We start from the raw sequence: 446866 nt of genomic DNA, 5'->3' as shown, positions 1-446866 counted from the left end.
GGCCGCCCCGCCGACGTAGCAGCCGCCGACGCGGCACTGGACCGGCGAACCGCCCGAAAGCACGCAGTTCGCCCAGAGCTCCGGCGGCATCGCGGCGATCCACTGCTGCCACGCGTTCAGCACGTCGGCCGCGGACCCGGCCGGGAAGTGCAGCGAGAAGACCGTCAAGTCCGGCGCCGGGTCGGTGTCGAAGGTGAACTCGGTGACGATGCCGAAGTTGCCGCCGCCCCCGCCGCGCAGCCCCCAGAACAGGTCGGGCTCGGTGTCGGCGGAGGCCTTGACCAGCCGGCCGTCGGCCACGACGACCTGCGCCGAACTCAGGCGGTCGCAGGTCAGGCCGTACTTGCGGGAGAGCACGCCGATGCCGCCGCCGAGGGTCAGCCCGGCGATCCCGACCGTCGGGCAGGACCCGGCGGGCAGCGCGCGCCCGGCGCGGCCCAGCGCGGCGTAGACGTCCTTGAGCTTCGCGCCCGCGCCGATGACGGCCTGGCTGCCCTGGACCTCGACCTTGTCCAGCCCGGCGACGTCGACGACCAGCCCGCCGTCGGGCACCGAGTAGCCGGCGTAGCTGTGGCCGCCGCTGCGCGCGGCGATGGACGCGCGCCCGGCCACGGCCTGGACGCTCGCCTGGACGTCCTGGGCGGTCGACGCCGTCACGACCGCGACCGGGTTCTTGTTGTCGAAGAGCTGGTTGAACGCGCGCTTGGCGGTGTCGTAGCCGTCGGCGCCCGGGCGCAGCAGGTTCCCGGTCAGCTTGCCGCGCAGGTCGTCCCAGTTCGGCGGCCCGGTGGGCAGCCGCGAGCTGGGCGGCGCGGAGGTCGTGGGCACCGGCGCGCTCGAAGCGACGGGCGACGGCGAGCCGCCCGGCCCGCACGCGGCGGCGACGGCACCGGCGGCCGACACCCCCGCCACCCGGAGGAACGTCCTTCTGTCCACACGGTGGTGGACGCGCGGCCGTCCGGCGGGTTGCGCCTGGTCGTGCTCACTGTCCACAGCGGACTCCTCGGGGCCGGGACGCCCAGTCTAGGTCGGCGGCACGGCGGCCCGCACCACGGCGGCGCCGGGCGGTGGCGGTCAGGACCAGGCGGGGATCCGCGGCACGGCGCCGTCGAGCGCCGACCCGTCGGAGCGCCCGCTGAGCCAGGCCAGCAGCTGCCCGCCGGTCCCGGTGACGGTCGCGCCGGGCGTGGCACCCATGGTCCATTCGAAGCCGTCGGCGACCAGGCGCAACGCGGGCAGGTGCGCGCTGCGGGAGCTGATGGCGTGCTGCACGACGTCTTCGGTGAGCGGGCCGAGCAGCCCGAGCACGCGATCGAGGTCGTACCCACGGTCGAGGTCGGCGAGGTGGATGGTCAGCTCGGACAACCGCATCCGCGCGACGACGGCCCCGGTGACCGGCGCCCCCTGCCGGTTGCGGGCCTCACGCGCCCAGGCGTCGTCCGGCATGCCCGCGGCGTACTGCTCGAACCGCCCGGCGGAGGCGACGAAGTCGGCCAGGATCTCGGCGGCGGAGTGCTGGGAACTGGCCTCGATGTCGGCTTCCCGGGCTTCGACGCTGGCGTACATCGGCGTCTCGACCCCGGTGTCCGCCCAGCCCAGCAGGTTCTTGAGGCCGTCGGCGTTGCGGGCGAGGTGGGCGAGCACGTGCGCCCGCGACCAGCCGGGCAGCGCACTGGGTGCGCGCAGCTCGGGCTCGCCGAGGCCACCGATGGCCCGGGCCCATTCGTCGTCGAGTGTGCGCACTCCTTCGAGGAGCGCGTGCGCCTTCTCCGATGCCGTCGTCACGGCCCCGAGTCTAGGAGGCAAACCGATCGGTGACGCCGCCGAATGCGATTCTGCGGCGGTGCGGAGCCGGCCCCGCACCTGGTGTGCAGAACAGGCTGATCACCACCAGAAGCCTGTGTGTGCTGCTGCACTTCCTGCAGCGCGTCCCGCTCGGGGCCATGTCTTCCTCCGCTTGCGCGTCGAGGATCTTCGGGCGCCACGTGGCTTTCGAAGGCCCCCGCGGATCGCGCCGAGGCTTCCGAGGTCGACCCGAAGGACCGTAGCCGTTCAACGCGAGCCACTTCCGAGCGATGCCATGTCCTGTGGCGTGAACAAAATCTGCCGCCTGAGCTGCAGGTTTCACCTGATGGTGGATGCCATCGGGTCACCCAGCCCGAACAGCTGCCGGTGTTCTCGGTCACGGGCAGGTTGTAGGCACGATCAGCTAACTCCGCCGCAGGGCCGCAGGGGCGTCCGCGGGCACCGCCGGGTTCTTCGGGGCCACCGGCTCCAGCCGGGCGTAAGCCGCGTCCTGCGGGGGCCGGGCGTCCGCCTCGCCCTTGTTCGGCCAGAACGAGAACGCCCGCTCCGCCTGCGCCGTGATCGTCAGGGACGGGTTCACGCCGAGGTTGGCCGTGATCGCCGCGCCGTCGACCACCGACAGGCCCGGGTAGCCGAAGACCCGGTGGTACGGGTCGATGACGCCCTCGTCGGGGGTCGCGCCGATCGGGACGCCGCCGATGAAGTGGGCCGTCAGGGGGATGTCGAAGATCTCGCCCCACGTGCCGCCCGCGATGCCGCCGATGTGGCCCGCCGTGCGCTCGTTGGCCTCGTGGCCGGCCGGGATGAAGCTCGGGTTCGGCTCGCCGTGGCCCTGCTTCGACGTGTACTTGCGGCGGCCGAACAGCCCGCGGCGCGTGTACGTCGTGATCGAGTTGTCCAGGCTCTGCATCACCAGCAGGATCACCGTGCGCTCGGACCAGCGGTAGCCGTTGAGCAGCTTCGCCGTCTGGAACGGGTGCTTGACCATGAAGCTCACGGCCTGCCGCCAGCGCGGCACCGGCGAAGCGCCGTCCGTGGCGATCGTCTGCAGCAGGCTCATCGCGTTGCTGCCCTTGCCGTAGCGGACCGGCTCGATGTGGGTGTTTTCGTCCGGGTGGATCGACGACGTGATCGCGACCCCGCGGCTGAAGTTCCGGCTCTCGTCGACGTCGGTCCGGGCGGCGCCGATGATGGCCTCGGAGTTCGTCCGGGTCAGCTCGCCGAGCCGGCGCGAGAGCTTCGGCAGCGTGCCGGTGTCCTTCATCTTGTGCAGCAGGTTCTGCGTGCCCCAGGTGCCCGCCGCGAAGACGACCTTCTCGGCCGTGATCGTCGTCCGGAACCGTTTCGACGTCGTCCCGGTCTTCTTCAGGTCGACCTCGTAGCCGCCCTCGACCGGGCGCACGGACGTCACCGTCGTCAGCGGGATGACCTGCGCGCCGTCCTGCTCGGCGAGGTACAGGTAGTTCTTGACCAGCGTGTTCTTCGCCCCGACGCGGCAGCCGGTCATGCACGAGCCGCACTCGGTGCAGCCGACGCGCTCGGGTCCGGCGCCGCCGAAGTACGGGTCCTTGGCGCGCTCCCCCGGCTTGCCGAAGTACACCCCGACCGGCGTCGGGTGGAACGAATCGCCGACGCCCATGTCCTTGGCGACGTCGCGCATCACGACGTCCGACGGCGTGATCGTCGGGTTCGTGACGACGCCCAGCATCCGGCTCGCCTGGTCGTAGTGCGGCGCGAGCTCGGCCTCCCAGTCGGTGATGTGGGACCACTGCCGGTCGCGGTAGAACGGCTTGAGCGGCCGGTACAGCGTGTTCGCGTAGACGAGCGACCCGCCCCCGACGCCGGCGCCCGCGAGCACCATGACGTCGTTGAGCATGTGGATGCGCTGGATCCCGTAGCAGCCGACCTGCGGCGCCCAGAGGTAGCGCTTGAGGTCCCACGACGTCTTGGCGAACTCGTCGTCGGCGAACCTCCGCCCGGCCTCGACGACGGCTACCCGGTAGCCCTTCTCGGTGAGCCGCAGCGCCGCGACGCTGCCGCCGAACCCCGACCCCACCACGACGACGTCGTAGTCGGGGCCACCCGCACTGGTGGTGGTGTTACTGGCAGTCACACCTGGGAGCGTAACCCGGGGTCCCAGTTCTGACCAGAGGTAAGTTACTCGCCAGTCACTCTTCTGGACGCTTACATGAGCGCCGCGGGTGGGTACTTATCAGAGTGCTCGATGTCCACGTCGGCGATTCACCGCCGAGCGGGACACGATCCCAGGAGGCACCACGATGAGCCCACGAAAGCTCACCGGTTGGCGCAAGTCGAGCCACAGCCACTTCGAGGAGAACGCCTGCGTCGAGGTGGGCACCGGCCCGGGCGTGGTCGGTGTGCGGGACACCAAGCAGGCGGCAATGGCCGCCCGCCCGGTGCTCGTGTATTCGGCGAGAGCGTTCACCGCGTTCCTCGACCACCTCACCGACGGACGGTGAGGCCGGCTCCCCGGACAGCCCGTCTTCGCCACCGCGCGGCGGAGGCGGGCCCGAACCAGTGAGACTCGCGATCACCTCCGCCGGCACGGCGGTGGGTGGGGTGGTCGAGCGCGGCCGCGACCAGGACGGCAACGCCGTCAGCGACGGACGGTGAGGCCCACCCGCTGGAATTCCTTCAGGTCCGAGTAGCCCGTCTTCGCCATCGCCCGGCGCAGCGCCCCGAACAGGTTCACCACGCCCTCCGCGTCGGACGACGGGCCGAACAGCAGGGTCTTCAGGTCGACCGCGTAATCCGGCCCCGCCGCCACGCGCGAACGCGGCAGGGACGGGTGCGCGGCCGCCGCCGTCCAGTACAGGCCCTGCCCGGGTGCGTCCGAAGCCGCGGCCAGCGGTGAGCCCAGCATCACGGCGTCCGCGCCGCACGCGATGGCCTTCGCGATGTCGCCCGACGTCGTCATGCCGCCGTCGGCCAGGACGTGGACGTAGCGGCCGCCCGTCTCGTCGAGGTAGTCGCGGCGGGCCGCTGCCGCGTCGATGATCGCCGTGGCCATCGGGACGCCGATGCCGAGGACGCGGTCGGTGCTGGTGACGCCCGGGGTGTAGCCGTGGCCGACGATGACGCCGGCCGCGCCCGTGCGCATCAGGTGCATCGCCGTGCGGTAGTCGCTGACGCCGCCCGCGATCACCGGGACGTCGAGGCGGCCGATGAACTCCTTGAGGTTCAGCGGCTCCGCGTCGCGCTGGACGTGCTCGGCCGAGATGATCGTGCCCTGCACGACCAGGATCTCGACGCCCGCCGCGATGAGGTCCGGGGTCAGCTCGGCGGCGTGCTGCGGGCTGACGCGCGCGGCCACCGTGACGCCGGATTCGCGGACCGTCTTGATGGCCTCGCTCAGCAGGTCGAGCCGGACCGGGGCGGCGTGCAGCTCCTGCAGCACGCGGCCGACCGCGGTCGGGTCCTCGAGGTCCTCGGCCGCGCGGACCAGCTGGAAGATGGCTTCCTCGACGTTCGCGTGCCGCGCCCAGAGGCCCTCGGCGTTCAGCACGCCGAGGCCGCCCAGCTCGCCGACGGCGACCGCGGTGCCGGGCGAGACGATCGCGTCCGTCGGGTGCGTGACGAGCGGCAGGTCGAAGCGGTAGGCGTCGATCTGCCAGGAGGTGGACACCACCGAAGACGACCGGGTCCGCCGTGACGGCACGATCTCGACGTCGTCGAGGTCATACGCCCGCCGCGCGGTGCGGCCCATCCCGATCTCGACCAGGTCCCGCACGTGAAGCCTCCTCCGACGACGACAATCTGCCGTGCCCCATTGTCGCTAGTCCGCGTGGGTGACCTGCGCACGGGGGTGGCACTACACCCGGACGAAGACGGCGATCGGCGCCAGCACCGCCCCCAGCGCGAGGGCCAGCCACGTCGCCACCGGCGGGTAGACGTTGAGCCGGACCGCGCCGAAGTACACCGCACCCAGGGCGAGCAGGGCCGCGGCGATCAGCAGGACCGGCCGGACGACGCCTTGGCGCAGGTCGACCACCCCGCCGCCCGCGTGCAGGTAGGCGATGCCGCCGTCCGCCGTGGAGACGTCGAGCGCCACCGTCTGCCCGGCCGGCAGGTCGAGGCCGGGGTCGACGGCGGTGACGCGGTACGCCCGCCCGCCGGCGACGATCGAGAGCGTGTGGCTGATCCCGCCCTCCCCGCCGACCGGGAGCGCGCCCCGCTCGTGGGACACGATGTACCCCTCGACGCGGTCGGTCGGCGCGTCACGACCGGCCAGCACCTGGCACATCAGGCAGACGATGCCGCCCAGGAACAGCGACACCAGGGCGACGGCCGTGAAGAACACCGTGCGCAGCACCCGCGTCAAGCGGCCGACCGTCATGCCCCACAGTGCACACCACGAGCACCACGCAAGGCGATAGGCCGATTACCGTAAGCACGCTAGGTCACGGTGACTCAAAAGAAGACCTGCTCCACGGAGTCCGAACGCAGTACGGATTCCTGCCGGAACTGCTTCCGGTAGTCGGCGCGGATCCCTTCGATCTCCCGTTCGGCCGCACGATCGGCGAACGGGTACAGCAGCACGATCACGTGGGTGTGCTCGCGCACGATCGCGCCGGACCCGCCGCGCCACTGGCCGCTGCCGTCGAGGCGGGTGAAGCCGTCCGGGAACGCCGGGGTGATCTCCCGGTCGGAGAACGCGGCGAACTCCTTGTCGGTCACCTCGGTGCCGTCCGGCTTGCCGGTGCCGAAGAACAGCTCGGTGCGCTTCCAGAGCTCCCCCGGCGACTGCACCCGGGCGGCCGCGGGCGTGGCCGGGGTGTCGGCGGCGGACGCCGTGATGCCGCCGCCCAGCCCGACGAGCGCCGCCGCCACCGCCGTCACCAGAGTCCGTCGTGGCACCGCCATGCGTTCCCCTCCTCGGTCGCCGCGGCCGAGTCTCCCGGCCGCGGCGATCGGGGGGAATGCCCGGAAGGGCGGACTAGCGGGTCGTGTAGTTCGGCGCCTCGACCGTCATGGTGATGTCGTGCGGGTGGCTCTCCTTGAGCCCGGCCGCGGTGATCCGCACGAGCTGCGCGTCCTGCAGCTGCGCGATCGTCTCGGCACCGGCGTAGCCCATGCCCGCGCGCAGGCCGCCGACCAGCTGGTGCACGACGTTCGCCAGCGGCCCGCGGAACGGGATCCGGCCTTCGATGCCCTCCGGGACCAGCTTGTCCTCGTTGAGCACGTCGTCCTGGGCGTAGCGGTCCTTCGAGTAGGACTTGCCCTGGCCACGCGACTGCATCGCGCCCAGCGAGCCCATGCCGCGGTAGACCTTGAACTGCTTGCCGCCGACCAGGATCAGGTCGCCGGGCGACTCGGCGGTGCCGGCGAGCAGGCTGCCCAGCATCACCGTGGACGCGCCAGCCGCGATGGCCTTCGCGATGTCGCCCGAGTACTGGATGCCGCCGTCGCCGATGACCGGGATGCCCGCCGGGCGCGCGGCCAGGTCGGCTTCGTAGATGGCCGAGATCTGCGGCACGCCGACGCCCGCCACGATCCGGGTGGTGCAGATGGAGCCCGGGCCGACGCCGACCTTGATGCCGTCCGAGCCCGCGTCGACCAGCGCCTGCGCGCCCGCCCGCGTCGCGACGTTGCCGCCGACGATGTCGACCGAGTCGCCCAGCTCCTTCTTCAGCAGCGCGACGGTCTCGACGACCGAGCGGGAGTGCCCGTGCGCGGTGTCCACCATCAGCACGTCGACGCCCGCGTCGGCCAGCGCCATCGCGCGCTGGTGCCCGTCCACGCCGACGCCGACCGCGGCGCCGACGATGAGCCGGCCGTCCGGGTCCTTCGTCGCCTTCGGGTACTGCTCGGTCTTCACGAAGTCCTTGACCGTGATCAGGCCGCGCAGCTTGCCCGCGCCGTCGACGATCGGCAGCTTCTCGATCTTGTGGCGGCGCAGCAGCCCGAGCGCCGCGTCCGCCGAGACCCCGACCTGCGCCGTGACCAGCGGCGGCTTCGTCATCACCTCGGACACCGGGCGGCTGTGGTCGACCTCGAACCGCATGTCGCGGTTGGTGATGATGCCCACCAGCGCGCCGGCCGCGTCCGTCACCGGCACGCCGGAGATGCGGAACTTCGCGCACAGGGCGTCGACCTCGGCCAGCGTCGCGTCCGGCGAACAGGTGACCGGGTCGGTGACCATGCCCGCCTCGGAGCGCTTGACGACCTCGACCGCGGCGGCCTGCGCGTCGATCGGCAGGTTGCGCTGGAGGATGCCGATGCCGCCCTGGCGGGCCATGGCGATCGCCATCCGGGCCTCGGTGACGGTGTCCATCGCCGCGGACACCAGCGGGACGCCGAGGGTGATGTTCCGGCTCAGCCGGGAGCTGGTGTCGACGGCACTGGGGACGACGTCCGATTCGGCGGGCAGCAGCAGCACGTCGTCGAAGGTCAGGCCGAGCATGGCGAACTTGGCCGGAACGGGGGTGGTGCCGTCGCTGGTCATAGCGGGTGAAGGGCCTTCCTGGCGCGGGATGAGCGGGGTCGCTGTGGCGACTCGGAGCCTTCTCCTCATGGTATCCGGGCGCCGTGCCCGCCCCGGGCGGTGGGCGAGCCGTCGTGACCGCCGGGTACCGTGCAGGCCGTGGCGCACGATGTCCTGCCCCCAGACCCGTTCGCGGACGACCCGGACGACCCGGCCCGCGCCTTCGGTGACGACGAGGACCGGCTGGACGAGCCGATCAGCGATTCCGAACGCACCGAACTGCTGGCCGACCTTTCGGATCTGGCCGTCTACCAGGCCCTGCTCGAACCCCGCGGAGTCCGCGGGATCGTCGTGGACTGCGGTGAATGCGACGAACCGCACTACCACGACTGGCACCTGCTGCGGGCCAGCCTCGAGCAGCTGCTGGCCGACGGGCGGATGCGCCCGCACGAGCCGGCCTATGACCCGAACCCCGGCGACTACGTGAGCTGGGACTACTGCCGGGGCTTCGCCGACGGCGTGACGGCCAACGAAAGCGCGTACTGAGCGCCCCTGACCCACGAAAAAGCCCTGGTGAGATTGCTCACCAGGGCTTTTTCGTACGTCCTACTGGCCTTCGCCGACGCTCTGGGACTGCCCGCCGGCGGACTCGCTGCGCGGCGTGCCCGGGTCGTTCCCCGTCGCGCCGGTGGTGGTCGGCGGCGGGGTGGGCGTCGGGGTCGGGGTCTCGCTGGTCGGCGGCGGGGGCGTCGGGGTCGGCGTCCCGCTGCCGGGCAGGCTGGTCGTGCCGCTGCCGCTGCCCGGGATCGACGTCGCCGAGCCCGCCGGCGGCACCTGCGTCGACGACGCGCCGGGCGGCACCGACGGCACCGAGGTCTGGATCGGGCCCTGGACCGGGGCCTCGGGGTTCTGCAGCTGCGCGGCGAGCTGCCGGTGCTGTTCCATCAGCTGGTCGCGGTTGTCTTCGTCGCTGACCTGCGACAAGGCGGCCTGGGCGGCGTCGAGGGCCTCGCGCGCGGCGTCGAGGTTGCCGCCGGCGATGGCCAGGTTCGCCTTCTCGAGGTCGAGCTTCGCGTTCGCGGCGGCCTCGACCGAGCGGGTGTGGTCGGAGTACAGGACCTTCGCGAGGCCCCACAGGGTGTCGCCCGGTTCCGCGGAGCGCGCGGCCAGCCCGGTCCCGGTGAACGCGATCGCCAGCACGGCGGCGGCGACGGCGATGGGGACGAGCAGCCTGCGGCGGCGTCCGCTCGAGGCGTGCCGCTTCGCGAGAGCGGCGGTGCTGACGGTGCGCACGGCGGTGTCGACGTCGACGAGCTCGGCCAGCGGCTCGCTGTCGATGTCTCTTCGCCACGCCACCAGCAACGCGTTGAGCTCCTGGTCGCCGAGGCCGTCGGCCAGCGCCGGGTCGGACCCGCCGAGCGCGTCGAGCAGCGCGTCATCGGCTTGCACAGCTGACAGGTCGGCGGCGAATTCCGCCTCCGAAGCCGACAAGCCACTACCGAAGACGTCGTCCGGCTGGAAACCTCTGTCATGACCGGTCACTCAGATCACCTCCTCCGCGGCCAGGACCTTTCTCAGCCGCGCGAGGGCGCGGTGCTGGGCGACGCGGACGGCGCCGGGAGTGGAGCCGACCGCGTCCGCGGTCTCCTCCGCCGACAGTCCGACAACCACGCGAAGCACCACGATCTCCCGCTGCTTGTCCGGCAGCACCTGCAACAACTGGGACATCCGCTCGTTCAGTTCACCTTGCAGCGCCCGCTGCTCGGGGCCGACCCCGCCTTCGACTTCGTCGGGGATCTCGGCCACCGGCTCGGCCCGGTTGCGCGCCGCCGCGCGGTGCGCGTCGGCCACCTTGTGCTGGGCGATCCCGTAGACGAAGGCCAGGAACGGGCGGCCTTGGTCGCGGTACGAGGGCAATGCCGTTAGCACCGCGAGACACACCTCCTGCGCAACGTCGTCCGCCGAAGCGAACGATCGCTCCTGCCTGCCAACCCGGGCGCGGCAATACCGCACTACCAGTGGACGGATAGCAGCCAGCAGCCGCTCCACTGCCTGGGGATCTCCCTCGACAGCAGCGGCGACCGGTTCATCCAGTCCATCCCCCACATTGGCCATCGCAGACAACAGTCCCAGTGTTACGTGTAGGTGTGCAAAGAACCCGGCCCGTGGTCGCCTCCGCCTCGAACCGGTGACCGCTACCGTACCGTCGGCCCGCTCCGGACCGACGCGCGCGGTGCTCCCCGGCGCGCCGTACTCGCCGGAGCCGCGAAAATACGGATTTTCCTGCAGACCCGCGGCCGGATCCGACGATTCAACGAGCGAGCGGGGCCACGGGTACGAGATCCGTCGGAGGGACGGGTGCCACGGCGTCGATCCGCCGTGGCGGCTGCCTCAAGGGCGCCGGAGTGTGATGGGGACCACGCAGGTACGGGCCAGGGCGGTGCGCCCTGGCCCGTCGTCACCTGTGTTCCGGCCGTGTCAGGATCGAGGAGAACTGCCGCGGGGACGGGTCAGCTGACCAGACCGCGGCGGAAGCCGTGGGCCACGGCCTGCGCGCGGTCGCGCACACCGAGCTTCCGGAACAGCCGCCGGGCGTGGGTCTTCACCGTGTCCTCGGACAGGTACAGCTCGCGGCCGATCTGGCCGTTGCTCTTGCCCTGGCTCATCCCCCGGAGCACCTGGAGCTCGCGCTCGGTCAGCTGGACGCCCGGGTCGGACGGCTGACGGGGCGCGGGCACCGAAGTGCTCGCGAGGGTGTGGGCGAGGGCGGCGACCAGCTCCGGCCGGGACGCGTCCCAGCGGAGGTAGCCGCGCGCGCCGCCGGCGATCGCGGCGGCGATGCTGCCCGCGTCGTCGGGGGCGCCGAAGACGATGACGTTCGCCTGGGGGTTGGCCGAGACGAGCCGCCGGGTGGCTTCGACACCTGTCGGAACCGCGCGTTGCGTTCCGACCAGCACGACGTCGACGGGCTGACGGGAGTACCGGGCCAGCAGCTCGTCACCGTGCGCTACGCAGTCGATGCGACTGACCCCAGGGACCGCGGACATCACTCGGGTGAGCCCTTCACGGACACTGCGTCGGTCATCGCAGATCAAGACCGTCGTCACGGGGTTTCCTTCCTGCAGCCGGGTGACATTCCTCTTCCCCTATCGGACGCTTTAGCCCGAACCTTGACACGATCCGGTGGCTTTTTTTGAAGTTTCTTAGCCCGGATGCCGGAACACCCCATTCCGACGGCTCAACCACCCGGGTCGGGCACCCATGGCGATTCCCCCGCGATCCTCCTCCCGCAAGGATCTGCGCTTCGTAACACTGCGTGCAACACCTGAGCCACTCTGAATCGATACTCCTCGGCGTGTCCTGGGCGCAGGTCGGCCGCGACGAGGGCTGCGGGCCACAAAAGTGAAAGCAGTTCGCATTCCTCGGCGGTCGCCATCGCATTTCCGACAAGACCGTCCGAAATCTCCCGGTGATCGGGACACCCGGCCGCCGACACGGCGACAGCCAGCACAATCCCGGATTTCACCGCGTGCCGCCGCGCCCCCCGCGCGACCGCCGTTTCGAATGCGCGCTCGGCGTGCGGCACGGCGGCAGCGCCCTGACCTGCGGCGAGCTCGATCTCGGCACCGACCCAGCCCCCGCGCACGCCCGCCCGCCAGCCGGCGCGCTGTTCGGCGGCCCTCGCGGCGAGCCTGCGGGCGGCGGTGAGGCGGCCGAGGGCGAGGTTGTCGGCGGCGAGGCCGAGGAGCGCGTCGGCCCTCGCACCGGCGGCGTCGAGGCCGTCGGGGTCGGGGGCGCCGGGGTCGCCGGAGAGGGAGGCGGGCGCGGCGAGGCAGTCCGGGTCGCCGGTGAGCGCGGCAGGTCTCGCGCCGGCCGCGTCAAGGCTGGCCGGGGCGGAGGCGCCGGTCAACGAGGCGGCCGCGGCGAGGCTGTCCGGGTCGGAGTCGCCGGAGAGCGCTGCCGCCGCAACGAAGCCGGCGCGGTCGGAGGCGCCGGAGAGCGAGGCGGCCGCGGCGAGGTCGTCCGGGTCGCCGGTGAGCGCGGCAGGTCTCGCGCCGGCCGCGTCGAGGCCGCTCGGATCAGGGTCGCCGGTGAGCTCGGCAACCCTCGCGAAGGCCTCGCCGTCGAGCGCGCGGGCCCGGCGGTGCCCGCCCAGCTGCCGCCGGTGCGAGGCGAGCGTGCTGGCGGCGAGCGACGCCGTCACCGGGTTGCTTTCGCCCCGGAGCCGCTCCAGGAGGGCAGCGGCGGCCGCGTACCGGCCCTGGGCGCCGAGCACGATGGCGGCGAGCAGCCGCTCCCGCGGGGTGCCCGCGCCGCGCAGGACGGCGGGATCGGGCAGCGGATCGCTCCCGAACGCGGCGGCCCTGAGGGCGGGTTCGTGCACCCGTCCTTTCTAGCGGTTCGCACCGACAAAAACATGATCGAAGTGCCCGGGCACGAGCTCGGACGTCATGAACGGGTCGTTCATGGCGTTTCGGCGCGCCGGCCACTGCCGACACCGGACGAAAGCCGGCTAGCCCGGGCCGCCCACCAGGACGTGCTCGATGCGGTCCGCCGCGCCCGGGAGGTCCGTGAGCAGCTCCACCTTGTCCGGCAGCGCCGCCGGGTCCCAGCCCGGGCCGCACGCGAACAGCCGGCTCCGCTGCCGCCCCCGCGAGACCCGGGCGAACAGCCGCGTGTCCGCGACCCCGCGCCGGTGGGCCCACAGCACCACCGCGGACGGCGCGCTCCGGCGCACCGCGACCGCCAGGACGTCCGCCGGCAGCGGCACCCCGAACAGCTGGGCGCCGATCCGCCGGCCGGCCAGCGACGCCGCCAGCGCGTACATCGGCATCGAGTCGCGTTCCTCCGGGACGCAGCCGAGCAGCACCGGGCGGGTGTTGCGGGGCTCGTCCAGCACCGGTGTCGCGCGCACCAGTGCCGCGAACACGCACTCCGCGAGCAGGTACTCGACCTCCGCCCCCGCGCTCGCGCCGCGCCAGCGGGCACCCAGCGCCGACAGCACCGGCTCGATCACGCCCGCCCACGCGGGGAGGACGCCGAGCTCGGTGATGGTGTCCGCGAGCATGCGCTGGACCGCGCCGACGTCCATCGCCAGTGCCGCCGTGCTCAAGCGGCGGGCGAGCCGGGAGCGGACCTCCAGCCCGTCGTCGGCCGCGGCCGCGTCGGCGGGTGCCGAAGGCTCCTCCGGCTGCGGGGGCCCGGAGCGCGGCATCTGCTCGAGGGCGTACTTCGCGGCTTCGGCCGTCGAAGCGCCGCTGAGGAGCGCTCGCTGCATCAGTTCGAGGCGGCCGATGTCGGAGCTGCCGTAGCGGCGGTGGCGGCCGTCCGTGTGGCGGCTGGGGCCCAGTCCGTAGCGGCGGTCCCAGGTTCGGAGGGTGGACGGGGCGACCCCGAGCCGGCGGGCGACCGAGGCCACCGGCAGGGTGGGTTCTTCGGTGCCCGACCCAGCTCCCACGAGCCTCAATATCCAGGCACCCAGCGCAGTCGGCAACCGGAGGCGAAACCCCTGCTCACACATCCGGGGGATGCCTAACGGCTGAATCGGGCCGAATCGCTTGAACAACTATTGGCGCGCTTCTAACGTTACCGCCGTTGCACCGAATGGAGTATCGGCACCACAGCAGAGCAGCTAGCGGCATCGACCGGATGACGGAGGCGGTCAGGATGGCAGACACGCGCAGGCTCCCAGGACCCAACGCCGACATGTGGGACTGGCAGCTCGAAGGGTCGTGCCGGGGGATGGACAGCGCGTCCTTCTTTCACCCGGACGGCGAGCGCGGCCCGGCGCGCGCACGACGGGAGGCGAGGGCGAAGGCGGTCTGCCTGAGCTGCCCGGTCCTGGAGATGTGCCGCAGCCACGCGCTGGCGGTGCACGAGCCGTACGGCATCTGGGGCGGGCTCTCGGAGTCCGAACGCGAGCACCTCATCAAGGCGGACAAACGCGCGCTCAGCATGTCCGGCGGCTGAGCGGCCACAGACATCGGAGGGCGGCACCGGGTGGGGTGCCGCCCTCCGTGCTTTCCGGGTGTTACCGGAAACGGAACGGGGCGGCACCCCAGCAGGAGTGCCGCCCCGTCTCGTCGGAAATCAGTGCAGGTGGCCATGGCCCGCGCCAGCAGACCCGAGGCAGAACCCGCGCCTCGGGTAGAGGAACGGCCGGCACTCGGCGTAGCTCGCGAAGTCGGCCGGCGCCACTGCGCAGGCGCCGTTCTCCGGGAACGGAACGGGGCGGCACCCCAGCTGGAGTGCCGCCCCGTCTCGTCGGAAATCAGTGCGAGTGGCCGTGGCCCGCGCCGGCGGGCTCCTCGTCGACCGGCTTCTCGACGATCGACGACTCCGTCGTCAGCACGAGACGCGCGATCGAGGCGGCGTTCGCCACCGCGGACCGGGTCACCTTGACCGGGTCGACGATGCCGGCGGCCAGCAGGTCGGTGAGCTCGCCGGTGGCGGCGTTGAAGCCGTGGCCCCAGCTCTGCTCGCGCACCTTGTTGACGATGACCGCGCCCTCGTGGCCCGCGTTGGTCGCGATCCAGAACAGCGGGGCGGACAGCGCGTCCTTCACGATGCGCACGCCGGTGGCCTCGTCGCCTTCGAGGCCGAGGCCGCCCTCGAGCTCCTTGACCGCGTGCACCAGCGCCGAACCGCCGCCGGGCAGGATGCCCTCCTCGACGGCCGCCTTGGTGGAAGCCACGGCGTCCTCGATGCGGTGCTTGCGCTCGTTCAGCTCGGTCTCGGTGGCCGCGCCGACCTTGATGACCGCGACGCCGCCGCCGAGCTTCGCGAGCCGCTCCTGCAGCTTCTCGCGGTCCCAGTCGGAGTCGGTCGTCTCGATCTCCTTGCGGATCTGCGCGACCCGCCCGGAGATGGCGTCCTTGGTGCCGCCGCCGTCGACGATCGTGGTGTCGTCCTTGGTGACGACGATCCGGCGGGCCTTGCCCAGCGCGCCGAGGTCGACGTCGGCCAGCTTGCGGCCGATCTCCGTGGAGATGACCTCGCCGCCGGTGACGACCGCGAGGTCGTCCAGGAACGCCTTGCGGCGGTCGCCGAAGAACGGCGCCTTGACCGCGACGGCGGTGATCGTCTTGCGCAGCGAGTTCACCACGAGGGTGGACAGCGCTTCGCCGTCGACGTCCTCGGCGATGATGAGCAGCGGCTTCTTGGCCTCGACGACCTTCTCGAGCACCGGCAGCAGCTCGGCCAGCGACGAGACCTTCTCGCGGACGAGCAGGATGTAGGCGTCCTCGAGGATCGCCTTCTGCTCCTCCGGGTTGGTCGCGAAGTGCGCCGAGAGGAAGCCCTTGTCGAACTGGACGCCCTCGGTGATCACCAGCTCGGTCGCCAGGGTCGACGACTCCTCGATGGTGATGACGCCGTCCTCGCCGACCTTCTCGACGGCTTCGCCGAGGAGGGCGCCGATGTTGGCGTCGCGCGAGGTCACGGTGCCGACCTGGGCGATGCTCTCGCGGCCCTTGACCGGGGTGGCCTTGCTCTTGAGGACCTCGATGACCTTCTCCGCGGCGGCTTCGATGCCACGGCCGATCGAGGTCGGGTTCGCGCCGGCCGCGACGTTGCGCAGGCCGACCTTCACCAGGGACTGCGCGAGCACGGTCGCAGTCGTGGTGCCGTCACCGGCGACGTCGTTGGTCTTGGTGGCGACGCTCTTGGCCAGCTGCGCGCCGAGGTTCTCGAACGGGTCGTCGAGCTCGATCTCACGGGCGACGGTCACGCCGTCGAGGGTGATGGTCGGGCCGCCGAACTTCTTGTCGAGCACGACGTGGCGACCGCGCGGGCCGAGGGTGACCTTGACCGCGTCGGCGAGCTTGTTCACCCCGCGCTCCAGCGCGCGACGAGCGTCCTCGTCGAAACTGATCTGCTTGGGCATAGCGGTTTCCGCTTACCTTTCGGTGGGTCTGAAACGCAAGAACGCCCCGCTCCCCGGCGTTGTGCGGGGCCCGGGGCGTCATGCGCTGCGAGCGGACGTCAGTTGATGACGGCCAGCACGTCGCGGGCGGACAGGATGAGGTAGTCCTCACCGTTGTACTTGACCTCGGTGCCGCCGTACTTGGAGTAGATGACGACGTCGCCGACGTTCACGTCGAGCGGGACGCGGTTGCCCTTGTCGTCGATCCGGCCCGGGCCCACGGCCAGAACCTTGCCCTCCTGGGGCTTCTCCTTGGCGGTGTCGGGGATGACGAGGCCGGAAGCGGTCGTCTCCTCGGCCTCGCTCGTCTGGACAACGATCTTGTCCTCGAGCGGCTTGATGTTCACGCTCACCGGGTTGACCTCCACGGTCGTCGAAAGCGTTGGCAGGTTGTGGTTACGGCTCTACCACCCCCGCCGTCGCGGGTGCCGGGGCTGTCGGGCCGTGCGATTAGCACTCTAGCCACGTGAGTGCCAGTCGTGCAAGGAGGGTCCACGCGGGCGTGGTGAATGCACCCGGAAGGGCTCTGACCGGCCGCTTCGGAGATCGAGGACCCCGGACGCCCAGCACGTACGACCCCGAACGACGTTTGGCCGAGCAGACCTCCGGCGAGCGACGGAAAGTAGCCGGCCTCGAACTCAAAGCAACCTGTTCGGTCGTCGCGTACCCGCTCCCCGACAAGCCAGCCTCGATGAATGCCCCGATGCCGCGCTCGAACCAAGACGAACACGCTGTGCCGCAATCGGGTCACCCGCGACGGCGACCGGTGCTCCCTGCACAGCGGGATGCAAGCCGAAGGACCTCGCCACCCCAAACCACCGCGCAAGCGGGCGGCGAAGGCATCGCCGAAGCGCAAGCCGTCTTCAGGAACCGGATCCCGGCCTCGAAAGCCGACCACCAGGGCCGCCAAGGGTAGGCCCACGGCGTCGACAGCGGAGAACCGCAAGAAGCAAAAGCGCATCGATGCGGCCGTCAAGGTCTGCCGGGAAGTGGCCACCGATGGCTGGCAGGAAACCGTCGCCGGCCGCGCCACCGACTACGTCACCGACAAGACTTGGAACAAGCTGTTCAAGCCCGGTCGCTACGAGCTGTGCAAGGCACTGGCCGAGCTGGCCGCTGAGACTCTCGCGACGAAGAAGAAGCTGCACAGTGCGATCGGGTGGGTCGCGGCGTGGTTCATGCGACGCCTGCGCCGCGGCCGGCTGGCGGAGACTGTCGCGCGCGAACTCGCCGAGAACCTCCCCCTGCCGGTGGACGCAAAGATCACCGCGGTCGCCCGCGGAGTTCAGTTGACCGGCATCGTGGTGTGCATCGCCGGGGGCCGGGATCTCACCCGTTGCCCTTGCTTCATCGACTTGGCGCTGAATGAAACCAAGGAACGAGTGAAGAAGATCCTCACCGCCGCTGTCGACGACTGGGCCGGGCTTGCGGAGTTTCCCGCGTTGCTGCGAGCGGGTGCCGAATAGAGCAGGTCAGCGGCACCTCTTACCCCCAGCGTGAGTTTCTGGTTAGGTTCTGACGTCTGGCACCTGAACCCTGGGGGTTTATGCCCATGTCCCTCCCAAGATCGGCCGCGCTCCTCGCCGCCGTCGCCCTCACCACCGGCCTGGCCGCCGCGCCCGCGCAAGCCGCCACCACCGATCAGCGCCAACGCGACTTCACCGCCGCCGCGGCCGAGTTCGGGGTCCCGGAGAACGTCCTCCTCGGCGTCTCCTACCTGGAGTCCCGCTGGGACTCCAACGCCGGCACACCCAGCACGTCCGCCGGCTACGGCCCGATGCACCTCACCGACGTCCGCGAAGCCGGCGTGGCCACCACCCACCACGACGAAGGCACCGAGGACCCCCGGGGCGACGACGCCCGTCCGGCCCTGCACCCGAAGGCCGGGCCGGCGACTCCCCCACCGGGCCTGCAGACCGTCGACGAGGCCGCCCGGCTCGTCGGCCGAACCGCCGAAACCCTCCGCACCGACCCTGCGGAGAACATCCGAGGCGGTGCCGCTCTCCTCGCGGAGTACCACGCCGGCAGCACCTGGTACGACGCCGTCGCGAAGTACAGCGGATCCACCGGAGACGCGGCGCGGACCTTCGCCGACGAGGTCTACGACACCATCAAGACCGGCGTCGCCCGCACGACCGACGACGGCCAGCAGGTCAGCCTGAGCCCCAGCCCGGGCACGACGGTGCCGCAGCACGGCGGGAACCCGGCGAACGTCGAGTGCCCGCGGACCGTCACCTGCGAGTCCGTCCCCGCTCCCTACCAGGAGCTGCCGGACGACGACTACGGCAACCACGACCTCGCCAACCGCCCGGTCAGCCAGAAGATCGACCACATCGTCATCCACGACACCGAGGGCTACTGGGACAACGTCCTCGACCTCGCGCAGGACCCGACCTACGTCAGCTGGCACTACACGATCCGCTCCAACGACGGCCTGATCGCGCAGCACGTGCCGACCAAGGACGTCGCCTGGCACGCCGGCAACTGGTACGTCAACGCCAAGTCCGTCGGCATCGAGCACGAGGGCTTCGCCGCCAAGGGCACCTGGTACACCGAGGCGATGTACCGCTCGAGCGCGAAGCTCGTCGGCTACCTCGCGCGCAAGTACGGCATCCCGCTCGACCGGGCGCACATCATCGGCCACGACAACGTGCCGGGCACGATCCCGTCGACGATCAAGGGCATGCACTGGGACCCGGGCCCCTACTGGGACTGGTCGCACTACTTCGACCTGCTGGGCGCGCCGCTCGGCGGGTTCGGCCTGCCCGGCTCGTCGCTGGTCACCATCGACCCGGACTTCGCGAAGAACCAGCCCGTGTTCACCGGCTGCGACAGCCCCGGGACGCCGTGCGCGCCACGCGGTTCGGAGGCCGTCGTGCTGCACTCGGAGCCGAGTGAATCCTCGCCGCTGTTGAAGGACGCCGGCCTGCACACCGACGGCACGCCGTCCACAATGGACGTTTCCGACGTCGGCAGCCGCGCCGCGACCGGGCAGCAGTACGCCGTCGCGGACGTCCGCGGCGACTGGACGGCGATCTGGTACCTCGGGCAGAAGGGCTGGTTCCCCAACCCGCGCGGCGCCCGGGTCGCGAAGCCCGCGTTCGGCTGGGTCGCGACGCCGAAGCCCGGCCTCGCGACCGTGCCGGTGTACGGCCGCGCCTACCCCGAGCCGGAGGCCTACCCGGCGAACGTCACCGTGCAGGCCATCACGCCGCTGCCGTACACGCTCTCCGCCGGGCAGAAGTACTCCTCGGCCGGGACGGTCGGCTCGGAGTACTACTCGGCCACGACGTTCGACCTGGCCGACCACGTGGTGGTGAAGGGCAAGCTCAAGTACGTGCAGATCCAGTTCGGGCACCGGATCGCGTTCGTCAAGGCGGACGACGTCCGGCTCGTGCCGGCGTTCTGACCGGTGGTGGGGGTCGCGCTCACGCGTCGAGCGCGACCTTCACCCCGGCCGCCTGTTCGGTGTTGCGGCGCGTCTTCGCCCAGCCGTTGCGGCCGCGGACCAAGCGGAACAGCGCGCGCCACGACGTCACGTAGAACGTGTAGATGTAGGCCGCGTAAGCGAAACCGAGACCGATCCCGCGCAGCACGTTGCGGCTGCGCAAGCACTTCAGCTGGTAGATCGGGCCCCACACCAGGAACGGCAGCAGCCCGAACGAGCCGTAGATGGCGAAGAGGATCCACGCGCCGCCGGTGAACCACGTCCACATCTGCGCCGGGTCGCCCGCGGTGCTCGTCACCAGCAGGATGAACGGGATCGGGTACAGCAGCGAGCCGAGCAGCTGCAGCCACGGCTGGGCGAGGTAGTACATCATCTCCGCCGCCCCGAGCGTGCTGACGTGCGGCGAATCCCAGATCCGGCGCAGGTACCGGGCGCACTGCATGGTGCCCTGCCCCCACCTGGTGCGCTGCACGAGGAAGCGCCGCAGGCTGTACAGACCCTCTTGCGCCACATGGGAATCCGGCGTGAACCCGGTGCGCCAGCCGGCCGTGAGCAGGTGGACGCCGAGTTCGAAGTCCTCCAGCAGCGAGCCGCGCCACGGCTGTTCGTCGGCGCCCGCGATGGAGTCCAGCGCGGTGAGCCGGGTGAACTGGCCGTTGCCGCCCATGGAGATCGTGCCGGTGAAGCCGCGGGAGGTCTGGATCGCCGCGATCGCCGTCCGGAACTCGAGGTCCTGCAGCTGCGCGAGCTTGAGGCCGAACCAGCGCCCGACCGGGTTCCGCGACGGCGGCGGCGTTCCGACGTTGCTCATCCAGACGTCCAGCTGGACCGCACCGATCCCCTCGTCGCCGAAGAGGTGGTCGGCCGCGCAGACCTCGAGGCAGTTCGGCGCCGGGCGGCCGTCGGCGTCGACGACCACCACGACGACGTCGTCGCGCGAGGCGTCCGGGCCCATCCAGTCGTTCAGCGCCCGGTACGCCGCGTTGAGGGCGTCCCCCTTGCCGGTCCGCGCCTCGGGCCGCGTGCGCGGCACCAGGTGCAGGTACGGGTCGTAGCCGCCGTGGCGGCGCCACAGCATCCGGACGACGCGGGCGGTGCGGTCCTCCGAGTCGTCGTCGACGACCCAGACGTGCGCCTTGCGGAACGTCGTGCGCAGGTAGCGGATCGTCTCGCGGATCACCGTCTGCTCGTCGCGGCACGGGACGAAGAAGTGCCACGTGTAGTCGGCCGGGTCGCCGACCGGCGCGGGCTTGCGCCGCAGGTACGGCACCACGATGACGACGACGTACACCAGGAACGCCACGCTCATCGTGAGCGCGAACGCCTGCGTGATCGCCAGCAGGACCTTGACGCTCATGCCTTCTTCTTCCGCGTGGCCAGCCAGACGAACAGGACCAGCGAGACGGCACCGCCGAACACGCTGACCATCGAGCCGAGCAGCGTGTGACCCCAGTAGTAGCCGTCGTCGGTGCCGAACCCGTGCACGAGCCCGACGATCGTGAGAATGCGCAGCTGGTTCACCAGCACGACGACGACCGCGGAAATACCGAGCGAAAAGAAGAGCCGCTTCGCATTCGCGGGCCGGAAGTACAGCATGATCATCGTCACAACGAGCAACGGAAGCAAAAGGAACGCCGAAGAACATTCCGGTGTCATTCTCAACCCGAACGGAGTAGTGCTCGTCAACCCAAAGTAAACAGACTCCCGATCGGGTGCTACATAAACACCCGATGTAGTGATCACCTCGAGGATCGCACCGGCGAGCCGCACTTCCAGTTCGCGGTAGAACCGCTCGGCCAGCACCACCACGGCACCCGCGGCCGCCAGCGCGCTCAGCGCGATGACCAGCGGGAACCGTGCCATACCTGCGTTCGGAGCGCTCGCTACGGCCACGACGTTCCTCTCGGTGTCGGTTGTCGGATCAAGCTGCGGACCCCGGGCGAGCGTAAAACACCACCGGCCCTCACTTCCACTCGGAGGTGTGGTTTAGCGGCCCATTCGGCAGCTCCACCCGCAAACTTGCTAGGCCATCCGAGTGATGCGGAAACGACCTGCGGAAACTCCGCCACGTTGTACCCGATCCGGTGATTCGGGAAATATCGTGTGCCATTCGGGCCGCTCTTCGCGATAGTCGATTCGCGTGCCGACTCGAAGCAAGCCGGTTTATCCGCGCCGACGTCACGCACCCCCGATTAACTCCAGCGAATTCGGAGGAAAGTTTGATGAAGAGCTCCCTCGTGCGCCGTGGCGGCCTGCTCGCCGCGGTCGTGGCGAGCGTCGTGCTCGCCGGCGCGACCCCCGCGTCGGCCGCTCCCGGTGACGGGTCGGCCTACGGCGTGAACGTCGACGTGACGCTGCTCGGGCAGCCGGCGGTGAAGGCCGGCCCGCTCGCGGCCGCGAACACCGCGGGCCCGACGACCAACAGCTTGGCCTCGGCGAACCTGACCGGGATCCTGACCACCGGTGTGATCAACACCGAGGCCAAGCGCGACGACAACTCCGGCGCGGTGACGGCCAAGGCCAGCACCGCCGACGTCGGGCTGCCGCTGCTCAAGGCCCTCGGCAACAACGTCGGTGCCAAGGCCGTCGAGGCGGTCTGCACGGCGACCCAGGCGGGCGTCACGGGCAGCACCACGCTGGTCGGCGCGAACCTCGGCAGCGCGGGCGCGGTCGACGCGACCCCGGCGCCGAACACCCAGGTCAAGGTCGCGATCGCCGGGATCAACATCGCGACGGTCATCCTCAACGAGCAGATCAAGAACAAGGACGGCAGCCTCACGGTCAACGCCATCCACGTGAAGCTGCTCGGCGGTGTGGTCGGCGCGCTCGGCTCGGGTGACGTGATCGTGTCGTCGGCGACCTGCGGCCCGGCCGCGCCGCCGATGCCGCTCGCGTCCGGCGCCGGGCTGTGGATCGGCCTCGGCCTGCTCGGCGCGGTCGCGGTGCCCGTGGGCACGCGCATCTTCCGCCGCCGTTCCGCACAGGCCTGAGCGGAGGCCCGGATGTACAAGATGCCGGGCGCGGGTGTCGGAGTCGCCGGTGGCGGGGTGGGCACCCTCGCCGCCACCGGCGCCGACATCGGGTGGTGGCTGGCCGTCGGCGTGCTCTTGGTCCTGCTCGGGACCGTGGTGCTGATCGCGGTCCACCGCCGCAACCGCCGCCTCTCCCAGGCGCGGGATTGAGGAACGGGCCGTCGGCGTGTGCCCCTCGCACGCCGGCGGCCCGCGGTGGAAATTTTCGTGGAGACTGGACTATGTGGAGAAGGGGTACCGCCGGGTGGACGTGATGGTGCTGGCCGGGACGCGGCCGGAAGCGCTGAAGCTCGCGCCGCTGGCACTGGCGCTGGACGCGCACCCGGCGTTGCGGCCGGTCCTGGTGCACAGCGGCCAGCACCCGGGCATGGTCGAGCAGGCGCTCGAACCGTTCGGGCTGACCGCCGACGTGTGGCTGGACGTGCCGCCGCGGGTCACCGGCGGGCAGGCGGAACTCGTGGCCGGTCTGCTCCCCGCGCTCGACGACCTGCTGCGCCGGCACCCGCCGGCCGCGCTGGTCGTCCAGGGCGACACCACGACGACGCTCGCGGGCGCGCTGGCCGCGTTCTGGCTGGGCATCCCGGTGGTGCACCTGGAAGCCGGGCTGCGCACGCACGACCTCGCGGCGCCGTTCCCCGAGGAGGGCGCGCGCCAGATGGTGTCGCGGCTCGCGGCGCTGCACCTGGCCCCGACCCTCGGCGCGGCGGCCGAGCTGCGCGCGGAAGGCGTTGCGCGGCAACGCATCGCGGTCACGGGCAACACGGTCGTCGACGCCGTGCTGGAGATCGCGGCCCGCGACCTGCCGGCCCGCGACACGGCGCTGGCGTTGCTGGAGATGGAGATCGCCGAGGCCGGCGAGCGGCTGGTGCTCGTCACTTCGCACCGCCGCGAGTCCTGGGGCGAGCCGCTCGAGCGGACGCTGGCCGCGGTGCAGCTGATCGTCGCCGAGCACCCGGACGTGCAGGTGCTGTTCCCGGCGCACCCGAACCCGCAGGTCCGCGCCCAGGTCGAGGCGGCGCTGGCCGGCCTGCCGCGCGTGACGGTCACCGACCCGCTGGAGTACCCGGACCTGGTCCGCGCCCTGCGGGCCGCGTCGCTGGTGCTGACGGACTCGGGCGGCATCCAGGAGGAGGCGCCGACGTTCGGCACCCCGGTGCTGGTGCTGCGCGACGTGACCGAGCGCGTCGAGGTCGTGGAGGCGGGGTGCGCGTGGCTGGTCGGCACGGACACCGAGCGCATCGCCGACACGGCGGCCCGCCTGCTGAGCGGCGAGCTTCGGCCGGCGCAGGTCGGAAACCCCTACGGCGAAGGCAATGCGGCCACCCTGGCGGTGGCGGCGATCGAGGAACTGCTCGGCGTCGCCGCGACGACCCGCAACGAGGTCGCGGCTACGTAGGCCCAGACCCGTCGTGAGTGTTCGGGGCGGTTCCAACCGTCCCGAACACTCACGAGAGCGAGACCACGTTCACGGGCAACGCCGGGTTCGCGCTGAAGTCCAGCTTCGCCGTCGGGCGCTTCGCCGCCACCACGTGCGCGCCCAAAGCCGCGATCATCGCGCCGTTGTCCGTGCACAGGCGGGGGCGCGGGACGCGCAGCTCGATGCCCGCCGCCGCGCAGCGTTCCGCCGCCAGCGCCGACAGCCGCGAGTTCGCCGCCACGCCGCCGGAGATCACGATGGTGCCGATCCCCTGCTCCTTCGCGGCGCGGATCGCCTTCATCGTCAGCACGTCCGCGACGGCCTCCTGGAACGACGCCGCGACGTCGTCCACCGGGATCTCCTCGCCGCGCCGGGCGGCGCCTTCGACCCAGCGCGCGACCGCGGTCTTCAAGCCGGAGAAGGAAAAGTCGTTCTTCGCGTCGCGCGGGCCGGTCATGCCGCGCGGGAACGCGATCGCCGCCGGGTCGCCGTTCTTCGCCGCCTTGTCGATCGGCGGGCCGCCCGGGTAGGGCAGGCCGAGCACCCGCGCGACCTTGTCGTACGCCTCGCCCGCCGCGTCGTCCACAGTGGACCCCAGCTCGGTGATCTCCGACGCGATGTCGTCGACGCGCAGCAGCTGCGTGTGCCCGCCGGACACCAGCAGCGCCAGGCACGGCGTGGGCAGCGGCCCGTGCTGCAGCGTGTCCACCGCGATGTGCCCGGCCAGGTGGTTGACGCCGTAGAGCGGCACGTCCAGCGCCGTCGCGTACGCCTTGGCCGCCGAGACGCCGACGAGCAGCGCGCCCGCCAGGCCCGGCCCGGCCGTCACCGCGATGGCGTCCACATCGGACAGTGCCAGCCCGGCTTTCTCGAAGGCGCGCGTGGTCGTCGGGACCATCGCTTCCAGGTGCGCCCGGCTGGCGACCTCGGGCACCACGCCGCCGAAGCGCGCGTGCTGCTCGACGCTGGACGCCACCTCGTCGGCGAGCAGCTCGACCGTGCCGTCGTCGTGCAGGCGGACCAGGCCGACGCCGGTCTCGTCGCACGAGCTCTCGATGCCCATGATGATGCGTGACATCAGCCCGCCACCCCGTCTCGCGTCCGCGCGGGGCGGACCATCGTGTACGCGTCGGCGCCGGAAGGCTGGTAGTAGCGCTTCCGGATGCCGAGCCGTTCGAAACCGTGGCTCTCGTACAGGCCGAGTGCCGTCGTGTTGTCCGTGCGGACCTCGAGGAAGACCGGCGCTTCGTACTGGTCGGCGCGATCCAGCAGCGCCCGCAGCAGCGCCTTGCCGATCCCCTTGCCCTGGTACTCCGGGGCGACGCCGATGGTGTGCACGGTCGCCTCGTACTCGCCGCGGCGGCGCCCGACGACGGCGAGCCCGGCGTACCCGAGCAGCTCGTCGCCCTCGTCCGGGCGGGCGGCCAGGTAGAAGTGCCCGATGTCCAGCTCGGAGTGGAACGCGCGGGAGTTCCACGGGTCGTCGCCGGGGAAGAGGATCTGCTCGATCTCGACGCACCGGGCGATGTCCCGGCGGCGCAGCGGCTCGAGTCTCACCTCGCGGTCACCCGTTTCGGCGCGGCGGGCTCGGCGGCGTCGGGACGGCGCAGGTACAGCGGCGTCAGCGGCGCGGGCTCTGCCTTCGCCAGCAACGCGCTCCTGGCGGCCTTGACCAGCCCGGCGGGTGACGGGAAGCGCGGCTCGATCGGCTGGACGCCGAGCGCCTCCGCGTACAGCACGGCGCCGTCCCCGGCCGCGGCCTCGACGCCGGTCGCCAGGTCGGCGGGGCGCTGGACGTGCGGGCCGTCGGTGCGGTTGCCGTCGCTGTCGTAGGCGGCCCAGTACACCTCGCGGCGGCGCGCGTCGGTGCAGACCAGGAAGGCCCCGGCCGAGACGACGTCGGCGGCCAGCGCGTCGAGGCTGCAGACCGGGTGCACGGGGAGGCCGAGGGCGTGCCCGAGCGCGGCGGCGGTCGCCATCCCGGCGCGCAGGCCGGTGAACGGACCGGGGCCGACCCCGGCGACGATCGCGTCGAGGTCCTTGAGCGCGACCCCCGCGGCTTCGGCGGCGGCCAGCGCGTGCGGGGTGATCAGCTCGCCGTGGGCGCGCGGGTCGACCGTGACGCGCTCGCCGCGCGTCTCGACCCCGTCGCCGTCCACCTCGACGACGCCCGCGGTGACCGCCGGGGTCGAGGTATCGATCGCCAGTACCAACACGGTGTCCCAGCCTACGACCAGCGTCTTCGAGAGGTCGCTGCAGGGGACTGATCCGCACGGTAACGTGCGGACGGAGTCCGACTCTGGGAGGTCCCCGCGGTGCCCGCCCCGTTGTTCCCCACCCTTGCCGACGGTTCCGCCGAAGAGGCCCTGCGCTTCGGCGACCACGTCCTCTCCTACGCCGACCTCGCCGCCGTGGCCGGGGGCCTCGCCGCCGAGCTGCCTCGCGGCCGCGTGGCCGTCTGGGCGACCCCGACCGTGCACACGAGCGTCGCGGTCGTCGCCGCGCTGCTCGCCGGGGTGCCGGCCGTGCCGCTCAACCCGAAGATCGGCGAGCGCGAGCTCGCGCACATCCTGACCGACAGCGAGCCGCAGCTGGTGCTGGCCGAGCCCGGCGCCGAACTGCCCGCGGCCCTGGCCGGGCTGCCGCGGCGGGACATCCCGCTGACCGGCGGGAAAGCGCTCGACGCGGCGGAGCCGGACCCGGAGACGCCCGCGCTGATCGTCTACACGTCGGGGACCACCGGCCCGCCCAAGGGCGTCGTCCTCCCCCGCCGCGCGATCGCGAGCACGCTCGACGCCCTCGAAGACGCCTGGGGCTGGACGGCCGGTGACGTCCTCGTGCACGGGCTCCCGCTGTTCCACGTGCACGGCCTGATCCTCGGCATCCTCGGCCCGCTGCGCCGCGGCGGTTCGGTGCGCCACCTCGGCCGGTTCTCGACCGAGGGCGTCGCGCGCGAACTGGCGAACGGCGCGACCATGCTGTTCGGCGTCCCGACGATGTACCACCGGATCGCCGGCGAAGTGGGCACGGACACCGCGCTCGCGGACGCCCTGCGCGGCGCGCGGCTGCTCGTCTCCGGGTCCGCGGCGCTGCCGGTGCACGACCACCAGCGGATCACCGCGGCGACCGGCCAGCAGGTCGTCGAGCGCTACGGGATGACCGAAACCCTGATGAACACGAGCGTCCGCGCCGACGGCGAGCGCAAGCCCGGCACGGTCGGCGTCCCGCTCGGCGGCGTCGAGCTGCGGCTGGTCGGCGAGGCCGGCGAGGTGGTCGACGACCTCGAGACCGTCGGCGAGATCCAGGTCCGCGGCCCGAACCTGTTCACCGAGTACCTCAACCGCCCGGACGCGACCGCGGCGGCGTTCGACGGCGGCTGGTTCCGCACCGGCGACGTGGCGACGCGCGACGCCGACGGCTACGTCAAGATCGTCGGGCGCAAGGCGACCGACCTGATCAAGAGCGGCGGCTACAAGATCGGCGCGGGCGAGATCGAAAACGCGCTGCTCGAACACCCCGGCGTCGCCGAAGCCGCCGTCACCGGCGAGCCGGACGACGACCTCGGCGAGCGGATCGTCGCGTGGATCGTGCCTTCCGGTGAGCCGCCGACGGCCGGGGAACTGGCCGACCACGTCGCGAAGCTGCTCGCGCCGCACAAGCGCCCGCGGGTCGTCCGCTACCTGGAAGCGTTGCCGCGCAACGACATGGGCAAGGTCATGAAGCGGGCGCTCGGTGTCTAGGCTGCCGGCGCGCGAAGTCGTCGGCACGATCGCGAACGACTTCACGGAGTTCCCCACGCCGCTGCGCGACGAGCCGGCCGACGGGCCGATCGGCTGGCCGGGTTACCGCACCGCCCGTGCCGCGGCGGAAGAACGCACCGGCGAGAAGGAGTCGGTCGTCTGCGGGACGGCGAAGATCGGCGACGTCGAGGCGGTGCTGATCGCCTTCGAGTTCGGCTTCCTCGGCGGCTCGCTCGGGCAGCGCACCGGCGACCGGATCGAGGCGGCGTTCGCGCACGCCCGCGACGCGCGGCTGCCGGTGGTCTCGCTGGTCGCGACCGGCGGCAGCCGCATGCAGCAGGGCATGCGCGCGCTGATGCAGCTCCAGCGCGTGGCGCGGGCGGCGGCGCTCACGCGCGCGGCGGGCATCCCGCAGATCTCGGTGCTGCGCGACCCGACGACCGGCGGCGGCTGGGCGACCCTCGGCGCGGGCGCCGACGTCGTCCTCGCGCTGCCGGAGGCGCAGGTCGGGTTCGCGGGCTCGCGGGTGCGGCCGCCGGAGGCCCCGGAGGCGTACACGGCGGAGGCGAAGTTCGAGTGGGGTCAGGTCGACGCCGTCGTCACGCCGGACGAACTCGGGCCCACGCTGGAACGCTGGCTGCGGCTGCTGACCGCGCGCTCGTCGGCGGCCGCTCCGCCGCCTTCGGCGCTTAGGGCCGCTCCGCTGCCTTCCACGGGCTGGGAGGCGGTCCAGGCGGCGAGGTCGCCTTCGCGTCCCCGGGCCGCCGAGTACCTGGACGCGTACTTCGACTGGCGCGAAGACATCAGCGGCGACCGCGCGGGCGGCGTCGACCCGGGTGTCGCGTGCGGCTTCGGCTGGCGCGACGGCCGGACGATCGCGTACGCGGCGCAGTGCGGCACCCCGACGTCCCCGGCGGGCTTCCGCACGGCTGCGAGGCTGGTGCGGCTGGCGTCCCGGCTGGGCTTCCCGGTGCTCACGCTGGTCGACACCCCGGGCGCGGCCAACGACGCGGCGGCCGAGCGAGCGGGCGCGGGCGCGGCGATCGCGGCGATGTTCGAGGCGGTCGCGACGGCGGCGATCCCGGTGACGACGCTGGTGATCGGCGAAGGCGGCTCGGGCGGGGCGTTGGCGTTCGCGGGCGCGGAGTCGACGTGGGTGACCCCGGACGCGTACTTCTCGGTGACGTCGCCCGAAGCCGCGGCGGCGATCCTGAAGCGGCCGGCTTCGGAGGTGCCGGACATCGCGAACCAGCTGCACCTGCGCCCCCAGGACCTGGTGGACCTGGGGGTGGCCCGGGCGGTGGTCAAGCCGGCCGGCTAAGCCTTCTTCGCCGTCGCCACCCGCTCCAGCCAGGCGACGACGTCGCCCGCCGAGTACACCGGACCGTCGGCGCCGAGCTGCTTGATCCGCTTCTGCGTGGCGAAGCCCGGGGGACCTCCGGTGTAGAACAGGACGGGCCCCCGGTAGTCCGCACCGCCGTGCCGGAAGTGGTCGAGATCGGTGACGCCCGCGTTCTTGTCGGAGCCACGGCCGAGGTCCGTCAGCACCACGTCCGGGGTGAACCGCCGGAACGACGCCAGGGCACCCGCCCGGTCGGTCACCTGCTCCAAGAGCACCCCGTTCACCTGGAGGTGATCGGCCAGCGTGATGTTGTTCGACGGGTGGTCGTCGATCCACAGCACCCGGAGGTTGCGCAACGCGGGCCGGCCGTCGATCCGCGGGGCGCCGAAGTCCCCCTCGTCCGGCGACACCGCCGGTGGCCGGAGCAGGCCCACCGGACGGCTGCGCAGCCGGTGCACCAGGACTCGGCTGTGCTGGGCCATTCCGCGGAGCAGCGCCACGAAATCCCGGTCGGCCGCCAGCACCGGGTAGTCGGCGGGCAGTTCGCTTTCCAGCTCGGCGAGGTCCGGCGTCCGCGGCGGGCGCAACCCCTTCGACTCGAACAGCTTCGCCCAACGTTCCGCGTCCACCTGGTCACCGTGCTTCACGATCGCGCGCAGTTCCTGGTAGTCCAGGAACTCGCCGATCAGGTGGTCGTTCCCGGGGTGGGCGAGCAGGCTGTGGAAGCCGGGGTAGAAGTGCTGGAGCAGGATCACGTTCACCAGGTGCGCCAGGCCGATCTCGTCCCAGGACGGGTCGAGGTGGTACTCCAGCACGAAGCTGTTGATCACGCGCTTGATCCGCCGGGGGTTGTGCCGCGACCGGCCGATGATCAAACTCTTCGACGATTCGTCGAACAACCCGCTGGTTCCGGAGCGGTGGAGATAGCCGTCGACCAGCTGGATCGCCTGCTCCACCGACGGCGGCGCGATCCGGTAGGTGATCTGGACGATCTTCTCCAGGTATTCGACCGCGGCCGCCGGGTCGTCGAAGCCCGCCGATTTCTGCACGGCCCGCCACAACGCGCTCTGGTCGCAGGCGAGGACGAACACGATGCCGGGCACGTCCAGGTAGAGCTTGATCGCTTCGCACACCTCGACGATGCGCTCGCTGCCGCACCGGTCCAGGTCGTCGACGAACACGACCAGCAGCCGCCGTCGGTCCGGGGTGCCGCTCTTCGCCATCCACGCACCGAACGCGTCCCGCAGGACTCCCTTGATCTGGTTGCGGGCCTGCGCGTCCAGCGACATCCGCTGCCAGATCTCGTCCACGACCCGGCCGAGCCCGAAGAAGCTGGCCAGGACGAGCCCCAGCCCGCGCAGGGCGCCGAGGAGGTGGGCGCGGCGGGACATCGACCGCAGGACGCGGCGGATGATGTTGCGGTCGAAGCGCAGGAGCACCGCTTTGATCAGGCCTTCCAGCGCGCTCGCCGGGCCGGCCGTCCACGCGTTGAACCAGACGGTGGACATCCCGGGCTCGGCGGACAACGTCGCCTCCAGCCGGTGCAGCAGGCTGCTCTTGCCCATGCCCCACGCCGCGTCCACGGCGAGCGTGAACGGCGCGGTGTCCCGCGAGGCGAGGATGAGCGCGCTCAGGTTGTGGGCCACGGACGTGACGTCGAGCAGGTCTTCCTCGGTGCCGTCCCCGACCGGGGCGTCGTTGAGCACGACGAACCGGCGTGCCGGGTTCGGGAGGGCGTTCACCGGACGCCTCAGGCCCGGACCAGCTCCGGGGTGCGATCGGCCCACGAGCCGTGCGGTTCCAGGGTCACCTCGCGGACGTCGTCCTCGCGGCGGTCCAGCCGCACCACGAGGTAGTCGTCCGAAAGCCGCTCCGCCGAACCCTCGCCCCACTCGACCACGATCGCCGAGCGCTCCAGGTCCGTGTCCAGGTCCAGGTCGTCGAGCTGGGAGAGGTCACCGCCCAGCCGGTACGCGTCGACGTGCACCAGCGGCACGCCGGAAGCGCCCGCCGGGTGGACGCGGGCCAGGACGAACGTCGGGGAGCTGACCCGGCCGCCGACGCCGAGGCCGGCCGCGATGCCGCGGGTCAGCGTCGTCTTGCCCGCGCCCAGGGGGCCGGCCAGCAGGACCAGGTCGCCCGCGCGCAGTGCGCGGCCGAGCGCGCGCCCGAAGTCCATCGTCTCTTCGGGCGTCGGGAACGCCATCGGGGAGATCACGGTCAACGCTGCCACCACCAGTTTCGCCGGGACGAGTTTTCGCCGTCCACACCGGAACAGCGTTGCAGGAGATCGATCAGGTGGCTGGTCACCAGCTCGGGCTGCTCGAGCTGGACCATGTGGCCGGCGCCGCGGACGCGCACGAGCTCCGCGTCGGGCAGCTCGGCCGCGATCCGCTCGGCGTGCGCGAACGGCGTGAACCGGTCCGAGTCGCCGCCGATGACCAGGACTTCCGCGTGCTTCAGGCCGGCGAGCGCCGCGTAGCGGTTGTGGCTGCCGAGCGTGTCGACGAAGTTGACGAGCCCGCGCACCGGCGTCACTTCGAGCATCTCGAGCATGAAGTCGACGAGCCTCGGCGCGACGTCCCGGCTGCCGAACGCCAGCCGTCGCACGGCTTGGCGCGTCAGCTGACCGCCGGCCGCGCGGACGAACTCCACCAGCCCCGGCTGCCAGCCGGCCAGACCGCCGGCGGCGCGCGTCAGCGGGTTGTACTTCGAGAGCAGCGAACGCGGCAACCCGCGGGCGCCCACTTCGCCCGCCGCGGTCGCGATGAAGGCGACGCCTTCGACGCGTTCTTCGAACAGCGAAGGGAACTCGGCGGCCAGCTCCATGATCACCATGCCGCCCATCGAGTGCCCCATCAGCACGATGGGCCCGTCCGGGACCACGGACCGCAGCACGACGTCGAGGTCGCGCGCCAGCTGCTCGATCGTCGAGTTCTCCGCCGACGCCGCGCCGGACAGGCCGTGGCCGCGGTGGTCGTAGTACACCTGACGCACGCGCGGCAGCCTCAGGGAAGCCAGGTCACGGCGCTGGAAGTGCCAGCAGCGCCGCGAAAGCGCGAAGCCGTGTACCCCCACGACAGTCAGTTCAGGGTTCCCGCCGTCCTCCGGGTCGATCTCCTCGACCGAAAGCGGCGTGCCGTCCTCGGCCGCGACCGTGGAAGTACGGTCCGGCTTCAGCTCCCCCAGCGGCTCGTCCACGTACGGATCCTCACTGTGCCGCCGCTGCTGCGCGGCGACGATAGCGGCGGCGGCCGTCCCGGTGGCGAGGGCCCCGACCCCGCCGGCGATGGCCAGCAGTCGACGTGAAGGTGTCACGAGCGCTCTCCCAGATACCTGCGCCGCACCCGCGGGCGGTACATCGAGGTGACGATCTCGTAGTCGATGGTGCCCAGCTTGTCGGCCCATTCCCGGGCCGTCGGCTCGCCGTTCCCACCGGCGCCGAACAGGACGACCTCATCGCCGACGGACGGCTCGAAGTCACCGCAGTCGACGACGAGCTGGTCCATGCAGACCCGCCCGGCCACCGGCCGCCGCCCGCCGAGCCACACGTCCATCCGGCCCGACAGCGACCGCGGGACGCCGTCGGCGTACCCGGTCGGGACCAGGGCGAGGTTCGTGTCGCGCGGAGTGGTCCAGGTGTGCCCGTAGGACACCGATTCGCCGGCTTCGACGCGCTTGACCAGCGCGACCGCGGACCGGAACGTCATGGCCGGGCGCAGGTCTTCGGCCTGCGGCACCGGGTTGAGCCCGTACATCGCGATGCCGGGGCGGACGACGTCGAAGTGCAGGTCCGGCCGGGTGAGCAGGGCCGCGGAGTTCGCCAGGTGCCGCTTCGGGTCGAGCCCGGCGGCGCGGGCGGCGTCGTAGGCCTCTTCGAACCGCTTGGCCTGCATGTCGATCGAGGGGTGCTCGGGCTCGTCCGCGCAGGCGAGGTGGGACCAGATCGCGACGACGTCCACGCGGGGTTCGGCGGCCGCGGCGGCGACCAGCTCGGCCCACGCGGCGGGCGGGCAGCCGTTGCGCGAAAGCCCGGTGTCGATCTTGAGGTGCACGCGAGCCGGAGTACCCGGTTTCGCCGCGGCCGCGATGCGGCGTAGCTCACCCAGCGAGCTGGCGGCCAGGTCGACGTCCGCCTCGATGCCCGCCGCGAAGTCGACGTCCGGGGTGTCCAGCCAGCTGAACAGCCGGGTGGTGATCCCGGCCTCGCGCAGGGCAAGGGCTTCGCCGAGGGAGCAGGTGCCGAGCCAGCCCGCGCCGGCCTCGACCGCGGCGCGCGCCACCGGCAGCGCGCCGTGGCCGTAGGCGTCGGCCTTCACCACGGCCATCACCTCGGCGCCGGGCGCGCGGGCGCCCAGCAGGGTGAGGTTGTGGCGGATCGCGTCGAGGTCGATGTCGACCTGGGCGCGAGGGAAACTGGAGGACATAACGCCTCCAGTTTCCCATGACCCGAGGTCAGGGCAGGCGCGCCCCGGACGTGGCGGAGAACACGTGCAGCTCGTTCGGGCGGATCCGCAGGTGGAGGGTGTCCCCCATGGCCGGCGGCGTGCGCGGGTCGACCCGGACGACGACGTTGGGCCGGGTGTCGTCGGCGTCGGTCTGGGCGAGCTTGCCGTAGACGAAGGCGTCCGAGCCGAGCTCCTCGACCAGGTCCACCTTGATCGGCAGGGCGCCGTCCTCGTTCGTCACGACCTCGAGGGCCTCGGGCCGGAAGCCCAGGGTCACGGTGTCGCCGTCGGCCGCGGCGATGGTCTCGCGGGTCAGCGGCACGCGCGCGCCACCCACCTCGGCGCCGTCGGCCGTGAGCTTCGCGGTGGCGAGGTTCATCGCCGGCGAGCCGATGAAGCCGGCGACGAAAGCGTTCGCGGGCCGGTCGTACAGGGCGCGCGGGGTGTCGCACTGCTGCAGCAGGCCGTCCGAGAGCACCGCGACGCGGTCACCCATCGTCATGGCCTCGACCTGGTCGTGCGTGACGTACACGGTGGTGACACCGAGGCGGCGCTGCAGCGCGGCGATCTGCGTACGCGTCGAGACACGCAGCTTCGCGTCGAGGTTCGACAGCGGCTCGTCCATCAGGAAGACCTGCGGCTCGCGGACGATCGCGCGGCCCATCGCGACGCGCTGGCGCTGACCACCGGAGAGCGCCTTCGGCTTGCGGTCGAGGTAGTCCACGATGTCGAGCAGCTTCGCGGCCTCGAGGACCTTCTGCTTGATCTCGGACGCGGGGCGGCCGGCGATCTTCAGCGCGAAGCCCATGTTCTGCGCGACCGTCATGTGCGGGTACAGCGCGTAGTTCTGGAACACCATCGCGATGTCGCGCGAGCGCGGCGGCAGCTGGGTGACGTCGCGGTCGCCGATCCAGACGGCGCCGTCGTCGATGTCCTCGAGGCCGGCGAGCATGCGCAGGCTGGTCGACTTGCCGCAGCCGGACGGGCCGACCAGCACCAGGAACTCGCCGTCGGCGATCTCCAGGTCCAGCGCGTCGACCGCGGGGCGCTCCGAACCGGCGTAGCGCCGGGTCGCCTTGTCGTAGGTGATGGAAGCCATCGGTCAGTCCTCTCCGAGATTCCGCCGGACCCCGTGCGCCGCTTCGCGGGCTTCGAGGTGGCGCTGCTGGATCCGGTGGCCCGCGGCGCGCTGCGCCTCGGTCGGCTCGTCCAGCTCGAGCCGGAGCTTCTGGTTCTTCTGCCAGGACGGCGGTTCCGCACTGGCGGTCAGTGCCCACGCCGCCTGCCGCGCCGCGCCGATGGCGACGTACTCGGCGACTTCGGGCAGCTGCACGGGGACGCCGAACACGAGCGGCGCGACCGCGCGGACGGCGGCCGACTGCGCGCCCCCGCCGATCAGCAGCACGCGGCGGACGTCGAGACCGTGCGCGCGCACCGCGTCGAGACCGGCGGCGAGGCCGCAGAGCATGCCTTCGACGGCGCTGCGCGCGTGGTTCTGCGGGGTCATGTTGGCCCTGGTCAGGCCGGTCAGCGAGCCGGTGGCGCCCGGCAGGTTCGGCGTGCGCTCGCCGTCCAGGTAGGGCAGGAACGTGAGGCCCTCGGCGCCGGGCTCGCCGGCCAGCGCGAGCCGGTCGAACTCGCTGAGCGTCGCGCCGAGCATGGACGCCGTCGCGGTCAGCACGCGGGCGGCGTTGAGGGTGCAGGCGAGCGGCAGGAAGCGGCCGGTGGCGTCGGCGAACCCGGCGACTTCGCCGGTGGCGTCGGCCGCGCCGGTCTCGGCGACGCCGAACACGGTGCCGCTGGTGCCCAGCGACACGACGACGTCGCCGGGCCGCAGTTCGAGCCCGAGCGCGGCGGCCATGTTGTCGCCGGTGCCGGCCGAGACGAGCACGCCGTCGGCCGTGTGGCCGGCGGTCTGGGCCGGGCCGAGCACGGCGGGCAGCTCCGGCGTCCGGCCGCCGAAGGCGTGGCTCAGGACGTCGAGGCGGTAGGCGTTGTCGGACGGCGAGAAGTAGCCGGTGCCGGACGCGTCACCGCGGTCGGTGACCGGGTCGCCGCCGGTGAGCTTCCAGGTCAGCCAGTCGTGCGGCAGCAGCACGCGCGCGACCCGGTCGGCCAGCTCGGGCTCGTGGTCGGCCAGCCAGCGCAGCTTCGTCACGGTGAAGCTGGCGACCGGTACCGAGCCGACGGACTTCGCCCAGACCGACGGCCCGCCGAGCTCCTCGATGAGGTCGAGCGCCGACTGCGCGGAACGGGTGTCGTTCCAGAGCAGCGCGGGCCGGACGACCTCGTCGTGCTCGTCGAGGGTGACCATGCCGTGCTGCTGCCCGCCGACGCCGATGGCCTTGACGTCGTCGAGCAGGCCCTTCGTGGCCTCTTGGAAGGCGTCCCACCAGGCGGCGGGGTCGACCTCGGTGCCCTCGGGGTGCGGCGCGCGGCCGGTGCGGACGATCTCACCGGTGCTCGCGTCGCACACGACGACCTTGGTCGACTGGGTGGACGAGTCGATGCCGGCGACCAGTTCAGCTGTCATAGGGCTGCCCCTCTGCGACGTGTTCGACGATCTCGATCGCGGTGCCCGCGTTGAGCGCGGCCTCGATCTCCTCGGTGGGCGTGGCTTCGCCGGTGATCAGCAGGTCGTAGTCGCCGACGTCGCCGTGCGCGTAGGTGGCGGTGCGGCCGAACTTCGAGTGGTCGAGGACGAGGACGTTGTGGTTGGCGACCTTGAGGGCCGCCTTCTTGAGCTCGGCGTAGTCGCGGTCCGGGTGGAAGAGCCGCCCGACGGCGACCGCGGTGACCGAGACGAAGGAGACGTCGGCGCGGATCGAGTCCAGGAGGTTCAGCACCTCGGGACCGGCGCAGGAGTCGTACTCGGGCGAGTACCGGCCGCCCGCCAGCACGACGTCGACCTTCGGGCCGAGCAGCCGGGCGGCGTGCAGCGAGTTCGTGACGACGGTGAGCGCGTCGACCTCGGCCAGCCGCTTGACCAGCGGGAGCAGCGTGGTGGAGTCGTCGACGAAGACGGTCTGGCCGGGGTGGACGTGCTTCGCGGCGGCCTCGCCGAGCGCGTCTTTTTCGTCGTGGTGGAGGGTGTCGCGGAAGCGGGCGGCGGACTCGATGGTGAGCGCCGGGTAGGCCTCCACCTTGCCGCGCAGCTTGCGCAGGAGCCGGCGTTCGGCCAGGTCGTCGAGGTCGCGGTGCATGGTCATCAGGCTGACCTTGAAGCGCGCGGTCAGGTCGTCGATCCGTGCTTCGCCCTGCTCGATGACGTGGTCGAGGATCCCCTGCCGCCGCTGCTCCACGGCAGCGTCGGACGGCCGGGTCTTCCGGTCTCCGGGTGTTGTGCCGCCGCTCACACGGCATTCTTACCAGATTTCCCGCCCAGAGTTAACAGAGAACTCGATAACTCTTCCCACGCCCCCCCCGACCCCCAAGACCGCACTTTCCCTACGAAAGTGATGTGGAACCCCTACCTCCGGATCACTTTCATAGGGAAAGTGCGGTCAGGGGGTGAGGGAGCGGATCGCGCGGATGGCCTCCGGGATCGCGTGGACCAGGCCGGACGCCGAGGTCGGGGCGTTCTGGGCCGCGATCGCGCCCGCCAGCGAATGCACGTGGGCCGCCATCGCCGCCGCCAGCCACGGGTCCAGGCCGGCCGCCAGCAGGGCGCCGACCAGGCCGGACAGGACGTCGCCCGAGCCCGCCGTCGCCAGCCAGGCGCCGTGCGGCTTGTTCACCGCGACCCGGCCGTCCGGGGCCGCCACGACCGTGACGTGGCCCTTCAGCAGCACCACCGCGTCGTACTTCTTCGCCGCTTCGCGCGCCGCTGTCACGCGGTCCGCTCCCGGCTTGCGGCCCATCAGGCGCTCGTACTCGCCCGCGTGCGGGGTCAGGACCAGCGGCGTGTCCGGGTCGCGGGCGTCGAGGACGTCCGGGGACTTCGCGATGATCGTCGTCGCGTCGGCGTCCGCGCAGACCGGGACGCCCTGGCCCAGCACGTGCCGCAGGACGTCGCGGCCGTCCGAGCCGGTGCCGATGCCCGGCCCGACCGCCCACGCCTGGACGCGGCCCGCGTCGGCGACCGTGCCGGTCGCGATGATCTCCGGCCACTGCGACCGGACGACGTCGGCCGCGTGACCGGCGTAGCGCACCAGGCCCGACGTCGCGCGCACCGCCGAGCCCGCCGCCAGCACCGCCGCGCCCGGGTACGTCGCCGAGCCCGCCGCGATGCCGACCACGCCCTGGCTGTACTTGTCGTCGTCCGGTCCGGGCACCGGCCAGGCCGCGGCGACGTCCGCGACGTCGAGCCGCCGGAGGTCGGGGTCGGTCAGCTCGAGGCCGATGTCGACCAGGACGACCTCGCCGCAGTGGGCGGGCGCGAGCGCGTGCACCGGCTTGAGCGCGCCGAAGGTGACCGTGCGGGTCGCCTGCACGGCGGAGCCGTCGACGGCGCCGGTGTCCGGGTCGACGCCGCTGGGCAGGTCGACCGCGACGATCGGGGCTTCGACCAGGTCCACCAGCCGGGCCGCGTCCGGGCGCAGCGAGCCGCTGGCGGAAATCCCGACGATGCCGTCGACCACGACGTCGGCCTTCGCGATCCACTGTGGACCGTCCGCGGCGGGCACCGCGCGGCCACCGGCTCGCTCGAGCGCGCCGAGTCCTTCGGCGTGCGCCTTCTCGGGCTTGAGCAGGATGGCCGTGACGGCGACTCCGCGTCGCCGGAGGAAGGCGCCCGCCCAGAGTGCGTCACCGCCGTTGTCGCCGGAGCCGACCAGGAGCACGGCCCGACGTCCGGAAACCCCGCCGGTGCGGTCTTCGAGCAGGTCGGCGATCTGCACCGCGAGCCCGAACGACGCCCGGCGCATGAGTTCGCCGTCGGGTGTGACGGCGAACGCCCGCCCCTCCGCCTCGCGAATCCGTTCCGTGGTCCAGATTCCCTGCACGGCGGGGCCTCTCTACGCTGTGTTATTCAACAGTCACGGACTTCGCCAGGTTACGCGGCTTGTCGACGTCGTACCCGCGGGCGCGGGCGATCTCCGCGGCCAGCACCTGCAGCGGCACGGTGGACACCAGCGGCTGCAGCAGCGTCGGCACCGCGGGGACCTCGATGAGCTCGTCGGCGAACGGCCGGACGGTCTCGTCGCCCTCTTCGGCGATCACGATCGTGCGGGCGCCGCGGGCCTGGATCTCGCTGATGTTCGAGACCAGCTTCGAGTGCAGCACCGCGCGACCCTTGGGCGAGGGCATCACGACGACGACCGGAAGGCCGTCCTCGATCAGCGCGATCGGGCCGTGCTTGAGCTCGCCGGCCGCGAAGCCCTCGGCGTGCATGTACGCGAGTTCCTTGAGCTTCAGCGCGCCTTCGAGGGCGACCGGGAACCCGACGTGGCGGCCGAGGAAGAGGACGGCCTTCGAGTCCGCGATCCGGCGGCCGAGGTCACGCACCTGGTCCACAGTGGACAGTACCTTCTGGACGGCCGCGGGCATGGCCTCGAGCTCGGCGAACTCGCGGGCGACCTCGTCCGGGTACTTCGTGCCGCGGGCCTGCGCCAGCGCCAGGCCGACCAGGTAGTTGGCCGCGATCTGGGCGAGGAACGCCTTGGTCGACGCGACGCCGATCTCGGGTCCGGCGTGGGTGTAGAGGACGGCGTCGGACTCGCGCGGGATCTGCGCGCCGTTGGTGTTGCAGACGGCGAGGACGCGGGCCTTCTGCTCACGCGCGTGCCGGACGGCTTCGAGCGTGTCCGCCGTCTCGCCGGACTGGGACACGGCGACGACCAGCGTGTCGCGGTCCAGCACCGGGTCGCGGTAGCGGAACTCGGACGCCAGCTCGACCTCGACCGGCAGCCGCGTCCAGTGCTCGATGGCGTACTTGGCGACCAGGCCGGAGTGGTAGGCCGACCCGCAGGCGATGACGAAGACCTTGTCGACGTCGCGGAGGTCCTGGTCGGAGATGCGCTGCTCGTCGAGGATGATGCGGCCGGACTCGAAGTGCCCGCGCAGCGTGTTCGCCAGCGCCTCGGGCTGCTCCTCGATCTCCTTGAGCATGAAGTACTCGTGGCCGCCCTTTTCGGCGGCGGAGAGGTCCCAGTCGACGGTGAACGGCTTGGCCTGGGCGGCGTCGCCGTGGAAGTCCAGGACTTCGTAACCCTCGCGCGTGATGACGACGAGCTGGTCCTGCCCGAGCTCGACGGCCTCGCGGGTGTGCTCGATGAAGGCGGCGACGTCGGAGGCGACGAAGTGCTCCCCGTCCCCGACCCCGACGACCAGCGGCGACGACCGCCGCGCGGCGACGATCGTGTCGGGCTCGTCGGCGTGCGTCACGACCAGGGTGAAGGCACCTTCGAGCCGCCGGCAGACAGCGGCGACGCTGGCGGCGAGGTCACCCTTGGTGTCCCCGTCGCTGTACGCGCGGGCGACGAGGTGCGCGGCGGTCTCGCTGTCGGTGTCACTGGCCATCTCGACCCCGTCGGCTTCGAGCTCGGCCCGGAGCGCGGCGAAGTTCTCGATGATGCCGTTGTGCACGATGGCGACGCGCTGCGAGACGTCCCGGTGCGGGTGCGAGTTGCGGTCGACGGGCGCGCCGTGGGTCGCCCAGCGGGTGTGCCCCATGCCGGCGGTCCCGGCGAAGGCGTCCCGCCCGACCTCGTCGAGCCGGGCTTCCAGGTTCGCCAGCCGGCCGGCCTTGCGCTCGACGGTCAGCGCACCGGCCCCGTCGAGGACCGCGACCCCGGCCGAGTCGTACCCGCGGTACTCCATGCGCCGGAGCCCGCCGAGGACGACGTCCAGAGCCGGGCGGTGCCCGACATATCCCACGATTCCACACACGCGCACCAGCCTAACGAGGGATGTTCGCCGGGGTGATGGGGTCCGGAAAGGGTGCTTGACCTGGGAGAACGGGAGGGGTGGTGGTTCGGACCAATGCGCTGTCACCCGGACGTGTCTTTGGTGACCCGCCACCCCGAAGCTTGATTGTGACTACGGACGGCAACACCGCGTCAAGGCGGGAAAGATGCCTTGACCCGGTGCTGCCGTCCGTGTTCTGGGCTTCGGATCGGGGTGGGGGGAGGGGGCTGGGTGGAGTGCCTGTTGCGCTGTCGGCCTGCCGGTCTCGCTCGCCGGGGCGGCGGGCGCGCCTCCCGCCCCTTCGCACAGTAGGGTTCCCGCCATGGCCAGCAAGCCCAAGCAGCTGCTCGCGGAGTTGACGCACCCCGGTCCGCACGAGGTCCTGCGGGGGAATCTCGCCCTGGTCGGGCTGCCCGGTGTCGTCTTCACCCCCCGTGCCGGTCTCGGCCTGCCCGCCGTGGCCTTCGGGCACGGGTGGCTGCAGCCCCCCGATCGCTACCGGCAGCTGCTGCGGCACCTCGCCAGCTGGGGCATCGTCGCCGCCGCGCCGGCTACCCAAAAGGGGCCTCTGCCGTCGCACCGGTTGCTCGCCGCCGATCTGCTGACCACCCTCGACGTCGTCACCACCGTGCGGCTCGGGCCCGATGGCATCAGCGTCGATCCCGCCAAGCTCGGGCTCGCCGGGCACTCGGCCGGGGGTGGCGCCGCCGTGCTCGCCGCCGCGCAGGACGCGCGGGCCGAGCACCCGCGGATCAAGGCCGTCGCCACCATCACCGCCGCGCAGACGTTGCCGCCCGCGCACGAGGCCGCCAAGGCCATCACCGTGCCCGGGATGCACCTCGCCGCCGAGGGTGACCTGGTCGCGCCCGCCGTCGGGCACGCCGAAGCCATCGCGAACGCCTGGGGTGGCGACGACGTCCAGCTGCGGCTGCTCGGCAAGGCGTCGCACCTGGGTGTCACCGAGGGCAGGCACTGGTCGCAGCTGATCATGCACGGCAAACCGCACCGCGGGACGCAGCAGCTGACCCGCGCGCTGTTCACCGCCTTCTTCCTGACGCACCTGACCGGCACCGACAAGTACCGGCCCCTGCTCGAAGCGGACGTCAAGCGCGCCCCGATCGAGCGCGAGGAAGAACCCGCGCTCTGACGCGGGAAGGGCCCGGCCGGAGCCGGGCCCTTCCTCACACCAGCCAGCTGGTGCTGGAGAAATCGTCGTCGTCGTCCGGCTGGCGGGCGTGCCGGCCCCGCCGGGGCGGCTCGGGTGCCGGGGGCTCCGGGACCGGCTCGGGACGCGGTGCCACCGCGGCCGGCCGTGGTGCCGCCGCGGCCGGGACCGGTGTCCCGTAGCTCGGCGTCGGGTACGCCGTGTAGCCGGTGTCGGCCTCTTCGTCCTGGACGCCGAACTCCATCAGCGACTCGCGCGACTTGTCGGCCAGCGTCTTCTCCGTCGCCCAGCCGCCCGCGCTCTGCTTGCGCTTGTTGAGCTCGTCCATGTGCTCGGCGTACTTCTGCGCGGCGGCCATCTCCCGCTGCAGCCCGGCACTGGCCTGCTCCTTGGCCTCGGCGACGTGGCGGTCGCGCAGCCCCCGCTGCTCGTCCTGCTCGCGCGCGGCGGCGTCCATCGTCGAGATCGCCGTGCGATATCGGTCTTCGGCGCTGGTCATCGGCTCTCCTCAGCCCTCGTCACCGGTCGTACCGGATCGACCGGTCACCCTCGTCGTCGAGCGAGCCGCTGATCCGGCCCTTCGCGCCGCTGGTTTCGAACACGCCGCCCTCGATGCGGTACTGGCTGGGCCCGCGCTGCTGGTCGCCGCCGCCACCGCCGCCGCCCGGGGCGCCACCCATGCCGCCCATCATCCCGCCCATGCCGCTCATCCCGCTCATGCCGGACGAGCCGCTCGCCGCGGCCTGGTGCGCGCCGGCGTCGACCGGGGTCGCGCCCAGGCCGCTGCCGTCGGACATCGGCATCGACGCGTCGCTGCCGGTCTGGGCACCCGGGTCGAGCGACACCGCGCCGGCGAAGTCCGCCGTCCCGCCGCCACCGGTGACGGCGGAGCCGAAGTCGCTCGCCCCGGCCGTCGAGGTCGCGTCGCCGCCGGCCCCGGCACCCGCGTCGGCCATCGCCACGGCTGGCTCCGCCGCTACGCCGCCACCGCCACCGCTGCCACCGAAGTCACCGCTGACGTCCACGCCGCCCGGAGCGCTGAACCCGCTCCCCCCGCCACCGGCCGCTTCGCTGCGCGTGAAGCCCGGGTCCGGGTTGGGCGGCGACGGGTCCTTCGTCACCGGCGGCTCGGCCTTCGGGTCGTGCTTGACGTCCGAAGCCGCCGGGTCGGTCTTTCCGTCGGTCTTGCCGTCGCCCTTGAGGTCGTCCGCCTTCGGGTCGTCCTTCTCGTCCAGCGTGTAGGTGGTCGGCTCGCCCTTGCCGTCGTCGACCGTCACGATCGTCGGGCCGTCGGGCCCCTCCGGCCGCTCGGCCGTGATCTTGAGGTTGCCGTCCTGGATGTGGATCTTGCCGTCCGGGCCCGGCTTGTAGCTGCCGTCGGCCGAGGGCTGCCCCTCCTTGACCGCCTGCTGGCTGCCCTGCGGGCCGAAGCTGCCGTCGGCCTTGGCACCGTCCTTGGCGCCGTCCTTGCCGTCCTTGCCCGCTTCGGCCTTGTCGTCGTCACCCCAGTCGAGGTGGTAGTCCTTCTTGTTGCCGTGGCCGTCGTCCACGGAGATGTCCTGCTTGCCCTCCTTGTCGGGCTCGGACATCTCGATCGTGTTGTCGCCCTTCTTGACCGACACCGTGTCGGTGTCGTCCATGTCCTTGATGGCCTCGCCGGTCTTCGGGTCGATCGGGTACGGCTCGCCGGTCGACGGGTCGACTTCGAGGGGCTTGCCGGTGATCGGGTTCTTGCCCTCCTCCGGCTTCGCGGGCTCCTCCGCCTTCGGCGGCTCGGCCGCGGACGGCGTCGTGCCGCCGCCCCCGGTGCCCCCGCCGGTCCCGCCGCCCGTGCCGCCACCGGTACCCCCGCCGGTGTTGCCGCCCTTGTCCCCGCCCCCGGTGTTGCCGCCCTTGTCGCCGCCCTTGTCGCCGCCGCCCTCGTTCTTCGCCTCGGTCAGCTGGTTGCGGTAGCCGTCCATGAACCGCGCCAGCGCGCCGAACTGCTGGTCGATGGTGTCCTTGGCGGACTTGCAGGAGCCGTTGAAGGCGTTGATCAGGCTCTTGTACTCGGTCGAGAAGGCGCCGTCACGCCAAAAGCGGGTGACCTGGCGGCCGTATTCCTTGTTCTCGTCGTTGAAGCCGCAGTCGTCGTTCTGCAGGCGCTCGGCGAGGTTCGACTGGTTGTTGTGCTTCGCGTTCACGGCGTCGATCCAGCTCGCGACCTTCATGAAGTCGTCGAACTCTTCGGTTTCGCCGTTGGCGACCTTGAGGACGTCCTTGGCCATCGGGATGTCGGCCTCGGCGATCACCGGGCGGTGCAGCTGCAGGACCTCGTCGACCTTCTTCTTGACGGCGTCGTAGACGTGCGTCACGGTCTGCGGGATCAGCTTCGCCGCGCCGTCGATCTGCTGCGAAAGCTCCTTGGCGTGCGGCTTGATCGTCTCGTCGTACTTGATCTCCGCGGCGTTGGCGCCCTTGCCCTTCCACTCCCCGAAGAGGGTCTGGAGCTCGGTGTCGCTCTTGCTCAGCGAATCCTCGACGACCTTGTGCGCCTTGGTCAGGTCGTCGGCCTCGGTGAGGAACTTCTGGAACTGGATCCCGCGGTTCTCGTGGAACTTGTCCTTGAGCTCCGCCTTGGAATCGATCTTCGTGTTTTCGCCCTTGATCTGGTTCCAGACCTCGTCGGTCCACTTGGCGAGCAGGTCGACCGCGACGTTGCCCTGGTCGAGCAGTTCGTCGGAACTCTTCGCGCCGGCCCCCAGCGTGGGCGTCGCGATCCCGTCGAGGTTCTTCTTCGCGTCGTCCCGCGCCGCGGTGTCGCGCTGGTGCTCCTGGTTCTTGGCCGCGGCTTCCTGCTGGGCTTCCTTCAGCGCTTCGTCGACGTCGTCCGACGATCCCGGGAGCCAGTCGTTGGTCCAGCTGTTGTCGGAGTAGTTCTCGATGTACTTCTTCGCGTACTCTTCTTCTTCGTCGCTGAAGTTGAACGTGTCTTCGCCGTACTCGTCCATCAGCTTGGACTTGGCTTCCATCGACACGTTCGGGTCGTCGAGGACCTTCTTGATTTCGGCCCATTCAGCCATCAGCGGTTACCCCCGGCCTGGTTCGCCGTCGCGCTCGCGTTCTGCTCCTGCGCGGTGTACTTGCCCCCGGCCGTCCCGATCCCGCTGCCCAGGTTCATGAGGGCGTTCGACAGCCCCGTCATGCCCGCGCCGATCTCGTCGATCCCGGCCTTGTACTTCCCGAAGCCCTCCTGGTGCACGCGGCCGAAGTCGGCGGCGGCGATCTCGGTCGGCGCGACCTTCTTCGCTTCCGCCCCCGGGTCGTCGGCGGCGTCCGCGAGGCGGACCTGCGCCCGCGTCATCGCTTCCGAACTCGCTGCATACCCGTCTGGCATGGTCGCTGCCCCCTTCGATCCCACAGTCCCTGGCTCGGGTTTTCAAGACTGTGACGCGCCCGGCCGCCGTTCGGTGCCGTCGCAGATGCACACAGAGTCTAGCGGTCGGCCCCGCGCCCTACCTGGGCTTTGCCGAACTGCGCCTCACCCGGTCGGGCGTTGCGCGGCGACCGCCTCGGCGATCACCTCGGCCACGCCGCGGACGTCCACCAGCCGGTCGAGCTCGTCGAGGTCGACCGAGACGCCGTAGGTGACTTCGGCCCGCGCGAGCAGCTGGATCCGCTGCCGGGACGTCATGCCCAGCTCGTCGAACGGCGTCACCTCGGTCAGCCGCTCCGGCGGGATCTCCAGCGCGAAGCAGATGATCCGCCGGAGCTCCTCGACGTACGCGCCCGGGTCAGCCATGCCGCTCATTCTCGCCCCACCAGCGGTCGCGGGCCGCGGCGCGGGCCACCTTGCCGCTCGAGGTCCGCGGCACCGCGCCCGGCGGGACCAGCCACAGGCCGCGCAGCGGCAGGTCGTGCCCCACCGAAACGGCCCGCCGCACGGCCTTCTCCACCGACTCGTCCGGGGCCGCGCAGCCGGCCACGACCGCGACCCCCTCACCGCGGGCGTCCCGGACGGCGAACGCGGCGACCCGGCCGGTCCGCACGGCCGGGTGCGCGGCCTCGACGGTCGCCTCGACGTCCTGCGGGTAGTGGTTGCGGCCGTCGACGATGATCAGGTCCTTGAGCCGGCCGGTGACGTACAGCAGTCCTTCGCGGACGAAGCCGAGGTCGCCGGTGGCCAGCCAGCCGTCGGCCGCCAGCGGGTCCTCCCGGCCCCAGTACCGGTCGGCGACGTTCGGGCCGGACACCTGGATCTCGCCGACCTCGCCGTCCGGCCGGAGCTCGCCGGTCGCTTTGTCGACGATCCGGATCCGCTGCCCGTACGGCCGCCCCGCGGACACCAGCGGTTCGCCGCGCTCGGACGTCGTCACGGTCGCGCCCTCGTCGCCGGTGCTCGTGACGAAGACCGTCGCCTCGGCCAGCCCGTAGCACGGCTTGTGCGCCGCGCGCGGCAGCCCGAACGGCGCGAACGCCCGCTCGAACGCCTCGACGGTGGCCGCGCGGACGGGCTCGCTGCCGTTGAGCACGGAGTTGACGTGCGAGAGGTCGACGGCCTCCAGCTCCCCCGCCGCTTCGGCGGCCAGGTCGAACGCGAAGTTCGGCGCCGCGGTGATCGCGCCCGGGTAGCCGGCCAGCAGCCGGATCCAGCGCAGCGGGTCGCGCACGAACTCCATCGGCGTGAAGAACACCGACCGCGAGCCGAGGAAGACCGGCGTGCCGATGAGCAGGACCAGCCCCATGTCGTGGAAGAACGGGACCCAGCCGGCCAGCGGCGTCGACGCGTCGGCGTGGTAGCAGCGGGTGGTCTGCCAGCAGCTGGCCACCAGCGCGCGGTGGGAGATCACGGCGGCGGCCGGGCGCCGCGTCGAGCCCGACGTGTACTGCAGGTAGGCGGGGTCCGACATCGCCACTCCGGCGGGCGGCTCGGTGTCGTCGGGCCCGATGTCCTCGACCGCGAGCACGACGTCCGGCGCACCGGCCAGCGAGGCCGTCTTCTCGAGCAGGTTCTTCGAGGTCAGGCACACCGCCGGACCGGCGTCGGCGAAGGCCGATTCGATCCGGGCGGCGTGGGTGCGGCCGGTCGGGACGGACAGCGGCATCGCCACGAGCCCCGCGTAGAGCGTGCCGAGGAACGCGACGACGTACTCGAGGTCCTGGCGGGCGACGATCGCCACGCGGTCGCCCGGCCGGGTGTGGCGGCGCAGTTCGCGGGCGACACCGCGGACGCGCGCGAGCACCTGCGGCCAGGTCAGCGTGTGCTCGGCCGGTCCGGGGAAGGTCAAGCACGTGAAGGCCGGGCGATCTTCGGCGGCGTTGCGGAGCAGGTGGTCCGTGAACGGCGTGGCCAGGACCTCGTCCGGGACGGCTGCGGGCGGCACGGCCCCATCCTGCCCTACCGTTGGCGGGCGATGGACCAGTTCGAAGAGCACGGGATCGGCGTCGTCACCGGACGCGACGCGAGCGCGCGGGCCCTGCGCTCGCCGGAACTGACGTCGGACCCCGGTGGCGGCTCGCCCAGCGTGCTGCTGCGCGACGGCGAGGGGCACACGCGGCTGCGCGGGGTGCTGCGGGAGATCATCGCCGGGCTGGAGCCGCTGCCGGCGCCGGTGCGCGCCGGGATCGAGGCCGTGGTGGCCGGGCTGGGCCCGGCGTTCGACCTCGTGCGCGACTTCGCGCGGCCGGTGGCGGGCGCGGTGACGTCGGCGGTGCTGGGGATCCCCCTCGACGACGCCTTCCTGGACCGCCTGGAGGCGACGACGGCGAACCTCGACGTCTTCGGCGGCAGGGACCGGGCCGGGCAGGCGGCCGCGTTCCGGCTCGCGGTGCAGCTGAGCCGCACCCCGGCCGGGCCGGGCGGCCTGACGGCGTTGCGGGAGGCGCACGCGGCCGGGCGGCTCGACGAGGACGAGCTGACGTTCACCCCGGTGGTGCTCGCGCACGCCGCCTACGAAAACTCGCTGAACTTCCTGGCCTGCGCCGGGCTGGCACTGGCCACCTCGGGGCCGAGGTCCGTGCGCGAGCTGGTGACGGAGATCTGCCCGGCCCGGTACGTCCTGCGCTTCGGCGCCGACGGTCCGGTGGCGGTCTCGCTGGCCGACGGCCTGCCGTTCGGGCTGGGCCGCCACGCGTGCCCGGGTTCCGGGGTGGCGCTGGCCGAGGGTGAGGTCGCGCTGGGAGCGCTGGCGAAGGTCCTGGCGCCGGGCTGCGAAGTCACCGACGTGGCCTGGAAGACCCACCCGGTGTTCCACGGCCTGGCCTCGGCGCGGGTGGTCGTGAGTGGTTAGGCGGGTTAGAACCCGCCTGAACACTCACGACCGGTTACGAGACCGCTGAGACGACGCCCGCGAGCCGGTCGGCCGCCGCCTGGGCGGTGGCCTGGGCCGGGGCCTCGACCATCACGCGGACCAGCTGCTCGGTGCCGGACGGGCGCAGCAGCACCCGGCCCTCCTCACCCAGCTCGGCTTCGACCGCGCCGACGGCGTCGCGGACCTCGCTCGAGTCCGCCACCGCCGCCTTGTCCGCGACCGGGACGTTCACCAGGACCTGCGGCAGCCGGTTCATCACGGCGGCGAGGTCGGCCAGCGACTTGCCGGTCTCGGCCATGCGGCTCATCAGGCGCAACGCGGTGAGCAGGCCGTCGCCGGTGGTGGCGTGGGCCGGGAGCACCACGTGGCCGGACTGCTCGCCGCCGAGGGCGAAGCCGCTGGCGCGGAGCTCCTCGAGGACGTACCGGTCGCCGACCGCCGTCGTCACGACGTTGACGCCGTTGGCCTTCATCGCCAGGTGCAGGCCGAGGTTGCTCATCACGGTCGCGACCAGCGTGTCCTTGGTCAGCTCGCCGGCCTCGGCCAGCGCGAGCGCCAGCACCGCCATGATCTGGTCGCCGTCGATCAGCTCGCCGGCGGAGTCGACGGCCACGCAGCGGTCGGCGTCGCCGTCGTGCGCGATGCCGAGGTCGGCGCCGTGCGCGACGACGGCCTTGCGCAGCTTCTCCGGGTGGTTGGAGCCGCAGTGGTCGTTGATGTTGACGCCGTCGGGGTCGGCGTGCAGCGCGACGACCTCGGCACCGGCCCGGCGGTAGACCTCGGGCGCGGCCGCGGCGGAAGCGCCGTTCGCGCAGTCGACGACGACCTTCAGCCCGGCGAGCGAGCCCGGGGTCGCGCCGAGCAGGTGGGTGGCGTAGCGGTCGAGGGCGTCGTCGACGGTGGTGACGCGCCCGACGCCGGTACCGGTCGGGCGGACCTTGCCGTCGGCGAGGCCGGCCTCGATCTCGTCCTCGATGCCGTCGGGGAGCTTGTGCCCGCCCGCGGCGAAGAGCTTGATGCCGTTGTCGGGCATCGGGTTGTGCGACGCGGAGATCATCACGCCGAGGTCGGCCTCGAGCGCGCCGACCAGGTACGCGACCGCGGGCGTGGGCAGGATGCCGACCAGCCGGACGTCGGCCCCGGCGGACGTGAGACCCGCCACCACCGCGGCTTCGAGCATCTCGCCGCTGGCGCGCGGGTCACGGCCGACGACGGCGACCGGCCGGTGCGAGCGGTCGTGCGCGGCGAGCACGCGGGCGGCGCTGGCCGCCAGTGCGAGCGCCAGCTCCGGCGTCAGCTCGGCGTTGGCCAGGCCACGTACCCCGTCGGTACCGAACAGGCGTGCCATCGATCGACCTCCTAGTGGAACCACCACGACAACCTAGCGATCCTGACGGACCGCGTTCCCCCACCCCCGAGTGTCGCTCCGGGGGCCGGATGCGCAAAAACCGGAGCGCCCATCCGATGGACGGATGGGCGCTCCGGTGGGTTGCGCCTGAGGGCGCGATCAGCGCTTGCTGTACTGCGGGGCCTTGCGGGCCTTCTTGAGGCCGTACTTCTTCCGCTCCGTGGCGCGCGCGTCACGGGTCAGGAAGCCGGCCTTCTTGAGGGCCGGGCGGTCGTCGGCGTCGACCTCGATGAGCGCACGGGCGATCGCCAGGCGCAGCGCGCCCGCCTGACCCGAAACGCCGCCACCGTGGAGGTTGGCGAAGATGTCGAACGAGTCCGGCTTCTCGACCAGGACCAGCGGGTCCTTGATGAGCTGCTGGTGCACCTTGTTCGGGAAGTACTCCTCGAGGGTGCGGCCGTTGAGCTTGAACTCGCCGGTGCCCGGGACGACCCGGACGCGGACGACGGCTTCCTTGCGGCGGCCGACCGTCTGCGCGTTGCCGCCGGCGGCCCGCGACGGGCGCGGCGCGGCTTCCGACTCGCTGGTGGCGACCGGCGTCTCGCTGGTCGCAACCGGGGTTTCGCTGGTCGCGACCGGCGTCTCGCTGGTGGCGGCCGGGGTTTCGCTGGTGGCCTCGGCGCCGGTCTCGGTCGCCTCGGTGGCCTCAACGACCTCGGGGGTCTCGGGCTCGGTGCTGGTCACAGACTGTTCCTCACTCACTGCGCGACCTGCGCGATCTTGGTGATCTCGCGCACCTGCGGCTGCTGCGCGGTGTGCGGGTGCTGCGGGCCGGCGTACACCTTGAGCTTCTTCGCCTGGGCGCGGCCGAGCTTGTTCTTCGGCAGCATGCCCTTGACGACCTTTTCGACAAGGTGTTCGGGCTTGGTGTCCAGCAGCTCGCCGAACGAGCGCTTCCGCAGACCGCCCGGGTAACCGCTGTGCCGGTACGCGAACTTCTGCTCGCGCTTGTTTCCGGTGAGCGCGACCTTCTCGGCGTTGACGATGATGACGAAGTCACCGGTGTCCACGTGCGGGGCGTAGGTCGGCTTGTGCTTGCCGCGCAGCAGCGTGGCGACCTCGGTCGCGAGCCGGCCGAGCACGACATCCTCGGCGTCGATCACGTGCCAGGCACGAGTGACGTCGCCGGGCTTGGGGCTGTACGTGGGCAAGGGTCTACCTCGTCGTCAACATTGCGTGTGGGTTCTGTGCGGGCCTAGCGCTGATGCGCCGCAACGCACAACGACATATGAAGATACCCCCACGTCCACCGCGCCCGTGCATCGGGGGTGGGTGGGAGCGCCCATACTAGGCTTCCACCGGCCCGGGCGCAGCCGGACTCTACCCGGTTTTCCGGCCGAACCGCCTGCACGCGTCGCCACGACACGCGAGGATGGGACCATCCGGGCGGCACACGCGAGCAGGGGACGGCATGAGGAAACGACCGACGGCGATCTTCGCCCTGGCTGCCCTCCTGGCCCTGGTCAGCGCCTGCGGCCAGGCGAAGGCGGGCACCGCGCTGGCGAAGGGCGACGACGCCGCGGACTACGTGGGCGGCAAGTTCGAGCAGGTGATCGGCAAGCTGGGCGACGCCATCACCGACACCCGCGACGTCACCAACTCGCTGGACGCCTACTTCAAGTTCGACGACAAGTGGATCCACAGCACGGTGACGTCGGCCCGCACGGGCAGCCCGGAGAGCCGCGCGGTGCGGCACCGCTCGCAGAAGAACCCCGACGAGATCATCGACACGTACACGCCCGCGGACGGCACGGTCGAGTACACCTACCTCGGCCCGATGTACGTCCAGAAGGGCGTCTCGCCGACGGCGTGGGTCTCGATGCCGAAGCCGGATGCCGGGCTGGTCCAGCCGTGCGTGTGGGGCGGCGTGCTGACGCCGTGCCGGATGGCGGACTCGACCGTCGACGCCTACAAGGCCGACAAGCGGGCCGTGCGCGGCGCGAAGAGCCTCGGCGACGGCAAGACCGCGCTGACGGTCACCGTGCCGTTCGAGGTCTTCGTCAAGAACAAGGTCGAGATCCTGCCGCCGAGCATCACGAACCAGGTCGGGCCGGAGCTGAAGAAGGCGCCGGTCCCGGCGACGATCACGCTGAACCCGGACGGCAGCCTCGTCTCGTTCGGCATGGAGGCGAAGTTCTCCGGCGACGGCCACAACGTCGAGCTGAAGTACGACTTCCGGTTCACCGGCAAGGCGAGCCTGCAGGACATGCCGAAACTGCCGGACGCGTCCCAGATCACCGTGCTGCCGGACCGCGCCGCCGTGAACGACTTCTACCGCCGGCTCGGCGAAGCGCAGGGCAGCTGACGCGTGACCACGACCCGAGGTGAACTCCGATGACCCAGCCGCCGGACCCGCAGCAGCCGCAGTGGTGGCAGCCGCAGCCGAACCAGCCTGGCCAGCCTGGTCAGCCGCCCGCTTGGCAGCCGGAGCAGCAGGCGACCGGCCCGCACGCCGGGCAGTGGCAGCAGCAGAACGCCGAGCCGGGCACGGGTTCCTACACGGGCCAGTGGAACCAGGGGCCGCAGCCGGGCACGTCCGGGTCGTTCTCGGGCCTGTGGCAGCCGGGCGCGCCGGCTCCGTGGCAGCCGCCGTCCCAGCAGCACCCGGGTACACCCGGGGGTGGCGGGCCGGCGCAGGGTCAGCCCGGGCAGCAGTTCGGCGGCGGCTTCCAGCCGGCGCAGTACGGCGGGCTCGGCGCGTTCACCCCGGAGCCGGCGAAGAAGCCGAAGTCCAAGAAGCCGTTGCTGATCGCGGGCGCGGCGGTTCTGGTGCTCGTGGTCGGCGGCGGGGCGGCGTGGCTGCTCGGCGCGTTCCGCGGTGACGTCCTCGAGCAACAGTCCCTTCAGGACGGTGTGGTCAAGGTCCTCAACGAGAACTACGGCGAGCCGGACGTGAAGAACGCGCAGTGCCCGTCGAACGAAGCGGCCCGGAACGGGACGACCTTCGACTGCACGGTCACGATCGGCGGGCAGGAGAAGAAGGTGACCGTGCGGGTGCTCAACGACCGGCCGGAGTACGAGGTCGGCGCCCCGCACTGACCGGGCGGCGCCGGAAAGCCCCGCCCCACCGGGTTTTCCCGCCGGCCACTTTCCCGTCGCCGGGAATTCGCTTGCCGCACAACGGAAAACGGCGGGCCCCGCACCGGAGTGCGGGCCCGCCGTGGTTCCCGGGGCTAGCGGCTCAGAACAGGCCCTCGACGGCCTTGTCCGTGCTCTGGTAGCCGTCGGAGATCTGCGGCAGGGCGGCGGCGATCTGCGCCAGAACCTGCTTCAGGTCCTCGAACTTCTGGTCCCAGTTGCGCTGGGCCTGGTCGTACTGGTCCTTCGCGGAACCGGTCCAGGTGGTGACCAGCGGCTTGAGGTCGTCCTTCAGGCGGTCGAACGCCTGCTGCAGCTCGTTGCCGGTGGTCCTGCAGTCCTCGGCGGCCGCGTTGATGGTGGCGTAATTTACGACAATGCCGGCGCCATCAGGCATGGGATGCTCCTTGTGTGCTCAGGAAGTTCTGGTGGGTGGAGAAGAAGTTCGGGGTCGAGCTCAGCCGAGGCGGTCGAAGCCGCGGTTCACGGCCTGCATGATCTCCTGCTGCTGCTGCTCGGAGCGCTGGTACTTCGAACCGGCTTCCTTCAGCAGCTCCGCGATCTTCTGCAGCGCCTGGTTCATGCCGCGGGCGTCCTCGTCGAAGCGCATCATGACGTTGTCGAACGCCTTCTTCGCCTCACCCTGCCAGCCGGCGCGGGTGGCTTCGATGCGGTCGCGCAGCGTGGACAGGTTCTGGTCCATGCCGGCGCGCACCTCGGTGACGCGGCCTTCGGCCTCGGTGAACTGTTCCGGTGTTCCCTGGAATCCGACAGACATGCCGGAACCCCCTTCGCAAGTTTGGTGGTCGTCCGTACCGGGCTTGTTCGTTTGTACGGCCCTACGACGCAGACATTGCCATGCCCGGTTCCCCCGTGTCGTGCTTTGCCCGCAAGTAGTTGCTTGCGTTAACGCCCACTGCGGGAACCGAACGCCGGAGGTATTCGCCGGCCACTCCGAACCAGCGACGCGTCACCCGAAAATGTCTTCTCCACCAGCGGAGTTAGCACACGCACAGCGACCGCGGCACCGCTGTCACTGATCGCGTTTCATGATTCGCATCTGGGAAAAGTCTTCGTCTTCATCACCCGATCGAGGCGTCCGGGCGGGAGGTTGCGAAAGCGAAGGAACCGGATCGGGAACCTCCGCGACCGGCAGCCCGCGGGCGCGGCGGAACCGTTCGGCGGCGGCGCGCAGCGCGCCGGGCGTCGGGTCGCCGGACTTCGCGCCGCGGCCGCTGCGCTTCAGCAGCTCGGCGTTTTCGCTGCGGCGCCGCTGGACGCGCGCCTTCGCGTTCCCGGCGACGCGGCGCGCGTGCGTCACCGCGTCCTGGCCCGCCCGTTTGAAGGACGCCGCGGCGCTTTCGAATTCTTCGGACGGCACCGCGTGCCTCTCTCAGTTGAGGATTTCGACCGTGGACACGGCTTGCGTGCACGCGACGGCGACCCGGTCCTTCAGCTGCGCCGTGGCGTACTGGCAGCCGATGTGCACCCGCACCTTGCCCTTCGCGACCACGTACCAGTCGACCTGGAGATCCGGCCGGTCCGGTTTGCTTTCGTGGTAACCGATCACGGTCCGGCCGGCGTAGGACACGCTCGGGTTGAACGCGCTCCAGCGCTCGGTGTCGGCCTCCGCGCTGCGCTTGAGCTCGTCGACCAGCTTCTGCGGATCGGCGGTCGCGTCGTAGTCCATCACGTATTCCTGCGCGACGAGCAGGTCGTTGCCGTCGCGGGATTCCTGCGGGTGGATGACGACCTGGCGGTCGGCGACCCGGTCGTCGGTCTGGACCCAGTCCCCCGGCGAGACGAACTTGAAGTCGTACTGCGAGAGCGTGCGCCCGCTCGCGGCGTCGTTCCCGGAGCTCTTGAACACGAGGATGCCGGCGACGACGAGCGCGGCCACGACGACCACCGCGATCCCGGCGACGCCCCACAGCTTCCGCTTGCTCTTCGCGGCCGGTTCCGGCGCGGGCCGCACCGGCGGCGGGCCCGGCTGGGCGGGCTGGCCGGCGGCCGGGGTCCACGGGCGGGCCGCGGGCTGGCCGTGGGGCGGCGACGGCGGCGGCCCCTGGCGGTTCGGGAACCCGCCCGCGGCGGGCGCGGTGCGCGGCGGGACCGGTGCCTGGCGCGGGGCGACGTCGCCGGGCCGGACGACCTCCGTGCGCTGCGCCGCCGGGCTGTGCGCGCCGCCCGGTACCGCGCCGAGCCGCGCCATCGTTTCGCCGGGGAGGGCGCCGGTGCGGTCCGGGTCCACCAGCACCGCCCGCAGCGCGCCGCGCGCCACGACCGTCTCGGGCTGGTCGAGGCTCGTCGGCACGACGCCGGTGCGCTCGTGCACCAGCCGGGAGATCATCGGGATCCGGCTCGAGCCGCCGACCAGGAAGATCGCCGTGAGCTGCTTCGGCCGCAGGCCCGCGTCGCCGATGGCCGCGACGGTCAGCTCCACCGCGCGGCCCAGCGGCGCGGCGATCAGCCGCTCCAGGTCTTCGCGGGTGACGTGGGCGTCGGCGAACGGCGGCGGCATCGGCACGTCCGTGTAGGCGTGCCGCGAGAGCGTCTCCTTCGCACCCCGGACGTCCTGGCGCAGCACGCGGCGGCGGCGCCGGTCGACCAGCTCCCGCCCTTCCACGAGCTGGCGCCACGCGTCCGGGTCGGCCGCGGACACCAGCGAGCCGACGTGCTCCAGCAGCGCCTGGTCGACGTCCGCGCCGCCGAACCCGGGGTCGCCCCGGGTGGCGAGGACCTGGAACCCGCCGCGCTGCGGACGGCCGGCGCGGTCCCGCGCGTTTTCCGGCGGCAGCCGCCGGACCACGCTGACGTCCACCGTGCCGCCGCCGAGGTCCAGCACCGCGAGCGCGTCGCCGGGGCGGCCGCTGAACTCGACGGTGCGGTCGTTCGTCACGTCCTGCGGCGCGAACGTCGCCGCGTGGTACACCGCCGCGGCGACCGGCTCGGGCACCAGCGCGACCTCGCGCGCCAGCCCGCCCGCCGCCTGCCGCAGCAGCCGGGTGCGGATCGCGCCCCAGTCCGCGGGGTGGGTCAGCACCAGCAGGTCGATCTCGGCGTCCCCGGCGAGACGGCGCGCTTCGGCCACCGCGCGCCCGAGAACGGCGTGCACGACGTCGGTCACCCGCAGGACGCTGTCGCCGAGGAGCAGCTCGCCCTCGTCGATCCGGCGCTTCGGGTTCGGCTCGTACCGCGAGGGGTCGACCGCCGCCTGCCGCTCGGCCTCCTGGCCGACGAACAGCGTGCCGTCCGCGGCCGCGAACACCGCCGAGGACATCAGCGGCTGGCCGTCGATCACCACGACCTGCGGTTCGCGCCCGTTCACGGAGGCGACGACGCAGGTGCTCGACGTCCCGAAGTCCACCGCAACCCGGACCGTCACCAGCAGCTCCCGCACATTTCGTCGCGATTCCCCACACCCCGCCGGCGGGGCGCTCCCTCGGGGAGGAACCTACCCACCCCGCCGGGAGCTCGTCCCGCCGCCGTCGTCAGTCGGGCTGGATCCACGCGACCTGGATCAGCTGCTTGCCCGCCTTCCGGGTGAGCAGGTTGCCCCGGCCCGGCGGCATCGCGCTCGGCTTGATGTTGCCGACCAGCGCGCCCTCGTCGCGGGAACCGTTCATCACCATGCCCGGCGCCGCGATCTCCTTCAGCTTGCCGATGATCGGGTCGTACATCGCCTTGCTCGCACCACCGGTGCGCCGCACGACCACCAGGTGCAGGCCGACGTCCTTGGCCTGGGGCAGGAAGTCGGAGATCTTCCGCAGCGGGTTGGTCGTCGACGTGGCCACCAGGTCGTAGTCGTCGACCAGGATGAACAGCTCCGGGCCCTTCCACCACGACCGCGTCTTCAGCTGCTCCTGCGTCACGTCCGGGCCCGGCAGGCGCCGCGTCATCGAGTTGAAGACGTCCCCGACCATGCTCTCCAGCTGGTTCGACGACACCGCGTACCCGAGCAGCGCGTCGCCCTGGACGAAACCGAGCATCGTGCGCCGGTAGTCCACCAGCAGGATGAGCGCTTCGGACGGGGTGTAGCGCTCCGAGATGCCGCGGGCGATCTGCCGCAGCAGGTTCGTCTTGCCCGACTCGCCGTCGGCGAAGGCGTAGAAGTGCGGCTCGGCGTTGAAGTCGAGGTAGATCGGCTGCAGGTCTTCCTCGTTGACGCCGATCGGGACCAGCTTGGAGTCCCGCGCGGTGTCGAGCTTCAGCACCTCTTCGTAGGTGATCATCTCCGGCAGCAGGCGGACCTGCGGCGCGACCCGGCCGCGCCACGCGCCCTTGATCTTCGCCACCGCGTCGGCCACCCCCGCCGCGATCGTCTCCGGGTCGCTCGACCCGTCGATCCGCGGGAGACCGCCGAGCATGTGCAGCTTCTCCCGGGTCAGGCCGCGGCCCGGCCGCCCGGCCGGGATGTTGACCGCGACGCGGCGGTCGATGTCGGACTCGGTCGGGTCACCGAGGCGCAGCTCGAACCGGGTGCCCAGCATGTCCTTGATCGCCGGCCGGATGTCCGCCCAGCGGTTGGCGGCGACGATGACGTGCACGCCGTAGGACAGACCCTGCGTGGCCAGCCGGGTGATGGTGGTTTCCAGCTCTTCGAAGTCGTCGCGCAGGGCCCGCCAGTTGTCGACGACGAGGAACGCGTCGCCGAACGGGTCCTGGTCCGGCCGGATCTCGCCGCGGCGCTTGCGGTTGCGGAACTCGGTCATCGAGTCGATGCCCATCGCCCCGAACCGGCCTTCCCGCTCGGTGAGCAGGGTGGTCAGCTCCGCCACGATCCGGCGGGCCTTGTCCGGCTCGCGCCGCGCCACCGCGACGCCGCCGACGTGCGGCAGGTCGGCCAGACCGGTCAGCGTGCCGCCACCGAGGTCGAGGCAGTAGAACTGCGCTTCCTCGGGGGTGTGCGTGAGCGCCATCGACATGATCAGCGTCCGCAGCATCGTCGACTTGCCCGACTGCGGGCCACCGACGATCACGCCGTGGCCGGACGCACCGGAGAAGTCCGCCCACAGCGGGTCGCGGCGCTGCTCGTACGGCCGGTCGATGATGCCGAGCGGGACCTGCAACCGGCCGTTGCCGAAGAAGCCGACCGGGGACAGGCCGCGGTCGTCGGTCGGGTTCAGGTTCGGCAGCAGCGTGTCGAGGGAGTTCGGGTCCTTCAGCGGCGGCAGCCACACCTCGTGCGCCGGCGGGCCCTGCCCGACCAGCCGCGAGACGATGACGTCCAGCTCGCTGGGTTCGACCGCCTCTTCGGGCTGCCGCTGCTCTTCCTTCGGGGCTTCCTCGATGAACTGCGGTTCCGGCTCCTTCGGCAGTTCGACGAAGTCCGGGACGAACAGCTGCGGCCGCTTGTCCGCGCGGACCACGGTCGCCGCCGGGCCGGCCGCCTTCAGGCCTGCCGGCCGGTACGGGCCCGAGACGTAGGACGCCTTGAACCGCACCAGCGTCGAGGTGTCGTACTTCAGGTAGCCACCACCGGGGACCGAGGGCAGCTCGAACGCGTCCGGCACGCCGATCGCGGCGCGGGACTCCGCCGCCGAGAAGGTCTTGAGGCCGATCCGGTACGACAGGTGCGAATCCAGGCCGCGCAGCTTGCCTTCCTCGAGGCGCTGGGAGGCGAGCAGCATGTGCATCTGCAGCGACCGGCCCAGCCGGCCGATCGCGACGAAGAGGTCGATGAAGTCCGGCTTCGCCGACAGCAGCTCGGAAAACTCGTCACAGACGATGAACAGCGCGGGCAGCGGGTCGAGGTCGGCGCCGTTTTCGCGGGCTTTCTCGTATTCCCAGACGTTCTTGAAGTTGCCGCCGTTCTTCAGCGCTTCCTGGCGCCGGTTCATCTCGCCGGCCAGCGCGTCCCTCATGCGGTCGACCAGCGTGACCTCGTCCGCGAGGTTGGTGATGACCGCGGAGACGTGCGGGGCCTTGTCCAGGCCCATGAACGTCGCGCCACCCTTGAAGTCGACGAGGACGAAGTTGAGCGTGCTCGACGAGTGCGTGGCCAGCAGGCCCAGCACCAGGGTGCGGAGGAACTCCGACTTGCCGGAACCGGTCGCGCCGATGCACAGGCCGTGCGGGCCCATGCCCTCGGCGGCGGCTTCCTTGATGTCCAGCTCGACCGGCTGGCCGTACTCGCCGACGCCGAACGGGACGCGGTAGCGGTCGCGGATCGGCCGGGGCCGCCACGCCTGCTGGACGTCGAAGGTCATCGGGTCGCCCGGGATGCCGAGCAGTTCGAGCAGCGACGGGTTGGACAGCAGCGGCTCTTCGTCGCCGACGTCCTGGCCCGCGGCGCCGCCGACGCGGTACGGCGAGATGAGGCGGGCCAGCGACTCGGTCTCCACCAGGCTGAGCGTGTCGGGGCGGCCGAACCACTCGACGCCGCCGGCGCTGCGGGCGCCGAGCCGGTCGGCCTCCACGACGAGCCGGAGGCCGCGGCGGGCGGCGAGGTTGCCGAGCGAGTCGGACAGGTCGATCAGCGTGACGCCGACCAGGCCCTCCTCGAGGACGATCTGCTCTTCGCGGGTGACCTCGGCGTCGTCGATGATGATGACGACGTGCGGCTGGTCCGGCGCCGGCGTGGCGTTGCGCGAGAACCGCTGGCGGTCACGGAGTTCTTCGTCGAGCCAGTTTTCGATCTGGGCCAGCGAACCGGCCATCATGCGGAGCTGGCCGATGCCGTCCGACAGCGTCGGGTGCTGGGCGTGCGGCAGCCACTTCGCCCACTCCCACTCCTCCTTCGCGCGGCCCGCGGTGGCGACCGCGACCAGCACGTCGTCGGGGCTGTGGAAGGTGACCATCTGCGCGAGCATCGCGCGGGTGAGGCCGCGGGTCAGCGCCCGGTCGCCCTGCATGCTCACCGCGGCGAACCCGCGGAGGGTGATCTGGGTGGGCAGGTCCGGCACGATCGAGTGCGCGCGCACGAACCGGCGCAGCGCGAGGGTGGCGATCGGCTCCAGTTCGTCGACCGGCCCGGTCTGCGGCGGGACCAGCCGCGTCGCGAGGCGGTGCGAGCTGCGCCCGACGCGCAGGTGCAGGAAGTCCTGGTCGTTCTGCCGCCGCTCCCACATCCGGCGGCTGGCCGCCAGCGACCACAGCGACTGCGGGTCGGGGTGCACCCACTCGAGCGCGGCGCGCTGGTCGACCATCGCCTCGCGGGCGCGGTCGCGCATCTGGCCGAGGTAGCGGAGGTAGTCCTTGCGGTCTTCGTCCATCTCGGCGCGCTTGGCACCGCCGCCCTTGCCACCGCCGCCGGCCATCATCCCGAGCGTCCCGACGACCATCATGCCGCCCATGGCCATCATCATCGGGTTCCGCCCGCTGGCGGTGAACATGAAGACCATCATCCCGAGCGACGCGAAGATCATGACGATCGGCAGCGCCTTCATCACGATGTTGCCGGGGATGACCCGGGGCACCTCGGGCGGCGGCTCGAGGTGCACCTCACCACCCGGCGGGCGCGGTGCCGCCAGCCGCGGCGACTTCTTGAACTGCAGCGTGCTCATCGAAGGACCCCTCATTCAAACTCGACGATGGCGGCCACCGCTTGGTGCGCAAGGTGCGCGAACAACCTATCGAACGTCCTGGCGGAATTCCGGCGGATGCCGTAACCGCTCACCGGCGTGGTCCTGACCCCGCCTGGCGAGTGTACGGCCCGGCACCGGCAGTGATCCGGCGTTCCGGCCACCGACCTGCGTTCTCCCGGCGACCCGAGCTGGGCCCGGCGGTGAATTTCGGACGTTCGATGATGCCGGCACCGGGGTTCGGTATAAGTTCCCCCGGGAGCAGTCTCGACCGAGCGGGGGCAGTGCAGTGGCTACGGGCACGACAGTTTTCAGCAGGGTGACGGTCGTCGCGCCCTCGACGCGGATCGATGTGGCGCTGCCCGCCGACGTCGCGGTGGCCGACCTCCTGCCGATGCTGCTGGACATGGCCAAGGAAACCGCGCCCGACGGCGGGGCGCGCCACGGTGGCTGGGCGCTCGCCAAGCTCGGGGACGCGCCGCTCGACCCGAGCCGGACGCTGGCTTCGCTCGGGGTCGTCGACGGTGAGCTGCTGCAGCTGCGCAAGCGCAACGAAAACCCGCCGCCGCCGCTCTACGACGACGTCGTCGACGCCATCGCCGAGTCCTCGCCCGACAGCTTCCGGCCGTGGACCAAGGAGACGGCGAACCGCTTCGGGCACGTCGCGGGCGGGCTGGCGCTGGTCATCGCCGCCGTCGCGCTGTTCATGAGCGGGTCCTTCTACGGCGGCAGCGCGCTCGGCGCGGCCATCGCGGGCGGCATCGGCGCGATCGCGTGCGTCGCGGTCGGCGCGACGCTCGCCAAGGCCTACCAGGCGGAAGCGACCGGCGTCCTGATCGCCGCGGCCGGCGGCCTGCCACTCGCGTTCGTCAGCGGCTTCTACATCGTGCCCGGCCTTTCCCTGCGGGCGAACCTGCTGCTCGGCGCGGTCCTCGTGATCATCGTCGCGTCCGTCTGCATCATGGTCATCGGCGCCGGCATCACGACGTTCATCGCGGCCGCCACCGCCGGCACCTTCGGCGGGCTGGCCTTCCTCTTCGGCACGCTCGTCGCGCACCCGGCGGCCGGCATCGCGGCCGGCACGGTCGCGGTCGCCCTCGCCTGCATCTCGATCCTGCCGCGCGCCACGATCTGGCTCGCGAAGCTGCCGCTGCCGCACGTCCCCAGCAACGCCGAAGAGCTGAAGGAAGACTCCGGCTTCCCCGACTACCGCGCGATCGAGCTCCGCACGGCGATCGCGCACAACTACATGACCGGCCTGATGGTCGGCTGCGGCGCCACCGTCGCCGTCTCGGCGGTCATCGCCGCCAGCGCGCCCGGCGTGTTCGGGATCATCCTCGGCGTCGTGGCGACGCTCGTGCTGCTGCTGCGCGCCCGCGCGTACGCCAACGGCAGCCAGGCGATCGCGCTGCTCACCACCGGCCTGGTCTCGGCGACCGGGATCGGCGTCGGCTGGCTGATCTCGGCGAGCGCCCAGAACCGCCTGCTCTACGTCTTCGGCGCGCTGATCCTGCTCGCCGCCGGCGCGCTCGTGGTCGGTGTGATCTTCCCGAACCAGCGCTTCTCGCCGCCGCTGCGCCGGACCGTCGAGATCATCGAAGCGCTCTGCATCGCGTCGGTGCTCCCGCTCGCCCTGGGTGTGATGGACCTTTACACCACCCTGCGGCACCTGAACTTCAAGTAACCGGATCGGGTGAATCTCGGATGTCAGTGGCACGGCGGACCACGACGGCTTTGCTGGCCGGCACGATCGGCGTCCTGGCGCCGCTCGGGATGGCGGTGCCGGGGTGGGCGCAGCAGTCCACCGACGGCTACTTCGCGACCCCGCCGCCGGTCGACCCGGGCAAGCTGATCGCGGACGAGCGCAAGCCGGACAAGAACTACAAGCAGTCGAAGGGCTGCGTCCAGCGCAGCACCCTCGGCCAGAACATCGAAATCAAGTACCGGCCCTGGGGCCAGGACTACCTGCAGATCTCCAAGGCGCAGGACATCGTCAGGGCGGCCACCGGCGGCGGCGCGGGCAAGGGCGTCCGGGTCGCGGTGGTCGACACGGGCGTGACGCGGCACCCCTGGCTGCCCAACCTCCTGTCCGGCGGTGACTACGTCTCCACCACGACGAAGGGCCAGCCGCCGGGGCTCGAAGACTGCGACGGGCACGGCACCGAGGTCGCCGGGATCATCGCGGCGAAGCCGGACAACCCCGAGGTCGGCTTCGTCGGCGTCGCCCCGGACGCGACGATCGTGTCCTACCGCCAGCTGAGCGAGAACTACGAGCCCAACACGGAAACGGCGGCGCCGCCGCCGCCGTCGTCCAGCACCGCGGGCACGCCCTCGTCGAGCACCAACCCGCCGTCCGGGTCGGAATCGTCGCTGCCGCCGTCGGGTGGTGGCGGCGGGACCGGCGAAGGCGACCAGACCTCGCCCGGGCAGTCGAACGGCGGGCGCCAGCTGGAGAAGGCCGGCACCGCGGGCACGCTGAAGACGCTGGCCGAGATCATCCGCGGCATCGCCGAGCGCAACGAGGCCGACATCATCAACATGTCGGTCGACAACTGCCGTCCGGCGACCGGGTCGATCACCGAAGGCGAGCAGCAGGTGCAGGCCGCCGTGCACTTCGCGGCCGAGAAGGGCGTCGTGATCATCGCCGCCGCGGGCAACGCGACGGACACGTGCCCGCAGAACGACCAGCCCGACGCGAAGAAGCCCAAGACGATCGTGACGCCGCCGTGGTTCGCCGACGACGTCCTGTCGGTGGGTGCGATCGACGACACCGGCGGCGTGGCCGCGTTCAGCGTGCACGGCCCCTGGGTGGGCGTCGCGGCGCCGGGCACGAAGATCGTCTCGCTCGACCCCGCCGAAGGCTCGAACGGCCTCGCGAACCTGACCTTCGAAAGCGGCGACAAGGCCAGCGAGATCCAGGGCACCAGCTTCGCGGCGCCGTACGTCGCCGGGCTGGCCGCGCTGGTGAAGGCGAAGTTCTCGCAGCTCGACGGGCGGGGCATCGTCAACCGGATCAAGCAGACGGCCCAGCACCCGGCCGCACCCGGCGGGCGCGACAACTTCGTCGGCTTCGGCGTGGTCGACCCGGTGGCCGCGCTGACCGCGACCCTGCCGTCCGAAGTCGGGGGCATGGCGCCGATCCCGTCCCAGCAGATGGCCCAGCTGCCGCCGGCGAACGACCGCAGCTCGACCCCGGTGATCGTGGCGCTCGCGGGCACCGGCGGCGGCGTGGTGGCGTTGCTGATCACGCTGTTCGTGATGCGCACGCTCCGCCGCACCCGCACGGCCGAGACCGGGCCGGCCCGCCGCTGACGACCTCCCCTTGGCCCGCGTTTCCCGTGCGGGCCAAGGGAAAGCTCACGGCTTCTTCTTCTCCGGCGCCGGCTTCTCGTCCTCGCCGATCACCGGCGGGGCCACCAGACCGGGCTCGCCCAGCAGTTCCGACGACGTCGTCACCGGGCGCGTCTTCGGCTGACGCCGTCCCCCACCGCCGCCGCCGAACGCGCCGAAGCCCATCATCGGCATCATCGGGACACCGCCGGACGTCTGCTGGTTCGCCACGTGGTCCGGGGCGGGCGCGGCTTGCGGGGCGTCGGCGGGCGGCGCGTCGTCCGGGGTTCCCGAAGCGGTGTGCTTCGGCTCCGCCGAAGACGGCGACGTGACCTCGTCCGAAGCTCCGGCTGAGGACGGCGTCGTCGCTTCCCCGGCCGCCGACGGCGTGGCCGGGTCCACGGCGTCGCCCTCGTTCAGCGCCCCGTCGTGCAGCTTGAACTTCTCCTGCGGGTACCGGTGCCGGATCTCGATGCTCCGCGAAGCCGCGTCGGGGTCGTCGACGCCTTCGCAGAGCCGGTCGAACGCCTCCATGACGTCCCGCGCGGTCTCGTACAGCGCCTTCGCCGACTCCTGCGTCTCCTCCAGCTGGGCCCGCGCCCGCCGGGCGCCGCCGCTCGGGAGGAGCATCGTCTCCGACGTCAGGTCCGCCGCGTCCACCAGGACTTCGACGAGGTCGACGACGACGTGGCGGACCGTCTCGACCAGCTCGTCGAGCGCGCCCGCCAGGACGTTCAGCGCTTCCTCGAGGTCACCGCCCGCCGCGCCGATCTCCCGGATGTAGGCGACGAACGAGTCCGCGTCGCGCCCCTCCCAGCCCGCGTCGAGGCGGCCGAGCTGGTCGTCGAGCCGGGTGGACACCTCGGCCGCGACGGAAGCCGCTTGGCGCAACCGGTCCGCTTCGGCGCCCAGGTCGGCCCAGCGCCCGATCAGCGGGCGGAAGTACGTCTCCACGGGGTCGAGGACCCCGAGCTGCCGGGCGAGGTCGGTGAGGTAGCCCAGGTACGGCTCGGCCGCCTCGGTGATGTCCTCGCCCTGCGGCACCGCCACCGCCACCGGCTGCTGCTTCGCCAGCGGGTGCGGAATGGACTCGGTCGTGCTTTCGGCGATCATCCCTCGAGCCTCCCGGCGCGCTTGATCAGCTCGGCGGCGTCGGCGTCCTGGCCGTCGTGGCGCACCGTGACCTGCCGCAGCGCTTCCGCGGCCGAGCGCAGCGCTTCCGCGCCGTCGGTCAGCTGGCGCCGCAGCGCCCCGGCCGCGCGCCCGTACGACTCACCGAGGCCGATCCCGGCCCCCAGCGGCCCGTAGGACTCCGCGGAAACGCCCTCGCCCCCGACCCCGGCCGCCGCCGCGTCCAAGTCGCCGGCGGCCGCCTCGGCCGTCTTGGCGTACTCGGCGACGACGACGCCGTCCATCCTCAAGCCGGCCACGGCACCTCCGCTCAGCAGACAACGCTCCGGGCGTGTGACGCGCGGAGCGGGCCGGCGGTTCCGCTCAGCTCCCCGCCGGGCGGGTCGGCGTCGAGAACGAACCCGCGATCGGGTCGATCGGCACCGAGTCGAACTGCTTGAGCACGTCCTGGGTGTTCAGCGACGCCCCGGTCGGCAGCAGCCCGATCACCGACTCGGGCGCGGGCTGCCGGTTGTTCAAGCCGATCGCGTCCGCCGTCGCCGCGTCCGGGACGCTGTAGCGGATCCCGCGGTCCGAGACCAGCTGGATGGTGCCCTTGCCGAAGCTGTCCTTGCCGGTCGCGGACTGGACCACCGCGGCGAAGCCCGGCTTGAGGTAGAAGCCGTTGATCGGCACGCGGTTCGGGCCCGGCGTGGTCACCGTCATCGGGGTGAACTTGTCGCCGGTGCCCTTCTGGCCCGGCAGCTGCGTGTCGACGTACACCGAGGTGTGCGCGTCCTGGTCGGCGCCGGAGCCGACCAGCGACCAGCCCAGGCAGGCGACCGAGGAGTTCTTCGTCGCGTCGAGCACCGTCGGCACCGAACGCGGGAAGTCGTCGACCGCGATGTAGTCCTTGTCGGTGGGCTGCAGCACGTGCACGCCGGCCAGCTTGTCCAGGCCGAGGACCTGGATCTTGCTCCCGCTGCCGTTCTTCGCGACGCGGATGATGTCGGCGACCGCGTTGGAGATCTTCTGGATGCCGCCGGGCGTGATCGCCCAGTAGTCGGGCTGCGCGCCGGTCGGCTGCGTGGAGAAGACGTCGCCGACGGTGAGGCCGTCGAAGTCCGCCGGGGACTGGCCGCTCGGGATCTGCGGCGGGGTCAGGCGCGCGACCTCCGGGATCGCGTTCAGCAGCCCCGGCGTGATCTTCCGCCCCGTCGGCGGCAGCTGCAGCGCCGTCCCGACCGCGTTGTTGGCGTTGTCGACGTCGACCTCGGCGCGCACGGTGTTGGCGTTCGGCCGGTTCCGCGAGCTCGGCAGCCGGTAGACGAGGTAGGTCTTGCCGTTGTCGGCCTTCGCCAGCAGCGCTTCGTTCTCCCCCAGCTCGGTGCCGAGGCCGGTGGGCGCGATGCCGCCGAAGACGTAGGTGTTGGTCTTGCCCGTGTCGGGGTTCGGCAGCGCCGGGTCGAGCTGGACCTGGTCGCACACCGCCCAATTCGGGGAAATGCGCTGGGAATCCGACGGGATCAGCTGCGGGCCGTCCGGAATTCCGGTGAGTTTGTCGCGCGGAATGGACTCGAGCTGCGCGTCGGAAACGACCGTGGGGTTCTTCACACTCGCCGGGCTCGCCGCGGCGGGCGCGGCCGGTGCCGCGGTCGAACCGCCGCTGCCCGCGCTCGAGTTCTTCGACTGCGCCAGCAGCAGGAGGCGGGCGGACGCGAGGTTGAACGTGGGGATCAGCTTCTTCGGGTTGCCCGTCACGACGTAGACCGTGCCGGACTGTTCGCCGATCACGATGTTCCCGGCCTCCGGCACCGAAGGCGCCGGGCTGAGCAGGCCCCAGACGATGAACACGATCATGCCCAGCGCGCCCAGCACGACCCCCACGATGGTCGCCCTCGTGTGGGTGCGCATCGGGTCGTGCAGCATCACGGCGTCCCGCCGGACCAGCGCCGACTGCATCCGCCGCAGGACGAACTGATACGCCTGAACCTGAGACTTAGTCGTGGGTGTTGATGGCATTCTCGACCTACAGCTCTCCCCGTCGCGGTACGGTTCCGCAGGATAGCCGTACGGGGACCGTCTGGTGTGGGGTTTCTACCAACTCAAGCTAGTGTCGGACTCCCCGGGACCCGGCTTCCGGGTACGCAGCAAGCACGAGGGGAAGAGAAAGCGCGGATGTCCGTCACCAACCCTCCACGTCCGCCTGGCCCGCCCGGGCCCCCGCCGCCCGGCCGCCAGCCGGGCCCGCCGCCGCGTCCGGTGAGACCCGGTGGTCCCGGCGGCCCAGGAGGCGTCCCCGGTGGACCTGGCGGACCCGGTGGCGGTCCGGGTGGCCCGGGCATGCCCCCGCGTGGCCCTGGTGGCCCCGGTCCCGGCGCTCCTGGTCCCGGTGGTCCCGGTCCGCGTCCCGGTGGGCCTGGTGGTCCCGGTGGTCCCGGTGGTCCCGGTGGTCCCGGCGGCGGCGGTCCCGGTGGCCCGGGTGGACCCGGCGGCGGCGGTCCCGGTGGCCCGGGTGGTCCCGGCGGCGGCGGTCCCGGCGGTCCGGGTGGACCCGGTGGCCCGAGCGGCCCGCAGGGACCCGAAGACAGCCCCGCTCCTCCCTCCGGCGCGACGCGGCTGGCCCCGCCGGCGCGGCGCCGCTCCTCCGGCGTCAACCTCGGCCCGCTCCCGGTCGCCAACCTCGTAGTGCTCGAGGTCGGCCTCGCCGTCGGGCTGGTGCTGCTCGCGATCGACATGTCGCTCAAGTACGTCGGCATCGGCATCGTCGCCTTCGCCCTCATCGTCGCGCTGCTGCGCTGGCGCGGCCGCTGGTTCACCCAGTGGATCGGCCTCACGATGCGCTACTCGTTCCGCTCCCACGACCGCACCGCGAACCCGCTGCCGCCGAGCACCGTCGAAGAGCTGGCGGCCGAAGAGACCGCGGTGACCGGCCCGGACGACGCCCGCGTGAACCTGCTCCGCATCGCGGTGCCGGACCTCGTGGTGGCGCACGGCGTCGACCACGAACGCCAGCAGGTCGGCCTTTCGTGGAACGACGGCACGTGGACGGCGGTGCTGCTCGTCGAGCCGACACCGGCGCTGATCACCCAGGCCGGTGGCGCGCCCAGCCTCCCGCTGTCGGCGCTCGCCCCCTGCCTCGAAGACCGCGGTGTGGTCCTCGACGCCATCCAGATGATCTGGCACTGCTACCCGGGCAGCGCGGCGCTGCCGTCGGACTCGCCGGCGCTCAGCTCCTACATGGAGGTGCTCGGGCCGCTGCCCGCGGCGGCGCGGCGGACGACGTGGGTCGCGATCCGGCTGGACCCGAAGCGCTGCCCGGCGGCGATCCGCGAGCGCGGCGGCGGCGTCGTCGGCGCCCACCGCGCGCTGATCGGCGCGCTTTCGCGGGTGCGCAACGCACTCGAGTCCCAAGGCGTGCCGACCCGGCCGCTGGACCCGGACGAGCTGCTGCGCGCCGGCATCTCGGCCGCCGAGCTCACCGCCGTCGCCGGTTCGCCGAACAAGGTCACGCTGCAGGAACGCTGGTCCGGCGTGACCGCGGCCGGCATCGGCCACGCGAGCTACGCGATCACCGGCTGGCCGAAGGGCAAGATCGCCGGCAGCCTCGACGCGCTGACGAGCGTCCGCGCGCTGTCGGCGACCCTCGCGATGTCGATTTCCCCCGCGTCCGACGAAGGCAAGATCGGGCTGCGCGGCGTGGTCCGGCTGAGCGCGCGCAACCCGCGTGAGCTCGACGCCGCCGACCAGCGGCTGCACGGGCTGTCCGAGCGGCTCGGCGTGGACCTGACGCCGCTGCGCGGGCTGCAGGTCTCCGCGTTCGCCGCGACGCTGCCGATCGGAGGTACGGCATGACTTCCCGCGTCCGTGACGCCGGGCAGAACACCGGGGTGTCGCCGGAGTTCACCGTGGACCCCGCGATGCTCGACGCGATCAGCCCCTCGGGCGACCGCGGCGGCATCGTGCTCGGCTCGGGCCTCAAGGGCGAGCCGCTGACGATCTCGGCGCTGCGCTCGACCCCGACGCGCATCGTGCTGGTGGGCGGGCTGTACCTGGCCCGCCAGGTCGCGATGCGCGCGATGGCGGTCGGCGCGTGGGTCGTGGTGGCGACGGGCCGTCCGACGGAGTGGCAGGTGCTGTCCCGCGCGGCCGGCAGCCGCGACGGCCGGCCGTCCCCGCTGGTGCAGATCCGCCGCCTGTCCCCGGTCGAGCTGCCGAGGCCGTCGGAGGACGCACCGCTGCTGGTCGTCACCGACGGCGGCCCGACCCCGCAGGACCTGTTCCCCCCGCGCTCGCCGTGGCAGACGACGATCTACGTCCTCCCGTACCTGCACCCGCAGGCGGGCGCGACGGCCAACGCGGCGGACCTGGTCCTGATGCAGCGCCTCCCGGCCGGCCAGGCCGAGCTGGCGGCCCGCATCTGGCGCCTGCCGCCGCAGATGATGCGGCAGCTGACGACGTTGAAGGACGACCAGGTGGTGGCACTGGGCCGCAACCTGTGGCGTCCCCTGCGCCTGGTGACGACGGGCAAGGAGCAGCAGCTCCTGGGCCCCGTCCGCCGCGGCGACTGAGCACCACTTCGGACGTGCGAAAGCGGGTGGTTCCTCTCGAGGGAGCCACCCGCTTTCGTCTCCGAGGTCAGCGACGCAATCCAGCCGACGGCGTGGCCGCCTCGCCCGCGGCCTGCAGCCGCCGTTCCAGTGCGGCGAGCGCATCGCTGCGGCCGACGGCATCGGTGGGGTCGACATCGGCGAGCGCCCGGTCGACCATCGCTTGCGTCAGGCGCACTCCCTCGCAGACCTGCAAAGGCTTCTCGTTCAACAGCATCGCGGCTCGATCCTCTCCGGTAGTAGTTCTTCCTCTACCTCTTGAGAGGGCTCGACCAGGCTGCAACAGGCTGTCGTCTCCGAGCAGTAGTCACGGGGACGTGCGGACGTTGCGGGTCTGGTCCGCGCGGGCGGCCAGTTCCGCGTCCGGCGGGTAGTCCACGCCCAGCAGGGTCAGGCCGTGGGCCGGGGCGACCGCGCTGTCGCGGATGCCGCTCTCCAGGACCTTCGACGGCCACCTGTCCGTGCGGCGGCCGTCGCCCACCAGGAGGAGCACGCCGACCAGGCTGCGGACCATCGAGTGGCAGAACGCGTCCGCCGAGACCTCGACCTCCAGCAGGTGCTCGTCCACCCGCGTCCACACCAGGCGCTGCAGCTCGCGGATCGTCGTGCCCGTGTCGCGCTGCTTGCAGTACGCCGCGAAGTCGTGCAGGCCCAGCAGTTCCGCCGCGGCCGCGTTCATCGCGTCCGTCGAGAGTGGACGGCCCCACGCGAGGGTGTCGTTGCGGCGCAACGGGTCCACACCCCAGGGCGCGTCCGAGACCCGGTAGCGGTAGTGGCGGCGGATCGCCGAGAACCGGGCGTCGAAGCCCGCCGGGGCGACGCGGGCGCCCAGCACCCGGACGTCACCGGGCAGGAGGCGGTTCCAGCGGCCCGTCATGCGGGTCAGGTCCGGGATGCCTTCGGCGGACACGGGGATCCGGCCGGGCGCCCCCGGGGCAAGCGGTACGACGTCGGCGTGGACGACCTGGCCGGTCGCGTGCACGCCGGCGTCCGTGCGGCCCGCCACGACCACGGACTTCGGCACCGACGCCCCGGGCGGCTGGCGCTGTAGCGCCTCTTCCAGGAGCCCCTGGACCGTCCGGCGGCCCGGCTGGCGGGCCCAGCCCGAGAAGTCCGTGCCGTCGTAGGAGACGTCCAGGCGCAGACGAACGAGCCCGCCCTCCCCAGCGGGAGTGGCGGGCTCGTCCGGTGTCGAATCTGCCGTCAGGACTTCAGTCCTTCTTGGCGTCCGCGTCGGCCTCGTCCGAAGCCGGAGCTTCGGTCTCGGCGGTGGCGGTGTCCTCGGCCGGAGCCTCCTCGGCGGCGGGCGCCTCGGTGGTCTCCTCCGCGGCCGGGGCGGCGGCGGGCTTCTCGTCCTTCGCGAACTTCGTCTTGCGAGCGCGCTCGGCTTCCGAAGTCACCGTCTTCTCGGCCACCAGCTCGATGACGGCCATGGGCGAGTTGTCGCCCTTGCGCGGCATCGTCTTGGTGATCCGGGTGTAGCCACCCGCCCGCTCCGCGAAGTGCGGACCGATCTCGGCGAACAGCTTGTGCACGACGTCCTTGTCACGGACGACCTTCTGCACCTGACGGCGGTTGTGCAGGTCGCCCCGCTTCGCCTTCGTGATCAGCTTCTCGGCCAGCGGGCGGACCCGCTTCGCCTTCGCCTCGGTCGTCGTGATCTTGCCGTGCTCGAACAGCTGCGTGGCCAGGTTGGCCAGGATCAGCCGCTCGTGCGCGGACGACCCGCCGAGCCGGGCTCCCTTGGTAGGGGTGGGCATTGGTTCTCCTAGTTCAGCTCACAGCGTCCAGGCTCAGCGCCTCAGAGCTGCTCGGTCTCTGCGTAGTCCTGGCCATCGTCGTGGCCGTCCGAAATCCCGTCGGCGATGCCACCGACACCCTCCGACCAGCCTTCACCGTCGTAGCTGGCGGCCGCCGCGGTCGGGTCGAACCCGGGCGGGCTGTCCTTCAGCGCGAGGCCGAGACCGACGAGCTTCAGCTTGACCTCGTCGATCGACTTGGCGCCGAAGTTGCGGATGTCGAGCAGGTCCGCCTCGCTGCGCGAGACGAGCTCGCCCACCGTGTGGATGCCCTCGCGCTTGAGGCAGTTGTACGACCGGACGGTGAGATCCAGGTCCTCGATCGGCATCGCGTAGGCAGCGATGGTGTCCGCTTCCTGCGGCGACGGGCCGATCTCGATGCCCTCGGCGTCGACGTTCAGCTCGCGGGCGAGACCGAACAGCTCCACCAGCGTCTTGCCGGCCGACGCGACCGCGTCACGCGGCGTGATCGACGGCTTGGTCTCGACGTCCAGGATCAGCTTGTCGAAGTCGGTGCGCTGCTCGACACGGGTGGCCTCGACCTTGTAGGTCACCTTGAGCACCGGCGAGTAGATCGAGTCGACCGGGATCCGGCCGATCTCCGCGCCCGCCTGCTTGTTCTGCAGGGCCGGAACGTAACCGCGGCCGCGCTCGACGACGAGCTCGATCTCGAGCTTGCCCTTGCCGTTCAGCGACGCGATGTGCAGATCCGGGTTGTGCACGGTGACACCCGCCGGCGGCACGATGTCGGCCGCCGTGACCTCACCCGGGCCCTGCTTGCGCAGGTACATGGTGACCGGCTCGTCCTCTTCCGAGGACACCACGAGCTCCTTGAGGTTCAGGATGATGTCGGTGACGTCTTCCTTCACCCCGGGAACGGTGGTGAACTCGTGCAGCACGCCGTCGATGCGGATGCTCGTCACGGCCGCGCCCGGGATGGACGACAGCAGCGTACGACGCAGCGAGTTGCCGAGCGTGTAGCCGAAGCCGGGCTCCAGCGGTTCGATGGTGAACCGGGAGCGGGTCTCGTTGACCGTCTCTTCGCCGAGAGCCGGCCGCTGGGAAATCAGCATTCTTCCTAATTCCTTTCCAGACGACGCCCGCCATATGACGTCGAAGGGATGGCGCGGCGGCGGCGCACCTGTTGCGCCGCCGCCCGTATTCCGACCGGGGCCGGACTACTTCGAGTAGAGCTCGACGATCAGCTGTTCCTGAACCGGAACGTCGATCTGCGCGCGCTCCGGGAGCTGGTGGACCAGCACGCGGAGGTTGGACTGGACGACCTGCAGCCACGCCGGGATCGGGCGGTCGCCGTAGGACTCCTTGGCCACGACGAAGGGCAGCATCGCGAACGACTTCGGCCGCACGTCGATGATGTCCCACTTGGTGACCTGGTACGACGGGACGTTGACCTTGACGCCGTTGACCAGGAAGTGGCCGTGGCTCACCAGCTGACGCGCCTGACGGCGGGTGCGGGCGATGCCGGCGCGGTAGATCACGTTGTCCAGGCGGGACTCGAGGATCTGCAGCAGGTTCTCACCGGTCTTACCGGGACGCCGGACGGCTTCCTTGTAGTACCGGACGAACTGACGCTCGAGAACGCCGTAGGTGTAGCGAGCCTTCTGCTTCTCCTGCGACTGCAGGAGGTACTCGGACTCCTTGATGCGCCCGCGGCCGTGCTGGCCCGGCGGGTAGGGGCGACGCTCGAAAGCCTGGTCGCCGCCGATGAGGTCAACCTTGAGGCGACGCGAAATACGCGTCGCGGGGCCGGTGTAACGAGCCATTTCTTCTTACTCCTCCCCGTTCCTCAGACCCGGCGCCGCTTGGGCGGGCGGCAGCCGTTGTGAGGCTGCGGGGTCACGTCCTGGATGGTGCCGACCTCGAGGCCGGCCGCCTGCAGCGAGCGGATCGCCGTCTCGCGGCCCGAACCCGGGCCCTTCACGAAGACGTCGACCTTCTTCATGCCGTGCTCGGCGGCCTTGCGGGCAGCGTTCTCGGCGGCCATCTGCGCGGCGAACGGGGTGGACTTGCGCGAGCCCTTGAAGCCCACGTGCCCACTCGACGCCCACGCGATCACGGCACCGGTCGGGTCCGTGATCGAGACGATGGTGTTGTTGAAGGTGCTCTTGATGTGCGCGTGACCGTGCGCGACATTCTTCTTTTCCTTGCGGCGGACCTTCTTGGCCCCGGCCGCAGTACGAGACTTCGGTGGCATGTTGTGAGGGATCTCCTGTTAGCGCGCGTTCTCTTGGTGAGCGGCGACCGCTTCGGCCTGTCCGCGCCGGATGATCGAACCGGCGTCGGTGTACAGGTTGCGGAGCGCCATCGGGCGGGCGTAGAGCGCCTTGGGCGAAACGCAAGCCGTGCCGCGGCGGCGGACGCCGCCCATCTGCACGACCTTCTTGCCCTGGACGCTCACTTCTTGCCAGCCTTCTTCTTGCCGGCGACCGTCTTCTTCGGACCCTTGCGGGTACGGGCGTTGGTCTTCGTGCGCTGACCGCGGACGGGAAGTCCGCGACGCCAGCGAAGGCCCTCGTAGCACCCGATCTCGATCTTCCGACGGATGTCGGCGTTCACCTCGCGGCGAAGGTCACCCTCGACCTTGAAGTTCTCTTCGATGTACGTACGCAGCTTCGCGAGGTCGTCATCGCTGAGGTCTTTGACGCGGGTGTCCGCGTTGAGCTCGGCAGCCTTGATGAGCTGCTTCGAGCGGGTACGGCCGATGCCGTAGATGTACGTAAGCGCGATCTCCAACCGCTTTTCGCGGGGGAGGTCTACGCCAGCGAGTCGTGCCATTGGCGCTGATGCTCCTTCGTGGGTTTCCTCTTCAGGTCTGCTCCCCGTCCGGTTCCGGGACCGACTCGCCTGTCGTGCCCTCTGCTTGCGCTTCGGGTGTCCCGGCCCCGGCCTGAAGTCCGGGGGTGAACCGGGCCACTCGCGTGGCCCGGCAGGTGCGGGGAGGTTGTGTAGCCGTCAATCCACTCTGGTCGAGTGCTGGGCGATCAGCCCTGCCGCTGCTTGTGCCGCAGGTTCTCGCAGATCACCATGATCCGGCCGTGACGGCGGATCACCTTGCACTTGTCGCAGATCTTCTTGACGCTCGGCTGGACCTTCACGTCTTCTGCTCTCCTAGTAGCTGCTCTTCGTGATCACTTGTAGCGGTAGACGATGCGACCACGAGAGAGGTCGTAGGGCGAGAGCTCCACGACAACCCTGTCCTCGGGCAGGATGCGGATGTAGTGCTGCCGCATCTTGCCGCTGATGTGTGCCAGGACCTTGTGACCGTTCTCCAACTCGACGCGGAACATCGCGTTGGGGAGCGGCTCGACTACGCGGCCTTCGACCTCGATGGCCCCGTCTTTCTTCGCCATGTCCTCCGCATTTCCTTGTCAACAGCGTCTGTCGCCACACCTGATCAACTCGAGCACTAGTGCTGGGTCGGGTGTTGCGTGGCACACTGGTGCCCGGTTCCCAAGATCGTGAATTCACGAGCGCGCAGGATCCGGGCGCGATAAGTGCGCCGACTTGACAGTGTACGCAACCCGTGTCGCGACCCCCAAACCGGGGGTGACCATGCTAAAGGAACGTGCAGGTGGACGTGACCGCGATCACCGCTTGTGGGTGAATGCGCAGGTCAGTGACATCCGGGGCTGCGCCCCGGGCCGGGGGCGCCGCCACCCGGACCCCCGAAAGCGTCAGGTGTCTTCGGGGGCGGTGAGCACCCAGGGGCCGTTCTCGGTGATCGCCACCGTGTGCTCCCAGTGCGCCGCGCGGGAGCCGTCGGCCGTGACGACCGTCCAGCCGTCGTCCAGCTCGCGGGTCTCCCCGCCGCCGCCGGTCAGCATCGGCTCGATCGCCAGCGCCATGCCGGGCTTGAGCCGCGGGCCCTTGCCGGGCTTGCCGACGTTCGGCAGGAACGGGTCCATGTGCATCTGGCGGCCGATGCCGTGGCCGCCGTACTCGAGGATCATCCCGTACTCGATGCCGTCGTCTCGGCCCGCGCGCTCGGCGGCGGTCTGGACGGCGTGGGAGATGTCGGTCAACCGGCCGCCGGCGCTGACGGCCTTGATCCCGGCCCACATCGCCGCTTCGGTCGCCGCGGACAGCGCCAGGTCGGCGTCGGAGACGGCGCCGATGGCCAGCGTGACGGCGGAGTCGCCGTGCCAGCCGTCGAGGATCGCCCCGCAGTCGACGGAGATGATGTCGCCGCCGGCGAGCACCTGGGTCTTCGCCGGGATGCCGTGGACGATCTGGTCGTTCACCGAGGCGCAGATCGACGCCGGGAAACCGTGGTAGCCCTTGAACGACGGCACCGCGCCAGCGTCCCGGATCGTCTGCTCGGCCAGCTCGTCGAGCTCGGCGGTGCTGACACCCGGTTTCGCCGCGGCGCGGACGGCCGCCAGCGTGCGCGCGACGACGAGACCCGCCGCCCGCATCGCCTGGAGCTCGTCCGGGGTCTTGACCTCGATCATGCGCCCGCGGCGGAGCACTTGCAGAACACGCAACCCTCCGAGATTCACGTGCGGTCGCGCAGCGCTTCCAGCACCCGGCCGGAGATCTCCTCGACGCTGCCGACGCCGTCGACGGTCACGAGGATGTCGGCGTAGTACTCCAGCAGCGGCGCGGTGTCCGACACGTAGATCTGCTGACGGCGGCGGATGACCTCTTCGGTGTCGTCCGCGCGGCCGCGCGACATGAGCCGGCCGACGACGACGTCCTCCGGCACCTGCAGCTGGATCACCGCGTCGAGCGAGACGTCCGTGTCGCCCAGGATCTCCCCGAGGACCTCGGCCTGCTTGGTGTTGCGGGGGAAGCCGTCGAGCAGGAAGCCGACCTTGGCGTCCGGCTCCGCGAGGCGCTCGCGGACCATTTCGTTGGTCACCGAGTCGGGCACGAGCTCGCCCGAGTCCAGGTAGCGCTTCGCTTCCTGGCCGAGCGGGGTTTCCTGGCCGACGTGCGCGCGGAACAGGTCGCCGGTCGAGATGTGCGGGATCCGCAGCTGCTCGGACAGGGCCACCGCCTGCGTACCCTTACCCGCGCCGGGCGGACCCACGAGAACCAGCCGCGTCACTTCAAGAACCCTTCGTAGTTGCGCTGCATCAGCTGGCTTTCGATCTGCTTCACGGTGTCGAGCCCGACACCGACCATGATCAGCACAGCCGTGCCGCCGAACGGGAAGTTCTGGTTGTTCCCGCTACCGGTCAACGACAGGAAGAAGTTCGGGAGGATCGCGATGATGCCCAGGTACAGCGAGCCCGGCAGGGTGATCCGGCCGAGCACGAAGCTCAGGTACTCCGCGGTCGGGCGGCCGGGGCGGATGCCCGGGATGAACCCGCCGAACTTCTTCATCTCTTCCGCACGCTCGTCCACGTTGAACGTGATCGTGATGTAGAAGTACGTGAAGAAGATGATGAGCGCGAAGTACAGCGCGATGTGCACCCAGCTGGACTGGTTCACGATGTAGTTCTTGATGAACACCTGCCAGCCGGAGTTGGCGTTCTGGTCGCCGACGAGGCGGCTGATCAGGTCCGGCAGGTACAGCAGGGAAGACGCGAAGATGACCGGGATGACACCGGCCTGGTTCACCTTGATCGGCAGGTAGGTCGACGTGCCGCCGTACATCCGGCGGCCGATCATGCGCTTGGCGTACTGCACCGGGATCCGGCGCTGCCCCTGCTCGACGAAGATGACGCTGGCGATGATGATCAGGCCGAAGACGCAGACGACCGCCAGGCCGACCCCACCCGCGTTGCTGAGGATGTTGCCGCCCTCGACCGGGATGCGCGCCGCGATGTTCAGGAAGATCAGGACGGACATGCCGTTGCCGATGCCGCGCTCGGTGATCAGCTCGCCCAGCCACATCATCACGGCCGTGCCCGCGGTCATCGTGACGACGATCAGGGTCAGCGAGTAGATGCTGTTGTCCGGGATGATCGGCGAGGCGCAGTCGGGGAAGAGCTGCTTGCGGTCCGCGAGCGCGACCACACCGGTGGCCTGCAGGATCGCCAGCGCGATCGTCAGGTACCGGGTGTACTGGGTCAGCTTGCCCTGGCCGGACTGGCCTTCCTTCTTCAGCTCTTCGAACCGCGGGATGACCACGGTCAGCAGCTGGATGATGATGCTCGCCGTGATGTACGGCATGATGCCGGTCGAGAAGAGCGACAGCTGGAGCAGCGCACCGCCGCTGAACAGGTTCAGCAGCTGGTAGACGCCTTCCTGCTGCGCCTGGGAACTACAGGCCTGGACGGCTCCGTACGAGATCCCGGGTGCCGGAATGGTCGCACCGATTCGGTAGACCGCGACGATGGCTAGCGTGAACAGGATCTTCTTGCGTAGATCCGGCGTCGCGAGAGCCGAGCGGAAGGCGCTGAACACGCGGGGGACCTCCTCGGCGTCGTCGGCCGTCCTCAACCGACGATCGGCTTGGCCGGCACGGTGGCCGGCGGGAACACACAGCACTACTGGCACGCAAGCCAGGAACGCTTCGGGGCACACTCGTCCCGAAGCGTGTCGCCGACTCTAACAGCTTCACAGGGCGTGTCCGCAGTCCGTGTGCGTTTTCCGTACCAAGGTTGCTCCGGCGGGTTGATCCACATCGTCGTCTTGGCGGTATTCCTTGACAGATTGTGGATCAAGCGCTTAATGCCGGGTACACGGGATTGCGGCTTCCACCTGCGGGACGGCTGCCGGGCGGGTGCCCGTCGCGGGGTTTCGGAGGTGTTCCCGCACCGGCGCGGGCCGAGGGGCGCCGTAGCCCGTTCGATGATCGTCGGCGGGACCGGCCCGGCGAGCACCGTCGGTCAGCGTTCGCCCCTGGCGCAAGGGCGATCAGCCGGGCTGCCCGGGCTGTTCCGGCTCTTCGGGCGGCAGGACGGTGATCGCGACTCCGCTCGGCGGTGTCGGGGTGTCGGCGTAGGCGACGGCGGGGTCGGCCCAGTCGCGGTTCCGGAGCGGCAGGTGGGCGACGACCGCGGCGGCGACGGCCACGGCGGCGGCCAGGATCAGCAGCCACATCCCGGTCGCGGTGACGACCTCGAGGTCGACGTCGCCGACCAGGGCGCTCAGCTCGAACCGGTTCATCCCGACGGTGGTGACCACGCCGGCGGTGAAGACGGCGGCCGCCCCGATGAGCAACCGGCCGCGCCCGGTCCGGGAGAAGGCCACGAAGGCGGCGGCGAACAGCAGGACGGCGGCGAGGACGAGCGGCACCCCGAGCGGCGCGCCGGCCCGGTCGGTGGCGTCCTGGCCGGGGATTTCGACGCTGGTGCCCCAGGCGGTCTGGGTGATGACCAGGCGGGTTTCGAAGGACCGCTGGCGGACGCTGAGGTGCTCCTGGACGCGGAAGAGCGGCAGCAGGGTGCCGGCGACGGTCAGGAGGGCCGCGAGGAAGGAGAGGGCGGCCGGGAGGAAACGCAGAACCCCGGCGGCGGGGGCCGGCGCGGGGTCCTCGCCGGGCTGGGCCGGCTCCGGCTGGGCCGGCTGAAGCGGCAGGCCGGGCAGCTGCGCGACGGGGAACGGCGCCGGCAGCGAAGGCTGTGGGTGCGACGCATCGGCCGGGAAGACCGGGGTCGCGGGCGGCCGCGGCGGCTCCACCGGGAAGTCCCACGGCGCCGGCGGCGAAGGGCGTGCCGGCTCCCCCGCCTGCGCACCCGCGCCCGGCTCGAGACCGGCCGGCCTCGGGGCCTCGACCGGGAAGCTCAACGGCGACTCGGCCGGCTCAGCCGGGTCGACCGGGTCCTGCGGTGATCTGTCCACTCCCCGATCCTGGCGTCCGGATCCGCCTCCCGGCAAGGAACCCGGGTACGCCGAAGGCCCGCCTGGCGCGAGCCAGACGGGCCTTCGAAGAGCGGAACAGCTCAGTTGGTGGTGGCCGAACCGCCGGCCGCCTCGAGCTTCTCCTTGGCGGAGCCGGAGAAGGCGTCCGCCGTGATGTCCAGCTTGACGCCGTTGAGGTCGCCGTTGCCGAGGACCTTCACCAGCTTGCCCTTGCGGACCAGGCCGCCCTGCACGAGCTCCTCGGCGCCGATCTTGCCGCCGTCCGGGAAGACGCGGGCGATGTCGCCCACGTTCACCGGCTGGTACTCGGTGCGGAAGCGGTTCTTGAACCCACGCAGCTTCGGGAGCCGCATGTGGATGGGCATCTGCCCACCCTCGAACCCGGCGGGCACGTTCTTCCGGGCCTTGGTGCCCTTCGTACCGCGACCGGCCGTCTTGCCCTTCGAACCTTCACCACGACCCACGCGCATCTTCTCGCGCTTGGCGCCCGGAGCCGGACGCAGGTGGTGGATCTTGATGGCCGTCATGCCTTGACCTCCTCGACCTCCACCAGGTGGCGGACGGTGTGGATCAGGCCGCGCACCTGGGGGGTGTCTTCACGCACGACGCTCTGGCGGATCTTGCGCAGCCCGAGGGTGCGCAGCGACTCGCGGTGAGCGTGCTTCGTGCCGATCTTGCTCTTGACCTGCGTGACCTTGAGCTCAGCCATGTCAGACCCCCTGGCCCGCACGCTGGCGCAGCATCCGGGCCGGCGCGACGTCCTCGAGCGGGAGACCGCGGCGGGCCGCGACCTCTTCGGGACGCTGCAGACCCTTCAGGGCCGCCACGGTCGCGTGCACGATGTTGATCGCGTTGTCGGAGCCGAGCGACTTCGACAGCACGTCGTGGACGCCCGCGCACTCCAGCACCGCGCGCACCGGGCCACCGGCGATGACGCCGGTACCGGCGGACGCCGGGCGGAGCAGCACGACACCGGCGGCTTCCTCGCCCGTGATCGGGTGGGGAATGGTGCCGCCGACGCGCGGGACGCGGAAGAAGTTCTTCTTCGCTTCCTCGACGCCCTTGGCGATCGCCGCGGGAACTTCCTTGGCCTTGCCGTAGCCGACGCCGACCTGACCGTCACCGTCACCGACGACGACGAGGGCGGTGAAGCTGAAGCGACGACCACCCTTGACGACCTTGGCGACGCGGTTGATCGTCACGACCTTCTCGAGGTGCGGGGTCTTGTCCTGGCCGGCCCCGCCACGGCCGCTGTCGCGCCGGTCCCGGCCGCCACCGCGACGGTCATTGCGGTCGTTGCCGCCCTGCCCGCCGGGTCCGCCCTGTCCGCCGCCGAATTGCCGTGTACGTCCCGGCATCAGGCTTTCCTTCCGTTAACAAGCTTCTGCATCGTCAGAACTCCAACCCCGCCTCGCGGGCGGCGTCGGCGAGCGCGGCGATGCGGCCGTGGTAGGCGTTGCCCCCACGGTCGAACACCACGGCCGAGATCCCGGCGTTCTTGGCGCGCTCGGCGACGAGGGCCCCGACCTTGGCGGCCTTGGCCTTCTTGTCACCGTCGAACGCACGCAGGTCCGCCTCGAGGGTGGACGCCGACGCCAGCGTGTGGCCGGCCAGGTCGTCGATCACCTGCACGGCGATGTGCCGCGAGGACCGCTTGACGACCAGGCGCGGGCGCTGCTCGGTGCCCGAAACCTTCTTGCGGAGCCGGAAGTGCCGACGGGCCTTCGCGACGCGGCGCCGGGTCGAGACGTCCGTGCCGACCGGCTTGCGCTTCGTAGTCGTGTCGCTCATGATCACTTACCCGTCTTTCCGACCTTGCGGCGGATCTTCTCACCCTCGTACCGCAGGCCCTTGCCCTTGTACGGGTCCGGGCGCCGCAGCTTGCGGATGACGGCCGAGATCTGGCCGACCTTCTGCTTGTCGATGCCGGAGACCGAGAACCGGGTCGGGGTCTCCACCTTGAAGGTGATGCCCTCGGGGGCCTCGATCTTCACCGGGTGCGAGTAGCCGAGGGCGAACTCGAGGTCCGAACCCTTCGCCTGCACGCGGTAACCCACGCCGTGGATTTCCATCTTCTTCTCGTAGCCGGCGGTGACGCCGACGACGAGGTTGTTCACCAGCGTGCGGGTGAGCCCGTGGAGCGCCTTGGAGGTGCGCTCGTCGTCCGGGCGCTTCACCAGCAGCGTGCCGTCTTCGTCGCGCTCGACGGTGATCGGCTCGGCGATGGTGTGCTCAAGGGTGCCCTTGGGCCCCTTGACCTTGATCTGCTGACCGTCGATGGTCACCTCGACCCCGGAAGGGACGGCGACCGGCAGCTTTCCGATGCGTGACATGCCTGTACCCCTTCCCTTACCAGACGTAGGCGAGGACTTCGCCGCCCACGCTGTTTCGCTTGGCCTGACGGTCCGTCTGCAGGCCACCGGACGTCGAGATGATCGCGATGCCCAGGCCGCCGAGCACGGACGGCAGTTCGGTCGATTTGGCGTAGATCCGCAGACCGGGCTTGGAGACGCGCCGGAGGCCGGCGATGCTCCGCTCACGGTTGGGGCCGTACTTGAGCTCGACGACGAGGTTCTTGTGCTTCTCGCCCGGCTCGTCGTGGTAACCCGCGATGTAACCCTCGCGCTTGAGGATCTCGGCGATGTTCGCCTTGAGCTTCGAGTGCGGGAGCTTGACCTCGTCGTGGTACGCCGAGTTCGCGTTACGCAGACGCGTCAAGAAGTCTGCGATGGGGTCGGTCATCGTCATGGTGACCTGTCAACCTTTCTCGCCCTGGTTCCCCGCCGCCCGGTATCCGGGCGGCAGGGCCTGTGGCGAAGTGGGAGTTAAAAAAAGCTCTTACCAGCTGGACTTGCGGACGCCGGGCAGCTCGCCCGCGTGCGCCATCTCGCGAAGGCAGATCCGGCAGAGCCCGAACTTGCGGAACACGGCGTGCGGGCGGCCGCACCGCTGGCAGCGGGTGTAGGCGCGCACGGCGAACTTCGGCTTCTTCGCGGCCTTGTGAACCAGTGCTTTCTTGGCCATCGGCTCAGTTCTCCTTGAACGGGAAGCCGAGCTTGCGCAGCAGCGCCCGGCCCTCGTCGTCGTTCGTGGCGGTCGTGACGACGGTGACGTCCATGCCGCGCGGGCGGTCGATGGAGTCGGGGTCGATCTCGTGGAACATCGACTGCTCGTTGAGACCGAACGTGTAGTTGCCGTGGCCGTCGAACTGCTTCGGCGAAAGCCCGCGGAAGTCGCGGATACGCGGCAGCGCGATGGTCAGCAGCCGGTCGAGGAACTCCCACATCCGGTCGCCGCGCAGCGTGACGCGCGCGCCGATCGGCTGGCCCTCGCGCAGCTTGAACTGCGCGATGGACTTGCGGGCCTTCCGGACCTCGGGCTTCTGACCGGTGATCAGGGCGAGGTCCTTGACCGCACCCTCGATCAGCTTGCTGTCACGGGCGGCGTCGCCGACACCCATGTTCACGACGACCTTCACGACGCCCGGGATCTGGTGGACGTTGGCGAAGGAGAACTCCGCCTGCAGCTGGCCCTTGATCTCTTCGCGGTAGCGCACCTTGAGGCGCGGCGCGACCTTCTCTGCGGTGGTCATCAGATGTCCTTACCGTTCCGGCGCGAGATCCGGACCTTCTTGCCGTCCTCGCCGATGCGGTAACCCACCCGTGACGGCTTGCCGTCCGAGTCGACGACCATCACGTTCGAGACGTGGATGGGCGCCTCCTGCGTGACGATGCCGCCGGACTGCGCGCCGCGCTGGGTCTGGCTGATCCGCGTGTGCTTCTTGATCCGGTTCACGCCCTCGACCAGCACGCGGTCGCGCTCGGGGTAGGCCTGGATGACCTTGCCCTTGGCGCCCTTGTCCTTGCCGGCGATGACGACGACCGTGTCGCCCTTCTTCACCTTCATCACAGCACCTCCGGCGCGAGCGAAATGATCTTCATGAACTTTCGGTCGCGCAGCTCGCGGCCCACCGGGCCGAAGATGCGGGTGCCGCGGGGCTCGTTGTCGTTCTTGATGAGCACGGCGGCGTTCTCGTCGAACCGGATGTAGGAACCGTCCGGACGACGACGCTCCTTGACCGTGCGGACGATGACGGCCTTGACGACGTCGCCCTTCTTCACCCCGGCGGCCGGGATGGCGTCCTTCACGGTGGCGACGATGATGTCGCCGATGCCGGCGTAGCGCCGCCCGGAACCACCGAGAACGCGGATGCAGAGGATTTCCTTCGCACCCGTGTTGTCGGCTACCCGAAGCCGCGACTCCTGCTGGATCACGTCAACTCCTGTATGTCGCGCCGGTTCTCGCCCGACGAGCGAGCCTTGCGGAACTAAGAACTCTCGAAAGAGCCCTGCTTACTTGGCCTTCTCCACGATCTGCACGAGGCGCCACCGCTTCGAAGCCGACAGCGGGCGGGTCTCCATCAGGGTGACCCGGTCGCCCACGCCCGCCTCGTTGTTCTCGTCGTGCACCTTCACCTTGGAGGTGGAGCGGACGACCTTCGAGTAACGGGGGTGCTTCTTGCGGTCCTCGAGCTCGACCACGATCGTCTTGTTCATCTTGTCCGAGACGACGTAGCCCTCGCGGACCTTGCGGTCGTTCCGGGCCGGCGTCTCGGTGGTGGGCTCGCTCATGCGGCACCTTCACTCTCGGCGTCGGGGGCAACGGACAGGCCGAGTTCGCGCTCGCGCATGACCGTGTAGATCCGCGCGATGTCCGTGCGGACGGTGCGCAGACGGCGGTTGTTGTCGAGCTGCCCGGTCGCCATCTGGAAGCGGAGGTTGAAGAGCTCCTCCTTGTATTCCTTCAGACGCAGGACGAGCTCTTCCGCGGTGAGCTCACGCAGCTCCGATGCCAGAGCACCAGCGTTCGCCATCAGAACTCACCACCTTCACGGGTCACGATGCGGCACTTCATGGGCAGCTTGTGGATCGCGCGGCGGAGCGCCTCACGGGCGGTCTCCTCGTTCGGGAACGAGATCTCGAACATCACGCGGCCCGGCTTCACGTTGGCGATCCACCACTCGGGCGAACCCTTACCGGAACCCATGCGGGTCTCGGCCGGCTTCTTCGTCAGCGGGCGGTCCGGGTAGATGGTCGTCCACACCTTGCCACCACGCTTGATGTGACGGGTCATGGCGATACGAGCGGACTCGATCTGCCGGTTCGTCACGTAGCTGTGCTCAAGCGCCTGGATGCCGTACTCGCCGAAGCTGACCTTCGTGCCACCCTTGGCGGCGCCGTGGCGCTTCGGGGAGTGCTGCTTCCGGTGCTTGACCCTGCGCGGGATGAGCACGTCTCAGCCCTCCGTCTTTTCTGCGGTCTCGGTGGCCGGGGCCGCCGGGGCCTCGGTCGTGGCGGCAGCGGCGGCCCGACCGGCTTCGGTCGAGGTCGCCGTGGTGCCCGACGCGCCGGAACGACGCGGGCGGGACGGCCGGTCGCTGCGCTCGCGACGCGGCGCGCGCTCGGCGGCGTCACGGGCTTCGCGGGCCTTCAGGCCACCGACGAGCTCACCCTTGTAGATCCACACCTTGACGCCGATGCGACCGAACGTCGTCTTGGCCTCGAAGAAGCCGTAGTCGATGTCGGCGCGCAGCGTGTGCAGCGGGACGCGGCCATCGCGGTAGTGCTCGGAGCGGGACATCTCGGCACCGCCGAGACGACCGCCGCACTGCACGCGGATGCCCTTGACCTGCGGCGAGCGCATGGAGGTCTGGATCGCCTTCCGCATCGCGCGGCGGAACGCCACGCGGTTGGAGAGCTGCTCCGCGACCGCCTGGGCGACCAGCTGGGCGTCGGCCTCGGGGTTCTTGACCTCGAGGATGTTCAGCTGGACCTGCTTCTTGGTCAGCTTCTCCAGCGCGCCGCGGATCCGGTCGGCCTCCGCGCCGCGGCGGCCGATGACGATGCCCGGCCGGGCGGTGTGGATGTCGACGCGGACGCGGTCACGGGTGCGCTCGATCTCGACCTTGGAGATGCCGGCGCGCTCCATGCCCGTCGCCAGCAGCTTGCGGATCTTGACGTCCTCGGCCACGTACTCGGCGTACTGCTTGTCGGCGTACCAGCGCGACTTCCAGTCCGTGGTGATACCCAGGCGGAAACCGTGCGGGTTGATCTTCTGGCCCACTACCGGCCACCTGCCTTCTTCTTGCTCTGCGCCTTCTGCGTGACGGCCGGACGCGACTCCACCTCGACGGTGATGTGGCTGGTCCGCTTGCGGATCCGGTACGCACGGCCCTGGGCCCGCGGCCGGATGCGCTTGAGGGTCGGGCCCTCGTCGGCGTACGCGTTCTTGACCCAGAGGGTGTCCGGGTCCAGCTGAAGGTTGTTCTCGGCGTTGGCCACGGCGCTGGCGAGCACCTTCGCGACCGGCTCGCTGGCCGCCTGCGGGGCGAACCGGAGCACGGCCAAGGCGTCGGCGGCGCTACGTCCCTTGATGAGCTCGATCACCCGGCGCACCTTGGTCGGCGAGTCCCGGACGAAGCGAGCCCGCGCGTAAGCCGTAGGCAGGGCCTCGACCGTCGCGTCGTTCTGGGCGTTCATCGCTACTTCCCTTGTCTGGTTTCGTGCCCGCTCAGCGGCGGCGCGACTTGCGGTCGTCCTTGATGTGGCCCTTGAAGGTCCGCGTCGGGGCGAATTCGCCCAGCTTGTGACCCACCATGGCCTCGGTGACGAACACCGGGACGTGCTTGCGGCCGTCGTGCACGGCGATCGTGTGACCCAGGAAGTCCGGGATGATCGTCGAGCGGCGCGACCAGGTCTTGATGACCGTCTTCTTGCCCGATTCGTTCAGCGCGTCCACCTTCTTGAGCAGGTGGTCGTCCACGAACGGGCCCTTCTTAAGGCTGCGTGGCATTGCTTCTACCTCCCTGCTCAGCGCTTGTTCTTGCCGGTGCGGCGGCGGCGGACGATGAGGGCGTCGCTCGGCTTGCGCCGGCGCGTACGACCCTCGGGCTTGCCGTTCGGGTTGACCGGGTGGCGACCACCGGAGGTCTTACCCTCACCACCACCGTGCGGGTGGTCGACCGGGTTCATGACGACACCGCGGACCGTGGGGCGCTTGCCGCGCCAGCGGTTGCGGCCGGCCTTGCCCCAGTTGATGTTGGCGTGGTCGGAGTTGCCGACCTCGCCGACCGTGGCGCGGTTGCGCACGTCCACGTTGCGGATCTCACCCGAGGGGAGACGCAGCTGGGCGTACGGACCGTCCTTGGCGACGAGCTGCACCTTCGCGCCCGCGGACCGCGCCATCTTCGCGCCGCCACCGGGGCGGAGCTCGATCGCGTGGATCACGGTGCCGACCGGGATGTTGCGCAGCGGCAGGTTGTTGCCCGGCTTGATGTCGGCCCGGGGGCCGTTCTCGACGGTGTCGCCCTGCTTCAGCTTCTCCGGCGCGATGATGTAGCGCTTCTCGCCGTCGGCGTAGTGCAGCAGCGCGATGCGAGCCGACCGGTTGGGGTCGTACTCGATGTGCGCGACCTTGGCGGGGATGCCGTCCTTGTCGTTGCGACGGAAGTCGATGACTCGGTACGCGCGCTTGTGGCCGCCACCCTTGTGCCGGGTGGTGATCTTGCCGGACGAGTTGCGACCGCCCGAACCGCTCAGCGGACGAAGCAGCGACTTCTCCGGGGTGGAGCGGGTGATCTCGGCGAAGTCCGAGACGCTCGAACCGCGACGACCCGGGGTCGTCGGCTTGTACTTGCGGATGCCCATTGTCAGCTCAGTCCTTTACGCGGTGGGTCCGCCGAAGATCTCGATCGCCTTGCTCTCGGGCGAAAGAGTCACGATGGCGCGCTTGGTGTCCTTGCGCTTGCCGAAGCCCGCGCGAGTCCGCTTCCGCTTGCCCTGACGGTTGGCCGTGTTGACGCTGACCACCTTGACGCCGAACACCTTCTCGACCGCGATCTTGATCTGGGTCTTGTTGGCGTCCGGGCGGACGATGAACGTGTACTTGTGGTCCTCGAGCAGCCCGTAGGACTTCTCGGAGATGACCGGCGCGAGCAGGATGTCGCGGGGGTCCGGAATGGCGACCGAACTCACTTCTCGTCACTCCCTTCCGTGACCTCGCCCGACCGCGCGGAAGCCTTGACGGTCTTGCCGCGGGCGGGGCCGGCGACGAACACGTCGTACGCGGCCTTGGTGAACACGACGTCGTCGTTGACCAGCACGTCGTAGGTGTTGAGCTGGTCGGCCCAGAGGATGTGCACCTCGGGCAGGTTCCGCAGCGAAACCCAGCTCAGCTCGTCGTCCCGGTGCAGCACCACGAGCACGCGCTTCGCGGCCGTGACGGCGGCGAGAGCGGACTTGGCGGCCTTGGTGTTCGGCTTCTCGCCGGTCACCAGTTCGGTCACGACGTGCAGCTGGCCGGCGCGGGCCCGGTCGGAGAGAGCGCCACGCAGAGCGGCGGCCTTCATCTTCTTCGGGGTGCGCTGGGAGTAGTCACGCGGCGTGGGGCCGTGGACGACGCCACCGCCGACGAACTGCGGCGCGCGGGTCGAACCCTGGCGGGCACGGCCGGTGCCCTTCTGCCGGTACGGCTTCTTGCCGCCACCGGAGACCTCACCACGGGTCTTCGTGTCGTGCGTGCCCTGGCGCGCGGCGGCCTGCTGGGCCACCACCACCTGGTGCATCAGCGCGACATTGGCCTGCACGTCGAAGATCTCCTCGGGGAGGTCCACGGTGCCGTCGGCTTTACCGGCCGGGGTCTTCAGCTCGACGCTTGTCATTCGGAGTTACCACCCTTCGCGGCGCTGCGCACGAACAGCAGGCCGCCCTTGGGACCGGGCACGGCGCCCTTGATCAGCAGCAGGCCGTCCTCGGCACGCACGGCGTGCACGGTCAGGTTCTGCGTGGTGACCCGGTCGTTGCCCATCCGGCCTGCCATGCGCAGGCCCTTGAAGACGCGGCCGGGGGTGGCGCAGCCACCGATCGAACCCGGCTTGCGGTGCACGGCCTGGGCACCGTGGCTCGCGCCCTGGCCCTTGAAACCGTGGCGCTTCATGACGCCCGCGTAGCCCTTGCCCTTGCTGGTCCCGGTCACGTCGACCTCGACGCCGGCAGCGAACACCTCGGCGGTGATCTCCTGGCCGACCTCGTAGGTCTCGGCGTCCGTGGTGCGCAGCTCGGCGAGGAACCGGCGCGGCGTCACGCCCGCCTTGTCGAAGTGGCCGGTGCGCGGCTTGTTCACCTTGCGCGGGTCGACCGCGCCGAACGCCAGCTGCACGGCCCCGTAGCCGTCCTTGTCCTGCGTCCGAACCTGGGTGACCACGTTCGGACCGGCCTTCACGACGGTGACCGGGACAACCCGGTTCTGTTCGTCGAAGACCTGGGTCATGCCGAGCTTGGTGCCCAGGATGCCCTTCATCTGCCTGTCAGACATGAGTCTCTTACTCTCCGCCGCTCGCCCGCCGCTACTACTGGATGTTGACGTCGACGCTCGCCGGCAGGTCGATGCGCATGAGCGCGTCGACCGTCTTCGGCGTCGGGTCGAGGATGTCGATCAGACGCTTGTGCGTGCGCATCTCGAAGTGCTCGCGCGAGTCCTTGTACTTGTGCGGCGAGCGGATGACGCAGTAAACGTTCTTCTCGGTGGGCAGCGGCACCGGCCCGACAACACGGGCGCCGGTGCGCGTGACCGTCTCCACGATCTTGCGCGCCGAGGTGTCGATCGCCTCGTGGTCGTAGGCCTTGAGCCGGATGCGGATCTTCTGTCCCGCCATGGTGGCTGCTCGTTCCTTGTCGTCTCGTGCCGCTATCTCACAAACCCCGCCCGGATGTCGCCACCCTGGCTGGGTTTCCGCAGTTCAACGGCCCTGTCCCCGGTCCACGCGGTCGGGCGTGTCGCGCCCGACGCACAGACGGATCCCGCGGGATCGTCGTCTTGCCTGGTCTTCCTCAACGTGAGGAGGCTATGAGCCGGCTGCTCTTTTGCAAGAACGCCGTCTCACCGCCTTTGCCCGCTCGCCTACCCGAAGGAAGAGGCTCGGCGGACCGTGGCCACTCGCGCCAGGGCGGCCGGACCCTCGTGGAGAAAACTCCGACGTGGATCGGCCGCCCCAGGACGAGCAACCCGAATAGTGTCGCACACGTGATTTGACGCCCCTGAGCCGGGGGTGTATTACCCCCGGCCGGGGCGTCGAATCACTTGTTGATCTTGGTGACCTGGCCCGCGCCGACGGTCCGGCCACCCTCGCGGATGGCGAAGCGCAGACCCTCGTCCATCGCGACCGGCTGGATCAGCGCGACCGTGATGTCGGTGTTGTCGCCCGGCATGACCATCTCGGTGCCCTCGGGGAGGGTCACGACGCCGGTCACGTCGGTGGTGCGGAAGTAGAACTGCGGGCGGTAGTTGTTGAAGAACGGGGTGTGACGGCCACCCTCGTCCTTCGACAGGATGTAGACCCGGCCCTCGAAGTCGGTGTGCGGGGTGGTGGTACCCGGCTTCACGACGACCTGGCCGCGCTCGACGTCCTCGCGCTTGATGCCGCGGACGAGGAGGCCGACGTTGTCGCCCGCCTGGCCCGAGTCGAGCAGCTTGCGGAACATCTCGACACCGGTGACGGTGGTCTTGGTCGACTTCTCGCGGATACCCACGATCTCGACCTCTTCGTTGACGTTGATCTGGCCGCGCTCGACGCGACCGGTCACCACGGTGCCACGACCGGTGATGGTGAAGACGTCTTCGATCGGCATCAGGAACGGCTTGTCGAGCTCGCGCACCGGGTCCGGCACGTTGTTGTCGACCGCGCTCATCAGCTCGAGAACGGCGTCGGCCCACTTCTCGTCGCCCTCGAGGGCCTTGAGACCGGACACGCGCACGACCGGGGCGTCGTCGCCGGGGAACTCCTGCGAGGACAGCAGCTCGCGGACCTCGAGCTCGACGAGCTCCAGGATCTCCTCGTCGTCGACCATGTCGGCCTTGTTCAGCGCGACCACGATGTAGGGCACGCCGACCTGACGGGCGAGCAGCACGTGCTCACGCGTCTGCGGCATCGGGCCGTCGGTCGCCGCGACCACGAGGATCGCGCCGTCCATCTGCGCCGCACCGGTGATCATGTTCTTGATGTAGTCCGCGTGACCGGGAGCGTCGACGTGCGCGTAGTGACGCTTCTCGGTCTGGTACTCGACGTGCGAGATGTTGATCGTGATGCCGCGCTGCTTCTCTTCCGGCGCGTTGTCGATCTGGTCGAACGCCCGCGACTCGTTCAGCTCCGGGTACTTGTCGTGCAGCACCTTGGTGATCGCCGCGGTCAGAGTCGTCTTGCCGTGGTCAACGTGGCCGATGGTGCCGATGTTGACGTGCGGCTTGGTCCGCTCGAATTTCGCCTTCGCCACTGGAATGTCCTCCTGGACTGATTTGCTTCGTGCTCAGCGGGCGGCGTGGCTGCCGCCCGCTGAATGTTCCTTCGTCGGTGCTGCGGACGTTCAGGAGAGTCCCTTAATGCCCGCGAGCGCTGGGGGGAGGAGTTACTCCCCCGTCGCCTTCGCGATGATTTCCTTCGCGACGTTCGCGGGAACCTCGGCGTAGGAGTCGAACAACATGGAGTAGTTCGCCCGGCCCTGGGTGCGGGACCGGAGGTCACCGACGTAGCCGAACATCTCCGACAGCGGGACCAGCGCCTTCACGACGCGGATACCCGCCCGCTCCTCCATGGCCTGGATCTGACCACGACGGGAGTTGAGGTCACCGATGACGTCACCCATGTAGTCCTCGGGCGTGGTCACCTCGACCGCCATCATCGGCTCCAGGATCACGGGTTGGGCCTTCTTCGCGGCTTCCTTCATCGCCATGGAACCGGCGATCTTGAACGCCATCTCCGAAGAGTCGACCTCGTGGTAGGCACCGTCCAACAGGGTGAACTTCAACCCGACGAGCGGGTAGCCGGCCAGGACGCCGTACTGCATCGCGTCCTGGGCGCCGGCGTCGACCGAGGGGATGTACTCCCGCGGCACGCGGCCACCGGACACCTTGTTGTCGAACTCGTAGAGCGCGCCGTCGGTGCGCTCGAGCGGCTCCAGCTTCACGATGACCTTCGCGAACTGGCCGGAACCACCGGTCTGCTTCTTATGGACGTAGTCGAGCTTGTCGACCGTCTTCTTGATCGTCTCACGGTAGGCGACCTGCGGCTTGCCGATGTTCGCCTCGACCTTGTAGTCGGACTTCATCCGGTTCACCAGCACCTCGAGGTGCAGCTCGCCCATGCCCGCGATGATCGTCTGGCCGGTGTCCTCGTCCAGCTTGACCTGGAACGTCGGGTCCTCTTCGGCCAGCTTCTGGATCGCCAGGGACAGCTTCTCCTGGTCGGCCTTCGTCTTCGGTTCGATCGCGACCCGGATGACCGGCTCGGGGAACGTCATCGACTCCAGCACGATCGGGTTCTGCGGGTCCGCCAGGGTGTCACCCGTGGTGGTGTCCTTCAGCCCGATGACCGCGTAGATGTGGCCGACCTGGGCGTCGTCGACCGGGTTCTCCTTGTTGGAGTGCATCTGGAAGATCTTCCCGATGCGCTCCTTGCGCTCCTTGGTCGCGTTGACGACCTGCGCCCCGGCGGCGACCTTGCCCGAGTAGACCCGGATGTAGGTCAGCTTGCCGAAGAATGGGTGCGCGGCGATCTTGAACGCGAGCGCGGCGAACGGCTCGTCGACCGACGCCTTGCGGGACGCCACGGTCTCGCCGTCGGGCAGCAGGCCCTCGACGGCCGGGACGTCCAGCGGGGTCGGCAGGTAGTCGATGACCGCGTCGAGCATGGGCTGCACGCCCTTGTTCTTGAACGCGGAACCGGCCAGCACCGGGAAGACCTGGCTGCTGATGGTGAGCTTGCGGATGCCGGACTTGATCTCGGCTTCCGTGAGCTCCTCACCCTCGAGGAACTTCTCCATCAGCGCGTCGTCCGCCTCGGCGACGGTCTCGACGAGCTTCTCGCGGTACTCCGCGGCCAGCTCGGCCAGCTCGGCGGGGATCTCCTCGACGGAGTAGTCCTCGCCCTTCTGGACCTCGCCGCGCCAGGTCAGCGCCTTCATGCGGACCAGGTCGACGACGCCTTCGAAGTCGTTCTCGGCGCCGATCGGCAGCTGGATGACCAGCGGCCGGACACCGAGGCGCTCGACGATGGTCTTCACGGTGTAGTAGAAGTCCGCACCGAGCTTGTCCATCTTGTTGACGAAGCAGATGCGCGGGACGTCGTACTTGTCCGCCTGCCGCCAGACCTGCTCGGACTGCGGCTCGACGCCTTCCTTGCCGTCGAAGACGGCGACCGCACCGTCGAGCACCCGGAGGTTGCGCTCCACCTCGACGGTGAAGTCGACGTGGCCCGGGGTGTCGATGATGTTGATCTGGTGGTCGTCCCAGAAGGTGGTGGTCGCAGCCGAGGTGATGGTGATGCCCCGCTTCTGCTCCTCCTCCATCCAGTCCATGGTGGCGGCGCCGTCGTGGACTTCACCGATCTTGTAGTTGACCCCGGTGTAGAACAGGATCCGCTCGGTGGTGGTCGTCTTGCCGGCGTCGATGTGGGCCATGATGCCGATGTTGCGGACCTTGTTCAGGTCGGTCAGCACTTCACGTGCCACGAGAGTGTTCCCCTGTTCTCAAGCTTGGGGCCCGGCATGGCTGGCCCAGAAGACGGGCGGCGATGCCGAACTACTTACCAGCGGTAGTGCGCGAAGGCCCGGTTGGACTCGGCCATCTTGTGCGTGTCCTCGCGACGCTTCACGGAGGCACCGAGGCCGTTGGAAGCGTCCAGGAGCTCGTTCTGCAGGCGCTCGATCATCGTCTTCTCGCGGCGAGCCTGCGAGAAGGAGACCAGCCAGCGCAGCGCCAGGGTGGTGGAGCGGCCCGGCTTGACCTCGATCGGCACCTGGTAGGTGGCGCCACCGACGCGGCGGCTCTTCACCTCGATGGTGGGCTTCACGTTGTCGAGGGCGCGCTTCAGCGTGACGACGGGGTCGGTGCCCGTCTTCTCGCGAGCGCCTTCGAGCGCGCCGTAGACGATGCGCTCGGCCAGGGACCGCTTCCCGTCCTTCAGCACCTTGTTCACCAGCTGGGTGACCAGCGGGGAGGCGTAGACGGGGTCGGAGATCAGCGGCCGCTTCGGGGCCGGACCCTTGCGGGGCATTAGCTCTTCTCCTTCTTCGCGCCGTACCGGCTGCGCGCCTGCTTGCGGTTCTTGACACCCTGCGTGTCGAGCGAACCGCGGATGATCTTGTAACGGACACCCGGAAGGTCCTTCACACGACCACCGCGCACGAGCACCATCGAGTGCTCCTGCAGGTTGTGGCCCTCACCGGGGATGTAGGCGGTGACCTCGATGCCGCTGGTCAGCTTCACACGCGCGACCTTGCGCAGCGCCGAGTTCGGCTTCTTGGGGGTGGTCGTGTACACGCGGGTGCACACGCCGCGCCGCTGCGGGCTCCCCTTGAGGGCCGCGGTCTTCTGCTTGGCAGCCTTGTCCTGGCGGCCCTTGCGGACCAGCTGCTGGATCGTGGGCAATGGACCAGCTTCCTGTCGTGATCTGCTTCTTCGTGTCTTCACCGGCCCCCGCGGTCGGGCGTGTCGGCCCGCGTCACGGTCTGACGACCGGTAACTTCCCGGAGGGATTTCCGTCGGAACCCCGACCTGCCGAAGCCGGTGACCGGGTGCCTGAGCACCCCGCCCATGCCGCACGGCACGCGGAGCGGCCCGACGCATGCCGGGCACGGTCTCCAAAGATACCCGCCCGGATCCGGACGGAGCGCGGCGGGGGGTCTGAAGGTCGGCGAACGTTCAGCCTACCTCTCGGCACCGCCCGGCCGGGGGATGTTCCGGAGTCCGGTCACCCCGGTGCGGCGGCCGCACTTCCCGGCCCGCGCTTCTCCCGCCGACAGTGTTCTCAACGCGGGTGACCCCCGGGATGTTCCAGGGGCCGCGCGGACGGGCGCTCCCCCCTCCCGCGGCGCTCCGGCCCCGGCCACGACGCGGGCGCCGGCGGTCGTGCCGCTCCCGGTTCCCGGCGATGCACGGGCAGCAGGGCCGCACGTCAGCCGCGGCCGGGCCGCGAACCGCCCCCCTCGGCGGTCGCTGCCCGGACCACTCCGCGACCGGAGCCCGGAGCTCGCCCTTCGTCCGGCGACGTGAACGACCCGTTCACGTCGCCGGACGAGGTGAACGAGTCGTTCACGGCACCGCGGGCGGCTCGGTCCGGGCGCGCGGTGCGTCAGTCTTCGTCGGGCTTCGCGTGGTCCGGCTTGCCCGGGTTCGGGTCCCGCGAGAGGTCGATCAGCGGGTGCACCCCCGCCCCCTCGGGTGCCGCGTGGCTCCCGGTCGACTTCGGCTCCTCGTCGGGCCGGCCGGCCCCTTCGGTGCTGGTCATCACACACTCCTAGCGTTCATCCCTGCTTCCCCTTGCGGCCGGAAACCTACCCACTACCCGACCGGGTGACGCAGTGGGATCGGATCGGCCGTTCCGTGCGTCACACCGCCACCGAAGGGCCACGATGAGTGGACAGGCGATCGGAGGGACGAGGGCATGGCGGCCGAGTTCGACCGACTGGTGACCGAGTTCGAGCGGTTCCAGTCGAGCATCCGGGACGTCGACGACCGGTTCGCCGGTCTCGGCGCGATGCAGCAGGAGCTGTCGGAACTCCAGGCGAGCGCGTCGTCGCCGGACGGCGGGGTGACCGTCGTCACCGGGCCGGGTGGTGCGGTCCTGGACGTCAAGTTCACCGACGCCGCGCTGGCGAAGGGGCCGCAGGCGCTGTCCGCGGCCCTGATGACGACGCTGCGGGAAGCCGTCGGCGAAGCGGCCCGGCGGCAGGCGGTGCTCGTCCAGGAGCACCTCGGCGACGAGCTCGGCCTGGTCGACCAGGTCCTGGAGACGCAGGCCGAGGCGTTCGGAACCACCGTCGAAGAAATGCGGTCGAAGCTGGCGGAAGGGACGCCGTCGCGGGAGCGGCCGTCCGCACCGGAGGACTTCTCCGAGGAGCGGGTGCTGCGCCAGGCCGGCGACGCCCCGCCGCCACCGGCACCGCCGGCGAGCGGCGGGACCGCGGGCGAGTCGTTCCTGCGGAACCTGTTCGACGAGGAGGACTGATGCCCGACGGGACCGGCGGCTACCAGGTCGAGGTCGACGCGCTGCACAAGTACGTCGGCGTGCTCGGCCAGTACAAGGACCAGGGCGCGAAGTTCACCGAGAAGGTCGGGCAGTCCGACGTCGGCGACAAGTCGTGGGGCGTGGTCGGCCTGTTCACCAAGCACGGGTACGACGAAACGCTGCGGGAGCTGCGCGACCTGCTGGCCTCGATGGCCGAGGGCCTGACCTCGGCGCAGGGCAAGTTCACCGACGCGGCGAACGTCTACCAGGGCACCGAAGACGACCACAAGGCCTTCTTCGGGCAGGTCGAGGTCCTGCTCGACGGCCCGAAGAAGCCCTGAGGGGGCCACGACGATGGCGGAGTTCCAGGACGTCGCGAGCGGCGTCAGCGTGAAGAGCGACGACCCGGGCACCGTGCTGGGGGTGAACGTCGACAACGCGGTCAAGGCGACGCCGTTCGTGGGCGGTGCCGTGACCGCCGGCAAGGACGTCGTCTCCGTGTACCAGGCGGTCACCGCGCCCCACCCCGACGGTGTCGACATCGCGCTCGGGGTGGCCTCGATCGCGACCGACACGACGTCGTTCATCCAGTCCAGCGCGAGCACCGTCACCGACATCGCCACCGACCCGCTCGGCTGGCTCGTCGGGCAGGGGCTGAACTTCCTGATCAGCGCGGTCCAGCCGATCCAGGACGCGATCCACTTCGTCAGCGGCGACGGGCCCGCGCTCGCCACCGCGGCCGGCAACTTCGGCGCCATCGCCACCGGGCTGGACGAGCTGGCGAAGAACTTCGCCGCGGTCGCCGACACGTCGCTGGCGGGCTGGAAGGGCGACGCCGGCGACGCGGCGCGAAGGTCGCTCGGCGAGTTCGCCCACGGCATCGGCGGCGTCTCCGCGAAGTCCGGCGACATGGCGCAGATGCTGCAGCTGAGCAGCATGCTGATGAGCTTCGTCGAGGACCTGATCAAGGCGATCCTCACCGAGCTGGTCACCTGGCTGATCATGATCTGGATCCCGGCGCTCGCGGCCGCGGTGCCCACCTGCGGGGCGTCGGTGGCCACCGCGGGCACGGCGTCGGAGGTCAAGCTCGGCACGACCGCCGCGAAGACGACGAAGAAGGTCTCGAAGGTCCGCGAGCTGCTGCAGAAGATCCTCGAGTGGCTGCAGAAGATGAAGGCCAAGCTGGCCGCCACGAAGCTGGGCAAGGTGTTCGCCGACGGCAAGACCGCGGAGAAGCTCGCGGAGATCGCCGAAGGCAACGCGGGCAAGAGCATGGTCGACAAGCTCAAGGGCGCCGAAGGCATGATCGGCAAGCGGGCCGGCGAGAACGCGCTGTCCGAGATCGCGAAGAAGGGCGGCGAAGCCGCGGCCAAGGGCGTCTTCGGGTTCAACCCGGCCAACCCCGGCGACAACCCGGCCAAGACGCTGAACGACCACCTCGGCAAGCTCAACAGCCACGTCAAGAACGCCAAGAAGGCGAGCGACCACGGCGAGACCGGCCGGACCCAATCCGACGACGAGACGCGCGAGGACCTGGACTTCTGATGGCAGGCGTGGTGGCGGTCGTCCTGATCGTGGCGGTGTTCGCGGTGGTGGCGGCCCTCTGGTGGCGGTCGCGCACGAAGTTCGTCGAGAGCCGCAAGGAGCACTGGTTCAAGGCCTTCGCGGCCGAGCGCGGCGGCACCTTCGACAGCGGCGTCCCCAGCGACGCGCGGGCGGTCCCGACCTTCGGCGTGCGCCACCCGAGCGGCCGGCCGCTGGCCGGGAGCACCCACACGAAGTGGGTCGAGTTCCGGCACCGCGACCGGCCGGTGATCGCCGTCGACGCCCAGGAGCCGTACCGGCACTTCGACGACCACACGTACTTCCGCGACATCCACGTCACGCAGGTGCGGGTCCCGGTCTCCCCCGAGCTGCGGATCACCGGGGGGAAGGGCCTGTCGGTGCCGTCGGACCCGCGGCTCGAGGGCGAGCTGACCCGGTGGCTGGCCGCGAACCCGCGTTTCGCCGGGCGGGACGTCGTCGTCGAACACGGCTCGGCGCGGACCTGGGGCCAGGGCTGCGCGACCCGGGCGAACATCGTGGCCGAGGCCGACTACCTCGGCGAACTGGCGGACGCGCTGCCCGCCGTGCTGTGGAGCGTCAGCGGCGACGCGTCGTGAGGTGCGTCAGGCCCGCCGACAGCGCGAACACCAGGCCCAGCCCCACGACGTAAGGGCCGGCCAGCAGGGCGAACCCGGCGCCGATGTTGGCGTCGGGCTGGTCGGACGTCGCCCGGAAACCGATCGCGCCGACCGAAAGCAGGATCGCCCCCACGGTGATCAGGAGGACGGCCACCACCGTGAGGCGCTTCGTGACAGTCGTCATGTCCCCATGGTGCCGGGGTACGGGCCAATTCGCTGGACAGCGTCCCCAGGATGGGTACGTGAACTGGACGATCATCCGGACCGACGTGGCCCACCCGGACGCCGTCGCGATCATGCGCGAGTACATGGACGAAGTCGCTTCGCGCTACTACGGCCGCCCGATCACCGAAGCCGAGCTCACGCACTACGTCGCCGAGGAGCCCGGCACCGATCTGGTGCCGCCCGCCGGGGCGTTCTTCGTCGGCAGGCGCGACGGCGAAGTCGCGGGGTGCGCCGGGACGCGCGTCGTCGAGCCCGGGATCTCCGAGCTGACGAAGGTCTTCATCAAGCCCGCCCACCGCGGCACCGGCGGCGGCCCCGCGCTGGTGGCAGCCGCCGAGGAGGCCGCGCGCGGGTTCGGCTCGGCGCTCATGCGCCTGGACACCCGCCACGACCTCGTCGAAGCCCGCGCGCTCTACGCGAAGATCGGCTACGACGAGGTCGAGCCCTTCAACGACGGGCAGTTCGCCGAGCACTGGTTCGCGAAGGCGCTCAGCTGACGCAGGCAGCGACCTCGCCGGGCGCCGACTTCTGCGTCTTGACCACCCGGCCGCCGACCGAGACGCGGCATTCGACCACGCCGCTCCCCTGCCCGAGCAGCTGGATCGACCCAGGCGCCGCCCAGGAGAACTCTTTGCGCCACGGCAGGGGAACCGCGAGCTCCTGGTGGACCAGGCCGAGGCCGTTCGAGTCGTAGACGACCGTCGCCGTGCCGGTGCCGGTCAGCTCGTAGGTCACTTGGTGGCCCGACAGCGCCGGCGGGGTCGAGGTGTACGTCGCCGTCGCCATGATCGTGCGCGGCGGGACCGACGACAGCGACGGCTCCCCCACCACGGCGACCGCTGGAGCCGGTGGGGACGAGCCGTCGTCGCCGAGGACGAAGATGCCCGCGGTCACCGCCGCGATGGCGATCACCGCGATGCCGAGCCTGCCGATCAGCTGCCGGTTCATGGGGACTCCCCAGGGAAAGAGGGCGACCCCTCCGGCAAGAGGGGCCGCAGTCGGGTCAGAAGGAGGGCAGGAGCTTGCCCGGCACACCGTTGATCGACTGGATGAGGCCGAGCACCGGGACGCCGAGCGGGGCGAACGTCCAGATGTTGTTCAGGCCGCTGGTGTCCGGCTCGTCGACCACGACGACACCGGGGGCGTCGGCCGCGAGCGCCGGACCGGCCGCGGTGAACAGGGCGGCACCGGCGAGGACGGCGGCACCGGCCGCGCGAGCGAGGGTCTTCTTCACGGGTTCTCTGCCTTTCAGGAAACAGCGGTGATCAGGTCGAAGACGGGCGCGAGCAGGTCGACCGGCTGGCCGAGCGGCCCGAGCACGCTGCCCAGGTCGACGCCGGGCACGAGCCAGACGGAACCGTCGGTCGGGTCGGCACTGGCGACCCCCGCGGCCAGGCCCGTGAACGCCGTCGCCGCGACGAGCGGCAGCAGCACGCGGGCAGCAAGACGCTTCATATTTTTCCTTTCCTACCAAGGGATTTCAGCGGAGAACCGACGTGATCGGCACGATGGTTCCGTCGGGGACCCACTGGCCCGCGTAGTCGCGGTCCATCACCATTCCGGTGGCGTGGGGTTCGGTGGGGTACATCGGCATGGCGTTGACCTGGGCGGCGGCGAAGATCTGGACGTCGCCCGCGGCGGCACCGCCGGCGCCGAGCCAGTTCCGGAAGCCGCCGAGGGTCGGGCTTTCGCCGCCGAAGCGGTTGCCGACCGCCACGGCGTACCCGACCGCGGTCGCCTCCCGCGGGTCGAACCGCAGCGGCAGCGACGCGCTCGCGACGGCGTTGACGATCGGCCCGTTCAGCAGCCACGGCGCCAGGTACAGCCCGTACTGGTGGGTGGGTTCGAGGCGTTGCAGCTCGGCGGCCCGCGTCATCGCCGTGTAGCCGGCGGCCCAGCCGGAGACGACGACCAGCGCGGTGTCGGGCCCGGCATCCGGCCGCACGGCGAGTCCGGTGCGCGCCGCGGTTTCGCGCACCAGCTTCGCGGCCGCGATCCCCCGCGGGGAGTCGTCCTCGACCAGGGTGAGCGCGGACGGCTTGCGCCCGGCGAGGAACTCGACCAGCTTGACCAGCGCTCCCCCGTCCGCCGGCGTCAGCGCGTCGGCCGGGCAGGCACCCAGCACGTCGGCGCGGCCGGCGACCAGGCCGCCGAGCGCGGCCGACGCGCACTCCGGCGCGTCCGCGTCGGTGATCGCCGGGCCGGGCGCGGTCCCGGTGTCGACCTCGACGACCGTCGTCGTGCCGCCGTGGCGGATCTCCAGGTCGCTGCGGCCGGGCGGCAAGTCGACGTCGGCCCACGTGCCCTCGGCGCCGGGCCGCGCGACGGCCTTCGTGACCAGCCCACCAGCCCCCACGGACAGGTCGTTTCCCGCGCTCGGCGGGAAGTGGACGACGTTGCGCCCCGGCCGCTGCGGGCTGACCAGCACCGGGAACCCGGCGTCGTCGGCGAGCAGCGGCACGCCCGGCACGGGCAGCGGCGGGGGTGCCGGGATCGCGCCGAGCGCGCTCCAGGCGAGGAACCCGAGCGCGACCGCCGCCGCGCCGAAGCGGTAAGCGCGGCCTTTGAAGACCCCGGCGAGCACGCTCACCACGACCGGCAGCACCACGACGGCGACCACCGCGAGCCCGAAGAGCGTGCTGTAGAGCCGCCGGTCGAAGCCGAGGCCGGACAGCCCGAACCGGACCGCGCCGGCCAGGACGAGCAGGCCGCCGAGGGTGAGCGCGAGGGGCCCGGGCCGGACGGCCGCCGTCGTCACCGGCCCGAGCAGCGCGAAGCCGAACCACACGGCCGCCGCGGCGACGAACACCGTGTCGATCGCGAACTCGACGCCGGTGCCGCCGAGCGAGGTCTCCAGCACGACGAGCACCAGCAGCGCGGCCGACGTCCAGCGAGTGGCCCGCGGGAAGACCGGCACCGCCACCGCGAGCACGACGTGGATCGCCAGCGCGACCACGTTGACGTCGACGGCGAAGGCCGACACCACGGCGAGCAGCGCCGAGACCCCGCCGAGGACGTAGAGCGTGTGCCGCGGCCGCTGCCCCGGCGCCCGCAGCAGGCCGCCGCCGGCGAGGAACGCCGTGGCCAGCAACAGGGCCAGCCGCAGCACCAGCGCCAGTACGTCCACAGTGGACGAACCTGACGGCGCAGTGTGGTCGTGTTCCATCAAGACTCCTCGGTGCGAGTTGTCGCGAGTGGCTAGGGCGGCCAGAACCGCCCTAACCACTCACGACCGCGTTACCTGATGTCGGCGTCCGCGACCACGAACAGCTCGGAGTGCGGCTTGGCGTTGCCGAAGTCCCCGTGCGGCCACGACTTGCGGTTGAAGTTGATGCCGACCTGCCCGGTGAACTCGTCCCGGAAGTTCGGGTCGACCGCGACCTTCCCGTCCGGCCCGAGGTTCAGCAGGTTGACCTTGTGGTCACCGTCCAAACCGGACCGTGCGACGAAGTAGTTCGACACCGCGAGGTGCTGCGGCGACGTGGTTTCGCGGTAGAAGCCGTCGCTGCCGAGCGCCCAGTTGTCGTAGGCGCCCCAGTGCGGGCCCGCCCCCGGCGTACCGGGGTTGATCGGGGCCGCGCCGACGACGGTCGGCAGGTCGCCGCCCCCGCCCTGCTGCGCCTTCGCCTTGGTGTCGACCCGGCCCTGGATGTCCTCGATCCGGTCACCGGCGTCGACCAGCTTCTGGATGTCGAGGACGTAGACGCCGCCGGTGGTGCCGGGGTCGTCGGCCGAGAGGGTGCCCTTCTGCCGCCCGACGATCGCGCGGTAGAGGTACTTGTCGTCCGGGCTCGTCTGGATCCAGCCGCCGTTGGAGCTGGCGCCGTTGGAGTCGTTGGTGGCGTAGATGGACTTGTTCGCGGCGCCGTCGTCGAACACCTCGATCCAGTGCGGCTCGGCCGCGGTGATGTCCGGCGTGTAGAACACCGCGCCGCCCTGCATGGTCTGGGCGAACGCGCCCTTGTGACCCGGCAGGTTGGTCACGGTGGTCTCCATGACCGCGCGGCTCTCGGCGTGCAGCGGGTCGGCCGGATCGGCGCGCGGCCCGTCGGCCAGGTACGACACCGACTTCAGCTTCGGGTGGTTGCGGTCGGAGATGTCCCACGTCCGCACGGTCGGCCGCCGCAGGTACGGCGACGGCTGCTTCACCGGGTCGAGGATGATGTTGCGCGGCTCGGCGTAGTCGGACGTGACGAGCGTGTTCAGGTCCTCGCGGGCCTGGATGCCGTGCGGGTTGGCGCAGGTCGGCTTGCCCAGCTGCGGCAGGTTGTCGCAGAGCTTCTGGTTGTCGCCCTGCGGGGTCGCGGCCGGCGACTCGGAAAGCACTTCGGCGTTCTTCCCGAAGTGGACGACTTCGCCGGGGCTGCCCGCGAAGCCGTTGCCGACCTGCGTGGAGCCGTCGGCGTAGGAGTGCGGGCCGGGCACGACCGGGCCGCCCATGTACGTGCCGTACGCGGTGCCGTCCTTGAGCACCCAGTAGGCGTCCGGAACGCTGCCGCCGAGGGTGTTCGTCGGCAGGCTGACGCCCTTGAGCTTCAGCTGCGGCAACGCGCTGACGTCGAAGGCGTACGTCGCGGCGGCGAACAGCGCGCCGGCGTAGACGGTGTCGCCCCGGTGCCACACGTACTGCATGTGGTGCGGCTCGTTCTCGACGAGCGGCCCGACGGTGGCGGTGTTGACGACCTTGCCGTAGGTCGGCGAACCCTGCGTCGCGTCGATCACGGCGAGGAAGTCCGGGCCGGGCAAGGCGTTCTTGAGCTTGGTGAGCCCGCCGCCGAGCGTGCCCGGCAGGTTCTTGACGTCCTTGACGAGCGTGTCGGCGATGTTCTCGTCACCGGCCCAGACGAGCAGCCACTTCTTGGGCGTGCCACCCGCCGAGCGCGCTTGGGCGGCGAGGTCCTTGGTGACCAGGTGGTTCTGCACCCAGTACTGCTTGCCGTCGGCCGCCGTCTTGGCGTCGGTGACGGTCTGGACATCGGCGTAGGCGCCGGTGGCCGAGCCGGTGTAGGTGACCGCGCCGGCCGCGAGAGCGAGCGCGGCGGCGCCGGTCACCACCTTTCGCCATCGCCCAGGACGCAACGGAGTTGATCGCATGGTTCTCCCAGTTCTTTCTCACGGACGAAAACCGTTGGGACACAACGGAAAGCTGACGTCAGCAGACCTGGACGGGATGTTCGCGCCAAGCGGGCGAAGCGTCCAGCCGTGATCAAAGAATGAGAACCGACCCAATCGGGTGAATCTCCCACGAAGTGGGCCGAGTTGACAGGCGTCGCTACATCGAACGGGTGAGCAGGAAGTCTAGGCCAACCGGGTGCGTCACAGTTGGTCACAATGGCGCAGCCCCGGCGCCTGAACGCCGGGGCTGTGAGTTATGGATTCGTTATGAAAAGCCGGGAACTCCGGTCAGAGTTTGGCGCCGCAGTCCGAGCAGAACAGCGCTCCCGGCTTGTTGGTCTCGCTGCCGCAGCCGCCGCAGCCGACCTTCAGGGCCAGGGAAGTGCCGCAGGAGGAACAGAACTTGCCGCCGTCGGCCTTCAGGCCGCAGCCGGGGCACGAAACCTTGGCGCGGGTGTCGAGGTCGAGGCCGGACGTCCAGTCCTTCTCGCGGGCCTTGTCCCAGATCTGGTCGCGCTGGGCCGACGCCTGGGCGCGCGAGATCTCCTCCGCGACGCTCGGCGAGCAGCGCAGGCACTGGCCGATCTCCTCGTTCCAGCACTGGTCCTGGCACATCCAGTCGCCGCAGCCGCGGCACTGGCGGAAGCTCGGGGTGATCTCCTTGACCGCCGCGGCCAGCGCGCGGTCCTTCGCCGGGGAGTTGGTCGCGCGGTCGTAGCGCCACTGGTCGGCCGAGTTGCTCAAGTCCCGCAGCGTGCCGCCGAAGAACGAGCCGACCGTGCGAAGCACGCTTCGCCCGGTTTCCATGTTGTCGCGCTGGAAGGCGGAACGGAAACCGTTGCCGCAGCGTTCACAGCGGAACTCGAACTGGTACCCCTGCGTGTTCGAGAGGTCCGAGAAGTTGTCCGTGAAGGGCACAGAGTCAGCCACGGCCCATCTTCGCCAGCCGGCCGCGCCGCCGGGGACGAGAGATTTGCCGACAACGGCGCGGCTACCAGCCGTTACGGATCCCGAAGTGCTGCCCGAAAGGCGGCTGAATGTCCGGCATCGAGGTGCTAAAGGAGAGGGATGCCGATCTTCCGGGCGCTCGCCGCCGTCACCCTCGCCGCCGCCACGGCCCTCGCCGTCCCCACCGCGGCGCAGGCCACGTCACCCGGCTTCGTCGCGCTCTCCGACGTCGCCCCTTCGATCCTGCAGGACATCCGCTACGCGACACCGCACAACTTCGTCGGCCGGCGCGTCGACGGCTACCTCGCCCCCAGCTGCCTCCTGACCCGCCAAGCCGCCGACGGGCTGCGGAAGGCCCAGCAGCGGCTGCGGAAGCGGGGCTACACGCTGAAGGTCTACGACTGCTACCGCCCGCAGCGCGCGGTCGACCACTTCGTGCGGTGGGCGAAGGACCTCGCGGACGAGAAGATGAAGGCCGAGTTCTACCGGGACGTCGCGAAGGACCGGCTGTTCGCCGAGGGGTACATCGCGGAGAAGTCCGGGCACAGCCGCGGCAGCACGATGGACCTGACGCTCGTCCGGCTCCCGCCGCGGTTCCAGCGGCCGTACGTCCCGGGCGAGCGGCTCGAGCCGTGCTTCGCCCCGCGGGACCAGCGCTTCCCGGACAACACGGTCGACATGGGCACCGGTTACGACTGCTTCGACCCGTTGGCGCACACGGACAACCCGGCGATCACCGGGGTCGCACGGGAGAACCGCGACCTGCTCCGGAGCACGATGGCCGCGGCGGGATTCCGGAACCTGCCCGAGGAGTGGTGGCACTTCACGCTGAACGACGAGCCGTTCCCGGACACGTACTTCGACTTCCCGGTGACCCGCCACGCCCCGTGCTGACCGCGGAGGCCCCGATCCGCCGGAGGCCTCCGATTCCGTCGGGCCGCGTTCCGCCGCCGGCCGGCGCCGGGCACCAGAGCGCCGCCGAGCACCAAGGCGATCAGTGCCGGCGCGCCGAGCCCGAGTGCCTCGGCGCCCGTGCAGGCGGCAGGAGTACAGCCGAAGTGCCCCTTCACGTCGGTGGTCAGCTCACCGGTGACCGGGCAGTCCCGGCCGGAAACGAGGACGACCTCGACCCCGGTGACCCGGGAACGGGAAAGGCCCCCGCCGGAAACCCGGCGAGGGCCTTTCCCGTGACTCAGCTTCAGCGGAAGTCGCGGCCGAAGTCGTAGTCGTCCAGCGGGACCGCGGCACCGGTGCCCGTACCGAACACGTCCGGGGTGTAGTAGCCGTCGTCGTAGGACGGGATCGCGTACGCCGCGACCCGGGCCTCTTCCGTCGGCTGCACCTGGATGTTGCGGTACTTGTTGATGCCCGTACCGGCCGGGATCAGCTTACCGATGATCACGTTCTCCTTGAGGCCCACGAGCCGGTCCGAGCGGCCGTTGATGGCCGCGTCGGTCAGGACGCGCGTGGTCTCCTGGAACGACGCCGCCGACAGCCACGAGTCCGTGGTGAGCGACGCCTTCGTGATGCCCATCAGCACCGGACGGCCCGAAGCCGGCTCGCCGCCCTCGGCGACCGCGGCCCGGTTCGTCGCCTCGAACTTGGTCCGCTCGGGCAGCTCGCCCGGGAGGAAGTCCGTGGCACCGGAGTCGATGATCGTCACACGGCGCAGCATCTGCCGCACGATGACCTCGATGTGCTTGTCGTGGATCGACACACCCTGCGCCCGGTACACCTTCTGGACCTCGTCCGTCAGGTGCATCTGCGCCTCGCGCGGCCCCATGACCCGCAGGACCTCGTGCGGGTCCGGCGTGCCCTCGAGCAGCTGCTGGCCGACGTTGACGTGGTCGCCGTCGCCCAGCGGGCCGTTCGGGGTGTTCGCGAGCCGCTGACGCTTGGACAGCTTGTCGAAGACGATCTCTTCGCCGCCGTCGTCCGGGATCAGCGTGATCTTCCAGAACCGCTCGCTCTCTTCGATGCGCACGCGGCCATCGACGTCGGCGATCGGCGCCTTGCCCTTCGGGACACGAGCTTCGAAGAGCTCCTGCACACGGGGCAGACCGGTCGTGATGTCGTCACCGGCGACACCACCCTGGTGGAACGTACGCATCGTCAGCTGCGTACCCGGCTCACCGATCGACTGGGCCGCGACGATACCCACGGCCTCGCCGACGTCGACGAGCAGACCGGTCGCCATCGAGCGGCCGTAGCAGGTCGCGCAGATGCCGACGACCGACTCGCAGGTCAGCACCGAGCGGACCTTGACCTTCGAGATGCCGCTGGAGAGCAGCTTGTCGATGGCCGGGTCGCCGATGTCGTCGCCGGCGTTCAGCACGACGTTGCCCTTGGCGTCCACCGCGTCCGTCGCGAGGTTCCGCGCGTACACGGAGGTCTCGACGTGCTGGTCGCGCAGGACCTTGCCGTCGCCGATGTCCTCGCCGATCGGCATCATGATGCCGCGGGTGGTGCCGCAGTCGGTCTCGCGGACGATGACGTCCTGCGAGACGTCCACCAGACGCCGGGTCAGGTAACCCGAGTCGGCGGTCCGCAGCGCCGTGTCCGCCAGGCCCTTCCGGGCACCGTGCGTCGCGATGAAGTACTCCGCCACCGACAGGCCTTCACGGAAGTTGGCCTTGATCGGACGCGGGATGTACTCACCCTTCGGGTTCGACACCAGGCCACGCATGCCGGCCAGCGATCGGACCTGCGTCATGTTGCCCGCCGCGCCCGACTTCACGATCACCGCGATCGGGTTGTCGTCCGGCAGCGCCGTCTCCATGATCTTGTGGACCTCTTCGGTGGCCTGCGTCCACACCTTGACGAGCTCGTTGTTGCGCTCGGTGTGCGACAGCTGACCACGCTGGTAGCGCTTCTCCACCTGGGAGGCCTTGCCCTCGTACTCGTCGAGGATGGCGGCCTTGCCCACCGGGGTGAGCACGTCCGAGATGGCGATGGTGACGCCCGACCGGGTCGCCCAGTAGAAACCGGCGTCCTTCAGCCGGTCCAGGGTCTGCGCGACCTGGGTCATCGAGTACCGCTCGGCGAGGTCGTTCACGATCGCGGCCTGACGCTTCTTCGGCATCGGCTCGTTGATGAACGGGTAGTCCGCCGGCAGCAGCTCGTTGAACAGCACGCGACCCAGGGTCGTCTCGGCCAGCCACGCCTTGCCCGGCTCCCAGCCCTTCTCCGCGAGCGCCGCTTCGTCGGCCTTCGCCGGCTGACGGTCGGTGATGCGGATCTTGACCGGGGCGTGCAGGCCCAGTGCCTTGCGGTCGAAGGCCATGATGGCCTCGGCCGTCGACGAGTACGCGTTGCCCGCGCCCTCGGCCTGCTCGTTGAGGCGGGTCAGGTGGAACAGGCCCGTCACCATGTCCAGTCGCGGCATGGCGAGCGGACGGCCCGACGCCGGCGAGAGGATGTTGTTCGCCGACAGCATCAGGATCCGGGCCTCGGCCTGCGCCTCGGCCGACAGCGGCAGGTGCACCGCCATCTGGTCACCGTCGAAGTCCGCGTTGAACGCTTCGCAGACCAGCGGGTGCAGCTGGATGGCCTTGCCCTCGACCAGCTGCGGCTCGAAGGCCTGGATGCCGAGGCGGTGCAGCGTCGGCGCGCGGTTCAGCATCACCGGGTGGCCGGTGATGACCTCTTCCAGCACGTCCCACACCTGCGGCCGCGAGCGCTCCACCATCCGCTTGGCGGACTTGATGTTCTGCGCGTGGTTCAGGTCGACCAGCCGCTTCATGACGAACGGCTTGAACAGCTCGAGCGCCATGTCCTTCGGCAGACCGCACTGGTGCAGCTTCAGCTGCGGGCCGACGATGATGACCGAACGGCCCGAGTAGTCGACGCGCTTGCCGAGCAGGTTCTGGCGGAACCGGCCCTGCTTGCCCTTGAGGAGGTCGGACAGCGACTTCAGCGGCCGGTTGCCCGGGCCGGTGACCGGACGCCCGCGGCGGCCGTTGTCGAACAGCGCGTCGACGGCCTCCTGCAGCATCCGCTTCTCGTTGTTGACGATGATCTCGGGCGCGCCGAGGTCGATCAGCCGCTTGAGGCGGTTGTTGCGGTTGATCACGCGGCGGTACAGGTCGTTCAGGTCGGAGGTCGCGAAGCGGCCACCGTCCAGCTGCACCATCGGACGCAGGTCCGGCGGGATCACCGGGACGGCGTCGAGCACCATGCCGCGCGGGTCGTTGCCGGTCGCCTGGAACGCGGCGACGACCTTGAGCCGCTTCAGCGCGCGGAGCTTCTTCTGCCCCTTGCCGTTGCGGATGGTGTCGCGCAGGTTGTCGGCTTCCGCGGCGACGTCGAACTCGGTGGCCAGCTTCTGGATGGCCTCCGCGCCCATGCCGCCGGTGAAGTACTCGCCGTAGCGGTCGACGAGCTCGCGGTAGAGCAGCTCGTCGGCGATCAGCTGGCGGGTGTCGAGCTTCGTGAAGGTCGTCCAGACCTCCTCGAGGCGGTCCAGCTCGCGACCGGCGCGGTCACGCAGCTGGCGCATCTCGCGCTCGCCGCCTTCCTTGACCTTGCGGCGGACGTCGGACTTGGCGCCCTCCGCCTCCAGCTCGGCCAGGTCGGCTTCCAGCTTCTGCGCGCGGGCTTCGATGTCCGCGTCGCGCTTGGTCTCGAGGTTCTTGCGCTCGACGCCGATCTCGTTCTCGAGGGTCGGCAGGTCGTTGTGGCGCAGCTCCGTGTTCACGCCCGTGATGACGTAAGCAGCGAAGTAGATGATCTTCTCGAGGTCCTTCGGCGCCAGGTCCAGCAGGTAGCCCAGGCGGGAGGGAACACCCTTGAAGTACCAGATGTGGGTGACCGGGGCGGCCAGCTCGATGTGGCCCATCCGCTCGCGGCGCACCTTGGCGCGGGTCACCTCGACGCCGCAGCGCTCACAGATGATGCCCTTGAAGCGGACGCGCTTGTACTTGCCGCAGTAGCACTCCCAGTCCCGGGTCGGACCGAAGATCTTCTCGCAGAAGAGGCCGTCCTTTTCGGGCTTGAGCGTCCGGTAGTTGATGGTCTCCGGCTTCTTGACCTCGCCGAAGGACCACTGACGGATGTCGTCAGCAGTGGCGAGACCAATGCGGAGCTCATCGAAGAAGTTGACGTCCAGCACGTCTAGATCCCCTTGGGGTTGTTTCGGCTAGAGAGGGGGTGGCGGGCGAGCGAGGGGGCCTGCGGGAGGCCGGCCCCCTCGCTCAGCTCGCGATCAGTGCACGACGTCGTCCACCGAGGGCGACTCGTTGCGGGACAGGTTGATGCCCAGGTTGGCCGCGGCGCGCTCGAGGTCCTCGTCGTCGGAGTCGCGCATCTCGATGGCCGCACCGTCGCTGGAGAGCACCTCGACGTTCAGGCACAGCGACTGGAGCTCCTTGAGGAGCACCTTGAACGACTCCGGGATGCCCGGCTCGGGGATGTTCTCCCCCTTGACGATGGCCTCGTACACCTTGACGCGGCCGACCACGTCGTCCGACTTGATCGTCAGCAGCTCCTGCAGCGTGTAGGCAGCGCCGTACGCCTGCATCGCCCAGCACTCCATCTCACCGAAGCGCTGGCCACCGAACTGCGCCTTACCACCCAGCGGCTGCTGCGTGATCATCGAGTACGGGCCGGTGGAGCGGGCGTGGATCTTGTCGTCGACCAGGTGGTGCAGCTTCAGGATGTACATGTAGCCGACCGCGACCGGGTACGGGTACGGCTCGCCGGAGCGGCCGTCCAGCAGGGTCGCCTTGCCGTTCTCCTTGACCATGCGCTCGCCGTCGCGGTTCGGCTTGGTCGCCCCGAGCAGCCCGGTGAGCTCCTCTTCCTTCGCGCCGTCGAACACCGGGGTCGCGGTGTTCGTGCCGGGCGCGACGTCGTAGAGCTCCTCGTTGAGGTTCTTCGCCCAGTCCGGGTCGCCCTCGATCGTCCAGCCCTGCGAGGCCAGCCAGCCCAGGTGCAGCTCGAGGATCTGGCCGATGTTCATCCGTCGCGGCACACCGTGCGTGTTCAGGATGATGTCGACCGGGGTGCCGTCCTCCATGAACGGCATGTCCTCGACCGGCAGGATCTTGCCGATGACGCCCTTGTTGCCGTGGCGGCCGGCGAGCTTGTCGCCCGGCTGGATCTTGCGCTTCTGGGCCACGTAGACGCGGACCAGCTCGTTGACGCCCGGGGGCAGCTCGTCGTCGTCCTCGCGCGAGAACACGCGGATGCCGATGACCTTGCCGGTCTCGCCGTGCGGCACCTTCAGCGAGGTGTCGCGGACTTCGCGGGCCTTCTCGCCGAAGATCGCGCGGAGCAGGCGCTCTTCCGGCGTCAGCTCGGTCTCGCCCTTCGGCGTGACCTTGCCGACCAGGATGTCGCCGTCGCGGACCTCGGCACCGATGCGGATGATGCCGCGCTCGTCGAGGTCGGCCAGGACCTCCTCGGAGACGTTCGGGATGTCCCGGGTGATCTCCTCGGCGCCCAGCTTGGTGTCGCGGGCGTCGATCTCGTGCTCCTCGATGTGGATCGACGTCAAGACGTCGTCCTGCACCAGGCGCTCCGAGAGGATGATCGCGTCCTCGTAGTTGTGGCCCTCCCACGGCATGACCGCGACGAGCAGGTTCTTGCCGAGCGCCATCTCACCGTTTTCGGTGGACGGGCCGTCGGCGATGACCTGACCCTGCTCGACCCGGTCGCCCTCGTTGACGATCGGGCGGTGGTTGAAGCAGGTGCCGTGGTTGGAGCGGCGGAACTTGTACAGTCCGTAGCTCTTCCGCGTGCCGTCGTCGTGCATGATCGTGATCAGGTCCGCCGAGAGCTCCTCGACGATGCCGGACTGCTCGGCGACGAGCACGTCACCGGCGTCGACCGCGGCGCGCAGCTCCACACCCGTGCCCACGTACGGGGCCTGGTTGCGCAGCAGCGGCACGGCCTGGCGCTGCATGTTCGCACCCATCAGGGCGCGGTTCGCGTCGTCGTGCTCGAGGAACGGGATCATCGCCGTCGCGACCGAGACCATCTGCCGCGGCGAGACGTCCATGTAGTCGATGTCGAGCGGGTCGATCAGCTCGACCTCGCCGCCCTTGCGGCGGGCCATGACCCGGTCTTCGACGAAGGTGCCGTCGTCCGAGATCGGCGCGTTGGCCTGGGCCTTGACGTACCGGTCCTCTTCGTCCGCGGTCAGGTAGTCGACCTGGTCGGTGACCCGGCCCTCGACGACCTTGCGGTACGGCGTCTCGATGAAGCCGAACGGGTTGACCCGCGCGTACGAGCAGAGCGAGCCGATCAGGCCGATGTTCGGGCCTTCCGGCGTCTCGATCGGGCACATGCGGCCGTAGTGCGACGGGTGGACGTCCCGGACCTCCATGCCGGCGCGCTCACGGGACAGACCACCCGGGCCGAGGGCCGACAGACGACGCTTGTGCGTCAGGCCCGACAGCGGGTTGTTCTGGTCCATGAACTGCGACAGCTGCGAGGTGCCGAAGAACTCCTTGATCGCCGCGCCGATGGGGCGGATGTTGATCAGGGTCTGCGGCGTGATCGCCTCGACGTCCTGCGTGGTCATGCGCTCACGCACGACGCGCTCGGTGCGGGAGAGACCGACCCGGATCTGGTTCTGGATCAGCTCGCCGACCGTGCGCAGGCGCCGGTTGCCGAAGTGGTCGATGTCGTCGGTCTCGACCGGGATCTCGGTGCCGTTCTGCGCGTCCATCTTGTCCTCGCCGGCGTGCAGCCGGACCAGGTACTCGATGGTCGTGACGATGTCCTCTTCGGTCAGCGTCCCGGTGTCGTAGGCCGTCGACAGGCCGAGCTTCTTGTTGACCTTGTACCGGCCGACCTTGGCCAGGTCGTAGCGCTTCGCCTTGAAGAACAGGTTCTCCAGCAGGGTCTGCGCGCTCTCCTTGGTGGGGGGTTCGCCCGGGCGCAGCTTGCGGTAGATGTCGAGCAGGGCCTCGTCGGTGCCGGCCGTGTGGTCCTTCTCGAGGGTGGCCAGCAGCGTCTCCGAGAAGGAGAAGCGCTCGCGGATCGCCTCGGTGGTCCACCCCAGCGCCTTCAGCAGCACGGTGACCGGCTGGCGGCGCTTGCGGTCGATGCGGACACCGACGGTGTCGCGCTTGTCGACGTCGAACTCGAGCCACGCGCCGCGGCTCGGGATCACGCGGACGCTGAAGACGTCCTTGTCGGTCGTCTTGTCGACGTCCTTCGAGTAGTAGACGCCCGGCGAGCGGACCAGCTGGGACACGACGACACGCTCGGTGCCGTTGATGATGAACGTGCCCTTGTCGGTCATGACCGGGAAGTCGCCGAGGAAGACCGTCTGGCTCTTGATCTCGCCCGTGTTGTTGTTGACGAACTCGGCCGTGACGAACAGCGGCGCGGCGTACGTCATGTCCTTGTCCTTGCACTCCTCGATCGAGGCCTTGACCTCGTCGAAGCGCGGGGCGGAGAAGGACAGGGACATCGAACCGGAGAAGTCCTCGATCGGGGAGATCTCGTTCAGGACCTCTTCGAGGCCGCCGACCGGGTTTTCTTCACCTTCTTCGACACGGCGTTCGAACCACGCTTCGTCCCCGGTGAACCACTGGAACGACTGGATCTGGACGTCGAGCAGGTTGGGCGTGTTGAGCGGTTCGCGAATCTTTGCGAAGGAAACCCGCTTGGGCGCGCCGGGGATTCCCGTGGACTCCGAGCGAGATTCAGCCGAGGTGGTCGCAGCAGTGGCCTGGTTCGCGGGAGAGACTGCCAAGATGCGTCCTTCCGGGGACAATGAGCGGTGACGGCCGCCATAGCAACAGCTATGAGCGACTGTCAAGGGTGCCGTGTGCCCACTATCCTAACTACCGGCTCCGGGCAGCCTGAAAGAGGGCAGCGCAAAGAGGCAGTCTAGCCCGAACGGCGCGGTCTGTCCAGGGGGCGCTCCCGATGGGGCCCAGCCTGCCTCGCGACGTCTTCAGGTATGCCTCCAGGCGAGCCGGTTGTCCCTCCCGCAAGGGCCGCCGGTTTCGCCGTCGGGAGTAAGCGTGAACCCAGCGGCGCCGAGAGTCAAGATGCCACACGGGGGTCGGCCCGGTTGGCGCAGCGTTGAAGAGGGTCAGCGGAGCGTAAGCGACCGAATATCATGCAGGTTACCGGCTGGTAGCGCCAGTAAAGCGGCTCGACCTGCAGGTATTCAACGGATTTCGTCGTCGCTCGTGTGCCGCACGCCACCCGGCACGGGCGGAGAAGTTCTCCGAAGAGCGCGCGAAAGGGTGTCGCGGAGGGCCGGATCGGGCGGCCCGGCGCGTGTCCCAGCGGTCACTCGCGCCCCAGGCGTCACGGCGGCCGGAGAGGCCCGCGAGGGGTCTCCGAAGGGCCTCTCGCGGGCGTTCGGGGCGCCGCTCGGCCCGGCACCCCACCGAGCCGGTGAACGACGTACAAGAGCGGCTGGCCCCGAGACGCGACGAAGGGTCCCTCCCCCTCGGCTCGCGAGCGGACGGGACCCTCCGGCGGAGCTACTTCGTCGGCGAAGGCGACGCCGGCGGGGCGGAGGACGCCGGGGCCTGGGTGGCCGCCGGGACCTTCGGCGCGTTGTACGTGTCCATGTCCGTGATCTTCCACTTGTCGCCCTGCAGCTGGGCGTTCAAATGGAGCTGGGCGGTGCCCGCGGTGGTCTTCTTCGTGTCCGTGCGGGTCGAGGTCTGGTCGACGAAGACCATCACCTTCGCCAGGTCGCCGTTCAGCATGATGACGGCGGAGCGCGTGACCTTGCAGGTCACGACCATCTTCTGCGCCGGCGCGAGCCGCTTGACCTCGCCCATCAGGGAGTTGTACTTGGCGCGGACGTCGTCGTTGGCCAGCAGGTCGTTCGCCGCGTCCTCGGTCTTCTTGATGTTGTTGAAGTCGTAGGAGAACAGCGCCTCGGCCGCCTTCGAGACGGCGTCCTTGACCTGCGCCGTCTTCGCGACGTCCAGCAGCGCGGTGTTGCTGGTCGCCGAGGAGACCTCGACCTCTTCGGACTTGAACCAGAACGCCAGGCCGCCCAGCACCAGCGCGACGAGCACCAGCGCGCCCGCCACGACGTACGGCTTCTGCACCCGTGCGCCCTTGGCCGGCTCCGCCACCGACGCCGCGTCGGCGACCTCGACCTCGGACTCCTCCGTCGGCTTCGCGATCCCCGTGTCGCGCTTCTTCCGGCGCGGCGCGGGGCGGGCGGGCGGAGCTTCCTCGTCCGCCGCCTCGGCCGGCTCGCCGGTGAGGGCGTCGACCTCCGGCTCCTCCTCGGTGCCGACCGCCGCGAACACCGCCGTGTCCTCGGCCGACGGCGCCGTGTCGAGCTGCCCGCTCGCGGCTTCGAACGACTCGGGCCGGGCCGCGGGCCGCGGTGCCGGGCGCGGGGCCGGCCGGGGGCGCGGCTTGCGCGGCTCGGCGGGCACAGCGGGGAGCTGGCCGGTCCGCTCGGCGGCGGACTCGTCCGCCGGCGGCTTGCGCAGTCCGGCCACGCGCGGCCGGCGCGACGGCGGGGTGCTGCTGCTGCGAGGCGGCTGGCGGCGGGAGGGGGGCACTACGGGCTCCTTACGGGTGACGCTACTGGCCGGCCGCGACGAGCGGGACGCTGTCGATGCCGGACAGCTTCCACTCCTCGCCCACGCGGGTCATCGACACTTCGAGGCGCAACGGCTTCGCGCTGCTCTTGTCGCCCTGGGTGACGGTCGTGGCGATGGCGGCGAGGAAGCTGGCCTTGCCTTCGTGGTCGTCCAGCTCCTCGACGGCGATGTCCTGGACGTCCGTGGTGACCTTCGTCTTGGCGTCGGCGAGCGCCTTGCGGAACGTCGGCGCCGACTGGTCGATCTGCTGCGCCATCTTGTCGTCCGACACCGACTTCTGCCGGGCGAAGAAGCCGTCGAGGTCCTGGTAGTCGACCTCGGTGTAGGCCTTCAGCGCGTTTCCGCCCGCCTTGACGACGGCCTCGCGCGAAGCCGCCAGCCCGGCGTTGTCGTCGGCCGCGGCCGCCCACCACTGGATCCCGAAGAACGCGGCGGCGATCAGCGCGGCCAGTGCCAGCGCGCCGGCGCCGAGCACCAGGATCCGCGACGAGGACGGCTCCCGGGCCGGCGTCGGGGTGGCGTCCGCCGCTTCGACGGCGGACTGCTCGTCCGTACTCATGGCACTCCAGGGTAGGGGTCGGTCATCAAATCCACGTCAGGCCAGTCCGAGCAGCGCGCCCAGGCTGGTGAGGCTGACGCCGGGGCTGCCGACGATGCCCGGCACGCCCCGGCTGTTGCGCTCCTCCGCCAGCTCCTCGGCCGGCCGGTTCGCGTTGGCCGAGACGTCGGCGTCGGACGGCTTGACCGGCACGCCGCCGTACGGCGCGTTCTGCGCACCGCGGACGTTGATCGGGCTGCCCTTCGGTTCGGCACAGTACGCGTTGTCGTCCGCGGGCCGCGGCGTCGTGTTGTCCCCGGTCCGGTACTGCGAATACGGCATGTAGCCCTTGGTGCAGGCGGGCGGGTTGAACAGGTTGAGCACCAGGCCCAGGTGGGCGGTCCCGTCGCCGGGGGCGACGCTGCTCGCGGCGCCGGCCAGCGCCGGGTAGGTGACCAGGCCCTGCTCGATCCCGTCGAGCCGGGTCACGGTCAGGTTGGCCGTGGTGAGCAGGTTCGCCGTCAGCGCGCCCAGGCCCGGCCCGGACTCCTTCAGCACCTGGCTGACCTGCGCGGCCACCTGCGGCGTGATGCCGATGAGCTTGCGCAGGTCACCGTCGGAGTTCTTCAGCGTGCCGGTGAGCTCGTTGAGGCTCTTGCTGAACGACGCGAAGTTCGCCGCCTCGTCGTTCTGCGTGTCGAGCACCTTGCCGCCCTGGTCGAGCAGCTGGATCGTCTGCGGCAGGTACTCCTGCGCGGTCGTTGTGAAGCTGCGCGCGGTGTCCAGGAGCTTCTGCAGGTCGCCGCCGGTGCCGCGGAAGGCGTCGTAGGACTCGTCGACGACCGTGCGCAGCGAGTCGACCGGGACCGACGCCGCGAGCGAGTCGAGGTCGCCGATCAGGCGGTCGGTGCTGACCGGGGTGGTCGTCTTGGCCGCCGGGATCACCGACCCGGCCGCCAGGTACGGGCCCTTGTCGGCCTTCGGCTTCAGGTCGACGTACTGCTCGCCGACCGCCGACCGGTTGGCGACGACGGCGTCGAGGTCCGCCGGCACCTGGGGCGCCGACGGGTCGATGTTCAGGTCGGCCTCGAGCCCGGTCGCGGTGAGCCGCATTTCCCCGACCCGGCCGATGTTGTAGCCGCGGTAGGTGACTTCGGCGTTGGTGAAGATGCCGCCCGACTCGTTGAGCTGCAGCTTCACCGTGTAGCCGTCGTTGCCGAACACGGTGCCGAGCCCGGCGAACCGGACCAGCGCGTACACGATCGCGACGACGGAAATGACCGCGAAGGCGATCAGCTGGAGTTTCGTCCTGCGCACCAGCATCAGCCCGCACCTCCCGACAGGAGCCCGAAGAGGTTGCCGAGGCCCGGCTGGGACTGCCCGGCCTGCCCGCTTTCGCCCGGGATCGGCAGCGGCGGCGGCTGGTTGGCGGGGGTGCCCTCGACGCCGCCGGTGAGCCCCGGCAGCGGGATCTGGCCGGCGAGGGCGTTCTGCCTGCTGTTGCCCAGGTTCTCCACGACGGTCTTCAGGTTCAGGTCCACCTTCGCGAACAGGTTGAAGTAGTCGCCCTTCACGCCGTTGACGGCCTGGTCGCTGAACGGGAACGTCAGCAGGATCTGCAGGGCCTTCGGCAGGTCGTTGCCCGCCTCGCCGAGCTTCTGCAACGTCGGGGTCAGCGCCTTCAGATCGGCTACGAGGTCCTTCTGCGACCGGTTCACGGTGTCGGTGGCGACGCCGGAGAGGTTGTCCAGGGCCTGCAGCATCGTGACCAGCTGGCCGCGCTGCGACTCCAGCACGCCGAGGCCGGGCGCGAGGTTGTCGACCGCGCCGACCAGCTTGTCCTTCTGGCCGTTGAGGGTCGAGGACAGCCGGTTCAGCCCGTCGAGCGCGCGGGTGATGTTGCGCGACTGCTGGTCGAGGTTCGTGACCAGCTGGTTCGCGTTGTCGAGCAGCGCCTTGATGTCCGGCTCGCGGCCGGACGTGGCGTTGTTGAGCTCCTTGGTGATGGTGTTGAGCTGGTCGACCCCGCCACCGTTGAGCAGCAGCGAGAGCGCCCCGAGCAGCTCTTCGACCTCGACGCTGCGGTTCGTCCTGGCCAGCGGGATGGTCGCGTTGTCGGCGAGCTTGCCCTGGGCCTGGTCGTCGCCCGGCGAGGCCAGCTCGACGTACTTCTCGCCGAGCAGGCTCGACTGCTTGACGTTGGCGATCGCGTTGGCGGGCAGCTTGACGTCGCCGTTGACCTTGAGCGTGACCAGCGCGTGCCAGCCGTCCTTGGTCAGCCCGACGTTCTCGACCCGGCCGATCGGCACCTCGTCGACCTTCACCCCGGCCTGCGGGGTCAGGTCGAGCACGTCCCGGAACTCGACGTTCACCGTGTACGGGTGGTCGCCGAGGTCGGCGCCGCCGGGCAGCGGCAGGTCGTAGATGCCCTTGAACGCGCAGCCGGAGAGGACCAGCGCGGAGGCCGTGGCGAGCGCGCCGACGGTCACGAGCTTCTTCACTGGCCACCTCCGTAGAGCTGCCCGGCGATGGGCAGGGGCAGCGGCGGCAGCTGACCGGACTGCAGGGCCTGCACGGTCTGCGCCAGCGACGGCAGCGGGACCACCCCGTCGACCAGGCCGGCGATGCCCTCGCAGGCGTTGCCGAGCACGTCCGGGATGCCCTTGCCGGTCTGCTTGAGCAGCCGGCAGATCATCACCAGCGGGGGCTGGGTCAGCTCGTTGAGGTTCGGCCGGGCGTCGAGCGTGCCGGCCGAGCCGTTGTAGGTGTTGACCAGGTTGCTCAGGCCGACCGGGGCGACGTCGAGGATCTCGGCGAGCGAGCCGCGCTGGTCGACGAGCACCTTGGTGACGCCGGCCAGCTTGTCCACGTTGGACTTGAGCCGGTCGTGGTTGGCGTCGATGAACGACTGCACCGCGGTGAGCGTGGTACCGAGCTGCTGCACGGTCGCGGCCAGGTTGTCCTTTTCGGACGCCAGGTAGCCGCTGACGTCGGCGAGCTGGCTTTCGAAGGTGCGGACCGACTTGTCGGAGTCGGCCAGCGTCTGCGAGAACTTGCCGAGGTTCTCCACCGTGGAGAACAGGTCGTCCTTGTTGCCGGCCAGCGTCCCGGCCGCCTGGCCGAGCTTGGTGATCGTGTCGTGCAGGGCCTGGCCGTTGCCGTCCACGTTGGCCGCCGCGGTGTTCAGCAGGTTCGACAGCGACCCGTTCTTGTTGGCGCCGTTCGGGCCGAGGGTCTCGCTGACCCGGGCCAGGCTGGCGGCGAGCTGGTCGACCTCGAGGGGCACCTCGGTGCGGTCGAGGCCGATGACCGCGCCGTCGGAGATCCGCGGGCCGCCGGTGTAGGCCGGGGCGAGCTGGACGTACCGGTCGGACACCAGCGACGGCGCCACGATGAGCGCCTTCGCGTCGGCCGGGACGGCGACCTTGCGGTCGTACTCGAACTCGACCTTCACCTGGTTGCCCATGGGCTGGATCTTGGTGACCGTGCCCATGTCGACGCCGAGCATCCGCACGCTGTTGCCCTCGTACAGGCCGACGGCGCCGGCGAAGTACGCGGTCAGGTGGTTGCGGCCGGCGTCCTTGAGGGTCCACCAGATCCCGCCGGCGACGACGAGCGCGAGGACGATCGCGATGGTGAAGCCCCGGGTCAGGGCCAGTCCGAAGCGGGTGTCACTCATTTCGTGTAGCACCCCTCTTCGTTGATCGGGCCGAACGACGGCAGGAGCAGGCCGCAGATGTAGTTGTCGAACCAGCGCCCGTTGCCGATGGTGTTGGTGAAGACGCGGATGAACGGCGCGAACTTCTTGATGCCGTCGGCCAGCGAGTCCTGGTTGCGCTGCAGCATCGACGTCAGCTGGTCGAGCGAGGTGAGCACCGGGTCGAGCTGCTTGTCGTTGTCGTCGATCAGGCCCTGCAGCTGCGTGGCCAGCTCACGGGAGCCGTTGAGCAGCGAGGTGATGGCGTCCTCGCGCTTCGACAGCTCGTCGAGCAGCTTGTTGCCGTCGGTCAGCAGCTTCTGCACCTCGGCGTCGCGGTCGACCAGCGTCTGCGACACCTCGCGGGTGTTCGCCAGCAGGTTGGACAGCTGCTGGTCGCGCGAGGCGATGGTGTCCGAGAGCTTCGACAGGCCCGACAGCGCCCCCTTCACGTCCTGCGGCGTGTTGGCGAAGGTCTGCGAGATGGTGTCGAAGCTCTGCGCGAGCTGCTTGGTGTCGATGTTGTCCACGGTCTGCGAGAGCCCGCGGAAGGCGTCGAGCACGTCGTAGGGCGCCATCGTGCGGTCCCGCGGGATCGCCGTGCCCGGGTCGAGCGCGCCCTGGCCCTGCGGGTCCAGCGACAGGTACTTCTGCCCGAGCAGCGTCTTGATCTTGATCGCGGCGCTGGTCCGGTCGCCCAGCCAGGCGTCCTTGACCTTGAACGACACCTTGACCGACGCGCCGTCGAGCTCGATGTCGCTGATCTTTCCGACCTTGACGCCGGCGACCCGGACGTCGTTGTCCTTCTGCAGCCCGGAGGCTTCGCTGAACTCGGCGGTGTAGGTGGTGCCGCCGCCGATCACCGGCAGGTCGTCGGAGTTGAGCGCGGCGAGGAAACCGAGGCCCAGGACGACGATGCCGACCAGGGCGATCGGGACGGGGTTGCGCTTCTGGAAGGACTTCATCCCTTGCACCTCTCCCGGTTGAGAGGCACCAGCGGGATCGGCACGTCGTTGATCAGCGGCGGCAAGCTGACGCTCCCGGTGAACTCGCAGGCGTAGAAGTTGAACCAGGAGCCGTAGTCCGCGGTGCGGGTCAGCGTGCTCACCTTGGTGGGCAGGAACTGGATGAAGTGCTCCAGCTCCGGTTCGTTCTTGTTGAGCTGGTTCGTGAGGGTGCCGAGCGCGCTGATGTCGTTCTTCAGCGGCTCGCGGACCTCGCCGAGCAGCCCGGACGTCGTTTCGGCCAGGTTGCCGAGGCTCTCGATCGCGTCGCCGATCGGCTTGCGGTCGGCGGCGAGGCCGGAGGTCAGCTGCTGCAGCTTGATGATGAGGTCGTTGAGCTGCGGCGTGTGCGCGTTGACCGTGTCGAGGACCGAGTTGAGGTTGTCGATGACCTCGCCGATCACCTGGTCCTTGTTGGCGATCGTGGTGGCCAGCGACGCGGTGTGCGAAAGCAGGCTTTCGACGGTGCCGCCCTCGCCCTGCAGGACCTGGATGACCTCGTACGACAGCTTGTTGACGTCGTCGGGGTTGAGCGCGGTGAACAGCGGCTTGAAGCCGTTGAACAGCTCGGTCAGGTCCAGCGCCGGCGTGGTCCGGTCCAGCGGGATGGTGCCGCCGGGGCCGAGCGTCTTGCCGCCGCTGTTCTCGCCTTCGCCGAGGGAGACATAGCGCTGGCCGACCAGGTTGCGGAACTTGATCTGCGCGGTCACCCCGGCCGGCAGCTGCCGGCCGGCGTCGACCTCGAACTCGACCTCGGCCTGGCGCTTGTCGACGATCTTGACGTCCTTGACCTGCCCGACCCGGACGCCGGCGATGCGGACGTCGTCGTTGGGCAGCAGGAGCGTCGCGTCGGTGAAGCGCGCCTTGTAGGCGTTGGTGCTGGTGGTGTTGATGTTGGCGATGCTGATCCCGAGGATCGTCGTGAACAGCACGGTGACGACGACGAAGACCGCGAGCTTGATCAGCGGTGCGAGCAGTCCCCTCACTTGACCGTCACCTCCGCACCCCGGTACAGCGGGCCGACGAGCAGGGCGCTCCAGCCCGGGACGTCCGAGGCGTTCATGCCCAGCTGCGGGCCGAGCAGGTCGGCCAGGAAGCCCTGTTCCGCGCTCGAGTACGCCAGGTCACCGGCTCCCGCGCCGTTGCCGGCCGCGTCGGCCTTGAACTTGGCCGGGTTGAGCCCCTCGCCGACCGTCTTCGGCGCGGCCTGGTGCTTGGTCCCGTCCTGGAAGGCACCGTCCGGCGGTTCCGAGGGGAACGGCTTCGGGATGTCCTTCATGTCGTAGCAGCGCGGCCCGCGCTTGTCCTCGAACCGCGGCTCTTCCTTGCCCGCCTCGTACGGCGCCCGCGGCACGATGATCTCGATCGTGGCGTGCAGGCCGGGCTTGTCGGTGCCCTTGCCGAGCGCCTGGTCGATCAGCGGCACGTTCCGGGCCATCTGGGAGATCACGCAGGGGTACTCCGGGGCGTACTTCGCCAGCAGCTCGGCCGTCGGCCGGGCGGTGTCGGCGAGGGAGATGATGTTCTCCTTGTTGTTTTGCAGGAACGTCTGCAGGTCGATCGACGCCTGCGTCAGGCTGCCGTAGAGGTTCGACAGGTTCTGCTGCTGGTCGACCACGGTCCGGGTGGTCGTGCTCAGGTTGTCGAGGGTCTGCACCAGGTCCGGCGCGGCGCCGGAGAGGTGGTCGGAGAACTCCGCGAGCGCCTTGAGGTTGTGCTGCAGCTCCGGCTCGTGCGGGTTCAGCTCGCCGATGTAGGTGCCCAGCTGCGTCAGCGTGTCGCCGAGCTGGTCGCCGCGGCCCTGCAGCGCCGTCGAGATCGCGGTGAGCGTCGCCGACAGCTTCTGCGGCTGCACCGCCTGCAGCACCGGCATCAGGTGCTCGAACGCCTGGTCCAGCTCGATCGCGCTCGACGTGCGGTCCTGCGGGATGACGTCACCGCTGGCCAGTGTCTTGGCGGAGGGCGCTTTCGGGATCTCCAGCGAGACGAACCGCTCGCCGAAGAGCGTCTTCGGCAGGAACCGCGCCGAGACGTTCTCCGGGATCAGCTTCGCCGACTCCGGGTTGAGGGCCAGTGTCAGCTCGGCGCCGTGGTCGGTGGCGACGATGTCGGAGACCGAGCCGACGATCAGCCCGCGCACCTTGACGTCGGACTGCTTGATCAGCTGGTTGCCGATCTTGTCGGCCTGGAGCTTGACCGTGACGAACGGCGTGAACGCCTTGTCGTAGAGCGCGATGGACAGCGCCACCCCGCCGACCATCACGGCGATGAGCAGCAGGCCGAGCAGCCTGCGTCGGAGCGTCCTCATCCCGCGATCCTTACCGTGACGTCGGTTCCCCAGATGGCGAAGCCGATGAAGAAGTTCATGATCGACACCGTGACGATGGACAGGCGCACGGCCTTGCCGACCGCCATGCCGACCCCGGCCGGGCCGCCGGTCGCCCGGTACCCGAAGTAGCAGTGCGACAGGATGATCAAGACGCTGAAGAGCAGCACCTTGATGAACGAATACAGCACGTCCTGCGGTGGCAGGAACAAGTCGAAGTAGTGGTCGTAGGTACCGGCCGACTGGTTGTAGATGTAGATGACGACCAGTCTCGACGCGAGGTACGAGCTCAGCAGGCCGATGATGTAGAGCGGGATGACCGCCACGAACCCGGCGATGATCCGGGTCGTCACCAGGTACGGCAGGCTCGGCACGCCCATGACTTCCAGCGCGTCGATCTCCTCCGAGATCCGCATCGCGCCCAGCTGCGCGGTGAACCCGGCGCCGACCGTGGCGCTCAACGCGAGGCCGGCGACCAGCGGCGCGATCTCGCGGGTGTTGAAGAACGCGGTCAGGAAGCCGGTGAAGGCGGACGTCCCGATCGAGTTCAGCGCCGAGTAGCCCTGGAGGCCGACGAGGACACCGGTGAACAGCGTCAGGCCGACCATCACGCCGACCGTGCCGCCGATGACCGCGAGCGAGCCGGACCCGAAGCTGACCTCGGCCAGCAGCCGGAGGACTTCCTTGGTGTAGCGGCGCAGCGTCCGCGGCGTCCACAGCAGCGCCCGGCCGTAGAACGACATCTGGTCACCGAGGGTGTCCAGCGTCTGGAGGGGTCGGTTGGCGACGCGTTTCGCGCCCTGGAGGAACGTCATGGCGCTAGTCCAGCTTTCCGGGCACGATCTGCAGGTAGATCAGGGTGATCACGAAGTTCACGACGAACAGCAGCAGGAACGTGATGACCACCGACTGGTTCACCGCGTCCCCGACGCCCTTCGGGCCGCCGGAGGGGTTCAGACCCCGGTAGGACGCGACGACGGCGGCGATGAACCCGAAGATCAGCGCCTTGAGCTCGCCGACCCAGAGGTCGGGCAGCTGCGCGAGGGCGGAGAAGCTCGCCAGGTACGCACCCGGCGTCCCGCCCTGCAGCACGACGTTGAAGAAGTAGCCGCCCAGCACGCCGATGACACTGACCATGCCGTTGAGCAGCAGCGCGACCAGCATCATCGCGAGGGTGCGCGGCACGATCAGCCGCTGCACCGCGGAGACGCCGAGCACCTCCATCGCGGCGATCTCTTCGCGGATGGTGCGCGCGCCGATGTCGGCGCAGACGGCGGAGCCGCCCGCGCCCGCCACCAGCAGCGCGGTGACCAGCGGACTGGCCTGCTGCACGGTGGCGAGCACGGAGCCCGCGCCGGTGTAGGACTGCGCGCCCAGCTGGCGGGCGAGCGAACCGAACTGCAGCGAGATGACCGCGCCGAACGGGATCGCCACGAGGGCCGTCGGCAGGATGGTCACGCTCGCGATGAACCACGACTGCTGGATGAACTCCCGCAGCTGGAACGGGCGCTGGAACAGGCCGCGGACGATGTCCAGGCCGAGTGCGAACAGGTTCCCGGTCTCTCGGAGCATGCCGATCCCGGGGATCTTCGCCTGTGTTGCGGGAGAACTCACCGGCCACCTGGCCCGTTGTCACGCGGCGGCGGCATCCGGTGCGAGCCGGGTCTCGGCGGCTGGCCGCCGCCCGGGATGCGCGCCACCTGGTCGGCGGGCAGCTGCCCGTGGTGCTGGTTCGGGACGCCGTCACCCTGCGGGCGGGCGCCGGCCGGCACCTGCTGCTGTTGCTGGGCTTGGGCGACGCGGCGGGGGCTGACGCCGTAGTGGCGCTGCTCCTCCGGGCTCAGGGAGGCGATGATGCCCTCCTGCGCGGGCTGCGGCAGCCGGTGCAGGACCTCCATGACCCGGTCCTTGCGGCGGACCGCGCCCATCCGGGTCGGCACACCCGGCGTCGTCTGCATCTGCGGCGGCACCCCGGAGATGTCCTCGACCCCGCCGGCGTGGTGCCCGGCGTCGAACATCGCCTGCTCGGCCGCGATCTGAGCGGAGTCCTTCTCCTCGGACATGCCGATCGGGCCCTGCATCCGGCCGTTGAGAAACTGCTTGACGACCGGCTCTTCGCTGGTCAGCAGCACCTCGCGCGGGCCGAACATGACCAGTTCCTTGCGGAAGAGCATGCCCAGGTTGTCCGGCACCGTGCGGGCCAGGTTGATGTTGTGCGTGACGATCAGGAACGTCGCGTCGATCTGCGCGTTCACGTCGAGGAACAGCTGCGAGATGTAGGTGGTGCGGACCGGGTCGAGACCCGAGTCCGGCTCGTCGACCAGGATGATCTCGGGGTCGAGCACCAGGGCGCGGGCGAGGCCGGCGCGCTTGCGCATACCGCCGGAGATCTCGCCGGGGAGCTTCTTGTCGGCGCCGTTCAGACCGGTCATGTCGAGCTTTTCGAGGACGATCCGGCGGATTTCCGTCTCGGACTTCTTCGTGTGCTCGCGCAGTGGGAAGGCGACGTTGTCGTAGAGGTTCATCGAGCCGAACAGCGCGCCGTCCTGGAAGAGGACGCCGAAGAGCTTCCGGATCTCGTAGAGCTTGTGTTCGGAGCACGTCACGATGTCGACGCCGTTGATCACGCAGCGCCCGCGGTCGGGCTTGAGCAGGCCGATCATCGACTTGAGGAACACCGACTTGCCGGTTCCGGACGGTCCGAGCATCGCCGAGACCTCGCCCGGGGGCAGGGTCAGCGTGACGTCCCGCCAGATGGCCTGCTTACCGAAGGACTTGGTCAGACCTTCGATGACCACCTCGGCACCCATCGCACCTCCAGGAGCTGTTCCGCGTCATTGCGCCCGCTGCCACACCCATGCCACCCCACGTCGGCGGCGGGTGCGGGCCGTGCGCCGCATTAACCCGCGTCAACCAGGTGCAACGAGCTGAGTGCGAACAGGTTACTCACCAGTTTTCTTTTCTGGCCAGACCCGGACCCATCGTCACCCCGCCGTGATCGGCAACTGCAGGGAACCTAGTCCATTCGGGGCAACGACGCAGACCTCCGCAGCCCCGCACCCGCGATTTAGGGACCCGGGGCCATTCGGACACCACTCCTAGGGGATGCCCGTGACCAGGCAAAACGGAAGGGGCGGGCATCCGAGTGGATGCCCGCCCCTTCTCGAGGTGGTGCTGAGGCGCTTTCGCGCCCGAGATCACTTGATGGAGATCTTGGCGCCCGCGGCCTCGAGCTTCTCCTTGGCGGCCTCGGCGGCCTCCTTGTCGACCTTCTCCAGGAGGGCCTTGGGAGCGGCCTCGACCAGCTCCTTGGCCTCCTTCAGGCCCAGACCGGAGACGACCTCGCGGACGACCTTGATGACCTGGATCTTCTTGTCGCCGGCGCCCTCGAGGACGACGTCGAACTCGTCCTGCTCCTCGACGGCGGCCGGGGCGGCACCGGCGGGGCCGGCGGCGGCGACGGCGACCGGCGCGGCGGCGGTGACGTCGAAGGTGTCCTCGAACTCCTTCACGAACTCGGACAGCTCGAGGAGGGTGAGCTCCTTGAAGGCGTCGATCAGCTCGGCGGTGCTCAGCTTCGCCATGATGGCTTCCTCTCAGAAAAACGAACTAAAAGCGTTCGGGGTGGGGGGTGGATCAGCTCTCGGCGGGTGCTTCGGCTGCTTCGGTACCGGCGGCGTTGCGCTGCTTCTCCTCCAGCGCGGCAGCCAGGCGGGCGACCTGGGACGCCGGCGCCTGGAACAGCGCGGCGGCCTGGGACAGCTTCGCCTTGAACGCGCCCGCCGCCTTGGCGAGCAGGACCTCACGGCTGTCGAGATCGGCGATCTTGTTGATCTCGTCCACGGACAGCGCTTTGCCGTCCATGTAGCCGCCCTTGATCACAAGCGCGTTGTTGTCCTTCGCGAAGTCGCGAAGCGCCTTGGCGGCGTCGACCGCTTCACCCTCGACGAAGGCGATGGCGGTGGCACCGACGAACAGGTCCTCGAGCCCCGTGACGCCCGCGTCTTCCGCGGCACGCTTGACGAGGGTGTTCTTCGCGACCCGGTACTTGGCACTGGTGCCGAGAGCGCGGCGCAGCTGGGACAGCTGGGACACGGAGAGGCCGGTGTACTGGGTAACGACGGTGGCCGAGCTGTTGCGGAAGCTCTCCGCGATCTCGGCGACGGCCGCCACCTTGTCGGGCTTCGCCATGGTCGCCTCCTCTCTTGGCTAGTGTTTCCACTGGCGTCGAGGAGCCCCCAAACGACGAAACGCCCTCGCGCAAGCAGGCGCGGGGCGTTCTTCCGGCACACGTGCCGGGGCCTCGTTCCTCCTGCGCGGGCCGCCCGGCGAGTTGCGGGACCTTCGTTCCCCACGGAAGCGGGGAAAACCAGCGGTCTTCGGTAGAACCATCGAGAAGAATACATTGTCAAGTCGACAAGCCTTCTCCGACCCCCACCTTCGCGGCGCCGTGGGGCATCATGGTCACGTGGCGGAGCAGCGCGATGACGGAAAGCCGGGCTCGGAACTCGAACCGGCGGGCTCGAACGCACCCACACCCCCGGGCGGCACCCCAGCGCTCCCGCAGCCGTCGGGGCAGCCGTCTGGGCAGCCGCCGGTGGACCCGGCGCAGCTGGAGCAGTTCCGCCAGTTCCAGCAGTTCCAGGACTACCTGAGGTTCACCCAGTCCCAGCAGGGCAACCAGCCGGCTCCTCCACCGGACGCCGGCTTGGTCCAGGCGCCACCGCCCCAGCCCCCGGTGATCCCCCCGGGCTACCAGCTGGTCCCGGCCGAACGCCGCCGCGCCCCGAGGTGGCTGAGCTGGCTCGGCAAGAAGGTCATCGCGTGGGTCCTGGCGCTGGTGATCCTCGGCGTCGCGGGAACGTGGCTGTACAACCACTTCTTCCCGAACGACTCGGGCAAGACATCCGCCCAGCTCGCCCAGGAGGGCGGCGGGAAGTACCAGACCAACCACATCCTCTCGACCAGCCCGTACGAAGCCGTCCGCGAGGTCTACGACGCCATCGCGCAGAACCTCGTCCCGCAGGCGTGCGGGCGGATGGACGAGCCGATCCAGCAGAAGTTCGCCCAGGATCTGGGCTACGCGGACTGCCAGGTCGCGGTGCACGAGCTGAACCGCAAGGTCACCAGCAAGAACAAGTACGCCGAGTCGATGCCGTCGTACGTCTCGGAGCCCATCCCGGGCGACCGCTTCACGATCAGCTCGTGCCGGTTCGGCATCGAGGGCGGCCCCGCGCTGGGAGCGTTCACCGTGCAGAAGGTCGAGAAGAGCCAGTGGCTCATCACGGCGCACACGAACGAGCCGAACCCGTGCCCGGCGCCGGCGCCGACGACCCGCTGAGCTCTCAACGCGGGTGCGGTGCCGACAGGAACGCCACCAGCGCCTCCGAGAACGCCGGGGACATCACCGCCGTCATGTGGTCGCCCGGGATGCGGACCAGCCTGGCCCCCGCGATCGCCGCCGCCAAGCGCTCCGGTTCCGCGGCCAGCTGGTCCTGGTCGCCCGCCAGTACCAGCGTCGGAACTCCGATCGCGGACAGGTCCAGGTGGCCCTCCTTCGACGCCAGCGCCACTGCCGCCAGTGCGCGGCGGTCGCCGCCGACCGCGTCCGCCAGCAGCCGGAACGGGACGCCCGACGGCGGGACCGTCGACGGGTCCTCCGCCAGCAGCGCCGAAGCGATGTCCGCCGGCTTCACCACGCGCAGGTCGACGCCGCCGAAGTCGACGATGCCCGAGCCGACGCCGCCCGTGGCCAGGCAGCGGATGCGCTTGTCCGCAGCCGTGGCCGTCAGGGCGATGATCGCGCCCATCGAGTAGCCGACCATCGAGACCTCGTCGAGGGTCAGTTCGTCCAGCAGGGCCGAGACGTCACGGGCCATCGTGTCTTCGGTGTAGCAGGACTCGTCGTGCGGCTTCTCCGACCGGCCGTGGCCGCGCGCGTCCAGGGAGATCACGGTGAAGCCGGCCGAGCGCAAAGCGGCGACCACGCCGGTGGAGATCCAGTTCGCGTTCGTGTCGGCCGCGAAGCCGTGTTGGAGCAGCACCGGGCGGTGGGCGCCGTCGCCCTCCCACACGGTGTAGTTCAACCGGAGGCCGTCGAACGACGCGAAAGTCGGCATGGCGTCCATCAGACACGAAGAAAGGGCGCCCCCGCAGTAAGCGGGGACGCCCTTTCTGGTGATCTCAGACTCAGACCGCAGCTTCCTCGGAAAGGAGGTTGCGGGTCCGCAGCGGGTCGACCGGGATGCCCGGGCCCATCGTCGTGGTGAAGGTGACCTTCTTGAGGTAGCGGCCCTTCGCCGAGGACGGCTTGGCGCGGAGGATCTCGTCCAGCGCGGCGGCGTAGTTCTCGACCAGCTTCTCCGTGTCGAAGGAAGCCTTGCCGATCACCAGGTGCAGGTTGGCCTGCTTGTCGACGCGGAAGTTGATCTTACCGCCCTTGATGTCCTTCACGGCCTTCTCGACCGCGGGGGTCACCGTGCCGGTCTTCGGGTTCGGCATCAGGCCACGCGGGCCGAGGATGCGGGCGATGCGGCCCACCTTGGCCATCTGGTCCGGCGTCGCGATCGCGGCGTCGAAGTCGAGCCAGCCACCCTGGATGCGCTCGATCAGTTCGTCGGTGCCGACCGCGTCCGCACCGGCGGCTTCGGCCTCGGCGGCCTTGTCGCCGACGGCGAAGACGATGACGCGGGCGGTCTTACCGGTGCCGTGCGGCAGGTTCACGGTGCCGCGGACCATCTGGTCGGCCTTGCGGGGGTCCACACCGAGACGCATCGCGACCTCGACGGTCGCGTCCATCTTGGTCTTGGAGGTCTCCTTCGCCAGCTTCGCAGCCTCGAGCGGCGCGTAGAAACGCGACTTGTCGATCAGCTCCGCAGCCTGGCGGTAAGCCTTGCTGTGCTTGGTCATGCTTCTGTCCTTACTTCAAAAACGGATCAGTGTGGTGACGAGCCGCACCGGCTCTCCCACGTGGTGCTACGAAAAGACTCAGGCGTCGACGACCGTGATGCCCATCGACCGGGCAGTACCGGCGATGATCTTCGCGGCCTGGTCGATGTCGTGGGCGTTGAGGTCGGTCTCCTTGGTCTTGGCGATCTCGCGGACCTGGTCCCAAGTGACCTTGGCGACCTTGGTCTTGTGCGGCTCGCCGGAGCCCTTCTCGACACCAGCGGCCTTGAGCAGCAGGCGCGCGGCCGGCGGCGTCTTCAGCTTGAAGTCGAACGACCGGTCTTCGTAGACGGAGATCTCGACCGGGACGACGTCCCCGCGCTGCGACTCGGTCGCGGCGTTGTAGGCCTTGCAGAACTCCATGATGTTGACGCCGTGCTGACCCAGCGCCGGGCCGACCGGCGGCGCGGGGTTGGCCGCACCCGCCTTGATCTGCAGCTTGATGATCGCCGCAAGCTTCTTCTTCTTGGGTGGCATTTCTTTTCCTGTCCTGTACTACGTTCCCCGCGTACCTGCCGTGGACGCGGGGACTGCGGCCGAGAAGGCCGGCCGTCAGATCTTGGAGACCTGCGTGAACGACAGCTCGACCGGGGTCTCCCGGCCGAAGATCGACACCAGGACCTTCAGCTTCTGCCCGTCGACGTTGACCTCGGAAATCGTCGCCGGCAGCGTCGCGAACGGGCCGTCCATGACGGTGACCGACTCGCCGATCTCGAAGTCGACCTCGACGGCCGGAGCGCCCAGCGGCGCGGACGCGGCGGAGTCACCCTTGCTGGCCTTGGCCGGGGCTTCCTTCTCGACCTGCGGGGCGAGGAACTTCAGCACCTCGTCCACGGTCAGCGGCGACGGCCGCGAGGTGGCGCCGACGAACCCGGTGACACCCGGCGTGTTGCGCACCGCGCTCCACGAGGCGTCGTTCAGGTCCATCCGGACCAGGATGTAGCCGGGCAGCACCTTGCGCTGCACCTGCTTGCGCTGGCCGTTCTTGATCTCGGTGACCTCTTCGGTCGGAACCTCGATCTGGAAGATGTAGTCCTCGACGTCCAGGGTCTGGGTCCGGGTCTCGAGGTTGGTCTTCACCTTGTTCTCGTAACCGGCGTACGAGTGCACGACGTACCACTCGCCGGGCGCGGCGAGGAGCTCGGAACGCAGCTTGGCGACCGGGTCCTCGTCGTCGGCCTCGGGCTCGGCGGCCTCGTCGGTCACGTCGTCGTCGGCGGCGGCCTCGTCGGAAGCGCCGTCGTCATCGGAAGCGGCTTCGTCGACCTCGTCGGACACCTCGACGGGCTCCAGGTGCTCGGACTCCTCGTCACCGAGTGCCGCGTGCACCTGCTCGTCGGAAAGCTCGGTCAGGTCGTGACCGGCTGATGTGCCGTTGTCGGAGGTCACGTTCCGTCCTCTCAGTTGATCATTCCGGGTCGGTCGGGCCGGCCCGCGCGGCACGGCGGCGGGTCAGCCGAAGATCGCGCCGATGCCCTTCTTGAACGCGAAGTCCAAGACGCTCACCAGGGCCACCATGAACACCACGAAGACCAGCACGACCGCGGTGTAGGTGACCATCTGCTTGCGGTTGGGCCAGATGACCTTGCGCAGCTCCGCCCACACCTCGCGGATGAAGCGCACCAGCCGCGCGAACACGGAGGCCTTCTTCGCCTTCTGGTCCCGCTTGGGAGTCGGCGCACCCTTGGCGTCGGGGGCGGACTTCTCCCCCGACTTCCCGGCCGGGCGGGTCTTGTCGTCCGCACGTGCCGCGGACTTGCCCGCCGGACGAGCGGTCGCACGGCGCTCACGCCGGGCGGCAGCTGTGACGGGACGGGACGGGCTCTCGGGCTTCTGCCCGCTTCCGTCCTGCTCCTGCTCGCCGCCGCTGGCGTCGCTGTCGCTCACGACCACTCCTCCGCTCCACCAGTTCCGTTACGCAGGGGTGACAGGACTTGAACCTGCAACCTGCGGTTTTGGAGACCGCTGCTCTGCCAATTGAGCTACACCCCTGTGGAGCCCCGATCGCTCGGAGCCCCGGAGGACGCATTCCAGCATCCCCACCATCCAGGCGGGGATGACCGTAGTGCGTTCCAAGTCCCGAAGTCTACGGCAAGCCTCACGAGAGCCCGCAACCGCGCCCCCCGATCGACCGCCGAACCCCGGTCGGCCTGCGGAACACTCCCCGCCGGCGACGTGATCATGCCAGGATGTCCGCCATGACGGACACCCCCGGTCGGATGGTGGTGGCCGGGACGCGCCTCGGGCTCGCGCTGCCCCAGTACGGCGCCCTCGCCGACCCCGCCGCCGTCGCGCGCTTCGCGACCGCCGCGGAGGACCTCGGCTACGGGTCGCTCTGGGTCGGCGACCGGATCCTGACGCCGCGGGAGCCGTCGGACCTCTACCCGGGCGGCGGGACGCCGGAGCACCCGTACCCGGAAGAGTTCGAGACCTTCGCCGACCCGTTCACGACGCTGGCCACCGCGGCCGCCGTGACCCGGACGGCCCGCCTCGGGATGAGCGCGCTGACCGGCCCGGTCTATTCCCCGGTCCTGCTCGCCAGGGCCCTGACCTCGCTCGACCTGGCCAGCTCGGGACGGCTGGACGTCGGCTTCGGGCTGGGCTGGCTGCGCGAGGAGTACTTCGCGACCGGGGTCCCGTGGGCGGGCCGGGGCAAGCGGCTCGACGCGGTCCTCGACGCGCTGGAGGCGTTGTGGACCGGCGACCCGGTGGCGCACGAGGGCCCGCAGTGGCGGATCGCGCCGTCGACGGTGGGCCTGCGCCCGGCGCAGGAACCGCGGCCGCCGGTGCTGCTCGGCGGGTTCTCCCCGCCGGCGCTGGCCCGGGTCGGGCGCCGCGCGGACGGCTGGCTGGCCGGGTGGATGCCGAAGCAGTACCTCGACGGCCTCTGGTCGGTCGCCCGCGATGCCGCCGAGCAGGCCGGACGCGACCCGGACGCGCTGCGCCGGGTGCTGCGGATCAACCCACGGCAGGGCACCGGCGTCGAAACGGTCGTCGACGTCTTCCCCTGCCTCGACGTGGCCGCCGAGCTGGGCATTTCCGAGGTGCTCGTCGACCTGCACTACGTCGCGCGGGACGTCGACCACGCCCTGGAGCTGGCCGGCGACCTCATCGCCAAGATGGGCTGAGCGCCAGGGAAAGTGTGACGCAAGTCTCTCTTACCCAGCAATAGTTCTATTATAGTTAGAACTATGTTGGTCCGGATCGATCCCAGCTCCACCGAGCCGATCTTCGAGCAGGTGGCGGCGTCGCTGCGCCGCTCGCTGGGCGACGGCAGCCCCGCGCCCGGGGAGCAGCTGCCGCCCGCGCGGGAGCTGGCGGCGTCGCTGGAGATCAACGTCCACACCGTGCTGCGGGCGTACGCGCTGCTGCGCGACGAGGGCCTGATCGACCTGCGGCGACGCCGGGGCGCGGTCGTGCTCGGCGGCGCGTCGTCGCGGGCCCGGCTCGCCGAGCTGGCCGGGGAACTGGTCCGCGAGGCCAAGCGCGCGGGCGTCGGCCTGGACGAACTCACCGGGGTGCTGAAGGAGAAGTACACATGACCAAGCTGATCCGGGTCCTGCTCGCCACCGCCGTGCTGCCGGGCGCCGCGCTCGCCGTCACCGGCGTCCTCGCCGACGCCTGGGCGGACCGCCTGCCCGACCCCCTCGCGACGCACTGGAACAGCGGACCGAACGGCTCCACCCCGTTCTCGGTGTTCGTCACCGCGTGCCTGGCGCTCGGCGCGGTCGCCGTCGTCCTCCTGGCGACGTCGGGGGTCACCGCGCTGCGCCGGGGCCGGCCGCTGCCCCGCCTGACCGTCGGCGTGGGCGCCGCGTTCGCCGCCCTGCCGTCCGCGGTGCTGCTTTCGGTGCTCGTCCCGAACCTCGACGCGCCGGACTGGCACGCGGCGGGCACCGGCGTCACCGTGGTGTTCTTCATGCTGGGCGCGGCCGTCCTCGGCGCGGTCGCGGCGGTCGTGGGCGGCCTGCCGTCGCCGGTCCGCGAAGAGTCGGCCCACCGGCCGAGTGTCGGGCTCGAACCGGGTCAGCGCGCGTTCTGGTCGGGCCGGGCGGCGAACCCGGCGATGCTCTGGGCGCTGCTCCTGGTCCCCGTCGCGATCGGCCTCCTGCCGGCCGGGCTCCCCTGGCCGACGGCCGCCTGGATCGCGTTCGTCGGCGCCGCGGTCACCGCGCTGACGTACCGGCTCAAGGCGACCGTGGACGCCAAGGGCGTGACGATCCGCTTCGGCTTCCTCGGCTTCCCCTGGCGGCACCTGAAGCTGGCGAGCATCCGCGAGGCGACGGCGCGCGACCTGGCGACGTTCGGCGACGGCGGCCTCGGCCTGCGCTTCAACCCGGTGACCGGCACGACGGCGTACAAGGTGCGCGGCGGCCCCGCGCTGGCGTTGTCGCTGGAGAACGGCCGGAGCGTGCTGGTCAGCGTGGACGACCCGGAGACCGGCGCCGGGCTGGTGAACGACCTGATCGCGCGGCGGATCACCCGGATTGGCTAGCTCGCCGGGCGCACTCCTTCGGTAGAAACGAAGAAGTGGCGAAGAAAAGCGGTGGGGGCGGCTGTCTCGTCGTCGTACTCGTACTCGCACTACTCGGCTTCGGGTACTACAAGTGGCAGCACGGCTCGTCCTCGGCACCACCGGACGGCGCGGACACCGGCGGCGGTTCGGGCCGCTACGTGGCGCTGGGCGACTCGTACACGTCGTCGCCGCGCACCGGGCGGCAGGCGGGCACCCCGGCAGGCTGCGAGCGCTCGGACGACAACTACCCGCACGTGGTCTCGGCGAAGCTGAAGCCGGCCCAGTTCGCCGACGTCAGCTGCGGCGGCGCGACGACCGCGCACCTGACGGCCCCGCAGAAGACGGGCGACGGCACGAACCCGGCGCAGCTGGACGCGGTCACGAAGGACACGACGCTGGTGACCATCGGCATCGGCGGCAACGACGTCGGCTTCTTCGCGTACGCGGCGGGCTGCGCGACGGCGCACTCGACGGCGTCGCCGTGCAAGGACAAGCTGACCGCGGGCGGCCACGACCAGCTCGCCGAGCGGATCGACGCGGCCGCCCCGAAGGTCGGCGCGATCCTGGACCGCATCCACACGAAGGCCCCGAAGGCGAAGGTCGTGGTGGTCGGCTACCCGACGGTCCTCCCGGACGGCGACGGCTGCTGGCCGATCCTCCCCTTCGGCAGCGGCGACATCGCGTACTTCCGCGAGGAGCTGGGCAAGCTGAACAAGATGCTCGAGGACCAGGCGGACGCCCACCGCGCGGGCTACGCGGACACGGCGACCCCGGGCAAGGGCCACGACGTCTGCTCGGCGTCGGACACGCGGTGGGTGGAGGGCCTGCTGCCCGCCTCGCCGGCCGCCCCGCTGCACCCGAACGCGAGGGGTGAGCAGGGCATGGCCGACGCGGTGCTGTCGGTGCTGAAGCTGCCTTAGCCGGTCTGCCGAGGCGGCGGGGGCTCAGGTGCGGACGAGTGCCTGGGGCTTCCCCAGCACCGTCTTGCCGTCGAACTTCACCACCAGGTCGATCCGCGCCGTGCCGTCGTCCTTGACGTCGCCGACCTTCCCCGTGATCTCCACCAGGGCGCCCTCCGGCGTGTTCGGGACGACCACCGGGCGGGTGAAGCGGGCGCTGAAGTCGACCAGGCGGCCCGGGTCGCCGAGCCAGTCCGTCACCACGCGGCCGGCCACCGCCATCGTCAGCATGCCGTGGGCGATGACGTCCGGGAGGCCGACGTCCTTCGCGAACGCCTCGTTCCAGTGGATCGGGTTGAAGTCGAGCGCCGCACCGGCGTAGCGCACCAGCTGTTCGCGGGTGATCCGGACCTCCAGGGCGGGCAGTTCGTCGCCGGTGTTCACGCGTCCTCCCCTCGCACCACGAGCTGGGCGCGCGTGGTGGCGATGTGCGCGCCGTCGCCGTCGGTGATTTCGGCGCGCAGGTTGATGAAGTCGTTGCCGGCCCGGGCCATGATCCGGTCGATGTGGGTCGTCAGCAGCAGCGTGTCGCCGGCGTGGGCCGGGCGGCTGTAGGTGAACTGCTGGTCGCCGTGGACCATCCGCGAGTAGTCGAGGCCGAGCTCGGGGTCCGTGACGATCGAGTTGATCGACGCGAGGTTGATGATCGTGAGGAACGTCGGGGGCGCGACGACGTCCGGGTGGCCGGCCGCGCGGGCCGCCTCCGGGTCGCGGTAGAGCGGGTTGGCGTCGCCGATCGCGTCGGCGAACTCCCGGATCTTCTCCCGGCTCACTTCGTAGCTGGTCTGCGGCGGGTAGACCCGCCCGGTGAACGACTCGTCCAAAGGCACGCCGGCCAGGCTACCAACAGCAAAGAGCCGCCCAGGTGGTCCTGGGCGGCTCTTCGAAGCTGGTGTGAACGCGCTACGTCAGCGGGTTTCCTTGTGCGTCCGGTGCGTACCGCAGTTCGGGCAGAACTTCTTCATCTCCAGGCGATCCGGGTTGTTGCGCCGGTTCTTCTTGGTGATGTAGTTGCGGTGCTTGCACTCTTCGCACGCCAGCGTGATCTTGGGTCGCACGTCGGTGGCAGCCACAGCGTTTCCTTCTCTCTCAGGTCCGGGGGCCAGCCCCGTCGTTACCGCGTAGCGGTGGCCGGACTTGAACCGGCGACACAGCGATTATGAGCCGCTTGCTCTGCCAACTGAGCTACACCGCCCTTACATGACCCAAGCCGCGACACGCAGGCGTGACGCGGCTGAGGTCGTGAGCCCCTTTACGGAATCGAACCGTAGACCTTCTCCTTACCATGGAGACGCTCTGCCGACTGAGCTAAAGGGGCCTGGCCTCTCGCGAGGACTTGGAAAGGTTAGCAAGCCCCGTCACCCGGCCGTGCAACCGGGGTCGATTAACCCGAAAACCTCAGGTCAGCAGGGTCAGCACGGTCTCCGAGTGCCGCCCCGGCGAGCGCGCGGTGCGGGCCTGCAGCCACGCCTCCAGGCGGTCTTCCGGCAGCGGCCGCGAGATCAGGTAGCCCTGCGCGACGTCGCAGCCCATCGCCTCCAGCTGGTCGCGGGCGACGTCCTCCTCGACGCCCTCCGCCACCACCGTGAGCCCGAGCGAGTGGCCGAGCTCGACGATCGAGCGGACCACCGCGAGGTCGCCGAGGTCGGTGCCCATGCCGATGCCGGCGACCAGGTGCGCGGCCAGCACGACTTCGAACGGCGCGACGAAGAACCCGATGACGAGCGGGATCTCGGTGAAGGAGATGGTCCACGAGATGCCGCTGCGGACGTCGACGTTGATGCCGAGCTGTTCGGCGAGCAGGAACGCGACCGCGAGAACCGGCCCGATCCAGAGCAGCTTGCTGTCCCAGTGGAACGGTTGCCACGAGCCGACGGCGAACGCGGCGACGAGCCCGAGGCTCAGCACCGCGAAGGTGTACACGCGGAAGCGGCGTTCGTCCGTGCGGGCTTCGGCGGAGGCGGCGGGTTGGGGTGGTGTCCCGGAAGCGGCTCCCGGCCCGGGCTGCGCCTGCGCGACGGCGTCGCCGTGGGCGTTGGTGTCCGGCATCCGACCTTCCCTCCCAGCTTGTCCACCGGTGTTGATCCGTGACTTCGGGTGTGGACAAGGGCCATACCGTACCCCGTAGGGCGTACCCGTGTCCCTTTCGAGACAGTAGGAGATCACCCCAGGGTTAACAATGCCTCGAACGCGCTGACCTGCGTGGACCAAGGGGTGAAACATCGGGTGGCGAACCAGGGGTCGGTCCTCTGCGCACGTCGTCCCGGGTAGCGCTTCAATGAACCCATGCACAGCGACGTGATAGCCACCGAACACGCGGCCCGGCTCGCGGCGGTGGATCCCCTGCTCCCCGGTTCCTCTCCCTTCGAAGCGGCCGAAAGCGCGGTGGTGCTGGAGGTCGCGACCGCCGGCTCGGCCGCTTCCGGCCTCGCCTCGCGCATCCAGGTCGACCAGGACGCGCCGAACGCGCCGTGGCGGGCGTTGACCGAGCACCGGCTCGACCTCCAGCTCGCCGGCCCGCAGCCGGCGGCCGCCCTCGACGCCCTCCTCACCCGATGGGATGAACATCTGCGCGCGGTCGCCGAGCGCGGCGACACCGAGACCGCGGCGATCGTGCCGCGCGCGAGCCGGGACGCCGCCGGCACGCGGGAAATGCTGCACCACGGGTTCGCCCCGCTGCGGGTGGTCGCGGTCCGCCCGGCGGACCGGATGATCCCGGCCGGCCCGCGCGGCACGCCCGGCGTCAAGATCCGCCGCGCCGAGCCCGGCGACCTCGAAACCGCCGTCGAGCTGGGCCTGGAGCTGCACACCTTCGACGCGCAGTACGGCACGGTCAACTTCCGCAAGGGCATCGAGGACATCATGGCCAAGGACCTGGCCGAGCAGCTGGCCCGGCCGGAGCCGCCGCTGTGGATCGCCGAGCTGTACGGCCGTCCGCTCGGCATGGTCAACGTCCAGCACCCCGGCGAGACCGGCTGGATCAGCGACCGCGTCAAGGCGTCCCGCGTCGGCTACCTCTCTTCGCTGGCCGTCGCGGAGACGGCGCGGTCGTCCGGTGTCGGTACCGCGCTGGCCACGCACGCCCACCACGTCCTGGACGAAGAAGGCGCCGACGTCGTCCTCCTGCACCACGCGGCGGCGAACCCGCTGTCGACGCCGTTCTGGTACGCGCAGGGCTACCGACCGCTGTGGACGTACTGGCAGCGCCGGCCGGCCGTTCGCTGAACGACTGGCGGCTTACCCCGGCCGGCCGGTCCTTATAGGCTGGTCCCGCGAGGAGCGAGGGGAGCCGGGAGTGAGCGACCAGCGGGATTCGGCGCCGAGAGCGCCCGAGGGCGTCGACACCGAAAAGCCGTCCGCGGCCCGGATCTACGACTGGTACCTGGGCGGCACCCAGAACTGGGCCGTGGACCGCGAGTTCGGCAGGCGCATGGAGCAGCAGTGGCCGCTGGTGCGCCCCGGCTCGAAGCAGAACCGCGAGTTCATGAACCGCGCGGTCCGGGCGGCCCTGCGCGCGGGGATCCGCCAGTTCATCGACCTCGGCTCCGGCGTCCCGACGGCGGGCAACGTGCACGAGGTCGTCGAGGCCGAGCTGCCCGACGAGCACGACGCGAAGGTGGTGTACGTCGACTACGAGCCGGTCGCGGTCGCGCACGCGACGCTGATCCTCGAAGAGGAGGCCGCGACCGACTGGGCCGGCATCGTCCAGGCGGACATGCGGGACGCGAAGGCCGTCCTGCGCGCCGAGGAGACGAAGCGGCTCATCGACTTTTCGCAGCCGGTCTGCCTGATGATGATGGCGGTGCTGCACTTCGTCGGCCCGGACGACGACCCCGAAGGCATCCTGGCGGCGTACCGCGACAAGCTCGCACCGGGCAGCTGGCTGGCGATTTCCCAGATGAGCGAGGGCGACGGCACAGGCCCGCACCTCGACGGGCTGCGCTGGTTCGTCGAGCAGTACCGCAAGACGAGCAACCCGGTGTGGCTGCGCGACCGCGACGAGATCGAGCCGCTGTTCGGCGACTGGCCACTGCTCGAGCCGGGCATCGTGCACCTGCCGGACTGGCGGCCGGACCGGAAGCTGAACGCGCTGGAGGCGGAAGCGCGTCCGTTCGCTTGGTGCGGCATCGCGGCCCGACCAACCCCCTGACCTGCAGCCGCGCCGATCGTCCCGCCGCGGTACTCGCTGATCGACCGGGCCGAGCCGGCGTGGCCGCGTCCGGCGGTCGAGCTCTTGCCCTGAATTCGGCGACCAGCCGCTGCCGTCGCCGGAGATCAGGGCGTTGCCGGGTTGGCGGCCCGACCCGCAGCACCGAGGCCCGCCCGCTCGCTTGGTGCGGCATCGCGGCCCGACCAACCCCCTGACCTGCACTTTCCCTGATCGCTGTGGGCGAACGCACCATCGGAAACAAACACACCCATCGGAGAGTTGAGCTAGGCAGACTCAACTAACCGAGGAGTGCACATGTCCGACACCCGCCTCCTGCCCGTGCTCCCGCTCGATGACGACGTCGTGCTGCCGGGCATGGTCGTCCCGCTCGACCTCACCGACACCGAGACGCGGGCCGCGGTGGAGTCCGCCCAGGCGAACACCCCGAGCCAGGCTTCCTTCCCCGGCATCCGGTCGACCGGCGCCACCAAGGCCGAGGTCCTCATCGTCCCGCGCGTCCACGGCGAGTACGCCGAGTTCGGCACCGTCGCCACGGTCGAGCGCATCGGCCGCGTGCCCGGTGGCAAGGCCGCCGTGCTGCTGCGCGGCACGTCCCGCGCGCTCGTCGGCCGGATCGCCGACGGCCCCGGCGCCGCCCGCTGGGTGCACGCCGAGGACGCCCCCGAAACCACGAACGACCGGACCGCGCCGCTCGCGGCCGAGTACAAGGCCGTCGTCATCTCGATCCTCCAGCAGCGCGGCGGCTGGCAGCTGATCGACGCCGTCCAGCAGGTCGAAGACGGCTCCGCGATCGCCGACCTGTCCGGCAACGCGCCGTACCTCGACACCGACCAGAAGCTCGAGCTGCTGACCACGCTCGACGTCAGCGCGCGCCTGGAGAAGGCGCTCGAGTGGAGCAAGGAGCACCTGGCCGAGCTCGAGGTCACCGACACCATCCGCAAGGACGTCGCCGAGGGCATGGAGAAGCAGCAGAAGGAGTTCCTGCTGCGCCGCCAGCTCGAGGCCATCCGCAAGGAGCTCGGCGAGCTCGACGGCACCGCGCAGGACGACGACTACCGCGCCCGCGTCGAGGCCGCCGAACTGCCCGACGCCGTCAAGAAGGCCGCGCTGGCCGAAGTGGACAAGCTGGACCGCACGTCCGAGCAGTCCCCCGAAGGCGGCTGGATCCGCACCTGGCTGGACACCGTCCTGGAGCTGCCCTGGAACGAGCGCACCGAGGACGTCTACGACATCGCGGGCGCGCGGGCGGTGCTCGACGCCGACCACGCCGGTCTCGACGACGTCAAGGAACGCATCATCGAGTACTTGGCCGTGCGCAAGCGCCGCGCGGAATCGGGGCTCGCCCCGGTCGGCGGACGGCGTTCCGGCGCGGTGCTCGCCCTCGCGGGCCCTCCCGGGGTCGGCAAGACGTCGCTGGGTGAGTCCGTCGCGAAGGCCATGGGCCGCAAGTTCGTCCGCGTCGCGCTCGGCGGCATCCGCGACGAGGCGGAGATCCGCGGGCACCGCCGCACGTACGTCGGCGCGCTGCCCGGCCGGATCGTCCGCGCCATCAAGGAAGCCGGCTCGATGAACCCGGTCGTGCTGCTCGACGAGATCGACAAGGTGGGCGCCGACTACCGCGGCGACCCGACCGCGGCGCTGCTCGAAGTGCTGGACCCGGAGCAGAACCACACGTTCCGCGACCACTACCTCGAGGTCGAGCTGGACCTGTCCGACGTCGTGTTCCTGGCGACGGCCAACGCGCTCGAGACCATCCCCGGCCCGCTGCTGGACCGCATGGAGCTCGTCACGCTGGACGGCTACACCGAGCACGAGAAGGTCACCATCGCCCGCGACCACCTGCTCCCCCGCGAGCTGGAGCGCGCCGGCCTGGGCACCGCCGACGTGGTGCTGACCGACGCCGCGTTCAGCCGGATCGCCACCGAGTACACCCGCGAGGCGGGCGTGCGCAACGCGAACCGGACCATCGCGAAGGTGCTGCGGAAGATCACGACCAAGGTCGCGCTGGACGAGGTTTCGCTGCCGCTGACGGTGGACGCGCCCGATCTGGACACCTACCTCGGCCGTCCGCGGCACATCCCGGAGTCGTCGCTGCCGGCCTCGACCCAGCGCACGGCGACCCCGGGCGTGGCGACTGGCCTGGCGGTCACCGGCGCCGGCGGTGACGTCCTCTACATCGAGGCGTCGCTGGCCGACGAGGAGTCCGGCGCGTCCGGGCTGCAGCTGACCGGCCAGCTCGGCGACGTGATGAAGGAGTCGGTGCAGATCGCGCTGTCCTACCTGCGTTCGCACGGCGCGGAGCTGGAGCTGCCGGTGGGCGACCTGAAGAAGCGCGGCATCCACGTGCACGTCCCGGCGGGCGCGGTCCCGAAGGACGGGCCGTCGGCGGGCGTCACGATGACGACGGCGCTGGCGTCGCTGCTCTCGGGCCGCGTGGTCCGCTCCGATGTGGCGATGACCGGTGAGGTGTCGCTGACCGGCCGGGTGCTCCCGATCGGCGGCGTCAAGCAGAAGCTGCTGGCCGCGCACCGGGCGGGGATGAAGACGGTGATCATCCCGCAGCGCAACGAGCCGGACCTCGACGACGTCCCGGCCGAGGTGCTGTCCCAGCTGGACGTCCACGCGGTGGCGAACGTCCGCGAGGTCCTCGACCTCGCACTGACCACCGCGTCCGCGCCGGTTCCCCAGGCGGCGTAACCCCGAGCGCCGCCACCCGACGAACGGCCGGTTTCCCCTTCCCCCGGGGAAACCGGCCGTTCGCGTGTGGTCAGAGCCGCCGGGCGGCGATCAGGTACCCGGTGCCGAGCCGTCCCACGGCACCGCGGCCGACCGTCCTCTCCGGACGGTCAGGCGGACGCCGCACGAGGCGGTCGAGCGGCGGCACCAGCGCGGTCACGTCGTAGTACAGCGTGTCTTCGGGTTGCAGCCCGGCGCGCCACAGCTCGTGGCGCAACCGCCGCGGCGCGTAAGCCTTGATGCCGGTGCGGCGCGCCGGCCAGTACAGCCCCCATTCGACGAGCCGGTAGGGACTGCGCGGGTTGAGCATGGTGACGACGGCGAGCCCGCCGGGCCGGACCACCCGCGCGATTTCGTGCAACGCCGGCCCGATGTCCACGTATTCGAGCACGCCCATGGCGAGCGCGATGTCGAAAGCGCCGTCCGCGAACGGCATTTCCCCGATGTCGCCGACGGCGAATTCCGCTTCTTTCCCGGCCCGTTCCCGGGCCGCGTCGACCATGGCGGCGGACCGGTCGCACCCGGTGACGGCGAAGTCCCCCGGCCGCCCGTCGAGCAGGTGCCGCACCATCATCCCCGGCCCGCACCCGACGTCGAGCAGCGCGCCACCGCACCGCCTTTCGAGCACCCGGTCCACGGCGTGCAGCCGGGACCGGTGGTACCGCGCGGTCGGCCCCGGCCCGGAGTAGCCGTCGGCGTAGTCGCCGACGAGCCGGGCATCGGCGTACTGGACCCGCACGAGCTGCTCGCGCGTCGGGCGTTCGAGCATCCCGGGTACCGGCATGTGCACCTCCATTGTCGACCCCTGCCCCCTGCGGTGGTCGGGCCGGTCACGGGCGCCGTTACCGATTCACGGAAGTATTTCGAAATGCAGGCGAAAGGGGGAACGAATCTTCACCCGTTGCGCGGCTGAATGCCCGCCGAATCGCGGGGACTCGGTATTATTCGGCAATTCGCACAATCGCGGCATAGCAGACGACCCCGTGACCGAGCGGTCACGGGGTCGTCGTCATGGGGTGGCGGGTGAGGGATTCGAACCCCCGTAGGCGTAAGCCAACTGGTTTACAGCCAGTCCCCTTTGGCCACTCGGGTAACCCGCCAAGGCCGGGCGAACCGGCCGGGGAGAAGCTTACCCAACGGGTCCGGACGGGGGTCAACCGGGATACCCGTGGCCCGGTGGGGGCTAGGCTGGGTGGCCCCTGACAAGCGAGTACGAGGTGTGAGGACACGTGGCGGATCCCTCTTTCGACGTCGTGAGCAAGGTCGACCGCCAGGAGGTGGACAACGCGCTCAACCAGGCGAGCAAGGAGCTCGGAACGCGGTTCGACTTCCGCGGCACGGGCACGACGATCAACTGGTCCGGCGAGGAGGCGATCGCGATCGAGTCCGAGACCGAGGAGCGCGCCCTGGCCGCGGTCGAGGTCTTCAAGGAGAAGCTGATCAAGCGCAGCATCTCCCTGAAGGCGTTCGAAGCGGACGAGCCGGCCCTCTCGGGCAAGATCTACAAGATCGGCGGCAAGATCCTCCAGGGCATCGCTTCGGACAAGGCGAAGCAGATCGCGAAGTTCATCCGCGACGAAGGCCCGAAGGGCGTCCAGGCCCAGATCCAGGGCGACCAGCTGCGGGTTTCGGGCAAGAAGAAGGACCAGCTGCAGGACGTGATCGCGTTGCTGAAGGGCAAGGACTTCGAGATCGCGCTGCAGTTCACGAACTACCGCTGACGTCACCGCGGGCACCCGGCGGCACCGGGTGCCCGCTCAGGACGGCGTCAACGTCCAGCTCGCCTCGTACCCCGACACCTTCAGGTACCCGGGCCCCCGCACATCCCGCTCCACCTGCACGTCACCGATCTGGTTCAGCAGCAGGTCGCGGAAGTCCCCCGCGTTGATCCACAGCGCGATGTTCCCCCGCGTCTTGGCCGTGAACCGCACCTTCGACACCCCGGCCGGCAGGCGCAACACGGCCTCGCCCTTGCCCTTCGACTCCTGCCCCGCCGCCGTCGACGGCAGGCTGCGGAAGTCCGAGATCGTCGCCGTCCACGCCGCGTTCGCGTGCACCGTCACCCGCTTCGTCGGCCGGCCCTCGTACGTGTTCAGCCACGTCGTGCCCTTGTACGCGCCGATCGCGTTGACCAGGCCGTGCTCGCCGCCGTCCGAGTCGATGATCACGTTCGACGAGCACTTCGGGCAGTCGAACGTGAAGAAGCCCATCTGGTCGGCCGGCCAGCTGGTCTCGAACTCGCCGCTGCCCTTGCCCGTGTGCGTCTCCGTCGGCACTTCACGAGGCGCCGGGGGCGCGGTCGACGTCGGCATCTGCACGGAGCCGCCGGACGACGCCTCCTCGATCGTCCCGTAGCCGACACCGGGCGTGCACCCCGCCGCCAGGACCAGGACGAGCGCGCCGAACAGCCGTAGTTTCATCGTTCCCCCTCGGGGCCACCACCGGCCCCCCGTGATCTTTCGACGGCCCCCACCTCCGCGTTACCGTCACGGGCCGCGACTCGGTCACCCGATGGCGCACAGCAAACCCCCCGAACGCGCTAATGAGCCGTGTGACTGTCCACGGCGGACCCGATCAGCGTGTTGTAATCGCGCGATCACCGTGGAGAGGGTCCGGATGCGCCGCTTTCTCGTCTTCGTGCTGCCGCTGACGCTCATCGCGACGCTGCTCACCCCCGCGAGCGCCGCCGAGCGCCGTCAGCTCGTGCCCGGCTACGGCTCCTACGCCCGGCTCATCCGGCTCGACCACTCCGTCATCGGCCGCGGGCGCATCATCGCCACGCTGACCAGCGAAGACGCCGGCGGCAAGTTCACCCCGGTGCTGGAGAGCACCGACGAGGGCGAGTCCTTCCACGAGATCGGCGAGATCCACGACCCCGACGGCCGGTACGGCATGTGCTGCGGCACCGTCTACGAGCTGCCGCAACGCGTCGGCAAGCTCCGCGCCGGCACGCTGCTGTGGGCCGCGTCCTACCGGCAGGACGCCGGGCCGCAGCGCCGCGTCGGGATCCGGATCTGGGCCAGCAAGGACGGCGGCCGCGCGTGGAGCTTCCTGTCCGAAGCCGCGCGGTCGCACAACATCGACGGCATCTGGGAGCCCGAGTTCACCGTCGACGCCGGCGGCACGCTCTGGCTGCACTACGCCGACGAGACGCAGGCGCCGAAGTACGCGCAGGTGCTCAACCGGGTCGCCTCGACCGACGGCGTGACCTGGGGCACCAAGCAGCTCACCCTGGCGATCCCGCCGGACCGCGTCCGGCCCGGCATGCCGATCATCCGGCGGCTGCCCGACGGCCGCTTCTACTTCGCCTACGAGATCTGCAACTACCGCGACCGCTACTGCGACCCGTACTTCAAGATCTCGGCCGACGGCGCCAACTGGGGCAGCCCCACCGACCCGGGCACCCGGGTGAACACCGCCAACGGCAACTACTTCCAGCACGCGCAGACGATCACGCTGTTCCCCGGCGGCCCGAACGGCGTGCGGATCGTCATGGTCGGGCAGATCTACACCAACGCCAAGGGCCAGCCGCAGCCGAACAACGGCCAGGTCCTGCTGGCGAACGACGACTTCGGCAGCGGTCACTGGTACGAGCTGCCCGCTCCCGTGCACATCACCGGTATCTACAACAACTTCTGCCCCAACTACTCCTCGACGCTGCTGCCGGTCGACGACGGCCGGAACGTGCTGGAGGTCGCCACCGAGTACAACCTGGGCTGCAAGGCCTACTTCGGCAAAGGACCGGCCTTCTAGCGCTTCTCGATCGGCCGGTCCGGCCCAGCCCGTAGGGTGGGGACCCAGTCGTGGCCGAGGAGAGGGAGGCAGTTCATGAAGGGCATCGTGCTGGCCGGAGGCAGCGGGACCCGCCTGCACCCGATCACCCAGGCGGTGTCGAAGCAGCTGCTGCCGGTCTACGACAAGCCGATGGTCTACTACCCCATCTCGGTGCTGATGCTGGCCGGGATCCGCGAGATCCTGATCATCTCCACCCCCACCGACCTGCCGATGTTCCGCCGGCTGCTGGGCAGCGGCGACCAGTTCGGCGTCTCGTTCTCCTACGCCGAGCAGCCCAGCCCGAACGGGCTGGCCGAGGCGTTCGTGATCGGCGCGGACTTCATCGGCGGCGACGACGTGGCGCTCGTGCTCGGCGACAACATCTTCTACGGGCAGGGCTTCTCCAGCCGCCTGCAGCAGGCCGTGCGCGAGCTCGACGGCTGCGTCCTGTTCGGCTACCCGGTGAAGGACCCCGAGCGCTACGGCGTCGGCGAGGTAGGCCCGGACGGGAAACTGCGCACGATCGAAGAAAAGCCCGCGAAGCCGCGTTCGAACAAGGCGATCACCGGGCTGTACTTCTACGAAAACGACGTCGTCGACATCGCGCGCTCGCTGAAGCCGTCGAAGCGCGGCGAGCTGGAGATCACCGACGTCAACCTGACCTACCTGCGGCAGGACCGGGCGACGCTGGTCGAGCTCAGCCGCGGGTTCGCCTGGCTCGACACCGGCACGCACGACTCGCTGCTCGAAGCCGGCCAGTTCGTGCAGGTGCTGGAGCACCGGACCGGCGTGCGCATCGCGTGTCTGGAGGAGATCGCGCTGCGGATGGGCTTCATCGACGCCGACGAGTGCTACGCGCTGGGTGCGAAGCTCGCGAAGTCCGGCTACGGCGACTACGTGAAGGCGGTCGCCGTCGCGGCGGGGGCGTCGGCCTAGAGCCCGCCCGGTCCGCGGCGGGCCATCTCCTCGAGCCGCCGGATCCGGTCGGCGATCGGCGGGTGGGTCGAGAACAGTTTGCTCAGGCCCTCGCCGGGGCGGAACGGGTTCGCGATCATCAAGTGCGACTGCGACACCAGCTGCGGCTCGGCCACCAGCGGCCGCGCCCGCGTGCCCGCGTCGAGCTTCCGCAGCGCCGAGGCCAGGCCCAGCGGGTCGCCGGTGAGTTCCGCGCCGGACGCGTCGGCCTGGTACTCCCGCGACCGGCTGACGCCCATCCGGATGACGGCGGCCGCGATCGGGCCGACGAAGATCAGCATCAGGCTGACCAGCGGGCTGCCGTCGCGGTTGTTGCCGCCGAAGAACAGCGCGATGTTCGCGAGCACGCTTATCACGCTGGCCAGCGCGCCGGCGACGCACGAGATCAGGATGTCGCGGTTGTAGACGTGGGACAGCTCGTGCCCGAGCACGGCCCGCAGCTCACGCTCGTCGAGCAGGTCGAGGATGCCGGTGGTGCAGCAGACGGCCGCGTGGCGCGGGCTGCGGCCGGTCGCGAACGCGTTCGGCGCGACGGTCGGGCTCAGGTAGAGCTGCGGCATCGGCTGGCGGGCGACGTGCGCGAGCTCGCGCACGATCCGGTACATCGCCGGCTGCTCGACCTCGGACACCGGCCGCGCCCGCATCGCGCGCAACGCCATCTTGTCCGAGTTGAAGTAGGCGAACGCGTTCATCCCGAGCGCGACGAGCAGGCCGATGATCAGGGCGCCGCGGCCGAAGAGCCCGCTGATCGCGATGATGATCGCCGACAGCAGGCCGAGCAGCAACGCCGTCTTGAGTCCGTTCTGGTGCCCGTGCACGCGCTCGCCTCCGTCCGCTCTGGAAGTGGGTTACCCACTGGAAACAACGCGATCGGGGGACGCGAAGTTCCTTCAGGTGAGCATCGCGCGAGTTACGCTCGGGAGGCGAGTCGATCAAGAGCGGAGGCGCCGATGCGAGGTCGCCAGCTGGGCCGACGGACCCTGTTCGCCCTGGTCACCGCGGGTGCCGGGGCCCTGGTCCTGCCCGGGGCGGCGCGCGCGGAGGAGGTCCGGTCGATCGACGTCGGCGGGTCACCGGCCGGGGTGGCGGTGAATCCCGTCACGGGGCTCGCCTACGTCGCGGATCCCGAGGCCGGGGCCGTGTCCGTCGTCGACCCGGCGAGGGCCGCGGTGGTCGCGCAGGTCCACGTCGGCGGCGAGCCGGGTGACGTCGCCGTGGACGCCAAGGCCGGCCGGATCTACGTCGCGAACCCGCCGGCGGGCACCGTGGTGGTGCTGGACGCCCGCACGCACGACCTGGTGAGCGTGATCGGCGCGGGGACGGGCGCGTCCGCGCTGGCGGTGGACGAGCAGGCCGACCGCGTCTACGCAGCCAGCGGCGGCACCGGCTCGCTCGCGGTGCTCGACGGCGTCAGCTGCACGCTGGCGGCGCTGGTGCCGGGCCCGAAGCCGAGCCTCGCCGGCATCGCCGTCGACCCCGGCCGCAAGCTGGCCTACTGCGCCAGCACCGCGACGGACTCGGTCGAGGTGTTTTCCATCGACAGCGGGAAGTTCGTGGCGAGCGTGCCGGTCGGCGCGCGCCCGACGGCCGTCGCGGTGCACGCGGCGAGCGGCACGGTGTACGTCGCCAACTCCGGCATCCACCACATGTCCATTGTGGACGCCGCAACGCACACCGAGCGCAAGACCGTGTTGCTGCGCAGCGAATCCTCCGCGCTGGCCGTGCACCAGGGCACGAACACGGTGTACACCAACGGCGGCCAGAACGGCCTCAGCCGCGTCGACGGCGCGAGCGGCACGCTGACCGGCGAGCTGTCGCTGGGCGTCAACCCCGGCGACGTCGCGGTCGACCAGCGCACGCGCGCGGTGTGGGTCACCGATCCCCTGAACGGGCGGGTTTCGGTCGTCCGCGATTTCTGAGCCGCCAGCTGGGGCAACTCCAGGTATACGGTCGGGAAGCATGAAACTCGGACTGCAGATCCCCGACTTCACCTGGCCGAACGGGGCGTCCGCGCTGGGCGCCGAACTGGCCGCCGTCGTCCGCACCGCCGACAACGCGGGCTTCGACTCCATCGCCGTGATGGACCACTTCTTCCAGATCGGCGGGGTCGGCCCCGTCGAAAACGACATGCTCGAGGCGTACACGACCCTCGGCTTCATCGCGGCGCACACCGAGCGCGCCAAGCTGCTGACCGTCGTCACCGGCGTCCTCTACCGCCACCCGGGCCTGCTGGCCAAGGCGATCACGACCCTCGACGTCCTGTCGGGCGGCCGCGCGATCCTCGGCATCGGCGCGGGCTGGAACGAGGACGAGTCCCGCGGCCTCGGCTTCCCCTTCCCGCCGGTCGCGGAGCGCTTCGAGCTGCTGGAGGAGAACCTCCAGTACGTGCTGCAGATGTGGGCGGACGGCGACGAGCCGTTCAAGAGCAAGCACTTCGACGCGACGAGGCTGCTGAACGTCCCGCAGGCCCTCTCCGACCCGCGCCCCCCGATCATGATCGGCGGCGGCGGCGAGAAGAAGACGCTGCGGCTGGTCGCGAAGTACGCCGACCAGTGCAACCTGTTCAACAGCCCGGAGCTGGAGCACAAGCTCGACGTCCTCAAGCAGCACTGCGAGAACGAGGGCCGCGACTACGACTCGATCACCAAGACCGTCTACCACATCCTCGACATCGGCGAGGACGGCTCGAAGTCCGGCGAGCTGCTGACCGAGCTGGAGCGCCTGCACGGGCTGGGCATCGACGTGGCCCTGGGCATGGTCCCGCACGTCCACGACCCGGCGGTGCTGGAGAAGTTCGGCACCGAGGTGATCCCGGCCGCGGAGAAAATCGGCTGAGCAATTCCCGCTCGGCAATTTTGCCGGAGCCCTCTGCGCCATTCCGGCGCGGAGGGCTTCAGCCGTCTTTGGCGACGACCCGGGTCAGCGCCGCGACACCGATGCCGACCACCGCCAGGACGATCCCGCTCACCGGCCACCCCACCAGCACGAGGACCACGCCGGCCACCGCGAACAGGGCGAACTCGACCAGGAAGCGGGCCGGCTCCGGGAGCCGTCGGCGGGCCCGCGGGGCGATGAACAGCCCCCAGATCGCCGCGGCCACCAGCGGCAGGAGGACCGCGTCGACGATCGCCAGCGCCACGCCGGTGCCGAGCTGGGTCCCGGCCAGGGCCAAGCCGCCCAGGAGGGCCAGCTCGGTGAGGAAGCGGACCGTCAGCACCACGCCCGCGACGCCGCTCAGGCGGGGCCCCGTCTCCGAAGTCATCCGGCCAGCCTATGACCGGTCCACAGTGGACGTTACGGGTCCGGACGGGTACCCTCGGTGATCTCCGCCACAGTTCGCCGCTCCAGGTTGCGGTTCCGAATCGGTCCACCAGGCTGCCACGCGTCGCTGTAACGACGGTCCGCCCCTGCTCGACGTGTTAAGCGCACATCGCGACCGCGAGCCAAGGAGCCTGGTAGATGACCACATGTCGACTCTGCGGTTCGACAAACACGGCCAGCGTGGTGGACCTCGGGGCCACTCCCCCGTGTGAGCGATTCTTGACCGCCGAACAGCTCGACGAGGCGGAAGCCACCTTCCCGCTCCACCTGAAGGTGTGCACCGACTGCTGGCTCGCCCAGATCCCGCCGCTGATCGACCCCGACGACACCTTCACCGAGTACGCGTACTTCTCGTCGTTCTCGACGTCGTGGGTCGAGCACGCGAAGCGCTTCGTCGACAGCTCCGTCGAGCGGCTCGGGCTCGGCGAGAAATCCTTCGTCGTCGAGGTCGCGAGCAACGACGGTTACCTGCTCAAGCATGTCGTCGGGCACGGCATCCGGTGTCTGGGCGTCGAACCCTCGGTGAACGTCGGGCAAGCCGCGCGCGACGCCGGCGTGCCCACGCTGACGGCGTTCCTCTCCGAGGAAACCGGCCTGCAGGTGCGCGAAGAGCACGGGCCCGCGGACCTCGTCGCCGCGAACAACGTCTACGCGCACATCCCGGACGTCCTCGGCTTCACCAAGGGCCTGCGCGCCCTGGTCGCCGACGACGGCTGGGTCTCCATCGAGGTCCAGCACCTGCTCACGCTGATCGAGAAGAACCAGTACGACACGATCTACCACGAGCACTTCCAGTACTACACGGTCGAATCCGCGCGCCGGGCCCTCGCGACCGGCGGCCTGACCGTGGTCGACGTCGAGCTCGTGCCGACGCACGGCGGGTCGATCCGGCTGTGGGCGCGGCCCGAGGCGGTCGCCGGCGAGCCCAGCGAGCGGATGACCGACGTCCTGGAGCGCGAGAAGGCCGCCGGGCTGCACGAGCTGTCCGGGTACACCGAGTTCGCCGAGCGCGTCACCCGCGTGCGGCTGGACCTGCTGAAGTTCCTCATCGAGGCGCGCAACGACGGGAAGACCGTCGTCGGCTACGGCGCCCCGGGCAAGGGCAACACCCTGCTCAACCACTGCGGCGTCCGGACGGACCTGCTGCAGTACACGGTCGATCGCAACCCGTACAAGCACGGCCGGTTCACCCCGGGCACGCGCATCCCGGTGCTGCCGCCGGAGCGGATCGAAGCCGATCGGCCCGACTACGTGCTCGTCCTCCCGTGGAACCTCCGGGAGGAACTGACCGGACAGCTCTCCTACATCGGTGCGTGGGGCGGAAAGCTCGTGTTCCCGATTCCCCACCTGGAAATCGTCGAGGTGCAGTGAAGTGAAGGTCGTCCTCTTCTGCGGTGGCTACGGGATGCGGATGCGCAACGGCGCGGCCGACGACGTCCCCAAGCCGATGGCGATGGTCGGTCCGAGACCGCTCATCTGGCACGTGATGCGCTACTACGCGCACTTCGGCCACACCGAATTCATCCTGTGCCTCGGCTACGGCGCGGCGCACATCAAGAACTTCTTCCTGAACTACCAGGAAACCATTTCCAACGATTTCATCCTCCGCGACGGCAAGGCGGAGCTGCTCTCGACCGACATCGCCGACTGGACGATCACCTTCGTCCAGACCGGCATCGAGTCGCCGATCGGCGAGCGCCTGCGCCGCGTCCGCGACTACCTCGACGGCGACGAGATGTTCCTCGCGAACTACGCCGACGTCCTGTCCGACGTGCCGCTGCCGGACATGATCGAGCGCTTCAAGAACACCGACGCCGGCGCGTCGATGATGGTCGTGCCGCCGCAGTCGTCGTTCCACTGCGTGGAGATGGACGAGGGCGGCATGGTCGGCTCGATCACCGCGGTCAGCGAAATGCCGCTGTGGGAGAACGGCGGGTACTTCGTGCTACGCCAGGAGGTCTTCGACCACATCCCGGAGAACGGCGACCTGGTCGCCGACGGCTGCGGCGAACTGGCCAAGCGCGGCCGGCTCCTGGCCTACCCGTACCGCGGGTTCTGGAAGCCGACCGACACGGTCAAGGAGCGCGCCGCGCTCGACGACGCCTACACGCACGGCAAGAAGCCCTGGGCGCTCTGGGAGCGGCCCGTCGCGAGCACCGCGTGATCGGGCTGCGGCCGGGACGGCTCGGCGGCGTCGTCGCACTCGGCGCGCACTGCGACGACATCGCGATCGGCGCCGGCGGCACCCTGCTGACGCTGTGCTCGTCGCGGCCGGGGCTGAAGGTCGACGCGCTCGTCCTCTCCGGCGGCGGCACGCCCCGCGAGGACGAGGAGCGAGCCGCGCTGGCCGCGTTCTGCCCGGGCGCGCAGGTCGACGTCACGGTGCTCAAGCTGCCCGACGGGCGGTTCCCGGCGCACTGGGAAGAGGCCAAGAACGCGCTGGAGGAGCTGCGGCGGCGGACCGACCCGGACGTCATCCTGGCGCCGCGGACCGACGACGCCCACCAGGACCACCGCGGCCTCGCGAAGCTGGTGCCGACGGCGTTCCGCGACCACCTGGCGCTGGGCTACGAGATCGTCAAGTGGGACGGCGACCTCGGGGCGCCGTCGGTGTACCAGCCGCTCGACGACGACGTCGCCGAGGAGAAGGTCCGGCTGCTGCAGGAGCACTACGCGTCGCAGCGGCACCGGCCCTGGTACGACCGCGAGGCGTTCCTCGGGCTCGCCCGGATCCGCGGCATCGAAGCCGCCGCGAAGTACGCCGAAGCGTTTTTCGTCAAGAAACTCACTCTCGACCTGAAGGGCTGAATCCGATGCGGGTGTTGCTGACGGGGCACAAGGGCTACCTGGGGACGGTGATGGCCCCGGTGCTCGCCGCCGCCGGCCACGAGGTCGTCGGCCTCGACTCCGGGCTCTTCGAGTCCTGCCTGCTCGGTCCGGTCCCGGCCGACCCGGCCGGGGTGGCCGTCGACCTGCGCGACGTCACCATTTCGCACGTCGAAGGCTTCGACGCGGTGATCCACCTGGCCGCGCTGTCGAACGACCCGCTCGGCTCGCTCGCGCCGGAGCTGACCTACGACATCAACCACCACGCCTCGGTGAAGCTCGCGAAGCTGGCGAAGGAGGCCGGCGTCGGGCGGTACCTCTACGCGTCGACCTGCTCGGTCTACGGCGCCGGCGGCGACAAGCTGGTCAACGAGGACGCCCCGCTGAAGCCGGTGACGCCCTACGCCGAGTCGAAGGTGCGCGTCGAGGCCGACGTCCACGAGCTCGCCGACGACGACTTCACCCCGGTCTACATGCGCAACGCGACCGCGTTCGGCTACTCGCCCCGGCTGCGCGGCGACATCGTGCTGAACAACCTGACCGCGCACGCGCACCTGTCCGGCGAGGTGCTGGTGCTCTCCGACGGCACGCCGTGGCGGCCGCTGGTGCACGCCCAGGACATCGCGCGCGCGTTCACCGCGGCCCTGACGGCGCCCAAGGAAGCCGTGCACAACAAGGCGTTCAACATCGGCACCGAGGACAACAACGTCACCGTCGCCGAGATCGCCCAGGAGGTCGTCGAGGCCGTGCCGGGCTCGACCCTGAACATCACCGGCGAGGCCGGCGCCGACCCGCGCTCCTACCGCGTCGACTTCTCGCGCTTCCGCGCCGCCATCCCGGGCTTCGCCTGCGAATGGTCGGTCAAGGACGGCGCCGTCGAGCTGATCGAGGCGTACCGCAAGTTCGGGCTGACGCGGGAGTCGTTCCAGCAGCTGTTCACCCGGCTCGCCTGGCTGAAGAGCGAAGGCGAAGCCGGCCGCATCGACGACACCATGCGGCGGCGCTAGTGGCGGGCCCGCAGCTGCGGACGGGGGCGGAGCTGCACGCCCTGGTCGAGCGGCTGTACCCGCTCTGCCGCAGCATCACCGGCGACGGTGTGCGGCAGACCCTGGACATCATCGGCGAGCACATCCCGCTGGAGCGGCACGAGGTCCCGACCGGTACGGCGGTGCTGGACTGGACCATCCCGCAGGAGTGGAACATCCGCGACGCCTACGTCGCCGCTCCCTCCGGTGAGCGCGTGATCGACTTCCGGGAGTCGAACCTGCACGTCGTCGGGTACAGCGTCCCGGTGCGGCAGCGGATGCCGCTCAGCGAGCTGCGGGAACACCTGCACACGCTGCCGGACCAGCCGTCGTGGGTGCCCTATCGGACCAGCTACTACGCCCCGGCCTGGGGTTTCTGCCTCGCGCAGGAGAAGCTCGACGCGCTGCCCGACGGCGACTACGACGTCGTCATCGACTCGACCCTCGCCGACGGTTCGCTGACCTACGGCGAGCACGTCGTGCCGGGGCGGGTCACCGACGAGGTCATCGTGTCCTGCCACGTCTGCCACCCGTCGCTGGCGAACGACAACCTGGCCGGCATCGCGGTGGCGATCTCGCTGGCTCAGCAGCTGGCTTCGGAGCAGCCGCACTACACCTACCGCTTCCTGTTCATGCCGGGCACGATCGGCTCGATCACGTGGCTCGCGCGCAACGCCTCGCGCATCGAGAAGGTCAAGCACGGCTTGGTGCTGGCGTGCGCGGGCGACCCGGGACCGCTGACGTACAAGAAGTCCCGCCGCGACGACGCCGAGATCGACCGCGTCCTGCAGCACGTCCTGCGCTCGCGCGAACACCGTGTCGTCGACTTCTCGCCGTACGGCTACGACGAGCGCCAGTTCTGCTCGCCGGGCTTCAACCTCGGCGTCGGGTCCCTGACCCGCACGCCGTACGCGGGCTACCCCGAGTACCACACTTCCGCCGACAACCCGAGCTTCGTTTCCCCGGCGGCCATGGAGGACACGCTCGGCGCTCTGAAGGACGCCTTCGGCGTCCTGGACCGCAACCGCCGGTACGTCAACCTCAGCCCGTACGGCGAGCCCCAGCTCGGCAAGCGCGGGCTGTACGACTCGCTCGGCGGCCGCAGCGACGCCAAGCAGGCCCAGATGGCGATGCTGTGGGTGCTCAACCTCTCCGACGGCGAGCACAGCCTCCTGGACATCGCCGAACGCGCCGGGCTGCCCTTCGACATCGTCGACGTCGCCGCCCGCGCCCTGCACGACGCCGGTCTGGTCAAGGAGTGAGCGACGTGGCCAACCATCGCCGTGCACCGCGCTCGATCTTTCGGTCGGGCGCGGTGCGCGCGATGGCCGGACGGTTGAGCTGGGGGCTCGGCGACCAGGCGGTGTCCAGCCTGACCAACTTCGCCGTCGGCCTGTACGTGGCCCGCGAGCTCGGCACGTTCGCGTTCGGCATCTTCAGCCTCGCCTGGGTGACCTACGGCGTGGTGCTGAACGTGTCGCGCGGCCTCGCCACCGACCCGCTGATGGTGCGGTTCAGCGCGGTGCCCGAGGACCGCTGGCGCCTGGGGGTCGCCAGCGCGTCAGGCACGGCCATCGGCGTCGGCTGCGTGACGGGCGTGATCAGCCTGCTCGCCGGCCTGGCCGCGGGCGGCCCGCTCGGCAACGCCTTCGTCGCGCTCGCCGCCGTCCTGCCGGGCCTGCTGCTGCAGGACGCCTGGCGCTTCGCGTTCTTCGCCCGCGGGCAGGGCAAGAAGGCGTTCCTCAACGACGTCGTGTGCGGCGTCGCGCTGCTCCCGGCGCTGTTCATCGCCGGACGGGTCGGCACGGTCGTCGCGTTCGTCCTGGCCTGGGGCATCGCGGCCGCGATCGCCGCGGTCTACGGCTGGTTCCAGACCGGGATCCTCCCGCACCCGCGGGAGCTCGCCGGCTGGCTCCGGTCGCAGCGCGACCTGAGCGTGCGGTACCTGGTCGAGAACGTCAGCAACAGCGGCGCGTCCCAGCTGCGCGCGTACGGCCTCGGCGCCATCGCCGGCATCACCGCCGTCGGCGCGGTCCGCGGCGCCGAGCAGCTCCTCGGCCCGTTCCTCGCCCTGCTCATGGGGCTTTCCCTGGTCACCGTCGCCGAGGGTGCGCGGGTGCTTCAGCGGGCGCCGCACCGGCTGAAGCACTTCTGCGTCATCCTCGGCGGCGGGCAGGCCGCCGCCGCCCTGTGCTGGGGCCTCGGCCTGCTGCTCCTGCTGCCCGACAGCGCCGGCCGCTGGGTCATGGGCTCGGTGTGGGACTCGTCGTCCCCGCTGATTCTCCCGGTCACCCTGGCCGTGGTCGGCGCGAGCTTCGCCACCGGCGCGGCCGCCGGACTCCGCGCGCTGGGCGCGGCCAAGCGGAGCCTGCGTTCGCAACTGATCGCCTCCCTGTTCTACGTCACGTTCGGCATCACCGGCGCCTTCCTCGACGGCGCGGCCGGATCCGCGTGGGGCGTCGCGACCGCGACCCTCACCGGCTCCGTCGTCTGGTGGCTGCAGCTGCGCCTCGGGCTGCGCGACTACGTCCCGCCGGGCGCCGACGAGCCCACCGTCGTCTTCGAGCCGATCAAAGAGCCCATCAAGGAATGAGGACTCCATGACCACCGTCCCGCGGCTGAGCCTCGGCCTCCCGGTGTACAACGGCGAGGAGTACCTCGCCGAGTCACTGGACGCCCTGCTCGGCCAGACCTACGAAGACTTCGAGCTGGTCATCTCGGACAACGCCTCCACGGACGGCACGGACGAGATCTGCCGCCGCTACGCCGACAAGGACTCGCGCATCCGCTACGTCCGCCAGCCGAAGAACATCGGCGCGACGCCGAACCACAACTTCGTGTTCGACGTCTCCCGCACCGAGCTCTTCAAGTGGGTCTCGCACGACGACCTGTACGCCCGCGACCTGCTCAAGCGGTGCGTCGACGCCCTCGACGAGCGCCCGGACGTCATCCTCGCCCACTGCGACCAGGCCATCATCGACGGCGACGGCCGCATCGTCCAGCCGCTGCAGTACACGTTGGACACCGGCTCCCGGCACGCGCCGGACCGCTTCCGCAGCATCCTGTTCGAGCCCGGCGGCGACGACTTCTACGGCGTCATCCGCGCCGACGTCCTCCGCCGCGTCAAGCCGCTCGACAGCTACCACCACGCCGACCGGACGTACTCGGCCGAGATGGCCCTGCACGGCCCGTTCTACCAGGTGCCCGAGCTGCTCTACTTCCGCCGCGACCACCCGGGCCGCGCGGAACGGGCCAACCCGACCATCCGGAGCCGGTGCGCGAATCTGGACCCGCGGCGCGCGAACCGGCTCCGGAATCCCACCGTCCGCCTGCTCGGCGAGTACGTGTACGGGTTCGCGGACCTGATCCGCCGCGCGCCGATCTCGGCCGCCGACAAGCGCGAGTGCTTCGGGCACCTCGGAGCCTGGCTGACGAACCGCGCGCGCTCCGGCCACGGCGAGCGCGTCGAGGACCGCGCCCCGACCGCCTCCGACGTCACCACGGTCAACGAGATCGTGGCCGGCCGCGAAGGCAGGCTCGCGTGAAGCGTGCCCCGCGCGTCGGCGTCTTCGGCCTGCTCGGCTCGGGGAACCTCGGCAACGACGGTTCCCTCGAAGCCGTGCTCGGCTACCTGCGCACCGAGCACCCGGACGCCGTCCTGACCGGCCTGGTGGGCGGCCCGGACATCGTCCGCGAGCGGTACGGCGTCGACACCACGCCCCTGCACTGGAACCAGGCCGAGTACGAGACGGCGTCCGGCCTCCGGTCGATCGTCCTCAAGGGACTCGGCAAGCTGGTCGACATCGGCCGTACGGCCGCCTGGGTCCGCCGGCAGGACGTCGTCATCGTGCCCGGCATGGGCGTCCTCGAAGCGACACTCCCGCTGCGTCCGTGGGGTTTCCCGTATTCGCTCTTCCTCCTTTCCGCCACCGGGCGGCTCTTCGGCACCAAGATCGCGCTGGTCAGCGTCGGCGCGAACCACATCAGCGCGCGGGCCACCCGGACGCTCGTCCGCTGGGCCGGCCGCCTGGCCGCCTACCGCTCCTACCGCGACGACATCTCCCGTGACGCCATGCGCGCCATGGGCGTCGACACCAGCTACGACGAGGTCTACCCCGACCTCGCGTTCTCCCTCCCCACTCCGGCCGCCGACGGAGTGCCGGGCACCGTCGGCGTCGGCGTGATGGCCTACTACGGCGGCAACGACGACCGCGCCGACGGCGACCGCATCTACCGCCACTACGTCGACACGATGAACCGTTTCGTCGGCCGGCTCGTTGACCAGGGCAGACCCGTCCGGCTGTTCATCGGTGACCAGATCGACCGGCAGGTCGTCGACGAGATCATCGAGAACACCGCTTCCCCGCTGGTGACGGCGGCCTCGGCGGAGACCCTGGACGAGCTGATGCACGAGATGGCGGCGGTGGACAGCGTGGTGGCCACGCGCTACCACAACGTGCTCTGCGCCCTGAAAGTCGCGAAGCCGACCGTCGCGATCGGGTACGCGCCGAAGAACGACGTGCTCATGGCGGAGATGGGCCTCGACGACTTCACCCAGCGGGCGAAGGCCGTCGACTTCGACCGGCTCGTCGAGCAGTTCACCGAACTCGAAAACCGGGCGCCGGAACTGCACCAGATCCTGGCCGAACGCAACGACAACAACACCCAGCGACTCAAGGACCAGTTCGCCGCCCTTTCGGCGGCCCTCTTCGGGGGTGCGCGATGAAGGCCATTCCGGTGCCCGAGATCGAGGGCGTGTACCTGTTCGAACCGACCCCGCACGCGGACGAGCGCGGCTTCTTCAGCCGGACGTTCGACCGCGAAGTCGTCGCGTCGGTCGGCATCGACCCGGACGGTTTCGCCCAAGACAGCCTTTCCCGCTCCCGCAAGGGAGTCGTCCGCGGGATGCACCTGCGCGGCGGAGCCGGCGAGGCGAAGCTGGTGCGGTGCTCGCACGGCGCGATCTTCGACGTCGTGGTGGATCTCCGACCGGATTCACCCACATTTCGCAATGTCAAAACGTTCGAACTTTCCGGTGAGACGCAGGTTTCGGTGTACATCCCGGCGGGCTGCGCCCACGGATTCCAGTCACTCACCGAAGTCTCCGATGTGTCGTATCGTATCGATCGGCCCCACGACCCGTCCGAAGACATCACAATTTCGTACAAAGACCCAGAATTGGACATTTCGTGGCCACTGTCGGTCACAATGGTCAGTGACCGGGATGAGCGCGCGCCGTCTCTCGGAGAGGCGTTGAAACCAACGAGGTGACCCCCATGATGGGAACGAACTTGCCCCGCTCGGCGGAGGCGAACGAGCGGCTGCACCGGGCCATCCCGGGCGGTGCGCACACCTACGCCAAGGGCTCGGACCAGTATCCCGAAGGGATGGCTCCGGTCATCTCCCACGGCCTCGGCGGCCACGTCTGGGACGTCGACGGCAACGAGTACATCGAGTACGGCGCCGGCCTGCGGGCGGTCATCCTCGGCCACGCCCACCCGCGGGTCCTCGAAGCGGTCCGCGGCGAGCTCGGCAAGGGCAGCAACTTCATCCGCCCGTCGATCATCGAGGCCGACGCGGCCGAGCGGTTCCTCGAGAACGTGCCGACCGCCGACATGGTGAAGTTCACCAAGAACGGCTCCGACGCCACGACCGCCGCCGTCCGCCTGGCCCGCGCCGCCACCGGCCGCAAGCTCGTCGCCAAGTGCGCCGACCACGCCTTCTTCTCCACCGACGACTGGTTCATCGGCACCACGCCGATGAGCGCCGGCATCCCGGACGAGACGACGGAAGCGGTCCTGTCCTTCCCGTACGGCGACCTGCAGGCCGCGGAGGAGCTGCTGCAGCGCCACGACGGCGAGATCGCGTGCCTGATCCTGGAGGCGGCCGCGGCGGTGGAGCCGCCGGCGGGGTACCTGCAGGGCCTGCGCGAGCTGACCACCCGGTACGGCGTCGTGCTGGTCTTCGACGAGATGATCACCGGCTTCCGGTGGTCCCCCCACGGCGCACAGGGCCTCTACGGCGTCACGCCCGACCTCTCGACGTTCGGCAAGGCACTCGGCAACGGCTTCGCCGTCTCGGCGCTGGCCGGCAAGCGGGAGCTGATGGAGATCGGCGGCCTGCGCAGCGACCGTGAGCGGGTGTTCCTGCTGTCCACCACCCACGGCGCCGAGACCCATTCGCTCGCCGCCGCGATGGCGGTGATGGACGTCTACCGCGACGAGGACGTCGTCGGCAGGCTCCACGCCCTCGGCGACCGGCTCGCCGAAGGTGTCCGCGAGGTGGCGGCCGGGATCGGCGTGGAGGACCACGTCGTCGTCCGCGGCCGGGCCAGCAACCTCGTCTTCGGCACGCTCGACGAACAGGGCAAGCCGTCGCAGCCGTACCGGACGTTGTTCCTGCGCGAACTGATCAGCGGCGGTGTGCTCGGACCGTCCTTCGTGGTCAGTGCCGCGCTCACCGAGGCCGACATCGACAAGACGATCGACGTGGTCGCCCAGGCCTGCACGGTCTACCGGAAGGCGCTCGACGCCCAGGACCCGACGCCGTGGATGGGCGGTCGCCCGGTGCAGCCGGTGTTCCGCAAATACGCCTGACCCGACCGGGCCGGAAGCGGATTCACCCTCTGGGTCCGATGAGGACACTGGAGGGTGACTGCTTTCCGGCCCGTCCGTGCGTAACTTCCTGCCATGGGCAGATCTCGTGCGGTTCTCGTCGCTGCTTGCTCGCTCCTGATCGCCGTGGCTTGCCCGGTGGTCGCGCGCGCCGCCGACGGGCCCGGGCCGGTGTGCGACCACCAGCCCGCGGAGCACGGGGAAGCGCCTCCCGGAGCCGTCTCCGTCGATCCGGGCGTCGACGGAGACCTCTCCGCCCAGACGGCGGCCCACCCGCCCGGCACGACGTTCTGGCTCCGCCCCGGCACCCACACGCTCGGCACGGACGAGTTCGGCCAGGTCGCCCCGAAGGACGGTGACGTCTACCTCGGCGCGCCGGGCGCGATCGTCGACGGCCGCAGCGTCAACCGCGCGGCCTTCACCCAGCGGGCGCGCGACGTCGAGATCCGCGGGCTCACCATCCGCGGCTTCGCCGCCCTCCAGGACCAGGGCGTGGTCAACCACGACTCCGGCGACGGCTGGCTCATCGAGAACACCACCATCGAGGACAACGCCGGCGCGGGCCTGATGGCCGGCGCCCGCCAGGTCGTCCGGCACAGCTGCTTGCGCAACAACGGCCAGTACGGGCTCAACGCCTACCAGGCGGGCGACGGCATCACCGGGCTCGTGCTGGAGGGCAACGAGATCACCGGCAACAACACCGGCGACTGGGAGACCAAGGTGCCGGGCTGCGGGTGCAGCGGCGGCGCCAAGTTCTGGGCCGTGAACGGGGCGGACATCCGCGGCAACTGGGTCCACGGCAACCACGGCGCCGGCCTGTGGGCCGACACGAACGACAACGACTTCCTCGTCGAGGACAACCTGTTCGAAGCGAACGCGGCCGAGGCGTTCTTCTACGAGACCAGCTACAACCTCGTGCTGCGCGGCAACACGTTCCGCGGCAACGCGCTGGTGCAGGGCCGCGCGTTCGCCGCCCGCGGCGACAACTTCCCGGTGGCGACGGTGTACTTGTCGGAATCCGGCGGCGAGCCGCGCGTGCCGGCGCGGACCACGACCGTCGACATCAGCGGGAACACCTTCGAGGACAACTGGGCCGGGATCACGGCGTGGGAGAACGCCGACCGCTTCTGCGCCAGCCCGGCGAACACGTCTTCGGGCTACTGCACCGAGGTCGCGCAGCCGTCTTCGTGCGCCGCGGGCACGATCGAGAAGCCGCCGGCGTACGACGACTGCCGCTGGAAGACGCAGCGGGTCGAGATCCACGGGAACACCTTCCGGTTCGATCCCGGCCGGATCGGCTGCACGAGCCTGTGCGGGCGGATGGCGCTGCTCTCGAACTACGGGACTTTCCCGGATTGGTCCCCCTACAAGGGAACCGTGGTCGAGGACGCGATCACGTTCAAGCAGGGCAACCGGTGGCACGGCAACTCCTACACCGGGCCGTGGGCTTTCGTCGTGCATGACACCTCCAGGACGGTCGACGCTGCGGGCTGGCGGGCGGAGCCCTACTCGCAGGACGAATGCTCTTCTTTCGGCGGTGGGCCCGCCGGCTGCTGATCACGAGCTTGCCGACCGGGTCCGACAATTTCCACCGGCGTCCGGGCCGGACACGCGATTTTTCCCTTGTGGGCCAGGGGAAAAGTCGCGAACGGAGAATTCCGGACACTGGTCACTTCACCCTTTCCAGCGATGGCGCTCGCACGTGTGTTCGGTACCGTCGAAGACATGGCCCCCTCGACCACCACCCCCGCAGCCCGCGATCGCGACGCGATCGAGGTCGTCGCGTTCGACGCCATGGGCGTGCTCTACTCGTGCGCCGACGACGTCGCGGAGCTGCTCGTGCCGTACCTCCGCAGCCACGGCTGCGTGCTGGACCGGCCCGGGATCGCCCAGCTGTACCGGGAATGCAGCCTCGGCAAGATGTCCTCCGCGGACTTCTGGGCGACAGCCGGTGCGGCCGGGGCGTCGGACGAGGAGTACTGCCTGAACCACCGCCTCACCGAAGGCGCGGTCGCCCTGCTCGCCGAACTCGAGGCCACCGGCGTGCGGCTGGTGTGCCTGAGCAACGACGTGAGCGAGTGGTCGAAACTGCTGCGTGAGCGGTTCGGGCTCGGCGAGTACGTCACCGACTGGTTCGTCAGCGGGGACATCGGCGTGCGCAAGCCCGGCCCGGAAGCGTTCGCCACGCTGTGCCGCCGGCTCGACGTGGTGCCCGAAAGGGTGCTGCTCATCGACGACCGCGAAGAAAACGTCACCGCCGCCCGCGACGCCGGTTTCCAGGCGTTGCGCTTCGGCAGGCCCCATCTGTCCACAATGGACCAGTTGCGGAAGGAACTCAGACCGTGGTGAAACGCGCGCTCGGCTCGCCTCGAAGACGCCCGGCGGGCAACCGCCGATTGCACAGCACGAGCAACAGGTCCTGGGCCGCCCCGGTGAGCGGGGTACCGGTGCCGTACGACCAGTCGAGGTCGTCGGCGCGCAGGGCAACGCCGTCCAGGTCGGTCCCGAAGTACTTGACCTGCTTCGGCTTCATCGCAGCGAAGATCACCTCGAGGCGCTCCGGTGGAACACGCCGTTCGAGACCGAGGGCGGTCGTGATGTCCAGCCCGTGGATCACGTCGTGGCTCAAGGCGCCTTCCGCCCCACCGCCCGGCGGCCGCCAGAGGTGGTCGGCGTTGTCGCGCAGCGAGGCGACCAGCGCCTCGCGCGACAGGTCAGCGGCATCCCGGCGAGCAACGCGGTCAGCCATGGCGTGGAAGCGCCCACCGGACTTCACCAGCTCACGCACGAACCGCCCGGTCGAGAACCGGAACGGCATGGTCATGTGCGCGACGACCTCAGGCACCCGCCAGCCGGCGCACAAGGTCGGCGCCACCCAGTCACGGGGCGAAAGCCCGTCCAGCACGACGGCCAGCTCCCGCCTCTCGGCGGCGATCAGCTCTTGGATCATGGGGATCTCCTTCGCAGGTAGGACACCCCACCGACGAACGAAACCCGCCCGGACCGACACCACCGACGCCGCGATCTCCACCGCGGTCCGCGATCGCTCCGGCCAGCCGGCAAAGCCGATCGGCCAGGCCCACCCGACGCCGGCCCATCGGCAGCCCACGCCCACCGGTCGTACTCGCCCGCAACCGGCACCGTCCCATCCGACGGCCGCCAGCCACACCCACCCAAACCTGACACCGGCCCGACGAGCGACCACGACCCGACCGGCCAAGCCAATCGACCACGCGCACCCAACATCAGCCCATCAAGCAGCCGGCCAACCGGCTGCGCCCACCGACCAGGCCCCCACGCGGCCAGAACCGGGCCGGCGAGCGACCACCGACCAGCCCTCAGAGCCGGTCGGCGACGCGATCCACCACCCACCCCGTCGCCGGGACCGCGGCCAGCGCGGCGCAGAACCCGCCGACGGCATCCGTCGGGTAGTGCGCCCCCAAGGCCACCTCGGCCCACCCCATCGCGACCCCGGCGACCAGCGCCAAGCCGAGGACCACCGGCACCGCGGTCCCGCGCCCCAGCTCCAGCCGATCGACCAGCAGCAGGCCGATGACCAGCGCGAGTGCCGTCGCCAGAGCCGTGTGCCCGCTCGGGTACGACAGGAACTCACCGTGGATGGTGCGCCCGACGATCGGCTTCAAGGCCGTCGTCACGGCCACCGTGACCAGGACGCCCAGCACCGTCAGCACGGCCGTCCGCGCGCGGCGGGCCAGGAAGCACACCCCGGCGATCAGGGCGACCAGGATCACCGACCCGACCGGTTCGCCGCCGAAGTCGATGACCAGCGCGACGTACCGCCACGGTGGCTCGACCCCGTCGAGCGACGGCAGGACGGCGGCGTCGATCCCGGTCAGCCCGGAGTCGTGGAAGTGGAGGATGCCGAGCGCCACGAGCACCGCCGTCGCCAACGCTCCCGACATGGCCAGCGGGGTGCGCAGCACGAGCGGCAGGACCGCCGGTGCCGTCCGGACCAGCTGCTTCACGCCTCGATCGCCGCCTTGTACCCGGCGATCAACCGGTCCAGGCCGACCGCCGGGGTGAAGTCCTTCTCGTACCGGACGCGGGCCGCGTCTCCCATCTCGCCGTTGCGGTCGCCGACGACCTCGCGCAGCCGTTCCGCGAGCGACACCTCGTCGTTCGGCTGGTGCAGGAGGCCGGTGATGCCGTCCTCGACGAGCTCGGGGAACGCCCCGTGGGCGGCGGCGACGGTGGGCACGCCCGCCGCCATGGCCTCGACCACCACGAGGCCGAACGCCTCCAGCCACGTCGACGGAGCGACCACGGCGACCGCGTCGGCCGTGAGCGCGCGGCACTCGGCCTTGTTCTGGAGGCCCACGTACGAGACGTCGGCACGTCCGGCCGCCCAGGCCGCGACCTCGTCCTGCATCGGGCCCGTGCCGGCGATGACCAGCGGAACTCCCAGGGCGCCGCCGAGGCGGTCCCAGGCCCGCATCAGCAGGCCGACCCCCTTCTCCTCGGTCACCCGGCCGAGGAACAGGACGTGCTTCCCGTCGCCGGTGCGGCGGACGCCGGGGTCGGTGACGAAGTTGTGCTTCACCGCCATCCGCTCGCCGGGCATCCCGGCCGACACCAGGAGGTCGCGTTGCGCCGCCGAAATGCAGAAGAACCGCGAAACGCCCGTCCACCACCGGCGCCGGTTCGCGACCATGCTCGCCGCCATCGGGAGCGTGGCCGCGCTCGAACCGCGGTAGCAGCCGTGCTTCACCGCCGGCAACGGTGAGCCGCCGACGCACTCGGTGCAGATGTGGCCGTCGCGGTGGAGCGTGCCGGGCGGGCAGACCATCGTGTAGTTGTGCAGCGTCGCGACCGCGGGCACCCCCGCGTCCGCGCAGGCGGCGACCACCGACGGTGACAGCAGCGGGAACGTGTTGTGGATGTGCACGACGTCCGGGCGCTTCGCGCGCAGGCGGGCGGCGAGTTCCTTCCGCACCGCTGGGTTCCACGGCACCATCAGCGGCACCGCGGCCTTGCGGGGCAGCGGCATCGCCGCGATGTCGTCGCTGCGGCGTTCGAACAGCGACACCTCGTGGCCGCCCTCGGCGAGCAGCGAGACTTCGGCGTCGACGACGTTGTTCTCACCGCTCGGCTGCTCGGACCGGTACCGGTTGTGCACCACGAGCACCCTCACGCGCTTGCCCCCTTCGCCGGGATGAATGCTTGTTCGTCGGACTGCGGAACACCGCGGACCAGCAGTGACGCGGCCACGGCCAGGTGCAGCAGATACGGCGACGCGTCGCCGAGACCAGCTTCGGTGTAGGAGGCCGAAACGCAGTAGGTGATCAGGAAGATCGCGCACGCCCTCGCCAGCGACGGCGGCCGCAGCACCGCGACGACGATCAACGTGAGGAGGAACCCGGCGACCAAGGCGATTCCGACGAAGCCCTGCTCGTGGTAGATCGCGAGCCAGCTGTTGTCGATCGGGAGCCCGTCGTACGACTTGTCCGTCAGCCCGACGCCGAAGATGTACTCGGCCGTCGACCGCGGGGCCTCCAGCAGGGCGTCCCACACCTTCGCGCGGCCGGTGAGGCTGGAGAAGTTGTCCGCGCTCTGCCCGCGGAGGAACCACGTCTGGAGCGCGCCCGCGAGGACCACGCCGGCGACCCCGCCGACGCCGACCGTCCACGCGAACACCTTCCGGGCGCGGGCGCTGGTCAGGAGCATCGACAGGAAGGCCACCGAGAGCCCGGCGACGAGGCCGAGCGTCGCGGTGCGGGTGTGCGTGAGCATCAGCAGGCCCACCACCGGCACCACGATGACCACCGCGCTGCGCCACGTCGTGCGGCGCCCGAACCAGAGGAGGAGCGTGAGCCCGGCGATGACCGCCGCGTACTGGCCGATCTGCGGCGGGGTGAGCGGCCAGATCGCGCCCGAAAGCCGGCCGCCGTAGATTTCCGGCATCGCGTTGCCCGGGGAGATCACCAGGCCGATCGCCACGGACGCGAGCACGATGGCGTAGGTGCGGATGTGGTAGCGGACGAAGTTGAAGCTGCCGTCCCACCAGCGGGTCAGCAGCCAGAGCGTGGACACGAACACCGTCAGCCGGAAGCACCGGAACAGCGCGCCCGCGCCCTCCTTCAGGTCGGCGCTGGCGAGGATGCTGGACACCAGCAGCAGCGTCAGCAGCAGCAAGTAGGCGCTCGAGCGGACCCGCAGGTGCTTGTTCAGCACCAGCGCGATCACGAAGGCCGTCATCAGCGAGCCCATCGTGACCAGCTGGCTGACCGACCGCGGCAGGGGGATGACCGTCTTCGCGCCGGTCGACCCGAGGGTGTTGAGGATCAGCAGCGCCCAGGCCAGCCCGGCCCACTTCGGGGTCGCGGACGCGGGTTCGGCCGCGGCCTCGCCGCGGATGCCGGCGATCGATGCGGTGTGCGCCGTCATGTCAGCCCCCGCCCTGTGCGCTGTACGTGCTCCCGGTGTCCTGCGAGTACGGCGAGCCTTCCCACTCGCCGATCTCGAGGATGCGATCGGTCGTGTACGCGATGAACGTCCACGGGCCCAGGTAGCTGTTGTCGTGCCAGCGGTTGTCCTGCCGGTAAGTGATCGCTTCCTGGACCACGTCGCCCTTGTACGGCGACCACTCCGGGTAGGTGCCGAAGTTCGACAGCAGGCCCATCCGGCCGCACGCGGCCTGGCAGCCGACGACCGCCGGGTCGAGGACGAACTTGTTGTCGTGGATGTCGACGTGCTGGGTCTTCCAGCGGCAGTCGGCCAGCAGCGGGCCGGACGTGATCGCCGGGGCCGCGCACTGCTTCACGTCCGGCACCAGCCGGGTGCAGTCGCCGGAGGAGGTGTTGGCCGGGCTGTTGCAGTAGCGGTCGGCGTTCTCCCACAACGTGATCCCGGACCAGTTGTTCTCCAGGTAGTTGCGGGAGATCTCGATCTTCGCGGTGCGCGCCTTGATCCGCGGCTCGCCGCCGGACTCGGAGATGTAGATCGTCGGCGTCGGGAAGTTGTCGCCGCGGTCGGCGTACCGGCGGCCGTCGACCCAGTTGTTCTTGCGGATCGTGTTGTCGCGGATGACGGCGTTGTAGCTGATCTCGTAGATCAGCGCGGCACCGTCGTTGTCCTCGATGAGGTTGCCCTCGATGAGGAAGTCGTTGTTGTTGGTGTCGGCCCAGAGCCCGGTGCCGTGGTTGTCGTGCACCCAGTTGCCGCGCACGTCGGCGCCGTTCACGTCCCAGAACTTGATCCCGCCGCTGCAGCCGCAGCCCTCGATCTTCGTCTCCCAGTCGCCGGTGTTGTTGCCGGCGATCTCGTTGCCCTCCACGACGAGCGTGGTGAGCGGGGTGCTGCCGGAGTAGGCGTTGATCCCGTACTGGCCGTTGCGGCGCAGGCAGTTGCCGCGCACCTGCTGGCGCGCACCCGCCATCAGGCCGGCGCCGTCGTTGTCCTGGATCGTCGAGTGCTCGATCAGCCAGCCGTCGCCGGAGTCGTGGTTGACCACGCCTTCGTCGTGCGGTGCGACGAAGCCCTGCACGGTCACGTAGGTGATCTTGACGTTCACCGCGTGGCCGGTGAAGGCGTACTGGTTGATCTTGCGGCCGTCGACGATCGCGCCCGGTGCGCCGATGTAGACGTCGCCGTCCTTCGGGGACACCTGGTCGTACTTGTCGTCGCCGAGGATGTGCTTGCCGGGCTTGAGCCAGAACGTCGTGCCCGGGCCGGCCGAACGGGTCTTCGCCGCGAGGTCGCCGGGCACCGCCGGGTCGACGACGACCGCCCCCGCCGGCGCGGCCGTCGGACCGGCGGGCTCCTTGTCGCACACGGCCGCGACCGAACCGCTGGGCGCCGCGGTGGCCTGGGCCGGTCCCCCGTCGGTATCCGGCCCGCCCGAGCACGCCGCGACCGTGAGCAGGACGCCGAGCAGCGGAGCGGCACGGCGGAGTCGGAAGCGGCGGGCTGTCACGGGCGGGGTCCTAACTGAAGTGGAGCAGGGTGGTGAGCTGTCCGGGCGTCCCGGATCCGATGAGGGTGGTCGAGGGTTCCTTCCGGCCGAAGCCCGCGGAGTACCAGCCGAGCGGCGGCTCGCTCTCACCGCGGTGCACGCGCCACGACAACTCGGGTGGCAACTCGAGCACCGCGGTCCGCACGCCCCCACCGGAACCGGCGAGCGAACCGGCACCGGCGAGCGCACTGTCGCTGGCGAGCGAACCGGACACCCGGCCGACGACCGGATCGGGCGCGGCAGCGAGTTGCCCGGCACGACCGGCCTCGCTGCCGGAGTCGGACCGGCTTTCCTCGGCCGCGTTCGAGACACCCGCCGCCCCACCGGACCGGCTCGCACCGGCCTCGGCGGCCGGGGCCGACGCATCCGGAGCGGGCCAGCGGAGATGGGCCGTCGTTCCGTCGAGCATCACCGTCACCGCCGGGCCCAGGTGGAACGCCAAGCGTCCCGCCGCGCCCGCTTCGCCCAGGACCTCGTCGACGATCGTCAGCACTTCGCCGTCCAGCTCGACCGTGCGGCGGTGGACCGCCGGGGCGTAGCCGTCGTGCGCGGCCGACCAGCGGGCGGGGCCGTCAGGTGGGGTGCGGACGTCGAGGACCTTCGTCACCGCGTGGCGGGTCCACAGGAACGGGCCGCCCGACACCGACTGGTCGCGGCCTTCCAGTTCCAGGGTGTTGTGGCCGAGCGTCGAGCGGAAGTACGACCGCCACTGCGGTTCGCCGTGGTAGCAGAACGTGCCCGGGTCGGCGAGGATCTCGACGCCGTCGTGGCGGACCTCCACCGACAGCGCGTCCGCGTGGGCGTGGGCCGCGATCGACAGGAACCCGTGCGGGCCACCGTCGCAGCGGGCCCACACGCGGCCCGAGCGCAAGATCGTCATGCCCGCGTCGCGCAGGTGGGCCGGCCGCTGACCGGGCCGGACGCCGGTCGCCCGCGGGGTGCGCGCGGCCAACGACGCCAGCAGGGGCGTGCGGACGTCGTCGCCGGGGAGCGGCGGCCACCAGTCCAGGCGGCCGAACAGGATCTCGCCGGTGGCCAGCAGCGACGCCCAGCGATCGGTCGAGACGCCGTCGACGATCAGGCCGAAGCCGTCGTCGGCGTCGCCCTGCCGAGGGGGGTGCAGTCTGTTGTCCACAATGGACGCCAGGGCATCGGTCATCCGGAGCAGGACGTCCCACGTCGAGTCCGGCACCGGCGTGCCTGCCGCGTCGGCCTCGAGCGCGGCCGCGAGGCCCAGCTCCAGGACCAGGCCGTGGTACTCCGACGCGAGTTCGGCGTTCAGCCCGGACGGGAACGTGTTGCGGCCGAGCTGGACGTCCAGCGAGCGCGTCGCCGACGTCCGCCAGCCCGCCGACTCCGGGAACCAGCCGAACGCGCACGCCGCGGCCAGCAGGCCCGCGTCCTCGGCGATCACGTGGTTGTTAGCCGAGGAGCCGTGGCTGCGCAGGGTCGCGAGCCAGTTCTGGTGGTGCCACAGCTGGAGCTGGAAGTCCGGGTTGTCCTCGAACAGCTCCGGCGCGCCCGCCCAGCCGTCGAGCAGGCGGCGCGTCCAGACCCACGACAGCAGCCGGATGCCGAGCTCGATGCCGCTCACCCAGTGCGGGCCCTGCAGCGGCGGGTTTTCCGCCCACCACGAACGCAGGTGGGCGGCGACGCGCGTGGCGTAAGCCGGTGTGCCGGTCAGGGCGTATGCCGCGGCCAGCACGGTCAGGTGCTGGTGGCGCGACGGTTCCCAGATCTGCTTGATGTCGCCGACCGCGTCTTCCGACCGGTACGGGACGTCGAAGGCGTACACGTCCGAGGGCGCGCGGCGGCCGGTCTTCGGGTCGAGGAACCAGTCCGGCGAGATCATGTCGGTGCGGACCACGCCGAAGTACTCGGCGCGGCCCGCCATCAGCTCGTCGGCGGTGGCCAGCAGCCGCGAAGCCGCCTCGGCGGACACCTTGCCCAGCACCCCGGCCGGCAGCGTGGCGGTGAACCGCGGGTGCGACGGCCAGTCCGGCGCCACCGGCAAGGCGGACCGCCACTGCCGCTGGACGACGGCATGCCGAGCACGCCCGACGACCTCGGCCGGCCCCATGCGGGACAGCCGGCGCAGGTACCAGCCGGGCCCCATCATCGCGGGCCCCCTGCCGCCCGCGGCCGTACGGGCACCGCCCGCGCAGGCAACAGGCTCTCGCTGCTGCACCGCAGCTCGAACCGCTTCGGCGCCACGCTCGCTAGGTCCCCTGCACCGGCCGCCGGCGGACGCACCGGTGCCACCGCCGCCAACGACTGAGCGCCGGCCATCCGCGGCCGCACCGGCGCCAGGCCCGGCAGGGCCCGGACGCCGGCCGCCCGCGGACGCACCGGTGCCACACTCGCCAGGTCCCGGCGCAGCCGCACCGGCACCGCGCCCGCCAAGGCCTGCACGCCTGCCGCCCGCGGTCGCACCGGTGCCACACTCGCCAGGTCCCGGCGCAGCCGCACCGGCACCGCGCCCGCCAAGGCCTGCACGCCTGCCACCCGCGGACGCACCGGTGCCACCCCCGCCGACGACTGAGCGCCGGCCATCCGCGGCCGCACCGGCACCGCGCGCGCCAGGGCCTGTACGCCGGCCGCCTGCGGCGGGCTCGTCAGGGCCAAGAAACAGCCGGGCCGCGGCCGGAGCGGTGCCGTTGTCGTCATGCCGGGGCGCCTGTCTTCTGCGGCAGCTCGATCCGCACCGGGGCCGCGTTCGCGACGCTCGACTGGGCCGCCAACGTCGCCAACGTCGTCGCCGCCAGGGAGGCCACCGAGATCGGCATCGGCGAACCCGTCCGCACCGCCTCCAGGAACGCGTTCACCTCGGCCGCCTGGCCCTTGTCGCGGCCCTTCGGGATGCGAGAGCTCGCCCACTTCTTGCGCGAGTACACCGACGCTCGGACGTAGTCGTCGAACTTCAGGACCTTGCCGTCGGCCGTCAGGTCCAGGGTCTCCTTCGGGAAGCCCGAGGAACCCGTCTCCGCGTACGTGATCACCGCCGTCGAGCCGTCCGGGTAGCCGAGGGTCACCTGGAGGTCTCCGGTCGCGTACACCGAGACCGGGTCGGCGTCGAGGAGCCAGCTCACCGTGTCGATGAAGTGGCCGCCTTCGCCGACGAACCTCGAACCCTCGGTGGTGGTCTGGTTGTACCAGCTGCCGTGGTCGAGGCGGCCCGCGTTGACCAGGTAGCGAACCGTCGCCGGGCCGACCCGGGGGCCGAACTGGTCGCGGGCTTCGTGCAGCAGTGGCGCGAAACGGCGGTTGAAGCCGACCTGGAGGCGGTCGTTGCCGGACTCCTCGATCGCGTCGAGGACCTTCTGCAACTCCGCTTCCGACAGAGCCAGCGGCTTCTCGACGAACACCGTCTTGCCCGCCAGCAGCGCCTGGCGCGTCAGCTCCGCGTGCGAGCTGTGCCGCGTCACCACGAAGACCGCGTCGATCGAGGAGTCGCCGAGGACGTTGTCGATGTCGGTGGACGCCTCGGCGAAGCCGAACTTGCGGCGGGCGTTGGCGCCGGACAGCGCGGACGTCGTCGCGACGTGCTTGAGCTGGACGTCCGAGCGCTCGACCAGGTGCGGCAGCAGCATCGACGACGCGTAGTTGCCCGCGCCGATGAAGCCCAGGCGCACCGGCTGTCCCGCGGGGAGCGCAGCCGCCGCACGCGAGGTCACGCCGACGCGCGCCGACGTCACGACGGGCTCCGTGCGGGCGACCGCGTCGGGGTAGCGGAACAGCACCGCCACCGCCTTCAGCGAGCCGTCGTTCAGCGACTGGTACGTCTCGACCGCCGACGAGAAGTCCGAGACGTGCGTGATCAGCGGCTCGACGTCGAGGCGGTCGCGGGCGATCAGGTCGAGGACGCACTCGAGGTTGCGGCGCTCGGTCCAGCGGACCTGGCCGATCGGGTAGTCGCGCCCCTCCAGCTCGTACGACGGGTCGTAGCGGCCCGGGCCGTAGGAGCGCGAGAACCGGACGTCCAGTTCCTTCTCGTAGTAGGCGTTCCACGGCAGGTCGAGCTTGCACTTGCCGATGTCGATGACGCGGCCGCGGTCGCGCGACAGCTTCGCGGCCAGCTCCACCGGGTCGTTCGTGTTGCCGCCGGCCGCGAGGTAGGTCTGGTCGACGCCCGCGCCGTGGGTCAGCTCGGCCACGGCGTTGTCGACGATGCCGGACGCCGGGTGCGCGCAGGTCAGCGCGCCGAGGCTCTCGGCGAGCTTGCAGCGCTCCGGGTCCGGGTCGACGCCGACGACGCGCACGCCGGACGACGTCAGCAGCTGGACGACGAGCTGGCCGATCAGGCCGAGGCCGATCACGAGCGCGACGTCGCCGATCTGCGGTTCGCCGCGGCGGACGCCCTGCATGGCGATCGAGCCGACGGTGCCGAACGCCGCGTGGCGCGGGTCGACGCCGTTGGGGACGCGCGAGTAGAGGTTCTTCGGCACCCAGTTCAGCTCGGAGTGCAGCGCGTGCTCGTTGCCCGCGCACGCCACGAGGTCGCCGACCGCGACGTCGGTGATGCCGTCGCCGACCTGCTCGACGATGCCGCACAGCGAGTAGCCGAGCGGGGTGTAGGAGTCCAGTTTGGACGTCACCTTGCGGTAGGTCGCCGAAAGGCCGTTGGTGGCGACGCTCTGCATCACCTTCGCCACCTGGTCGGGGCGGGCCTTCGCCTTGCCCACCAGCGACAGGCTGGCCTCGGACACCTTCATCATCTCGGTGCCGGTCGAGATCAGCGAGTACACCGTCCGCACCAGCACGCCGCCGGGCTTGCAGGCGGGCTCGGGTACCTCCAGCAGTGCCAGCTCACCGCTCTTGTAGTTCTGGACTACCTGCTTCACTTCGCTCCCGCCATCGCGTTCCGGTACCAGTACTCAAGGGTCAAGACGTGCCAGAGGTGCTTGCCGCGGTCCTCCTGGCCGGCGGCGTCCTCGGCGACCATGCGCTGCAACGCCTCGCGCTGCAGGAATCCCGAAGAAACGAGCACGCCGTCGTTGACGACTTCGCGCACCAGCGGCGCCAGGTCGCGGCTCATCCAGGCCCGCAGCGGCGCGCTGAACAGGCCCTTCGGCCGGTGCACGATCTCGCTCGGCAGGATGTTCAGCGCCGCGTTCTTCAGCGCGACCTTGCCCGCGCGGCCGACGATCTTCTTGTTGCCGGGGATCTTGAACGCCGCCCGCACGACCTCGACGTCGACGAACGGCGTGCGCACCTCGGTGGACGCCGCCATCGTCGAACGGTCGGTGTAGGCGAGGTTCAGCCCGGGCAGGAACAGCCGCGAATCGGCCAGGCACATGCGGTTGACGAAGTCGTCGAGCGCCTGGTCGTGGTAGGTGTCCGAGTGCTCGGTCAGGACGTCGTCGACGACCGGCGCGAGGTCGGGGTTGACCAGGTCGAGCAGCTCCGCGCGGTCGTACATCGTGTAGCTGCGGCGGAACGCCGTCTCCTCCGGCAGGCCGGCGAAGGACAGGAACCGCTTCGCGAACCGCACCGACCGGTACCCGCGCTTGGCCGAGGCGACCGGCAGTCGGTCCACAATGGACTCGACCGGCCGCCGGACCGCGCCCGGCACCTTGTGGTAGCGCAGCGCGATCAGGTTCGCGAGGTGCTTGCGGTAGCCGGCGAACAGCTCGTCGGCGCCCATCCCGGACAGCATCACCTTGACGCCGGCCTCGCGCGCGGCCGAGCAGATCAGGAACGAGTTGATCGCCGCCGGGTCGCCGATCGGCTCGTCGAGGTGGTAGGTCATCTTCGGCAGCAGGTCGAGCACCTGCGGCGCGATCTCGATCTCGTGCAGGTCGACGCCGAACTTCTCCGCGACGATCCGGGCGTACTTCAGGTCGTCCGGCATGGCCTCGAACTTAGCGTCTTCGGCGCGGAACCCGATGGTGTACGCGGAAATCCCCGGCTGCGAACGCGCGGCCAGCGCCGTCAGGTAGCTGGAGTCCAGGCCGCCGGAGAGGAACGTCGCGACCGGGACGTCGGAGATCAGGTGCTTTGCCGTCGATTCCGCGATGACGGAATGCAGGTCGACCTCGCCGTCGAAGGCGGCGCCCTCCTCGGCGACCTCCCGCAGCGACCAGAACCGGCCGCGGTCGACCTGGCCGTCCGGGCGGCAGCGCAGCCACGTGCCCGGCTGCAGCTTCTCCGCGCCCTGGTAGGCGCACCGGCTGTCGGGCACCCAGTAGTAGAGCAGCGACGCGATCAGCGCGCCGCTGTCGACCTGCAGCGACCCGCCGAGCTCACCGGCGAGGGCCTTGAGCTCGGAGGCGAACGCGATCCCGCCGTTGCGCTGCACGAAGAACAGCGGCTTGATGCCGAGCTGGTCGCGGACCAGGAACAGCTCGCCGGTGCCCTCCTCGAAGATGGCGAAGGCGAACATCCCGCGCAGCTTCGGCAGGCAGTCCGTGCCCCAGCGCCGCCACGCCTGCAGCAGCACCTCGGTGTCGGACGTGCCGCGGAAGCGGACGCCGGCCGCGGCGAGCTCGGCCCGCAACTCGGGCGCGTTGTACAGCTCGCCGTTGTAGCTCAGCGCGAGGCCGTCGTGGACCATCGGCTGGGCGCCGGTCTCGGACAGGTCCACGATCGACAGCCGCCGGTGGCCGAGGTGGACTTCCCCGGGGCCGGCGCGGTGCTCGTAGCGGCCGGAGCCGTCCGGCCCGCGGTGGGCCAGCGTCTTGGTCAGCCGGTCGGTCAGCGGCCCGCCGTCCGGCCAGAGGTAGGTGCCTGCGATGCCGCACATCTCGAGTGGGACCCCTTCATTCGGGGCGCGGGTCAGGAGACCTCGGCGCTTTTTTCGGGGGTCTGGGTGGCGAAGCCCCCGGTTCGGGGCGAAGCCCCGGTTGGCACAGTGCTCTTTTCTGGCTCGAGCTCGGCGTTCAGTTCGCCCGTGTGGGCGGGTTCGCCGTGGTCACGCTTGAACGGCGTCGGCCGTGGCTTCGGCTTGACCGGGGCGAACTTCTTCGTCGGGGCGTCCAGGTGGTCCGGGACGCTGACGGAGCCGGGGGCCGGCAGCGGTGCCGCCGGTGGTTTTGGCGTGGCGAGCGCGGGCGGGAGCACCGGCCGGACCGGGGTGAACCGGCGCGTCGGCGGCTCGGTCTTGGCGACCCGCTCGGCGATCCGGGCGGCCAGCTCGTCCAGGCGGTCTTCCTGCTCGACCGCGACGACGCCCGGGGCGGCCGCGGGGGCCGGCGCGTGCCCGGCGCGGCCGCGCAGCGCCGTGTGCAGGCCGTCCCACAGCGTGCCGTCGGACTTGTCCCGCGGGTCCGGGTCGACCAGCACCACACCGATGATCGGGATGCGCTGGTCGGCGAGCTGCCGCGCGACGGTGTGCAGCCAGAGCGTGTTGGCGTGCCCGGCCTTGACGACCAGCACGGTCTCCGCGCCGAGGTGCTCCAGGTCGGTCCACGCCGTGCCCGGGGCGACCGTGCCGACGCCGATGCGGCGCCCGCCGGAGCCGCTGTCGCCGGCGCCGACCACGGAGACGTCGCTCTTGGCCTCCGCCGCCAGCTTGCGGACGTCTTCGCCGGGCAGGTCGTCGACGACGCTCGCGCGCCCGCCGTCCGCCAGGTCCGCGGCGATGTCGAGGGCGAGCGCGGCGGCGACCTTCGGCGCGCCGAGTTCGAGCACCGACACCCCGCGCGCGTCCTTCTTGATCACGCGGGCGAGCGTCGTGGCGACGCGTTCGCGGTCGGACACCACCCGCGCGCGCTTCCACACCCGGGCCAGACCCCGGCGCTTGGACGGCAGCTGGGCGAGCACGGACGCGCCGAGGTGCGTGGAGATCTCGCGGCGCAGCACCGGCCGGTCTCGCGACACCGCGCCGATCGCGGCGAACGCGAGCCCGAGGGCCAGGCCGAGCGCGAAGCCGATGCCACCGTTGGTCGCCTCCGTCTTGAGGAACGCCTTCGGCAGCGCCCGGGGCGCGTCGACGATCTGGGTGCCCGCGGCGACCTGCGGGCTGCCGATGCCGGCCTGCTGGGCGCGGGAGTCGAAGTCGGAGATCTGCGACGCCAGTGCGGCGCGGCGGCCGTACATGCCTTCGAGGGTGCTGGCGTTCGCGTTGCGGCCCTTGCCGGTCTCGTCGGCGATCTGCTGGTCGACCTTGGTCAGCTCGTCCTGCGCGTTCTTGCGCTGGTCGAGGATGGCCTTGGACTGGGCGGCCGCCGCGGCCTGGCTGCGCTGGACGTGGTCGGTGATGAACGTGTCGGCCAGCGCCTGCGCCTGCGCCACGGCCTCTTCGTTGCTCTTGGCCTTGACGGTGATCTGCAGGACGTTGTTCGTCAGGCCCAGGCCCGCGTAGTTCTTCAAGAACTCTTCGGGCGCTTCGGTGCTGTTGAGCTTCTTCAGCGCGCCTTCGGCGATCCGCGTGGTCGACAGCACGGCGACGTCGGTGCGCATGAGCGTGCCGCTGTCGGTCGGCGAGTCGTCCTGGTGGACGACGATGATCTTGGCGACCGCGGTCGGCGGCGCCGGCAGCACGATGCCGACCGCCGCGCCGGCGATCAGCCCGAGCAGCGCGGTGGTGAGCCAGAAGCGCTTGCGGCGCCGGATGGCGACGAAGAGGCGTTGCAGGTCGATGAGGGGTGCGGTCGGGGTTTCGGAGGTGGTCGTCACGCCGAACCTGCCAGGGCTTTCTCGGGGGCTTCCGCCGCGGGTTCGGGCTTCTTCTCCGGCTCGGCCGGTCGGACGGGGTGGGTGAGGACCGCGCCGACGACCTCCTGGCCGGCGTCGGCGCAGGCTTCGGCGAGCCGGACGAGCTCCCACGCGGTGCGGGTGCCGGCGCCGAGGACGAGCAGGACGCCGGAGTCGGCGCTGCCGTCCGGCACGGTCGGCCGTTCGGCCGAGTATTCGAAGACGCGCAGCGGCACGGACAGCCGGTCGGCCAGCCCGGCGAGCTGCTCGGCGGCCAGGCGGCCGGTCTCGTCGTCGTCGCCGACCAGGAGCAGGACGTCGGCGGGGCCGGTGGACAGCCGGGCCAGCACCCGCCGGTAGCGGATGTCGCGGTTGACCTCGTCGGCCGAGGTCGCCACCGGCGGCAGCACCCACGGCCGGTCGCCGCCGAGCAGCCGCCGCACCTTGCCGGTGAACCCGGCGGCCGGGAGCTGGTCGCCCTGCGGGGTCTCGACGTCGACGCCGGCGAGGATCGGCGCGCCGAGCGCGGCGGCGATCTGCGGTTCGCCGCGCAGCCGCCGGTCGGCGCGGGCGGTGAACAGGTGGCCGAACACGCCGGCGAGGAAGAACAGCACCGCGCCGCCGACGGCGAGCTGCGTCAGCGTCGGCGCGGCCGCCGCGTCCGGGCGTTCGGCGCTGCCCATCACGACGGTGTTGCCGACGCCGGTGGCGAGGTCGGCCTGGTTCAGGTCGTTGATGGCCTGCTCCAGCGACGACCGCAGCCCTTCGAGCTGGGTGCGGACCTGGACGCTTTCGACGGTGAGGTCCCCGCCGACGTTCTTGGCGATGTCGCTGATCTTCTCGGTGGTCAGCTTGACCTGGTTGCGCAGCGACTCGCGCTGCTCCTGGGCCAGCTGCACCGACGCGTCGGCGGAGTTGCTCGCCAGCTGGCCGGAGTACTTGACGAACTGCTGCGCGACCTGGTCGGCGAGCTGCTGGGCGTGCTCGGCGGTGTCGGCGGACACGGTGATCGCCACGACGTTGCCGTTCGCCACCGACGTCTTGACCTGCTTCTTCAGGTCCGCGCCGCTCGGGTGCCACGGGAGCACGGCGGCGGCCCGGTCGAGCACGACCGAGCTGGTCGCGACCTCGGCCTGGGTCAGCAGCTCGTCGGCCTGCCGCGGTCCTTGCAGCAGCACGCTCGACGACGTCTGGTAGCCCGGCGACAGCAGGAACGACGCCGCGGCGCCGACCGCCGCGCCCAGGACGGCGAGTGCGGCCAGCAGCCGCCATCGTCGCCGGACGACCTGCCCGATCAGGGCCAGGCGCACCGTGTCTTCAGTCAACGGCGGTATCTCCATTCCTGAGACGGGTACGCCGAACGGGGTCAGTGGATCGGCCGGTTACCCGAACCGTCGTCGGACCGGGAGCATTGGTTACACGTCCGGTGAGTTCTTGACCAAACGGCGATCAGGACTTCACAGCGTGCTCATATGCGGCGATGAGGTTCTTCGCCGAGTTCTCCCACGAGAGCGCACCGGCGACCCTGGCCTGCCCGAGCTTGCCCATCCGGACCCGCTCTTCGGGGTCGTCGAGCAGCTGCGAGACGAGCTTCGCGAACGCCGACTCGTCGTTGGCCGGGGCGTAGACGGCCGCGTCGCCCGCCGAAACGCGCGCTTCGCGCAGTTCGAACGAGACGATCGGCTTGCTCATCGCCATGTACTCCATGACCTTGTTCATCGTGGAAACGTCGTTGAGCGGGTTGAGCGGGTCCGGCGACAGGCAGACGTCGGCGGTGGAGAGGTAGCGGACCAGGTCCTCGTCGGGGATCCGGCCGGTGAACTCGACCTGGTTGGCCAGCCCGAGCTTCGCCGAGAGCGCGACCATGTCGTCGAAGGCGTCGCCGGAGCCGACGAACACCGCGTGCCAGTCGGTGCGCCCGACCTCGTCGCGCAGCTTCGCGAGCGCGCGCAGGGCGTAGTCGACGCCGTCCTGCGGGCCCATCACGCCGAGGTAGGCGAGCATGAAGGGCTTGCCCTTCTTCAGTTCGGGCTCGACGGGGACCTCGTGGAACCGCTCGACGACCGGCGCGCTGCGCACCACGAAGACGTCCTCGGGCTTCTTGCCGCCGCGGATCCGGGCGACCTGCTTGTAGCTCTCGTTCGTCGAGATGACGACGTCGGCGGTGCGGTAGGTGGCGCGTTCGAGCGCGCAGACCCCGCGGTAGAGCAGGTCCTGCCCGCGGTCGAAGCGCGAGAGGTACAGCTCGGGGCACAGGTCGTGCTGGTCGAAGATGAACTTCGCGCCCTGGCGCTTCAGCACCTTCGCGACCACGTACAGCAGGTCCGGCGGGTTGCAGGCGTGCACGACGTCGACCCGCCCGACCTTCCGGGCCAGCCGCAGCGTGTGCCACAGCGCGCTGCCGTACTCCTGCAGGTAGCCCGCGGGCCCGCCGGTCGCGGCCTTGAGCGGGTAGCGGTGGATGTGGACGCCGTCGACGACGGCTTCGGCCTCGGTGTCGCGTTTCGTGCCCTGCGGGCAGATCACGTGGACTTCCCACCCGGCGTCGCGCAGGGTCGTGGACTCCTGCCAGACCCGCCGGTCGAAGGGAACGGAGAGGTTTTCGACGAGGATGAGCGCTTTACCAGGCAAGGCCGGCGTATCCCTCTTCAAGGCGACGCGTCGCCGCGTCGGGCAGGCGGACGAGGTCGACGAGCACCCGGTCGCCGCCGTGCGGCAGGGCCGCCAGCACGTCCGGGTCCTTGCAGCCGACGACGAGGACGTCGGCGTGGTCCATGACTTCTTCGACGGACCCGGCGAGCAGCTGGCCGAGGTGCGGCAGCCGGCCCTCGATGTATTCGCGGTTGGCGCCCATCAGCCGCGAGAGGCTGACGTTCGCGTCGTAGATCTTGAGGTCGTAGCCCTTGCCGAGCAGCTTCTCGGCCAGCTCGACCAGCGGGGACTCGCGCAGGTCGTCGGTGCCCGGCTTGAAGGAGAGGCCGAACAGGCCGACCTTGCGCTTGCCGGTGCGTGCGACCAGGTCGAACGCGCGCTGCAGGTGATCGTCGTTGGACGCGAGCACGTGCGACAGGATCGGCACGCTGACGTCGGCGCGGTGCGCGGCGTAGACCAGCCCGCGCAGGTCCTTCGGCAGGCACGAGCCGCCGAAGGCGAACCCGGGCTTGAGGTAGGCCGGGCTGACGTTGAGCTTGGTGTCGGCGAGGAAGACGTCGATCACCTGGTGCGAGTCGAGGCCCAGCGCCCGGCAGATCGAGCCGAGCTCGTTCGCGAAGCCGATCTTCAGGCCGTGGAAGGAGTTGTCGGCGTACTTCGTCATCTCCGCGACCGGGATCGGCACGCGGAAGACGGGCCCGGGCAGGCCTTCGTAGAGCGCGGCGACGGCGTCACCGCTGGCTTCGTCGATCTCGCCGATCACGGTCTTCGGCGGGTCGAAGAAGTCGCGAACGCTGGTGCCCTCGCGCAGGAACTCGGGGTTCACCGCGACGCCGAAGTCGACGCCCGCGGTGCGGCCCGAAGCCTTCTCCAGGATCGGGACCAGCAGGTCCAGGCAGGTGCCCGGCAGCATCGTGCTGCGGAAGACGACGGTGTGCCGCTCGCTCTTGTTCGCGATCGCCTCGCCGATTTCCTCGGCGACGCGCTCGAGGTAGACCGTCGAGAGGCTGCCGTTCGGCGCCGACGGCGTGCCGACGCAGACCAGCGAGATCTCGCTGTCGGCGACCGCTTCCGCGACGTCGGTCGTGGCTCTCAGCGCGCCGCTCGCGACGACTTCGGCGGTCAGCTCGCCGATCCGCTCCTCGACCACCGGCGCGTTGCCGGCGGTGATGAGGTCGATCTTGACCGGGTTGACGTCCACGCCGACCACCCGGTGCCCCTGCCCCGCCAGGCACGCGGCGGAGACACAACCGACGTAACCGAGCCCGAAGACACTGATCTTCACGCCAAAACCTCCGCTTTTCCGCGCGACCCTCAAGTTGGTCGCCGCGCTCCCCTGGATCGTTACCGCGGGGGTGGCGAACGGGGTAAAGCGTGAGCCTGCCGTGAGACGAACCGGTTCACCGGCGGGAAATGTGTCTCGATTCAGCTCGGAAATGCATCTTGCAGTGGGTGATCGACACGGTGTGCGCGGTTCCGGTCAGCGGGCGCCGGGCACGCAGGCCGAGGGGCCGGCCCGCCGTCGGCGGATCGGCCCCTCGGAAATGCGGACGTTCAGTTGTTGTTCACGAAGGTGGTGGCGAGACCCTCGCCCTTGCTCACGGCGTTCGCGTGGTTCTCGATCGGCGAAACGGCCGAGTTCTTGAAGCAGATGTACGTCACACCGGAGTCGGTGCCGCCGTTCGACGGGTCGGGGTTGATGCCGAGGTCTTTCGCCGTCGCGTAGGAGGCTTCGCCGATGATCTGCGTCGGCCCGGTGTCGCCGATGACGGCGTACTCGACCTTGCCGTTGTAGATCACCGCGCAGGAACCGCCGCCCTTCAGCTGGGACGAGGAGTACTTCCAGATGCTGCTGGAGCTCGGCACGACGATGTAGGGCAACTTCGCGGCGTTGAGCGGCTTGCCGTCGGACTGGTGGAACGCGGTGTCGTCCTGGTAGCAGCAGTCGGTGTCTTCGTTGCACTGCGTGGAGCGCTGGCCGTCGCAGTCGATGTCCATGTCGGCTTTCCAGAACACGGCGCCGTTGGCGTCGCAGACGGCGACCGTCTTGCCCGAGACGTCTTCGTCGGTCTTGTACTTGCCGTTGGAGATCTGCTTGCAGCTGTTCGTCTTGGCCAGCAGCTGGGCCGCGGTCGGGCCGGCTTCGACGGTGGCCGGCGCGGCCGGTGCCGCCGGCGCGGCGGTGGCGAGGGTGGCGGGCATCATGGCCGAGGCCAGCGCCAGGGTCGCGAGCAGGATCAGTTTCCGCATTTCCCGGTGCTCCCTTTAGTTAGGAAACTTTCCTTACGGCGGCGGGGCATCAGGATGCACCCCGGGCCGTGCCGGGTTCAAGACCTGCGCGTGCCGGAATTTCCCGGCATGCGGCCGGAGTTGGCGAAAAGGCTGCTCATCGGGCGAGCGGCCCGGAAATTGGTCTGGACCGTGTTCCGGTCACCGGCAAAGCGGCCGGTCGGGCAAAACCGGCGTCAGCCGCGGCGGAACAGCCGCGTGACCCAGTGCGGCCGCCGGTGCCCGCCTTCGAGCACGCCGTCGAGCCACTCGCCGTCGAGGTCGTGGTGCAGCTCCGTGCGCGCCTGCAGCCAGCCGTCGCGCTCGACCGCGCCGCCGTCGCTCGTGTAGACCCGCGTCGCGCCGGCCTGGCGCAGCCGCTCGAGCACGCGCTTGTCGTAGGCGCCGAACGGCAGCGAGTACCGCCGCACCGGCTTCCCGCACAGGTCGCCGAGGAGCTTCGGCGCGTCGGTCAGCTCGCGGCGGGCGTGGCGGTCGTCGAGCCGACGCCAGTCGCGCGGCTCCCAGCCGTGCGAGCCGATCTCCATCCCGGCGCGCACGAGCTCGCGCAGGCCGTCGCGGTCGAGGTAGCCGCGCTGCCCGAGGCGGCCGGCCAGCGGGAAGAACTCCGCCGTCAGCCCGTGGTCGACCAGCCTCGGCAGCGCGATCTCGACGTCGGACTCGTTGCCGTCGTCGAACGTCAGGTGGACGTCGTCGCGCTCGGCGGCGGTGTCGAGCACCCGGTCGAACTGCTCGACGGTCAGCCAGCGCTCGTCCTCGCCCGGTTCGAGCTGGCGAGCCGGCCGGCCTATTCCGTGCACCGCGAGGACCACCGCCACCGCTTCCACCGCCCTGCCACCGCGAGTAGTCGATTTGTTACTTCGATTAATCGCCGTGGCAAACGGGTGAGTTACAGGTTCCGGCGGGATTCACCCCTTGCGAATCTCCAGCGTGCAGCACTTCGGGCCGCCGCCGGCTTTCCGCAGCTCGGAGATGTCGACGTAGACCGGCTCGTAACCACGCTCCGCAAGCAAGTCACCCAATCGAGTTGCCTCGACGGGAAGCACGACATTGCGGCCGTCGGAAACGCCGTTGAGGCCGAAACATTCGGCGTCTTCCTTCGTCGCGTGGACGGCGTCCGGGAACAGCCGCTCCAGCACGCGGCGCGAGCCGGCCGAGAAGGCGTCCGGGTAGTAGACGATCTGCGCGCGCGTGGTGTCGGTGGCCTCGGCGAGTACGAACAGCGCCGTGTCGAGGTGGTAGTAGCGCGGGTCGACCAGCTGGAGCGAGACGACCGGGACCCCGAGGACCTCCTGGGCCTCGGCGTGCGCGGCCGGGTCGGTGCGGAAGCCGGTGCCGGCCAGCAGCAGCGAGCCCGTCCAGGCGAAGTCGCCCTCGGCCTCGTTGATCTTCTCGGGCATGGTGATGTCGCGGTAGCCGTGCTCGACGAACCAGCGGCGGAAGTGCTCGGCCTCGGCGGCCCGCTGCGGCGCCCGGAACCGCGAGCCGAGCACGCGGCCGTCGACGACCGTGCCGGAGTTGGCGGCGAAGACCATGTCGGGCAGCCCGGGCTGGGCGTCGATCTCCTCGACGGTGTGGCCGAGGCGGCGGTAGGTGTCGCGCAGCTCGGTCCACTGCGCGACGGCGACGTCGGCGCTGACCGGCTGGGTCGGGTCCATCCAGGGGTTGATCACGTAGTCCACCGCGAAGTGGCGCGGGGGGCACATGAGGTATCGACGGGTGGTCGGTACGCGCATCTCCTGCATGATTGCAGGGTAAGGTCCACCTAATTCCGCAATCAATCGCTGTTCGCTGCGTACATCTGTGCTAAGTGTTGCGTGTGAACACCATCGACCAGCGAATCGTTTCGTGCCTCGTGGCGAACGCGCGCTCGAGCTACGCGGAGATCGGCAAGGTGGTCGGCCTGTCCGCCCCGGCGGTCAAGCGGCGGGTCGACCGGCTCCTGGAAACGGGCATCCTCCGCGGCTTCACGGCGGTGGTCGACCCGGAGGCGCTGGGCTGGGGAACGGAGGCGTTCGTCGAGGTCACGTGCCAGGGCAACATCACCCCGGCCCGCATCCGGGCGCGGCTGGAGCCGTTGCCGGAGGTGGTGGCGGCGTACACGGTGTCGGGCGCGGCGGACGCGATAGTCCACCTGCGAGCGGCGGACATCCACCACCTGGAGACGGCGCTGGAGCGGCTGCGGGGCCTGGAGATCGTGGACCGGACGGTGTCGACGGTGGTGCTTTCCCGGCTGCTGGAGCGGCCGCCCACGCCGGAGGCGTGAGGCGCCCCCTCAGTCCGCCAGTGCCCGCAGGACCAGCGGGGCCTCGTCCGGGTGCAGCCGCAGCTCCGTGCGCCCACCCGCCGCGTGGAACGTGACCGCCTTCTGGTCCACCGCCTGCATCGTCAGCTCGCCCGGGTCGAACGCCACCGGCTCGGCGCCCGGGGTCCGCCACGTCGCCGGGCCCTCGCCGACCGCGACCCAGCCGCGGCGTTCGCGGCCCTCCGTCAGGTCTTCGGAGCGCAGCACGCACGGGATCGACACCCGCTCGCCCCGCGCGGAAGCCGCGGCGCGGGCGCGACGGCGGCGGGCGCCGAACAGCTCCGTCATGTCGATCATCGTCAGCAGGTTGCCGACCAGCACCACCAGCAATTCCCCCATGCACCACCAATACCCTGACCCGATGACCGACAGCATCGTCAGCGAGCACACCGGCGGCGTCGCGCTCCTCACCGTCGACGCGCCCGGCAGCCGCAACGCGCTGACCCTCGACCTCTCCGCGCAGCTCGTGGCCGCCGTCGAGGCCGCCGAGCGGGACGGATCCGTGCACGCCGTCGTCGTCACCGGGACGCCGCCCGCCTTCTGCGCCGGTGCCGACCTCTCCGCGCTGACCCACGCCGACGAAGCCGGCCTGCGCGCCATCTACGCGGGCTTCCTCGCCGTCGCGCGGTGCGCGCTGCCGACCATCGCCGCGGTCGGCGGGGCGGCCGTCGGGGCCGGGCTGAACCTCGCGCTCGCCGCCGACGTGCGGCTCGCCGGGCCGCGGGCGAAGTTCGTCGCGCGGTTCCTCGAGCTCGGGCTGCACCCCGGCGGCGGGATGACGTGGATGACGCAGCGCCTGGCCGGGCCGCAGCAGGCCGCCGCGATGACGTTGTTCGGGCAGCCCCTCGACGCCGAAGCCGCGGTCGCCGCCGGGCTGGCGCTGCGCGTGGTCGACGGCGAGCACGAAGACCTCCTCGCCGCCGCCCGCGAGCTGGCCGCCCCGGCGGTCGCCGCGCCGCGAGAAGCGCTCCTCGCCACCAAGCGCAGCCTGCGGACGACCGCCTCGCTGGCCGCCCACGCGGACGCCGTCGACGTCGAGCTCGCGCCGCAGCTGGCGTCGCTGGCCTCCCCCGAGTTCGCCGAGCGCGTCGAGGCGATGCGGGCGCGGATCCGGTCCCGCCCCTGAATCCCACTGCGTGGACCCCACACCGCGAGACGCGCATCACAACAGGCCCCCTAACTTAACCGTTACCATCGGTCACAGGTATTTGTCGGACCAGCACAGAGGACCGACAGGGCATAACAGAGGTCGCCAACGACCCCGGACGCGCGGAAACATGGGCGCCGGGCGCGAGCTAACCTCGTGGTAGTGCCTGGTGATCCGCCTGCCGCGACACCAGGCGGGCGATCGACGGCCGCAACGTCGGGAGAGAGGGAATCCCTGACTCATGAGCACGAGTGCGAACGGCAACGGCGCTGGTCACGGCTCGCTCGCCGCGACCAGGACGACCGAGGTCAGCAAGCTCGACCGGGTGGTCATCCGGTTCGCGGGCGACTCCGGTGACGGCATGCAGCTGACCGGTGACCGCTTCACGTCCGAAGCCGCCGCCTTCGGCAACGACCTCTCGACGATGCCGAACTTCCCCGCCGAGATCCGCGCGCCACAGGGCACCATCCCCGGCGTCTCGAGCTTCCAGGTGCACTTCGCCGACTACGACATCCTCACCCCCGGCGACCGGCCGGACGTGCTGGTGGCGATGAACCCGGCCGCGCTGAAGGCGAACGTGGCCGACGTCCCGCAGGGCGGGACGATCATCCTCAACACCGACGACTTCATCAAGCGCAACCTGACCAAGGTCGGCTACGCGACCGACCCCCTCGACGACGACAGCCTCGCCGCCTACCAGGTGCACCGGGTCGCCATGTCGACCCTGACCCAGGGCGCGCTCGCGGACACCGGCCTCGGCAAGAAGGACGCCGAGCGCTGCAAGAACATGTTCGCGCTCGGCCTGCTGTCCTGGATGTACCACCGGCCCACCGAAGGCACCGAACGGTTCCTGCGCGAGAAGTTCGCGAAGAAGCCCGACATCGCCGAGGCCAACATCCTCGCCTTCCGCGCGGGCTGGAACTACGGCGAGACGACCGAGTCGTTCGCCACGACGTTCGAGGTCGCCCCGGCGAAGCTGGCCCAGGGCACCTACCGGCAGATCACCGGCAACACCGCGCTCGCCTACGGGATCGTGGCCGCCGGGCAGCGCTCCGGCCTGCAGATCCTGCTCGGCACGTACCCGATCACCCCGGCGTCGGACATCCTCCACGAGCTGTCCAAGCACAAGAACTTCGGCATCATCACCTTCCAGGCCGAAGACGAGATCGCCGGCATCGGCGCGGCGCTCGGCGCGTCCTACGGCGGCGCGCTCGGCGTCACCTCGACGTCCGGCCCGGGTGTCGCGCTGAAGTCCGAAGCCGTCGGCCTCGGCGTGATGGTCGAACTGCCGCTGGTCGTCATCGACGTCCAGCGCGGTGGCCCGTCGACCGGCCTGCCGACCAAGACCGAGCAGGCCGACCTGCTGCAGGCGATGTTCGGCCGCAACGGTGAATCGCCGGTCCCGATCGTCGCGCCGCTCTCGCCGGCGGACTGCTTCGACGCGGCCGTCGAGGCCACGCGCATCGCGCTGAAGTACCGCACGCCGGTGCTGCTGCTCTCGGACGGCGCGATCGCGAACGGCTCCGAGCCGTGGCTGATCCCGGACGTCGAGACGCTGCCCGACCTGCACGTCGAGTTCGCGTCCGAGCCCAACGCGGACAACGACTCCGGCGAGTTCTGGCCGTACGTCCGCGACCCCGAGACGCTCGCCCGCGCGTGGGCGATCCCGGGCACGCCGGGTCTGCAGCACCGCATCGGCGGGCTGGAGAAGGCCGACAAGACCGGCCACATCTCCTACGACCCGGCCAACCACGAGAAGATGGTCCGGCTGCGGCAGGCGAAGATCGACGGCATCGACGTCCCGGACGTCGTGGTCGACGACCCGTCCGGCGGCAAGGCACGCGTGCTGGCCCTGGGCTGGGGCTCGTCCTACGGCCCGATCGGGGCCGCGTGCCGCCGGGTGCGCAAGCTCGGGATGCCGATCGCGCAGGCGCACCTGCGCCACCTCAACCCCCTGCCGGCCAACCTCGGGGACGTCCTGCGCAGCTACGACAAGGTCGTGGTGCCGGAGATGAACCTGGGCCAGCTCGCGCTCCTGCTGCGGGCGAAGTACCTGGTCGACGTCCACAGCCACACCAAGGTCGCGGGCATGGCGTTCAAAGCCGAAGAGCTGCAGGACCTGTTCTCGGAGATCATCACCGGCGTTGCTACGGAGGCGGCGAAATGACCGCAATCGACATCGGGCTGCCCACTCTCGGCGGCCTGGACCTCGTGCCCACCACCGAAGAGCCGCAAAAGGCCAAGGACTACAAGTCCGACCAGGAAGTCCGCTGGTGCCCCGGCTGCGGCGACTACGTCGTGCTCAACGCGGTCCAGTCGTTCCTGCCGACGCTGGGGCTCAAGCGCGAGAACATCGTGTTCATCTCGGGCATCGGCTGCTCGTCGCGCTTCCCGTACTACCTCAACACCTACGGCATGCACTCGATCCACGGCCGCGCGCCGTCGATCGCGACCGGCCTCGCCACCACGCGCGAGGACCTGTCGGTGTGGGTCGTCACCGGCGACGGCGACGCCCTCTCCATCGGCGGCAACCACCTGATCCACGCGCTGCGCCGCAACGTCAACATCAAGATCCTGCTGTTCAACAACCGGATCTACGGCCTGACCAAGGGCCAGTACTCGCCGACGTCGGGCCAGGGCATGGTCACGAAGTCGACGCCGATGGGTTCGGTGGACACCCCGTTCAACCCGCTGTCGCTGGCGATCGGTGCCGAGGCGTCGTTCGTGGGCCGCGCGATGGACTCCGACCGCAAGGGCCTCACCGAGGTCCTCGAGGCCGCGGCGAAGCACCGAGGGTCGGCGCTGGTCGAGATCTACCAGAACTGCCCGATCTTCAACGACGGCGCGTTCGACGTCCTCAAGGACGCCGACGAGGCCGCGACGCGCCTGATCCCGCTGCGCGCGGGCGAGCCGATCCGCTTCGGCCCGAACCAGGAGTTCGGCGTCAAGCGCGGCGACTGGGGCGGCCTCGACGTCGCGAAGGTCGCCGACATCGGCGAGGACAACGTCGTGGTGCACGACCCGTCGATCCAGGACACGTCGTACGCCTTCGCGCTCTCGCGCCTGGGCGACCAGAGCCTCAACCACGTCCCGACGGGCATCCTCCGCCAGGTCGAGCGCCCCACCTACGACGACGGCGCCCGCGCCCAGGTCGAGCAGGCCCGCGCGGCCCGCAAGCCGGACCTGCAGGGCCTCCTGCGCGGCAAGGACACCTGGACGGTCGCGTAGTCCTCGAACACCGAGAAGGCCGCCACGCTCAGCGCGTGGCGGCCTTTTTCGTCAGGGGGTTGCTACCGTTAGGACGCATGTCCTAAATTTCAGGTCATGCGACCTACTTCGCCTTTCGTGTTCTTCGACGTCCGGACCGCCGACGCCGGCGGCAGCAAGCGCTTCTTCGCCGAGTTGCTGGGCTGGGAGGCGAACGGCCCGCTGCTGACTTCGGACGGCGCGCCGTGGGGCGGCCTCACCGAACTGGCTCCCGACGACGTCCGGACCCCGCAGTGGCTGCCCTACGCGCCGGTGCCCGATGTGGACGCCGCGGCCGCGAAAGCGGTGGCGCTGGGCGGAACCCTGGTGCGCGAGCGCACCGACTTGCCGGTCGGTTCCCTGGTGGTGGTCACCGACCCCGGCGGCGCCGCCCTGGTCCTGTTCCAAGCGGCCGAAACGCCGTGAAGGCCACCTCGACGAACATCAAGGTGGCCTTCACGGACAACGAACTCAGGTGAGCGGGCGGAACCCGACGCGCTCGGCGTCCTCGGCGGTCCGGAACCACACCTCGGCGACCATCTTCGGGAACTGCGCCGACTCCTCGGTGCAGTACCGCAACGCCGTGACGCTCGCCTTCACCGCGAAGCTGTCGCTCGGCGCGCCACCGCCGGGGCGGGGCATCGCCGAGCCCGGGCCGAACGGGCCGGGCGGGACCGAATCCCCCGCCGCCTGGCGCGCGGGCGGCGGTTCGGGTGCGGCGACGGCCGCCTGGTTGGGCTGGACCGACGGCTCGAACAGCGAGCCGCTGTGGCCGGCGGACAGGTCGGGGTCGCGCCGCTCGACCGTGCGCATCGACGGCTGGATCGGCTGGGGCGCGTCGAAGCCGCCCCGGACCGTCGCCTCGCGCGGCTGCCGCTTCGGCAGCACCTGGGTCGACTCGGCCGGCGTCTCCGGCGGCACGTCCAGCTCGCCGCCGGTCACGTCCTCACCGGCGAAGGCGTACTGCGGCACCTCGGCTTCTTCGGGCTCGTCGTCCTCGATCGAACCGGCGTGCGCGCTGAGGTAGCGCGTGCGCTCCATCGGCTCCTCGAACGCCGAGCGCTCGGCAGGCGGCTCGTGGTCGAACCAGTCCGGCGCCGGCGCGTGCTGCTCCTCCGACGGCGACTGGAACAGCGAGCCCGCCGCCGGGGTGTCCGGGTCGAGCTGCTGCTCCAGGCGGGAAAGCGCCGGGGTGGCGGGTTCGGGCTCCTCGTCCGGGACCAGGTACTCCGTCGCGGCGGACCGGTACGGGTCCTCCTCCGGCTCCGGCTCGGGGACCGGCGTCAGGAACTGCGTCGCCGCGCTCCGGTACGGGTCGTCGTCGTCCGCGGGCTGCGGCTCCGGCTCGTAGGTCTCCTCGCGCTCGGGCTCCGGCGGCGTCCGCGACGGCACCTGCGAGTCGAGCTCGGCGAAGTCCTGGTCGATGTCGTCGTGGACGTCGCCGCGGTGGATCGGCGGCGTCGAGACCAGCGTGCCCGGGTAGGACGTCTCCTGGCGGGTCGGCTCCGGCTCGGGCCGCGGCTCCGGCCGCGAAAACACCTGGGTGCCGGTGGCGCCGGCGTTCGCGGGCGTGCGCGCGGCGTCGGCGTGGGCTTGGGCCAGCGCGCTCTCGAGCTTGCGGACGCTCTTGCGGAGCGGCAGCACGAGCACCAGCCAGGTGAGGAACACCCCGACGAAGAACGCCGCCAGGCTCCACAGCCAAACCTGTCCGAAAATGGACATCTTTCTCTGCCCCTAGTTCAGTGCGTGCGCGCGACCAGGTAGTCGGCGACCGACTCGCAAGCGTCCCGGGCGGGTGACGCGGGCAACGCGGTGAGCTCGGCTCGCGCGCGCTGAGCGTAGTCGGAAAGGGTGACGCGTGCGCGTTCGAGTCCGCTACTCGCCCGCAGCAGCTCCAGCGCCTCCTGGACGAGCGCGTCGTCGCCGATCGGGCCGGACAGCAGCTCGACCAGCCGGGGGTCGGTCCCGGGGTCGGCCAGCGCGTACAGCATCGGCAGCGTCCGCACGCCTTCGCGCAGGTCGGTGCCCTGCGCCTTGCCCAGCTCGTCGGACGGCGACGCGATGTCGATGATGTCGTCGGAGATCTGGAACGCGGTGCCGATGATGTCGCCGAACCGGCGCAGCGCCTCGATGTGCTCCTCGGCGGCGCCGGACATCATCCCGCCGAAGCGGCCGGACGTGGCGATCAGCGAGCCGGTCTTCTGCGCGATCACGGTGAGGTAGTGCGCGACGGCGTCGTCACCCGATCCGGGGCCGACGGTCTCGCGCATCTGGCCGGTGACCAGCTCGCCGAAGGTCTCGGCGATGATCCGCGCGGCGTCCGTGCCCAGGTCGGCGACCAGGCGCGAGGCGTGCGCGAAGAGGAAGTCGCCGGTCAGGATGGCGATGGTGTTGTCCCAGCGGGCGTTGACGCTCTCGGCGCCGCGCCGCATGTCGGCCTCGTCCATGACGTCGTCGTGGTAGAGCGTGGCCAGGTGCACCAGCTCGACCGCGGCGGCGGCGATCACGACGTGGTCGTCCTGCTTGGGGCCGAACTGCGCGGACAGCAGGGTGAACAGCGGGCGGAAGCGTTTGCCCCCCGCCTCGACCAGGTGCAACGCGGCGTCGTGGACGGCCTGGACGTCGCTGCGGACGACCTCGCGCAGCAGCTTCTCGACGTCGGCCAGCCCGCCGGCGATCGCGCGCAGCAGGGCTTCGTCGTCGATCTGCAGGCCGACGGACGCGCGCAGGTCCTCGAGGGCGCCACCCGGCGCAGCGGGGAGGGATCCCGCCCCGGGGGCTGGGGAAGGCACAGACACGTCGGCTCCGCTTCTACTCGTGCACCGGTCGGGTTGTCCCTTGAGCGTAGTGGCTACCCCGCGCGGTCGTTTACCCGCTGTCCTGCGGAAACGGTGACGAACATGACACACCGGCGGGTCACCGGAGGGGGTGGTTCATGATCCACGAACGGGTGGTTGGCGATTTCGGGCGCAACGGACGTCTCCGGCGGGCGGATATTCACCCTTGAGGACCGGCGGCTCTCCCGGTCGGCAAGGAGGACAGCGACATGCGCACCACCACCACCGCTCTCGCCGGAACGCTGTTGTTGGTGGCCGGACTCGCGGCGACCGCGACCCCGGCCCTGGCCGGCCCGCAACCGGGCGTGGCCACCATCGGCTCCGCGGAGTTCACCAAAGCGGGCTCGACCATCACGGTCCCGACCCAGGGCAAGTGTTCGGTCGACGGCCCGACAACAGCAACGGCCCAGGTGGTCCAGAAAACGGGAATCACCTTCGGCGGCGGCACATCGTCCTGCACGACAACGGTGACGGACCCGAACACGGACGCGACGTCGACGACCTCGACGGCGACGGGCAAGAACTTCGAACTCTCGGCCCTGGTGAGCGCCGGGGGCCCGCGGGTCAAGCTGTCGACGTTCACGGTGAAGTGCACGGCCACCCAGACGCAGACGAACGCGAACTGGTCGTTCGGCGGAATGTCGGGAATCGCGAACCCGCCGAGCCCGGTGCCGGTGGGATACGTGTCGCCGATCAAGAAGTCGAACGGGACGGTGCTGGCGAACGCGGTGTTCAACATCCAGAACCTGCCGGGCGACGGGAGCATCGGGTTGACGATGTTGCGCATCGATTTCCTGCCGGCTTCGGGAATCAGCGGGCAGGTCGTGCTGGGTCACACTTCTTGTTCTCCGACGCCTTGAGGTATGACGGGGGCCGTTCGCGGCCCCCGTTTCTCTTTCGATTCGACTCGGGGGAACCCTGGTAAGGTGCGGTGCGTCGGATACGCAGAGTGCTCGGGGTGGAGCACGCTGTTGGCTAGGGGAGAGCTGATGACGACGGTATTTTCGGTGGTGGGGTGTGTCTGAGCCACCGGTTTACTCGCCGGGTGCGGATTGGTCGCTGCCGGGGCCTGATGGTGTGCCACGGGCTGGGTCTTATGGACCGGTCGACGGGGGCGGTTCAAGCGGGGCGGGGTTCTCGTACGACGAGGCGACGCTGCGGGAACTGGTTCGGGAGTGGAACGAGCTGGCGAACGAGTTCGCCAGCGATTTGAATGCTGCGCGCCTGATCACGATCACAGACGGGCCGGGTCTCGAGTACGCGAGCGAGGGCAACGCCGAGCTGATCCGTCAGTCGGGGTCGGCGCTCACAGCCACGCTTGAGGAACGCGAGGCCTACTGCCGGGCCATGGCTGTGAAGCTCCAGGCGGCGTTGGGCAAGTACGCGACCGCCGAGGACACCCATTCGACAAGCATCAAGGGGACCGGAGGCAGCCTGTGAACCGTTCCTTGTTGCTCGCATCGGCGGCAATGATGCTGCTCGTTGCCGCTTGCACCACGACCCGGAATGGGACGGCTACGCCGTCGCCGACCGAGTCGCCTGCGTCCACGGAGGGGAGTTCGCGATTGCCTGGTGACGGCGTGCCGGGAGTGGCAGCCCCGCTCGATACCGGGCAATTTCAGCGGGAGCCCTGCACGACCCTCACCGACTCCCAGGTCACTCAGCTTCTCGGCCCTGACACCACGCCGAAAACGGAGGACATCGGCGAGGTCGGAGTCGGCTGCTCGTGGCACCCGACATCGGTCACCCAGGCGACCGTGGCGGTCATCTACGCCACCAAAAACCGCAGGGGCCTGACTGCCATCTACGAACAAAAAGGAACAACTTTCCCTTTGTTCATTCCCATGGAAGCGATCGAGGGTTATCCCACCGTCGCGTACGGGCAGGCTGACCTGCGAACCAGCAGCGGCAAATGTGCGATCGCCATGGGCACCAGCAACCAAGACATCGTCGACGTATCGATCGCGCTGTCTGAAGGCAACATCGGGAAGAAAGATCCTTGTGCCGCCGCTCACGAGGTTGCGGCGACCGTCTTGAACAATCTCCGGGCGAGGTGAATCGATGGTTACCGAAGGACCGCTTAGCGCTGCTCAGATCTACGAGCAGATCACTGGCGGCAAAGGCATTGACTCACTCGGCGATGCGCATGACAGTGCGAGCCAGCTGACCAATCGGATGGTCGAGCGGGCTCAGCGGATCAGCGCCCTTCGCACCAAGACCATGTCCGGCTGGCAAGGCAAAGCCGGCGATGCCGCCGCCGATGCGACGCTTCCGCTTGTTCGGGCCGCTGCTGACGATGCCGTTCACCTCAAGACCGCCCAGGGCGCGGTCGGTGCTCAGATGGACTCCTTCGGCACTGCCAAGAACTCCGTCAAGCCCGTTGCTCCTCAGCCACCGGAGCTCGGGGCTGATGACGTCATCAACGCGCTGAACGGGCAAGGCTGGGATTCCTACCACACCAAAGTCACCAAGTGGCAGGCCGATAGTCAGGCCAACATCGACGCCTTCAGCGCCTACCACTCCGCCAGCACCAGCAATGGTGGGCAGATGCCCGCTCAATACGCGCGGCTTGAGGACTCCGGTGCGCCCGTCTCCATGGATGACGGGACGAAGGCCAAGTCCTCTGGACCCACCGACACCGGTGAATGGGCGCGGAAGCCCGCTGTTCCCGTGCAGCAGGACCGGCGAAGCGAGCAGGACAAAAGCCAGGGGCAAGTGGGGGATCGGACGCAGAACCAGCTCCAGAACCACGTTCAGCAACCTGGAAAGCAACCCGGAAAGCAACCTGGAATCGGGGGCGAAACGCACGCCAGCCGCCCGGGGAGTGGGGAACAGACTCACGCCGACAGCTTCGTTCCCAAGCCTGTCGTGCCGCCCGCTGCACAAGGGGGTTATGAGTTCAGGCCTACTGGCCAGCCTGTCAGCAACCTTGGTGGGAACACTGGTTTTGGACCCGGCACCGGAGGGTACGTCGGCGGGTATGGCACCGGCACCGGCGGAGGCGGGTACAGCACCGGCGCTGGAGGCGGTATGAGCCAGCCCGGGACGCGCAACCCCAGTCAGCCAGGCGTACGCGCGCCCGGAGTAGGACCCGGGGTCGGGACCGGCTCACGGCTTCCCGGCGAACGCATCCCCGGCGGCGTCCCAGCCCGCGGCGCGGCCGGCGCGCGGGGCGCCAACGGCATGCCCATGGGAACACCCCTAGGCGGCCGCGGAGGCAAAGAAGAAGATCGCGAAAAGAAGAAAGCTCCCTACCTGCAGAACCCCGACCCGGACGAAACCTTCGGTGGCTTCATCGAAAAGCCCATGCCCCCGGTGATCGGCGAAAACCGGACCCAGAAGTAATGCTCAAAGCCGAACTCCAGCTCGCCACCCTCCTCACCGCCATGCGCAACGTCGGCTGCGGCGACCCGCACCCCGTCTTCGCCGGCGGCCTGCGCTACATCCCGCCGTCAGTGAAAGACCGCGTAAACCGCGAAGCGTTCGAAGAACTCAGCGAATACGGCTTCACGCAAGGCGACGGCTTCGCCCCCGAGTTCGAGGACGTCCTCCACCTCATCGACCAGCCGACGACAAAACTCCACGCCTACGCCCGCGACGCGAAAGAACAGATCGGCATCCTCTCCACGCAAACAGGCAGGACCGCGATCACCGTCGTCTGCCGTGGGGACTTGGTCGAGCTCGAGGGCGTCTCCCCCGACACCCACCCGGCCGACGCGCTGGTGGCCAAGCTGCCGCCCGGCCACGCTGCCAAGATCAAGCCGTTCACCGTGGCGCTGGCGGACTTCCAAGAAGAGCAAAAAGTCAGTGACGTCTTCGACGACGCACCCACGCGCAGCCGTCAAGCCCAAGAGCTCGACGCCATCCTCAACGAGCCCTACTCGGGGATCGGGCAGCTCCACACCGAGGGCAAGACCCTCAGCTACCTCGATCTGGAAGCCGGACGCATCGGCATCGCGCGAACCGACGACTACATCAGCGTCCTACCCGGCGAACCGAAGCAGCTCAGCGACAAACTGAAATAGAAAAGGCCGCCACCCTCCAAAGAAAACAGAGGGTGGCGGCCGAAAAACAAACTCAGAGTGCGAAGCCGCCCGAACCGGCCCAGCCCAGTGCGAACGCCGGGACCAGGCCCAGCACCAGCGTCACCGCCGTGCCGAGGAAGATCGCCGTTCCCGTGCCGAAGCCCGGGACCGTCACCGACGGGCCGTCGGCCGCCGGCTCCGAGAAGTACATCAGGACGATCACCCGCAGGTAGAAGAACGCCGCCACCGCGCTGAACACCAGGGCCACGACCACCAGCGGGGCCATTCCGTCCGACAACGCCGCCGAGAACACCACGAACTTGCCGACGAAGCCCGATGTCAACGGGATACCGGCGAGCGCCAGCAGCAAGAACGTGAACACCGCCGCCAACAACGGAGACCGCTTCGCCAGGCCGGCCCACGCCGAGAGGTGCGTTGCCTCGCCCGACGCGTCGCGGACCAGGCTGATCACGCCGAACGCCGCCAGCGTAGTGAAGCCGTACGCCAGCAGGTAGAACAGCGTGCTGGACAACCCGTCCTTCGTCATCGAGATCGCGCCGATGAGCAGGAAGCCCGCGTGGGCGATCGACGAGTACGCGATCATGCGCTTGACGTCGGTCTGGGTCAGGCCGAGGACCGCGCCGATCACCATCGAAATGATGGCCACGCCCCACAGGACTCCGCGCCACTCCCACGACGTCGACGAGAACGCCACCGACAGGACCCGCAGGATCCCGCCGAAGGCCGCGACCTTCGTGCACGCCGCCATGAACGCCGTCACCGGCGTCGGGGCTCCTTGGTACACGTCCGGGGTCCACGTGTGGAACGGGCCGACCGAGCCCTTGAACAGCAGGCCCACCACGAGGAGGCCGAGGCCCGCGAACAGGAGCGTGTCCGACCGGTCCGAACCGGCCGCCGCGGCGGCGATGTCGCCCAGCTTCACCGAGTTCGCGTAGCCGTACAGCAGCGCCAGGCCGTAGAGGAAGAACGCCGACGAGAACGCGCCCAGCAGGAAGTACTTGACCGCCGACTCCTGCGACAGCAACCGGCGCCGGCGGGCGAGGCCGCACATCAGGTACAGCGGCAGGGACAGCACTTCCAGTGCGATGAACATCGTCAGCAGGTCGTTCGCCGCGCAGAACGCCATCATGCCGCCGAGGGCAAACAGCGTCAGCGGGAACACCTCGGTCTGCATGACCGTCGCCGTCTGGGCGCGGTCCTGGACCGTGCCCGGGCGGATGCCGGCCTGCGCGACCAGCGCGCCGCCCGGCTCGACCACGCGGTCCGAAATCAGCAGCACCGCGCCGAGGGCCAGCGCCAGGAGCGTGCCCCAGAGGAACAGCGCCGGGCGGTCGATCGAGATCGCGCGGCTGAACGTCGTGACGCCGGCCGCCGGGGCGGAGCCGGTCGCGTACACGACCAGTGCGACGCCGGCGCCGACGATCGCCAGCAGGCTCAGGATGACCTGGGAGCGGAACCGCGAGCCCTTCGGGAAGAACGCCTCGACCAGCACGCTCAGGCACGCCGCGCCGAAGACGATCAGCACCGGCAGCACGGCCGGGTAGTCGACCGACGGCACCTGCACCGGCTCCGGTGCCTGCGTCAGGAGGATGTCGAGCACGGTTTACTTGCCTCCCTGGACCGCGGACAGCGTCTGCTGCACCGTCGGGGTGACTGTGTCGAGCACCGGCTTCGGGTAGAAGCCGAGGACGAGGATCAGCACGACCAGCGGGGCGAGGATCGCGATCTCGCGGCCGTTCAGGTCGGTGATCGCCTTCTTCGCGCCGAGTTCCGGCGCCATCGCGGTGCCCGGTCCCCCGCCGACGCCGATGAGCGCGTCGCCGCGGACCGGGCCCTGCATGACCCGCTGGTAGAGCCACAGCACGTACGCCGCGGCGAGGACCATGCCGACCGTCGCGAGGATCGTGTAGACCGGCTGGTCCACGTAGGACCCGATGAGCACCAGGAACTCCGAGACGAAGGAGTTGGTGCCCGGCAGCGAAAGCGTCGACAGGCCGGCGAGGAGGAACAGGCCCGCCAGCAGCGGCGTCACCTTCGCCATGCCGCCGTAGTCCGAGATCTTCGAAGACCCGCCGCGCGCGATGACCAGGCCGATCACGACGATCAGCATGCCGGTCGCGAGGCTGTGGTTGAGCATGTACGTCGCCGAGCCGACCATCGCCTGCTCGTTGAAGGCGAAGATGCCCAGCGAGATGAAGCCGAAGTGCGCGATGGACACGTAGGCGATGAACCGCTTCATGTCCCGCTGACCCGCCGCGAGGATGGATCCGTAGAGGACACCGACCACCGAGAGCACCAGCACCAGCGGCGCCAGCGTCTTGCTCGCGTCCGGGAACATCGGCAGGCAGTAGCGCAGGAACCCGAACGTGCCGACCTTGTCCAGCACGCCGACCAGCAGGACGGCGACGCCGATCGGCGCCTCCCCCGCCGCGTCCGGCAGCCAGGTGTGGAACGGCACCAGCGGCGCCTTGATCGCGAACGCCAGGAAGAACCCGAGGAACAGCCAGATCTGCGTGGACAGCGGCGCGTCGCGGACCACCGTGACGAGCGTGGCCCAGTCGAACGTGCCGTGCCCGAGCTTGTCCTTCGCGAGCGAGTACGCCCCGATCGCCGACGCCAGCATGATCAGGCCGCCGAGGAACGAGTAGAGGAAGAACTTCACCGCCGCGTACTGCCGGTTCGCGCCGCCGTAGCCGCCGATCAGGAAGTACATCGGGATCAGCATGATCTCGAACAGCACGTAGAACAGGAAGACGTCGGTCGCGGCGAACACGCCGATCGTGAGCGCTTCCTGCAGCAGGATCAGCGAGAGGAACCCGCCCGCGCTGCGGCCCGCCGGCAGCTTGTCCAGCGTGCCGAGGCCGCCGACGACGATCGGCACCAGCAGCGCGATCACCGCGATCATGATCAGCGAGATGCCGTCGGTGCCGAACGCGATGTGCACGCCGAAACTGGGGATCCAGTCGAAGCTCGACGTCATCTGCAGCCGCGCGCCCGAGGGCGAGTAGCTGAGCCAGAACGGGATGATCAGCAGGAACTCGAGGATCGAGAACGCCAGCGCGGCCAGCACCGCGGCGCGGTCGTTCCCCTTGAGGAACGCCAGCACCAGGGAGCCGGCGAGCGGCACCAGGATGAGGATCAGCAACCAGGTCATCAGGAGAACCTCACCAGCAGGAGAGCCGCCAGAAGCAGGAACGTGCCGCCCAGCATCGACAGCGCGTAGGACCGGACGAACCCGGTCTGGAGCCGCCTCAGCCGGCCGGAGCCGCCGCCGAGGGAGGCGGCGAGACCGTTGACCGCGCCGTCGACGCCGCGGTTGTCGACGAACACCAGCGCCCGCGCGAGCCAGGTGCCCGGGCGGGCGACCAGCGTCTCGTTGAGGGCGTTGCCGTAGAGGTCCTTGCGCGCGGCGCGGGTGACGAACGAGACCCGCTCGGGCCGCTCGACCGGGACGTCGCGGCGGAAGATCAGGTACGCGATCAGCACGCCCAGCACCGAGAACACGATCGCGGCGACGGAGATCACCCAGGCGTCGAACGGCGCGTGGTGCGCTTCCTCCAGCTCGCCGACCGAGGGAGTCAGCCACTCGGCGAAGCGGTCACCGAGGGCGAAGAACGCACCGGCGCCGACCGAACCGACCGCCAGCACCGCCATCGGGATCCACATGATCGCCTTGGACTCGTGCGGGTGGAAGTCGCGGCCGTCGCTGGACTTGATGTCCTTCCAGCGCTCCTTGCCGAAGAACGTCATCACCATCAGGCGCGTCATGTAGAACGCGGTGAGCCCGGCGCCCAGCAGCGCGGCGCCGCCCATCACCCAGCCACGCCAGCCGCCCTGGCCGAACGCCGCCTCGATGATCGCGTCCTTGGTGAAGAAGCCCGACAGCGGCGGGATGCCGATCAGGGCGAGGTAGCCGAGGCCGAAGGTGATGAACGTGATCGGCATCTTCTTGCGCAGGCCGCCGAACTTCCGCATGTCGACCTCGTCGTTCATGCCGTGCATGACCGACCCGGCCCCGAGGAAGAGCCCGGCCTTGAAGAAGCCGTGCGCCACCAGGTGCATGATGCCCAGCGCGTACGCGATGGGCCCGAGCCCGACCGCCAGCATCATGTAGCCGATCTGGCTGACCGTCGAGTACGCGAGGACCTTCTTGATGTCGTCGTACGCGCAGCCGATGATGCACCCGAGCAGCAGGGTCACCGTGCCGACCAGCGTGACGATCAAGCGGCCGTCTTCGGTGGCGTTGAAGATGTCCTTCGAGCGGGCCACCAGGTAGACGCCGGCGGTGACCATCGTTGCCGCGTGGATCAGGGCCGAGACCGGGGTCGGGCCCTCCATCGCGTCCGGGAGCCACGCCTGCAGCGGGAACTGGCCGGACTTGCCGCACGCGCCCAGCAGCAGCAGGATCGCCATCGCGGTGATCGCCGCCGGCGAGAACTTGCCGTCGCCGACCGCCTGGAAGACCTGCGCGTAGCCGGTCGAGCCCGCGTACTTGAACATGATGAAGATCGCCAGCGCGAGCCCGACGTCACCGACGCGGTTCATCAGGAACGCCTTCTTCGCCGCGGTCGCGGCGGACGGGCGGCCCTGGTACCAGCCGATGAGCAGGTAGGACGCGAGACCCACGCCCTCCCAGCCCATGTAGAGCGTCACGAAGCTGTTGCCCAGCACCAGGATCAGCATCGAAGCGACGAAGAGGTTCAGGTACGCGAAGAAGCGGTACCGGCCCTCGTCGTCGGCCATGTAGCCGATCGAGTAGAAGTGGATCAGCATGCCGACGCCGGTGATGAGCAGCACGAACGTCAGCGACAGCGCGTCGATCCGCAGGCCGAAGTCGATTTGCAGCGCGCCGGCCGGGATCCACGAGTACAGCTTGGTGTCGGTCGTGGTGCCGGTGTCCGCGGTGAAGAACAGGATCAGCCCGTAGACGAAGGCGAGGGCGACGGTGGCCGTTCCGAGCAGATGCCCCCAGGCCTTCGCGCGCTTGCCCGCCAGCAGGAGGATCAGGGCGCCGAGGGCAGGGAGGGCCACCAGCAGCCACGATGATGCGGTCACTCGGTGTCTCCTAGTACTTCAGCAGGTTGGTGTCGTCGACCGAGGCCGAGCGCCGGGTGCGGAAGATGGCCATGATGATCGCCAGGCCGACCACGACCTCGGCGGCCGCGACGACCATCACGAAGAACGCCATGATCTGGCCGTCGAGCCCGCCGTTGATCCGGGCGAACGTGACCAGCGACAGGTTCACGGCGTTGAGCATCAGCTCGATGCACATGAACACGACGATCGCGTTGCGCCGCACCAGCACGCCGACCGCGCCGAGCGCGAACAGCAGCGCCGACAGCAGCAGGTAGTACGTCGGGGTCATGCCTTCTCCCCTTCGGATTCCGAGCTGTCCGAGCCGACCAGCGCGTGCGCGTCCGGGTGCTCGACGTCGTCGGCGACGAGCTTGCGTTCCTTCGCCAGCTCGATCGCCGAGGTGGACTCGATGATCGCCGAGAGCGACTCCGGGGCGATCGAGCCGTCCGGCAGCAGCGCCGGCGTCGCCACCGAGTTGGCGGTGGCGAAGACGCCCGGGCCGGGCAGCGGCGAGGGCCGGTCGTGCTCACCGCGGAAGCGGGCGACGACCAGTTCCTTCTGCGTGCGCTTCCCGCCCTTGGCGTGCCGGTCGGTGAAGGCCAGCACCATCGCGCCGATCGCGGCGGTGATGAGCAGCGCCGACGTCAGCTCGAACGGGAACAGGTAGTCGGTGAAGATCAGCTTGCCGAGGCCCTTGGGACCGCCGCCTGCCGACGTCGTCGAGTCGAGCGGCGTCGCCGGGGTGACGTTCTCCATCGCCCGGTAGATGCCGGTGGCCAGCAGCGCGGCCATCCCGATGCCGAGCACGGTCGCCGCCAGCCGCTGGCCGCGGAGGACTTCGACGACCGAGTCGGAGCTCTCGCGCCCGACCAGCATCAGCACGAACAGGAACAGCATCATGATCGCGCCGGTGTAGACGATGATCTGCGTGAAGCCCAGGAACGGCGCCGACTGGATCATGTACAGCGCGCCCAGGCTCAGCATCGTCAGGACCAGCCACAGCGCCGAGTGCACGGCGTTGCGGGAGAAGATCATGCCGAGCGCGCCGAGCAGGCACAGCGGGCCGAGGATCCAGAACGCGACGGCCTCGCCGGTGGTGACGCCGGCCGCGGCACCCGTCGGGGCCTGGGCCAGGAGGGCGGTGATCACTGGACGCCCTCCCCGCGCGCGAGTTCGGGGCCGTTCACGTAGTAGTCCTGCTCGTTCTCGCCGAGCCGCATCGGGTGCGGCGGCTGCTCCATGCCGGGCAGGAGCGGCGCGAGGAGGTCTTCCTTCGTGTAGATCAGCCGCTGGCGGTCGTCGTCGGCCAGCTCGTAGAAGTTGATCATCGTCAGCGACCGCGTCGGGCACGCCTCGATGCAGAGGCCGCAGCCGATGCAGCGCAGGTAGTTGATCTGGTAGTCCGCGCCGTACCGCTCGCCCGGCGAGAACCGGGCTTCCTCGGTGTTGTCACCGCCCTCGACGAAGATCGCGTCCGCCGGGCACGCCCAGGCGCACAGCTCGCAGCCGACGCACTTTTCGAGGCCGTCCGGGTGGCGGTTCAGCTGGTGGCGCCCGTGGTACCGCGGGGCGGCGGGGGCGCCGGCCTCGGGGTACTCCTCGGTGGCGACCTTCTTGAACATCATCCCGAAGGTGACGCCGAAGCCCTTGACGGGATCAAGAAACCCCATCTTGCGCTCCTTCCTTTGCGGTACCGACGGCCGCCGGCTTGCGGCGGGCCGCCTTCGCCTCGGCCTTGGCCAGGGCCTTCTGACGCGGGGTGGTCTGCGGGACCTTGAGGTCCAGCGGCGGGACCGGGAAACCGCCGCCGGTCACCGGAACGGTCTCGCTCTCCTCTTCGCGGCCCGACGCGCGGACGTAGAAGAACAGGGCGATGACGATGAAGATGGCGACCGCGGCGATGATGATGGACGCGGTGTTCCAGGCGATGACCTTCGCGAAGGTCACCATGATGATCCACACCAGGTTCAGCGGGACCAGCACCTTCCAGCCCAGGCGCATGAACTGGTCGTAGCGCAGGCGGGGCAGCGTGCCGCGCAGCCAGATGAACCCGAACAGCAGGACGAACATCTTCGCGAAGAACCACAGCACCGGCCACCAGCCGGTGTTGAGCACGTTGTTCCCGATCAGCGACAGCGGCCACGGGGCCATCCAGCCGCCGAGGAACAGCGTCGTCGCGAACGCCGAGACGATCACCATGTTGACGTACTCGGCGAGGAAGAACATCGCGAACTTCATCGAGCTGTACTCGGTGTGGAAGCCGCCGACCAGCTCCGACTCGGCCTCGGGGAGGTCGAACGGGGCGCGGTTGGTCTCGCCCACCATCGAGATCAGGTAGATCACGAAGCTCGGGACCAGGTAGAGGAACCACGCCGGCTGCTGCTTGGAGACGATGTCGGCCAGGTCGAGCGAGCCGGCCTGCAGGATCACCGCGACGATCGAGAGACCCATCGCGATCTCGTAGGAGATCACCTGCGCCGCGCTGCGCATGCCGCCGAGCAGCGGGTACGGCGAGCCGGACGCCCAACCGGCGAGCACGATGCCGTAGACGCCGATCGAGGAGCAGGCCAGGATCACCAGCGCGCTGACCGGCAGGTCGAGCAGCTGCAGCACGGTCCGCTCGCCGAAGATCGACACCACCGGGCCGAACGGGATGGCCGACAGCGCGATCAGCGAGGGCACCACGCACAGGACCGGCGCCAGGAAGTACACCTTGCGGTCGGCCGTGTCCGGGATGATCTGTTCCTTGAACGGCAGCTTGATCGCGTCCGCCAGGGACTGCAGGTAACCGCCCGGGCCGACCCGGTTGGGGCCGGGCCGGTTCTGCATCCGGCCGACGGCCTTGCGCTCCCAGACGATCAGGAAGATCGTGAAGATCGGCCCGATCAGCAGGATGACCACGCACTTCAGCAGGATCAGCCACAACGGGTCGTCCGCCAGCAGCGCCGCCCGCGTCGCCGCGTCCGGGACACTGCCCACGGCCGCTTCGGTCAGCAACGGTGTCACTGTTCACCCCCAGCAAGGTTCACCAGGGCACCGTGGCCGGCACCGAGGGTCTTGAACACGGCCGAGCCGTCGGAATTGCCCGGCAGCCACACGACGCCGTCGGGCAGGTCCGCGATCTCCACCGGCAGCGTGATCGCACCGCGCTCGGTGCTCACCTTCACGGTGACGCCCAGGCCTTCCGCGGTCTTCGCGGACAGCCGCGCGACCGGCGTGCGCTGGGTGCCCTTCAGGTGCGGCTCGCCGTCCTGCAGCGAACCGTTGTCGATCAGCTGGCGCCAGGTCGACAGGACCGCCTGGCCCGCGCCCGGCGTCACCGGGGCCGGCACCTCGACGGCGACGTGGCTCCAGTTCAGCGCCGAAGCCTTGCCCAGCTTCTCGAAGTCGCCGCGGGCGGCGGCCGGCGTCTGCGTGAACAGGTCGGCGTCCATCTCGACGGCGAGGGTGTCGAGCACCCGGCAGTCCGGCAGGGCGCCGGTGCCTTCGAGGGTGACGTCGAACGGGCGGGTGCGGCCCTCCCAGTTGAGGTAGCTGCCGGCCTTCTCGTCCGACGCCGCCACCGGGAGCACGACGTCCGCGCGCTCGGTCACCGCGCTGTGGCGGAGTTCGAGGCTGACGACGAAGCCGGCGGTGTCCAGCGCGCGCAGCGCCAGCTCCGGGTCCGGCAGGTCGTACGGGTCGACGCCGCCGACGACCAGGCCGCCGAGTTCGCGGCCCGAAGCGGCCTCGAGGATGCCGGTGGTGTCGCGGCCCGGCGTGGCCGGAACCGGGACGCCCCAAGCGTTTTCGACGGCGACGCGGGCAGCGTCGTCGGTGACGCGGCGGCCGCCCGGCAGCAGCGTCGGGACGCAGCCGGCCTGCAGCGCGCCGCGGTCACCGGCCCGGCGCGGGATCCACGCGAGCCGGACGCCGGTGCGCTCCACCAGGTCCTGCAGCGCCGAGAACAGGCCCGGCACGCCGGCGGCGCGCTCGCCGACCAGGACGACCGAGCCGTCGCCGCGCAGGGCCTCGTCGAGGTCCGGCGCGTGCTTGGCGATGCCGTCGATGGCCGCGGCCTCCTGGCCGGGGACGCAGGCGAGCAGCTCGCCGAACGTCTTGCGCACCGACGAGGTCGTCCACTGTCCCAGGTGGACGACGCGGGTGCGGTTCTTGCGGGCCGCCTTGCGCAGCCGCAGGAACACGATCGGCGCTTCGTCCTCGGGCTCGAAGGCGACGCACAGGACCGTGCGGGCCCGCTCGATCTCGCCGAAGGTGACGCCGGACTCCGCCGTCACGCCCACGACCCGCGAGGTGAGGAACGCGAGCTCCTCGGCCGAGTGCGGGCGGGCGCGGAAGTCGACGTCGTTGGTGTGCAGGGCGACCCGGGCGAACTTCGAGTACGCGTAAGCGTCCTCGACGGTCAGCCGGCCGCCGGGCAGGACGCCGACGCCGCCGTTCGAACGGGCTTCGGTGAGGCCGGCGGCCGCGATGCGCAGCGCGTCGGTCCAGGACGCCTCTTCCAGCTCACCGGTGGCGGCGTTGCGGACCAGCGGACGGCGGATGCGGTCGTCGGCGCCGGTGTAGCGGAAGGCGAAGCGGCCCTTGTCGCAGAGCCACTCTTCGTTGACCTCGGGGTCGTCGCCGGCCAGCTTGCGCTGGACCTTGCCGCGCCGGAAGTCGGTGCGCTCGGCGCAGCCGGACGAGCAGTGCTCGCAGACGCTCGGCGCGGACACCAGGTCGAACGGGCGGGAGCGGAACCGGTAGGCCGCGCTCGTCAGGGCCCCGACCGGGCAGATCTGGATGACGTTGCCGGAGAAGTAGGACTGGAACGGCTGGCCGGACGTCGTCCGCGACGCCAGGTCGAGCACGTCCGCCGTCTCCGCGGTGCCGATCTGCTGGTGGGCGCCGCGCTCGAGGAGCTCGATGAACGGGTCGCCGGCGATCTCGCGGGAGAACCGGGTGCAGCGCTGGCAGAGCACGCAGCGTTCGCGGTCCAGCAGCACCTGCGTCGAGATCGGCAGGGGCTTCGGGAACGTCCGCTTGGTGTCGACGAACCGGGACTCCGCGCGGCCGTGGGCCAGCGCCTGGTTCTGCAGCGGGCACTCGCCGCCCTTGTCGCAGATCGGGCAGTCCAGCGGGTGGTTGATGAGCAGCAGCTCCATCACACCCTGCTGGGCCTTGTCCGCGACCGGCGACGTCAGCTGCGTCTTGACGACCATGCCGTCGGCGACGGTCATCGTGCAGGACGCCTGCGGCTTCGGCATCGGCCGGCCGCCCATCTCGACCTCGACCAGGCACTGGCGGCAGGCGCCGGCCGGGTCGAGGAGCGGGTGGTCGCAGAACCGCGGGATGACCGTGCCGAGGCGTTCGGCCGTGCGGATGAGGAGTTCGCCCTTGGGGGCGATGACCTCTTCGCCGTCGATGACCAGCTTCACGTGGCCTTCGGGGACCGGCGTCTCTTCGGTCTGAGGCTTGTCGGGGGCGATCGTCATGATGCCTGCGCTCCCACCAGTTCGCGCTTGGTGCTCTCACACAGAGCGAGGAATTCGTCGCGGAAGTACTTGATGCCGCTCTGGATCGGCGACACCGCGCCGTCACCGAGGGCGCAGAACGACCGGCCGAGGATGTTGTCGCAGACGTCGAGGAGGGTGTCGATGTCCTCTTCGGTGCCGTGGCCCTCGACCATCCGCTCGAGGATCTGCGCCAGCCAGTACGTGCCTTCGCGGCACGGCGTGCACTTGCCGCAGGACTCGTGCTCGTAGAACTGCGTCCACTTCATCACGGCCCAGGGCACCGACACCGTCTCGTTGAAGACCTGCACGGCGGTCGTGCCCAGCATCGACCCGGCTTCCGCCGCACCCTCGAAGTCCAGGGGAACGTCGAGGTGCTCGGCGGTGAACATCGGGGTGGACGAGCCGCCCGGGGTCCAGAACTTGAGCGGGATGCCGTCCTTCATGCCGCCCGCCATGTCGAGCAGCTCGCGCAGCGTGGTGCCGAGCGGGCACTCGTACTGGCCGGGCTTCTCGACGTGGCCGGAGATCGAGTAGATCTTCGGGCCGGGCGACTTCTCGCGGCCCATCTCGCGGAACCAGCTCGACCCGCCGTTGACGATGAACGGCGCGCTCGCGATGGTCTCGACGTTGTTGACCGTGGTCGGCGCGGCGTAGAGACCCGCGGCGGCCGGGAACGGCGGCTTGAGCCGCGGCTGGCCGCGACGGCCCTCCAGCGAGTCCAGCAGCGCCGTCTCCTCGCCGCAGATGTACGCGCCCGCTCCGGCGTGGACGGTGATCTTCAGGTCGAAGCCGGAGCCGAGGATGTTCTCGCCCAGGTAACCGGCCGCTTCGGCTTCGCGCACGGCCGCGTTGAGGCGGCGGATGCAGTGCAGCGCCTCGCCGCGGACGTAGATGAAGCAGTGGTTGGACCGCATCGCGTACGAGGCGATGATGCAGCCCTCGATCAGCGAGTGCGGGTCCGCCATCATCAGCGGGATGTCCTTGCAGGTACCCGGTTCGCCCTCGTCGGCGTTGATCACCAGGTAGTGCGGCTTGTCGAAGTTCGGCGGCATGAAGGACCACTTGATGCCGGCCGGGAAGCCCGCACCGCCGCGGCCGCGCAGGCCGGAGTCCTTGACCACCTGGACGAGCTGCTCGGGCGTGCCGGCCAGTGCCTTGCGGACGGCGGTGTAGCCCTCGAGTGCTTCGTACGTCCCGATCTGCCAGGAGTTCGGCGACAGCCAGCGCTTCGTGAGGACCGGAGTGATGGGGTCGGCCATTACTTCTTCTCCACTTCCGGGAGCGGGACGTCTTGCGCGACCGGGGCGACCCAGCCGCGGTCCTGCGCGAGCTTCGCGCCCCGCAGCGTCTCGACGGCCTGCGAGGGACCGTCGACGTCCGCGCGGTACTGGCGCTCGTCCTCCGGGAAGAACCCGGCGAGCTGCAGTTCGGCACCCTTGAAGCTGGACAGCGGCGCACCGCGCGTCGGCGCCGGCTTCTTGCCCGCCCGCAGCGCGTCGACCAGTGCGACGGCCTTGTCCTCGGTCTGGTTGTCGAAGTACTCGTAGTTGACCTGGATGACCGGCGCGAGGTCGCAGGCCGCCAGGCACTCGGCGTGCTCGAGGGTGATCGAGCCCGGCTCGTTCGGCGTGCCCGCGGTCTCGTTGTGCCCCAGCGGTTCTTCCTCGGACCCGAGGTGCGCCTGGAGCTTCTTGTAGATCGCGTCGCCGCCCATGGCCGCGCACAGCGTGTTGGTGCAGACGCTCACGAGGTGCTCGCCGCACGGCTTGCGCTTGTACATCGTGTAGAACGTCGCGACCGCGCTGACCTCGGCGTCGGACAGGTCGAGCTGCTTCGCGCAGAACGCGATGCCCTCCTGGCTGACGTAGCCCTGCACCGACTGCACGAGGTGCAGCATCGGCAGCAGCGCCGAGCGGGACACCGGGTAGCGGGAGATGATCTCCTGCGCCTGGGCCGTGGTGCCGGCGTCGAAGACGTCTTCGAGCGGCGTCTCGGTGATGATCCCGGCCGCGACATCGGGGTCCGGCGCGATGGCGACCACGTCGACGTCCGGCCCGGCCGCGGCGTGCGTCGTCACGGCGTCCTTCGAGCCGGGTTCGGGAACTGCTGTGCTCATCGGTCCACTCCCCCCATGACGGGGTCGATCGAGGCGATCGCGGCGATCACGTCCGCGACGAGGCCGCCTTCGGCCATTGCGGGCATCGACTGCAGGTTCACGAAGCTCGGTTCGCGCACGTGGACCCGCAGCGGCCGGGTGCCGCCGTCGGAGACCAGGTGCGCGCTCAGCTCGCCGCGCGGCGACTCCACCGAGGTGTAGACCTGCCCGGCCGGCACCTTGAAGCCCTCGGTCACCAGCTTGAAGTGGTGGATCAGGGACTCCATCGACTGGCCCATGATCTTCTTGACGTGCTCGAGCGAGTTGCCCATGCCGTCGCTGCCGATGGACAGCTGCGCGGGCCAGGCGACCTTCTTGTCCTCGACCATGACCGGGCCCGGCTCGAGCTTCTCCAGGCACTGTTCGATGATCTTGAGGCTCTCGTGCATCTCGTGCACCCGGATCAGGTAGCGCGACCAGCAGTCGGCACCGTTGTCCACGGGCACGTCGAAGTCGAACTCGTCGTAGCAGGAGTACGGCTCGGTCTTGCGCAGGTCCCACGGGAGGCCGGCGGACCGCAGCACCGGGCCGGTGACGCCGAGCGCGAGGCACGCGTCGACCGGCAGGTAGCCCACGCCCTTGAGCCGGTTCCGCCAGATCGGCTGACCGGTGAACAGCTTGTCGTACAGCGGAAGGCGCTTCTTCATCGTCTTGACGAATTCGGTGACCTTCTCGACGTAGTCCGCCGGCATGTCCTGCGCGAGGCCGCCGGGGCGGATGAACGCGTGGTTCATCCGCAGGCCGGTCAGGTGCTCCAGCAGGTGCAGCACCTCTTCGCGCTCGCGGAAGCCGAGCGTCATCGCGGTGGTGGCGCCGAGCTCCATGCCGCCGGTCGCGATGTAGACGAGGTGCGAGCCGATCCGGTTGATCTCCAGCAGCATCACGCGAAGCAGCTGCGCGCGGCGCGGGGCCTCGATCTGCAGCAGCTTCTCGACGCCGAGGCAGTACGCCATCTCCGTCGAAAGCGGGGCCAGGTAGTCCATGCGCGTCACGAAGGTGACGCCCTGGGTCCAGGTCCGGTACTCGCAGTTCTTCTCGATGCCGGTGTGGAGGTAGCCGATGACCGACCGCAGCTGCGTGACGGTCTCGCCCTCCATCTCCAGCACGAGCCGGAGCACGCCGTGCGTCGACGGGTGCTGCGGGCCCATGTTGATGACCATGCGCTCGTCGTGCGCCGCGTCGGCGATGACGTCGTCCCAGTCGCCGCCGGAGACCGAGTAGACGCGGCCTTCGGTGGTGTCACGGGAATCGGCGTAGCTGACGTCGTCGGTGCTGTCGCTGCCCGGCGCGCTCGTGTCCGTCCCGGTGGTGACGTCGGAAAGGTTCTCGGTGCTCACGAGTACGACCTCCGCTGGTCCGGCGGCGGGATCTCCGCGCCCTTGTATTCGACCGGGATCCCGCCGAGCGGGTAGTCCTTGCGCTGGGGGTGGCCGTCCCAGTCGTCCGGCATCAGGATCCGGGTCAGCGCCGGGTGGCCGTCGTAGACGATGCCGAACATGTCCCAGGCCTCCCGCTCCTGCCAGTCGGCGGTCGGGTAGAGCCCGACCAGCGACGGCACGTGCGCGTCGTCGACGTCGAGGGTCACCTCGAGCCGGATCCGGCGGCGGTAGGTCAGGGACGTGAAGTGGTACACCGAGTGCAGCCGCTCCGGGACGTCGACGCCGTAGTCCACGCCGGACACCGAGGACAGCAGCTCGAAGCGGAGACCGCCGTCGTCGCGCAGCACCTTCGCGATCGCGGGCAGCTGCTCGCGGGCGACGTAGAAGGTGATCTCGCCGCGGTCGACCGTCGTCTGCAGGATCGCTTCGGCGGGGATCTTGTTGTCCGACAGCGCCGCGTAGAACTCGTCGGCGAACTGGTCGAACCAGCCGCCGTACGGGCGTTCGGCGGGCGCCGGGTTGTAGGCCGGCAGCCGGACACCGCCGTAGCCGGAGGTGTCGCCGGTGCCGTGGACGCCGAACATGCCCTGGCGTTCGCGGCCGGTGACGACGGGTTCGGCGGGGCGGGTGCCCGTCGGCTCGAGGCCGCCTTCGGGCCGGTCGGCGCTGGACTGCTCGTCGCCGGGTTGCGGGTTCTCAGTCATCGCTCTACTTCTTCGCGTACTTGATCGACGACGCGACGAGCTCGGTGCGGGCCCCGCTGGCGGCGCGGATGGCGGCGCGGCGGGCGTTGATCGGCTCGTCCTGGATCTTGGCGTGCAGCTTGAGGATCGCGTCCAGCAGCATCTCCGGCCGCGGCGGGCAGCCGGGCAGGTACATGTCGACCGGCACGATGTGGTCGACGCCCTGGACCACGGCGTAGTTGTTGAACATGCCGCCGGAGGAGGCGCAGACGCCCATGGCGAGCACCCACTTGGGCTCGGCCATCTGGTCGTAGATCTGGCGCAGGACCGGCGCCATCTTCTGCGTGACCCGGCCGGCGACGATCATCAGGTCGGCCTGCCGCGGCGTCGCGCTGAAGCGCTCCATGCCGAAGCGGGCGATGTCGTAGCGGGAACCGCCGACCGTCATCATCTCGATCGCGCAGCAGGCGAGCCCGAAGGTGGCCGGCCACATCGAATTCTTCCGCGACCAGTTGACGAGACCTTCGAGGCTGGCCAGCAGGATGCCGTTGGGGAGTTTCTCTTCGAGGCCCATGGGTCTAGTTCCAATCCAGGCCGCCGCGCCGCCACACGTAGGCGTACGCGAAGCCGACCGTCGCGATGAACAGCAGGATCTCCACCAGGCCGAACGTGCCCAGCGCGTCCGCCTGCACGGCGAACGGGTAGAGGAAGACCATCTCGATGTCGAACAGGATGAACAGCATCGCGGTGATGTAGTAGGCCACCGGCATCCGCCCGCCGCCGACGAGCGGCTGGGGCGAGGGCTCGATGCCGCACTCGTACGCGGAGAGCTTGGCCTTGTTGTAGCGGCTGGGGCCGACGAGCGGGCCCAGCAGGACCGACAGCACGGCGAAACCGAGCGCCAGGACGAACAGGATCACGATGGGCAGGTAGGGCTTCAGGCTCGGGGCCTCTTGCGCCAGCTGCACCGTGTCGGTTCGGGTCAGCAACGTCAGCACGGGGTCTTCGCCATCCTTTCCGCGCCGATGCGGTTGTGCTTGTGGTGGGGAACCGCTTGGCCTCGTCGGCACCCTAAGGGACCTGGGTCACACCGCCGAGGGTCAGGGTCTCCTTACGGCCCGTGGCTGGACCTCAAGGCGCTTGTGAAATAGTTCACAAGCCACTCGTCGTGGATGTGAAGGGATTCACAAAGCATGGGGGGAGTCTAGGACGCGACTCACACTCTTGTCCCTAGGCCCCCGTGTTATAAGGGTGCCCTAAGTTCCGCCGCCATCGTTGTCACGGCGCGATGACGACGGCCGCGCGACCTGCGTGAAGGTGTCACAAGATCGTTCCGTGGCCGGACAAAACGGACATCAGGGTGTGAGCTATCCCACTGGCCGCACGGCCAACTTGCTACGCCACCCGAGTGTCCGCGCGCGAAAAGGGCGGCACTTTCGTAGGGAAAGTGCCGCCCTGGTGCCCCTCGAGACGCATCTTTCCTAGGGAAAGTGGCGGCCGGGGTCAGCGGGGGGAAGGGGTGGCGCGGGCGAGGGCCGAGATCAGGCGGTCGACGCCGTCGCCGCCCTTGGCGTCGTAGCAGCCGGACAGGCCCTTGTAGACCAGCGGCAGGAGCTTGTTGATGCGCAGCCCGTACTTGGTGCAGGCGTGCATGATCTTCGGCTTGCCGATGATCTTCGCGAACACGTTGCCCAGCTGGTAGTAGCCGCCCATCAGCTCCCGCACCGCGCGCGGGTACGCCTCCAGCGCCCGCTCCCGCGAAGGCCCTTCGCGCCGCGCAAGCGCTTGCACGACGACCTCCGCCGCGATCTGCGCGGACTCCATCGCCGCCGAGATGCCCTCGCCGTTGAACGGGCTGACCATGCCGCCCGCGTCGCCGAGCAGCAGCAGGCCGTCGCGGTAGTGCGGGGTGCGGTTGAAGCCCATCGGGAGGCCGGCGCCGCCGACCTTGCCGATCGCGTTCTCCTCGCGGTAGCCCCACTCCTCCGGCGTCCCGTCGAGCCACTGGCGCAGCAGCGCGCGGTAGTCGGTGTTCCGGAACGAGGCCGACGTCGAGAGCATGCCGAGGCCGACGTTGACCGTGCCGTCGCCGAGCGGGAACGCCCAGCCGTAGCCCGGCAGCAGCTTCGGGTCGCGCGGGTCGGACTTGTCCCACAGCTCGAGGTGGCCCTCGATGAACGGGTCGTCGTGGCGCGGGCTCTTGTAGTACTGGCGCACCGCGACGCCCATCGGGCGCTTCTCGTTCTTCTGGATGCCGACGCTCAGCGCGAGCCGCGCGGAGACGCCGTCGCAGGCCAGGACGAGCGGCGCGTAGTACTTCACCGGCGTCCGCTCCGGGCCGACCTTCGCCTCGACGCCGACCACGCGTCCGGTCGCGTTCGTGATCGCACCGGTGACGGTGGTGCGCTCGTACAGGCGCGCGCCCGCCTTCACCGCGAGCTTCGCGAGGAGATCGTCGAAGTCGTGGCGGGTGCGGGAAACGCCGTACGGCGGGTAGCTCGTCAGGTCCGGCCAGTCGAGTTCCAGCGTGAGGTCGCCGGTGAGGATCCGCAGGCCGCGGCTGTGCACCCAGCCCGCGTCCTCGCTGGTGTCGATCCCCAGGTCGATGAGCTGCTTGACGCCGCGCGGGGTCAGGCCGTCACCGCAGACCTTCTCGCGCGGGAACTCGGTCTTCTCCAGCAGCAGGACGTCGACGCCCGACCGCGCCAGGTACGTCGCGACAGTGGATCCGGCGGGCCCGGCGCCGACGACGATGACTTCGGCGTCCTGGTCTGCGGTGCGTCGACTCATGCTTCGAATCTACAGCGGGGCGAAGCCCCTCCTTTGAGGGTGGCGGTGGGGAGGAAGGCGGAGTTAGGCAGGCTTTCGCGCGCGGTGGATCGCCACGACGCCGAATGTGAGGTTCAACCACTCGACGTCGGCCCAGCCGGCGCTCGCGATGATCTCGCCTAGCGTGCGCTGGTCCGGCCAGGCCAGCATCGATTCGGCCAGGTAGGAGTAGGCCTCCGGGTTCGACGACGTCCGCTTGCCGACCCAGGTGAGCAGCTTGAGCATGAACCGCCGGTGGATGAACCGGATCGGGGCGAACGGCGGGGTCGAGACCTCGCAGATCACCAGGCGGCCGCCCGGCTTGACCACGCGGGCGATCTCGGTGAGCGCGGCCTTCGTGTCGACGAAGTTGCGCAGCGCGAGGGAAATCGTCACGGCGTCGAAGCTGTCGTCGGCGAACGGCAGGTTGAGCGCGTCCGCCGCCACCATCGGCACCTTGCGGTGCAGCCCGGCGCGCAGCATGCCGAAGGAGAAGTCCGCGGCCAGGCACCAGGCGCCACCGCGGGCGTACTCGACGGTGGACACCCCGGTGCCGGCGGCCAGGTCCAGGACCTTCTCGCCGCGGCGGGCGTCGAGCACGCGGGCGGTGGTGGTGCGCCAGCGCCGGTCGAAGCCGAAGGTCATGAACGAGTTCGCCCGGTCGTACCCGTCCGCGACGCCGTCGAACATGGCGGCGACTTCGTGCGGGTTCTTGTCCAGGCTTGCGCGTGACATGACTTGAGATTAGTCGCGGGGCTTGAGGAAGCTCGCGAGCACCAGCCAGATGAGCCCGCCGAAGCGTCCGACCGGGATCAGCGGGTAGAGGACGTCGGTCAGCATGCCGAGCGCCGAAAGCCCGGCCAGCCCCGCGACGACGTAGCCCGTGATCTCCAGCCATTTCCGCTCGTCGCGGGCCACGACCGCGATGAGCAGCGCGAGGGGCACGGCGAAGCCGAACGCGCCCGCCGCGAAGGCCAGCGACGTGAACGGGCGGGCGAAGTCCGGGTTCTGCGCGGCGGTCCAGGTGGCGAGGCCGCTCAGCAGGAGCGAGCCGGACGCGAGCAGGCCGCCCGCGTAGCCGAGCTGCGGTGGTCTCGAGGCCGCCGTCCAGACCGCGAGGGACAGGCCGGCGCCGAAGACGACCAGGGCCAGCAGCTGGACGAGCCCCTGGTGCGCGGCGTCGTAGGCGGCGACCTCGGCCGCGGACGAGTCCGGGCGGGTGCCGGTGGCGCCGAGGACTCCCCCGGCGACGGTGAACAGGCCGTAAGCGATGACCGCAATTCGTTTCATGTCATAAACGATTACACTGGTGTAATCGATTGTCAACGGCTACCGTCCCGGGCATGAACGGTTTCGGCAGCGCGTTCCTGCTGGCCCAGGTGGGCGCGCACGCGGCCCAGCGGTTCACCGAGCGGATCGGTGAGCTGGACCTGACGCCGCCGCAAGTCGGGCTGTTGCGGCTGGTCGCGACACGGCCGGGGCAGAGCCAGCAGGCGATCGCGGCTCAGCTCGGCACCCAGCCGACCCGGCTCGTCGCGCTGGTCGACGGTCTGGAGAAGCGCGGCCTGATCGAGCGCCGCCGCAACCCGGAGGACCGGCGGCTCTACGCGCTGGAGCTGAGCGAGGACGGCCGCGCGTTCATGGGTCGCGTCGCCCAGGCCGCGGCCGCCCACGACCGCGCGCTCACCGAGGCGTTGTCGGACGACGAGCGCGCGACGCTGCACACCCTCCTGACCAAGATCGCCGCCGACCAAGGCCTCACCCCGGGCGTCCACCCCGGCTTCGCGCGTGGTCCAGGCTCGTGAGGGTTCAGCGGAAGGCGGCCAGCATCCCGGCCACCGCGGCCGGCCAGGTGAACTCCTCCGCCCGGGCGCGGGCCGCCGCGCGGCGCAGGTCTTCGGGGCTGTCCAGGAGGTGCGTCACCGCGGTGGCGAACGCCGGCGCGTGGTCGTCCACCGCCGCGCCGCAGCCCGGGCGCACGATCTCTCGCAGTGCCGAGGACGCCGACACCACCACCGGCGTCCCGGACGCCAGCGCCTCCAGCGCCGCCAGCCCGAACGTCTCGTGCGGGCCGGGCGCCAGGGAGACGTCCGCACTGGCCAGCAGCCGGGCGACGTCGCCGCGGCCGGACAGGAAGCCCAGGAACGTCACCGGCAGCCCGCGCGCGCGGCGTTCCAGCGCGCGGCGGCGAGGGCCGTCGCCCGCCACCACCAGCCGCACGCGGGCGCCCGCCTCCGTCAGCTCCGCGACGGTGTCCACGCTGCGCTCCACGTGCTTCTCCGGCGACAGCCGTCCACAGTGGACGAGCAGGGCGTCCGCTCCCCCGGCGAGGTCGGTGCGCCAGCCGTCGTCGCGCATGGCGGGCCGGAACGTCGCGAGGTCGACGCCGAGGGGCACGCGGTGGACGTTCGGGGCGGCGATCCGGTCGAACTCCGCGCGCGCGAACGCCGTCGTGCAGACGACCGCGTCGTAGCTCGCGGCCATCCGCCGGTTCGCGACGTCGGCGACGCGGCGCGCGACCGGCTCGGGCAGCAGGAACTGCTCCAGCAGCCGGTCGAGGCGCTCGTGCGAGATGACCGTGCTGGGGACGCCGTGGCGCCGCGCCCAGCCACCCATCCCGCGCAGCGTCAGCCGGTCCGACACCTCCAGCCGGTCCGGCTCGAGTCTTCGCAGGACCGCGCGGACGCGGTGCGGGTCGACCGCGCGGTAGCCGCCGGTGCCCGGGATCTTGGGCGCCGGTAGGGAAAACCGGCGGACACCGGTCGGCAGGACTTCGTCGGCGTACCGCGTGCCGGGCACCACGAGCGTCACCTCGTGGCCGCTCGCGACGTACCCCGCGCCGAGGTGGTGCAGCGCCGTGCGGAGGCCGCCCGAGCGCGGCCCGTAGAAGTTCGCGAGCTGGACGATGTGCATGTCAGGCCGCGCGGACGGCCCGGCCCCGCACGGCTTCGTAGTGCCCGAGCAGCTCGTGGCAGACGGCGGGCCAGGTCCGGCCGAGCACCACCTTGCGCGCCTTCTCGCCGAGCCGCTCCCGCAGCGCCGCGTCGCGCAGGGCCTCGACCTTCTCGACCAGCGCCGGGCCGAACAGCTCGCGGTCCGCGGGCAGCAGGTAGCCGGTGCGGCCGGGCAGGACGAGGTCCTTCGGGCCGCCCGCGTCCGGGGCGAGCACGGGCAGCCCGGACGCCATCGCCTCCTGCACCGCCTGGCAGAACGTCTCGTGCGGTCCGGTGTGGACGAAGACGTCGAGACTCGCGTACGCCCTGGAAAGCTCTTCGCCGTACTTCGCGCCGAGGAACGCCGCGCCGGGCAGTTGCGCCTTGAGGCTTTCGAGTTGGGGCCCGTCGCCGACGACGACCACGCGGATCCCGGGCACGCCGGCCAGCGCGGCCAGCCGGTCGACCTCTTTTTCCGGCGCCAGCCTGCCGACGAACCCGACGAGCAGCTCGCCGTCCGGCGCCAGCTCGGCCCGCAGCGCCGCGTCGGCGTGCTCCGGGGAGAACCGCTCGATGTCGACGCCCCGCGCCCACCGGTGCACCCGCGGGACGCCGTGCAGCTCCAGCTGCGCGACCGAGTCGCTGGACGGCGCGAGGGTCCGGTCGGCGCGCGAGTGCAGCCGCCGCACCCAGCGCCACGCGGCGCGGGCGGCGATGCCGAAGCCGTACGCGGCGGCGAACCCGGCGATGTCGGTCTGGTAGACGGCGATCGACGGCACCCGCAGCCGCCGCGCCGCCGCGAGTCCGCGCGCGCCGACGACGAACGGCGACGCCAGGTGCACGACGTCCGGCCCGAACGCGGCCAGCGCGTTCAGCACCGTGCGCGTCGGCAGACCGATCGGGAGGGAGTTCACGCCGGGGAAGTCCAGCGCGGGGATCCGGACGACCGGGGCGCCGCGGTAGGAGTCCGGGCCGGGACCGGGGGCGATGATCAGCACGTCGTGGGCGCGTTCGCGCAGGTGCTCGACGACCCGCAGGACGGAGTTGGTCACGCCGTTCACCTGGGGCAGGAAACTTTCGGTGACTATGGCGACTCGCACGTCTTGGACGATCGCACCCGATACTGGCGACCGCGTGACACGGCGGCCAACGCTGCCGGAACAGATCGGCTACGACATGTCATCTCAAGGTCGTGTCCCGGAAACCAGGGTGACCCAGACTAAGCAGGCATGACCCTCTTGTCCTCCCGGCCGCCGCGGCCCGTCGAGCCCGGCCTGCTGTCGAGGGCGCTCGAAGTGGCCGGACGGCTGGCCAACGACGCCACCGACGTGATCACCGCGACCGCCGGCCGCGGCGCCCACCCGTCGACGCTGGACTCGCCCTTCGACTGGGTCACCGACACCGACCGCATCCTGGAGCGCCACACGCGGCGCGTCCTGACGGCGGAGTTCCCGGGCATCCCGGTGGTCGGTCACGAGTTCGGCGCCGACCACGGCGCGGACGTCGCCGAGTACCGCTGGGTGGTCGACTCGGTGGACGGAACGGCGAACTACGTGGCCGGCGTGCCCTGGTGCGCGTACAGCCTGGCGCTGGTGGACGCGGCGGGCCCGGTGGTGGGCGTGGTGGCGGACCCGTACCGAGCCCAGATCTACGCCGCGGCGCGCGGCCGAGGGGCCCGCGCGAACGGCAAACCGGTCCGGCTCACGGACCGCTGCGTGACGGCGGGGGCACTGGTGTGCACGGAGTTCGCCCGGCGCGGCCCGTGGCCGGGGATGGGCGGCTTCATCGAGCGCGCGGCGGCGGCCCACGCGGGGGTCCGGGTGCTGGGGTCGGCGGCGTTGTCGATCGCGCAGGTGGCGCTGGGGCACGCGGCCGCGGCGGTGCTGCACAGCTACCACGAGTGGGACGTCGCGGGCTCGGTGGCGATGGCCATCGAGGCGGGCGCGGTGGTGCTGGACAAGCACGGCGAGGACACGGCGCTGCCGACGGACGGACTGCTGGTGGCGGCACCGGGGGTGGCGGACGAGGTGCTGGGCTGGTGGCAGGAGACGGCGCACGCGGGGTGAGGTTTTCGCACCCGGGTAGCCGCCGAGCCGCCGGAGACGCGCACGCGGGTTGAGTTCGCTCCGCACGGCCCGCCCCGGGCACGACGGCCCACGCGGGCTGAGCTCGCTCAGCACCGACAGCCAGCGGACCGCCAGCAGACACCCAACGGACCGCCCTGGACCTCCCCCGCCCCTCGTCCCAGCCGCAGTCAGCACCGGAGACCCGGGGTCAAGGGTGAGCGAAGCTCATCGCGAAGCGACGCCGAAGGCGCCCTTGAGGCCGGGTCTCCGGTGTTGAACAATCAAGAGGCGAGGAGCGGGAGACACCAGAACGAGGCTGAGCCAGCGCACCAGGCCAAAACGGCTTGCGCGCCCCGCGACGATCGAGCCATGCCGACCCTCCGCACCCCCCGGCTCACCCTCGTGCCCCTCACCGACGAGCACCTCGACCTCGAGTACGAACTCGACTCCGACCCGGAAGTCATGCGCTACCTCACCGGCCGCGCCGCCACCCGGGACGAGGTCGAGCAAGCCCACCGACGCCGGATGAGCACGGGTCACGGATTCTGGATGGGCTTCGCCGACGAAGACTTCGTCGGCTGGTGGATCCTCCGCCCACCCCACGGCCCCGACCAGCCGGACGTCGAAGGCGAAGCCGAGCTCGGCTACCGCCTGCTGCGCCGGCACTGGCGGCAGGGCTACGCCCGCGAAGGCTCCCTCGAACTGCTCCGGTACGGCTTCGAAGAACTCGACCTGGACCGGATCTTCGCCCAGACCATGGCCGTCAACACCCCGTCCCGCGCGACGATGGCCTCAGCGGGACTCACCTTCGCCAGAGCCTTCACCTCGGCCATCGACTACGAAGACCACATCGACGGCGCCGACCAGGGCGAAGTCGAGTACGAGATCAAGCGGGAACGGTGGCTCGCTTGTCGACCCGGCGGATCCACCACAGCAGCGGCCCCGCCACCAGCCAGGTGAAGAACACGAAACTCCCCAGCGGCAGCAACGTCAACGTCGCCGACCGCCCGGCCACCCGGGCCAGCTCCGGGTCGGACGCGTCGTACTCGATGCGGACCAGTTGCCCGGCCGCCAGGCCGTCCGGGTAGAGCACCCCGTTCGCCGGGCTGTGGACGATGCCGTCGGGGGTCTCGAAGTGGATGATCGTGCGGTCGAACGCCACCGAGTCGACCGTCGCCGTCGCGGTGCCGAGCTGGGCGGAGATCGCGCCGTCGTTGCGGATCGCCGCGAACAGCAAGCAGATGCACATCACGGTGAGGAGCGAGGCGACGCCGAGGGTGGTCCACCACCCGACGCGCCTCGCCCGTTCACCTCTCGTGCTCACGCCGCGAGCGTAGCGGTCTCGCTCAGTGCGCGTGCTCCGCGGCGAGATTCCGGTGGTTCGCCTGGATCTGGTCGTACGACCGGGGCTTCGCCGGGGCCGCGAAGCGGGAAACCGCCGCCGCGCCGTTGGGGCCCACCGCGGGCTTGCCCGCCGTGTACAGCCAGGTCTGGAACAGCTCGTGCAGCGGCTTGCCCGAGATCTTCTCCGCCAGCGCGATGAACTCCAGGATCCGGCCGTCCTTGCCGCCCTTCTGGGCCTGCCACGTCTGCAGGATCTTGAAGAACGCCTCGTCGCCGACGGCGGTGCGCAGCGCCTGCAGCGTCAGCGCGCCGCGGTCGTACACCGCGTTGTCGAACTGGTTGTCCGCGCCCGGGTCGGCCGGGACGAGCTTCCACAGGTCACCGTCGGCCGGGTTCGAGTCGTACGTGTACTGCGCCAGCTCGGCGACCGTGCCCTCGCCCTCGTGCTCCGACCACAGCCACTCGGCGTAGGACGCGAAGCCCTCGTTCAGCCAGATGTCGCTCCAGCGGCCGAGGGAGACGTTGTCGCCGAACCACTGGTGGGCGTTCTCGTGCGCGATCAACGTCGTGTTCGAGCCCGCGCGGAAGTTGCGGGCGCCGTAGGTCGGCCGGGTCTGATTCTCCAGGGAGAACGTGATGCCGCTGGTGACGACGCCGCCCTCGGCCTCGAACGGGTACGGGCCGAACTGGGTGGCCAGGAACTCGTCGATCTCCGGCGTCCGCTCGACGCTCGCCTTCGCCGCGTACAGCGAGTCACCGAGGTCCGAGCCGTACGCGGTGATGAACGGCTTTCCGTCCGGCGTCGTCGACTGGTTCAGCTCGTACTTGCCGACGATGAACGACGTCAGGTAGGTCGCCTGCGGCTTGGTGCTGCGCCACTGCCAGCGCGTCCAGCCCGCCCGGCTCTTCTGCGTCCGGACCAGCGAGCCGTTGGTGATGGCAACGTTGTCGTCCGGGGCTTCGATCGTGACGTCGTAGGTCGCCTTGTCGGTCGGGTGGTCGTTCGCCGGGAACCACCACGCCGAGCTCTGCGGCTCGTCGACGCCGAGGGCGCCGAAGGAGCCCTTCTTCCAGCCGTTGAGCCCGTCCACCTTCTCGGTCGAGGGCGTGTCCGAGTAGGCCACGACGACGGTCGCGGTCTGGCCCTTGAGCAGCGGCTGCGCCGGGGTGATGACGAGCTCGCCGTTGCCGTTCTGGTTCGTGAACTGCGCCGGGCGGTTGTTCACGCGCACGCTGGACGCCTTGAGCGCGAAGTCGAGGTCGAACCGCGAGAGGTCCTGCGTCGCGGTGAGCAGCAGCGTGGTGGTGCCGGCCAGCACGTCGGTCGCGGGCTGGTAGGTCAGGCGGATGTCGTAGTGCAGCACGTCCGTGCCGCCGTTGCCGGCGTTCGGGTAGTACGTGTCACCGACGCCGGGCGCACCCGGCGCCGGGGCCGCACTGGCGGTACCGGCGAGCAGCACCGAGGCGACCCCGGCCGCGAGCACACCGAGGCCGGTGCGAGTTCTTGCACGCATTCGAATCCCTCCAACGGGTGAGGTTCAGCGCGCTCGAACGTAGCCAGCCAAGAAGCACCCAGGAACAGCCGAAGGGAGGATCTTGCCTGCTGGGATCCCACCCGGAAAGCGGTTGACCGAATCCGTCAGACCGCCGAAACGGCCGCGCTGACCGCGGAGCGCAGCCGGGCGTGCAGGTCACGGTGCCGCGAACGGTCCACTCGCACCTCGACGACGCGCAGGCCCGGCTCCGGCCGCAGTGCCGCCTTGAACTCCGTCAGCGTCTCCGCGACGACGTGCGGGACGCGGTAGCCGGCGCACAGCGCGCCCAGGTCGGCGCCGTGCGGCGTGCCGAAGACGCGCTCGAAGCTCGCCGAGTGCTCCGGCGCGCCCTGCTCCAGCAGCGAGAAGATGCCGCCGCCGTCGTCGTTGAGCACCACGATCGTCAGGTCCGGGCGCTGCTCGGCCGGGCCGGTCAGCAGCCCCGAAGCGTCGTGCAGGAACGTCAGGTCGCCCAGCAGCGCGTACGACGGGCCGCGGTGGACGTACGCGGCGCCGATCGCGGTCGACACCGTGCCGTCGATGCCCGCGACGCCGCGGTTGCGGTGCACGAGGACGTCGGGGCGCAACCGCCCGGCCAGCGCCACGTCCCGGGTCGGGTTGGACGAGCCCACGACGAGCAGCGAGTCCGGCGGCAGCGCGTCCACCAGCTCGGTCGCGACGCGCAGCCCGCTGGGCCACGGCTCCTCGGCCAGCGTCGCGGCGACAGCGGAAGCGGCCGCGGCGTCGGCACGGCGCCAGCTCGCCAGCCACTCCGGGTCGGCGGGCTTCGTCGGCTCGTCGAACCACTGCCCGACCTGCCGGACGTTGTGCGCGGGCGCCGGCCAGTCCGAGTCCGGCCGGACCAGCAGGACCTCCACGGAGGCGTCCGAAAGCACCTTCTGGATCTGCCGGAACACCGTCGGCCGCCCGAGGCAGAGCACCTGCTCCGGCTTGTGCCGCGAGATGAACTCCTCGACGCCCAGCAGCCACGCGCCGGACGAGATCGCCGTGCCACCGGACAGCCCGATGCCGCCGGTCTCCGAGATCACCGGCCAGCCGTGCTGCTCGGCCCACTCGCTCGCCGCCTGGACGCCGGTGTCGCACGCGATCACCAGGCCGTGGCGGGCGGAGGGCACCACGAACGACGGCAGCGCGCCGAAGTCCGGCAGCTCGGTCCACCGGGAGCCGTCGGGACGGCCGTCCAGCGACTCGTACCACTCGCCGTCGTCCTCGAGGTCGGGCACGAGCGGCTCGCGGAACGGGATGTTCAGGTGCACCGGGCCGCAGCGCCACTCGCCGTAGGCGGCGTTCCAGGCCCGGCAGATCTGGCTGCGCCAGTACGAGTTCTGGCCGGCCCGCCGCTCGGCGACGGCCAGCTCGTCGAAGTACCGGGCGGCGTTGCCGAACAGCCGGTGCTGGTCGATGACCTGCGACGCGCCGGCCGCGCGCAGCTCGGGCGGCCGGTCGGCGGTCATGACGATCAGCGGGACGCCGGCGCGGTCGGCCTCCAGCACGGCCGGGTGGAAGTTCGCGGCCGCGGTGCCCGACGTGCACAGCAAGGCCACCGGACGCCCGGTGCGCGCGGCGATGCCGAGGGCGAGGAACGCGGCGCCGCGCTCGTCGATGCGGACGTGGAGCTGCAGCTTCCCGGCCGCCGCCGCGTCGTAGAGCGCGATCGACAGCGGCGCGTTGCGGGAGCCCGGGCAGAGGACGACGTGCGAAACGGTGTTGCGGACGAGTTCGTCGACGATCACCCTGGCCTGCGCGGTGGAAGGGTTCACCGGCAGGCTCCAGACAGATCAGAGATGTCCACAGGTCCTATTCTCCCAAACGTGGATGACGCCCGAGTTTCCGAGCTGTTCGATCCGGCCGCGTGGACCGAGGTCGAAGGTTTCGCCTTCACCGACATCACCTACCACCGTTCCGCTGAGAACCGCGGCGGCAAGCGCGTGGTGCGCGTCGCGTTCGACCGTCCGGAGGTCCGCAACGCCTTCCGGCCGCACACCGTCGACGAGCTCTACCGGGCGCTGGACCACGCCCGGATGAGCTCGGACGTCGGCTGCGTCCTGCTCACCGGCAACGGCCCCTCGCCCAAGGACGGCGGGTGGGCGTTCTGCTCCGGTGGTGACCAGCGTATTCGCGGACGCTCCGGCTATCAGTACGCGAGCGGCGAGACCTCCGACACGGTGGACCCCGCGCAAGCCGGCCGGCTGCACATCCTCGAGGTCCAGCGGCTGATCCGGTTCCTGCCGAAACCGGTGATCGCGGTCGTGCCGGGCTGGGCCGCGGGCGGCGGGCACTCCCTGCACGTCGTGTGCGATCTCACCCTCGCCTCGGCCGAGCACGCCAAGTTCAAGCAGACCGACGCCGACGTCGGCTCGTTCGACGCCGGCTACGGCTCGGCCTACCTGGCCAAGATGGTCGGGCAGAAGTTCGCCCGCGAGATCTTCTTCCTCGGCCGCGAGTACTCCGCCGAGCAGATGCACCGGATGGGCGCGGTCAACGCCGTCGTCCCGCACGCCGACCTCGAAAAAGAGGCGCTGGACTGGGCGTGGGCGATCGTCGGCAAGTCGCCGACGGCGCAGCGGATGCTGAAGTACGCGTTCAACCTCACCGACGACGGCATGGTCGGCCAGCAGCTGTTCGCCGGCGAGACCACCCGCCTGGCGTACATGCAGGACGAAGCCGTCGAAGGCCGCGACGCGTTCCTGCAGAAGCGCGACCCCGACTTCAAGGACGTCCCCTATTACTACTGAGCTGCTCCCGATCCCCCTCGACGGCTCCCCGGCGGCGCTCGCCACGCTGAAGCGCGCGGTCGCGGACGCGCTGGACGGCGGGCCGGCCGTGCTGCCGTTCACCGACCCCGCGCTGCGGGACGCGATGGCCCCGGGTGAGCCCGCCGAGCCGGACACGGCCGTGGTCATCGCCACTTCGGGCTCGACCGGCGCGCCCAAGGGCGTGCTGCTCTCGGCCCGCGCGCTGACCGCGTCCGCCGAGGCCACGCACGCCCGCCTCGGCGGCCCCGGCCACTGGCTCCTGGCGACCCCGGCGCACTACATCGGCGGGCTGCAGGTGCTGGTCCGGTCGCTGCTCGCGGGCACCGAGCCCGCGTTCCTGACCGGCACCGGCTTCCGCCCGGCCGACTTCGCGGCCGCGGCGGCGAGGCTGACCGGCGGCCCGCGGTACACGGCCCTCGTGCCGACCCAGCTGGTCCGGCTGCTCGACGACGGCGGCGCGGGACTGGCCGCGGCGAAGACGTTCGACGCGATCGTGCTCGGCGCGGCCGCGACCACCCCGGCGCTGCGCGAGCGCGCCGCCGAGGCCGGGGTCCGGATCGTGCCCGCGTACGGGATGAGCGAGACGGCGAGCGGCTGCGTCTACGACGGCTTCCCGCTCGACGGCGTCCGCGTCGACCTCGACGGCGGCCGGATCCGCATCGCCGGCGACGTGCTCGCGCACGGCTACCGGGGCCGGCCGGACCTCACCGCGGAGGCGTTCTCCGGCGGCTGGTTCACGACGTCCGACCGCGGGGCCCGGCACGAAGACGGCCGCCTGGAGGTGCTGGGCCGGGCGGACGACATGATCAACACCGGCGGTGTGAAGGTGTCGGCGAACGCGATCGAACGCGTGCTGTGCGCGCAGCCGGGGGTGCGGGACGCGTGCGTCGTCGGCCTGCCGGACCCGGAGTGGGGCGAGGCCGTGGTGGCGCTGGTCGTCCCGGCGGGCGAGCCGGGCGACCTGCGCGCGGCGGTCCGCGCGGAGCTGGGCCCGGCCTCGACCCCCAAGCGCGTCGAATTCGGCACCGAGCTGCCCCTGCGCGGCCCCGGCAAGATCGACCGGGCGGCGGTGAAGGCCCTACTGACGTCGGGTTCGCGCGGCTGAATGGTGGCACTTCGTTGACATTGACGGCGTGCGCACGCTTGGCTACGCACCATGACGCGCTGGCTCCGCACCGCCCTGATCAGCACCGCCGTCGCGCTGGGAGTGCTCCTCCCGGTGGGCACGGCGCTGGCCGACGGTCCCGCCGTGGCCCCGAACAGCGGCCAGCTCACCTGGCAGCTCCCGACGACCGACTGACCGGTCGACCGGCGGGAACCGTGCCAACCCCTCGATGGCGCGGGTCCCCCGGTCTTCCCCATCGTGCCCCCTCCGCCTTGCCCGGACCTTGCAGACCGCTTGAACGAGCTGGTCGAATGCGGGGGCGAGGGGAGGCGCGGTGGTGGTGGAGTTCCGGTTGCTGGGCCCGATCGAGGCCCGGGTGGACGGCGAGCCGGTCGAGCTCGGGCCCGCGCGGCAGCGCGCCGTGCTGGCGGCGCTGCTGGCCGACGCGAACCGGCCGGTCCCGGTCGAGCGGCTGATCGACCGGGTGTGGGCGGACCGCCCGCCGCTGCGCGCGCGGGAGTCGTTGCACAGCTACCTGTCCCGGCTCCGGCATTCACCGGCCGCTGAAGGGCTGGAGATCCGGCGGCTCCCCGGCGGCTACCTGCCGCGCGTCGACCCCGGCGCGGTGGACCTGCACCGGTTCCGCCGGCTCGTGGCCGAAGCGCGCGAAGCCGGGGACGACGCCGCCGAGGAACTGTTCGAGCGGGCGCTCGGGCTCTGGCACGGCGACGCACTGGCCGAGCTGGACACCCCGTGGGCCGCCGACCTGCGCCGGTCCCTGCACGCCGAACGGTGGTCGGCCCGGCTCGACCACGCCGACCTGCGGCTGCGCCGGGGACGGCACGCCGGGCTGCTCGCGGACCTGACGGCGTGGAGCCGCGAACACCCGCTGGACGAGCGGCTCGCCGGTCAGGTCGTGCTGGCCCTCTACCGCAGCGGCCGCCAGGCCGACGCCCTCGAGCACTACGAGCGGCTCCGGCACCGGCTGGCCGAGGAGCTGGGCGCCGATCCGAGCCCGCCGCTGCGGGAGCTGCACCAGCGGATCCTGCGCGGTGCGCCGGAGCCGGCCGGTCCGGGACCGGCCGACGGCGTCATCCCGGACCGGTTCCCGGCGGCGCCCCCGTCGTTCATCGGCCGCGCGGACGAGCTCGCCGCGCTGACCGCGGCCGCGCACCGCGAGGCGGACGAGGGACGTGTGGTGCAGATTTCCGCGCTGGCCGGGGCCGGCGGAGTCGGCAAGACGTGGCTGGTGCTGCACTGGGCGCACGCCCACCGCGACCGGTTCCCGGACGGCAGGCTGTTCGCCGACCTGCACGGCTTCTCGTCGGCGAACGCCCCGCTGGAGCCGTCGGTCGTGGTGCGGGGCTTCCTCGGCGCGCTGGGCGTCGCACCCAGCCGCGTCCCGCCCGATCCGGACGCGCAGGCCGCGCTGTACCGGCAGCTGGTCGCGGGCAAGCGGATGCTGGTCGTGCTGGACAACGCGGCCGACGCCGGCCAGGTGATCCCGCTGCTGCCGGACAGCTCGGCGGCCACGACGGTGGTGACCAGCCGCCGCCACCTCGCCCCGCTGATCACGCGCTACGGCGCCCGGCACCTCCAGCTCGACATCCTCACCCACGGCGAAGCCCGCGCGCTGCTGACCGAACGCCTGGGCGCGGCACGGCTGGCCGCCGAGCCGCGGGCGGTCGAGGACCTGATCGGCCTGTGCGGGCGCTACCCGCTGGCGCTGGCGATCATGAGCCGCCACGCGCACACGCGCCCGCACATCCCGCTCGCGGAGTTCGCCGCCGAACTGCGCGACCTCGGCCTCGACGCGCTCGACCACGAAGACCCCGCCGTGAGCCTGCCCACGGTCCTGTCGTGGTCGCTGCGCGCGCTCACGGCCGAGCAGCGCACGGTGTTCGCCCTGCTCGGCACCGCGCCCGGCCCCGACACCGGGCTGCCGGCCGCGGCGGCCCTCGCCGGCCTGCCCCCGCGCCGGACGGCCAAGGTGCTGAGCATGCTGGAGGAGGCGTCGCTGCTGACCCGCCGTCCCGGCGGCCGGTACGCCATGCACGACCTGATCCACGACTACGCCACGACGACCGCCGAGCGCGAGCTCCCGGCGGACGAGCGGGAAGCGGCGCTGCGGCGGGTCCTGGACCACTACGTCCACACGGCGCACGCCGCCGACCACCACCTCGACCCCCACCGCCAGGCCGTCCCGCTCGCCGCGCCCGCGCCGGGCGCCGCACCGCACCCGCTGCCCGACGACACCGCCGCGCTGGCCTGGTTCGACACCGAGCACGCGAACCTCATCGCGGCCCAGCGCACCGCCGCGGCCGCCGCGTGGCACGACGTGGTGTGGCAGCTGGCCTGGGGAACGCACACCTTCCAGAACCGGCGGGGCATGCTCCACGACCGGCTGGCCGGCTGGCGCGCGGCACTGGACGCCGCCGCGCACCTGGCCGACCCGGCCGCGCTGAGCCGCGCGCACCGGCTGCTCGCCGACGTCCACGCGAACCTGCGGCGGCACGACGAAGCCGTCGAGCACCTGCAGGAAGCCATCGCGCTGGCCGAGCTCCACGACGACCGCACCGAGCAGAGCCTCGCCCAGCACGGGCTTTCGTGGGTCTGGCAGCTGCGCGGCGACGACCGGCGGGCCCTGGCGCACGCCACCCGCGCGCTGGCGCTCTTCCGCGCTCTCGGCAGGCCCGTGTGGGAGGCGCGCGAGCTCAACCAGGTCGGGTGGCTGGCCGCCCAGGTCGGCGACCACGAGACCGCGCGAAGCCACTGCGAAGCCGCGCTGGCCCTGCACCGCCACCACGGCGACACGCACGCCGAGGCGGACACCCTGGACAGCCTCGGCTACATCGAGTTCCACACCGGGCGGCACGAGACCGCGATCGACCACTACCGGCGGGCGCTCACGCTCTACCGCGACCGCGGGAACACGTTCCAGGTCGCCGACACCCTCGACCGCCTCGGCCAGCCGCTCGCCGCCCTCGGCCACCACGACGAGGCCCGCGCGGCGTGGCGGGAGGCGCTCGAGATGTACCGGCAGCAGGACCGCGGCCGCGACGCCGACCGCGTCCGGGCGCAGCTCGACGCCCTGGACGGCGTGCCCGCGACGGCCCGGGTTCCCGCCGGGCACTGATCGACATGGCGTTGAATGGCGCCATGGCTTCAGTGAGCGAGTGGATCGAGGGGGCCCGGCCCCGGACGCTGCCCAACGCGGTGGCGCCGGTCGTGGCGGGGGTCGGCGCGGCGATCGCGCTGGACGCGTTTTCCTGGTGGCGTTCGGTCCTGGCGCTGCTGGTCTCGCTCTCGCTGATCGTCGGCGTCAACTACGCCAACGACTACTCCGACGGCATCCGCGGCACGGACGAGCACCGCGTCGGGCCGCTGCGGCTGGTCGGCTCCGGGGTCGCCGCGCCCAAGGCCGTGCTGACCGCCGCGCTGGTTTCGCTGGGGCTGGCCGGGGTGCTGGGGCTCGTGCTGGTGGTCGCCAGCGGGCACTGGTGGCTGCTCGTGATGGGCGCGCTGTGCATCCTCGGCGCGTGGTTCTACACCGGCGGCAAGAAGCCCTACGGCTACTACGGCTTCGGCGAGATCGCCGTGTTCGTCTTCTTCGGCCTGGCCGGCGTGCTCGGCACGGTGTACGTCCAGGCGGGCCGGGTCAGCTGGGCCGCGCTGGCGTGCGCGGTCGCGGTCGGCGCGTTCTCGACGGCGGTCCTGACCGCCAACAACCTGCGTGACATCCCGACGGACGTCGAGTCCGGCAAGCGCACCCTGGCCACCCGCCTCGGCGACGGCGGCACCCGGCGGCTGTACCTGGTGCTGATCGCGGTGCCGTACGTGCTCAGCGTGGTGCTCGGGATCTTCCACCCGCTGCTGCTGATCACCCTCGCGACGGCGCCGATGCTGCTGAAGTCGGTCCGCGCGGTCGGCGGCGGGCAGCAGGGGCGGGCCCTGATCCCGGCGCTGCGGGACACCGGCCTGGCGATGCTCGCCTGGGCCGTGCTCGCCGCCGTCGCGCTGAGCTTCTAGCTCTCCGGGAGGTCGGTCAGCCGGCGAGTGGTCATCGATGACGGTGTGCAGCACGGCGGTGCCGGTGCGGGGCGTGCGGTCGGATCAGCGGGGACAACTCGGGACAACGTCCCTGAACATCACTTCTAGCTCTCCGGGACGAAGAACTTCCCGGTCGTCAGGAACTCCTCGAACAACGCCGTGTGCGGGGCCAGGTCCAGGCCCTGCTGGGCCAGCCAGTCGTCGTTGTAGTACGTGTGCGCGTACCGCTCGCCGCCGTCGCAGAGCAGCGTCACGACGCTGCCCGCCTGGCCGTCCTCGACCATCCGGGAGATGAGCCGGAACGCGCCGTAGAGGTTGGTGCCGGTCGAGCCGCCCGCCCAGTGGCCGGTGCGCTCGCGCAGCAGGCGGATGGCCGCCAGGGAGCCCGCGTCGGGGATCCGGAACATCTCGTCGATGACGCCCGGCACGAACGACGGCTCGCAGCGCGGGCGCCCGATGCCTTCGATCCGGGACGGCATACCGGTGGCGTAGTCGAGCGCGCCGGTCTCCCAGGCGCCGTAGAACGACGAGTTCTCCGGGTCGACGACGCAGACCTTCGTGGTGTGCCGCTTGTAGCGGACGTACCGGCCGAAGGTCGCGCTCGTGCCGCCGGTGCCCGCGCCGACGACGATCCAGCTGGGCACCGGGTGGCGCTCCGAGCGCATCTGCGCGAACACCGACTCGGCGATGTTGTTGTTGCCGCGCCAGTCGGTCGCGCGCTCGGCGTAGGTGAACTGGTCGAGGTAGTGCCCGCCGCACTCGGCCGCGAGCCGCTCGGCCTCCGGGTACATCGCCGGGGCTTCGTCGACGTAGTGGCACTCGCCGCCGTAGAACTCGATGAGGGCGATCTTCTCCCTCGACGTCTTGCGCGGGACGACCGTGATGAAGCGCAGCCCGAGCATGCGGGCGAAGTAGGCCTCGGACACCGCGGTCGAGCCGCTGGAGGCCTCGACGAGCACGGTGTCCGGCCCGATGTGGCCGTTGACCAGCCCGTAGAGGAGCAGCGACCGGGCCAGGCGGTGCTTGAGCGAGCCGGTCGGGTGGACGGACTCGTCCTTGAGGTAGAGGTCGATGCCCCACTCCGGGGGCAGCGGGAAGACGTGCAGGTGCGTGTCGGCGCTGCGGTTGGCGTCGGCCTCGATGATGCGGACGGCCTCGCGGACCCAGCTGCGGCTGTGCGGGCGGCTCACTCCGGCTGCCCGGCGGTGTCCCCGCGGAGCTGGGCGCGCAGCTGGGCACGGGCCCGGGCGCGCTTCTCGTTGCGCTTCGCCAGGCCGGCCGTGACGCGGGCGTTGAGGCCGCGGAAGAGCAGCAGGCCGAGCGGGAGCCCGACGACCAGGCCGATGAGCAGCGCCACCAGCAGCGGCACGCCGGCCAGGGACAGGCCCCACGCGATCGCCCCGACCAGCACGAACCGCGCCAGCAGGTACAGCGTCAGGTCACGTGGCAGGTTTCCGGCCTTCTCGTCGCTCACACCAACGCAGGCTACGCCCCGCCCGCCCGGTCCTTCTGCAGGCCTGCGTTGTTCGGGCGCCCCTCGAACCGCGTCGAGAGCACGACCGTGGTGTTCGTCCGCCCGACGCCGGGGATGCGCCGGAGCCGGCCCAGGGCCCGCTCCAGGTCGTCGACGGTCGCCACGCGCACCTTGACGACGAACGCTTCGTCGCCCGCCACCGCGTAGCAGCTCTCGACCTCGTCGAGCTCGCCGAGCGCTTGGGCGACGTCGTCCTCGGTCGCGGTGTCGGTGGGATGGATGCCGACGAGGGCGGTGACGCCGAGCCCGACCGAGCTCGGGTCCACGACCGCGTGGTAGCCGGTGATCACGCCGGCGGCTTCCAGCTTGCCGACCCGCTCGTGCACCGATGACGCGGACAGCCCGACGGCCCGCCCGAGATCGGCGTAGGTGGCCCGTCCGTTGATGCGCAACGCCGCGATGATCTTCCGGTCCAACTGATCCACGGGGATCACTCTATGCGGTTGGACAATCCCCCATTGGCACCACACCTCGCCGTCGGTGACCCGCGCGAACGGCGTTCTCGCACTTCACGTCACGAAATTTTAGTTGCACACCGTAAACAAACTGTCCGTTTTGACCTTTAAGGGCTCTTTACTCTTGGACAACCGTTCGAGTACCCGACGGGTGAAGTGCAACGATTGCCGTGTTGGCTACCCCGGCGCGACGGGCAGAAGGGCCCGGATGCCTCCGGTATAGCAGTGAGTTCGTTAAGGAGGCGGAAAATGACCGCGACGATGGGCGGACGCCTGCTCACCCCAGGCGAGGTGGCAGCGCTGTTCCGGGTGGACCCCAAGACGGTGACGCGGTGGGCGACGGCGGGGCGGATCGGCTCGATCCGGACCCCGGGCGGGCACCGGCGGTTCCGGGAGTCCGAGGTGAACGAGCTCCTGGCCGAGCTGACCACCGACGCCAGCGAACCGGCGCGCAACGCCTGAACCACCTCCGGCGCAGGGCCGTGTCGGGTACGGGGAACCACCCCGTCCCGCGCGGCCCTTTGTCGTTGCCGGCGTCACCCGCACGACGACGTTGGCGCCCAAACCCGGCTGAAGAGGCTAACCTCGGGGGACCCACACGGAAGGATCCGGCATGCTCGCTCTGCTCGCGGCGGTCGGCGCGCTGGTCGTCGCCCTGCTCCTGTGGCGGTCGTTCGCCGGTCAGCGGATGGTGCCGTCGACCCCGCGCCGCGCCCCGCTCGCCCCGGACGACGACCCCGACTTCCTGCGCCAGCTGGCCGAACAGCAGCGCAAGCGCCGGGACGAAGACGGCTGAGCAGACCGGTCCGCCGCAGCACGTCGTGAGTGGCAAGACGGGTTGGAACCGCCCTTACCACTCACGACCTGGCAGGCGAGCGGCTCAGCGGTAGCCCTGCGAGAGCGGGGTCGCGAAGCCGTCGGCGACCGTGGCCGCCAGCTCCAGCAGCGAGAGGCGGGTGTCGCCGCTCAGGCGGTCCAGCTCGATCTCCGCGCCTTCCTCCAGGTGCGGGTCGAAGGGCACCTTGCAGACCGCCCGGACCTTCGCGCCGAAGTGGGCCGAGAGCTTGTCGAGGTCGACCGAACCGCCCTTGGGGCGGACCGAGTTGATCACCGCGACCGAGCGCTTGACCAGCTCGCCGTAGCCGTGGGCCTCGAGCCAGTCCAGGGTCGCCGAGGCGCTGCGGGCACCGTCGACCGAGCCGGACGAGACCACCACCAGCGCGTCCGCGACGTCCAGGACGCCCTTCATCGCCGAGTGCATCAGTCCGGTGCCGCAGTCGGTGAGCACGATGTTGTAGAAGTGCTCCAGCAGGTTGACCGTGCGCCGGTAGTCGTCCTCGGAGAAGGCCTCCGACACGGCCGGGTCCTGCTCGCTGGCGAGGATTTCCAGCCGGCTGGAGCCCTGGGACGTGTAGGACCGGACGTCGCTGTAGCGCGTGATGCGGGCCGCGTCGCGCAGCAGGTGGCGGACCGTCGCGGTGGTCTCCAGCGGGAGCTTCTGCGACAGCGTCCCGCGGTCCGGGTTGGCGTCCACGGCGACGACGCGGTCACCGCGCAGGGAGGCGAACGTCGCACCCAGCGTCGTGGTCACCGTCGTCTTGCCGACGCCGCCCTTGAGCGACAGCATCGCGATCTTGTAGCAGCCGCGCAGGGGCTGGTTGACGCGCGCGATGAGCTCGCGGCGGCGGGTGTCCGCCGGGCTCTCCCCCGGGTTGACCAGCTTGCCGCTGCCGACGTAGAGCGCCTTGCGCCAGCCGGACTGCGGGGGCCGCTTGACCTGCTTGACCAGGTGCGCGGTGGACAGGTCGTGGCCGTGGCCCGGCTGCTGCGGCGGCGCCGCGTGCCGCCCGCCCTGGGGCTGCGGCAGGCCCGAGGGCTGCTGGGGCTGCTGCGGGTACTGCGCCTGGGCCTGGGCGTACTGCTGGGCCGGGTCACCGTACTGCGGCTGCAGCGGCGGCAGGTTCTGGTCGTAGCCGTACTGAGGCCCCGGCGGCACCTGGTGCGGCCCGGACACGGCCGGGTTCACCTGGTGCGGCCCCGACACGGCCGGGTTCACCTGATGCGGACCGGACACGGCCGGGTTCACCTGGTGCGGGCCGGACACCGCCGGGTTGGGCGGCGGCGGGACGGCCTGCGTGGGCTGCGCGTCGAAGGCCCCGGACGTCTCCGGGTGCGGGTGGGAGTCCGTCCGGTCGTCGGCGAACAGGCCCGGTTGCTGCGGGGCAGCGGCCGGGTCGGCCTGTTCGGGGTGGCCAGGAGCCGATTCTTCGCTGGGTCCGGTCACCGGTGTAAACCTCCGCGCACTCGCCCCGACATCGCTCTCCCCCGGTCACGACGGTAGTCGGAGTCCTCGCGGGACGCTCAGCCCACCCCGGCGTAGGAGTGCAGGCCCGCGGTGACGAGGTTCACGAAGAACAGGTTGAAGATGATCGCGGCGAACCCGACGATGTTGATGGCCGCGGCCCGCGCGCCCCGCCAGCCCGCCGTCGCCCGCGAGTGCAGGTAGGCCGCGTAGACCACCCAGGCGATGAACGCGACGGTCTCCTTGGGGTCCCAGCCCCAGAACCGGCCCCACGCGGACTCGGCCCAGACGGCGCCGCAGAGCACGCCGAAGGTGAACACCGGGAAGGCGAAGATGGTGGTCCGGTAGGCGATCCGGTCGAGGACGTCGGCCGCGGGCAGCTTCGAGGCGAACCGGGCGAACTTCGTCTCGTCCTTCTCGTACGCCGAGCGGAACAGGTAGAGGACGCTCGCGACACCCGGCACGAGGAAGACGCCGGAGCCGATGATGGCCGCCGAGACGTGGATGACCAGCCAGTACGACTGCAGCGCGGGCTGGACCGGCGCCGCGATCGTGTACAGCAGCGTGCCGTTGATGAACATCAGGATCACGACGGGCAGCAGCAGGAAGCCGGTCAGGTGCCGGACCGGGAACTTCGCCATCACGAGGATCCAGGTGACCACCGTGATGAAGGTGACCGCCATGCCGTACTCGTACATGTTGCCCCACGGCGCGCGGTGCACGGCGAGCCCGCGCAGCACGATCGCCGAGAGCTGCAGCACCGCGCCGAGCACGAGCAGCGACGCGCCCATGCGGCCGATCCGCTCGGGGCGGCCGACCTCGCGCTGCCCGGCCGGCACCTCTTCGATGGGCGGGCCGCCGGCACCGACGAGCTCGCGCGAGCGGCGCTGGGCGCGTTCCATGGCGAGCCGGCCCTTGGCGCCGAAGCCCTGCTCGATCAGCGTCATCATCAGCGCGACGACGTAGATCGCCGCGGCGGTGGTGTACAGCCAGTCGCTGTACTGCGACAGCGTCTCGTTGATCGGCATGCCTCAGCCCTTCTGACCACTGATCAGGCGTTCACTGATCCGGTGGAACTCTTCGCCGTACCCGGCCTGGTCCGTGCGGGCCAGCCCGGCGACCTCGATGACGGTACCCGGGTGGTCTTCGGTCCCCGGCTTCACCCGCACCCACAGCCGCCGCCGCTTGACCAGCAGTGACGCGCCGAGGCCGAGGAACATCGCGATGGCGAAGCCGAGCACGAACCCCTGCGTCGGGTCGTGGGACACCTGCAGGGAAACCCAGTGGTTGACGCCGTCGAAGCGGACCTTCGTGCCGTCGTCGAGCTTGATCTCCTGGCCGACCTTGAGGTTCTCGCGGGCGACCTTCTTCAGCCTGCCGTCGTCGACGAGCGACTGGTCGATCTCGAACACCGACTGCCCGCGCCCGGCGTCGAGGCCGAGGTCGCCGCGCATGATGTCGACGGCCACGGACGGGTCGTTCAGCTCCGGCGCCGAGGACGTCAGGACGTTGCCGTGCAGGAACGACGTCGGCGCGAAGAGGCCGGTGACGGCGAGCTGGCGGGTCCGCCGCTGCACCTCGTCGGTGACACCCGGCTGGTCGAACTTCGTCGCGCCTTCGGCGAGCATCGTGGTCGGGTCGACCGTGCGCCACTGGGTGTTCTGGGTGCGCTTGTCGCCGTTGGGGAAGGTGACCGTGAACTGCGGCGAGTAGCCCTGGCCGAGCAGGTAGACGCGGTCGCCGGCGGTGCGCAGCGGCGAGTTGACCTCGAGGCCGTACGGGCGCCAGGTGTTCGTTTCGAGGTCTTCGCCGGACTGGTACTGGATGTTCGCGTGGTAGTACTCCGGCTCGCCGGCCGGGGTGTACCGCACGGTGAAGTCGTCGACCTTCACGCAGAACGGGTCGAGGTCGGTGCCGTCGACGCGCAGCCCGGCGTTGAAGGAGTCGTAGTTGTAGATGCCGGAGTTGCAGAAGCTGTCGCCGTCGGCCTGGACGATGACCTGGCCCTCGTAGCCGAACATCTTGCCCAGCGCGAAGAACACGATCAGGCCGAGCATGCTGAAGTGGAAGACGAGGTTGCCGGTCTCGCGCAGGAACCCGCGTTCGGCGGAGATCGTGCGGACGCCGTCGGCCTCTTCGCGCTCGACCCGGCGCCAGCCCGACAGGTGCTTGTGGACGGCGGCGACTTCGGCGGCAGCGTCTGACACGTCCGGCTTGCCGCGGCCGAGCCGGTAGTGCGGCATCCGGGCCAGGTTGCGCGGGGTCAGCACCGGCTTGGCGCGCATCGCCTTGACGTACTCGAAGCTGCGCGGGGTCAGGCAGCCGATCAGCGAGATCATCAGCAGCAGGTAGATGGCCGAGAACCAGATGCTGGAGTAGACGTCGTAGAACTCGAGCTTGTCGAGCAGGGTGCCCCACCAGCCGTGGGCGCTGATGTACTCGTCGACCTTGGGGGCGTTGAGCTTCCGCTGCGGCAGCAGCGCACCCGGCAGGGCGGCCAGCGCGAGCAGGAACAGCAGGACGAGCGCGGTGCGCATCGACGTCAGGCCGCGCCAGGTGTTGCGGACGAAGGCGAAGGTGCGCTTCGCGGGCGTCGGGCCTTGCGGGGTCTTCGGGGGCGCTTCCGTGGTGGTCACAGCGGCAGCTCCAGGTTGCCGGCGAGCTCGTTGCGGAGCCAGCCCATCAGATCTCCCCACACGCCGGTGACCAGCAGGATGCCGACGATCATCAGCAGCACGCCGCCGAAGATCTGCACCTGGCGGCCGTGCCGGCGCACCCAGTCGGTGGCGCGCACGGCCCAGCGGGCGCCGAGCGCGATGAGCAGGAACGGCAGCCCGAGGCCGAGGCAGTAGACGGCGATCAGCAGGTACCCGCGGGCTTCGGCACCGCCGGTGGCGCTGGCCAGCGTCGTGACGGCCGAGAGCGTCGGGCCGATGCAGGGCGTCCAGCCGAGCCCGAAGATCGCGCCGAGCACGGGGGCGCCCCAGACGCCGCCGCCCGGGACGCGGTGCGAGCGGACGTCGCGCTGCAGGCCGGGGATCCAGCCGAGGAAGACCAGCGCCATGGCGATGGTGAGGACGCCGCCGATGCGCTGGAGGAGGTCCTGGTTGACGACCAGGGTGTCGGCCAGCCAGACGAGCGTGCCGAACGTGGCGACGAAGACGACGGTGAACCCGAGCACGAAGAGCAGGGCGGCCCCGAGAACGGCCCACCGCCCGCGCTTGCGCTCTTCGCCGGCGCTGACCGCGGGCGCGTCCGCCCCGACGAGCGCGGCGAGGTACGCGAGGTACCCCGGCACGAGCGGCACCACGCAGGGCGAGGCGAAGGAGATGGCCCCGGCCAGCAGCGCGACGCCCGCAGCGAGCAGCAGCGGTCCGGAGATCGCCAGCTCGGTCACGGAGTTCACCCCGTTGAGGGTAGGCAGTGAGGTCCTGGTGAGAACGCCGGGGCCGCTTCACAGGACCTCGGTCACAGCAGATCAGGACGTAGGTCCCACCGTCAGGCGGGCTCGGCCTCCAGGCGTTGCGTGACCGGGAGCAGGTCCTGGGCCAGGACCGGCCGCAGGAACACCGCCGCCACGCGGTGTTGCTTGTCCAGGACGATCGTCGACGGGATGATGTTGCGCGGGTAGCCGCTCAGCTTGAGCAGGACCCGGCCGTCCGGGTCGTAGATCGACGGGTACGTCAGCTGCCGGTCGCGGACGAAGTCCTGGGCCACCTCGCGGGCCGGGTCGCGGACGTCGATGCCGACCACCTGGGTGCCCGGGGCCTGCTTGGCCAGCGACTCCAGCTCCGGCACCTCCGTGCGGCACGGCCCGCACCACTGACCCCACAGGTTCAGCACCACGACCTTGCCCGGGAAGTCCGCCAGCGACAGCTGCTTGCCCTCGTGCATCAGGTCGTCGCCGGCCAGGACCGGGGCGGTCTGGCGCTGGGCGACGTCGTAGGTGATGTCGACCTTGCCGCCCGGGGAGACGAAGCTGAAGCTGCTCCCCTGCACCACCGCGTCCTTGCCCGCGCTGCAGCCGGCCAGCGCAAGCACCGCCACGGCCCCGACGACCAGCCGTTTCATGCGCCGGTCACCTTCGGGTCGGTCGTGCCCGCGGGCTCGCTGTAGACGATCTCCCGCAGCGAGTCGCCGTCGAAGACCAGCGACGTCAACGACGCCAGCGAGCACTGGCGGCGGCGCGGGTCGTGCCACAGCTTCTTGCCCTCGAGGAACCGCCGCAACGTCCAGATCGGCAGCTGGTGCGACACGCACAGCGCCTCGTGACCATCCGCCGCCTCCCGCGCGCGGTGGACCGCGCCGAGCATCCGGTGCGCGATCTCCAGGTACGGCTCGCCCCACGACGGCTTGAACGGGTTGACCAGCTTCGGCCAGTGCCGCGGCTCCCGCAGCGCGCCGTCGCCGACCGCCACGTGCAGGCCCTCGAACTGGTTGCCCGCCTCGATCAGGTCCTCGTCGGTCGCGATGTCGAGCCGGTGCGCGGCGGCGATCGGGCCCGCCGTCTCCTGCGCGCGCTGCAGCGGCGACGCGACGACGTGCACGAGGTCGTGGCCCGCGACGGCCTCGGCGACCGTCAGCGCCTGGCGCTGCCCGCGCTCGGACAGCCGGTAGCCCGGCAGCCGGCCGTACAGGATCTTCTCGGGGTTGTGCACTTCGCCGTGGCGCAGCATGTGGACGACGGTCGTCACTTGACCGCCTCCGCCGCCGCGCGCGCCGCCGCGGGCAAGGCCGCTTCGATCACCGAGAACGCTTCGTCGTCCATGGCCGCGTTGACGAACCAGGCTTCGTACGCGCTGGGCGGCCCGTACACGCCCGCGTCGAGCAGCGCGTGGAAGAACGCCGGGTACCGCCACGTCTCGGACGCCTGCGCGCCGGCGTAGTCGCGCACCGGCCGGTCGCCGAAGAACACGCTCACCAGGTTGCCCGCGTACTGGACGGTGTTCGCGACCCCGGCGGCGCTCAGCTCGCGGCGGAAGAGGTCGCCGAGGCGCTTCGCGTTGGCGTCGAGCGCCGCGTACACGGCGTGGTCGGCCGCGCGCAGCGTCGCGAGGCCCGTGGCCACCGCGACGGGGTTCCCCGACAGCGTCCCGGCCTGGTAGACCGGCCCGCCCGGGGCGAGCTTGGCCATGACGTCGGCGCGGCCGCCGAAGGCCGCCGCCGGCAGGCCGCCGGACATCACCTTGCCGAACGTGTAGAGGTCGCCGGCCACGCCTTCGAGGCCGAACCAGCCCGCGCGCGAGACGCGGAACCCGGTCATCACCTCGTCCATGACCAGCAGCGCGCCGTGCTCGTGGGCGATGTCGCGCAGGCCCGCGTTGAAGCCTTCGTCCGGCGCGATCGCGCCCATGTTCCCGGCCGCGGCCTCGGTGATCACCGCGGCGATCTCACCCGGGTTGTCCGCAAAGGACTTCCGGACGGCGTCGAGGTCGTTGTAGGGCAGCACCAGCGTGTCCCCGGCCTGGGCGCCGGTGACGCCCGGCGACGTCGGCAGCCCGAGCGTCGCGACGCCGGAGCCGGCCTGGGCGAGCAGCGCGTCGACGTGACCGTGGTAACACCCGGCGAACTTCACGATCTTCGAGCGCCCGGTGAACCCGCGGGCCAGCCGGATCGCGCTCATCGTGGCCTCGGTGCCCGAGTTGACCAGCCGGATCCGCTCGACGGGTTCGACGCGGCCGATGATCTCCTCGGCCAGCTCGACCTCGCCGATCGTCGGGGTGCCGAACGACAGCCCGGACGTCGCCGCCGCGCGCGCCGCCTCGACGACGTGCGGGTGCGCGTGGCCCAGGATCATCGGGCCCCAGGAGGAGACCAGGTCGACGTAGCGGTTGCCGTCGGCGTCCCACAGGTGCGGGCCCTCGCCGCGGACCATGAACCGCGGCGTGCCGCCGACCGAGTTGAAGGCCCGGACCGGCGAGTTCACCCCGCCCGGGATGGCCGCCTTCGCGCGGTCGAACCATGCCTTGGACTGCTCGGTTCCAGTGCTCACCGCTCCAGTGTGGCAAACCCGCCTAAGATGGCCGGACGCCGCCCGGGAGGGGAACAGCCGGTGACCGATCGCGTGCCGCACCGCAACCCGTGGCTGGTGCTGGCCGGGTTCTTCGGTGTCGTCGCCGTCGTGGCCGTGGTCGCCGCACTGGCCGCGACCTCGGCGAAGGACGTCTACGCGCGGCTCGAACAGCCGTCGTGGGCGGCACCGGCGTCCTGGTTCGGTCCCGTGTGGACGGTGCTGTACGTCACCATCGCCCTGTCCGGCTGGCTGTACTGGCGCACGGACGGCGAGACCCGCGGGTTCGCCGCGTACGGCATCGGCCTGCTGGCCAACCTGCTGTGGACGCCGCTGTTCTTCGAAGGCGGCGCGGCCACGGCGGCGCTCGTCGACATCATCGTGCTGGACGTCGTCGTGGTCGTGACGATCGTCCTGTTCGGCCGCCGGTCCAGGCTCGCGGCGGTGCTGCTGGTGCCCTACCTCGCCTGGATCGGCTACGCGACCGCCCTCAACGCGGCGATCGTCGCCCTCAACTAGCGCGCCGCCTCCTGGGTGATGGCCTGCGCGGTCACCGTGCCGTCGTCGCCCGCCTGCCCCTGGACGACGACGGTCGAGCCCGGCTTGAGGTCGGCCAGCTTGCCCCGCTGGGTCACCCCGACCGCGGTCGAGTCCGATGTGGACACCTTGACGTCGGTACCCTGCGCGGTCTTGACGTACACCGTGGTGCCCTCGACGCGGTCGACCGTGCCGGTGGTGCCGCGCCCGCCGGCGCCGCGGAAGCCGCCGGCCTGCTGCCCGGGGCCGGCCTGCTGGCCGCCCTGGGTGCCGCCGGCCGGGCGGGTCGGTGCCGAGGAGGACGACGAGCCGAACGCCGCGTGCGTCCAGGCGCCGCCGCCGAACGCGATCGCGAGGACGACGAGCCCGGCCAGCACCAGCGTGCTGCGCGAGAACGGCTTGGCCGCCCGGCGCATCTCGGCGTTCAGGTCACCGTCGACCGCCGGTGCCGCCACGATCTCCTCGGCCGCACTTTCACGTGAAAGTGCAGCTTTGTGCGGCAAAGTCGCACTTTCACGTGAAAGTGCGGGGTCGGGTACGGGCGAGGACATCGGAGACTCCTTATTCGTGACGCAGCGCGTCGATCGGCCGCAGCTTGGCGGCCCGGTTCGCCGGGAAGCTGCCGAAGAACAGCCCGATCAGGGCGGATACGGCGAAAGCGAGCAGGATCGACGACGGCACCACGACGGGCTTGATCCCGGAGATGGTGAACCGGCTGCCGATCAGCCCGATCGCGACGCCGAGCAGCCCGCCGAACAGGCTGAGCATGGTCGCTTCGGCGAGGAACTGGCCGAGGATGGCCGCGCGCGGGGCGCCGATGGCCTTGCGGATGCCGATCTCGCGGATCCGCTCGGTCACCGTGACCAGCATGATGTTGGTGACGCCGATGCCGCCGACCAGCAGCGAGATCGCCGCGACCGCGGCCAGCAGCACGGTGAACGTCTCGGTCGCCGACGTCCGGGTCGCGAGCAGCTGCTCGGAGTTCTGGATCTGGTAGTCGGCGGTGCCGCCGAGCCGGATGCCGTGACGGGCGTTGAGGATCGCGGTGATCTCGGACTGGGCCAGCGAGACGGAGTCGGCGCTCGTGGCCTGGACGGCGATCTGGCTGAGGCTGCCGTACCCGGCGAGGGAGTTCTGGACGGCCGAGATCGGCGCGATGGCGACGTCGTCGGCGTTCTGCAGCCCGGTGCTGCCCTTGGCCTGCAGCACCCCGACCACGGTGAACTGGATGCTGTTGAGCAGCACGTTCCTGCCGACCGGGTCAGCGGTGCCGAAGATCGACTCCGCCGTCGTCGGGCCGAGCACGACGACCTTCCGCGCGGCCGTGACGTCTTCGGCGGTGAACAGCTGCCCCTGGGCGAGGTCACGGTTCGTCGTCGCGAAGTACGCCGGTTCGGTGCCCGCGACGCTCGAGATGTCGTACGACGTCTGCCCGTAGGTCGCGGTCGCCGTCGTGTTCACCACCGGCGACGCGGCCTTGACGTCGGGGGCGCCGACGGGGTCGACGAGCGCGTGGGCGTCCTGCACGGTCAGCGGCCGCGCGGACGCGCCCTGCCCGCCGCCGCGCGCCGGCGAGACGTTGACGACGTTGGTGCCCAGGCCCTGGATGCTGGCCGCGATGGCCGCGGACGCGCCGTTGCCGACCGCGACGAGCAGGATCACCGCGGCGACGCCGATGGTGATGCCGAGCGTGGTGAGCGCCGAGCGCAGCTTGTTCGCGGTGAGCCCGCGGACGGCGAAGCGCAGGATTTCGAGGAGGTTCACGAGACCGCTCCCACGGCGCGCGTGACCTCGTCCGACACGATGAGCCCGTCGTCGACCCGCACCACGCGGTGCGCGTGCGCGGCGACCTCGTCCTCGTGCGTGATGACGACGATGGTGCGCCCGAGGGAGTTGAGCCGGTCGAACACACCGAGGACGTCTTCGGTGCTGCGCCGGTCGAGGTTGCCGGTCGGCTCGTCGGCCAGCAGCATCGCCGGGCCGGTGACCAGCGCCCGCGCCACGGCGACGCGCTGGATCTGCCCGCCGGACAGCTCGCTGGGCAGGTGCTTGGCCCGGTCGGACAGCCCCACCATCTCCAGCGCCGCCAGCGCGCGCCGCCGCCGCTCCGACCGCTTGAGTCCACTGTAGACGAGTGGAAGCTCCACATTGGACAACGCGGACGTCCGCGGCACCAGGTTGAAGGACTGGAAGATGAAACCGATCTTCCGGTTGCGCAGCAACGCCAATTGCCGCTCGTTCAGCCGTCCGACGCCGAAGCCGTCCAAGAGGTACTGGCCGGACGTCGGGACGTCGAGGCAGCCCAGCATGTTCAGCAGCGTCGACTTCCCCGAGCCGGAGGCACCCATGATGGCGACGTACTCGCCCGGCCAGACGGTGAGCTCGACGCCGCGCAGGGCGTGCACCGCCGTCTCGCCGGCGCCGTAGGTCTTGCGCAGCCCGGAGACCGCGATCACCGGCTTCACCCGCGGCCGCCGAATCCGCCGCCGGCACCCGTGCCCGTGCCGCGCTGGCCGCCGCCCGGGAACCCGCCGGTCCCGCCGCCGGGGAACCCGCCGGTGCCGCCCGTCCCGGTGCCGGTCCGGCCGGTGCCGGTGGCCGAAGACGTCCCGGTGAGCACGACGTTCTCGCCCTCGGTCAGCCCGGAGGTGATCTGCACGGTCGACTCGCCGCGGAGGCCGACCTGCACCTGACGCGTCACGTTCCGGCCGTTCTCCTGCACGGTGACGACGTTGGTGTTGCCCGCGGTCGTCACGGCCGCGGCCGGCACGCTCAGCGCGTTGTCGGCGGAGGCGACGGTGATCACGACGCTCGCGGACTGGCCGGGCCGCAGCCCGTCCGGCGGGTCGGTCAGCGCGAGCTGGGCGCCGTAGGAGACGACGCTGCCGCTCGTGGTCGGGGTCAGGTTGACGCTCGACACGGTGGCCTGGACCGGCTTGTCCGGCAGCGCGTTGAGCGTCACCGTGGCCTTCTGGCCGGCCTTGACCTTGCTGACGTCGATCTCGGCGACCGAGGTGTTCACGACCAGGCCGGTCATGTTCGTGATGGTGATGAAGCCGCTGCTGCCGGAGCTGGAACTGCTCGACGCGGCGCTGCTCGACGAGCCCTGGCCGCCCTGACCGCTGCCGCTCGACGACGGGGAACTGCCGGCGCTGCTGCTCGCCGAGCCGCTGGAGGACTGCTGCCCGACGGTGCCGTTGACCGCGGTGACGGTGCCGGCGCCGGGCGCGTAGAGCGTCGTGTTGTCCAGGGTTTCCTGCGCGGTCTGGACGTCCAGCTGGGCCTGGTCGAGCTTGGCCTGCGCCGAGGTGACGCTGTTCGCCGCCGATTGCGTGCCGTTCTGGCTGTTCTGCCCGGTCGCCGGGGTGTCTTCGGCGTCTTCGGCGGAGTCCAGGCTGTCCTGGGCGACCGCGAGGTTCGCCTTCGCGACCTGAAGCTGTTTCGCCGCCTGCGTGCTGTCGATGGTGGCGAGCTTCTGGCCGGCGCTCACGACGTCGCCGACCTTCACGTCGATCGACGTGACCTTGCCGGCGCCCGAGAAGTTCGCCGCGCCGGTGTAGCTGCTGGCGAGCGTCCCGGCGGCGGAGATGGTCTCGGTGACCGTCGCCCGCCGCACCGGGGTGCTGCGCGACTGCGCCTGCGCCGTGCTCGGTTCGGGGCTGAATGCCTGGTATATCCCGAAACCGGCCCCGGCCAGCAGTACGACCAGAGCACCGTTGATCACCCATGCCTTCGAGGCACGCCCGCGCGTCATGCGGCTACCTTGGGACCGCCGCTTAGCAATTGACTGGGGGTTCCCTGTGCGGGAGCTGTGTATCAGTCCTTGCGCTTGAGCTGCCGCGCACGCATCGCGAGCAGCAGCTGACGCACCGCGTCGACCAGCAACAGCGCGGCCACGGTGCCGAGCCCGATGGCCGCGGCGAGCGACCCGCCGAAGTACCGGTGGGACTCGAGCACGGCGCCGTCGTCGGTGCGGGTGACGACGGTGGCGGCGCCGGAGTGCCAGAGCGCGTAGGCCGCCCACCCGGCGGCCACGGCCAGCACGACTTCCACGACGGCGACGAGCAGCCGCCACGGCTTGTTCAGCCGGGCCTGCGGGCCGGGTTCTTCCGGCGGCCAGAGCTCGGCCCCGGTGGGCTGCGGAAGGTCGATCACAGCGGGGATTTTCTCATGCTTCCGTCGGCGTCGCCCGGACGAGCCGGTCGAGCGCGTCCTGCAGGGCCTCGACGTCCTTCGCCCACGCCAGCACGACGGTGCCGTCCGCGAGCTCCACCGGCAGCGAGTCGTACTTCCGCGGCACCGACCAGCCGCCCCCGAGCACGCGGGCGCCGACCGGGGCACCGACGTCCGTCACCGAGGCGAGCTGGTCCGCCGGGACCTTCTCGCGGCCCTGGCGAAGCTGCTTCGTCGTCACCTCGAGGGAGAGGAAGCGGCGTCGCGCGTACACCCACGGCACCGTGATCACGCACAGCCCGGCGCCGACCAGCAGCCAGCCGACGACGTGCACCGGACCGCCCGTCACCAGCTCGAACAGCGCGCCGACGACCGCGAACACCGGGCCCCAGACGACGGCGCCCCAGCTCACACCGGACTCGGCGTAGAGCCGGTCGCTCACGGCTTGCGGCCGGCCTTCGGGAAGTAGCTCGCGACCGACGGCAGGTACATCATCACCAGCGCGATCACGAACAGCAGCACCGAGACCAGCGTCAGGTAGTTGATGATCGGCGCGATCGTCATGATCAGCAGCAGCATCACGATCGGCAGGATGGTCAGCACCGTCCGGGCCGAGCGGGTGCCTTCGCGGGCCTTGTACGCGAAGAGCAGGAACAGCAGCACGAACACGACCGCGCCGCCGAGCAGGTACCACAGCAGCGTCGTGACGCCGTCCGCGATCATCTGCGGCGTGTACTTCGAGTCGGTGGTCGCCTTCACGAACTGGTCGATGACGGCCGACTTGCTGCTCAGCAGCTGGACGTAGCTGAGGATAAGCACCACGCCACCGGCGAGCCACAGCCAGAACGACAGGGCCACCGGCCGCGGCGGCGTCGCCTTGGGCGCCTTCTGCCCCGGCAGCACCGGATCCGGCGAGCGGCCCTTTTTGCGGCGTTCGTCGTCGGTCAGACCGGTGAGGTCCTCTTTGTCTTCCACGGCCAGGACTCTAACGGGTCAGTCCAGCCAGGCAGCAGCTTCCGCGGCCCAATAGGTGAGGATCATGTCGGCACCCGCCCGGCGGATCGAGGTGAGCACCTCGAGGACGGTCCGTTCCCGGTCCAGCCAGCCGTTCGCCGCGGCGGCTTCGACCATCGCGTACTCGCCCGAGATGTTGTACGCGGCCACCGGCACCGGCGAGATGTCCGCCGCCGCCTTGATCACGTCCAGGTAGGCCAGCGCCGGCTTGACCATGACCATGTCCGCGCCCTCGGCGAGGTCCAGCTCGATCTCGCGCAGCGCTTCGCGGGCGTTGCCCATGTCTTGCTGGTAGGTCTTGCGGTCGCCCTTGAGCTGCGAATCGACGGCCTCGCGGAAGGGGCCGTAGAACGCGCTGGCGTACTTCGCGGAGTAGGCGAGGATGGCCTTGTCGCTGTGCCCGACCTCGTCGAGTGCCCGCCGGATGACACCGATCTGGCCGTCCATCATCCCGGACGGCCCGAGCACGTGCGCCCCGGCTTCGGCCTGCGCGACGGCCATCTCGGCGTACAGCCGCAGGGTGGCGTCGTTGTCGACCCCGCCGTCGGCGTCCAGGACGCCGCAGTGGCCGTGGTCGGTGAACTCGTCGAGGCAGGTGTCGGCCATCAGCACGGTGGCGTCACCGAGCTCCTGCCGCAGATCGCGCAGGGCGACGTTGAGGATCCCGTTTTCGTCGACGGCCCCGGAGCCCTCGGCGTCGCGGGTCTGCGGGATGCCGAAGAGCATGAGCCCCCCGACCCCGGCGTTGACCGCGTCGACGGCGGCCTTCCGCAGCGTGTCCCGGGTGTGCTGGACAACGCCCGGCATGCTCGAGATCGGCCGCGGCGAGTCGAGCCCTTCGGCGACGAACATCGGGAGGATCAGCTGGCGTGGCCGCAGCGTGGTTTCGCCCACCAGCCTGCGCATGGCCGGGGTGGTGCGAAGCCTGCGGGGACGATGCTCGGGGAACACTCCGACCAGGTTACTCCGGTCGTTTCCGCGAAAGCGTGAAGGCCACCTCGAGGAGCTCAAGGTGGCCTTCACGAACTACGCGCACCTCAGGAGCGGCGCGCCCGCTTCGCCTTCCGCGGCGGCGGCAGCGCACCCTCGGCGCGAAGCCGCGCCGCGTGCTCCGCCAGCGCGTCCACCAGGTGCGGCACGTCGGCCTTCTCCGGCTGGACGTCCACTCGCAGCCCGAACTCGACGGCGGTCTCCGCCGTCTTCGGGCCGATGCACGCGACCAGCGTGCGGGTGTGCGGCTTGCCGGCGATGCCGACCAGGTTCCGCACGGTCGAAGACGAGGTGAAGCAGACCGCGTCGAAACCGCCGGTCTTGATCATCTCGCGGGTCTCGGCGGGCGGCGGCGCGGCGCGGACCGTGCGGTACGCCGTCACGTCGTCGATTTCCCAGCCGCGCTCGCGCAGGCCGGCCGACAGCGTCTCCGTGGCGATGTCGGCCCGCGGCAGCAGCACGCGGTCGACCGGGTCCAGGACGTCGTCGTACGGCGGGAACTCGGCCAGCAGGCCTTCCGAGGACTGCTCGCCCGAGGGGATCAGCTCCGGGATGATGCCGAACGAGCGCACCTTCGCCGCCGTCGATTCGCCGACGCAGGCGATCTTCACGCCGGAGAACGCACGGGCATCGAGCCCGAACTCCTCGAACTTCTCCCACACCGCGCGGACCGCGTTGGTGGAGGTGAAGACGATCCACTGGTAGCGGCCGTCGACCAGGCCCTTGACCGAGCGCTCCATCTGCGCCGGGCTGCGGGGCGGCTCGACCGAGATGGTCGGGACCTCGTGCGACGTCGCGCCGTGGCCGCGCAGGCGCTCGGCCATCTCGCCGGCCTGCTCCTTGGTGCGCGGAACCAGGACTTTCCAGCCGTAGAGCGCGCGCGACTCCCACCACGACAGCTTCGAGCGCTGCCCGGCGGCCTGGCCGATCGTGACGATCAGCGGGCCGACGAGCTCGCCGGCGTCGTTGGCGACCTTCTCGAGCGTGGTGTCGAGGGTGCGCTGGGTGTTGATGGTGCCGTTCGCGGTCACCGCGACCGGGGTCGACGCCGGGACGCCGTTGCCGGTCAGCGCCGACGCGGCCTCGGCCAGGTGGGCCGACGTCGCGTGCAGCACCAGCGGGCCGGGCGCGGCGGCCAGTGCCGCCCAGTCGACGTCGCCGCGGACGTCGACCTCGGTGTGCGTGCCGCCCAGCGCGACGCCCGCGTACGCCGGGACGGCCGCAGCCGGGGAGACACCCGGGATGACGTCGAACACGGCGCTCGTGCGCGCGACCGCCTGGACCTCGGCCACCACGGCCGGGGTGGTCAGCGGGTCGCCCGCGACCAGCCGCAGCACCAGCCGGCCGGCCTTCGCTTCGGCGGTCAGGTCCTTGGCGACCTCGGTGGCCTCGCCGACGGCGGGCCGGACCTCGGCGCCCTCGGCGGCCATGGCCAGCACGGCCTGGGGCACGTCGGGGTCGGTCACCACGACCTCGGCCTTGGTCAGCAGCTCCTGGGCACGGACCGTGAGCAGGCCGGCGTCGCCGGGCCCGGAGCCCACGAACGCTACGCGCCCGGTGGTTTTTCGCGCGGGGGTCATCTGTGCGTTTCTCCTCTTGCGGCGGCCGCGCGGGGTCGCACGGACGCAGGTCTCCTACGTCTTCTTCGAAGCGCTCGCGAGAGCGCTACTGAGCGGGACCGGAGAGGGCTCCGGCTCCGAGGTCCAGCAGCTCGGCGGCCAGGTCCTTGCCCAGCTGGGCAGCCTGGTCCTTGTCGGCCAGCGCGGAGGCCCGGACCATGTCCACCGCGCCGTTCTCGCCGTCCACCGCGGCGGTGCCGCGCAGCGAGATCCGTTCCACGACCTTGCCGTCGGCGTCGAGATCTTCGACGATCTCGGCGAGCGCGCCCACCGGCGCGCTGCACCCCGCCTCGAGCGCGGCCAGCAGGGCCCGCTCGGCCGTCACCGCGACCCGCGTGCCCTCGTCGTCCACTGTGGACGCGAGCAGCTGCTCGATGTCCACGTCGGCGGACCGGCACTCCACCGCCAGCGCGCCCTGTGCGGGCGCGGGCAGCATCTGGATCGGGTCGAGGGTCTCGGTGATCACCTCGACCAGTCCGACCCTGGCCAGTCCGGCACGCGCGAGCACCACGGCGTCGAGCTCGCCGTCAGTCACCTTGCGCATGCGGGTGTCGATATTGCCGCGAATCGGCACGATTTCCAAACCGAGACCCAGCGCGCGCAGCTGCGCGGTGCGCCGGGCGGCGCCGGTGCCCACTGTGGACCCCGGCGGCAGCTCGCCCAGCGTGAGGCCGTCACGCGCGATCAACGCGTCCCGCGGGTCTTCCCGCGGCGGCACGGCGGCCAGCGTGATGCCCGGCTCCGGCGCGGTCGGCAGGTCCTTGTACGAGTGGACGATGACGTCGACTTCGCCGCGCAGCAAGGCTTCCCGCAGCGCGGAGGTGAACACGCCGACACCGATCGTCGCGATCGGCGCCATCGACTTGTCGCCGGGGGTGGTCACCTTGACGATCTCGACCTCGACGCCGGTGGCGCGCAGCGCGTCGGCCACCGTGCCGGTCTGGGTCAGCGCGAGCTTCGAACCACGCGTGCCCATGCGAATGACTCTGGTCACTACTACTTCTTCTCTGGTGGGGGCTTCGGGCTCGCCACGGCGGCCGGTGCCTGCGGGTCGAGGCAGAACAGTTCTCGCAACGCGTTCGCGTAGTCGGTTTCGGCCGTCTCGGCGGCCAGCTGCTTGACCCGCACCGTCGGCGCGTGCAGCAGCTTGTCGACCACCCGGCGGACCGTGCGGCCGACCTCTTCGCGAACGGCGCCGTCCAGCTGGGGGAGCCGGTTGTCCAGCCGGAGCAGCTCGGCGTCGACGACCTCGGCCGCGCGCTTGCGCAAGGCCGTCACGGTCGGCGTCACCTCGGCGCTGCGCTGCCCGGCGAGGTAGTCGCGCACCTCGTCGAGGACGATCCCGGTCGCCTTCGCCGTCTGGCGCTCGGTGGTCGGGGTGCCGGCTTCGCGCATCCGGCGCTGGACGGTGGCCAGGTCGACCACCCGGACGTCGGCGAGCTCGCCGACCTCGGGGTCGACGTCGCGGGGCAGGCCGAGGTCGCAGACGACCAGGGCGCGGCCGCCGCGGGGCAGCACGTGGGCGGGGCCGAAGACGGCGTCCTGCGCGCCGGTGCAGCAGATCACGACGTCGGCGTCGCGGACCGCGTCGGCCACGCCGGACAGCGGCACCGCGCGGGCGGGCACGCCCTGCTCGGTGACGTTCGCGGCGAGCCGGCGGGCGCGGGCGTCGGTGCGGTTGGCGACGGTGATCTCGCCGATTCCGGCCTTGCGCAGCTGCGACGCGCTCAGCGCGCCCATCGAGCCGGCGCCGACGATGACGGCGTGCTTGCCGGCGACGTTCCCGGCCGCGGCGAGCGCTTCGGACACGACCGACGCGCCGAGCTGGTCCAGCCCGGTCTCGGTGTGGACGCGCTTGCCGACGCGCAGCGTCGTCTGGATCAGCTCGTGGAGCGTGCGGCCGACGGTGCCGGCCTCGCGCGCGGTGGCGTAGGCGGACCGGATCTGGCCGAGGATCTGCGTCTCGCCGACGACCATCGAGTCGAGACCCGAGGTGACCGAGAACAGGTGCTCGATCGCGGCGCCGGCGTAGTGGACGTACAGGCTGTCGTAGAGCTCGGCGGGTTCCATCCCGGCCTGGCGGGCGAGCACGTCGGAGACGTCGTTGAGGCCGCCGTGGAACGTCTCGACGACCGCGTAGACCTCGATGCGGTTGCACGTCGAGACGAGCATGACCTCACTGACGTGCTGGGCCTGCTGCAGCTCGTCGAGGATCTTGCCGATCTCGGGCGCGGGGATCGCGACGCGCTCGAGCGTGCTCAGCTCCGCGCTGCGATGCGAGAGACCGACCGCCAAAACGCTCATGAGCGCACCACCATTTCCCGTCCGCCGTCCGGACCCGAGCCGTTCCGCCTGCCGTTCCCATTCTCGGACGGCGCACCGTGGGGGCGTAATCCGGAATTGCCCTGATCCGCGGCGGCGGCGTCGTCCGCGCGGCGGGCCACATGGAACGAGAGTATCTGCAGCTCGACGGCCAAATCCACTTTGCGGACCTCGATGTGAGCAGGAACCTGCAGCACGACCGGGGCGAAGTTGAGGATGCACTGGACACCGCCCGCGACCAGGCGGTCACACACCGATTGCGCCGCGGTGGGCGGGGTGGCGATCACGCCGATGGAGATGCCGCGCTCGGCGCAGATCCGCGGGATGTCGTCCATGTGCGACACCGGGAGGCCGCCGACCGGCACGCCGATCAGGTCCGCGTCCAGGTCGAACAGGGCCTCGACCGGGAAACCGCGCCCCGGGAAGCCGCCGTAGTTGGCCAGCGCGTGACCCAGGTTGCCGATCCCGACCACGGCCACCTTGTGCTGCCGGGTCAGGCCGAGGATGCGCTCGATCTGGCTCACCAGGACGCCGACTTCGTAGCCGACGCCGCGGGTGCCGTAAGAGCCGAGGTAGGAGAGATCTTTGCGCAATTTCGCGGAATTCACGCCCGCGGCTTGGGACAGCTCTTCGCTCGACACCGTCGTCGCGCCCTGGTCGCGCATACCGGACAGCACCCGCAGGTAGACGGCGAGCCGCGCGACGGCCGCTTCGGGGATCGACTTCGCCCGGACGGCCTCGGGGGCATCCCCGTTGCGCCCGGCGGGGACGGCCGGGATCTCGGCGGTGGGGGCGTTGTCGGCGTCCGGGGTGCCCGGGCGACGGGGCCGTCGCGGCGCCCGGCCCGGGGAGTCCGCCGCGTCGCGCCTCCCCCGCTGTGTCACCACGCCCGTCGTCTCCTGCCCGCTGTGCACCCGGCGGCCATCGCCACGGCCGTGCCGAACTGTGTCTTGACCCAGGACGCGGAGTCCGGTTCGATGCCGGACCGCCCGGGGGCGATGGCCAATACGGTAGACCACTTGTGAACGCACGCACAAAGTCACTGGTCGGAGGCGGTTCCCGGGGGCTGGGACGGGCCGCGCGATCATGACACGGCGTCAGAATCCTTGCCGGGCAGGCACTTCCGGCCCTCAGCTCGCGTCGAGGCTCACCGAGTGCCAGCCGGTCGCGCCGTCCGGGACCGGGTCCGCGCGGTTCTCCGTCTGCGTGTACCCGTCCTGGTCGGTGGCCCGGACGAACGCCTGGTGCGTCCCCGCCGGCACGTCGAGCTCGGCCCACCACATCCGCCAGGTGTCCTTGCTCACCTCCGCCGACAGCTCCGCCGGGCGCCAGGCGCCCTGGTCCAGGCGGACCTCCACCTTCGCGATGCCCGTGTGCTGCGCCCACGCCGTCCCCGCCAGGCGGACCTTGCCGGCGCTCACGCGGGCGAACCCGGTCGGCGTGTCGATGCGGGACTCCGTCTTGATCGGCGCCTGCTCGCCCCAGCCGCGGCTGAGCCAGTACGCCTGCCGGTCGCTCCACTTCGTGAACTCCAGCGACTGGACCCACTTCGTCGCCGACACGTACCCGTACAGGCCGGGGATGACGATCCGCGCCGGGAAGCCGTGCTCGACCGGCAGCGGCTCGCCGTTCATGCCGATCGCCAGCATCGCGCCGCGCTGGGGGTCGAGGGCGACGTTCGCCGGGGTGCCGCACGTCCAGCCGTCGACGCTGGTGGCGAACATCTGCTCCGCACCTGCCTGCACGCCCGCCTGGTCCAGCAGGTCCACCAGGTCGACGCCGATCCAGCTGGCGTTCGAGATCAGCGGGCCGCCGACCTCGTTGGACACGCACGTCAGCGTCACCCGGCGTTCGACCAGCGGGCGGCTGCGGATGTCGGCGTAGGAGAACGTCACCTCGCGGTCGACCAGCCCGTGGATGCGCAGGCTCCAGTCCTCGGTCCGGATCTGCGGCACGACCAGCGCGGTGTCGATACGGTAGAAGTCGCCGTTCGGCGTGATGAACGGCGGTGAGCCCAGCTTCGCGAAGTCGGCGTCCGGGGGCAGCGGCGGCGCGGTGCGCGCCGGCACGAGCGGGCCGACGGCGGCCCGGGAGTCCTCGGCGTTCGAGCTGGTCCCGGCCACCTGGCCGACGACCGCCGCGACGCCCGAGCCCGCGACCACGCCGACCCCGGCGCGCAGAAACTTCCGCCGCGACGCCCCCGCATCCGCACTTTCACGTGAAAGTGCGGCCCCCTGGTGCGCACTTTCACGTGAAAGTGCGGTCCGGTGCAGCCAGGTGAACACCGCCAGACCGGCGACCAGCGCGGCGACCGGCGCGAGCAGCGAGACCTGCCCGAGGTCGGAGCGCGCGTAGACGGCGGCGACGCCGGCCGCGCCGAGCACGAAGACCAGGATCTGACCGGCCCGCGGCGTCCGGCGCGAGAGCTGCCCGGCCAGCAGCGCGAACAGCACCAGCACCACGGCGAGCCCGAGCTTGAGCACCGGCTTGTCCCAGGTGCCCAGCGTCCGCTCGGCCCACTTCACGATGCCGGTGGGGCTGTGGTCGATGACGTAGTTGGCCACCGCGATGAACGGCGAAGCCGTGTAGCCGACGAAGCCCGCGACGAGGTGTCCCACGCCGAGCGCGGCGGCCAGCGCGAGGATCCCGATCAGGGTCGCGACCGGCAGCGAAAGCCGGCGCGTCTCCGGGGGCGCGTCCTGCAGAGTGCTCACGCCTCCATCTTCGGAGCAGAAGCGTGAAGAGGCTGCTCGGAAGCGCTTACGGACGTGTTACGGCTCAGGCGAGGGCTCGCCTGAGCCGGTCCTCCTCGACGCGCCAATAGCCGTGCTCGGCGCCGTCGACCAGGATCACCGGGACGCGGTCGCCGTACTCCGCGCGCCACTCCGGGTCCGTGTCGACGTCCTCGGCCCGCCAGCCGACGCCGAGCTCCCCGCAGATCCGCGCGACCTCGGCCTCCGCGACCTCGCAGAGGTGGCAGCCCTCGCGGCCCATGACCGTCACTTCGTGCGCCATGGCGTCTTTCTTACCGCAGCCGCAGGCGGCGCAGCTTCCCGGTGGCCGAGTGCGGCAGCGACTCGGCGAACTCGACCAGGTGCGGCACCTTGTACCCGGCCAGGTGGCCCGCGCAGTGGTCGACGACCTGCTGCTCGGACAGCGCCGCGCCGGCCGCCGGCACCACGAACGCCTTCACCGCTTCGCCGCTGCGCTCGTCGACGACCCCGACGACGGCGGCTTCGGCCACCTCCGGCAGCTGCCCGATGACCTCCTCGACCTCGCGCGGGAAGACGTTGAAGCCGTTGACGATGATCAGGTCGTTGGCCCGGTCGACCAGGTGCAGGTCGCCGTCGACGTCGAGGTAGCCGACGTCACCGGTGCGGAACCAGCCCTCGGCGTCGGGCCCGTGCTCGCCGTCGGGCCAGTAGCCGGAGAAGAGGTTCGCGCCGCGGATCGACACCAGCCCGGTCTCGCCCTCGGCCTCGAAGACGTCGTCGACGTCGTCCGGGTCGAGCGGCACGGCCTGGTCGGTGCCGTCGCTGTCGACCAGCCGCAGCTCGATCCCGGGCAGCGGCCGCCCGACCGAGCCCGGCTTCGGGTAGCCCGTGACCAGCGTCGACGTCACCACCGGCGCGCATTCGGTGAGGCCGTAGCCCTCGAAGACGTCGAGGCCGGTCGCCTCGCGGATCGCGCCCAGCACCTTCGGGTGCAGCGGCGCGGCGCCCGAGGTCATCCGCCGGACGGTGGCCAGGCCCTGGCGCAGTTCGTCGGCGCCGAGCGCGGCGAACTCGGCGTACATGGTCGGGACGCCGGTGATCGTGGTGACGCCGAGTTCGGCGCAGTCGGCCAGGGTGCGCTGCGCCTCGAAGCGCTCCGACAGGACGGCGGTCGCGCCGACGGCGACGGCCTGCAGCAGGCCGGGCCCGAGGCCGTAGACGTGGAAGAGCGGGATGGTGAGCAGCACGCGGTCGTCGTGCTCCAGGACGCCTTCGACGCCGCTGATCTGCTCCAGGTTCGCCAGCAGCGCGCGGTGCGAGAGCATCACTCCACGCGGCGGCCCGGTGGTGCCCGAGGTGTAGGAAACGACCGCGATGTCCTCGCCGGCCCGGCCGGCATCGACGAATTCGACTACTCCATCCGGGCCACCCGACGGCGTGAGCCCGCTCACCCCGGCCGGCAATTCCGCTTCGGCGTCGCGCTGGATGACAACCTTGGCACCGCTGTGCTCGAGCAGCTTCTCGAGCTCCGGGCCGGGTACCTGCGGCGACAGCGGCACGACGACCGCGCCCGCGCGCAGCGCGCCGAAGAACGCGACCGCGAAGTCGACCGACGTCGGGAGCCGCAGCGCGACCGGGTCGCCGGGTGCGACCCCCGCGTCCGCGAGCACCTGGGCCTGGACCTGGGCGGCGGCTTCGAGCTGCCGGTGGGTCAGGACACGGCCGGTTCCGGTTTCGCGCACGGCCGGGTGGTCCGGCCACGTGGCCGCGGCCCGCGAGAGCAGCCCACCGACACCCGACGTCGTCCCCTCTGGAGCACTCACCCGCGGCCCGCCTTTCTCCGATCCCGGCCAAAGCGTTGCAAGTCTGTCATTCGGAGCGACGTCATGGGTGCTGACCGCGAGCGTCGCTTCTACGCAACCCCGGAGCCACTACCTACTTCGCGGTAACCTACGTATGCTGCACTGCGTCGCGGGGTGGTGTTGATCACCGCCGCGACCGGAGAGAGGGAGTCGCCGTGACGAACTTGCTTGCCCACGAAGTCGTGGGGCACGCGAGCCGGCAGGCCCCTGCTCGTCCGGGTTCCGGGGGTACCGTGGCCCGCAGGGCCAGCTTCGCCGCCGGAGGTGCCGCCCGATGACCGTGCCGACCGCCGTGAGCCGCGGGCCCGTCTTCATGTTCGCCGAGCGCGTGTTCGGCCGATCCTCGACGGTGCCGGTGAGCAGGCAGGCGTCCGACGACGAACGCGCCGAGGCCGCGAAGGCCGAGGCGTGGGAGCTCGTGCGCGCCGCGCAGGACGGCGACACGTCCGCCTTCGGCCGCCTCTACGACCGCTACGTCGACGTCGTGTACCGGTACGTGCTGTTCCGGCTCGGCGACCGCGACCTGGCCGAAGACGTCACCAGCGAGACGTTCCTGCGCGCGCTGCGCCGGATCACGTCGGTGAGCTACCAGGGGCGTGACGTCGGCGCCTGGTTCGTCACCATCGCCCGCAACCTCGTGCTCGACCACGTGAAGTCGAGCCGGTTCAAGCTCGAGGTCGTCACCGACGAGGTGACCGAGCCCGGCTCGGCGCCGTTCAGCGTCGGCGCGACCGCGCAGGCGGGCCCCGAGCAGGAGGCCATCACCCGCGCGACCCGCGCCGAGCTGCTGCGCTGCGTCGCGGAACTGGGCGACGACCAGCGGGAATGCATCATCCTGCGTTTCCTGCAGGGCCTGTCGGTGGCGGAGACGGCCGCGATCATGAACCGCAACGAGGGTGCGATCAAGGCGCTCCAGCACCGGGCGGTACGCCGATTGGCACAACTTCTCCCCACCGGATTGCGCTGATCCCGCGAACTTTCCGGTCCGTCGACCGGAACCGGTAACCCCGGCGCCTTCTTAATCGTTACTCCTGCCAGACCGGTGTCAGGACCGGCCATGGCCCGGATGGAGCTGCGCAGTGAGGTTTGCGCGTGAGCGAGCCGAGATCGACCGGTTCGCGCGTGCCCTGGAGCCGTCCCCGGTACGCCGGGACGGCGAGTTCGCCGACGAACTGGTTCTCGTCGGCGCACTGCGCGACCTCGGTGCGGCCGGGGCGCCCGACCTGGAAACCCGGCAGCGGATCCGCGCGGAGATCGCGGGCCGCCTGGAGACGGCGGCGGCCACCCCGCGTCGGAGGTGGCGGCCGCGGACCGCCGACCTGGTGGCCGCCGCGCTCTTCCTGGTCCTGGTCCTCTCGGGCCTGACGCTGGTGCTGTCCCGGAGCGCGTTGCCCGGTGACGCGCTGTACAGCGTGAAGCGCGCCGGGGAGTCGACGGCGCTGGGCCTGACGTTCGGCGACCAGGCCAAGGCGCAGAAGCACCTGGAGTTCGCCACCAACCGGATCACCGAGCTCGGCGAGCTGGCCAGGGAAGACGCGAGCCAGGCCGACTACCGGACCGCGTACGACGACTTCGCCGCCGACCTGAAGGCGGGCGTCGCCCAGCTGGCCACGGTGGCCACCAGCGACGGCGGCGGGGCGCAGGCACTCGCCGACGTCCGGCTGTGGGCGCGCAACCAGGCCGCGCGGCTGACCTCGCAGCCGCTCCCGGCCGACGCGACGCCGGTGTTCGGCGACGTCCGCGACCTGCTGGGCAAGGTCCAGGAGCGCACGAGCGGGCTGGTGGCACGGCTGAACTGCTACGAGATCACCACCGGCACGTCCGACGAGCTGGGGCTGCTCCCGGCGACCGGCGAGTGCACGGCCCGGCCGGCCCCGGCCGCGGGCGAGCAGCCGTCGTCCGGGCCGTCGTCGTCGGTGCCGGGCGAAAGCACCGCACCGCTCGCGACGGGCACGCAGCTGCCGCCTTCGGACGCGGCGGCCACCCCGGGCATCCCGGCCCCGACCGGCGGCGTGACGCCCCCGCCGGTGTACAGCGGCCCGACGACGAGCACACGGCCGCCGTCGACCACCCCGGTGACGTCGACGCCGCCGCTGGTTTCGATCCCGCCGTTGCTGCCGGGCCTGCCGCCGATCGTGATCGGCTGAGGTCCGGGCCACACCTGCGACGGGGCGGTGGGCGGATCGCTACGCTGTGCGAAGGACCCGGACGTGGGCAGACGTGACGTGGAGGCGGTGTGCGTGTCAGCGTGGCGTGGCAGGGATAAGAGTCAGGAGCTGGAACGGCTCGCCGCGCTCGCGGGCGAGGCGTCGGCCGAGGCCGCCCACGCCCGAGTGGTTTCCGAACCCCCCTCGCCGCCCGCACCGCCGGACCTGACCGCGGCGGCGTTCTTCGACGTGGACAACACGATGATGATGGGCGCGTCGATCTTCTACTTCGCCCGCGGGCTCGCCGCGCGCAAGTTCTTCACCTCCGCCGACCTGGCCGGGTTCGTCTGGGGCCAGATCAAGTTCCGGCTCGGCGGCCGCGAGAACAAGGAAGACATCAAGACCCACCGCGAGCGCGCACTGTCCTTTGTGGCCGGCCGCACGGTGGCGGAGCTGACGTCGATCAGCGAAGAGATCTACGACGAGCTGATGGCGGACAAGATCTGGTCCGGCACCCGCGCGCTGGCCCAGATGCACCTGGACGCCGGCCAGCGCGTCTGGCTGGTCACGGCGACCCCGATCGAGCTGGCGGCGATCATCTCCCGCCGGCTCGGCCTCACCGGCGCGCTGGGCACGGTCGCGGAGACGCGTGACGGTGTCTACACGGGACGCTTGGTGGGCGACCTGCTGCACGGCCGCGCGAAGGCGCACGCGGTGCGGGCGCTGGCGTCCCGCGAAGGCCTGAACCTCAAGCGCTGCACGGCGTATTCGGACTCGGCCAACGACATCCCGATGCTGTCGGCGGTGGGCACGGCGGTGGCGGTCAACCCGGACGGCGGCCTGCGCGACGTGGCCCGCGCCCGCGGCTGGGAGATCCGCGACTTCCGCACCGGCCGCAAGGCGGCGAAGATCGGCGTGCCGTCAGTGCTGGGCGCGGGCGCTTTGGCGGGTGCGGTGGCGGCGGGCATGGCCTACCGCCGCCGCTGATCCCGGTGCAAGGTCGTCAGCCGCGGAAGACCGACTTCCGCTGGGAAAGGCGCTGGTACAGCGTCTGCTGGATCGACTCGCGGACCTGGTCGGTCAGCTGGAAGACCAGCATCGGGTCCTCCACCGCCTCCGGCTCGAACTCGTCGGTGCGGATCGGCTCGCCGAACTCGATGCTCCACTTCGTCGGCAGCGGGAGGGCGCCCAGCAGGCCGAAGTGCGGGAAGAGCGGCGTCACCGGGAAGTACGGCAGCCCGAACATCCGCGCGAGGATCTTGATGTCGCCCAGCTTCGGGTAGATCTCCTCGGCGCCGATCACCGACACCGGGATGATCGGCACGCCGGCGCGCAGCGCGGCCGACACGAAACCGCCGCGGCCGAAGCGCTGCAGCTTGTAGCGGGAGGAGAACGGCTTGCCGATGCCCTTGAAGCCCTCCGGCCACACCCCGACCAGCTCGCCCTTGCGCAGCAGGCGTTCGGCGTCCTCGTTGCAGGCCAGCGTCTGGCCGGACTTGCGCGCGAACGACCCCACCAGCGGCACCTGGAACACCAGGTCGGCGCCCAGTCCGCGCAGGTGACGGCCGCCGGTCTCGTCGTGCACCGCGACCGCCGTCATGAGCGAGTCGAGCGGCACCGTGCCGGAGTGGTTGGACACCAGCAGCGCGCCGCCGGAGGCCGGGAGGTTCTCGACGCCGTGCGTCTCGACGCGGAACCAGTTCTTGTACAGCGCGCGCAGCGGCGGCAGGAACACCGCGTCGGTCAGCTCGGCGTCGAAGCCGAACTCGTCGACCGTGTAGTCGCCGGTCAGCCGGTCGCGGATGAAGCCGAGCGCCGAGCGCGCGGCGGCCGAAAGGGGCTCCTCCGGGGATTCCTTCCCCGCGCCCGGGAAGGCGACGACCGGTGCGGCCGCCTCCTCACGGAGGTCCGCCGGGGCTCCCGGCTTCGCCCGGCCCGGTCCGTGCAGGGGGATGACCTGCGCCTCGGCACCGCCCACTGTCTCCGCCTCGCTTCCGAAGTCGTCCGAGTCGTGCGGTCTGCTGTGCCAAGCGGAGCTTCGCTCCGCGCCGGGGGCTCCGCCACCCGGACCCCCGAAGGGCCTGTTCACCGGCTCTGCCCCGTCGCAGCGGCGACGAGCACCTTCCCGGCCAGGCCCGCCAGCTTGGCGCCGTCGAGCACCGGCCGGAGGCCGCGTCCGACGATGTAGTCGTCGAACGCCTCTCGCGTGGTCCACCGCGGGGTGTACCCGAACTCGTTCTTCAGCTTCGTGATGTCGACGACCCGGCCGAAGTTCAGCAGCCGGACCTGGTCGGCGGAAAAGTCCACGACCCGCGCGCCGCGCAGGACCTTGCCGACCGACGGCACCACCGTCCGGGGCATCGGCAGCTCGACCCGGCCCGCTCGCCGGATCGCCTGCGACAGCGTGAGTACCCCGTCCGAGCCGACGTTGAAGACGCCGGGCCGGTCGGTGAGGGTCGCTCGTTCCAGCACGGCCAGCGCGTCCGAAGAGTGCAGCAGCTGGATGCGGGCGTCGTATCCGAAGACCGTCGGGACCACCGGCAGCGCGAAGTAGCGCGAAAGGACGGTGTCGGTCGACGGCCCGATGATGTTGGCGAAGCGGAACAGCGTCGTGGTGATGTCGGGGCGGCGGCGCACCAGGCCGCGCACGTAGCCCTCCATCTCGACGGCGTCCTTCGCGTACCCGCTGGTCGACGTCGGGATGAGCTCGGAGTCCTCGGTGAACACCGCCTGCGAGCGGGCGCCGGCGCCGTAGACCGCCGCGGTCGACTTGACGACCAGCTTGCGGACGAGCGGCGAGCGCTGGCACGCGGCGAGCAGCCGCATCGTGCCGATGACGTTGACTTCCTTGATCGCCGTGCGGCGGCCCGGGCCGGCCGGGTGCGCGGTGCAGGACGCGTGCACCACGGTGTCGACCCTGGCGGTGCTGATCACCTTGGCGATCAGCGGGTTCCGGATGTCCGCGCGGACGAACTCCGCGTGACCCATGCGCTGCAGGACCGTCTTGTCCGGCGGGACCGTGTCGACGCCGATGACCCGCTCGAAATCGGGGTTGTTGCCCAGCCGGGCGAGCAGTTTCCCGCCCAGTTCGCCGGCGACCCCGGTGACGAGCACGATGTTCGACGGCATGCGACTCCCTGCGGCGTAGGGCGTGGTGGGGGTGGACGATCACCCGAAGTGCGCGGGCCTGCACTCACTGGAAGCATCGCGCGGACACCATTGAGATGTTACCGCTCATCAGTGGTAGCTCAGGGGTGTCTTACGTGCTATTAACCGCTTTCCCCCGGAAAGCGACGAAGGCCTCACTCGAACGGGGGGAACCGGCCCACCACATGGACGTGGCCCGTCCAGAGACTGGACGGGCCACGGTCACGCTCGGCAGGGTTTACTTGCCGGCCTTACGACGCTGGACGCGCGTACGGCGAAGCAGCTTGCGGTGCTTCTTCTTCGACATGCGCTTGCGGCGCTTCTTGATCACAGAGCCCATGGGCGCTCCTTAGGTCGTCGTCGGTCACGCTGCCCGGCGCAGCGTCCAACGGGTGGAGCGCACAGGCACGAGCGGTTTTCCAGGTTACCCGTTACCCGGTGCGGGCCGGTCGGCGGGCACGTCGTAAGGCGACGTGCCGCCGGCCGCGACGGGGATCACCCCACGTCGTAGTAAGCGCCCTGGAGGTACTCGTGCACTGCTTTTTCCGGCACCCGGAAGGACTTCCCGACCCTGACGGCGGGCAGCTCACCCGAGTGCACGAGACGGTAGACGGTCATCTTGGAGACCCGCATCAGCGTGGCCACTTCGGCGACCGTCAGGAACTGGACCTGCCCGACTGCCGGCAGATCCTCCTTCTTGTTCGGCGACATGTTTACCGCGTCCTTCGACACGTGTCGCGCCACGAGGCTTCCCCACCTGTGGTATCGACACGCACGTGCTCTATCGAGAGTAGCGGGACTGGTGGGACTAATGCGACGCCTGTCACCGAGATGGGCTCCTACCTGCGCTAACGCACAGGCACCCGCGCGTGCAAGACCCGCGGAATCGCCCATTACGGCGAATCCGGACCCGTCGTGCCCGGTTCGAGGGGCAGCCGGAGCGCCCGGACGGTGAACGAAATCGCGTGGTACCAGCCGCAGACGAGCGTGAGGTCGAGCGCACCGGCTTCGCCGACGGCGGCCACCAGCGCGGCCCAGGTCCCGTCGGCGAGGTCGTGGGTGGCGTGCAGCTCGTCGACGGCGGTCAGCACCGCGCGGTCCCCCGCGTCCCAGCAGCCGTCGGCCGGGCCGCCGGTGGCGAGCGAGCGGACCTGGGCGTCGTCGAGCCCGGCCTTCGCCGCGAAGGCCGCGATGTGCACGCCCCATTCGTAGCCGGCGCCGCACAACGCGGTCGTGCGGTCGATGACCAGCTCGCGCTGCCGGACGGTGAGCGCCGAGTCCCGCGAGAAGTAGTACCGCCCCCAGCCCGCGACGCCCTTGGCCAGCGCCGGGCGGCGGGCCCACACGCGGAACAGCGCGATCGGCGGGCCCAGCCGCTCGAGGGCTTCGGCGGTCTCGGCGTCGAAGGGCGGTTCGAGCGGGGCGATCCGCGGCTGCTTCGATTTCAGAGGCATAACCGGCAAGCTAACATCGGCGCTTCGGAAAGGACAGCACGATGACCCCACTCCCGGGCCGCCCCGTCCGCGGCTCGATGACCGGCCGCCCGGTGATGGCGCTGCTCGACCTGCTCGGCCGCCGCTGGGCGCTGCGGATCCTCTGGGAGCTGCGCGACTCGGCGCTCACGTTCCGCGCGCTCCAGCAGCGCTGCGACGGCGTCTCGTCGAGCGTGCTGGCCACGCGGCTGCGCGAACTGGCCGAGGCGGACCTGGCCGACCACAGCGGCGACGGCTACGCGCTCACCGAGCAGGGCCGTTCACTGTTCGGGACGCTGGTCGAGCTGGACGCGTGGGCGTCCCGCTGGCGGCCGCGTCAGCCTTCGTGAGCCTTGCCCAGCGCCTCGGACCGGTCCTTCGCCGCTTCGATGGCGTCGAGCAGGGCCGCGCGCACACCGTGCTTCTCGAGCTCGCGGATGGCGTTGATGGTGGTGCCCGCGGGCGACGTCACGGCCTCGCGCAGCAGCACCGGGTGCTCCTCGGACTCGGCGAGCATCTTCGCCGCCCCGACGGCCGACTGGATGATCAGCTGGCCGGCCAGCGCACGCGGCAGGCCGAGCAGGATCCCGGCGTCGATCATGGCCTCGACCAGGAAGAAGAAGTAGGCGGGCCCGGACCCGGACAACGCCGTGACGGCGTCCTGCTGCCCCTCGGGCACCTCGACGACCTTCCCGACGTGCGAGAGCAGGTCCCGCACGACGGCGAGGTGCTCCCCGGTCGCGTACCGGCCGGCGGAGATGGCGCTCATGGCCTCGTTGACCAGCATCGGCGTGTTGGGCATGACCCGCACGACCGGCACCCCGTCGGCGAGCCGTCGCTCGTACAGCGACGTCGGCAGCCCCGCGCACAGCGACACGACGAGCGACGACGGCCCGAGCAGCGGCGCGAGCTCGTCGAGCACGGGCTCGATGTCCTGCGGCTTCACGGCGACGACCAGGATGTCGGCCTGCTTGGCGGCCTCCTCGACCTCGACGCCGCGGATCCCGTACCGCGCGGTGAGCTCTTCGACGCGCGCCGGGTACCGCTCGGTGAAGAGCAGGTCGCCCGGCTGGTGGCCGCCGTGCAGCAGCCCCGAGAGCAACGCCTCGCCGATCTTTCCCGCACCCAGCACCGCGATGACCGTCATGCGCTCAAGCGTGCCAAACCCGCCCCGGGCCGCCGGTGCCGGGGCGAGCTGCCGGTCCGAAGGGCCATGAACGACTCGTTCACCACGCCGGACGTCGGGAAAGGGTCGTTCATGACATCGCCGCGCTCGACCGCCGCCGGGGGGGCGGACCCGCCCGCCGCGGCTCCGGACGTCCTCAGCCGCCCGGGGCCGGGGCCAGACCCAGCTGCCGGGCCTGGCAGACCAGCCGGCCCTGCGAGTCCACCACCGTCGCGTCCGAGTCGAACCACGACTCGTGCACCGACCTCGACTCCACCACCACCCGCAGCCAGCCCGGGGCCGGGCGCGTGCGCAGCAGCGCCGTCAGCTGCACCGTCGGGGCCCAGCCGATGCGGCCCAGGTTCATCACCACCGGCGGGTTCACGTCCGACGCCAGCAGCGTGAAGTACGGGTCGACCAGGCTGTGCCGCGGGCGGACCCACAGCCGCATCCGGGGTGGCTCGTCCGTGCGGCCGGCCAGGTAGCCCGCCGTCGCCGGGTCCAGGCGGACCTCGCAGCCCTTGGCCAGGTTGAACGGGCCCTCCGTGCTCTCCGCCATCGCGAGCGCGCCCGGGGGCGGCTCCACGGGCATCGCCGGGACGTCCGTCCACTCCGGGCGGCGCATCGGCAGCCGGCCGGTCGTCACGCGCGCCTCGACGCAGCTGCGGCCGCGCTGCTCCAGGCGGACCTCGACGACCGTCGCGCGGCGGCCGACCTTGCGGACGTCCGTGCGCAGCAGGACCGGGCCCAGCGCCGGCGCGTGCAGGAACTCCGCGCTGACGACGAGGGGCTCCGCGTGCGGCTCCCCGCGTTCGTGCAGGGCGGAGATCGCCGCCTTGGCCAGCAGGGCCAGCAGGAAACCCCCGTGCGGGTGCGAGCCGATGGCCCACTCCGCGCGCAGCACCGCGGTGAAGGTGCCGTCCCCCAGCGACCGCGCCGCACTCGCCGTGTCGAAGGACACGGCCGTGCCGTCCGATCCGCTCACGAACGCTCCGCGCCGAACGGGGAATCCGGAAAGGGGACGATCAACGCGGGCGACGGGTTCACGGTCCGAACTTTACGGGTTGAACGGGCGTAAACGGTGGCGGGAGTAGTCGTGTCCTGTCAGAACGTGCTCGTTCATTGCCCGAGGTGGAAACGCGCGAACAAAAGCGCCTCCGCCAGATCACGCACCCGCTGGGCCGGCGTGCCGGCGTGCCGGGTGTTGATCTCCAGCACGATCTGGCCGGCGAAACCGCTGCTGACCAGCTTCTCGAGGAGTTCGGCGCAGGGCTGGCCACCCCTTCCGGGTACCAGGTGTTCGTCCTTCGGGACGCCGGTGCCGTCCGCCAAGTGGACGTGCGTGAGGCCTTCACCCATTCGCTGCGCGAGCGCCAGCGCGTCCATTCCGGCTGCCGCTGTGTGGGACAGGTCGAGCGTGTAGTGCCGGAAGCCGACGTCCGTCGGATCGATCGACGGCCGGAATGCCGACACCCGGGAAGTGCGCGAACCGCCGGGCGGCCGCACCTTGAACATGTTTTCCACCGCGATTTCGACGCCGCTCGACTCTTCGAGCTCGTCGACGAGATCACCGAACGCGTCGCCGTAGCGGCGTTGCCAGCGAAACGGCGGGTGCACCACGACCGTGCGGGCGCCGAGTTCGAGCGCCGCGTCGACCGACATCCGCAGCCGGACCACCGGGTCCGGCGACCAGATCCGCTGCGTGATCAGCAGCGACGGCGAGTGGATCGACAGCACCGGCACCCCGGTGCGGCGCGACCAGCGCCGCAGCGCCGAGACGTCCTGGCTGACCGGGTCGGCCCAGACCATCACTTCGACGCCGTCGTAGCCGAGTTCGGCCGCCAGTTCGAAGGCCGCACCGGCTTTGAGGGGCCACACCGACGCCGTGCTCAGGCCGACCGGCACCGGCTTCTCGTCTGTCACGCGCGCCATCCTGCCTCGTCACCGAGGGCAGCCGGAGGCGCCGGGCCGGTAGGGGGACGCGGATCACCGCGTCCCCGCGGCGGACGTCAGCGGCCGACGAGCAGCAACGCGGCGGGCGACACCGTCACCACCAGGCCGACCAGCACGGCCAGCACGGTGGTCTGCAGGTCTTCGGCGCGGCGGATCTTCCGCACGATCCAGACCAGCGCGACGACCACCAGCAGCGCCGCGACCAGTGCCGCGGCCGGGATGTTCACCCACAGCCAGTTGAAGCCGAGCCAGACGGCGGCACCGCCGACCACGCCCATCGCCAGCTGGCCGGCCAGCGCGAGCCACGCCTTGCCGGGCGAGACGACGGCGGCCGGTTCCGGGGCGGGCTCGGGTGCGTCGTCGTACTCGTCGTCTTCGTAGCCTTCGCCCTGCTCGTAGGCGTAGTCGTCCTGCTCGAAGTCCGGGCCGTCGGCCGGGTAGCCGTCGGCGAACTCGCGCTCGTAGGGCTCGAGGTCGTCCGGGATCGGCGCGCGCGAGGCGCGGTCGCCGGGCGCGAACGGCATCGGCGGCGGGTACGCGCCCGTCGGCGGGCCGGCGTCGTAGGCGGCCTGGTAGCCGCTGCCTTCCGGCGCGAAGCCTTCGGGCTCGAAGTCGTCCTCGGGGTAGCCGTCGCCGGGGGCGTCGGTGGGCACCGCCGGCATCACGCCGATCTCGGTGTCCTCCATCTGCTCCTTCTGCCGGCGCTTGCGCCAGTTCGCGAGGCCGGGCGCGGAGGGCTCGTCACCCTTCTTCGACGGCGGCTCGTCGTCGGGCACCGCCGAGAACTGCTCGGTGTACGCCTCCTGCTGGGGCTGCGGACGGCGGCTCGGGGCCCGGCGGGGCCGGCCGGGCGCGGCCGGCGGCGTGGCGAACGTGCCGCTGGCCATCGGGCCGGGCGGGACGTCGATATCGGCGTCCGGGGTGCCGTTGAGCCCGTCCAGCCGGGCCGACAGCGGGCCGCCGGCCGGCGGCGGCGGGGCCGGGAGCTGCTGCGAGGGCTGCGGCGGCGTCGGCAGCTGCTGGGACGGCTGCGGCGGGCCCGGCCGGCGGCGGACCGGCGGGACGGCCCCGCGGGTCTCCTCGGCGGCGGGCGGCGGGACCGGCAGCTGCTGCGACGGCTGCGGGGGCGGCGGCTGGCGCCGGGGCGCGCGCGGCGGCACCGGCAGCTGCGCGGACTCCGGCGGCCGCGGTGCCGCGGGCGGCGGCTCCGGCGGGGCCGGGCGGCTGAACTGGCCGGACTCCTGCGGCGGCCGGACGTACTGGCTCGACTCCGGTGGCGGGACCGGGCGCTGGTACTGGCCGGACTCGGCGCCACCGGGCGCGGGCCGTGCCGGGGGCGGCGGCACCGGCCGGGGCAGCGGCTGGGAGTCCTGCGGCACCGCGCGGGGCGCGGGCGGCGGCGGGGGCGGCGGTTCGGCGCGGCGGCGCCCGGTGGGACGGCCGGGGGGCGGCGGGGGCGGAGCGCCCTCCGAGGCCACCCGGTCGATGATCGCCTGCGGCCCGGTGTCGCTCACGCCCGGACGCCGGTGCGATCCGGTCACGCCCGGTGCGGCTTCGGGGGTGCCAGGTTCGTCGTCGTCATCGGCCGCGCGCCGACGACGGCGCCGGCCGCCGCCTTCGGCCTGGGCACCGTGCTGGGCGAGCAGCTCAGCCACGGTCTTCTGCGGCTGGTCGCCTCCGGTCTGGTCCGTCATACCTGGCATTCCCTCGCGCGCACCGAATTGTCACTGGCGGCACCTCGCGGGGAGGTCCCCGACGGCATTCCGGCGGCGCAGCGCGCGCTGTGCACCGACCTTCGCATCTCCGTCACCTCTCCACCGTGCCCGTTCTCCGTCCGGGAAGTCCAGCCGGGTGCTTTCACCGGTCCTCCTGTGCGCTGAAGCGCCCGGCGTGGGCGGCTCCAGTCTCATCCGCGCCGTTGGAATGGTCCAGCCGCCGCAGGATCACACCCTCTCGCAGAGCCCACGGGCAAATCTCGAGTTCCGGGACTCCGAGCGCCCGCATCGTGGCCTGCGCGACGAGCGCACCCGCCACCAGCTGGTGCGATCGGCCCGAGCTGACGCCCTCCAGGTGGGCCAGATCGGCCGAGGACATCCGCGAGATGAAGGCCAGGAGCTGGCGCAACGCGGTGTCCGTGAGCGTACGTCGCACGCGCGGGCCGGCCGCCGAAGGGGCGGCGCCGGTCAGCCGGGCGAGTGACCGGAAGGTCTTCGACGTGGCCACGACGCGGTCCGGTTCACCCCATTTGGTGACCTTGCGCGCGAGCTCGGTGAGCTGGTCGTCCAGCCACGCCGACGTCGCGACGAGCTCGGAGCGCGTCGGCGGGTCGTGCTTGAACCGGGTGCGCGTGGTCCGCCCGGCCCCGAGCGGCAGGGATTCGGCCAGCACGGGTTCTTCGTCGCGGCCCATCGCGACCTCGAGCGAGCCGCCGCCGATGTCGAGCACGAGCAGCTGCCCGGCCGACCACCCGTACCACCGGCGGACGGCGAGGAAGGTGTGCCGGGCCTCGTCGACCCCGGAGAGGACCTGCAGCTCGACGCCGGTCTTGTCGGCCACGCGGGCCAGCACCTTGGCGGAGTTCTTCGCTTCGCGGACCGCGGAGGTGGCGAAGGCCATCAGCTCTTCGCAGCCCAGCCGCGCGGCCGCGTCCTTGGCGGATTCGACGGCGGTCACGAGCTCGTCGGCCCCGGCCTTCGAGAGCTCCCCGCCGGGGGTGATCTGCTCGGCCAGCCGCAGCACGGACTTCTCGGAATGCATCGGGGTCGGGTGGGCGCCACGGTGGGCATCGACCACGAGCAGGTGGACGGTGTTGGAACCGACGTCGAGTACCCCTAGGCGCACGGGGGTCCAGGGTACCGGCCCCGGCGCCAGGTCTCGAACTTGTAACCGAAAACACTCGGTGCGGCTTCGTCCCGGCGCGCCTCCCGCCGGGACGAAGCCGCCCAAAAAGGATTTACGTCTCGAACTTGTAGCCCAGTTCGCGAACCGTTACCAGGTGCCGCGGCGAGCCCGGGTCCGGCCCGGCGACCTCACGCGACCATCCGCCGGCCGGACCGCGGCCGACCGTCCTCATCACTCCGCCGTCCGTGCCGAGCCCGGTGCGGCGCGGGAAAGGGCGCCCCCGCGGCACCGAAGCCACGAGAACGCCCTCCCGAGCGAACACCGGCTTACGTCTCGAACTTGTAGCCCAGTCCGCGAACCGTCACCAGGTGCCGCGGCGAGCCCGGGTCCGGTTCGATCTTCGAGCGCAGCCGCTTCACGTGGACGTCGAGCGTCTTCGTGTCGCCGACGTAGTCCGCGCCCCACACCCGGTCGATCAGCTGCCCGCGGGTCAGCACCCGGCCGACGTTGCGCAGCAGGTACTCGAGGAGGTCGAACTCCTTGAGCGGGAGCGACACCTCGGCGCCGTCGACGGTCACCACGTGCCGCTCGACGTCCATCCGCACCGGGCCCGCCGAGAGCACCAGCGGGGCCAGCTCGCCCTCCGAGCCCGGCTCGCCGCCGCGGCGCAGGACTGCCCGCACTCGCGCGATCAGCTCCCGCGCCGAGTACGGCTTGGTGACGTAGTCGTCCGCGCCCAGTTCCAGGCCGACGACCTTGTCGATCTCGCTGTCGCGCGCGGTCACCATGATCACCGGCACGGCCGAGCGCTGGCGCAGCTGCTTGCACACGTCGGTGCCGCTCATCCCGGGCAGCATCAGGTCGAGCAGCACGATGTCGGCGCCGTTGCGGTCGAACTCCTCCAGCGCGGCCTGGCCGGTGCCGGCCACGGCCGCGGTGAACCCTTCCTTGCGCAGCAGGAAGGCGAGGGGGTCGGCGAACGACTCCTCGTCCTCGACGATGAGAACCCTGGTCACAGGTTTCCTCCATGATCTGGGCTGTCCTGCCCGGTAACCACGAGCCTCTGGGTGCGCTCGGGGGTCTTCTCCTGCCGCGGTGCCGGCGAGGTCTTGGCGGCCCGCGCCGGCTCCGGCGCCGGCTCGGGACTGACGTGCGCGGGGATGCGCAGGGTGAACGTCGAACCGGTGCCCGGCCGGCTCCACAGCCCGACCGAGCCGCCGTGGTTGGCCGCGACGTGCTTGACGATCGCCAGGCCCAGCCCGGTGCCGCCGGTGGCGCGCGAGCGGGCCTTGTCGGCGCGGTAGAAGCGCTCGAACACCCGGGTCTGCTCGTCCTCGGGGATGCCGATGCCGCGGTCGGTGACGGCGACCTCGACCATCCCGTCGGCCAGCCGCCTGCTGATCGAGACCGGGCTGCCGGCCGGCGAGTACGCGACCGCGTTCTCCAGCAGGTTCGACAGCGCGGTGACCAGCAGCGTCCGGTCGCCCTCGATAAGCAGGCCGCTGGCGGTGTCGGTGGTGATCCGGATGTCGGCCGACTCGGCCGAGAGCGTGGTGCGGCCAAGCGCCTCGCGGACGACCGCGTCGACCTCGACGACGTTGAGGTCGGGCAGCCGTTCGGCGCCCTGCAGCCGCGACAGCGCGATCAGCTCGGTGACGAGCTGGCCGAGGCGGGTCGACTCGCGCAGGATCTTGCCGCCGAACCGGCGGACCTCTTCGACGTCCTCGGCGGCGTCGAGCACGGCCTCGGTGAGCAGCGCGATCGCGCCGACCGGGGTCTTGAGCTCGTGGCTGACGTTGGCGACGAAGTCGCGGCGCACGGCCTCCAGGCGGATGGCCTCGGAGTGGTCGACGGCCTCGACGACGGTGAAGCCGTCGCCGAGCGGCCGGACCTGGCCGAGCACCGCTTCCGGCTGGCGGCCGCGGGCCTCCAGCGGCGAAAGGTCGATCTCCAGCGGCTCGTCGGTCTCGACGACCTGCTCGGCGGCCTTGCGGGCCCGCGGGTCGGCCTGGTTGACCTTGACGAGCCCCAGCTCGTAGGCGCGTGGGTTGTGCAGCACCATGTCGCCGAACCGGTTGAGCACGACGATGCCGTTGTTCGAGGAGCGGACCAGCCGTTCGAGGAGCTCGGCGACGGTCGGGCCCGGTGGCCGGGCTTCCTCCCGGCGGGAGCGGACCCGCGCGAGGAGGTAGCCGGCCACCGCACCGGCCACCAGTGCGCCGATGGCCAGTGCGAGTGAAACAGGCGTGGTCACGGGCCGATCGTAAGCTGAGAAGTGGCCCTTCGGCCTAGCGTTGTCCGCCTTGTCGTGAGCACCGCGACACCTGCGGAGGACATGTTCGCCGGGGCTTCAGGCGGCGTTCACCCGATCGATTCCGCGGCGAGACATACCGGGTGAATTCACCCCTTCGCGTCGAGCGTCGCCAAATCGTCCGCGGTGAGCTCCAGCGCCGCCGCGGCGACGTTCTGCTCGAGGTGCGCGACGTCGCCGGTGCCGGGGATGGCGAGCACGTGCGGGCCCTGGTGCAGGGTCCACGCGAGGCGCACCTGCGCCGGGGTGGCGTCGTGCCGGCGCGCGACGGCGGCGACCCGCTCGTCCTCCCCCTGGCCGCTGGCGACGGCGAAGAACGGCACGAAGGCGATGCCGCGCTCGGCGCACATCCGGACGATCTCGTCGTCCTCCCGGCGGGCGGTGAGGCCGTACTGGTTCTGGACGCAGACGACCGGCGCGATCTCGAGGGCCTCGGTGAGGTGGTGCGGCGCGACGTTGGAGATGCCCAGCTCGCGGATGAGACCTTCCTCGCGCAGCTCGGCGAGCGCGCCGAAGCCGTCGGCGAGCGAGCCTTCCCCGCGGTCCAGGCCTTCGCCGATCCGGTAGTTGGCGACGTCGAGGTGGTCCAGCCCCAGCTCGCGGAGGTTCTCTTCGACCTGGGCCCGCAGCTGGTCCGGGCGGGCGGTGTAGAACGCGCCGGTGAAGTCGCGGCCCGGGCCGACCTTGGTGGTGATCGTCAGGTTCTCGTAGGGCGCGAGGGCGGTGTTGATCAGCTCGTTGGCCGAGCGCGGGCCGGCGAAGTAGAAGACGGCGGTGTCGATGTGGTTGACGCCGAGCTCGACCGCGCGGCGCAGCACGGCGATCGCCGTCTCGCGGCTCCGGATGCCGCCGTCCGAAGTGGACATCAGGCGCATCGCGCCGAACCCGAGCCGGTTGACTTCGAAGGAGCCGAGCTTCCAGGTGCCCGCCGCGGCGGCGGGGGTGGTGGTGGTGTTCGTGGTCATGGCTCCAGCCTCGCGATCCGGCCCGCGCACCGCCGGTTTTGGCATTTTGCTGCCAGACTGGAATGCGTGGAGAGAGTGAGTGACGTCGTCGTCGTGCGGGGCGAGGCCGAGCTGTTCGAGCGGACCCGGCACCTGTTCGCGACCGCGACGGAGATCTCGTGCGCGGCACGGGACCTGCACACCTGGTCGGTGGCGCACCCGACGGCGCCCGAGCGCGAGCAGGCCGTGCGCGAGACGAACGTGCGCAAGATGTACCTGCCCGGCGTCCTGTTCGACCCGGCGCTGGCGGAGCACCTGCGGTTCATGACCACGCACGGCGCCCGCATCCGGATCACCGAGCGCGAGGTCAACGAGACGATCCTGCTGGACCGCCGGATCGCGATCGTGGCGGGCGACCACGTCGGCGGCGTCCGCAGCTACACCGTCGTCAGCAGCCCGGAGCTGGTCCAGGGCATCCAGTCGCTGTTCGAGGCGGCCTGGGCCGGCGGCACCGACCTCGAGTCCTACCAGGCCCGGTTCACCGAGCTGGGCGCGCGCGAGATCCTCGAGCAGCTGGCGTCCGGCTGCAAGGACGAGACGGCGGCCCGCACCCTCGGCGTGGGCCTGCGGACCTACCGGCGCCGGGTGGCGGAGCTGATGGACGTCCTGGGCGCGTCGTCGCGGTTCCAGGCCGGGGCGCGGGCCCGCGAAGCCGGACTCCTGTGAAGCGAGCTCTCCTGGCGCTCGTCCTGGTGACGTCGGCGTGCTCATCGGCGATCCCCGGCACGGCCGTCCCGGTCCCGGGCGCGGGAAACCTCGCGCTGGTCGACGCCTCGGGCACGGGCGCGGCCCTCGACGCGGTGAAGACGGCCGCGGAGACGGTGTTCAGCTACGACTCCGCGAACCCGGCGGCCTTCGACCAGGCCGTCGCCGCGAACGTCACCGGCGCGGCGAAGGACCAGCTCACGGCGTTGTTCGACCAGATCAGGAAGAGCCCGCAGCCGGTCCGCCTGGTCACGCGGGTGCGGGAGGCGGCCGCGGTGGAGTTCACCGGCGACCGGATCCGCGAACTGGCCGTGCTCCGGCAGGACAGCGGCGCCGCGCAGGGCCTGGCCACGGTCGCGGTCACCGCGACCCGGCAAGGCGGGCGCTGGCGGCTCACCGACCTCGCGATGGACCCGGCGCAGCCGGCGCCGGCCGCGCAGCCGGACGACGGCAGCCCCGGCGGGGTGCGCGACTCGGCGCTGGCCGGCGCCCGCGCGGTGGCGGGCGCGCTCTTCACGACCGACAGCGGCGATCCCGAAGGCAGCTACGCACGGGCCGAAGCCGTCCTCGCCGATCCGCTGCTGAGCGACTACCGCTCGAGGAAGGCGACCTACGTCGAAGCGATCCGCAAGGTGGGCACGAAGGTCGCGCTCGGCCCGAACCCGATGGCCGGGGTCCTCGCGATCGCCGGTGAACGGGCGGTCGTGCTGTTCTTCACGACGCTGCAGGTCACCGACACCACCGGGAAGGTGACCACCCGCCCCTTCACGGCCGAACTCGACGTCGTCCGCGAAGGGGCGAGCTGGAAGGCGACCGGCGTTCGGCCGGTCGTCTCGCCCTAGCTCAGCGGCCCTGGTTGGCGACCGCGGCGGCGGCCTCCTTGGCGGCCTCGGGGTCGAGGTACTCGCCGCCGGCCTTGACCGGCTTGAGGTCGTCGGTGAGGTCGTAGCGCAGCGGGATGCCGGTCGGGATGTTCAGGCCGGCGATGTCGGCGTCGGAGATCCCGTCGAGGTGCTTGACGAGCGCGCGCAGCGAGTTGCCGTGCGCGGCGACCAGCACGGTCTTGCCCGCGCGCAGGTCCGGCACGATGGCGGACTCCCAGTACGGCAGCAGCCGCTCGACGACGTCCTTGAGGCACTCGGTCAGCGGCGCGTCGTCGCCGAGGTCCGCGTACCGGGCGTCGCCGGCCTGGCTCCACTCGTCCTTCGGGTCGATCGCGGGCGGCGGGGTGTCGTAGGAGCGGCGCCAGAGCATGAACTGCTCCTCGCCGAACTCCGCGAGGGTCTGCTTCTTGTCCTTGCCCTGCAGCGCGCCGTAGTGGCGCTCGTTGAGCCGCCAGTCGCGCTTGACCGGGATCCAGTGCCGGTCGGCGGCGTCCAACGCGATGTTCGCGGTGGCGATCGCGCGGCGCAGCAGCGAGGTGTGCACCACGTCCGGCAGCAGGCCGGCGCCGGCCAGCAGCGTGCCGCCCTGGCGGGCTTCGCCCTCACCCTGCTCCGACAGCGGCACGTCCACCCAGCCGGTGAACAGGTTTTCCGCGTTCCACGTGCTCTGCCCGTGGCGGAGCAGCACCAACGTCCCGAGTTCAGCCATGCGCCAAGCCTGCCAGAACCGTTTCGTGAATCCACCAGTGACCTCGACCTACGCAGAGTGTGTTACTCCTAAGTAACACCTCACTCTTCGACAAGGCGAAGCGCCAACAACGCGCAAATTCCGGGCAGCGAACTGCACACCGTTATCGCTCAGCGGTAAATTCACTCGAACGGACTAGTGAGTAGTCTTGTGATTACCCGTCGAGATCTGACAGGTTGACTACGTCCCGAGCGGCTGGATTCCACGCACTCCCCGGCCGCATTCGGGCTTTGACCGCGGCTCGTCTCCCCCTGCCGAGCCGCGGCCCGCCGGCCCCGTTGGCACCCCCCTCGTCACCGGGTCCTGATCGGCGGGAACTTCAGCGGGGCGGCTCGAGATCGCGACTCCCCCCTCCCTCGAGCCGTCCCGCCTGCCCGCTCACACTTCGGCCGGCTGCGGCTCGAGGCCGCGTCCCCACGCCCGTGGCGGACCGAGCCCCGCGGTTCCGGACGTCGTGAAAGACCCTTTCACCCCGCCAAACGCGGTAAACGGGTCTTTCACGACGGGGCAGGCACGCCCGCTCACGCCTCGGCCGGCTCCCGTTCGAGATCGCGCCCCCCACCCGAGACGGACCGAGCCGCGCAGCTCCGGACCTCATGAAAGACCCTTTCACCCCACCAAACGCGATGAACGGGTCTTTCATGACGTCGCAAGCGCGCCCGCTCACACCTCGGTCGGCTCCGGTCGTGCCGCGCGGCGGCGCCGGTTCAGCCACCAGGCCGCCCAGGCCAGCGGGCCCACGATCAGCAAGAACGGCGCGATCGCGCCCAGCACCGTCAGCAAGCCGCCGCCGAAGGTCAGGAACGCGTCCCAGCCGCCGGCCAGGCCGCCCAGGAACCCGCTGTGGTCCTCTTCGGCCGGTGGGGGCGCCGCCACGCTCCGGACGCTCATCGCCACCGTCGCCATCGCGACGCTGCCCGCCAGCGAGTTCTTCTGCTGCTCCAGCGATTCCAGCGTCGACTCGCGGCTGGTCAGCTCGCTCTCGACCGAAGCGATCTCCGACACCGAGGTCGCCCGCGCGAGCAGCGCGCGGATCCGCTCGACCGACGCCCGCTGCGTCTGCAGCCGCGCGTCGACGTCGACGACCTGCTCGGTCACGTCCTGCGTGTTCAGCTCCCGCTTCACCAGGCTCGAGCCCAGGTGCGAGAGCTGGTCGAGGGCGCCGTCGAGCTTGTCCGCCGGCACCGCGAGGGTGAGCGTCGCGTACTCCTCGCCGGTGCTCTCCTGCCCGGTGTAGCCGCCCGCGCCCTGCGCGATCCCGCGGGCCTGCGCGACGACGTCGGTGACCTTCGTCGCGGTCAGCTCCAGCCGGGCGCTGCGGGACAGCTTCCGGTCGGTGGCGCCGGCCTGCGGCGGCGTCACCTTCGATTCCGCCTTGCCGCCCGTCCCCTGCTTCGGGACGGCGGGCGCGACCCCGCCACTGTCCGCCGTGGACGATGCCCCGTTGCCCGCCGACGAGCAGCCGGCCAGCGCGAAGGCCACGGCCACGGCCGCGAGCCCCGCTCTCCATCGAGTCCGCATCCTGCTTCTCCCTCCAGTTTCGACTGGCGGTGAGACGGATGTCCGGTTCAAGGCCGTTGCACGGCCATGGTCACGACTCGGTCAAGCCCGGTTCGTGCGGCTGCGCGGGGGCGACGAGGTGCTTGAACGCCTGCAGGTTCGCCAGCGACTCGCCGCGGGAGACGCGCCAGTCCCACTCGCGCTTGATCGACGTCGCGAAGCCGATCTCCAGCAGCGTGTTGAAGTCGCCGTCGGCGGCCTCGAGGACCTGGCCGAGCACCTTGTCGAGCTCGTCGGCCGACATGGTCTCCTTGCCGAACCGGCCGACCAGGTAGATGTCCCCGAGACTGTCCACCGTGTAGTGCACGCCGTAGAGCTTCGCGTTGCGCTGCAACAGGAACCGGTAAACGTCCTCATGGGACTCATCGGGGCGGCGGCAGACGAAGGCCTCCACCGAAAACGCGTGGTCGCCGTCGACCAGCCACGCGTTGGTCTGGAGCTTCTTCGTGCCGGGCAGGGTGACGAAGTACTTGCCGGGACCGCGTTTGTCGTACTTCAGCTCCGCCGAGTCCAAAGTGGACTGGATCAGCTGGTCCAGGCTCACACCGCCACCTCCGCGCGCAGGTCCAGCGCCTGCCGGAACGCGCTGGTGGCCTGAGCATAGATGTCGAGCAGCGCGTCCGTCGTGCGGCGCCAGGAGAAGCGGCGCGCGTGCACGACGGCGTTCGCGCCCAGCTCGGCCCGCCGGTCCGGGCGCAGCGCGACCGCGGCCAGCGCGTCCGCCCACTCCTCGGCGCCGTGCCCGGGCACCAGCAGGCCGGACACGCCGTGCGGCACCGCCACCGGCAGCCCGCCGACCTCGGCCGCGACCACCGGCGTCCCGCAGGCCTGCGCCTCCAGCGCGACCAGGCCGAACGACTCGTTGTAGCTGGGCACCGCGACGACGTCGGCGGCGCGGAAGACGCGGGCGAGGCGCTCGCCCGGCTGCGGCGGCAGGAACCGGACCTGCGCCTCGATGCCCAGCGAAGCGGCCAGCTCACGCAGGGCCTGCGGCTGCTCCAGCCCGGTGCCCGACGGCCCGCCGACGATCAGCACGACCAGGCGCGAAGCCAGCTCGGGGCGGCGGCGCAGCATCGCGGCGGCGGCGTGCAGCAGCACGTCCGGCGCCTTGAGCGGCTGGATGCGGCCGGCGAAGGCGAGCACGACGTCGTCGGCGGCGAGTCCCAGTTCCGCGCGGGCGAGGGACCGGGAGCCCGGCGTGAAGCGTTCGAGGTCGACGCCCGGCGGCACGGCGTGCACCGCGTGTGGCTCGGCGTCGTAGAGGTCGATGAGCTGGCGCGCCTCGACCGCGGTGTTGGCGACCAGCCGGTCGGCCTCGGCGACCACCTGTTCCTCGCCGATCACGCGGGTGCGCGGCTCGGGCTTGTCGCCCTCGGCGAGCGCGGCGTTCTTCACCTTCGCCAGCGTGTGCGCGGTGTGCACCAGCGGGACCGACCAGCGGTCGCGGGCGAGCCAGCCGACCTGGCCCGAGAGCCAGTAGTGCGAGTGGATGAGGTCGTAGTGGCCGGGCTCGTGGAACGCCTCGGTCCGCAGCACGCCGGAGGTGAACGCGCACAGCTGCGCGGGCAGCTCGTCCCGGCCCAGCGGCTCGAACGGCCCCGCCTGCACGTGCCGCACGGTCACCCCGGGCGCCAGCTCGGCCACCGGCGGCTGGTCGGACGCGGTCGCGCGGGTGAAGACCTCGACCTCGACGCCGCGGCGGGCCATCTCGATCGAGGTCTGGCTGACGTAGACGTTCATCCCGCCCGCGTCGCCGGTGCCGGGCTGTTCGAGCGGTGAGGTGTGGACGGACAGCACCGCTATCCGGCGCGGCGCAGCCCGGAACCCCCGGTGAGAGCTGGTCACGTGGTCACGTCTCCTGCGTACTTCAGCATTCCTCGGCGAATTGCCGCAGCACCGCGTCGAACTCGGCCGCGGACTCGGCGAAGGGCGCATGCCCCCCGTCAGCGAACCAACGCCCGAGGGCACCCGGAATCTTCCCGAGTGCGTGTTCGGCTACCGAGGGTTCGATCACGCGGTCGGCCGTTCCGTGCGCCACCAGAGCCGGTTTGTCCACCGTGACCAGCACTTCCTCGCTGCCGATGTCCCGGCGGAAGAGCGCCGAACGAACGGCGGGGGGCACGCAGAGAGACGCCCCGAGCATGGCCTGGACCTGCGCGCCGGGCACCGGGCCGGCGGCCATCCCGCGGCAGAACTCGGTGAGCGCCGGGACCGCGGTGTCCGGATCGTCCGAAAGCATCGCCCGCATGTGCTCGCGCATCAGCGGTCCGACGCGCCCGCCCGGCCGGTCGCGGCCGATCTCGGTGATGGCCCCGACGAGCACGAGGCCGCCCAGCCGTGCGGTGCCGTGCACGCGGATGTGATCCACGAGCACCAGGCCGCCGTAGGACCAGCCGACGACGATCGCGTCCGGCCCCGCGAAGTCGAGCACCGCGGCGAGGTCGTCGGCCCAGACGCGTGGGTCGTCGTAGCCCGAGGTGGGGACGTCGGAGGCGCCGTGGCCCCGCAGGTCCACCGCGACCAGCCGGAAGCGCTCGGTCAGCGCGGGGTCGGCCAGCTGCGCCGCCCAGCAGTCCGCCGACTGCGCCCAGCCGTGCACGAACACGATCGGCCTGCTGTTCTCGGCTCCCTCGACCCGCAGGCCGAGCCGGACCCCGCCGTGCCCGACGACTTCGGTGCGCACGGGTTACTTCGCACCCAGCCCTTGCCAGGCCGCCCAGCTGTAGTTCCAGTCCTTGACGTCGGAGTTCATCGGCGGCGACAGCTTCGAGCCGGTGATCTCGACCGGGTCGCCGACGATGGCCGAGTCGAAGTAGTCCTTGGCGTCGGCTTCGAGCAGGTTGACGCAGCCGTGGGAGTTGTTGTTCTTCCCGATGTTGGCCGCGTTGTCCTGGTTCTCGTGGATGAACTCGCCGTGGTTGGAGAACCGGCAGGCCCACTTCTTGTTGACGTTCGTGTAGCCGTAGCGGGCGTTGTCGAAGATCGCCGACGGCTCCCGGCTCATGATGATGTAGGTGCCGTTCGGGGTGTTGCGGTCGACCTCGGCGTCCAGCCCGTTCGCGCACGGGTAGCTCTTGACCTGCGAGCCGCCGCGGTAGACGTGCATCTGGTGCTCGGGCGTGCTGATCTTGACGACCTGGTTGCGGCCGATCTTGAACTTCGTGGTGACGTCGGCCTTGCCGTACGCGCCGCCGCCGAGCTCGACGCCGTAGAGCTTCGCCTCGACGCTCACGGTGATGTTCTGCGGCCAGTACTCCTTCGGCCGGTAGTCGACCTGGCTGTCGGACAGCCAGCCCCAGGCGCCTTCGACGTCCTTGTCCGTCTTCACGGACAGGGCCTTCTCGACGGCCGCGCGGTCCTTGACCGGCGACGCGAACTTGACGCTGATCGGCATGGCCACGCCGACCGTCTGGTTGTCGGCCGGGTTGAGCGTGGCGCGGACCTGCTTGGCCGGGCTGATCGTGGTGAAGGTGCCGGTGAGCTCGGCCGGCTTGCCGTCGGAGCCGGTGGCCTTGGCCGCGTAGGTGTAGGTCTTGCCGTAGCCGAGCGGCTCGGAGCTGGTCCAGGTGAGCCCGTCGGGCGCGGTGTCGCCCTTGACGGCCTTGCCGCCCTCGGCGGTCACCTTGCACTCGGTGAGCTTGCCGTCGGCGACCTTGATCACCACGGGCTTGAGCACCGCGGCGTCCTTGGCGCCGACCGCCGGCTCGGCCGTGATCTTCGCCACGGGCTGCGCGCTCTCCCCGTCGGCGCCCGCCGCCCCGGTGGGCAGCGCGGTGCCGTCGTTCGTGCTCGAACACGCCGCGGCCACCACTGCGGCCCCCGCCGCGAGAGCGACCTTGAAAACCGTGCGCCGTTCGATCACCGAAACCTCCTGTGTTCCCCCACCGACCAGCGGGTCCACGCCCTTAGCGCTGGTAGCCCGCCCGACGTTACCCGTCGAAAGGTAAAGACCATCCGATCAGGTGGCCAAGCCTTTGTCGACAAAGACGTCTCAGCCACGTCCAGGTTGCCCGGTTCGGCTCAAATGACGCAGTTGATCAGCAGCGGTTCCGGGTGCAGCGAGACGCCGAAGCGGGCGAAAACGCCGTCGCGGACCTCCCTGGCCAGCGCCAGCAGGTCTTCGGTCGACGCGCCGCCACGGTTGGTCAGCGCGAGGGTGTGCTTCGTCGACAGCGAGACGCGGTTCCCCGGTCCGGGGTACCCCTTGGCGAAGCCGGCGCGCTCGATCAGCCAGGCCGCCGACAGCTTCGTGCCGCCGTCGGCCGGGTACTGCGGGACCGCCGAACCGACCGCCGCCGTGATCCGCTCGAGGACCGCTTCCGCTTCGGCGCCCGGGACGATCGGGTTGGTGAAGAACGAGCCCGCGCTCCACGTGTCGTGGTCGGCCGGGTCGAGCACCATGCCCTTGCCGCGGCGCAGGCCGAGCACGGCTTCCCGCGCCTCGGCGGCCGGGACCCGGGCCCCGATCTCGACGCCCAGGGTGCGCGCCAGCTCGGCGTAGCGGATGGGCGCGGAGAGGCCGTCTTCGCGGACCTCGAAGCGGACCGAGAGGACGACGCCGGTGTCGGTGCCCTTGAGGACGCTGGTGCGGTAGGCGAAGCCGAGCTCGTCGGCCTTGAGCGTGCGCACCTCGCGCGTCACGCGGTCGTACAGCTCGACCGAGACGATCGACTCGGCGACTTCACAGCCGTACGCGCCGACGTTCTGGATCGGCGTCGCGCCGACGCTGCCGGGGATGCCCGACAGGCACTCGAGCCCGCCCAGGCCGGCCTCGACCAGCCCGGCGACGAAGGCGTCCCAGTTCTGGCCGGCCTCGACGTCGACGAAGTCACCGTCGCGGCGCCAGCCGGTGTTCGCCACCTCGACCAGCGTGCCGTCGAACCCCGCGTCGGCGACCACCAGGTTGGAGCCGCCGCCGAGCAGCAGGACCGGCTCGCCCGCCGCGTCGGCGTCGCGGACGGCCTCGACGAGTTCTTCGCTGGTCACGGCGGTGGCGAACCGGCGGGCGGGGCCGCCGAGGCGCAGGGTGGTGTACGCCGAGAGCTGCGGGAGCGCGGGAGTCGGGGCGGTGTTCACCCGTCTGACGGTACTGTCCGGCTCATGGGATCCCGGATCGAGCACCGTGCTGAGTTCGCCGCCGACGTGGCCGCCGTCTACGCCGCGGTGTCCGGCGAGGACGCGCTGCGGGCCCGGCTGGCGGAGCTCGGCGGGCACGACGCCGAACTGCTGTCGTACGACGTTTCCGACACCGGCCTGACCTACCGGCTGCGGCAGGGCATCAGCGCGGACAAGCTGCCGTCGGCGGTGCGGACGCTGCACAAGGGCGACCTGATCGTGACCCGGACGCAGACCTGGCGCGTGAGCAACGACGGCACCGGCCACCAGGGCCAGGCGTCGGTCGAGGTCGGCGGGGTCCCGGGCGAGATCGCCGCGCGGACGGCGGTGCTGGCCAACGGCGACACGACCGTGCTGCGGACGAGCGGCGAGGTGACGGTCCGGATCCCGCTGTTCGGCGGGAAGCTGGAGAGCGTGATCGCCGAGCAGGTCACGAAGCTGCTGGAGCACGAAGCCGAATTCACCGCGAAGTGGCTGGCCGGGGCCGCCTGAGCCCGGTCGGCGCGCCGACCCGCGGCACGACGAACCCGAACCGCCTGCGCCGGGTCGACCGGTGGATCGCGTCGGCGCCGGCCACGACCCGGCTGCTGCGCGCGGCCCCGGACCCGCTGGTCGTCGACCTCGGCTACGGCGCTTCCCCGGTGACGACGGTCGAGCTGGCCCGCTGGGTGCGGCGGGTCCGGCCGGACGTCCGGGTGCTCGGCCTGGAGCTGGACCCGGTGCGCGTCGCGGCCGCGTTGCCCGCCGCGGCACCGCCGCTGCTGGACTTCCGCCGGGGCGGGTTCGAGCTGGCCGGCACCCGGCCGACGCTGGTGCGCGCGTTCAACGTGCTGCGGCAGTACGCGGAGGACGAGGTCGCGGGCGCGTGGGAGCTGGTGCTGGCCTCGATGGCGCCCGGCGGCCTGCTGGTCGAGGGCACCTGCGACGAGATCGGGCGGCTGTCGACGTGGGTGCTGGTGTCGTCGGCCGGGCCGGTCTCCCTGACGCTTTCGCTGCGGCTGGCCGGGCTCGACCGGCCCTCGACCATCGCCGAACGGCTGCCGAAGGCGCTGATCCACCGGAACGTGCCGGGCGAGCGGGTGCACGCGCTGCTGTCGGCGCTGGACACCTGCTGGGCGACGGCGGCGCCGCACCAGGCGTTCGGGGTCCGCTCGCGCTGGCTGGAGGCGGTCCGGCTGCTGGCCGCGCGCGGCTGGCCGGTGCTCGGGCCGCCGTCCCGGATCCGGCTGGGCGAGCTGACCGTGCCGTGGGATTCGGTCGCCCCCGCCTGAACGTTCACCGGGGCACCCCCGCTGCGTCACCCCGAAGTGACCTGCGGTGATCACCATTGAGCCGTGGAACTCCTGGGGCAGGTCACCGAGCTGCTGCGCGGCGCGCTCGGCTCGCCGTGGCTGTGGGTGGTCGTCTTCGCGGTGTCCGGGTTGGACGCTCTGCTGCCGTTCATGCCCAGCGAAACGACCGTCGTCACCGTCGCCGTCCTGCTCGGGCCCGATCCCGCGCAGCTGACCGCGCTCGCCGCGGTCGCGGCCGGCGGGGCGTGGGCGGGTGACTGCCTCGGGTACGCCGTCGGGCGGTCCGCGGGGCCGCGGGCCGTCGCGTGGCTGCAGCGCGGACCGGAGGGGCAACGCCGCTACGGGTGGGCGCGCGACCAGGTCCGGCGCAACGGCGGGCTGCTCATCATCGCCGCCCGCTACCTGCCCGGCGGGCGCGTCGCCAGCTCGCTCGCGAACGGCAGCCTGGGCTACCCGCTGCCGCGGTTCGTCGTGCTCGACCTCGCCGGTGCCGCGATCTGGGCGGTCTACAGCGTGCTGATCGGCCTGGCCGGCGGCGCCGCGTTCGCCGACGAGCCGGGCAAGGGCCTGCTGCTGTCGTTCAGCCTCGGCCTGGGCCTGGTCTTCGCCATCGAAGCCGGCCGGCGGCTGCGGTCGGCCCACGCTCGAAGCGATCGACGTCCACGCCGAGGCGCTGAAGCGGGCGGCGCTGCGGTCCGGTCCGGCGGCCCCGGCGCCGAACTGTCCGAAGTGGACTGTCCATGACCTGGTGGACCCGGCGCCGACGTCCACCGCGTGCGCCGGGCGTCCGTCACGGACGACCTGGCACCACTCGCGGCGCCCTGACCAGCGCGAGGGAGAATGCCGTCGTGACCGCTCCCGAACGCCGCTACGTCATCACCTTCGGCTGCCCCGACCGCACCGGCATCATCGCCCGGATCTCCGGGTTCCTCGCCGAGCACGGCGGCTGGATCGTCGAAGCGGCCTACCACACCGACCCGGACACCGGCTGGTTCTTCACCCGCCAGGTCGTCCGGGCCGACTCGCTCCCGTTCGATGCCGCCGAGCTGCGCGCGCGCTTCGGCGAGGTGGCCGCGGACCTGTCCGCGGAGTCGAGCTGGCAGGTCAGCGACACCGGCGAGCGGCGCCGCGCGGTGGTGCTCGTCTCGAAGGCCGGGCACTGCCTGTACGACCTGCTCGGCCGGGTCGCTTCCGGCGAACTCGACGTCGACATCGCGGCGGTGATCGGCAACCACGAGTCCCTCGCCGACATCACCCGCGCGCACGGCATCCCGTTCCACCACGTGCCGTTCCCGGCCGGGGGCAAGGAAGCCGCGTTCGAAGAGGTCCGCGGGCTGGTCGACGAGCACGACCCGCACGCGGTGGTGCTGGCCCGGTTCATGCAGATCCTGCCCGCGGACCTGTGCCGCGACTGGGCCGGGCGGGCGATCAACATCCACCACAGCTTCCTGCCGTCGTTCGTCGGCGCGAAGCCGTACCACCAGGCCCACACCCGCGGCGTGAAGCTGGTCGGCGCGACCTGCCACTACGTGACGGCGGACCTCGACGCGGGCCCGATCATCGACCAGGACGTCATCCGCGTCGACCACGGCGACTCCGTCGAGGACATGGTCCGCAAGGGCCGCGACATCGAGAAGGTGACGCTGGCCCGCGGCCTGCGCTGGCACCTGGAGAACCGGGTGCTGGTGCACGGCAACCGCACCGTGGTGTTCTGACGCGGTTGCCGTGCTCTTCCTCAGGCGCCGATCGTCTTGGCGTCGATCACGAAGCGGTAGCGCACGTCGGAGTTCTCGACGCGCTCGTAGGCCTCGTTGACCTTGGCGGCCGGGATCGTCTCGATCTCCGCGCCGATGCCGTGCTTCGCGCAGAAGTCCAGCATCTCCTGGGTCTCCGCGATGCCGCCGATCATCGAGCCGGCCAGCACCTTGTTGCCGCCGAGCAGCGAGAACGCGTTGTAGTTCAGCGGCTCGCCGGGCGCGCCGACGTTGACCATCGCGCCGCCGACCTTGAGCAGGCCCAGGTAGGCGTCGATCGGCAGCTTGGCCGACACGGTGTTGAGGATGACGTCGAACTTGCCCTTGAGGACGTCGAACGTCGCTTCGTCGCTGGTCGCGTAGTAGTCGGTCGCGCCGAGCTTCAGGCCGTCTTCCTGCTTCTTGAGGCTCTGGCTCAGCACGGTCACCTCGGCGCCCATCGCGGCGGCGATCTTGACGCCCATGTGCCCGAGCCCGCCGAGGCCGATCACGGCGACCTTCTTGCCGGGGCCGGCGCCCCAGTGGTGCAGCGGCGAGTAGGTGGTGATGCCCGCGCACAGCAGCGGCGCGGCGACGTCGAGGTCGATGCCTTCGGGGATGCGGCAGACGAAGGCGTCCTTCACGACGATCTGGTTGCTGTAGCCGCCGTAGGTGTTCTCACCGTCGAAGCCGACGCCGTTGTAGGTCTGGACGTTGCCCTTGACGCAGAACTGCTCGGTGCCGGCCAGGCAGTATTCGCACTCGCCGCAGGAGTCGACCATGCAGCCGACGCCGACGCGGTCGCCGACCTGGTACTTCGTGACGTCCGAGCCGACCGCGGCGACGACGCCGGCGATCTCGTGGCCCGGGACCATCGGGAAGATCGCCTGGCCCCAGTCTTCCTTGGCCTGGTGGATGTCGCTGTGGCAGATGCCGGCGTAGGCGATGTCGATCAGGACGTCGTCGGCACGCAGGTCACGGCGCTCGATCGTGGTCGGTGCGAGCGGCGCACCCGGCGCCGGTGCGGCAATGGCGTGCGTGGTGGTGCTCATGGAACCCTCCAGGTTCAAGTACCGTTGGTCGTCGTAAGAGGTCTCTTACATGTCTACGTAAGAGAGGTCTTACATATTTCGATCGGGAGATGTGAACCAGCTCATGGGCGGCAAGTACCACCACGGCGACCTCCGCGGCGAGCTCGTGCGCGTCTCCCTCGACCTCATCGCGGAGCAGGGGCTGGCCGGCTTCTCGGTCGCGGAGGTCGCCCGGCGCGCGAAGGTCAGCCCGGGCGCGCCTTACCGCCACTTCGCCGACCGCGAGAGCCTGCTCGCCGAGGTCGCGTGCACGATCGCCTGCCAGCTCGCCGAGCGCGTCGCCACCGCGGCGGCCGAGCACACCGACCCGGCGGACGCACTGGCCGCGGCGGCCGGCGCCTACACCCGCTACCTGATCGAGCGGCGGGCCGGGATGAACGTCCTCTACGCCGACGGCCTGCACGGTCCCGAGCAGACCGAGCTGCACGAACAGACCCGAAGGCTGACCGACGAGTTCCTGATGCGCTGCCTGGCGGTCGCGCCGGACCCGGCGACGGCGCTGGAGCTGATGGAGCAGCTGTTCACCCAGGCGCACGGCTACGGCACGTTCCAGCTCGACGGCGTCTTCGTGAAGCACGGCTATTCGGTGGACCTGGTGGTCGAGAAGTCGACGACGGCGGCCCGGATCGCGATCGCGGGCCGGACGGGCGCTCCGATCGGCCACCGGCCCTGACCGGAGGTGCGACGGCTGCTGGGCAGTCCCGCTTTGTCGGTGGGGCGCGCTAGCTTGGGCGCATGGGGATCATCGACTCACACGAGGCCTTGCGGGACCTGATCGGCGAAGCCAAGCCGATCACCCAGCAGAAGATCATCGACCGGATCGACGAGCACGCGCGGAACCTGATCGCGCACTCGCCGTTCGTCCTGCTGGCGACGTCCGCCCCCGACGGCAGCTGCGACGTCTCGCCGCGGGGCGACCCCGCGGGCTCCGTCCTGGTGCTCGACGACAAGACCCTCGTGCTCGCCGACCGCCCCGGCAACAAGCTGATCGACAGCTTCCGCAACATCATCGACAACCCGCACGCCGGCCTGCTGTTCCTGGTGCCGGGGATGAACGAGACGCTCCGGGTGAACGGCCGCGCGAAGCTGGTCTCGGACGCGCCCTTCTTCGACTCGCTGGTGGTGCGGGGCAAGCGGCCGAAGCTCGCGGTGGTCGTCGAGGTCGAAGAGCTGTACATGCACTGCGCGAAGGCGTTCCTGCGGTCCTCGCTGTGGGACCCGGCGACCTGGCCGGACCGCTCGACGCTGCCGACGCTCGGCACGATCATGCGCGACCAGATGGCGCTGCCGGTGTCGGCGGAAGAACTCGACGCGGGACTCAACGAACGGGCGCTGACCCAGCAATACTGAACCCATGCTCTGCGTCTTCGACGTCAACGAGACCCTGCTCGACCTCGCTGCCATGGACGCCGTCGTCGGCGGGCCCGACGTGCGGCGGGAGTGGTTCGGGCTGGCCATCCACACCGTCCTGACCGTGACGGCCACCGGCGGCTACCGCGACTTCGCGGGCATCGCCGGGGAAGCCGCGATCGAGGTCGCCGACCGGCACGGGCGGGAAGTCGACCTCGCAAAGGTCGCCGCGGGTCTGCGCTCGCTGCCCGCGCACCCGGACGTCGAACCCGGCCTCGCGAAGCTGCGCGAAAAGGGACACACCGTCGTCGCGCTGACGAACTCGCCGCTCGCCACCGCCGAGGCGCAGCTGCAGAACGCCGGGCTGGCGCCGCTGCTCGACCGGATCTTCTCGGCCGAGCAGGTCGGCAGGCTCAAGCCCGCGCCCGAGCCGTACCGCCAGGTCGTGGCCGCGTACCCCGGGATGCGGGCGGTGATGATCGCGGCGCACGACTGGGACATCGCGGGCGCCCAGGCGGCGGGCCTCGAGACGGCGTTGCTCACCCGTCCCGGCGTCCGCCCGCTGCCCGGTTCGCCCGCGCCCACCTACACCGCGTCGACCCTGCCGGAGCTGGCCGGACTGCTCTAGTCGGCGATGCGGACCAGCATCTTGCCGGTGTTGGCCCCGGACAGCAGGCCGAGGAACGCCTCGGGCGCGTTGCGGATGCCGTCGACGAAGGTCTCCGAGTACTTGATCTGCCCGGACTGCACCAGCGGCGCGATCTCGGTGACGAACTGCTCCTGCAGGCCCCAGTGGTCCAGCACGAGCAGGCCGCGGATGGTGATCCGCTTGGCGATGATCTGCGAGAGGTTGCGCGGCGCCGGCGTCGCCTCGGTGGCGTTGTACTGCGAGATCATCCCGCAGACGGCGATGCGGCCGTGCACGGTGATCGCGTCGATCGCCGCTTCGAGGTGCTCGCCGCCGACGTTGTCGAAGTAGACGTCGATGCCCTCGGGCGCCGCGGCGTGCAGCTGCTCGGCGACCGGGCCGTCCTTGTAGTTGAAGGCCGCGTCGAAGCCGAGGTCGTCGATCAGGTGGCGGACCTTCTCCGCCGAACCCGCCGAGCCGATGACCCGCTTGGCGCCCTTCAGCTTCGCGAGCTGCCCGACGAGCGAGCCGACCGCACCGGCCGCGCCGGAGACGAACACCGTGTCGCCCGGCTTGAACTCGGCCGACTCCAGCAGGCCCGCGTACGCCGTGAGGCCCGGCATGCCGAGCACGCCGAGGTACGTCGACAGCGGGGCGGCGTCGCCGTCCACCTTGACGAACCGCTTGGCGTCGAGCACGGCGTGCGTGCGCCAGCCGGCCTGGTGGAGCACGTGGTCACCCGGCTTCACGCCGTCCACGTGGGACTCGACGACCTCGCCGACCGCCCCGCCGTTCATGACCTCGCCCACCTCGAACGGCGGCGCGTAGGACTTCACGTCCCGCATCCGGCCGCGCATGGCCGGGTCGACGCTCATGACCAGGTTGCGCACCAGGATCTGGCCCTCGCCCGCAGCGGGGATCCCGGTGTCCACGATCTCGAAGTTGTCGTGCGTGGGGACGCCGTGCGGGCGGGACGCGAGCCGGATCTCGGTCGCCTGGGTGGGTGCGTTCACCGTCGAACTCCTCAAGTCGGTCGAAGCGGGGCAGGCGCCCCGGATTCCACCGGGTAGAACCCGCTAACCGGGGCGCACATTCCGATTGTGACGCGCTACACGATCTCGGCGAGCTTCCCGAGCACGCCGTCGTAGATCTTCTTCAGCCCACCCGGCGCGAAGGTCTTCTCGAAGAAGCCACCGACACCACCGGCACCGTCCCAGGTGGTCTCGATCTTCACGACGCTCTTCTCACCGGCCTCGGCGACCGTCCACGTGGTGACCATGCTCGAGTTCGCGTCGGTCTCGACCAGCGTGCCGGGCTTCGGCTCGCTGACCGTGGCCTTGACGTCGCGCACCCGCTTGGACGTCGCCTGCAGCTTCCAGCCCGCCTTGGTCCCGGCGCCGACCCCGCCTTCGGTGACCTCGTAGTCGCGGTAGTGCTCGGTGAGCAGCTTCGGGCGCGTCTCGGCGTAGTCGGCGACGAGCGCGCGAACCTTGTCGGCCGGAGCGTCGATGGTGCGCTCCGCGGTGGCCGTGACCTTTCCCATTTCACTCCTTCTGGCGAGCTTCGCGAACAGACTCCACGATCCCACCGTGCCGTGCACGTCCTGCGCGCGGTCTCACCCGACCGCGGATCAGCCCCGGAAATCCGCGGCGTGGTCGGCCGCCCAGTGCGCGAAGGTCCGGGCCGGGCGGCCGAGGATCTTCTCCACCTCGGCCGTCGGCGGGAACTGCGGGCGCGCGAGGTGGGCGGCGTAACGCACCATCATCGCCGTCACGAACGGCTCCGGAAGGCCACCCGCGACCATCCCCCGCGCGGCCGCCTCGGCCGGCACCTCGTGGAACCGCAACGGCCGGCCGAGCACCTCGCCGAGCACCCGCACCATCTCCGCGTGCGACAGCGATTCCGGACCGGTCAGGTCGAAGCGGCCGAGCACGTCATCGTCGACGAGCGCGCGGACCAGCACCGCGACCAGGTCCCGTTCGTGGAGCGGCGACTCCTCGAACCCGGCGTGCACGTACCGGACGTCGTCGCCGGCGCGGATCTGCCCGCCCCACGCGGTCAGCGCGTTGAGGGCGAACGAACTCGGCCGCAAACTCACCCACTCGAGCCCGCTCGTCGCGGCGGCGTCGTCAGCCTCCTTGTTGCGGTCGCCACGGAACCGGGACGGCTGCGCCGCGAGGTCATCGTCCACATTGGCCGCGGAGAGCGCGACCACCCGGCGGACGCCGGCCTCGCGGGCCAGCGCGACCAGGTCGTGCGCGGCTGCGCCGACGGCCCGCGGGTGGAGGAACAGCGCCGACGCACCCCGCAGCGCGTCCGCGAGGGTCTCCGGGCGCGAGGGATCGCCCTCGACCACCTCGACGTCCGATGGGAAGCCCGCCGTGCGCGGCGTGCGGGTGACGACCCGGGCACGGCCGCCCAGTTCGGCGGTGAGCGAGCGGCCGACCAGGCCGGTGGCTCCGGTGAGCACGATCATGGCGAACCCCCGGGATAAGCTGATGCCTGAAGTCCAGATGATAAGAGGAGCATATCATATGACTTCCATATTAGATGATGGCGCGGGCGTCCGCCGACGCCGGTCGACCGTGGCTGTGAAGGAGTCACTGCGCGAGCTGCGCAACCAGCTCTCCCTCCTGAACCACCAGGTCAGCGCCCACCTCGCGCTCAAGGACGTCGACCTGGACTGCCTCGAGCTGATCGCCCGGCACGGTCCGCTCAGCCCCAGCGCGCTGGCCCGCCGCGCCGGCCTGCACCCGGCGACCATGACCGGCATCCTCGACCGGCTCCAGAAGGGCGGCTGGATCGTCCGCGAGCGCGATCCGGAGGCCGCCGACCGGCGTTCGGTGGCGGTGCGTGCCGTCCGCGGCCGCAACGCGGAGCTGTTCCGGCTCTACGCGGGGATGAACACGGCGATGGACGAGCTCTGCGCCGGCTACAGCGAAGAAGAACTGGCGCTGATCGCCGGCTTCCTGCGGCGCACGACGTCAGCGGGCCACACCGCGACCGGCGAGCTGGCGAAGGACTGACCAGCGCTTTTTGTGCTGTACTCGGGGGCATGTGGCAGTCAGGCGACGCTTACGAGGCCTACATCGGACGCTGGAGCCGCAAGATCGCGGAGACGTTCGTCCGGCAGCTCGACGTCCCGGCGAGCCGGCGCTGGCTCGACGTCGGCTGCGGCACGGGTGCGTGTACGGCCGCGGTGCTGAAGGCGGCGAACCCGGCGGAGGTCGTCGGCGCCGACCCGTCCGAGGGGTTCCTCGAGACCGCCCGCGCGAGCGTGACCGACCCGCGGGCGTCGTTCACCCTGGCCGATGCCCAAGAGCTGCCGTTCCCCGATGACCGCTTCGACGTCGTGGTGTCGGGGCTGGTGCTGAACTTCGTCCCGGACCCGGCGCGCGCGGCGGCGGAGATCGCCCGGGTGAGCGCGCCGGGCGGGCTCGCCGCGGCGTACCTGTGGGACCTCGCCGAGGGCATGGAACTGATCCGCCGCTTCTGGGAGGCGGCCGGCGAGCTCGACCCGGTCGCCGCCCTCGACGAAGGGCGCCGATACCCGCTGTGCCGCCCGGAACCCCTCGGCAGGCTGTGGACGGAAGCCGGCTTCACCGGGGTCTCCGTCGGGGAGATCAAGATCCCCACGGTGTTCCGGGACTTCGACGACTACTGGCAGCCGTTCCTCGGCGCGCAGGGCCCGGCCCCGGCGTACCTCGCGTCGCTGCCCGAGGCCCGCCGGGACCAGATCCGTGAACTCCTGCGCGGCCGCCTGCCCACGAACCCGGACGGCTCGCTCCCCCTCTGGGCGAGCGCCTGGGTCGTGCGCGGAACCGCTTAGAGACCGGCCTGCGCCAGCCAGTCCTTCGCGACGTCTTCGGCCTTTTCACCGTCGGAGTCGACGCGCTTGTTCAGGTCGCGCATGACGTCGGTCGTCAGCTTCGCGCTCACCGCGTTGACGGCGGTCGCGAAGTCGGCGCCGCGCTCGTCGAGCACCTTCTTGTTCACCGCCGGCACGACGTTCTCGGTCGGCACGATGTTCAGGTCGTCCTTGAGCACCGTGTAGTTCGAGTCGCCGGTCAGCGGGCTGACCGAGTCGACCGGGATGACCGTGACGGCCCCGGACTTGAGCTGCTCGACCCGCGGCCCGGCTTCCTGGATGGTCTGGAAGGTCGCGTTCGTCAGCTTGTAGGTCTCCTTGAAGCCGAGGAAGCACGGAAGGCGCTTCTCGCACTCCGGCGGACCCGCCATGACGACCTTGTCGAGCTTCTTCAGGTCGCTGATGGACGCGATGCCCTTTTCCTTGGCCAGGTCCGACTTGACGATGTAGGTGTTCTTGTCCTCGGCGGGCGCGTAGTTCAGCAGCCCGACGCCGCTGGGCTCGAACAGCTTGGCCAGCTGGTCGTGCTCCTCCTGCGCGCTCTTGCCCGCCTCCTTGCCGAAGCCGGTGGTGATCGCCGCGCCCTGGTACTCCGGGACGAACTGCAGCTCACCGGACTTGAGCGACGGGTAGATCAGCTCCCGCGAGCCCAGGTTCAGCTTCTTCGTCACCGGGTAGCCCTTGGCCTCCAGCGCCTGGGCGTAGATCTCGGCGAGGATCTGGCTGTCGGTGAAGTTGAAGGACGCGACGACGATCGGCGCCCCGCCCTTGCTCTGCGCGGCGGGCTTGTCACCGCTGTCGCTGCCACCACCACAGGCGGCCAAGCCGAGCGTCGCCGCGACGGCCACCGCCACCACGGACGCGTTCCGGAACCAGCGCACGAATCCCCACTCCCTCGTCACTCGAACAGACGAAAGGACCCTAGCGCCGCCCCCCGACAAGAATCCACATGTTGGGAGAAGAGCGTCCATTTTCCCAGCGTGCGGAATCCGAACGGCCCGATCGGGGTAAGGTCGCCGGGTGCACGTGAGCGCGGTGACGCCGCTGGCCGCCGACAGCGGGCCGCCGATCTTCCAGTGGAAGTGGGTGGACCGCAACGCCGACGACATCGTCCAGCGGCTGGTCGAACACATCTCCCTGACCGGTGTCGCCCTCGGCGCCGGGCTGGTCGTCTCGATCGCGCTGGCGCTGCTGTCGTTGCGCTTCCGCTGGTCCTACGGGGTCATCCTGAGCGCGGCGGGCGCGTTGTACGTGATCCCGAGCCTGGGCGCGTTCGCGGTGCTGGTGCCGTTCTTCGGGCTGTCGTTCGCCTCGGCGGTGATCCCGCTGGCGACGTACACGCTGCTGATCCTGGTCCGCAACATCGTCACCGGCGTCGACCAGGTGCCGAACGAAGTCCGCGAAGCCGCGATCGGCATGGGGTACACGCGCGGCAGGCTGCTGTGGCAGATCGAGCTGCCGCTCGCGCTGCCGGTGGTGATCGCCGGGCTGCGCGTCGCGGCGGTGACGACCATCGGCCTGGTCACGGTGACGTCGATGCTCGGCCTCGGCGGCCTGGGCTACTTCATCCGCCACGGCATCCAGACGGCGACGCCCAACCCGACGGAGATCATCGTCGGCGTCGGGCTGTCGGTGGTGCTGGCGGTGGTCGTGGACCTCCTGCTGTGGCTCAGCGAGCGGGTGCTGGCGCCCTGGACCCGGAAGGCGCGATGAGCTTCTTCGACCAGCTGGACGCGTGGCTCGCGGACCCGAACCGCTGGAGCTGGACGGACAAGGCGGGCGTCCCGTACCGGACGGTGGAGCACCTCAGGTTTTCCCTGCTGGCACTGGTGATCGCGGCGGTGCTGACGATCCCGCTGGCCCTGTGGCTGGCCCACTACCGCCGCGGCGCGTTCCTGGCCAGCAGCGCGGTCAACATCGGGCGCGCGATCCCGAGCTTCGGGCTGATCATCCTGTTCTGGTTCCTGGCGAGCCGCTGGGAGCTGGACACGACGTTCTGGCCGCTCCTGCTCGCGCTGGTGGCCCTGGCGGCGCCCCCGCTGTTCACCAACACGTACGCGGGCGTGGTCTCCCTGGAGCAGGAGACGGTCGACGCCGCCCGCGGCACGGGCTACCGCGAGTGGCAGATCATGCTGCGGCTGGAGCTCCCGCTGGCCTCCCCGGTGATCCTGGCGGGCGCCCGGGTCTCGTTCCTCCAGCTGATCGCGACGGTGGCGATCGGCGCGATCGTCAACGACGGCGGCGGCTTGGGCCGCTACATCGTCGACGGCTTCGCGCTGGGGGCGCAAGGTTACGGCCAGATCTTCGCGGGTGGCCTGGCGGCGGTGCTCCTGGCTTTGCTGTGCGACGGGGCTTTCGCGCTGATCACGCGGCTGGCGACGCCGCGGGGGCTGGCACTGCAGAACGCCCGCCGCTAGAACACCCCGGCGACGATCGACACCCCGAGCGCGACGAGCACCACGGGCAGCACGACGTGCCCCCACCGCGCGAGCACCCGGGCAACGGCGGGCCGGGTCGCGAGGAACCGCCCGGCCACGCACCAGACGGCGAGGCCCACGAGGAAGACCACGACGTACCCGGCCGGCCCGGCGGCGCCGCTCGCGGCGAAGGCGGGAACGTAGACGCCGACGTTGTCACCCCCGTTGGCGAAGCACACGAGCGCGATCCCGAGCACCCCGGCGGCCGACGCGGTTTCGCCGTCTTCGGTGCGCCACGCCTGCCAAGCCGCGCGAAGGCCGAGCAGGATCGGCAGGACTCCCAGCCACCGGACGAACCCGCCGGGCAGCAGCCCGGCCCCGAGCGCCGCCGCGACGGAGACGGCGAGGATCGCGGCGAAGCCGAGGAACTGCCCGGCGACGACCTCGGCTTCCCCACGCCGCCCGGCGGCTTGCCCGAAGAAGACGGCCAAGAGCACGAGATCGTCGACGTTGGTGACGGCGAACATCGCGGCCGCTTGCCCGATCAGCCCTGGGGTCACCCCAGCGCGTCCGGGAGTGCCTCGATCAACCGCTGGACCTCCGCCCCCAGCGCGCGGTCCGCCTCGACCACCGGCACCACGGACCGCACCCACTCGTAAGCCTCGCGCAGCCCCGGCACCCCCTCGGCCGCCAGATACCGCGCCTGTGAAGCCGTGACCAGCTCACAAGCCGTGATCGCGAACAGGTGCGCGGCCGCCGCCCGCAGTTGCTCCCCCGCCGCCCAAGCGAACGCCTGCACGTCCTCCTGGCCGGCCGACGTGTCCACCGATCCCAGCGTCGCCGGCGTCGCCAGCCGCCGCAGCGCGTGCAGCTCGCCCACCGCCCGCTTGTGCAGCGGCACCAGCCCCGCCTGGGGTCCCGGGTCCCGCGTCAACTGCGCCGGCAACCCGCTGAACCGCTCGTCCAGCAACCGGTGCTGCCGCTGCACCGAAACCTCGCCCAGGTGCACGAGAGCCGCCGTCACCGCGTCCATCCGCAGGCCCAGGTCCACCGCGTGGTAGCCCGTCCCCGGGAGGAACGCGCCGTCGACGAACGACGGGGAGTCGCCCGGCATCGTCGCCCAGCGCCGGAAAGCCGACTCCAGTTCCGCGTTGACGCGCGAAGCGTGCGCCAGCGCCCGCGGCGCCACCCGCACCGAAAGCGGTGCCTGCACGACGCCCGCTCGCACGGGACCCGGGCCCGCCAGACCGCCCAGCGAAGACAACACCGACCGCAGGTGGTCGTCGCCGCCCGCCATGGCCGGGGAAAACACCTCCCGCGGGGCACCGAGGACGTCGATCGCCATCGCTTCGGTCAGCGTCTGCAGGCGGATGAGCTGCCGCGCGTCGGTCCAGCCGCGCTGGGCGTGCACCACCGCCAGCGGAGAACCCTGAAGCAGCGAAGCACCTTCCTTCGGCCCCAGCACGTACGGCGTGGCACCCCGCGAAGCGAGCGCCGTGGCCGCCGGGACTTCGACGCCGTCCTCGAGGACCGTGCCGATGCCGAGGAACGTCTGGAACGCGTGCGCCAGCGGGATGATCTCGCCCGAACTGCCGAGCCCGGACCGCGGGACGGCGGGCGTGAACCCGTCGTTGAGCCGGTCCACCAGGAACTGCACCAGCTCCGCGCTCACCCCCGACCAGGGCTGCAGGAAGTCCCGCAACCGCACGACGAGCAGCGCGCGCACGTCGGCCGGCGGCAGCCACGGCGGGCCGCCGACCGCGCGGCCGATCAGCAGGTTGCGCTGGTGCTCGGCCTGCTGCCGCGCGTCGAGCGCCACCCCAGCCAGGCGGCCCATCCCGGTGTTCACGCCGTAGACCGGGACGTCGCCCTCAAGCGCCGTCAAGACCTCTTCCCGGCGCCGTCGCAGCTCCTCTACCAGCGGTTTGTCCAGAACCAACCGTTCACCGTCGGCGAAACCGCTGTCGGTGACGATCATCGGTACGGCAGCATGGTGCCGACGCCGGAAGCCTCGGCACGGGTGAGGATCATGTCCGCCACCGCGACGTCCGTTGTGGACAGTCCGCGGTGCCAGAACAGGATCCGCTCGGCGTCGTGCTCGCGGCCCGGCTTCTTCCCGGCCACGACGTCGCCGATCTCGGCGTGGACCCCGTCCGCGGTGAGGAGGCCGGCGTTGAGCTGCGGGCGCAGGGCGCCGAACCGCGGGTTGCCGGACTGCGATTCGCGCCAGTCGTCGACGACGACCTTGTCGATGTCGTCGAGCAGCGTGAGCTCCAGCGCGCTGATCGTGCCGTAGGGCACCAGGAAGGTGCCCGGCCGGAGGAACTCGCGGCGCACCAGCGCTTCGGGCTCGACCAGCCGGGAGGCCTCGACCTGGATGTCCGCGCCGTCCAGGGTCTCCTCGGCCGTGGCGCAGACGCGGACGTCCTTGCCGAGCCGTTCGGACAGCCGGCGGCCGAAGTCTTCGCGGGACTCCGGGCGCTTGCTGGTCACGCGGATCTCGGCGAAGTCGAACAACGAGTCGAGGAGGACGACGTTCCACCAGGCGGTACCGCGGGCGCCGATGTGCCCGAGCACCCGGGAACCCGGGCGCGCCAGGTACTTCGCGCCGACGGCGGTCATCGCGCCGGTGCGGGCCTCGGTGATCATCGTGCCGTCGACGATCGCCCGCGGCATGCCCGTGTCCGGGTCCAGCAGCAGGATCAACGCCATTTCGGAAGGGAGGCCCCGTTCGAAGTTCCCCACGAAGTCACCGACGACCTTCACGCCGCTGACCTGTTTCGCCGACAGGTGGCCGCGGAGGATGTTGAAGTGGCCCTTGCCGCCGTTGTCCGGCACGAGGTGCGTGCGCGGCTCGAAGACGACCTGGCCGCGGCCGTGGTCGGCGAGCACGTCCTCGACCGCGCCGACGATGTCCGCGTCCGTGATGCCGAGCGAGTCGATGTCGGCACCGGTCAGGTACCGGAGCCAGACCGACGTCACCGGGCGAGGTCCTCGATGACCTCGGCCCCGGGCAGCGAGGCCAGCGCGGCGCCGGAGATCAGCAGCTTGCTGCCGCGGATCCCGCTGCCGATGACGAGCTCGGGCGCGTCCGCGACGCGCCGGTCGAGCAGGATCGGCCACTCGGCGGGCAGGCCGACGGGCGTGATGCCGCCGTACTCCATGCCGGTCAGCGCGACGGCTTCGTCCATCGGCGCGAACGACGCCTTGCGGACGTCGAGGCGGCGCTTGATCACGCCGTTGACGTCGGCGCGGGTCGTCGCGAGCACGAGCGCGGCCGCGAACCGGACCTCGCCCGCGCGCTTGCCGGCGACGACGACGCAGTTGGCGGACGCCTCGAGCGGCGAGCCGTAGGCCTCGCAGAAGGCGGCGGTGTCGGCCAGCGAGGGATCGATCTCCGTAACGCCGACGGCGTCCGGGTCGGCCAGCGCGGCCAGCGCTTTGGCCACGGGCTCGGCGAGCAGGTCGGTACGGGTGGGTGCGGGAACGACGGTGAGGCTCCCGGCGATCGTCCAGGTCACCCCGACACCCTAGCTGTGCCGATCATCGCCGATCCGGCCACAGTCACGGCCGAATGACTTCGCGACGACGGCTGCCGGCCGTGCGGGGGTCGGCCTGCCTTTGGCCGAATCGGCGACTACCAGTTGGAGCCGCCGCGCTGGACCTCGATCAGCTTGGGGCGGACGTCCACGATGTAGACCAGCGCCGCGGCCATGGCGGGCACCCAGAAGATCATCCCCGGACCCATGACGTCGAACAGCGCCATGGCGAGCGTCGCGGCGCCCGTGATCAGCATCCAGATCGGCTTGGTCTTGCGGTCGGCCGCGGAGTAGGCGTCCGCGCGCTGCAGCAACGCGTGCACGAAGGCGAAGAGGCCGACCAGCGCGCTGCCCCAGTGGACGACTTGGAGGATCCAGATGGCGACTAGCACAGCCACAGCTTACGGCAAACCGCCCGAACGACCCCGGCCCCGCCACCGGGCGTGCGGTGGCGGGGCCGGGCGTTCACGACGTGGTTACTTGTCGGTCTTCGGCGCGGCCGGCTTCTTCGCGGCGGCGCTCGTGGTGGTGCTGGTGGTGGTGCGGCGGGCCGGGGCGGCCGTCTTCGGAGCCGTCTTGTTCGCGACCTTGCGGCTCGCGGAACGGGTCTCGTGGGCGACGTCGTCGCCCAGCTCCTCGATGGCGTCGGCGGTCTCGCCGGCGACCTCGGTCACCTTGCGGGCGGTCTTCTCGCCCACCGAGCGGGTGCGCTTGGTGAAGGTGCCCAGCACGCCGTCGACGCGCTCGCGGACCTCGGTGGTGACGCCCTCGACCTGGCCCTGCGCGGTGGTCAGGGCCTCCTCGAGCTGCTCGATGGCCTTCTTGACCTGCGGCTGCGCGGCGAACTTGTCCCACGCCTGCTCGCCCGACTCGGCCAGCTTGTTGTACAGCTTGAGCGCGGCCTCGGTGTACTCGTCGATGACCTTGCGCAGCTCGGCCGGGTCCAGCTTCTCGCGGAGGCTCTCGACGTCGGTCGGCAGCTCCTGCAGGTTCTTGCGGGCGGTCTCGCCGCTCTTGGTCACGTTCTCGCGGGCCTTCGCGACGGCGTCGGTGACGGCGTGCGTGGCCAGGTTGCCGGCGCCGAGCGCGGCGAGCAGCGGGGTGCGGACCTGGTCGATGGCGGTGGTGACGGCCTTCTTGACGTCCTCGGTCTTGGGGGTGGTCATGCTGACTCCTTGGTGTCTGCGACTGGCTTGGTGGCTGGGGTGTCCTCGGCGGGAGACGACTCGGCGGCCGGCCGTGCCGCGGCGTTCTCCCGGCGGAAGGACTCGTAAACGTCGAGCAGGACCTGCTTCTGCCGTTCGGTCAGCTCGGCGTCGGCGCGGATCGCGTCGCCCACCGGGCCGCCCGTCGGCAGATCGAGGATCCCGGCCTGCACGTACAGCGCTTCCGCCGAAATGCGCAGGCCCTTGGCGATCTGCTGCAGGATCTCCGCGCTGGGCTTGCGGACCCCGCGCTCGATCTGGCTCAGGTACGGGTTGGACACGCCGGCGAGCTTCGACAGCTGGCGCAACGAAATCTTCGCGGTGTTGCGCTGCTGGCGGATGTACTCGCCGATGTCGGAAGCGATGTCCGCGACCTTCTCCATGGGACCGCCGGATCCTGGCGGGGTCCCACCGGTTTCTGCCATCCGGTCACCTCCTCGCGACACCATCGACGGTACGCGCGAGTGCTAGCTATTGCAAGCACTCTGCTTGCAACCATCGGGTGTGACGCTCACCGCTAACGTGGTCCCATGACGCGCTCGGCCCGGCTGCGGCGGCGCCTCGTCGAGCACCTGCTCGACGAGGACGTCCTGCACGCCCCGGAGTGGATCGCCGCCTTCCGGGCGGTGCCCCGCCACGTCTTCCTGCCCCGGTTCTTCGTGCCGGCGGGCGGCCGGTGGGCGGCGGTCGACCACGCCGACCCGGGCTGGCTCGAGACGGTCTACTCGCGCGACGTGCTGGTGACGCAGCTCGACGACGACCCGGAGCGCTGGACCCTCGCCCGCCGCGACGGGCCGGTGGCGGGTACGCCGACGAGCTCGTCGAGCATGCCCTCGATCATGGCGATCATGCTGGAGGAGCTGCGGGTGCGCGACGGCGACCGCGTCCTCGAGATCGGCACCGGCACCGGCTACAACGCCGCGCTGCTGAGCCACCGCTGCGGCGCCGGCCAGGTGTCCACAGTGGACATCGACCCGGTGCTCGTCGCCCAGGCGCGCGAACGCCTGGCCGCCGCGGGCTACCACCCCGCGTGCGCGGTGGGCGACGGCGCGCTCGGCTTCCCGGCCGGCGTCCTCTTCGACCGCGTGCTGTGCACGGCGGCGGTGTCGTCGATCCCGCTGCCCTGGCTGGCGCAGACGAAACCGGGCGGCCTGGTCGTGACGACGTTGAACCGGCCGCTCGGCGCCGGGCTGATCCGGCTCGTCGCGAGCGAAGACGGCTCGGGACAGGGCCGCGTGCTGGCGCGCGACGGCCGGTTCATGCCGCTGCGCGCCCACCGGCTGCCCCACACCGAGCCGCTCCCGATGCCCTCTCGCGAAGACTGGGAGCAGACGCGGCTGCCGATGTCGGCGGTGCTGCAGCCCCGCCGTCAGTTCGAGTTCTTCGCCGGCCTGGCCCTGCCGGGCGTCCGCCCGGTGCGCGACGGCGGCGACGAAGAAACGCCGAGCGTGGCGCTGGTCCACCCGGACGGCTCGTGGGTCCGCCACCGCAAGCGCGCCGGGGCCGACGAGGTGGCCCAGGGCGGCCCGCGCGCGCTGTGGGAACTGGCCGAGGCGGCCTACGTCGACTGGTGCGAGCTCGACAAGCCGGACCGCGACCGCTTCGGCGTGACGGTGACCGGCGCGCGTCAGGAGTTCTGGCTCGACGAACCCGGCGGCCGCACCTGGCCACTCGGCTGACCCGGCGCGCACTTTCACGTGAAAGTGCGCGCCGGGTCAGGGCAGCCGGGCCCGGATCCACTTCTCGACGTGGTCGGCCGCGGACTCCGCGGAGACCTCCGTCGTGTCGAGGAGCTCGACCCCCAGCTCGTCGGCCGACGTCCGGAGCCAGGCGGTGAACTCCAGCATCTCCTCGATCCGCGGCTCGTCCCACTCGCGCCAGGCCGGGCGGGCCCGCAGCCGCCGTCGCAGCGACTCCGGCGAGCCGACCAGCGCGAGGTAGTGGACGTCGCTGAAGAACGCGCGCTCCGGCAGCGGCTCGAACTCCGGGGGCGCGACGGTGCCGCAGAGCACGACCGGGCGGCCGTTCTGGTGCAGCATCGCCGCCATCCGGAGCCAGACCGCGCGGAACGCCGGGACGTCGTCGCGGAGCGCGCCCGTCCAGAGGACGTCCTGCTCCAGCACGACGACGTCCCCGCCGAACCGGGACGCCAGCAGCGGCCCGAGCGTCGACTTGCCCGCGCCGCTCGGCCCGGTCAGCGCGAAGAGCGGCAGCTTCCGGAACGGCCACGTGTGCCCGCAGCGCGCGCACTCCAGCGTCGTGCCGGAGACGACCGGGCGCTCGGCCCGGTCACCGCACGCCGGGCAGATCCGCAGGTCGAGACCCACCTCAGTCGAAGAGGTTCTCGAGGAAGCTGCGCTTGCGCTGACCGTGCCCGTACGGGCGCGGCGAATCCGAGTAACCCCCGCGGTGCGGCCGCGGGGAGTCCGAATAGCCCCCGCGGTGCGGCCGTGGCGAGTCCGAGTAGCCGCCCCGGTACCCCTTCGGCGAATCCGGGTGGCCGCCGCGGTACGGGCGCGGCGAGTCGGGACGGCCGTGGTGCGCCGTCGGACCGGACTGGTACTGCGGCGGCTGCTGGCCGTAGAACGAGCTTTCCGCACCGACGATCGCTTCGAGCTCACCGCGGTCCAGGAAGATCCCGCGGCAGCCGTCGCACTGGTCGATGTGGATGCCGTTCTTGTCGACGGTCCGCATCTGGTTCTGACACTTCGGACAAATCACACATCAGAGCCTACGCATGTTCGGCCCCGCTGTCCCTCAGCACGCGCAGAGGCAGAACGGGTGCCCGGCCGGATCGGCGTAGACGCGGAACGTCTTCGGCTCGTCGTCCAGCAGTTTCGCGCCGAGGCCGAGCACGCGCTCGTGCGCGGCTTCGAGGTCGGTCACGTTCAGGTCGAGGTGCAGCTGCTGAGGGTTCTCCGCGGACGGCCACGACGGCGGCCGGTGGTCGGGCACCCGCTGGAACGCGATCCCGGTGCCGCCGAGCGGGTTGGCCAGCGTGACCCAGTGCCCGTCTTCGGCGACTTCGGGCGCGTCCCACTCCAGCACCGCGCGGTAGAACCCGGCCAGCGCCACCGGATCCGGGCAGTCGAGGGCCACCACACCCAGCGTCGGTACCGCTCCCATGCGTCCGCTCCCTTCGTAGTAACCGTTGACGAAAGTATGGGGGTTAGCCGACGCGGGGGCAACCACCGGCCGCCGTACACTCGGTACGTGCACACCGACGCCTCCCTCGTGGTGGAGTTCCTCAACACGGTCAACGTCGAAGAGGGCACGGACCTGCTCGAAGATCCCGGGCAGTGGCGCGAGTGGGCAGCCGGGCGCGCGTTGCGGCCGAACCCGGCCCCCGAAGCCCGCGCGGCCCGCGACGCCCTGCGCGCGGCGATCGGCGACCCCCGCCTCCCGCCCGGCAGCCTCGACGTCGGCACGAGGATTTCCCTGACCGACGACGGCCCGGCCCTGGTCGCGGAGGACGCGGTCGGCGCGGTGTTCGCGGCCTGCGCCCGCCTGGTCGTCCGCGGCGACTGGATCAGGCTGAAGATCTGCCCGGCGGACACGTGCCTGTGGGCGTTCTACGACGAGTCCCGCAACCGCTCGCGGACGTGGTGCTCGATGCGGGTGTGCGGCAACCGCGAGAAGGCCCGCGGCTGGCGAGCCCGCACGGCCGCGGCCGGCTGACCAGCCCCGCACCCCGTCCGCCCCGCGCCGCGTCCGGCCCGGCCGGCGGCCCCCAGCCCCGCCTCTCATCCGAGCGGCGGACCCACGAACGGCTGTGGACAACCACCCCGCCCGCCACCACATGTCCACACCCCGGCCACCCACACCCCCACACGTTGTGGACAGTCATTAGGCCATCACCGTGAAAACCTGTGGATAACCCGGGGGATAACTCAGCTTCCTGTGGACAACTGGTTTGAAGCTCCCCCAGGTGTGGTATACGGCCAACTCCTCAAAACAGCAGCTCCGCGACGGCGTAGATGACCAGCCCGGCCAGCGCACCCACGACCGTGCCGTTGATCCGGATGAACTGCAGGTCGCGCCCCACCTGGAGCTCGATCTTCCGCGACGTCTCCTCGGCGTCCCACCGCTCGACCGTGTCGGTGATGATCGTCGTGATCTCGCCCGAGTAGTTCTTCACCAGGTAAGCCGCGGCGCCCTCGACCCAGCCGTCGGCCTTCGCGCGCAGCTGGTCGTCCTCCGCCAGCCGCGTGCCCAGGGACACCAGACCCAGCCGCACCCGGCGGCGCAGCTCGCTCGACGGGTCCTCGGCCGCCGTCAGGAGCATCTCCTTCGCCGTGCTCCACGCCGAGCCGATCAGGCGCTGGACCTCCTCGTGGTGCACGATCTGGCCCTTGACCTGCTCGGCGCGGGCCATCACCTCGGGGTTGGTCTGCAGGTCCTGGGCGAACTCGCCGAGGAACTTGTCCAGCGCGAGCCGCATCGGGTGGTTGACGTCGGTCTTGACCGCCCACGCGAACGACAGGACCTCGCCGTACACCTTGTCCGCGAGCATCTCGTCGACGAACTTCGGCGACCAGCTCGGCGCCCGGTCGGACACCACGCGCAGCATCGTCGTGTGGTTGTCGCGGACCCACTCGTAGGCCTGGTCGCACATCAGGTCCACGAGCTTGTGGTGCGCGCCGTCGGCGAAGACGCCCTGGAGGATCTTGCCCAGCGGCGGGCCCCACGGCTTGTCGATGATCCGCCGCGCGACCGCCTGCTCCATGATCGCCTGGACGTCTTCGTCGCGCAGGACGCGGACCGCCGCCCGGACGACCGTGGCCAGCTCGGACGTCACGCGCTCGGCGTTCTCCTCCTGCGCCAGCCAGCCGCCGAGCCGCCGCGCGATCTCGACGCGCTTGAGCTTGTCGCGCACGACCTCCTCGGACAGGAAGTTCGAGCCGACGAAGTCGCCGAGACTGCTGCCCAGCGCGTCCTTCTTGTTCGGGATGATCGCCGTGTGCGGGATCTTGAGCCCGAGCGGGTGCCGGAACAGCGCCGTGACGGCGAACCAGTCGGCCAGCGCGCCGACCATGCCGGCTTCGGCGGCGGCCCGCACGTAGCCGACCCAGCCCGGCCAGCCGGCCGACTGGGCCCAGCTGGTCAGCAGGAACACGACGGTGGCGCCGAGCAGGAAGGACAGCGCGACCAGCTTCATCTTGCGCAGCGCGCGCCGCTTTTCCTCTTCACCGGCGGGGCCGCCCGGCGGGTCGGCGGGCGTCACCTTGGCGGGGGTCAGTTGCTCCACATCACCATTGTCCGTGAGGATGGCTGATCGTGCGCGAACCTGCTCTCGTCCCCCGCCTCCGCCCGTTCACCTCGACCATCTTCGCCGAGATGACGGCGCTCGCGGTCAAGCACGACGCCGTCAACCTCGGCCAGGGCTTCCCGGACACCGACGGCCCGGCCGGGATGCTCGACGCCGCCAAGAACGCGCTGTTCGGCGGGGCGAACCAGTACCCGCCCGGGCCCGGGCGCCCCGAGCTGCGCGCCGCGATCGCGCGGCACCGGCTGCGCTACGGCACCGAGTACGACCCGGACACCGAGATCCTGGTCACCGCGGGCGCGACCGAGGCCATCACCGCGACGCTGCTGGCGCTGACCGAAGCCGGCGACGAGGTCATCGTCATCGAGCCGTACTACGACTCCTACGCCGCCGCGGTCGCGATGGCGGGCGCCGAGCGCAAGGTCGTCGGGCTGGTCGAGGGCGAGGACGGCCGCTTCGGCCTCGACGTCGCCGGGCTGCGCGCCGCCGTCACGCCCCGGACCAGGGCGATCCTGGTGAACTCGCCGCACAACCCGACCGGCACGGTGTTCACCCGCGCCGAGCTGGAGGCGCTGGCCGCGCTGTGCGTGGAGCACGACCTGATCGCCATCTGCGACGAGGTCTACGAGCACCTGGTCTTCGACGTGTCGAGCGGAGTGGAGCACATCCCCCTCGTCACGCTGCCCGGCATGCGGCCGCGGACGGTGAGCATCTCCAGCGCCGGCAAGACGTTCAACTGCACCGGCTGGAAGATCGGCTGGGTCTGCTCGACCCCGGAGCTGGTCGCGGCGGTGAAGGCGGCGAAGCAGTTCATCACGTTCGTCTCCGGCGGCCCGCTGCAGCCGGCGGTGGCGCACGCGCTCGACCACGAGCTCCCCTGGGTCGACGGCCTGCGCGATTCCCTGGCGGAGAAGCGCGACCGGCTGTCGGCGGGCCTCGCGGACGCCGGGTTCGCGGTCCGCCCGACGGCGGGGACGTACTTCGTGTGCGTCGACGTCCGGCCGCTGGGATTCACCGACGCGGCCGACCTCGCGTGGGAACTGCCGGGCCGCGTCGGCGTCGCCGCGGTCCCCGTGAAGGTGTTCACCGATCACCCGGACGAGTGGAAACACCTCCTGCGTTTCGCGTTCTGCAAGCGCAACGAAGTCATCGACGAAGCCATCACCCGATTGCGCAAACTCGTCTGACGACTTGAGGCGTGTCCCACATCCCGGAAACCGCCTCGCTCGGGCACGCACCGTTTCCGAAGTGATACCGAAGGCGAGTGCGTTCGCGGAAACATCAGGTCAACGGCCGGATGGGCAAAGTGCGCCACTCCTCCGAATGGCCGCACGAGAACACCCGAACGGCACTGAGAGTGATCAACTTGTCGGCCGTAGATACCTTGCCCGGTAGGGCCGTTCCGCCTTACGGGCTGGATCGAACGCGGGAGAGATGAAAGACTCCCGAGCGGTGCTAGAAAGAGTGCAGCCCCGGGGGAACTGCGACCTGGCCGGAGAAAGACCCCAGCGAGTACAGACATCAGGCGCGGACGGTGGTGGTGGCGGTGAGCAGCACGGCGGATTCGCGCCGCGGCGCCCCGAGCCGGCCCGCTTTCACAGCGGGTGAGGTGTCGCCGGGATCCCCTCGCACGCGCGGGCGCGCGCCGCGGCCCTGGGCGGCTTCGCTGCAGCGGCCCGCCGCCAAGATCCTCGTCGCCGGGGGCCTGACGCTCGCCGGGTGGCTGCTCACCGCGGCCCTGTCCGGGAACACCGCCGGTGCCGCCGAGCAGCCCGCCTGCCCGCAGGCGCCCGTCGCCTCCACTGTGGACCACGACCGGCCGTCCCTCCTGCACCACAAGCACCGCAAGAGCCACCGCGAGACCGGCGCCGCCACCTGCGCGCAGCAGCCGGGCGAAACCCCGGCCACCGAAGCGAAGCCCGACCCCGTCAGCGAGCCGGCCGCCGAGACCGAGCCGGCCGCGAAGACCCAGGCCGTCGAAGAAACCACCGCCGGGCAGCCCGCCGCCAAGACCGAGACCACGGAAGCCACCCGGAACCCCGGCCTCCTCGGTGGCCTGGTCGGCGGTGTCCTCAACGTCGTCGGCGGCACGCTCTCCACGGTCACGACGACGGTCAGCGGCACCCTCAGCACGGTCGGCGCCGTCACGGACACGCTGTCCCACACGGTGCTCGCCCCGCTCACCCAGCCGCCCGCGGACAACCCCGACGCGCCCGTCCTGCTCCCGCTCGACGACGTCCTCGGCCCGATCCTCAACGGCGGCTCGAACTCGGGCGGCGCGACGGCCACCGTCCCGGCCGCGACCGCGACCACGGCCACCGTGGTCACGGCGACCGAAGCACCGGCCACCACGACCGACGCCGTGACCGCTGAAGCCGCGACGCAGAGCACCGGCCGCGGCACGGCCCTCGCGCACTTCATCGTCGTCCGGCACGAGCAGCCGCAGCAGGCCGGGCAGGACCAGCCGCGCGACTCCGGCGTGCACGCCCGCGACGGCGGCGGCGAGTCCACCCCCGGCCTGCCCGGCGGCAGCACCGCCCCGAGCGCGCCGGCCTCCACCGCCGCTCCCGGTCACGACGGTCCCGGCGGGGCGCGCCACGCGTTCGCCGTCCACACCGACGACGTGACCACCACCCAGCTGAAGCTCATCGGTGCCAGCCGCGACCACGACGTCGACGGCGCGGGCAGGGAAGCCGCCCTGCCCACCACCTCCCCCGACTGACCCCGCACCGGGCAGCCGGGGACACCTGCGTCCAAATCAAGATCAACCGGACGCACATCCACGCCTTTGAAGCGTGACGAATCCCCTGCTCCAGTACGCAACCCGTGACTCTTTCACGTCTCGTGGCGCACTATCGCGCCCGACGTACCCCAGGGGTGCACAACCATGCGAAACCACAGTCTTTCCGACCGGCCGACCGCGCCCGGCCGGGTCGGATCCCGGTCCCGGCGCCGCGCTGCCCCCGCGGCGCCGGGACCCACACCGGACGCGCTCCGGGAGCCCTTGCTCACCGCGCCGAGCGAGGACTCGCAGTACCGAGAGCACGTCTGAGCCGCGGGCTTCCCGGCACGTCGAGGGGCTGTGCCGGGAAGCCAGCGGTTACCCGCGAGCGGGGTCACGTCCGCGAGCGGGGGTGTGAACCGAGAACCGGTGCGCTGGATGCACATGAACGCCGCCCATCCCTGGGAGCAGGCTCGCATCCAGCGCACCGGTTCTTCGTTTTCAGGCGATCGGCGCGGCCAGCGACTCCGGCGTCCCCCGGACCGACGCTTCCGCCGTGCGCAGGCGCCGGACGGCCTGCTCCATCGTTTCCGGCGGCAGCGAAAACGGCAGCCGGATATACCGCTCCAGACCGCCGTGGACGCCGAAGCGCGAGCCCGGCGCCACCTGGACGCCGTGGCTCGCCGCCGCGACCGCGAGCCGCGAACTCACCGGATCCGGCAGCCGGCACCACAGCGACAAGCCGCCCCTCGGCAGCGTGAACGTCCAGTCCGGGAGGTGCCGGTGCACCGCTTCGGCCAAGGCGTCACGGTAGCCGTGCAGCTCTTCGCGACGGCGGGCGAGCGCGGTCTCGTCGTCGAGCAGCTCGGTCAGCACCAGCTGCTCGAACACCGGTGACCCCAGGTCGACCGCGTAGCGCGCCGAAACCAGCCGCCCGAGCAGGTCCTCCGACGCGCGGATCCAGCCGAGCCGCAGCCCGCCCCAGTGCGTCTTCGACGCCGAGCCCACGCAGATCGCCAGGTCGCCGGCGAACGCGGCCAGCGGCGGCGGCCCGTGCAGCGGATCGCCCTCGAGGTCCAGCTCGACGAGCGTCTCGTCCACGACGACCGGCGTCCGCGCGCGGTTCAGCACCGCGCCGAGCCGTTCGCGGCCGCCCGCGTCGAGGCGCAGGCCGGTCGGGTTCTGGAAGTCCACGACGAGGTAGGCGAACCGCGGGGACGCCTGCCGCAGCGCCGCGTCGACGCCGGCGATGTCCCAGCCGCGCTCGCCGCTCGGGTCGAGGGCGACCGGCACCGGGATGGCGTGCGCGGCCCGGATCGCCTCCAGCGCGTTCGGGTACGTCGGCTGCTCGACCAGCACCCGGTCGCCCGGGCCGGCGAGCATGCGCAGGACCAGCACGAACGCGTGGTGCGCGCCGTTGGTGACCATGACCTGCGCGGGGGTCGTCGGCAGTCCGCGTTCGGTGTAGCGGCGGGCGATCCGCTCGCGCAGGCCGAGCAGGCCGCGCTCCTGGTAGCCGTGGTCGCCGAGGTGGTCGGCGAGCCGGGCGCGGGCCGCGTCGACCGCCGTCGCCGTGCCCGCGATCGCCGGCGAGGACGCGTGGGTGAAGTCGATCGCGCCGCCCTCGGCCGGGGCGAGCGGGCCGCGGCGGCGCCGTCCGGGCGCGGCGACCCACGACCCGGCCCCGCGCCGGCTCGCGACGAACCCGTTCTCCCGCAACCGGTCCAGGGCCGCGCCGATCAGCGTCCGGCTGGCGCCGAGCGCGTCGGCCAGCTCCCGTTCGGCGGGCAGCCGGGTGCCGAGCGGGAGCTGGCCGTCGAGCACCTGCAGCTCGATGGCCGCGGCCAGGTCGGCCGCGCCCTGCCGGGAGCCCTGCCGCCAGGACCCCAGCATGACGGCCAATCGCGGCCCGGAGATGCGTCCACCCAGTGGGACTGCGGCTTCCATAAGGCCAATATCCTGGAATTGGCTATGGTTTACAAGGCCACTTGCGGCGGATAGTGCAGGTGTGGCTCAGATCGACCTCCGGCCCGTCCGGATCACCCGTGACCCCGTCCGCCGCAGCGTGCAGCTGCTCGCGGGCCTCGCCCTCTACGGCACCAGCGTCGCCCTCGTCACCCGGGCCGGCCTCGGCCTCGAGCCGTGGAGCGTGCTGGCCGAAGGCGTGCTGAAGCACACCGGCCTGACGTTCGGCACGGTGACCGGCCTGATCTCCGTGGTCGTGCTCCTGCTGTGGATCCCGCTGCGCCAGCGGCCCGGCATCGGCACCATCGCGAACGTCGTCGTCATCTCGGTCATGGTCGACGCCGTCCGCGCGGTGGTCCCCGACCAGCACGACCTGGCCTGGCAGATCGTGCTCCTGGTCGGCGGCATCGCGCTCAACGGCGTCGCGACCGCCACCTACGTCGGCGCCCGGCTCGGCCCCGGCCCGCGCGACGGCCTGATGACGGGCCTCGCCGGCCGCACCGGCTGGTCGGTCCGGCTGGTGCGCACCGGCATCGAGGTCGCCGTGGTCGTCGTCGGGTTCTTCCTCGGCGGGACGGTCGGCGTCGGCACCGTGCTCTACGCCCTCGCGATCGGCCCGCTCACCCAGGCGCTGCTGCCGTTCGTGGTGTGGCGCGAGCCCGCCGCTTAACCCGCTTTGCGCTCCTGGACGACCCGGCGCAGCGTCGCGTAGTCGGCGCCGCGCCGGGCGAGCACGTCGTCGGTGCCCCGCTGCTGGGCCAGCGCCAACAGGATGTGCTCCTGCCCCAGGTGCTTGTCCCCCATCCGCACCGCTTCCTTGAGGCTCAGCTCCAGGGTCTTCTTCGACTGGGCCGTGAACGGGACGTGCCCGCGCTTGGCCGGGCCGAGCCGGCCGGCCAGCGCCCCTTCGCCGTGGGTCTGCTCGACGCGCTCGACGATCTGCTCGATGTCGATGCCGAACTCCGTGAGCGCCTCGGCGTCGGCGTCGCTGACCCCGCCGCGGCGCCGGGTCCGCTCCAGCTCCGCGGCCAGGTCGTCGGTGGCGACGCCCAGCTCGGTGAGCAGCGGCACGCCGGTCTTGAGCAGCCCGGCCAGCAGGTCCGACGGTCCGACTTCGACCGAACCGGACGCCCGCGCCACCAGCTGCGCCTCGACGACCGCGAGCCGCGCGTCCGCCGTGAACCGTTCGAACATCAGTGCCTCCCGTACTTCTTGTGCACGGCCTGCCGGCTGACCCCCAGCTCGGCGGCGATTTCCTGCCACGACCAGCCCTGCACCCGCGCACTGCGGACCTGCACGACCTCCAGTTGTTCCAGCAGCCGCCGGAGCGCGGCGACCGCGCGCAGCCCCACCCGGGGATCGCGATCACCCGCCCGGGCAGCCAAATCCGTCGCTTCCGTCATGACGTCAACCTACGTTGACATCACGAGCCTGTCAACCGAAGTTGACACGCTCAGCGCGAAGCCGCCGGAGGGTCGACGTACAGTCGGGTGATGCCCGAGATCTCGATCGCCGAGCGGGCCGGGGTGGGCGCCGACGGCCACCCACGCCCCACCGAAGACCACGTCGTCGTGCTGGCCAACGCGGTGCTGGTCCTCGACGGCGCCACTTCGTCGGACCCCTCGCTGCCCCCCGGCGGCTGGTACGCCGAGCGCCTCGCCCGCCACCTCGGCGACGGCCTCCGCGCCGCACCCGAAGCCGACCTGGCCGAGGCTCTGACCCGCGCGATCGGCGAGGTCACCGCGGAAAACCGGCTCCGGCCGCGGCAGTCGCCGTCCAGCACGGTCGCCGCCGTGCGGTGGCTCGAAGACCGCGTCGACGCGCTGGTGCTGGCCGACAGCCCGGTGGTCGGGTTCGGCGGCTTCGGCGTCGACGTCGTCTCCGACGACCGGCTCGCCCGGCTGCGGCGGCACGGGCTGCTCCAGACCGGCGCCGACGTCCGCCGCCGCCGCAACGCCCACGACGGCTTCTGGGTCGCCGAAGCCGAACCCGGTGCCGCCGCGCACGCCGTCCGCCGCAGCTGGCCGCGGGCCGACGTCGAAGCCGTGCTGCTCGCCAGCGACGGCGTGTCCATCGGCGTCGACCAGTACGAGCTGTTCGGCTGGCGCGAGGTCCTCGCGAGCGCCCGCACCGAGGGGCCGGACGCCGTCCTGGACGCCGTCCGGACCGCGGAGAAGCAGGATCCCGACGGCGAACGCTGGCCGCGGCCGAAGCGCCACGACGACCAGGCGCTCGTCCTGGTCGACTTCACCTCCGGGGGAATTCAGGGTCTTCCCTGATCACGCGCCGTCCCGTTCTCCGAGAACCTGGACGGCATGGGGACGGAACAGGGGAAACGCACGAGACCGTGGCGGCTCGTCGCGCTGGGCGCGATCGGGTGGGGGCTCTTCACGGCCGTGGTGCTGCACATCATCAGCTCGCACGACCCGGTGTACGACACGCTGTCGAGCTACACGGTGACCGACCGGGGCGAGGGCATGCTCGGCGCGAGCGTGCTGTCGCTGGCCATCGGGTCGCTCGCGGTGCTCGGCGCGCTGCAGGTCGCCGGGGTGCCGCTGTCGCGGACGACCCGGCTGCTGCTCGCGTTGTGGGCGCTCGGCATGGCCGCGGCCGCGATCTTCCCGGCGAGCTACCCCGAAGCGCCGGACCCGGTGAGCGGGGAGATCCACCTCTACGCGTGCCTGGTCGCGTTCTGCAGCCTGCCCGGCGCCGCTTTTTCGCTGCTGGAACCGCTGAAGGGCCACCCGGAACGCGTTGCGCTGGTCCGGGCGATCCGGGTCACCGCCGCGGCGTTCGCGCTCTTCGCGCTGAGCTTCGTGTTCGTGCGGCTGAGCGAGGCCGGCGTCGAGCCGTTCGGCGTGATCTCCGATGTCGTCCCGATCGGCGTCACGCAGCGGGTGCTGCTGCTCGCCGACGTCGCCCTGCTGCTGACGCTGCTGCGGCTGGCGACCCGGCTCGAATCAGCCTTCGACGGCCGCCGCGAATTCGGGGCCGTAGCCGTACAGGCCGGGCATGCCGCCGGTGTGCAGGAACACCACGTGGTCGTCCGGGGCGAAGTGCCCCGCCCATTCGGCCAGCGCGGCGGCCACTTTGCCGGTGTAGACCGGATCGAGCACGACGCCCTCGGTGCGGCCGAAAAGCCGTAGCGCGTCCCAGACGGCGTCGGTCGGGATGCCGTAACCGGGGCCGAGCGTGGAGTCGCCCAGCCGGACGTGGTCGAGCGACGGCGGTTCGAGGCCGAGCAGCTCGGCCGCGCCGGTGGTGAGCTCGCGCAGGTTCTCGGTCGCCTCGTCCAGCGGGTGGCTGACGCAGGCGACGCCGACACCGAGGTTCTTCAGGAGCGCGGTGGCCAGCACGACACCGGCCGCGGTGCCGCCGCTGGCGTGCGGGACGACGAGGTGGGCGCGCTCGACCCCGCGCTCAGCCAGCTGGTGGGCCAGTTCGAGGGTGGCGCGGACGTAGCCGAGCGCGCCGAGGTCGCTGGAGCCGCCGACCGGGATCGTGGCGACCTTCCGGCCCTCGGCGGCGGCTTCGGCGACCAGGCGGTCGTAGACCCGGCCGGTCTCTTCGCCGTCGGCGCAGACGTGGACGGTCGCGCCGAAGAGCTTGTCGAGCGGGATGTTGCCGCCGCGTTCGTAGGCGTCGCCGTCGCGCGGGACCTTCGCGGTGAGCACGAGTTCGCAGCGCAGCCCGAGCTTCGCGCACGCGGCCGCGGTCTGGCGGCCGTGGTTGGTCTGGAGCGCGCCGAAGGTGATCACGGTGCCGGCACCCGCCTGCCGGGCCGCGCCGAGGTGGTACTCGAGCTTGCGGAGCTTGTTGCCGCCGGCGCCGAGCGGGTGGACGTCGTCGCGCTTGAGCCAGAGGTTCCGCAGGCCGAGGGCTTCGCCGAGCCGGGGCGCTTCGTGCAGCGGGGTCGGCCAGCCGCCGAGGTCGACCCGGGGGATCGCGTCGAGGGCGGCGGCGGGGAAACCGGCGAAGTCGAACGTCATCAGCTCACTCTAGAGCGCCGCGGGAGTAGCCGGAAACCATCGGTATCCGGTAACGTTCGTTCGAACGAACGAGAACTCGGGAGGCGCCATGACCGCCACGAGCCTGGACTTCACCGGTCTCGCCGCGCAGGCCGCGCGGCTCGCCGCCGGGGAAGTCACCTCGGCCGAGCTGACCGCTACCGCGCTCGGGCGCGCGCACGCCGGCCAGCCGGTCCTCAACGCCTTCCGGCACCTGCGCGACGACGCGGCGCTCGCCGAAGCGGCCGAGGCGGACGCACGGCTCGAGGCCGGCGACCGCGCGCCCCTGCTCGGCGTGCCGGTCGCGATCAAGGACGACGTCGACCTCACCGGGCTGCCCACGTCGTTCGGCTGCGCCGGCGAGTTCCCGTGCGCCACCACCGACGCGCCCGCCGTCGCGCTGCTGCGCGAAGCCGGCGCCGTCATCATCGGCAAGACCAACACCCCCGAGCTGGGCCAGTGGCCGTTCACCGAGGGCCCGGCCTTCGGCGCGACGCGCAACCCGTGGCACCTCGGCCACACCCCCGGGGGTTCTTCAGGCGGGAGCGCGGCCGCGGTGGCGTCGGGGGTCATCGCGGCCGCGCTCGGTTCCGACGGCGCCGGCTCGGTGCGCATCCCGGCCGCGTGGACGGGGCTGGTCGGCATCAAGACCCAGCGCGGCCGGATCCCGACCGACGGCGAGCTGTTCCACGGCCTGACCGTGCTCGGCCCGCTCGCCCGGACCGTCGAGGACGCCGCCCTGCTGCTGGACGTCGTCGCCGCGACCGGCACGACGTTCCGGACCGCGGCCGCGCGCGAACCCGGCCGGCTGCGGATCGGGCTGTCGACGCGGATCCCGTTCACCGCCACCAAGACCCGGCTCGACCCGGTCGTCGAAGCCTCCGTGCGCCGGCTCGCCGAGTCGCTCGCCGGGCTGGGCCACGAGATCGTCGAAGTCGAGCCGGACTACGGGCTGATCGGCCTGACGTTCCTGCCGCGCTCGCTCACCGGCGTCCGCGACTGGACGCTGCGGGTGCCCGACCGCGCCGGGCTCGACCCGCGCACGCGCAGCAACGCCGGGCACGGCCGGCTGCTGGCCGGTCCCGCGCTGCGGCTCGCCCGCGCGCTCGAGCCGGGACTGCACCGGCGGATCGGCTCGGTGTTCGGCCGCGTCGACGTGCTGCTGACCCCGACCACCGCGACCCCGCCGCCGCCGATCGGCACGTTCGACGGGCTGTCCGGCTGGGAGACCGACCAGGCCATGATCGCCGCCTGCCCGTACGCTTGGCCGTGGAACGTGCTGGGCTGGCCGGGGGTCAACGTGCCGGCCGGGCAGACGGCCGGCGGGCTGCCGCTGGGCGCGCAACTGCTCGGCCCGTCGCACGCCGAGGAGCGGCTGATCTCCCTCGCCGCGCAACTGGAAGAGGTCGAACGGTGGCCGGAGCGGCATCCCGAGACAAGCTGGTAAGCACCCGGGAAGCCATCCTGCGCGGCGCGCTGACGGTCGTCGGCGAGCACGGGGTCGGCGGGCTGACGAACCGCCGGATCGTGGCCGCCGCCGGCGTCTCGCTCGGCACGCTGACCTACCACTTCCCGAGCCAGACGGCGTTGCTGCGCGAGGCGATGCTGCTGTTCGTCGAGGAGGAGACGGCGAAGCTCGGCGCGATCGTCGACGGCTACCGCGCGGCCGGCCTGAGCCTCGAGCAGGCCGCGTCGGTGGTGGAGCACGTGATCGCGCAGCTGCCGTTCGGCGCCGACGAGCTCGGCGCGCACGAGCTGTACCTCCAGTCGGCCCGCGATCCCGAGCTGCAGGAAGCCTCCGCGCGCTGCTTCGCGGCGTACGACGAGCTGGCCGTGATGATCCTGACCGCGTTGGAGGTCCCCGACCCGGCGCGGCTGGCCGGACCGGTGGTGGCCCTGATCGCCGGGCTCCAGCTGCGCCGCCTGGCGACGGGCGAGACGGACACCCCGGTGGCGATCCCGCTGATGATGCTCGTCCGCGGCGCTTGATGGCCCCGCCGATCGTCCGCGGGACGGCGGCGTGGAAGTACTTCGGCGACTTCCGCGACGCGCTCCTGGCGGGTCAGGTGCTGGTGCTGCAGGTGGCGCACCCGGTGGTCGCGGCGGGCGTGCGTGACCATTCGGACTACACGGAGGACCCGTGGACACGGCTGATGCGGACGGGCGCGTCGCTGTCGATCTACGTGTACGGCGGGGTTTCCGGTGCGCGGGTGGAGGCGGCGCGGCTGCGGGCGCTGCACCGTTCGTTCGTGGGCTCCCTGCCGGACGGCCGCCGGTACAGCGCGCTGGATCCCCTGGCGTACGCGTGGGTGCACGCGACTTTGGTGATGGTTCCGGTGGACGCGCAACGGTTCTTCGGCCGCCCACTGTCCACTTCGGAGCTTGACGAGTACTACGCGCAGATGTGCGGCATCGGCCGGCTGCTCGGGGTGCGGGAGCGCGATCTGCCGCCGGACTGGGCGGCGTTTTCCCGCTACTACGACGAGATGGTGGCGGGGTTCGCCGGGAATCCGGCGATCGAGCAGCTCTTCGAGACGATCGAGACGGTGCGGAAGCCGGTCGGCTGGCTGCCGGACCGGTGGTGGCGTCCCCTGCGGCGGGCGCAGGCGCGGGGGCAGGTGTTCTTGATCCGGGCCACGGTGCCGCCGCTGTTGCGGGAGCGGCTCGGGCTCCCGTGGACTGCGCGTGACCAGCGCCGTTTCGACCGCTTCGCCCGGGCGGTGCGACTGGTCTCGGCCCCGCTCCCGGCCGGCCTGCGGACGGCCCACATGCGCTGGATCGGCAAGCTGAACGTCTGGTTCCGCGCCCACCCCGGGGTTTACGAGCGCCTGATCGGCGGCAACGGTCCCGGCTCAGCGAACACTCACGACCACCTGCGCCCCCACGTCAGTCCTCGCGGCCGCTGACCCGGGCGTAGTGGGCGCGGGCCTTCGCTCGGTTCCCGCAGCGGGACATCGAGCACCACTGCCGATTGCGGCGCGGTGAGGCGTCGCAGAACCGCACCCCGCAGTCGTCCGCCGCGCACACCCGGACCGAAGCGCCGCCCGCCGCCAGGTCGATCGCGTCCGCCGCCAACGCCGCGAACGCCGCCGCCACCGGGTCCTTGGGGGCCGGGACCTCGCGGTGCAGCACCCCGTCCACCAACGTCAGGCGCGGCGGCGGCGCGGGTGCCGAGGCCGCCGCGTTGTTCACCAGCTCGATGTCCATCTCCGACGGCGTCCCGACCGGCAGCAGCACCCGGTCGATCGCCTCCCGCAGCGCCTTCGCGGCCAGCACGTTCCCGGTCGTCACCGGCACCGGCCCCGTCGTGAAACCCGCACGGGACAGCCACTCCGCCAGCGCGTCCGGCCCGGTCAGCAGCTCCACCCCCTCGGCGTACCGGCTGCGCAGCGTGTTGACGAGGTCGAGGCACGGCCGCCCGCCGTCGAAGGCCCACTCCATGACGAACACTCTAACCCTTGAAGACAGTTAGAAGCAGCGCTACTGTCTAACCCCATGAACCGGTTAGAAGATGTCGACGGGCTCCGGATGCACTTCCTGCAGGCCGGTGACGGCCCGCCCCTGTTCCTCCTCCACGGCTGGCCGCAGACGTCGCACTGCTGGCGGCAGGTCATCGGGCCGCTCGCCGAGACGCACACCGTCATCGCGCCCGACCTGCGCGGCTACGGCCGCACCGACAAACCGAAGACCGGCTACGACAAGCGCACGATGGCCGCCGACGTCGCCGCGCTCGCGACGCACCTCGGCTTCGAACGGGTCGCCGTCGCCGGGCACGACCGCGGTGGCCGCGTCGCCCACCGCTGGGCCCTCGACCGCCCGGACCAGGTCAGCCGCATCGCCGTCCTCGACATCGCCCCCACCCGCGCGATGTGGCAACGCCTCGACACCGGCATCGCCAAGGCCTACTGGCACTGGCTCTTCCACCTCCAGCCCGACCTGCCCGAGCTCCTCGCCGGCCGGGACGTCGCCGGCTACCTCGGCTACTTCTTCGAGCGCTGGACCCACCAGCGCCACGCGCTCGACGCCGAAGCCCAGGCCGAGTACGTCCGCGCGTTCTCCCAGCCCGGCGCCCTCCGCGCGGGCTTCGACGACTACCGCGCCTCCTTCCCCGACGACGCCGAGCTCGACGACGCCGACTTCGAGGCCGGGAAGCGCGTCACCCAGCCACTCCTCGCCCTCTGGGGCGCGAACGGCCTGCTCGGCACCCTGCCCACCCTCGAGATCTGGCGGGAGTACGCGCCGGGCGCCACCGGCACCGCCCTCGCCGACTGCGGCCACTTCCTCCCCGAGGAACAGCCCGGCGAAGTCGTCGCCCACCTGCGGGAATTCCTCGACCCCTGAGACCACCGGGGGCGCCGGTCCCCCGCACTGGGGACCGGGATTCCCTCGCCGCCGTGACGCCCGCCACCGGCCGCCCTGGCTAGGTTCGGACCACGATGGGGACCAAATCGAAAGCGGCACTGCTGATGCTGCTGGCCGTACTGGGGATCGCGGCCGGCGGCGGGACCGCGCACGCCGACGGCGCGCCGGGCGGCACCGACGTCCAGGTGGCGCAGACGCTCGGCGCGCGCGAGCTCACCGTGATCATCCGCCGGGTCGACACGACGCCGTCGCCGCTGCGGGTCGACGTCGTGACGCACCGGGGCAGCCCGCCCGGCACGCTGCACCTGACCGTGGCCGCCGACGGCATCCCGAGCGCGCGGACCGACGTCGTCCTCGGCGCCGAACCCGGGGTGTACGCGGGAGATCTGCGAGTCGACAAACCGGGGCCGTGGCTGCTGTCGCTGAGCGACGGCACCGGCCCGGCCGCGACGATCCCGTTCCTCGTCCCGGCGCGCGTGGTGCCCCCGTGGGAACGGGCGACCTACGGCGGGTTCGTCGCGGCGGGCGCGTTCCTGCTGCTGGCCCTGCTCGTCGGGGTCCGGGCGAAACGCACGGCGTACGCCCTCATCCCGGCGGGCGGGGTGGTCGCCGCGCTCGCCGTCGCCGTCACCGGTGCGCTGCTGTCGGCGAGCACTCCCCCGCCGCCCGCACCCGGCAGCCAGCTCGATCCGACGTTCGACAACGTCACCGACCCGTACGGCGCCGCGCCGTTGTCCACAGTGGACTATTCGCGGCCGCCGGTGAACCTCACCGTCCACTCCGGACGCGGTGAGCTGGCGCTCGGCCTCACCGACGGCGCCACCGGCCGCCCGGTCGACGACCTGCTGGTGCACGACAACGCGCTCGTGCACCTGGTCCTGGTCTCGCCGTCCGGCCGGCTGAGCCACCTGCACCCGGTGCGCGTCGGCCCGGGCGGCTACCGCGTCCGCGTCGCCGATCCGGAACCGGGGACGTACGCCGTCGCCGCGGAACTCGCCCGGCGCGGCGGCGGGGTCCAGCTCGTCCGGTCCACTGTGGACCTGACCGGCACCGCCGCCCCCGCGCCCGAACCACCCGGCGCCGGCCCGCGGACGATCGACGGCACCCCGGTGGAGCTGAGCATCACCCCCGGCACGCCGACGACGATCACCGCGCACTTCCGGACCCAGGACCTCCAGCCGTGGCTGGGCATGCTCGGCCACCTCATCGTCGCCGGCCCGATCACCGGCCCGGTCGGGGAAAGCGCCGCGAAGGCACCGACGTGGGCGCACGTCCACGCGATGATCCCGCCGGTCGCCGGCCAGCTCGACCGCCCCGACGAGACGGTCGCCGCCTACGGCCCCGACGTCGCCTTCACCTACACCTTCGCCGCGCCCGGCCGGTACCGGATCTGGCTGCAGGCCGAGCGCGGCTACCGCGTGCTGACCGTCCCCGCCGTGGTGGACGTCCCGACGACCGGAGCCGGCCGGTGAGGCGCCCGACCGCGCTGATCGCGGCGGTCGCCGTCGTCGCCGCGGGCCTGCTCACGTGGTTGCTCTGGCCGGGCGGCAGCGCGAAACCCACCACGCAGCAGGCGGTTTCGGGCCCCTACACCGTCCAGTTCTCCGCGGACCGGCCGCGCATCGGCGGCAACACGTTCGCGGTCGAGGTGACCGGGCCCGCGCCCGATTCCGTCACGGTCGCGCCGGTGATGGCGCAGATGGGGCACGCGTTCCCGCCGGTGGCCGCCGGGCCCGACGGACCCGGCCGCTTCCGCGCCGCGGACGTCGGGCTGCCGATGGCCGGGCAGTGGGAGATCACCGTCTCGCTGCGCGGGCCGGGCGGGGCCGCGCAAGTCGTCTTTCCGTTGCTCGTCAACTAAAGGAGGGTCGGGGGAAATGGATCTCACCGCATCCGGCGTCCGCACGGCGTCGGTCGCGAAACCGGCGCGAACGGGCTTGCTGCCCGCGAACGTCGTGCTCGGGGGGTCGTTGCTGTCGCTGGTCGGGCTGACCTGGGACATCCAGTGGCACAGCGACGTCGGGCCGGACACGTTCTTCACGCTGCCGCACTTGTTCCTGTACGCGGGCAGCGCGGTCGTCGGCCTGGCGAGCCTCGCCGTCGTGCTGCTGACCACGGCGGCGCGGCGCGCGGGCCGCCCGGTCGACCCGCGGGTCGGTGGGCGCGTGGTCAACGTCTTCGGCAAGACGTTCGCCGCGCCGGTCGGCTACCTCGTCTCGGGGGTCGGCGCGGCCACTTTCCTGCTGTACGGCCTGTGGGACCAGTGGTGGCACGGGCTCTACGGCTTCGACGCGGTCATCGACTCGCCGCCGCACATCGGGCTGCTGCTGTCGATCACGGTGTCGCTGATCGGCACTACCGCAGTGTTCGCCGCGGCGCGGGAGCACCGCTGGGGCCGGGTCGGCACGCTGGCTTCGCTGACCGTGCTGCTGACGTTCGGGCCGGTGCTGGCGCTCGGGCTGCAGCAGGTGCCCGACGACTACGCCGACGCCGTGTCGATCGGCTGCTCGATGATGGCGGTGCTGCTCGTCGCGGTCGGCGCGGGGTTCTTCCGCCGTCCGGGCGGCGCGCTCGGCACCGCGGCGATGGTCGCGGCCGTGCAGGCGGTCTTCTGGTGGTTCTCGCCGTGGGCGGCCCAGGCGTACGCGGACCTCGTCGGCCTGCCGATGCGTGACGCGATCTCCGGCGTGCCGGAAATGCCGTCGCTGACGCCGATGGCGCTGCTGCCGGTGGCCGCGCTGATGGAGCTGGGCTACCTGGCCGGCCGGCGCCGGGGGTGGCGCGCGGGCCGCGTTTCGGTGGTCGTCGGCGGCGCCGCCGGGCTGCTGATCGGGCTCAGCCTGCCGCTGCAGCGGGCGATGCTCTACACCGGCGCGCACGTGCCGCCGGCGTGGTACCTGACGACGACCGCCGTGGTCAGCGGTCTGCTGGGGCTGCTCGGCGGGTTCGCCGGGTGGCGGTTCGGCGGGATGCTCTGCCTGCTGGCGCCCGCGAAGAAGGGGGAAACCGCTGATGCGTAAGACGTTGCTCGCCCTGGCCGCCGTAGCCGGCCTGCTGTTCGCCACCGCGGCGCCGGCGAACGCCTACGAGCCGGTCGACATCGTGCACACCGAAAGGGTGCAGGCCGGGCCGTACGGGCTGACGGTCGGGTTCAGCACCTGGCCGCTGAAGGCCATGCAGTCGCTGGACTTCACCTTCGTCCCCGACGGCGGGATCGAAGGCAAGTCCGGCACGCTCACCATGGTCAACCCGGAAGGCGGAGCGAACCGGAAGCAGCCGCTGGTCCGGCACCCGCGCAAGCTCGACGTCTGGGGTCTCGACGTCCGGTCGATGCCGCGCCCGGGCGCGTGGACGCTCCGCTTCGCCGTCAACGGTCCCGCCGGGCCCGGCACCGGCGAGCTGCGCGCGCTGCCGGTGCTGGAACAGCCGGGCCCGCCGATGGGCGTGAGCTGGGCGATCAGCACGCTCCCGCTGATCGGGCTGGTGGTGCTGGTCGTGCTGGCGTGGCGCCGCACCCGGAGCCGGTTGCGGGGCGGGGAGCTTCCGGCAACCGGGTGAGATTCCGCTCACATTCGGCTGCCGGCCGTATCCGGAGCGCCGCGAAGGCCTCCTTCACCGCAGAGGACGGGGAAGGGGGCCTTCGCCATTCGAGTGCTCAAGCGGGTGACCATGATCACCTGCGCGGGTGAGGGATCAGGCCGGCAGGTCGAACTGCCCGGCCTTCACCGCGATCAAGAACGCTTCCCACTCGGCCGGGTCGAAAACGAAAACGGGGCTGGTGGGGAGCTTGGTGTCCCGGACGCCGATGAGGCCTTCGCGGCCCAGGTTGACCTCCACGCAGCTGCCGCCGTTGGGTTCGCTCGCGAAGGACTTCTCCCACTCGGCCTCTTGGAACAGGGACACGGCCGTGTTCGGATCGTAATCCGCGAACGACGGATAATCCGCCATGGGTCGTACCTCCGAGGTTCGATGGGGGGTGCGGCCGCGACCTGGTCGAAAGCACCCGTTCCCGGCTACTCAGTGTCTCAATGGCCTAGGCCGCAGGGCCAAGCGGGTGATCAACTAGCTTCGGCCTCGACATGAAGATTATTCCAGGAGTAGGATTAATCGCATCGGCCGGGGCGCCGGCGTCGGTGAACGACTGCCTGCACGCGGCGGGCGGTCCCCGAGCGACGCCGAAGCGGCCGAAACCGAAGCACCAAGCCACCGCGGGAACCTCATGGGGGAGGATCAGCGTGATCGTCGAGGACAGCGCGCCACCGGGCGTGCTCGTCGTGGGCAGGCTCGCCAGGGGAACCACCGGCGAAGCCCGCCGGGTGGTCCACGTCTTCGCGCTGGACGCCGCCGCGACCGACACCGAGCTGATCCGAACCAGATGCGGGGAAGCGCTTTCCCGTCAAGACGTCGAATGGCTGGTCCCCGGGGCCGGCATGCCGTGTGAACCCTGTCTCGGACTGACCGGCGGCGAGCCCGCCCGGGCACCGCGACGAGAGCTGGGGGTGTAGACGATGGCCGTCCGAATGAACTCGCTCTTCCGCCGTGAAGACGAAGAGCACCGTGGTCGCCGCGGGATCGGCGACGAACTGCGCGACCGCTTCGGCTTCAGCCTGATCCAGGCACCACTGCGCAAGACCACCACGTGGGCGGCCGATCAGGACCTCCCGCTGCAGCGCTACTCCGACGGCGTCCGCACCACGCGGCCGCTGGAGGCGTCGATCGACCTGGCCCCGCTGCTGCGCGGCCGCATCGGCTCCCGCGCCTGAACTGCTCCACCACCACGAAAAGAGCCCCGGTTCCCTGATGGGACCGGGGCTCTCGCGCGTGCGGGCTACGGTTTCCGCAGCAGCAAGCGACCTTGGCGGAAGGGGCGCTCGCTTTCCGTGTGCTCGCGGTGCATCCGCCCCACCTCGACGAGCCCCGCCGCGGCGCCCAGCCGGGCCAGCTCGGCCACGGGCCAGCGGTGCGCGAGGGTGACCTTGTGGTCGAACGTCGTCACCTCGTCGCCGTCGGCCTCGAAGCAGCCGAGGAGCAGCACCCCGCCCGGGGCCAGCGTCCGCGCGAACTCGGCGAAGTAGCCCGGCAGCTCCGCCGGCGGCGTGTGGATCACCGAGTACCACGACAGGATGCCGGCGAGCGAGCTGTCGGCGATGTCCAGCGCCGCCATCGAACCCACGTCGAAGCGCAGGCCCGGGTGCGCGGCACGGGCGAGCTCGACCATCACCGGCGACAGGTCGACGCCGGATGCGTCGAGGCCCAGCTCCGTCAGGAAAGCCGTGAGGTGGCCAGGCCCGCAGCCCAGGTCGGCGACCGGGCCGCGACCGCGGGTGTAGTCGGCGAACGCCGTCCACGCCGCCCGGTCCAGCGGGTCGCCGGCCCAGATCGGGCCGACGAACTCCGCGTACTGGACGGCGACCGCGTCGTAGGGCGTCACGGTTTGCGGCCGAGGCCGCAGATGTGGCCGACGAACGCCGGGTCGTTCGCGAGCTTCCGCGTGGCCCGGGACTCGATCTCCTCCGGGTGCCACTCCGGCAGGTAGACGATGCCCGGCTCGACCAGCTCCAGGCCCTCGAAGAACGTCGTGAACTCCGCGCGGCTGCGCAGGTGGATCGGGGTGCTCGACTGCTTGTACTGCTTGATGATCGTCTCGCGGCTGCCGGCGTCGGCCATCGCTTCCATGCCGTCGCTCGTCAGGTGCGAGGACAGGAAGTACGAGCCGGACGGCAGCAGCGACAGGTACTTCTGGATGGTCTGGGCGACCGGCTCGTCCTCGCCGAGGAAGTACAGGACGCCGACCATGATCAGGCCGATCGGGCGGTTGGTGTCCAGGACACCGGTGTCGAGCGCGCGCTTCCAGATGTCGGCCGGGTCGCGCAGGTCGCCCTGCAGCACCGCGTGCCGGTCGGCGACGCCCTCCTTCTCCAGCAGGACCTGGGAGTGGGCGACCGCGACGGGCTCGTTGTCGACGTACACGCACCGCGCGTCCGGGTTCACCTCGGCGGCGACCTCGTGGACGTTGCCGACCGTCGGCACGCCCGAGCCGAGGTCGAGGAACTGGTCGACGCCGTTGCGCGCCAGGTACTGGACGCCGCGGCCGAGGAAGTCGCGGCCGACCCGGGCGACGGTCTTGATCATCGGGAAGGCCTTGACCGCCTGCTCGCCGAACTGCCGGTCGATGGCCCAGTTGGCGTCGCCGCCGAGGAACCAGTCGTAGATGCGGGCCGCGTTCGGCCGCTCGAGGTCGACGCCTTCGGGGGCCTCGGGGTCCTGCGTCGTCATGCGAACCGTCCTTCACGCTTGCGGCCGACACCGCCGACCACGCTCGCGAGGGGGACCGTGGCGGCGCCGGGCTCGGGGCGCCACTCTCCCACAGGCACGATCCCGGGCTCGACGACGTCGAAGTTACCGAAGAACGCGGCGATCTCGTCGAGCGACCGGGAAACCGCGGGCGAGCTCGACCGCTCGGACAGCTTCACGAGCCGCCGGATCTGGGCGAGCTCCTCCCCCTCGACGCCGGATTCGGTCGCGTGCGAGAGCACGTACGCCGATCCGGGCGCCAGCAGCGTCCGGTAGTCGCGGATCGCTTCGCGGACGCCGGTGACGTCCGGCAGGAAGTGCAGCACCGCCACGCTCAGCAGGCACAGCGGCCGGTCCGGGTCGAGCACGCCGGTCGCCAGCGCCGCTTCCCACACCTCTTCGGCGTCGCGCAGGTCGGCGTGCAGCACGGCGTGGCGGTCGGGGTCGCCGGTCTCCTCCAGCAGGATGCGCCCGTGCGCGACGGCGACGGGCTCGTTGTCGACGTAGACGCACCGGCTGTCGTCGGCGTGGTCGTCGGCCACCTCGTGCACGTTGCCCGCGGTCGGGATGCCGGAGCCGAGGTCGAGGAACTGCGTGATGCCTTCGGCGAGGCAGTAGCGGACGGCGCGGCCGAGGAAGTCGCGGTTGCTCCGGGCGAGGGCCTTGGCCAGCGGGAACGCCTGCACCGCCTGCTCGCCGTACTGCCGGTCGATCGCCCAGTTCGCGGTGCCGCCCAGCGCCCAGTCGTAGATCCTCGCCACGTTCGGCCGGTCGAGGTCGACGGCGTCGGGGAGGAAGTCGGGGTCCACGATGTCCACTTCCGGGGGATTCCAGCGCAACGGAACGACTCTACCGAAAGTTGTTCACCGGACTCGATAGCTGAGGCGGCCGTTCGCCCTATTGGATCTGCTGCATCTGGGCGCGGTAACCCTCCGCAAGCTCCTTGAGGAACTGCCGGGTCTCCTGCCGCTCCAGCGCGGCACCGCGCAGCCGGTCCCACGAGTCGACGAAGATGTTGAAGTCCTTGACGTCGTCGAGGTACAGACCACCGGCGGAGTGCTCGATGTAGACGAAGTCCCGGGTGCGGTCCGGGAAGCGCATGATCGTGAAGTCGTTGGGCACCGCGGCGAGCCGGGCGCCGAAGGGCAGTACGTGGACGTACACCCGCGGGTGGCGCTCCAGCGAAAGCAGGTGCTCGACCTGGTCCAGCATCACGGCGGGCGCGTACCCGCCGGGCGCCCGGCGCAGCGCGCCTTCGCTGATGATGAACCGGTAGTACGGCGGCTGCTGCTGCTCGAACACGGCCTTGCGGTCGAGGCGGTTGCGCACCAGCGACGTCACGTCGGTGGCGCCGGCCTCGGTGAACTGCTTGAGCATGTAGTGCTCGGACTGCAGCGGGCCCGGGATGCGCTCGCCGTGCCAGGTGAGGATCTCCGCGGCCGCGGGTTCGAGGTCGGTGAACGTGCGGAACCAGTGCGGCACCACCGAGCGGTAGCCGGACCAGTGGCCGCGCTGCCCGGCGGCGGCCCGCGCCAGGTTCATCAGCGTGTCGGCTTCTTCGCCGTTGATCCCGAACGCGTTCAGCATGGATCGCACATCCCCGAGCTTCACCCCGACGGCACCGGACTCGATCTTGTTGACCTTGCCCTGGGTGCAGCCGAGGACCTCGGCGACCTGCTGCTGTGTCATCCGCGCCGCGGTGCGGGCATGCCGGAGCTCGTTCCCGAGCTGCTTCCGGCGCGAGGTGACGGTGCTGGCCATCGCCCTGCTCTCCCGGACCACTACCAAGCGACGGCGGCCTCCCGGTCGCCGTCGCGCGCGAACTATCGAACCCACCCAGGTTAGTGCTTCACCTTGCGGATCTCGATGATGACATCGCGCAGCGTTCCAGGAAACGTCGCAGAATGCCAGTCACTCAGGGGTTCACTCGCCTGGACCAGCGGATTCGTGACCTTTACGCCGACCGGCGGGCAGCGCACTGCGGCATAGTGGGCGCCGTGACCGATCGTTCGCCCTCCGCCGCCGCCGTCACCCGCCTGGCTGACAACGTCCACGGCTACGTCCAGCCGGACGGCTCCTGGTACATCAACAACTGCGGGTTCGTCGACGCCGGCGACCACACCGTCCTCGTCGACACCTGCTCGACCGAGCGCCGCACGCGCGCGCTGCTCGCCGCCGTCGAGGCCACCACCGGCAGCCCGGTGACGACGCTGGTCAACACCCACCACCACGGCGACCACACCAACGGCAACTACCTCGTCACGACCGCGACCGTGGTCGGCCACCGCAAGACCCGCGAGCTCCTGGTCGCCGAGGGCATCCAGACGTTCGACGGCATCTTCGTCGGCAGCGACTGGGGCCAGCTCGAAGCGCGGCCGCCGGAGGTCGTGTTCGACGACCGGCTGACCGTGCACGCCGGCGGCACCACCCTCGAGCTGATCCACCCGGGCCACGCCGCCCACACGACCAACGACGTCCTGGTCTGGCTACCGGAGCAGCGCGTCCTCTACGCCGGTGACCTGGTGTTCAACGGCGGCAGCCCGTTCGCGCTGATGGGCTCGGTGGCCGGCTGGCGCCAGGCGCTCGACGTGATCCGGGAGCTGGCGCCGGAAGTGATCCTGCCCGGGCACGGGCCGGCCTGCGGGCTCGACGTCGTCGACACCGTGGACGCCTACCTCGAGTTCGTCCAGGAGACGGCCGAGCGCGGGAAGGCCGCCGGGCTGTCCCCGCTCGAAGTGGCGAAGGACACCGATCTGGGTGACTTCGCGGCGATGAGCGAGCAGGAGCGGCTGCCGGGCAACCTGCACCGCGCGTACGCCGAGCTCGACGGCGCCGAATGGGGTGCTCAGATCGATCTGGCGGCCGCTGTGACGGACATGGTGGCGATCAACCGGGGCCCCATCCGCTGCTTCTCCTGAACTGCGTGAGCCGCAGCTCCGTACCTCCCATGAGGCCTCGATCGGACTAGGGTCTGAATCGAGAGAGTCTTCGGAAGGATGCGGATGAGCAAGAAGGCGAGCATCGGGGTCACCGGCCTGGCGGTCATGGGCCGCAACCTGGCCCGCAACCTGGCCCGGCACGGGCACACGGTGGCCCTGCACAACCGGTCCGAGGAGCGGACCCGCGCACTGGTGGAGCAGTTCGGCGACGAAGGCGACTTCATCCCGGCGTACTCCGCCCAGCAGTTCGTCGACGCGCTGGAGCGGCCCCGCCAGGTCGTGATCATGGTCAAGGCCGGCGGCCCGACGGACGCCGTCATCGACGAGTTCGCGCCGCTGCTCGAAGAGGGCGACGTGATCATCGACGCCGGCAACGCGCACTTCGCCGACACGCGCCGCCGCGAGAAGGCGCTGCGCGAGCGCGGGCTGCACTTCGTCGGCAGCGGCGTCTCCGGCGGCGAGGAAGGCGCGCTGCACGGGCCGAGCATCATGCCCGGCGGCTCGAAGGAGTCGTACGAGTCGCTCGGCCCGCTGTTCGAGGACATCTCGGCCAAGGTCGACGGCGAGCCGTGCTGCACGCACATCGGCGCGGACGGCGCCGGCCACTTCGTGAAGATGGTGCACAACGGCATCGAGTACGCCGACATGCAGCTGATCGCGGAGTCGTTCGACCTGCTGCGCCACGCGGGCGGCTACGCACCCGCCGAGATCGCCGACGTCTTCCGCACGTGGAACACCGGGCGGCTCGACTCGTACCTGATCGAGATCACCGCCGACGTCCTCGCGCACGTCGACGCCGCGTCCGGCAAGCCGTTCGTCGACATCGTCGAGGACGCCGCCGAGCAGAAGGGCACCGGCCGCTGGACGGTGCAGATCGGCCTCGACCTCGGCGTCCCGATCTCGGGCATCGCCGAAGCCGTCTTCGCGCGTTCGCTGTCCGGCTCGAAGCCGCTGCGCGCGGCGGCCCGCGGCCTCGGCGGCCCGTCGGCGGCACCGCTGTCCGGCTCGGCGCTGGACAGCTTCGCCGACGACGTCGAGCAGGCGCTGTACGCGTCGAAGGTGGTCGCCTACGCCCAGGGCTTCAACCAGATCCAGGCCGGCGCGACCGAGTACGGCTGGGACATCGACCTCGGCAAGGTCGCCTCGATCTGGCGCGGCGGCTGCATCATCCGCGCGAAGTTCCTCAACGACATCACCTCGGCCTACGCCGACGAGCCGGAACTGCCGACGCTGCTGACGTCCGGCGGCTTCCGCAAGGCGGTCGAGGACGCGCAGGACTCGTGGCGCTCGGTGATCTCGACGGCGGTCAAGCTCGGCATCCCGACGCCGGGCTTCTCGACGGCGCTGGCGTACTACGACGGCCTCCGCGCCGACCGGCTGCCGGCGGCGCTGGTCCAGGGCCAGCGCGACTTCTTCGGTGCCCACACCTACCGCCGCGTGGACCGCGAAGGCTCGTTCCACACCGCCTGGGCCGCCGACGGCCGCCCGGAGTCCGGCGCCTGATCCGGTGCTGCTCTGATCGGGAAAACCCCCTGGTCCATCCCGATCAGAGCAGCGTCACCAGCACCAGCGCGAGGAGCGCGGCGGCCAGGAGGAGTCTCACTGCCCGCGGGCGGCGAGGATCTCCGCCAGCACCTCCTGGATCTTCGCCTCGGCCTTGTCCTTCTTGACGCCGAGACCGTCGAGCACCTCGAACCCGCTCCCCTCGCCCTGTTCCAGCAGCGCCAGCAGCATGTGCTCGGTGCCGATGTAGTTGTGCCCGAGCCGCAGCCCTTCGCGCATGGTGAGCTCAAGGGTCTTCTTGGCGGCGGGCGAGAACGGCATCGGGTCCGGCGTGGGGACGACCGCCTCGGGCAGCCGCGCTTCGGCGGCTTCGCGGACGGCGTCGAGCTGCACGCCCTGGGCGAGGATCGCGCCCGCCGCGAGCGCCGCGGGTTCGGTGAGCAGGCCCAGCACGATGTGCACGGTGTCGATGAACGGGCTGCCGTTGTCGACCGCCGCCTTCTGCGCCTCGACCACGACGTGCCGGGCCCGGTCGGTGTAGCGGCCGTAGACGCGTTCGATCGCGCCGCCCGGGTCACCCCCGGGGTCGACCTTGGGCACGAACCGCTTCTGGGCGGCCTGCTTGGTGACGCCCATGCTGGCGCCGATGTCGGTCCAGGACGCGCCGGAGCGCCGGGCCTGGTCGACGAAGTGGCCGATCAGGTGGTCGGCCACTTCACCGAGGTGCTGGCCGACGTAGACCGCGTCGGTCAGCTGGGCGAGGGCGTCCTTGTCGTTGTTGCTCTTGATCGCGCTGATGAGGTCGTCGAGTTTGACGTTGGCGGGAAGGTCCATGCCGTCAACTGTAGGTTGACGATGTTCGTGCGTCAACCGCGAGTTGACGCGGCCTTCAGGTGGGCCTTCAAGTCGAACTCGCTCAGCTCGAGGTCCGCGTACCGCGGGTGCGGATCGGCGGTGAACAGCCGCCGCGCCGCGATGTGGTCCGCGGGCCGGTTCACCGACTCCACGGCGATCAGGACGCCGTCGCGGAAGGACAGCACCGAGAACTTGCCCGCGGCCCGGTCGCCCGTCACCACCGTCTTGTCGGCGCCGGAGAGGATGCCCGCGATCTGCAGCTTCGCGCCCGACTGGTCGGTCCAGAACCACGGCAGGCTCGCGTACGGCTCGGGGGTCCCGGTGATCGCCGCGGCCACGCTGCGGGCCTGGTCGACGGCGTTCTGCACGGACTCCAGCCGGGTCGCCACGCCCGCCTGCACGCACGGGAAGTTCGCGCAGTCGCCGATGGCGAAGATCTTCTCGTCCGCCGTCCGGAGGTGCGCGTCGACGACCACGCCGTTGTCCACGGGCAGCCCGGCCTCGACGGCCAGCGTCGTCTCGGGCACGACGCCGACGGCGATCACGACCAGGTCGGCGGGCAGCCGGGTGCCGTCGGAGAGCTCGACCTCGCGCACCCGCGAGTCGCCGTGCAGCGCCGAAACGCCCTGGCCCAGCAGCACCGTGTGCCCGGCTTCGCGGTGCAGCGCGGCGAAGTAGGCGGAGACCTCCGGCGTCGCGACCCGGTTGAGCAGCCGGTCCTGCGCCTCGACGACCGTCACCGGGCGGCCGGCGTGCGACGCGAACTCCAGCCCGATGAAGCCCCCACCGGCCACGACGACGTTTTCCGCGTGCGCCAGCGATTCGCGGAGGCGGTCGGCGTCGTCGCGGGTACGCAGGGCCAGCACGCCCGGCAGCTCCGCGCCCGGCACCGGCAGCGCGCGGTTGCGGGCGCCGGTGGCCAGGACCAGGTGGTCGTAGCCCAGTTCTCGGCCGTCTTCGAGCTGCACTTTCGACGTGGCCCGGTCGAGCGAAGCGACCCGCCCGGCGACCAGCTCGATGTCCTTCTCGGCGAAGAAGTCCGCGCCGCGCAGGTGCAGCTGGTCGAGCCCGGCGGTCCCGGCCAGGTAGGCCTTCGACAGCGGCGGCCGCTGGTACGGCACGCCCGGCTCGTCCCCGATCAGCACGACCCGGCCGTCGAAGCCGCGATCCCGCAGCGACGCCACGGCCTGGAACCCGCTTTGCCCCGCCCCGACGACGAGAACCGTCTTCTGTGCACCCATGTCCGCCATCCGATCACAAGCGGCCCTGGATCGTCGAGCAGCGGCAGACTGCTACTCGCGGCCGCCTGCCGAACGCAGCGCGCGCGGTGCCCCCAGCACCCGCGAAATCCCCCGCGCCGCCGCCCGGACGGCCGGGACCAGCGTCCGCGGGTCCGTCCCCGTCGCCGGGACGACGACGGAGATCGCCGCCGCCACTTCGTCGGTGGCGTCGTAGACCGGGGCCGCCACGGACAGCGCGATCAGCTCGATCTGGCCGTCGCTGATCGCGTAGCCGTCGCGCCGGACGTCGGCGAGCACGCGCCGCAGCCGCGCGGCCGAGCCGATCGTCTTGGGCGTGAACGTCTTGAGCGGCCCGGCCAGCACCTCCTCCTGCGCCTCGGCGGGCGCGTGCGCGAGCAGCACCTGCCCGACGCCGGTGGCGTGCGCGGGCAGCCGGCCGCCCACCCGCGTCAGGACGTTGACCGCGCCGCGGCCGGAAATCCGTTCGACGTAGACGACTTCGGCCCCGTCGAGCACGGCGAGCTGCACGTTCTGGTGGGTGGCCTCGTAGAGGTCTTCCAGGAACGGCATCGCGCTCTCCCGCAGCTCGGCCCCGTGCGGCGCCAGCGACGCGACCTCCCACAGCCACAGCCCGACGCGGTACACGCCCGCTTCGTCGCGGACGAGCGCCCCGCGCCGGGTCAGCTCGCCGGCCAGCCGGTGCGTGGTCGACAGCGGCAACCCGACGCGGCGGCTGAGCTCGGACAGCGTCAGCCGCGGCCGCTCGGCCGTGAAGGCGCCCAGCAGGTCGAGGACGCGGTCCACGACCGACGTCGGGCGCCGCGCGCCGTGGCGCACGTCAGAGGTCGTCGTCGGGCAGGAGCGGGCGCATGAACGACCGCCGGTACCGCACCACGCAGCCGCTTTCCTCGCGGATCTTGTCGGCCTCGATGAAGTCCGGGTCGACGCCGAACAGCGTCCGGTAGCGCTCGTAGGCGGCGAGGCTCTCGAAGCTGAACAGCGCCCTGGCTTCGTCGCTCGCCCCTTCCGACGGCAGGAAGTAGCCGTGGTGGACGCCGCCTTCCCGCTGCACCAGCCGCATCCACGCGGCGGCGAAGCGTTCGAAGTCGGCGATCTTGGCGGGGTCGATGACGTAGTCGACGACGCACGTGATCACCGGCCGCCCCAGACGCGGTCGGCCGTGGCCACGATCAGCTCCAGCTTGCGCAGCTGGTCGTCCGGCGTCAGGTCGTTGCCCTCTTCGGTCGAGGAGAACCCGCACTGCGGCGACAGGCACAGCTGGTCGATGTCGACGTACTGGGACGCCTCTTCGATGCGCCGCACCAGGACGTCGGCGTCTTCGAGCTCCGGTCGCTTGGTGGTGACCAGGCCGAGGACGACCTTCTTGCCCTTCGGCACGAACCGCAGCGGCTCGAAGCCGCCGGAGCGTTCGTCGTCGAACTCCAGGAAGAAACCGTCGACGGCGAGTTCGCCGAAGAGCGCTTCCGCGACGAACTCGTAGCTCCCGGACGCGACCCACGAGGACCGGAAGTTGCCGCGGCACAGGTGGGTCGTCACGGTCAGGTCGTCGGGCCGGCCGGCCAGTGCCGCGTTCATCGTCGCGATGTTGCGCAGGTGCTGGGTGTCCGGGTCGCCGCCCATCCGCGCGACGAGCTCCCGCTGCGCCGGGTCGTTGAGATAGGCGAGGCTGGTGTCGTCGAGCTGGAGGTACCGGCCGCCGAGGCCGTGCACCGCGGCGACCTGCGCCGCGTACGCCGCGCTCAGGTCGGCGAAGAACTCTTCCAGGTCCGGGTAAACGCTTTCGCTCACCGCCGCCCGGCCGCCGCGGTAGTAGACCATGCTCGGCGACGGGATGGTCAGCTTCGGCGTCACCCCGGCGTCCACATGGGACTTCAGGAACTCGAAGTGCGCGGCGAAGATCGGCTCGTCGAGCCGCACCTTCCCGTCGACCTGCAGGCCCGGCGGGCTGAACTCGAGGTCACCGGCCAGGTTGTGGAACTTGACGTGCAGCCGCTCGTCGCTCTTGGAGATGCCGCCGAGCGCGTAGATGAAGTCCATGTGCCACGACGCACGGCGGAATTCGCCGTCGGTCGCCGAACTCAGCCCGGCGGCCTTCTGCATCTTGATCACGTCGCGGATCGCGTCGTCTTCGACCGCGCGGAGCTGCTCCGCGCCGATCTCACCGGATTCGTGCCGCCGTCGCGCGTCACGCAGCACCGGGGGCCGCAGCAGGCTCCCGACGTGATCGGCGCGGAACGGCGGGCCCACCTGGGGAATACCGCCCGAAGTCATGCACCGATGGTCACACATCCGGGACCGTTCCGCCTTACTGAGGAAACAAGATCATGACCCCCGGGACTTGCTACCGTCACGCCCGGCGCGTTGGCTGTTCCCCGGTCGAAAGGGGCCCCGCATGACGAAACACCCGGTAGACGAGGTGCTGCCCGCCGGGCGGCTGGCCCTGCTCGGCCTCCAGCACATGTCGATCATGTACGCCGGTGCCGTCGCGGTGCCGCTGATCGTGGGCAGCGCGCTGAAGCTGGACCCGGCCACGATCGGCTTGCTCGTCAACGCCGACCTGCTCGTGGCGGGCATCGCGACGCTGATCCAGTCGATCGGCGTCGGGAAGCTCCTCGGCATCCGGTTGCCGGTGGTCGCGGGCGCGACGTTCAGCGTGGTGAACCCGATGATCCTGATCGCGTCGCAGTACGGCCTGACCGCGGTCTACGGCGCGATGCTGGCCTCCGGCGTCTTCGGGCTGCTCATCGCCAGACCCTTTGCGCGGCTGATCCGGTTCTTCCCGCCGCTGGTCACCGGCACGCTGCTGCTCGTCATCGGCGTCTCGCTGCTCGGCCCGGGCGCGGGACTGATCGCGGGCAACGACGCGAGCGCACCCGACTACGCGGCCTTGTCGCACCTCCTGCTCGCGTTCGGCGTGCTCGCGCTGCTGATCCTGTTCACGCGGGTGCTGCGCGGGTTCGCCAACCAGATCGGGCCGCTGCTGGCGCTCGCGATCGGGCTCGTGGCCGCGATCCCGCTGGGGCTGGTGCACTGGGACGGGCTGGGCGCGGCCGGCTGGTTCGGGCTCGCGTCGCCGTTCCACTTCGGGGCACCGACGTTCCCGGTCGCCGCGGTGCTGTCGATGTGCGTGGTCATGCTGGTGACGTTCACCGAGTCGACCGCGGACATGATCGCCGTCGGCGAGATCACCGGGCGCCCGCCGACCGACTCCGACCTCGCGCGCGGCCTGGCCACCGACGGCTTCTCGGCCGTGCTCGGCGGCGTGCTGAACTCCTTCCCCGACACGGCGTTCGCGCAGAACGTCGGCCTGGTCCGGATGACCGGCGTCCGCAGCCGCTGGGTGGTCGCGGTGACCGGCGGTATCCTGGTGCTGATGGGCCTGGTCCCGAAGATCGGCGCGTTCATCGCGGCGATCCCGCAGCCGGTGGTCGGCGGGGTCGCGGTGGTCATGTTCGCGATGGTCGCCGCGGTCGGCGCGCAGAACCTCAAGAAGGTGGAGTTTTCCGGCAACCACAACACGTTCATCGTCGCGGTGGCCCTCGGCGTCGGCCTGCTGCCGGCGTTCGCGCCGAAGATCTTCCAGCACTTCCCGGCCTGGCTGCAGACGATCTGCGGCAGTTCGATCACGGTGGCGGCGGTGCTGGCGTTCACGCTGAACCTGCTGTTCAACCACCTCGGCCGGCAGCGGGAGCCGGACCTGCTGGAAGCGCCGTGAGCAGCCGCTCGGCGAGCTGGGCGCCGGAACAGCACGCGCAGGTAGAGCGGGGCCGGCACGAAGCCGAGGATTTCGTCCACCGACGGCACTTCCTCGCCGCGGGCCGCGGCCTTGTCGAGCGCCTCCTGGAGGTCTTCGCCGCGCGGGTCGCGCATCGCGCGTTCGACGCCTTCGGCCCAGCCGAGCAGGTCGCCGGGCAGCTTGGCGCCCCGCTACCTGCCGCGGGCGTGAGCGAGGCGACCTCGCGGAAAAGCCGGCGTGCTCACCAGCAGATGATCAGCAGGCAGGTCGTCGGCTTCGGCTTCGGCGGGGTCGACGGGCGGGTCGGCTGCTGACCGCGCGGGGTGGTCGTCGCGGTCGGGGTGCCGGAGCCGGCCGGGTCGCTGCTGGTCGGCGTGGTCGTCGGCGTCGCGGAATCGGTGCTGGTCTCGGCAGCCGGGGAACTGCCGGGCACCTCGGTGACGGTCTCCCGGGGCACGCCGACGCCGGGGACGACGTCGCCGCCGCCGGTGCCGCCCTCCGGCGGGGAGTCGGTGGCCTGGTCGGCGCCGCCCAGCCCGGTGGTGCGCTGCGGGAACGGGATCACCTGGATCTGGTCGACCGCGGACGCGTCCGGCGTGCCCTTGCCGCCGAGCCCGACCAGCACCGCGGCGGCCCCGCAGCCGATGACGACGGCGAGCATCACCGCGAGCACGCGCCACCGCGACTGCCCCGGTCCCGTCCGGTCACCCCAGCCCTCGCGCACGAGCAGCTCGGCGACCGATACCTCGTCGTTCACCCCGACAGACCTTCCCGAGAGGCCTTTCGGCCGAGATCGTGGCCGTATTTTTACCGCACAAGCCACCCGAATGGGTGAGGAACTGGTAAAAATCTCCCCCCGGTTGCCAGAGTTCGACGGTGAGTGACAACCACAGCGTTTTCTAAGCTGGCACTGGTGATACTCCCAGCATGACCGGCGAAGCTCAGGCCATGCTGCTGAAAGCCGGACGGCCGGCCCCCGCGATCGCCGCCCCGCGGCGCTTCAGCGCGCGGCAGTTCGTCCGGTTCCTCCCGAATCCGAAGGCGACGCCCTTCACCTTCGGCTACCTGGTCCTGCTGCTCGGCACGACGCTGGTGCTGAAGTTCGCCGACCCCGCGGTGACCGAGCGGCTGCTCCGGCTGTCCAGCACCGACGCCCACAACCTCTGGCGGCGGCCGCTGACCTCGCTGCTGACCAGCGCGCTCTGGCTCTCCGACGAAGGCTGGCTCGCCTACGTCGTGATCTTCGCAATTGCCGTCGCCCCGCTCGAACGCCGGTTCGGCGCCCGCCGCGCGGCGACCGTGTTCTTCTCCGGGCACGTGCTGGCCACGCTCGTCACCGAGCTGCCGGTGATGGCGCTGATCAGCGCGCACGTCCTGCCGACGTCAGCCGGGCACTGGCTCGACATCGGTGTCAGCTACGGCTTCTTCACCACGGCCGGCGCGCTGGTGTTCCTGCTGCGCGGCCGGGCCCGGCTCACCGGGCTGGCCGTGCTCGAAGCGTTCATCGCGGTGATCTGGTTCGCCGACGACCCGGCGAGCCTCGATGCGGTCGTCACGCTGCTCGGCCACGCGGTCGCCGCGCACTTCGGGCTGCTGTTCTGGGGGCCGCGGCTGCGTCTCGCGGCGGGTAGGCAGGCGTCGGCGTCGGTGGTGTAATCGACGGGCCACAAGCCGCGAAGCACGGGGGACGGACGCTCATGGAGGCTGACTCGCTCACCGAGCTGGTCGAGCTGAGTCCGGACGCGATCTGCGTCCACGAGCACGGCGTCCTCACCTTCGCCAACCGGGCCGCACTCGACACGTTCGCCGCGCGCGGCCCCGCCGAAGTCGTCGGGCGCCGGTTCGCCGATTTCGTCGCCGACGATTCCCAGGCCGAGCTGGCCGGGAAGCTCGCGCGGCTGACCGAGCCGGGCCAGGCGAGCGAGCCGGTCGAGGCGCTGATGTCCCGGCTCGACGGGAGCAAGTTCGCCGTCGAGACCGTCGTCGTACGCCTGCGGGGCGCCGCCGCGTACCAGGTCGTCATGCGGGACATCACGGCGAAGAAGGCGGCCGCGGACGCCCTCCGCTACCAGGCCGCGCTCGTGTCGCACGTCAGCGACGCCTTGATCGCGACCACCGGCGAAGGCGTCGTGACCAGCTGGAACCCGGCCGCCGAGGCGGTGTACGGCTGGACCGCGGCCGAGGCCGTCGGGCGCCGCGCGAGCGAGCTGGTCGGCGCGCCGCTGGACCTGGTGGCCATCCGCCGCGGCGGCGGGGTCGCCGAGGCGGTGCACCGGCGGCGCGACGGCGCTCCCCTCGCGGTCCGCGTTTCGGCTGCTGAGATGAACGACGGCTACGTGCTCGTCTGCGCCGATGAAACCGCGCGGCGGCGGGCCGAGCAGAACTACCGCACGGTCGTCGCTTCGCTCGACGAAGGCGTGCTGGTGATGGGCCCGACCGGGCTGATCGAGGCGGCGAACCCGGCCGCGTGCCGGATCATCGGCGTCCCCGAACCCGACCTGGTGGGCGTGCCGTGCCACACGCTGGTGCTGTTCACCGAGGCCGGGCACTGGATCCCGCCGGACGAGATGCCGTCGGTGCAGTCCCAGCGGACCGGCGTCACGCACAACGGCCTGGTCGTGCGCCTGCGCCGGCCGGACGGGCGGGACGTCTGGGTGTCGCTGACCTCGCGGCTGCTCGACCCGGACGACCCGGCGGCGCGGGCCGTGGTCACGACGTTCACCGACATCACCGAGACCCGCGCGATCGGCGCGCGGCTGGCCCACGACGCCACCCACGACCCGCTGACGCGGCTGGCCAACCGGACGCTGGTGCTCGACCGGCTCGACGTCCGCGGGCGCGGCCCGCTCACGGTGCTGTTCCTCGACCTGGACAAGTTCAAGGTCATCAACGACTCGCTCGGGCACCCGGTCGGCGACCAGGTGCTGCGGATCGTCGGCGAGCGCCTGCGCCGCAGCTCCGGGCGCGAGGACCTGGTCGGCAGGCTCGGCGGCGACGAGTTCGTCGTCGTCACCGGCGAAGTCACCGAAGCCGTCGAAGTCCGCGCGCTGGCCGAGCACCTGCGGGCCGCGCTGGCCGAGCCGATCGGCGTGCTCGGCAGGCAGCTGCACCTCGACGCCAGCATCGGCGTCGTCCTCGTCGGCGCCGCCGACGGCCGCAGCGCCGAAGACCTGCTGCGCGACGCGGACGTCGCGATGTACCAGGCGAAGACGCTCGGGCGCGGCCGGCACCACTTCTTCGACGTCGGCCTGCGCGAGCGCATGCAGCGGCGGCTGCGGATGGAGCAGGACCTGCGCGACGCGGTCCACGACGGCCAGCTCTGGCCCGCCTACCAGCCGGTCGTCGACCTGCGGACCGGCGAGATGGTCGCGGTCGAGGCGCTGCTGCGCTGGACGCACCCGCGCCAGGGCGCGATCCCGCCCGCGGAGTTCATCCCGCTCGCCGAGGAGAGCGACCTGATCAACGTGATCGGCAAGGCGATGCTGCGCGCGACGACCCGCGAACTCGCCACGCGGCGCGGCCGCGGCCTGGACCTGACGCTGAAGGTGAACCTGTCGGCCCGCCAGCTCGACGACCCGCACCTGGTGCCCGCGGTCCAGGACGCGCTGGCGAGCACCGGGCTCCCGGCCGCCGCGCTGTGCCTGGAGGTCACCGAAAGCGCGTTGATGCGCGATCAGGAAGCGGCCGCGGAAGTGCTGGCGTCCTTGCGGTCTTTGGGTGTCCTGCTGGCGATCGACGACTTCGGCACCGGCTATTCGTCGCTCGCCCAGCTGCGGCGGCTGACGCTGGACACGCTCAAGATCGACCGCTCGTTCATCACCGGGATCGCCGAATCCCGCGACGCGGCGGCGATCGTCACGAGCATCATCGCGATGGCCCACGCCGTCGACCTGACGGTGATCGCCGAGGGCGTCGAATCCGCCGAGCAGGTGGACCTGCTCCGGTCGCTGGGGTGCGACCAGGCGCAGGGCTACCACCTCGGCCGCCCGGTCGCGGCCGCCGAACTGTTCGGTCAGTAACGGGTTTCGAGCCGCGCGAACTCGTCCGCGGTCAGCTCGATGCCGAGGTCCTTGAGGGTCGCGTCGAGCTCGTCGGGCGCGATGGTCGTGGTTTCGCGGTGGCCACCGGGTTTTTCGACGGTGAGTTCGCGGCCGAGGAGCTGCCGGCTGACACCCGGTTCGAGCGTCATGATCACGAGCCGGCCGGTGAACGGCGACTTCGGGTGCGTCGAGGTGTAGTGGTGGTAGACCTCGTAGTCGATGGGGTGCATCCCGTTGAGCCGGAACTCGAGGATGTCCTCGCCCTCCTTCTGCAACGTCCACCAGCCGTCCCGGTGCTGAAGACGCTGGGGCCAGCCGGCTTGGTCGACTTCGACGCCGTCCACGAGCGGGATCGGGTCGAGGATCCCGGCCCCGAACCCGACGTCGGCGAGGAAGCCGCGGCCGTCGACCTCGACGACGAGCGTCATGTGCGTGTACGGCCCGGGCCGGCGCGGCTGGACGCGCGCGGAAAGCCGGTGCACGGTGTAGCCGAGCCGCTCGAGGACGGCGGCGAAGAGGCCACTCTGTTCGTAGCAGTAGCCGCCCCGCCGCCGCCCGACGAGCTTGGCGCTCACGACGTCGAGCGAAATCCCTTGGTGCTGCCCGAGAACGACGTCGACGTTCTCGAACGGGATCGCGCCGACGTGCGCCCGCATGAGGTCCCGCAGCGCCGCTGCGGACGGCGGGCGGCGCTGTTGCCCGGTGCGCGCCAGGTAGGCGTCGAGATCGACGGCGTCGATGCCCCATTCATCGGTCATGGGCCCAGCGTGCACCCTCGACCTCGATCGAGGTCAACCCTCGTGCACGACCTTCCGCACCTCGACGGCGGTGTACTGGGCGTCGGGGATCTTCGCGGCCAGCTCGACCGCGCGGGCTTCGCTCTCGACGTCGACGACGTAGTAGCCGCAGAGGAAAGCTTCGGACGCGACGAACCCGCCGTCCGCGGTGTGCGCGACGCCGTCCTCGACGGTGACGGTCTTGCTCTCGGCCGCTTCGGCGAGCGCTTTGGTCTCGACCATCTCGCCGGATTCGGTTATGAGCTTGATGAACTCGCCGTGTCCTTCGTAGACGCCGTTCTTCTGGTCGTCGGTGAGGGTGGCCCACAGCGTCGGGTTCATGTGGAGGGTCAGGAGGTAGCGCATGTCGTCTCCCCGGTTCGGGCGGCGGCCCCGGTCGGGCTGCCTTCGCCGGGTGGTCGGTGCTGATCCCGCGGTCCGGACATGCCCTCGGACGGTTCACTCGTTCGGCCCAACGCGGCCTGGTCGTACCGCTACGCGAGACCGAACGCGGCCAGCACCTTCCGCACCGCCTCCACGACCGGAGCACCGACCTCGCCCGCGAAGGTGGCCACGCCCAGGATCTTCTTGGCCGCCTTCTTGAGGAGGCCCGGCTCGCTCTTGCCGTCGGCGATCACCTCGTGCGCTTCGTCGACCTCCGCGGCCTCGTCGGCGTCGAGCCGGGGTTTCATCAGCTCGATCGCCTCGGCGAGTTCGCGGAGTGCGTCCTCTTTCCCGCCGACCGTCCAGGTGTTGCCTTCGACCTTGTTGTCCCGGCCGATGACGCTGTTCGACACCGGGGCGCTGATCTCGTACTTGTCGTTGCTGCTCATGTCGATGACCCTCTTGTCGACGTAGGTGATCCGGAGGTGGTGGCCGGTCGTGCGTTCCGGCAGCCGCGCGGTTCGCTCGACCAGGAGGTCCAGGCTTTTGAGGATGCCTTTGCTCTGCCCCAGCAGTTCCGAGCGCAGGCCGCGCAGAACAGCCGGGGAAGCCAGTTCTTCGCAGTTTCCGGCGAAGGCGAGCGCGGACGACTGGTCGAAGCCGCCCCGCTTCTTCGGAACCAGGATTTTCAACTGCGCGGCGAGGAAGCTCTTCAGCTTTTCTTCCGAGAAGACTTCCGGCGAACTGTTCCAGGCCCGGATGACCCCGCGCAGCGATTCCCGCTCGGCGTGCAGCCGCCAGAGGTTCCCGCGGATCTGCCGGGCCCTCGCCCGGTCCGCGACGGCGCCGGTGACCACCGACCAGACGGGGACGATCTTCGCACCGGACTCCACCTGGTAGCCGTTGACGGAGGTGCTGTCGGAGCGCCAGCTCCGCAGGTCTCCGGTGAGGCGCGCGGAGGGTTCCGCCAGCACCGCGGGGAGGCCGCCGGCCACCAGGTCGCCCGGCGCCGCGGTTTCGAAGGACTTGGCCGTTGACACTTCGAGAAACCGCCTGGCCAGGGCTTTCCCGCTGTCGCCCAGCGCCCGGCCGGCCCCGGCGGGAGCCGTGCGCACCTTGACCGCGAGGCAGTCCCGCGCGATGTCCCGCAGCGTGTCCATGGTCAGCCGGGCCCGGCGGCGATGGTCGACGTCGAACCCGAAGTCGAGCCGGGCGGAGACGCCGGAGGAGTAGAGCCGGCGGAACAGCGGGGTGATCCGCGTGCCGTCCCGCAACGACGGCGGTTCGGCGTCGACGAACCGAACGAAGTTCTTCGCGTCGCAGAAGGCCCTTTCCCCGGACCAGTCGGAAATGCCCCCGCGCCGCCGATCCCGGATCGGGCCGGCGTCGCGCACGAACTCGTCATCGCTGACCGGATCCGGCCAATGCGGGGAAGCCAGCCGCCCGGTGGGAAAAGAAGCCAGCAACCGGAGATCGACCAGCGGCAGTTGCACGACGACGAGCATGGAATCGTTTCCCCCCGACGGCCCGAGTTTAGGGCAGAACGATCCCCTCGTCGAACGTAATGGGGATCGCCGCCCAGGAAAGACGTGAGGACAGACCCCGGAGTCACCCGGGTCACCACCCCGCACGCCCAGCACACCGGCACCAACCGGCGTCACGCTGCGGCCGTTTCCTGCACTCGCCCTTACGTGAGGGCGCCCCCCACGCACCGGGTAAGGGCTCCTCGAGCAGCTCGCGGCCCCCGAGGACGCTCGTTGCGCGCAACGAGGCTCCCAGCTTAACGCCCGGGTTGCGCCGCTGCCGTGGACAACCCCCGTGCGCCGTCACGCCGGGTGCCTCGACAGGAATGCCGCATGGCCTACGTCAGGTTCCAGAGCGCCGAGCCCAACGCCGATGGGCGCCACCCCGGCTTGATCAACAACCTGAGCAAGGCAGGCCGTCTACGACCACTCGGTCAACCCGGGCGCGACTGCCTGGTTCAAGGAGTCGGCCGAAGCGCTCGTCGCTCGCGCTGCCGGCTACCTCGAAGTCCTCGACGCCCACGGCGTCCGGTGCGACAAGCTGGTCTCGCACCAGGCGCCCGGGAGGATCATCTACGAGGACGCCGACCAGATCGTGGTCGTCCCGTTCGGTGCTTGACGACGATCAGCGGCGGCACCCGCCGGACTGGCCCCGAACACAAGAAAGCCCCCTTGACCGGAGTCAAGACGGCTTCTTCGAACGGTGGCCAGGGCCGGGGTCGAACCGGCGACCTTCCGCTTTTCAGGCGGACGCTCGTACCAACTGAGCTACCTGGCCGGGAACGCCGGCAAGGAGCCGAACGATCTTGCGACCCTGACGGGACTCGAACCCGCGACCTTCGCCGTGACAGGGCGACGCGCTAACCAACTGCGCCACAGGGCCTTGCGTTACTACTGTACTGCGTACTCCCAACGGGATTCGAACCCGCGTTGCCGCCTTGAAAGGGCGGAGTCCTAGGCCACTGAACGATGGGAGCCCGGTCGGTTTCGGGTGACCGACCGACCGCGCTCTCAGGTCCCCCTGGGAGCGATTACAAGCATAGGGCACGCCGCCACCGCTTTGCACAGGGGGTTCCTTAAGCCTCCAGCGAAGCCGGGACCTGCGCAAACGCCCCGAGTTCCGCCAGCCGGCGCTCGAGCTCGCTCCGCTCCCCCTCGGACAGCGTGGACGCCAGGAGTTCGTCGATCCGCTCGTCGGTGATCGCCTCCGCCTCGCGCCAGCGCTCACGGAGGTCCGGCTTGCGCTCCGCCGCGGCGACGAGCGCGTCGGCCGCGTCCTCCGGCCAGGCCGTGCGCAGCAGCCGCGCGCGCCCGCCCTCGGGGTCGGCGACGACCGCCTCGGGCACCGTCACGCCCAGCGCCCGCAGCGCGGCGAAGTGCAGGCCGCCGCGCAGCTCGCGGAAGACCATCAGCGCGAAGCCGAGGCGTTCGACGTCGCCTTCGGGCCGCTCGGCGTGCTTCCAGCCGGCGAAGAGCGCCAGCCCGCTCGCGTCGGCGGCGTCGACCACGCGGAACAGCAGCTCGCCCAGGCGTCCGGGTTCCAATACGGCCGAAAGGGTGGCGCGCGACCACCGAGCCGACGACTCGGAGTAGGCACGGACGGCGCCGGGTGCGTCGATGGCCGCCGTCGCCGCCGGCAGGACGAAGTCGAACAGCCAGTGCGGGAAGATCCCGAACAGCTCCGCGGCCACCTTCGGCGGCACGTCCCCGAGCACCGCCGACCGCCCCCGGAGGTAGAGCGACCGAGGCGGCAGCCCGACCTCGGCCTCGACCGCCGCCAGCTCCGGCGAAGTCATGAACTTCCCCCCGAGCACCTGCACCACCGACCGGATCCGGTTCGCCGTCGTCATGTTCGTTCCCCTTTCGACCCGACAAACGTAACACTGTTACGAAACCCGCGTCAAAGAGTTGGCGAAGACCAGCCAATTACTCCCCAGAAAGACAACCGACCTGCAAGAACATCACGGGAAGGGTCCGGCACCGACACCGGACCCACCGGCTCACCGCTGAACCGGCGCCTGCCCGTCGTCGTCCAGGTTCAACCCCAGCATCTCCAGCAGCTGAACACAGTCATCCACCCCCAACGCCCCGGCCGCGACCGCCAGCCGAGCCCGCCGGACCTGATCGTCCGACACCCGCTGCGCATCCCCGGCCCCACTGCGCTGCGCCGGCAACGCACCGGCGAACGGAGCACTCCCCCCATCGGCACCTTCGTACCGAAGGAGGAACTGCCGCACTTCAACAGACCCGCTCATAGCTCCTCCACACGGCTCACAACAGCTTGGCCGCGAGGCTAACCAGCGCCGGCCGCCACACACAGCCCCCCGGAGAGTGAACCTGAGACCACGCTCCGCTCAACGCAGCGCAATCGGCAAGGCAGGAGAAGAGCACCACCCGAACGAACGTCACCCACCACGAAGTGACACCACGAGCGGAAAAATCCCGCTCTCCACTCGCCCTCCCCACCAAGTCGTGCAACAATCGAGGTGCTGACACACCCCCGGTCAGCGCCTGTGGAGATCCCCTCCGACCCCCGCGTTCCTCCCCCTGGCGCGGGGGTCCTCCATTTCTGGGCCTGCTCGGGCTTCGCCCTGCGCTACGGCCCATTCATTCCGGCGTATTGCCCGGGGGCCGAGCCCCCACGGTGCCTTCGGTTCGGCTTGGCGGGGTGGGCGCCTCGGGCGCTGGGCGCCCTGGCTCAGTGGGGTCCGCGTCCGTTGGTTGCAACCCTTCCGTTGGGCTTGCCCCTGTAGACGCTTGGCGATGGGGTTCGGTTGAGTGGGTTTGCTCGGTTGGACTCGTCCTGGGCGTCTCTGCCGGTCGCTCCCGCTCTTGTGGCCCACCTGTGTCGGTGAGGCCGTCCCGCTGAGCTGACCCTCCTGCGGGCCCTTCTCACTCCCGGCCGGCCCGTCCCGGTTCGCGCCTCCTGCGTGGCCCTTCCGGCCTCCGCGGCCCCATCTCGCTTCTGCCTCCCGCGCGGCCCCGCTCACCCCCGCGGCCCCAGCCCGGTTCGACCCACCCGCGCAGCCCTTCTGGCCCCCGCCACCCCATCCCGCTTCAGCGCTCCCGCGCGGCCCTTGTTCGCACCATCACCCCCTCTGGGCATGCGCTCAGGCAGGGTTCTCGTATTGGCGGCGGTCTGCTCGTCGCTCCGCCGCGCCCGCGTCGGCCGCGGTTCTCTGACCGCCCTCCACGGCCCCGCCCCGGCTCGCACAGCCCACCCCAGCCGCTTTCCCTCAAGCGCCCGCCGTCGGCCATCGCCCACTGAGCCCGCCGGCCGCGCCCTTCTTGCAACGAGCCGGCTCGCCCATGGGGACACCCCGCCCGGCCAGTCCTTCCAACGCTGAACGAGCCAGCTCGCCCGCGGAGACACCCCGCCCGGTTGGCCCTTCCACACTGAACGAGCCAGCTCGCCCGCGCAGGCACCCGGCCCGGCCAGCCCCTCCCCACACTGAACGAGCCAGCTCGCCCGCCCGCCCGCCCGGCCTCCCACGCTGCCCGCCCTCCCGGCCCCGCCTTCCCGAGCACCTTCCGACAGCACCCCGACCCGGCCGCCCACCCGCCCAGCCGACTCGATCTCCCCCGCAATCCCTCCCGGCCATCGCAGCCACCCCGCCGCACCCGCCCGGAAGCGCGTAGGTGAGCCCTCAGCCCGCGTGCCCCACCGAGTCGTGCCCCCAGCCGCCACCCTCAGCGCGCCCCATCCGTCGTCCGAGAATTTGTCGCGCACCGTTCTTGATCGATTCGCTCGGTTATTACGACATTGCCCTCCGTTAAATACTCACCCCGACGCATTGCGCTGATTGGGGGACGGTTGCTCTGTTTGGGGAAATTCAAGGGCGTGTCGTGGCTCACAGTGGTTTGCGGGGCGAGACCTAACCGTTATCGTGACTGGCGTGCCTCTTCCCTCCCTTGGCCGCTTGAGCAGCCGCACGAACCTCAAAGCCGCGTCCTCCGGGCGCCATCGTGGTGCCGCGAAGCCTGCGGACGACGGTGTCGTCGAGGACAAGGAACTCACCTCCTACCTCGCCGCGCTGGCGCCCGATGCCGACAACGAGAGCACCGGGACCGGCAAGCGCTTCGGCGAGGCGCAGGTCATCCAGCTCCGGATGAGCCTCATCGCCAACCAGCAGCTGAAGGACATCGCCGCCGAGCGGGACATCTCGCCCCAGGCGCTCGCTCAGGAGTGGATCCTCGAGCGGCTCAACTGGGAAGGCCAGGCGGCCTCGCTGCAGGACCAGCGCCAGCAGACCGGTGACCTCACCGACCTCACCGACGAGTTCCACTTCCCCGCCGACGCCTTCGAAGCGCCGGCCCTCGGACGGCGCTGAACCGGCCAGAACCCATGAGAAAGGGCCCCCGGCGATCGGAATCGCCGGGGGCCCTTCGCTCAGGCCTTGAGAAACGCAGAGGGCCTGGTTGTCAGATCGCGCGGACCTTCTGGGCCTGCGGACCCTTCTGACCCTGGCCGACCTCGAACTCCACTCGCTGGTTCTCCTCGAGAGTGCGGAAGCCGCGGCCCTCGATCTCCGAGTAGTGAACGAAAACGTCGCCTTCGCCGCCGTCCTGCGCGATGAAGCCGAAGCCCTTCTCCGCGTTGAACCACTTCACAGTGCCTTGCGCCACCGCTGTACTCCTCGTTACACAGATCCGCTTCGAATGCCACCGAAGCGGCACCCCGACCGTCCCGGGCGGTTCCAACGAGACGAGTCAAGAGCGGGTCGGCTCCATGGCTCGCGTCAGAAGTTCCGCGAGTGTGAAGCCACGAACACGCAAAACGACGGCCTGAGAGCAGACTACCGGGATCTGGCCAAAGTTGAACCCCGTGATCGAGGCGAAAACCGGCTCTGCGCACCAAGGTCACCGGAACGTCGTAGGGCTCCCACCCGGTTCTGTCGGACCCACCGGCTAGTCTGGCGCAGCACAGCGACACCGTGATCACCGGATACGGCTCGGAGTCGCCCGTGCCCCCTCAGTGAAAGCCCGCAGCGATCATTGTGACCTTCGTCACGCGACTCTTGCTCAACGTCGATGGTCCGCGGGGCGTCTCGAAGAGGGGAGGCACCAAATGGGGCAAAGGGGAATGGGTGTGACGGTGAGGACTTCCACGCGGCGCCGGGGCGCGGCAGTGGTACTGGGCTTGGTCGCGGTGCTCGCGCTGGGGGCGTGCAGCAGCGAACCGACGGTCTCGGCGAGCGGCACTTCGGGCGGGGGCCCGACGGCTTCTCCCGCGCCGAGCGCACAGCCCGCGAAGCTGACGGTGACGCCGGCGGGCGGCGCGCAGGACGTGGCGCCGGGCGAACCGGTGGGTGTCCAGGTCGCCGACGGCACCATCGTGTCGGTCACGCTGACCAACCCGGAGGGCAAGCAGGTCCAGGGCCAGGCGTCGGCGGACAAGAAGAGCTGGAGCACCACCGAGCAGCTCGGCTACGGCAAGACCTACACCTGGGCCGGGCAGGCGCAGGGCGCGGACGGCAAGAACGTCGCCATCGGGGGCGCGTTCACCACCGTCAAGCCGCGGCGCCAGCTGTCGGCGAGCCTGAACGTCGGTGACGGCCAGACGTACGGCATCGCGATGCCGATCGCGCTGACCTTCCCGAGCCGCGTCACCGACAAGGCCTCCGTCGAGAAGGCGCTTTCGGTCGAGACGACGCCGAAGGCCGAGGGCTCGTGGGCCTGGCTGAACGGCGACACCACGGTGCACTGGCGGCCGAAGGAGTACTTCAAGCCCGGCACGCAGGTGAAGGTCAACGCCAAGATCTACGGCGTCAAGATCGGCGACGGCGTGTACGGCAAGCAGGACGTGTCGGCCAGCTTCGCGATCGGCCGCTCGCAGATCGTCAAGGGCAACACCACGCAGCACACGATGCAGGTGATCCGCGACGGCCAGCAGATCGCCGACTACCCGGTGAGCTACGGCCTCGACTCCGACCCGGGCCGCGTGACGCACAGCGGCGTGCACGTCGTGATGGGCAAGCAGGCCACGTACGCGATGAGCAACCCGAAGTACCACTACGAGAACGTCGTGGTGCCGTGGGCGGTCCGGATCTCCAACAACGGCGAGTTCATCCACGGGCTGGCGGCATCGGTCTGGGCGCAGGGCAAGAAGAACGTCTCGCACGGCTGCCTGAACCTCTCGCCGGCGCGGGCGAAGGAGTACTACGACGGCGTGCTCACCGGTGACCCGGTGGAGATCACCGGCAGCACGCAGACGCTGACCGCCAAGGACGGCGACTACAGCGACTGGACCTACGACTGGGCGAGCTGGCAGAAGCTGTCGGCCCTCGCCGGCTGAAGCCACTGAGGAGGACCGGGCGGCCGGGAAGTCCATCGCGGACTTCCCGGCCGTTCGTGTTTTCCGCGTGGCTCCGTTTTCCCGAAAAGCCGATGCAACCCCGATGACCACCCGCCGCATGACTACGGGCAGAGGCGCGACGATCCCGGTCGCGTCCGCGAGAAGAGGAGCTGTCTTGCGTATCCGCATCGCCCTGACCCTCGGCGCGCTCGTGCTCGCCGGTGGTGCCCTGTCCGGTGGCATCGCGCTGGCTTCGGACGCGCAGCCGCCGGCCCCGTCGGCGACGACCCGCCCGAACGAGCCGACCCTGGCCCCGGCGCCGACGGCCGGCCAGCGGCCGCAGCAGGCGCCGTCCGCCGCCCCCGCGCCGCGCGAGACCCGCGCGCCGCGCACCGGTCCGGCGCCGCGCGTTCCGCGTGCCGTGCCGGCCGGCCCGACCGGTGATCTGCACCTGCCGGCCATCGGGGTGGCCCGGTAGCCAGGTGATCTCCCGCTCCCGTCCGTCGACCGGGCCGGGCTCGCCGTGGGACGGCGAGTTCGCCCGGTACTTCGGCGAGCGCGCGCACAGCCTGCGCTCGACCGCCTTCCTGCTCTGCGGGGACTGGCACCAGGCCGAGGACATCACGCAGGCCGCGTTGCTCAAGCTGTACCTCGCCTGGCCGAGGCTGTCGCGCCACGACGCCTTGGACGCCTACGCCCGGAAGGTCGTGCTGCGCACGTTCCTCGCCGAGCACCGGCGCAGCAGGTGGAAGCGGGAGCGGCTCACCGACACCCCGCCGGAGCTCCCGGCGGAACCGGCCGCGAGCGACCAGGACGCCCTCGTCCGGCAAGCTCTGGCCGTACTGGCTCCGAAGCAGCGCGCCGTGCTGGTGCTGCGGTACTTCGAGGACCTGAGCGTCGAGGAGACGGCGAAGGCGCTCGGCTGCAGCACCGGCACGGTTAAGAGCCAGGCCTCACGGGGCCTGGCGACGCTGCGCAACCGGCTCGGCCCGCACTACGCGCTGACCTTCAGCGCGAACACGGAGGGGAGGTGACGAACATGGACCCCGAAGACGACGTCCGTGCGTACCTGACCGGCGCGGCCGGTGGCGCGCAGCCGCCGATGCGCCTCGAAGCCGCCGACGTGATCGAGCGCGGTGGCCGGGTCCGGCGACGGCGCAAGCGCCTCGCCGTGGCGAGCACCTCGGCCGCGACGGCGGTCGTCCTGGCGGTGGCCGGTTTCCTGGCCGGTCACCGCGCCGGACCGCCGGAGCCGGTGCAGCCCGCCGGGCCGGGACTGTCCACGATCGGCACCAGCTCCCCCGCACCGTCGCCGCCCATGGAGGTCCCGGCGACGTCGATCGCGCCGCCGTCGGCCGAGCCGGACCGCATGCCCTCCCGGGCCACGAGGGCTCCGCAGGCGCCGTCGGCGGGCCGTCCGACGCAGCGGTCGGCACCGACCACCAGCCGGTCCTCCCCGCAACTCACGGAGACGGTCCCGGAACCGCCGGTCGCCACCTCCCGCTGACGTTTCCGCAGGTCAGTACACGTGGTGCAGATCACCGTTTCGACGTGGGTTTCCGACGAAATACGCGCGCCCCTCGTGGCGATATGTCCTGTGGTGTTCCGATCGGACGCCGGACAACTGCTCAGCCGGACGCTTCGCCGCCGGCCCGAGAAACCGAGGAGGAAGCACATGGTGCTCGCCGCGCTCATCGTCGAAACCGGAATCGCTGTCGTGGTCGCGGGCTCGCTCGCCGCTTGGTCCCGCAAGCGCTTCACTCCTCGGAGCGAAGCGAACTGACCCCTGACGCACGTGTGCCCCGCCCGGTGATCCGGGCGGGGCACACGTCTGTCCGACGGCTGCTCAGCGCCGAGCAGCCGCTCAGCGCTGGGCGGACGCGGAGGCCAGTTTTCCGCTGTTGTCCTCGGTGTCGATCTGTTCCATCGGCACCTGCGACGTCTCCGGGATCTTGATGATCGGCAGGATCGCGATCAGCGCCGCCGCCATCAGGTAGTACGCCGGCCAGTCCTCGTTGCCGGTGCTCTTGATGAGCGCCGTCACGATGACACCGCAGGTACCGCCGAACAGCGACGTCGAGATGTTGTAGCCGATCGCGAACGAGCCGTAGCGCACCCGCGTCGGGAACATCGCCGGGAACGTCGAGCCGATCACCGCCAGCATGAGCACCAGCAGGAGCGCCACGATCAGGAAGCCGACGAAGAGCCAGAAGATGCTGCCGGACTGCATCAGCTTCAGGCTCGGCCAGCTCAGCACCAGGAACCCGATGGCCGCGGTGAGCAGCAGGGGTTTTCGCCCGATCCGGTCGGACAGCGCGCCGAGCGGGATGATGATCGCCATCTGGATGACTTCGACGGCGATGATGATCAGCGTCGACGTGTTGTCGTTGATCTTCAGCGTGTCCGTGAAGTACGTCGGCATCGTGGTCAGCAGCAGGTAGTCCGCGACGTTCAGCAGCAGCACGATGCCGATCAGGTTGAGGATCATCCGCCAGTTGCGGACGAAGATCTCCTTGAGCGGCGCCTTCTTCGGGGCCTCGCCCGCGGCCTCCATCCGGCGGAACTCGGGGGTGTCCTCGAGCTTGTTCCGCAGGTAGAGCCCGATCAGGCCGAGCGGCAGCGCGACGAAGAACGGGATCCGCCAGCCCCAGGCGTCGACCTGCTCGGCCGACAGGGACAGCGTCACCGACAGCACGACGAGGTTGCCGAGCACGTAGCCGGCCAGCGTGCCGAGTTCGAGGAAGCTGCCGAAGAAGCCACGGCGTTTGGTGGGCGAGTACTCGGCGATGAACGTCGCCGCTCCGCCGTACTCACCGCCGGTCGAGAAGCCCTGGATGATCCGGAGCAGCAGGATCGCGATCGGCGCCGCGATACCCATGCTGTAGCCGCCGGAGTACGTCGGCAGCACGCCGACCAGGAACGTGCAGCCGGACATCAGCAGGATAGTGATGGCGAGGACCCGCTTGCGGCCGAGCTTGTCGCCGAGCGGGCCGAAGAACGCCCCGCCGAACGGCCGCACGATGAACCCGACCGCGAGCAGTGCCAGCGACTTGAGGACCGCGTTGCCTTCCCCGGGGAAGAACAGCGTGCCGATGCTGGTCGCGATCGCACCCGAGGTGAAGACGCCGTAGTCGTACCACTCGGTCGCGTTGCCCATGGCCGAAGCCCAGACAGCGCGTTTGACGGTTCTCTCGTCCGCTGCGGGTTTACCCGTGGTTGCTGCTGGTTCGCTCATGCCGGCGACGACCTCCTCCGCGCAGTGCCCATTGGGCCGTTCGAGCTCATCCGACCAGTCTTGACCGGGTTCCACAGGTCGGCAGTCTGAGCCGTCAATCTTCTACGGTGGGGAACTTTCCGGCTACTGAGAGATGTAGGCCCCCGGTACCCGGCCCGGGTCGGGTACGGCGCCGGCCTACCCGCCGGTTAACGTCAGCGCATGAGTCGTGTTTCTCAACCGTGGCCGCCGGTGGCCGTGGAGCCCGCGGTCCCGCACCCGAAGGCGCCGGCGCCGGGCACCGAGCTCGGCGTGCACTTCGCGGAGTGCTTCGGGTGCGGTGACGAGGCCGACGCCGGGCTGCACCTGCGCTCGACGGTCGGCGAGGGCCAGGTCGTGCGCTCGCGGTTCACCGTCACCGCGGCCCACCAGGGCGCGCCCGGGCTCGCCCACGGCGGCCTGCTGGCCTGCGCATTCGACGAGGCGCTCGGCTCGGCGGTCGGCAACCTGATGCGCCGCCCGGCGGTGACCGGCAAGCTCGAGACGGACTTCCGCCGCCCGGTGCCGGTCGGGACGACGCTGTTCATCGAGACCCGGCTGGACGGTGTCGCCGGCCGCAAGATCTACGTCAGCGCGGACGGCCGCCTCGACGCCGAAGACGGCCAGATCGCGGTCAGCGCCCGCGCGCTGTTCGTCGTCGTCGGCTTCGAGCACTTCAGCACCCACGGCGACCCGCAGGCGCTGGAGAAGCTGGCCGAGCAGCACGCGAAGAACCAGCGCGCCCGCGAAGAGGGCGACTGGGAGATCAACCCCTGACGTCACTTTCCCTATGAAAGTTCCGGCCAGGTCCGGGGCCGCCGCAGCTTTCCCTACGAAAGCTGCGGTCAGGTGAGGGTCCGGGGCCGGATCGCGTTGGCGCGGTCGACCAGCTCGACGCGCTGCTCGACCGTGCTCGCCAGCCGCGCCAGCGCCCGGTAGCAGCGCTCGAGGCCGAACCGCAGCTCGCGCTCCTCCATCGCGCACCCGAGCACCCGCGCCCCCGGCGTCGGCCGCCCGTTCTTGAGCCATTCGTACGCGGCTTCGAGCACGTCCGCGCTGAGCCGGGTGCGGCGCTCGACGTCCAGGCGGAGCCGTTCGAGCCTGCTCGACGCGTCGAGCAGGTCGTGCTCGGTGACCGGGGTCTCGCGGCCCTTGGCCTTGGTCACCGACGTCTTGATCTTGATCGCCGCGACCTGCGCGTCGACGTAGTGGGTGGACGACGGCGGCACGGTCTCGAGCACCTCGACCGCGCTCGAGCGCGCCCCCTGCGCCAGGTACACGCGGGCGAGGCCGAAGGCGGCGCTGACGTAGGTGCGGTCGGTGCGCCAGACCAGTTCGTAGAACCGCGCGGCGGCGAAGTAGTCGCCGACGCCCTCGGCGCTGACGCCCAGCGCGAGCTTCGGCGCGGCCTCGCCGGGCAGGTCGTCGTACACCGCTTCGAACGCGACGTGCGCGACCCGCGACCGGCCGCCGGCCAGCTCGATCAGGCCGCGGTACCAGTCGATGCGCCAGTCGTGCGGGAAGCCGTTCTTGATCGCCAGGTACTGCGCGGCCTGCAGCTGCCGCTGCGCCTCGGCGAGCTCGCCCAGCTCGATCCGGGCCCGCACGATCCGCAGCCGGACCTCGATCGACTCGCGCGGCGCGCCTGAGAGGGCCTCGATGGCCCCGCGCGGCTCGAGCGTGGTGGTCGTGGCGAGCACGCCGGCGGCCGGGTCGTCCGTGTCGACCTGCGGGATCGGCAGACCGGCGACGACCTCGTCGGCCCCGGGCAGCGGCACGCTGGCGCCGGCCTCCGGCACGACCAGCTGGACGCCGAACGTGCGGATCTCCGGGCCGAACACGGTGGACGCGCCGGGCCGCGGCTTGCCGGTGCCGAGCGCCATGATCTCGCGCAGCACGCCGGTGAGCTGGTCGGCCATCTCCTCGGCGGAGAGGAAGCGCCGGTCCGGGTCGGCGTGCGTCGCGCGGCGCAGGAACCGGTGGTAGGAACCGAAGAGCGCGAACAGCGGGACCGCGTCCGGGCCGGGCAGCGTCGTCTTGAACTTGGTGGTGTAGCCGGTGAACTCGAAGCTCAGCACGGCGAGCGTGCGCCCGACGGTGAACAGGTCCGACGCGATCGACGCGCCCTGCGTCGGCAGTTCCGGCGCGCTGTAGCCGGTGGTGAAGAACAGCGGGCTCTCGTAGTCGTCGGTGCGGCGGACCGCGCCCAGGTCGATCAGCTTGAGCTGCTCGTTGGTCTGGATGACGTTGTCCGGCTTGAGGTCGCAGTAGAGCAGGCCCTGGCTGTGCAGGTACCCCATGGCGGGCAGGATCTCCAGCCCGTACGCGAGGACCTGGCCGATCGGCAGCGGCTCCGGGCGCCGGCTTTCGCGGTGGTGCGCCAGCGCGAGCTGGCGCAGCGACTGGCCGCCGATGTACTCCATCACGATGTAGCCGACGGTCGTGCCGCTGTGCGCGTCCGGGTGCTGCACGAAGTTGTGGATCTTGACGATGTTCGGGTGCTCGACCTCGGCGAGGAACCGCTGCTCGTTGGCCGCGGCCGCCATCGCCGTCGCGTCACCGGTGTCGATCAGTCCTTTGAGGACGACCCAGCGGTCGCTGACGTTGTGGTCCTGCGCCAGGTAGATCCAGCCGAGCCCGCCGTAGGCGATCGCGCCGAGCACTTCGTACTGGCCGCCGACGAGTTCGTGCGGCTGCAGCTTCGGCAGGAAGGAGAACGGTGTCGCGCAGTTCTCGCACTTCCCTTCCGGGGCACCGGGTTGGCCGTCCTTGCCGCGGCCGACCTTCGCGCTGCAGTTGCCGCAGAAGCGCTTTTCCTCCGACACCACCGGGTTCGTCAGCACCGCCGACGCGGGGTCGCGCGCGGGCACCGGCGGGACTTCGACCAGCCCGGCGCCGAGCCGGCCGCGGCGCGACCGCGACGTCCGCGACGACGTCCGCCGCGAAGTGCCGGGGAACGAGCCGGACCGGGAGTCCGAGCCGCTGCCCGTACCGGTTCCGGTGCCGGTGTGCCGTCCTTCGCTGCTGCGTTCGGGCAGCACGCTTTCGGTGCCCGGGTCCGGCAGCGGCGTGCCGGGACCGGTGTCCGGCCGCGGCACCGGCGGCATGATGCTCTGGGTTTCCGGCGCCGGGGCCGCGAGCACGCTCGTCAGCTGCGGCTCGTCGGGCTGCGGCGGGCGGACGGCCTGCGTCGCGACCGGCTGGACCGGCGGCAGGACGGGGTTCATGCTGCCGGGCGGCTTGGTCGGGTCGTCCGCGCCCGGGATCGGCGCGCCGCGCGGCGGCGTCGGCGGACGGCGCACGGGGGCGTGGAAGACGGTCTCTTCCCCCCGCGACGGCGCACCGCGTGACGGCACGGCCCGGGGTGGCTCGCCGTCGTCGAGGCGGCCGGAGATGGACGGCTCCGGCGTCTCCCACCGCACGGGTGGCGGCGGTTGCCAGCTGCTGCCCGGCGTGGCCGGCTGCGGCTCGTCGTCCGGTGCGGCGTGCCGAGGACGGCGCGGCTCCTCCGACACTGCTACCTCCCAGATCCCCGGCGACGTGCGGGAACCGATCCTAGTCGCGGTCCGCTCACTGGTACTGCGCCTGCGGCGGCGAAGCCGGCCCCAGCGACGACTCGACCCAGTGGCGGTAGCTGTTCTGCCAAGCGCCGCTGTTGCGGATGTTCTCGAGCACGGCGTTGACGAACTTGACCATGTCCTCGTTGTCCTTCGGCACGCCGATGCCGTAGTTCTCCTGCGTGAACTGGTCGCCGACGACCTGCAGCGTCGGGTCCTGCGCGGCCATCCCGGCGAGGATGGTGTCGTCGGTCGACACCGCGTCGACCTGCCCCTGCTGGAGCATCACCAGGCAGTCCGACCAGTTGTCGACCGAGACCGCCTGCGGCTTGGCCGGGTCCGTCGCGATCTTCGCCAGCGACGTCGACTTCTTCGCCGCGCAGACCTTCTTGCCGCTCAGGTCGGCCAGCTTGGTCGCCTTCGACTCCTTCGTCACCAGCAGCCGCTGCCCGGCGACGTAGTAGACGGACGAGAACTGGACGTCCTTCTTGCGCGCGCAGGTGATGCTGTAGGTGCGGACGACGATGTCGACCTGGTGCTTCGTCAGGACGTCCTGGCGCTGCGACGACGTGATCGCGCGGAACTGGACGCGGCCTTCGGGCGCACCGAAGATCGAGCGGGCGATCTCGTTGACGAGGTCGATGTCGAAGCCCTCGAGGTTGCCCGAGGTGGGGTTGCGGAAGCCGAACAGGTAGGTGGTCTGGTCGACGCCGGCGATGAGCTTGCCGCGTTCCTTGATCTTCGCCATGGTCGAGCCGTCGAAGACCGACGTGCCCTTGTCGGGCTGCAGGCTGGCCAGCGGGTTGCAGCTGGTGTCGCTGCCACCGCCGGCGGCCGCGTCCGGGCCGCCCACGTGCGCGGGCTGCGGCCAGGCCGCGTTGCCGACCGGGGCCGGGTCGACCGGTTTCCCGGGGCTGCCGCAGGACGCCGCCAGCAACGCGACGACCGCCAGCACGCCCGCCCGGACCGTGTTCCCCCGCCTGCTCACCGGTACTCCCTCAGTCGCTCCCGGATCCCCATGGTGACACCCGCCGCGGCGACGACCGCGAGCCCGGCCAGGCCGGGGGCCAGCAGCGTCAGCGCGCGATCGCCGTTGTGGGTGTCGTCGAGGAATTCCTGCCTGCCGACGTCGATGGCGGCCTGGAGGCTGTCGTCGAGCCGTCGGAACGCCGGGGCCGAGCCGTCGGTCTTGTCCTCCAGCACGGCGAAGTCGACGGCTTCCTGGTACTGGCCGGCGTCGTCCTGGGCGCGGACTTCCTTGTGCGCCTTCAGCCAGTCGTTCGCGGCCTTCGTCGCGTCGGCGACCTTCGTGGCGCCTTCGCCGTCCTGGATGAGGCCGCGGGCTTCGCCGAGCAGACCGCCCTGGCCGTCCGGGCCGACCAGCTGGGCCGCGTTGGTGCCGAAGTCGTTCTCGTACGCGGCGCCGTCGCCGCGCGCGACCAGGGTGAGCGTTTCGTCGGCGCGGGCCTGCAGCGCGGCGATGCGCGCGCGGACCAGCACGTCGACGCGGTGCGAGCCGTCGGCCTGACCGCTGCCGACCAGGCTGCCCTGCACGACCAGCGCGACCGCGCCCCACAACAGCGAGACCACGACGGCGGCCGTCGCGACGACGAGCCCGACGTTGAGCAGCCGGTTGGTGCGCTTGGTCAGGTAGACCTGCGCGGCGATGAGCGCGGCCAGCAGCGCGATCACCAGGATCGTGGCGAGCCACGGGAACCCGGTCGCGCTGTCCTGCTCGTCGATCAGGCGCTCGGTGTCGACGCGGTAGAGGTCCTGGGCGGCGGGCAGGATCTTCGCCCGCATCAGCTCGGAGGCTTCACGCAGGTAGGACGCGCCGACCGGGTAGCCGAGGCGGTTGTTCGTGCGGGCCGTCTCGACGAGCCCGGTGTAGGCGGGCAGCGACTGGTTGAGGACGTCGACCGGGGCGGCCGCGTCGGCGACGTCGGCGGCGTCGGAGGCGGCCTTCGCGAGCGCGGCGCCGGCTTCGGCGATGTCGCGCTCGTAGCGCTGGCGGAGCTCCGGCGGTTCGGTGCCGATGGAGAGGAACGCGCTGGCGGCGGTCGCGTCGGCGTCCGAAAGCGAGCGGTAGACCTGCTGCGCCGCGGCGGCGAGGGGCTCGCGGTGCTCGATGACGCCGGTGATGGTGTCGTCGCGGTCCTGCACCGACAGCGTCGCGACCAGCCCGGCGAGCAGCGACAGCAGCACCAGCCCGACGGCGATGACGGTGAGGCGGCCGGGGGTCGTCGCGGCGGACCGGATGATCGCGCGGACGCCCTGTCCCGGCAGGTCCAGGAGTCCCAGCAGGCCGCTGCGGCTCCCTGCGCGGTCACCGCCGTCCGGTGGCGGCGGCGGGGGTCCCGGCGCGGGCGCCGTCGGACCCGGGGCCGTCGCAGTGCTGGTCATCCCCGATTCCTCCCCTGTGATCCGGGTGCTTCGCCCCCAGCCGGGGGCTTCGCCACCCGGAACCCCCCGAAAAGCGCTGTGACCGTTACTCGCAGAAGGTAGCCGGTCCGCCCAGCGCGCGGGTATCGGCACCGCCCGCTGTCATCAGCACGTGATCTCGGCGGTCACCCGCCAGTCACCGCCTTCCGGACCCGACGTCACCGTGCCACCGGCGAGGGCGACGCGCTCCCGCATGCCCGCCAACCCGAAACCTTCACCTGTTCGAGTGATGCCGAGAGCGTTGCGGACGTCCAGCCGGACGGCGTCGGGCGCGTAGCTCAGCCGCACCCGGACGTCCTCGCCCGGCGCGTGCTTGCCCGCGTTAGTCAGCGCTTCCCGCGCGGTGCCGGCGAGCGCGACGACCACCGCGGACGGCAGCGGCCGCGGGTCACCGTCGGCATCGAAAGCGACGCTGACGCCGTGGTCGCGGGCGTGCGCGGCGGCGGCCGCGGCGAGCACGTCGGCGAGCGGCAGGACGTCTCTTCTGAGCGCGGCGACGGCGTCCCGCGCTTCGGCGAGCCCGTCGGCGGCGAGCCGTCGCGACCGCTTGACCGACCGCAGTGCACCGTCCACATCGGACTTTTCTTCGAGCAGCGCCTCGGCGAGTTCGAGCTGGACTCCCAATGCCCCCAGCGAATGCGCGAGGACGTCGTGGAGTTCGCGGGCGATCCGGGTGCGTTCGTCGAGCGCGGCGGCGCGCGCGTGTTCGGCCTGCGCGAGCCGGGTCTGCTCGAGCAGCGCCTCGGCCTGCGTCGCCTGGATCTCGTACTGGCGGCGGTTGAGCCCGACGAGGACGAGCAGCACCAGCACGGCCGCGTCGGCGACGCTCTGCCCGCCGAGGAGGTGCGACGTCACCGCGAGCGCGAGGTCCAGCAGGCCGATCCCGACGATCACGCCGACGCCGACCGCGGTCAGCGTCGCGAGCCTGCCGAGCGCGATGGCGGACAGCAGGATCGCCGAAGAGTCCGCGGCCCGGCCGACGAGCGCCGCCGGCAGCGCGCTCGCGACGGCGAGCAGTGCGGCGGCCGTCCTCGGCAGCCGCGGCGCGAGGACGACGAAGCCGAGCCAGCAGGCGCTCGCGACGCCGTAAGCGGCCCAGATCAGCGGGTCCGGTTCGCGGGCGGTGAGCAGCGTCGCGGCGAAGAAGAGCGTGCCGAGCAGCTGCACCACGAGCCAGCTCGGCGCGATGGTGTCGGGCAGCAGGGGACGTTTCGGCACGCCCCCATCTTTCCCGGGTCAGCCGCGGATCGCCGGGGCCAGGGAGTGCGGGAGCACGGCTTCGGGGCTGGGCGGACGCTGGACCAGCACCTCGACGTCGTCGGCGAAGCGGTAGGGCTTCGCACCGAGGATGCCGCCGAAGTGGCGTCGCAGCCGGGACATCTCGGCGCGGACGGTGACCGTGCGGCCGGCGTCGCCGAAGAGGTCGGCCGACAGCTCGGAGGCCGACCGGCCGTCGCGGTGGCTGGCCAGCACGTACAGCATCTCGGCGTGGCGCGGGCTGAGCCGGTGCGTCCAGGTGCCGGCCGCGCCGGCCACGGTCAGCTCGGGCTCGCGCGGCGACCGGACGTCGAGCACGACCCGCGTGGGCGGCGCGGCCTCGTCGTCGGCCGGGCGGATCAGCCAGCCGCCGGGCACCGGCTCGACGACGCAGTTGCCGTACGCGGGCAGCCAGACGCGGCCGGGCTTGAGGCCGGCGGGCAACGCGATCCGGTCGACCGGTGCGAGGCCGGCGGCCGCGGCGACCCAGCCGTGCTCGTCGGCCACGACGGCCGGGCCGCCGACCTTGCCGAGCACCGGGACGGCGAAGCCGCGAAGCCGTTCCAGCTCGGTGAGGTGGGTGGTGCGCAGCTGCGCCTGCGCGAGCCGCGTCACGGCGTCCACCAGCGCCAACGTCGTGGCGTGGACGGTCGAGGCCGGGCCGGAGAGGTCGACGATGCCGAGCAGCTTGCCGTCGCGCGGGTCGTGCAGCGGCGCGGCGGCGCACGTCCAGGAGTGCTGGGCGCGGACGTAGTGCTCGGCGGAGTAGACCTGCACCGGGCGGCGCGCGACCAGCGCGGTGCCGATGGCGTTGGTGCCGACGGATTCTTCCTGCCAGTCGGCGCCTTCGACGAACCCGAGCGCGTCGGCGTGGCGGCGGACCGCGGCGCTGCCGTCACGCCAGAGCACCGTGCCGACCGCGTCGACGATCACCATGATGTGCGCGGCCTGTTCGGCGAGGGTGAGCAGGCCGCCGCGCAGGGTCGGCAGCGCTTCGGCCAGCCCGCTCGCGCGGCGCCGGGTTTCGAGCTGTCCGGCGGTCAGGACGGGCGCGGGAGCGCGGCCGTCCGGGTCGACGCCGAGCCGGCGCATCCGCTGCCAGGACGCGCCGATGACCGCGCGCGGGCGGCTGGGCAGGGCTTTTCCGGCCAGGGCCGCCTCGTGCACCTGCGAGAGGACACGCGCGTGCCGCCGGGGGTCCGCCCCGGCCGGCAACGCTGCCTCGAGGTCTCGCTGACCCAACCGCCACTCCTTGCGCTCTGCCTCCTCAGTCTGCCTTTTCGATCCGGTGATCGGAAGGTGGCGACAATCTCGCCTTTTCGGGCCCGGAGCTCCCAGCGCGCCCGGCTCAGCGCCGGTACCCGACGACGGCCTTCGCCGCGTTGAGGACCTTCTGCGCGTCCGGGATGTAGAGGTCCTCGAGCGCGTCGGAGAACGGCACGGGCGTGTGCGGCGGCGTCACCATCTCGATCGGCGCCCGCAGCGAGCCGAACGCCTCCTTCGCGACGAGCGCCGAGATGTCCGTGGCGAGGTTGCACCGCGGCGACGCCTCGTCGACGACGACCAGCCGTCCGGTCTTCTCGACGCTCGTCAGGATCGTCCGGGTGTCGAGCGGGCTGGTCGTGCGCGGGTCGATGACCTCGGCTTCGATCCCGGAGGCTGCGAGCTCCTTCGCCGCCCCTTCGGCCATGGCGACCATGCGGCCGATCGCGACGATCGTGACGTCGCCGCCGTCGCGGACGACGTTCGCCTCGCCGAACGGGATCGTGTAGCTCGCCTCCGGGACGTCGCCGCTGGTGTCGTGGAGCGCCTTGTGCTCGCAGAAGACCACCGGGTCGTCGTCCCGGATCGACTGGACCAGCAGGCCCTTCGCCTCGTACGGGCTCGACGGCACGACGACCTTCAGCCCGGGGATGTGCGTGAAGATCGGGTACAGGCACTGCGAATGCTGCGCGCCGGCCCGCAGTCCGGCGCCGTACACCGTGCGGATGACGACCGGCGTGCGGGCGGCGCCGCCGAACATGTAGCGGAACTTGGCGGCCTGGTTGGAGATCTGGTCGAAGCAGACGCCGGTGAAGTCGATGAACACGAGTTCCGCGACCGGCCGCTGCCCGCGCGTCGCGGCGCCGATCGCCGCGCCCACGAACGCCGACTCGGAGCTCGGCGTGTCGAGCACCCGGCCGGGGAACCTGCGGGCCAGGTCGGCCGTGCCGCCGCGGGCCCCGCCCCAGGCGTCGTCCGCGCCGCCTTGGCCCAGCACGATCACCGACTCGTCCCGGGCCATCTCCTGCGCGAGCGCCTCGTCGATCGCCTCGCGGTAGCTGATCGTGCGCACGAGGGCTCCTTCAGTACGAGACGTAGACGTCGGTTTCGAGGTCTTCCCGGGTGGGTTTCGGTGCGGACCTGGCCGCGGCGACGGCGTCCTCGATGAGCTTCGCGACCGCGGCGTCGATGGCGTCGAGGACCGGTTCGCCCAGCTCACCGCGGTCGGTGACGGCGGCGCGGAACCGCTCGAGGCAGTCGAGGCCCGCGCCCGGGTTCGGCCCGGTGAACTTGACCTCGATCAGCGTCGGGCCGCCGCCCTCGCGGGCGCGCTCGACGGCCTCACCCGCGGCTTCGTGGACGGCGAAGAAGTCGAGCCCGTCGACGATCACCCCCGGCACGCCGAACCCGGCGGCCCGGTCGGCGATGTTGTCCGACGCGACGGACCAGGCGCTCGACGTCGCTTCGGCGTAACCGTCGTGCTCCGCGACGAAGATCGCGGGGAGGTTCCAGGCGGACGCGAGGTTCAGCGCCTCCAGCGTCGTCCCCCGGTTGCCGGCACCGTCGCCGAAGAACGCGACGCCGACGCCGCCGGTGTTCTGCTGTTTCGCGGCGAGCGCGGTGCCGCAGATGAGCTGCGGGCCACCGCCGACGACGCCGTTCGCGCCGAGCAGGCCCTTGGCCAGGTCGGCGATGTGCCTCGAGCCGCCCTTGCCGTGGCAGGTCCCGGTCGTGCGGCCGTAGATCTCGGCCATCATGGCGTGGACGTCGACGCCCTTGGCGATGCAGTGGCCGTACCCGCGGTGGGTGCCGGTGACCGCGTCCCGGTCGTCGAGGTGGAGGCAGACCCCGGCGGCCGAGGCCTCGTCACCGGCGCAACCGGGCACGAGGCCGGGGATTTCGCCGGTCGCGAACTCCTCGTGCACCCGCTCCTCGAAGGTCCGGATGGTGCGCATCACGCGGTAGGCCTCCCGCAGGGTGTCCGTCATCTTCGACGCTCCTTCCCCGGCTCGGTCTCCGCGCGCAACAACCCTTTCCGCGCCGCTTCCGCCATCGCCGCCCGGACGTCGACGCACCACGGCCCGTCCGGCTTGAGCTCGACGAACGCGCTCTCGCCGTTCTTCAGTTCGAGTTCACGCTCGCCGTCGAGCGCGATGACACCGCCGGCCGCGGCCAGTTCCACGCGCACGCCGGGCCGCAGGACGCCCCACCCGCGCACCCCGACGGGCCGTACGAGCCCGGGCGCGATCGGCGCCTGCACGATGTACGGCGTCTCCCCGACCGGCCCGAGCTGCAGCGCGACGCCGTCCGGGCTGGACCGCGGGCTGGGACAGAGCTGCCCGGCAATGCTCGAGAGGCCGATGCCGTCCGGCTCGGCGAAGGTGCAGTACAGCTCGGTGAGCGTCGACGGGTCCCACAGCGCCCGCGCTCCGATGTGCTTGCTCAGCGACACGCAGACGTCGACGAGCGCGATCTCGCGCCGTGCCTTCGTGACGACCTCCAGCACGCTGACCCGGTGCGTGACGAGGTCGGGATCGATCTGCCCGGTTGCGATCAGCCCGGCGGCCAGGCCGGCGACGGTCGCTTCCCGCATCTGCGGGAACGCGTTGTTGGTCCCGGTCGAGAGCGCGAGGATCGGCACGTCTTCGCAGGCCGCGGCGGCAACCCGGGCGGTCCCGTCCCCGCCGAGGACGACGATGACCCCGGCCCCGGCTTCGACCATCCGCCGCACGGCGTTGGTCGTGTCGGCCGCGGTGCCGGTGAGCGGGTCGTCTTCGCAAAAGTCGACCTCGGGCCAGGCCCCGTTCCGGGTCCCGCCCCTGTTCCCGCCCCGGCCGAGCGCCCGCAGGACCGCGGCGGAGATCCCGCCGAGATCGGTCGAGACGAGGGCGCGGTCGAGCCCGGTCGCGGCGAACGCCGCCAGCAGCCGCTGGACCATGTTCGCCTTCTCCGCGGTGGGGAACACCGAAGCTTGCGCGACCAGCCGGCGGATGTCCCGCCCCGAAGCCGGATTCGCGACGATCCCCGCCACCGTTTCGCCCACCTGACCTCCAGACACTTCACCGGAGAACAGCAGACTCCGCGGACGGCGCGGAAGGAAGGGTTGCAGGGCGTTGCAGTGCCGAGCGGTGGCCTGGAGGCGTCGAACGACACCCGGGCGCCTCGATGATCTCCAGTGGACAGTCCACCCTGGAGAAATCCCACCGTGCGCGGGGCGCTACCCGACGAGGCTGACGACGCCCTGGTAGGTGTAGCCGGCCTCGTCGACCGCACCCCGGACGTCGGCTTCGGCCAGCGCGGCTTCAGCGCGCACGATGACGCGGCCGCTGGAGACGTCTACGTCCACTTCGGTCACTCCGGGCAGGCCGGTGAGTTCTTCGGTGACCGACTGCGCGCAGTGGCCGCAGCTCATGCCGGAGACGGTGTAGCCGTGCTCGATCATGGTGCGCAGCTTACGAAAAGGGCCGCCACCCCGAACGGGTGACGGCCCTTCCCCAAGATCAAAGTCAGATCACGGTGACCGACGTGGCCTGCGGGCCCTTCTGGCCCTGGCCGATCTCGAACTCGACGCGAGCGTTCTCTTCCAGGCTCTTGAAGCCGTTACCCTGGATCTCGCTGTAGTGAACGAAGACGTCGCCGCCACCGTTGTCGGGGGTGATGAAGCCGAACCCCTTCTCGGAGTTGAACCACTTCACAGTGCCCTGAGTCATCAAAAATCTCCATGTGTAACACCAAAAAACAGGAAGCCACTTCGGCGCCCCGGGTCATCACCCGGACGGTTTGCTTCCTCGGCGAGGAGACACTACGCCCGCTGAGTTCTGCGAGCGTGACTCAACACGAACACAAAAATCGAGACCTTCAGCAGTAAAGCACACCTCGACGTGGGCGGACAAGCGGTCTTCACCCGGGAGAGGTGAGCTATTCGCCACTCGCCGGGCGCAGCCCCTCCGTGGTGAATGGCGAACGCCAGGCCGTGTCGTGCTCACCCGCGACCACGGCGTCGTCGTGGGCCTCGGCGGAGGCGCTGAACAGCACCGGTACGACGCCCGAGGACTTCCGCGCTGCTTCGGATGCGTGCTGGTGATCGGTCACGTCGAAACTCCCCTCGTTCCCTGCCCGCTTCGGCGCGGGTCATGACCGTGATGGTGCCGTGCGGCACCGACAGAAACCGGTTGTCTCCCGCCGGGACCCGGCCGGGAAGGTTCAGCGGCGAACCACCACCGGAACACCGTCAGGCTACCTGAGCCTTCGTCGTGCTACCACACAACTTTCCCGGCGTTTCCCGTAATGAAACCGAGTGAAACCGTTACTGGGCGGGAGGTTGCGGACGAGCCTGCCCCAGCAACGACGAAAGCCGCACGTCCGGAGTCACCACATCGGGGTCCGTCCGCACGTCGATGACACACGGCCGCTGCCGCACCAGCGCGCTGGCGATGATCGGTTCGAGCTCTTCCCGATCGTCCACGGTGTACCCCGCCGCGCCCAGTCCACGCGCCCAAGAGGCGAAGTCGGTCAGCGGGATCGACACCCCGGACAGCCGCCCGTGCATCCGCGCCTGGTGCATGGCGAGCGCGCCGTGAACGCCGTTCTGGAAGACGACGACCATTACCGGCGCCCGGTACCGCACGGCGGTTTCGATCTCCTGCCCGGTCATCAGCGTCCCGGCGTCCCCCACCATGGCCACGACGGTCCGCCGCGGCTCGGTGAGCTTCGCCGCCACGGCGGCCGGCACGGCGTAGCCCATCGCGGCGTTGCTCGGCCCGAGCTGGCTGCGCGGCGCGGTGAAGCACCAGTAGCGGTGCATGAACTGCGCGAAGTTGCCGGCATCGCTGGTCACGATGGTGTCCTCGGGCGCCAGCTTCCGCAACGCCCGGACGACGTCCACCGGGTGCACCCGCGTGTTCCCGCTGGTGTCGGGCGGGGTCATGAACGTGTGCACGGCCGCGTTCGCCGCCGAAGCCCGCCGCGTCCGCGGCGACGCCACCGCCCGCAGCTCCCGCAGGAACGGCTCGACCTCCGAGTCGACGCGGAACGTGAGCCCTCGCCGCTTCGGGCTGACATCGATGCCGGTCCCGACCATGACCAGCGTCTGCTGCGGCGTCGGGTAGCGGTACGCCTGCGTGGTCACCTCGTCGAGCTGGGTGCCGAGCGCGACCACGAGGTCGGCCCGCTCGAGCGCGTCCAGCTGCCGGGCCGGGATGCCGAGCCCGAGGTGTCCGGCGTAGCGGGCGTGGTTTTCGGGGAAGGCGTCCTGCCGCCGGAAGGCGTTGTAGACGGGCAGCGCGAGCTCGTCGGCCACGGCGATCAGCTCGTCCCGCGCCGACCGCGCCCGCCCGCCGACGATGACGACGGGGTACTTGGCCTCGTCCACCAGTTGCGCGACGGCATCCGCCGAACGGCCCAGCGTCCCGGACGCCGGCGGCCGCACCCGCGCCATCGGCTTCGCCGCGTCGTAGGGCATCCCCCAGACGTCACAGGGCACACCTAGCACGACCGGCCCCGGCCGTCCCTCCTGCGACGTCGTCAGCGCGTGCGCGAGCAGGCTAGGCAGGCTGTCCGGGTCGGTGACCCGCAACGTCGACTTGGCGATCGACTCGAACATCGCCGTCAGGTCGGACGTCGGGAGTTCCCCCGACGACGACGGCACCGGTTCGGTCGACGGCGTCTCCAGCAGCACGACCATCGGGGTCTCGTCCTGGTACGCCGTTTGGACGCCGATCGCCAGGCTCGCCGCACTCGGCCCCCGGCTGGCGAGCAGCACGGCGGGACGCTCGGTGAGCTTGCCTTCGGCCTCCGCCATGAACGCCGCACCCGCGTCGTGGCGGGCCGAGACCAGCGTGATCTCCCGCTCGCGTTGCAGCGCGTCGAGCAGTTCCAGGAAGGACTCACCGACCACCGCGTAAACGCGGCGGACACGCGCCTCGGTCAGGATCCGCACGGCCGTCTGGGCGACGGTCGCTCCCAGTTGGTATCTAATGAGGAGAGCTTAGGCGGGCACCGTTCAGTGCAGTCAAGTGATCTTCGCCGAAACCCGGCAAGGATAGGCCGAATGTCCGCTTTGACCGACTGTCAGCCGATCAAGGGAGCGAGGACCGCAGTCTTGGCCGCAACCGAACATGAAACCGTTTTTACCTATGGCGCACCGGCGTTGAAGTACGGAACCGGCGCCAGCGACGAGATCGGCTACGACCTGACGCAGTACGGCGCCCACCGCGTGCTCGTCCTGACCGACCCGCAAGTCGCCGCGACCGGCTGGCCCCGCCGCATCGCCGACGGCATCGCCGGCTACGGCATCGAGACCGAGATCTTCGACGGCGTACACGTCGAGCCCACCGATGTCAGCATGCAGAAGGCGGTTGACTTCGCCCGCGGAACCGGCCCGTACGACGCCTTCGTCGCCGTAGGTGGCGGATCCGCGATCGACACCGCCAAAGCGGCGAACCTGCTCACCAGCAACGACGGCGACCTGATGGACTACGTCAACGCCCCCGTCGGCGGCGGCCGCGAACCGGAACGCCCGCTGAAGCCCCTGGTCGCGGTACCGACCACGACCGGCACGGGCTCCGAGAGCACCACGGTCTGCGTCCTCGACGTGCTGTCCCTGCGCGTCAAGAGCGGGATCAGCCACCTGCGGCTGCGCCCCACCCTCGCCGTCGTCGACCCGCGCCTGACGGTCAGCCAGCCCGCGGGAGTGACCGCTGCCAGCGGCATGGACATCCTCTGCCACGCCGCGGAGAGCTACACCGCGAAGCCGTACACCGAGTTCGAGCGCAAGCGCCCGGAACAGCGGGTGCCGTACTGCGGGGCGAACCCGCTGGCCGACATGTTCGCCGAGCAGTCCCTCCGGCTGCTGTCCTGGGCCCTCCCGGCTGCGGTCCGCGACGGTTCCGACCTCAAGGCCCGCGAAGCCATGGCCCTGGCCGCAACATTCGCCGGACTCGGCTTCGGCAACGCCGGCGTGCACATCCCCCACGCCAACGCGTACCCGATCGCCGGCCAGGTCAGGAACTTCCACCCGGACGGCTATCCAGGCGAAGAACCCATGGTGCCCCACGGCATGGCCGTGTCCCTCACAGCGCCCGCGGCGTTCCGCTTCACCTTCGACGCGGCCCCGGACCGCCACCTGCGCGTCGCGCGCCTGCTGGCACCCGACTTCGAGTGGCCCGGCGACTTCGCCGACCACCTGCCCGCAGTGCTGATCGATCTGATGCGCCAGATCGGCATCCCGGACGGCATCGGCGCGGTCGGCTACGAGGAGTCCGATGTGGACTCGCTGGTAGAGGGAACGCTGAAGCAGCAACGGCTGCTGGCCACCGCACCCCGCGAGGCCTCAGCGGAAGACCTGTCGAACATCCTGCGCGAGTCGGTGTCCCTGTGGTGAACGGGTACCCCCACTGGCAGACGGTTCCGCTGCGCTGGAAGGACAACGACGTCTACGGACACGTCAACAACGTCGTCCACTACTCCCTGATGGACACCGTGATCAACACCTGGCTGATCGAGCAGGGCGGCCTCGACATCGAGACCGGGAAGGTGATCGGCCTGTGCGTCGAGTCGCACTGCGGCTATCACTCATCGGTTTCCTTTCCTGGTTCGCTGCGGGTGGGTTTGCGGGTGGCGCACCTCGGGAAGTCCAGCGTCCGCTACGAGATCGGCATGTACGCCGCCGACGAGACCCTGGTCGCGGAAGGCCATTTCGTGCACGTCTTCGTGGACCGCGAGTCGCGCCGGCCGACACCGCTCGCGGGCAAGCTGCGTGAGGCGCTGGAAGCACTGCAACCCGGCTGACACGCACCGCACGCTGGCCACTCCTCTCTCTGCCGGTTCTCTGTCGGTGCCGCTCCGGGCTGTGTTCTCTTGGCATTTCCGATCATGCCCGACGGCACCGACAGAACCGGCGAATCAGCCCGAGTTGTCCACAGGCAGCTCGAGCATCGGCGAGTTGTCCACAGATTTCCCACAGGGGCTTGCCCAGCCTCCCGACGGCGATAATCTGAGAAAGCACATGAGATCAGTCCACAGTGGACAAGCCCTCAGTTGACACGTGCGGCTCGCGACACGGATGGCGACCTAGGCGTCGATCCGGTGGCACCGGGAATCGTGTCCGGCTGACGGCCCACGGTGGCCGCGGAACCGCCGCCGGCAGGCGCCCCGCCGGCGGGATCGGATCCACCGTCCACGATGGGACTCAGTGTGGTGTGACCGTTGCCGGTAGGCGCCCCGCCAACGGTCACACCACCGCCCCCAGGCGAACCGGTCGAGGCATCCACCGGTTCGCCACCTGCACCAGCAGGCGGGCGGGCACCGGTGGCCGCATGGTCGGGCACCGGTGTCGCCCAGGCCTGCATGAGCTCCGCGTACCTGGCCGACGTGGCCACCAGCTCGGCGTGGCTGCCCACCGCGGTCTCGCGCCCGTCCACGACGAGCACGCGATCCGCGCGCAGAGCCGAAGAAAGCCGGTGCGCGATCACCACCAGAACACCACCCCGCGCGGCGAAGGCCCGCTCCGCGCGGGCTTCCGCCACCGGGTCGAGATGGGAGGTGGCTTCATCGAGGATCACCAACTGCGCCGCACTGGCGTACACCCTGGCCAACGCGAGCAGCTGCGCTTCGCCCGCGGAGACGCCTTCGCCGCCGTGACCGATCTCGGCGTCGAGGCCGCCCAAGCGCCGCAGTAGCGCGCCCGCGCCCACCGCGTCCGCGGCGGACGACAGCTCGTCGTCCGAAGCCGATGGGGCAAACAGGCTCACGTTGTCCCGCACCGTTCCCGCGAAGACGTACGCCTCCTGCGGGATCAGCGCCACCAGTTCGTGCCGCACGGCCGTGGGCACGTCCCGGACCGGGACGCCACCCAGCAGCACCCGGCCTTCCTGCGGCGCGAGCATCCCGGTGAGCAAGCCGGCCAATGTCGACTTGCCGATGCCACTCGGCCCGACGACGGCGAGGTGCTCCCCCGGCCGCAGCCCCAGGCCCAGGTCACGGACCACGGGTTCGGCCGACGCACCCCAGCTGAACGTCAGGCCGCGCACCTGGACGTCGGTTCCGCGCGGGGTCGCCGTGCCGTCGACGACGTCGGGCAATTCGGCAGTCTCCGCCAACCGGCGAAGGGCCACGAGCAGGCGCAGGACTACGGTGCCGGCCGTGGCCGCCAGGCCGCGCAGGGCCGGTTGCATCGTCGTGGCCAGGTAGACGAGCGCGCCCAAAGCCGCGCCCGCGGTCAGCTCGCCGCTGACGACCAGGCCCGGGGCCAGGGCGAGCGCGAGGAGCAGCGGAACAAAGCCGCCGAGCGAGATCACCAGAGCTCGGAGGGCGCTCGAGCGCGCCACGCGGATTGCGGCTCGGGCTTGGGCGTCGACCGCGTCGTACATCGCCAGCGCGGCGATCGGCTGCGCGCCGCAAGCCACGATGTCGCGCATGCCGGACAGCGAGGCGCCGGCCGTTGCTGCCGTGTGCTCGTCGGCCAGTGCCAGCGCGCGCTGGCGGCGAGCCAGCGATGGCAGGAGGCAGGCGAAGACGACCAGCGCGCACACCGCCGGGACCGCGACCGGCAGCACGAGCGCCCCGGCGACGGTCGCGAGGCCGGCGAGGGCGGACGCCGTCGTCACCAGCATGCCGCGGGCCTGGACGAGCAGGCCGGCGGTTGCGTCGCGGACGACCTCGACGTGTTGGGTGATCCGCGCGACGCCGCTGGAGTCAGGTCGGTTGCGCGGTGGGGAGTCGTCGTGCAGAACGCCGCGGACGACCGCCGTCACGAGAGCGTCGCGGAGGGGTTCGATGACCGTGCCGAGCTGGTGCCAGACCATCCGGGCGCCGAACGCGCCGAGCACGGCGGCCACGCCGAACAACGCCAGCCAGCCGAGGCCGGCGGCCGGGGCGCCGGCTGCGAAACCGCGGTCCACGGACAGCTCGACCAGCCGGCCCGAAAAGAACGCCGGGATGCCTTCCAGCAGCGAACACACCAGCAGCACCACACCGCCGCGCCATTGCGCGGCGAGGGCGGACCAGTACAACCGGCGCAGGCTCACTCGTCGTCCTCCGTGAAGACGCCGCGATAACCCGGCTCTCGCCACAGGGCGGCGTGCGGGGCGACCGCGCGGATGCGGCCCTCCTCCAGCCAGACCACCAGGTCGGCGCGGGCAGCTGTGCCGGCTCGATGGGTCACGACGACGCGCGTGCGTCCCGGCAGCGCGTCGGCCAAGGCGCGCTCGACCGCTGCCTCCGTGACCGTGTCGAGGCTGGCGGTGGCGTCGTCGAAGATCAGGACGCGCGGGTGATGGACGATCGCCCGCGCGAGCCCGAGCCGCTGGGCCTCGCCGCCGGACAGGGGTGTCTCGGTCAGGGGTGTCCGGTAGCCCTCGGGGAGCCGGACGACCACCTCGTCGACCTGCGCTGTCCGGCAGGCGCTGCGGATCGCGGACTCGCCGGCCCACGAGCCGTAGCCGACCGCGTCCGCGACCGTCGTGCCGAGCAGGGTGGGGCGTTCGAAGGCGTAGCCGATGACGGCGCGCAGCTCCTCCGGGCGGATGCGCTCGAGCGGGCGGCCGTCGAGGACGACTTGGCCCTCGTCCGGCGTGATCAGGCCGCCGAGCACCTCGGCCAGCACCGACTTGCCCGAGCCCGAGCGGCCGACGACTGCGAGGTACGTGCCGCCGTCGATGTGCAGGTCGATCTCCGCCAGGGCGCCCGTGACCCCGACGTGGCGGAGCTGCACCGTGCCGTCGCCGGGGAGGAGGGGGAGCTTGCCGGGTGCGGGTTCGGGCTCCTCGAGGACCTCGACGAGCCGTTCGGCGCAGCCGCGCGCCCGGGACAGCATCGTGAGCAGGGGGATCTGGGTGACCAGGCCGAGGGCTAGGGCGACGTAGCCGAGCGTGGCCACGACGTCGCCGACGCTCAACCGGCCTTCCAGCACCCCGAAGCCGGCGGCGGCCAGCACCGAAAGCTCGACCGCCGGGGTCAGCAGGCCGGCGCGCCAGACCATCCGGGCCTGGGTGCGCCACAGGCCCTGGCCGGCGAGCGTCAGCTTCGGCAGCGGGCGCAGGACTCGCGAGGCCTCACGATCGGCCGTGCCGGACGCGGCGATCGTTCTGAGGCCGGCGACCGCGTCGACCATCCGGGCCGCGAGCTCGCCGGAAACCTGCTGATACGTCAAGACGTCGTCGGCCGTGCGGCGGAGGTGGCTGCGGGCGAGCACCAGCGCGAACGGGATGCTGCCGAGGAAGACCAGCGCCAGCCGCCAGTCCAGCAGGGCGAGCAGAACGACGGCGCCCGACGAGATGACCAGCATCGAGCCGCACTGGACGACGATCGTGACGATGCCGCCCGCTCCCGTGCAATCTCCCGTGAGGCGGCTGATCGCGTCGCCCTCCGCGAAGCGGGTTCGGGCGCCCAGTGCGAACAGCTTGTCGGAGAGGGTGCGGCGCAGCCAGGCGGAGGCCGTCGCGGTCAGGCGGGTCGTCAGGATTCCGCCCACGACGTCGGCGGCGATCTCCGCTCCGCCGACCACCAACAGCCAGAAGACCTCGGGGCCGGAAGGGCGGCCGGCGAGCACGGCGTCCACCGCCGCCGCGAGTGCGCCGGGCAAAAGCAGGCCCGCCGCGGTCGCGACCAGCGCGGTGACCACGACGGCCGCCAGGCGGAGGCGGTCGAGGCCGGCCACCTTGAGCAGCAGCCGATCGGCGGGGCCGCGCATCTCACTCCTTCGGACAGGTACCGCCGTGGCGGAACCGGAGCCACAATGAACGTGCGGGAGCGGCGCACTTGGCCTGTGCCGCTCCCGCACCGTTCACCTCGGCACTACTCGCCGGCGAACCGCCCGATCAGCAGGAGGTCAGCCGAGATCAGTAGCAGGTCAGCAGGCTGAGCGTGCTGTGGGCGCACGCCGCGAGCAGGCTCAGGTTCGACGTGCCGCCGCCGTGACCGCCGTGGCCGCCGTCGAGCACCTCGGGGGTCTCCATGGCCTGCAGCTCCAGAACGAGTTCCATCGATGTTCCTTCCTTCGGTGTTCCTTCGGGGTCCGCCGGTCAGCGACCGGAGGTCTGGGGGGACGGCGTGCCGCCCAGGAGGGGCAGCACCTCCTTGCCGTCCAGGAGGGCGGCGAGCGCGAGGAGGATTCCCGCGCCGCCGGTCTTGACGTCCATCGACAGGCGCAGCAGCTGGTTGCCGGGGAACGCGAGGCCGCCCTTGAACGGGACCGCGTACCAGGCCAGGCGCGCCAGGTGCAGGTCGATCGCCGCGCGGATCGCCATCGACGGGTCCGGGTCCATGCCCAGCGCGACCGCCAGCCCGCACCGGCCGTAGAGCAGGCCCGGGTGGATGACGAACTCGCCGCGGCACGATTCGCGCAGGGAGGGGAGGCTCTCGCAGGCTTCGGCGTCCGGGCGGTGCCGGGCCAGCTGTTCGGCGACCAGGAGGATGCCGGCGCTGCCGATGCCCGCGTACGGCAGTGTGCGGGCCGCGCCGTCGCGGACCTGCAGTGAGCCGTCGTCGGTCTCGACGCACTCCTCGAGGTCGCGCGTCAGCGCCTGGTCGGCGAAGGACAGCCAGGCCGGCTCGCCGGTGCGCTCGAAGAGGCGGATGAACAGCAGCGCGGGCCCGGACCAGCCGGACAGCAGGCCGGCGCGCGCGAAGTTCCCCGGCGCCGCCGCCGTCTCCAGCGCCTCGGCCAGCCGGACGGCCGTGGTCAGCGCCTGGCGGCCGAACTCGTTGTCCTGGCGGACCGCCGCAAAGTGCAGCATCGCGAGCCCGATGCCGGCGAGGCCGCTTTCGAGGGCGTGGTCGGTCGTCTGCTCGACCAGCCGCGCGGACGACGCCAGGAGCCTGGTCGCCTCCTCGCGGTGACCGAAGTTCTCCAGCACGTACGCGATGCCGTAGCTGCCGTCGTAGAAGCCGGGCCGGGTCGGCGGGTCCCGGCGGACCGCATCGATCAGCCAGCGCTCGTGCTCGGGGAACCGGCCGGCGCCGATGACGTCGAGGGCGTGCAGCACGCCCGCGGCGCCGACGCCGAAGCAGGCGCCGCCGACGCGGAACTGCTCGATGTCGCCGGGAAAGAGCCGGTCCTTGCGGGCCGGGGTCGCGCTGGCCAGGATCGCCTCGGCGATCTGCTTGCGGACCAGCGGCCAGTCCGGTTTCCGCTGGTCGAGCTCGGTGTGGACCGGCGACGGCGCCGCGGGGGCGGTGCGCGGGGCCAGCACCGCGACCGCGGCGTCGGCGTACCCCTCGGCGAGGCCGAACCGGCGTTCGACGAACTCCGCGATCCCGGGCAGCTTCGGCGGGGCGAGTTCCGTCAGCTGGGAGAGCGGCAGGAACAGCCACAGCCGCAACGCGGCGATCGCGTGCTCGTCGATCTCGAAGCCGGTGCGGTCGGCCGGGGCGCGGAAGCCGGGTGCGCCCAGTGCCGGGCGGTCGCCGGACTCGACGTCGAAGGCCAGTTCGAAGTCGATCAGGGAGATCCGGCCGTCGTCGTCGACCAGGATGTTCAGCGGGTGCAGGTCGCCGAAGACGACGCCGCGGGCGTGGATGGCCTCGATCGCCTTCTCGACGCCGTCGACGATGTCGAGCGCGCGCCGGGCGTAGTCGGCGAGGTCGGCGTCGGTGATGTCTCGCCTGGTCAGCGGGTAGTTGCGAGCGAGCCAGTTGCCCAGCGAGGTGCCCGGCATGTACTCCATGGCCAGGTAGTGGTGCTCCCAGACGGTGAACCGCTCGACGGCCCGCGGCACCCCGGGCACGCCGGCCAGCCGGTCGAGGACGTCGTGCTCGCGGCGGAGGCGTTCGACGGCGTCGGTCCCCGCCTTGTCGAGGCCGGCGTGCGGGCGGGCTTCCTTGAGGACGACCTGCTCGCCGCCCGCCTTGGGCTCGGCGAGGTAGACGCCGCCGCCGTTCGAGAAGTGCAGGGACCTCGTCACCCGGTAGTGGAATTGAGCCGGGTCGCCGGCCTTGCGTGCGGCCATACTGCTCCGCAAACACGCCGGAATTTTCACCCAATCGGGGACGGAGAACGTCGGCTCCCGCTTGTCGGGGACGAGCCGGCCGTCCGGCTTGCGGATCGCCAGGACGCGGTTGCCGTCGTGTTCGACCCACTGTTCGGCGAATCCGCCGTAACGCACGTAGAGCGGCCCGTCGCCGTATCGCAGGTCGCTCAGGACATAGGCACCGTGCTCGCCCTCGAGCCGCGCCGAGAGGTCTTCGAGAACCCGTTCGAGCTGCCTGTCGTCCGCCGGGTAAATCGTCACCAGCTTGGCGCTGCCGTCCCGCGGCGCGTATTTCGAATTCCGGGCGAGCAGGGTCAGCATCGAGCGGAGGTGCTTGTACGAGACGCGGTGCTCGAGGCAGTACTCGTGCACCTGCTCGAGGACCCGGCGGGCGTTGTCCAGACCCGCGGAGACGTGTATTTTCCAGCCCTGAGCGGGAAGAACCTGCCCCCGGGGGTGCAGCGCGCGCCAGACGCCGCGCTCGGCGCTCACCCAGCCGGCCGGCGCCGGCAGCGCCGAAGCGAAATCGTCGACCGGCGCGCCGATTTCCGGTTGTTCGTCGTAGAACAACGGGTCGGCGAAGCAATAAGCTTCGTAGCGCAGGTCCATCCGGGATACCCCTCCGTGCGATCCCCCGGGGCGCCGCGGCCCCGGGACGAGGAATATTCCCCCATGCCGAACGGCCCTGGGCCAATCCGCCAACACGGGGGTTCAACTGGGCTATCCGAGGTAGGCAAAAAGGTCGCTTACCAGCCGGTATCGGAACTGAGGGTGATTTTCGCGAGGCAACCCACCACTCCGTAGTGGCGTAACACGAAGCTTTTTGCGACATTCACCCAGGTCTACCTCAGTACCGGGCGGAATGCGCAGCCGAATTGGCAGAATGCCATCAAGGCGCCGCGGTGATCAAATAACCCGATGGCCGCGATTCGCGTGATCACCGGATCGTCCACAGTGGAGCACGACGTGGCCCGCGCCACGCCGCGGCACCTCGGCGGGCGGGCCGGCCGGCACCACGGAGTAAGTTGGCGCCCGGCGGAGCGGAAGGAGGAACGGGTGATCTTCGGATTCGCCGTGACGGTCGCCGTGGCGGCCGCGCTCGTCGCGCTCTGGAGCTTCCTCCAGTCCGCGCGCAACCGGCTGCCGGACAACCCGCTCCTGATCGCGCTCGCGGTCCTCGAGCTGCTGCTGGTCGCCCAGCTGGTGGTCGGCATCGTGCTGCTCGCGGGCGGTGACCGCCCCGGCAGCCTGGCGACCTACCTGGCCTACCTGATCGGCAGCCTGGTCGTGCTGCCGGTCGGCGCCGCCTGGGCGCTGGCCGAGCGGAGCCGCTCGAGCACGGCGGTGCTGGGCATCGCCTGCCTGGCCATCCCGGTGATGGTGCTGCGACTGAACGAGGTGTGGAGTGGAGCAACGGCGTAGGACGGCCACCGGCCCCGGACGCGTGCTCGTCGCCGTGTACGCGATCTTCGCGCTGGCCGCGACGTCGCGGGCCGGCGTCCAGATCGGCACCAAGTTCCACGAAGCCCCGCTCGCGTACCTGCTCTCGGCGTTCGCCGCGGTCGTCTACATCGTCGCGACGATCGCGCTGGCCCGCCGCGGCGACGGCTGGTGGCGCGTGGCCCTCGTGGCCTGCTCGATCGAGCTGCTGGGCGTGCTGACCATCGGCACGCTGAGCCTGGTCGACGCGGCCGCCTTCCGGCACCCGACCGTCTGGTCGGTCTACGGCGAGGGCTACCTGTTCATCCCGCTCGTCCTGCCGGTCATCGGCCTCTACTGGCTGCGCAAGTCCGCGCCCGCCGAGGTCGCGGCGTAACAGTACGGGTAACTGCACGTAGCCCCCGCGGGGAAATAAATACGGATTCCACCGGCGACTTTCGTCGGTTCCGGACATTCCCCTTCAACTCGGACACTCTTGTCGTTCGGTCCCCACCGGCTTTCCCCCCACGCGGCTCTCCCCCGCGTGAAAAGGAGTCAGCGTGAAATTCGGCAAGTTCGTCCTGCTGGCCGCGAGCACCGCACTGGCCGTCGTCGGCCTCGGCGGTCCCGCGTCCGCCCAGACCACCCCGCAGGCCCAGCCGTCGATCATCGGCGGCAGCACCGCCACGAGCGGCCCCTGGGCGGCCCGGCTGTTCGTGAACGGCCAGCAGAACTGCACCGCGACGATCATCGCGCCGCAGTACATCCTCACCGCCAAGCACTGCGTCAGCAGCTCCGGCACCTACACGTTCCGGATCGGCAGCCTCGACCAGTCCAGCGGCGGCACGATGGCCACCGGTTCGACGATCACCCGCTACAACGGCAGCGCCGACCTGGCGATCGTCAAGCTCACGACCTCGGTCAGCGCGACGTACTCGCCGCTCGGCAACGTCGGTGACGTCGCGGTCGGGCAGAACGTCTCGGTCTACGGCTGGGGCGCGACCAGCCAGTGCGGCTCCGAGATCAACTGCCAGTCGCGGTACCTGAAGGTCGCGACGGTCCGGGTCAACTCGATCGGCTGCAGCGACTACACCGGCGGCGTCGCGGTCTGCGCGAACCGCGTCAACGGCATCACCGCCGGCGGCGACTCGGGCGGCCCGATGTTCGCTTCCGGCCGCCAGGTCGGGGTCGCCTCGACCAGCGACCGGTCGAACAACACCGCGTACACGAACATCACGCGTTATCGCAGCTGGATTTCCCAGGTGGCCGGGGTCTGATTCCCGGGGAAAGGGGCCCGGTCACGCGACCGGGCCCCTTTCGCCGTCAGGAAGTGGAAATGTCGTCGAGCTGTTCGGCGGCGGGCCGGACCGGGTAGAGGTCGCCGCCCGGCTGGACCGGCACCTTCGGCACCGCCGTGCGCGCCGCGCGATCACCCGCGTCGGCCGCCGCGTGCAGGACGTCGAGCGCCGCGTACGGCCGGAAGTCCAGCTCGGGGTACGGCCACGTGGCCGGCCCTTGCGTGGCGCCCGGGATCAGGAAGTCGACCGCATTGAACAGCGTCGCACCGCTGGGTGCGGTGTAGTGCCACAGGTCGACGCCGACGTGCTCGCCGATCTGGGCGAGCCGCGTCAGCGCGACGAGGTTGAAGTTCGAGTAGTGCCAGCTCCGGGTCCGGCTCGCCTCCTGCGGCTGGTAGCCGTCCGCCTGGATCTGCGGCGCGATCCGCCCCGGGCCGGCGTTCTGCGCGATGGTCTTGGCCAGGTCGCGCTGCCCGGTGCCGAGGGCGAGCGCGGCGGCGAGCATGTCGTAGAAGCTGCCGTGGTTGTTCTGGGCCTTGGCTTCGTCGGCGCCGTTCTTGCTGGTGCGCAGCCAGTCGAGGAACTGCGTGTACCAGCCGGTCATGCCGGACTGGTCGGTCTTCGTCCAGCCCGGCGCGCCGGTGGCCAGGATCGCGGTGGCGTCGACGACCTGCGTCAGCGTGTAGGAGAACTCGATGATGCCGATGCCGCGCCCGTCGACCTTGCACGGGATGCCCTGCGCGTAGTTCATGTTCGGGTTCATCTTCGTGGCCGCGTCGAGGAACCACGTGCGCAGGTCGAGCGCCGCGCGCCGGGCGTACCGCGCGTCCCCGGTGTAGTACCAGGCCAGCGCGAGCCGGTAGATCGCGGCGAACGCGTCGCCGCGATAGGCGTGGTCGGTGATCTCGTCGACGATGGGGTTGCGCTGGCCGTCCTTCTGCACGAACGGGCAGCCCCACGGGTTTTCCGCGGTCGGCTCGGTGGTCGGCCACCAGTAGGGCGCGAGGCTCAGGTAGTCGTGCTTGTCCCCGCTGGGTGGGGCCTGCTTCTTCGAGGTGACGCTCCACGGCCCGGCTGTGAGGTCGGTCTTCGCCGCGGCGAGGAGGTTGCTCAACGCCGTGCGGGACGTCTTCTCGCCGGCGAGCGCCGCGAACTTCGTCCGGAGCAGCCGGCCGCCGTCGAGGACGGCGGTGTCGGGAGCGCAGACCGGCCCGATCACCGGGATGCTGCAGCTCCGTGGCGTGGCCTCGGCCGCCGGGGCGGCGAAGGACGTGGCGACGAGGCCGAGCGCGGCGAGCGCGGCCACGACGGTGTGGCGGAAAACCATGTCCGCTCCATTCACAAATATGAACACTAAACCTGTGAGTGAATGGAGGGTACGCATGTGAAAGCGGCGTGGGCAATGCCCCGAAGTCAGTCGCGGGGCCGGAAGAAGGCGACGAGCTTCGCGGTGGCGAGTGCGTCCCAGGGGTCGGACGTCGTGAGCACGGCGGCGGCGCCGGTCGGGAACTTGACCTGGACGGCGCGGGTGTCTTCGCCGCGCCCGGCGAGGTGCAGCGTCAGATCGCTGACGCCGGGCTCGTGCGCGACCAGCGCGATCGTGGTGACGTCGGCCGGCGCCCGGCTCGCCGCGCGCAGCAGTTCGGGGACGTCGGCGCCGTAGAGGTCTTCGTCGTACGTCACCGGCGGCGCGGCGGGCAACTCCCCGGCGAGGTGCTGCCAGGTCTCCCGGGTGCGGCGGGCGGTGGAGCAGAAGACGAGCTCGGGGACGTACCCCTGCTCGGTGAGCCAGCGGCCGAGCCTGGGCGCGGCTTCGAGCCCGCGCGGCGCCAGCGGGCGTTCGTGGTCGGGGAGCTCGCCCGACCAATCCGACTTGGCGTGGCGGACGACGATGAGCCGCCGGGTCGCGTCCATCGGCCGAGCCTAGCGAGCCCGTGGTCGCGAGGACCACGGGCTCGCGGGGTCAGGACCCGGTCTGCTGCCGGATCCAGGTGAGGTGCTGGGCGATCCCGGTGTAGAGGGTGCTCGTCGCGCACTCTCCGTTGTCGTCGCCGGGGCCGTGCGTTTCGCCGACCAGCGTCCAGTTGCCGGTCGTGCCGATGACCGCCGGGCCGCCGGAGTCGCCGTGGCACGCGGAATGCGTGCGGTCGCCGGAAACGCAGACGTCACCCGAGCCGCCACCGCCGGCGTAGCAGGAACTGCTGGGCAGTACCCGCAGGTCGATCTGCCGCAGCGTGGTCGGGGTGCTGCAGCCCGGCCAGCTCGTGCAGCCCCAGCCCAGCAGCCGGGCGGTGGTGTTCGCGGCCGGGTTGCTCGTCGCCATCGGCACCGGGGTGGCGCGCGCCGCCGCGGACAGGTGCATCAGCGTGAGATCGGTGCCGGGCCTGGTGATCCGGCGGTCGATGCGGCCCACCTCGCCACCGGAGTTCTTGCTGGTCGAGCCGATGCGGCCCTGCGACGCGCTGCCGCAGTGGTCCGCGGTCACGATCCACTGGGGCGCGACGAGACTGCCGCCGCACCCGTTGCTCAGCGAGACCATGAAACTGTAAGTCTCCGTCGCCGTGGTGCCGCCGATGATTTCCGGGCTCTGCTGTGCCTGCGCGATTCCGGGTACGGCCATCGCGAGAACCGCGAATGCGGCCGAAAGCATTTTTCGCATGGGTCAGACCCCGCTGACCTGGCGGATCCAGCTGCGACCCGCCGCGACGCTGCCGTAGGTGGTGGTGCTGGACCGGTCGCTGGTCGAGCACACGCCGACCTGGACACCGCCGTCGAGCATCGGGCCGCCCGAGTCGCCGCCGGCGACCGCGCCGTTCGGGGTGGCCGCTTCGATCGCCGGCCCGCCGAAGTAGTCGCTGGCACCGGTGTCGGAGATCTCCACCGACGCCTGCTTCAGCACGCTCGACTGGTGGCTGCCCTCGTCGGTGGACTGGGTCGCGCCCCAGCCGTAGACACGGGCGGCGTCACCCTCGCTCGCGTCCGAAGAGCTCGACGCGAGCCTCGCGAAAGTGCTGCCCCCGTTGGTGTTCAGCTTGATCAGGGCCAGGTCGCCGCCCGAGTACAGGTAAGTCGAAGACGCTTTCGCGTGCACGCCACCGGAAGCGCTGTTCGATCCGACGTAGAGGTCGATGTCGGACAGGCGCTGCCCGTTGTTGTCGTACATGCAGTGCTTGGCGGTCAGGACCCAGCGCGCGCCGATCAGCGTGCTGGTGCAGAAGAACGTGTAACCGTTGGCGTGGCCGTTGAACCGGGTGATGTAGCCGGGGTTCTGCGCGGTGCTGCCGCCGATGATCGACGGCTGCGCGTCGGGCGAGAGCGGCGCGACCGGGGCGGCCGACGCGGGGGCGGCGGCGAGCGTCGCGAACACGGCGCAGGAACCGGCGAGCACAGCGGCGGCGCGGACGAAGCGGCCGGGGTTTTCACGCATTTCGGGACTCCTTGGGGAACCGGTGGGGACTCACCGAACGTAAGCGGGCGGTGCGTTTCCGGTAATCCGCTGGAAGTCCCGAGCCGATCAACGGAAAAGGACGGTTCCTTCGGCGGGTTGCGCTTTCCCGCGGAATCCGCTTGATCGACAAGGCCGACGTTCGTCGGGTGACAGGGACGGCCGCGGCTGTTAAACCCGGGGGACGCCCGTCGCCGGCTCGGCGCGATCCGCCGTGACCCGCCGGGTGGACTCTCCGGCTCGACCGACGCTTGAGGAACCTGGATGCCGTTGTTCGCGGTACCCGCACCCGAGCCCGCCGGGCGGGAGCTGGCGCACGCGCTCGCCACCGGCCCGTTCAGCCGGGCGCTGACGCTGGCCATCGACCACAGCGGGCTCGGCCTGGCCCGCCTCAAGGGCCGCCTCGCCGCCGCCGGCGTCCCCGTCAGCACGACGACGTTGAGCTATTGGCGCACCGGCCGCACCCGCCCCGAACGCCCGGAGTCGCTACGCGCGGTCGCGGTGCTCGAAGGCGTCCTCGGCCTGCCCACTCGCGCGTTGATCGACCTGCTCGCGCTGCCCGGCGAGGGCCCCGCGACGCCGGGCCCGGTGTGCTGGGAGCGGCTGTGGGAACCCCGCGCCCGCGTGGTGGCGGTCCTGCACTCCTTCGAAGCGGCGGACGAGACGTCGCTGGTCGTGCTCAGCCTCCACGAAGTGCTGCACGTCGACGCGACCCGCGCGTTGACCCGCCTGCACGTGCGCGAAGTCGTCCGCGCGGTCACCGAACCGGTCCAGTCCAAGGTGGTGGTCCTGCGCGGCTGCACCCCGGGCCACCCTCCCCGCCTGGTGTCGACGCGGTATTGCCGGCCGGTGCGCACGGAAGTGCTGTCCGAGCCGGGTTTCGTGGTCAGCGAACTGGTCCCGCACCGGTCGCTGGCCGTCGGCGAGACGGCGATCCTGGAGTACGAATTCGAGTACTGCGACGGCGTGCCGGACACCAGCTACGACCGCCGCTTCCGCCACCGGGGGACCGAGCACCTGCTCGAGGTCCACTTCGCCCCCGGTGCGCTACCGGCGTCCTGCCATTCTTACCGGCTGGATTCGCCGGGTGGTCCGGAGCGGGACGTGACCGCGGTTTCGCCGGGTTCACCCGCGCACGTGTTCAGCTCCGGTGGACCGCCGGGGATCCGGGGGATGCGGTGGAGCTGGCCGTGACGGGGTGGTGTCTGGTGGGCCGCCTGGGGCTCGAACCCAGAACCTACGGATTAAAAGTCCGCAGCTCTACCAATTGAGCTAACGGCCCGCGCCCCCAGTTTAGCCAGGCCCCGCTCCGGTACCTCCACACCGGGGTGCGGCTGAGGCCGGGTGGAAGGTCAAGACTGGTTCTCGGCCGGTCGGCCGCCCATGATGCGGGGATGCTTGGTTCGCTGCTGATCCTCACCGGGCCGGCCCGGTGCCGGGAAGTCGACCGTTGCCCGGCTCGTCACCGTGGACGCGCCGCGGGCCACCGTGCACCTGCACACCGACAGCTTCTACGTGTGGATCCGGACCGGGTTCGTGGCGCCGTACCTGCCCGAGGCCGCGCGGCAGAACGAGGTCGTGCTCGGGGTGATCGCCGAGGCCGCCTGCGGGTACGCGCGCGGTGGCTACGACGTCGTTCTGGACGGCATCGTCGGGCCGTGGGCGCTGGAGCCGTTCCGCGACGCCGCGAAGCGGGGCGGTCTGGACCTCTTCTACGTCGTCTTGCGGCCGGACCTCGAGGCCACCCTCGCGCGCGGGACCGCTCGGAGTGCGCCGGAACTCACCGACGTCGAGCCGCTCACCGGCATGCACCGGGCGTTCGCCGCGCTGGGTGAGCTCGAACGGAACGTCCTGGACACGACCGACCAGACCATCGAGGAAACCGCCGAGGCGGTGCGGCAACGCGCCCGCTCGGCGGCCTTCCGGTTGTGATGCTCCTCAGTGGACTGACGCGCGGGGCCCGGCCGGACCCCGCGCGTCACGCCGTCAGCACTGCACGAACAGGCCGGTGTAGGCCGTGCACTTCTTCGACGCCTTGTCGTTGGCCGCTTCCGGGTCGGCCGGGGCGCTCGCCGCGCGCTGGGCCGTGGCCGTGAACGCGCCCCAGGCGAAGAAGCCGCCCTCGGAGCTGAACTTCGCCGTCGCCGAGGCGCCCGGCGCGAGGTTACCGACCGCGCAGGTCAGGGCCGTGCCCGAGCGGGTGCAGCCGGTCAGGGAGGTGACCGTGCGGCCCGATCCCGCGTTGGCCGTCACGCGGACGCCGGTCGCGGTGGCGGGGCCGGTGTTCGAGACCGTGATCACGTAGTCGACGCGGGCGGCCAGGCCGGCGCGTGCGGTCCCGGCCAGCGCGACCTTGACGTCGGCCTCGTTCGGTGCGGCGATCGTGACGGCCGGGCCGTCCTCGACGCCGAACGCGTAGTTGTCGCCGGCGAACTGGTGCTGCAGCGTGAACTGCCCGGGCTGGACGTCCTCCTTCACGCGGAAGGTGAACGTCACCGTCTTGCTCTCGCCGGCACCCAGGTCGCCGACGCCGCCGCGGAAGCTGCTGAGGTACGGCGAGCACGCGATCGCGCCGCTGCAGGAGACCAGGTCCACCAGGTCGACGACCGGCTTCTCCTTGGCGTAGAGCGCCGCCTTCGCGCCGGTGACCGTGAAGTCCGTCGGGTTGTAGAGCTGCTCCGTGACCGTGAACGTGTCGCCCGCGTGCACGGTGGTTTCGCTGACGTCGATCGAGCTGGGGGCGGGGGCCGCGGACGCGACGGTGGGGGCCGCGATCAGGGCGGCGGTCGTGAGCGCGGCCAGAACTGCGGTTCTTCGTCCGGTTCGCTGCATCGTCTTGATCTCCTGGTTCCGAACCGAGGGGTGCCGCTTCGACCGTGGGGACCGGCGTGCGCAGCAGGGGTGACGAAGATCAGATCGGCGGTCCCCGAAATTCGTTACCTGGTTCTCGAAACCGTGTCTGAACTGGGGTTTTCAGCCCGTTGCCCGGTCACCGGACAGCCCGGCGCCCCGAAAATTGTCGGACCCCCGTGGCACGCTCCGCACATGACCGAACACAGCACTCCGGTCGCGGCCCCGGCCCGCTTGACCGGGCCCCGCGAAGATCCGACACCGATCGCCGACGAGCGGCAGGCGCTCACCGAGAGCCTCGACTACTACCGGCGCACATTCGAACTCAAGTGCGCCGGTCTGGACCCCGGCCGCCTGGCCGAGCGCTCGGTGTCGCCGTCGACCCTGACCCTGCACGGGCTGTTGCGGCACCTCACGGGTGTCGAACGCTGGTGGTTCCGGATCCAGTTCGCCAGAGAGGACCTGCCGAACCTGTACTACTCCGACGACGACCCGGAGCAGGACTTCACCTCGCTCGACGGGGACGTGGACGAGGCCTTTTCGTTGTGGCACGCGGAATGCGCGCGCTCCCGGGAGATCGTCGCGGCGAGCTCGCTGGAGCAGACCGGCGTCCGGCGCAGCACGGGCGAGCCGTTCGCCCTGCGCTGGTTGATGCTGCGGATGATCGGCGAGTACGCGCGGCACTGCGGCCAGGCCGACCTGGTCCGCGAGCGGATCGACGGCGTTACGGGCGAGTAGCGGCTCAGCCGGCGCGGTGGCGCAGGCGGAAGAGGAGGTTGACCACGAACGGGACGACGATCCAGCAGGCGTAGGCCCAGTGCGTGAAGAAGGCGACCGGGATCGAGACGACGAAGGCGGCGGCCATCGTGCCGATCCCGCGGTAGACCTTGCCGAAGAGCTCAGGCGGGGTGTCGGCGCGGTAGTGGTGGCTGCCCTGGATGCGCCGGGCCATGAGGAGGAACAGCGTCAGCGCGACGACCTGCACGAGCGCGTAGAAGACGAAGCGGAATTCGAACCCGCCGTCTTCGGCGATCACCTTCGTGGCGAACGGCATGATCACCTGCGTCAGCAGCCAGCCGAAGCTGAGCCGGATGAGGCCGCCGTCGAGGGTGGTGACGTGGTCGAACAGCCGGTGGTGGGCGCGCCAGTGGCCGCCGATCACGACGAAACTGATCAGGAAGGAGATGTATTCGGACTGGTGATGGCCGAGTGAACGCAGCAGTTCGGCGCTGGTGGCGCCTTCCGGCAGCGGCAGCTCGAGCGCGAGCAGCGTGATCGCGATGGCTACGACGGCGTCCGAGAAGAAGGTCAGCCGCTCGGCGGCGAAACCCCGGGGTTCGACGTCGGCGGTGTCCTCCGTGGACGGAACGCTGCTCATGGCCGATGAGCGTGCCAGACGCGGCAGCGTGGCCTTCGGCGAGGCCGGGCGCGTGCGATGCTGAGGCCATGAGCGTCGACCCCGATTCCGGACTGCTGTCCCCGGTACGGGCCGGTACGCCGGCCGAAGCGTCGACCGGTGACGAGGCTTGGCTGCGCGCGATGCTCGACGCGGAGGCAGCGCTGGCGAGAGCGCAGGCGCGGCTCGGGACGGTACCGCCCGAAGCCGCGGACGCGATCACGGCGGCCGCCGGCAGCGCGCGGATCGACGTCGTCGAGCTGGCGCGGGAGTCGCGGGCGACCGCGAACCCGGTCGTCGGCCTGGTGAAGGCGCTGACGTCGGCGGTCGGTGGGAGCGCGGCCGAGTACGTGCACCGCGGCTCGACGAGCCAGGACATCTTCGACACCGCGATGATGCTGGTCGCCGACCGGACGCTGCGGCCGCTCGCGGCCGATCTCGACGCCACCGCCGAGGCACTGGCCGAGCTGGCGCGCACGCACCGGGACACGACCATGGCCGGGCGCACGCTGACGGCGCACGCGGTGCCGACGACGTTCGGCCTCAAGGCCGCGGGCTGGCGGCAGCTGGTGCTGGACGCGGCCACCCGGATCCGCCGCCTGCTCGACGGCGGACTGCCGGTCTCACTCGGCGGGGCAGCGGGGACGCTGGCGGCGTACGTGGAGTACGCCCGCCTGGCCGAGGGCACGGGGAAGGGGCAAGCGGGACGGGGTGGGGCGGGGGGCGGGGGCGGGGGCCCGGAAGCCGACGGCGGCGCGGTCAGCGCGGGCGCGGGCGCGGGCGCGGGCGCGGGCGCGGGCGCGGGCGCGGGCGCGGGTAACGACGGTACGGCCAGCGAAGGTGCGGGCGGCGAAGGCGCGGCCGACACCAGGACCCACGACGGCGACAGCGCGGCCGTCGACAGCGCGGCCGTCGACGACACGACGCACCCCAGCGCGGCTAGCGACGACGCGGCCAACACCAGCGCGGCCAACACCAGCGCGGCCGGCGACAACCCGCGCGACCCGGCGCGGGTCGACGAGGGTTACGCCGAGCGGCTCGTCGCCGCCTTCGCCGAGGAGACCGGGCTGGCCGCGCCCGTGCTGCCGTGGCACTCGCTGCGGACGCCCGTTGCCGACCTGGCCGCCGCGCTCGCGTTCACCGCGGGTGCGCTGGGGAAGCTGGCCGTCGACGTCGCGACGCTGACGCGGACCGAGCTGGGTGAAGTCGTCGAACCGGCCGCCGGTGGGCGGGGTGGGTCGTCGGCGATGCCGCACAAGCGGAACCCCGTGCTCGCGACGCTGATCCGCTCGGCCGCGCTGCAGGTGCCGGTGCTGGCCGCCGGGGTCACGCAGTCGATGCTGGCCGAAGACGAACGGTCGGCTGGGGTGTGGCACGCCGAGTGGCAGCTCGTCCGGGAGTGCCTGCGGCTGACCGGTGGGGCCGCGCACACCGCCGTCGAGCTGGCGCGGGGGCTCGCGGCTCAGCCCGAGCGGATGCGGGCGAACCTGGCGTCGACGCACGGGCTGATCGTCTCCGAACGGCTGTCCGCTGTGCTCGCGCCGCTGCTCGGGAAGGCGAAGGCCAAGGAACTGCTGGGTGCGGCGTCACGACAAGCAGTGGAGCAGGACCGGCCGCTGCGGGATGTGCTGGACGAGCTGCCCGCCGTCACCGGGGTGCTGACCCCGGCCGCGCTGGACGAGCTGCTCGATCCCGCCGGGTACACCGGGGCTGCGGGTGTGCTGGTCGACCGCGCGCTCGAGGCGGGCGTGGACGCGTAGGAGCAGCTCGGCGGCGGCGGAAAAAAAACTTTGAACCGCCTTCGCCGGGTGTCCGTGTAGTGGGTATCAGGCAGCCGCACCGAGCGGCGGGAAACCCCACGGACACAAGGAGAACTTCCATGCTTCGCACGCGCATCGCCGTCTCCGTCGCCGCTGCGGCAGCCGGGCTGGCAGTGCTCACCGCTTGCTCGGGTGCCGAAACTGCTCAGCCGGTCATCGCCCCCGCGGCGGCGGGCGGCACCGGTGGCGGCCAGATCGCCAACGGCCAGGTGGGCAACGCAGCTCCGGCGTCGAACGAATCGAAACTCGTCGTCGCGGACGTCGCGAGCGTCGGGCAGGTGCTCACCGACCAGAACGGCATGACGCTCTACCGGTTCGACAAGGACACGGCGAAGCCGCCGAAGTCCAATTGCGACGGTGACTGCGCCAAGGCTTGGCCGCCGATGCTGGCGACCGGGGACGTTCAGGTGCAGGGGGTCGACAAGAACCTCGTCGGGAAGGTGACGCGGTCCGACGGGACCGAGCAGATCACCGTCGGCGGGTGGGCGCTCTACCGCTACGCCAAGGACACCAAGGCCGGTGACGCGACCGGGCAGGGTGTCGGTGGCGCCTGGTACGCCTCGAACGCCAAGGGCGGGAAGGCCGGGCAGGCCGCGGCCGAAGCCGGCGTCGTCAAGCTCAGCGCGAGCAAGATCGACGGGCTCGGGGACGCGATCGTCGACCAGAACGGGATGACGCTCTACCTGTTCACGAAGGACACCAAGAAGGCCAAGACGTCCGCCTGCAACGGCGACTGCGCCAAGACGTGGCCCGCGGTCCTCTCGAACAACGGCAAGGTCGAACTGCAGGGCATCGACTCGAAGCTGCTCGGCAGCATCAAGCGCGCGGACGGCACCGAGCAGGTCACCATCGGCGGCTGGCCCGTCTACACCTTCTCGAAGGACCTGAAGCCGGGCGACGCGAACGGCATGGGCGTCAACGGCACCTGGTTCGTCATCGAGCCCAACGGCTGCAAGGTCGGCACCACCCCCAGCGCCACCGCCAACCAGGCTCCGGCTGACAGTGGCGCTGGGAGCAGCAACTCCGGCGCTGGTGGCACCACCTACTGAGCCACCTAGAACTTCCTTTAGTGGGCGAGGCCCGGCGGACGCTCTTCGCGAGCGACCTCCGGGCCTCGCTCGTCGTGGTGGCGGCGCAGGAACGAGCGGCGACGCGGCTGGGCGGCGACGTCGTCGGTGCGGTCCGTGCGGTCGTGGTCGATGCGGTCGCGGTCGATGACCTCGGTGTGCTGCTCGGCGATCGCCGGCTCGTCGGCCGTTTCGTCCTCGGGCAGGAGGATGGTGCGGCGGGCCGGGAGGACGGCGATCAGCAGACCGAGCGCCGCGACGCCGAGGTGCAGCCACGTGTCGGCGGGACCCATGTCCATCGGGTTGCCGGCGGTGGCGAAGGGGTTGTTCGAGATGAGGCCGTCGATCATCAGGCCCCAGACGAACAGCAGGCCGTAACCGATGAACAGCAGCCAGCCGAACGTGCGGGCGCGGCCCGAACCGAACGCCAGCAGCAGGCCGACCACGCCGGTCCCGATGCGGACCAGGCTCATGAGCGGGTTGGCGGAGAACCGCCAGAACCCCGCGTCGTGGTGGCCGGCGAAGTTGCCGAAGCCCGTCCTGGTCAATCCGATGATGCCGACGACGAGGAACGCGATCCCGGCCAGTCCGGCCAGCACCTGCGCCGGCTGCAGGCCGCGAACCCGGATGCGTGCGCCTTTCGCGTGAGTCATGACTCCAGTCCTTCCCAGCGGGTGGTGACGACCGTCACCGCCCTCAGGTACCCCGCGAACACGGTGAGCGAAACGACTGTGCTTGCCCGCGGGCCACCTGCGCGTTCGCGGTTTCGGTGCCTCGCGAGAGCTATCCCACAAAACCACCCGTTTCAGCGAACAGCGCGCGGCGTTCCCGGCAATCCAGGGCATGCGCAAGCTGAGCGGGATCTTCCTGGTGGGGCTGTGCCTGGGGGCGATCGGCGCGGTGGTGCTCACCGCGAGTCACAGCGGCCCCCCGGCCGCCGAAGCGGTCGCGGTCGCGGAACCGCTGACAACGATGTCGGAAACGCCGGTGAGCACGCCGTCCCCCACTCCGACGCCGTCGCCGAGCAAGAGCGCTACGCCGACGCCGAAGAGCGCGCCGAAGGTGGAGGGTGCCGACGTGGACCGGCTGATGCCGAGCGGGACCGCCAGCGCCGTGGTGTTCGACCGGCAGAGCGGAGCCACGACCGTCTCCGTGCGGGCGGACCGCGGGTACACGTCGGCGTCGCTGGTGAAGCTGCTGATCGCGCTCACCGTGCTCGACCGGGGCGGGCCGACGGCGTCCGTGCAGCGGATGTTGTCCCGCAGCGACGACGAGCTCGCGAGCCAGTTCTGGTCGGCCTACGGCGGGCCGGCGATCGTCACGCGCTGGGCCACGAAGCTCGGGCTCACCGGGACGCGGGCGCCGGCGGATCCCGGGCGCTGGGGCGACACGCGGATCACGGCGCGGGACGTCGTCCGGATCTACCAGTACGTGCTGGAGCACGCGCCGGGCGCGATCATGGCCGCGTTGCGGGGTGCGACCGAGCGCGGGTCCGACGGGTTCCGGCAGTACTTCGGCATCCCGGACGCGGCCGACGGGCGGCCGTGGGCCGTCAAACAGGGCTGGTCGTGCTGCGGGCCGACGCGGATGCTGCACACCTCGGGCGTCGTCGGCGACGGGGACCGGTACATCGTGGTGGTGCTGAGCGAGCACCCCGCCTCGGTCGACTACGCGACCGGTTCGAAGCGGGTGACGGCGATCGTCTCCGCGCTGCTCGGCTGAGGACTACTGGTCGGTGTCCGCCAGCGCCCCGTGCGCGCCGGACTTCGGCAGCGGCCACGGGAGGACGCCCCCTGTCGTGTCCGCAACGCGGCCGGCCGGGGCCGGACTCGTTGTGTGCGAACCGATCCACGCCAGGACGTCGGGGATCTGGGACTTGAAGGTGTTCATGTTGTGGCCCGCGTCCCGGATGCGCCACGACGTGAACTGCAGCGGCGGCCGGGCCGCGGCGCGGATCTGGTCGATCGCGTAGCTCTCGTAGCTCTCCTTCTCACCCGAGATCGCCAGGATCTGGACCGGCGACGGGTGGAGGCGGACGTTGACCCGGACGTTGTTGGCGTCGTTGATGTCCTGGCGGCCGTGGAACAGGTCTTCGGTCTCGGCGTCGATCTGGGCCTTGTCGTAGCCGCTGACGCTGACCGCCTGGCCGTACCACTGCGGGTGGCGGGTCACCAGGTTCATCGCGCAGTAGCCGCCCGACGACCAGCCCGCGATCGTCCAGCCCTGGCGGTTCGGGGAGACGCCCAGCTTCTGCAGGGCCCAGTCGCGCAGGTCGGCCGTCAGGTACGTGTCGTTGGCCGTTCCGTTGACCTCGTCGACGCATTCGGTGTCGTGGCCGACCTTCGGGACGCCCGTCGGGTCGGGGACGATCACCACGGTGGGCGGCAGGGCCTTGCGCGCGATCGCCGCGTCGAGTTGCTGGGGCATGCCGTAGACGGCGAAGACCTCGGGACCGGACGGGTAGTTCGGGATCCACTCGATCGCCGGGAAGCGGAGTTCCTTGTACGCCGCGTCGAAGTACTGCGGGGGCAGGTACACGGTGACGTCGCGGGTCAGCTTGGTGCGGCGGCCGGTCACCTTCATGTGGACGACCGTGCCCTTGCCCTCGCGCGCGTGCGCCACCCCCGTGTCGCGTAGCTTCTCGAGGTCCTCGCCGTTCTGCGCCGCCTCGGCGTCGGTGCCCTGGCCCGAGTACACGCCGGTGCCGATCAGGGAGCCGACCGTCGGGAAGAAGCCGCCGATCATGTTGCCCGCCATGCCGGTGGTCACGACCAGCAGGACGACGGCGAGCAGGATCGTGGCGCTGCGCCACAGGCGCTTGCGCTTCCAGCGGTCCCAGAACCACGGGACCGCGATGATCGCGAGCAGCGTCAGCACGACCACCACGATCATGTTGACCGGCGAATCCAGCCGGATGCTGCTGAAGCTCATGGGTCGGTCCTTCCGGGGCGGGCAGTGAACGCGCACCCGGAACCCCCCGGGACTCGCGTATATATCACGTTTCAGCCCCCGGACAAGTTGCGGCCCTGTGGCTTCTGTCACAGGGCCGCAACGCACGCCGAACTCAGCGTTTTCTCAGTTATTTCCCCAAAGCCCGGGTCAGGACGGTGATGGCCTGGGTGATCGCCGCCTCGGCGGCGTGGGTCTCACGCAGCGCGTTGACCATCACGAAGTCGTGGATGATCCCCTGGTACCGGACGGCCGTGACGGGCACGCCCGCCTGACGCAGCTTCGCCGCGTACGCCTCGCCTTCGTCGCGCAGGACGTCGGCCTCGCCGGTGATCACGAGGGCCGGGGGCAGGCCGGCGAGCTCGTCGAGCGACGCGCGCAGCGGGGACGCGGTGATCTCCGCGCGCTGGGCGGGGTCGGTCGTGTACTGGTCCCAGAACCACTTCATGCCTTCACGGCCGAGGAAGTAGCCCTCGGCGAACTCCAGGTACGACCCGGTGTCGAAGTTCGCGTCGGTGACCGGGTAGAAGAGCACCTGCTGCTTGAAGGTCACGTCGCCGCGCTGCTTGGCCAGGATCGTCAGCGCCGCCGTCATGTTGCCGCCGACGGAGTCGCCCGCGATCGCGATGCGCGAGGTGTCCAGACCCTGCGAAGCACCGTGCTCGGCGACCCACTTCGCCACGGCGTAGCTCTGCTCGATGGCGACCGGGTAGCGCGCCTCCGGCGAGCGGTCGTACTCGGGGAAGACGACGGCGGCACCGACGCCGGCCGCGAGCTCGCGCACCAGGCGCTCGTGGGTGTGGAAGTCGCCGAACACCCAGCCGGCGCCGTGGATGTAGACGATCACCGGCAGCGGTCCCTCGACCCCCGCCGGGCGGACGATCCGGGTCTCGACCTCGCCGGTCGGGCCACCCGGCACCTGCAGGACCTCGATCGACGCGGGTGCCATGGCGACGTCGCCGTCCTGGACGCCGTCGACGGCCTTGCGCCCCTCCGCCGGGGGCAGCTGGAACAGGTACGGCGGCTGGTCGGTGGCCTCGGCGAACGCCTGCGCGGCCGGTTCGAGCGCCAGGTTGTGCGGGTTGGCGGTCATGTCGTCCTCCTCGGGGTGAAGCAAGCTGATGCCATCAAGGTAGCTCTCAACTGAGTTGCGCACAACTTAATTACGTCCAATGAGATGCAGGGCACTTAAGTTGCCGCGCAGTTCGATCTCGGGGAGCATGGAGAGTTACGAGAGAGGAGGACGCCATGGCATCGCTGCGGCTGGACGACCAGCTCTGCTTCGGGCTGTACTCGGCGTCGCGCGCGGTGACGTCGCTGTACCGGGTCGTCCTGGACGACCTCGACCTGACCTACCCCCAGTACCTGGTCATGCTGGCGCTCTGGGAGACCGACCACCGCCTGGTGAAGGAACTCGGCGCCGAGCTGAACCTCGACTCGGGCACGCTCTCGCCGCTGCTCAAGCGGCTGCAGACCGCGGGGCTGGTGAGCCGGAACCGGCAGGCCGACGACGAGCGGTCGGTCCGCGTCAGCCTGAGCGAAACCGGGAAGGCGCTGCGCGAGAAGGCGCAGGGCATCCCCGACGTGATCGGCACGGCGATGAGCCTGGACGACGCCGGGGTGGCCCGGCTGCGTGCCGAGCTGGACCGCCTGACAGAGTCGGTGAACGCCTATCGGGAGGCTCGGGCACCGGCATGATCAACCACGATGACGCGCTGAAGGCCGTCGAGAGCAGCCTGGACCGCCCCTCGGCGGCCCGGATCTACGACTACTTCATCGGCGGGCACACGCACTACGCGATCGACCGCGACTTCGCGGAGAAGGTCCGCGCCCGGCTGCCGCTCATGGGCGAGTACTGCCTGACGAGCCGGCAGTTCCTCGGCCGCGCGGTCCGCCAGTGCGTCCGCGAGGGCATCCGCCAGTTCGTCGACATCGGCTCGGGCCTGCCGACCGCGGGCAACGTCCACGAAGTGGCCGATGAAGAGCGCGAAGAACTCGACACGCGCGTGCTCTACATCGACAACGAGCCGATCGCGCTCGCGCACTCGACGCTGCTGCTCGCCGACACCGCCGACCCCGAGCGCCACCACGCCATCGCCGCGGACTTCCTGCAGCCGGAAGACCTCTGGGACCGGGTGACCGCGTCCGACGTCATCGACGTGCGGGAGCCGATGGCGCTGGTGATCAACGCCGTCATGCACTTCGTCAAGGACGAGCAGAACCCGGACTACCTGCTGGACTTCTACCGCGACCGGCTGCCTTCCGGTTCGCTGCTGGTGCTGTCGCAGATGACCAACGAAAACCCGGTCAACGACGACGAGCGGCAGGCGCTGATCGACCTGCTCGAGTACTACGAGACCACGACGAACCCCGGTTTCCTGCGGCCGATGGCCGAGTTCGAACGCTTCTTCGGCGGCTGGCCGATGCTCGAACCGGGGCTCGTCTACGCGCCGGCGTGGCACCCCGACGAGCGGACCGTGTTCGCCGCCTCGCCGTCGGAATCCCGCGTGATCGGTGGCGTCGCCCGCAAGCCTTAAGAAGCTTCGCGCAGGCTTTCCAGCACGTCGAGGACCGCGCTCTTGCCCAGCTCGACGGCCTTGCGCAGCACCTCGGGGTCCCGCTCCAGCGTGGCCACGTCCGGGGCCCCCACCGGCGGCCGGATGCTCAGGATGCGCGGATCGGACGCCAGGACTTCTTCGTCCTCGACGTCCCGGCGGTAGGTGTCGCGCCACGCCGGGATCGCGCCCGGGGCCTGGCGGCGCAGGAACCGCGGCACCACGACGTCGTACGCGCGGGGCGGCGGCAGCGGCAGTTCGTCGGCACGGCGGGTGCGCAGCACGAGGACGTCGGTCGCGTCCTGGGCCAGCGCCGTCCGGTACGGGATCGGCTCGGCGACACCCGCGTCGACGAACCGGCGGCCGGCCATCGGGATCGGCGGCCCGGCCAGCACCGGCATGCACGACGACGCCGCGAGCGAGACCTTGATCGCGTCGACGTCGTCGAGGAAGGGGTGCAGGTCGGTCGACTCCCCCGTGTCGGCGTCGGTGGCGAGCGGGTGGAACGTCACCGGGTTGGCCAGGATCGCCGGGAAGTCCATCGGCTCCAGCACCGAATAGACCTGGTGGACGAGGTATTCGAGGTCGATCACCGCGCGGCCGCGCAGGGTGTGCAGCGGGTTGATGATCCGGCGCATGACGACCGGGTTCCACCAGGTCCGCACGCCCGTCGACGAGCAGCCGCTGAGCAGCCAGGCGCCGTTCAGCGCGCCGGCCGACGAGCCGTAGACGGCGTCGAAGACCGGGACGGCGCCGAGTTCGTCGAGCGCGAGGGCCATGCCGCTGGAGTACGTGCCGCGGCTGCTGCCGCCTTCGATGGCGAGGGCGAGGCGCCTGCCGTCGGTGCGTGCGCCCGGGACGCTGCCCGTCGCCAGCCGTTCGGAGATCAGTTCGAGTACCGGGTGCACTCCTCCCATCCTGGTCGTTTCGCGCGGAGAGTCGACCCGATTTATCCCACCCAGGGGGGTGAAGTGATGCGCGCCTCGTTGCACTGCAACTCGTTGCATAGGACCCTCGGGCCATGGCACTGGAGCACGCGATCCTCGTCTCGCTGTCCGAGCGCGCCGGCTCGGGCTACGAGCTCACGCGCCGCTTCGAGAAGTCGATCGGGCTCTTCTGGAGCGCCACCCACCAGCAGATCTACCGCGTGCTGAAGCGGATGGAAGAGGCCGGCTGGGTGGCCGTCGACGTCGTCGCGCAGTCGGGGCGGCCGGACAAGAAGGTCTACACGGTCGGCGACGGCGGGCGCGCCGAACTCGTCCGCTGGCTGGCCGAGCCCGACCCGACGGCCGGGCCCGTGGAACTCGCCGTGAAGATCCGCGGCGCCACCTTCGGCGATCCGGCGAAGGTGGCCGAAGAGATCGTCCGGCACCGGTCAGCCCACGCCGAACGCCTCGACGTCTACCGCCAGATCGAAAAGCGCGACTTCCCCTCGCCCGCGGGCCTCCAGGGCCAGCACCTGCACCAGTACCTGGTCCTGCGCGGCGGCATCCGCGTCGAAGAGGGCCAGGTCGAGTGGTTCGACGAAGTCCTCGCCGCCCTCCACCACCCCAAGGACGCCTGATGACCCCGTACCCGAACTTGCTGTCGCCGCTCGACCTCGGCTTCACGACGCTGCGCAACCGCGTCCTGATGGGGTCGATGCACACCGGTCTCGAGGACAAGGCCGCGCACTTCCCCGAGCTGGCCGAGTACTACGCCGAACGCGCCCGCGGCGGCGTCGGGCTGATCGTCACCGGCGGGTTCGCGCCGAACAGGACCGGCTGGCTGCTGCCGCTCGCGTCCAAGCTGACGACGTCCGCCGAAGCGAAGCAGCACCGGCAGCTCACGGCTCCCGTGCACGAGGCCGGCGGCAAGATCGCGCTGCAGGTGCTGCACGCGGGCCGGTACGCCTACCACCCGCTGAGCGTGTCCGCGTCGAGCATCAAGGCGCCGATCAACCCGTTCCGGCCGCGCGCGCTGACCGGCCACGGCGTCCGCAAGCAGATCGACGCCTTCGCCGAATGCGCCGCTCTCGCCCGCGAAGCGGGTTACGACGGCGTCGAGATCATGGGCTCCGAGGGCTACCTGATCAACCAGTTCCTGGCCGAGCGCACCAACAAGCGCACCGACGCCTGGGGCGGCACGCCGGAGAAGCGCCGCCGGTTCGCCGTCGAGATCGTCAAGCGCACCAGGGAAAAGGCCGGCGCCGACTTCATCATCGTCTACCGGCTGTCGATGCTCGACCTCGTCGCGGGCGGCCAGCGCTGGGAAGACGTCGTCGCGCTCGCCCAGGAGGTCGAGGCCGCCGGGGCGACGATCATCAACACCGGCATCGGCTGGCACGAGGCCCGGGTGCCGACGATCGTCACGTCGGTGCCGCGCGCCGCGTTCACCTGGGTGACCGGGAAGCTCAAGCCGCACGTCGGGATCCCGGTCGTGACGTCGAACCGGATCAACATGCCGCAGGTCGCCGAAGAAGCCTTGAGCAGCGGCGACGCCGATCTCGTGTCGATGGCCCGGCCGTTCCTCGCCGACCCCGAGTGGATCCGGAAGGCCGAGACCGGCCGCGAGGACGAGATCAACACGTGCATCGCCTGCAACCAGGCCTGCCTCGACCACGCCTTCAAGCGCAAGCTCGTGTCCTGCATGGTCAACCCGCGGGCCGGCCACGAAACCACGCTGACCTTGTCGCCGACGCGGCGGCAGAAGCACGTCGCCGTCGTCGGGGCCGGGCCCGCGGGGCTGTCCGCCGCGACCGCGCTCGCCGACCGCGGGCACCGCGTCGAGCTGTTCGAAGCCGACGACGAGATCGGCGGCCAGTTCGGCATCGCGCGGAAGATCCCCGGCAAGGAGGAGTTCGCCGAGACCATCCGCTACTACCAGCGGCGCCTCGAAGTCACCGGCGTGAAGCTGCACCTCGGGACGCGCGCGAAAGCCGCCGACCTCGCCGGCTTCGACGAGGTCGTGCTGGCCACCGGCGTCGCCCCGCGTGTGCCGTCGCTGCCCGGGATCGACCACCCGAAGGTGCTGTCCTACGTCGACGTCGTGAAGCACGGCAAGCCGGTCGGCGCGCGGGTCGCGGTGATCGGGGCCGGCGGCATCGGCGTCGACGTCAGCGAATTCCTCACGCACACGGACTCGCCCGCGCTAGACCTCGACGCGTGGATGGCCGAGTGGGGTGTCACCGATCCGGAGACCGCGCCGGGCGGGCTCACCGAACGGAAGCCCGAGCCGTCGCCGCGGCAGGTTTACCTGCTGCAGCGCAAGAAGTCCGGGATCGGTTCCGGGCTCGGCAAGACCTCGGGCTGGGTGCACCGGGCCGCGCTCAAGGCGAAGAAGGTCGAACAGCTCCCCGGCGTCAGCTACGAGCGGGTCGACGACGAGGGCCTGCACATCACCGTCGACGGCACCCCGCGGCTGCTGGAAGTGGACACGGTCGTCGTCTGCGCCGGTCAGGAGCCCGTGCGCGACCTCGCGGACGAGCTGCGCGCCGCGGGCCTGCCGGTGCACCTGATCGGCGGGGCCGACGTCGCCGCGGAACTCGACGCGAAACGCGCGATCGACCAGGGAACGAGGCTCGCCGCATCGCTGTAGCCCTGAATGCGTCCGGCACTGGCAGGATGGGCCCCGTGCGAGACGTATGCGTGATCGGGCTCGGGCTGATCGGCGGGTCGCTGTTGCGTGCGGCCGCCGCCAGCGGCCGCACGGCGTTCGGCGCCGCGGTTTCCGAAGGGGACGCCGACGCGGCCAGCAGAGCGGGTTACGACGTCACGACCGACGTCGAAGCCGCGCTGCACCGGGCCGCCGCCGACGACGCGCTGGTCGTGCTCGCGGTGCCGCTCCCGGCCGTCGAAGACCTGCTGCGGCTGGTCAACCAGCACGCGTCGCACTGCCTGCTCACCGACGTGACCAGCGTGAAAGCGCCGGTCCTGGACGCGGTCCGCCGCCGGGTGCCCTACACGAGGTACGTCGGCGGGCACCCGATGGCGGGGACGTCGAACTCGGGCTGGCTGGCCGGGGACGCGACGCTGTTCCAGGGCGCGGCCTGGGTCGTCGCCGTCGAAGAGGACACCGACCTCGACGCCTGGGCCGAAGTGACGGCGCTCGTGCTCGACATCGGCGCGCACGTCGTCCCGCTGCCGGCGGAGTCGCACGACGAGGCCGTCGCCCGGATTTCGCACCTGCCGCACCTGTTCGCGGCCATCCTCGCCACGGTTGGCGGTGAGGGCGGCCCGCTCGCGATGTCGCTGGCCGCCGGGTCCTACCGGGACGGGACGCGGGTCGCGGGCTCGAACCCGCACCTCGTGCGCGCGATGACCGAAGGCAACCGGGACGCGCTGCTGCCGATCGTCGACGAAGCCCTCGGCCGGCTCGGCGCCGCGCGCGGCTCGCTCGCGTCGACCGGCGGGCTGGCGGCCACGATCAACGCGGGTTACGAAGGCGCGCAGGCACTGGCCGCCAACCTGGACGCCGAACGCGCGGGCGTCCGGATCAGCCTGGCGGCGCCGGACGCCCGGCAGGGCCTGATCGCGCTCGGCGAGCGCGGCGGCCGGATCACCGGGCTGTCCGACGGCATCGCCACCGGCGAGGTGCAGTAGCCGGCCGCTACCGCGCGGGCGGGGTGTCCGGCGTGTCGTCGAACTTGTTGAGGAAGTCCTTGGCCTTCTCGACGCCGCCGTCGATCTGCGAGTCGTGGCCGGAGAACTTGGACTTCGCGAAGTCCGCCGCCTTGTCCAGGCCCTCCTCGATCTTGTCGTTGTGCTCGCGCAGGGCCTCTTCGGCCTTGCCCTTCAACGCGTCGAAGTCGATTCCCATGGGGCAATTGAACAGCACGGACCTCACGTGCGCCGGTGGTAGGGCAGGAACCGCCGGACGAGCCGCGGCGGGGTGCGTTCCACCAGGTCGGGACCGCGGACGGCGTCGAACGCCGACTCGAGCTGGTCGACCACGCCGGAGAGCTGCTCGCGGTCCGGCAGCGGCACCGACCGCGGCTCGCGCTGCTCGCGGATCGAGGACGCCAGCTCGTCCAGCGCGGCCGTGAGCAGCTCGACGTCGGCCGCGTCCGGCGGCGCGACCCCGCGCCCGATCGTCACGCCGACCTCGGTGACCGCGTCCGCGACGCGTTCCTGCGCCGCGATCACCGGCCACCACGCCACCGCTTGGCGGCCGTTCGCCGACGGCTCGACGACGACCTGCTGGAACGCCGTCCGCAGGTCCGCCAGCGCCCGGTAGGCGCCCCGCCGGGCCCGTGACCGCGCCAGCCGCGCCTCCCCCGAAGACGCCTCGACCAGCGCGCACGAGACGTACTTCGCGACCGCGTCCAGCCCATCGGCCAGCCGGCCGCCGACCTGGGGACGGCGGCTGCCCGGCCACAGCAGGTAGCCGAAGACCAGCACGATCACGCAGCCGAGCGCGGTGTCGATCAGCCGCGCCACGACGACGTTCCAGCTGCCGGTGTTGGCCAGGTCCATCTGCAGGATGATCAACGGCGTCACGAACGCGCTGAGGATGCCGTAGTTGCGCACCTTCCCGACCGCGACGCCGCCGGCGAAGATCGCGATCAGCGTGACGAGGACCCAGCCGCGGCCGCCGGCGGCGAGTACGAGCGCCCCGATCCCGACGCCCGCGAGCGTGCCGATCCCGCGCAGCACCGCGCGGCCGAACACCGAGCCGAAGTCCGGTTTGAGCACGATCCCGACGGTCAGCGTGATCCAGTAGGACCGCTCGAACGGCACCAGCAGGCCGACGACCTCGGCGATCGCGACGCAGAGGGTCAGCCGCAGCGCGGCGATCCAGGTCAGCGGGCCGGAGGCGAGCGAGCCCGCCCACGTCCGCAAGCGCCGGTACCAGGGCGTCGGCTCGCGGCGCTTGCGGTCGTCGCCCTTGCCGATCCGGACCAGGCCCGCGTACAGCGCGGCGAGCCGCGGATCGCTTTCGTCCACGGGCACCGGCGGCGGTTCCGGCAGCGGCTGGCTGGCCAGCACCGACGCCGAGAGCGCGACGAAGTGGTCGACGACGTCCTTCGGCGGGCGGCGGCCGGCGTGGACCAGCGCCACCGACGCCTCGACCGCGGGGGTCGTGGCCGACAGCAGGTTGAGCAGCTGGCGGTAGGCGGCGTCGCGGCCCGACAGCCACGAGCGCGCGGTGAGCAGCTGGTCGTAGGCGGTGTTCATGGCCGTGGTCAGCCGGTGCCGGGCCACGCGCGAGACGGCTTCGTCGGTCGCGGACAGCATCGCGGCCAGCTCGACGTAGACGTGCGCGACGGCGGTGCGTTCCGGGCTGGTCGCCCGGAAGGTCCAGCTGACCAGCGCGACCAGGAAGCTCCAGGCGGCGCCGATGCAGAAGAAGCCGAAGAGGACTTCGACGCGCACGCCGGTCGCGTGCTGCCCGGTGCCGAGCACGCAGAACACGAACAGCTGCAGCCCGGCGACGGAGGCGTTGCTGCCGGCCGCGCTGATCAGCGCGGACACCGCGGCGACCAGGATCACCGCGGGCACGGACAGCGCCGGGACACCGCCGGTGAGCAGCCCGACGAGGTAGCCGGCGGTCGCCGCGAGCGTCGCCCCGCCCAGACGTCGAGCCCGGTAGCGGTAGGGCCCGGCCGACTCGGACAGCACGGCGGGCAGCGCGCCGGTCGAGATCAGCGCGCCGACGGCGATGTCGCCCGCCGCGTACCCCACCGCGAGCGGGACGGCCAGCGCGAGGACCGCCCGGGCCACCATGTTCCACGGCACCGGGACCGGCTTGCTGCGCAGGAGCTGGGTCAGCCAGTGCGGCGCGGCGAGGTCGGGACGCGGCGTGCTCACGCCCCCATCTTGACCTACGCTGCCCGAGACGATTAATTATCAACCTGTCAACAACGTGGGAGGTTCCGGTGGGCCGCAAGTACTCCTTCGAGGTCAACCGCACGAGCAGCGCGCCGCCGGAGGCGCTGTTCGCGCGCGAAGCCGAGGGCCCGCGCTGGGCGGAGTGGGGAAAGCCACTCATCGTGCAGGCCCGCTGGAAGCGGCCCGGCCCCGGCGTCGGCGCCGTCCGCGAGGTCGGGCTGTGGCCGGTGCTGATCCGCGAAGAGACCGTCGAATACGAGCCCGGCCGCAAGCACGTCTACACGTTCTTCGGCGCCAACCCGATCAAGGACTACCGGGCCGAGGTGCTCCTCACCCCCACCGCCGACGGTGGCACGCACCTGCGGTGGACAGGGTCGTTCACCGAGCCGGTCAAGGGCAGCGGCCCGGCGCTGGCCGCCGGACTGCGCGCGGTGATCCGGCTGTTCTCGGGCAAGCTCGTCAAGGCGGCCGAAACCGGGCGCTGACCTGGGTGCGCCGGGCCACACCAAGATCGCCCGGCGCAACTTTTCCGCACCGTCCCACGTCACTCTTTCGGGTGGTCTTTTATGGCCACCTCGGAAGGGGGACGCGAGATGAAACGACTGGCGGCGATCGTCGTCGTGGCGGCACTGGCGCTGACGGCCTGCTCGGCGGCGGAGCCGGACCGGCGGGAGTTCGGCACCAGCCAGCCCAACCCGGCACCGGGCGGGGGCCCGGGCGCGACGACACCGGGTCCGTACCCGTTCGGCACGGTCCAGCAGAAGGCACCCGCGGTCGAGAACGGCCAGGTCCCGGTCGTCCGGCGGATCACCACCGACAAGCCGTACGTCTTCCTCACCATGGACGACGGCGCGGTGAAGGACCCGGACGCGGTCAAGCTGATGCAGCAGAACGGCACCCACCCGGTGCTGTTCCTGAACCAGAAGTACGTGAAAGGCCACGAGGCCTACTTCAAGCAGATCCTCGACGCCACCGGCGCGACGCTCGGCGACCACACGGTCGACCACCCGAACCTCAAGGGCAAGCCCTACGAGTTCCAGCGCAAGGAGATCTGCGACGACGCCGACGACTTCCAGGCGTCGCTCGGCGTCCGGCCGTCGCTGTTCCGGCCGCCGTTCGGCAACTACGACCAGAACACGCTGCGCGCGGCGGCCGCGTGCGGGATGCGCGCCGCGGTGCTGTGGACGGCCGCGGTCAACGACGGGCACGTCCAGTTCCAGGCCGGCGACAAGCTCAAGCCCGGTGACGTCGTGCTGATGCACTTCCGCAAGACGTTCAAAGAGGACTACACGGCGTTCGTCGAGCAGGCGAAGAAGGACGGGCTCACCCCCGTCCCCTTGGCCGACTTCCTCGGTTAGAGCACCACGGTCGGCGTCACGACCGTCCGGCGGCACGTGACGTCCCCGAGGTGCACGAGGATCTGCGTCGTCCCGCGCGGCACGTTGTCGAGCACGAACCGGCCGCCTTCGTCGGCGGTCGTCGACGACGTGCCGTGCTCGGCGACGCGCACCTCGACCCCGTACTGCCCGGCCGGCACCAGCCAGCCGTCGATCCGGTGCAGCTTGCCCATCTTCGTCAGGTTGATCATCACCGTCAGGTCGCTGACGGTGAACGTGATCGTGCCCGTGCCGCCACCGCGCACGCCCGCGAGGTCGTCGAGCCGCTCCCAGCGGGCGACCTCGACGTCGAGGTCCCCGAGCGCGAGCGCGAACTGGACCCGCTGCACCAGATCACCCGGTGGCGGGTCGAACTCGTCGAGGAAGCTGCTGATCCCGGCCAGGATCAGCTCATCGGAAAAGGCCTCACCCGGCGCCCCGAGGTCGTTCATCGGCTTCCCCCTTCACTGGCGAGGAGATCGCGCATCTGGTCGAGGCAGCGCCCCCTGGTCGGTCCGACACTGCCGCGTGGCATGCGCAGCGCCTCGGCGACGAGCTGGTACTCCGCCCGACCCGCGAGCACGGTCAGCCGGAGCAGTTCCTGACAGCGTTGGGGCAGCCGGACGAAGGCGCGCCAGACCCGGCGATCGCGGTCGGCGCGGACGGCTTCGTCTTCGGGGGCCGGTTGGGTGCTCGGCATCGCGTCGGCGACTTCGTCGCTCAACGGCACGGGCTGGATGCGGCGGCCGAACGGGTGGGTGGCCTCGCGGCGGGTGGTGGTGATCAACCAGGCGGCGAGGGCCTTGGGATCACGGAGCTTGCCGAGCTGGCTGAAGAGGGCGAGCCACACGGTCTGGACGACGTCTTCGGCGACCGAGCGGTCGAGGCCGTTGGCGCGGGCGACGTGCCACACGAGCGGGGTGAGCTCGGCGACGAGGCGGTCCATCGCCCGGCGGTCACCGTCACGGGCGGCCTGCATGCACGCGGCGTGCAGCTCGGCGCCGGTGAGGCCCTCCCAAGGTGGGTCCACCTCTGTGGTTTGCACGTCGGTCACGGTATCTGCCCCTCTTCGGAAGAGTCTTCGAGTCGGCTTTGGCAGTATCGCGGGTCCTTCGGGGGGAAGGAGCGTGCAGGTGGATCTCGGATACATCAAGTCACTTACTTCGTGCGCTGGCGGTCAATGGTCGCTGCGGGAGGCACCGGCCGGCGCGGATGCGCCCGCACCGGCCGGTGCTCCCCTCCCTCTGGGACCCGCTCCCCAACGGGTCCCGCCAGGTGTCCCCTCCCCCGAAGGGCACCCGGCCGACGGTGTCCGGCAGCCCCCTCGGCTCCCGGCCACCGCGTTTCCGTCGAACTCGACACCCCCTGTCGCGTTCTTCGTCCTCGGCTGCTCCACAGGACGCAGTGGCGGGAGGGCCAGATACACGAACCGGCGAAGTTTTTTGAAGATCGACGGAATGCCGTCAGGCGCTCACCGAATGTGCGCGGCAAGCGTTTGCGCCCACCGCGCGTAGCCCGCCGGCCCGGGGTGGAAGCGGTCCGAGGCGAAGGCCGCGGGGTCGAGCAGCGCGGGGTCCATCGGGAGGTGGGTGACGCCGGGGACGCGGGCGAGGGCCGCCGCGGCGGCGTCGAGCGCCGTCGACCGCGCCGAGAGGACGTCACGCAGGGGCCGCGGCAGCGCCGGGAAGCGGGCCATCGGCGGCACCCCGGCCAGGACGACTTCGACCGGGCCGAGCCGCCGGCGGAGCTCGACGACGAGGGCCAGGAGGTCGCGCCGGTAGGCCGGGGCGGACCGGAGCTCGATGGTGTCGTTGACGCCGAGGGCGACCACGACCAGGTCGGCCGGGGCCACGAGCGGGACCAGTTCGGCGCGGACGGTCCGGGCGTTGGCGCCGGTCCGGCCGACCGCCTGCCAGCGGACGGCCCGGCCGTCGCGGGCGAGCTCGCGGGCGAGGCAGCCGGTGAGCGCTTCCCCGTGGTGCGCCGCGCCGACGCCGTCCACTGTGGACTCGCCCAGGACGGCCAGGCGGAACGGCTCGCCGTCGCCGGGGACGAGCCCTTCGGTGGGGCCCGCGGCGCCGGGGAGCCGCGGGGTCGTCCGCTTGACGTAGACGGCTTGAGCGATGAGGACCATGGCCGAATTAGACCAGCGGCGCGAAGCGCCTCCGTTGAGGGCGGCGGCGGGGAGGAAGGCGGAGGCTAGCCGTGGGCGATGGAAACCTTCGCCCTGATCAGCGTGGGGTCCGCCACGGCGTCGAGCAGGTACGCGGCGACGTCGGCGCGCCGGATGGTGAAGGTGCGGACGTTCCCGTCGAGCCTGCTCGCGACCTTCCCCGTGCGCGGGCCGTTCAGCAGCATCGGCGGGCGGACCACGGTCCAGTCCACGTCGGACGCCGTGACCACGGCCTCCATCGCGAGCATGTCCGCCCAGCCGTGCTTGAGGAAGGTGTTCAGCAGCGGCTTCACGAGCTTGCGGGCGAAGAAGCCGTCCCCCTCGGTGTGCATGCCGCTGGCGCTGACCACCAGCAGCCGCTTCGCCCCGGCCGCGAGCGCCGCGCGAGCCCCGTCCACGCAGACCGTCGTCGGCCCGCGGTCGCGCGAACCCACCGCGGAGAGCACCGCGTCACGGCCTTCGACGGCGGCCGCCAGCTTCTCGTGCTCGTGCAGCCCGGCGACGACGACCTCGGCCGGCAGCGTCAGCTTGGCGGCGTCGCGCACGACGGCCGTGACGTGCCAGCCGCGTTCCAGCGCCTGCTTGACGACCTCGCCGCCGACGCCGCCAGTCGCGCCCAGAACGGTGATCCGCATGGTGCCTCCTCCTCGGTTAGTGAACACTCACCAGGTAGGGTGAGTGTTCACTAACCCCGCTGAGAACGCACTCAGGAGCCGCCATGGGAAGCCGCGAAGAGATCGTCGCCGCGGCCGCGAAGGTGATGCGCGAGCAGGGCTACGCCCGTGCGACGACCAAGGTCATCGCGCAGACCGCGGGCTACTCGGAGGCGATGCTCTACAAGCACTTCCGCGACAAGACCGACCTCTTCCTCAGCGTCCTGGGCGAGCAGCTGCCGGCACTGGGCGCGACGCTGGGCGAGCTGACCGCGAACCCGGGACGGGCACCGCTGCGGGACAACCTGACCCGGATCGCCCGGCTCGGGCTGGCGTTCTACGTCGAGGGCTTCCCGATCGCGGTGTCGGTGTTTTCCTCGCGCGAGCTGCTGCGGTCACACCGCGAACGCCTGGGCGCGCACGGCCCGCACGTGCTGCTCCGCGGCGTGGCGGACTACCTGCGGGCCGAGGTGGCGCTGGGCCGGGTCCAGGAGGGCACCGACGTCGAGGCGGCCGCGTCCCTGCTGCTCGGCGCGTGTTTCCAGCAGGCGTTCCTGGCGACGTTCGAGGAGCGCGAGCCGGCCGACCTCGCCGGGCGGCTCGCGGACACGCTGCTCGCCGCGCTCTAGGCGTTCTTCTCCTCGCGCAGCTTGTGCCAGCGCTCGTACATGGCGTTGAGCTCGACCAGCATGAAGGACAGGAAGTCCCGCATCTCCGCGAGCCGCTTCCCCGCCGGGGAGTCCTCGCCGAGGGCGCCGATGCCGTTCTCGGCCGCGTCGCGCCACATGATGATCATGCGGTCGCGCTTGAGGAAGGTGGCGTACCAGAGGTCGTCGTAGAGGCGGTAGTGGTCGCGGCGCTCGCCGGGCTCGCGTTCCTTGGCGACCAGGCCGATCTGCTCGAGGTAGCGCACCGCGCCCGAGACCGCGGCCGGGCTGACCGAGAGCTGCGACGCCAGGTCGGCGGCGGTCAGACGGGCGTCGTCGGTGGTCATCAGTGCGGCGAACACCCGCGCGGGCATGCGTTGCATGCCGATCTGCGAAAGCACCAGCCCGAGGCTCTCGACGTACCGGCGGACGGCGTCCTCATCTCGCTTGGTGTCAGGCGTCGTCATCGGCCCATCCTCCCGTACAGCCCCAGCAAGATCACTCCATCCAGACATTTTCTTAACTTCACAACTTTGTGAAACCAGTGTAGCTTCCGAAGCATGGAAAACGCCATCGCGATCTCCGGCCTCCACAAGTCGTTCGGCCGGGCGAAGGCCCTCGACGGCCTCGATCTGCAGGTACCTACTGGGGAAGTACACGGTTTCCTCGGCCCGAACGGCGCCGGGAAGTCGACCACCGTCCGGGTGCTGCTCGGCCTGCTCCACGCGGACTCGGGGGACGTCCGGCTGCTCGGCGGCGACCCGTGGAAGGACGCCGCGAGCCTGCACCGCCGCCTGGCCTACGTGCCCGGCGACGTCAACCTCTGGCCCAACCTCTCCGGCGGCGAGGTGATCGACCTGCTCGGCCGCCTGCGCGGCGGGCTCGACGAGAAGCGGCGCGCCGACCTCGTCGAGCGGTTCGACCTCGACCCGAAGAAGAAGGGGCGGACGTACTCGAAGGGCAACCGGCAGAAGGTCGCCATCGTCGCCGCCCTCGCCTCGCGGGTCGACCTGCTGATCCTCGACGAACCGACGTCCGGGCTCGATCCGCTGATGGAGGCGACGTTCCAGTACGCCATCCAGGAGGAGCGCGAGCAGGGCCGGACCGTGCTGCTCTCCAGCCACATCCTCGCCGAGGTCGAGGCGCTGTGCGACAAGGTCAGCATCATCCGCAACGGCCGGACGGTCGAGTCCGGCACGCTCGCCGAACTGCGCCACCTGACCCGGACGTCGATCACCGCCGAGCTGGCCGGCCCGCCGAACGGGCTCACGAAGCTGGCGAACATCCACGACCTCAAGGTCGAGGGCAACCGCGTCCGGTTCGACGTCGAGACGCGCTCGCTCGACGAAGCCCTGCGCCGGCTCACCGAGGTCGGCGTGCGCAGCCTGGTCAGCCAGCCACCGACCCTCGAAGAGCTGTTCCTGCGGCACTACACCACCGAAGCGAGCGCGAAATGACCGCGACCCTTTCGCGCGCCGAAGCCGGCGTCGCCCCGGCCCACGAGCTCGCCGGCACCTGGCACCTCACCCGGCTCGCGCTGCGCCGCGACCGCGTGGTCCTGCCGATCTGGATCGTGCTGCTCAGCGTTGTCCCGGCCAGCACGGTCAACACGTTCACGCAGTTCTACCCGACGGTGGCCGACCGGCTCGCCCTCCAGGCCGGCGCCAACGCCAACCCGTCGTACGCGCTGCTCTACGGGCCGCCGTTCGACCTGACCACGGCCGGCGGGTTCATCGCCTGGCGCATGTGCGGGTTCCTGGCGCTGCTCACCGGGCTGATGGCGGTCTTCACCGTGACCCGGCACACCCGCGCCGAGGAGGACACCGGGCGCGCGGAGCTGCTCGCGTCCGCGGTCGTCGGCCGGTACGCGGCGCTGACGTCGGCGCTGCTGGTGGCCGGCGGGGCGAGCGTGCTGATCGGACTGATCCAGGCGGTCAGCCTGATCGGCGCCGGGCTGCCCGCGGCCGGCTCGGTCGCCTTCGGCGCGTCGGAAGCGTTGGCGGGACTGGGGTTCACGGCCGTCGCCGCGGTCGCCGTCCAGCTCGCCGAGTACTCGCGCACGGCCAACGGGATCGGCACCGCCGTGGTCGGCGGCGCCTTCCTGCTGCGCGGCGCCGGGGACTCCACTGTGGACGCCCGCTGGCTGTCGTGGCTGTCGCCGATCGGCTGGGTGCAGCAGGTCCGGGCGTTCGCCGTCGAACGCTGGTGGGTGCTCCTGCTGCCGGCGGCCTTCGCGCTCGTCGTCGGCGGGATCGGGTACTGGCTGCTCCCCCGCCGTGACGTCGGCGTCGGCATCCTGCCGCCGCGACCCGGTCCCGCGCGGGCGGCAGCGGGCCTGCGCTCGCCGCTCGCGCTCGCCTGGCGGCTGCACCGCGGCCCGCTGCTCGGCTGGCTGATCGGGGTGGCCGTCGTCGGCGCGGTCTTCGGGTCGATCGCCAGCGGCATCGGCGACCTCGTCGGGTCGAGCCCGCAGGCGCAGCAGATCTTCGAGCGGCTCGGCGGCAGCCACGCGCTGACGCAGGCGTTCCTCGCCGCGATGGCCGGGATGTTCGCCATGGTCGCGTCGCTCTACGGCGTCCAGGCGGCGCTGCGGATGCGCGGCGAGGAGACCGCGATCCGGCTCGAACCGGTGCTGGCCACCAGCGTCGGCAAGCTGCGCTGGGCGGGCGGCCACCTGGTGTTCGCCTTCTTCGGCACGGCGGCGCTGCTGCTGGTCGGCGGCCTCTTCATGGGCCTGGCCAACGGCTTGCGCACCGGCGACGTCGGCGGCTCGATCGGCGACACCCTCGCCGGGATGCTCGTCCAGCTGCCCGCGGCCTGGGTGGTGGTCGCGGTCGCCGTGGCGATCTTCGGCCTGCTGCCGGCGTACTCGGCCGCGGCGTGGGCGGTGGGCGCGCTGGCGTTGCTGCTCAGCCTGTTCGGCCCGGTGGTGAACCTGCCGCAGGCGGTGCTGGACGTCTCGCCGTTCCAGCACCCGCCGAAGCTCCCGGGCCAGGAGTTCGCCGCGACACCGATCGTCTGGCTGCTGGGGGTCGCGGCCGTCGCGCTGGCCGCCGGCCTGGTCGGCTGGCGGCGCCGGGACGTCGGTTAACGCGCCCGCAGTTCGCCGCCCGCGCCCACCAGGAGCTGGGCTTGCGGCCCTGCCTTCCCGCAGGCGGGGCCGTTCGGCTCGCTGAACGACGGCGTCACCTCGACGCCGTGCGGCTTGCCGTCGTCGAACCGGACGGTGACCCGCACCGGCCCGGCGGGCAGGCCCGGGACGTCGGCGAAGCCGCGGAGGCCGCCGGTCGGGACCGCCGACGCGCCGCACACGCCGCCCGAGCACGTCGTCGCCCCCGCCGCGGACTCGGGGAAGAGGCCGACCTGGCGCGTGACGCACCGGCCGCCCCAGCAGGCGTCGAGCGTCGCGCGGGTGATGCCCGCCGGCTGCGGGATCGACAGGCCGATGCCGACCGGGGTGCCGATCATCGTGCAGGGGACCGCCGAATCCGCCCCGCACCCGGCCGCGGCGAGCAGGACCACGGCGATCCACGGAATCCTTCGCATGACGGCCAGACGGGATCGGCGGCCGGTCGGTTGCACCGTCAGTCGCGCCGGCCGCTGGTCAGCGGCAGCACCGGCGACGTCGAGCTCGGCGTGACCGAGGTCGGCGTCGAAGTCACGGTGACCTCGACGCGGCTCGTCGTGGTCGTCGGCGGCGGTGTGTCGACCGAGGTGACGATGGACGGGGGCACCGACGCGGTCACCGTGACGGGCACGGCGGGCACGGTGCTGGTCGGCGGCGGTGTCGTGACTTCGACCGGCCGGGGAGTCGCGCGTCCGGCGATGAGCAGCGCGGCGACGAGCAGTCCGGAGGCGAATCCCGCCAGTCCGGTGACCGCGGCGGAGCTCCAGGTAGGTCGGCCACTCATCCGGGCACCCCCTCGCCACGCGCAGCGCAGGTACGAGGACTAACTCGCGTCGATCTTACTTCGTGTTACCGGATGTGCCAGGTTGGAATGGTGGGGGCACTGGGGAACCGCGACTTCCGACGGCTGTGGATCGCCGATCTCGCCAGCCAGTTCGGCAGCCGGATCGACGTGCTGGCGGTGCCGCTGCTGGCCGTCTCCGCCCTCGGCGCGTCGGTCTTCGAGGTCTCGCTGCTGCGCACCGCGGAGACGCTCCCCTACCTGGTGCTCGGCCTCCAGGTCGGCGCCTGGTGCGACCGGATCCGCCAGCGGCCGCTGCTGATCGCCGCCGACGTGGGGCGCGCGGCGCTGATCGCGACGATCCCGGTCGCCGCCCTGTTCGGCGTGCTCGGCCTGCCCCAGCTGCTGCTCGTGGTCCTCGGGGCCGGGCTGCTCGGCGTGTTCTTCGACATCGCGCACCAGACGTACGTCCCCCGGCTGGTGCCGCGCGAGCAGCTGCCGGAGGCGAACGCGCGGCTCCAGACGAACCTGTCGATGGCGGCGGTCGCGGGCCCCGGCCTGGCCGGGCTGATCGTCCAGGCGCTCGGCGCCGCGGCCGCGCTCGCCGCCGACGCCGTGAGCTACCTGTGGTCGGCGCTGTGGCTGCGCCGCATCGAAACGCCGGACGTGCGCCCGGCCCCTCGGCCGCGGCGGCTGCTGCGCGAGATCGGCGAAGGACTGCGCGTGGTGCGCGGCAACCGCGTCCTGCTGGCGATCAGCGCGCACGGCGCGGTGTCGAGCCTCTTCCAGTCGGCGCACCTGGCGATCGTGATCGTCTTCCTGTCCCGCGACGTCGGGCTCTCCGCGTGGGCGATCGGGCTGCTCGGCACGGCGTCGCTGACCGGCGCGCTGACCGCCGGGCTCACCGCGCGGCGGCTCGGCGCGCGGATCGGCCAGGCGCGGGCCCTCTGGGGTGCCGGGGTGCTGTTCGGCCTGGCCTACCAGCTCTACCCGCTCACCGGGCCCGGCTGGGGACTCACCTGCTACGTCGCCGCCGGGTTCTTCGCGAGCTACGGCGTCATCGTGCTGAACGTGTTCGGGATGAGCTTCCAGCAGGCGGTCGCGCCGCCGGAGCTGCTGGGCCGGGTCAACTCGATCACCCACACGCTGGTCCTCGGGATGGTCCCGCTGGGCAGCCTGCTGGGCGGCGCCCTCGCGACCGCGTTCGGCACGCGGGCGACGATGCGGATCGCGGCCGCCGGCGTGCTCGCGGCGGCGGCGATCCTGGTGTGCTCGCCGCTGCGGAAACTGCGTGACCTGAACGACGCCCCGGCGGGCCGCCCCTAGGCCCGCAGCCCGTCGACGACGACGCGGACGAGGTGCGCGCTGCCCGGCGCGTACCGCTCGACGGCGAGGCAGCCGACGATGAGCGCGCGCAGGTCGTCCCCGTCGATGTCCCGCCGGACGGCGCCGGCCTGCTGCGCCCGTTCGAGCAGCCGAGCGAAGCCCGCGCGGAAGTCTTCGCCCGCACCGGCTTTGAAGGCGTGCCCGCCGGACTCGGCGAGCGCGTCGCAGATGGCCCGGTTGAGGGACGCCTGGCCGATGACGCGGACGAAGTAGTCGAAGAAGACCGCACCGGGCTCGTCCGCGTCGGCGAGCGCGCGGGCTTCTTCGGCGAACTGCTGGATGCGCTCGAGCACGACGGCCTGGAAGAGCGCTTCCTTGCTGGGGAAGTGCCGGTAGACGGTGCCGGCCCCGACCCCGGCCAGCCGCGCGATGTCGTCGAGCGGCACGGCCAGCCCATCGACGGCGAACGCCTCCTCGGCGGCGGCCAGGACCTTGGCCCGGTTGCGCCGCGCGTCCGCGCGCATCTTCTCCATCAAGCTCTCCTCGTTGACAACCGGAGCGTTGGCTCCGTATCGTCGTAAGCGGGTGCACCGTTCCGATTCAACGCCCAGTCTTCCAGGAGAATTCCGATGACTCGTACCGTGCCCGGCGCGCGTGACGTCTTCGACCGCTTCCTCGCCGCCTCGGTCGAGAACCGGTGGGACGACCTCGCCGATCTCTACGCCGAAGACGTCATCCTCGAAATGCCCTTCACCCTCCCCGGCGTGCCCCGCGTGACCCAGGGCCGCGAGGAACTCCGGCGCCGCTTCCACGCGGCCGCCGGTGCCCGGCGGATCACCAAGGCGGACAACGTGGTCGTCCACGAAACGGCGAACCCGGCCGTGCTCGTCGCCGAATTCGATCTGCACCAGGAAATGCGCGGCGAAGCCTTCGCCGTCTCCTACGTCATGGTCGTCACCGTCGAGGACGGGCTGATCAAGCACACCCGCGACTACACCGACACCGCCGCGGCGGCGGAACGGCTCAAGGCGTGGTCGCCTGCTGGGAAGTCGGCGGGATGAACAGGCGCTCGAACGTGCTGACCGACCAGTCCCACACCCCCGGCACCAGCAGCACGCCGAGCACCACGAACACCGGGAAGATCAGCCGCTTCTCGACCTTCTTGCCGGTCTTGAACCGGAGCGCCTTCGGGGGACCCAGCTCGTACCAGGTCTCGCCGGCGATCGGGATCGGGAAGAGGAACGGGCACCCGGACTCGGTGAGCGCGTCGCCCAGGCAATGGGTCAGGCACCCGGCCGCGACCGCGATGCCGAGCCAGCCCGAGATCGACGCCAGTTCGCCCGCGCGATCCGGTGGGGCGGTGAAGAACCACCACGCCACGGCGGATCCGCTCACCGGGAGCAGCCAGTCGCCCAGTGCGCCTTCGGCCAGCATAAGCCCGAAGATCACCACACCGACGACCGCCCAGGGGCCGCCGGTGGTGGTACCCCACGAAGTCAGCGCGCCGAGGCCGGCGGCGAAGAGGACCGTGTGCGAAAGGTGGCGGTGCTGGCCGGTGACCTTCTCGTCGCGCGGGCCCTTCGTCAGCGCGTAGAACGCCGCCGAAACACGCCTCAGCAGCCACGAAAGGGCGCCGGTCAACCAGCCGAGGAGGCGCGAAGCGCTCGCTCCGGGGTGGTCGAGGTCGGGCAGCAGGGCGAAACCCGCCGTGGTGGCCGCGAAGACCACCGCCTGGTGCACCGACCCCGCCCCGACCGCGGGCGCCAGGGCCAAGCCCGCGCACCAGCCGGTCAGGGCATGCGTCCGCCCCATCATCGTGCCGCCCCCAAGGTCCACGCACAAAAATCAGTCCGCGGAACCGTAGCGGGCGGTCAGGCTTGGGGGTCCTCCGACACGCTCAGGTGTTCGGCCACGCCGGTGAGCTCGATCACGCGGCTCACCGCGGGGCTCGGGACGACCTCGAGCTCGACATCCTGCTCGCCGGCCTGGCGTTGTGCGCGGAGCACCACGTTCAGCGCGGAGGAATCGAAGAAGGTCACCCCGGTCAGATCGGCCACGACCCGCTGCGCGCGCTTGTCCGCGATCAGCCCCGCCAGGGCCTCCTGCAGCTGCGGGCTGGTGAGCAGATCGAGCTCGCCGGTGACCACCACCCGGGGCTCCGTCGCGTCGGTGTCCAGCGTGATGCCGAACCCGGGCGGGGTGGCGTTCTGGTCGGCTGCGGGCATGCAGTTTCTCCTCGTCAGGCGCTGCTCCTGCGCCGGGTACGCGCCTGCTGTCTCAAGCGGCAACCGTGTCACCGTGCCTTCCACAGCCCGGGGCATAACCCCGCGCCGGGCACGGTCAAGGCAACTCCGGGGCCAACCCTAACCCAGGGAGCGACCGAGCCCGCCACGGCCGCCGCCCTTTCGCGTGAGCTGTTCACGTGCGTTCGAATCCTGCCTGGTCAGTGGGCGCCGACGGCCTTCCGGGCCGCTCGCCGCTGGCGGAGGAACAGCTGCCGCCGTTCGATCTCGCCGAGGCCGCCCCAGATGCCGTACGGCTCCTGCACGGTCATCGCGTGCTGGCGGCACTGCGCCAGGACCGGGCAGGTCTGGCAGATGGCCTTGGCGCGCGACTCGCGCCGCTCGCGCGCGGAACCGCGCTCGTTGTCGGTGTGGAAGAACAGACTGCTGTCGGCACCGCGGCACGAGCCGTTCAGCTGCCATTCCCACTCTTCAGCAACCACGTTGGGCAGCCGGCTCACGTCAGCCACGTCGTCCCCGCCTTTCCCAGGATCAGCATGTCGACGGCTACATGCCCGCCGGTGGAGCGGATCAAACGCGGGTTTGGTTTGCTCACCCCACGGGCATCTCGCTGACCGGGCGTGAGAGGACACCGCCGACCCCCCGCAGCGCGAGCCGGAGAAAGGAACAAACGTGGAGGACAACGCCCCGCTCGTGCCGGAAGGCGCGCAGGTCATCGAGGTGCGGACGGCCGCGATCCCGCACGTCGTGCCCACGCTGCGAACCATCGTGGCCGACATCGCGATGCGCCAGGACTTCGACCTCGACGCCGTCGAGGACCTCCGGATGGCGGTGGACGAAGCTTGCTCGCTGCTGCTCCCCGCCAGCTCGGACGGCAAGCTCACGTGCGTCTTCTCGTGGAACGGGCCGCGCATCGAAGTTTCCGTCTCGGTCTTTTCGGACAGCCCGGACCACGAGGACGACACCGGGCTTTCCTGGCAGCTGCTGACCGCGCTCGCGACGACGGCCGAGCGCACCATCACGCCGAAGGACGGCCGCTACCTGTCCCGGGTCGACCTGGTCCGGGAAAGCCAGGTGGCGGACTCGTGAGCGGTCCCGCCCAGGGCAGCGGGGACGGACCGGACGTCGGCGCGCTGTTCGCGCAGCTCGCCGCGCTGCCGCCCGACTCGCCGGAACGCGACCGTGTCCGCGACACCCTCGTGCGCGCGCACCTCGAACTGGCGCGCAACCTGGCCCGGAAGTTCCGCAACCGCGACGAGGCGATGGAGGACCTGGTCCAGATCGCCACGGTCGGGCTCATCCACGCCGTCGACCGGTTCGACCCCGACCAGGGGACGGACTTCCTGGCGTTCGCGGTGCCGACCATCTCCGGCGAGCTGCGGCACCACTTCCGGGACAACAGCTGGTCGGTGCGGGTGCCGCGGCGGCTCAAGGAGCTGAACGCGAACATCTCGGCCGCCCGCGAAGAGCTCACCGTGCAGCTCTCCCGCGCGCCCAAGCCGAGTGAGATCGCCGGCCGCCTGGGCGTGCCCATCGAAGACGTCTACGAAGGCCTTCGGGCCGGTCAGGGCCGCTACGGCGCTTCGCTGGACCACCTGCTGGAGAACGCGGCGCACACCCGGTTCGGGGCGCCGGACGCCGAGCTGGGCCAGGCCGAGCTGCGGGAGGCGCTGCGCCCGATGCTGGAGAGCCTGCCGGAGCGGGAGCGCAAGATCGTCGCGCTGCGGTTCGGCTCCGGGATGAGCCAGTCGGACATCGCCCGCCGTGTCGGGGTGTCCCAGATGCAGGTGTCGCGGTTGCTGGCTGCGACGCTCAAGAAACTGCGTTCGGGCCTGGACGAATCCGAGCTGGCCGAAGGCACCTGATTAGCCGCTCACCCGCTTGGGTACTTCGCGGGCGGTACCGAACTCACTGGGAGGGGGACCGGATGACGACGTCGAAGATGCCGCAGCACACCTTTGCTGCCGCGGCCCCCCTGAGGGTCTTCCTCCCGGCCGATGTCACCGCTCCGGCGCTGGCCAGGCACGAAATCCGGACGGCGCTGCTCGCGCGGGGCGTGTGCGAGCGCCGGCTGGACGACGTCCTGCTGGCCGCGTCGGAGCTGGTCACGAACGCCTTCGAGCACGGCGAGCGGCCGCAGCGGATGGAGCTGGAGTACTCCGGCGGGCACCTGACGCTGCGCGTCTACGACACCGGCCCGCTGCTGCCCGAGCTGCGGGCGCCGTCCCCGGCCGAGGCGCGCAGCCGCGGGCTGGTGCTGGTCCAGGCGCTGTCGGTGGACTGGGGCTTCGAGCGCTGCCCCGGCGGCAAGTACGTCTGGGCGGTCTTCCGGGTCGCGGACGCCTGATCAGCGCAGCTCGCGCGCGGCTTCGGTCTCCCCGATCCGCTCCCGGAACGGCTTCCGGTCGAGGGCTTCGACGATCGCGTCCAGCAGCGCGCGCAGGGAGTACGGCAGTTCGGCCTCCAGCGCTTCCGACGCCTCCGTCGTCGCCGCCCACTCCGCTTCGATCAGCGGGAGCAGGTCGCGCGCCTTCGCGGTGAGCGACACGATCCGCTGCCGGGCGTCGGCGCCCGGTTCGAGCGCGACGAGGCCGTCCCGGTTCATCTGCGCGACGGTCTGGCTGGCCGCCGAGTGCGTCACGCGCATCTCCGCGGCGAGGTCGCGGATGGCCAGCGGGCCGCGCGCCAGCAGCGCCCGCACCACCGGGGAGTAGCGCGGCCGGTAGCCGTCGAGGCCGATGTCGGCGAGGAACCGCGCGACGTCGCCGTCGAGCACCTCGAGGACGTGCCGCAGCCGGGTCCCCAGCCCGTCCGGACCCGATGTCATGGCCATGACCGGCGATCATAGGCGGCGGCCGTGTGCTTGGATCGCGGCATGGAGAACCGGAAGATCGCCCGGCTGGGCCGTGAGGTGTCCGTCGTGGGGCTCGGCTGCTGGCAGCTCGGCGCCGACTGGGGCGAGGTCGACGAGAACGACGCGCTGGCCGTGCTGCACGCCGCCGCGGACGCCGGGGTCACGTTCTTCGACACCGCCGACGTCTACGGCGACGGCCGCAGCGAGCGGCTGGTCGGCCGGTTCCTCGCCGAGCGCGGCGACGTCTTCGTGGCGACCAAGATGGGCCGCCGGGTCGAGCAGGTGCCGGAGAACTACGTCGCCGCGAACTTCCGCGAGTGGAACGACCGGTCGCGCCGCAACCTCGGCGTCGACACGCTCGACCTGGTGCAGCTGCACTGCCCGCCGACGCCGGTGTACTCCTCCGGCGCGGTGTACGACGCCCTCGACGAGATGGTCGCCGAAGGCCGGATCAAGGCGTACGGCGTGAGCGTCGAGACGTGCGAAGAGGCGCTGACGGCGTTGGCGCGCCCGAACGTGGCGTCGGTGCAGATCATCCTGAACTGCCTGCGGCTCAAGCCGCTGGAGCGCGTGCTGCCGGCGGCGGCCGAGGCGGGCGCGGGGATCATCGCGCGGGTGCCGCTGGCGTCGGGCCTGCTGTCGGGGCGGTACACGGCGTCGACGACGTTCGCCGAGAACGACCACCGCAACTTCAACCGCCACGGCGAGGCGTTCGACGTCGGCGAGACGTTCTCCGGCGTGCCGTACGAGGCCGGGCTGGCGGCCGTCGAGCGGCTGCGCGGGCTCGTGCCCGAGGGTCAGGCGCTGGCGCAGTTCGCGCTGCGCTGGATCATCGACCAGCCGGGCGTGAGCACGGTGATCCCGGGCGCGCGCAACGCGGCGCAGGCCACGGCGAACACCGCGGCGGCGGCCCTGCCCGCGTTGTCCGCCGAGGCGCTGGCGGGCGTCCGCGAAACGTACGACGAGCTGATCCGGCCGCTGGTGCACGATCGCTGGTGAGCCCGGCATGATGGGCCGATGATGACGCCCGAAGAGCTCCTGACGACCACCAGGACCGTGCGCAAGCGGCTGGACCTGGATCGCCCCGTGCCGCTCGACCTGGTGAAGCACTGCGTGCAGGTGGCGCTGCAGGCGCCGAGCGGCTCGAACACGCAGCGGTGGCAGTGGCTGGTGGTCACCGACGAGGACCAGCGGGCGGCGCTCGGCCGGATCTACCGCAAGGCGTGCCTGGAGTACCTCGACTCCGACCGGGCGGCGGGCAAGCTGTTCGCGGACGACCCCGCGCGTGCCGCGGTGCAGCAGCGCGTCGGCGACAGCGTGGCGTACCTGGCCGACCGGATGGGCGACGTCCCGGTGCTGGTGATCCCGTGCCTGGAGACACCGTCGGCCGAGCTGCCGCCCGGCAACCAGGCGGGCCTGTGGGCGTCGCTGCTGCCTGCGGTGTGGAGCTTCATGCTCGCGGCCCGTTCGGTGACGCTGGGCACGGCGTGGACGACGCTGCACCTGAAGTACGAGCAGGAGGCGGCGAAGGTGCTGGAGCTGCCGGACAACGTCCACCAGGCGGCGTTGATCCCGACGGCGTTCTACACGGGCGAGACGTTCAAGCCGGCGGCGCGGCAGCCGTTGGAAGAGGTGCTGCACCTCGACCGCTGGTGAGCTTGACCTCCACCCCGGGGACGGCCGCACGGTGAGTGGTGACCCGGGCGGCTGCCCGGGGTGAGCCGCCCCGGATCCGGACGCTCCTCGAGCTGCCTTCCGACGCGGCGGCGGAGCACCTCACCGCCGGCCGTTCCTGCGCTACCACGGCGAACCCGACTTCAACGACGACGGGTTCGTCGAGTTCTGTTGCCCCGTCGACGGCGATCCGGCTGCGGTGAGCACCCGTGAAGGCCTTTCGGCGGGCGGGAGGCTCAGCCGGTGTAGGCCTTGAAGATGTTCGTGAACTCGTACAGCGACTGGGAAATCCCCGAGCAGGTCGCCACCGCGCCGCCGCCGGGGCAGCCGCCGTTGTCGCGGCCCGCCGACCAGAAGCCGATGCTCGCCACGTGGTTGGCCTGCGCGTAGGACAGCAGCTGGCGGGCCGCCGCCTGGTCGGTGATCGAGCCCGTGTCGTTGCGGCCGATCATCGGGGTCAGGCCGAGCAGGCCCTTGAGCTCCGCGTCGGACTTGGCCGGCCAGATCGTCTTCAGCTGCCCCAAGGTCGCGTTGGCCGCCGAGATCAGCGCGTCGCCCCACGAGCCGCTGTAGCCGAAGTCCATCAGCATCGGGTTGACCACGACGTTCAGCCCGCGCGACGCCGCGTCCTGCAGGATCTGCACCGAGAACGGGTCCATCCCGTAGTCCTGGCCCTGGATCCGCATGGTGTAGCTGATGTGCGTGCCACGCTGCTGCTGCAGCCGCAGCAACGCCTGGTTCACCGTCGCCGTCGGGATGGACGCCTCCACGTCGACGTCGAGGCTGTTGCTGCCCACCGCGTCCAGCGTCTTCACGTACGCGTTGTAGAGCGCGTCCACCGAACCGCAGACGTTCTCCAGGTACGGCCCGAGCGCGCCGCCCGAAGCCACCGTGACGCCGCCGCCCAGGCCGCGCAACGCGTTGACGTCGTTGATGATCCGCGCATCCAGCAGCGGGACCGTGCCGCCCCACTGCGGGTCGCAGCCGAGGCTGCTGCCGAGCGCGAAGGCGAGCGTGAAGTTCTTCTGGCCGGTCGCGTTCGCCACCGAGACCAGCGACGGCGTCGCCATCGTGATGTCGATGTACGGCGAGACGCGCGCGCTGCCCCCGGTCGGCGGGGGCGTGGTGGTGGTCGGCGGGGGCGTCGTCGGCGGAGTGGTGGGAATCGTCGTCCCGGCGCACGGCTGGCCGTTCAGCTTGCAGTTGGCGGGCAGACCGCCCCCGCTGACCAGGAAGCCGAAGCTCGTCGACGCCCCCGCCGCGACGCTGCCGTTGTACTCGCGGTTGGCGAACGAGTGGTGCGCACCGGAAGGGGTGTCGAGCGCGTCCCAATAGGAGCCGAGCGTCGAACCCGCCGGCAGGTCGAACTCCAGCTTCCAGCTCGTCAGCGCCGACGTGCCCGCGCTGATCGTGTACTTGGCCTGGTAGCCGGAGCCCCAGTTCGAGTCGGTCGAGAACGCCGCCGACGGTGCGGTGGCGGCCGTCGCCAGCGAGACGACGAGCACCGTCGCCGCCGAGAGGATCGTCGCGGCGAGCGCGAGCTCGGCTTTCATCGTCCCTCCTCAGTGGACGGTCAGGGTGAGCCGTTGGATGCCCCACGCGTCGGCCTGGGAGCCGGGCAGCCAGACGTCGACGATGTCGTCTTTGATCCAGCTGCCGATGTCGGCCGCGTAGCACTCGCCGTAGCCGGGGACGGAGAACCGGGTGCCCCACGGGATGATCCGGGCGTCGACCGCGCAGAAGCCCGGGCCGGCGCTGTAGCCCAGCGCCGTCTGGGCGACGTCGTTGTAGGACGTGACGCGGTAGTTGAGCGTGGTGCCGGCCGGGATCCGGTAGGTCGCGAGCCGGTTCGCCGTGTCGAGGCGGTAGGCGGTGGAGATCTGGCCGAGCGAGCCGGGCGAGTTGTCCTCCGCCGTCATCGCGTAGAGCTGGTAGTTCGCGTCCTGGCACGGGCTCGTGTCGGTGACGGTGAGCGTCGGCTGGCCCCAGTCGCTGATCCACTGCAGGGCCTGGCCGTTGCGGAACGCGCGGTACGCCTTCGCGCCGGGGACGCGGGCGAAGGTGAAGGTGACCTTGCCGTCGGCGCCGAGCCCGCCGCTGACGGAACCGGGCGCGGGCAGGCGGTTCGCGACGTCGACGGCGCCGACGAGCGTGCCGGGCCCGTGCCCGCCGGTGACCGGGCGGTCGGGGATGGTGCCCGGGTAGAAGTGCCGGCAGGCGGGCAGAACCGCGGCCGACGCGGGTGCGGCGGGAGCGACGAGCAGACCGCCGGCGGCGACCGCCGCCAGCGCGAGGACCCTGGCTGAGCGCATGACGGGAAACCTCCATGGTGGGGACCGGGGTGGAGGTGACGCAAGCGGGTTCACCGCTGGAAAACGACGTTAAGTGGCCTGGACCACACAGTCAATAGGTCTAGACCTTTAAGTTTCCCGGTACCCGATCGGCGCAGCGGCTACAGGTAGGACACCAGGCGGTCGGCCAGCTGGGCCGGGTGGCTGAGGGTCACGCAGTGCGGGCCGTCGATCTCGTCCGGTGTCACGCCCAGGCGTTCCCGGGCGACCCGGCGCTGGAAGTCCGGCACGAAGAACCGGTCGTCGCGGCAGAGCAGCACCCGCGTCGGGACGTCCGGGTGGGCCGGCAGCGGCCACGGCTCGTCCCACTCCTTGCTCGCCTGCTCGCGCCCGTGCGCCTGGCACTCCTTCGCCAGCTCGGCCGGGACGCCGTTGAAGAACTGCTCCTCCTCGGAGAGCCCGGCCGGCGAGGCGAAACCGGTGTTGCCCCACCACTGCCCCGGCGGCTCGGCCGGCGCCGGGATCATCCCGGCCAGGTAGACGAGCAGCCGCGCGCGCACCTTCGAAGCGACCAGCGGCGCCGTGAACCCGCCGTAGGAGTGGCCGACCACCGCGACGTCCGCGCGGTCGCCCAGCGCGTCCAGCACCGCGCCGGTGAACTCCGCCAGCCCGGCCGCGGGATCGGTGATCGGCAGGTCCGGCGCGACGAAGTCGTGGCCGCGGGCGACCAGCTCCGGCCCGAGCAGGTGGAAGTCCCAGCCGCTGCCGCCGCCCCCGTGGACCAGCGCGAAAGTCGTCATGCCGGCCAGCTCAGCAGCGGCGCAGCATGTCCGTCAAGGCGGTCTTCTCCCCCTGCGTGATCGTCAGGCCGTAGTGGTGCTTCACCACGATCCAGTCGGTCGCGTAGGTGCACCAGAAGGACACGAGCGGCGGCTTCCACTGGTCGGGCGCCTTGTCGCTCTTCTGCTGGTTGACGTTGTCGGTGACGGCGAACAGCTGCGGCCGGGTCAGGTCGTTGGCGAACTGCTCGCGCTTCTCGGCCGTCCACGCCTTCGCGCCACTGGCCCACGCCTGGCCGAGCGGGACCATGTGGTCGATGTCGACGTCGGTCGGCTTCGTCCACGTCTCGCCGTCGTAGATGCTGGTCCACGTCCCGGCGGTGGCCCGGCAGTCCTTGTCCGTCTGCACGTCCTTGCCGTCGCGCTTGAGGACGATCTCGCGGGTGTCGCAGCCGGCGCCCTGGCTGTCCCAGTGCTTGAACTTCTCGCGCGAATAGCCGTCCATGGACGTCCGCGCGGCGATGCCGAGCTCGTCGAGCTGCTTCTGCGCGTCCGCGGCGCTGACCGGCACGGGGCCGGCCGACGGCGGCGGGGTCGCGCCCGCGCCCCTGCTCGTGGCCCAGTAGCCGAAGAGCGCGACCGCGAGGATCGCGACTACCAGCAGGATCCGTTGCGTCACGCTGAGCCGAAAGCTGCGGGCCGCCAAGATTTTCTCCTCTCACCTGCGGGTGCGCGCGGCGTAGTCTCACCCGTGCCGACGTGGGACAACCGCGTCGACACGACGACCTGGCGCGAATGTGATCTCGCCCACCCATGGCGGGGTATGTCACACCGGGCCCCTGAACTGCGACTACCGGAGCAGGACCCATCCGGAGGGAGCAGCCGATGCCCGGTCGGCTCAAGAAGTTCGACGAGTTCTTCCAGCGCAAAGCCGCTGAAGGCGGCAACGTCGTCGCCATGGCCAGGATGGGCTCGGCCCTGCGCGAACGCGGGGAGCTCGCCGAGGCCGAGACCTGGTTCCGCAAGGCGGCCATGGGCGGCGACCGCGTCTCCATGACGTCGCTGGCCCACCTGCTGGCCGAGCGCGGCGCCCAGGAAGAGGCCGAACGCTGGTACCACGAAGCGGCGCTGGCCGGCGATCCCCACGGGATGCTGAACCTCGCCCGCTCCTACGAGCGGGCGGGCAAGCGTGCCGAGGCCCAGCACTGGTACGGCGAGGCCGCCCGCACCGGCGACCTGCCCTCGATCACCGCGCTCGGCCACCTGCTCCGTGAGCAGGGCCGGGGCGAGGAGGCCGAGTCGTGGCTGCGGCAGGCCGCCGACGCCGGCGCCACCAGCGCGATGATCGACCTGGGCATCGTGCTGCGCGACCGCGGCCAGGCCGCGGAGGCCGCCCGCTGGTGGCGCTCGGCCGTGCTGGCCGGCGACCTCGCGGCCACCTGCCAGCTCGGCAGGCAGGCCGAACGGCTCGGCCGGCCCGGCGACGCCGAAGCGTGGTACCGCCAGGGCGCGACCGGCGGCAACGGCGAAGCGATCGTCCGGCTCGGCCTGCTCCTGCACCGCCGCGGCGACCTCGAGGAGGCGGAGAGCTGGTACCTCGACGCCGCCGAGCGCGGCGACCCGGCGGCGATGACGAACCTCGGCGTGCTGGCCCGCAACCGCGGCGACGAGGGCGAAGCCGCGGCCTGGTACCGCAAGGCGGCCGAGCACGGCAGCGTCCCGGCGCTCACCAACCTCGGCCACCTCGCCGAGCACCGCGAAGACTTCGCCGACGCCGAGCAGTGGTTCCGCCGCGCGGCCCAGACCGGCGACGTCCAGGGCATGCTGAGCCTGGCCCGGATGCTGCGCTCGCGCGGCGCCGCCAACGAGGCCGAGCAGTGGCTCGCCCGCGCGGAGAACGTCCAGGACGACCGGGAGCACCGCGTCTGACTATTGTGTGAGCCAATTCACAGTTCTAGCCTGGAGCGATGAGGCCACGAGTCCTGGTCGCGAGCATCGGCAACATCTTCCTGAGTGATGACGGCTTCGGCGTCGAAGTGCTGAAGGAGCTCGACCGGGCGGGCCTGCCACCGTGGGTGCAGATCGCGGACTACGACATCGCGACCGTCCACCTGGCCTACGACCTGACCGGCGGCTACGACACGACGATCCTCCTGGACGCCACCCCGCACGGCCGCCCACCGGGCACGCTGTCCCTCACCGAGGACATCGACGCCCACGCCCTCCGTGGCGACGCGATCGTCCAGCTGCTCCGCCTCCTGGGCGGCGACGCGGGCCGCGTCCTGGTGCTGGGCTGCGAACCGGCGTGCGTCGACGGCGGCCTCGGCCTGTCCCCGGCGGTCGAAGCCGCGGTCCCGGCCGCGGTGCGCGCGGTGACCGAGCTGGCGTGGGGCGCGAGCCCGGAGCTGCCGGTGCGGACCGAGGTCTGATCACTTCCCGGCCCATTCCGCCAGGTCCGGCAGGTCCGGCGGCTGCCGGAGCGCGTCGAGGACGACGTTCACCCCCGCGCGCAACGGTGTTCCGCGCCGGACCACCGCCGCGATCGTGCGGGTGACCGGGGTCGAGAGCTCGCGGGTCGCCACCCGGTAGCGGCGGTCCACCGCCAGGCCCGGCAGGAGCGCGATCGACAGCCCGGCCTCGACGTGCTGCAGCGTCATCAGGTAGTTGCTGAAGCGGCACACCACCCGCGGCTCGAAACCCGATTCGCGGCACAGGCGCAGGGTCAGGTTCGCCATGTACGACTGCGGCACGTCCAGCGCCCACGCCGCGTCCGCGTAGGCCGACAGCACCGCCGGGCCGCGGGGTGCTTCCGGCGGCGTGACCAGCACGATCGGGTCCGTCGCCAGCGGCACGATGTCGAGGTCCGGGCCCAGCGGCTGCTCGACGAAGTCGGTCGTGGTGATGATGACGTCGGCGTCGCCGCCGCGCAGGGCCGGGATGCTCTCGTGCGGCTCCAGCTCCAGCAGCTGGACCTCGAGGTGCGGGTGCGCCAGCCGGGTCACCGCCGGCACGGCGAGGGTGTGGATCGCGCTCTGGAACGCGCCGAGCCGGACCAGGCCCGCGGGTTCGCCGCCGAGGCTGCGCAGCTCCGCTTCGACTGTGTCCATGTGGTCGAGGATCGCCCGCGCGCGGCGGGCCAGCACCAGCCCGGCGGGCGTGAGCCGGACCCGGCGGCCGGTGCGTTCCAGCAGCTGGGTGCGGGTTTCCGCTTCGAGCACGGCGAGCTGCTGCGACACGCTCGACGCGCTCAGGTTGGCGTCCTGCGCCACCGCGCGGACCGTGCCCAGGGTGTCGAGCCTGCTCAGCAGCTTCAGGCGCCACGGGTTCAGCATGCCGCCATTGTTGTGCGGGAAAACCGAACACCCAAGCCGGAATCGTGAGATGGACGTGACGCTCGGCGCGGACCTACCGTCGAAGCCATGGCCGCACCCTTCTGGGACGACGCCGACCGGCACCTCGTGCGGTACGGCGGCACGTTCACCCGCGAAATCATCGACCACGCCGAGGGCAGCTTCGTCTTCACCGAAGACGGCCGCCGCCTCCTCGACTTCACGTCCGGCCAGATGAGCGCGATCCTCGGGCACTCGCACCCGGAGATCGTCGAGACCGTCCGGCGGCAGGTCGCGAAGCTGGACCACCTGTTCAGCGGCATGCTGAGCCGCCCGGTCGTCGACCTCGCGCGGCGCCTCGCCGAGACGTTGCCGGCGCCGCTGGAGAAGGCGTTGCTGCTGACCACCGGCGCCGAGTCGAACGAGGCCGCCGTCCGGATGGCGAAGCTCGTCACCGGCAAGCACGAGATCGTCTCGTTCGCGCGTTCGTGGCACGGCATGACCCAGGCCGCGGCGAGCGCGACGTACAGCGCCGGCCGTCGCGGGTACGGCCCCGCCGCCCCCGGCAACTTCGCCATCCCCGCGCCCGACTCCTACCGCCCGGACTTCACCGACGCCGACGGCAACCTGGACTGGCGGCGGCAGCTGGACTTCGGCTTCGAGCTGATCGACGCGCAGTCGGTCGGCAGCCTGGCCGCGTTCCTGGCCGAGCCGATCCTGAGCTCCGGCGGCATCATCGAGCCGCCGCCCGGCTACTTCGCCGCGCTGGCCGGGAAGTGCCGTGAACGCGGCATGCTGCTGATCCTCGACGAAGCCCAGACGGGCCTCTGCCGCACCGGCGACTGGTACGCGTTCGAGCGCGACGGCGTCGTCCCCGACATCCTGACGCTTTCCAAGACCCTCGGCGCGGGCCTGCCGCTGGCCGCGGTGCTGACGAGCGCGGAGATCGAGCGGGAGGCGCACGACCGCGGCTTCCTCTTCTTCACCACGCACGTCTCGGACCCGCTCCCGGCGGCGGTCGGCAACACGGTCTTGGACGTGCTGGCCCGCGACCGCCTCGACGCACGGGCGCTCGAGCTGGGCGGGGTGCTGCGCCGGGGACTCGAGGAGCTCGCGTCCCGCCACGAGGTGATCGGCGACATCCGCGGCCGCGGCCTGCTGGCCGGGCTGGAACTGGTGGTGGACCGGGAAACCAAGCGGAGTTCGGACGAGCTGGGCGCCCGCGTCACGAGCCGGTGCCTCGAACTCGGGCTGCACATGAACATCGTGCAGCTGCCGGGGATGGGCGGGGTGTTCCGGATCGCCCCGCCGCTGACGGCGTCCGAAGAGGAGATTTCCCTGGGGGTGTCGATCCTCGACCAGGCGATCGGGGACGCCGTCAAGACCCTCTGAACGGCGAAGGCCTCCTTGCCGGCCCGGGGAGCCGGCAAGGAGGCCTCGTTCACGACGGCGTCAGAAGCCCGCCGTCACCTTCGTGAAGTCCCAGTCGTTCTGGGCGATGCCGCTGCACGCCGCCTGGACGCCGCCGCCCGGGCAGCCGCGGTCGCGGTTGACCGACCAGAACGCCAGGCGCCCGATCTTGTTCGTCTTGGCCCAGTTCGTGATCTGGGTCCAAGTCGAGAGATCGGTGAGCTCCTGCTGGTCCGACAGGCCGTTCATGCCCGAGATGCCGAGGTGGCCGTACGCCGTGGCGTCGCTCCACCCGAACGTCGACTTCAGCTTGTCGCGCAAGCCGTTCGCCGCGTTCACCGTGCTCTGGTACATGTTCGAGCCGCCGCCGAAGTCGAACGGCATGATCGTGTAGACGTCCACGTTCGCGCCGAGGGCCTTCGACTGGTCGATGAGCCGGTTCCCGTAGAAGTTGGGGCCGGTCGTCGACGTGCCGAACGTCAGGATGGTCTGCACGCCCGGGTTGTTCTGCTTGACGATCTTCAGCGCGCCCAGGATCCGGTCCTGCACGGCCTCGTTCTCGAACTCGTCGGAGTTCTCGATGTCGATGTCGATCGCCTTCAGCCCGTACGCGTTGATCACCTGCTGGTACGCACCCGCCAGCGCGGCCGGCGTCGAGCAGTTCGGGCCCAGCTTGTTGCCGCTCCAGCCGCCGAACGACGGGACGACCTGGCCGCCCGCCGCCTTGATCTGCGCGATCGCGTTCGCGTCCGCGCTGCCCGAAAGCGGACGGCTGCTGTCCCACGCCGGGTTGCAGCCACCGGAGGCGTTGATGAACGCCATGGTGAACCACTTGACCCCGGTCGCGTTCATCACCGTCTGCGGGTTCGGCGGGTTGCCCCAGCCCATGTACAGGTAGGGCGCGCCCTTGCCACCGGTGCCCGGCGGCGGCGTGGTCGTGGGCGGGGGCGTCGTCACAGGCGGCGTTGTCGGCGGGGTCGTGGTCGGGGGTGTACCCCCGGCGGAGCACGAACCGCCGTTCAGCTTGCAGTTCGACGGCGCCGTGTACGAACCCGAGTACGTCACGTTGAAGCCGAAGCTCGCGCTACCGCCGTTGCCGACGTTGCCGTTCCACGAGTTCTTCACCGTGACGTGCTGGCCGGACGCGGTGTAGCTGCCGTCCCACAGCGACGAGATCTTCGCGCCGCTCGGGAGGTCGAACTCGACGGTCCAGCTCGGCAACGCCGAGCCCGAGCCGTTGGCGATCGTGTACTTGCCTTCGTACCCGGTGCCCCAGTCGGAGCCCTTGGTGAAGGTCGCGGACACCCCGCCCGCCGCGTTCGCCGGGGCGATCACGAACATCGCGCCGATCGTGGCGGCCGCGGCCGCCAGCCCGAGCGCGGGCAACCACCGGCGGGTCACGACAGGCCGTTCTTCATCGCGGTGATGAGCTCGCCGCCCGTGGTGTCCCCGGTCAGCTCCCAGAAGAAGGCGCCGCCGAGACCCTGCTGCTTGGCGTAGGACATCTTCCCGCCGATGGTCGCGGGGGTGTCGTAGCTCCACCAGTTGCTGCCGCACTTCGCGTACGCGGTGCCGGCGAAGGTGCCGGTCGACGGGCAGGTGTTCTTCAGGACCTTGTAGTCCTCGATGCCCGCTTCGTACGTCCCTGGCGCGGCGCCGGTCGCGGTGCCACCCGGGGCGTCCTGCGTGACGCCGGTCCAGCCACGGCCGTAGAAGCCGATGCCCAGCAGCAGCTTGCTCGACGGGACGCCCTTGCTCTTCAGCTTCTGGATCGCCGCGTCGGAGTAGAAGCCCTGCGTCGGGATGCCGTTGAAGTTGGTCAGCGGCGAGTGCGGGGCCGTCGGGCCCTGCGCCGCCCACGCGCCGAAGTAGTCGTAGGTCATCACGTTGTACCAGTCGACGTACTGCGCGGCGCCACCGTAGTCGGCGACGTCGAGCTTGCCGCCGTTGCTGCCGTCGGCGGTGATCGCCGAGGTGATGAGGAACGACGAGCCGAACTTCGTCCGCAGCGCGCCCATCAGGTTCTTGTAGGCCGCGGCACCGCTGGTGTCACAGGAGAGGCCGCACGCGTTGGGGTACTCCCAGTCGATGTCGATGCCGTCCCAGATGTCCGCCCAGCGCGGGTCCTTGAGCAGGTTGTAGCAGGACTGCGCGAACGCGGCCGCGTTCTGCGAGGCCTGGCCGAAGCCGCCGGAGTAGGTCCAGCCGCCGAACGACCAGATGATCTTGAGGCCCGGGTGCAGCTTCTTCAGCTTGCGCAGCTGGTTGAAGTTGCCCGCGACCGGCTGGTCCCAGGTGTCGGCGACGCCGTCCACGCTGCCCGCGGCGTCGTAGGTCTTCTGGTAGTCGGCGTACGGGTCGTCGTTGGCGGTGCACTGCCCGTTCTTGACGTTGCCGAACGCGTAGTTGATGTGGGTCAGCTTGTTCGCCGAACCCGAAGTCTCGATGTTCTTGACGTGGTAGTTGCGCCCGTAGACGCCCCACTGCACGAAGTAGCCGACGTTCTTCAGCCCGCCCGGCTGCGGCGGCGTGGTCGTCGTCGGCGGGGTGGTGGGCGTGGTCGGGGTGGTGGGGTTGGTGGTCGGCTGCGTCGGGGTCGTCGGCGTGGTGGTCGGGTTGCCACCGCCGGCGTCGCAGGAACCGCCGTTGAGCTTGCAGCCGGTGGGCGCCGAGTAGGTGCCGGAGTAGCTGACGTTGAAGCCGAAGCTGGCGGTCGAGCCGTTGCCGACGTTGCCGTTCCAGCCGTTCTTGACGGTGACGTGCTGGCCGGACGCGGTGTAGCTGCCGTCCCAGAGGGAGGCGATCTTCGCACCGGACGGGAGGTCGAACTCGACCGTCCAGCTGGGCAGCGTCGCGCCGGAGCCGTTGCTGATCGTGTACTTGCCTTCGTACCCGGAGCCCCAGTCGGACCCCTTGGTGAAGCTCGCGCCCACGCCACCGGCGGCGCTCGCCGGCACGGTGACGAGACCGACCGCGATCGCGCCGACCGCGGTGAACAGACCGAGGAGGTGCCATCTCTTTCTGGACATTGCTCTCCCTTGAGCCAGGTGCTTCGGCGGCGGACACCAACACCGACGGCGGGGACCAGGCCGGTGTTTTGCGCCGTTTGCGAAGACGGTACGTGGTCCAGACCAATTATGGAAGAACAACTACGTACCGTGCTCGACGGAGGGTGACCAGTCGAGTCATCGGCGTGTTCAGTGGTCCAGTCCAGTTACGGATAGTCGACGTGCACGCGACACGAACGCGGTCCGTCAGCACGCAGGACACGAAGAGTGAGAGGGGCCTTCCAGGCCGTAGGCGGTACGCGCCGCCGCTGCAACAGCCACGCGCACCGCCTGGATCCGGTCGCTCGCCTAGGCCAGACGCCGTCCCGGGGTGACCCGCGGCGCGGCCGTCCTCGCGGGACGATCTTCGCCGCCTACCGGGTCAAGCACCACTATCAGTCAAAACCCCAGCTCAGGGCAAGTTTGTGCACGCGTTGTGCATCTCACTCGCACAACGGTGCACCAGCTCCCGGCGGCAGAACCGCAGGCCGGGGGATCCGGGGATCGTCGCCGCGGCTCCTTGTGCACCCGCGGCCGCCGGGGGTGGACGGCGCCCTGTGCACCCCGTTCCCGGCGGTGGAAACTGCACATTCGTGCACGCCGGCGGCCGCGGCCCGCGCGGCCGGAAACGGCGTGGATCAAGCCGGTGCACAATGTGGCACGCTGAGTGGCTCCCATCGGAGCGCACGGCGTCATAGAGTGACCGCAATCCCGCTTCGGCCGGCTTTTCCCAGTGGCTGCAACCACGCGTTGGGCACTTCGGCCGAAGCGGTTGTCATTGCTCGCCTAGGCCACGCCGAAAGGAAGCTGATGCACTTCACCCACCCCTCCACGTTCGACTTGCTGTCACGCAAAGGCGGGCCGGCCCCGGGGAGAATCTGGCCGGGTGCCCTGTTCCTGGTGCTGCTGATGGTGTTCAGCGTCGTGATGACGATGCTGGGCAACCCCGGTGGCGCGAGCGTGGGTTACGCGGTCGCGCTCGGCACGACCGCCGCCCGCCTCGCCAAGTGAGGCGGACCGATGGACGAACTCACCTCCACGACCGATTTCCCCGACGAAGAGGAATTCAGCACTGCGAGAACCGAAGCCGACTACATGCGGGTCCTGCGGAAACTGCAGATCCACGCCGCCCTCAACCACAACCAGACGGCGCAGAACTGGGCCAAGCGCTACCCACGGACCGCCGTTTCCCGCACCCGCGCCTACCAGTTGCTGCGCGGGGAGAAACTGCCGAAGGTCAACCAGCTCAAGGAGCTGCTGACCGTCATCGTCAGCGCCTACGAAACGCGGCCCAGCGCGGTGCAGCGCACGGTGACGCTCTACCACGAGCCGGGGGTCCGGCTCCTGCAGCAACGGGAACAGCAGCGCGCCGAGGAGCGGAAACGGAAGCAGCGGGCCGTCGAACCGCCCGTCTCCGCCGATGAAGACGACCAGCCGCTCACCGGTCCCCCGGCACGCGTGCGCGGCGACGCGGTGCCGGAGCTCCTGAAGGGGTTCGGCCCGGTCCGGTCCCCGGGCGACGACACGCCGACCGTCATCGACGCCGACGGCGTCTTCCGGACCGCGTCCTGGATCGACGAGTTCGAAGCCGCGCCCGGGTTCCCGGACCAGCGGAGCGACTACACGGAGGAGCTCGAAGCCGGCACCCGCGCCGAGCCGGAGCGGGCCGGACCCGCCCGCCGGCGTCCCCGGTGGCTCTTCGTCCCCGTCGGACTCGTCGTGGCCGTTTGCGTCGCGGTCGCCGCGATCCTGCTCCTGAACTCGGGCACCGGGTGGACCGGGCAGTCGCTGAAGCCGGTGACCGGCACCCCGGTGACCGAAAACTGCACGATCACGCCGGTGTGCGGCGCGGGCCAGCACTCCGGGTGGACGTGGAGCAAGCTGGGCCGCACCGCCGACGTCACCACGACGTTCACCGGCGACGCGCTGGGCGGCCGCGTGCTCGGCAAGAAACTGACCCGCGGTCCGGGCTGCCCCGGCGCGATCGTGTCCTGGTCCGTCGTGGCCGCCGGCACCGTCGTCACCCGCGGCTACCTGGGCTCGACGGCCGACAGCACGACGTTCGGCATCCAGCTCGACCCCGCGGTCACCATGGTCGCCGTCAAGCTCACCCGCGTCGACGCCGGGAACGACTGCGCGGTCGACGTCACGTGGGAGGACAGCATCGGCGATCAGTGAACGGTTCAAAGGCCGCGCGCGGTGATGTCGCCGACCGCGGTGGTCGCGTGGATCGTCAGCCGGGGTGCCCCATCGCCGTTCTTCAGGGAGTTGTGGATGCGGCCCTGGGACGTGCCCGCGTCCAACACGGCCGGCACCCCCGCCGCGGCGCCGATCTCGACGTCGCCCGCCTCGGTGCGCAGGACCACCGTGCCGCTGGTGGCTTCGATGACGCGGATGTCGCCCTTGCTCGTGCGGAGCCGCGCGTCGCCGGTCAGGCGGCCGAGCGAGATGTCACCGTCGCGGGTGGTGAGGTGCGCCGTGGTGGCTTCGTCGAGGTCGATCGAGCCCTGCTCGGTCTTGACGACGACGTCGCCGAGACGGCCGACCGCCAGGAACTCGGTGCCGGCGGCCGTCAGCTCGACGCGGGAACCCGCGGGGAGGCCGACCGTCACGTCGATCGCGCCGGACGGGCCGAAGTACTGGTTCTTCGCCGGGGCCGCGATCCGCAGGACGCCGTCGCCGTAGTCGACGGTGGTCTGCTCCGCGGCCTTCGCGTCGCGGCTCTTGGCCGCGTCCGCGGGGCGGATCTCGACCGTGGTGTCGGCCCGGTCGGCGGCGACGAACCGGATGCGCCCGGCGGGGACGGTCAGGACGGCGGAAATCGGGGCGGGGGTGGGGAACGTGGTCATGGCGGTGGTCTCCTGAGCGATCGTGTTCTCTTCGGTGTGAGAACCACGATCGACGGTGGCGCTGACACCGCGTGGCCACCGCGCTGACGCGGCTCAGTCAGCGGGCCGCGCATCGAGGAGGGCCGAGGCAACGAGGGCGACCGTCGGGTCCTCGTCGCCGGCCAGCCGCCCGAGGAGGTCCCGCGCGCCGGCGCCCGGCAGCTCGGCGAGGGCCTGCGCCAGGCGGATCCGGACGGCGGGCGCGGCGGCGAGCTCGACGGCCAGCGCGGCCAGGATCCGTTCGCCGCAGGCGGGGTCCAGCGAAAGCGTCCCGAGCACCTCGGACGCCTCGACGTCGTTCGTGCCCTCGGCCACCATCCCGACGAGCACCGGCACGGCGGCCGTCACGCCGCGCCGCCCGGCGGCCAGGGCCGCGCGCCGGCGCACGTCCGGGTCCGGGTCGTCGAGCGCGCCGGTGAGCACCGCGGTCGCTTCGTCGCCGGGCAGCGAAGCGACCGCCAGCACCGCGCGGCGCCGGACGTCGGCGTCGGGCGAACGGGCCCCGGCCGCCACGCCCGCCAAGCCGTCACCGCCCGCCCGCGCCAGCGCCCACCGCAGGGCGCCGGCGACGTTCGGGTCGCGTTCGGCGAGGACGGCCTTCACCAGCAGCTCGGCGGGCAGCGGCACGTCGTCGGCCGGCGCCAGGACGGCCTGCTGCCGGCTCGCGGGACTGGGCGAATCCAGGCCGTGCAGGAGTTCGACGACGCGCAGGACGCCCTCCCAGCCGAAGGGCGCCGACGCGTCGATCGCCCGGAGCCGGTCGAGGAGCTCCTGGTCCCGCTTCAGCCGTTCTTCGGTCCGCCGGACCAGGTCACCGACCAAAGTGGACGGTGTGAAGGCGGGGTCCGCGAGCGCGCGGCCGACCTGCCGCAGCGACAACCCCAGCGAGCGCAGGCCTTCCACGTGGAAGATCCGGCGGATGTCCGCTTCGGAGTATTCGCGGTAGCCGCCGACCGTGCGCCCGGTCGGCCGCACCAGCCCGAGGGAGTCGTAGTGCCGCAGCATCCGCGAACTCACCCCGGACCGGCGGGCCACCTCACCGATCAGCACGCCGTTCCCCCGGCGCGTTCCGGCCCGAGCGCGACGATCCGCTTCGCCTCGTCGACACCGAGGTCGAACCCGGCGTCCGGGTCGCGCAGCAGCCGCCGCGTGGCCCGGGCGTGCGCCCGCACCGCCGGGTCCGGGCTCGCCAGCCCGGGCCCCAGCGCCGCCTCGTCCCCGAGCTCGACGAGCGCCCGGCTGAGGCTCAGCCGCATGGCCCGGTCCCCGCGGCCGAGCTGCGCGGCCAGGTCCACCGCGAGTTCCTCCCGCTCATCGGCGGGCACGAGCACGACGGCGGCCCGCCACGCACTCCGCGCGACCTCTTCGTCGGCGTCGTGCAGCAACGCCCGCGTGATCGACGGCCACGCCGAGCGGTCGCCGATCTTGGAAAGCGTGTGCAGCGCCTGGCTCCGGGCCTGCGGCACACCGGACCGCAGCTCCCCGAGCAGCTTCGGCACGGTGACGCCGACCGGGAGGCGGGTGAGCGCCCAGGTGAGCATGTCCCGCACGAAGAAGTCCGGCTCGACGGCGCACCGGTGGACGAGCGCGCCGGCCAGCGCCGGGTCCGCCTGCGTGCCTGCGGCGAGCGCGGCCTGCAGCCGCGCCGACGAGTTCGCCGCGCTCAGCTGTTTCGGGTCCATGGTGACCACCTCCTCCCCGCAGTGAAGAGGTTGTCACAGTGTGAAGGTCAAGCAAGTTCGCGGAAATAGAAAAAAGACCCCCTCTTGCGAGGGGGCCTTTTCGCTGTCTCAACCAGACGTGCGCCCGAAGGGATTCGAACCCCTGACCTTCTGATCCGTAGTCAGATGCTCTATCCAGCTGAGCTACGGGCGCGTGTTCAGTTGTTCTCTAACCTAGCACCCGGCGAACCGGGTACCAGCGGAGGCTCCGGGATTTGAACCCGGGAGGGGGGGTTACCCCCAACCGCATTAGCAGTGCGGCGCCATAGACCAGACTAGGCGAAGCCTCCTGGGCCCAACGACCACTGCTCAGATAGGTTACACACCCCCCGATCACCCCGGAAAGGCACCCCCCTCAGGCGCGACGCAGCAGCCTGAGCAGGCGCGGAGAGCGTCCGCCGAGGCCTTCCGCCTCGAACGTCGCGATGCCGACGCGCGGCAGTTCGCGGACGCCCGGGTAGACCAGGTACCGCGGGACCCAGCGCGGCTGGAACTTCGCGTTGAAGCGGTACAGCGTTTCGATCTGGATCCAGCGCGAGAAGAAGTGCAGGACCCTCGCCGCCGTCTTCGCGACCGGGCCCGCGCCGATGCGCTGGCCCTGTTCCATCAGGGCGCGGAACGCCGCGAAGTTCAGGGACACCTGTGTGACGCCGTGGCGACCGGCGGCCAGGAGGAGTTCCGAGATCATCAGCTCGTTGACGCCGTTGTCGGCCGTGCGGTCGCGGCGCATCACGTCGAGCGACAAGCCCGTCGCGCCCCACGGGACGAACTGGAGGACGCCGCGGACCCGGCCGCCCTGCTCGGCCGTCACCAGGACCGACGTCGGGTCGCCCATGCGGCCCAAGGCCATCGAGAAGCCGCGCTCGGTGTCCGTGCCGCGCCAGTTCGCGGCCAGGGCGGCCAGCTCGTCCAGTTCGCCGAAGCGCAGGTCTTCGGCTCGCCGCACCAGCACCTTGTAGCCCGCGCGCTTCGTGCGGGCCGCCGCCTGGCGGACGCCGCGCATGGTGCGGCCCTCCAGGGTGAAGCCGTCGACGTCGACGACGGCTTCGTCGCCGATCTCCAGCACCTCCAGGCCGAAGCGGGCCCAGACCGTCGCGCCCAGCTCCGAAACGCCCATCGCCGCCGGAACCCAGCCGCCCGTGCGGCACACCTCCAGGTACTCCTCGATCGCGCCCGGCCAGGCCTCGTGGTCGCCCAGCGGGTCCGCCGAACACAGCGCGACCCCGGCGATCACGCGGTAGGTGACCGCCGCCTTGCCCGTGCGCGAGAACACCGCGAACTTGTCCCGCCGCAACGCGAAGTAGCCGAGGGAGTCCCGCTCGCCGTGCTCGTCCAGCAGCTTGCGCAGGCGGGCGACCTCCTCGTCGCTCAGCCTCGGCGCGGGCTCGGCCGAGCGCAGCAGGAAGTACGCCGAGACCAGGACCGCGGCCAGGCCGAACAGCAGGCCGACGGCGGCGGTCAGGTCCTCCAGCCACATCTGGTGGAACACCGCGGGCCCGCTGGCGCCGACGAGCGCGAGCGCGGCCTCCGCCAGCCGGTCCGGGAAGCTCATCGGCTCCAGCACCGCGTGCGAGGCCACCGACAGCAGGATGACGTTGATCACGAACCCGGCCAGCACCAGCTGCAGGAACACGCGCACCGCGCGCCAGCGCCCGACCACCGGGTCCGGCTTCGCGACGAAGTAGCGCCGGCTCGCGATCAGGCCCACCAGCAGCACGACCGACACCAGGCCGGCGCCGAAGACGTGCCGCAGCCCGAGGTGCGACACCGTGAGCAGCACCGTCGCGCCGACCGCGAGCTGCCAGGCCCGGCGCTTGCGGCGCCGCAGCCCGGCGGCCAGCAGCACCAGCAGCACGCCCGTGACCAACGCCACGGTCGCCGCCGCGACCGTCGCCTCCTGCGGCAGCTCCAGCCATTCCGACAGCCGCCCGCGCAGGTTCCGGCGCCCGGCCGGGACCAGGACCGACACGAGCGTCATCAGTCCGGCCAGCCGGGTCACCCAGGTGATCACCCCCACGGTGGTGGCCCCCGCCACCCGCCAGGTGGTCTGCGCGCGTGTCCCCGTCACCACCTGTGCAACCCGTTGCGGCCGATCATGCTTCCCCCATCTACCCCCCGGCGAGCTCCACGAACGGCGTCAGCGCCGCCGGGTTGGCCAGCGCGTCGCGGCTGACGGCCCGGTCGGGAGCCACACCGGCGAGGATCTTCTTCACCGGTACCTCGCACTTCTTACCGTTCAAGGTACGAGGTATCTCGGAAACCACCACGAACCGATCGGGTACATGGCGTGGTGACAGTGCGCTGCGGAGCTCCTTCTTGAGCCGCGGCTCGATCGCTTCGAGTTCGACACCGTCGGCGAGGACGACGAAGCAGATCAGCTGCCCGTCCTCGTTGCCGGCCGCCGAGGTGTCCACGACCAGGGAATCCGCGATCTCGTCGTAGCCCTCGACGACCCGGTAGAACTCCGCCGTGCCCATCCGGACGCCGCCGCGGTTGAGCGTCGAGTCGCTGCGGCCGTAGATGACCGCCGAGCCGCGATCCGTCATCCGGATCCAGTCGCCGTGGCGCCACAACCCCGGGTACATCTCGAAGTACGCCTCACGCAGGCGCGAGCCGTCCGGGTCGTTCCAGAAGAACACCGGCATCGACGGCATCGGCTTGGTGATGACCAGCTCGCCGACCTCCTCGACGACGGCGTTGCCCGCCTCGTCGAACGCGTTGACCGCGGCCCCCAGCGCCGGGCAGGACAGCTCGCCGAGCCAGACCGGGACGTCGGGGGCGGACGCGACGAACGCCGCGCACAGGTCGGTGCCGCCGGAGACCGAGCAGATCTGAACCTTCTTCCCGACCTCGTCCACGATCCACCGGAAGCCCTCGACGCTCAGCGGCGCGCCGGTGGAGCCCAGCGCGCGCAACGCCGTCAGGTCGTAGCGCTCGGCCGGCTTGACGCCCTTCTTGAGGCAGCTCTGGATGTACGGCGCCGACGTGCCGAAGTAGGTGACGCGGTGCTGCTCGGCCAGGTGCCAGAGCGCGTTCAGGTCCGGGTAGCCCGGGTTGCCGTCGTAGAGCACGATCGTCGTGCCGACCAGCAGGCCGGAGACGAGGAAGTTCCACATCATCCAGCCGGTGGTGCTGAACCAGAAGAACCGGTCGCCCGGCCCGAGGTCCGTCTGCAGCGCGAGGGCCTTGAGGTGCTCGAGGGTGATGCCGCCGTGGCCGTGCACGATCCCCTTCGGCAGGCCCGTGGTGCCCGAGGAGTAGAGCACCCACAGCGGGTGCGCGAACTCGACCGGCTCGAACAGCAGGGGTGCGCCCTCGTGCTTCGCGAGCAGCTCCGCCCAGTCGCGGGTGCCGTCCAGCCGCCCTTCGCCGACGTACTCGACGAGCACGGTCGCGGCCAGCGACGGCAGCTTCGCCCGCAGCTCGTCGACCGTCGTGCGGATGTCGAACTGGCGGCCGTTGTACGCGTAGGCGTTGACGGCGAAGAACAGCTTGGGCTCGATCTGCACGAACCGGTCCGCGACCGCGCGGACGCCGAAGTCCGGCGAGCACGACGACCAGATCGCGCCGATGCTCGCCGCGGCGAGGAACGCGACCAGCGTCTGCGGGCAGTTCGGCGCCAGCGCGACGACCCGGTCGCCCTTGCCGACGCCGAGCTCGAGGAACGCCGCACGGGCCGCCGCGACCTGCGCGCGGAGCTCGCCGTAGGTCAGCTGGCTCGCGAAGCCGTCCTCGCGGTGGAAGATCACCGCCGTCTCGGCGTCGCCCTTGGCCGCGCCCGCGACCCCGGGGGTCAGCGCGTGTTCGGCGTAGTTCAGCGTGCCGCCCTCGAACCAGACGGCGTCCGGCATCCCGCCCGAGAGCACGTCACCCGGCTGGTCGTGCCAGCGCACGCCGAGGAAGTCCGCGACCGCCGCCCAGAAGTCCGGACCGCGCTCCACGGAGTACTCGTGCAGCGAGCGGTAGTCGTCCACCTCGACCGCGCGCTTGGCGCGCAGCCACTGGCGGAAGGCTTCGATCTTGGTGTCGGCAACGTGGCCCGGCTCGGGGCGCCAGAGGACCTCGGGGGCGTCGGCGGTGTGCGTCACGACCCGAGCCTAATCCCTCGGATCGGGAAGTCACTGTGGTCGAAACCGACACTCGGCGTGCTGTGAGGGTGTCGGCCGCCCACACCTACCGCAGGTGCGCGTCGAACCAGTTGAGCGTGCGCTGCCAGGCTTCCGCCGCCGCGCCCGGGTCGGCGTCGAAGCGGTGGTTCGCGCCCGGGTAGTGGACGACGTTCGTGGCGACCTTCGCCGACGCGGCGGCGTCGCGCAGCCGCTCGACCTCGGCGCCGCCCGCCTCGTCGCCGGCGTCGCCGTACATGCCGAGCCACGGGCTGGTGAGCTTCCCGGCGATCTCGACCAGCGCGGGCAGTTCGGCGGACTGCTGCCCGCCGACGCTGACGGCCGCGCCCAGCTTGCGGTGCGAGGCCACGACGAGGGCCGCGGTGCCGCCGAGGTCGAAGCCCATCACGCCGAGGAGGTCGCCCTGGACGCCGCGCTCGACGAGCCAGGCGAGGGTCAGGTCGGTCGCGTCGAGCAGGTCCTGCTGGGTGAGGCGGTCGTTCTCCAGGTGCGGGGTGACGGTCAGCCATCCCTCCGTGGCCAGGCTCGCGAGCAGCAGCTTCACGCCGTCGGTGACGCCGTCCGCTTCGTGCAGCACCACCAAGCCACCGCGTAGCGCCCCCTCGGGTTCCGAGAAGGTCAGGCGCAGGGTGGGGCCGTCGGTGCGCTGGTAGTCCACGGTGCTGGTCGACGTCATTGCGTCACTCAATCACTTCGAGGTGAACGGGAGGAACCCAGTGTGGCAGGAGAGCACGGCACCGACCGTCTGAAGGGACTCGCGGGGCGGCGGCCGGAAAAGATACGGTGGCCGGGTCGTCCCGTCGAATTCCAGGAGCGCCGAAGATGCCGTCCGTGTCCCCGCGTGCCGATCTCGAATCGTTGCCGAAATACGTCCCCGGCCGGACGATCGAAGGCGCGATCAAGCTGGCGAGCAACGAGGTGCCCGGCGGCGCGCTGCCGAGCGTCGCCCAGGCGATCGCCGAGGCCGCGGCCGGGATCAACCGCTACCCCGACACCGGCTCGCAGGCGCTGCGCGAGCGGCTGGCCCGCGAGCTGGACGTCCCGGTGGCGCAGGTGGCGATCGGCTGCGGCTCGGTGTCGCTGTGCCAGCAGACGATCCAGGCCGTGTGCGCGCCCGGTGAAGAGGTCATCTTCGCTTGGCGCTCCTTCGAGGCGTACCCGATCGTCACGCAGGTCGCGAACGCCGTCTCGGTGAAGGTGCCGATCACCGAGAGCCAGGAGCTCGACCTCGACGCGATGCTCGCGGCGATCACCGAGAAGACGCGGATCGTCTTCGTCTGCAACCCGAACAACCCGACCGGCACGGCGATCCGCCGCGCGGAGCTCGAGCGGTTCCTGGACGCCGTCCCGGAGCGCGTGCTGGTCGTGCTCGACGAGGCGTACAAGGAGTTCGTGACCGACCCGGAGGTGCCGGACGGCGTCGAGTACACGCGGACGCGCTCGAACGTCATGGTGCTGCGCACGTTCTCGAAGGCGTACGGCCTCGCGGGCCTGCGCGTGGGCTACGCGGTCGCGCCGGAGCCGATCGCGGACGCGCTTCGCCAGGTGTACGTCGCCTTCTCGGTGAACATGCTCGCCCAGGTCGCGGCGCTGGCATCGCTGGACGCGGCCGACGAACTGCTGGCGCGCTGCCAGGAGATCGTCGTCGAACGCGGGCGGGTCCGGAACGCGCTGCTCGAAGCCGGCTACCAGGTGCCCGAGACGCAGGCGAACTTCGTCTGGCTGCCGCTCGGTGACCAGGCGGTGCCGTTCGCGGAGCACGCGCTGGACCGCAAGCTGGTGGTGCGCCCGTTCGCCGGCGACGGCGTGCGCGTGACCATCGGGACCCGCGACGAGAACGACCTGTTCCTGGCTGCCGCTCGGGAATTCAGCTCGCGAACTGCTTGACCACCAGCTGGATGACGGCGGCGACGCCGATCACCACGATCACGCCGCGCAGCACCGCCGGCGGCAGCTTCCGGCCGATCTTCGCGCCGAGGAAGCCGCCGGCGGTCGAGCCGACCGCCAGCCACAGCACGACGGGCCAGCTGATCGGCGCGACGAACGCGTAGATCACCCCGGCGACGACGTTGACGACGGCGGCGAGCACGTTCTTGACGCCGTTGAGCTTCTGCAGCGGCTCGGACAGCAGCATCCCCATGACGGCCATCAGCATCACGCCCTGCGCGGCGGTGAAGTACCCGCCGTAGATGCCGATGAGGAAGATGAAGAACATCAGCAGCGGCCCGGCTTTGTGCTCTTCGCCGTTGCCTTCGCGGCGCTTCGCGACCCACTTCGAGACCTTCGGCTGCACGATCACGAGGATCACGGCGAGGCCGACCAGCACGGGCACGACGGCTTCGAAGGCGTCCTTCGGCAGCGAGAGCAGCAGGATCGTGCCGCCGATGGCCCCGAGGAACGACGCGACGGCGAACTTCGCGGTCTGCCGCCAGTAGCCCTTGAGCTCGTGGCGGTAACCCCAGGCCCCGCTGAGCGTCCCGGGCGCGAGCCCGATGGCGTTCGACGTCGTCGCCGTCACCGGCGGGTACCCGAGCGCGACGAGCACGGGGAACGTCACGAGCGTCCCCGACCCGACGACGGCGTTGATGGTGCCCGCCCAGATCCCGGCGACCACGATGATCGCCGCGTGCCACCACGTCATGAAGCATTCACGTGCGGAGCCTAAGCATGGTGGGCCGGTGCCGCGACGCGCACGGGGTCAGATGTGTCTGGTCAGACACTCGGGGCGAACACGCAGAACTCGTTGCCCTCCGGATCGGCCAGCTGGTCCCAGTCGACATCACCTCCCCGCTCGCGGATCAGGGTCGCGCCCAGTGCCAGCAGCCTTCCCCGGCCGGGTCGACGATCGGCACCGCCAGTCCGCCAGGGCCTGGTGGTCAATCGCGTCCAGCGCGAGGTCCTTGAACTTCGCCGTCATGCCGCTCCTTCGGGTACGTGCGCCGGCACCACTTCGGCCGCGACCCGCCAGCCGAGCGAGACGTACAGCCCGCGGCCGGCCTCCGTGGCCAGCAACGCGCTCGTCTCGGCCCCGGCCACCGCACTCAGCTGGTGCATCACCACCCGGCCCAGGCCGCGGCGGCGGTGGTCCGGCTCCGTTTCGATCTTGTCGAACACCGCCACTCCGGAGGCCACCGCGACCCGGCCGCGCGCCGCCGGAGCACCGTCGAAAGACACCGCCACGTCCCAGGCCGGAGCTGAACCCGTCACCGCCACCGCGTAGCCCGGTGGTGCGACCGCGGCAGGCACCGCTCCCTCGAACGTCATCAAGTACTCCGTCTCCCCCGCCTTCCACTCCGCCGTCAGCCCCGCCAAAACCGCAGGCCGCGATCCGCACGTCTTCAGCCACGTACCCGGCGAAGCCACCGTCCGGGCCCGCGCCGCCACCGTCGACGGCGAGCGCAGCAAGTACCGCACCCGGTGGCCGGGCAAGCCGACGTCCAAGCGGTGCCCGTCCGGCTCCTCGACCGGCTCCGGCACCGCCCGAGACACCGCCCAGCCCGCGGCCCACGCCCCCAAGATCTCCACGTCGCCGATCATGACAGGCACCCCCGACAATTCCCGGAGCTGACAGGATGGGCGGCGTGGACACCGAGCAGGTCTGGAGCGCGACCGTCGACCGGCTGCGGTCGCGGATCGACGCCGGCGACCTGCCGCCGGGGTCGCGGCTGCCCGCCGAGCGCGTGCTGTGCGAGGAGCTCGGCATCAGCCGCGGGTCGCTGCGGCAGGCACTGCGCGTGCTCGCCTCCATCGGGTACGTGCAGATCCGCGCCGGCTCCGGTACCTACGTGGCCGAGCAGCGGGAGCAGCCCCTGCGGACCTGGTTCACCGAGCACGACCAGCTCGTCGAAAAGCTCTTCGACCTGCGCGCGACCGTCGAGCCGACGCTCGCCGAGCGCCTCGCTCGGCACGCCACCGCGAAGACCCTGAGCCGCCTCGAGGACAACGTCGCCGAGATGGCGAAAGCCGCCGAGGACGGGGACATGCTGCGCGTCATCGCCACCGACGCCGAGTTCCACCGGGTGATCGCGCAGAACGCGGGCAACGACGACGTCGCCGGGCTGCTGCGCTCGGTCCTCGCGCTGGTCGGCGAGGAGCGGCGGGCGGCGTTGCGGCTGCCCGGCCAGATCCGCAAGGCCGTCGACGACCACCGCGCCATCCTCGACGCCGTCCGCCGCTCCGACCCGGCCGCGGCCCGCGAGCTGACCCTCAAGCACCTGCTCGACGCCAAGACCTACGCCCACGACTTCGCCGCGGAGGAGCCCTGATGGAAAAGGTGCACTTCACCGAGGAAAAGGCCACCATGCTGGCCACCCTCTACGGCCGCGCGCTCGACAGCCGCGAAGCGGACCCGGTGCTCGGCGACCACGCCGCCGACGAGGCCGTCCGGCAGATCGACTACGACTTCGCCCAGCTCGGCATCACCCGCGACAGCGCCGTGAGCATCGTCCTGCGCGCGAAGCCGATCGACGGCTGGGCCGCCGAGTACCTCGCGCAGCACCCGGACGCCGTCGTGCTGCACCTCGGCTGCGGCATGGACACCCGGTTCCAGCGCCTCGCCCCGCCGGAAACCGTCCACTGGTACGACGTCGACTACCCCGAGGTCGTCGAGCTGCGCGAGAAGCTCTACGCGCCGGCGCCGAACCACACGAACATCGGCACGTCGGTGACCGACTTCGGCTGGCTCGACCAGGTGCCGTCCGACCGGCCCGCGCTGATCGTCGCCGAGGGCCTGACCATGTACCTGACCCCCGAGGACGGCACCGAGCTGATCCGGCGGCTGGTCGCGAAGTTCCCGTCCGGCGAGCTCGTCTGCGACGTCTTCAGCAAGCTCGGCATCAAGGCGCAGAAGCTCAACACCCCGGTCCGGCGCGCGAAAGCGACGCTGCGCTGGGGCGTCGACGACCCGCACGAGCTGGAGCGCTGCGGCCTGACGCTGGTGTCCTCTTTGGACGCCGCGCACTGGTCCACCCCGGACGTCCTGGCCCGGCTGCGGCCGTTGACGCGGTTCCAGCTGCGGACCCTCAAGTACTTCCCGCCGCTCGCGCGGATGGCGCACCTCGTGCGGTACCGCTTCTAACGGGACTCCAGCACCCGCGCCACGAACTTGTGCAGCTTCTCCTCGAGCCGCGCGGTGCGGTCCGCCTCCGTGAGCGTCTCGAACGGCTGGGGCACGTCGGACTTCAGCTCACCGCGGACGTACTGGCAGCAGGCGAGGTTGCCGCAGGCGTAGATGCCCAGCGTGTTGCCGTCGCGCCCGGCCTTCCCGGCGCGCTTGCCGGAGAACAGCGTGATGTCCGCGAGCCCGTGGGTCGTGGTGCAGAAGCCGCAGATGTTGCTGCGCAGGCGGGTTTTCGGCGCGGGCGCCGCTCGCAGGGCGAGGCCGACCACCTCACCGCCGTAGGGCAGCACGAGGTAGGCGCGCCCCGGTGCCTTGGGGTCGCGCCAGCCGAGGAATTCCCGCTTTTCCCACGGGATGTCTTCGGGCCGGGCGGGCAGCGTCACGCCCTTGGCTTCGCCGCGGGTGCAGTTGACGAACGAGGCCCGGATCTCGTCCTGGCCGAGTGGGTCCATGCTCGGCACGGTAACCAGCGGGCACCGCGGGTGGCCACGCATTTTCGGCCGTACGATCAACGCCGTGCGCAAGATCGCCGTCAAGAACTTCCGCGTGGTGTTGCGCACCAGCCTGGGCTTCGCCGGGCTGGGCATCGGCTCCAGCGTCGCCGGGTCCGGGGTGGTCGCCCTGCTGCTGGTGCTGCAGGGCCTGCCCAGCGACGTCGGCGACCACGGGTGGGTGCTCGGCCTGACCGCCGCCCTCATCGTCGCGGCGTCGCTGCTCGCCGGCACGGCGTGGACGGCGTGGCTGCAGCGGCGCACCGCGATCTGGTTCGTGCTCGGCCGGCCGCCGTCGGAGAGCGAGGCCAGGCGGGCGTTACGGCTGCCCGTCGACATGGCCGTGGTCAGCGGCACGCTCTGGCTGATCGGCACCGCCGTGCTCACCGCGCTCGCGGGCGCGCTCGGCTCGTCCGACGACGCCGTCGGCATGGCGACGGTGATCGGCCTCGGCGGGCTGACCACCGTCGGGCTCACCTACCTCGCGGCCGAGTGGGTGGCGCGGCCGGTGATGACGATCGCGCTCGGCGTCCTGCCGCCGCGCGGCTCGCTGCCCGTCACCGTGCTCACCCGGCTGGTCGTCACCTGGGCGCTGGCCAGCGGCGTCCCGTTCGTGGGCGTGCTGCTCGTCGCCACGCCGCCGGACCTCGGCTCGGGCAACCCCACCGCCAGCCTGGTCATGCTGTCGGTGATCGGGTTGAGCGTCGGCGCGATCGGCACCGCGCTGCTGGCCAGGGCGGTCGCGGCGCCGCTGCACCGGCTGCGCGTGGCGCTCGACGAGATCGCGCGCGGCGACACCGACGTGGTGGTCGACGTCGACGACTCCAGCGAGATCGGCCTGCTCCAGACGTCGGTGAACCAGCTCGCCGCCGGCCTGCGCGAGCAGGCGCGGATGCGGGACCTCTTCGGCAGGCACGTCGGCGCCGACGTCGCCCGGCACGCGCTGGAGTACGGCGCATCGCTGTCCGGGGACGTCCGCGAGGTGACGGCGTTGTTCGTCGACGTCGTCGACTCGACCGCGCTCGCCTACCGGACGCCGCCGGAGGAGCTGGTCGGGAAGCTGAACCGGCTGTTCGCGGCCGTCGTCTCCGCGGTCGGCGCCCGCGGCGGGCTGGTCAACAAGTTCCAGGGCGACGCCGCGCTGTGCATCTTCGGCGCCCCGACACGGCTCGCGGACGCGCCCACCGCCGCGCTGGCCGCGGCCCGCGCGATCCGGGACGCGGTCCGCGAGACGGGTGAGCTCGACCTCGGCATCGGCGTCTCGAGCGGCCCGGTGTTCGCCGGGCAGCTCGGCAGCAGCAGCCGGCTCGAGTACACCGTGATCGGCGACGCGGTCAACGAGGCCGCGCGGCTGACCGAGCTGGCGAAGGCGACGCCGTCACGCATCCTGGCCAGCGACGCCGTCGTCTCCGCGGCGTTGCCGAGCGAAGCCGCGTACTGGGCGAAGCACGGCGAGCTGGAGCTACGCGGCCGCCTGGAAGCGACGCCGACTTGGACAGCCGTCCCGGAGCCTCAGGACAGCTGACCCAGATCCGGCCAGCGCAGCACGGTCGAGCCCCAGGTCAGGCCCGCGCCGAACGCGCTGAGCAGGACGCGGTGGCCGGGCGCGAGGGTGCCGTCGGCGCGGGCGTCGGCCAGCGCGAGCGGGATGGACGCGGCGCTGGTGTTGCCGACGCGGTCGATGTTGGCGACGACGGCGTCCGCCGGCATGCCCAGCTGCTTCGCCGTCGCCTGGAGGATCCGGATGTTGGCCTGGTGCCCGACGAAGCGGTCGACGTCGCCGACCATCCAGCCGGCGGCGTTCAGCACCGTCCGGGACGACTCCGCCATCCGCGCGCAGGCGTGGCGGAAGACCGCGGTGCCCTGCATGGCGAGGAACCGGTCGGCCGGGGTGTCGGACAGCCGCTTCCGGGCGCCGCCCGCTTCGACCCAGAGCAGGTCGGCGAGCTCGCCCTCGCTGTGCAGGTCGAACGGCCCGAACGCGCCGGGCTCGCCGGCGTCGCCCGCCCGGAGCAGGACCGCGCCGGCACCGTCGCCGAAGATCGGCACGGTCGTGCGGTCGGCCGGGTCGATGAGCGTGGTGAAGGTGTCGGCACCGATCACGAGCACGCGCTCGGCGATCCCGCCGGCGATGAACCCGGCCGCGGTGGCCAGCGCGTAGACGAAGCCGCTGCAGACGGCGTTGACGTCGAACGCCGCGGCCGTGCCGAGCCCGAGCCGGGCGGCGACCTGCGGCGCGCTCGCCGGGCACGGCTGGTCGGGCGTCGAGGTGGCGAGCACGACGACGTCGGCGCTCCCGCCGCCCAGCGCTTCGCGGCCCGCCCCGACCGCGAGGTCCACAGTGGACTCGTCCGGTCCGGCGACGCGGCGCTCGCGGATCCCGGTGCGGGTCCGGATCCACTCGTCCGAGGTGTCCAGCCGGGTGGCGATCTCGTGGTTGTCCAGGACTTTCGTCGGCAACCACGAGCCGAGGCCGGTCAGCACGGCGGCAGGTGCGGGCACGGGAGAGCCTCCCCACGCCGGTGGGTAGGCGAACGACCGGCTGGTTCTCTCCACTTGTATGGGCTACCCCCTGGTAGACCGGTGAGTTGTGTTCCAGGTCACTCAAAAAGTTGTTTCATCTTCGCCTCGTCCGGAGTAGTGAGCGACGTCACGGAGGAGTGAGCCCCGAAGTAACTCCAGGCGGATTGTCGGGGGTGCCGGTTAGCCTGCTGGAGTGCAGACACCCGACCTCGACCAGCTGGACACCGCCATCCTCGCCTGCCTCCAGGCGGACGCCCGCACCATCGCCGAGACGATCGGCGCGAAGGTCGGCCTGTCGGCCGCGGCGGTCCAGCGGCGGATCAAGCGGCTGCGCGAGGCGGGCGTCATCGAGCGCGAGGTGGCGGTGCTTTCGCCGGAGGCGCTCGGGCTGGCCATGACGTTCGTGGTGATGGTCGAGATGGAGCGCGAGAACCTCGCGGTCCTCGACGCGTTCCGCCGCCAGGTGCTCACCGACGACTGCGTCCAGCAGTGTTACTACGTGACCGGCAACGCGGACTTCGTGCTGATCGTGACGTGCCCGGACATGGCGGGCTTCGAGGCCTTCACCCGGCGGATGTTCTTCGAGAACCCGAACGTCCGCCACTTCACGACGAGCGTGGCGATGGACCGGGTGAAGGTGGGCCTCGACCTCCCGCTCGGCCCCTAGGCGGCGCGGGCCCTGGCGGCGCCGTCGGCCAGGACCGGGTTGAGCGCGGCCTCGCAGATGGGCTGCTTCCCGCAGAGCGCGAAGGCCGTGACGACGTAGGTACCGACCTGGGCGACGTAAGTCAGCTTGACCAGGTCGCCGCCGGTCGTCGTCTTGATCGCGAGCACCTGGGCGGGGCGGTCGGTCTGCACCTGGACGGCCCAGACGCCGACGCTCCCGCGCGCGACGGCCGCCCCGACCGCGATCGCCCGGTCCGGCCCGATCACGTGGGCCTGGTTCTCGAAGGTGTAGGCCTCGAGCGCGAACCGCGTGCCGGCGGGAACCCGGCCGGGTCGAGCGGGAGCGAGAGGAGATCCGGCGCGGCCCCCGCGGTAGCCGAAGCGGCTGGCCCGTCGGCCCGCCCCGCACAGGCCGTGACGCACATCGTCACCAACCGGCTCCCCGGCTCCATGACATCCCCTCGCCGCGGCCGGCGGTCGGGTGGTGCGCTGTCGCGGGCAAATAGGTGGGACCGCGGGCCACCCGTCGATATCCTGGCCCGCTGTCCACCTGGGGGAAGGACTCCGCGCCATGGTTCGGGATCGACGGCTCTTCCTGGCCGCCACGGTGATCGACGCGCTCGGGAGCGGGCTCTGGGTGCCGTTCGCCCTGCTCTTCCTCGTGCACGGCCAGGGCCTGGGCCTGGTCGACGCCGGGACGTCGCTGAGCACCGGTGCGGTGCTCGCGCTCGTCAGCGGGCCGGCCACCGGGGCCGCGATGGATCGGTTCGGGCCGCGGGCGTTGCTCGTCGGCGGGAACCTCGTGCGGGTCGGGGCCTTCTGCGCCTACCCGTTCGTGCACAGCAGCTGGCAGGTGGTCGTCGTCTCGGCCGTGGCCGGGTTCGGGGATCGGCTGTTCTGGACCTGCAACGCGCCGATGGCCGCTCGGCTCGCCGGTGGGCGGGACACCGATCGCGTGCTCGCGACGCAGACGGTGGGGCGGTTCGCCGGGGCGGGGGTCGGCGCCGCCGCGATGGCGGTGCTGCCGACCCTCACCAGTCCGTGGGCCTTCCACCTGCTCGCCTACGTCAACGCGGCGAGCTTCGCCGTGGCGGCGGTGCTGATCCGCCTGCTCCCCCGTGCCGAAGCCCGCACGGACCGGCCGGCCGGGAGCTGGCGGGCCGTGCTCGGGGATCGGCCGTTCACCGGGTTTTGCCTCACCCACCTGGCTTTCACGCTCGCCAGCGCGAGCAAGTTCGCCGTGCTGCCGATCGTCGTGCGGGATCTGCTGCACGGTCCACAGTGGATCGCCGGGACCGCGATCGCGGTGGGGACCGTGGTCGTCGTCACCACCCAGCGGCCGATCATCGCCGTGCTGGCCCGCCGGAGCCGGACGGCCGGGCTGCTCGGGTCCGCGGTGCTGTTCGCGGTTTGCTTCGCGCTGCTGATCCCGCTGGAAGCCGTTCCGCTGGACGTCGCCGCCGGGCTGATCCTCGTGGCCAGCGTGGGCTTCTCGGTCGCGGAAGCGATGTTCGGCCCGACCGCCACCGCGGCGGCCGCCGAAGCCGCGCCGCCCGGGGCCGAAGGGCGGGCCAGCTCGATCTTCCAGCTCTCCTGGGGGCTCCCGGTGGCGCTCGCGCCCGGGCTGCTGGCCCTGCTGCTCACCGCGGGCAACGCCCTGACCTGGTCGGTGCTGGCGCTGACCTGCGCTTCCGCCGTCCCGGCCCTGCTCGCGCTGCGGAAACGGCTGCCCGGCGCCTTGCGGGAGCCGTCACCACCCGTGGCCGCCTGAGCGCAAGGGGTATGTGCCCGGCGTTACACCACAATGGACCGATGCAACCGATCAAGTGAACGTGAAGCTTTCTCCGTCATGACCGCAGGCCCTGGTCATCTCCTTGCCGAACAGTTCGCGCCGCGCGAACCGACCGCGAGACTCCAGGAGGGGCCGTGCACACCGACGCCGTACACCAGAGCCAGTTCGTGCTGCTGAACGAGAGCACCACACCCGTCCTGTCGCGCCTGTCCTACCACTCCACCGAGCCGTTCGCGGTGACCGTGGCCTTCCGGACCGAGCGCGGCCGGTGGATCGAGTGGACCTTCGCGCGTGACCTCCTCGTGTCCGGGCTCGACGAGCCCACCGGTCTCGGCGACGTCCGGATCCGCCCGGATCTGTCGGAAGACGAAGACTTCCTGACCCTGGAAATCGAGTCACCGGACGGCTATGCGTCGTTCGAGCTGGAGCGCGAAGACATCCGGACGTTCCTCGAGGCGTCCTTCGAACTGGTGCCGCACGGCGAAGAGAGCGCGCACTTCGACGTCGACGGGCTGATCGAGGAGATCAGCAACGTCTGACCCCCGAACCTCCCAATCCCGCGGCGAGGAACGAAGGGCGGGGTTTCGAGTGCTCCACCGATGCCCCCACCGCCTCCCTCAACGGAGGCGCTGGGCGCCCGGTGCCCCCTCCAGGCACTCGAAACCCCGCCCTTTCGCGTATCCGCCGATCAGCTGGTCTTGAGGGTGGTGCCGGTGCCGGACAGCGCGCCGGCGATCGGGTAGAAGTACGTCACGGTGGTGTTGCCGCCGGACAGCACGCCCTGCGCGGAGTTGCCGCTGATGAAGCCGCCGCCCGAGTCACCCGCGGCCGAGCGGACGTTGGTCGCCGTCATGCCGTTGACCGTGCCCTCGGAGTAGCGGACGCTCTGGTTCTTGGCGCCGATCGTGCCGCAGGTCCAGCCGGTGGTCGAGCCGGCCTTGCAGACCGACGTGCCGGTCGCGGCGTTCGACTGCCCACGCACCGCGGTGCCGTTGTTCATCTGCGCGACCGGGGTCCAGCTGCTGTTGGTCCGGACCGCCGCGTAGTCGACACCCGGGAACCGGTAGGTGATCCAGCTGCCGAGCGCCGCGCCGTTCGACCCGGTCAGCGAGCCGCCGCCGGTGAGCGCACCGCAGTGGCCGGCGGTGACGAAGCCGGTCGTGGTCGCGAAACCGACCGAGCAGCGCGACGAACCGCCGATGTAGTAGGCGTCACCGCCGCGGATGTTGGCGTGCAGCGTCGGTTTCGCCGCGGCGTCGAGGATCGTGACCGACGACTTGTCCACACCGGACTGGGTGAGGAAGGCGTCGGCCGCGGCCCGCTGGCCTTGCAGCACGGAGAGCGTGACGCGGTTGGTGGTGGAGTCGACGCCCCAGCCGGTGATCGCGTACGGCGCCGACTTGTCGAGTGCGGTGAACTTGTCCACAGTGGAGTCGAGCTGGCGGGCGCTGAACTTCACGACCTCCGCCTCGGCCCCGGCTTCGCGGATCTTGGCGACCGAAGCGGCGTTCGTCGTCTGGATGTGCGCCTTGCCGGTGGCGGCGTTGTAGGTCGCGCCGCCGAACGCGTCGCCAAGCGTCGCGCTGACCGCTTCGGTGACCTTGTTCGCGACGTCCTCGCTCTTCAGCCGCGACAGCACCTGGTCGTGGCTCAGGCCGAGGTCGCGCTGCATGGCGGGCACGATGTCCGGGTTCAGCAGGTCCTGGCCCGACGCGGGGACGGCGATCGCGGCGAGCGCGCCCGTCGTCATCACCACGGCGGCAGCGGCACCGAAGAGTCTGGCGATCTTCATGCTTCTCCCTAGTTGGTTACGCGCGGCTCCGCACCGGCCACGCAGCGGTACTCCCCCGGCTGAGCGTCCCCGCAGTGGGCGTTACGGTGCAATCCGGGCGCCCGGCGAATGGGTATACGCATTCACCCCGGACGAATCCCCTGCTCCAAGCGGTCCTGCACCCGCGATGTCACCCGGTCGGACAGGTCCTTAAGTAGGGTTTCCGTGAACTACTTTCGGTAGCCGGGACACTTCCCGGAACGCGTTAAGCACCCCCGGAGCGGGGGAAACGCCGACGTTTCGCACGCGCAGTGACCCGGAACCGGGGGATCCCACGGCAAACCGGTGACAGCGGGTAGGCGGACGAGTGGCGCCGGTACCGACCACCTATTCGGTTAATGGTTTACGGGACGATCAGCTCTGCTTAGGCTCCCGCGCACAGTGCCGGAGCGCCGAGGAGGTCATATGTGGTTGACCGCTCCCCGCCCCACCTCGGTTTCCGTCCGGTCCGGACCCGCCCGGCTGACCGGCCGCGACCCCGAACTGGACGCCATCGTCGACGTGCTCCGGCACCGTCCCGCGGCGGTGCTGATCGAGGGTGAACCCGGCATGGGCCGGACCCGGCTGCTCGCGGAGATCGGGCGGCGCAAGGAGTTCGACGGCGGCCGCGTGCTCACCGGCGCCTGCCAGCCGCTGCGGGAACCCTTTCCCTACGGGCCCGTCCTGGAAGCGCTTCGCGCGGTCGGCGACACGCAGCTCGGCCCGCTGAGCCCGGTCGCCGGCGTGCTGCGGCCGTTGCTGCCGGAGCTCGCGGAAGCGCTTCCCCCGCGCCCCGAGCCGCTCGACGACCCCGTCGCCGAGCGGCACCGCGTCTTCCGGGCGGTGCGGGAACTCCTGGCCGCCTGCGGGCCGGCACTCGTGCTGATCGACGACCTCCAGTGGGCCGACGAGGACACCCGCGACCTCATGCGGTTCCTCGCCGGCGCGATGCCGCCGGAGCTGGCGGTCGTCGCCACCTACCGGTCCGCCACCGACGTCCGGCCCGGCCCACTGGGTGCGCCGTTCCGGACCGACCCCGCCGTGTACTCCGCCCGGGTGGCGCTGGGCGCGCTCGACGTCGCCGCCGTGCGCGCGCTGGCCGTCGAAATCCTCGAACTGCCGCGCGTCACCGACGAGTTCGCCGCGAAGCTGCACGAGTGCACCGCCGGAATCCCGTTCGTGGTCGAAGAAACCTTGCGGGCGCTCAAGGAAGCGGCCGAGCGGCTGCCCGTCGGCGAAGTGCTTTCCGACCGGTTGCTGGAGAACCTCGAGGTGCCGGTGCTGCTGCGGGAGGCCGTCACCGAACGGCTCGCCGCGCTGCCCGACCCGGCCGTCCGGCTGGCCGGCGCGGCCGCGGTGCTCGGCGTCGGCGCCGAAGCCGCCGTGCTGGGCGAGCTGGCCGGGCTCGCCGACGACCTGCTCCGGACCGCGCTGCTCGCCGCGTTGTCGGGCGGCGTGCTCGGCGAAGTCGGCGACGGCAAGTACGGCTTCCGGCACCCGCTGGCGCGCAAGGCCGTCTACGACACGGTCAGCGGACCCGAACGCGCTTTGCTGCACGCGCAGGCGATCCGCGTGCTCGCCGCGCAGCCGTCCCCGCCGCTCACGCTGCTGGCCCGGCACTCCCGCGCGGCCGGCCGCGTCGACCAGTGGCGGCACTACGCGGAAGCGGCCGCGGACGAGGCCATCGCCCGCGGTGAGACGTCCCGGGCGATCGACCTGCTGCAGTCGGTGCTCGCCGAACCCGGCCCGGCGCAGGCGGACGCCGGGCGCGTGGCCGGCAAGCTGAGCCAGGTCGCGCTGCGGGGTTTCCGCCCCGACGTGATCGGCACGCTCGAGCGCGTCCTGGAAGAGGTGGCGCTGCCGCCGTCGGTCCGCGGCTCGATCCGGCTGAGCCTGGGCATGCTGCTGGTCCGGACCATCGGCGGGCTCGGCCGCGGCCGCCTCGAAGTCGAGCGCGCGATCGGCGAGCTGACCGACCGGCCCGACCTCGCCGCGCGCGGGATCACGCTGCTGGCCCAGCCGATCGACGGGCTGACGCCGTTGTCGTGGCACGAATCCTGGCGCGCCCGCGCGGGCGAGGTGTACGAGCGGCTCGACGACCCCGAGCTGCGGCTCGCCCTGACCGCCGACCGCATCGCGGCCGCGTCGCACGTCGGCGACGGCTCGGCGTGGGCGGAGTTCGAAGCGCTGTCGGACACCGTCGGCACGGTCGCCGAGCGCGTCCAGCTGGCCCGGCTGTGGTGCAACCTCGCCGACGGCCAGTCGTGGGCCGGGCACCTCGAGCGCGCGGACCGGCTGGTCACCGAGGGCGTCCGGCGCGCGACCGACGCCGGCGCGCTGTACGCGATCGGCCTGATCCAGGGCACCCGCGTCCGGCTCGACTGGGTGCGCGGGCGCTGGAACGGGCTCGCCGAAGCCGCCGAGCAGCTGCGGGACAGCTACCCGGAACTCGGCCCGATCGTCATGGAGTCGTCCCTGGTGCTCGGCGGGCTCGCGGCCGTGCGCGGGGAGTTCGCCGCGGCGCAACGGCACCTGGCCGCGGCGAGCGTGCACGCACCCGACCGCGGGCCGATCCCGGTGGTGCTCTCCGCCGCCGGCGTGCTGATCTCGGTCCTGCTGGCGACCGACGACGTCGACGGCGCCTGCGCGGCGGCCGACACGGCGGTGGCCGCGGCCGGGCGCAAGGGCGTCTGGATCTGGGCGGCGGCGCTGGTCCCGGCGGCGGCGCAGGCGTACGCGCGGGCCGGGCGCTGGCCCGAGGCGGACAGCGTGGTCGAGGCGTTCGCGCGCGGCATCGAGGACCGCGACGCCCCGGTGGCCGCGGCCGCCCTGGTGGCCGGACGCGCGGTGCTGCTGGAGGCGCGGGGCAAGCACCTGGCCGCGGCGGCGCTGTTCGACGAAGCCGCGGCTGGCTACACGGCCCTGCCGATGCCCTACCCGGCGACGGGGATGCGGGAGCGGGCCGCGCTGTGCCGCCTGGCGGCGGGCAACCGGGACGCCGTCGAGGAGCTGACGGCGGCCGCGGAGGCGTACGAGCAGCTGGGCGCGACCCGCGACGCCGGCCGCTGCCGTCACCAGCTGCGCGAGCACGGCGCTTGGGCGCCATCGCAACGCGGGCGGCGGGGGTACGGGAGCGAGCTGTCGCCGCGGGAACGCGAAGTCGCGCGGATGCTCGCGGAGGGGCGGACGAACCGCGAGATCGCGGACGGGCTGTTCCTTTCGCCGCGCACGGTGGAACAGCACGTGGCGAAGGTGCTGCGCAAACTCGGCGCGCGCTCTCGCACGGACGTGGCTCGCAAGCTCCCGGGAGACTTCGCCACCGCCCCCGCCGGCTGACCCGAGGCCGCACTTTCACGTGAAAGTGCCGACCTGGGGGCGTCACTTTCACGTGAAAGTGCGGGGAAGGCCGAGCGGGGAGCCGGGACCAAAAAGGCACAAACCCCCGGGCCCCCGCGGACGGACC

Annotated in this window: 460 protein-coding genes, 10 tRNA genes and 1 pseudogene (1 of these 471 cut by a window edge); 157 read left to right on the top strand and 314 right to left on the bottom strand. The window is 71.1% G+C overall.

From position 1 onward, the window contains the following. The 3 genes from AB0B33_RS08385 to AB0B33_RS08375 form a co-directional block, all read right to left on the bottom strand. Window positions 1–993 carry the 5' portion of an FAD-binding oxidoreductase gene (locus AB0B33_RS08385; protein ID WP_360768340.1) on the bottom strand. The gene continues 534 nt to the left of window position 1, outside the view, so only the first 993 of its 1527 coding nucleotides appear in the window; it begins with the start codon at window positions 991–993; its stop codon lies off the left edge, out of view. An 81-nt stretch (window positions 994–1074) separates the two neighbouring features. Next, the gene (locus tag AB0B33_RS08380; protein WP_360768337.1) at window positions 1075–1785 is read right to left on the bottom strand and encodes a maleylpyruvate isomerase family mycothiol-dependent enzyme; all 711 of its coding nucleotides are present in this window, start codon (window positions 1783–1785) and stop codon (window positions 1075–1077) included. 424 nt (window positions 1786–2209) lie between these two features. Continuing rightward, window positions 2210–3919, bottom strand: a complete 1710-nt coding sequence (locus AB0B33_RS08375) for a GMC family oxidoreductase (RefSeq protein WP_360768335.1) — start codon at window positions 3917–3919, stop codon at window positions 2210–2212. Between the two features lie 166 nt (window positions 3920–4085). Between AB0B33_RS08375 and AB0B33_RS08370 the strand changes: the two genes are divergently transcribed. After that, window positions 4086–4286 (top strand): DUF397 domain-containing protein, encoded by a 201-nt coding sequence (locus tag AB0B33_RS08370; RefSeq protein ID WP_247014975.1) that lies wholly within the window; start codon window positions 4086–4088, stop codon window positions 4284–4286. Between the two features lie 137 nt (window positions 4287–4423). Here AB0B33_RS08370 and AB0B33_RS08365 read toward each other — a convergent pair whose 3' ends face one another. The 4 genes from AB0B33_RS08365 to guaB all read right to left on the bottom strand — a co-directional run bounded on the left by AB0B33_RS08365 (window position 4424) and on the right by guaB (window position 8272). Beyond that, window positions 4424–5557 (bottom strand): GuaB3 family IMP dehydrogenase-related protein, encoded by a 1134-nt coding sequence (locus AB0B33_RS08365; protein WP_247014977.1) that lies wholly within the window; start codon window positions 5555–5557, stop codon window positions 4424–4426. 81 nt (window positions 5558–5638) lie between these two features. Further along, window positions 5639–6163, bottom strand: coding sequence for a hypothetical protein (locus tag AB0B33_RS08360; protein ID WP_247014979.1), 525 nt, complete (start codon window positions 6161–6163; stop codon window positions 5639–5641). A 74-nt stretch (window positions 6164–6237) separates the two neighbouring features. Next, complete coding sequence (locus AB0B33_RS08355; protein ID WP_360768331.1) at window positions 6238–6690, bottom strand: DUF3574 domain-containing protein; 453 nt, start codon at window positions 6688–6690, stop codon at window positions 6238–6240. Between the two features lie 73 nt (window positions 6691–6763). Next, window positions 6764–8272: an IMP dehydrogenase gene (gene guaB / locus AB0B33_RS08350; protein WP_247014983.1), complete on the bottom strand. Its 1509-nt coding sequence runs from the start codon at window positions 8270–8272 to the stop codon at window positions 6764–6766. Window positions 8273–8401: 129 nt separating this feature from the next. Between guaB and AB0B33_RS08345 the strand changes: the two genes are divergently transcribed. Continuing rightward, window positions 8402–8797, top strand: a complete 396-nt coding sequence (locus AB0B33_RS08345; RefSeq protein WP_086856224.1) for a DUF5319 domain-containing protein — start codon at window positions 8402–8404, stop codon at window positions 8795–8797. Window positions 8798–8857: 60 nt separating this feature from the next. On the opposite strand, the gene AB0B33_RS08340 is transcribed toward AB0B33_RS08345, so the two are convergent. The 5 genes from AB0B33_RS08340 to AB0B33_RS08320 all read right to left on the bottom strand — a co-directional run bounded on the left by AB0B33_RS08340 (window position 8858) and on the right by AB0B33_RS08320 (window position 13709). Continuing rightward, the gene (locus AB0B33_RS08340; RefSeq protein ID WP_360768327.1) at window positions 8858–9793 is read right to left on the bottom strand and encodes an anti-sigma-D factor RsdA; all 936 of its coding nucleotides are present in this window, start codon (window positions 9791–9793) and stop codon (window positions 8858–8860) included. After that, window positions 9794–10366, bottom strand: a complete 573-nt coding sequence (locus AB0B33_RS08335; protein ID WP_026468912.1) for a sigma-70 family RNA polymerase sigma factor — start codon at window positions 10364–10366, stop codon at window positions 9794–9796. A gap of 395 nt (window positions 10367–10761) precedes the next feature. After that, window positions 10762–11358, bottom strand: a complete 597-nt coding sequence (locus tag AB0B33_RS08330) for a response regulator transcription factor (protein ID WP_003073605.1) — start codon at window positions 11356–11358, stop codon at window positions 10762–10764. A 131-nt stretch (window positions 11359–11489) separates the two neighbouring features. Then, window positions 11490–12635 carry a hypothetical protein gene (locus tag AB0B33_RS08325; RefSeq protein WP_360768324.1) on the bottom strand — a complete coding sequence of 382 codons (1146 nt, stop codon included), beginning with the start codon at window positions 12633–12635 and terminating at the stop codon, window positions 11490–11492. A gap of 129 nt (window positions 12636–12764) precedes the next feature. Next, window positions 12765–13709, bottom strand: coding sequence for a MerR family transcriptional regulator (locus AB0B33_RS08320; protein ID WP_360768322.1), 945 nt, complete (start codon window positions 13707–13709; stop codon window positions 12765–12767). A 191-nt stretch (window positions 13710–13900) separates the two neighbouring features. Here AB0B33_RS08320 and AB0B33_RS08315 point away from each other — a divergent pair, with 191 nt between their 5' ends. After that, window positions 13901–14221 carry a WhiB family transcriptional regulator gene (locus AB0B33_RS08315; RefSeq protein WP_013222678.1) on the top strand — a complete coding sequence of 107 codons (321 nt, stop codon included), beginning with the start codon at window positions 13901–13903 and terminating at the stop codon, window positions 14219–14221. 301 nt (window positions 14222–14522) lie between these two features. Here AB0B33_RS08315 and groL read toward each other — a convergent pair whose 3' ends face one another. Beyond that, entirely contained in the window at window positions 14523–16136 is a 1614-nt protein-coding gene (groL, locus tag AB0B33_RS08310) for a chaperonin GroEL (RefSeq protein ID WP_360768318.1), read from the bottom strand. A 98-nt stretch (window positions 16137–16234) separates the two neighbouring features. Then, window positions 16235–16528, bottom strand: a complete 294-nt coding sequence (gene groES, locus AB0B33_RS08305; protein WP_004559922.1) for a co-chaperone GroES — start codon at window positions 16526–16528, stop codon at window positions 16235–16237. Between the two features lie 432 nt (window positions 16529–16960). Between groES and AB0B33_RS08300 the strand changes: the two genes are divergently transcribed. Together AB0B33_RS08300 and AB0B33_RS08295 are read left to right on the top strand one after the other, a co-directional pair. After that, window positions 16961–17641, top strand: a complete 681-nt coding sequence (locus AB0B33_RS08300; protein ID WP_360768315.1) for a hypothetical protein — start codon at window positions 16961–16963, stop codon at window positions 17639–17641. 80 nt (window positions 17642–17721) lie between these two features. Next, window positions 17722–19584, top strand: coding sequence for an N-acetylmuramoyl-L-alanine amidase (locus tag AB0B33_RS08295; protein WP_360768312.1), 1863 nt, complete (start codon window positions 17722–17724; stop codon window positions 19582–19584). 19 nt (window positions 19585–19603) lie between these two features. Here the strand turns inward: AB0B33_RS08295 and AB0B33_RS08290 are convergent, their stop codons facing one another. Continuing rightward, window positions 19604–20980 (bottom strand): glycosyltransferase family 2 protein, encoded by a 1377-nt coding sequence (locus tag AB0B33_RS08290; RefSeq protein WP_360768310.1) that lies wholly within the window; start codon window positions 20978–20980, stop codon window positions 19604–19606. Then, window positions 20977–21486, bottom strand: a complete 510-nt coding sequence (gene xrtP / locus AB0B33_RS08285; RefSeq protein ID WP_360768640.1) for an exosortase P — start codon at window positions 21484–21486, stop codon at window positions 20977–20979. Before xrtP ends, AB0B33_RS08290 begins: the two co-directional genes overlap by 4 nt. A 359-nt stretch (window positions 21487–21845) precedes the next feature. On the opposite strand from xrtP, the gene AB0B33_RS08280 reads away from it, so the two are divergent. The 3 genes from AB0B33_RS08280 to wecB all read left to right on the top strand — a co-directional run bounded on the left by AB0B33_RS08280 (window position 21846) and on the right by wecB (window position 24051). Beyond that, window positions 21846–22613 (top strand): choice-of-anchor P family protein, encoded by a 768-nt coding sequence (locus tag AB0B33_RS08280; RefSeq protein WP_360768308.1) that lies wholly within the window; start codon window positions 21846–21848, stop codon window positions 22611–22613. Between the two features lie 12 nt (window positions 22614–22625). Next, window positions 22626–22805, top strand: coding sequence for an LPXTG cell wall anchor domain-containing protein (locus AB0B33_RS08275; protein ID WP_360768305.1), 180 nt, complete (start codon window positions 22626–22628; stop codon window positions 22803–22805). Window positions 22806–22899: 94 nt separating this feature from the next. Next, on the top strand, window positions 22900–24051 hold the full coding sequence (wecB, locus tag AB0B33_RS08270; protein WP_360768638.1) for a UDP-N-acetylglucosamine 2-epimerase (non-hydrolyzing): 1152 nt from the start codon (window positions 22900–22902) through the stop codon (window positions 24049–24051). A gap of 49 nt (window positions 24052–24100) precedes the next feature. On the opposite strand, the gene tsaD is transcribed toward wecB, so the two are convergent. The 3 genes from tsaD to tsaB are packed head-to-tail and all read right to left on the bottom strand — an operon-like array spanning window position 24101 to window position 26288. Further along, entirely contained in the window at window positions 24101–25150 is a 1050-nt protein-coding gene (gene tsaD / locus AB0B33_RS08265) for a tRNA (adenosine(37)-N6)-threonylcarbamoyltransferase complex transferase subunit TsaD (RefSeq protein ID WP_247015004.1), read from the bottom strand. Beyond that, a complete protein-coding gene (gene rimI, locus AB0B33_RS08260) occupies window positions 25150–25629 on the bottom strand; it encodes a ribosomal protein S18-alanine N-acetyltransferase (protein ID WP_360768301.1) in 480 nt (159 codons plus the stop codon). The genes tsaD and rimI overlap by 1 nt, the downstream gene beginning before the upstream one ends. Continuing rightward, complete coding sequence (gene tsaB, locus AB0B33_RS08255; RefSeq protein WP_360768298.1) at window positions 25626–26288, bottom strand: tRNA (adenosine(37)-N6)-threonylcarbamoyltransferase complex dimerization subunit type 1 TsaB; 663 nt, start codon at window positions 26286–26288, stop codon at window positions 25626–25628. The genes rimI and tsaB overlap by 4 nt, the downstream gene beginning before the upstream one ends. 99 nt (window positions 26289–26387) lie before the next feature. Here tsaB and AB0B33_RS08250 point away from each other — a divergent pair, with 99 nt between their 5' ends. Beyond that, entirely contained in the window at window positions 26388–27812 is a 1425-nt protein-coding gene (locus AB0B33_RS08250; RefSeq protein ID WP_360768295.1) for an acyl-CoA synthetase, read from the top strand. Further along, window positions 27805–29133, top strand: a complete 1329-nt coding sequence (locus tag AB0B33_RS08245) for a carboxyl transferase domain-containing protein (protein WP_360768294.1) — start codon at window positions 27805–27807, stop codon at window positions 29131–29133. The genes AB0B33_RS08250 and AB0B33_RS08245 overlap by 8 nt, the downstream gene beginning before the upstream one ends. Here the strand turns inward: AB0B33_RS08245 and AB0B33_RS08240 are convergent. The 9 genes from AB0B33_RS08240 to glmS form a co-directional block, all read right to left on the bottom strand. Beyond that, entirely contained in the window at window positions 29130–30896 is a 1767-nt protein-coding gene (locus AB0B33_RS08240) for a P-loop NTPase fold protein (RefSeq protein WP_360768292.1), read from the bottom strand. The two genes, AB0B33_RS08245 and AB0B33_RS08240, sit on opposite strands and share 4 nt — an antisense overlap. A gap of 8 nt (window positions 30897–30904) precedes the next feature. Continuing rightward, entirely contained in the window at window positions 30905–31360 is a 456-nt protein-coding gene (tsaE, locus tag AB0B33_RS08235; protein ID WP_360768635.1) for a tRNA (adenosine(37)-N6)-threonylcarbamoyltransferase complex ATPase subunit type 1 TsaE, read from the bottom strand. Window positions 31361–31374: 14 nt separating this feature from the next. Continuing rightward, window positions 31375–32472 carry an alpha/beta hydrolase gene (locus AB0B33_RS08230; protein ID WP_360768289.1) on the bottom strand — a complete coding sequence of 366 codons (1098 nt, stop codon included), beginning with the start codon at window positions 32470–32472 and terminating at the stop codon, window positions 31375–31377. Further along, on the bottom strand, window positions 32469–33581 hold the full coding sequence (alr, locus tag AB0B33_RS08225; protein ID WP_360768286.1) for an alanine racemase: 1113 nt from the start codon (window positions 33579–33581) through the stop codon (window positions 32469–32471). The genes AB0B33_RS08230 and alr overlap by 4 nt, the downstream gene beginning before the upstream one ends. A 28-nt stretch (window positions 33582–33609) precedes the next feature. Beyond that, window positions 33610–34701: a sn-glycerol-3-phosphate ABC transporter ATP-binding protein UgpC gene (gene ugpC, locus AB0B33_RS08220; RefSeq protein ID WP_247015018.1), complete on the bottom strand. Its 1092-nt coding sequence runs from the start codon at window positions 34699–34701 to the stop codon at window positions 33610–33612. Window positions 34702–34704: 3 nt separating this feature from the next. Next, window positions 34705–36135, bottom strand: coding sequence for a xylulokinase (gene xylB / locus AB0B33_RS08215; protein WP_360768282.1), 1431 nt, complete (start codon window positions 36133–36135; stop codon window positions 34705–34707). After that, entirely contained in the window at window positions 36125–36958 is an 834-nt protein-coding gene (locus AB0B33_RS08210; RefSeq protein WP_360768279.1) for a DeoR/GlpR family DNA-binding transcription regulator, read from the bottom strand. The genes xylB and AB0B33_RS08210 overlap by 11 nt, the downstream gene beginning before the upstream one ends. Window positions 36959–37105: 147 nt before the next feature. Then, window positions 37106–38545 carry an NAD(P)H-hydrate dehydratase gene (locus AB0B33_RS08205; protein ID WP_360768276.1) on the bottom strand — a complete coding sequence of 480 codons (1440 nt, stop codon included), beginning with the start codon at window positions 38543–38545 and terminating at the stop codon, window positions 37106–37108. 22 nt (window positions 38546–38567) lie between these two features. Continuing rightward, window positions 38568–40430, bottom strand: coding sequence for a glutamine--fructose-6-phosphate transaminase (isomerizing) (glmS, locus tag AB0B33_RS08200; protein ID WP_247015026.1), 1863 nt, complete (start codon window positions 40428–40430; stop codon window positions 38568–38570). A 340-nt stretch (window positions 40431–40770) separates the two neighbouring features. Between glmS and AB0B33_RS08195 the strand changes: the two genes are divergently transcribed. After that, complete coding sequence (locus AB0B33_RS08195) at window positions 40771–41595, top strand: alpha/beta hydrolase (protein WP_360768273.1); 825 nt, start codon at window positions 40771–40773, stop codon at window positions 41593–41595. A gap of 34 nt (window positions 41596–41629) precedes the next feature. Here AB0B33_RS08195 and AB0B33_RS08190 read toward each other — a convergent pair whose 3' ends face one another. The 5 genes from AB0B33_RS08190 to AB0B33_RS08170 form a co-directional block, all read right to left on the bottom strand. Then, entirely contained in the window at window positions 41630–42112 is a 483-nt protein-coding gene (locus AB0B33_RS08190) for a hypothetical protein (RefSeq protein ID WP_360768270.1), read from the bottom strand. A gap of 19 nt (window positions 42113–42131) precedes the next feature. Beyond that, complete coding sequence (locus AB0B33_RS08185) at window positions 42132–44675, bottom strand: WXG100 family type VII secretion target (RefSeq protein WP_360768266.1); 2544 nt, start codon at window positions 44673–44675, stop codon at window positions 42132–42134. Beyond that, complete coding sequence (locus AB0B33_RS08180) at window positions 44675–44956, bottom strand: hypothetical protein (RefSeq protein WP_247015034.1); 282 nt, start codon at window positions 44954–44956, stop codon at window positions 44675–44677. Before AB0B33_RS08180 ends, AB0B33_RS08185 begins: the two co-directional genes overlap by 1 nt. A gap of 177 nt (window positions 44957–45133) precedes the next feature. Continuing rightward, window positions 45134–45394 carry an acyl carrier protein gene (locus AB0B33_RS08175; protein ID WP_360768263.1) on the bottom strand — a complete coding sequence of 87 codons (261 nt, stop codon included), beginning with the start codon at window positions 45392–45394 and terminating at the stop codon, window positions 45134–45136. Next, entirely contained in the window at window positions 45387–46976 is a 1590-nt protein-coding gene (locus AB0B33_RS08170; RefSeq protein WP_360768260.1) for a fatty acyl-AMP ligase, read from the bottom strand. The genes AB0B33_RS08175 and AB0B33_RS08170 overlap by 8 nt, the downstream gene beginning before the upstream one ends. 30 nt (window positions 46977–47006) lie before the next feature. Here AB0B33_RS08170 and AB0B33_RS08165 point away from each other — a divergent pair, with 30 nt between their 5' ends. After that, the gene (locus AB0B33_RS08165; RefSeq protein ID WP_360768257.1) at window positions 47007–47882 is read left to right on the top strand and encodes a cytochrome P450; all 876 of its coding nucleotides are present in this window, start codon (window positions 47007–47009) and stop codon (window positions 47880–47882) included. Window positions 47883–47916: 34 nt separating this feature from the next. Here AB0B33_RS08165 and glmM read toward each other — a convergent pair whose 3' ends face one another. From glmM to rplM, 3 genes are all read right to left on the bottom strand, one after another. After that, entirely contained in the window at window positions 47917–49251 is a 1335-nt protein-coding gene (gene glmM, locus AB0B33_RS08160) for a phosphoglucosamine mutase (RefSeq protein WP_360768254.1), read from the bottom strand. 159 nt (window positions 49252–49410) lie between these two features. Further along, the gene (gene rpsI, locus AB0B33_RS08155) at window positions 49411–49995 is read right to left on the bottom strand and encodes a 30S ribosomal protein S9 (RefSeq protein ID WP_360768252.1); all 585 of its coding nucleotides are present in this window, start codon (window positions 49993–49995) and stop codon (window positions 49411–49413) included. Window positions 49996–50009: 14 nt separating this feature from the next. Continuing rightward, window positions 50010–50462 carry a 50S ribosomal protein L13 gene (gene rplM, locus AB0B33_RS08150; protein ID WP_086857631.1) on the bottom strand — a complete coding sequence of 151 codons (453 nt, stop codon included), beginning with the start codon at window positions 50460–50462 and terminating at the stop codon, window positions 50010–50012. A 260-nt stretch (window positions 50463–50722) separates the two neighbouring features. Between rplM and AB0B33_RS08145 the strand changes: the two genes are divergently transcribed. Both AB0B33_RS08145 and AB0B33_RS08140 read left to right on the top strand, forming a co-directional pair. After that, window positions 50723–51616: a hypothetical protein gene (locus AB0B33_RS08145; protein ID WP_360768248.1), complete on the top strand. Its 894-nt coding sequence runs from the start codon at window positions 50723–50725 to the stop codon at window positions 51614–51616. A 29-nt stretch (window positions 51617–51645) separates the two neighbouring features. Next, window positions 51646–52350, top strand: coding sequence for a DUF4333 domain-containing protein (locus AB0B33_RS08140; protein ID WP_360768245.1), 705 nt, complete (start codon window positions 51646–51648; stop codon window positions 52348–52350). Between the two features lie 142 nt (window positions 52351–52492). Here AB0B33_RS08140 and AB0B33_RS08135 read toward each other — a convergent pair whose 3' ends face one another. From AB0B33_RS08135 to eccCa, 5 genes are all read right to left on the bottom strand, one after another. Continuing rightward, entirely contained in the window at window positions 52493–52786 is a 294-nt protein-coding gene (locus AB0B33_RS08135) for a WXG100 family type VII secretion target (protein ID WP_360768243.1), read from the bottom strand. 60 nt (window positions 52787–52846) lie between these two features. After that, a complete protein-coding gene (locus AB0B33_RS08130; protein ID WP_360768240.1) occupies window positions 52847–53167 on the bottom strand; it encodes a WXG100 family type VII secretion target in 321 nt (106 codons plus the stop codon). Window positions 53168–53422: 255 nt separating this feature from the next. After that, window positions 53423–53770, bottom strand: coding sequence for a hypothetical protein (locus AB0B33_RS08125; protein WP_360768238.1), 348 nt, complete (start codon window positions 53768–53770; stop codon window positions 53423–53425). 12 nt (window positions 53771–53782) lie between these two features. Beyond that, a complete protein-coding gene (locus AB0B33_RS08120) occupies window positions 53783–55774 on the bottom strand; it encodes a type VII secretion-associated protein (protein WP_247015057.1) in 1992 nt (663 codons plus the stop codon). Between the two features lie 106 nt (window positions 55775–55880). Next, window positions 55881–59894: a type VII secretion protein EccCa gene (gene eccCa, locus AB0B33_RS08115; RefSeq protein ID WP_247015059.1), complete on the bottom strand. Its 4014-nt coding sequence runs from the start codon at window positions 59892–59894 to the stop codon at window positions 55881–55883. 337 nt (window positions 59895–60231) lie between these two features. Between eccCa and eccD the strand changes: the two genes are divergently transcribed. Both eccD and AB0B33_RS08105 read left to right on the top strand, forming a co-directional pair. Beyond that, entirely contained in the window at window positions 60232–61596 is a 1365-nt protein-coding gene (gene eccD, locus AB0B33_RS08110; RefSeq protein ID WP_247015061.1) for a type VII secretion integral membrane protein EccD, read from the top strand. A 20-nt stretch (window positions 61597–61616) separates the two neighbouring features. Further along, the gene (locus AB0B33_RS08105) at window positions 61617–63224 is read left to right on the top strand and encodes a S8 family serine peptidase (RefSeq protein ID WP_360768233.1); all 1608 of its coding nucleotides are present in this window, start codon (window positions 61617–61619) and stop codon (window positions 63222–63224) included. 45 nt (window positions 63225–63269) lie between these two features. On the opposite strand, the gene AB0B33_RS08100 is transcribed toward AB0B33_RS08105, so the two are convergent. The 3 genes from AB0B33_RS08100 to eccB form a co-directional block, all read right to left on the bottom strand. After that, complete coding sequence (locus AB0B33_RS08100) at window positions 63270–64355, bottom strand: WXG100 family type VII secretion target (RefSeq protein WP_360768230.1); 1086 nt, start codon at window positions 64353–64355, stop codon at window positions 63270–63272. After that, window positions 64352–64672, bottom strand: a complete 321-nt coding sequence (locus AB0B33_RS08095; protein ID WP_247015068.1) for a hypothetical protein — start codon at window positions 64670–64672, stop codon at window positions 64352–64354. The genes AB0B33_RS08100 and AB0B33_RS08095 overlap by 4 nt, the downstream gene beginning before the upstream one ends. 64 nt (window positions 64673–64736) lie before the next feature. After that, window positions 64737–66374 (bottom strand): type VII secretion protein EccB, encoded by a 1638-nt coding sequence (gene eccB, locus AB0B33_RS08090; protein ID WP_360768227.1) that lies wholly within the window; start codon window positions 66372–66374, stop codon window positions 64737–64739. A gap of 597 nt (window positions 66375–66971) precedes the next feature. Between eccB and eccE the strand changes: the two genes are divergently transcribed. Together eccE and AB0B33_RS08080 are read left to right on the top strand one after the other, a co-directional pair. Then, complete coding sequence (gene eccE, locus AB0B33_RS08085; RefSeq protein ID WP_247025368.1) at window positions 66972–68207, top strand: type VII secretion protein EccE; 1236 nt, start codon at window positions 66972–66974, stop codon at window positions 68205–68207. Further along, window positions 68204–68923 carry a hypothetical protein gene (locus AB0B33_RS08080; RefSeq protein WP_086862313.1) on the top strand — a complete coding sequence of 240 codons (720 nt, stop codon included), beginning with the start codon at window positions 68204–68206 and terminating at the stop codon, window positions 68921–68923. The genes eccE and AB0B33_RS08080 overlap by 4 nt, the downstream gene beginning before the upstream one ends. A gap of 67 nt (window positions 68924–68990) precedes the next feature. On the opposite strand, the gene AB0B33_RS08075 is transcribed toward AB0B33_RS08080, so the two are convergent. The 40 genes from AB0B33_RS08075 to AB0B33_RS07880 form a co-directional block, all read right to left on the bottom strand. Then, a complete protein-coding gene (locus AB0B33_RS08075; protein ID WP_360768224.1) occupies window positions 68991–69179 on the bottom strand; it encodes a hypothetical protein in 189 nt (62 codons plus the stop codon). Between the two features lie 90 nt (window positions 69180–69269). Then, complete coding sequence (gene truA, locus AB0B33_RS08070) at window positions 69270–70100, bottom strand: tRNA pseudouridine(38-40) synthase TruA (protein ID WP_360768631.1); 831 nt, start codon at window positions 70098–70100, stop codon at window positions 69270–69272. Window positions 70101–70173: 73 nt separating this feature from the next. Next, window positions 70174–70722: a 50S ribosomal protein L17 gene (gene rplQ / locus AB0B33_RS08065; protein WP_360768221.1), complete on the bottom strand. Its 549-nt coding sequence runs from the start codon at window positions 70720–70722 to the stop codon at window positions 70174–70176. A 41-nt stretch (window positions 70723–70763) separates the two neighbouring features. After that, the gene (locus AB0B33_RS08060; protein ID WP_004558887.1) at window positions 70764–71834 is read right to left on the bottom strand and encodes a DNA-directed RNA polymerase subunit alpha; all 1071 of its coding nucleotides are present in this window, start codon (window positions 71832–71834) and stop codon (window positions 70764–70766) included. 105 nt (window positions 71835–71939) lie between these two features. Then, complete coding sequence (gene rpsD, locus AB0B33_RS08055; RefSeq protein WP_247015074.1) at window positions 71940–72545, bottom strand: 30S ribosomal protein S4; 606 nt, start codon at window positions 72543–72545, stop codon at window positions 71940–71942. A gap of 23 nt (window positions 72546–72568) precedes the next feature. Further along, complete coding sequence (gene rpsK, locus AB0B33_RS08050; protein ID WP_004558885.1) at window positions 72569–72976, bottom strand: 30S ribosomal protein S11; 408 nt, start codon at window positions 72974–72976, stop codon at window positions 72569–72571. Window positions 72977–72994: 18 nt separating this feature from the next. Beyond that, complete coding sequence (locus AB0B33_RS08045; protein ID WP_247015076.1) at window positions 72995–73180, bottom strand: hypothetical protein; 186 nt, start codon at window positions 73178–73180, stop codon at window positions 72995–72997. Continuing rightward, entirely contained in the window at window positions 73177–73557 is a 381-nt protein-coding gene (rpsM, locus tag AB0B33_RS08040) for a 30S ribosomal protein S13 (RefSeq protein WP_004558883.1), read from the bottom strand. Before rpsM ends, AB0B33_RS08045 begins: the two co-directional genes overlap by 4 nt. A gap of 206 nt (window positions 73558–73763) precedes the next feature. Continuing rightward, a complete protein-coding gene (gene rpmJ, locus AB0B33_RS08035; protein WP_004558882.1) occupies window positions 73764–73877 on the bottom strand; it encodes a 50S ribosomal protein L36 in 114 nt (37 codons plus the stop codon). A gap of 33 nt (window positions 73878–73910) precedes the next feature. Next, window positions 73911–74132, bottom strand: a complete 222-nt coding sequence (gene infA / locus AB0B33_RS08030) for a translation initiation factor IF-1 (RefSeq protein WP_004558881.1) — start codon at window positions 74130–74132, stop codon at window positions 73911–73913. 324 nt (window positions 74133–74456) lie between these two features. Continuing rightward, the gene (map, locus tag AB0B33_RS08025; protein WP_360768628.1) at window positions 74457–75233 is read right to left on the bottom strand and encodes a type I methionyl aminopeptidase; all 777 of its coding nucleotides are present in this window, start codon (window positions 75231–75233) and stop codon (window positions 74457–74459) included. 44 nt (window positions 75234–75277) lie between these two features. Continuing rightward, a complete protein-coding gene (locus AB0B33_RS08020) occupies window positions 75278–75832 on the bottom strand; it encodes an adenylate kinase (RefSeq protein ID WP_086862317.1) in 555 nt (184 codons plus the stop codon). After that, window positions 75829–77136: a preprotein translocase subunit SecY gene (gene secY, locus AB0B33_RS08015; RefSeq protein WP_247025374.1), complete on the bottom strand. Its 1308-nt coding sequence runs from the start codon at window positions 77134–77136 to the stop codon at window positions 75829–75831. Before secY ends, AB0B33_RS08020 begins: the two co-directional genes overlap by 4 nt. A gap of 453 nt (window positions 77137–77589) precedes the next feature. Continuing rightward, window positions 77590–78516 (bottom strand): hypothetical protein, encoded by a 927-nt coding sequence (locus AB0B33_RS08010; protein WP_360768218.1) that lies wholly within the window; start codon window positions 78514–78516, stop codon window positions 77590–77592. A gap of 101 nt (window positions 78517–78617) precedes the next feature. Next, window positions 78618–79064, bottom strand: coding sequence for a 50S ribosomal protein L15 (rplO, locus tag AB0B33_RS08005; protein WP_247015080.1), 447 nt, complete (start codon window positions 79062–79064; stop codon window positions 78618–78620). Continuing rightward, on the bottom strand, window positions 79061–79246 hold the full coding sequence (gene rpmD, locus AB0B33_RS08000; protein WP_155548877.1) for a 50S ribosomal protein L30: 186 nt from the start codon (window positions 79244–79246) through the stop codon (window positions 79061–79063). Before rpmD ends, rplO begins: the two co-directional genes overlap by 4 nt. Before the next feature lies 1 nt (window position 79247). Beyond that, complete coding sequence (gene rpsE / locus AB0B33_RS07995) at window positions 79248–79895, bottom strand: 30S ribosomal protein S5 (protein WP_103342416.1); 648 nt, start codon at window positions 79893–79895, stop codon at window positions 79248–79250. Between the two features lie 34 nt (window positions 79896–79929). Then, window positions 79930–80328 carry a 50S ribosomal protein L18 gene (gene rplR / locus AB0B33_RS07990; RefSeq protein WP_247015082.1) on the bottom strand — a complete coding sequence of 133 codons (399 nt, stop codon included), beginning with the start codon at window positions 80326–80328 and terminating at the stop codon, window positions 79930–79932. A 2-nt stretch (window positions 80329–80330) separates the two neighbouring features. After that, entirely contained in the window at window positions 80331–80870 is a 540-nt protein-coding gene (rplF, locus tag AB0B33_RS07985; RefSeq protein ID WP_103350708.1) for a 50S ribosomal protein L6, read from the bottom strand. 16 nt (window positions 80871–80886) lie between these two features. Further along, on the bottom strand, window positions 80887–81285 hold the full coding sequence (rpsH, locus tag AB0B33_RS07980) for a 30S ribosomal protein S8 (protein WP_103342413.1): 399 nt from the start codon (window positions 81283–81285) through the stop codon (window positions 80887–80889). 90 nt (window positions 81286–81375) lie between these two features. Next, the gene (locus tag AB0B33_RS07975; protein ID WP_004558870.1) at window positions 81376–81561 is read right to left on the bottom strand and encodes a type Z 30S ribosomal protein S14; all 186 of its coding nucleotides are present in this window, start codon (window positions 81559–81561) and stop codon (window positions 81376–81378) included. Between the two features lie 4 nt (window positions 81562–81565). Continuing rightward, window positions 81566–82129: a 50S ribosomal protein L5 gene (gene rplE, locus AB0B33_RS07970; protein WP_247015084.1), complete on the bottom strand. Its 564-nt coding sequence runs from the start codon at window positions 82127–82129 to the stop codon at window positions 81566–81568. Beyond that, the gene (rplX, locus tag AB0B33_RS07965; protein ID WP_086857322.1) at window positions 82129–82443 is read right to left on the bottom strand and encodes a 50S ribosomal protein L24; all 315 of its coding nucleotides are present in this window, start codon (window positions 82441–82443) and stop codon (window positions 82129–82131) included. Before rplX ends, rplE begins: the two co-directional genes overlap by 1 nt. After that, window positions 82443–82811 carry a 50S ribosomal protein L14 gene (gene rplN / locus AB0B33_RS07960; RefSeq protein ID WP_004558867.1) on the bottom strand — a complete coding sequence of 123 codons (369 nt, stop codon included), beginning with the start codon at window positions 82809–82811 and terminating at the stop codon, window positions 82443–82445. Before rplN ends, rplX begins: the two co-directional genes overlap by 1 nt. 78 nt (window positions 82812–82889) lie before the next feature. Beyond that, entirely contained in the window at window positions 82890–83168 is a 279-nt protein-coding gene (gene rpsQ, locus AB0B33_RS07955; protein ID WP_247015086.1) for a 30S ribosomal protein S17, read from the bottom strand. Continuing rightward, window positions 83165–83410 (bottom strand): 50S ribosomal protein L29, encoded by a 246-nt coding sequence (rpmC, locus tag AB0B33_RS07950; protein ID WP_086675500.1) that lies wholly within the window; start codon window positions 83408–83410, stop codon window positions 83165–83167. Before rpmC ends, rpsQ begins: the two co-directional genes overlap by 4 nt. Then, window positions 83410–83829 (bottom strand): 50S ribosomal protein L16, encoded by a 420-nt coding sequence (gene rplP, locus AB0B33_RS07945; protein WP_004558864.1) that lies wholly within the window; start codon window positions 83827–83829, stop codon window positions 83410–83412. The genes rpmC and rplP overlap by 1 nt, the downstream gene beginning before the upstream one ends. Before the next feature lie 3 nt (window positions 83830–83832). Further along, complete coding sequence (gene rpsC, locus AB0B33_RS07940; protein ID WP_086857324.1) at window positions 83833–84660, bottom strand: 30S ribosomal protein S3; 828 nt, start codon at window positions 84658–84660, stop codon at window positions 83833–83835. Then, complete coding sequence (rplV, locus tag AB0B33_RS07935; protein WP_247015088.1) at window positions 84660–85076, bottom strand: 50S ribosomal protein L22; 417 nt, start codon at window positions 85074–85076, stop codon at window positions 84660–84662. Before rplV ends, rpsC begins: the two co-directional genes overlap by 1 nt. A 31-nt stretch (window positions 85077–85107) precedes the next feature. Continuing rightward, window positions 85108–85389 (bottom strand): 30S ribosomal protein S19, encoded by a 282-nt coding sequence (gene rpsS, locus AB0B33_RS07930; RefSeq protein WP_003102083.1) that lies wholly within the window; start codon window positions 85387–85389, stop codon window positions 85108–85110. 17 nt (window positions 85390–85406) lie between these two features. Beyond that, complete coding sequence (gene rplB, locus AB0B33_RS07925) at window positions 85407–86243, bottom strand: 50S ribosomal protein L2 (protein ID WP_360768211.1); 837 nt, start codon at window positions 86241–86243, stop codon at window positions 85407–85409. A gap of 15 nt (window positions 86244–86258) precedes the next feature. Next, window positions 86259–86570 (bottom strand): 50S ribosomal protein L23, encoded by a 312-nt coding sequence (gene rplW, locus AB0B33_RS07920; RefSeq protein WP_003102087.1) that lies wholly within the window; start codon window positions 86568–86570, stop codon window positions 86259–86261. Further along, window positions 86567–87256: a 50S ribosomal protein L4 gene (gene rplD, locus AB0B33_RS07915; protein ID WP_247015090.1), complete on the bottom strand. Its 690-nt coding sequence runs from the start codon at window positions 87254–87256 to the stop codon at window positions 86567–86569. Before rplD ends, rplW begins: the two co-directional genes overlap by 4 nt. Further along, entirely contained in the window at window positions 87253–87909 is a 657-nt protein-coding gene (gene rplC, locus AB0B33_RS07910; protein ID WP_247015093.1) for a 50S ribosomal protein L3, read from the bottom strand. The genes rplD and rplC overlap by 4 nt, the downstream gene beginning before the upstream one ends. A 34-nt stretch (window positions 87910–87943) precedes the next feature. Next, window positions 87944–88249: a 30S ribosomal protein S10 gene (gene rpsJ / locus AB0B33_RS07905; protein WP_003102098.1), complete on the bottom strand. Its 306-nt coding sequence runs from the start codon at window positions 88247–88249 to the stop codon at window positions 87944–87946. Window positions 88250–88670: 421 nt separating this feature from the next. Continuing rightward, window positions 88671–89864, bottom strand: coding sequence for an elongation factor Tu (gene tuf / locus AB0B33_RS07900; RefSeq protein WP_247015095.1), 1194 nt, complete (start codon window positions 89862–89864; stop codon window positions 88671–88673). A gap of 132 nt (window positions 89865–89996) precedes the next feature. After that, window positions 89997–92096, bottom strand: coding sequence for an elongation factor G (fusA, locus tag AB0B33_RS07895; protein WP_247015097.1), 2100 nt, complete (start codon window positions 92094–92096; stop codon window positions 89997–89999). Between the two features lie 74 nt (window positions 92097–92170). After that, window positions 92171–92641, bottom strand: coding sequence for a 30S ribosomal protein S7 (gene rpsG, locus AB0B33_RS07890; protein WP_003102106.1), 471 nt, complete (start codon window positions 92639–92641; stop codon window positions 92171–92173). Beyond that, a complete protein-coding gene (gene rpsL / locus AB0B33_RS07885) occupies window positions 92641–93015 on the bottom strand; it encodes a 30S ribosomal protein S12 (protein ID WP_003102113.1) in 375 nt (124 codons plus the stop codon). Before rpsL ends, rpsG begins: the two co-directional genes overlap by 1 nt. Before the next feature lie 703 nt (window positions 93016–93718). After that, window positions 93719–93874 (bottom strand): hypothetical protein, encoded by a 156-nt coding sequence (locus AB0B33_RS07880; RefSeq protein WP_086857727.1) that lies wholly within the window; start codon window positions 93872–93874, stop codon window positions 93719–93721. Window positions 93875–94030: 156 nt separating this feature from the next. Here AB0B33_RS07880 and AB0B33_RS07875 point away from each other — a divergent pair, with 156 nt between their 5' ends. Genes AB0B33_RS07875 through AB0B33_RS07860 form a run of 4 tightly spaced genes read left to right on the top strand, consistent with a single transcriptional unit; the run spans window position 94031 to window position 96756 of the window. Beyond that, complete coding sequence (locus tag AB0B33_RS07875; RefSeq protein ID WP_360768207.1) at window positions 94031–94594, top strand: YbaB/EbfC family nucleoid-associated protein; 564 nt, start codon at window positions 94031–94033, stop codon at window positions 94592–94594. Next, complete coding sequence (locus AB0B33_RS07870) at window positions 94594–94935, top strand: hypothetical protein (RefSeq protein ID WP_247015101.1); 342 nt, start codon at window positions 94594–94596, stop codon at window positions 94933–94935. The genes AB0B33_RS07875 and AB0B33_RS07870 overlap by 1 nt, the downstream gene beginning before the upstream one ends. Window positions 94936–94948: 13 nt before the next feature. Next, window positions 94949–96139, top strand: coding sequence for a hypothetical protein (locus tag AB0B33_RS07865; RefSeq protein WP_360768203.1), 1191 nt, complete (start codon window positions 94949–94951; stop codon window positions 96137–96139). After that, a complete protein-coding gene (locus AB0B33_RS07860) occupies window positions 96139–96756 on the top strand; it encodes a hypothetical protein (RefSeq protein ID WP_360768200.1) in 618 nt (205 codons plus the stop codon). The genes AB0B33_RS07865 and AB0B33_RS07860 overlap by 1 nt, the downstream gene beginning before the upstream one ends. Here the strand turns inward: AB0B33_RS07860 and AB0B33_RS07855 are convergent. After that, window positions 96737–96961 (bottom strand): hypothetical protein, encoded by a 225-nt coding sequence (locus AB0B33_RS07855; RefSeq protein ID WP_247015107.1) that lies wholly within the window; start codon window positions 96959–96961, stop codon window positions 96737–96739. The genes AB0B33_RS07860 and AB0B33_RS07855 overlap by 20 nt on opposite strands. A 58-nt stretch (window positions 96962–97019) precedes the next feature. On the opposite strand from AB0B33_RS07855, the gene AB0B33_RS07850 reads away from it, so the two are divergent. After that, window positions 97020–97499: a GNAT family N-acetyltransferase gene (locus AB0B33_RS07850; protein ID WP_360768197.1), complete on the top strand. Its 480-nt coding sequence runs from the start codon at window positions 97020–97022 to the stop codon at window positions 97497–97499. Here AB0B33_RS07850 and AB0B33_RS07845 read toward each other — a convergent pair. The 6 genes from AB0B33_RS07845 to AB0B33_RS07820 all read right to left on the bottom strand — a co-directional run bounded on the left by AB0B33_RS07845 (window position 97492) and on the right by AB0B33_RS07820 (window position 103047). Continuing rightward, window positions 97492–97950 (bottom strand): hypothetical protein, encoded by a 459-nt coding sequence (locus AB0B33_RS07845; RefSeq protein ID WP_360768194.1) that lies wholly within the window; start codon window positions 97948–97950, stop codon window positions 97492–97494. The genes AB0B33_RS07850 and AB0B33_RS07845 overlap by 8 nt on opposite strands. Window positions 97951–98005: 55 nt before the next feature. Beyond that, a complete protein-coding gene (locus tag AB0B33_RS07840; RefSeq protein WP_360768192.1) occupies window positions 98006–98236 on the bottom strand; it encodes a hypothetical protein in 231 nt (76 codons plus the stop codon). A gap of 14 nt (window positions 98237–98250) precedes the next feature. Beyond that, entirely contained in the window at window positions 98251–98457 is a 207-nt protein-coding gene (locus AB0B33_RS07835) for a hypothetical protein (protein WP_360768190.1), read from the bottom strand. 25 nt (window positions 98458–98482) lie between these two features. Then, a complete protein-coding gene (locus AB0B33_RS07830; RefSeq protein ID WP_360768187.1) occupies window positions 98483–100168 on the bottom strand; it encodes a hypothetical protein in 1686 nt (561 codons plus the stop codon). A 71-nt stretch (window positions 100169–100239) separates the two neighbouring features. Further along, a complete protein-coding gene (locus AB0B33_RS07825; protein ID WP_360768184.1) occupies window positions 100240–102096 on the bottom strand; it encodes a hypothetical protein in 1857 nt (618 codons plus the stop codon). 309 nt (window positions 102097–102405) lie between these two features. Continuing rightward, complete coding sequence (locus tag AB0B33_RS07820) at window positions 102406–103047, bottom strand: zinc ribbon domain-containing protein (RefSeq protein ID WP_360768181.1); 642 nt, start codon at window positions 103045–103047, stop codon at window positions 102406–102408. A 138-nt stretch (window positions 103048–103185) separates the two neighbouring features. On the opposite strand from AB0B33_RS07820, the gene AB0B33_RS07815 reads away from it, so the two are divergent. Further along, complete coding sequence (locus tag AB0B33_RS07815; RefSeq protein ID WP_360768178.1) at window positions 103186–103959, top strand: M15 family metallopeptidase; 774 nt, start codon at window positions 103186–103188, stop codon at window positions 103957–103959. A gap of 304 nt (window positions 103960–104263) precedes the next feature. On the opposite strand, the gene AB0B33_RS07810 is transcribed toward AB0B33_RS07815, so the two are convergent. From AB0B33_RS07810 to rplJ, 15 genes are all read right to left on the bottom strand, one after another. Beyond that, a complete protein-coding gene (locus AB0B33_RS07810; protein WP_360768176.1) occupies window positions 104264–108175 on the bottom strand; it encodes a DNA-directed RNA polymerase subunit beta' in 3912 nt (1303 codons plus the stop codon). 93 nt (window positions 108176–108268) lie between these two features. Then, window positions 108269–111772: a DNA-directed RNA polymerase subunit beta gene (locus tag AB0B33_RS07805; protein ID WP_247015127.1), complete on the bottom strand. Its 3504-nt coding sequence runs from the start codon at window positions 111770–111772 to the stop codon at window positions 108269–108271. A 745-nt stretch (window positions 111773–112517) separates the two neighbouring features. Next, window positions 112518–113504 (bottom strand): hypothetical protein, encoded by a 987-nt coding sequence (locus AB0B33_RS07800; protein ID WP_360768625.1) that lies wholly within the window; start codon window positions 113502–113504, stop codon window positions 112518–112520. 85 nt (window positions 113505–113589) lie between these two features. Next, a complete protein-coding gene (locus AB0B33_RS07795; protein WP_360768173.1) occupies window positions 113590–114168 on the bottom strand; it encodes a hypothetical protein in 579 nt (192 codons plus the stop codon). Window positions 114169–114204: 36 nt separating this feature from the next. Next, a complete protein-coding gene (locus tag AB0B33_RS07790) occupies window positions 114205–115470 on the bottom strand; it encodes an MlaD family protein (protein ID WP_247015131.1) in 1266 nt (421 codons plus the stop codon). After that, the gene (locus AB0B33_RS07785) at window positions 115470–116648 is read right to left on the bottom strand and encodes an MCE family protein (protein ID WP_360768170.1); all 1179 of its coding nucleotides are present in this window, start codon (window positions 116646–116648) and stop codon (window positions 115470–115472) included. Before AB0B33_RS07785 ends, AB0B33_RS07790 begins: the two co-directional genes overlap by 1 nt. Further along, complete coding sequence (locus AB0B33_RS07780; protein WP_360768168.1) at window positions 116645–117826, bottom strand: MCE family protein; 1182 nt, start codon at window positions 117824–117826, stop codon at window positions 116645–116647. The genes AB0B33_RS07785 and AB0B33_RS07780 overlap by 4 nt, the downstream gene beginning before the upstream one ends. Further along, entirely contained in the window at window positions 117823–118809 is a 987-nt protein-coding gene (locus AB0B33_RS07775; protein ID WP_247015137.1) for an MCE family protein, read from the bottom strand. The genes AB0B33_RS07780 and AB0B33_RS07775 overlap by 4 nt, the downstream gene beginning before the upstream one ends. Beyond that, window positions 118806–119834 carry an MCE family protein gene (locus tag AB0B33_RS07770; protein ID WP_360768165.1) on the bottom strand — a complete coding sequence of 343 codons (1029 nt, stop codon included), beginning with the start codon at window positions 119832–119834 and terminating at the stop codon, window positions 118806–118808. The genes AB0B33_RS07775 and AB0B33_RS07770 overlap by 4 nt, the downstream gene beginning before the upstream one ends. Then, complete coding sequence (locus AB0B33_RS07765; protein ID WP_360768162.1) at window positions 119831–121156, bottom strand: MCE family protein; 1326 nt, start codon at window positions 121154–121156, stop codon at window positions 119831–119833. Before AB0B33_RS07765 ends, AB0B33_RS07770 begins: the two co-directional genes overlap by 4 nt. Continuing rightward, entirely contained in the window at window positions 121153–121989 is an 837-nt protein-coding gene (locus tag AB0B33_RS07760) for an ABC transporter permease (RefSeq protein WP_360768160.1), read from the bottom strand. The genes AB0B33_RS07765 and AB0B33_RS07760 overlap by 4 nt, the downstream gene beginning before the upstream one ends. 4 nt (window positions 121990–121993) lie before the next feature. Beyond that, the gene (locus AB0B33_RS07755; RefSeq protein ID WP_013222532.1) at window positions 121994–122746 is read right to left on the bottom strand and encodes an ABC transporter permease; all 753 of its coding nucleotides are present in this window, start codon (window positions 122744–122746) and stop codon (window positions 121994–121996) included. A gap of 38 nt (window positions 122747–122784) precedes the next feature. Further along, window positions 122785–123984, bottom strand: coding sequence for an ABC transporter ATP-binding protein (locus AB0B33_RS07750; RefSeq protein ID WP_360768157.1), 1200 nt, complete (start codon window positions 123982–123984; stop codon window positions 122785–122787). 387 nt (window positions 123985–124371) lie between these two features. Next, on the bottom strand, window positions 124372–124758 hold the full coding sequence (gene rplL / locus AB0B33_RS07745) for a 50S ribosomal protein L7/L12 (protein WP_247015145.1): 387 nt from the start codon (window positions 124756–124758) through the stop codon (window positions 124372–124374). A 52-nt stretch (window positions 124759–124810) separates the two neighbouring features. After that, window positions 124811–125365 carry a 50S ribosomal protein L10 gene (gene rplJ / locus AB0B33_RS07740; protein WP_247015147.1) on the bottom strand — a complete coding sequence of 185 codons (555 nt, stop codon included), beginning with the start codon at window positions 125363–125365 and terminating at the stop codon, window positions 124811–124813. Between the two features lie 406 nt (window positions 125366–125771). Between rplJ and AB0B33_RS07735 the strand changes: the two genes are divergently transcribed. Then, a complete protein-coding gene (locus AB0B33_RS07735) occupies window positions 125772–126515 on the top strand; it encodes a hypothetical protein (RefSeq protein WP_360768153.1) in 744 nt (247 codons plus the stop codon). A gap of 4 nt (window positions 126516–126519) precedes the next feature. Here the strand turns inward: AB0B33_RS07735 and AB0B33_RS07730 are convergent, their stop codons facing one another. The 6 genes from AB0B33_RS07730 to AB0B33_RS07705 form a co-directional block, all read right to left on the bottom strand. Further along, window positions 126520–127293 carry an alpha/beta fold hydrolase gene (locus tag AB0B33_RS07730; protein WP_360768151.1) on the bottom strand — a complete coding sequence of 258 codons (774 nt, stop codon included), beginning with the start codon at window positions 127291–127293 and terminating at the stop codon, window positions 126520–126522. Window positions 127294–127363: 70 nt separating this feature from the next. Continuing rightward, a complete protein-coding gene (gene rplA / locus AB0B33_RS07725; protein WP_247015153.1) occupies window positions 127364–128083 on the bottom strand; it encodes a 50S ribosomal protein L1 in 720 nt (239 codons plus the stop codon). Window positions 128084–128161: 78 nt separating this feature from the next. Further along, the gene (gene rplK / locus AB0B33_RS07720) at window positions 128162–128599 is read right to left on the bottom strand and encodes a 50S ribosomal protein L11 (protein WP_003079266.1); all 438 of its coding nucleotides are present in this window, start codon (window positions 128597–128599) and stop codon (window positions 128162–128164) included. A gap of 75 nt (window positions 128600–128674) precedes the next feature. Beyond that, a complete protein-coding gene (gene nusG, locus AB0B33_RS07715) occupies window positions 128675–129511 on the bottom strand; it encodes a transcription termination/antitermination protein NusG (protein ID WP_360768148.1) in 837 nt (278 codons plus the stop codon). 63 nt (window positions 129512–129574) lie between these two features. Beyond that, on the bottom strand, window positions 129575–130015 hold the full coding sequence (gene secE, locus AB0B33_RS07710) for a preprotein translocase subunit SecE (protein WP_360768145.1): 441 nt from the start codon (window positions 130013–130015) through the stop codon (window positions 129575–129577). Between the two features lie 26 nt (window positions 130016–130041). Beyond that, a tRNA-Trp gene (locus AB0B33_RS07705) sits at window positions 130042–130114 on the bottom strand. 206 nt (window positions 130115–130320) lie between these two features. Here AB0B33_RS07705 and AB0B33_RS07700 point away from each other — a divergent pair. From AB0B33_RS07700 to AB0B33_RS07685, 4 genes are all read left to right on the top strand, one after another. Beyond that, window positions 130321–131250 (top strand): TIGR03619 family F420-dependent LLM class oxidoreductase, encoded by a 930-nt coding sequence (locus AB0B33_RS07700; RefSeq protein ID WP_360768142.1) that lies wholly within the window; start codon window positions 130321–130323, stop codon window positions 131248–131250. A 63-nt stretch (window positions 131251–131313) separates the two neighbouring features. Next, window positions 131314–131664 carry a GntR family transcriptional regulator gene (locus AB0B33_RS07695; RefSeq protein ID WP_247015162.1) on the top strand — a complete coding sequence of 117 codons (351 nt, stop codon included), beginning with the start codon at window positions 131314–131316 and terminating at the stop codon, window positions 131662–131664. Continuing rightward, window positions 131661–132617, top strand: coding sequence for a hypothetical protein (locus tag AB0B33_RS07690; protein ID WP_360768139.1), 957 nt, complete (start codon window positions 131661–131663; stop codon window positions 132615–132617). The genes AB0B33_RS07695 and AB0B33_RS07690 overlap by 4 nt, the downstream gene beginning before the upstream one ends. A 35-nt stretch (window positions 132618–132652) precedes the next feature. Then, a complete protein-coding gene (locus AB0B33_RS07685) occupies window positions 132653–133558 on the top strand; it encodes an SGNH/GDSL hydrolase family protein (RefSeq protein ID WP_360768136.1) in 906 nt (301 codons plus the stop codon). A gap of 24 nt (window positions 133559–133582) precedes the next feature. Here the strand turns inward: AB0B33_RS07685 and AB0B33_RS07680 are convergent, their stop codons facing one another. The 6 genes from AB0B33_RS07680 to AB0B33_RS07655 form a co-directional block, all read right to left on the bottom strand. Next, window positions 133583–133981, bottom strand: coding sequence for a MaoC family dehydratase (locus AB0B33_RS07680; RefSeq protein ID WP_247015169.1), 399 nt, complete (start codon window positions 133979–133981; stop codon window positions 133583–133585). Then, window positions 133978–134427, bottom strand: coding sequence for a MaoC family dehydratase N-terminal domain-containing protein (locus AB0B33_RS07675; protein ID WP_247015171.1), 450 nt, complete (start codon window positions 134425–134427; stop codon window positions 133978–133980). Before AB0B33_RS07675 ends, AB0B33_RS07680 begins: the two co-directional genes overlap by 4 nt. A 78-nt stretch (window positions 134428–134505) precedes the next feature. Continuing rightward, window positions 134506–134670 carry a 50S ribosomal protein L33 gene (gene rpmG, locus AB0B33_RS07670; RefSeq protein WP_005152047.1) on the bottom strand — a complete coding sequence of 55 codons (165 nt, stop codon included), beginning with the start codon at window positions 134668–134670 and terminating at the stop codon, window positions 134506–134508. Window positions 134671–134719: 49 nt separating this feature from the next. Continuing rightward, window positions 134720–134792 (bottom strand) — tRNA-Met (locus AB0B33_RS07665). A gap of 50 nt (window positions 134793–134842) precedes the next feature. Then, a tRNA-Thr gene (locus AB0B33_RS07660) sits at window positions 134843–134915 on the bottom strand. Window positions 134916–134995: 80 nt separating this feature from the next. Beyond that, window positions 134996–135646 carry an EAL domain-containing protein gene (locus tag AB0B33_RS07655; RefSeq protein WP_360768133.1) on the bottom strand — a complete coding sequence of 217 codons (651 nt, stop codon included), beginning with the start codon at window positions 135644–135646 and terminating at the stop codon, window positions 134996–134998. 237 nt (window positions 135647–135883) lie between these two features. Between AB0B33_RS07655 and AB0B33_RS07650 the strand changes: the two genes are divergently transcribed. From AB0B33_RS07650 to lon, 3 genes are all read left to right on the top strand, one after another. Next, a complete protein-coding gene (locus AB0B33_RS07650; protein WP_247015176.1) occupies window positions 135884–136822 on the top strand; it encodes a GNAT family N-acetyltransferase in 939 nt (312 codons plus the stop codon). A 70-nt stretch (window positions 136823–136892) separates the two neighbouring features. After that, the gene (locus AB0B33_RS07645; protein ID WP_360768129.1) at window positions 136893–137747 is read left to right on the top strand and encodes an SAM-dependent methyltransferase; all 855 of its coding nucleotides are present in this window, start codon (window positions 136893–136895) and stop codon (window positions 137745–137747) included. Between the two features lie 315 nt (window positions 137748–138062). Continuing rightward, a complete protein-coding gene (gene lon, locus AB0B33_RS07640; protein WP_360768126.1) occupies window positions 138063–140465 on the top strand; it encodes an endopeptidase La in 2403 nt (800 codons plus the stop codon). Window positions 140466–140535: 70 nt separating this feature from the next. Here the strand turns inward: lon and AB0B33_RS07635 are convergent, their stop codons facing one another. Both AB0B33_RS07635 and AB0B33_RS07630 read right to left on the bottom strand, forming a co-directional pair. Continuing rightward, window positions 140536–141288 carry a class I SAM-dependent methyltransferase gene (locus AB0B33_RS07635; RefSeq protein WP_360768123.1) on the bottom strand — a complete coding sequence of 251 codons (753 nt, stop codon included), beginning with the start codon at window positions 141286–141288 and terminating at the stop codon, window positions 140536–140538. Between the two features lie 233 nt (window positions 141289–141521). Then, window positions 141522–141604, bottom strand: a tRNA-Tyr gene (locus tag AB0B33_RS07630). A gap of 129 nt (window positions 141605–141733) precedes the next feature. On the opposite strand from AB0B33_RS07630, the gene AB0B33_RS07625 reads away from it, so the two are divergent. Beyond that, the gene (locus tag AB0B33_RS07625) at window positions 141734–142225 is read left to right on the top strand and encodes a YajQ family cyclic di-GMP-binding protein (protein WP_247015184.1); all 492 of its coding nucleotides are present in this window, start codon (window positions 141734–141736) and stop codon (window positions 142223–142225) included. A gap of 36 nt (window positions 142226–142261) precedes the next feature. Here the strand turns inward: AB0B33_RS07625 and AB0B33_RS07620 are convergent, their stop codons facing one another. Beyond that, the gene (locus AB0B33_RS07620) at window positions 142262–142924 is read right to left on the bottom strand and encodes a hypothetical protein (protein ID WP_360768120.1); all 663 of its coding nucleotides are present in this window, start codon (window positions 142922–142924) and stop codon (window positions 142262–142264) included. Window positions 142925–143120: 196 nt separating this feature from the next. Here AB0B33_RS07620 and AB0B33_RS07615 point away from each other — a divergent pair, with 196 nt between their 5' ends. Together AB0B33_RS07615 and rfbA are read left to right on the top strand one after the other, a co-directional pair. Then, a complete protein-coding gene (locus tag AB0B33_RS07615) occupies window positions 143121–144257 on the top strand; it encodes a sialidase family protein (protein ID WP_247015188.1) in 1137 nt (378 codons plus the stop codon). Between the two features lie 75 nt (window positions 144258–144332). Then, window positions 144333–145214: a glucose-1-phosphate thymidylyltransferase RfbA gene (gene rfbA / locus AB0B33_RS07610; protein ID WP_247015191.1), complete on the top strand. Its 882-nt coding sequence runs from the start codon at window positions 144333–144335 to the stop codon at window positions 145212–145214. On the opposite strand, the gene htpX is transcribed toward rfbA, so the two are convergent. After that, window positions 145211–146071, bottom strand: a complete 861-nt coding sequence (htpX, locus tag AB0B33_RS07605; RefSeq protein ID WP_360768116.1) for a zinc metalloprotease HtpX — start codon at window positions 146069–146071, stop codon at window positions 145211–145213. The two genes, rfbA and htpX, sit on opposite strands and share 4 nt — an antisense overlap. 132 nt (window positions 146072–146203) lie before the next feature. On the opposite strand from htpX, the gene AB0B33_RS07600 reads away from it, so the two are divergent. Both AB0B33_RS07600 and AB0B33_RS07595 read left to right on the top strand, forming a co-directional pair. Next, the gene (locus AB0B33_RS07600) at window positions 146204–147172 is read left to right on the top strand and encodes a YncE family protein (protein WP_360768113.1); all 969 of its coding nucleotides are present in this window, start codon (window positions 146204–146206) and stop codon (window positions 147170–147172) included. A 40-nt stretch (window positions 147173–147212) separates the two neighbouring features. Next, complete coding sequence (locus AB0B33_RS07595; RefSeq protein ID WP_247015197.1) at window positions 147213–148088, top strand: LLM class F420-dependent oxidoreductase; 876 nt, start codon at window positions 147213–147215, stop codon at window positions 148086–148088. A 58-nt stretch (window positions 148089–148146) separates the two neighbouring features. On the opposite strand, the gene AB0B33_RS07590 is transcribed toward AB0B33_RS07595, so the two are convergent. Continuing rightward, on the bottom strand, window positions 148147–148515 hold the full coding sequence (locus AB0B33_RS07590) for a YrdB family protein (protein ID WP_360768110.1): 369 nt from the start codon (window positions 148513–148515) through the stop codon (window positions 148147–148149). A gap of 197 nt (window positions 148516–148712) precedes the next feature. On the opposite strand from AB0B33_RS07590, the gene AB0B33_RS07585 reads away from it, so the two are divergent. The 12 genes from AB0B33_RS07585 to AB0B33_RS07530 all read left to right on the top strand — a co-directional run bounded on the left by AB0B33_RS07585 (window position 148713) and on the right by AB0B33_RS07530 (window position 161388). After that, window positions 148713–149945 (top strand): class I SAM-dependent methyltransferase, encoded by a 1233-nt coding sequence (locus tag AB0B33_RS07585; protein ID WP_360768107.1) that lies wholly within the window; start codon window positions 148713–148715, stop codon window positions 149943–149945. A 1-nt stretch (window position 149946) separates the two neighbouring features. Beyond that, window positions 149947–150738 carry a glucose-1-phosphate cytidylyltransferase gene (locus tag AB0B33_RS07580; RefSeq protein ID WP_247015203.1) on the top strand — a complete coding sequence of 264 codons (792 nt, stop codon included), beginning with the start codon at window positions 149947–149949 and terminating at the stop codon, window positions 150736–150738. Further along, complete coding sequence (locus tag AB0B33_RS07575) at window positions 150735–151382, top strand: PIG-L deacetylase family protein (protein WP_247015205.1); 648 nt, start codon at window positions 150735–150737, stop codon at window positions 151380–151382. Before AB0B33_RS07580 ends, AB0B33_RS07575 begins: the two co-directional genes overlap by 4 nt. 5 nt (window positions 151383–151387) lie before the next feature. Continuing rightward, a complete protein-coding gene (locus AB0B33_RS07570) occupies window positions 151388–152407 on the top strand; it encodes an SDR family oxidoreductase (RefSeq protein WP_360768103.1) in 1020 nt (339 codons plus the stop codon). Continuing rightward, entirely contained in the window at window positions 152407–153687 is a 1281-nt protein-coding gene (locus tag AB0B33_RS07565; RefSeq protein ID WP_360768101.1) for a DUF4910 domain-containing protein, read from the top strand. The genes AB0B33_RS07570 and AB0B33_RS07565 overlap by 1 nt, the downstream gene beginning before the upstream one ends. Window positions 153688–153692: 5 nt before the next feature. Next, window positions 153693–155018, top strand: a complete 1326-nt coding sequence (locus AB0B33_RS07560) for a hypothetical protein (protein WP_360768098.1) — start codon at window positions 153693–153695, stop codon at window positions 155016–155018. Window positions 155019–155025: 7 nt separating this feature from the next. Further along, on the top strand, window positions 155026–155970 hold the full coding sequence (locus tag AB0B33_RS07555) for a glycosyltransferase family 2 protein (protein WP_247015213.1): 945 nt from the start codon (window positions 155026–155028) through the stop codon (window positions 155968–155970). Further along, on the top strand, window positions 155967–157151 hold the full coding sequence (locus AB0B33_RS07550) for a polysaccharide pyruvyl transferase family protein (protein WP_360768095.1): 1185 nt from the start codon (window positions 155967–155969) through the stop codon (window positions 157149–157151). Before AB0B33_RS07555 ends, AB0B33_RS07550 begins: the two co-directional genes overlap by 4 nt. Then, entirely contained in the window at window positions 157148–157696 is a 549-nt protein-coding gene (locus tag AB0B33_RS07545; RefSeq protein ID WP_247015216.1) for a dTDP-4-dehydrorhamnose 3,5-epimerase family protein, read from the top strand. Before AB0B33_RS07550 ends, AB0B33_RS07545 begins: the two co-directional genes overlap by 4 nt. Window positions 157697–157704: 8 nt before the next feature. Next, window positions 157705–159021 (top strand): glutamate-1-semialdehyde 2,1-aminomutase, encoded by a 1317-nt coding sequence (locus tag AB0B33_RS07540; protein WP_360768623.1) that lies wholly within the window; start codon window positions 157705–157707, stop codon window positions 159019–159021. Window positions 159022–159114: 93 nt separating this feature from the next. After that, on the top strand, window positions 159115–160596 hold the full coding sequence (locus AB0B33_RS07535; protein WP_360768093.1) for a right-handed parallel beta-helix repeat-containing protein: 1482 nt from the start codon (window positions 159115–159117) through the stop codon (window positions 160594–160596). 168 nt (window positions 160597–160764) lie between these two features. Further along, on the top strand, window positions 160765–161388 hold the full coding sequence (locus AB0B33_RS07530; protein ID WP_360768091.1) for an HAD-IA family hydrolase: 624 nt from the start codon (window positions 160765–160767) through the stop codon (window positions 161386–161388). Here the strand turns inward: AB0B33_RS07530 and AB0B33_RS07525 are convergent. The 15 genes from AB0B33_RS07525 to ddaH all read right to left on the bottom strand — a co-directional run bounded on the left by AB0B33_RS07525 (window position 161375) and on the right by ddaH (window position 182331). Continuing rightward, complete coding sequence (locus AB0B33_RS07525; protein ID WP_360768088.1) at window positions 161375–162070, bottom strand: maleylpyruvate isomerase family mycothiol-dependent enzyme; 696 nt, start codon at window positions 162068–162070, stop codon at window positions 161375–161377. The two genes, AB0B33_RS07530 and AB0B33_RS07525, sit on opposite strands and share 14 nt — an antisense overlap. A 307-nt stretch (window positions 162071–162377) precedes the next feature. Then, the gene (locus tag AB0B33_RS07520; RefSeq protein WP_360768085.1) at window positions 162378–163025 is read right to left on the bottom strand and encodes a phosphatase PAP2 family protein; all 648 of its coding nucleotides are present in this window, start codon (window positions 163023–163025) and stop codon (window positions 162378–162380) included. Then, complete coding sequence (locus AB0B33_RS07515) at window positions 163022–164191, bottom strand: glycosyltransferase family 4 protein (RefSeq protein WP_360768082.1); 1170 nt, start codon at window positions 164189–164191, stop codon at window positions 163022–163024. Before AB0B33_RS07515 ends, AB0B33_RS07520 begins: the two co-directional genes overlap by 4 nt. Beyond that, window positions 164188–165444 (bottom strand): O-antigen ligase domain-containing protein, encoded by a 1257-nt coding sequence (locus AB0B33_RS07510; RefSeq protein ID WP_247015228.1) that lies wholly within the window; start codon window positions 165442–165444, stop codon window positions 164188–164190. Before AB0B33_RS07510 ends, AB0B33_RS07515 begins: the two co-directional genes overlap by 4 nt. Window position 165445: 1 nt before the next feature. After that, window positions 165446–166972: a right-handed parallel beta-helix repeat-containing protein gene (locus AB0B33_RS07505; protein WP_360768079.1), complete on the bottom strand. Its 1527-nt coding sequence runs from the start codon at window positions 166970–166972 to the stop codon at window positions 165446–165448. A gap of 10 nt (window positions 166973–166982) precedes the next feature. After that, window positions 166983–169130, bottom strand: coding sequence for an alginate lyase family protein (locus AB0B33_RS07500; protein ID WP_360768076.1), 2148 nt, complete (start codon window positions 169128–169130; stop codon window positions 166983–166985). Window positions 169131–169674: 544 nt separating this feature from the next. Beyond that, window positions 169675–171852: a bi-domain-containing oxidoreductase gene (locus AB0B33_RS07495; protein ID WP_360768073.1), complete on the bottom strand. Its 2178-nt coding sequence runs from the start codon at window positions 171850–171852 to the stop codon at window positions 169675–169677. Then, a complete protein-coding gene (asnB, locus tag AB0B33_RS07490; protein WP_360768070.1) occupies window positions 171849–173753 on the bottom strand; it encodes an asparagine synthase (glutamine-hydrolyzing) in 1905 nt (634 codons plus the stop codon). The genes AB0B33_RS07495 and asnB overlap by 4 nt, the downstream gene beginning before the upstream one ends. A 32-nt stretch (window positions 173754–173785) precedes the next feature. Then, complete coding sequence (locus AB0B33_RS07485; RefSeq protein WP_360768067.1) at window positions 173786–175627, bottom strand: Wzz/FepE/Etk N-terminal domain-containing protein; 1842 nt, start codon at window positions 175625–175627, stop codon at window positions 173786–173788. Further along, complete coding sequence (locus tag AB0B33_RS07480) at window positions 175624–176985, bottom strand: exopolysaccharide biosynthesis protein (RefSeq protein WP_360768064.1); 1362 nt, start codon at window positions 176983–176985, stop codon at window positions 175624–175626. The genes AB0B33_RS07485 and AB0B33_RS07480 overlap by 4 nt, the downstream gene beginning before the upstream one ends. 109 nt (window positions 176986–177094) lie before the next feature. Next, entirely contained in the window at window positions 177095–178276 is a 1182-nt protein-coding gene (locus AB0B33_RS07475) for a glycosyltransferase family 4 protein (protein WP_360768061.1), read from the bottom strand. Further along, on the bottom strand, window positions 178266–179582 hold the full coding sequence (locus tag AB0B33_RS07470) for a nucleotide sugar dehydrogenase (protein ID WP_360768058.1): 1317 nt from the start codon (window positions 179580–179582) through the stop codon (window positions 178266–178268). The genes AB0B33_RS07475 and AB0B33_RS07470 overlap by 11 nt, the downstream gene beginning before the upstream one ends. A gap of 269 nt (window positions 179583–179851) precedes the next feature. Continuing rightward, complete coding sequence (locus tag AB0B33_RS07465; protein ID WP_247015246.1) at window positions 179852–180547, bottom strand: glycoside hydrolase family 75 protein; 696 nt, start codon at window positions 180545–180547, stop codon at window positions 179852–179854. A 215-nt stretch (window positions 180548–180762) separates the two neighbouring features. Then, on the bottom strand, window positions 180763–181413 hold the full coding sequence (locus tag AB0B33_RS07460; protein WP_247015248.1) for a polysaccharide deacetylase family protein: 651 nt from the start codon (window positions 181411–181413) through the stop codon (window positions 180763–180765). Between the two features lie 81 nt (window positions 181414–181494). Further along, entirely contained in the window at window positions 181495–182331 is an 837-nt protein-coding gene (ddaH, locus tag AB0B33_RS07455) for a dimethylargininase (RefSeq protein ID WP_360768055.1), read from the bottom strand. Between the two features lie 74 nt (window positions 182332–182405). Between ddaH and AB0B33_RS07450 the strand changes: the two genes are divergently transcribed. Next, the gene (locus AB0B33_RS07450) at window positions 182406–182852 is read left to right on the top strand and encodes an Lrp/AsnC family transcriptional regulator (protein WP_247015250.1); all 447 of its coding nucleotides are present in this window, start codon (window positions 182406–182408) and stop codon (window positions 182850–182852) included. Window positions 182853–182861: 9 nt separating this feature from the next. Here the strand turns inward: AB0B33_RS07450 and AB0B33_RS07445 are convergent, their stop codons facing one another. Further along, a complete protein-coding gene (locus tag AB0B33_RS07445; protein ID WP_247015252.1) occupies window positions 182862–183230 on the bottom strand; it encodes a hypothetical protein in 369 nt (122 codons plus the stop codon). A 22-nt stretch (window positions 183231–183252) separates the two neighbouring features. On the opposite strand from AB0B33_RS07445, the gene AB0B33_RS07440 reads away from it, so the two are divergent. From AB0B33_RS07440 to AB0B33_RS07425, 4 genes are all read left to right on the top strand, one after another. After that, on the top strand, window positions 183253–184017 hold the full coding sequence (locus AB0B33_RS07440) for an enoyl-CoA hydratase (protein WP_360768051.1): 765 nt from the start codon (window positions 183253–183255) through the stop codon (window positions 184015–184017). Window positions 184018–184279: 262 nt separating this feature from the next. Next, window positions 184280–186205: a 2-oxoacid:acceptor oxidoreductase subunit alpha gene (locus tag AB0B33_RS07435; RefSeq protein WP_247015256.1), complete on the top strand. Its 1926-nt coding sequence runs from the start codon at window positions 184280–184282 to the stop codon at window positions 186203–186205. Next, window positions 186202–187266: a 2-oxoacid:ferredoxin oxidoreductase subunit beta gene (locus tag AB0B33_RS07430; RefSeq protein WP_247015258.1), complete on the top strand. Its 1065-nt coding sequence runs from the start codon at window positions 186202–186204 to the stop codon at window positions 187264–187266. Before AB0B33_RS07435 ends, AB0B33_RS07430 begins: the two co-directional genes overlap by 4 nt. Before the next feature lie 96 nt (window positions 187267–187362). After that, window positions 187363–187710, top strand: a complete 348-nt coding sequence (locus AB0B33_RS07425; protein WP_360768048.1) for a VOC family protein — start codon at window positions 187363–187365, stop codon at window positions 187708–187710. 45 nt (window positions 187711–187755) lie between these two features. Here AB0B33_RS07425 and AB0B33_RS07420 read toward each other — a convergent pair whose 3' ends face one another. The 3 genes from AB0B33_RS07420 to AB0B33_RS07410 all read right to left on the bottom strand — a co-directional run bounded on the left by AB0B33_RS07420 (window position 187756) and on the right by AB0B33_RS07410 (window position 190908). Continuing rightward, entirely contained in the window at window positions 187756–189006 is a 1251-nt protein-coding gene (locus AB0B33_RS07420; protein ID WP_360768045.1) for a hypothetical protein, read from the bottom strand. A gap of 17 nt (window positions 189007–189023) precedes the next feature. After that, a complete protein-coding gene (locus AB0B33_RS07415; protein WP_360768620.1) occupies window positions 189024–190076 on the bottom strand; it encodes a polyprenyl synthetase family protein in 1053 nt (350 codons plus the stop codon). Between the two features lie 205 nt (window positions 190077–190281). Then, entirely contained in the window at window positions 190282–190908 is a 627-nt protein-coding gene (locus AB0B33_RS07410; RefSeq protein ID WP_247015265.1) for a hypothetical protein, read from the bottom strand. 230 nt (window positions 190909–191138) lie between these two features. Between AB0B33_RS07410 and AB0B33_RS07405 the strand changes: the two genes are divergently transcribed. Genes AB0B33_RS07405 through AB0B33_RS07390 form a run of 4 tightly spaced genes read left to right on the top strand, consistent with a single transcriptional unit; the run spans window position 191139 to window position 194146 of the window. After that, the gene (locus AB0B33_RS07405) at window positions 191139–191561 is read left to right on the top strand and encodes a hypothetical protein (protein ID WP_360768042.1); all 423 of its coding nucleotides are present in this window, start codon (window positions 191139–191141) and stop codon (window positions 191559–191561) included. A 29-nt stretch (window positions 191562–191590) separates the two neighbouring features. Beyond that, window positions 191591–192178, top strand: coding sequence for a DUF3558 domain-containing protein (locus tag AB0B33_RS07400; RefSeq protein WP_360768618.1), 588 nt, complete (start codon window positions 191591–191593; stop codon window positions 192176–192178). A 4-nt stretch (window positions 192179–192182) separates the two neighbouring features. Then, window positions 192183–193466 carry a hypothetical protein gene (locus AB0B33_RS07395; RefSeq protein WP_360768039.1) on the top strand — a complete coding sequence of 428 codons (1284 nt, stop codon included), beginning with the start codon at window positions 192183–192185 and terminating at the stop codon, window positions 193464–193466. After that, window positions 193466–194146, top strand: a complete 681-nt coding sequence (locus AB0B33_RS07390) for an ESX secretion-associated protein EspG (RefSeq protein WP_360768036.1) — start codon at window positions 193466–193468, stop codon at window positions 194144–194146. The genes AB0B33_RS07395 and AB0B33_RS07390 overlap by 1 nt, the downstream gene beginning before the upstream one ends. Before the next feature lie 52 nt (window positions 194147–194198). Here the strand turns inward: AB0B33_RS07390 and nuoN are convergent, their stop codons facing one another. From nuoN to AB0B33_RS07305, 17 genes are all read right to left on the bottom strand, one after another. Continuing rightward, window positions 194199–195767 (bottom strand): NADH-quinone oxidoreductase subunit NuoN, encoded by a 1569-nt coding sequence (gene nuoN / locus AB0B33_RS07385; RefSeq protein WP_247015273.1) that lies wholly within the window; start codon window positions 195765–195767, stop codon window positions 194199–194201. 3 nt (window positions 195768–195770) lie between these two features. Beyond that, complete coding sequence (locus AB0B33_RS07380) at window positions 195771–197321, bottom strand: NADH-quinone oxidoreductase subunit M (RefSeq protein ID WP_247015275.1); 1551 nt, start codon at window positions 197319–197321, stop codon at window positions 195771–195773. After that, a complete protein-coding gene (gene nuoL / locus AB0B33_RS07375; protein WP_360768031.1) occupies window positions 197321–199222 on the bottom strand; it encodes an NADH-quinone oxidoreductase subunit L in 1902 nt (633 codons plus the stop codon). The genes AB0B33_RS07380 and nuoL overlap by 1 nt, the downstream gene beginning before the upstream one ends. Before the next feature lie 10 nt (window positions 199223–199232). Then, the gene (gene nuoK, locus AB0B33_RS07370; RefSeq protein WP_003081840.1) at window positions 199233–199532 is read right to left on the bottom strand and encodes an NADH-quinone oxidoreductase subunit NuoK; all 300 of its coding nucleotides are present in this window, start codon (window positions 199530–199532) and stop codon (window positions 199233–199235) included. Beyond that, window positions 199529–200392: an NADH-quinone oxidoreductase subunit J gene (locus AB0B33_RS07365; protein ID WP_360768028.1), complete on the bottom strand. Its 864-nt coding sequence runs from the start codon at window positions 200390–200392 to the stop codon at window positions 199529–199531. The genes nuoK and AB0B33_RS07365 overlap by 4 nt, the downstream gene beginning before the upstream one ends. Then, window positions 200389–200913 (bottom strand): NADH-quinone oxidoreductase subunit NuoI, encoded by a 525-nt coding sequence (gene nuoI, locus AB0B33_RS07360; protein WP_247015281.1) that lies wholly within the window; start codon window positions 200911–200913, stop codon window positions 200389–200391. Before nuoI ends, AB0B33_RS07365 begins: the two co-directional genes overlap by 4 nt. After that, a complete protein-coding gene (gene nuoH, locus AB0B33_RS07355) occupies window positions 200900–202249 on the bottom strand; it encodes an NADH-quinone oxidoreductase subunit NuoH (protein WP_360768025.1) in 1350 nt (449 codons plus the stop codon). Before nuoH ends, nuoI begins: the two co-directional genes overlap by 14 nt. Next, entirely contained in the window at window positions 202246–204717 is a 2472-nt protein-coding gene (locus AB0B33_RS07350; protein WP_360768022.1) for an NADH-quinone oxidoreductase subunit G, read from the bottom strand. Before AB0B33_RS07350 ends, nuoH begins: the two co-directional genes overlap by 4 nt. Continuing rightward, entirely contained in the window at window positions 204714–205997 is a 1284-nt protein-coding gene (nuoF, locus tag AB0B33_RS07345) for an NADH-quinone oxidoreductase subunit NuoF (protein ID WP_247015287.1), read from the bottom strand. Before nuoF ends, AB0B33_RS07350 begins: the two co-directional genes overlap by 4 nt. Continuing rightward, window positions 205997–206854: an NADH-quinone oxidoreductase subunit NuoE gene (gene nuoE / locus AB0B33_RS07340; RefSeq protein ID WP_360768020.1), complete on the bottom strand. Its 858-nt coding sequence runs from the start codon at window positions 206852–206854 to the stop codon at window positions 205997–205999. Before nuoE ends, nuoF begins: the two co-directional genes overlap by 1 nt. Next, complete coding sequence (locus AB0B33_RS07335; RefSeq protein ID WP_360768018.1) at window positions 206851–208230, bottom strand: NADH-quinone oxidoreductase subunit D; 1380 nt, start codon at window positions 208228–208230, stop codon at window positions 206851–206853. The genes nuoE and AB0B33_RS07335 overlap by 4 nt, the downstream gene beginning before the upstream one ends. After that, the gene (locus AB0B33_RS07330) at window positions 208227–208976 is read right to left on the bottom strand and encodes an NADH-quinone oxidoreductase subunit C (protein ID WP_360768015.1); all 750 of its coding nucleotides are present in this window, start codon (window positions 208974–208976) and stop codon (window positions 208227–208229) included. The genes AB0B33_RS07335 and AB0B33_RS07330 overlap by 4 nt, the downstream gene beginning before the upstream one ends. A 4-nt stretch (window positions 208977–208980) precedes the next feature. Next, complete coding sequence (locus tag AB0B33_RS07325; protein ID WP_020643101.1) at window positions 208981–209529, bottom strand: NADH-quinone oxidoreductase subunit B; 549 nt, start codon at window positions 209527–209529, stop codon at window positions 208981–208983. Window positions 209530–209533: 4 nt separating this feature from the next. Continuing rightward, window positions 209534–209953, bottom strand: coding sequence for an NADH-quinone oxidoreductase subunit A (locus AB0B33_RS07320; protein ID WP_247015294.1), 420 nt, complete (start codon window positions 209951–209953; stop codon window positions 209534–209536). 505 nt (window positions 209954–210458) lie between these two features. Continuing rightward, on the bottom strand, window positions 210459–211745 hold the full coding sequence (locus AB0B33_RS07315) for a geranylgeranyl reductase family protein (protein ID WP_360768013.1): 1287 nt from the start codon (window positions 211743–211745) through the stop codon (window positions 210459–210461). A gap of 63 nt (window positions 211746–211808) precedes the next feature. Beyond that, complete coding sequence (locus AB0B33_RS07310; RefSeq protein ID WP_247015298.1) at window positions 211809–212498, bottom strand: demethylmenaquinone methyltransferase; 690 nt, start codon at window positions 212496–212498, stop codon at window positions 211809–211811. Between the two features lie 9 nt (window positions 212499–212507). Beyond that, window positions 212508–213053: a DUF4386 domain-containing protein gene (locus tag AB0B33_RS07305; RefSeq protein ID WP_360768010.1), complete on the bottom strand. Its 546-nt coding sequence runs from the start codon at window positions 213051–213053 to the stop codon at window positions 212508–212510. Between the two features lie 53 nt (window positions 213054–213106). Here AB0B33_RS07305 and AB0B33_RS07300 point away from each other — a divergent pair, with 53 nt between their 5' ends. Next, on the top strand, window positions 213107–213568 hold the full coding sequence (locus AB0B33_RS07300; RefSeq protein WP_360768009.1) for a MarR family transcriptional regulator: 462 nt from the start codon (window positions 213107–213109) through the stop codon (window positions 213566–213568). A gap of 4 nt (window positions 213569–213572) precedes the next feature. Here AB0B33_RS07300 and AB0B33_RS07295 read toward each other — a convergent pair whose 3' ends face one another. Both AB0B33_RS07295 and AB0B33_RS07290 read right to left on the bottom strand, forming a co-directional pair. Then, window positions 213573–214676 carry a glycosyltransferase family 1 protein gene (locus AB0B33_RS07295; RefSeq protein WP_360768006.1) on the bottom strand — a complete coding sequence of 368 codons (1104 nt, stop codon included), beginning with the start codon at window positions 214674–214676 and terminating at the stop codon, window positions 213573–213575. A 1-nt stretch (window position 214677) separates the two neighbouring features. Next, on the bottom strand, window positions 214678–215748 hold the full coding sequence (locus AB0B33_RS07290) for a glycosyltransferase family 1 protein (RefSeq protein ID WP_360768003.1): 1071 nt from the start codon (window positions 215746–215748) through the stop codon (window positions 214678–214680). Window positions 215749–215925: 177 nt separating this feature from the next. On the opposite strand from AB0B33_RS07290, the gene AB0B33_RS07285 reads away from it, so the two are divergent. Then, a complete protein-coding gene (locus tag AB0B33_RS07285) occupies window positions 215926–216762 on the top strand; it encodes an inositol monophosphatase (RefSeq protein WP_247015310.1) in 837 nt (278 codons plus the stop codon). Window positions 216763–217131: 369 nt separating this feature from the next. Then, complete coding sequence (locus AB0B33_RS07280; RefSeq protein WP_360768000.1) at window positions 217132–217722, top strand: GNAT family N-acetyltransferase; 591 nt, start codon at window positions 217132–217134, stop codon at window positions 217720–217722. Here the strand turns inward: AB0B33_RS07280 and AB0B33_RS07275 are convergent. From AB0B33_RS07275 to menD, 3 genes are all read right to left on the bottom strand, one after another. Further along, window positions 217649–218086: a DUF3592 domain-containing protein gene (locus AB0B33_RS07275; RefSeq protein ID WP_247015315.1), complete on the bottom strand. Its 438-nt coding sequence runs from the start codon at window positions 218084–218086 to the stop codon at window positions 217649–217651. The two genes, AB0B33_RS07280 and AB0B33_RS07275, sit on opposite strands and share 74 nt — an antisense overlap. 22 nt (window positions 218087–218108) lie before the next feature. After that, window positions 218109–219620 carry a M1 family metallopeptidase gene (locus AB0B33_RS07270; RefSeq protein WP_360767996.1) on the bottom strand — a complete coding sequence of 504 codons (1512 nt, stop codon included), beginning with the start codon at window positions 219618–219620 and terminating at the stop codon, window positions 218109–218111. Window positions 219621–219745: 125 nt separating this feature from the next. Then, window positions 219746–221422: a 2-succinyl-5-enolpyruvyl-6-hydroxy-3-cyclohexene-1-carboxylic-acid synthase gene (gene menD, locus AB0B33_RS07265; RefSeq protein WP_360767994.1), complete on the bottom strand. Its 1677-nt coding sequence runs from the start codon at window positions 221420–221422 to the stop codon at window positions 219746–219748. A gap of 51 nt (window positions 221423–221473) precedes the next feature. Here menD and AB0B33_RS07260 point away from each other — a divergent pair, with 51 nt between their 5' ends. The 5 genes from AB0B33_RS07260 (at window position 221474) to AB0B33_RS07240 (ending at window position 227552) form a co-directional block, all read left to right on the top strand. Further along, window positions 221474–222397, top strand: coding sequence for a 1,4-dihydroxy-2-naphthoyl-CoA synthase (locus AB0B33_RS07260; RefSeq protein ID WP_247015322.1), 924 nt, complete (start codon window positions 221474–221476; stop codon window positions 222395–222397). Window position 222398: 1 nt separating this feature from the next. Continuing rightward, window positions 222399–223523, top strand: a complete 1125-nt coding sequence (menE, locus tag AB0B33_RS07255) for an o-succinylbenzoate--CoA ligase (RefSeq protein WP_360768615.1) — start codon at window positions 222399–222401, stop codon at window positions 223521–223523. Between the two features lie 51 nt (window positions 223524–223574). After that, entirely contained in the window at window positions 223575–223718 is a 144-nt protein-coding gene (locus AB0B33_RS07250; RefSeq protein WP_247015324.1) for a hypothetical protein, read from the top strand. A gap of 139 nt (window positions 223719–223857) precedes the next feature. Beyond that, on the top strand, window positions 223858–226659 hold the full coding sequence (locus AB0B33_RS07245) for a BTAD domain-containing putative transcriptional regulator (protein WP_360767989.1): 2802 nt from the start codon (window positions 223858–223860) through the stop codon (window positions 226657–226659). A gap of 23 nt (window positions 226660–226682) precedes the next feature. Next, complete coding sequence (locus AB0B33_RS07240) at window positions 226683–227552, top strand: 1,4-dihydroxy-2-naphthoate polyprenyltransferase (protein WP_360767987.1); 870 nt, start codon at window positions 226683–226685, stop codon at window positions 227550–227552. Window positions 227553–227677: 125 nt separating this feature from the next. On the opposite strand, the gene AB0B33_RS07235 is transcribed toward AB0B33_RS07240, so the two are convergent. The 3 genes from AB0B33_RS07235 to AB0B33_RS07225 are packed head-to-tail and all read right to left on the bottom strand — an operon-like array spanning window position 227678 to window position 229532. Next, window positions 227678–228763, bottom strand: a complete 1086-nt coding sequence (locus tag AB0B33_RS07235; protein WP_360767984.1) for a PLP-dependent cysteine synthase family protein — start codon at window positions 228761–228763, stop codon at window positions 227678–227680. After that, entirely contained in the window at window positions 228760–229047 is a 288-nt protein-coding gene (locus AB0B33_RS07230) for a DUF4229 domain-containing protein (protein WP_247015332.1), read from the bottom strand. Before AB0B33_RS07230 ends, AB0B33_RS07235 begins: the two co-directional genes overlap by 4 nt. An 11-nt stretch (window positions 229048–229058) precedes the next feature. Beyond that, window positions 229059–229532, bottom strand: coding sequence for an Lrp/AsnC family transcriptional regulator (locus AB0B33_RS07225; RefSeq protein ID WP_247015334.1), 474 nt, complete (start codon window positions 229530–229532; stop codon window positions 229059–229061). A gap of 279 nt (window positions 229533–229811) precedes the next feature. Between AB0B33_RS07225 and AB0B33_RS07220 the strand changes: the two genes are divergently transcribed. Together AB0B33_RS07220 and AB0B33_RS07215 are read left to right on the top strand one after the other, a co-directional pair. Further along, window positions 229812–230024 (top strand): BldC family transcriptional regulator, encoded by a 213-nt coding sequence (locus tag AB0B33_RS07220; protein ID WP_003081896.1) that lies wholly within the window; start codon window positions 229812–229814, stop codon window positions 230022–230024. A 151-nt stretch (window positions 230025–230175) separates the two neighbouring features. Further along, window positions 230176–230358 (top strand): hypothetical protein, encoded by a 183-nt coding sequence (locus AB0B33_RS07215; protein ID WP_247015337.1) that lies wholly within the window; start codon window positions 230176–230178, stop codon window positions 230356–230358. Window positions 230359–230442: 84 nt separating this feature from the next. Here the strand turns inward: AB0B33_RS07215 and AB0B33_RS07210 are convergent, their stop codons facing one another. The 7 genes from AB0B33_RS07210 to hemL all read right to left on the bottom strand — a co-directional run bounded on the left by AB0B33_RS07210 (window position 230443) and on the right by hemL (window position 237856). Beyond that, a complete protein-coding gene (locus AB0B33_RS07210; RefSeq protein ID WP_360767979.1) occupies window positions 230443–231846 on the bottom strand; it encodes an AAA family ATPase in 1404 nt (467 codons plus the stop codon). A 77-nt stretch (window positions 231847–231923) separates the two neighbouring features. Next, window positions 231924–232892, bottom strand: a complete 969-nt coding sequence (gene ccsB / locus AB0B33_RS07205; protein WP_360767977.1) for a c-type cytochrome biogenesis protein CcsB — start codon at window positions 232890–232892, stop codon at window positions 231924–231926. Window positions 232893–232895: 3 nt separating this feature from the next. Then, entirely contained in the window at window positions 232896–234500 is a 1605-nt protein-coding gene (locus tag AB0B33_RS07200; RefSeq protein ID WP_360767974.1) for a cytochrome c biogenesis protein ResB, read from the bottom strand. Beyond that, entirely contained in the window at window positions 234497–235270 is a 774-nt protein-coding gene (locus AB0B33_RS07195; protein WP_360767971.1) for a cytochrome c biogenesis CcdA family protein, read from the bottom strand. The genes AB0B33_RS07200 and AB0B33_RS07195 overlap by 4 nt, the downstream gene beginning before the upstream one ends. Window positions 235271–235362: 92 nt before the next feature. Next, complete coding sequence (locus tag AB0B33_RS07190; RefSeq protein WP_360767968.1) at window positions 235363–235935, bottom strand: redoxin domain-containing protein; 573 nt, start codon at window positions 235933–235935, stop codon at window positions 235363–235365. Then, window positions 235932–236558: a histidine phosphatase family protein gene (locus tag AB0B33_RS07185; RefSeq protein WP_247015360.1), complete on the bottom strand. Its 627-nt coding sequence runs from the start codon at window positions 236556–236558 to the stop codon at window positions 235932–235934. Before AB0B33_RS07185 ends, AB0B33_RS07190 begins: the two co-directional genes overlap by 4 nt. Beyond that, complete coding sequence (hemL, locus tag AB0B33_RS07180) at window positions 236555–237856, bottom strand: glutamate-1-semialdehyde 2,1-aminomutase (RefSeq protein ID WP_360767965.1); 1302 nt, start codon at window positions 237854–237856, stop codon at window positions 236555–236557. Before hemL ends, AB0B33_RS07185 begins: the two co-directional genes overlap by 4 nt. A 60-nt stretch (window positions 237857–237916) precedes the next feature. On the opposite strand from hemL, the gene AB0B33_RS07175 reads away from it, so the two are divergent. Continuing rightward, a complete protein-coding gene (locus AB0B33_RS07175) occupies window positions 237917–238393 on the top strand; it encodes a TspO/MBR family protein (protein ID WP_247015364.1) in 477 nt (158 codons plus the stop codon). On the opposite strand, the gene AB0B33_RS07170 is transcribed toward AB0B33_RS07175, so the two are convergent. From AB0B33_RS07170 to AB0B33_RS07100, 15 genes are all read right to left on the bottom strand, one after another. Next, complete coding sequence (locus AB0B33_RS07170; protein WP_360767962.1) at window positions 238390–238962, bottom strand: hypothetical protein; 573 nt, start codon at window positions 238960–238962, stop codon at window positions 238390–238392. The two genes, AB0B33_RS07175 and AB0B33_RS07170, sit on opposite strands and share 4 nt — an antisense overlap. 10 nt (window positions 238963–238972) lie before the next feature. After that, complete coding sequence (locus tag AB0B33_RS07165; RefSeq protein ID WP_360767959.1) at window positions 238973–240175, bottom strand: ABC transporter permease; 1203 nt, start codon at window positions 240173–240175, stop codon at window positions 238973–238975. Beyond that, complete coding sequence (locus AB0B33_RS07160; protein ID WP_281506203.1) at window positions 240172–240876, bottom strand: ABC transporter ATP-binding protein; 705 nt, start codon at window positions 240874–240876, stop codon at window positions 240172–240174. Before AB0B33_RS07160 ends, AB0B33_RS07165 begins: the two co-directional genes overlap by 4 nt. Further along, window positions 240873–242165 carry an HlyD family efflux transporter periplasmic adaptor subunit gene (locus tag AB0B33_RS07155; RefSeq protein ID WP_360767955.1) on the bottom strand — a complete coding sequence of 431 codons (1293 nt, stop codon included), beginning with the start codon at window positions 242163–242165 and terminating at the stop codon, window positions 240873–240875. Before AB0B33_RS07155 ends, AB0B33_RS07160 begins: the two co-directional genes overlap by 4 nt. A gap of 62 nt (window positions 242166–242227) precedes the next feature. Continuing rightward, complete coding sequence (locus AB0B33_RS07150) at window positions 242228–242566, bottom strand: hypothetical protein (protein ID WP_247015374.1); 339 nt, start codon at window positions 242564–242566, stop codon at window positions 242228–242230. A gap of 13 nt (window positions 242567–242579) precedes the next feature. Then, window positions 242580–243026, bottom strand: a complete 447-nt coding sequence (locus AB0B33_RS07145) for a hypothetical protein (RefSeq protein WP_360767952.1) — start codon at window positions 243024–243026, stop codon at window positions 242580–242582. Beyond that, window positions 243023–243559: a hypothetical protein gene (locus AB0B33_RS07140; RefSeq protein ID WP_247015378.1), complete on the bottom strand. Its 537-nt coding sequence runs from the start codon at window positions 243557–243559 to the stop codon at window positions 243023–243025. Before AB0B33_RS07140 ends, AB0B33_RS07145 begins: the two co-directional genes overlap by 4 nt. An 18-nt stretch (window positions 243560–243577) precedes the next feature. Further along, complete coding sequence (hemB, locus tag AB0B33_RS07135; protein WP_360767949.1) at window positions 243578–244549, bottom strand: porphobilinogen synthase; 972 nt, start codon at window positions 244547–244549, stop codon at window positions 243578–243580. Window positions 244550–244635: 86 nt separating this feature from the next. Beyond that, a complete protein-coding gene (locus AB0B33_RS07130) occupies window positions 244636–246168 on the bottom strand; it encodes a bifunctional uroporphyrinogen-III C-methyltransferase/uroporphyrinogen-III synthase (RefSeq protein WP_360767947.1) in 1533 nt (510 codons plus the stop codon). An 85-nt stretch (window positions 246169–246253) separates the two neighbouring features. After that, window positions 246254–247201 carry a hydroxymethylbilane synthase gene (gene hemC, locus AB0B33_RS07125; protein ID WP_247015384.1) on the bottom strand — a complete coding sequence of 316 codons (948 nt, stop codon included), beginning with the start codon at window positions 247199–247201 and terminating at the stop codon, window positions 246254–246256. 2 nt (window positions 247202–247203) lie between these two features. Next, window positions 247204–248511, bottom strand: a complete 1308-nt coding sequence (locus tag AB0B33_RS07120) for a glutamyl-tRNA reductase (protein WP_360767943.1) — start codon at window positions 248509–248511, stop codon at window positions 247204–247206. Next, entirely contained in the window at window positions 248508–249416 is a 909-nt protein-coding gene (locus tag AB0B33_RS07115) for a redox-sensing transcriptional repressor Rex (protein WP_360767941.1), read from the bottom strand. The genes AB0B33_RS07120 and AB0B33_RS07115 overlap by 4 nt, the downstream gene beginning before the upstream one ends. Before the next feature lie 243 nt (window positions 249417–249659). Beyond that, window positions 249660–251243, bottom strand: a complete 1584-nt coding sequence (locus AB0B33_RS07110; protein WP_360767939.1) for a molybdopterin-dependent oxidoreductase — start codon at window positions 251241–251243, stop codon at window positions 249660–249662. 64 nt (window positions 251244–251307) lie between these two features. After that, the gene (locus AB0B33_RS07105) at window positions 251308–251544 is read right to left on the bottom strand and encodes a glutaredoxin family protein (RefSeq protein WP_247015393.1); all 237 of its coding nucleotides are present in this window, start codon (window positions 251542–251544) and stop codon (window positions 251308–251310) included. A 10-nt stretch (window positions 251545–251554) separates the two neighbouring features. Continuing rightward, window positions 251555–253066, bottom strand: a complete 1512-nt coding sequence (locus AB0B33_RS07100; protein ID WP_360767935.1) for an AMP-binding protein — start codon at window positions 253064–253066, stop codon at window positions 251555–251557. Window positions 253067–253379: 313 nt separating this feature from the next. On the opposite strand from AB0B33_RS07100, the gene AB0B33_RS07095 reads away from it, so the two are divergent. The 3 genes from AB0B33_RS07095 to AB0B33_RS07085 all read left to right on the top strand — a co-directional run bounded on the left by AB0B33_RS07095 (window position 253380) and on the right by AB0B33_RS07085 (window position 256239). Continuing rightward, window positions 253380–254072 carry a sigma-70 family RNA polymerase sigma factor gene (locus AB0B33_RS07095; RefSeq protein ID WP_247015397.1) on the top strand — a complete coding sequence of 231 codons (693 nt, stop codon included), beginning with the start codon at window positions 253380–253382 and terminating at the stop codon, window positions 254070–254072. 112 nt (window positions 254073–254184) lie between these two features. Next, window positions 254185–255252 (top strand): DUF5667 domain-containing protein, encoded by a 1068-nt coding sequence (locus AB0B33_RS07090; protein ID WP_360767931.1) that lies wholly within the window; start codon window positions 254185–254187, stop codon window positions 255250–255252. Window positions 255253–255330: 78 nt separating this feature from the next. Next, window positions 255331–256239 carry an HAD-IB family hydrolase gene (locus tag AB0B33_RS07085; protein WP_247025383.1) on the top strand — a complete coding sequence of 303 codons (909 nt, stop codon included), beginning with the start codon at window positions 255331–255333 and terminating at the stop codon, window positions 256237–256239. Window positions 256240–256255: 16 nt separating this feature from the next. Here the strand turns inward: AB0B33_RS07085 and AB0B33_RS07080 are convergent, their stop codons facing one another. From AB0B33_RS07080 to AB0B33_RS07060, 5 genes are all read right to left on the bottom strand, one after another. Continuing rightward, window positions 256256–257230 carry a lysophospholipid acyltransferase family protein gene (locus AB0B33_RS07080; protein ID WP_247015401.1) on the bottom strand — a complete coding sequence of 325 codons (975 nt, stop codon included), beginning with the start codon at window positions 257228–257230 and terminating at the stop codon, window positions 256256–256258. Between the two features lie 107 nt (window positions 257231–257337). Beyond that, a complete protein-coding gene (locus tag AB0B33_RS07075) occupies window positions 257338–258381 on the bottom strand; it encodes an NAD-dependent epimerase/dehydratase family protein (RefSeq protein ID WP_247015403.1) in 1044 nt (347 codons plus the stop codon). Between the two features lie 256 nt (window positions 258382–258637). Continuing rightward, window positions 258638–258739, bottom strand: coding sequence for an AURKAIP1/COX24 domain-containing protein (locus AB0B33_RS07070; protein WP_007030867.1), 102 nt, complete (start codon window positions 258737–258739; stop codon window positions 258638–258640). 155 nt (window positions 258740–258894) lie between these two features. Further along, window positions 258895–259110 carry a helix-turn-helix domain-containing protein gene (locus tag AB0B33_RS07065; RefSeq protein ID WP_013222402.1) on the bottom strand — a complete coding sequence of 72 codons (216 nt, stop codon included), beginning with the start codon at window positions 259108–259110 and terminating at the stop codon, window positions 258895–258897. 182 nt (window positions 259111–259292) lie between these two features. After that, a complete protein-coding gene (locus AB0B33_RS07060; RefSeq protein ID WP_360767928.1) occupies window positions 259293–259853 on the bottom strand; it encodes a carboxymuconolactone decarboxylase family protein in 561 nt (186 codons plus the stop codon). Window positions 259854–259894: 41 nt separating this feature from the next. On the opposite strand from AB0B33_RS07060, the gene AB0B33_RS07055 reads away from it, so the two are divergent. Then, complete coding sequence (locus tag AB0B33_RS07055; protein WP_360767925.1) at window positions 259895–260221, top strand: helix-turn-helix domain-containing protein; 327 nt, start codon at window positions 259895–259897, stop codon at window positions 260219–260221. On the opposite strand, the gene proC is transcribed toward AB0B33_RS07055, so the two are convergent. The 8 genes from proC to AB0B33_RS07015 form a co-directional block, all read right to left on the bottom strand. After that, window positions 260209–261018 carry a pyrroline-5-carboxylate reductase gene (gene proC, locus AB0B33_RS07050; RefSeq protein WP_360767922.1) on the bottom strand — a complete coding sequence of 270 codons (810 nt, stop codon included), beginning with the start codon at window positions 261016–261018 and terminating at the stop codon, window positions 260209–260211. The two genes, AB0B33_RS07055 and proC, sit on opposite strands and share 13 nt — an antisense overlap. 175 nt (window positions 261019–261193) lie before the next feature. Beyond that, window positions 261194–262021 (bottom strand): thioesterase family protein, encoded by an 828-nt coding sequence (locus AB0B33_RS07045; RefSeq protein ID WP_247015411.1) that lies wholly within the window; start codon window positions 262019–262021, stop codon window positions 261194–261196. A gap of 134 nt (window positions 262022–262155) precedes the next feature. Next, entirely contained in the window at window positions 262156–262968 is an 813-nt protein-coding gene (locus AB0B33_RS07040; RefSeq protein WP_247015413.1) for a sugar phosphate isomerase/epimerase family protein, read from the bottom strand. Between the two features lie 77 nt (window positions 262969–263045). After that, window positions 263046–264683 carry a hypothetical protein gene (locus tag AB0B33_RS07035; protein ID WP_360767917.1) on the bottom strand — a complete coding sequence of 546 codons (1638 nt, stop codon included), beginning with the start codon at window positions 264681–264683 and terminating at the stop codon, window positions 263046–263048. A 163-nt stretch (window positions 264684–264846) separates the two neighbouring features. Beyond that, entirely contained in the window at window positions 264847–265830 is a 984-nt protein-coding gene (locus AB0B33_RS07030; protein ID WP_360767915.1) for a Ppx/GppA phosphatase family protein, read from the bottom strand. Between the two features lie 326 nt (window positions 265831–266156). Next, entirely contained in the window at window positions 266157–266846 is a 690-nt protein-coding gene (locus tag AB0B33_RS07025) for a response regulator transcription factor (protein WP_003062718.1), read from the bottom strand. Then, on the bottom strand, window positions 266843–268084 hold the full coding sequence (locus AB0B33_RS07020) for an ATP-binding protein (protein ID WP_360767912.1): 1242 nt from the start codon (window positions 268082–268084) through the stop codon (window positions 266843–266845). The genes AB0B33_RS07025 and AB0B33_RS07020 overlap by 4 nt, the downstream gene beginning before the upstream one ends. Before the next feature lie 146 nt (window positions 268085–268230). Continuing rightward, window positions 268231–269106, bottom strand: coding sequence for an oxidoreductase (locus tag AB0B33_RS07015; protein ID WP_360767909.1), 876 nt, complete (start codon window positions 269104–269106; stop codon window positions 268231–268233). A 66-nt stretch (window positions 269107–269172) separates the two neighbouring features. On the opposite strand from AB0B33_RS07015, the gene AB0B33_RS07010 reads away from it, so the two are divergent. Both AB0B33_RS07010 and AB0B33_RS07005 read left to right on the top strand, forming a co-directional pair. Further along, window positions 269173–269811: a DNA-binding response regulator gene (locus AB0B33_RS07010; protein ID WP_360767906.1), complete on the top strand. Its 639-nt coding sequence runs from the start codon at window positions 269173–269175 to the stop codon at window positions 269809–269811. After that, complete coding sequence (locus tag AB0B33_RS07005) at window positions 269808–270692, top strand: hypothetical protein (protein WP_360767903.1); 885 nt, start codon at window positions 269808–269810, stop codon at window positions 270690–270692. Before AB0B33_RS07010 ends, AB0B33_RS07005 begins: the two co-directional genes overlap by 4 nt. Window position 270693: 1 nt before the next feature. Here AB0B33_RS07005 and AB0B33_RS07000 read toward each other — a convergent pair whose 3' ends face one another. The 7 genes from AB0B33_RS07000 to AB0B33_RS06970 form a co-directional block, all read right to left on the bottom strand. Beyond that, window positions 270694–271443 carry a phosphoglyceromutase gene (locus AB0B33_RS07000; protein ID WP_360767901.1) on the bottom strand — a complete coding sequence of 250 codons (750 nt, stop codon included), beginning with the start codon at window positions 271441–271443 and terminating at the stop codon, window positions 270694–270696. A 702-nt stretch (window positions 271444–272145) separates the two neighbouring features. Further along, on the bottom strand, window positions 272146–273003 hold the full coding sequence (locus AB0B33_RS06995; RefSeq protein WP_247015429.1) for a DUF4349 domain-containing protein: 858 nt from the start codon (window positions 273001–273003) through the stop codon (window positions 272146–272148). Window positions 273004–273073: 70 nt separating this feature from the next. Further along, window positions 273074–273586, bottom strand: a complete 513-nt coding sequence (locus AB0B33_RS06990; protein ID WP_247015431.1) for a YbjN domain-containing protein — start codon at window positions 273584–273586, stop codon at window positions 273074–273076. Next, window positions 273583–274887 carry a D-inositol-3-phosphate glycosyltransferase gene (mshA, locus tag AB0B33_RS06985; RefSeq protein ID WP_360767897.1) on the bottom strand — a complete coding sequence of 435 codons (1305 nt, stop codon included), beginning with the start codon at window positions 274885–274887 and terminating at the stop codon, window positions 273583–273585. Before mshA ends, AB0B33_RS06990 begins: the two co-directional genes overlap by 4 nt. A 22-nt stretch (window positions 274888–274909) precedes the next feature. Beyond that, window positions 274910–275725: an alpha/beta hydrolase gene (locus AB0B33_RS06980; protein ID WP_360767894.1), complete on the bottom strand. Its 816-nt coding sequence runs from the start codon at window positions 275723–275725 to the stop codon at window positions 274910–274912. A 3-nt stretch (window positions 275726–275728) separates the two neighbouring features. Further along, entirely contained in the window at window positions 275729–276904 is a 1176-nt protein-coding gene (locus tag AB0B33_RS06975) for an Ig-like domain-containing protein (protein WP_360767891.1), read from the bottom strand. A gap of 158 nt (window positions 276905–277062) precedes the next feature. Then, window positions 277063–278118, bottom strand: coding sequence for a UDP-N-acetylmuramate dehydrogenase (locus tag AB0B33_RS06970; RefSeq protein WP_360767888.1), 1056 nt, complete (start codon window positions 278116–278118; stop codon window positions 277063–277065). Window positions 278119–278142: 24 nt separating this feature from the next. Between AB0B33_RS06970 and AB0B33_RS06965 the strand changes: the two genes are divergently transcribed. The 4 genes from AB0B33_RS06965 to purU all read left to right on the top strand — a co-directional run bounded on the left by AB0B33_RS06965 (window position 278143) and on the right by purU (window position 281164). Next, window positions 278143–278649 (top strand): DUF2505 domain-containing protein, encoded by a 507-nt coding sequence (locus tag AB0B33_RS06965; protein ID WP_360767885.1) that lies wholly within the window; start codon window positions 278143–278145, stop codon window positions 278647–278649. Then, on the top strand, window positions 278628–279428 hold the full coding sequence (locus AB0B33_RS06960) for a class I SAM-dependent methyltransferase (RefSeq protein ID WP_360767882.1): 801 nt from the start codon (window positions 278628–278630) through the stop codon (window positions 279426–279428). The genes AB0B33_RS06965 and AB0B33_RS06960 overlap by 22 nt, the downstream gene beginning before the upstream one ends. Before the next feature lie 63 nt (window positions 279429–279491). After that, window positions 279492–280193 (top strand): VTT domain-containing protein, encoded by a 702-nt coding sequence (locus tag AB0B33_RS06955; RefSeq protein WP_360767878.1) that lies wholly within the window; start codon window positions 279492–279494, stop codon window positions 280191–280193. A gap of 104 nt (window positions 280194–280297) precedes the next feature. Next, complete coding sequence (gene purU, locus AB0B33_RS06950; protein WP_360767875.1) at window positions 280298–281164, top strand: formyltetrahydrofolate deformylase; 867 nt, start codon at window positions 280298–280300, stop codon at window positions 281162–281164. A 20-nt stretch (window positions 281165–281184) separates the two neighbouring features. Here purU and AB0B33_RS06945 read toward each other — a convergent pair whose 3' ends face one another. Continuing rightward, a complete protein-coding gene (locus tag AB0B33_RS06945) occupies window positions 281185–282234 on the bottom strand; it encodes an NAD(P)-dependent alcohol dehydrogenase (RefSeq protein ID WP_247015451.1) in 1050 nt (349 codons plus the stop codon). A 91-nt stretch (window positions 282235–282325) separates the two neighbouring features. Here AB0B33_RS06945 and AB0B33_RS06940 point away from each other — a divergent pair, with 91 nt between their 5' ends. The 3 genes from AB0B33_RS06940 to AB0B33_RS06930 all read left to right on the top strand — a co-directional run bounded on the left by AB0B33_RS06940 (window position 282326) and on the right by AB0B33_RS06930 (window position 284251). Further along, window positions 282326–282946 (top strand): TetR/AcrR family transcriptional regulator, encoded by a 621-nt coding sequence (locus AB0B33_RS06940; protein WP_360767872.1) that lies wholly within the window; start codon window positions 282326–282328, stop codon window positions 282944–282946. Between the two features lie 62 nt (window positions 282947–283008). Further along, window positions 283009–283623, top strand: a complete 615-nt coding sequence (locus tag AB0B33_RS06935) for a pyridoxamine 5'-phosphate oxidase family protein (RefSeq protein WP_360767869.1) — start codon at window positions 283009–283011, stop codon at window positions 283621–283623. Window positions 283624–283627: 4 nt separating this feature from the next. Continuing rightward, window positions 283628–284251, top strand: coding sequence for an HAD family hydrolase (locus AB0B33_RS06930; RefSeq protein WP_247015457.1), 624 nt, complete (start codon window positions 283628–283630; stop codon window positions 284249–284251). Here the strand turns inward: AB0B33_RS06930 and AB0B33_RS06925 are convergent. The 3 genes from AB0B33_RS06925 to AB0B33_RS06915 all read right to left on the bottom strand — a co-directional run bounded on the left by AB0B33_RS06925 (window position 284248) and on the right by AB0B33_RS06915 (window position 286727). Beyond that, window positions 284248–285264, bottom strand: a complete 1017-nt coding sequence (locus AB0B33_RS06925) for an NADP-dependent oxidoreductase (protein WP_360767866.1) — start codon at window positions 285262–285264, stop codon at window positions 284248–284250. The genes AB0B33_RS06930 and AB0B33_RS06925 overlap by 4 nt on opposite strands. A gap of 95 nt (window positions 285265–285359) precedes the next feature. Then, on the bottom strand, window positions 285360–285794 hold the full coding sequence (locus tag AB0B33_RS06920) for an SRPBCC family protein (RefSeq protein WP_247015461.1): 435 nt from the start codon (window positions 285792–285794) through the stop codon (window positions 285360–285362). An 87-nt stretch (window positions 285795–285881) separates the two neighbouring features. Next, window positions 285882–286727, bottom strand: coding sequence for an NAD(P)H-binding protein (locus AB0B33_RS06915; protein ID WP_360767863.1), 846 nt, complete (start codon window positions 286725–286727; stop codon window positions 285882–285884). A 58-nt stretch (window positions 286728–286785) separates the two neighbouring features. Between AB0B33_RS06915 and AB0B33_RS06910 the strand changes: the two genes are divergently transcribed. Next, window positions 286786–287277, top strand: a complete 492-nt coding sequence (locus tag AB0B33_RS06910) for a MarR family transcriptional regulator (RefSeq protein ID WP_360767860.1) — start codon at window positions 286786–286788, stop codon at window positions 287275–287277. Between the two features lie 29 nt (window positions 287278–287306). After that, window positions 287307–288080, top strand: a complete 774-nt coding sequence (locus tag AB0B33_RS06905) for a methyltransferase domain-containing protein (protein ID WP_360767858.1) — start codon at window positions 287307–287309, stop codon at window positions 288078–288080. Here the strand turns inward: AB0B33_RS06905 and AB0B33_RS06900 are convergent. After that, window positions 288077–289000 carry an ABC transporter substrate-binding protein gene (locus tag AB0B33_RS06900; protein WP_360767855.1) on the bottom strand — a complete coding sequence of 308 codons (924 nt, stop codon included), beginning with the start codon at window positions 288998–289000 and terminating at the stop codon, window positions 288077–288079. The genes AB0B33_RS06905 and AB0B33_RS06900 overlap by 4 nt on opposite strands. A gap of 139 nt (window positions 289001–289139) precedes the next feature. On the opposite strand from AB0B33_RS06900, the gene AB0B33_RS06895 reads away from it, so the two are divergent. Both AB0B33_RS06895 and AB0B33_RS06890 read left to right on the top strand, forming a co-directional pair. Next, window positions 289140–289832 (top strand): ABC transporter permease, encoded by a 693-nt coding sequence (locus AB0B33_RS06895; protein ID WP_247015471.1) that lies wholly within the window; start codon window positions 289140–289142, stop codon window positions 289830–289832. Continuing rightward, window positions 289829–290536 carry an ABC transporter permease subunit gene (locus AB0B33_RS06890; protein WP_247015473.1) on the top strand — a complete coding sequence of 236 codons (708 nt, stop codon included), beginning with the start codon at window positions 289829–289831 and terminating at the stop codon, window positions 290534–290536. Before AB0B33_RS06895 ends, AB0B33_RS06890 begins: the two co-directional genes overlap by 4 nt. Here AB0B33_RS06890 and AB0B33_RS06885 read toward each other — a convergent pair. From AB0B33_RS06885 to AB0B33_RS06855, 7 genes are all read right to left on the bottom strand, one after another. After that, window positions 290533–291096 carry a cadmium resistance transporter gene (locus AB0B33_RS06885; protein ID WP_360767850.1) on the bottom strand — a complete coding sequence of 188 codons (564 nt, stop codon included), beginning with the start codon at window positions 291094–291096 and terminating at the stop codon, window positions 290533–290535. The two genes, AB0B33_RS06890 and AB0B33_RS06885, sit on opposite strands and share 4 nt — an antisense overlap. Beyond that, window positions 291093–292514, bottom strand: a complete 1422-nt coding sequence (locus AB0B33_RS06880; protein ID WP_360767847.1) for an aromatic amino acid lyase — start codon at window positions 292512–292514, stop codon at window positions 291093–291095. Before AB0B33_RS06880 ends, AB0B33_RS06885 begins: the two co-directional genes overlap by 4 nt. Further along, on the bottom strand, window positions 292511–293518 hold the full coding sequence (locus tag AB0B33_RS06875; RefSeq protein ID WP_360767845.1) for an ornithine cyclodeaminase family protein: 1008 nt from the start codon (window positions 293516–293518) through the stop codon (window positions 292511–292513). Before AB0B33_RS06875 ends, AB0B33_RS06880 begins: the two co-directional genes overlap by 4 nt. Further along, window positions 293515–294057 carry a YbaK/EbsC family protein gene (locus tag AB0B33_RS06870; RefSeq protein WP_247015481.1) on the bottom strand — a complete coding sequence of 181 codons (543 nt, stop codon included), beginning with the start codon at window positions 294055–294057 and terminating at the stop codon, window positions 293515–293517. The genes AB0B33_RS06875 and AB0B33_RS06870 overlap by 4 nt, the downstream gene beginning before the upstream one ends. Before the next feature lie 116 nt (window positions 294058–294173). Then, window positions 294174–294467 carry a DUF2516 family protein gene (locus tag AB0B33_RS06865; RefSeq protein WP_247015483.1) on the bottom strand — a complete coding sequence of 98 codons (294 nt, stop codon included), beginning with the start codon at window positions 294465–294467 and terminating at the stop codon, window positions 294174–294176. Window positions 294468–294551: 84 nt separating this feature from the next. Continuing rightward, complete coding sequence (locus AB0B33_RS06860) at window positions 294552–295241, bottom strand: hypothetical protein (protein ID WP_360767841.1); 690 nt, start codon at window positions 295239–295241, stop codon at window positions 294552–294554. Further along, window positions 295238–295663, bottom strand: a complete 426-nt coding sequence (locus AB0B33_RS06855; RefSeq protein ID WP_360767838.1) for a helix-turn-helix transcriptional regulator — start codon at window positions 295661–295663, stop codon at window positions 295238–295240. Before AB0B33_RS06855 ends, AB0B33_RS06860 begins: the two co-directional genes overlap by 4 nt. 147 nt (window positions 295664–295810) lie before the next feature. Here AB0B33_RS06855 and AB0B33_RS06850 point away from each other — a divergent pair, with 147 nt between their 5' ends. Next, entirely contained in the window at window positions 295811–296959 is a 1149-nt protein-coding gene (locus AB0B33_RS06850; RefSeq protein ID WP_360767835.1) for a methyltransferase domain-containing protein, read from the top strand. A 36-nt stretch (window positions 296960–296995) separates the two neighbouring features. Here AB0B33_RS06850 and AB0B33_RS06845 read toward each other — a convergent pair whose 3' ends face one another. The 3 genes from AB0B33_RS06845 to AB0B33_RS06835 are packed head-to-tail and all read right to left on the bottom strand — an operon-like array spanning window position 296996 to window position 298406. Further along, window positions 296996–297607, bottom strand: a complete 612-nt coding sequence (locus AB0B33_RS06845; protein WP_360767832.1) for a nucleoside kinase — start codon at window positions 297605–297607, stop codon at window positions 296996–296998. A 1-nt stretch (window position 297608) separates the two neighbouring features. Then, complete coding sequence (locus tag AB0B33_RS06840) at window positions 297609–297998, bottom strand: zf-TFIIB domain-containing protein (protein WP_360768611.1); 390 nt, start codon at window positions 297996–297998, stop codon at window positions 297609–297611. A 39-nt stretch (window positions 297999–298037) separates the two neighbouring features. Next, window positions 298038–298406, bottom strand: a complete 369-nt coding sequence (locus tag AB0B33_RS06835) for a VOC family protein (protein ID WP_360767829.1) — start codon at window positions 298404–298406, stop codon at window positions 298038–298040. Between the two features lie 87 nt (window positions 298407–298493). On the opposite strand from AB0B33_RS06835, the gene AB0B33_RS06830 reads away from it, so the two are divergent. Continuing rightward, window positions 298494–298958: a CGNR zinc finger domain-containing protein gene (locus AB0B33_RS06830; RefSeq protein ID WP_360767826.1), complete on the top strand. Its 465-nt coding sequence runs from the start codon at window positions 298494–298496 to the stop codon at window positions 298956–298958. A gap of 271 nt (window positions 298959–299229) precedes the next feature. Here AB0B33_RS06830 and AB0B33_RS06825 read toward each other — a convergent pair whose 3' ends face one another. Then, the gene (locus tag AB0B33_RS06825; RefSeq protein ID WP_360767823.1) at window positions 299230–300528 is read right to left on the bottom strand and encodes a DUF445 domain-containing protein; all 1299 of its coding nucleotides are present in this window, start codon (window positions 300526–300528) and stop codon (window positions 299230–299232) included. A 29-nt stretch (window positions 300529–300557) separates the two neighbouring features. Here AB0B33_RS06825 and AB0B33_RS06820 point away from each other — a divergent pair, with 29 nt between their 5' ends. Together AB0B33_RS06820 and AB0B33_RS06815 are read left to right on the top strand one after the other, a co-directional pair. Beyond that, window positions 300558–301733 carry a pyridoxal phosphate-dependent aminotransferase gene (locus tag AB0B33_RS06820; RefSeq protein WP_247015500.1) on the top strand — a complete coding sequence of 392 codons (1176 nt, stop codon included), beginning with the start codon at window positions 300558–300560 and terminating at the stop codon, window positions 301731–301733. Between the two features lie 359 nt (window positions 301734–302092). Beyond that, window positions 302093–303268, top strand: coding sequence for a hypothetical protein (locus AB0B33_RS06815; protein WP_360767819.1), 1176 nt, complete (start codon window positions 302093–302095; stop codon window positions 303266–303268). A gap of 501 nt (window positions 303269–303769) precedes the next feature. Here the strand turns inward: AB0B33_RS06815 and AB0B33_RS06810 are convergent. Further along, the gene (locus tag AB0B33_RS06810) at window positions 303770–305215 is read right to left on the bottom strand and encodes a PLP-dependent aminotransferase family protein (protein WP_360767816.1); all 1446 of its coding nucleotides are present in this window, start codon (window positions 305213–305215) and stop codon (window positions 303770–303772) included. 61 nt (window positions 305216–305276) lie between these two features. Here AB0B33_RS06810 and AB0B33_RS06805 point away from each other — a divergent pair, with 61 nt between their 5' ends. After that, on the top strand, window positions 305277–305903 hold the full coding sequence (locus tag AB0B33_RS06805; RefSeq protein ID WP_360767814.1) for a hypothetical protein: 627 nt from the start codon (window positions 305277–305279) through the stop codon (window positions 305901–305903). Here AB0B33_RS06805 and AB0B33_RS06800 read toward each other — a convergent pair. Next, entirely contained in the window at window positions 305900–306427 is a 528-nt protein-coding gene (locus tag AB0B33_RS06800) for a Clp protease N-terminal domain-containing protein (protein WP_360767811.1), read from the bottom strand. The genes AB0B33_RS06805 and AB0B33_RS06800 overlap by 4 nt on opposite strands. After that, window positions 306427–306636: a sigma factor-like helix-turn-helix DNA-binding protein gene (locus AB0B33_RS06795; RefSeq protein WP_360767808.1), complete on the bottom strand. Its 210-nt coding sequence runs from the start codon at window positions 306634–306636 to the stop codon at window positions 306427–306429. Before AB0B33_RS06795 ends, AB0B33_RS06800 begins: the two co-directional genes overlap by 1 nt. Window positions 306637–306726: 90 nt before the next feature. On the opposite strand from AB0B33_RS06795, the gene AB0B33_RS06790 reads away from it, so the two are divergent. Both AB0B33_RS06790 and AB0B33_RS06785 read left to right on the top strand, forming a co-directional pair. Continuing rightward, window positions 306727–307512, top strand: a complete 786-nt coding sequence (locus AB0B33_RS06790) for a protein phosphatase 2C domain-containing protein (protein ID WP_360767805.1) — start codon at window positions 306727–306729, stop codon at window positions 307510–307512. Window positions 307513–307548: 36 nt separating this feature from the next. After that, window positions 307549–308112: pseudogene (locus AB0B33_RS06785) on the top strand (DUF998 domain-containing protein); the annotation flags it as partial. A gap of 81 nt (window positions 308113–308193) precedes the next feature. On the opposite strand, the gene AB0B33_RS06780 reads toward AB0B33_RS06785, so the two are convergent. After that, a complete protein-coding gene (locus AB0B33_RS06780) occupies window positions 308194–309222 on the bottom strand; it encodes a D-cysteine desulfhydrase family protein (RefSeq protein ID WP_360767802.1) in 1029 nt (342 codons plus the stop codon). A gap of 88 nt (window positions 309223–309310) precedes the next feature. On the opposite strand from AB0B33_RS06780, the gene AB0B33_RS06775 reads away from it, so the two are divergent. Genes AB0B33_RS06775 through AB0B33_RS06765 form a run of 3 tightly spaced genes read left to right on the top strand, consistent with a single transcriptional unit; the run spans window position 309311 to window position 312146 of the window. Beyond that, the gene (locus tag AB0B33_RS06775; protein WP_360767800.1) at window positions 309311–310687 is read left to right on the top strand and encodes an amidase; all 1377 of its coding nucleotides are present in this window, start codon (window positions 309311–309313) and stop codon (window positions 310685–310687) included. Beyond that, entirely contained in the window at window positions 310654–311229 is a 576-nt protein-coding gene (locus tag AB0B33_RS06770; RefSeq protein ID WP_247015515.1) for a TetR/AcrR family transcriptional regulator, read from the top strand. The genes AB0B33_RS06775 and AB0B33_RS06770 overlap by 34 nt, the downstream gene beginning before the upstream one ends. Continuing rightward, window positions 311229–312146 carry an oxygenase MpaB family protein gene (locus tag AB0B33_RS06765; RefSeq protein WP_360767797.1) on the top strand — a complete coding sequence of 306 codons (918 nt, stop codon included), beginning with the start codon at window positions 311229–311231 and terminating at the stop codon, window positions 312144–312146. The genes AB0B33_RS06770 and AB0B33_RS06765 overlap by 1 nt, the downstream gene beginning before the upstream one ends. On the opposite strand, the gene AB0B33_RS06760 is transcribed toward AB0B33_RS06765, so the two are convergent. Further along, window positions 312127–312681: a CGNR zinc finger domain-containing protein gene (locus tag AB0B33_RS06760; protein WP_360767794.1), complete on the bottom strand. Its 555-nt coding sequence runs from the start codon at window positions 312679–312681 to the stop codon at window positions 312127–312129. The genes AB0B33_RS06765 and AB0B33_RS06760 overlap by 20 nt on opposite strands. Before the next feature lie 54 nt (window positions 312682–312735). Here AB0B33_RS06760 and AB0B33_RS06755 point away from each other — a divergent pair, with 54 nt between their 5' ends. The 5 genes from AB0B33_RS06755 to AB0B33_RS06735 all read left to right on the top strand — a co-directional run bounded on the left by AB0B33_RS06755 (window position 312736) and on the right by AB0B33_RS06735 (window position 317160). Beyond that, window positions 312736–313581 carry an alpha/beta hydrolase gene (locus tag AB0B33_RS06755; RefSeq protein ID WP_360767791.1) on the top strand — a complete coding sequence of 282 codons (846 nt, stop codon included), beginning with the start codon at window positions 312736–312738 and terminating at the stop codon, window positions 313579–313581. A 95-nt stretch (window positions 313582–313676) separates the two neighbouring features. Continuing rightward, on the top strand, window positions 313677–315074 hold the full coding sequence (locus tag AB0B33_RS06750; RefSeq protein ID WP_360767788.1) for a hypothetical protein: 1398 nt from the start codon (window positions 313677–313679) through the stop codon (window positions 315072–315074). Next, window positions 315071–315463, top strand: coding sequence for a FixH family protein (locus tag AB0B33_RS06745; protein WP_360767785.1), 393 nt, complete (start codon window positions 315071–315073; stop codon window positions 315461–315463). Before AB0B33_RS06750 ends, AB0B33_RS06745 begins: the two co-directional genes overlap by 4 nt. A 16-nt stretch (window positions 315464–315479) precedes the next feature. Further along, a complete protein-coding gene (locus tag AB0B33_RS06740; RefSeq protein WP_360767782.1) occupies window positions 315480–316622 on the top strand; it encodes a hypothetical protein in 1143 nt (380 codons plus the stop codon). Continuing rightward, window positions 316615–317160, top strand: coding sequence for a hypothetical protein (locus AB0B33_RS06735; protein WP_360767779.1), 546 nt, complete (start codon window positions 316615–316617; stop codon window positions 317158–317160). The genes AB0B33_RS06740 and AB0B33_RS06735 overlap by 8 nt, the downstream gene beginning before the upstream one ends. A gap of 135 nt (window positions 317161–317295) precedes the next feature. Here the strand turns inward: AB0B33_RS06735 and AB0B33_RS06730 are convergent, their stop codons facing one another. After that, window positions 317296–317550 carry a DUF397 domain-containing protein gene (locus AB0B33_RS06730; protein ID WP_247015531.1) on the bottom strand — a complete coding sequence of 85 codons (255 nt, stop codon included), beginning with the start codon at window positions 317548–317550 and terminating at the stop codon, window positions 317296–317298. Window positions 317551–317837: 287 nt separating this feature from the next. Here AB0B33_RS06730 and AB0B33_RS06725 point away from each other — a divergent pair, with 287 nt between their 5' ends. Both AB0B33_RS06725 and AB0B33_RS06720 read left to right on the top strand, forming a co-directional pair. Beyond that, complete coding sequence (locus tag AB0B33_RS06725; RefSeq protein ID WP_247015533.1) at window positions 317838–318107, top strand: hypothetical protein; 270 nt, start codon at window positions 317838–317840, stop codon at window positions 318105–318107. Between the two features lie 3 nt (window positions 318108–318110). Next, a complete protein-coding gene (locus tag AB0B33_RS06720; RefSeq protein WP_360767776.1) occupies window positions 318111–318365 on the top strand; it encodes a hypothetical protein in 255 nt (84 codons plus the stop codon). 65 nt (window positions 318366–318430) lie between these two features. On the opposite strand, the gene AB0B33_RS06715 is transcribed toward AB0B33_RS06720, so the two are convergent. The 4 genes from AB0B33_RS06715 to AB0B33_RS06700 form a co-directional block, all read right to left on the bottom strand. Beyond that, window positions 318431–319033 carry a class I SAM-dependent methyltransferase gene (locus AB0B33_RS06715; protein WP_360767773.1) on the bottom strand — a complete coding sequence of 201 codons (603 nt, stop codon included), beginning with the start codon at window positions 319031–319033 and terminating at the stop codon, window positions 318431–318433. Then, window positions 319030–319878 (bottom strand): SAM-dependent methyltransferase, encoded by an 849-nt coding sequence (locus tag AB0B33_RS06710; protein ID WP_247015540.1) that lies wholly within the window; start codon window positions 319876–319878, stop codon window positions 319030–319032. The genes AB0B33_RS06715 and AB0B33_RS06710 overlap by 4 nt, the downstream gene beginning before the upstream one ends. After that, complete coding sequence (locus AB0B33_RS06705; protein WP_360768608.1) at window positions 319875–320705, bottom strand: SAM-dependent methyltransferase; 831 nt, start codon at window positions 320703–320705, stop codon at window positions 319875–319877. The genes AB0B33_RS06710 and AB0B33_RS06705 overlap by 4 nt, the downstream gene beginning before the upstream one ends. A gap of 88 nt (window positions 320706–320793) precedes the next feature. Then, window positions 320794–321657 carry a helix-turn-helix transcriptional regulator gene (locus tag AB0B33_RS06700; RefSeq protein WP_247015542.1) on the bottom strand — a complete coding sequence of 288 codons (864 nt, stop codon included), beginning with the start codon at window positions 321655–321657 and terminating at the stop codon, window positions 320794–320796. Between the two features lie 236 nt (window positions 321658–321893). Here AB0B33_RS06700 and AB0B33_RS06695 point away from each other — a divergent pair, with 236 nt between their 5' ends. Beyond that, window positions 321894–322814 (top strand): MBL fold metallo-hydrolase, encoded by a 921-nt coding sequence (locus AB0B33_RS06695; protein ID WP_360767769.1) that lies wholly within the window; start codon window positions 321894–321896, stop codon window positions 322812–322814. 84 nt (window positions 322815–322898) lie between these two features. After that, window positions 322899–324338, top strand: a complete 1440-nt coding sequence (gene gndA, locus AB0B33_RS06690; protein WP_247015546.1) for an NADP-dependent phosphogluconate dehydrogenase — start codon at window positions 322899–322901, stop codon at window positions 324336–324338. Window positions 324339–324434: 96 nt separating this feature from the next. Here gndA and AB0B33_RS06685 read toward each other — a convergent pair whose 3' ends face one another. Genes AB0B33_RS06685 through AB0B33_RS06665 form a run of 5 tightly spaced genes read right to left on the bottom strand, consistent with a single transcriptional unit; the run spans window position 324435 to window position 328726 of the window. Beyond that, entirely contained in the window at window positions 324435–325172 is a 738-nt protein-coding gene (locus AB0B33_RS06685) for a Clp protease N-terminal domain-containing protein (protein WP_360767766.1), read from the bottom strand. 32 nt (window positions 325173–325204) lie between these two features. Then, complete coding sequence (locus tag AB0B33_RS06680) at window positions 325205–326434, bottom strand: FAD-dependent oxidoreductase (RefSeq protein ID WP_360767763.1); 1230 nt, start codon at window positions 326432–326434, stop codon at window positions 325205–325207. A gap of 51 nt (window positions 326435–326485) precedes the next feature. Next, window positions 326486–327271, bottom strand: coding sequence for an IclR family transcriptional regulator (locus AB0B33_RS06675; protein ID WP_360767760.1), 786 nt, complete (start codon window positions 327269–327271; stop codon window positions 326486–326488). Window position 327272: 1 nt separating this feature from the next. Next, on the bottom strand, window positions 327273–327590 hold the full coding sequence (locus AB0B33_RS06670; RefSeq protein WP_247015554.1) for an NIPSNAP family protein: 318 nt from the start codon (window positions 327588–327590) through the stop codon (window positions 327273–327275). Further along, window positions 327587–328726 (bottom strand): 5-methyltetrahydropteroyltriglutamate--homocysteine S-methyltransferase, encoded by a 1140-nt coding sequence (locus tag AB0B33_RS06665; protein WP_360767756.1) that lies wholly within the window; start codon window positions 328724–328726, stop codon window positions 327587–327589. The genes AB0B33_RS06670 and AB0B33_RS06665 overlap by 4 nt, the downstream gene beginning before the upstream one ends. A 121-nt stretch (window positions 328727–328847) precedes the next feature. Here AB0B33_RS06665 and AB0B33_RS06660 point away from each other — a divergent pair, with 121 nt between their 5' ends. Together AB0B33_RS06660 and AB0B33_RS06655 are read left to right on the top strand one after the other, a co-directional pair. After that, window positions 328848–330170: a nucleobase:cation symporter-2 family protein gene (locus AB0B33_RS06660; protein ID WP_360767753.1), complete on the top strand. Its 1323-nt coding sequence runs from the start codon at window positions 328848–328850 to the stop codon at window positions 330168–330170. After that, window positions 330167–330505 carry a hypothetical protein gene (locus tag AB0B33_RS06655; protein ID WP_360767750.1) on the top strand — a complete coding sequence of 113 codons (339 nt, stop codon included), beginning with the start codon at window positions 330167–330169 and terminating at the stop codon, window positions 330503–330505. Before AB0B33_RS06660 ends, AB0B33_RS06655 begins: the two co-directional genes overlap by 4 nt. Here AB0B33_RS06655 and AB0B33_RS06650 read toward each other — a convergent pair. Continuing rightward, window positions 330433–330948 carry a hypothetical protein gene (locus tag AB0B33_RS06650; RefSeq protein ID WP_360767747.1) on the bottom strand — a complete coding sequence of 172 codons (516 nt, stop codon included), beginning with the start codon at window positions 330946–330948 and terminating at the stop codon, window positions 330433–330435. The two genes, AB0B33_RS06655 and AB0B33_RS06650, sit on opposite strands and share 73 nt — an antisense overlap. Window positions 330949–331118: 170 nt before the next feature. Here AB0B33_RS06650 and AB0B33_RS06645 point away from each other — a divergent pair, with 170 nt between their 5' ends. Continuing rightward, window positions 331119–331847, top strand: coding sequence for a rhomboid-like protein (locus AB0B33_RS06645; protein ID WP_360767744.1), 729 nt, complete (start codon window positions 331119–331121; stop codon window positions 331845–331847). 41 nt (window positions 331848–331888) lie between these two features. Further along, the gene (locus tag AB0B33_RS06640) at window positions 331889–334210 is read left to right on the top strand and encodes an EAL domain-containing protein (protein WP_360767741.1); all 2322 of its coding nucleotides are present in this window, start codon (window positions 331889–331891) and stop codon (window positions 334208–334210) included. Here the strand turns inward: AB0B33_RS06640 and AB0B33_RS06635 are convergent. From AB0B33_RS06635 to AB0B33_RS06600, 8 genes are all read right to left on the bottom strand, one after another. Further along, entirely contained in the window at window positions 334204–334989 is a 786-nt protein-coding gene (locus tag AB0B33_RS06635) for an arylamine N-acetyltransferase (protein ID WP_360767739.1), read from the bottom strand. The two genes, AB0B33_RS06640 and AB0B33_RS06635, sit on opposite strands and share 7 nt — an antisense overlap. Before the next feature lie 33 nt (window positions 334990–335022). Beyond that, window positions 335023–335373, bottom strand: a complete 351-nt coding sequence (locus tag AB0B33_RS06630) for a YciI family protein (RefSeq protein ID WP_360767736.1) — start codon at window positions 335371–335373, stop codon at window positions 335023–335025. A gap of 128 nt (window positions 335374–335501) precedes the next feature. Further along, window positions 335502–337031, bottom strand: coding sequence for a hypothetical protein (locus tag AB0B33_RS06625; protein WP_360767733.1), 1530 nt, complete (start codon window positions 337029–337031; stop codon window positions 335502–335504). A gap of 587 nt (window positions 337032–337618) precedes the next feature. Beyond that, window positions 337619–337692 (bottom strand) — tRNA-Phe (locus AB0B33_RS06620). A 31-nt stretch (window positions 337693–337723) separates the two neighbouring features. Continuing rightward, window positions 337724–337797, bottom strand: a tRNA-Asp gene (locus AB0B33_RS06615). A 21-nt stretch (window positions 337798–337818) separates the two neighbouring features. Further along, a tRNA-Glu gene (locus AB0B33_RS06610) sits at window positions 337819–337891 on the bottom strand. Window positions 337892–337990: 99 nt separating this feature from the next. Further along, window positions 337991–338764, bottom strand: a complete 774-nt coding sequence (locus AB0B33_RS06605) for a hypothetical protein (protein WP_360767730.1) — start codon at window positions 338762–338764, stop codon at window positions 337991–337993. 150 nt (window positions 338765–338914) lie between these two features. Beyond that, window positions 338915–339169, bottom strand: a complete 255-nt coding sequence (locus AB0B33_RS06600; protein WP_247015573.1) for a hypothetical protein — start codon at window positions 339167–339169, stop codon at window positions 338915–338917. 1641 nt (window positions 339170–340810) lie between these two features. Between AB0B33_RS06600 and AB0B33_RS06595 the strand changes: the two genes are divergently transcribed. Then, window positions 340811–341245: a hypothetical protein gene (locus tag AB0B33_RS06595; protein ID WP_247015575.1), complete on the top strand. Its 435-nt coding sequence runs from the start codon at window positions 340811–340813 to the stop codon at window positions 341243–341245. Window positions 341246–341336: 91 nt separating this feature from the next. Here the strand turns inward: AB0B33_RS06595 and AB0B33_RS06590 are convergent, their stop codons facing one another. Then, a complete protein-coding gene (locus AB0B33_RS06590; protein WP_003097368.1) occupies window positions 341337–341540 on the bottom strand; it encodes a cold-shock protein in 204 nt (67 codons plus the stop codon). Between the two features lie 457 nt (window positions 341541–341997). On the opposite strand from AB0B33_RS06590, the gene AB0B33_RS06585 reads away from it, so the two are divergent. From AB0B33_RS06585 to AB0B33_RS06565, 5 genes are all read left to right on the top strand, one after another. Next, a complete protein-coding gene (locus tag AB0B33_RS06585; RefSeq protein WP_247015577.1) occupies window positions 341998–343209 on the top strand; it encodes an Ig-like domain-containing protein in 1212 nt (403 codons plus the stop codon). A gap of 175 nt (window positions 343210–343384) precedes the next feature. Continuing rightward, window positions 343385–343687, top strand: a complete 303-nt coding sequence (locus AB0B33_RS06580; RefSeq protein WP_360767726.1) for a hypothetical protein — start codon at window positions 343385–343387, stop codon at window positions 343685–343687. A 4-nt stretch (window positions 343688–343691) separates the two neighbouring features. Further along, entirely contained in the window at window positions 343692–344243 is a 552-nt protein-coding gene (locus AB0B33_RS06575) for a SigE family RNA polymerase sigma factor (protein WP_360767723.1), read from the top strand. A 5-nt stretch (window positions 344244–344248) separates the two neighbouring features. Then, window positions 344249–344716, top strand: a complete 468-nt coding sequence (locus AB0B33_RS06570; protein ID WP_360767721.1) for a hypothetical protein — start codon at window positions 344249–344251, stop codon at window positions 344714–344716. Between the two features lie 21 nt (window positions 344717–344737). Then, window positions 344738–344992: a hypothetical protein gene (locus AB0B33_RS06565; RefSeq protein WP_360767718.1), complete on the top strand. Its 255-nt coding sequence runs from the start codon at window positions 344738–344740 to the stop codon at window positions 344990–344992. Window positions 344993–345073: 81 nt separating this feature from the next. Here the strand turns inward: AB0B33_RS06565 and AB0B33_RS06560 are convergent, their stop codons facing one another. Next, window positions 345074–346366, bottom strand: a complete 1293-nt coding sequence (locus AB0B33_RS06560; RefSeq protein ID WP_360767715.1) for an MFS transporter — start codon at window positions 346364–346366, stop codon at window positions 345074–345076. A 279-nt stretch (window positions 346367–346645) separates the two neighbouring features. Here AB0B33_RS06560 and AB0B33_RS06555 point away from each other — a divergent pair, with 279 nt between their 5' ends. Then, a complete protein-coding gene (locus AB0B33_RS06555; protein ID WP_247015589.1) occupies window positions 346646–347239 on the top strand; it encodes a PaaI family thioesterase in 594 nt (197 codons plus the stop codon). 68 nt (window positions 347240–347307) lie between these two features. Here AB0B33_RS06555 and AB0B33_RS06550 read toward each other — a convergent pair whose 3' ends face one another. The 12 genes from AB0B33_RS06550 to AB0B33_RS06495 all read right to left on the bottom strand — a co-directional run bounded on the left by AB0B33_RS06550 (window position 347308) and on the right by AB0B33_RS06495 (window position 360946). Next, window positions 347308–349977, bottom strand: coding sequence for a tetratricopeptide repeat protein (locus AB0B33_RS06550; protein WP_360767711.1), 2670 nt, complete (start codon window positions 349975–349977; stop codon window positions 347308–347310). Between the two features lie 55 nt (window positions 349978–350032). Beyond that, entirely contained in the window at window positions 350033–351007 is a 975-nt protein-coding gene (locus AB0B33_RS06545; protein ID WP_360767708.1) for a glutamate ABC transporter substrate-binding protein, read from the bottom strand. Next, the gene (locus tag AB0B33_RS06540) at window positions 351004–352422 is read right to left on the bottom strand and encodes a hypothetical protein (protein WP_360767705.1); all 1419 of its coding nucleotides are present in this window, start codon (window positions 352420–352422) and stop codon (window positions 351004–351006) included. The genes AB0B33_RS06545 and AB0B33_RS06540 overlap by 4 nt, the downstream gene beginning before the upstream one ends. A 144-nt stretch (window positions 352423–352566) precedes the next feature. Next, window positions 352567–353679: a histidine kinase gene (locus tag AB0B33_RS06535; protein ID WP_360767702.1), complete on the bottom strand. Its 1113-nt coding sequence runs from the start codon at window positions 353677–353679 to the stop codon at window positions 352567–352569. 18 nt (window positions 353680–353697) lie between these two features. Next, window positions 353698–354960 (bottom strand): GAF domain-containing protein, encoded by a 1263-nt coding sequence (locus tag AB0B33_RS06530; protein ID WP_360767699.1) that lies wholly within the window; start codon window positions 354958–354960, stop codon window positions 353698–353700. Window positions 354961–355066: 106 nt separating this feature from the next. Next, window positions 355067–356053, bottom strand: coding sequence for an alpha-ketoacid dehydrogenase subunit beta (locus AB0B33_RS06525; protein ID WP_360767697.1), 987 nt, complete (start codon window positions 356051–356053; stop codon window positions 355067–355069). Between the two features lie 10 nt (window positions 356054–356063). Then, window positions 356064–356969 carry a thiamine pyrophosphate-dependent dehydrogenase E1 component subunit alpha gene (locus AB0B33_RS06520; RefSeq protein ID WP_360767693.1) on the bottom strand — a complete coding sequence of 302 codons (906 nt, stop codon included), beginning with the start codon at window positions 356967–356969 and terminating at the stop codon, window positions 356064–356066. Continuing rightward, complete coding sequence (locus tag AB0B33_RS06515) at window positions 356966–358024, bottom strand: NAD(+)/NADH kinase (protein WP_360767690.1); 1059 nt, start codon at window positions 358022–358024, stop codon at window positions 356966–356968. Before AB0B33_RS06515 ends, AB0B33_RS06520 begins: the two co-directional genes overlap by 4 nt. Window positions 358025–358198: 174 nt before the next feature. After that, window positions 358199–358423: a heavy-metal-associated domain-containing protein gene (locus AB0B33_RS06510; protein WP_360767687.1), complete on the bottom strand. Its 225-nt coding sequence runs from the start codon at window positions 358421–358423 to the stop codon at window positions 358199–358201. A gap of 64 nt (window positions 358424–358487) precedes the next feature. Then, the gene (locus AB0B33_RS06505; RefSeq protein WP_013222289.1) at window positions 358488–358691 is read right to left on the bottom strand and encodes a cold-shock protein; all 204 of its coding nucleotides are present in this window, start codon (window positions 358689–358691) and stop codon (window positions 358488–358490) included. A 208-nt stretch (window positions 358692–358899) separates the two neighbouring features. After that, a complete protein-coding gene (locus tag AB0B33_RS06500; protein WP_285987810.1) occupies window positions 358900–359073 on the bottom strand; it encodes a hypothetical protein in 174 nt (57 codons plus the stop codon). Between the two features lie 214 nt (window positions 359074–359287). After that, window positions 359288–360946, bottom strand: coding sequence for a thiamine pyrophosphate-dependent enzyme (locus AB0B33_RS06495; RefSeq protein ID WP_281506342.1), 1659 nt, complete (start codon window positions 360944–360946; stop codon window positions 359288–359290). Between the two features lie 135 nt (window positions 360947–361081). On the opposite strand from AB0B33_RS06495, the gene AB0B33_RS06490 reads away from it, so the two are divergent. Further along, on the top strand, window positions 361082–362362 hold the full coding sequence (locus AB0B33_RS06490) for a hydroxyacid-oxoacid transhydrogenase (protein WP_360767684.1): 1281 nt from the start codon (window positions 361082–361084) through the stop codon (window positions 362360–362362). Next, window positions 362356–362769, top strand: coding sequence for a thioesterase family protein (locus tag AB0B33_RS06485; protein ID WP_360767681.1), 414 nt, complete (start codon window positions 362356–362358; stop codon window positions 362767–362769). The genes AB0B33_RS06490 and AB0B33_RS06485 overlap by 7 nt, the downstream gene beginning before the upstream one ends. A gap of 245 nt (window positions 362770–363014) precedes the next feature. Here the strand turns inward: AB0B33_RS06485 and AB0B33_RS06480 are convergent, their stop codons facing one another. The 4 genes from AB0B33_RS06480 to lanKC all read right to left on the bottom strand — a co-directional run bounded on the left by AB0B33_RS06480 (window position 363015) and on the right by lanKC (window position 369557). Next, a complete protein-coding gene (locus AB0B33_RS06480; protein ID WP_360767678.1) occupies window positions 363015–365006 on the bottom strand; it encodes an ABC transporter ATP-binding protein in 1992 nt (663 codons plus the stop codon). Then, window positions 365003–366670: an ABC transporter ATP-binding protein gene (locus tag AB0B33_RS06475; RefSeq protein WP_360767675.1), complete on the bottom strand. Its 1668-nt coding sequence runs from the start codon at window positions 366668–366670 to the stop codon at window positions 365003–365005. Before AB0B33_RS06475 ends, AB0B33_RS06480 begins: the two co-directional genes overlap by 4 nt. Before the next feature lie 148 nt (window positions 366671–366818). Next, the gene (locus tag AB0B33_RS06470) at window positions 366819–366962 is read right to left on the bottom strand and encodes a SapB/AmfS family lanthipeptide (RefSeq protein WP_360767672.1); all 144 of its coding nucleotides are present in this window, start codon (window positions 366960–366962) and stop codon (window positions 366819–366821) included. Between the two features lie 39 nt (window positions 366963–367001). Further along, window positions 367002–369557 (bottom strand): class III lanthionine synthetase LanKC, encoded by a 2556-nt coding sequence (gene lanKC / locus AB0B33_RS06465; protein ID WP_360767669.1) that lies wholly within the window; start codon window positions 369555–369557, stop codon window positions 367002–367004. Window positions 369558–370004: 447 nt separating this feature from the next. Between lanKC and AB0B33_RS06460 the strand changes: the two genes are divergently transcribed. The 3 genes from AB0B33_RS06460 to AB0B33_RS06450 all read left to right on the top strand — a co-directional run bounded on the left by AB0B33_RS06460 (window position 370005) and on the right by AB0B33_RS06450 (window position 371644). Further along, window positions 370005–370370, top strand: a complete 366-nt coding sequence (locus AB0B33_RS06460; RefSeq protein WP_360768605.1) for a hypothetical protein — start codon at window positions 370005–370007, stop codon at window positions 370368–370370. Window positions 370371–370392: 22 nt separating this feature from the next. Then, entirely contained in the window at window positions 370393–370764 is a 372-nt protein-coding gene (locus tag AB0B33_RS06455) for a hypothetical protein (protein WP_360768603.1), read from the top strand. Window positions 370765–370927: 163 nt separating this feature from the next. Further along, a complete protein-coding gene (locus AB0B33_RS06450) occupies window positions 370928–371644 on the top strand; it encodes a trypsin-like serine protease (RefSeq protein ID WP_360767666.1) in 717 nt (238 codons plus the stop codon). A gap of 46 nt (window positions 371645–371690) precedes the next feature. Here the strand turns inward: AB0B33_RS06450 and AB0B33_RS06445 are convergent, their stop codons facing one another. The 4 genes from AB0B33_RS06445 to AB0B33_RS06430 all read right to left on the bottom strand — a co-directional run bounded on the left by AB0B33_RS06445 (window position 371691) and on the right by AB0B33_RS06430 (window position 375092). Next, window positions 371691–372992 carry an alginate lyase family protein gene (locus AB0B33_RS06445; RefSeq protein WP_360767663.1) on the bottom strand — a complete coding sequence of 434 codons (1302 nt, stop codon included), beginning with the start codon at window positions 372990–372992 and terminating at the stop codon, window positions 371691–371693. 86 nt (window positions 372993–373078) lie between these two features. Beyond that, complete coding sequence (locus tag AB0B33_RS06440; protein WP_360767660.1) at window positions 373079–373579, bottom strand: histidine phosphatase family protein; 501 nt, start codon at window positions 373577–373579, stop codon at window positions 373079–373081. A gap of 49 nt (window positions 373580–373628) precedes the next feature. After that, window positions 373629–374285, bottom strand: coding sequence for a trypsin-like serine protease (locus tag AB0B33_RS06435; RefSeq protein ID WP_360767657.1), 657 nt, complete (start codon window positions 374283–374285; stop codon window positions 373629–373631). A gap of 42 nt (window positions 374286–374327) precedes the next feature. Continuing rightward, a complete protein-coding gene (locus tag AB0B33_RS06430; RefSeq protein ID WP_360767654.1) occupies window positions 374328–375092 on the bottom strand; it encodes a trypsin-like serine protease in 765 nt (254 codons plus the stop codon). Window positions 375093–375374: 282 nt separating this feature from the next. Here AB0B33_RS06430 and AB0B33_RS06425 point away from each other — a divergent pair, with 282 nt between their 5' ends. Continuing rightward, window positions 375375–376304 (top strand): hypothetical protein, encoded by a 930-nt coding sequence (locus AB0B33_RS06425; RefSeq protein WP_360767651.1) that lies wholly within the window; start codon window positions 375375–375377, stop codon window positions 376302–376304. A gap of 12 nt (window positions 376305–376316) precedes the next feature. Here the strand turns inward: AB0B33_RS06425 and AB0B33_RS06420 are convergent. Next, window positions 376317–376392: transfer RNA gene (locus AB0B33_RS06420), tRNA-Lys, on the bottom strand. Window positions 376393–376577: 185 nt separating this feature from the next. On the opposite strand from AB0B33_RS06420, the gene AB0B33_RS06415 reads away from it, so the two are divergent. Then, the gene (locus AB0B33_RS06415; RefSeq protein WP_360767648.1) at window positions 376578–377042 is read left to right on the top strand and encodes a hypothetical protein; all 465 of its coding nucleotides are present in this window, start codon (window positions 376578–376580) and stop codon (window positions 377040–377042) included. Between the two features lie 54 nt (window positions 377043–377096). On the opposite strand, the gene AB0B33_RS06410 is transcribed toward AB0B33_RS06415, so the two are convergent. After that, window positions 377097–377942 carry a hypothetical protein gene (locus AB0B33_RS06410; RefSeq protein WP_360767645.1) on the bottom strand — a complete coding sequence of 282 codons (846 nt, stop codon included), beginning with the start codon at window positions 377940–377942 and terminating at the stop codon, window positions 377097–377099. Window positions 377943–378155: 213 nt separating this feature from the next. On the opposite strand from AB0B33_RS06410, the gene AB0B33_RS06405 reads away from it, so the two are divergent. Further along, window positions 378156–378698 carry a DinB family protein gene (locus AB0B33_RS06405; RefSeq protein WP_360767642.1) on the top strand — a complete coding sequence of 181 codons (543 nt, stop codon included), beginning with the start codon at window positions 378156–378158 and terminating at the stop codon, window positions 378696–378698. Window positions 378699–378702: 4 nt separating this feature from the next. On the opposite strand, the gene AB0B33_RS06400 is transcribed toward AB0B33_RS06405, so the two are convergent. Next, window positions 378703–379338 carry a TMEM175 family protein gene (locus tag AB0B33_RS06400; protein WP_360767639.1) on the bottom strand — a complete coding sequence of 212 codons (636 nt, stop codon included), beginning with the start codon at window positions 379336–379338 and terminating at the stop codon, window positions 378703–378705. Window positions 379339–379406: 68 nt separating this feature from the next. Between AB0B33_RS06400 and AB0B33_RS06395 the strand changes: the two genes are divergently transcribed. Continuing rightward, a complete protein-coding gene (locus tag AB0B33_RS06395) occupies window positions 379407–381116 on the top strand; it encodes a lyase family protein (protein WP_360767636.1) in 1710 nt (569 codons plus the stop codon). Window positions 381117–381235: 119 nt separating this feature from the next. Continuing rightward, window positions 381236–382225 (top strand): SCO0930 family lipoprotein, encoded by a 990-nt coding sequence (locus tag AB0B33_RS06390; protein ID WP_360767634.1) that lies wholly within the window; start codon window positions 381236–381238, stop codon window positions 382223–382225. Between the two features lie 17 nt (window positions 382226–382242). On the opposite strand, the gene AB0B33_RS06385 is transcribed toward AB0B33_RS06390, so the two are convergent. Continuing rightward, window positions 382243–382896, bottom strand: coding sequence for a DUF4383 domain-containing protein (locus AB0B33_RS06385; protein WP_360767631.1), 654 nt, complete (start codon window positions 382894–382896; stop codon window positions 382243–382245). Between the two features lie 190 nt (window positions 382897–383086). Here AB0B33_RS06385 and AB0B33_RS06380 point away from each other — a divergent pair, with 190 nt between their 5' ends. Then, complete coding sequence (locus AB0B33_RS06380) at window positions 383087–383965, top strand: hypothetical protein (protein WP_360767628.1); 879 nt, start codon at window positions 383087–383089, stop codon at window positions 383963–383965. 3 nt (window positions 383966–383968) lie between these two features. On the opposite strand, the gene AB0B33_RS06375 is transcribed toward AB0B33_RS06380, so the two are convergent. Together AB0B33_RS06375 and AB0B33_RS06370 are read right to left on the bottom strand one after the other, a co-directional pair. Beyond that, complete coding sequence (locus tag AB0B33_RS06375; RefSeq protein WP_360767625.1) at window positions 383969–385174, bottom strand: alpha/beta hydrolase-fold protein; 1206 nt, start codon at window positions 385172–385174, stop codon at window positions 383969–383971. A 148-nt stretch (window positions 385175–385322) separates the two neighbouring features. Then, window positions 385323–386285, bottom strand: a complete 963-nt coding sequence (locus tag AB0B33_RS06370) for an alpha/beta hydrolase (RefSeq protein ID WP_360767622.1) — start codon at window positions 386283–386285, stop codon at window positions 385323–385325. 155 nt (window positions 386286–386440) lie between these two features. Between AB0B33_RS06370 and AB0B33_RS06365 the strand changes: the two genes are divergently transcribed. Continuing rightward, the gene (locus tag AB0B33_RS06365) at window positions 386441–386890 is read left to right on the top strand and encodes a MarR family transcriptional regulator (protein ID WP_360767619.1); all 450 of its coding nucleotides are present in this window, start codon (window positions 386441–386443) and stop codon (window positions 386888–386890) included. Beyond that, window positions 386887–387729, top strand: a complete 843-nt coding sequence (locus AB0B33_RS06360) for an SAM-dependent methyltransferase (protein WP_360767616.1) — start codon at window positions 386887–386889, stop codon at window positions 387727–387729. Before AB0B33_RS06365 ends, AB0B33_RS06360 begins: the two co-directional genes overlap by 4 nt. Here the strand turns inward: AB0B33_RS06360 and AB0B33_RS06355 are convergent. Continuing rightward, window positions 387726–388664 (bottom strand): patatin family protein, encoded by a 939-nt coding sequence (locus tag AB0B33_RS06355; protein ID WP_360767613.1) that lies wholly within the window; start codon window positions 388662–388664, stop codon window positions 387726–387728. The two genes, AB0B33_RS06360 and AB0B33_RS06355, sit on opposite strands and share 4 nt — an antisense overlap. A 104-nt stretch (window positions 388665–388768) precedes the next feature. Here AB0B33_RS06355 and AB0B33_RS06350 point away from each other — a divergent pair, with 104 nt between their 5' ends. Genes AB0B33_RS06350 through AB0B33_RS06340 form a run of 3 tightly spaced genes read left to right on the top strand, consistent with a single transcriptional unit; the run spans window position 388769 to window position 392327 of the window. Beyond that, a complete protein-coding gene (locus AB0B33_RS06350) occupies window positions 388769–389311 on the top strand; it encodes a PadR family transcriptional regulator (RefSeq protein ID WP_360767610.1) in 543 nt (180 codons plus the stop codon). Next, entirely contained in the window at window positions 389311–391323 is a 2013-nt protein-coding gene (locus AB0B33_RS06345; RefSeq protein WP_360767607.1) for an NADPH-dependent 2,4-dienoyl-CoA reductase, read from the top strand. Before AB0B33_RS06350 ends, AB0B33_RS06345 begins: the two co-directional genes overlap by 1 nt. A gap of 50 nt (window positions 391324–391373) precedes the next feature. Next, a complete protein-coding gene (locus tag AB0B33_RS06340) occupies window positions 391374–392327 on the top strand; it encodes a prephenate dehydrogenase (protein ID WP_360768600.1) in 954 nt (317 codons plus the stop codon). A gap of 7 nt (window positions 392328–392334) precedes the next feature. Here AB0B33_RS06340 and AB0B33_RS06335 read toward each other — a convergent pair whose 3' ends face one another. Beyond that, window positions 392335–392544: an antitoxin gene (locus AB0B33_RS06335; protein WP_360767604.1), complete on the bottom strand. Its 210-nt coding sequence runs from the start codon at window positions 392542–392544 to the stop codon at window positions 392335–392337. A 23-nt stretch (window positions 392545–392567) separates the two neighbouring features. Continuing rightward, a complete protein-coding gene (locus AB0B33_RS06330; protein WP_360767601.1) occupies window positions 392568–394535 on the bottom strand; it encodes an FUSC family protein in 1968 nt (655 codons plus the stop codon). A gap of 68 nt (window positions 394536–394603) precedes the next feature. Here AB0B33_RS06330 and AB0B33_RS06325 point away from each other — a divergent pair, with 68 nt between their 5' ends. Next, complete coding sequence (locus AB0B33_RS06325) at window positions 394604–395041, top strand: SRPBCC family protein (RefSeq protein WP_247015667.1); 438 nt, start codon at window positions 394604–394606, stop codon at window positions 395039–395041. Between the two features lie 126 nt (window positions 395042–395167). Beyond that, a complete protein-coding gene (locus tag AB0B33_RS06320; RefSeq protein WP_360768597.1) occupies window positions 395168–395914 on the top strand; it encodes a polysaccharide deacetylase family protein in 747 nt (248 codons plus the stop codon). Here the strand turns inward: AB0B33_RS06320 and AB0B33_RS06315 are convergent. The 4 genes from AB0B33_RS06315 to AB0B33_RS06300 all read right to left on the bottom strand — a co-directional run bounded on the left by AB0B33_RS06315 (window position 395911) and on the right by AB0B33_RS06300 (window position 398740). Then, window positions 395911–396384, bottom strand: a complete 474-nt coding sequence (locus AB0B33_RS06315) for a carboxypeptidase regulatory-like domain-containing protein (protein WP_247015669.1) — start codon at window positions 396382–396384, stop codon at window positions 395911–395913. The genes AB0B33_RS06320 and AB0B33_RS06315 overlap by 4 nt on opposite strands. Next, complete coding sequence (locus AB0B33_RS06310; RefSeq protein WP_247015671.1) at window positions 396381–396986, bottom strand: sigma-70 family RNA polymerase sigma factor; 606 nt, start codon at window positions 396984–396986, stop codon at window positions 396381–396383. The genes AB0B33_RS06315 and AB0B33_RS06310 overlap by 4 nt, the downstream gene beginning before the upstream one ends. Window positions 396987–397403: 417 nt before the next feature. Next, on the bottom strand, window positions 397404–398066 hold the full coding sequence (locus AB0B33_RS06305; RefSeq protein ID WP_247015673.1) for an SGNH/GDSL hydrolase family protein: 663 nt from the start codon (window positions 398064–398066) through the stop codon (window positions 397404–397406). Between the two features lie 65 nt (window positions 398067–398131). Next, entirely contained in the window at window positions 398132–398740 is a 609-nt protein-coding gene (locus AB0B33_RS06300; protein ID WP_360767596.1) for an NAD(P)-binding oxidoreductase, read from the bottom strand. An 83-nt stretch (window positions 398741–398823) separates the two neighbouring features. On the opposite strand from AB0B33_RS06300, the gene AB0B33_RS06295 reads away from it, so the two are divergent. Then, window positions 398824–399387, top strand: coding sequence for a TetR/AcrR family transcriptional regulator (locus AB0B33_RS06295; protein ID WP_360767593.1), 564 nt, complete (start codon window positions 398824–398826; stop codon window positions 399385–399387). On the opposite strand, the gene AB0B33_RS06290 is transcribed toward AB0B33_RS06295, so the two are convergent. Continuing rightward, on the bottom strand, window positions 399384–399872 hold the full coding sequence (locus AB0B33_RS06290) for a MarR family transcriptional regulator (RefSeq protein ID WP_247015678.1): 489 nt from the start codon (window positions 399870–399872) through the stop codon (window positions 399384–399386). The two genes, AB0B33_RS06295 and AB0B33_RS06290, sit on opposite strands and share 4 nt — an antisense overlap. 93 nt (window positions 399873–399965) lie before the next feature. Between AB0B33_RS06290 and AB0B33_RS06285 the strand changes: the two genes are divergently transcribed. After that, entirely contained in the window at window positions 399966–400862 is an 897-nt protein-coding gene (locus AB0B33_RS06285) for an ABC transporter ATP-binding protein (RefSeq protein WP_360767590.1), read from the top strand. Further along, window positions 400859–402496: an ABC transporter permease gene (locus AB0B33_RS06280; RefSeq protein WP_360767587.1), complete on the top strand. Its 1638-nt coding sequence runs from the start codon at window positions 400859–400861 to the stop codon at window positions 402494–402496. Before AB0B33_RS06285 ends, AB0B33_RS06280 begins: the two co-directional genes overlap by 4 nt. On the opposite strand, the gene AB0B33_RS06275 is transcribed toward AB0B33_RS06280, so the two are convergent. After that, window positions 402493–402951, bottom strand: a complete 459-nt coding sequence (locus tag AB0B33_RS06275) for a hypothetical protein (RefSeq protein WP_360767585.1) — start codon at window positions 402949–402951, stop codon at window positions 402493–402495. The two genes, AB0B33_RS06280 and AB0B33_RS06275, sit on opposite strands and share 4 nt — an antisense overlap. Before the next feature lie 38 nt (window positions 402952–402989). Further along, on the bottom strand, window positions 402990–403316 hold the full coding sequence (locus AB0B33_RS06270) for a hypothetical protein (protein WP_247015686.1): 327 nt from the start codon (window positions 403314–403316) through the stop codon (window positions 402990–402992). An 87-nt stretch (window positions 403317–403403) separates the two neighbouring features. Between AB0B33_RS06270 and AB0B33_RS06265 the strand changes: the two genes are divergently transcribed. Further along, entirely contained in the window at window positions 403404–404639 is a 1236-nt protein-coding gene (locus AB0B33_RS06265; protein WP_360767582.1) for an MFS transporter, read from the top strand. Here the strand turns inward: AB0B33_RS06265 and AB0B33_RS06260 are convergent. Further along, the gene (locus AB0B33_RS06260; RefSeq protein ID WP_360767579.1) at window positions 404636–405172 is read right to left on the bottom strand and encodes a TetR/AcrR family transcriptional regulator; all 537 of its coding nucleotides are present in this window, start codon (window positions 405170–405172) and stop codon (window positions 404636–404638) included. The two genes, AB0B33_RS06265 and AB0B33_RS06260, sit on opposite strands and share 4 nt — an antisense overlap. Before the next feature lie 96 nt (window positions 405173–405268). Between AB0B33_RS06260 and AB0B33_RS06255 the strand changes: the two genes are divergently transcribed. Then, window positions 405269–405700, top strand: coding sequence for a nuclear transport factor 2 family protein (locus AB0B33_RS06255; RefSeq protein WP_360767576.1), 432 nt, complete (start codon window positions 405269–405271; stop codon window positions 405698–405700). On the opposite strand, the gene AB0B33_RS06250 is transcribed toward AB0B33_RS06255, so the two are convergent. The 3 genes from AB0B33_RS06250 to AB0B33_RS06240 form a co-directional block, all read right to left on the bottom strand. Further along, window positions 405663–406451 (bottom strand): metal-dependent hydrolase, encoded by a 789-nt coding sequence (locus tag AB0B33_RS06250; protein WP_247025396.1) that lies wholly within the window; start codon window positions 406449–406451, stop codon window positions 405663–405665. The genes AB0B33_RS06255 and AB0B33_RS06250 overlap by 38 nt on opposite strands. A gap of 59 nt (window positions 406452–406510) precedes the next feature. Beyond that, a complete protein-coding gene (locus AB0B33_RS06245; RefSeq protein ID WP_086862300.1) occupies window positions 406511–406864 on the bottom strand; it encodes an STAS domain-containing protein in 354 nt (117 codons plus the stop codon). A 218-nt stretch (window positions 406865–407082) separates the two neighbouring features. Beyond that, complete coding sequence (locus AB0B33_RS06240) at window positions 407083–407391, bottom strand: WhiB family transcriptional regulator (RefSeq protein WP_247015694.1); 309 nt, start codon at window positions 407389–407391, stop codon at window positions 407083–407085. Window positions 407392–407554: 163 nt separating this feature from the next. On the opposite strand from AB0B33_RS06240, the gene AB0B33_RS06235 reads away from it, so the two are divergent. The 3 genes from AB0B33_RS06235 to AB0B33_RS06225 all read left to right on the top strand — a co-directional run bounded on the left by AB0B33_RS06235 (window position 407555) and on the right by AB0B33_RS06225 (window position 409229). Continuing rightward, a complete protein-coding gene (locus AB0B33_RS06235; protein ID WP_247015696.1) occupies window positions 407555–407971 on the top strand; it encodes an anti-sigma factor in 417 nt (138 codons plus the stop codon). Further along, window positions 407968–408747 carry a SigB/SigF/SigG family RNA polymerase sigma factor gene (locus tag AB0B33_RS06230; RefSeq protein WP_247015698.1) on the top strand — a complete coding sequence of 260 codons (780 nt, stop codon included), beginning with the start codon at window positions 407968–407970 and terminating at the stop codon, window positions 408745–408747. Before AB0B33_RS06235 ends, AB0B33_RS06230 begins: the two co-directional genes overlap by 4 nt. A 62-nt stretch (window positions 408748–408809) precedes the next feature. After that, on the top strand, window positions 408810–409229 hold the full coding sequence (locus tag AB0B33_RS06225; RefSeq protein WP_360767572.1) for an ATP-binding protein: 420 nt from the start codon (window positions 408810–408812) through the stop codon (window positions 409227–409229). Here the strand turns inward: AB0B33_RS06225 and AB0B33_RS06220 are convergent, their stop codons facing one another. After that, window positions 409230–409715, bottom strand: coding sequence for a MarR family transcriptional regulator (locus AB0B33_RS06220; protein WP_360767569.1), 486 nt, complete (start codon window positions 409713–409715; stop codon window positions 409230–409232). A gap of 42 nt (window positions 409716–409757) precedes the next feature. Between AB0B33_RS06220 and AB0B33_RS06215 the strand changes: the two genes are divergently transcribed. Together AB0B33_RS06215 and AB0B33_RS06210 are read left to right on the top strand one after the other, a co-directional pair. Continuing rightward, window positions 409758–410735 carry an aldo/keto reductase gene (locus AB0B33_RS06215; RefSeq protein ID WP_360767566.1) on the top strand — a complete coding sequence of 326 codons (978 nt, stop codon included), beginning with the start codon at window positions 409758–409760 and terminating at the stop codon, window positions 410733–410735. An 18-nt stretch (window positions 410736–410753) separates the two neighbouring features. Beyond that, the gene (locus AB0B33_RS06210) at window positions 410754–411392 is read left to right on the top strand and encodes a nitroreductase family protein (protein WP_360767562.1); all 639 of its coding nucleotides are present in this window, start codon (window positions 410754–410756) and stop codon (window positions 411390–411392) included. Window positions 411393–411646: 254 nt separating this feature from the next. Here AB0B33_RS06210 and AB0B33_RS06205 read toward each other — a convergent pair whose 3' ends face one another. From AB0B33_RS06205 to AB0B33_RS06190, 4 genes are all read right to left on the bottom strand, one after another. Next, window positions 411647–412963: a cellulose binding domain-containing protein gene (locus tag AB0B33_RS06205; protein ID WP_360767559.1), complete on the bottom strand. Its 1317-nt coding sequence runs from the start codon at window positions 412961–412963 to the stop codon at window positions 411647–411649. Window positions 412964–412972: 9 nt separating this feature from the next. Continuing rightward, complete coding sequence (locus tag AB0B33_RS06200; RefSeq protein ID WP_360767557.1) at window positions 412973–413722, bottom strand: 3D domain-containing protein; 750 nt, start codon at window positions 413720–413722, stop codon at window positions 412973–412975. A gap of 140 nt (window positions 413723–413862) precedes the next feature. Continuing rightward, complete coding sequence (locus tag AB0B33_RS06195) at window positions 413863–414501, bottom strand: alpha/beta hydrolase (RefSeq protein WP_360767554.1); 639 nt, start codon at window positions 414499–414501, stop codon at window positions 413863–413865. A gap of 10 nt (window positions 414502–414511) precedes the next feature. Next, on the bottom strand, window positions 414512–415186 hold the full coding sequence (locus AB0B33_RS06190; protein ID WP_360767551.1) for an HNH endonuclease family protein: 675 nt from the start codon (window positions 415184–415186) through the stop codon (window positions 414512–414514). Between the two features lie 179 nt (window positions 415187–415365). On the opposite strand from AB0B33_RS06190, the gene AB0B33_RS06185 reads away from it, so the two are divergent. Both AB0B33_RS06185 and AB0B33_RS06180 read left to right on the top strand, forming a co-directional pair. Further along, window positions 415366–416409 (top strand): tetratricopeptide repeat protein, encoded by a 1044-nt coding sequence (locus AB0B33_RS06185; protein WP_360767548.1) that lies wholly within the window; start codon window positions 415366–415368, stop codon window positions 416407–416409. Between the two features lie 38 nt (window positions 416410–416447). Next, entirely contained in the window at window positions 416448–416909 is a 462-nt protein-coding gene (locus AB0B33_RS06180) for a hydrogenase maturation protease (protein WP_360767545.1), read from the top strand. Here the strand turns inward: AB0B33_RS06180 and AB0B33_RS06175 are convergent, their stop codons facing one another. Continuing rightward, window positions 416910–417812: a LysR family transcriptional regulator gene (locus tag AB0B33_RS06175; RefSeq protein WP_247015719.1), complete on the bottom strand. Its 903-nt coding sequence runs from the start codon at window positions 417810–417812 to the stop codon at window positions 416910–416912. 87 nt (window positions 417813–417899) lie between these two features. Between AB0B33_RS06175 and AB0B33_RS06170 the strand changes: the two genes are divergently transcribed. Beyond that, entirely contained in the window at window positions 417900–419201 is a 1302-nt protein-coding gene (locus AB0B33_RS06170; RefSeq protein ID WP_247015721.1) for an aspartate aminotransferase family protein, read from the top strand. A gap of 60 nt (window positions 419202–419261) precedes the next feature. Here AB0B33_RS06170 and AB0B33_RS06165 read toward each other — a convergent pair whose 3' ends face one another. Together AB0B33_RS06165 and AB0B33_RS06160 are read right to left on the bottom strand one after the other, a co-directional pair. After that, a complete protein-coding gene (locus tag AB0B33_RS06165) occupies window positions 419262–420620 on the bottom strand; it encodes a cellulose binding domain-containing protein (RefSeq protein ID WP_360767540.1) in 1359 nt (452 codons plus the stop codon). Next, a complete protein-coding gene (locus AB0B33_RS06160) occupies window positions 420617–422248 on the bottom strand; it encodes a glycosyl hydrolase family 18 protein (RefSeq protein ID WP_247015725.1) in 1632 nt (543 codons plus the stop codon). The genes AB0B33_RS06165 and AB0B33_RS06160 overlap by 4 nt, the downstream gene beginning before the upstream one ends. 828 nt (window positions 422249–423076) lie before the next feature. Here AB0B33_RS06160 and AB0B33_RS06155 point away from each other — a divergent pair. Beyond that, a complete protein-coding gene (locus AB0B33_RS06155) occupies window positions 423077–423277 on the top strand; it encodes a hypothetical protein (protein WP_360767537.1) in 201 nt (66 codons plus the stop codon). Window positions 423278–423286: 9 nt separating this feature from the next. After that, window positions 423287–424444, top strand: coding sequence for a hypothetical protein (locus AB0B33_RS06150; RefSeq protein WP_360767534.1), 1158 nt, complete (start codon window positions 423287–423289; stop codon window positions 424442–424444). 5 nt (window positions 424445–424449) lie between these two features. Here the strand turns inward: AB0B33_RS06150 and AB0B33_RS06145 are convergent, their stop codons facing one another. The 8 genes from AB0B33_RS06145 to AB0B33_RS06110 all read right to left on the bottom strand — a co-directional run bounded on the left by AB0B33_RS06145 (window position 424450) and on the right by AB0B33_RS06110 (window position 431678). Next, window positions 424450–425115, bottom strand: a complete 666-nt coding sequence (locus AB0B33_RS06145; RefSeq protein WP_360767531.1) for a DUF4097 family beta strand repeat-containing protein — start codon at window positions 425113–425115, stop codon at window positions 424450–424452. Window positions 425116–425208: 93 nt separating this feature from the next. Then, window positions 425209–426204, bottom strand: coding sequence for a HEAT repeat domain-containing protein (locus tag AB0B33_RS06140; RefSeq protein WP_360767529.1), 996 nt, complete (start codon window positions 426202–426204; stop codon window positions 425209–425211). Then, window positions 426198–426836, bottom strand: coding sequence for a HEAT repeat domain-containing protein (locus AB0B33_RS06135; protein WP_360767526.1), 639 nt, complete (start codon window positions 426834–426836; stop codon window positions 426198–426200). Before AB0B33_RS06135 ends, AB0B33_RS06140 begins: the two co-directional genes overlap by 7 nt. 119 nt (window positions 426837–426955) lie before the next feature. Continuing rightward, window positions 426956–427029, bottom strand: a tRNA-Arg gene (locus tag AB0B33_RS06130). A 46-nt stretch (window positions 427030–427075) separates the two neighbouring features. Next, window positions 427076–427165 (bottom strand) — tRNA-Ser (locus AB0B33_RS06125). A gap of 65 nt (window positions 427166–427230) precedes the next feature. Further along, the gene (locus tag AB0B33_RS06120; RefSeq protein WP_360767523.1) at window positions 427231–428946 is read right to left on the bottom strand and encodes a phosphatidylglycerol lysyltransferase domain-containing protein; all 1716 of its coding nucleotides are present in this window, start codon (window positions 428944–428946) and stop codon (window positions 427231–427233) included. A gap of 37 nt (window positions 428947–428983) precedes the next feature. After that, complete coding sequence (locus AB0B33_RS06115; protein WP_360767520.1) at window positions 428984–430963, bottom strand: acetoacetate--CoA ligase; 1980 nt, start codon at window positions 430961–430963, stop codon at window positions 428984–428986. An 85-nt stretch (window positions 430964–431048) separates the two neighbouring features. Further along, on the bottom strand, window positions 431049–431678 hold the full coding sequence (locus tag AB0B33_RS06110) for a dienelactone hydrolase family protein (protein WP_247015741.1): 630 nt from the start codon (window positions 431676–431678) through the stop codon (window positions 431049–431051). 146 nt (window positions 431679–431824) lie between these two features. Between AB0B33_RS06110 and hisC the strand changes: the two genes are divergently transcribed. Beyond that, window positions 431825–432889: a histidinol-phosphate transaminase gene (gene hisC / locus AB0B33_RS06105; RefSeq protein ID WP_360767516.1), complete on the top strand. Its 1065-nt coding sequence runs from the start codon at window positions 431825–431827 to the stop codon at window positions 432887–432889. Here hisC and AB0B33_RS06100 read toward each other — a convergent pair. The 3 genes from AB0B33_RS06100 to AB0B33_RS06090 all read right to left on the bottom strand — a co-directional run bounded on the left by AB0B33_RS06100 (window position 432870) and on the right by AB0B33_RS06090 (window position 434539). Further along, entirely contained in the window at window positions 432870–433643 is a 774-nt protein-coding gene (locus AB0B33_RS06100) for a sulfite exporter TauE/SafE family protein (protein WP_247015745.1), read from the bottom strand. The genes hisC and AB0B33_RS06100 overlap by 20 nt on opposite strands. 71 nt (window positions 433644–433714) lie before the next feature. After that, on the bottom strand, window positions 433715–433882 hold the full coding sequence (locus AB0B33_RS06095) for a VOC family protein (RefSeq protein ID WP_360767512.1): 168 nt from the start codon (window positions 433880–433882) through the stop codon (window positions 433715–433717). 33 nt (window positions 433883–433915) lie between these two features. After that, on the bottom strand, window positions 433916–434539 hold the full coding sequence (locus tag AB0B33_RS06090; protein WP_360767509.1) for a GNAT family N-acetyltransferase: 624 nt from the start codon (window positions 434537–434539) through the stop codon (window positions 433916–433918). A gap of 35 nt (window positions 434540–434574) precedes the next feature. On the opposite strand from AB0B33_RS06090, the gene AB0B33_RS06085 reads away from it, so the two are divergent. Then, window positions 434575–435267 carry a FadR/GntR family transcriptional regulator gene (locus AB0B33_RS06085; RefSeq protein ID WP_247015751.1) on the top strand — a complete coding sequence of 231 codons (693 nt, stop codon included), beginning with the start codon at window positions 434575–434577 and terminating at the stop codon, window positions 435265–435267. Next, a complete protein-coding gene (locus AB0B33_RS06080; RefSeq protein ID WP_360767506.1) occupies window positions 435267–436079 on the top strand; it encodes a class I SAM-dependent methyltransferase in 813 nt (270 codons plus the stop codon). Before AB0B33_RS06085 ends, AB0B33_RS06080 begins: the two co-directional genes overlap by 1 nt. On the opposite strand, the gene AB0B33_RS06075 is transcribed toward AB0B33_RS06080, so the two are convergent. Next, window positions 436076–436573, bottom strand: a complete 498-nt coding sequence (locus AB0B33_RS06075; RefSeq protein ID WP_360767503.1) for an FBP domain-containing protein — start codon at window positions 436571–436573, stop codon at window positions 436076–436078. The two genes, AB0B33_RS06080 and AB0B33_RS06075, sit on opposite strands and share 4 nt — an antisense overlap. A 64-nt stretch (window positions 436574–436637) precedes the next feature. On the opposite strand from AB0B33_RS06075, the gene AB0B33_RS06070 reads away from it, so the two are divergent. Next, window positions 436638–438137 (top strand): adenylate/guanylate cyclase domain-containing protein, encoded by a 1500-nt coding sequence (locus AB0B33_RS06070; protein ID WP_360767500.1) that lies wholly within the window; start codon window positions 436638–436640, stop codon window positions 438135–438137. On the opposite strand, the gene AB0B33_RS06065 is transcribed toward AB0B33_RS06070, so the two are convergent. Next, window positions 438125–439114, bottom strand: coding sequence for a beta-ketoacyl-ACP synthase III (locus tag AB0B33_RS06065; protein ID WP_247015759.1), 990 nt, complete (start codon window positions 439112–439114; stop codon window positions 438125–438127). The two genes, AB0B33_RS06070 and AB0B33_RS06065, sit on opposite strands and share 13 nt — an antisense overlap. A gap of 214 nt (window positions 439115–439328) precedes the next feature. Here AB0B33_RS06065 and AB0B33_RS06060 point away from each other — a divergent pair, with 214 nt between their 5' ends. After that, window positions 439329–439802 carry an Lrp/AsnC family transcriptional regulator gene (locus AB0B33_RS06060; protein ID WP_247015761.1) on the top strand — a complete coding sequence of 158 codons (474 nt, stop codon included), beginning with the start codon at window positions 439329–439331 and terminating at the stop codon, window positions 439800–439802. Here the strand turns inward: AB0B33_RS06060 and AB0B33_RS06055 are convergent. After that, window positions 439799–440068 (bottom strand): hypothetical protein, encoded by a 270-nt coding sequence (locus tag AB0B33_RS06055; RefSeq protein WP_360767495.1) that lies wholly within the window; start codon window positions 440066–440068, stop codon window positions 439799–439801. The genes AB0B33_RS06060 and AB0B33_RS06055 overlap by 4 nt on opposite strands. Window positions 440069–440372: 304 nt before the next feature. On the opposite strand from AB0B33_RS06055, the gene AB0B33_RS06050 reads away from it, so the two are divergent. Together AB0B33_RS06050 and AB0B33_RS06045 are read left to right on the top strand one after the other, a co-directional pair. Continuing rightward, window positions 440373–441572 (top strand): MFS transporter, encoded by a 1200-nt coding sequence (locus tag AB0B33_RS06050; RefSeq protein WP_360767492.1) that lies wholly within the window; start codon window positions 440373–440375, stop codon window positions 441570–441572. A gap of 155 nt (window positions 441573–441727) precedes the next feature. Then, a complete protein-coding gene (locus AB0B33_RS06045) occupies window positions 441728–442132 on the top strand; it encodes an SsgA family sporulation/cell division regulator (RefSeq protein WP_360767489.1) in 405 nt (134 codons plus the stop codon). A gap of 149 nt (window positions 442133–442281) precedes the next feature. Here the strand turns inward: AB0B33_RS06045 and AB0B33_RS06040 are convergent, their stop codons facing one another. Further along, a complete protein-coding gene (locus tag AB0B33_RS06040; RefSeq protein ID WP_360767486.1) occupies window positions 442282–443385 on the bottom strand; it encodes a S1 family peptidase in 1104 nt (367 codons plus the stop codon). A gap of 444 nt (window positions 443386–443829) precedes the next feature. On the opposite strand from AB0B33_RS06040, the gene AB0B33_RS06035 reads away from it, so the two are divergent. Next, window positions 443830–446739 (top strand): AAA family ATPase, encoded by a 2910-nt coding sequence (locus AB0B33_RS06035; protein WP_360767483.1) that lies wholly within the window; start codon window positions 443830–443832, stop codon window positions 446737–446739. Window positions 446740–446866 lie beyond the last annotated feature (127 nt).

Source organism: Amycolatopsis sp. NPDC049159 (assembly GCF_040648295.1).
In the GTDB taxonomy this organism is placed as follows: Bacteria; Actinomycetota; Actinomycetes; order Mycobacteriales; family Pseudonocardiaceae; genus Amycolatopsis; species Amycolatopsis pretoriensis_A.
The sequence above is the reverse complement of the archived record's forward strand: the minus strand, read 5'-3'. Positions and strand labels throughout refer to the sequence as shown.

Excerpts from the sequence above, each read along its gene's own strand:
- AB0B33_RS08370 (WP_247014975.1), top strand. The coding sequence starts at position 4,086 with ATGAGCCCACGAAAGCTCACCGGTTGGCGCAAGTCGAGCCACAGCCAC.
- AB0B33_RS08360 (WP_247014979.1), bottom strand. The coding sequence starts at position 6,163 with ATGACGGTCGGCCGCTTGACGCGGGTGCTGCGCACGGTGTTCTTCACG.
- AB0B33_RS08355 (WP_360768331.1), bottom strand. The coding sequence starts at position 6,690 with ATGGCGGTGCCACGACGGACTCTGGTGACGGCGGTGGCGGCGGCGCTC.
- guaB (WP_247014983.1), bottom strand. The coding sequence starts at position 8,272 with ATGACCAGCGACGGCACCACCCCCGTTCCGGCCAAGTTCGCCATGCTC.
- AB0B33_RS08335 (WP_026468912.1), bottom strand. The coding sequence starts at position 10,366 with ATGGCCAATGTGGGGGATGGACTGGATGAACCGGTCGCCGCTGCTGTC.
- AB0B33_RS08315 (WP_013222678.1), top strand. The coding sequence starts at position 13,901 with ATGACGGAGGCGGTCAGGATGGCAGACACGCGCAGGCTCCCAGGACCC.
- groL (WP_360768318.1), bottom strand. The coding sequence starts at position 16,136 with ATGCCCAAGCAGATCAGTTTCGACGAGGACGCTCGTCGCGCGCTGGAG.
- AB0B33_RS08300 (WP_360768315.1), top strand. The coding sequence starts at position 16,961 with ATGCAAGCCGAAGGACCTCGCCACCCCAAACCACCGCGCAAGCGGGCG.
- AB0B33_RS08295 (WP_360768312.1), top strand. The coding sequence starts at position 17,722 with ATGCCCATGTCCCTCCCAAGATCGGCCGCGCTCCTCGCCGCCGTCGCC.
- AB0B33_RS08290 (WP_360768310.1), bottom strand. The coding sequence starts at position 20,980 with ATGAGCGTCAAGGTCCTGCTGGCGATCACGCAGGCGTTCGCGCTCACG.
- xrtP (WP_360768640.1), bottom strand. The coding sequence starts at position 21,486 with ATGGCACGGTTCCCGCTGGTCATCGCGCTGAGCGCGCTGGCGGCCGCG.
- AB0B33_RS08280 (WP_360768308.1), top strand. The coding sequence starts at position 21,846 with ATGAAGAGCTCCCTCGTGCGCCGTGGCGGCCTGCTCGCCGCGGTCGTG.
- AB0B33_RS08275 (WP_360768305.1), top strand. The coding sequence starts at position 22,626 with ATGTACAAGATGCCGGGCGCGGGTGTCGGAGTCGCCGGTGGCGGGGTG.
- tsaD (WP_247015004.1), bottom strand. The coding sequence starts at position 25,150 with ATGTCACGCATCATCATGGGCATCGAGAGCTCGTGCGACGAGACCGGC.
- tsaE (WP_360768635.1), bottom strand. The coding sequence starts at position 31,360 with ATGGCGTTCCCGACGCCCGAAGAGACGATGGACTTCGGGCGCGCGCTC.
- alr (WP_360768286.1), bottom strand. The coding sequence starts at position 33,581 with ATGTCCTCCAGTTTCCCTCGCGCCCAGGTCGACATCGACCTCGACGCG.
- ugpC (WP_247015018.1), bottom strand. The coding sequence starts at position 34,701 with ATGGCTTCCATCACCTACGACAAGGCGACCCGGCGCTACGCCGGTTCG.
- xylB (WP_360768282.1), bottom strand. The coding sequence starts at position 36,135 with ATGACAGCTGAACTGGTCGCCGGCATCGACTCGTCCACCCAGTCGACC.
- AB0B33_RS08195 (WP_360768273.1), top strand. The coding sequence starts at position 40,771 with ATGGCCAGCAAGCCCAAGCAGCTGCTCGCGGAGTTGACGCACCCCGGT.
- AB0B33_RS08190 (WP_360768270.1), bottom strand. The coding sequence starts at position 42,112 with ATGACCAGCGCCGAAGACCGATATCGCACGGCGATCTCGACGATGGAC.
- AB0B33_RS08185 (WP_360768266.1), bottom strand. The coding sequence starts at position 44,675 with ATGGCTGAATGGGCCGAAATCAAGAAGGTCCTCGACGACCCGAACGTG.
- AB0B33_RS08180 (WP_247015034.1), bottom strand. The coding sequence starts at position 44,956 with ATGACGCGGGCGCAGGTCCGCCTCGCGGACGCCGCCGACGACCCGGGG.
- AB0B33_RS08175 (WP_360768263.1), bottom strand. The coding sequence starts at position 45,394 with ATGGCTGACCCGGGCGCGTACGTCGAGGAGCTCCGGCGGATCATCTGC.
- AB0B33_RS08165 (WP_360768257.1), top strand. The coding sequence starts at position 47,007 with ATGGACCAGTTCGAAGAGCACGGGATCGGCGTCGTCACCGGACGCGAC.
- glmM (WP_360768254.1), bottom strand. The coding sequence starts at position 49,251 with ATGGCACGCCTGTTCGGTACCGACGGGGTACGTGGCCTGGCCAACGCC.
- AB0B33_RS08145 (WP_360768248.1), top strand. The coding sequence starts at position 50,723 with ATGAGGAAACGACCGACGGCGATCTTCGCCCTGGCTGCCCTCCTGGCC.
- AB0B33_RS08140 (WP_360768245.1), top strand. The coding sequence starts at position 51,646 with ATGACCCAGCCGCCGGACCCGCAGCAGCCGCAGTGGTGGCAGCCGCAG.
- AB0B33_RS08135 (WP_360768243.1), bottom strand. The coding sequence starts at position 52,786 with ATGCCTGATGGCGCCGGCATTGTCGTAAATTACGCCACCATCAACGCG.
- AB0B33_RS08130 (WP_360768240.1), bottom strand. The coding sequence starts at position 53,167 with ATGTCTGTCGGATTCCAGGGAACACCGGAACAGTTCACCGAGGCCGAA.
- eccCa (WP_247015059.1), bottom strand. The coding sequence starts at position 59,894 with ATGAGCACGCTGCAGTTCAAGAAGTCGCCGCGGCTGGCGGCACCGCGC.
- AB0B33_RS08105 (WP_360768233.1), top strand. The coding sequence starts at position 61,617 with ATGTCAGTGGCACGGCGGACCACGACGGCTTTGCTGGCCGGCACGATC.
- AB0B33_RS08100 (WP_360768230.1), bottom strand. The coding sequence starts at position 64,355 with ATGATCGCCGAAAGCACGACCGAGTCCATTCCGCACCCGCTGGCGAAG.
- eccB (WP_360768227.1), bottom strand. The coding sequence starts at position 66,374 with ATGCCATCAACACCCACGACTAAGTCTCAGGTTCAGGCGTATCAGTTC.
- AB0B33_RS08080 (WP_086862313.1), top strand. The coding sequence starts at position 68,204 with ATGACTTCCCGCGTCCGTGACGCCGGGCAGAACACCGGGGTGTCGCCG.
- AB0B33_RS08075 (WP_360768224.1), bottom strand. The coding sequence starts at position 69,179 with ATGCTGTTGAACGAGAAGCCTTTGCAGGTCTGCGAGGGAGTGCGCCTG.
- rplQ (WP_360768221.1), bottom strand. The coding sequence starts at position 70,722 with ATGCCCACCCCTACCAAGGGAGCCCGGCTCGGCGGGTCGTCCGCGCAC.
- AB0B33_RS08060 (WP_004558887.1), bottom strand. The coding sequence starts at position 71,834 with ATGCTGATTTCCCAGCGGCCGGCTCTCGGCGAAGAGACGGTCAACGAG.
- rpsD (WP_247015074.1), bottom strand. The coding sequence starts at position 72,545 with ATGGCTCGTTACACCGGCCCCGCGACGCGTATTTCGCGTCGCCTCAAG.
- rpsK (WP_004558885.1), bottom strand. The coding sequence starts at position 72,976 with ATGCCACCGAAGTCTCGTACTGCGGCCGGGGCCAAGAAGGTCCGCCGC.
- rpsM (WP_004558883.1), bottom strand. The coding sequence starts at position 73,557 with ATGGCACGACTCGCTGGCGTAGACCTCCCCCGCGAAAAGCGGTTGGAG.
- infA (WP_004558881.1), bottom strand. The coding sequence starts at position 74,132 with ATGGCGAAGAAAGACGGGGCCATCGAGGTCGAAGGCCGCGTAGTCGAG.
- map (WP_360768628.1), bottom strand. The coding sequence starts at position 75,233 with ATGATCGAGGTCAAGACCCCGGACGAGCTCCAGGCGATGCGGGCGGCG.
- rplO (WP_247015080.1), bottom strand. The coding sequence starts at position 79,064 with ATGACGGCCATCAAGATCCACCACCTGCGTCCGGCTCCGGGCGCCAAG.
- rpmD (WP_155548877.1), bottom strand. The coding sequence starts at position 79,246 with ATGGCTGAGCTCAAGGTCACGCAGGTCAAGAGCAAGATCGGCACGAAG.
- rpsE (WP_103342416.1), bottom strand. The coding sequence starts at position 79,895 with ATGCCGGGACGTACACGGCAATTCGGCGGCGGACAGGGCGGACCCGGC.
- rplR (WP_247015082.1), bottom strand. The coding sequence starts at position 80,328 with ATGAGCGACACGACTACGAAGCGCAAGCCGGTCGGCACGGACGTCTCG.
- rplF (WP_103350708.1), bottom strand. The coding sequence starts at position 80,870 with ATGTCACGCATCGGAAAGCTGCCGGTCGCCGTCCCTTCCGGGGTCGAG.
- rpsH (WP_103342413.1), bottom strand. The coding sequence starts at position 81,285 with ATGACGATGACCGACCCCATCGCAGACTTCTTGACGCGTCTGCGTAAC.
- AB0B33_RS07975 (WP_004558870.1), bottom strand. The coding sequence starts at position 81,561 with ATGGCCAAGAAAGCACTGGTTCACAAGGCCGCGAAGAAGCCGAAGTTC.
- rplE (WP_247015084.1), bottom strand. The coding sequence starts at position 82,129 with ATGACCACCGCAGAGAAGGTCGCGCCGCGCCTCAAGGTGCGCTACCGC.
- rplX (WP_086857322.1), bottom strand. The coding sequence starts at position 82,443 with ATGAAGGTGAAGAAGGGCGACACGGTCGTCGTCATCGCCGGCAAGGAC.
- rpsQ (WP_247015086.1), bottom strand. The coding sequence starts at position 83,168 with ATGAGCGAGCCCACCACCGAGACGCCGGCCCGGAACGACCGCAAGGTC.
- rpmC (WP_086675500.1), bottom strand. The coding sequence starts at position 83,410 with ATGGCGAACGCTGGTGCTCTGGCATCGGAGCTGCGTGAGCTCACCGCG.
- rplV (WP_247015088.1), bottom strand. The coding sequence starts at position 85,076 with ATGAACGCCCAGAACGACGCGACGGTCGAGGCCCTGCCTACGGCTTAC.
- rpsS (WP_003102083.1), bottom strand. The coding sequence starts at position 85,389 with ATGCCACGCAGCCTTAAGAAGGGCCCGTTCGTGGACGACCACCTGCTC.
- rplB (WP_360768211.1), bottom strand. The coding sequence starts at position 86,243 with ATGGGCATCCGCAAGTACAAGCCGACGACCCCGGGTCGTCGCGGTTCG.
- rplD (WP_247015090.1), bottom strand. The coding sequence starts at position 87,256 with ATGACAAGCGTCGAGCTGAAGACCCCGGCCGGTAAAGCCGACGGCACC.
- rplC (WP_247015093.1), bottom strand. The coding sequence starts at position 87,909 with ATGTCTGACAGGCAGATGAAGGGCATCCTGGGCACCAAGCTCGGCATG.
- rpsJ (WP_003102098.1), bottom strand. The coding sequence starts at position 88,249 with ATGGCGGGACAGAAGATCCGCATCCGGCTCAAGGCCTACGACCACGAG.
- rpsG (WP_003102106.1), bottom strand. The coding sequence starts at position 92,641 with ATGCCCCGCAAGGGTCCGGCCCCGAAGCGGCCGCTGATCTCCGACCCC.
- AB0B33_RS07880 (WP_086857727.1), bottom strand. The coding sequence starts at position 93,874 with ATGACCAGCACCGAAGGGGCCGGCCGGCCCGACGAGGAGCCGAAGTCG.
- AB0B33_RS07875 (WP_360768207.1), top strand. The coding sequence starts at position 94,031 with ATGGCGGCCGAGTTCGACCGACTGGTGACCGAGTTCGAGCGGTTCCAG.
- AB0B33_RS07870 (WP_247015101.1), top strand. The coding sequence starts at position 94,594 with ATGCCCGACGGGACCGGCGGCTACCAGGTCGAGGTCGACGCGCTGCAC.
- AB0B33_RS07865 (WP_360768203.1), top strand. The coding sequence starts at position 94,949 with ATGGCGGAGTTCCAGGACGTCGCGAGCGGCGTCAGCGTGAAGAGCGAC.
- AB0B33_RS07860 (WP_360768200.1), top strand. The coding sequence starts at position 96,139 with ATGGCAGGCGTGGTGGCGGTCGTCCTGATCGTGGCGGTGTTCGCGGTG.
- AB0B33_RS07855 (WP_247015107.1), bottom strand. The coding sequence starts at position 96,961 with ATGACGACTGTCACGAAGCGCCTCACGGTGGTGGCCGTCCTCCTGATC.
- AB0B33_RS07845 (WP_360768194.1), bottom strand. The coding sequence starts at position 97,950 with ATGAACCGGCAGCTGATCGGCAGGCTCGGCATCGCGGTGATCGCCATC.
- AB0B33_RS07835 (WP_360768190.1), bottom strand. The coding sequence starts at position 98,457 with ATGAAGCGTCTTGCTGCCCGCGTGCTGCTGCCGCTCGTCGCGGCGACG.
- AB0B33_RS07830 (WP_360768187.1), bottom strand. The coding sequence starts at position 100,168 with ATGGAACACGACCACACTGCGCCGTCAGGTTCGTCCACTGTGGACGTA.
- AB0B33_RS07825 (WP_360768184.1), bottom strand. The coding sequence starts at position 102,096 with ATGCGATCAACTCCGTTGCGTCCTGGGCGATGGCGAAAGGTGGTGACC.
- AB0B33_RS07815 (WP_360768178.1), top strand. The coding sequence starts at position 103,186 with ATGCCGATCTTCCGGGCGCTCGCCGCCGTCACCCTCGCCGCCGCCACG.
- AB0B33_RS07795 (WP_360768173.1), bottom strand. The coding sequence starts at position 114,168 with ATGAGTACGGACGAGCAGTCCGCCGTCGAAGCGGCGGACGCCACCCCG.
- AB0B33_RS07790 (WP_247015131.1), bottom strand. The coding sequence starts at position 115,470 with ATGCTGGTGCGCAGGACGAAACTCCAGCTGATCGCCTTCGCGGTCATT.
- AB0B33_RS07780 (WP_360768168.1), bottom strand. The coding sequence starts at position 117,826 with ATGAGTGACACCCGCTTCGGACTGGCCCTGACCCGGGGCTTCACCATC.
- AB0B33_RS07775 (WP_247015137.1), bottom strand. The coding sequence starts at position 118,809 with ATGAAGTCCTTCCAGAAGCGCAACCCCGTCCCGATCGCCCTGGTCGGC.
- AB0B33_RS07765 (WP_360768162.1), bottom strand. The coding sequence starts at position 121,156 with ATGAGGACGCTCCGACGCAGGCTGCTCGGCCTGCTGCTCATCGCCGTG.
- AB0B33_RS07760 (WP_360768160.1), bottom strand. The coding sequence starts at position 121,989 with ATGACGTTCCTCCAGGGCGCGAAACGCGTCGCCAACCGACCCCTCCAG.
- AB0B33_RS07755 (WP_013222532.1), bottom strand. The coding sequence starts at position 122,746 with ATGCTCCGAGAGACCGGGAACCTGTTCGCACTCGGCCTGGACATCGTC.
- AB0B33_RS07750 (WP_360768157.1), bottom strand. The coding sequence starts at position 123,984 with ATGGGTGCCGAGGTGGTCATCGAAGGTCTGACCAAGTCCTTCGGTAAG.
- rplL (WP_247015145.1), bottom strand. The coding sequence starts at position 124,758 with ATGGCGAAGCTGAGCACCGCCGAGCTGATCGACGCCTTCAAGGAGCTC.
- rplJ (WP_247015147.1), bottom strand. The coding sequence starts at position 125,365 with ATGGCGAAGCCCGACAAGGTGGCGGCCGTCGCCGAGATCGCGGAGAGC.
- AB0B33_RS07730 (WP_360768151.1), bottom strand. The coding sequence starts at position 127,293 with ATGCCGACTTTCGCGTCGTTCGACGGCCTCCGGTTGAACTACACCGTG.
- rplA (WP_247015153.1), bottom strand. The coding sequence starts at position 128,083 with ATGACCAAGCACAGCAAGGCTTACCGCCAGGCTGCGGAGCTGATCGAC.
- rplK (WP_003079266.1), bottom strand. The coding sequence starts at position 128,599 with ATGCCACCCAAGAAGAAGAAGCTTGCGGCGATCATCAAGCTGCAGATC.
- AB0B33_RS07700 (WP_360768142.1), top strand. The coding sequence starts at position 130,321 with ATGACGGACACCCCCGGTCGGATGGTGGTGGCCGGGACGCGCCTCGGG.
- AB0B33_RS07695 (WP_247015162.1), top strand. The coding sequence starts at position 131,314 with ATGTTGGTCCGGATCGATCCCAGCTCCACCGAGCCGATCTTCGAGCAG.
- AB0B33_RS07690 (WP_360768139.1), top strand. The coding sequence starts at position 131,661 with ATGACCAAGCTGATCCGGGTCCTGCTCGCCACCGCCGTGCTGCCGGGC.
- AB0B33_RS07655 (WP_360768133.1), bottom strand. The coding sequence starts at position 135,646 with ATGCCGGACACCAACGCCCACGGCGACGCCGTCGCGCAGGCGCAGCCC.
- AB0B33_RS07650 (WP_247015176.1), top strand. The coding sequence starts at position 135,884 with ATGCACAGCGACGTGATAGCCACCGAACACGCGGCCCGGCTCGCGGCG.
- lon (WP_360768126.1), top strand. The coding sequence starts at position 138,063 with ATGTCCGACACCCGCCTCCTGCCCGTGCTCCCGCTCGATGACGACGTC.
- AB0B33_RS07635 (WP_360768123.1), bottom strand. The coding sequence starts at position 141,288 with ATGCCGGTACCCGGGATGCTCGAACGCCCGACGCGCGAGCAGCTCGTG.
- AB0B33_RS07620 (WP_360768120.1), bottom strand. The coding sequence starts at position 142,924 with ATGAAACTACGGCTGTTCGGCGCGCTCGTCCTGGTCCTGGCGGCGGGG.
- AB0B33_RS07615 (WP_247015188.1), top strand. The coding sequence starts at position 143,121 with ATGCGCCGCTTTCTCGTCTTCGTGCTGCCGCTGACGCTCATCGCGACG.
- rfbA (WP_247015191.1), top strand. The coding sequence starts at position 144,333 with ATGAAGGGCATCGTGCTGGCCGGAGGCAGCGGGACCCGCCTGCACCCG.
- AB0B33_RS07600 (WP_360768113.1), top strand. The coding sequence starts at position 146,204 with ATGCGAGGTCGCCAGCTGGGCCGACGGACCCTGTTCGCCCTGGTCACC.
- AB0B33_RS07595 (WP_247015197.1), top strand. The coding sequence starts at position 147,213 with ATGAAACTCGGACTGCAGATCCCCGACTTCACCTGGCCGAACGGGGCG.
- AB0B33_RS07590 (WP_360768110.1), bottom strand. The coding sequence starts at position 148,515 with ATGACTTCGGAGACGGGGCCCCGCCTGAGCGGCGTCGCGGGCGTGGTG.
- AB0B33_RS07585 (WP_360768107.1), top strand. The coding sequence starts at position 148,713 with ATGACCACATGTCGACTCTGCGGTTCGACAAACACGGCCAGCGTGGTG.
- AB0B33_RS07570 (WP_360768103.1), top strand. The coding sequence starts at position 151,388 with ATGCGGGTGTTGCTGACGGGGCACAAGGGCTACCTGGGGACGGTGATG.
- AB0B33_RS07555 (WP_247015213.1), top strand. The coding sequence starts at position 155,026 with ATGACCACCGTCCCGCGGCTGAGCCTCGGCCTCCCGGTGTACAACGGC.
- AB0B33_RS07545 (WP_247015216.1), top strand. The coding sequence starts at position 157,148 with ATGAAGGCCATTCCGGTGCCCGAGATCGAGGGCGTGTACCTGTTCGAA.
- AB0B33_RS07540 (WP_360768623.1), top strand. The coding sequence starts at position 157,705 with ATGGGAACGAACTTGCCCCGCTCGGCGGAGGCGAACGAGCGGCTGCAC.
- AB0B33_RS07535 (WP_360768093.1), top strand. The coding sequence starts at position 159,115 with ATGGGCAGATCTCGTGCGGTTCTCGTCGCTGCTTGCTCGCTCCTGATC.
- AB0B33_RS07530 (WP_360768091.1), top strand. The coding sequence starts at position 160,765 with ATGGCCCCCTCGACCACCACCCCCGCAGCCCGCGATCGCGACGCGATC.
- AB0B33_RS07510 (WP_247015228.1), bottom strand. The coding sequence starts at position 165,444 with ATGACGGCGCACACCGCATCGATCGCCGGCATCCGCGGCGAGGCCGCG.
- AB0B33_RS07500 (WP_360768076.1), bottom strand. The coding sequence starts at position 169,130 with ATGATGGGGCCCGGCTGGTACCTGCGCCGGCTGTCCCGCATGGGGCCG.
- asnB (WP_360768070.1), bottom strand. The coding sequence starts at position 173,753 with ATGTGCGGCATCGCAGGCACCTACCTCTGGCCGGACGGCGGGCCGCTG.
- AB0B33_RS07480 (WP_360768064.1), bottom strand. The coding sequence starts at position 176,985 with ATGGAGATACCGCCGTTGACTGAAGACACGGTGCGCCTGGCCCTGATC.
- AB0B33_RS07465 (WP_247015246.1), bottom strand. The coding sequence starts at position 180,547 with ATGCGGAAACTGATCCTGCTCGCGACCCTGGCGCTGGCCTCGGCCATG.
- ddaH (WP_360768055.1), bottom strand. The coding sequence starts at position 182,331 with ATGCAGGAGATGCGCGTACCGACCACCCGTCGATACCTCATGTGCCCC.
- AB0B33_RS07445 (WP_247015252.1), bottom strand. The coding sequence starts at position 183,230 with ATGGGGGAATTGCTGGTGGTGCTGGTCGGCAACCTGCTGACGATGATC.
- AB0B33_RS07440 (WP_360768051.1), top strand. The coding sequence starts at position 183,253 with ATGACCGACAGCATCGTCAGCGAGCACACCGGCGGCGTCGCGCTCCTC.
- AB0B33_RS07435 (WP_247015256.1), top strand. The coding sequence starts at position 184,280 with ATGAGCACGAGTGCGAACGGCAACGGCGCTGGTCACGGCTCGCTCGCC.
- AB0B33_RS07430 (WP_247015258.1), top strand. The coding sequence starts at position 186,202 with ATGACCGCAATCGACATCGGGCTGCCCACTCTCGGCGGCCTGGACCTC.
- AB0B33_RS07425 (WP_360768048.1), top strand. The coding sequence starts at position 187,363 with ATGCGACCTACTTCGCCTTTCGTGTTCTTCGACGTCCGGACCGCCGAC.
- AB0B33_RS07420 (WP_360768045.1), bottom strand. The coding sequence starts at position 189,006 with ATGTCCATTTTCGGACAGGTTTGGCTGTGGAGCCTGGCGGCGTTCTTC.
- AB0B33_RS07410 (WP_247015265.1), bottom strand. The coding sequence starts at position 190,908 with ATGCGCAACATCGTCAACCCGATGCTCCCGTCGCCCGGCAGGTTCTGG.
- AB0B33_RS07400 (WP_360768618.1), top strand. The coding sequence starts at position 191,591 with ATGATGCTGCTCGTTGCCGCTTGCACCACGACCCGGAATGGGACGGCT.
- AB0B33_RS07395 (WP_360768039.1), top strand. The coding sequence starts at position 192,183 with ATGGTTACCGAAGGACCGCTTAGCGCTGCTCAGATCTACGAGCAGATC.
- AB0B33_RS07390 (WP_360768036.1), top strand. The coding sequence starts at position 193,466 with ATGCTCAAAGCCGAACTCCAGCTCGCCACCCTCCTCACCGCCATGCGC.
- AB0B33_RS07380 (WP_247015275.1), bottom strand. The coding sequence starts at position 197,321 with ATGACCTGGTTGCTGATCCTCATCCTGGTGCCGCTCGCCGGCTCCCTG.
- nuoK (WP_003081840.1), bottom strand. The coding sequence starts at position 199,532 with ATGACCCCGACGTACTACCTGCTGCTGTCGGCGCTGCTGTTCGCGCTC.
- nuoI (WP_247015281.1), bottom strand. The coding sequence starts at position 200,913 with ATGGGGTTTCTTGATCCCGTCAAGGGCTTCGGCGTCACCTTCGGGATG.
- AB0B33_RS07350 (WP_360768022.1), bottom strand. The coding sequence starts at position 204,717 with ATGACGATCGCCCCCGACAAGCCTCAGACCGAAGAGACGCCGGTCCCC.
- nuoF (WP_247015287.1), bottom strand. The coding sequence starts at position 205,997 with ATGGCCGACCCCATCACTCCGGTCCTCACGAAGCGCTGGCTGTCGCCG.
- nuoE (WP_360768020.1), bottom strand. The coding sequence starts at position 206,854 with ATGAGCACAGCAGTTCCCGAACCCGGCTCGAAGGACGCCGTGACGACG.
- AB0B33_RS07330 (WP_360768015.1), bottom strand. The coding sequence starts at position 208,976 with ATGACTGAGAACCCGCAACCCGGCGACGAGCAGTCCAGCGCCGACCGG.
- AB0B33_RS07325 (WP_020643101.1), bottom strand. The coding sequence starts at position 209,529 with ATGGGCCTCGAAGAGAAACTCCCCAACGGCATCCTGCTGGCCAGCCTC.
- AB0B33_RS07315 (WP_360768013.1), bottom strand. The coding sequence starts at position 211,745 with ATGAGTCGACGCACCGCAGACCAGGACGCCGAAGTCATCGTCGTCGGC.
- AB0B33_RS07310 (WP_247015298.1), bottom strand. The coding sequence starts at position 212,498 with ATGTCACGCGCAAGCCTGGACAAGAACCCGCACGAAGTCGCCGCCATG.
- AB0B33_RS07305 (WP_360768010.1), bottom strand. The coding sequence starts at position 213,053 with ATGAAACGAATTGCGGTCATCGCTTACGGCCTGTTCACCGTCGCCGGG.
- AB0B33_RS07300 (WP_360768009.1), top strand. The coding sequence starts at position 213,107 with ATGAACGGTTTCGGCAGCGCGTTCCTGCTGGCCCAGGTGGGCGCGCAC.
- AB0B33_RS07295 (WP_360768006.1), bottom strand. The coding sequence starts at position 214,676 with ATGCACATCGTCCAGCTCGCGAACTTCTACGGGCCGCGCTCGGGCGGC.
- AB0B33_RS07285 (WP_247015310.1), top strand. The coding sequence starts at position 215,926 with ATGACCCTCTTGTCCTCCCGGCCGCCGCGGCCCGTCGAGCCCGGCCTG.
- AB0B33_RS07280 (WP_360768000.1), top strand. The coding sequence starts at position 217,132 with ATGCCGACCCTCCGCACCCCCCGGCTCACCCTCGTGCCCCTCACCGAC.
- AB0B33_RS07270 (WP_360767996.1), bottom strand. The coding sequence starts at position 219,620 with ATGCGTGCAAGAACTCGCACCGGCCTCGGTGTGCTCGCGGCCGGGGTC.
- AB0B33_RS07250 (WP_247015324.1), top strand. The coding sequence starts at position 223,575 with ATGACGCGCTGGCTCCGCACCGCCCTGATCAGCACCGCCGTCGCGCTG.
- AB0B33_RS07240 (WP_360767987.1), top strand. The coding sequence starts at position 226,683 with ATGGCTTCAGTGAGCGAGTGGATCGAGGGGGCCCGGCCCCGGACGCTG.
- AB0B33_RS07220 (WP_003081896.1), top strand. The coding sequence starts at position 229,812 with ATGACCGCGACGATGGGCGGACGCCTGCTCACCCCAGGCGAGGTGGCA.
- AB0B33_RS07215 (WP_247015337.1), top strand. The coding sequence starts at position 230,176 with ATGCTCGCTCTGCTCGCGGCGGTCGGCGCGCTGGTCGTCGCCCTGCTC.
- ccsB (WP_360767977.1), bottom strand. The coding sequence starts at position 232,892 with ATGCCGATCAACGAGACGCTGTCGCAGTACAGCGACTGGCTGTACACC.
- AB0B33_RS07190 (WP_360767968.1), bottom strand. The coding sequence starts at position 235,935 with ATGAAACGGCTGGTCGTCGGGGCCGTGGCGGTGCTTGCGCTGGCCGGC.
- AB0B33_RS07170 (WP_360767962.1), bottom strand. The coding sequence starts at position 238,962 with ATGTCCTCGCCCGTACCCGACCCCGCACTTTCACGTGAAAGTGCGACT.
- AB0B33_RS07155 (WP_360767955.1), bottom strand. The coding sequence starts at position 242,165 with ATGACGCGCGGGCGTGCCTCGAAGGCATGGGTGATCAACGGTGCTCTG.
- AB0B33_RS07130 (WP_360767947.1), bottom strand. The coding sequence starts at position 246,168 with ATGACCCCCGCGCGAAAAACCACCGGGCGCGTAGCGTTCGTGGGCTCC.
- AB0B33_RS07120 (WP_360767943.1), bottom strand. The coding sequence starts at position 248,511 with ATGAGCGTTTTGGCGGTCGGTCTCTCGCATCGCAGCGCGGAGCTGAGC.
- AB0B33_RS07105 (WP_247015393.1), bottom strand. The coding sequence starts at position 251,544 with ATGGCGCACGAAGTGACGGTCATGGGCCGCGAGGGCTGCCACCTCTGC.
- AB0B33_RS07095 (WP_247015397.1), top strand. The coding sequence starts at position 253,380 with ATGACCGTGCCGACCGCCGTGAGCCGCGGGCCCGTCTTCATGTTCGCC.
- AB0B33_RS07075 (WP_247015403.1), bottom strand. The coding sequence starts at position 258,381 with ATGCCGTCGAACATCGTGCTCGTCACCGGGGTCGCCGGCGAACTGGGC.
- AB0B33_RS07070 (WP_007030867.1), bottom strand. The coding sequence starts at position 258,739 with ATGGGCTCTGTGATCAAGAAGCGCCGCAAGCGCATGTCGAAGAAGAAG.
- AB0B33_RS07065 (WP_013222402.1), bottom strand. The coding sequence starts at position 259,110 with ATGTCGCCGAACAAGAAGGAGGATCTGCCGGCAGTCGGGCAGGTCCAG.
- AB0B33_RS07060 (WP_360767928.1), bottom strand. The coding sequence starts at position 259,853 with ATGCCTCTGAAATCGAAGCAGCCGCGGATCGCCCCGCTCGAACCGCCC.
- AB0B33_RS07055 (WP_360767925.1), top strand. The coding sequence starts at position 259,895 with ATGACCCCACTCCCGGGCCGCCCCGTCCGCGGCTCGATGACCGGCCGC.
- proC (WP_360767922.1), bottom strand. The coding sequence starts at position 261,018 with ATGACGGTCATCGCGGTGCTGGGTGCGGGAAAGATCGGCGAGGCGTTG.
- AB0B33_RS07040 (WP_247015413.1), bottom strand. The coding sequence starts at position 262,968 with ATGGCGCGCGTGACAGACGAGAAGCCGGTGCCGGTCGGCCTGAGCACG.
- AB0B33_RS07035 (WP_360767917.1), bottom strand. The coding sequence starts at position 264,683 with ATGACGGACCAGACCGGAGGCGACCAGCCGCAGAAGACCGTGGCTGAG.
- AB0B33_RS07015 (WP_360767909.1), bottom strand. The coding sequence starts at position 269,106 with ATGACCACGAACACCACCACCACCCCCGCCGCCGCGGCGGGCACCTGG.
- AB0B33_RS07000 (WP_360767901.1), bottom strand. The coding sequence starts at position 271,443 with ATGGCTGAACTCGGGACGTTGGTGCTGCTCCGCCACGGGCAGAGCACG.
- AB0B33_RS06995 (WP_247015429.1), bottom strand. The coding sequence starts at position 273,003 with ATGCGGACTCGATGGAGAGCGGGGCTCGCGGCCGTGGCCGTGGCCTTC.
- AB0B33_RS06965 (WP_360767885.1), top strand. The coding sequence starts at position 278,143 with ATGGGATCCCGGATCGAGCACCGTGCTGAGTTCGCCGCCGACGTGGCC.
- AB0B33_RS06945 (WP_247015451.1), bottom strand. The coding sequence starts at position 282,234 with ATGAGCACCACCACGCACGCCATTGCCGCACCGGCGCCGGGTGCGCCG.
- AB0B33_RS06935 (WP_360767869.1), top strand. The coding sequence starts at position 283,009 with ATGGGGATCATCGACTCACACGAGGCCTTGCGGGACCTGATCGGCGAA.
- AB0B33_RS06930 (WP_247015457.1), top strand. The coding sequence starts at position 283,628 with ATGCTCTGCGTCTTCGACGTCAACGAGACCCTGCTCGACCTCGCTGCC.
- AB0B33_RS06920 (WP_247015461.1), bottom strand. The coding sequence starts at position 285,794 with ATGGGAAAGGTCACGGCCACCGCGGAGCGCACCATCGACGCTCCGGCC.
- AB0B33_RS06915 (WP_360767863.1), bottom strand. The coding sequence starts at position 286,727 with ATGATCGTGCTCACCGGAGCCACCGGCCTGGTCGGCCGCTCGCTCACC.
- AB0B33_RS06910 (WP_360767860.1), top strand. The coding sequence starts at position 286,786 with ATGACTTCCATATTAGATGATGGCGCGGGCGTCCGCCGACGCCGGTCG.
- AB0B33_RS06905 (WP_360767858.1), top strand. The coding sequence starts at position 287,307 with ATGTGGCAGTCAGGCGACGCTTACGAGGCCTACATCGGACGCTGGAGC.
- AB0B33_RS06890 (WP_247015473.1), top strand. The coding sequence starts at position 289,829 with ATGAGCTTCTTCGACCAGCTGGACGCGTGGCTCGCGGACCCGAACCGC.
- AB0B33_RS06880 (WP_360767847.1), bottom strand. The coding sequence starts at position 292,514 with ATGATCGTCACCGACAGCGGTTTCGCCGACGGTGAACGGTTGGTTCTG.
- AB0B33_RS06860 (WP_360767841.1), bottom strand. The coding sequence starts at position 295,241 with ATGACCACCCCCAAGACCGAGGACGTCAAGAAGGCCGTCACCACCGCC.
- AB0B33_RS06855 (WP_360767838.1), bottom strand. The coding sequence starts at position 295,663 with ATGGAGAAGGTCGCGGACATCGCTTCCGACATCGGCGAGTACATCCGC.
- AB0B33_RS06850 (WP_360767835.1), top strand. The coding sequence starts at position 295,811 with ATGACGCGCTCGGCCCGGCTGCGGCGGCGCCTCGTCGAGCACCTGCTC.
- AB0B33_RS06835 (WP_360767829.1), bottom strand. The coding sequence starts at position 298,406 with ATGGGAGCGGTACCGACGCTGGGTGTGGTGGCCCTCGACTGCCCGGAT.
- AB0B33_RS06810 (WP_360767816.1), bottom strand. The coding sequence starts at position 305,215 with ATGGAAGCCGCAGTCCCACTGGGTGGACGCATCTCCGGGCCGCGATTG.
- AB0B33_RS06800 (WP_360767811.1), bottom strand. The coding sequence starts at position 306,427 with ATGTTCGAACGGTTCACGGCGGACGCGCGGCTCGCGGTCGTCGAGGCG.
- AB0B33_RS06795 (WP_360767808.1), bottom strand. The coding sequence starts at position 306,636 with ATGACGGAAGCGACGGATTTGGCTGCCCGGGCGGGTGATCGCGATCCC.
- AB0B33_RS06790 (WP_360767805.1), top strand. The coding sequence starts at position 306,727 with ATGCCCGAGATCTCGATCGCCGAGCGGGCCGGGGTGGGCGCCGACGGC.
- AB0B33_RS06780 (WP_360767802.1), bottom strand. The coding sequence starts at position 309,222 with ATGACGTTCGACTTCGCCGGTTTCCCCGCCGCCGCCCTCGACGCGATC.
- AB0B33_RS06775 (WP_360767800.1), top strand. The coding sequence starts at position 309,311 with ATGACCGCCACGAGCCTGGACTTCACCGGTCTCGCCGCGCAGGCCGCG.
- AB0B33_RS06765 (WP_360767797.1), top strand. The coding sequence starts at position 311,229 with ATGGCCCCGCCGATCGTCCGCGGGACGGCGGCGTGGAAGTACTTCGGC.
- AB0B33_RS06760 (WP_360767794.1), bottom strand. The coding sequence starts at position 312,681 with ATGGAGTGGGCCTTCGACGGCGGGCGGCCGTGCCTCGACCTCGTCAAC.
- AB0B33_RS06755 (WP_360767791.1), top strand. The coding sequence starts at position 312,736 with ATGAACCGGTTAGAAGATGTCGACGGGCTCCGGATGCACTTCCTGCAG.
- AB0B33_RS06750 (WP_360767788.1), top strand. The coding sequence starts at position 313,677 with ATGGGGACCAAATCGAAAGCGGCACTGCTGATGCTGCTGGCCGTACTG.
- AB0B33_RS06740 (WP_360767782.1), top strand. The coding sequence starts at position 315,480 with ATGGATCTCACCGCATCCGGCGTCCGCACGGCGTCGGTCGCGAAACCG.
- AB0B33_RS06735 (WP_360767779.1), top strand. The coding sequence starts at position 316,615 with ATGCGTAAGACGTTGCTCGCCCTGGCCGCCGTAGCCGGCCTGCTGTTC.
- AB0B33_RS06730 (WP_247015531.1), bottom strand. The coding sequence starts at position 317,550 with ATGGCGGATTATCCGTCGTTCGCGGATTACGATCCGAACACGGCCGTG.
- AB0B33_RS06720 (WP_360767776.1), top strand. The coding sequence starts at position 318,111 with ATGGCCGTCCGAATGAACTCGCTCTTCCGCCGTGAAGACGAAGAGCAC.
- AB0B33_RS06710 (WP_247015540.1), bottom strand. The coding sequence starts at position 319,878 with ATGACGACGCAGGACCCCGAGGCCCCCGAAGGCGTCGACCTCGAGCGG.
- AB0B33_RS06700 (WP_247015542.1), bottom strand. The coding sequence starts at position 321,657 with ATGGCCAGCACCGTCACCTCGCGCCGGAAGCAGCTCGGGAACGAGCTC.
- gndA (WP_247015546.1), top strand. The coding sequence starts at position 322,899 with ATGAGCAAGAAGGCGAGCATCGGGGTCACCGGCCTGGCGGTCATGGGC.
- AB0B33_RS06685 (WP_360767766.1), bottom strand. The coding sequence starts at position 325,172 with ATGGACCTTCCCGCCAACGTCAAACTCGACGACCTCATCAGCGCGATC.
- AB0B33_RS06680 (WP_360767763.1), bottom strand. The coding sequence starts at position 326,434 with ATGGGTGCACAGAAGACGGTTCTCGTCGTCGGGGCGGGGCAAAGCGGG.
- AB0B33_RS06665 (WP_360767756.1), bottom strand. The coding sequence starts at position 328,726 with ATGACTTCGGGCGGTATTCCCCAGGTGGGCCCGCCGTTCCGCGCCGAT.
- AB0B33_RS06660 (WP_360767753.1), top strand. The coding sequence starts at position 328,848 with ATGACGAAACACCCGGTAGACGAGGTGCTGCCCGCCGGGCGGCTGGCC.
- AB0B33_RS06645 (WP_360767744.1), top strand. The coding sequence starts at position 331,119 with ATGACCGGCGAAGCTCAGGCCATGCTGCTGAAAGCCGGACGGCCGGCC.
- AB0B33_RS06640 (WP_360767741.1), top strand. The coding sequence starts at position 331,889 with ATGGAGGCTGACTCGCTCACCGAGCTGGTCGAGCTGAGTCCGGACGCG.
- AB0B33_RS06635 (WP_360767739.1), bottom strand. The coding sequence starts at position 334,989 with ATGACCGATGAATGGGGCATCGACGCCGTCGATCTCGACGCCTACCTG.
- AB0B33_RS06630 (WP_360767736.1), bottom strand. The coding sequence starts at position 335,373 with ATGCGCTACCTCCTGACCCTCCACATGAACCCGACGCTGTGGGCCACC.
- AB0B33_RS06605 (WP_360767730.1), bottom strand. The coding sequence starts at position 338,764 with ATGACGACGGCGAACCGGATCCGGTCGGTGGTGCAGGTGCTCGGGGGG.
- AB0B33_RS06600 (WP_247015573.1), bottom strand. The coding sequence starts at position 339,169 with ATGAGCGGGTCTGTTGAAGTGCGGCAGTTCCTCCTTCGGTACGAAGGT.
- AB0B33_RS06585 (WP_247015577.1), top strand. The coding sequence starts at position 341,998 with ATGGGTGTGACGGTGAGGACTTCCACGCGGCGCCGGGGCGCGGCAGTG.
- AB0B33_RS06570 (WP_360767721.1), top strand. The coding sequence starts at position 344,249 with ATGGACCCCGAAGACGACGTCCGTGCGTACCTGACCGGCGCGGCCGGT.
- AB0B33_RS06560 (WP_360767715.1), bottom strand. The coding sequence starts at position 346,366 with ATGGGCAACGCGACCGAGTGGTACGACTACGGCGTCTTCACCTCGGGT.
- AB0B33_RS06555 (WP_247015589.1), top strand. The coding sequence starts at position 346,646 with ATGAGTCGTGTTTCTCAACCGTGGCCGCCGGTGGCCGTGGAGCCCGCG.
- AB0B33_RS06540 (WP_360767705.1), bottom strand. The coding sequence starts at position 352,422 with ATGACCAGCACTGCGACGGCCCCGGGTCCGACGGCGCCCGCGCCGGGA.
- AB0B33_RS06520 (WP_360767693.1), bottom strand. The coding sequence starts at position 356,969 with ATGACGGACACCCTGCGGGAGGCCTACCGCGTGATGCGCACCATCCGG.
- AB0B33_RS06510 (WP_360767687.1), bottom strand. The coding sequence starts at position 358,423 with ATGATCGAGCACGGCTACACCGTCTCCGGCATGAGCTGCGGCCACTGC.
- AB0B33_RS06505 (WP_013222289.1), bottom strand. The coding sequence starts at position 358,691 with ATGACTCAGGGCACTGTGAAGTGGTTCAACTCCGAGAAGGGGTTCGGC.
- AB0B33_RS06475 (WP_360767675.1), bottom strand. The coding sequence starts at position 366,670 with ATGCGCGGCCCCGCCGATCGGCTGCTGCTCAAGGTGGCCGGCCTCGAC.
- AB0B33_RS06470 (WP_360767672.1), bottom strand. The coding sequence starts at position 366,962 with ATGGAACTCGTTCTGGAGCTGCAGGCCATGGAGACCCCCGAGGTGCTC.
- lanKC (WP_360767669.1), bottom strand. The coding sequence starts at position 369,557 with ATGGACCTGCGCTACGAAGCTTATTGCTTCGCCGACCCGTTGTTCTAC.
- AB0B33_RS06445 (WP_360767663.1), bottom strand. The coding sequence starts at position 372,992 with ATGGTTTTCCGCCACACCGTCGTGGCCGCGCTCGCCGCGCTCGGCCTC.
- AB0B33_RS06440 (WP_360767660.1), bottom strand. The coding sequence starts at position 373,579 with ATGGACGCGACCCGGCGGCTCATCGTCGTCCGCCACGCCAAGTCGGAT.
- AB0B33_RS06435 (WP_360767657.1), bottom strand. The coding sequence starts at position 374,285 with ATGGCCGTACCCGGAATCGCGCAGGCACAGCAGAGCCCGGAAATCATC.
- AB0B33_RS06430 (WP_360767654.1), bottom strand. The coding sequence starts at position 375,092 with ATGCGTGAAAACCCCGGCCGCTTCGTCCGCGCCGCCGCTGTGCTCGCC.
- AB0B33_RS06425 (WP_360767651.1), top strand. The coding sequence starts at position 375,375 with ATGCCGTTGTTCGCGGTACCCGCACCCGAGCCCGCCGGGCGGGAGCTG.
- AB0B33_RS06410 (WP_360767645.1), bottom strand. The coding sequence starts at position 377,942 with ATGCAGCGAACCGGACGAAGAACCGCAGTTCTGGCCGCGCTCACGACC.
- AB0B33_RS06405 (WP_360767642.1), top strand. The coding sequence starts at position 378,156 with ATGACCGAACACAGCACTCCGGTCGCGGCCCCGGCCCGCTTGACCGGG.
- AB0B33_RS06400 (WP_360767639.1), bottom strand. The coding sequence starts at position 379,338 with ATGAGCAGCGTTCCGTCCACGGAGGACACCGCCGACGTCGAACCCCGG.
- AB0B33_RS06395 (WP_360767636.1), top strand. The coding sequence starts at position 379,407 with ATGAGCGTCGACCCCGATTCCGGACTGCTGTCCCCGGTACGGGCCGGT.
- AB0B33_RS06390 (WP_360767634.1), top strand. The coding sequence starts at position 381,236 with ATGCTTCGCACGCGCATCGCCGTCTCCGTCGCCGCTGCGGCAGCCGGG.
- AB0B33_RS06385 (WP_360767631.1), bottom strand. The coding sequence starts at position 382,896 with ATGACTCACGCGAAAGGCGCACGCATCCGGGTTCGCGGCCTGCAGCCG.
- AB0B33_RS06380 (WP_360767628.1), top strand. The coding sequence starts at position 383,087 with ATGCGCAAGCTGAGCGGGATCTTCCTGGTGGGGCTGTGCCTGGGGGCG.
- AB0B33_RS06375 (WP_360767625.1), bottom strand. The coding sequence starts at position 385,174 with ATGAGCTTCAGCAGCATCCGGCTGGATTCGCCGGTCAACATGATCGTG.
- AB0B33_RS06370 (WP_360767622.1), bottom strand. The coding sequence starts at position 386,285 with ATGACCGCCAACCCGCACAACCTGGCGCTCGAACCGGCCGCGCAGGCG.
- AB0B33_RS06365 (WP_360767619.1), top strand. The coding sequence starts at position 386,441 with ATGGCATCGCTGCGGCTGGACGACCAGCTCTGCTTCGGGCTGTACTCG.
- AB0B33_RS06360 (WP_360767616.1), top strand. The coding sequence starts at position 386,887 with ATGATCAACCACGATGACGCGCTGAAGGCCGTCGAGAGCAGCCTGGAC.
- AB0B33_RS06355 (WP_360767613.1), bottom strand. The coding sequence starts at position 388,664 with ATGGGAGGAGTGCACCCGGTACTCGAACTGATCTCCGAACGGCTGGCG.
- AB0B33_RS06350 (WP_360767610.1), top strand. The coding sequence starts at position 388,769 with ATGGCACTGGAGCACGCGATCCTCGTCTCGCTGTCCGAGCGCGCCGGC.
- AB0B33_RS06345 (WP_360767607.1), top strand. The coding sequence starts at position 389,311 with ATGACCCCGTACCCGAACTTGCTGTCGCCGCTCGACCTCGGCTTCACG.
- AB0B33_RS06335 (WP_360767604.1), bottom strand. The coding sequence starts at position 392,544 with ATGGGAATCGACTTCGACGCGTTGAAGGGCAAGGCCGAAGAGGCCCTG.
- AB0B33_RS06315 (WP_247015669.1), bottom strand. The coding sequence starts at position 396,384 with ATGAACGACCTCGGGGCGCCGGGTGAGGCCTTTTCCGATGAGCTGATC.
- AB0B33_RS06305 (WP_247015673.1), bottom strand. The coding sequence starts at position 398,066 with ATGGTCCTCATCGCTCAAGCCGTCTACGTCAAGCGGACGACCCCGCGG.
- AB0B33_RS06300 (WP_360767596.1), bottom strand. The coding sequence starts at position 398,740 with ATGCGGATCACCGTTCTGGGCGCGACTGGCGGCGTCGGCGGCGAGGTC.
- AB0B33_RS06295 (WP_360767593.1), top strand. The coding sequence starts at position 398,824 with ATGGGAAGCCGCGAAGAGATCGTCGCCGCGGCCGCGAAGGTGATGCGC.
- AB0B33_RS06290 (WP_247015678.1), bottom strand. The coding sequence starts at position 399,872 with ATGACGACGCCTGACACCAAGCGAGATGAGGACGCCGTCCGCCGGTAC.
- AB0B33_RS06285 (WP_360767590.1), top strand. The coding sequence starts at position 399,966 with ATGGAAAACGCCATCGCGATCTCCGGCCTCCACAAGTCGTTCGGCCGG.
- AB0B33_RS06280 (WP_360767587.1), top strand. The coding sequence starts at position 400,859 with ATGACCGCGACCCTTTCGCGCGCCGAAGCCGGCGTCGCCCCGGCCCAC.
- AB0B33_RS06275 (WP_360767585.1), bottom strand. The coding sequence starts at position 402,951 with ATGCGAAGGATTCCGTGGATCGCCGTGGTCCTGCTCGCCGCGGCCGGG.
- AB0B33_RS06270 (WP_247015686.1), bottom strand. The coding sequence starts at position 403,316 with ATGAGTGGCCGACCTACCTGGAGCTCCGCCGCGGTCACCGGACTGGCG.
- AB0B33_RS06265 (WP_360767582.1), top strand. The coding sequence starts at position 403,404 with ATGGTGGGGGCACTGGGGAACCGCGACTTCCGACGGCTGTGGATCGCC.
- AB0B33_RS06260 (WP_360767579.1), bottom strand. The coding sequence starts at position 405,172 with ATGGAGAAGATGCGCGCGGACGCGCGGCGCAACCGGGCCAAGGTCCTG.
- AB0B33_RS06255 (WP_360767576.1), top strand. The coding sequence starts at position 405,269 with ATGACTCGTACCGTGCCCGGCGCGCGTGACGTCTTCGACCGCTTCCTC.
- AB0B33_RS06250 (WP_247025396.1), bottom strand. The coding sequence starts at position 406,451 with ATGGGGCGGACGCATGCCCTGACCGGCTGGTGCGCGGGCTTGGCCCTG.
- AB0B33_RS06245 (WP_086862300.1), bottom strand. The coding sequence starts at position 406,864 with ATGCCCGCAGCCGACCAGAACGCCACCCCGCCCGGGTTCGGCATCACG.
- AB0B33_RS06225 (WP_360767572.1), top strand. The coding sequence starts at position 408,810 with ATGACGACGTCGAAGATGCCGCAGCACACCTTTGCTGCCGCGGCCCCC.
- AB0B33_RS06220 (WP_360767569.1), bottom strand. The coding sequence starts at position 409,715 with ATGGCCATGACATCGGGTCCGGACGGGCTGGGGACCCGGCTGCGGCAC.
- AB0B33_RS06215 (WP_360767566.1), top strand. The coding sequence starts at position 409,758 with ATGGAGAACCGGAAGATCGCCCGGCTGGGCCGTGAGGTGTCCGTCGTG.
- AB0B33_RS06210 (WP_360767562.1), top strand. The coding sequence starts at position 410,754 with ATGATGACGCCCGAAGAGCTCCTGACGACCACCAGGACCGTGCGCAAG.
- AB0B33_RS06205 (WP_360767559.1), bottom strand. The coding sequence starts at position 412,963 with ATGAAAGCCGAGCTCGCGCTCGCCGCGACGATCCTCTCGGCGGCGACG.
- AB0B33_RS06200 (WP_360767557.1), bottom strand. The coding sequence starts at position 413,722 with ATGCGCTCAGCCAGGGTCCTCGCGCTGGCGGCGGTCGCCGCCGGCGGT.
- AB0B33_RS06195 (WP_360767554.1), bottom strand. The coding sequence starts at position 414,501 with ATGACGACTTTCGCGCTGGTCCACGGGGGCGGCGGCAGCGGCTGGGAC.
- AB0B33_RS06185 (WP_360767548.1), top strand. The coding sequence starts at position 415,366 with ATGCCCGGTCGGCTCAAGAAGTTCGACGAGTTCTTCCAGCGCAAAGCC.
- AB0B33_RS06180 (WP_360767545.1), top strand. The coding sequence starts at position 416,448 with ATGAGGCCACGAGTCCTGGTCGCGAGCATCGGCAACATCTTCCTGAGT.
- AB0B33_RS06175 (WP_247015719.1), bottom strand. The coding sequence starts at position 417,812 with ATGCTGAACCCGTGGCGCCTGAAGCTGCTGAGCAGGCTCGACACCCTG.
- AB0B33_RS06170 (WP_247015721.1), top strand. The coding sequence starts at position 417,900 with ATGGCCGCACCCTTCTGGGACGACGCCGACCGGCACCTCGTGCGGTAC.
- AB0B33_RS06160 (WP_247015725.1), bottom strand. The coding sequence starts at position 422,248 with ATGTCCAGAAAGAGATGGCACCTCCTCGGTCTGTTCACCGCGGTCGGC.
- AB0B33_RS06155 (WP_360767537.1), top strand. The coding sequence starts at position 423,077 with ATGCACTTCACCCACCCCTCCACGTTCGACTTGCTGTCACGCAAAGGC.
- AB0B33_RS06150 (WP_360767534.1), top strand. The coding sequence starts at position 423,287 with ATGGACGAACTCACCTCCACGACCGATTTCCCCGACGAAGAGGAATTC.
- AB0B33_RS06145 (WP_360767531.1), bottom strand. The coding sequence starts at position 425,115 with ATGACCACGTTCCCCACCCCCGCCCCGATTTCCGCCGTCCTGACCGTC.
- AB0B33_RS06135 (WP_360767526.1), bottom strand. The coding sequence starts at position 426,836 with ATGGACCCGAAACAGCTGAGCGCGGCGAACTCGTCGGCGCGGCTGCAG.
- AB0B33_RS06110 (WP_247015741.1), bottom strand. The coding sequence starts at position 431,678 with ATGACGTCGACCAGCACCGTGGACTACCAGCGCACCGACGGCCCCACC.
- hisC (WP_360767516.1), top strand. The coding sequence starts at position 431,825 with ATGCCGTCCGTGTCCCCGCGTGCCGATCTCGAATCGTTGCCGAAATAC.
- AB0B33_RS06100 (WP_247015745.1), bottom strand. The coding sequence starts at position 433,643 with ATGACGTGGTGGCACGCGGCGATCATCGTGGTCGCCGGGATCTGGGCG.
- AB0B33_RS06090 (WP_360767509.1), bottom strand. The coding sequence starts at position 434,539 with ATGATCGGCGACGTGGAGATCTTGGGGGCGTGGGCCGCGGGCTGGGCG.
- AB0B33_RS06085 (WP_247015751.1), top strand. The coding sequence starts at position 434,575 with ATGGGCGGCGTGGACACCGAGCAGGTCTGGAGCGCGACCGTCGACCGG.
- AB0B33_RS06080 (WP_360767506.1), top strand. The coding sequence starts at position 435,267 with ATGGAAAAGGTGCACTTCACCGAGGAAAAGGCCACCATGCTGGCCACC.
- AB0B33_RS06075 (WP_360767503.1), bottom strand. The coding sequence starts at position 436,573 with ATGGACCCACTCGGCCAGGACGAGATCCGGGCCTCGTTCGTCAACTGC.
- AB0B33_RS06050 (WP_360767492.1), top strand. The coding sequence starts at position 440,373 with ATGGTTCGGGATCGACGGCTCTTCCTGGCCGCCACGGTGATCGACGCG.
- AB0B33_RS06040 (WP_360767486.1), bottom strand. The coding sequence starts at position 443,385 with ATGAAGATCGCCAGACTCTTCGGTGCCGCTGCCGCCGTGGTGATGACG.
- AB0B33_RS06035 (WP_360767483.1), top strand. The coding sequence starts at position 443,830 with ATGTGGTTGACCGCTCCCCGCCCCACCTCGGTTTCCGTCCGGTCCGGA.